The sequence below is a fragment of the Botrimarina hoheduenensis genome, from assembly GCF_007859815.1.
Lineage (GTDB): Bacteria > Planctomycetota > Planctomycetia > Pirellulales > Lacipirellulaceae > Botrimarina > Botrimarina hoheduenensis.
Genome location: NZ_SJPH01000002.1, coordinates 220,837 through 625,323, shown reverse-complemented (window position 1 = coordinate 625,323; position 404,487 = coordinate 220,837). Strand labels below are relative to the sequence as shown.

At 62.8% G+C, this 404,487-nt stretch carries 300 protein-coding genes, 4 tRNA genes, 1 other RNA gene and 1 pseudogene (2 of these 306 cut by a window edge); 152 read left to right on the top strand and 154 right to left on the bottom strand.

From position 1 onward, the window contains the following. On the bottom strand, positions 1-613 hold the 5' portion of the coding sequence (locus Pla111_RS06240; protein ID WP_146572420.1) for a hypothetical protein. It extends 500 nt beyond the left edge of the window; only the first 613 of its 1,113 coding nucleotides appear in the window; its start codon is at positions 611-613; the stop codon falls past the left edge of the window. An 82-nt stretch (positions 614-695) separates the two neighbouring features. Between Pla111_RS06240 and Pla111_RS06235 the strand changes: the two genes are divergently transcribed. Beyond that, positions 696-917 (top strand): hypothetical protein, encoded by a 222-nt coding sequence (locus Pla111_RS06235; RefSeq protein WP_146572418.1) that lies wholly within the window; start codon positions 696-698, stop codon positions 915-917. On the opposite strand, the gene Pla111_RS06230 is transcribed toward Pla111_RS06235, so the two are convergent. After that, complete coding sequence (locus tag Pla111_RS06230) at positions 896-1,972, bottom strand: DUF1570 domain-containing protein (RefSeq protein ID WP_146572416.1); 1,077 nt, start codon at positions 1,970-1,972, stop codon at positions 896-898. The genes Pla111_RS06235 and Pla111_RS06230 overlap by 22 nt on opposite strands. Positions 1,973-2,145: 173 nt before the next feature. Here Pla111_RS06230 and Pla111_RS06225 point away from each other — a divergent pair, with 173 nt between their 5' ends. After that, the gene (locus tag Pla111_RS06225; RefSeq protein WP_146572414.1) at positions 2,146-3,513 is read left to right on the top strand and encodes a hypothetical protein; all 1,368 of its coding nucleotides are present in this window, start codon (positions 2,146-2,148) and stop codon (positions 3,511-3,513) included. Between the two features lie 205 nt (positions 3,514-3,718). On the opposite strand, the gene Pla111_RS06220 is transcribed toward Pla111_RS06225, so the two are convergent. Beyond that, complete coding sequence (locus tag Pla111_RS06220) at positions 3,719-4,330, bottom strand: hypothetical protein (RefSeq protein WP_146572412.1); 612 nt, start codon at positions 4,328-4,330, stop codon at positions 3,719-3,721. Between the two features lie 343 nt (positions 4,331-4,673). Here Pla111_RS06220 and Pla111_RS06215 point away from each other — a divergent pair, with 343 nt between their 5' ends. The 5 genes from Pla111_RS06215 to aspS all read left to right on the top strand — a co-directional run bounded on the left by Pla111_RS06215 (position 4,674) and on the right by aspS (position 11,853). Then, complete coding sequence (locus tag Pla111_RS06215) at positions 4,674-5,258, top strand: hypothetical protein (protein WP_146572410.1); 585 nt, start codon at positions 4,674-4,676, stop codon at positions 5,256-5,258. Between the two features lie 78 nt (positions 5,259-5,336). Then, positions 5,337-6,989: a flotillin family protein gene (locus tag Pla111_RS06210; RefSeq protein ID WP_231930785.1), complete on the top strand. Its 1,653-nt coding sequence runs from the start codon at positions 5,337-5,339 to the stop codon at positions 6,987-6,989. A gap of 70 nt (positions 6,990-7,059) precedes the next feature. Further along, positions 7,060-8,754, top strand: coding sequence for a fatty acid CoA ligase family protein (locus tag Pla111_RS06205; protein WP_146572408.1), 1,695 nt, complete (start codon positions 7,060-7,062; stop codon positions 8,752-8,754). Positions 8,755-8,852: 98 nt separating this feature from the next. Continuing rightward, positions 8,853-9,881, top strand: a complete 1,029-nt coding sequence (locus Pla111_RS06200) for an NAD-dependent epimerase/dehydratase family protein (RefSeq protein ID WP_146572406.1) — start codon at positions 8,853-8,855, stop codon at positions 9,879-9,881. Between the two features lie 181 nt (positions 9,882-10,062). After that, positions 10,063-11,853, top strand: a complete 1,791-nt coding sequence (aspS, locus tag Pla111_RS06195; protein ID WP_146572404.1) for an aspartate--tRNA ligase — start codon at positions 10,063-10,065, stop codon at positions 11,851-11,853. Between the two features lie 7 nt (positions 11,854-11,860). Here aspS and Pla111_RS06190 read toward each other — a convergent pair whose 3' ends face one another. From Pla111_RS06190 to Pla111_RS06165, 6 genes are all read right to left on the bottom strand, one after another. After that, positions 11,861-12,826 (bottom strand): L-threonylcarbamoyladenylate synthase, encoded by a 966-nt coding sequence (locus tag Pla111_RS06190; protein ID WP_197524806.1) that lies wholly within the window; start codon positions 12,824-12,826, stop codon positions 11,861-11,863. Between the two features lie 169 nt (positions 12,827-12,995). Next, positions 12,996-13,069 (bottom strand) — tRNA-Arg (locus tag Pla111_RS06185). A gap of 133 nt (positions 13,070-13,202) precedes the next feature. Continuing rightward, the gene (locus Pla111_RS06180; protein ID WP_146572402.1) at positions 13,203-13,943 is read right to left on the bottom strand and encodes a pirin family protein; all 741 of its coding nucleotides are present in this window, start codon (positions 13,941-13,943) and stop codon (positions 13,203-13,205) included. 131 nt (positions 13,944-14,074) lie between these two features. Next, complete coding sequence (locus Pla111_RS06175; protein ID WP_146572400.1) at positions 14,075-15,076, bottom strand: 3'(2'),5'-bisphosphate nucleotidase; 1,002 nt, start codon at positions 15,074-15,076, stop codon at positions 14,075-14,077. A gap of 144 nt (positions 15,077-15,220) precedes the next feature. Continuing rightward, positions 15,221-15,292 (bottom strand) — tRNA-Gln (locus Pla111_RS06170). Positions 15,293-15,466: 174 nt separating this feature from the next. Continuing rightward, positions 15,467-16,288, bottom strand: coding sequence for a redox-sensing transcriptional repressor Rex (locus tag Pla111_RS06165; RefSeq protein ID WP_231930783.1), 822 nt, complete (start codon positions 16,286-16,288; stop codon positions 15,467-15,469). A 459-nt stretch (positions 16,289-16,747) separates the two neighbouring features. Between Pla111_RS06165 and Pla111_RS06160 the strand changes: the two genes are divergently transcribed. The 4 genes from Pla111_RS06160 to Pla111_RS06145 all read left to right on the top strand — a co-directional run bounded on the left by Pla111_RS06160 (position 16,748) and on the right by Pla111_RS06145 (position 23,875). Next, positions 16,748-18,157 (top strand): hypothetical protein, encoded by a 1,410-nt coding sequence (locus Pla111_RS06160; protein ID WP_146572398.1) that lies wholly within the window; start codon positions 16,748-16,750, stop codon positions 18,155-18,157. Positions 18,158-18,418: 261 nt separating this feature from the next. After that, complete coding sequence (locus Pla111_RS06155; protein ID WP_146572396.1) at positions 18,419-19,117, top strand: DUF2461 domain-containing protein; 699 nt, start codon at positions 18,419-18,421, stop codon at positions 19,115-19,117. Positions 19,118-19,510: 393 nt separating this feature from the next. Then, positions 19,511-22,192: a pyruvate, phosphate dikinase gene (gene ppdK / locus Pla111_RS06150; RefSeq protein ID WP_146572394.1), complete on the top strand. Its 2,682-nt coding sequence runs from the start codon at positions 19,511-19,513 to the stop codon at positions 22,190-22,192. A gap of 342 nt (positions 22,193-22,534) precedes the next feature. After that, positions 22,535-23,875 (top strand): TlpA family protein disulfide reductase, encoded by a 1,341-nt coding sequence (locus tag Pla111_RS06145; RefSeq protein ID WP_197524805.1) that lies wholly within the window; start codon positions 22,535-22,537, stop codon positions 23,873-23,875. 57 nt (positions 23,876-23,932) lie between these two features. Here the strand turns inward: Pla111_RS06145 and lpxA are convergent, their stop codons facing one another. After that, complete coding sequence (gene lpxA / locus Pla111_RS06140; RefSeq protein WP_197524804.1) at positions 23,933-24,790, bottom strand: acyl-ACP--UDP-N-acetylglucosamine O-acyltransferase; 858 nt, start codon at positions 24,788-24,790, stop codon at positions 23,933-23,935. Between the two features lie 221 nt (positions 24,791-25,011). Here lpxA and Pla111_RS06135 point away from each other — a divergent pair, with 221 nt between their 5' ends. Beyond that, entirely contained in the window at positions 25,012-25,350 is a 339-nt protein-coding gene (locus Pla111_RS06135; protein ID WP_146572389.1) for a tetratricopeptide repeat protein, read from the top strand. Between the two features lie 44 nt (positions 25,351-25,394). Here Pla111_RS06135 and Pla111_RS06130 read toward each other — a convergent pair whose 3' ends face one another. The 3 genes from Pla111_RS06130 to rsmG all read right to left on the bottom strand — a co-directional run bounded on the left by Pla111_RS06130 (position 25,395) and on the right by rsmG (position 28,021). Further along, positions 25,395-26,537, bottom strand: a complete 1,143-nt coding sequence (locus tag Pla111_RS06130) for a cysteine desulfurase family protein (RefSeq protein ID WP_146572388.1) — start codon at positions 26,535-26,537, stop codon at positions 25,395-25,397. A gap of 180 nt (positions 26,538-26,717) precedes the next feature. After that, positions 26,718-27,071, bottom strand: coding sequence for a DUF3467 domain-containing protein (locus Pla111_RS06125; protein WP_146572386.1), 354 nt, complete (start codon positions 27,069-27,071; stop codon positions 26,718-26,720). A gap of 128 nt (positions 27,072-27,199) precedes the next feature. After that, positions 27,200-28,021, bottom strand: coding sequence for a 16S rRNA (guanine(527)-N(7))-methyltransferase RsmG (gene rsmG / locus Pla111_RS06120; RefSeq protein WP_231930781.1), 822 nt, complete (start codon positions 28,019-28,021; stop codon positions 27,200-27,202). 149 nt (positions 28,022-28,170) lie between these two features. Between rsmG and Pla111_RS06115 the strand changes: the two genes are divergently transcribed. The 3 genes from Pla111_RS06115 (at position 28,171) to Pla111_RS06105 (ending at position 31,068) form a co-directional block, all read left to right on the top strand. Continuing rightward, positions 28,171-28,872, top strand: a complete 702-nt coding sequence (locus Pla111_RS06115) for an O-methyltransferase (RefSeq protein ID WP_146572384.1) — start codon at positions 28,171-28,173, stop codon at positions 28,870-28,872. Positions 28,873-28,882: 10 nt separating this feature from the next. Further along, positions 28,883-29,788, top strand: a complete 906-nt coding sequence (truB, locus tag Pla111_RS06110) for a tRNA pseudouridine(55) synthase TruB (protein WP_146572383.1) — start codon at positions 28,883-28,885, stop codon at positions 29,786-29,788. A 161-nt stretch (positions 29,789-29,949) separates the two neighbouring features. Then, positions 29,950-31,068: a hypothetical protein gene (locus tag Pla111_RS06105; RefSeq protein ID WP_146572381.1), complete on the top strand. Its 1,119-nt coding sequence runs from the start codon at positions 29,950-29,952 to the stop codon at positions 31,066-31,068. 12 nt (positions 31,069-31,080) lie between these two features. Here the strand turns inward: Pla111_RS06105 and Pla111_RS06100 are convergent, their stop codons facing one another. Next, entirely contained in the window at positions 31,081-32,100 is a 1,020-nt protein-coding gene (locus Pla111_RS06100) for a phosphatase PAP2 family protein (RefSeq protein ID WP_146572378.1), read from the bottom strand. A gap of 365 nt (positions 32,101-32,465) precedes the next feature. Here Pla111_RS06100 and Pla111_RS06095 point away from each other — a divergent pair, with 365 nt between their 5' ends. The 6 genes from Pla111_RS06095 to Pla111_RS06070 all read left to right on the top strand — a co-directional run bounded on the left by Pla111_RS06095 (position 32,466) and on the right by Pla111_RS06070 (position 43,651). Then, positions 32,466-35,420 carry a DNA translocase FtsK gene (locus tag Pla111_RS06095; RefSeq protein WP_231930779.1) on the top strand — a complete coding sequence of 985 codons (2,955 nt, stop codon included), beginning with the start codon at positions 32,466-32,468 and terminating at the stop codon, positions 35,418-35,420. A 380-nt stretch (positions 35,421-35,800) separates the two neighbouring features. Continuing rightward, entirely contained in the window at positions 35,801-37,384 is a 1,584-nt protein-coding gene (cimA, locus tag Pla111_RS06090; protein WP_146572374.1) for a citramalate synthase, read from the top strand. A 64-nt stretch (positions 37,385-37,448) separates the two neighbouring features. Further along, positions 37,449-38,858, top strand: a complete 1,410-nt coding sequence (locus Pla111_RS06085; protein ID WP_231930777.1) for an alkaline phosphatase D family protein — start codon at positions 37,449-37,451, stop codon at positions 38,856-38,858. A 57-nt stretch (positions 38,859-38,915) separates the two neighbouring features. Further along, entirely contained in the window at positions 38,916-39,491 is a 576-nt protein-coding gene (locus tag Pla111_RS06080; protein WP_146572372.1) for a hypothetical protein, read from the top strand. A gap of 122 nt (positions 39,492-39,613) precedes the next feature. After that, positions 39,614-42,643: a valine--tRNA ligase gene (locus Pla111_RS06075; protein WP_146572370.1), complete on the top strand. Its 3,030-nt coding sequence runs from the start codon at positions 39,614-39,616 to the stop codon at positions 42,641-42,643. A 537-nt stretch (positions 42,644-43,180) separates the two neighbouring features. Then, a complete protein-coding gene (locus Pla111_RS06070; protein WP_146572368.1) occupies positions 43,181-43,651 on the top strand; it encodes a CBS domain-containing protein in 471 nt (156 codons plus the stop codon). Positions 43,652-44,095: 444 nt separating this feature from the next. Here the strand turns inward: Pla111_RS06070 and Pla111_RS06065 are convergent, their stop codons facing one another. From Pla111_RS06065 to gluQRS, 4 genes are all read right to left on the bottom strand, one after another. Further along, on the bottom strand, positions 44,096-44,728 hold the full coding sequence (locus tag Pla111_RS06065) for a hypothetical protein (RefSeq protein WP_146572366.1): 633 nt from the start codon (positions 44,726-44,728) through the stop codon (positions 44,096-44,098). 243 nt (positions 44,729-44,971) lie between these two features. Continuing rightward, entirely contained in the window at positions 44,972-46,777 is a 1,806-nt protein-coding gene (locus Pla111_RS06060; protein WP_146572364.1) for a TIGR03545 family protein, read from the bottom strand. A 4-nt stretch (positions 46,778-46,781) separates the two neighbouring features. Next, entirely contained in the window at positions 46,782-47,294 is a 513-nt protein-coding gene (locus Pla111_RS06055; protein WP_146572362.1) for a TIGR03546 family protein, read from the bottom strand. Positions 47,295-47,477: 183 nt separating this feature from the next. Then, on the bottom strand, positions 47,478-48,425 hold the full coding sequence (gene gluQRS / locus Pla111_RS06050; RefSeq protein WP_146572360.1) for a tRNA glutamyl-Q(34) synthetase GluQRS: 948 nt from the start codon (positions 48,423-48,425) through the stop codon (positions 47,478-47,480). A gap of 115 nt (positions 48,426-48,540) precedes the next feature. Between gluQRS and ffs the strand changes: the two genes are divergently transcribed. The 4 genes from ffs (at position 48,541) to rpoN (ending at position 52,609) form a co-directional block, all read left to right on the top strand. Beyond that, positions 48,541-48,635: signal recognition particle sRNA small type (ffs, locus tag Pla111_RS06045), an RNA gene on the top strand. A gap of 74 nt (positions 48,636-48,709) precedes the next feature. Continuing rightward, positions 48,710-50,380, top strand: a complete 1,671-nt coding sequence (dnaX, locus tag Pla111_RS06040) for a DNA polymerase III subunit gamma/tau (RefSeq protein WP_146572358.1) — start codon at positions 48,710-48,712, stop codon at positions 50,378-50,380. A gap of 111 nt (positions 50,381-50,491) precedes the next feature. Next, positions 50,492-50,860 carry a YbaB/EbfC family nucleoid-associated protein gene (locus Pla111_RS06035; protein WP_197524803.1) on the top strand — a complete coding sequence of 123 codons (369 nt, stop codon included), beginning with the start codon at positions 50,492-50,494 and terminating at the stop codon, positions 50,858-50,860. A gap of 225 nt (positions 50,861-51,085) precedes the next feature. Further along, positions 51,086-52,609 carry an RNA polymerase factor sigma-54 gene (rpoN, locus tag Pla111_RS06030; RefSeq protein WP_146572356.1) on the top strand — a complete coding sequence of 508 codons (1,524 nt, stop codon included), beginning with the start codon at positions 51,086-51,088 and terminating at the stop codon, positions 52,607-52,609. 71 nt (positions 52,610-52,680) lie between these two features. On the opposite strand, the gene Pla111_RS06025 is transcribed toward rpoN, so the two are convergent. The 3 genes from Pla111_RS06025 to trpC all read right to left on the bottom strand — a co-directional run bounded on the left by Pla111_RS06025 (position 52,681) and on the right by trpC (position 55,081). Next, positions 52,681-53,352 carry an MOSC domain-containing protein gene (locus Pla111_RS06025; RefSeq protein WP_197524802.1) on the bottom strand — a complete coding sequence of 224 codons (672 nt, stop codon included), beginning with the start codon at positions 53,350-53,352 and terminating at the stop codon, positions 52,681-52,683. Positions 53,353-53,464: 112 nt separating this feature from the next. Beyond that, on the bottom strand, positions 53,465-54,082 hold the full coding sequence (locus Pla111_RS06020; RefSeq protein WP_146572354.1) for a hypothetical protein: 618 nt from the start codon (positions 54,080-54,082) through the stop codon (positions 53,465-53,467). 195 nt (positions 54,083-54,277) lie between these two features. Then, positions 54,278-55,081, bottom strand: a complete 804-nt coding sequence (gene trpC / locus Pla111_RS06015; RefSeq protein WP_146572352.1) for an indole-3-glycerol phosphate synthase TrpC — start codon at positions 55,079-55,081, stop codon at positions 54,278-54,280. Between the two features lie 189 nt (positions 55,082-55,270). Between trpC and Pla111_RS06010 the strand changes: the two genes are divergently transcribed. The 5 genes from Pla111_RS06010 to Pla111_RS05990 all read left to right on the top strand — a co-directional run bounded on the left by Pla111_RS06010 (position 55,271) and on the right by Pla111_RS05990 (position 66,721). Beyond that, positions 55,271-56,722: a class II fumarate hydratase gene (locus Pla111_RS06010; protein WP_146572350.1), complete on the top strand. Its 1,452-nt coding sequence runs from the start codon at positions 55,271-55,273 to the stop codon at positions 56,720-56,722. Between the two features lie 71 nt (positions 56,723-56,793). Beyond that, positions 56,794-58,197, top strand: coding sequence for a tetratricopeptide repeat protein (locus tag Pla111_RS06005; protein ID WP_146572348.1), 1,404 nt, complete (start codon positions 56,794-56,796; stop codon positions 58,195-58,197). A gap of 472 nt (positions 58,198-58,669) precedes the next feature. After that, positions 58,670-60,889 (top strand): hypothetical protein, encoded by a 2,220-nt coding sequence (locus Pla111_RS06000; RefSeq protein WP_146572345.1) that lies wholly within the window; start codon positions 58,670-58,672, stop codon positions 60,887-60,889. Between the two features lie 232 nt (positions 60,890-61,121). Beyond that, positions 61,122-63,350, top strand: coding sequence for a hypothetical protein (locus Pla111_RS05995; protein ID WP_146572343.1), 2,229 nt, complete (start codon positions 61,122-61,124; stop codon positions 63,348-63,350). Between the two features lie 674 nt (positions 63,351-64,024). Next, positions 64,025-66,721 carry a tetratricopeptide repeat protein gene (locus Pla111_RS05990; RefSeq protein ID WP_146572341.1) on the top strand — a complete coding sequence of 899 codons (2,697 nt, stop codon included), beginning with the start codon at positions 64,025-64,027 and terminating at the stop codon, positions 66,719-66,721. A 217-nt stretch (positions 66,722-66,938) separates the two neighbouring features. Here the strand turns inward: Pla111_RS05990 and Pla111_RS05985 are convergent, their stop codons facing one another. Then, positions 66,939-68,099 (bottom strand): serine hydrolase domain-containing protein, encoded by a 1,161-nt coding sequence (locus Pla111_RS05985; RefSeq protein WP_146572339.1) that lies wholly within the window; start codon positions 68,097-68,099, stop codon positions 66,939-66,941. A 295-nt stretch (positions 68,100-68,394) separates the two neighbouring features. On the opposite strand from Pla111_RS05985, the gene Pla111_RS05980 reads away from it, so the two are divergent. The 5 genes from Pla111_RS05980 (at position 68,395) to Pla111_RS05960 (ending at position 72,917) form a co-directional block, all read left to right on the top strand. Beyond that, complete coding sequence (locus Pla111_RS05980) at positions 68,395-70,131, top strand: CTP synthase (protein ID WP_146572337.1); 1,737 nt, start codon at positions 68,395-68,397, stop codon at positions 70,129-70,131. Continuing rightward, positions 70,128-70,565 carry a DUF1844 domain-containing protein gene (locus tag Pla111_RS05975; RefSeq protein WP_146572335.1) on the top strand — a complete coding sequence of 146 codons (438 nt, stop codon included), beginning with the start codon at positions 70,128-70,130 and terminating at the stop codon, positions 70,563-70,565. The genes Pla111_RS05980 and Pla111_RS05975 overlap by 4 nt, the downstream gene beginning before the upstream one ends. A 74-nt stretch (positions 70,566-70,639) precedes the next feature. Further along, positions 70,640-71,887, top strand: coding sequence for a PQQ-binding-like beta-propeller repeat protein (locus Pla111_RS05970; protein WP_146572333.1), 1,248 nt, complete (start codon positions 70,640-70,642; stop codon positions 71,885-71,887). A gap of 277 nt (positions 71,888-72,164) precedes the next feature. Further along, complete coding sequence (locus Pla111_RS05965) at positions 72,165-72,392, top strand: hypothetical protein (protein ID WP_146572332.1); 228 nt, start codon at positions 72,165-72,167, stop codon at positions 72,390-72,392. A gap of 36 nt (positions 72,393-72,428) precedes the next feature. After that, on the top strand, positions 72,429-72,917 hold the full coding sequence (locus Pla111_RS05960; protein WP_197524801.1) for a TrkA C-terminal domain-containing protein: 489 nt from the start codon (positions 72,429-72,431) through the stop codon (positions 72,915-72,917). A 343-nt stretch (positions 72,918-73,260) separates the two neighbouring features. Here Pla111_RS05960 and Pla111_RS05955 read toward each other — a convergent pair whose 3' ends face one another. The 4 genes from Pla111_RS05955 to Pla111_RS05940 form a co-directional block, all read right to left on the bottom strand. Next, positions 73,261-74,400 carry a TIGR03032 family protein gene (locus tag Pla111_RS05955; protein WP_146572328.1) on the bottom strand — a complete coding sequence of 380 codons (1,140 nt, stop codon included), beginning with the start codon at positions 74,398-74,400 and terminating at the stop codon, positions 73,261-73,263. After that, positions 74,397-74,672 carry a hypothetical protein gene (locus tag Pla111_RS05950; protein ID WP_146572327.1) on the bottom strand — a complete coding sequence of 92 codons (276 nt, stop codon included), beginning with the start codon at positions 74,670-74,672 and terminating at the stop codon, positions 74,397-74,399. Before Pla111_RS05950 ends, Pla111_RS05955 begins: the two co-directional genes overlap by 4 nt. Continuing rightward, on the bottom strand, positions 74,605-74,895 hold the full coding sequence (locus Pla111_RS17435) for a type II secretion system protein (protein ID WP_391581012.1): 291 nt from the start codon (positions 74,893-74,895) through the stop codon (positions 74,605-74,607). Before Pla111_RS17435 ends, Pla111_RS05950 begins: the two co-directional genes overlap by 68 nt. A gap of 477 nt (positions 74,896-75,372) precedes the next feature. Beyond that, on the bottom strand, positions 75,373-75,702 hold the full coding sequence (locus Pla111_RS05940; RefSeq protein ID WP_197524800.1) for a helix-turn-helix transcriptional regulator: 330 nt from the start codon (positions 75,700-75,702) through the stop codon (positions 75,373-75,375). A 294-nt stretch (positions 75,703-75,996) separates the two neighbouring features. Between Pla111_RS05940 and Pla111_RS05935 the strand changes: the two genes are divergently transcribed. Continuing rightward, positions 75,997-77,547: an NADP-dependent isocitrate dehydrogenase gene (locus tag Pla111_RS05935; RefSeq protein ID WP_197524799.1), complete on the top strand. Its 1,551-nt coding sequence runs from the start codon at positions 75,997-75,999 to the stop codon at positions 77,545-77,547. A 358-nt stretch (positions 77,548-77,905) separates the two neighbouring features. Here Pla111_RS05935 and Pla111_RS05930 read toward each other — a convergent pair whose 3' ends face one another. Continuing rightward, positions 77,906-78,373, bottom strand: coding sequence for a division/cell wall cluster transcriptional repressor MraZ (locus tag Pla111_RS05930; RefSeq protein ID WP_146572323.1), 468 nt, complete (start codon positions 78,371-78,373; stop codon positions 77,906-77,908). Positions 78,374-78,706: 333 nt separating this feature from the next. Between Pla111_RS05930 and Pla111_RS05925 the strand changes: the two genes are divergently transcribed. After that, entirely contained in the window at positions 78,707-80,002 is a 1,296-nt protein-coding gene (locus tag Pla111_RS05925; RefSeq protein WP_146572321.1) for a beta-ketoacyl-[acyl-carrier-protein] synthase family protein, read from the top strand. A 16-nt stretch (positions 80,003-80,018) separates the two neighbouring features. Here the strand turns inward: Pla111_RS05925 and Pla111_RS05920 are convergent, their stop codons facing one another. Then, positions 80,019-80,561, bottom strand: a complete 543-nt coding sequence (locus tag Pla111_RS05920) for a hypothetical protein (RefSeq protein ID WP_146572319.1) — start codon at positions 80,559-80,561, stop codon at positions 80,019-80,021. A gap of 4 nt (positions 80,562-80,565) precedes the next feature. Further along, positions 80,566-82,881, bottom strand: a complete 2,316-nt coding sequence (locus tag Pla111_RS05915; RefSeq protein WP_197524798.1) for a hypothetical protein — start codon at positions 82,879-82,881, stop codon at positions 80,566-80,568. 399 nt (positions 82,882-83,280) lie between these two features. On the opposite strand from Pla111_RS05915, the gene Pla111_RS05905 reads away from it, so the two are divergent. Next, a complete protein-coding gene (locus tag Pla111_RS05905; protein ID WP_197524797.1) occupies positions 83,281-84,726 on the top strand; it encodes a DUF1598 domain-containing protein in 1,446 nt (481 codons plus the stop codon). A gap of 26 nt (positions 84,727-84,752) precedes the next feature. Here Pla111_RS05905 and Pla111_RS05900 read toward each other — a convergent pair whose 3' ends face one another. The 3 genes from Pla111_RS05900 to Pla111_RS05890 form a co-directional block, all read right to left on the bottom strand. After that, the gene (locus tag Pla111_RS05900; RefSeq protein ID WP_146572313.1) at positions 84,753-86,114 is read right to left on the bottom strand and encodes a glycerate kinase type-2 family protein; all 1,362 of its coding nucleotides are present in this window, start codon (positions 86,112-86,114) and stop codon (positions 84,753-84,755) included. A gap of 89 nt (positions 86,115-86,203) precedes the next feature. Next, on the bottom strand, positions 86,204-86,656 hold the full coding sequence (rpiB, locus tag Pla111_RS05895; RefSeq protein WP_146572311.1) for a ribose 5-phosphate isomerase B: 453 nt from the start codon (positions 86,654-86,656) through the stop codon (positions 86,204-86,206). Between the two features lie 53 nt (positions 86,657-86,709). Then, a complete protein-coding gene (locus Pla111_RS05890) occupies positions 86,710-87,852 on the bottom strand; it encodes an L-threonylcarbamoyladenylate synthase (protein ID WP_197524796.1) in 1,143 nt (380 codons plus the stop codon). A 361-nt stretch (positions 87,853-88,213) separates the two neighbouring features. Between Pla111_RS05890 and Pla111_RS05885 the strand changes: the two genes are divergently transcribed. The 6 genes from Pla111_RS05885 (at position 88,214) to Pla111_RS05860 (ending at position 95,589) form a co-directional block, all read left to right on the top strand. After that, complete coding sequence (locus tag Pla111_RS05885; protein ID WP_146572307.1) at positions 88,214-89,227, top strand: NHL repeat-containing protein; 1,014 nt, start codon at positions 88,214-88,216, stop codon at positions 89,225-89,227. Positions 89,228-89,337: 110 nt separating this feature from the next. Beyond that, positions 89,338-92,442 carry a VWA domain-containing protein gene (locus Pla111_RS05880; protein ID WP_146572305.1) on the top strand — a complete coding sequence of 1,035 codons (3,105 nt, stop codon included), beginning with the start codon at positions 89,338-89,340 and terminating at the stop codon, positions 92,440-92,442. A gap of 57 nt (positions 92,443-92,499) precedes the next feature. After that, complete coding sequence (locus Pla111_RS05875) at positions 92,500-93,516, top strand: AAA family ATPase (RefSeq protein ID WP_146572304.1); 1,017 nt, start codon at positions 92,500-92,502, stop codon at positions 93,514-93,516. Continuing rightward, the gene (locus Pla111_RS05870) at positions 93,513-93,806 is read left to right on the top strand and encodes a hypothetical protein (RefSeq protein ID WP_146572303.1); all 294 of its coding nucleotides are present in this window, start codon (positions 93,513-93,515) and stop codon (positions 93,804-93,806) included. Before Pla111_RS05875 ends, Pla111_RS05870 begins: the two co-directional genes overlap by 4 nt. Positions 93,807-94,158: 352 nt before the next feature. Beyond that, on the top strand, positions 94,159-94,848 hold the full coding sequence (locus Pla111_RS05865) for a LuxR C-terminal-related transcriptional regulator (protein ID WP_146572302.1): 690 nt from the start codon (positions 94,159-94,161) through the stop codon (positions 94,846-94,848). A gap of 228 nt (positions 94,849-95,076) precedes the next feature. Beyond that, positions 95,077-95,589 carry an IS3 family transposase gene (locus tag Pla111_RS05860; RefSeq protein WP_146572301.1) on the top strand — a complete coding sequence of 171 codons (513 nt, stop codon included), beginning with the start codon at positions 95,077-95,079 and terminating at the stop codon, positions 95,587-95,589. 362 nt (positions 95,590-95,951) lie between these two features. Here Pla111_RS05860 and Pla111_RS05855 read toward each other — a convergent pair whose 3' ends face one another. The 11 genes and pseudogenes from Pla111_RS05855 to leuS form a co-directional block, all read right to left on the bottom strand. Then, on the bottom strand, positions 95,952-96,533 hold the full coding sequence (locus Pla111_RS05855) for a suppressor of fused domain protein (protein WP_146572300.1): 582 nt from the start codon (positions 96,531-96,533) through the stop codon (positions 95,952-95,954). A 13-nt stretch (positions 96,534-96,546) separates the two neighbouring features. Continuing rightward, a complete protein-coding gene (locus Pla111_RS17665; protein ID WP_391581011.1) occupies positions 96,547-96,825 on the bottom strand; it encodes an HNH/ENDO VII family nuclease in 279 nt (92 codons plus the stop codon). 300 nt (positions 96,826-97,125) lie between these two features. Then, positions 97,126-97,830, bottom strand: a complete 705-nt coding sequence (locus Pla111_RS05845) for a hypothetical protein (RefSeq protein ID WP_146572299.1) — start codon at positions 97,828-97,830, stop codon at positions 97,126-97,128. Beyond that, the gene (locus Pla111_RS17430) at positions 97,827-98,147 is read right to left on the bottom strand and encodes a hypothetical protein (protein ID WP_231930774.1); all 321 of its coding nucleotides are present in this window, start codon (positions 98,145-98,147) and stop codon (positions 97,827-97,829) included. The genes Pla111_RS05845 and Pla111_RS17430 overlap by 4 nt, the downstream gene beginning before the upstream one ends. A 90-nt stretch (positions 98,148-98,237) precedes the next feature. Next, positions 98,238-98,381 (bottom strand): annotated as a pseudogene (locus tag Pla111_RS17660) (pre-toxin TG domain-containing protein); the annotation flags it as partial. A 163-nt stretch (positions 98,382-98,544) separates the two neighbouring features. Then, the gene (ppk1, locus tag Pla111_RS05835) at positions 98,545-100,794 is read right to left on the bottom strand and encodes a polyphosphate kinase 1 (RefSeq protein ID WP_146572298.1); all 2,250 of its coding nucleotides are present in this window, start codon (positions 100,792-100,794) and stop codon (positions 98,545-98,547) included. A 255-nt stretch (positions 100,795-101,049) separates the two neighbouring features. Next, positions 101,050-103,053 (bottom strand): ATP-dependent zinc metalloprotease FtsH, encoded by a 2,004-nt coding sequence (ftsH, locus tag Pla111_RS05830; protein WP_231930772.1) that lies wholly within the window; start codon positions 103,051-103,053, stop codon positions 101,050-101,052. Positions 103,054-103,225: 172 nt separating this feature from the next. Then, complete coding sequence (locus Pla111_RS05825; RefSeq protein WP_146572297.1) at positions 103,226-104,122, bottom strand: toxin-antitoxin system YwqK family antitoxin; 897 nt, start codon at positions 104,120-104,122, stop codon at positions 103,226-103,228. Between the two features lie 153 nt (positions 104,123-104,275). Next, a complete protein-coding gene (locus Pla111_RS05820) occupies positions 104,276-105,577 on the bottom strand; it encodes a glucose-1-phosphate adenylyltransferase (protein ID WP_146572295.1) in 1,302 nt (433 codons plus the stop codon). A gap of 86 nt (positions 105,578-105,663) precedes the next feature. Then, entirely contained in the window at positions 105,664-106,443 is a 780-nt protein-coding gene (locus Pla111_RS05815) for an FkbM family methyltransferase (RefSeq protein ID WP_197524795.1), read from the bottom strand. A 124-nt stretch (positions 106,444-106,567) separates the two neighbouring features. Beyond that, positions 106,568-109,222 carry a leucine--tRNA ligase gene (gene leuS, locus Pla111_RS05810; RefSeq protein ID WP_146572291.1) on the bottom strand — a complete coding sequence of 885 codons (2,655 nt, stop codon included), beginning with the start codon at positions 109,220-109,222 and terminating at the stop codon, positions 106,568-106,570. Between the two features lie 289 nt (positions 109,223-109,511). On the opposite strand from leuS, the gene Pla111_RS05805 reads away from it, so the two are divergent. The 8 genes from Pla111_RS05805 to Pla111_RS05770 all read left to right on the top strand — a co-directional run bounded on the left by Pla111_RS05805 (position 109,512) and on the right by Pla111_RS05770 (position 120,601). Then, positions 109,512-110,807, top strand: coding sequence for a homoserine dehydrogenase (locus Pla111_RS05805; RefSeq protein WP_231930770.1), 1,296 nt, complete (start codon positions 109,512-109,514; stop codon positions 110,805-110,807). Between the two features lie 12 nt (positions 110,808-110,819). Beyond that, complete coding sequence (locus Pla111_RS05800) at positions 110,820-112,052, top strand: cofactor-independent phosphoglycerate mutase (RefSeq protein ID WP_146572289.1); 1,233 nt, start codon at positions 110,820-110,822, stop codon at positions 112,050-112,052. A 343-nt stretch (positions 112,053-112,395) separates the two neighbouring features. Next, on the top strand, positions 112,396-115,029 hold the full coding sequence (locus Pla111_RS05795; RefSeq protein ID WP_146572287.1) for a LamG-like jellyroll fold domain-containing protein: 2,634 nt from the start codon (positions 112,396-112,398) through the stop codon (positions 115,027-115,029). Between the two features lie 131 nt (positions 115,030-115,160). After that, positions 115,161-116,948 (top strand): aspartate kinase, encoded by a 1,788-nt coding sequence (locus Pla111_RS05790; protein ID WP_146572285.1) that lies wholly within the window; start codon positions 115,161-115,163, stop codon positions 116,946-116,948. A gap of 144 nt (positions 116,949-117,092) precedes the next feature. After that, positions 117,093-117,614: a GspH/FimT family pseudopilin gene (locus tag Pla111_RS05785; protein ID WP_146572284.1), complete on the top strand. Its 522-nt coding sequence runs from the start codon at positions 117,093-117,095 to the stop codon at positions 117,612-117,614. Then, positions 117,611-118,663, top strand: a complete 1,053-nt coding sequence (locus Pla111_RS05780; protein WP_146572282.1) for a hypothetical protein — start codon at positions 117,611-117,613, stop codon at positions 118,661-118,663. Before Pla111_RS05785 ends, Pla111_RS05780 begins: the two co-directional genes overlap by 4 nt. Beyond that, positions 118,660-119,310, top strand: coding sequence for a type IV pilus modification PilV family protein (locus Pla111_RS05775; protein WP_146572280.1), 651 nt, complete (start codon positions 118,660-118,662; stop codon positions 119,308-119,310). The genes Pla111_RS05780 and Pla111_RS05775 overlap by 4 nt, the downstream gene beginning before the upstream one ends. A gap of 1 nt (position 119,311) precedes the next feature. Continuing rightward, a complete protein-coding gene (locus Pla111_RS05770) occupies positions 119,312-120,601 on the top strand; it encodes a hypothetical protein (RefSeq protein WP_146572279.1) in 1,290 nt (429 codons plus the stop codon). Between the two features lie 30 nt (positions 120,602-120,631). Here the strand turns inward: Pla111_RS05770 and Pla111_RS05765 are convergent, their stop codons facing one another. After that, positions 120,632-121,051, bottom strand: coding sequence for a bifunctional nuclease family protein (locus Pla111_RS05765; RefSeq protein ID WP_146572277.1), 420 nt, complete (start codon positions 121,049-121,051; stop codon positions 120,632-120,634). Positions 121,052-121,211: 160 nt separating this feature from the next. On the opposite strand from Pla111_RS05765, the gene Pla111_RS05760 reads away from it, so the two are divergent. Continuing rightward, complete coding sequence (locus tag Pla111_RS05760; protein WP_146572275.1) at positions 121,212-122,012, top strand: creatininase family protein; 801 nt, start codon at positions 121,212-121,214, stop codon at positions 122,010-122,012. Positions 122,013-122,027: 15 nt separating this feature from the next. On the opposite strand, the gene Pla111_RS05755 is transcribed toward Pla111_RS05760, so the two are convergent. Continuing rightward, entirely contained in the window at positions 122,028-123,440 is a 1,413-nt protein-coding gene (locus Pla111_RS05755; RefSeq protein ID WP_146572273.1) for an SLC13 family permease, read from the bottom strand. A 152-nt stretch (positions 123,441-123,592) separates the two neighbouring features. Here Pla111_RS05755 and Pla111_RS05750 point away from each other — a divergent pair, with 152 nt between their 5' ends. Beyond that, entirely contained in the window at positions 123,593-124,465 is an 873-nt protein-coding gene (locus Pla111_RS05750; RefSeq protein ID WP_146572271.1) for an Lnb N-terminal periplasmic domain-containing protein, read from the top strand. Here Pla111_RS05750 and Pla111_RS05745 read toward each other — a convergent pair. The 8 genes from Pla111_RS05745 to fucP form a co-directional block, all read right to left on the bottom strand. Next, the gene (locus Pla111_RS05745; RefSeq protein WP_146572269.1) at positions 124,462-124,884 is read right to left on the bottom strand and encodes a secondary thiamine-phosphate synthase enzyme YjbQ; all 423 of its coding nucleotides are present in this window, start codon (positions 124,882-124,884) and stop codon (positions 124,462-124,464) included. The genes Pla111_RS05750 and Pla111_RS05745 overlap by 4 nt on opposite strands. A 54-nt stretch (positions 124,885-124,938) precedes the next feature. Beyond that, positions 124,939-125,781 carry a fumarylacetoacetate hydrolase family protein gene (locus Pla111_RS05740; RefSeq protein WP_146572267.1) on the bottom strand — a complete coding sequence of 281 codons (843 nt, stop codon included), beginning with the start codon at positions 125,779-125,781 and terminating at the stop codon, positions 124,939-124,941. A gap of 137 nt (positions 125,782-125,918) precedes the next feature. Continuing rightward, a complete protein-coding gene (locus tag Pla111_RS05735) occupies positions 125,919-126,665 on the bottom strand; it encodes an SDR family oxidoreductase (protein ID WP_146572266.1) in 747 nt (248 codons plus the stop codon). Next, entirely contained in the window at positions 126,665-127,987 is a 1,323-nt protein-coding gene (locus Pla111_RS05730) for an L-fuconate dehydratase (protein WP_197524793.1), read from the bottom strand. The genes Pla111_RS05735 and Pla111_RS05730 overlap by 1 nt, the downstream gene beginning before the upstream one ends. Next, positions 127,984-128,847 carry an amidohydrolase family protein gene (locus Pla111_RS05725; protein ID WP_146572262.1) on the bottom strand — a complete coding sequence of 288 codons (864 nt, stop codon included), beginning with the start codon at positions 128,845-128,847 and terminating at the stop codon, positions 127,984-127,986. The genes Pla111_RS05730 and Pla111_RS05725 overlap by 4 nt, the downstream gene beginning before the upstream one ends. A gap of 10 nt (positions 128,848-128,857) precedes the next feature. Beyond that, positions 128,858-129,247 carry a D-ribose pyranase gene (gene rbsD, locus Pla111_RS05720; RefSeq protein WP_146572260.1) on the bottom strand — a complete coding sequence of 130 codons (390 nt, stop codon included), beginning with the start codon at positions 129,245-129,247 and terminating at the stop codon, positions 128,858-128,860. Between the two features lie 24 nt (positions 129,248-129,271). Further along, complete coding sequence (locus tag Pla111_RS05715; RefSeq protein WP_146572258.1) at positions 129,272-130,315, bottom strand: aldo/keto reductase; 1,044 nt, start codon at positions 130,313-130,315, stop codon at positions 129,272-129,274. Between the two features lie 3 nt (positions 130,316-130,318). Beyond that, positions 130,319-131,701 carry an L-fucose:H+ symporter permease gene (gene fucP, locus Pla111_RS05710; protein ID WP_231930768.1) on the bottom strand — a complete coding sequence of 461 codons (1,383 nt, stop codon included), beginning with the start codon at positions 131,699-131,701 and terminating at the stop codon, positions 130,319-130,321. Positions 131,702-131,828: 127 nt separating this feature from the next. Between fucP and Pla111_RS05705 the strand changes: the two genes are divergently transcribed. Beyond that, entirely contained in the window at positions 131,829-132,725 is an 897-nt protein-coding gene (locus tag Pla111_RS05705) for an AraC family transcriptional regulator (protein ID WP_197524792.1), read from the top strand. An 18-nt stretch (positions 132,726-132,743) separates the two neighbouring features. Here the strand turns inward: Pla111_RS05705 and Pla111_RS05700 are convergent, their stop codons facing one another. Next, positions 132,744-134,078 (bottom strand): alpha-L-fucosidase, encoded by a 1,335-nt coding sequence (locus Pla111_RS05700; protein ID WP_146572254.1) that lies wholly within the window; start codon positions 134,076-134,078, stop codon positions 132,744-132,746. Between the two features lie 317 nt (positions 134,079-134,395). Between Pla111_RS05700 and Pla111_RS05695 the strand changes: the two genes are divergently transcribed. From Pla111_RS05695 to Pla111_RS05675, 5 genes are all read left to right on the top strand, one after another. Continuing rightward, positions 134,396-135,844 carry a matrixin family metalloprotease gene (locus Pla111_RS05695; protein ID WP_146572253.1) on the top strand — a complete coding sequence of 483 codons (1,449 nt, stop codon included), beginning with the start codon at positions 134,396-134,398 and terminating at the stop codon, positions 135,842-135,844. 251 nt (positions 135,845-136,095) lie between these two features. Continuing rightward, positions 136,096-136,740, top strand: coding sequence for a PEP-CTERM sorting domain-containing protein (locus tag Pla111_RS05690; RefSeq protein ID WP_197524791.1), 645 nt, complete (start codon positions 136,096-136,098; stop codon positions 136,738-136,740). A 116-nt stretch (positions 136,741-136,856) separates the two neighbouring features. Then, entirely contained in the window at positions 136,857-137,729 is an 873-nt protein-coding gene (locus Pla111_RS05685) for a PEP-CTERM sorting domain-containing protein (protein WP_146572249.1), read from the top strand. Next, positions 137,726-139,729, top strand: a complete 2,004-nt coding sequence (locus Pla111_RS05680) for an alkaline phosphatase family protein (RefSeq protein WP_146572247.1) — start codon at positions 137,726-137,728, stop codon at positions 139,727-139,729. Before Pla111_RS05685 ends, Pla111_RS05680 begins: the two co-directional genes overlap by 4 nt. A 58-nt stretch (positions 139,730-139,787) precedes the next feature. After that, positions 139,788-140,927 (top strand): DUF1559 family PulG-like putative transporter, encoded by a 1,140-nt coding sequence (locus Pla111_RS05675; RefSeq protein ID WP_197524790.1) that lies wholly within the window; start codon positions 139,788-139,790, stop codon positions 140,925-140,927. A 35-nt stretch (positions 140,928-140,962) separates the two neighbouring features. Here the strand turns inward: Pla111_RS05675 and Pla111_RS05670 are convergent, their stop codons facing one another. The 4 genes from Pla111_RS05670 to Pla111_RS05655 form a co-directional block, all read right to left on the bottom strand. Then, on the bottom strand, positions 140,963-142,534 hold the full coding sequence (locus Pla111_RS05670; RefSeq protein WP_146572243.1) for a sulfatase family protein: 1,572 nt from the start codon (positions 142,532-142,534) through the stop codon (positions 140,963-140,965). A 34-nt stretch (positions 142,535-142,568) separates the two neighbouring features. Further along, complete coding sequence (locus tag Pla111_RS05665) at positions 142,569-144,080, bottom strand: glucoamylase family protein (RefSeq protein WP_146572241.1); 1,512 nt, start codon at positions 144,078-144,080, stop codon at positions 142,569-142,571. Between the two features lie 136 nt (positions 144,081-144,216). Further along, positions 144,217-145,434, bottom strand: a complete 1,218-nt coding sequence (locus Pla111_RS05660; protein WP_146572240.1) for a DUF1559 family PulG-like putative transporter — start codon at positions 145,432-145,434, stop codon at positions 144,217-144,219. 353 nt (positions 145,435-145,787) lie between these two features. Beyond that, on the bottom strand, positions 145,788-147,230 hold the full coding sequence (locus tag Pla111_RS05655; protein ID WP_146572238.1) for a PEP-CTERM sorting domain-containing protein: 1,443 nt from the start codon (positions 147,228-147,230) through the stop codon (positions 145,788-145,790). Between the two features lie 2 nt (positions 147,231-147,232). On the opposite strand from Pla111_RS05655, the gene Pla111_RS05650 reads away from it, so the two are divergent. After that, positions 147,233-147,415, top strand: a complete 183-nt coding sequence (locus Pla111_RS05650) for a hypothetical protein (protein ID WP_146572236.1) — start codon at positions 147,233-147,235, stop codon at positions 147,413-147,415. 148 nt (positions 147,416-147,563) lie between these two features. Here the strand turns inward: Pla111_RS05650 and Pla111_RS05645 are convergent, their stop codons facing one another. Both Pla111_RS05645 and Pla111_RS05640 read right to left on the bottom strand, forming a co-directional pair. Beyond that, on the bottom strand, positions 147,564-148,571 hold the full coding sequence (locus tag Pla111_RS05645; RefSeq protein ID WP_197524789.1) for a LacI family DNA-binding transcriptional regulator: 1,008 nt from the start codon (positions 148,569-148,571) through the stop codon (positions 147,564-147,566). 55 nt (positions 148,572-148,626) lie between these two features. Beyond that, positions 148,627-151,044, bottom strand: coding sequence for a glycoside hydrolase family 3 N-terminal domain-containing protein (locus Pla111_RS05640; protein WP_197524788.1), 2,418 nt, complete (start codon positions 151,042-151,044; stop codon positions 148,627-148,629). A gap of 179 nt (positions 151,045-151,223) precedes the next feature. Here Pla111_RS05640 and Pla111_RS05635 point away from each other — a divergent pair, with 179 nt between their 5' ends. From Pla111_RS05635 to Pla111_RS05620, 4 genes are all read left to right on the top strand, one after another. Beyond that, positions 151,224-152,144 (top strand): AEC family transporter, encoded by a 921-nt coding sequence (locus Pla111_RS05635; RefSeq protein WP_146572232.1) that lies wholly within the window; start codon positions 151,224-151,226, stop codon positions 152,142-152,144. Positions 152,145-152,301: 157 nt separating this feature from the next. Beyond that, positions 152,302-153,789 (top strand): hypothetical protein, encoded by a 1,488-nt coding sequence (locus Pla111_RS05630; RefSeq protein WP_146572230.1) that lies wholly within the window; start codon positions 152,302-152,304, stop codon positions 153,787-153,789. Positions 153,790-154,019: 230 nt separating this feature from the next. After that, positions 154,020-154,736 carry a hypothetical protein gene (locus Pla111_RS05625; RefSeq protein ID WP_146572228.1) on the top strand — a complete coding sequence of 239 codons (717 nt, stop codon included), beginning with the start codon at positions 154,020-154,022 and terminating at the stop codon, positions 154,734-154,736. A gap of 103 nt (positions 154,737-154,839) precedes the next feature. Beyond that, complete coding sequence (locus tag Pla111_RS05620; protein ID WP_146572226.1) at positions 154,840-155,730, top strand: PEP-CTERM sorting domain-containing protein; 891 nt, start codon at positions 154,840-154,842, stop codon at positions 155,728-155,730. Positions 155,731-155,862: 132 nt separating this feature from the next. Here the strand turns inward: Pla111_RS05620 and Pla111_RS05615 are convergent, their stop codons facing one another. From Pla111_RS05615 to Pla111_RS05585, 8 genes are all read right to left on the bottom strand, one after another. Beyond that, positions 155,863-157,065, bottom strand: coding sequence for a carboxylesterase family protein (locus Pla111_RS05615; protein WP_197524787.1), 1,203 nt, complete (start codon positions 157,063-157,065; stop codon positions 155,863-155,865). A 426-nt stretch (positions 157,066-157,491) separates the two neighbouring features. Beyond that, positions 157,492-158,868: a glycoside hydrolase family 113 gene (locus Pla111_RS05610; protein ID WP_146572223.1), complete on the bottom strand. Its 1,377-nt coding sequence runs from the start codon at positions 158,866-158,868 to the stop codon at positions 157,492-157,494. Between the two features lie 48 nt (positions 158,869-158,916). After that, entirely contained in the window at positions 158,917-159,300 is a 384-nt protein-coding gene (locus tag Pla111_RS05605) for a hypothetical protein (RefSeq protein WP_146572221.1), read from the bottom strand. A 96-nt stretch (positions 159,301-159,396) separates the two neighbouring features. Next, positions 159,397-160,497, bottom strand: coding sequence for a DUF1559 domain-containing protein (locus Pla111_RS05600; RefSeq protein ID WP_146572219.1), 1,101 nt, complete (start codon positions 160,495-160,497; stop codon positions 159,397-159,399). A 62-nt stretch (positions 160,498-160,559) separates the two neighbouring features. Continuing rightward, on the bottom strand, positions 160,560-160,934 hold the full coding sequence (locus tag Pla111_RS05595; RefSeq protein ID WP_197524786.1) for a PEP-CTERM sorting domain-containing protein: 375 nt from the start codon (positions 160,932-160,934) through the stop codon (positions 160,560-160,562). Further along, complete coding sequence (locus tag Pla111_RS17155; RefSeq protein ID WP_197524785.1) at positions 160,864-162,060, bottom strand: hypothetical protein; 1,197 nt, start codon at positions 162,058-162,060, stop codon at positions 160,864-160,866. The genes Pla111_RS05595 and Pla111_RS17155 overlap by 71 nt, the downstream gene beginning before the upstream one ends. A 187-nt stretch (positions 162,061-162,247) precedes the next feature. Then, positions 162,248-162,889 carry a hypothetical protein gene (locus Pla111_RS05590; RefSeq protein WP_146572215.1) on the bottom strand — a complete coding sequence of 214 codons (642 nt, stop codon included), beginning with the start codon at positions 162,887-162,889 and terminating at the stop codon, positions 162,248-162,250. Positions 162,890-163,118: 229 nt separating this feature from the next. Next, entirely contained in the window at positions 163,119-164,177 is a 1,059-nt protein-coding gene (locus tag Pla111_RS05585) for a LacI family DNA-binding transcriptional regulator (RefSeq protein WP_146572213.1), read from the bottom strand. 219 nt (positions 164,178-164,396) lie between these two features. Between Pla111_RS05585 and Pla111_RS05580 the strand changes: the two genes are divergently transcribed. The 3 genes from Pla111_RS05580 to Pla111_RS05570 all read left to right on the top strand — a co-directional run bounded on the left by Pla111_RS05580 (position 164,397) and on the right by Pla111_RS05570 (position 169,343). Next, complete coding sequence (locus Pla111_RS05580) at positions 164,397-165,452, top strand: glycoside hydrolase family 130 protein (RefSeq protein ID WP_146572212.1); 1,056 nt, start codon at positions 164,397-164,399, stop codon at positions 165,450-165,452. Between the two features lie 100 nt (positions 165,453-165,552). Beyond that, the gene (locus Pla111_RS05575) at positions 165,553-167,454 is read left to right on the top strand and encodes a sodium:solute symporter family protein (protein ID WP_146572210.1); all 1,902 of its coding nucleotides are present in this window, start codon (positions 165,553-165,555) and stop codon (positions 167,452-167,454) included. Between the two features lie 38 nt (positions 167,455-167,492). Continuing rightward, entirely contained in the window at positions 167,493-169,343 is a 1,851-nt protein-coding gene (locus tag Pla111_RS05570) for a hypothetical protein (protein WP_146572208.1), read from the top strand. Between the two features lie 213 nt (positions 169,344-169,556). Here the strand turns inward: Pla111_RS05570 and Pla111_RS05565 are convergent, their stop codons facing one another. From Pla111_RS05565 to Pla111_RS05550, 4 genes are read right to left on the bottom strand one after another with little or no spacing between them, the layout of a single operon-like run. Further along, the gene (locus Pla111_RS05565) at positions 169,557-171,185 is read right to left on the bottom strand and encodes a hypothetical protein (protein WP_146572206.1); all 1,629 of its coding nucleotides are present in this window, start codon (positions 171,183-171,185) and stop codon (positions 169,557-169,559) included. A 27-nt stretch (positions 171,186-171,212) separates the two neighbouring features. Beyond that, entirely contained in the window at positions 171,213-172,154 is a 942-nt protein-coding gene (locus Pla111_RS05560) for a DUF1559 domain-containing protein (RefSeq protein ID WP_146572798.1), read from the bottom strand. Next, a complete protein-coding gene (locus Pla111_RS05555; RefSeq protein ID WP_146572205.1) occupies positions 172,151-173,395 on the bottom strand; it encodes a hypothetical protein in 1,245 nt (414 codons plus the stop codon). Before Pla111_RS05555 ends, Pla111_RS05560 begins: the two co-directional genes overlap by 4 nt. A gap of 16 nt (positions 173,396-173,411) precedes the next feature. After that, a complete protein-coding gene (locus Pla111_RS05550) occupies positions 173,412-174,152 on the bottom strand; it encodes a hypothetical protein (RefSeq protein WP_146572203.1) in 741 nt (246 codons plus the stop codon). Between the two features lie 404 nt (positions 174,153-174,556). Here Pla111_RS05550 and hemP point away from each other — a divergent pair, with 404 nt between their 5' ends. Next, positions 174,557-174,760, top strand: coding sequence for a hemin uptake protein HemP (hemP, locus tag Pla111_RS05545; protein ID WP_146572201.1), 204 nt, complete (start codon positions 174,557-174,559; stop codon positions 174,758-174,760). Positions 174,761-175,016: 256 nt separating this feature from the next. Here the strand turns inward: hemP and Pla111_RS05540 are convergent. Continuing rightward, positions 175,017-175,090: transfer RNA gene (locus Pla111_RS05540), tRNA-Pro, on the bottom strand. A gap of 392 nt (positions 175,091-175,482) precedes the next feature. On the opposite strand from Pla111_RS05540, the gene Pla111_RS05535 reads away from it, so the two are divergent. Beyond that, positions 175,483-176,247, top strand: a complete 765-nt coding sequence (locus tag Pla111_RS05535) for a CorA family divalent cation transporter (RefSeq protein WP_146572199.1) — start codon at positions 175,483-175,485, stop codon at positions 176,245-176,247. A gap of 7 nt (positions 176,248-176,254) precedes the next feature. Here the strand turns inward: Pla111_RS05535 and Pla111_RS05530 are convergent, their stop codons facing one another. The 8 genes from Pla111_RS05530 to Pla111_RS05495 form a co-directional block, all read right to left on the bottom strand. Next, positions 176,255-179,977, bottom strand: a complete 3,723-nt coding sequence (locus Pla111_RS05530) for a hypothetical protein (RefSeq protein WP_146572198.1) — start codon at positions 179,975-179,977, stop codon at positions 176,255-176,257. 222 nt (positions 179,978-180,199) lie between these two features. Next, positions 180,200-182,458, bottom strand: a complete 2,259-nt coding sequence (locus Pla111_RS05525) for an efflux RND transporter permease subunit (RefSeq protein ID WP_146572196.1) — start codon at positions 182,456-182,458, stop codon at positions 180,200-180,202. A gap of 27 nt (positions 182,459-182,485) precedes the next feature. Next, a complete protein-coding gene (locus tag Pla111_RS05520; RefSeq protein WP_146572194.1) occupies positions 182,486-184,465 on the bottom strand; it encodes a redoxin domain-containing protein in 1,980 nt (659 codons plus the stop codon). 393 nt (positions 184,466-184,858) lie between these two features. Next, positions 184,859-186,136: an ATP-dependent 6-phosphofructokinase gene (locus Pla111_RS05515; protein WP_146572193.1), complete on the bottom strand. Its 1,278-nt coding sequence runs from the start codon at positions 186,134-186,136 to the stop codon at positions 184,859-184,861. Positions 186,137-186,389: 253 nt separating this feature from the next. Continuing rightward, positions 186,390-186,593 (bottom strand): carbon storage regulator, encoded by a 204-nt coding sequence (locus Pla111_RS05510; protein WP_146572191.1) that lies wholly within the window; start codon positions 186,591-186,593, stop codon positions 186,390-186,392. A gap of 575 nt (positions 186,594-187,168) precedes the next feature. Continuing rightward, a complete protein-coding gene (locus tag Pla111_RS05505) occupies positions 187,169-189,508 on the bottom strand; it encodes an arylsulfatase (protein WP_146572189.1) in 2,340 nt (779 codons plus the stop codon). Between the two features lie 578 nt (positions 189,509-190,086). Next, positions 190,087-190,752 carry a SpoVG family protein gene (locus Pla111_RS05500; protein WP_146572187.1) on the bottom strand — a complete coding sequence of 222 codons (666 nt, stop codon included), beginning with the start codon at positions 190,750-190,752 and terminating at the stop codon, positions 190,087-190,089. Between the two features lie 66 nt (positions 190,753-190,818). After that, on the bottom strand, positions 190,819-191,781 hold the full coding sequence (locus Pla111_RS05495; RefSeq protein WP_146572186.1) for a 4-(cytidine 5'-diphospho)-2-C-methyl-D-erythritol kinase: 963 nt from the start codon (positions 191,779-191,781) through the stop codon (positions 190,819-190,821). 352 nt (positions 191,782-192,133) lie between these two features. On the opposite strand from Pla111_RS05495, the gene Pla111_RS05490 reads away from it, so the two are divergent. Continuing rightward, positions 192,134-193,174 (top strand): DUF368 domain-containing protein, encoded by a 1,041-nt coding sequence (locus tag Pla111_RS05490; RefSeq protein ID WP_146572184.1) that lies wholly within the window; start codon positions 192,134-192,136, stop codon positions 193,172-193,174. Here the strand turns inward: Pla111_RS05490 and tmk are convergent. The 5 genes from tmk to Pla111_RS05465 all read right to left on the bottom strand — a co-directional run bounded on the left by tmk (position 193,171) and on the right by Pla111_RS05465 (position 201,489). Beyond that, positions 193,171-193,791 carry a dTMP kinase gene (gene tmk / locus Pla111_RS05485; RefSeq protein ID WP_146572182.1) on the bottom strand — a complete coding sequence of 207 codons (621 nt, stop codon included), beginning with the start codon at positions 193,789-193,791 and terminating at the stop codon, positions 193,171-193,173. The two genes, Pla111_RS05490 and tmk, sit on opposite strands and share 4 nt — an antisense overlap. 81 nt (positions 193,792-193,872) lie before the next feature. Continuing rightward, positions 193,873-194,841, bottom strand: coding sequence for a helix-turn-helix transcriptional regulator (locus tag Pla111_RS05480; RefSeq protein ID WP_146572180.1), 969 nt, complete (start codon positions 194,839-194,841; stop codon positions 193,873-193,875). Beyond that, positions 194,768-197,209, bottom strand: a complete 2,442-nt coding sequence (locus Pla111_RS05475; RefSeq protein WP_146572178.1) for a TolC family protein — start codon at positions 197,207-197,209, stop codon at positions 194,768-194,770. The genes Pla111_RS05480 and Pla111_RS05475 overlap by 74 nt, the downstream gene beginning before the upstream one ends. 326 nt (positions 197,210-197,535) lie before the next feature. Next, the gene (locus Pla111_RS05470) at positions 197,536-199,554 is read right to left on the bottom strand and encodes a hypothetical protein (protein ID WP_146572176.1); all 2,019 of its coding nucleotides are present in this window, start codon (positions 199,552-199,554) and stop codon (positions 197,536-197,538) included. 270 nt (positions 199,555-199,824) lie between these two features. Then, the gene (locus Pla111_RS05465; protein WP_146572174.1) at positions 199,825-201,489 is read right to left on the bottom strand and encodes a hypothetical protein; all 1,665 of its coding nucleotides are present in this window, start codon (positions 201,487-201,489) and stop codon (positions 199,825-199,827) included. 282 nt (positions 201,490-201,771) lie between these two features. On the opposite strand from Pla111_RS05465, the gene Pla111_RS05460 reads away from it, so the two are divergent. Beyond that, complete coding sequence (locus tag Pla111_RS05460; RefSeq protein WP_146572172.1) at positions 201,772-202,209, top strand: thiol-disulfide oxidoreductase DCC family protein; 438 nt, start codon at positions 201,772-201,774, stop codon at positions 202,207-202,209. A gap of 57 nt (positions 202,210-202,266) precedes the next feature. Here Pla111_RS05460 and Pla111_RS05455 read toward each other — a convergent pair whose 3' ends face one another. After that, on the bottom strand, positions 202,267-202,620 hold the full coding sequence (locus tag Pla111_RS05455; RefSeq protein ID WP_146572170.1) for a winged helix-turn-helix domain-containing protein: 354 nt from the start codon (positions 202,618-202,620) through the stop codon (positions 202,267-202,269). Between the two features lie 312 nt (positions 202,621-202,932). Between Pla111_RS05455 and sdhB the strand changes: the two genes are divergently transcribed. Continuing rightward, positions 202,933-203,784 (top strand): succinate dehydrogenase iron-sulfur subunit, encoded by an 852-nt coding sequence (gene sdhB, locus Pla111_RS05450; protein ID WP_146572169.1) that lies wholly within the window; start codon positions 202,933-202,935, stop codon positions 203,782-203,784. Between the two features lie 160 nt (positions 203,785-203,944). Here sdhB and Pla111_RS05445 read toward each other — a convergent pair whose 3' ends face one another. Further along, positions 203,945-204,283 carry a hypothetical protein gene (locus tag Pla111_RS05445; protein WP_146572167.1) on the bottom strand — a complete coding sequence of 113 codons (339 nt, stop codon included), beginning with the start codon at positions 204,281-204,283 and terminating at the stop codon, positions 203,945-203,947. Between the two features lie 837 nt (positions 204,284-205,120). Here Pla111_RS05445 and Pla111_RS05440 point away from each other — a divergent pair. The 3 genes from Pla111_RS05440 (at position 205,121) to Pla111_RS05430 (ending at position 209,868) form a co-directional block, all read left to right on the top strand. Next, positions 205,121-206,878: a DUF1549 domain-containing protein gene (locus Pla111_RS05440; RefSeq protein ID WP_146572165.1), complete on the top strand. Its 1,758-nt coding sequence runs from the start codon at positions 205,121-205,123 to the stop codon at positions 206,876-206,878. A gap of 66 nt (positions 206,879-206,944) precedes the next feature. After that, complete coding sequence (locus Pla111_RS05435; RefSeq protein WP_231930765.1) at positions 206,945-208,219, top strand: DUF1501 domain-containing protein; 1,275 nt, start codon at positions 206,945-206,947, stop codon at positions 208,217-208,219. A gap of 953 nt (positions 208,220-209,172) precedes the next feature. Next, positions 209,173-209,868 carry a PEP-CTERM sorting domain-containing protein gene (locus tag Pla111_RS05430; protein WP_146572164.1) on the top strand — a complete coding sequence of 232 codons (696 nt, stop codon included), beginning with the start codon at positions 209,173-209,175 and terminating at the stop codon, positions 209,866-209,868. A gap of 223 nt (positions 209,869-210,091) precedes the next feature. Here Pla111_RS05430 and xdhB read toward each other — a convergent pair whose 3' ends face one another. Continuing rightward, on the bottom strand, positions 210,092-212,458 hold the full coding sequence (xdhB, locus tag Pla111_RS05425; protein ID WP_146572162.1) for a xanthine dehydrogenase molybdopterin binding subunit: 2,367 nt from the start codon (positions 212,456-212,458) through the stop codon (positions 210,092-210,094). A gap of 53 nt (positions 212,459-212,511) precedes the next feature. Further along, on the bottom strand, positions 212,512-214,125 hold the full coding sequence (locus Pla111_RS05420) for a xanthine dehydrogenase small subunit (protein ID WP_197524784.1): 1,614 nt from the start codon (positions 214,123-214,125) through the stop codon (positions 212,512-212,514). Positions 214,126-214,243: 118 nt separating this feature from the next. Between Pla111_RS05420 and Pla111_RS05415 the strand changes: the two genes are divergently transcribed. The 3 genes from Pla111_RS05415 to Pla111_RS05405 are packed head-to-tail and all read left to right on the top strand — an operon-like array spanning position 214,244 to position 217,655. Then, entirely contained in the window at positions 214,244-215,563 is a 1,320-nt protein-coding gene (locus Pla111_RS05415) for an allantoate amidohydrolase (protein WP_197524783.1), read from the top strand. After that, positions 215,560-216,360 (top strand): (S)-ureidoglycine aminohydrolase, encoded by an 801-nt coding sequence (gene allE / locus Pla111_RS05410; protein WP_197524782.1) that lies wholly within the window; start codon positions 215,560-215,562, stop codon positions 216,358-216,360. The genes Pla111_RS05415 and allE overlap by 4 nt, the downstream gene beginning before the upstream one ends. Positions 216,361-216,404: 44 nt before the next feature. Further along, complete coding sequence (locus tag Pla111_RS05405) at positions 216,405-217,655, top strand: M20 family metallo-hydrolase (RefSeq protein WP_146572156.1); 1,251 nt, start codon at positions 216,405-216,407, stop codon at positions 217,653-217,655. Positions 217,656-217,676: 21 nt separating this feature from the next. Here Pla111_RS05405 and pucL read toward each other — a convergent pair whose 3' ends face one another. Then, positions 217,677-218,528: a factor-independent urate hydroxylase gene (gene pucL, locus Pla111_RS05400; protein WP_197524781.1), complete on the bottom strand. Its 852-nt coding sequence runs from the start codon at positions 218,526-218,528 to the stop codon at positions 217,677-217,679. Between the two features lie 80 nt (positions 218,529-218,608). Here pucL and allB point away from each other — a divergent pair, with 80 nt between their 5' ends. The 6 genes from allB to Pla111_RS05370 all read left to right on the top strand — a co-directional run bounded on the left by allB (position 218,609) and on the right by Pla111_RS05370 (position 223,779). Further along, entirely contained in the window at positions 218,609-219,925 is a 1,317-nt protein-coding gene (allB, locus tag Pla111_RS05395; protein ID WP_197524780.1) for an allantoinase AllB, read from the top strand. Next, on the top strand, positions 219,922-220,470 hold the full coding sequence (gene uraD / locus Pla111_RS05390; protein ID WP_146572152.1) for a 2-oxo-4-hydroxy-4-carboxy-5-ureidoimidazoline decarboxylase: 549 nt from the start codon (positions 219,922-219,924) through the stop codon (positions 220,468-220,470). Before allB ends, uraD begins: the two co-directional genes overlap by 4 nt. Continuing rightward, positions 220,467-220,808, top strand: coding sequence for a hydroxyisourate hydrolase (gene uraH / locus Pla111_RS05385; protein ID WP_146572150.1), 342 nt, complete (start codon positions 220,467-220,469; stop codon positions 220,806-220,808). The genes uraD and uraH overlap by 4 nt, the downstream gene beginning before the upstream one ends. A gap of 80 nt (positions 220,809-220,888) precedes the next feature. After that, a complete protein-coding gene (locus Pla111_RS05380; protein ID WP_146572148.1) occupies positions 220,889-221,998 on the top strand; it encodes a pyridoxal-phosphate-dependent aminotransferase family protein in 1,110 nt (369 codons plus the stop codon). A 66-nt stretch (positions 221,999-222,064) separates the two neighbouring features. Then, positions 222,065-223,087: an N-acetylmuramoyl-L-alanine amidase gene (locus Pla111_RS05375; RefSeq protein ID WP_146572146.1), complete on the top strand. Its 1,023-nt coding sequence runs from the start codon at positions 222,065-222,067 to the stop codon at positions 223,085-223,087. 53 nt (positions 223,088-223,140) lie between these two features. Beyond that, a complete protein-coding gene (locus Pla111_RS05370) occupies positions 223,141-223,779 on the top strand; it encodes a 3-keto-disaccharide hydrolase (RefSeq protein ID WP_146572144.1) in 639 nt (212 codons plus the stop codon). 37 nt (positions 223,780-223,816) lie between these two features. Here Pla111_RS05370 and Pla111_RS05365 read toward each other — a convergent pair whose 3' ends face one another. Then, positions 223,817-224,809, bottom strand: a complete 993-nt coding sequence (locus Pla111_RS05365; protein ID WP_146572143.1) for an NAD(P)-dependent alcohol dehydrogenase — start codon at positions 224,807-224,809, stop codon at positions 223,817-223,819. Between the two features lie 183 nt (positions 224,810-224,992). Continuing rightward, entirely contained in the window at positions 224,993-226,657 is a 1,665-nt protein-coding gene (locus Pla111_RS05360) for a Ppx/GppA phosphatase family protein (protein WP_197524779.1), read from the bottom strand. A 287-nt stretch (positions 226,658-226,944) separates the two neighbouring features. Between Pla111_RS05360 and Pla111_RS05355 the strand changes: the two genes are divergently transcribed. Continuing rightward, positions 226,945-227,790 carry an Lpg1974 family pore-forming outer membrane protein gene (locus Pla111_RS05355; protein ID WP_146572139.1) on the top strand — a complete coding sequence of 282 codons (846 nt, stop codon included), beginning with the start codon at positions 226,945-226,947 and terminating at the stop codon, positions 227,788-227,790. Positions 227,791-227,914: 124 nt separating this feature from the next. On the opposite strand, the gene Pla111_RS05350 is transcribed toward Pla111_RS05355, so the two are convergent. Beyond that, a complete protein-coding gene (locus tag Pla111_RS05350) occupies positions 227,915-228,451 on the bottom strand; it encodes a YHS domain-containing protein (RefSeq protein ID WP_231930763.1) in 537 nt (178 codons plus the stop codon). A gap of 359 nt (positions 228,452-228,810) precedes the next feature. Here Pla111_RS05350 and Pla111_RS05345 point away from each other — a divergent pair, with 359 nt between their 5' ends. After that, the gene (locus Pla111_RS05345) at positions 228,811-229,842 is read left to right on the top strand and encodes a hypothetical protein (protein WP_146572135.1); all 1,032 of its coding nucleotides are present in this window, start codon (positions 228,811-228,813) and stop codon (positions 229,840-229,842) included. Between the two features lie 21 nt (positions 229,843-229,863). On the opposite strand, the gene kdsB is transcribed toward Pla111_RS05345, so the two are convergent. After that, entirely contained in the window at positions 229,864-230,670 is an 807-nt protein-coding gene (kdsB, locus tag Pla111_RS05340; RefSeq protein WP_146572133.1) for a 3-deoxy-manno-octulosonate cytidylyltransferase, read from the bottom strand. 250 nt (positions 230,671-230,920) lie between these two features. Between kdsB and glmS the strand changes: the two genes are divergently transcribed. The 3 genes from glmS (at position 230,921) to Pla111_RS05325 (ending at position 236,136) form a co-directional block, all read left to right on the top strand. Continuing rightward, positions 230,921-232,795 (top strand): glutamine--fructose-6-phosphate transaminase (isomerizing), encoded by a 1,875-nt coding sequence (gene glmS / locus Pla111_RS05335; protein ID WP_146572131.1) that lies wholly within the window; start codon positions 230,921-230,923, stop codon positions 232,793-232,795. A gap of 312 nt (positions 232,796-233,107) precedes the next feature. Then, complete coding sequence (locus Pla111_RS05330) at positions 233,108-234,190, top strand: metalloprotease (RefSeq protein ID WP_146572129.1); 1,083 nt, start codon at positions 233,108-233,110, stop codon at positions 234,188-234,190. Positions 234,191-234,567: 377 nt separating this feature from the next. Next, positions 234,568-236,136, top strand: coding sequence for an HD-GYP domain-containing protein (locus Pla111_RS05325; RefSeq protein WP_197524777.1), 1,569 nt, complete (start codon positions 234,568-234,570; stop codon positions 236,134-236,136). Between the two features lie 98 nt (positions 236,137-236,234). On the opposite strand, the gene ygfZ is transcribed toward Pla111_RS05325, so the two are convergent. Then, a complete protein-coding gene (gene ygfZ, locus Pla111_RS05320) occupies positions 236,235-237,152 on the bottom strand; it encodes a CAF17-like 4Fe-4S cluster assembly/insertion protein YgfZ (protein WP_146572125.1) in 918 nt (305 codons plus the stop codon). A gap of 17 nt (positions 237,153-237,169) precedes the next feature. Further along, positions 237,170-238,396, bottom strand: a complete 1,227-nt coding sequence (locus tag Pla111_RS05315) for a hypothetical protein (protein ID WP_146572123.1) — start codon at positions 238,394-238,396, stop codon at positions 237,170-237,172. 194 nt (positions 238,397-238,590) lie between these two features. Between Pla111_RS05315 and pgk the strand changes: the two genes are divergently transcribed. Together pgk and Pla111_RS05305 are read left to right on the top strand one after the other, a co-directional pair. Continuing rightward, positions 238,591-239,976, top strand: coding sequence for a phosphoglycerate kinase (gene pgk, locus Pla111_RS05310; RefSeq protein ID WP_146572121.1), 1,386 nt, complete (start codon positions 238,591-238,593; stop codon positions 239,974-239,976). An 85-nt stretch (positions 239,977-240,061) separates the two neighbouring features. Continuing rightward, a complete protein-coding gene (locus tag Pla111_RS05305; RefSeq protein ID WP_146572119.1) occupies positions 240,062-240,511 on the top strand; it encodes a VanZ family protein in 450 nt (149 codons plus the stop codon). Positions 240,512-240,538: 27 nt separating this feature from the next. On the opposite strand, the gene Pla111_RS05300 is transcribed toward Pla111_RS05305, so the two are convergent. Then, positions 240,539-241,513, bottom strand: a complete 975-nt coding sequence (locus Pla111_RS05300) for a UDP-glucuronic acid decarboxylase family protein (RefSeq protein WP_146572117.1) — start codon at positions 241,511-241,513, stop codon at positions 240,539-240,541. Between the two features lie 402 nt (positions 241,514-241,915). Here Pla111_RS05300 and Pla111_RS05295 point away from each other — a divergent pair, with 402 nt between their 5' ends. After that, complete coding sequence (locus Pla111_RS05295; RefSeq protein WP_146572105.1) at positions 241,916-243,343, top strand: Nramp family divalent metal transporter; 1,428 nt, start codon at positions 241,916-241,918, stop codon at positions 243,341-243,343. A 6-nt stretch (positions 243,344-243,349) separates the two neighbouring features. Here Pla111_RS05295 and Pla111_RS05290 read toward each other — a convergent pair whose 3' ends face one another. Beyond that, positions 243,350-244,372, bottom strand: coding sequence for a family 43 glycosylhydrolase (locus tag Pla111_RS05290; protein WP_197524776.1), 1,023 nt, complete (start codon positions 244,370-244,372; stop codon positions 243,350-243,352). Between the two features lie 223 nt (positions 244,373-244,595). Next, positions 244,596-248,258, bottom strand: a complete 3,663-nt coding sequence (gene dnaE, locus Pla111_RS05285) for a DNA polymerase III subunit alpha (RefSeq protein ID WP_146572102.1) — start codon at positions 248,256-248,258, stop codon at positions 244,596-244,598. Positions 248,259-248,432: 174 nt separating this feature from the next. Between dnaE and pta the strand changes: the two genes are divergently transcribed. The 5 genes from pta (at position 248,433) to Pla111_RS05260 (ending at position 254,760) form a co-directional block, all read left to right on the top strand. Next, on the top strand, positions 248,433-250,553 hold the full coding sequence (pta, locus tag Pla111_RS05280; RefSeq protein WP_146572100.1) for a phosphate acetyltransferase: 2,121 nt from the start codon (positions 248,433-248,435) through the stop codon (positions 250,551-250,553). Beyond that, the gene (locus Pla111_RS05275) at positions 250,550-251,740 is read left to right on the top strand and encodes an acetate/propionate family kinase (RefSeq protein WP_146572098.1); all 1,191 of its coding nucleotides are present in this window, start codon (positions 250,550-250,552) and stop codon (positions 251,738-251,740) included. Before pta ends, Pla111_RS05275 begins: the two co-directional genes overlap by 4 nt. A 237-nt stretch (positions 251,741-251,977) precedes the next feature. Beyond that, a complete protein-coding gene (locus Pla111_RS05270) occupies positions 251,978-253,030 on the top strand; it encodes a glycosyltransferase family 2 protein (protein WP_146572096.1) in 1,053 nt (350 codons plus the stop codon). Positions 253,031-253,060: 30 nt separating this feature from the next. After that, the gene (locus tag Pla111_RS05265) at positions 253,061-253,780 is read left to right on the top strand and encodes a DUF6817 domain-containing protein (protein ID WP_146572094.1); all 720 of its coding nucleotides are present in this window, start codon (positions 253,061-253,063) and stop codon (positions 253,778-253,780) included. Between the two features lie 8 nt (positions 253,781-253,788). Beyond that, entirely contained in the window at positions 253,789-254,760 is a 972-nt protein-coding gene (locus Pla111_RS05260; RefSeq protein ID WP_197524775.1) for a glycosyltransferase family 2 protein, read from the top strand. 14 nt (positions 254,761-254,774) lie between these two features. Here the strand turns inward: Pla111_RS05260 and Pla111_RS05255 are convergent, their stop codons facing one another. Together Pla111_RS05255 and Pla111_RS05250 are read right to left on the bottom strand one after the other, a co-directional pair. Then, the gene (locus Pla111_RS05255) at positions 254,775-255,287 is read right to left on the bottom strand and encodes a hypothetical protein (protein WP_146572091.1); all 513 of its coding nucleotides are present in this window, start codon (positions 255,285-255,287) and stop codon (positions 254,775-254,777) included. A 188-nt stretch (positions 255,288-255,475) separates the two neighbouring features. Next, positions 255,476-257,758, bottom strand: a complete 2,283-nt coding sequence (locus Pla111_RS05250; RefSeq protein WP_146572089.1) for a serine/threonine protein kinase — start codon at positions 257,756-257,758, stop codon at positions 255,476-255,478. A gap of 398 nt (positions 257,759-258,156) precedes the next feature. Between Pla111_RS05250 and infC the strand changes: the two genes are divergently transcribed. From infC to Pla111_RS05210, 8 genes are all read left to right on the top strand, one after another. Beyond that, positions 258,157-258,693 carry a translation initiation factor IF-3 gene (infC, locus tag Pla111_RS05245; RefSeq protein WP_146572087.1) on the top strand — a complete coding sequence of 179 codons (537 nt, stop codon included), beginning with the start codon at positions 258,157-258,159 and terminating at the stop codon, positions 258,691-258,693. A 266-nt stretch (positions 258,694-258,959) separates the two neighbouring features. Beyond that, positions 258,960-259,163 carry a 50S ribosomal protein L35 gene (gene rpmI, locus Pla111_RS17560; RefSeq protein WP_146572085.1) on the top strand — a complete coding sequence of 68 codons (204 nt, stop codon included), beginning with the start codon at positions 258,960-258,962 and terminating at the stop codon, positions 259,161-259,163. Positions 259,164-259,307: 144 nt separating this feature from the next. Beyond that, on the top strand, positions 259,308-259,664 hold the full coding sequence (rplT, locus tag Pla111_RS05235) for a 50S ribosomal protein L20 (RefSeq protein WP_146572083.1): 357 nt from the start codon (positions 259,308-259,310) through the stop codon (positions 259,662-259,664). A 14-nt stretch (positions 259,665-259,678) separates the two neighbouring features. Further along, positions 259,679-260,761: a phenylalanine--tRNA ligase subunit alpha gene (pheS, locus tag Pla111_RS05230; protein WP_146572082.1), complete on the top strand. Its 1,083-nt coding sequence runs from the start codon at positions 259,679-259,681 to the stop codon at positions 260,759-260,761. A gap of 7 nt (positions 260,762-260,768) precedes the next feature. Next, positions 260,769-262,802 (top strand): phenylalanine--tRNA ligase subunit beta, encoded by a 2,034-nt coding sequence (pheT, locus tag Pla111_RS05225; RefSeq protein WP_146572080.1) that lies wholly within the window; start codon positions 260,769-260,771, stop codon positions 262,800-262,802. Positions 262,803-262,816: 14 nt separating this feature from the next. Then, a complete protein-coding gene (locus Pla111_RS05220) occupies positions 262,817-264,238 on the top strand; it encodes an AMP-dependent synthetase/ligase (RefSeq protein WP_197524774.1) in 1,422 nt (473 codons plus the stop codon). A gap of 81 nt (positions 264,239-264,319) precedes the next feature. After that, positions 264,320-265,264: a C-terminal binding protein gene (locus Pla111_RS05215; RefSeq protein ID WP_146572076.1), complete on the top strand. Its 945-nt coding sequence runs from the start codon at positions 264,320-264,322 to the stop codon at positions 265,262-265,264. Positions 265,265-265,453: 189 nt separating this feature from the next. After that, positions 265,454-266,821 carry a hypothetical protein gene (locus Pla111_RS05210; protein ID WP_146572074.1) on the top strand — a complete coding sequence of 456 codons (1,368 nt, stop codon included), beginning with the start codon at positions 265,454-265,456 and terminating at the stop codon, positions 266,819-266,821. Between the two features lie 53 nt (positions 266,822-266,874). Here the strand turns inward: Pla111_RS05210 and Pla111_RS05205 are convergent, their stop codons facing one another. The 6 genes from Pla111_RS05205 to Pla111_RS05180 form a co-directional block, all read right to left on the bottom strand. Then, on the bottom strand, positions 266,875-267,309 hold the full coding sequence (locus Pla111_RS05205; protein WP_197524773.1) for a DUF3299 domain-containing protein: 435 nt from the start codon (positions 267,307-267,309) through the stop codon (positions 266,875-266,877). 164 nt (positions 267,310-267,473) lie between these two features. Next, positions 267,474-268,181, bottom strand: coding sequence for a hypothetical protein (locus Pla111_RS05200; protein WP_146572071.1), 708 nt, complete (start codon positions 268,179-268,181; stop codon positions 267,474-267,476). Positions 268,182-268,273: 92 nt separating this feature from the next. Beyond that, positions 268,274-269,965, bottom strand: coding sequence for a hypothetical protein (locus Pla111_RS05195; RefSeq protein ID WP_146572069.1), 1,692 nt, complete (start codon positions 269,963-269,965; stop codon positions 268,274-268,276). Positions 269,966-270,138: 173 nt separating this feature from the next. Continuing rightward, positions 270,139-271,557: an ABC transporter permease gene (locus tag Pla111_RS05190; RefSeq protein WP_231930760.1), complete on the bottom strand. Its 1,419-nt coding sequence runs from the start codon at positions 271,555-271,557 to the stop codon at positions 270,139-270,141. Then, positions 271,548-272,270 carry an ABC transporter ATP-binding protein gene (locus tag Pla111_RS05185; RefSeq protein WP_146572065.1) on the bottom strand — a complete coding sequence of 241 codons (723 nt, stop codon included), beginning with the start codon at positions 272,268-272,270 and terminating at the stop codon, positions 271,548-271,550. Before Pla111_RS05185 ends, Pla111_RS05190 begins: the two co-directional genes overlap by 10 nt. Before the next feature lie 86 nt (positions 272,271-272,356). Continuing rightward, the gene (locus Pla111_RS05180) at positions 272,357-272,614 is read right to left on the bottom strand and encodes a hypothetical protein (RefSeq protein ID WP_146572063.1); all 258 of its coding nucleotides are present in this window, start codon (positions 272,612-272,614) and stop codon (positions 272,357-272,359) included. 439 nt (positions 272,615-273,053) lie between these two features. Between Pla111_RS05180 and Pla111_RS05175 the strand changes: the two genes are divergently transcribed. After that, positions 273,054-273,344 (top strand): hypothetical protein, encoded by a 291-nt coding sequence (locus Pla111_RS05175; protein ID WP_146572061.1) that lies wholly within the window; start codon positions 273,054-273,056, stop codon positions 273,342-273,344. 113 nt (positions 273,345-273,457) lie between these two features. On the opposite strand, the gene Pla111_RS05170 is transcribed toward Pla111_RS05175, so the two are convergent. From Pla111_RS05170 to Pla111_RS05155, 4 genes are all read right to left on the bottom strand, one after another. Further along, complete coding sequence (locus Pla111_RS05170; protein ID WP_146572059.1) at positions 273,458-275,032, bottom strand: glutamate synthase subunit beta; 1,575 nt, start codon at positions 275,030-275,032, stop codon at positions 273,458-273,460. 93 nt (positions 275,033-275,125) lie between these two features. Further along, positions 275,126-279,793: a glutamate synthase-related protein gene (locus tag Pla111_RS05165; protein ID WP_146572058.1), complete on the bottom strand. Its 4,668-nt coding sequence runs from the start codon at positions 279,791-279,793 to the stop codon at positions 275,126-275,128. Between the two features lie 114 nt (positions 279,794-279,907). Then, positions 279,908-280,882 (bottom strand): LysR family transcriptional regulator, encoded by a 975-nt coding sequence (locus Pla111_RS05160; RefSeq protein ID WP_261342116.1) that lies wholly within the window; start codon positions 280,880-280,882, stop codon positions 279,908-279,910. Positions 280,883-281,191: 309 nt separating this feature from the next. Further along, positions 281,192-282,388, bottom strand: a complete 1,197-nt coding sequence (locus Pla111_RS05155) for a peptidylprolyl isomerase (protein ID WP_231930758.1) — start codon at positions 282,386-282,388, stop codon at positions 281,192-281,194. A 281-nt stretch (positions 282,389-282,669) separates the two neighbouring features. Between Pla111_RS05155 and Pla111_RS05150 the strand changes: the two genes are divergently transcribed. Together Pla111_RS05150 and Pla111_RS05145 are read left to right on the top strand one after the other, a co-directional pair. Continuing rightward, positions 282,670-283,404 (top strand): RsmD family RNA methyltransferase, encoded by a 735-nt coding sequence (locus Pla111_RS05150; protein ID WP_146572056.1) that lies wholly within the window; start codon positions 282,670-282,672, stop codon positions 283,402-283,404. Then, entirely contained in the window at positions 283,401-284,363 is a 963-nt protein-coding gene (locus Pla111_RS05145) for an alpha/beta hydrolase (protein WP_146572054.1), read from the top strand. The genes Pla111_RS05150 and Pla111_RS05145 overlap by 4 nt, the downstream gene beginning before the upstream one ends. Before the next feature lie 109 nt (positions 284,364-284,472). On the opposite strand, the gene Pla111_RS05140 is transcribed toward Pla111_RS05145, so the two are convergent. From Pla111_RS05140 to Pla111_RS05130, 3 genes are all read right to left on the bottom strand, one after another. Next, positions 284,473-286,248 (bottom strand): ABC-F family ATP-binding cassette domain-containing protein, encoded by a 1,776-nt coding sequence (locus Pla111_RS05140; protein ID WP_146572052.1) that lies wholly within the window; start codon positions 286,246-286,248, stop codon positions 284,473-284,475. Positions 286,249-286,400: 152 nt separating this feature from the next. Continuing rightward, positions 286,401-288,110 carry an apolipoprotein N-acyltransferase gene (gene lnt, locus Pla111_RS05135; RefSeq protein WP_146572050.1) on the bottom strand — a complete coding sequence of 570 codons (1,710 nt, stop codon included), beginning with the start codon at positions 288,108-288,110 and terminating at the stop codon, positions 286,401-286,403. Next, positions 288,107-289,972, bottom strand: a complete 1,866-nt coding sequence (locus Pla111_RS05130) for a hypothetical protein (protein ID WP_146572048.1) — start codon at positions 289,970-289,972, stop codon at positions 288,107-288,109. Before Pla111_RS05130 ends, lnt begins: the two co-directional genes overlap by 4 nt. A gap of 333 nt (positions 289,973-290,305) precedes the next feature. On the opposite strand from Pla111_RS05130, the gene Pla111_RS05125 reads away from it, so the two are divergent. Together Pla111_RS05125 and Pla111_RS05120 are read left to right on the top strand one after the other, a co-directional pair. Further along, entirely contained in the window at positions 290,306-291,130 is an 825-nt protein-coding gene (locus Pla111_RS05125) for a metallophosphoesterase (RefSeq protein WP_197524771.1), read from the top strand. Between the two features lie 214 nt (positions 291,131-291,344). Then, positions 291,345-292,727: an AAA family ATPase gene (locus Pla111_RS05120; protein ID WP_146572044.1), complete on the top strand. Its 1,383-nt coding sequence runs from the start codon at positions 291,345-291,347 to the stop codon at positions 292,725-292,727. A gap of 109 nt (positions 292,728-292,836) precedes the next feature. On the opposite strand, the gene Pla111_RS05115 is transcribed toward Pla111_RS05120, so the two are convergent. From Pla111_RS05115 to Pla111_RS05085, 7 genes are all read right to left on the bottom strand, one after another. Further along, entirely contained in the window at positions 292,837-293,556 is a 720-nt protein-coding gene (locus tag Pla111_RS05115) for a PDZ domain-containing protein (protein WP_146572042.1), read from the bottom strand. A gap of 333 nt (positions 293,557-293,889) precedes the next feature. Then, positions 293,890-294,144 carry a hypothetical protein gene (locus Pla111_RS05110; RefSeq protein WP_197524770.1) on the bottom strand — a complete coding sequence of 85 codons (255 nt, stop codon included), beginning with the start codon at positions 294,142-294,144 and terminating at the stop codon, positions 293,890-293,892. An 84-nt stretch (positions 294,145-294,228) separates the two neighbouring features. Then, entirely contained in the window at positions 294,229-295,188 is a 960-nt protein-coding gene (locus tag Pla111_RS05105; RefSeq protein WP_146572041.1) for an alpha/beta hydrolase, read from the bottom strand. Positions 295,189-295,190: 2 nt separating this feature from the next. Continuing rightward, positions 295,191-302,300 carry an excinuclease ABC subunit UvrA gene (uvrA, locus tag Pla111_RS05100; RefSeq protein WP_146572039.1) on the bottom strand — a complete coding sequence of 2,370 codons (7,110 nt, stop codon included), beginning with the start codon at positions 302,298-302,300 and terminating at the stop codon, positions 295,191-295,193. Positions 302,301-302,442: 142 nt separating this feature from the next. Further along, positions 302,443-302,655, bottom strand: a complete 213-nt coding sequence (locus Pla111_RS17655) for a DUF1572 family protein (protein ID WP_146572786.1) — start codon at positions 302,653-302,655, stop codon at positions 302,443-302,445. Between the two features lie 107 nt (positions 302,656-302,762). Beyond that, a complete protein-coding gene (locus Pla111_RS05090; protein WP_146572037.1) occupies positions 302,763-303,767 on the bottom strand; it encodes a serine/threonine-protein kinase in 1,005 nt (334 codons plus the stop codon). A gap of 224 nt (positions 303,768-303,991) precedes the next feature. Beyond that, the gene (locus Pla111_RS05085; protein ID WP_231930756.1) at positions 303,992-306,205 is read right to left on the bottom strand and encodes a glutamine synthetase III family protein; all 2,214 of its coding nucleotides are present in this window, start codon (positions 306,203-306,205) and stop codon (positions 303,992-303,994) included. Positions 306,206-306,699: 494 nt separating this feature from the next. Between Pla111_RS05085 and glnA the strand changes: the two genes are divergently transcribed. Further along, positions 306,700-308,112 carry a type I glutamate--ammonia ligase gene (gene glnA / locus Pla111_RS05080; RefSeq protein WP_146572034.1) on the top strand — a complete coding sequence of 471 codons (1,413 nt, stop codon included), beginning with the start codon at positions 306,700-306,702 and terminating at the stop codon, positions 308,110-308,112. 53 nt (positions 308,113-308,165) lie between these two features. On the opposite strand, the gene Pla111_RS05075 is transcribed toward glnA, so the two are convergent. Both Pla111_RS05075 and Pla111_RS05070 read right to left on the bottom strand, forming a co-directional pair. Further along, positions 308,166-308,969, bottom strand: coding sequence for a TerC family protein (locus Pla111_RS05075; RefSeq protein ID WP_231930755.1), 804 nt, complete (start codon positions 308,967-308,969; stop codon positions 308,166-308,168). A gap of 126 nt (positions 308,970-309,095) precedes the next feature. Continuing rightward, on the bottom strand, positions 309,096-309,908 hold the full coding sequence (locus Pla111_RS05070; protein WP_231930754.1) for a 3-keto-disaccharide hydrolase: 813 nt from the start codon (positions 309,906-309,908) through the stop codon (positions 309,096-309,098). A 264-nt stretch (positions 309,909-310,172) separates the two neighbouring features. Here Pla111_RS05070 and Pla111_RS05065 point away from each other — a divergent pair, with 264 nt between their 5' ends. From Pla111_RS05065 to Pla111_RS05055, 3 genes are read left to right on the top strand one after another with little or no spacing between them, the layout of a single operon-like run. Further along, positions 310,173-311,072 (top strand): hypothetical protein, encoded by a 900-nt coding sequence (locus Pla111_RS05065; RefSeq protein ID WP_197524767.1) that lies wholly within the window; start codon positions 310,173-310,175, stop codon positions 311,070-311,072. 53 nt (positions 311,073-311,125) lie between these two features. Continuing rightward, entirely contained in the window at positions 311,126-312,472 is a 1,347-nt protein-coding gene (mgtE, locus tag Pla111_RS05060) for a magnesium transporter (protein WP_197524766.1), read from the top strand. A gap of 60 nt (positions 312,473-312,532) precedes the next feature. Then, positions 312,533-312,964, top strand: a complete 432-nt coding sequence (locus tag Pla111_RS05055) for an EamA family transporter (RefSeq protein WP_146572028.1) — start codon at positions 312,533-312,535, stop codon at positions 312,962-312,964. Here Pla111_RS05055 and Pla111_RS05050 read toward each other — a convergent pair. The 8 genes from Pla111_RS05050 to Pla111_RS05015 form a co-directional block, all read right to left on the bottom strand. Continuing rightward, positions 312,961-314,091, bottom strand: coding sequence for a hypothetical protein (locus Pla111_RS05050; protein WP_146572027.1), 1,131 nt, complete (start codon positions 314,089-314,091; stop codon positions 312,961-312,963). The two genes, Pla111_RS05055 and Pla111_RS05050, sit on opposite strands and share 4 nt — an antisense overlap. Continuing rightward, positions 314,084-314,872 carry a 3-methyl-2-oxobutanoate hydroxymethyltransferase gene (panB, locus tag Pla111_RS05045; RefSeq protein WP_146572025.1) on the bottom strand — a complete coding sequence of 263 codons (789 nt, stop codon included), beginning with the start codon at positions 314,870-314,872 and terminating at the stop codon, positions 314,084-314,086. Before panB ends, Pla111_RS05050 begins: the two co-directional genes overlap by 8 nt. A 96-nt stretch (positions 314,873-314,968) precedes the next feature. Then, positions 314,969-315,763, bottom strand: coding sequence for a class I SAM-dependent methyltransferase (locus tag Pla111_RS05040; protein WP_146572023.1), 795 nt, complete (start codon positions 315,761-315,763; stop codon positions 314,969-314,971). 24 nt (positions 315,764-315,787) lie between these two features. Beyond that, complete coding sequence (gene mutS, locus Pla111_RS05035; protein ID WP_146572022.1) at positions 315,788-318,430, bottom strand: DNA mismatch repair protein MutS; 2,643 nt, start codon at positions 318,428-318,430, stop codon at positions 315,788-315,790. Between the two features lie 114 nt (positions 318,431-318,544). Then, the gene (gene fliG / locus Pla111_RS05030) at positions 318,545-319,534 is read right to left on the bottom strand and encodes a flagellar motor switch protein FliG (protein WP_146572020.1); all 990 of its coding nucleotides are present in this window, start codon (positions 319,532-319,534) and stop codon (positions 318,545-318,547) included. 201 nt (positions 319,535-319,735) lie between these two features. Further along, positions 319,736-320,221 (bottom strand): chemotaxis protein CheX, encoded by a 486-nt coding sequence (locus Pla111_RS05025; RefSeq protein ID WP_146572018.1) that lies wholly within the window; start codon positions 320,219-320,221, stop codon positions 319,736-319,738. Between the two features lie 209 nt (positions 320,222-320,430). Further along, the gene (locus Pla111_RS05020) at positions 320,431-320,937 is read right to left on the bottom strand and encodes a 6-pyruvoyl trahydropterin synthase family protein (protein WP_146572016.1); all 507 of its coding nucleotides are present in this window, start codon (positions 320,935-320,937) and stop codon (positions 320,431-320,433) included. A gap of 5 nt (positions 320,938-320,942) precedes the next feature. After that, complete coding sequence (locus Pla111_RS05015) at positions 320,943-321,932, bottom strand: alpha/beta fold hydrolase (protein ID WP_146572014.1); 990 nt, start codon at positions 321,930-321,932, stop codon at positions 320,943-320,945. A 645-nt stretch (positions 321,933-322,577) separates the two neighbouring features. On the opposite strand from Pla111_RS05015, the gene Pla111_RS05010 reads away from it, so the two are divergent. The 7 genes from Pla111_RS05010 to Pla111_RS04980 all read left to right on the top strand — a co-directional run bounded on the left by Pla111_RS05010 (position 322,578) and on the right by Pla111_RS04980 (position 334,203). Next, complete coding sequence (locus Pla111_RS05010) at positions 322,578-322,937, top strand: hypothetical protein (protein WP_146572012.1); 360 nt, start codon at positions 322,578-322,580, stop codon at positions 322,935-322,937. Between the two features lie 97 nt (positions 322,938-323,034). Beyond that, entirely contained in the window at positions 323,035-323,346 is a 312-nt protein-coding gene (locus tag Pla111_RS05005) for a hypothetical protein (protein ID WP_146572010.1), read from the top strand. A gap of 725 nt (positions 323,347-324,071) precedes the next feature. Further along, complete coding sequence (locus tag Pla111_RS05000; protein WP_146572008.1) at positions 324,072-327,713, top strand: beta strand repeat-containing protein; 3,642 nt, start codon at positions 324,072-324,074, stop codon at positions 327,711-327,713. A 355-nt stretch (positions 327,714-328,068) separates the two neighbouring features. Next, positions 328,069-328,803 (top strand): TetR/AcrR family transcriptional regulator, encoded by a 735-nt coding sequence (locus Pla111_RS04995; RefSeq protein WP_146572006.1) that lies wholly within the window; start codon positions 328,069-328,071, stop codon positions 328,801-328,803. Between the two features lie 61 nt (positions 328,804-328,864). Then, positions 328,865-330,121 (top strand): efflux RND transporter periplasmic adaptor subunit, encoded by a 1,257-nt coding sequence (locus Pla111_RS04990; protein ID WP_197524765.1) that lies wholly within the window; start codon positions 328,865-328,867, stop codon positions 330,119-330,121. A gap of 101 nt (positions 330,122-330,222) precedes the next feature. Continuing rightward, positions 330,223-333,393 (top strand): efflux RND transporter permease subunit, encoded by a 3,171-nt coding sequence (locus Pla111_RS04985; RefSeq protein WP_146572002.1) that lies wholly within the window; start codon positions 330,223-330,225, stop codon positions 333,391-333,393. Between the two features lie 57 nt (positions 333,394-333,450). After that, the gene (locus Pla111_RS04980) at positions 333,451-334,203 is read left to right on the top strand and encodes a peptidoglycan recognition protein family protein (protein WP_197524764.1); all 753 of its coding nucleotides are present in this window, start codon (positions 333,451-333,453) and stop codon (positions 334,201-334,203) included. Positions 334,204-334,208: 5 nt separating this feature from the next. On the opposite strand, the gene Pla111_RS04975 is transcribed toward Pla111_RS04980, so the two are convergent. From Pla111_RS04975 to Pla111_RS04965, 3 genes are all read right to left on the bottom strand, one after another. Continuing rightward, positions 334,209-334,577 carry a response regulator gene (locus tag Pla111_RS04975; RefSeq protein WP_146571998.1) on the bottom strand — a complete coding sequence of 123 codons (369 nt, stop codon included), beginning with the start codon at positions 334,575-334,577 and terminating at the stop codon, positions 334,209-334,211. 99 nt (positions 334,578-334,676) lie between these two features. Continuing rightward, positions 334,677-336,443: an outer membrane protein assembly factor BamB family protein gene (locus tag Pla111_RS04970; RefSeq protein WP_146571997.1), complete on the bottom strand. Its 1,767-nt coding sequence runs from the start codon at positions 336,441-336,443 to the stop codon at positions 334,677-334,679. Positions 336,444-336,525: 82 nt separating this feature from the next. Then, a complete protein-coding gene (locus Pla111_RS04965) occupies positions 336,526-338,868 on the bottom strand; it encodes an outer membrane protein assembly factor BamB family protein (RefSeq protein ID WP_197524763.1) in 2,343 nt (780 codons plus the stop codon). A gap of 1,692 nt (positions 338,869-340,560) precedes the next feature. On the opposite strand from Pla111_RS04965, the gene Pla111_RS17425 reads away from it, so the two are divergent. Continuing rightward, entirely contained in the window at positions 340,561-340,716 is a 156-nt protein-coding gene (locus Pla111_RS17425; protein ID WP_231930753.1) for a hypothetical protein, read from the top strand. 93 nt (positions 340,717-340,809) lie between these two features. On the opposite strand, the gene Pla111_RS04960 is transcribed toward Pla111_RS17425, so the two are convergent. Further along, positions 340,810-341,730 (bottom strand): FliM/FliN family flagellar motor switch protein, encoded by a 921-nt coding sequence (locus Pla111_RS04960; RefSeq protein ID WP_146571993.1) that lies wholly within the window; start codon positions 341,728-341,730, stop codon positions 340,810-340,812. Positions 341,731-342,004: 274 nt separating this feature from the next. Here Pla111_RS04960 and nadA point away from each other — a divergent pair, with 274 nt between their 5' ends. The 11 genes from nadA to Pla111_RS04905 all read left to right on the top strand — a co-directional run bounded on the left by nadA (position 342,005) and on the right by Pla111_RS04905 (position 356,599). Then, on the top strand, positions 342,005-343,165 hold the full coding sequence (gene nadA / locus Pla111_RS04955; protein ID WP_146571992.1) for a quinolinate synthase NadA: 1,161 nt from the start codon (positions 342,005-342,007) through the stop codon (positions 343,163-343,165). A gap of 111 nt (positions 343,166-343,276) precedes the next feature. Continuing rightward, positions 343,277-344,662: a Na+/H+ antiporter NhaC family protein gene (locus tag Pla111_RS04950; RefSeq protein WP_146571990.1), complete on the top strand. Its 1,386-nt coding sequence runs from the start codon at positions 343,277-343,279 to the stop codon at positions 344,660-344,662. Next, entirely contained in the window at positions 344,659-345,531 is an 873-nt protein-coding gene (locus Pla111_RS04945) for a carbon-nitrogen hydrolase (RefSeq protein ID WP_261342115.1), read from the top strand. The genes Pla111_RS04950 and Pla111_RS04945 overlap by 4 nt, the downstream gene beginning before the upstream one ends. A 415-nt stretch (positions 345,532-345,946) precedes the next feature. Further along, positions 345,947-346,927 (top strand): glycosyltransferase family 2 protein, encoded by a 981-nt coding sequence (locus tag Pla111_RS04940; RefSeq protein WP_146571987.1) that lies wholly within the window; start codon positions 345,947-345,949, stop codon positions 346,925-346,927. A 52-nt stretch (positions 346,928-346,979) separates the two neighbouring features. Further along, positions 346,980-348,905 (top strand): ABC transporter ATP-binding protein, encoded by a 1,926-nt coding sequence (locus tag Pla111_RS04935; RefSeq protein WP_146571985.1) that lies wholly within the window; start codon positions 346,980-346,982, stop codon positions 348,903-348,905. 115 nt (positions 348,906-349,020) lie between these two features. Then, positions 349,021-349,704 carry a class I SAM-dependent methyltransferase gene (locus Pla111_RS04930; protein ID WP_146571983.1) on the top strand — a complete coding sequence of 228 codons (684 nt, stop codon included), beginning with the start codon at positions 349,021-349,023 and terminating at the stop codon, positions 349,702-349,704. A gap of 44 nt (positions 349,705-349,748) precedes the next feature. Continuing rightward, on the top strand, positions 349,749-350,819 hold the full coding sequence (locus tag Pla111_RS04925; RefSeq protein WP_146571981.1) for a glycosyltransferase family 2 protein: 1,071 nt from the start codon (positions 349,749-349,751) through the stop codon (positions 350,817-350,819). Positions 350,820-350,852: 33 nt separating this feature from the next. Beyond that, positions 350,853-351,884: a glycosyltransferase family 8 protein gene (locus Pla111_RS04920; RefSeq protein ID WP_146571979.1), complete on the top strand. Its 1,032-nt coding sequence runs from the start codon at positions 350,853-350,855 to the stop codon at positions 351,882-351,884. Between the two features lie 273 nt (positions 351,885-352,157). Beyond that, complete coding sequence (locus Pla111_RS04915) at positions 352,158-353,483, top strand: aspartate aminotransferase family protein (protein WP_146571977.1); 1,326 nt, start codon at positions 352,158-352,160, stop codon at positions 353,481-353,483. A gap of 47 nt (positions 353,484-353,530) precedes the next feature. Further along, positions 353,531-354,886, top strand: a complete 1,356-nt coding sequence (locus Pla111_RS04910) for an aspartate aminotransferase family protein (RefSeq protein WP_146571976.1) — start codon at positions 353,531-353,533, stop codon at positions 354,884-354,886. Positions 354,887-354,958: 72 nt separating this feature from the next. Then, complete coding sequence (locus tag Pla111_RS04905) at positions 354,959-356,599, top strand: hypothetical protein (protein WP_146571974.1); 1,641 nt, start codon at positions 354,959-354,961, stop codon at positions 356,597-356,599. A 456-nt stretch (positions 356,600-357,055) separates the two neighbouring features. Here the strand turns inward: Pla111_RS04905 and Pla111_RS04900 are convergent, their stop codons facing one another. From Pla111_RS04900 to Pla111_RS04885, 4 genes are read right to left on the bottom strand one after another with little or no spacing between them, the layout of a single operon-like run. Beyond that, positions 357,056-359,884 (bottom strand): PEP-CTERM sorting domain-containing protein, encoded by a 2,829-nt coding sequence (locus Pla111_RS04900; protein WP_146571972.1) that lies wholly within the window; start codon positions 359,882-359,884, stop codon positions 357,056-357,058. Further along, positions 359,881-361,440, bottom strand: coding sequence for a M14 family zinc carboxypeptidase (locus Pla111_RS04895; protein WP_146571970.1), 1,560 nt, complete (start codon positions 361,438-361,440; stop codon positions 359,881-359,883). Before Pla111_RS04895 ends, Pla111_RS04900 begins: the two co-directional genes overlap by 4 nt. Positions 361,441-361,458: 18 nt before the next feature. Beyond that, on the bottom strand, positions 361,459-363,141 hold the full coding sequence (locus Pla111_RS04890) for a gamma-glutamyltransferase family protein (RefSeq protein WP_197524762.1): 1,683 nt from the start codon (positions 363,139-363,141) through the stop codon (positions 361,459-361,461). Between the two features lie 31 nt (positions 363,142-363,172). Continuing rightward, positions 363,173-363,979 (bottom strand): hypothetical protein, encoded by an 807-nt coding sequence (locus Pla111_RS04885; protein ID WP_146571966.1) that lies wholly within the window; start codon positions 363,977-363,979, stop codon positions 363,173-363,175. A gap of 548 nt (positions 363,980-364,527) precedes the next feature. On the opposite strand from Pla111_RS04885, the gene Pla111_RS04880 reads away from it, so the two are divergent. After that, the gene (locus Pla111_RS04880; RefSeq protein WP_197524761.1) at positions 364,528-365,622 is read left to right on the top strand and encodes a DUF1559 domain-containing protein; all 1,095 of its coding nucleotides are present in this window, start codon (positions 364,528-364,530) and stop codon (positions 365,620-365,622) included. After that, positions 365,619-366,056, top strand: a complete 438-nt coding sequence (locus Pla111_RS04875; protein ID WP_146571962.1) for a VOC family protein — start codon at positions 365,619-365,621, stop codon at positions 366,054-366,056. Before Pla111_RS04880 ends, Pla111_RS04875 begins: the two co-directional genes overlap by 4 nt. A 169-nt stretch (positions 366,057-366,225) precedes the next feature. Here Pla111_RS04875 and Pla111_RS04870 read toward each other — a convergent pair. Together Pla111_RS04870 and Pla111_RS04865 are read right to left on the bottom strand one after the other, a co-directional pair. Further along, a tRNA-Met gene (locus Pla111_RS04870) sits at positions 366,226-366,299 on the bottom strand. A gap of 140 nt (positions 366,300-366,439) precedes the next feature. Then, complete coding sequence (locus Pla111_RS04865; protein WP_197524760.1) at positions 366,440-367,258, bottom strand: CAAX prenyl protease-related protein; 819 nt, start codon at positions 367,256-367,258, stop codon at positions 366,440-366,442. 534 nt (positions 367,259-367,792) lie between these two features. Here Pla111_RS04865 and fusA point away from each other — a divergent pair. After that, positions 367,793-369,892: an elongation factor G gene (gene fusA, locus Pla111_RS04860; RefSeq protein ID WP_146571958.1), complete on the top strand. Its 2,100-nt coding sequence runs from the start codon at positions 367,793-367,795 to the stop codon at positions 369,890-369,892. A 412-nt stretch (positions 369,893-370,304) separates the two neighbouring features. Here the strand turns inward: fusA and Pla111_RS04855 are convergent. Continuing rightward, a protein-coding gene (locus tag Pla111_RS04855) for an IS5 family transposase (protein ID WP_146571956.1) occupies positions 370,305-371,073 on the bottom strand; the annotation gives its coding sequence in 2 pieces (ribosomal slippage) (positions 370,305-370,685 and positions 370,687-371,073; 768 coding nt in all). A 175-nt stretch (positions 371,074-371,248) separates the two neighbouring features. Between Pla111_RS04855 and Pla111_RS04850 the strand changes: the two genes are divergently transcribed. The 3 genes from Pla111_RS04850 (at position 371,249) to Pla111_RS04840 (ending at position 374,062) form a co-directional block, all read left to right on the top strand. Next, positions 371,249-371,821 carry a hypothetical protein gene (locus Pla111_RS04850; protein WP_146571954.1) on the top strand — a complete coding sequence of 191 codons (573 nt, stop codon included), beginning with the start codon at positions 371,249-371,251 and terminating at the stop codon, positions 371,819-371,821. A 406-nt stretch (positions 371,822-372,227) separates the two neighbouring features. Next, positions 372,228-372,629, top strand: a complete 402-nt coding sequence (locus Pla111_RS04845) for a hypothetical protein (protein WP_146571953.1) — start codon at positions 372,228-372,230, stop codon at positions 372,627-372,629. Positions 372,630-372,694: 65 nt separating this feature from the next. Continuing rightward, a complete protein-coding gene (locus Pla111_RS04840; RefSeq protein WP_146571951.1) occupies positions 372,695-374,062 on the top strand; it encodes a PQQ-binding-like beta-propeller repeat protein in 1,368 nt (455 codons plus the stop codon). 37 nt (positions 374,063-374,099) lie between these two features. On the opposite strand, the gene Pla111_RS04835 is transcribed toward Pla111_RS04840, so the two are convergent. From Pla111_RS04835 to Pla111_RS04815, 5 genes are all read right to left on the bottom strand, one after another. After that, a complete protein-coding gene (locus Pla111_RS04835) occupies positions 374,100-374,957 on the bottom strand; it encodes a universal stress protein (RefSeq protein WP_146571949.1) in 858 nt (285 codons plus the stop codon). 247 nt (positions 374,958-375,204) lie between these two features. Then, positions 375,205-377,139 (bottom strand): sulfate adenylyltransferase subunit CysN, encoded by a 1,935-nt coding sequence (cysN, locus tag Pla111_RS04830; RefSeq protein ID WP_146571947.1) that lies wholly within the window; start codon positions 377,137-377,139, stop codon positions 375,205-375,207. A gap of 254 nt (positions 377,140-377,393) precedes the next feature. Then, positions 377,394-378,302, bottom strand: a complete 909-nt coding sequence (gene cysD / locus Pla111_RS04825) for a sulfate adenylyltransferase subunit CysD (protein WP_261342114.1) — start codon at positions 378,300-378,302, stop codon at positions 377,394-377,396. Between the two features lie 137 nt (positions 378,303-378,439). Next, complete coding sequence (locus Pla111_RS04820) at positions 378,440-378,814, bottom strand: hypothetical protein (protein ID WP_146571943.1); 375 nt, start codon at positions 378,812-378,814, stop codon at positions 378,440-378,442. Between the two features lie 56 nt (positions 378,815-378,870). After that, the gene (locus Pla111_RS04815; protein WP_197524758.1) at positions 378,871-379,992 is read right to left on the bottom strand and encodes a DUF1559 family PulG-like putative transporter; all 1,122 of its coding nucleotides are present in this window, start codon (positions 379,990-379,992) and stop codon (positions 378,871-378,873) included. A gap of 295 nt (positions 379,993-380,287) precedes the next feature. Here Pla111_RS04815 and Pla111_RS04810 point away from each other — a divergent pair, with 295 nt between their 5' ends. Further along, positions 380,288-381,025: an FKBP-type peptidyl-prolyl cis-trans isomerase gene (locus Pla111_RS04810; protein ID WP_197524757.1), complete on the top strand. Its 738-nt coding sequence runs from the start codon at positions 380,288-380,290 to the stop codon at positions 381,023-381,025. 364 nt (positions 381,026-381,389) lie between these two features. Then, positions 381,390-383,012 (top strand): hypothetical protein, encoded by a 1,623-nt coding sequence (locus Pla111_RS04805; RefSeq protein ID WP_231930752.1) that lies wholly within the window; start codon positions 381,390-381,392, stop codon positions 383,010-383,012. Between the two features lie 132 nt (positions 383,013-383,144). Here Pla111_RS04805 and wecB read toward each other — a convergent pair whose 3' ends face one another. Continuing rightward, entirely contained in the window at positions 383,145-384,284 is a 1,140-nt protein-coding gene (wecB, locus tag Pla111_RS04800) for a non-hydrolyzing UDP-N-acetylglucosamine 2-epimerase (protein WP_146571939.1), read from the bottom strand. A gap of 303 nt (positions 384,285-384,587) precedes the next feature. Between wecB and Pla111_RS04795 the strand changes: the two genes are divergently transcribed. Genes Pla111_RS04795 through Pla111_RS04780 form a run of 4 tightly spaced genes read left to right on the top strand, consistent with a single transcriptional unit; the run spans position 384,588 to position 389,283 of the window. Continuing rightward, positions 384,588-386,075 carry a lipopolysaccharide biosynthesis protein gene (locus Pla111_RS04795; RefSeq protein ID WP_146571937.1) on the top strand — a complete coding sequence of 496 codons (1,488 nt, stop codon included), beginning with the start codon at positions 384,588-384,590 and terminating at the stop codon, positions 386,073-386,075. A gap of 38 nt (positions 386,076-386,113) precedes the next feature. Further along, positions 386,114-387,178 carry a nitroreductase family protein gene (locus tag Pla111_RS04790; protein WP_146571935.1) on the top strand — a complete coding sequence of 355 codons (1,065 nt, stop codon included), beginning with the start codon at positions 386,114-386,116 and terminating at the stop codon, positions 387,176-387,178. Then, complete coding sequence (locus Pla111_RS04785; protein WP_146571933.1) at positions 387,175-388,383, top strand: polysaccharide pyruvyl transferase family protein; 1,209 nt, start codon at positions 387,175-387,177, stop codon at positions 388,381-388,383. Before Pla111_RS04790 ends, Pla111_RS04785 begins: the two co-directional genes overlap by 4 nt. Before the next feature lie 18 nt (positions 388,384-388,401). Further along, on the top strand, positions 388,402-389,283 hold the full coding sequence (locus tag Pla111_RS04780; RefSeq protein WP_197524756.1) for a glycosyltransferase: 882 nt from the start codon (positions 388,402-388,404) through the stop codon (positions 389,281-389,283). On the opposite strand, the gene Pla111_RS04775 is transcribed toward Pla111_RS04780, so the two are convergent. Further along, positions 389,280-390,101, bottom strand: coding sequence for an aldo/keto reductase (locus Pla111_RS04775; RefSeq protein WP_146571929.1), 822 nt, complete (start codon positions 390,099-390,101; stop codon positions 389,280-389,282). The genes Pla111_RS04780 and Pla111_RS04775 overlap by 4 nt on opposite strands. Then, positions 390,088-391,665, bottom strand: a complete 1,578-nt coding sequence (locus tag Pla111_RS04770) for an FAD-dependent oxidoreductase (RefSeq protein ID WP_146571927.1) — start codon at positions 391,663-391,665, stop codon at positions 390,088-390,090. The genes Pla111_RS04775 and Pla111_RS04770 overlap by 14 nt, the downstream gene beginning before the upstream one ends. A 273-nt stretch (positions 391,666-391,938) precedes the next feature. Between Pla111_RS04770 and Pla111_RS04765 the strand changes: the two genes are divergently transcribed. Next, entirely contained in the window at positions 391,939-393,102 is a 1,164-nt protein-coding gene (locus Pla111_RS04765) for a glycosyltransferase family 4 protein (protein WP_146571925.1), read from the top strand. A 228-nt stretch (positions 393,103-393,330) separates the two neighbouring features. Further along, positions 393,331-394,806: a hypothetical protein gene (locus tag Pla111_RS04760; protein ID WP_146571923.1), complete on the top strand. Its 1,476-nt coding sequence runs from the start codon at positions 393,331-393,333 to the stop codon at positions 394,804-394,806. 6 nt (positions 394,807-394,812) lie between these two features. Here the strand turns inward: Pla111_RS04760 and Pla111_RS04755 are convergent, their stop codons facing one another. The 3 genes from Pla111_RS04755 to Pla111_RS04745 form a co-directional block, all read right to left on the bottom strand. Next, positions 394,813-395,430, bottom strand: a complete 618-nt coding sequence (locus Pla111_RS04755) for a DUF4254 domain-containing protein (protein WP_231930746.1) — start codon at positions 395,428-395,430, stop codon at positions 394,813-394,815. A 159-nt stretch (positions 395,431-395,589) separates the two neighbouring features. Next, entirely contained in the window at positions 395,590-395,880 is a 291-nt protein-coding gene (locus tag Pla111_RS04750) for a (2Fe-2S)-binding protein (RefSeq protein WP_146571921.1), read from the bottom strand. Then, positions 395,877-397,076 carry a M20/M25/M40 family metallo-hydrolase gene (locus Pla111_RS04745; protein ID WP_146571919.1) on the bottom strand — a complete coding sequence of 400 codons (1,200 nt, stop codon included), beginning with the start codon at positions 397,074-397,076 and terminating at the stop codon, positions 395,877-395,879. Before Pla111_RS04745 ends, Pla111_RS04750 begins: the two co-directional genes overlap by 4 nt. Positions 397,077-397,232: 156 nt before the next feature. Between Pla111_RS04745 and Pla111_RS04740 the strand changes: the two genes are divergently transcribed. From Pla111_RS04740 to Pla111_RS04725, 4 genes are all read left to right on the top strand, one after another. Then, entirely contained in the window at positions 397,233-397,814 is a 582-nt protein-coding gene (locus Pla111_RS04740; RefSeq protein WP_146571917.1) for an anthranilate synthase component II, read from the top strand. 445 nt (positions 397,815-398,259) lie between these two features. Next, positions 398,260-401,289 carry a beta strand repeat-containing protein gene (locus Pla111_RS04735; RefSeq protein ID WP_146571915.1) on the top strand — a complete coding sequence of 1,010 codons (3,030 nt, stop codon included), beginning with the start codon at positions 398,260-398,262 and terminating at the stop codon, positions 401,287-401,289. A 212-nt stretch (positions 401,290-401,501) separates the two neighbouring features. Continuing rightward, positions 401,502-403,820, top strand: coding sequence for a tetratricopeptide repeat protein (locus Pla111_RS04730; RefSeq protein WP_146571913.1), 2,319 nt, complete (start codon positions 401,502-401,504; stop codon positions 403,818-403,820). A 159-nt stretch (positions 403,821-403,979) separates the two neighbouring features. Further along, positions 403,980-404,487, top strand: partial view of a hypothetical protein gene (locus Pla111_RS04725; protein WP_146571911.1) — the 5' portion only. It continues 80 nt past the right edge of the window; only the first 508 of its 588 coding nucleotides appear in the window; the start codon lies at positions 403,980-403,982; its stop codon lies off the right edge, out of view.

The following is a 404,487-nucleotide window of genomic DNA, read 5'->3' as shown; positions in this document are numbered from 1 at the left end:
GTTGGGTGTCGAGCGCGATCTCGACATCAAGCAGCGCTTGCCCCGCGAGCTCGTCTGCTGCGGACAGCCGCGTGGCAAGGCGATCGATCTTCGCGACGGTGGGTGCCGCCCTGCCGGCGCGGTCGATCGCGTCTTCGATCTCAGCCGGCAACGCCGCGAGCGTTGCGAGCGAGCCGCTGGCGCGTTCCAGCAGGTGTCCCTGCTGGTCGATCCGACTCTGCACATCGGCCAAGCGATCGAGCGACTTGGCCGATTGGTCCAGCGTGACGGCTTGGGCAGCCAGCCGATCGTTGAGCGCCGCCACCCGTGCAAGGGTCGCTTCGGCCCGACCGGCAAGCTCCTCTTGCTGCGTCAGCGAGGCCAGCAACGACGCTGCCCCTGCCGCGGCGGGCGATTTGTCGCGCAACTGCTGGACGATCGATTCAAGCGTGGCCACCTGTCCGCGCATCTGAGCGAGCTGCTGGGTGGTGGGGCAAACCACACAGAAATGCACGATCAAGATCGGTGCGAGGATCGCAACCGACAGCGCCAACCAGTCGGTGCGCGGACGATTTCCGCTGCCGACCGAGGGAATGAACGCTGCTTGCAATCCATCTTCAGACGAAAGGGCCACTGCTCGATCTCCGTATTGAGCTTCGCGGTAGGCGTCGTCGGCAAACTTGCCCTCGACCGGCAAGGAGCTCCTCTCCTGCCTGATGCTAGCTATCGGAAGGCTCAAGCCAATCGGCAGAGACAAAGTCAGCGCGAATCGGTTGGGCCTCGCGTTTGTTGCCGTGCTCAACGTGGCGACACCGATGACCGCCACAGCCGGAAAGAACGGCACCCCCCGGCATCGGGGAACCCCGCTTGGTGATTCCGGGGTCGGCTACGCAGGAATGCTCCGCACCGAAGCGGTTCAGCGTAAACCAGCCAAGTAGCTTTGAAACGCCGCTTCTAGCTGAGTCAGATCGGTGCCGAAAACACGGCGGAAGTCGGCGACACGCTCGGCCGCGGGGTACTCGGCAAAGAGGGGCCGATCGGCCGTTCGTGTCAGATAGGCCGCGTAGTCTTGGGGGCGTGTCTCGCTGAGGAAGAACGTTAGCGCCCAGGCCTGCGCGTAGGCGGGGATCGGTTTTCGTTCAAAAGCCTGGTCCGACGCGATAAACGAGGCCAGATCGCCCAGCGCTTTGGTCGGCAGGACGACCTCGCGGAAGTCCATCAGTCGGCCCCGATTGATGCGGTCATCGCCCCGATCGTAGCTACGGCTATCGTGAACGCCGCGGGCCTCGAACATGGTTGCCAGCCCTTCACTTACCCAGCGGGGGCTCGCGGCAAAGCGGTTGTGAACGCCAACATTGTAGGCGGTTTGATGCGTCGCCTCGTGAATCACGGTCGCGGCGGTTTCCTCCCAACGGTCTTCGCCGACCGAGCTCTGATCGTACAGATAGACGCGGTTGCTGAGCGATTCGTAGTGCCCCAGGGCACCGCTCGGAGCGCCCGATTTTGACTCCTTGCCGTACCGCTGGTACTCGGAACGGTTGCGAAAGACGACCGCCACGAGCGGGTACGGAGGTGCCGCCGGATCAAAGCCCCGCACTCGAAAATACCGCGTGAAAGATCGGTACATCTGCTCGAAGCGCTCGGCCCACACTTCTTTACCACCGCGGGGATGAACAACGACATAGTGCTGCGTGGAGGTGTAGTCGTAGTCCGAACCGAACTCGTTGTAGAGGCGTTGCCGCATCTCGGCGGTCGAGTACCCCTGGAAGTTGGCCGCGGTCTTCTGCGCTTCTTTCGCACGGGCAGCGGCGAATTCGTGGAGCTGCCCGTCGCGATTGAGTAGCGCAACGGTCGCTTTGGTCCAAGCGAGGGGACGGCCCTCGTAGGCGACGCCATCGACGATCGCTGAGAACATAAATTCCGCGCCCTGACCGCAGGCAAACGGGAGCCCGCCGCAGAGTGCGGCGCTGGTTAGCAGGAGCGTGCGTAGCATGCCGGCGGCGTCGATCGAGCAGGGAGGGCGTCCCTGCACGGAACGCGAGATTCAACTGCAAAAGCCTAGGTCGCTCGTCCTCAGCACGCCGATCGCCGCCGCGTAGGGGGAGCATCTTTGGTAGAATCAGGAGGCTTTCGTCCCGCCCACGCTGATCGAAAGGCTCCCCCCCTATGATCCGTGCCAACCGCACAACCCGCGCATATTTGCTCGTGACGGTCACTCTGACGCCGCTCGCCCTTGCCAGCGAACCCTCAACCTCCGCGTCCGAGTCGCTGAGCAATCGGGTCGCGGAATTGGTGGAAGGGCTCAATGCGGATCGGGCCGCCGAGCGTCGCCAGGCCGAAGACTCCCTCTACGAACTCGCGATGGGCCCGTCAGGGTCGGGCGAGGCCGTGCTCAATGCCCTGCCGCCAACCAATGACCGGATGCCGCCCTCCGTGCGATCGGGCATCCAACGCATCCGGCGGCGCGTGGAGCTGACCCTGGCAGAGCGCGCCGCGGAAGCAACCCGCGTGACTCTCAACGCCGAGAAAATGCCGCTCGCACAAGTACTCCGCGCGGTGGGCGAACAAACGGGCAATCAACTCGCTGAGAGCAGCGGAAGGAATTCTCCCCGTATGTTGAACAGGGTCACGCTGCGGTTAGAGAATGAACCTTTCTGGCCGGCAATCGACAAGATTATGGACGCCGCTCGGACCAACATCTATCCGTACGGTGGCGGGTCCGAACTCTCGGTTGTCCAACGCGAAGACAGCCAGAGTGATCGTTTCGGAAGGGCCGCGTACAGCGGACCGTTTCGGTTTGAGACGCTTCGCGTAGTGGCGACACGCGGCGTTCGGACGCCGACCGAAGCGTCGCTGGATGTGGACATCGAGATCGCTTGGGAGCCGCGGCTGCAACCGATCGCGCTCTCGCAACCCATGGACGAGGTTCGGGTAGTGGCAAAGTCGGGCGCTCCGCTCTCGGTGCGCCAGCCAGAGCGTTCGATCGATGTCGAGGTAACGCCCGGCACACAAGCGATCGAGATCACCTTGCCTTTGATTCTGCCTTCACGCAGCGCCGTGGCGATCGCCAGTTTGCGCGGCAAGATCGACGCCCTGGTGCCGGGCCGTCAGGCAGACTTCCGCTTTGAAGCGGTCGGTGCAACCGATCGACCGATCCGGCAGCAGCAGGGAGACGCAACGGTTTCGCTCGAGCGATTCAAGCGGAACGGGCCTGTCTGGGAACTCCATATGCGGCTCAAGATGGATCAGGCGGGCGACGCGTTCGCCTCGCATCGGGGCTGGGTCTTCCAGAATCTTTCGTACCTGACCGATGCTGACGGGGCACGGATCGAGCACGCCGGCTTTGAGACCATTCTGCAATCGGCAAACGAAGTCGGCTTGGTCTACCTGTTCGATCTGTCCGACCTAGAGGCGCTCAGCGCCGCGGGCGATCCGCCGAGCGATCCGCGACGGCTGACCTGGGTCTATCGCACGCCGGTGAGCATCGTCTCGCTGCCCGTGGAGTATCAACTAGGCGAAGTCTTGCTGCCTTAGCGCGGGCACTCCGCGTGTTGCTCACGGTCGTAGATTCCTCAGCGGGTCATGCCCTCAGGCTGCTATCCGCCGAAGATTCCCGTTCACCCTCTTGGGTCAACCCCCGCGGACAATCGGCCGGGCCACGTAGATCGGATCGGCAAGACTGCTCTCGGCTGACTGTCCGTACTACCCATTCTCAGATAAACCCAAAGCCGAATAATCACTAGCCGAGCGAAACCATCGGCAGCCCGCCGCTGCGCAAGTCGTCGAGCATTGCACGCACCCCGGCCGGATCGGTCGAATCCATCCGTAGCGTTGTGGCCGCGACATCGTCGGCCATGCGTGACTCGCCCAATTTTTCTAGCGCCCAGGCCAACCCCAGCGCGGCATCGTGCCACGCCCCGTTGCGCAGGTCGGCACCCGGCAGCGGCCCCGCGCAACCGGCCGCTGCGAGCGTCTTCAGGCCGATCTCAAAGGCATAGCCGAAGTGGGCTCGGGCAAGCACCAGGTCTCCCGTGCCGCCGGCGATCTCGCCCAGCAGCGCGTGCGCTGTCAGATGATCGGGACAATCCGCGAGCAGCCAGCGTAGCTCGTCGGCCGCGATCTCGGTTTCTTCCGCTTCGATCATCAAACGGACTTCGTTGATATCGTCCTCTCGTTCGACGATGTCGGGAGGGGCGACTAACGCAAAGGCCCCTTCCGGCGTGGAGGTTACACGCCACCCGCTGGGCCCTTGGCTGGTCTTGTTGCCCGTGCCCGGGCGATTCGGTCCACCGCGCCGTTTGCCGCCGGCAGAGCGCGAGGCCTTCTTCTTATGCGGGCGGCCAGAAGTCACGGTAAAATCAGTGTCTGAGGGAGAACCGGGCAAGCAGTCGGGGAGGCTTACACCGTGGCAGAGTGGCTTGGCAGCGTAGCCAGCCGAGACGTCCGCCGTCTACAACCCCTCGCATCGAGCCGCCCCGATGCCGCATTTTATTTTGACGAACGCGCTTCCGAACCGCCAAGATAGGGTCCTCGGCCGCGGAATCGGTGTGGTTATTACAATCCTAACTGGCAAGATCCGTGGGCCAGGAGCGAAATATCCGCAAGCTTGCCCTTAGCGGGCCATGATTGTCCGAATGCCGAGCGTCTCCCTATTCGTGGGGCGCGTTGGGCACGACCCAAGCCCCGGTGGTCCGATGCTCGAAACACTTTTCTTGTACAGCGCGCTGGGCGGTGGTGTCGTTCTGCTGCTTCAATTGGTCCTGCTGTGGTTCGGAATGGACGACAGCCTGGGCGACATGATGGGCGACGGCGGCGACGCGGGCTTCGACTCCGATCACACGACCGACAGCACCGGTTTCTGGTTCCTAGAGATGCTCTCGCTACGGACCCTCTCGGCCGCGGCAACCTTCTTTGGATTGACCGGTAAAGCGCTGCTCGCTTCGGGGACGTCGCCGGGCGTGTCGCTAGCGATAGCGCTCGGTGTTGGCTACGCCGCTTTGTACAGCGTGTACTGGGTTTTCAAGCAGGTCTTCCAGCTCGAAACTTCGGGCAACACGAACATCGCAAACGCAATCGGCTTGCCCGCTCAGGTTTATGTGCCGATCGGTCCGGGAAAGGTCGCCGGAAAAGTTCAGATGAAGCTTCAGGGCCGCACGGTGGAATATCAGGCGGTCAGCGATGAGCAGCTACGGCTGACAACCGGCACGCGGGTCGTTGTCACCGACGTCGTCACGGCCGACACAGTCCGGGTTTCACTCAGCTCTGCTTCTGACGCTTAGGGGCGAGGTGGGCGTCAGTCAAGGACGCTCCGCCGTTAAGCGACTCACAATCAACCAATCGTCTCGGGAGAACTCGTCATGGTTTCCATGCTTTCGCTGAATGCCGCCGCGCCGCTTCTGGCGGCGCAAACCGACGGGGTGCCGGCGGTGGTTTGGTACCTGGGGCTGCTGATCACGGTCTTCCTGTTGATGGGGCTCTTGTTCGCCTTCATCAAGTCGATGGTGAAGCGCTGCAGCAGCAACCAGGTGCTGGTGAAGTACGGCATGTTTGTGGGCACGGGCCAAACCGCCAAAACGATCCACGGCGGTGCCACCTATGTGCTTCCCTTTGTGCAAGGGTTTCGCTACCTGAGCCTGGATCCGATTCAGATCGAGATCCCGCTCCGCGGCGCTTTGTCGATCGAGAACATCCGTGTCAACGTGCCCAGCGTGTTCACGGTCGCGATCGGCACCGAGCCGGAACTGATGAATAACGCCTCGATCCGATTGCTTGAACTCACAACCGACGAGATCCGCAAGCAGGCCGAAGAGATCATCTTCGGTCAGCTCCGCCAGGTTGTGGCGTCGATGGGGATCGAGGACATCAATCGCGATCGCGACGCCTTCTTGCAACACATCCAGAACTCGGTCGAGCCCGAGCTTAAGAAGATCGGCCTGGTGCTGATCAACGTGAACATCACAGACATCACGGACGAATCGGGGTACATCGACGCCATCGGCCAGAAGGCCGCGGCCCAGGCGATCCAGTCCGCTCGCGCCGACGTGGCCGATGAACAGAAGCGCGGCGAGATCCGCGTGGCGGACGCCGAGCGCGAACGCGAAGTGGAGGTCGCCAACGCCACCAAGCTGCGCGAGATCGGCACGCGTGAGGCCCAACGCATTCAGGCCGTGCGGATCGCCGAGTTGCTCAAGGAGCAGAATGTTGGCGAGCAAACCGCTGAGTTCCAGCGCGATGTGCAAGTCAAAGACGCCGAGCGCGAGAAGCGGATCGCGATCGCCGAGGCTAACGCCACGGCCGTGGATGGCGAAAACATCGCCGAGGCGCGGATCGCGAAGTCGCAAGCGGAACTGCTCGTCCAGCGCGCCGAGGCCTACGAACGCGGCGAGTCCCGCAAGCGCGAAGCCGAGGCCGCGGTCATCGAGATCCAGAACCGCGCGATGGCCAAAGCCGCCCTCGCGGATGCCGAACGCGTCGAGGCCGAGAAGCGGGCCGAGTTCGAGGCCGTCGCGAAGGCCGAGAAGGCCCGGCTTATCGTCCAAGCGGAAGCGGAAGCCGAACGCATCCGCCTCGAGGCCCAGGCTCAAGCAGGGGCGGTTTACGCCAAGCTCGAGGCCGAGGCCCGCGGACAGTACGAGATCCTTGCCAAGAAGGGCGAAGGTCTCAAGCAAATCGTCGAGGCCTGCGGCGGCGCTCGCGAAGCGTTCCAGCTTATGATGCTCGAGCATCTGGACAATCTCGCCGAGTCTTCTGCCAAGGCGATCAGCAATATCAAGTTTGATAAGGTCGTCGTCTGGGAGAACGGCAGCGGCAAGAACGGCCGCAGCAACACGGCTGACTTCCTGCAGGGAATGACCGGCACGCTGCCGCCGATGATGCAGGTGCTGCGTGACATCGGCGGCATCGAGATGCCCGACAGCCTGGCGAAGCTCGTCGGCGTTGAGACCAAGACCGACGAGGGACGCAAACCGGCAGAAAACGGCGAAGCCGCCCCCGCCAGAAACAAGGGGTAATGGGCCGGATCAGCCCCGGTTCTCTGACCCGGGGCTGATCCTCGGAGCGTGGCCACGCCACAATCGGTAAATGCCCGCCCCGCCGATCCACCGCACGAACGTCGCCGATCGCTTAGCCACGGCTGCGGCCCAACGCCCCCAAAGCCTGGCTGTCGCGGCGGCCAACGGCCACGGCGGGTTCGACACGGTCACCTTTGCCGAACTCGACACCGACGCCACTCGGCTCGCTTGTGGTCTGGCGACGCTCGGCATCGGTCCCGGCAAGCGGATCGCTCTGCTCGTCAAGCCGGGCGTCGAGTTTGTCACGCTCGTCTTCGCCCTGCTGCGAACCGGCGCGACGATGGTTCTGGTCGATGCGGGTCTCGGCCGAGAGAATATTGTCCGTTGCCTGGCCTCAACCGAGCCCGATGGCTTTGTCGCCATTCCCCTCGGTCATGCGCTGCGCGTGCTAAAGCGGAAGCAGTTTCCCAACGCGAAACTGAACGTCACGGTTGGCAGACGCTGGTTCTGGGGCGGCGAGACGCTCAGATCGGTACGACGCCTAGGGGAGAGAGCCGACCTGCTACCAACGCATCGAGACTTCCCCGCCGCAACGCGGGCCGAAGACCCCGCCGCGATCGTTTTCACCTCTGGCAGCACCGGCCCGCCGAAGGGGGTGCTCTACACGCACCAAACGTTCGTCACCCAGTGCGATGAGATCCAGCGGCAATACGAATTGCAGCCGGGGGCGGTGGACCTCGCCTGCTTCCCGCTCTTCGGCTTGTTCAACGTTGCGTGCGGTATCACGACCGTGCTGCCGCAGATGGACTTCAGCCGGCCGGCCTCGTGCGATCCCCATAAGGTGCTCGCCGCAGCAAACCAGTGGCAGGTCACGCAGGCGTTCGCCTCACCGGCGGTGTGGGATCGTTTGAGCCGTCACTGCGAAGCAACCGGCGCTACGATTCCCACACTCAAAAATGTTTTTTCGTGCGGGGCCCCCGTCTCGGCACGGGTTCTACGCCGGACGCTCGGTTGCGTGCATCGCGATGCCCAAATGCACACCCCCTATGGGGCCACCGAGGCGCTGCCCGTAGCGACGATCGAAGCGCAAGAAATTCTTGGCGAAACCGCCGCCAAGACCGACGCGGGTGCCGGCGTGTGCGTCGGACGCAAGTTCGACACGATCGACTGGCGTATCATCCGCATCTCTGACGACCCCCTCACAACGATCGACGAGACGGACGAACTACCGCGGGGCGAGATCGGCGAACTCATCGTCCGCGGCCCCCAAGTAAGCACGCAGTACCAAAATCCCATACCGCACCCGTCTGCAAGCGACCAACAACGATCCCCCCACAACGAGTTAGCAAAAATCAAAGACGGAGACGCTATCTGGCACCGCCTGGGAGATGTCGGCTACTTCGACGCTCAGCAGCGCTTCTGGTACTGCGGGCGGAAGTCGCAACGCGTTCGCACGGCGTCGTCCGAGCACTATGCCGATCAGATCGAAGCCTACTTCAATGGCGTCGCAGGCGTGCGGCGGACGGCTTTAGTCGGGGTTCCGACCCAGGGCGAGACGGAGTCAGTACTTGTCTACGAGCCTGCCCCCGGCCACCTTGGCGACGCCTCTCTAAGTGAAAAACTCGCCGCTCGTGCGTCGCAGTGCGCCGACCGCTGGCGGATCCCTCACTTTCTTGAGCACCGATTGCTGCCCACCGATATCCGCCATAACTCCAAGATCCGTCGCGAAGCGCTTGCGATTTGGGCAGCGGAGCAGTTGCGGTAACAATCGCGACATGAACCGAAGGCCCGGATCATTGACCCGGGGCTAAATAGCATGGCGTTTCATAGTTCATCAATCACGATCCCCTTTCCGTAACGGCATTGTCTACCTACCTCGTCACCGGCGCTGGCGGCTTCCTGGGCCGCTATGTCTGCGAACAACTCATCGCCCGGGGCGATACGGTGCGGGGTCTTGCGCGCGGCGAGTACCCTGAACTATCCGCACTGGGCGTGGAGATGGTCCGCGGCGATCTGGCCGATCGCGGTGCCGTGGTCGCCGCGTGCAAAGGAATCGACTGCGTGTTCCACATCGGCGGCAAGGTCGGCATGTGGGGGCACTGGTTCGAATACTTTCAAGCCAACGTGCAGGGAACCCTAAACGTGCTGGGTGCCTGCCAGGAGTTAGGCGTCACGCGGCTTGTCTTTACTTCAAGCCCCAGCGTCACTTTTTCTGGTGAGGACCAGCGCGGCGTGGGGAGCGAAGCACCTTATCCGCTCCGCTGGCTCGCCCATTATCCGCACAGCAAAGCGCTCGCCGAACAATTCGTATTAACCCAAGACGGCACCCCCGTCGTCGGCGGAGGCATGCTGCGCACCACATCGCTGCGGCCCCATCTGGTGTGGGGACCGCGCGACCATCACCTGACCGCCCGACTGATTGCCCGCGCTCGGGCTCATAAACTCCGCCGTGTGGGCGAGGGGAAAAATCGGGTCGATATGGTCTATGTCGAGAACGCCGCCGCGTCACACCTGCTGGCCGCCGACGAGTTAGCCCGCGCAGCTCCCCGCAATGCCGGCAAGGCTTACTTCATCGCACAGTCAGAGCCGGTCATGTGCTGGGACTGGATCAACGAGATCCTCGCCCTGGCTAGCCTGCCGCCGGTGGAGAAGCAGGTCTCCGCCCGGACGGCGTATGCCGTGGGGGCCCTGCTGGAATTCAAGCACTGGCTGCTGAGGGACTTCCGCAACGAGCCCGCCATGACCCGCTTCGTCGCCCGCTCGTTGGCAACCGACCACTGGTTCGACAAACAGGCCGCCGCACGAGACTTCGGCTACGAGCCCACGATTTCAACCGCTGAGGGGATGCGACGGTTGGGCGAATGGCTGCGTAAAGAGCCACAAGGGGCTTAATTTTCGCCGCGATCCACCGGCATGCGGAGCGGTCACCTTCTCGGCACCGCCTGCCGCAAATACAATCGGCGGTTTGGTTTAGGGCCGGTGCCCGTGTGAAAGCAGGCCGCGGACCGCGCGGCGACGCCGTCGGCCCTTCCCCCGCCCAAGCAACCCGACCCTCTGCAAATCGCGAATCGACATGCTCCGCACCCACACCTGTGGCGAACTCCGCTCGACCGACGCCGGTTCTCAAGCAACCCTGTGCGGATGGGTCGATAGCTACCGCGACCACGGCGGCGGTCTGTTTGTCGACTTGCGCGATCGGTACGGCATCACCCAGGTGGTGTTCAATCCGCCCGACACGCCGCAGGCGATCATCGACGCCTCGAAGGATCTCCGCGCCGAGTACGTCATTCGGGTCACTGGCAATGTCCAGCCACGGCCGACCGGCATGGCAAACCTCAAGCACAAAACGGGCGAGATCGAGCTTCGTGTCACCCAACTCGAGTTGCTCAACAAGTCGAAGGTGCCGCCCGTCTCGCCCAGCGAGTCGGTCACCGAGACACCGAACGAGGACCTCCGCCTCAAGCATCGATTCCTGGATCTTCGTCGGCCGGCGATGCAGCGCGCCATGCTCTTGCGGGATCGCATCACCAAGGGCATGCGTGACTACTTCGCCGACCTTGACTTTATTGACGTCGAGACACCCATCCTCGGCCGCAGCACCCCCGAGGGCGCGCGTGACTATCTGGTTCCTTCGCGGGTACATCACGGCAAGTTCTACGCCCTGCCCCAGTCTCCGCAGCTGTATAAGCAGATCCTGATGATCGCGGGCTACGACCGTTACGTTCAGGTCGCCCGCTGCTTCCGCGATGAAGACCTGCGGGCCGATCGGCAGCCCGAGTTCACCCAGCTCGACCTGGAGATGGCGTTCATTGATGATGACGACATCATGACGGTCATCGATGGCCTTGTGCAGAAACTGGCCCAAGAGCTGCTCGGGATCGATCTGCCGTTGCCCCTGCCGCGCATGACCTATGACGAGGCGATGCGCCGCTTTGGCCACGACGCCCCCGACCTGCGGTTCGGACTGGAGATCGTCGATCTGACCGACCTGGCACCCCAGAGCGAGTTCGGCGTGTTCAAGAGCATCGTTGAGGCCGGCGGCCACGTCCGCGCGATCTGCGTCCCCGGCGGCAGCGAGCACTACAGCCGGCGCGGCATCGACGCCCTGACCGACTTCGTCAAAGGCCTCGGCGCAAAGGGGCTGGCCTACTTCCGCGTCGACGAGAAGGGGGTGCTCGACTCGAATATCGCCAAGTACTTCTCGGACGAACTTCGTGCCGAGATGGGCAAGCGGCTCGGTGCCAAGCCGGGCGACCTGGTGCTCTTTTCGGCCGACAAGTGGCTCGCCACTTGCAAGCTTCTGCACAATCTCCGCAAGAAGATCGGCGAAGAGATGAAGCTCTACGATCCCAAGGAGATGAACTTCTCGTGGGTCGTGCAGTTCCCCATGTTCGAGCGGACCGAGGACTCCGACAACCCGCAGGCGGTCGGTAAGTGGTCGGCAATGCACCACCCCTTCACCGCCCCGCTGGACGACAGCGTCGCCCACCTGGACGAAGACCCCGCGAAGTGCCGTGCGAAGGCGTACGACCTGATCATCAACGGTTACGAAGCGGGGGGCGGCACCATCCGGATCCACGACCCCGCCGTGCAATCCAAGGTCTTCACGCTGCTGGGGATCGACGAAGAAACCGCCGCGGACCGCTTTGGCTTCTTGCTCGAAGCGCTCGCCTACGGTGCCCCGCCGCACGGCGGCATCGCGCTAGGCCTGGATCGGTTTGTGATGCTGTTCGGCGGCTTCGACAACATCCGCGACGTGATCGCGTTCCCCAAAACGCAAAAGGCCACCGACCTGATGACCGAAGCTCCCGGCACGGTCGATACAAAGCAGCTCAAAGAGCTGGCCATAAAGATCGACGCTTAGGCAACGCTCATTTTCCGGCAGCGCGACGCTGCCGATCTTGCAGCGCTGCACCGATGCCTTCGCTGGGTGCCCGCTGCACAAGGATCAGCGTCGCAGCTTGGCGATCCGCCTCGCGCAAGAATTCGTAGAAGCCGGCGGCGTACGCTTCGAGCGACGGAAAGACTTTCTCTAGCGCTGCATCGATCCGCCCTGGCAGCGGCTCAAGCCCACAATACGCAAGACGCTCGTCCGTCGGCAACGCTAACTCGGCAGCGGTCGTGAAAAGCCTCACCGAGGCGCGCGGCTGATAGTGCGGATGACGCAGCCCTGGCGATGCGACGGGCACGTCACCGCGCGCGGCAAACGTCGCCTGCACGTGAGCCTCGGGCTCGATCGTGCGGATCTGCTCGATCGTGATTGCGCCGAGACGCAGGACAATCGGCACCGGGCCACAGCAATCCACCACGGTCGATTCGATGCCAATCGGGACACCGTCTTCGCAGTAGACCGCGTCCACAAGTCCGTCGAGATCCTCCAGCACCGCTCTCCAGGTCGTGCCGCTGGGGCGTCCTGAGCGATTGGCCGACGGGGCCGCGATCGGAGCGCCAGCGAGCCGGAGAATCTCCGCGGCAACCGGATGATGGGGAACTCGTACGCCAACGGTCGTGAGCCCGGCGGTGACGCGTGGGCTGACCTCGGGCCGTTTGGGGAGCACCACGGTCAACGGCCCCGGCGCAAACGCCGCCAGCAGGGCTTTGGCCGAGGGGGTCAATTCGCTGGCCGCGAGCGACCAGTGCTGGACCGTCGGCACGTGAACGATCAACGGGTTATCGCCCGGGCGCCCCTTGGCCTCAAAAAGCCGCTCGACGGCCGCCGGGTTCGTGGCGTCGGCACCCAAGCCGAACACGGTCTCGGTCGGGAACGCCACGAGCCCGCCGCTGCGCAGGATCTCAGCGGCTGCCTGCGGCGAGGTGATGCGCTGGGTCGTCGGCACGGCAAGTTGGTTCCAATTGGCTCGCGGGTCGGGCGTGCCTCCCCGGGCGGAACCTCTAAAAGAGGACCCAAAGCCCCTCAAGAGGACCCAAAGCAAGGTGCCGCAAAGAGTTGCGGCAAAGAAAACCGCCACCAGCATGGCGCGGGCCGCCACAGGGGGCAGCGGCAAGTACACCCCAGAGGATTCGAACCTCTAACCTTCGGATTCGTAGTCCGATGCTCTATCCAGTTGAGCTAGGGGTGCTCAAAGCCGCTCACCGTCCCCGAACCGAAGGGCTCGGGGGCGGCGAACGGTCACGTAGTATTACGCCCCCCGGACGCCCCTGCAAGGTCGGGGAGCCCTCAGGGCAAATAACCGCCTAAACTCCTCTGGAGGGTCACGGCAGGTCGAAGAGCATAACCTCAGCACCGGCACTGAGGGCCGTTATGCGGAGCTTGGCGACCTCTTCGGCAGTCACGCCATCGCCCTCTGTGGCGGTAAGCTCCTCGTGGTCGGCACCCTCGCCCGCCTCTATGCGGATGTCGCCGCGCAGCACCTGTAGCCAAGCGCCTCGACCTCGGCCAAGCGAGGCTTCTGCCGTTTGCGATGGCTCAAGCCGGGCGAGCCAGACGTGGGCGTCTTGCTCGAGGGGGAGCGACCCCTCGGCACCGTCGGGGGAAGCCACCAGCGCAAAACCTCCTCCAAGATTCCGTCGGGCGTCCGCCAACAGATTCGAGTCGAGTTCGGCGTACCGCGGCGTCAGCCCCTTTGCGCGCGGTTTGATCCAGATCTGATAGAAGTGGACCGGTTCAGTCGGCGAGGGATTGAACTCGCTATGCGTCACGCCAGCGCCGGCGCTAATGTGCTGCCACTGGCCGGGACCAATCACCGCACCGTTGCCAAGGCTATCGCGGTGTTCGAGCTGTCCTTCGAGCACATAGGAGAGAATCTCCATGTCGCGATGCGGATGCGACCCGAAGCCTTGCCCCGGCGCAACGCGGTCATCGTTGATCACTCGCAGCGCGCGATAACCAAGCTGCTCTGGATCGTAGTAGTCGGCAAACGAAAACGTGTGATGACTATCGAGCCAACCGTGGTTGGCGTGGCCGCGATCCGCGGCGGCGCGCAGGGACAGCATGACGGAGCCTTGAGCCAAGCAGGAGGGGCAAGAGGGGGCGAGGCGCTGAGGTGCTGAGGTGCCTCGCGGCGGGCAGGATCTTATACGCTGCGGCGGGGGAAGAGTTCGTTCCGCGTACGCTGCGTCGCGCTTCAAGCACCGATGGCGTGCACAGCGCGGAGGGCCGCCTCGTGCAGCACGCCGTTCGTGGCGAGCACGCCCCGATTGGCGGCAAGCGTGCGGCCCTGTGAAAAGTCGAGCGGCTTGCCGTCTAGGTCCGTGATGCGGCCACCGGCTTCTTCCACGACGATCGCGCCGGCAGCCTGGTCCCACACCTTCTCGCGGTAGTCGGGACGATCGGTCGAGAGCAGCCGAACAAGCATTTCTCCGCCCCCCGCGGCAAGAACCGCGTACTTGGCTTGGCTATCCATTCCCACCGGTGCCGCGGTGATGCCCAGCGCCGTCGCCAGGTGATCGATGGCCCCCAGGTTGGTGTGCCCCTTCTCGACCGAGCGCAGCACGCGCATTGCCGCCGGATCGGCTAAGGAAGAAACGGTGAGTCGCTGCCACGCGGCGGTCGCTTCGTTCAGTGGTTGAACAAACACTCCCCGATCACGCACGGCAACGAGGAGCGAGCCCGGCCCGCCACGTTCGGGCCTTTGCGCCGCGACAAGTTCGGGGCAGCCCAAGACGCCGATCTCGACGCGGCCGTTAACAACCAGGGCCAGCGCAACGGCGTACTGATCGCCGCGCAGAAAGCCCTTGGTGCCGTCGATCGGATCGAGCGTCCAATAGGCTTCGGCCGGTTCGGCGGTGCCGCGGTCGATGGCGGCGCAGACCGACTCAGGCGTGGCTGTGGTCCAGCACGAGCGAACGAAGTGCACAACCTGTTGAAGCGTCTGTTCGCCGGAAGGCTCACGCAGGCCGGCAGCCGACTCTTCGCCGACGAGCACCGGGCAGAAATCGCCCTCGGCGGCGGCGGCTTGCAACCGCTGAGCAACGAGCGCCTGAGCGGCGAAGTCGCCCACGGTGACGGGCGACTTGTCTCCCTTGGTGAGCGCGTCGGTCACCATCTGGCTTTGGACGCGGCGGGTGAGCAGCGCAGCCTCGCGGACGGTGTCCAGGGCGAAACGAACGGCGGGGGTGTCGAACACGGGGGCGTCGAACGGAGTCGAGGTATGGAGGCAAAAGCTCTCGAAGCGAACCCGCCCGGAAAGCAAATTAGCCCGGGGTCATTGACCCCGGGCTAAGAATTCATGACCCCGGGCCAAAACTCAATGACCACGGACCAAGAGAAGCAACCCCGCCAGGACTCGAACCTGGAATAAGGGAATCAAAATCCCTGGTGTTACCGATTACACTACGGGGTTATCTAACTCACCGACGACAGCAAAATTACTGACTGCCGGCAGCGGCTTGCAGCACTAGGCACTCGGAAACGGTAAGTATCGACCGGTCCGAAGCCGTGCCGCTCGTTCTTCTTGAGAAATATACCGTCTGCCCGGCTGAGGGGTAACGGGGGCGAGCGGGGCGGGGGTAGGAAGCTAGCCGCCCGCGTCCCAAGCGGACTCGGCCGGGCCGATTTCGGGCCGTTCTGATGCGGCTGGCGGTTCTTCGCTGTCCGGTTGCTCCGAGGGGGGGCCGGCAACCGCCTCTGGCGACTCGGCCAGAACCCGGGCCACCGAGTAGGTGAGTTGCTCCATCTCGGTCGCCAGATCGACCCCCACGAGACTTACCCCCGCAGGCAGGCTCAGCGTCACCGGCGCGAAGTTGAGGATGCCGGCAACGCCTGCGGCGACGAGCCGATCGGCAATCTCTTGGGCCGCATCAGCGGGGCTGGCTATCAGACCAAGCGTGACTCCCTTTTCGCGGACAACCGCTTCGAGCCGGTCCAGTGGGTGAACGATAACACCGGCCAAGCTCTGTCCGACCTTGGCCATATCGGCGTCGAAGGCCGCGACAATCTGAAAGCCCTGCGATTGAAAGCCGCGATACCCGAGCAGCGCGCGCCCGAGGTTGCCGACCCCCACCAGGGCGACGGTCCACTGCCGATCGGTGCCCAAGATGCTCTTGATGGCGGCAACCAACTCGACGCACCGATACCCAACGCCCGGATGGCCGAAAGGGCCGAAATAGGCCAGGTCTTTGCGGACCTGAGCGTCGGTGAAACCCAGCAGTTGGCCCAGCTGATTCGAGCTGACGGTCTCTTGCTCGTCACGCACCAGTCGCTGCAACTCGCGCAGGTACAGGCTGAGCCGATTGACAACGGCCTTGGGGGCTTCGCGGCCGTCGGGCTTAGAGACCTCGGTCTTCGCCCCTTCGGACTTCGCGCTGTCGTCGTTAGGAGTGCCGGTCGCCAATGCCAAGCCAAGAGTTGAAGGCTGCCGTGTTTCCGGGCGTTGTGCTCCCGAGTCGGGGGAACTCTACGCCAACGACCGGAACGCCGCAATTTGGACCCCACAAGAGTCTGGCTTTGGGGGTGGTCCGGAAAGGCCGCACGCCGCGTTGATCGGCACAATCTCGACACGTGGATTGATCGGTCCGCGAGGCAGCGTCGGCACATCCTGCGCGGCCGGCACAAGCCGACGGGATTCTGCATTCGTGTGAGTCGCCCCATTTCCCGTAAACCATCATCAAGAAACGACTTGCGACTCGAACGATTGGAAAATATCAGCTGCTTCGGAAGACTTCGTTGATAGCGGATTTTAGGCAGAACAGCTAAGGGAGGAGGGCGGCGTCTCCCGAACTTAGTACGGACGGATTCACTCTGTCTTGACCAAACCCCCTATCCCCACACGTTTGTCTTTCTGGAGGCGATTACCGCAATGAAGTGTTTCATTGGCGCGCCGATCATGGCTGCTGTGGCGTTGGCGCTTGCAACTTCGCAAGCCGGCGCTGCATGCGACTGTGCGGCCAACTACAGCAACGGCGAAGCCGCGGCCACGTCCGGCGCTTCGCGCACTCTCTACCGCACTGAGAAGCGGATGATTACGGAAGAGCGTTGCGAAACGCGCTACCGTACCGTCTACGATCGCGTGCCGGTTGAGCGTGTTGTCAACTACACCAAGCACGTTACCGAGCAGCGTCAGAAGCAAGTCAACTACACGGTGATGGTGCCGTCGTACGAGACCAAGACCCGTACCTACACGGTCAACAAGCCCGTGTGGGAGACTCGCACCCGCGAGATCAACTACACCGTTATGAAGCCGGTCTACGAGACCAAGACCCGTACCTACACGGTCAACAAGCCCGTGTGGGAGACTCGCACTCGCGAGATCAACTACACCGTTATGAAGCCGGTCTACGAGACCAAGACCCGTACCTACACGGTCAACAAGCCCGTGTGGGAGACTCGCACCCGCGAGGTTGCTTACTCGGTCCGCGTCGCGGTGCCCTACACCAAGACGATCAATGTGAATACCGGCAGCTGGGAGACTCAGCAGTACACGATCCCCGGCCGCACCTACCACAAGACCGTCCGCACCCCGGGCAAGTGGGTTTACAACGCCGCTACTTGCTCGTGCTGCTACTGCCCGGGTTCGTGCTGCAAGATTGAGTGCACGACCGAGCCGAAGGTTTGCTGCAAGAAGGTTTGGGTCCCGCGTTGCGAGACCAAGGAGATCTGCTGCACGAAGTACGTCTGCGAGCCCCGGACCCGTACGGTCTGCTACAAGGTTTGCACGATGGTCCCCGAGTGCAAGAGCTGCACCTACCAGGTCTGCCGCATGGTCCCCGAGTGCCGCACCAAGACTTGCTGCTACAAGGTTTGCAAGATGGTCCCCGAGTGCAAGACTTGCACCTACCAGGTCTGCCGCATGGTCCCCGAGTGCCGCACCAAGACTTGCTGCTACAAGGTTTGCACGATGGTCCCCGAGTGCAAGACTTGCACCTACCAGGTCTGCCGTATGGTCCCCGAGTGCCGCACCAAGACTTGCTGCTACAAGGTTTGCAAGATGGTCCCCGAGTGCAAGACTTGCACCTACCAGGTCTGCAAGATGATCCCTGAGTGCCGCACCAAGACGGTTTGCTACAACGTCTGCGTGGCCCAGCAGTGCTCGAAGACCGTGACCTGCACCAAGTGCGTGCCGCGTCAGGTGGCCTACACGGTCAAGGTCTGCGTCCCCCGCTGTGTGGAGATTCAGGTTCCTTGCCGGATCGTCACGGACTGCTGCGACCCCGCCCCGGCCTGCGATGAGTGCGGTGCCCCGGCTGGTGACTGCGGTTGCAAAGGCTGAACGTCAGTCTGAGTACTGAGCGATAACACCCGCTTCCGACAAGCTTGTGATCACGCCCGTTGTAAGGGCGACCACGGCGGGAAGACGGATGGTCAAGACGGAAGTTTCGAGCGGCCCGGTTCCCCGTGGGGGAGCCGGGCCGCTTTTCATTTGGCCCGTGACTTTGCCGGGGATTTGGTAGGGTAGAAACCAGCCCGCTCTCCCGCTCGGGAGATCGCTCATTTCCCTTTGCCCTGGCCCAATACACCACTCCGGCGCTCGATGGCCAAGTCACCGAATTTCCCCGGTTTCCCCCTGGGACTGTCGCACTTTCTGGAAGAACTCTCACGCAACAACAACAAGCGGTGGTTCGATACGAACAAGGATCGCTACGAGCGTGACCTTCGCATCCCCGCACTCGGGTTCATCGCGGCCATGGCGAAACCACTGGCAGCGATCTCGCCCCACTTTCGGGCTGAGGCTAAGAAGGTCGGCGGCTCGCTCATGCGGATTCACCGGGACGTCCGCTTCGGCAACGACAAGACGCCCTACAAGACCAACGTGGGAATCCACTTCCGCCACGAATCGGCCAAGGACGTTCATGCCCCGGGTTTCTACTTTCACATCGATCTGAACGAGGTGTTTCTCGGGGCGGGGGTCTGGCATCCCGAGAGCACGCCGCTCGCGGCGATCCGCACAGCGATTGCCGAGGAGCCAAAGCGGTGGAAACGGGTGCGCGACGGTAAACGGTTTCGCACCGCCTGGGACCTAGGCGGCGACACGCTCAAGCGGCCTCCGCGAGGCTACGAGGCCGATGACCCGATGATCGAAGACCTAAAGCGGAAAGATCACATCGCCGTGACGAACCTGTCGCATGACGACTTATTCGCTGACGATGTCGTCGACCGGGTCTCAACAGCCTTCCGCAGCGCGAAGCCCTATGTCGGGTTCCTGTGCGAGGCCCTCAAGGTGCCGTTCTAACCCCCCTCAGCTCGAGATCCACCAAGCGTCCTGGGAGCCATGTGGATACGGGTGGATTGCCCCCCGCACTGGTCGATCTGAGATTCGCAGGGGCTTTAGGGCTTGCCCGTCTCGGTGCCGGTCCAAGGGCTTGGCACAGGGGGGGTTCCTTGACGAAACGCGGGGCGGACCGTTACCTTGCCGGGCTAATTTGAACGTTCCGAAGCTGAGGGGGGCGAAGGGCGGTGAGCCCTTCCCCAAGCCCACCAGCCGAGTTGTTCGCCCCGCGTCGGGGAAGAACAAACCGTCGGGGGAGAGCAGATCTTCCTAGTTGGCGCTGGCTCCCCCCTTTGTTTGTGTCCCCCTGTTTATCGCAGCTTACCTCCTCACGCTCACGCGACAGGATCTCCCTCGATGGCCAAGAAAAACGCCGCCGCCGGCAAGATGGTTTACTACTTCGGCAAGACCAAGACCGATGGCGATGCCTCGATGAAAATGCTCATCGGTGGCAAGGGGGCCAACCTCGCCGACATGACCTCGATCGGCCTGCCCGTGCCCGCGGGCTTCACCATCACCACCGAATGCTGCGGCGCCTACAACAAAGCGGGCGGCAAGTTCCCCAAGGGGATGATGGACGAGGTCCACGCTGCGGTGAAGACGCTTGAGAAGGAGAGCGGCAAGAAATTTGGTGACTCGCAGGACCCGCTCCTCGTGTCGGTTCGCTCGGGCGCGGCGGTCAGCATGCCCGGCATGATGAACACGATCCTCAACCTGGGTTTGAACGACGAGTCTGTCGCCGGCCTCGCCAACGCCACCGGCAATGAGCGTTTTGCTTACGACGCCTACCGTCGATTGATCAACATGTACGGCGACGTCGTCATGGAGGTCCACCACGAGTACTTCGAGGAGGCCTTCAACAAGATTAAGGCGAAGTACGGTGCCAAGGACGATAACGACGTTCCGACCAAGGGCCTCATTGAACTCGTCGCGGCCTACAAGCAGGTTTACAAGAAGTACACGAAGAACGATTTCCCCCAGGACCCGATCGAACAGCTCGCGCTGGCCATCGAAGCGGTGTTCAAGAGCTGGAACGCCGACAAGGCGATCAGCTACCGCCGCATTGAGGGCATCACGGGCCTAGCCGGCACCGCGGTGAATGTGCAGTCGATGGTCTTCGGCAACATGGGCGATGACTCCGGCACGGGCGTGGCGTTCACACGCAACCCGTCGAACGGCGACAACAAGTTCTACGGCGAGTTCCTCGTCAATGCTCAAGGCGAAGACGTGGTGGCTGGCATCCGCACGCCGCAACCGGTCGCCGAAATGCCCAAGTGGACTTGCGAAGCCGATAAAACGATCGGCAAGAAGGTCCATGACGAGCTGATGAAGATTAAGGACAAGCTCGAGAAGCACTACAAGGACGTCCAGGACATCGAGTTTACGATCGAGCGCGGCAAGCTCTACATGCTGCAAACCCGTACCGGCAAACGAACGGGCATGGCGGCGGTCAAGATCGCGTGCGACATGGTCAAAGAGAAGCTGATCGACGAGAAGAAGGCCGTCATGCGCATCCCGGCGGGCGACCTCACCCAGCTGTTGCTTCCTTCCTTTGACCCGGCCGCCAAGAAGAAGGCCAGCCCGCTTACGATCGGTCTACCCGCCTCGCCCGGAGCGGCGTTCGGCAAGTTGGCCTTCACTGCTGAAGAAGCGGTCGAACGGGCCCACAACGGCGAGCAAGTGCTGCTCGTTCGCAAGGAGACGAGCCCTGAGGACGTTGATGGCATGCACTCGGCGGCTGGCATCCTGACCAGCACTGGCGGCATGACCAGCCACGCGGCGGTCGTCGCCCGTGGCTGGGGTAAGTGCTGTGTTGCCGGTGCCGGTGCTATCCAGATCGACGAGAAGGCCAAGAAGATCACCGTCGGCGGCAAGTCTTACGGCGTGAAAGACGTCCTCTCGATCGACGGCACGACCGGAGAAGTCTTTGCCGGCGAAATGCCGACGGTCTCGCCCAAGCTTTCAGGAGACTTCTCAACTGTCATGGGTTGGGCCGACAAGCACCGCAAGCTGGGTGTCCGCACCAACGCCGATTCTCCCGCCGACGCCAAGCGCGCCCGCGAGTTCGGTGCCGAGGGCATCGGCCTGTGCCGCACCGAGCACATGTTCTTCGAGGGGGATCGTATCCTCGCGATGCGTGAGATGATCCTCGCCGAGACCAAGAGCGCACGGGAAGCGGCTCTCAAGAAGCTTCTGCCGTATCAGCGGAAGGACTTCGAGGGGATCTTCAAGGCGATGGCCGGTCTGCCGGTGACCGTCCGTTTGCTCGACCCGCCGCTGCACGAGTTTGTGCCGCACGACGCGAAGAGCCAACAAGACCTTTCTAAGGCGATTGGTGTCCCCGCCAAAGATATCGCGGCCCGCGTCGCACAATTGCACGAAGCAAACCCGATGCTCGGTCACCGGGGCTGCCGGTTGTCGATCACCTATCCGGAGATCCTCGTCATGCAGGTGACGGCCATCACCGAGGCGGCGATTCTCTGCAAGAGCAAGAAGATCGACGCCAAGGCTGAGATCATGATCCCGCTGGTCGGCACGGTGAAGGAGCTCTCCATTCTTCGCCGTCTGACCGAGGAGACCATCGCCAGCGTCATCGCCGCCAAGAAGTACACGGGCAAGCTCGATATCCTGATCGGTACGATGATCGAGATCCCCCGGGCGGCGCTGACCGCCGACGAGATCGCTGCCGAGGCCGACTTCTTCAGCTTCGGCACAAACGACCTCACCCAGATGACGTTCGGCTACAGCCGCGACGATGTGAACACGTTCCTCCCGGATTACTTGTACCACGAGATCCTGCCCAAGGATCCGTTCCAGTCGATCGACGCCTCGGGCGTGGGTCAGCTGGTCGAGATGGCGGTTGCCAAAGGCAAGACCGTCAACAAGGGCATCAAGCTGGGCATCTGCGGCGAGCACGGCGGCGATCCCGCCTCGATCAAGTTCTGCCACGCCGTCGGTTTGAACTATGTGAGCTGCAGCCCGTTCCGTGTGCCGATCGCGCGGCTTGCCGCTGCCCAAGCCGCGCTGATGGCGAAGTAGCCCCGCCGGTTGAACGCAGCCTGAATCGATTCGCACGGGGTCGGCCGAGACAGCGGCCGGCCCCGTAGTTTTTACTTGCTTCCTCAAGCCAGATCGCGTTTCACCGGGAAAATATGCGAACTCGACCCCCAACCGGTGAGAGATCCTACTAAACGGGCATGGAATCGCCTCCTGCGGATGAACCCCGCCCTGGTTTTGTGGGTACAACATAGCGTTCGGAAAACGCGTCCGAAGGGCTTCGCTGCCGTTTGGCACACCGGGGTGCCTCTTGAATCACTGCTTCGCGGTTCGATATCGCCTTTTCCCCTGAATCCCCCCCTTACTCGGTTACCGAGCCACTCCATGCCAGCGCTGACTCATGCGTCCGGTTGCACGATCCTTGCCTCTGCCTTTGTGCTTACGAGCATGGTGCTATCGTCGGCTCAAGCGGCCGATCCCAATCCACTACAGCTGCTGACCGAGTCCGCCACGACCATCGGCGCGGCACCCGCCGCCCAGGCACGGGTTACCGCCCAGGTACGGATCGTCATGGGAGACGAGGTCGCCGATGAAAACACGGCGCTCACCTACCGGCGAGCCACGGTCAAAGGAAAACAAGCCTTCGCTCTGACCCCTGAAGAAGGCGTCGAGGCCCCCGATGTGCGGGGAGTCGGATCGGTTTACACGGTCCATATCGCTTCGCTCGGCAAGTACACGATTGCCGAGTCGGAGTCGCCGCTTGCCGATTACAGCGCTTCGCCAATCGCTGCGGGACTTGCCAACGGCTTAGGCGGATTGGCCGTAGATCTGCTCGACCCCGTCGCAACCCAGCGGCTCGCCGAGAAGATCTCCGAATCAGAGTATCTGGGCGTCGAAGAGACCGATGCGGGCACCTTGCATCACTGCCGGTACGTGATCGAAGACAACTTGGCGATCCATGTCTGGTTCGCAACCACGGGGCCCGCCGTTGTGCGCTTGATGTCGCCCGACTTGACCGAGATGGCCGCCACGAGCCCGCTCGCCGAACAGTACGACAACTTTGAGTACACCATCGATTTCCGCTACGACGAATGGGACCTCGAAACAGCGGCGGACGCTGAAGCCTTCACCCTCACCGAACCGGCAGGGGCGGAGTTGGTCGAGTCGTTCATGCGCCGGCGCGAACAGGGCCCGCACCCGCTGCTCGGCGAAGACGCGCCACGATTCGTGCTGCAAGACCTTAAGGGCGAATCGATCGATCTCGAATCGCTTGTCGGCAACAAGGTAGTGCTGCTCGACTTTTGGGCCACCTGGTGCCCCCCCTGTGTCGCGGCTTTGCCGAAGATCGATCGGGTCGCAGACGCCTACAAAGAGAAGGGGCTCGCCTTCTACGCGGTCAATCAGGACGAAACCGCCGAGGAGGTCACCAAGTTTCTCGAAGCCCGCGAGCTGACTCCCCCCGTGCTGCTCGACAAGGGCGGTGTTACGGCTCGTTCGTTCCGAGTGAGAGGCCTGCCTACCTCGGTCCTCATCGGTAAGGACGGACGTGTGCAAGTCGTGCACGTGGGACTCGGTGCCAACCTTGAGCAACAACTCTCCGCCGAGATCGAATCGCTCATCGCCGGCGAAGATCTTGCGGCCGACGCAATCGCTCAGCGCGAAGCCCAAAAGGCACGCACGGCGGCCCGGCTTGCTAAGCTCCGCTCGTTGCTCGACCGTTCTTAGCTGCCCTGGACTGCTTGGGGATTCCGCCTGATCAGCCGGGCTGCTCTGTCTAACTGCTTAGCCCGCTTTACGCATCGGCAGGGGCTCGATGGAACCTGTGGGTTCGTCGGCGAGTACGCGAATCGTTGCTCCTGGCGGGGTGCGCCGTTCGCGGACAAAACCGCGTCCGCCGCCGCTGAGGAACTCCGCCAACTCATCGGCGAGTCCCTCGTCAAAGCGGCCCGTCAACGCTTCAAGCCGCTGCACGAGCGACAATCCGCTTCGGTAGATGATTTGGTAGGCCTGCTTGAGCTCGGCCATCGCGTTGCGATCGAAGCCCGCCCGCCGGAGACCCACCCGATTCAGGCCCACCACGTGGCCCGATCCGCCATCTACCGTGACAAACGGCAAGACGTCTTGGACGACGCGTGCCATGCCGCCGACCATGGCGAGCCGGCCGATACGACAGAACTGATGCACCGCGGCTCCTCCGCCAACGTACGCACGATCGCCGACCGTGACGTGTCCGGCGAGCATCACATTGTTGGTCAGCACAACGCGATCACCGATCGTAACGTCGTGGGCTACATGCGCTCCCACCATCAGCAGGCAATCATTGCCGATGCGGGTCGCCTGATCGGCGTGCATCGCCCGATGAACGGTCACGTTTTCGCGGAGCACGTTCCGTTCACCGATGACGACACCACCGGCGTTTTCGGGCGGCGTGAGGTGTTGAGCGAGACCACCAACCACGGCCCCCTCGCCAACAAAGCTGTCACACCCGATCGCCACGCCCGTCTTGATGGTTGACCGGGCGGCAAGACAGACCCCGTCGCCGAGCCGCACACCGGCTTCCACCGTGCAGAAAGGGCCAATCTGGACGTTCTTGCCGAGCTGGGCACCGGCGCTGATGACGGCCGTTGGATGAATAGTCACAGCTAGCACACCTGCGAGTTTGACGGGGGCGGGCGAGCTACCGCGGTGGTGGCGCCGCCAACGGGTGATATCGGTCGTGTCGATCGTGCGGGCTTAGCAGGACAAAGCGGATTGCGCAGAGTGACCGGGTGACCCCTGTTTTCGCTAGGCGAGCCCTCTAAACTCAGCTGCTTGCCTGACTGTTCTCCCTATCTGCTATCGCCAAACCATTGATCTGCGCTATGCCCGAACTGAGCAAACTTTACGATGAAGCCGATCGCCTCAAGAGCAACGGCGACCTTGACGGAGCCGCCGTGAAGCTCGAAGAGGCCCTGGCAATCGACGAAGCCTACGCCCTTGCCCACGCGGCGTTGGCCGTCGTCCAGCAGAAGCGGGGACTCCACGACGAAGCGATCCAACACGCCGAACGGGTCTGCCAGCTCGAACCCCGCGACGCGTTCAGCTACACCGCGCTAAGCGTCACCTATCAACGAGCCTATGCCGGCACGGGCGACACCAAGTACATCGCGATGGCAGAAGACGCCATGGATAAGAGCCGTCGGGTCGAGCAAGGGCTCTAAAGAACGGCTTTAGCAAGCGGCACTGCTGCCCCGCAGCCGCCGGCTCAATCGCGACAGCGTTCCCAGGCGTCCAGCAGGGCGGCAGCGGCCCGTTCGACTTCGTCGGCTGTTGTCTGCCAACCAAGTGACAAACGGATCGCTCCCGAGGCGACCCGCGGGTCGGCGTTAATCGCCTGGAGCGTGGGTGATAGCACCACCGTCTCGGGACCGCCGGTCGCGCACGGGGTCGCCGCGATCTCGGGAGTGGCCGACAGCAAGTCGCTGGCCGTCACGCCCGGCAAGGCGATACACAGTGTGTTGACCAAGCGCGGCCCTTCGATCTGCCCATAGACTTGCCCCCCTCCCGCGCCGCTGAGGAGCAGCTTGGCGAGCCGATCACGCAGCGCGGCCAATTGCTGACGGCTGTGCTGTGCCGCGTCGGCCGCCACCGGGGCAGCGGCCCCAAAGCCGACGATGCCCGCGATGTTGGGCATCCCCGCGGGCTCATCGGCCGCCTCAAAGCCCGCGAGCAGGCAAGGCTCAACCGGTGCCCCCCGCCGCGCATAGAGCACGCCGACCCCTTTCGGACCGTACGCTTTATGGGCTGACACGCTGAGCAGATCGACGCCCAGCGAACGCACATCGATCGGTAACTTGCCGAAGGCCTGGGTTGCGTCGGTGTGGACAAGAACGCCCTCGTCGTGACAGAGCTCGGCAATGGCGGCCAGCGGTTGCACCGTGCCAATCTCTTCGTTGGCAAGTCCGATGCTCACCAGCCGCGTTTCAGGACGCAGCGCCGCCATGACATCAGACGGATCGACTCTGCCCTCGGCATCAACCCGGACTACGGTCAAACCCGCGCCAAGCGTTTGCAGAAATCTGGCGGTGCCCAGCACGGCCGCATGATCGATCGCTGAGACCACCAGATGAGGCGTCGATCCGGCGCGCAAAGCCGGTTCGATTGTCTCGCGCAGGGCGCGTGAGCAGCTCTCCGTGCCGCTCGAAGTCCAGGCGACTTCGTCCGCGAACGCGCCGAGCGCCGTCGCGACACGCGTACGGGCGTCGTCGATCGCTTCGGCAACGATCCGGCCCGGGGCGTGTTCGGCCCGTGGATCGGCATAGCGGTCGGCCAAGTAAGGCAGCATTGCCTCCTGCGCCGCTGGTGCCAGGGGTGTCGTCGCGTTGTAGTCCAGATAGATCCAGCGCACGCCGTCAGCTCATCGTCAAACCACAAAAAAGACGACCGCCGGTGAGTTCCGGCGGTCGCCTAAAGTGTAGGTCGCGGTAAAGGGCGGTAAGGGGCAGCAAGGCACCGCGGACCGCATCCCTACGGCCCGTAGGATCGATGCAATCGGATCCTATTCGCTCACGAGAGCGTGCCCGAGCAATCAGCCGTTGGACTTGGCGATGACGCGCTTCTGGACGTCGGTCTCAAGCACGCCGAAAGCCTGCTCGTGCCGCTGAACGGACATGTGCAACGCCTGCAGCATGCGCTTGGCCGTGAAGTAGTTAGTAACGATCCGTTGACGCACCTGGACGGGCTCGGTCGGAACGCCATAGGGCTGCGAATTCAGGCCGAAATCGAGGATCAGTTCCTCGGGAGTTCCGGTTACGCGGCAGAAATTGGCGTAGGTGCAGAAGGCATCTTTGTCTTCTACTTCGACACGCGTCCGCTGCTGTTCGGCGGCTTCCGGAGCAGCGGGAGCGGGTGGAGCCGTTTTCTTCTCAGTCGCGTCGGCCACGGTCAGTTCCTCGGTCGTTGCAGTGGGGTAGGTAAAGGGGCATATCTCACCCGGTCGCAGCCCCGGGCCACGACACCTCCGTAAGATACTGTTTAAGCGCAAATCTGCCTATCGCTCGGTACGGCGGCTTAGCGGCGACGCGTTGGAAAACGCGCGGCCGAGGGGGGCGGACCCGACGGCTTGCTGGAAGGAGTCAGAGACAGCACGGTGCTGATCGCGGTCGAGCGTGGCGTGGGATACTCGGCAAGCTTACGAAGATCGAAACCTTTGGCGTAACCGCGGTGCCGTGCTTCGCCCCGCTCCTCGACCCAACCCGGGCCCTTAATGAGCACCAGCCGCTCATAGCGCGCCGCGTGCGGTCGTAACCAAAACATGAACTTCCACAGCGGCGCAACCGCGCGGGCAATCAGCGTATCGAAACGCTCGGTTTCGAGCACCGTCTCCAGCCGCGCGGCATAGACGGGGATCTTTAAACCCGACTCCGCGAGGATCGCTTGAAGTGCGTTCGCCTTCTTCGTGACCGACTCGCACAAGATGATTTTTAGATCGCTGCGGAGGATCGCCAGCGGCACACCCGGCACGCCACCACCAGCCCCCACATCCAGCACGCGCTGCCCTGCGGGGATCTGTTCGGATAGGGCCAGCGTATCGACCAGATCGCGGGTGACAAACTTCTCGAGAGTCGTATGCCGGGTCAGATTGAGTTTTTCATTCCAAGCCCACAGCGCGGCCCGGTAAGCATCAAGCCGCTCGATCGCCGCGGTGTCGATCTGGAGCCCGACCGCCGCGATCGCCTCGGCGAGGGTGCCCGCATTGATCGCGTCAGATTCGAGCGTCTCGGATTCGAGCGTGTCGGCTGCTTGCGGGGATTCACCACCGGATTCACCACCGGACTCCGCGCGAGGCCGCTCGTCGGAGGGCTGCGACGACGTGGAATCGGAGATCGACAAAATAAAAGCCTCTTAGCCAAACCAACGGTAATAAGTCGTGCCTCTCGGGGTCCGCTTCGACGATCCCCACAAAGATGAGTATGCTACGCGGCAGACGCGGCGTATACCGTACGCCCCTTCGGTTCCGATACCCCGCCAACAGCCTCCGCATGAGCACCGACCCTTCCTTCGCGGCCGCGATGGCGGTTGACGACTACCTCACCGACACGCTCCAAGCGGAAGACGGTGTCTTGGCCGCAGCCCGTCACGGCAGCGCCGCAGCGGGTCTGCCTGACATCAGCGTTTCGGCCTGCCAGGCGCAGATGCTCGGTGTGCTGGCCCGCGCGGTCGGGGCCAAGCGGATTCTGGAGATCGGTGTACTTGGCGGGTACAGCACCATCGGGTTGGCCCGTGCGGTGGGAGAGGGGGGCCAGGTTGTCACGCTCGAAGTCGATCCGCATCACGCGGAGGTCGCCCGCAAAAACCTGCGCCACGCCGGCCTCGATGAGCTGGTGACCATCTTGCTGGGTCCGGCGCTCGAAACGCTGCCCGCGGTCGCCGAAACAGAAACTCCGCCGTTCGATTTCGTGTTTATCGATGCCGACAAACCGAACATCCCCGCCTACTTTGAATGGGCCCTGCGGCTGACCCGACCGGGATCATTGATCGTGGTCGATAACGTCGTTCGTCGGGGAGAGCTCGCGAACCCCGCTTCGGATGACCCGGCGGTTCTCGCTTGTCGAGAGCTTGCCGAGCGTCTGGCCCATGAGCCGCGTATCGCGGCGACAATTGTGCAAACCGTGGGGGCCAAAGGGCACGACGGCTTTGTGCTTGCGACGGTTCTGAACACCTCCTCGTCAGCAAATCGGTGAGGGCGTGCCGTTGATTCCGCCTGCGCCTTACGGCTTGCTCATTCTGCACAAGCCGGCCGGGCTCACCTCACGCGATGCCGTGAACCGTGTGCAACGGGTTCTGAAGCAGATCGCGCGTGAGACGGGAGCAAAAGCTGCCAAGGTCGGCCACGCCGGCACGCTCGACCCAATCGCCACCGGCGTGCTGGTGGTCTGTGTCGGAACCGCCACGCGGCTGATCGAGCACGTGCAGCGGCAGCCGAAGCGTTATCGCGGCACCTTTTTGCTGGGCCGACGAAGCGCTAGCGATGATATCGAGCTCACCCCCGAGCTGCTGCCCAACGCTCCGCAACCAACCCACGCACAGATCGAGGCAGCCCTGCCCCCGTTCTTGGGTTCGATCCAGCAGACGCCTCCCACGTACTCGGCGATCAAGGTGGGGGGCAAAAAATCCTACGACCTCGCGCGGGCCGGCAAGGCACCCGACCTAGCACCGCGGACCGTAACGATTCACGAGCTGAGCGTTGTTCGCTACGAGTACCCGGAGTTGGTGCTTGATCTCCGGTGCGGATCGGGCACCTACGTCCGCGCGCTGGGACGCGATCTGGCCGCGCGCCTCGGCACCGCAGCGGTGATGTCGGCGCTGGTGCGCACCGCGATCGGTCCGTTCACGATCGAAAACTCGATCGATCCCGAAGGGCTCGACGCCGAGCGGTTTGCGCAGTCCTTGCTGCCGGCCGCGCTGGCGGTCGCCGATCTACCGCGCATCGACGTGGAGGAAGAAGAGGCCGCTGAACTGCGGCACGGTCGATTCCTCGAGCGTGGTGACCGACCACAAGCGGAAGAGATCGCCGCCTTCGACGCGCAGGGGCGACTCCTTGCGCTCGTGACAACGCGCGGCACGAATCAGTACCAGCCGATCAGAAACTTTTCGTGAGCAAAGCTCCGCTCCGCGTTGGCACACGCGGGGCGGGGCCGGTTAGAATGAGAGCCGGCTAACCCTCCCCTAGCAGCTCCGCAACGAACATTGCCCCCGCTCCCTGAAGCGGAAGCGGGAGACGGTTGTTGCTCGCCACGCCAACTCATAACCGATATCGCATGATGCCGTTGTGCTCTCCAAATCCTCGTGCGTGCCGCCTGCGCTGGAAGGCGTCTTTCGCACTGCTTGTTAGCGGGCTGCTGCTGACGCAGCTCGGTAGCGCGGGCGCACAGCTTCCGACCGCGACCGGTCGGCAACTCGCACTGCAGCAGTCGGCGTGGCGATTGTTCATCCCCACGGGGGTCACCCCGCGTGCCGATGGCACGGTCGATCTGCTCGTTCACTTCCACGGCGAATCACAAACCGTTTGGAACAACGCCGCTTACGCCAAGCTCAACGCGGCAATTGTCACCGTCAACTACAACGGGCTGTCGAGCGCGTACAGCACGCCGTTCGCGCAGGCGTCGCTGTTCCAGACGCTGCTCAACAGCGCGGCCTCAACCCTGGCGGCTCAGCCCGACTTTGGCGTGGGGACGAGTTGGGGGCAGCTTGCTGTCTCTTCGTTCAGCGCCGGTTACGGCGCCGTGCGGCAGATCCTGGCGAGCCCCACCTACCGCAATCAGATCGATAGCCTGCTGGCGGCCGATTCGCTGTACGCCACGACCGCGTCGGATGGCACGGCGCTCGACTCGCAGATGGCGGGCTACAAGGCCTTCGCCGACCTCGCCGCCACGGGGCAGAAGCGGTTCGTCTTCTCGCACTCGCAAGTGCCGACCTACACCTACGAGAGCACCGCCGAAACGGGGGACGAGCTGCTCGCACACCTGGGCCTCGCCACGGCTCCGACCAGCCAAACGGGGCTGGGCGATCTGCGCTTCTATCGGACCACCAGTCGGCAGGGCTTTTCGCTGTGGGGGGCGCTGGGCACCAGTGGCGACAGCCACTTGAGCCACCTCCGCTACATGGGCGAGTGGCTCGATGAACTGGGCCTCAGCACGCTCCGCAAACCGGGCGACTTCAACGATGATGGCTGGGTGGACGTGGCCGACTACACCGTCTGGCGTGACGGTCTTGGTGCCGCGTACCCGCTCCAGGGCTACACCGAGTGGTCTGAGAACTACGACGGAGGCCCCCGTCGCTGGACAGCGGTGCCCGAGCCGTCGGCAGTGGGGCTGACGGCGCTGCTGTGTTTGATGGCAACGAGCCTCTGCCATCTTGCGAATCGAAGTCCGCGGTAAGCTCGGCCGGTGCTAGTAAGCCACCTCGACCGCCACTCCCGACTCGGTCGGAGTCGCGTAGGGGATCAGCCGCATCTGGTCAAAGCCCGTCTCGGTTGCATCAACCGCGTCGGCGGCCAGATAGGCGATGAACCAGCCAAGCATCACCTGCGAAGGATAGTGGGCCCCGTCGTTGATCCGCGAGAGCGGGGCGATCGCCGATCCGGCGTAGAACAGGGCCTTGGTGCGGGGCCGCTCGCTCATCTTTGCGGCCGCTAGGAACGGCAACGAGCCCATGAAGCTGTGACCGCTCACACCGTTGTTGTCGTCAAAAGGGGTCCACCCCGAATCGTTCACCGTCTCGCCGGGTCGGCTGCCGCCGAGCACCGCCTGCAAGGCGACGGTCATAGGTGCGCCGACAAGAAAGCTGCGGGTCGTCCGCTGGCCCCAGTCGCCCAGAACGCCAGCGGTCTCGGATTCGGGCAGCAACTCGCCGAGCACCCAGCAGCCGCCGTACACCGGTAACGTATAAAGGCCGTTGCCCAGTTCTTTGCCGGCATGGAGCGACTCAAACCAATCGTCTGCCGTCGCGCCGCGCACGCTGGCCTGAAAGTGCCGATCGATATCGCGATCGAGCTGGCTATTGGCGGAAAAGCCCGCCACCGCGACGGCCCCCCCCAGCACCAAAAGCGAGTCGACCTTATAGAACTCCCGCTGGTCGTTGACCAACCTCACCAGCAACCCCGGTTGAGCGGCGCGCGGGCCATCGCTTTCGAAAGTGACCTCTTCGGAAAGGGGCTCCTGATCGAAGCGGAGAGCGGTGTGCTCGGCAAGCGTTGGGGGTCCAAACAGCGGAGGTTTCGTCGCCGCTTGCGGAGCGTTCTCAGAGCGGCCAAGCGCTTGGGCCTGTTCGGAAGCCCGATCAACTTGGCTGTTGGTGGGCGGGGCCGTGTTTTCGGTCCGACGAGAGGTTCGCAGGGGAAGGGCACATCCGGAAGCCCCAGCCAACAGGACGATCAGCCCAGCCACCCTGATCCGAATGAATGTGGGCATCGACGGCAATGGTTCCAAGAAAGCCGCCGTCAGCAGAGTACACGGCCACGGCAGTGATCGAGGGCCGATTTGCGTCGAACGATTATCGTTTGAATTCGCGATCGGTATCGCCCCGATGGGTTCCGGGTATTAACAGGTCGTACGCACCGGGGTTAGGCCGAAAGGGTGCTACCGGCTGAAGGGTCGCAACGATTGGCCGGGCGTTCCGCTTCGCAGGGGTGCTAGCGGCGCCGGCGGCGGGACTCTCGGTGCGACCGCTCAGCAGCCGATGCTGCGCGATGGCGGTCGGTGTGCGCGTCGAATTGACATGCCTTCTCCGGCCGTTTGTTGCGTCCCCGGCCTCCAGCCCGCCTCGGCCCGCCCCCTTGCCCGATCGAAGCCCCAAGATCGATGTCGCCGCCCTCCTGCTGGGTGTCGTCACGCTGCTGGCCGGCGTCTCGCTGGCCAGCTATGACCGCTTCGACCCGCCAAGTCGGCTCGCCTGGCCCCCTGTAGAAGGGGTACGTAACGCTTGCGGGGCCGTCGGGGCCCAGACGGCCCATACGCTGCTGCAAACCCTCGGTGTGGGGGCTTACTACGCCCTCGCCTCGGCCGGCGGCCTTACGTGGCTGCTGCTGAAGCGTCGAGAGATCGATCAGCCGATCCTGCGCGTGGCCGGGTGGGGGCTGTCGCTGGTGGGGTTCTCGACCCTGGCGACGCTGCTGCTGCCGAGCTGGACCCCCGGCCCCCTGGTGGGTGCCGGGGGAGAGATCGGTGCCCTCGGGCGCACCTGGCTGGAGGCCAACTTCGCCTCGGCCGGAGCCGTGCTGGTGGGGGTGGCAGCCGTGCTGGCAGGGCTCTTGCTCTCGACCGACTACTTCCTGTTCCGCGCGGCGGCCAAGACGGCGGCGGTGTCAGCCACCACGGTGGTTGCCGCCGGCCGGGTCGGCCAAGCGGCGGTGACACGGCTCGCGCGGGTCCATCGCCGGACCGATCTGGACCTTGTCGAAGCGACCGGCCTCGCCGATGGCAAAACGAAAGAAGGTGCGGTACTCGACAGCGAAAAAGAGGACGCAGAAGAGAACGACGAGGCAGAGGATGACGCCGATCAATGGGAGTACGAAGACGCCGACGAAGAGGACGAAGCCTCGGATGACGAGGAGTGGGAGTACGAAGACGAGGAGGAGGAAGAGCTCGTTGAAGCCGACGAGGCGGCTCCGACCGGTGCAATAGCCGGCGCTGCGGCGGCGGTGGGCGGCATTGGCAAACGGTTGGCGACCGCGCTGCGTGTGAAGACGCCCGACACGCCAACGACAAATAACCCGCCTCCCACCGACGCCCCGCAGTCGGAGGCCGAAGATGGCATCGGTGTTCGTAAACCGAAAGCCAAGAGCGAGCGTGAGCAGATCATCGAGTCGCTCGAAGCGGCCGATCATGACGCCGACTTCGACAGCGACTACGAGCTGCCGCCGATCGATCTACTGCTGGCCGCCGAGGAAATCTCTTACGACCAGCACGAGAAAGAGGTTCGTCGGAAGGCAAAGATCCTCGAGCAAACGTTCGCCAACTTCGGCTTCAACGTGAAGGTCGTCGAGGTCGAGACGGGCCCCGTGATCGCGCAGTACGAGGTGGAGCTCGAGCCCGGGCTGCGGCTCTCGAAGATCACCGGCCTGGCGGACGATCTGGCCATCGCGCTGCGCGCGCCGAGCGTACGGATCGTGGCACCGATCCCCGGCAAGAACACGGTCGGCATCGAGGCCCCCAACGACACGCGACAGGTGGTCCGACTGCGCGAGGTGATCGAAGAAACCGACGGGCAGGCCCGCCGGATGAAGATCCCTATCTACTTGGGCAAAGACGTCGCCGGCAATCCGATGGTGGTCGACCTGGCCGCCCTGCCCCACCTGCTCATCGCGGGCCGCACGGGCACGGGCAAGAGCGTGTGCCTCAACTCGATCATCGTTTCGATCCTCATGAGCCGTGGGCCCGATGAGGTCCGCATGCTGATGATCGACCCCAAGATGGTCGAGCTGTCGGGCTACCGGAAGCTGCCGCACCTGATGCACCCGGTGGTGACCGACATGAAGAAGGCCGAGGCGATTCTTGCCTGGGCCGTGGACAAAATGGAGGAACGCTACACGCTGCTCGCCCGCGCCGGTGTGCGCCACGTGAGCGTGTACAACCAGCTCTCTGAGGCCGAGTTGCGTGATCGTCTGCAATCGTCCGACGGCGAACCGATGGACGACGCCTCGTTCAGCCTGATCCCCAAGCAGCTGCCATTCATCGTGATCGTCGCCGACGAGATGGCCGACCTGATGATGACCGCCGGAAAAGATGTGGAACAGCACATCATTCGCCTAGCGCAGAAGAGTCGGGCGGTCGGTATCCACCTGATCCTCGCCACGCAGAAGCCCACCGTCGACGTCATCACGGGCCTGATCAAGTCGAACCTGCCGGCGCGGATCGCCTTCCAGGTGGCCAGCCGCACCGACAGCCGGGTGGTGCTCGACGAGATGGGTGCCGACAAGTTGCTGGGCAACGGCGACATGCTGTTCCTCTCGCCCGGCACGAGCATGCTGCTTCGCGGACAGGGAACCTATCTCTCTGACGACGAAATCAGCCGCGTTGTGGACTACGTCGGCACCGACGATCAGCAGTTTGCCGTCGAGCTGATGCAGCTGAAAACCAAAGAAGAGGAAGAGGCCGCCACGGGTCCCGGACCGCTCAAGAATCGTGACGAGCTGTACCAAGCCGCGGTCGATGTCGTCGTACGCGAGCGGCGCGGGAGCGTTTCGCTGCTGCAGCGCTGCTTGGGCATCGGCTACGGCCGTGCAGCGCGGCTGATCGACTTCATGGCCGAAGACGGCATTGTCGGCGAGTACAACGGCTCGCAAGCGCGTGAGATCCTCATCACCGTCGAGGAGTGGGAGGCAATGACCGCTGAGGGGGGCACCGCGACGGCGTCGCCCGCGGTGCCGGTGACGGTCTCCCCCGCGGCCGCTAAGCCCACGGCTCCCTGGGAAGAAGAACAGGACTCCGCCACAGAAGACGAAGCGGAAGCTTTCGACGAGGAGGACGAGCAGGACGACGCCGAGGAAGACCCCGAGGAGGATGCTGAAGAAGAAGACGAAGAGGACGACGCCGAGGAGGACGACGCCGAATCAGAAGACGACGAGACCGCCGAGGAAGAGGACGAGGAAGAATGGGAATATGAAGAAGAGGATGAGTCCGAAGAGGGTGAGGAAGGCGACGAGGAGTGGGAGTATGTATATGAAGATGAAGACGCCGAGTCCGAGGAGGACCAGGAGGAAGATCCTGAAGAAGACGAGGAGGCCGCCTGAGCTTTAGCCGCCTGTTGATATAAGCCGTCGTGGCGTTTTTCAATCTCGCCAAGCTCAGAGCAAGCTCTTCACGGCTCGCAAAACCCCGGCTTTTCGGGCCGTGGTTTTGGATTCGCTTCCTGCGGATCGCAGCCCGACGAGTAAATCTACGGGCTGTTAGGCGTCGCCCCCCTTGCCGCCTCCGACGGCCGCTGTGTGGCGGTTCGCCTCCTCAGGGCCGGGCTGCTAGAATGGCTGATTCGCCCGTTTTGGCGAAGACCGTGGTTAGCACCTCCTCGCCGGCCCCGCTCTTCGCCCCTCCGACCGAACCTCGATCCGCAGCGAGCGGTCAGGCTGACTCAGGCCCCCCGCGGGGGGCTCCCGTGCGTCACGTAACCGCCATGACGAAGATCCAGCTCTACGACACCACGCTCCGCGACGGCGCCCAGGGCGAGGGCGTGAATTTCTCGCTTGAGGACAAGGTCCTCATCGCCCGGCGACTAGACGAGATGGGCTTCGACTTCATCGAAGGGGGCTACCCGCTCTCGAACCCCAAAGACACCGAGTTCTTTCAGCGGCTGGCGAAAGAACCGCTCAAACGGAGCCGGCTGTGCGCCTTCGGCATGACTCGTCGTCGGGGAGTGAAAGCCGCCGACGATCCCGGCATGAAGGCGCTGGCTGACAGCCAAGCCCCCGTGATCACGATCGTCGGCAAAACGAGCGACTTCCATGTCGCCGAGGTCCTCCGCGTCAGCGAGCAAGAGAACCTTGATATGATCGCCGAAACGATCGCGCACTTCATCGGGCTCGATCGGCAAGTAATCTACGACGCCGAGCACTTCTTCGATGGCTGGAAGCGCAACCCCGAGTATGCCGCCCAAACCATCAAAGCAGCCGCCGACGCCGGCGCGATGCTGATCGCGATGTGCGACACCAACGGCGGTTCGCTGCCCGAAGAGGTCGCCCGGATCACCAAGGAAGCCGCCGCGGCGGTTTCGATTCCGCTGGGTATCCACACGCACAACGACGCCGAGCTGGCGAACGCCAATTCGCTGGCGAGCATCGACGCCGGTGCCGTCCAGGTGCAGGGGACTATCAACGGCCTCGGCGAGCGGTGTGGCAACGCCGACCTGATCTCGGTCGCGGCCAATCTCATGCTCAAAAAGAGCGGCTACGAGGTGCTCGACCCCAAGCAGATCGAACGGCTCACGGAGCTAAGCGGCTTTGTCTACGAAGTGGGCAACCTGCTCCGCCGCAACAACCAGCCGTTCGTCGGACCGAGCGCCTTCGCCCACAAGGGGGGCATGCACGTCCACGCCGTCAACCGTGTTGCCGAGAGCTACGAGCACATCCCGCCCGAGTCGGTCGGCAACCGTCGCCGCGTGCTGGTGAGCGAGCTTTCGGGCCGCTCGAACATCATTGCCACCACCACGAAGCTGGGCTTGGCGGAAGATCCCGCGCTGATGAACGCGGTGCTGGAAGAGGTCGTCCGCCGCGAGAATGAGGGCTATCAGTACGAGGCGGCCGAAGCTTCTTTCGCGCTGCTGGTGAAGCGCCTCGCGGATCAGTTCACGCCCCACTTCGAGCTCGTTAAGTACCACGTCGCAACCGAAAGCCGGGGCGGTGCCGCGCTGACCGAGGCGACCGTCAAGCTGCTCATCCACGGTGCCGACGGCCAGGATCAGGTCGAGCACCGCGTGGCCGAAGGAGACGGCCCCGTGAACGCGCTCGACGGCGCGCTGCGTAAGGCGCTCAGCGGACGCTTCCCCCAGCTGCGCGAGATGTCGCTCGTGGACTACAAGGTGCGTGTCATCAACAGCGAGGCGGCCACCGCGGCGAGCGTCCGCGTGGTGATCGAGTCGCGCGACGCCGATGGCGAAACCTGGGGCACGGTCGGCGTCCACGAGAACGTTATCCAAGCCAGCTGGGAAGCGCTTGTCGATTCGATCGAATACAAGCTGTGTAAAGACGCTGCCGGCAGTTAATCTGCGCGATCGGCTCTCACGCCAACTTTTCATCATCTTCCGTGAAATGTTCAACGCACCCTCTTTGCCTACGTCTCTGCGGCTTACGACACGGGCTGGTGCGGTATTAGTCATTGCCTCCATAGGTGCCTGGACCCTTGTCGCCAACGCCTACGCGGCTGATGAACATCGATCGGCCGCCTCCTCGGTAGTGCTAGCCAACGGATTCAAGATCGGCGAAGCCAGAGAAGATACGGCAATCGTCTGGACACGTACCACAAACGATCGGGCTGAGGGACTACCCGGCGAAGTGCGGATCGTTTGGTGGCACGAGCAGGAAGAAGCCAACCTGCAAGAAACCGCTTGGCTAGCCACCGATCGCGAGCACGACTACACAATCCAGCACAGGTTAACGAGCCTCCGAGCGGGATCATCGTACGGCTTACGGGTATTGAGCCGCCCAATACCCGTCGCCGGAGCTGCTTCACCCCAGGAATCCTGCCAGATCGAGGGCATGTTCCGAACCCCGCCGCCGACGGACGTGCCCGCTGGGGCCACTATGGTTGTATCGACCTGCCAGGACTATCCGCGCCGCGACGATCCGCTACGTGGGCATCTAATCTACGAGTCTATGCTTTCCGCAGGCCGTAACGGTGGCAAGCCCGACTTCTTTGTTCACGCAGGTGATATTCTCTACTACGACCGTCCGAGCCCCTTTGCTCACAATGTAGCTACGGCGCGCTTCAAGTGGAATCGAATGTACGCGCTGCCCTTGCAACGCAGCTTTCATGAACAGGTCACTAGCTACTTCATGAAAGATGATCACGATCTGCTGAAGGACGACTGCTGGCCAGGTCAGACCTACCAAGACCTAACCTGGGATGAGGGCTTAGCGGTCTACCGCGAGCAGGTCCCTGCCGCAACGCCGCCTTATCGGACCGTTAGATGGGGTGCCGATCTGGAAGTCTGGCTGCTTGAAGGACGTGAGTTCCGCTCCCCCAACACGATGCCGGATGGGCCACAGAAAACGATTCTGGGTGCCGAACAACTCACTTGGCTTGAAAAGACAACAGCTGCATCGAACGCAACTTTCAAGATCGTACTCAGCGCGACCCCTATCATTGGTCCCGATCGCCTTGATAAGAACGACAACCACGCTAACGCCGGCTTCTCTCACGAAGGAAAACACCTCCGCACTCTCCTCGCCGCTCGCAAGAATTTGTTCATAGTCTGTGGAGATCGCCACTGGCAGTATACGAGCATTGATCCGGCCACCGGCCTGAGAGAGTATGCTTGTGGGCCTGCAAGCGACAGTCATGCTGGAGGGTTCAGCGCGGACCAACGAGATCCCGACAAACACCGCTTCCTGCGGATTGCCGGAGGCTTCTTATCGGTAAGCGTTGATCGGCCTAACAACGATCCCTTGCTTCGCTTCACGCATCATGCGGTCGATGGCACGCCCGTCTCGACGGAAAAATGGGGATTTCGTCCGTAGCTAGCAGATTTCTCCATCTCATTGCGTACGCATAATCGCGATTTTCTTGTGTAGCTTATGCGGGTCTACGCCAAACTTCCCGATCGGCTCGTGCTGCGCGGCAAGCCGGGCGGGTTCGCCGCGCTGCTCGCCATGGCCGCCATCGGTGGCACCATCACCCTGTGCGCTGGGGTATTTCTCGGGCTGCTGGCGAGCGAAGCCCGGGGCATCCCTTGGGGGATCGTGCCGGTGGGGATCGGGCTGCTGATCGGCGTGGCGCTGCTCGTCGCGGCGGTGATCACGCTGGCGATCGGCCGCGTCTCGTTAACGCTCGACCGCCCGACCCAGACCGGCGTGTACGAGGTCGTCTCGCCAATCATCTGGGCAGGTCGGCCGTTTGAGCTGCGTTTCGATCAGATCGCCGCTCTGGAGATCGAAACGCACCAGGAGCATCACCCCACCGGGGATCGTGGTACCGACGCCACGGTCCAGGTCCACCGCCTGCGGCTGCTCTTGGAGCACCCCCGCCGGGTGATCTTGCTGGACGAAACCCAAAACGGCCACGTCGAGCGGCTCCAGCGGCTGGGGGCCGTCATGGCCGATTGGTTGGGGATTGCCGCTCCGCGTGCCAGCGATCCCCCGCCGCGACGTTAGCGGCGTAGCCCCCCACCACGTACCCGGCTCGCGGCCGGGTGGTCTAACGGGCTCGAATCGGCGATCCTATCGCGATTGCCGACCTTCCTCCCCCGCCCTCCAGCCGGGCCCCCGCGCCGACGATGCCTACCACCTCCAAGACCGACCTGGCCACGCTCCCCTCGGCCTACGACCACCACGCCGCCCAAGCCAAGTGGTACCCGTTTTGGGAAGAGAAGGGCTACTTCCACGCCGATCCCGCGCCGGTGCTCAAGGGCGACAAGAAGCCTTATTCGGTCGTCATCCCCCCGCCGAACGTGACGGGTGCCCTGCACCTGGGGCACGCGCTGAACAACACGCTGCAAGACATTCTCTGCCGACGCAAGCGGATGGAGGGGTACGAGGTTCTGTGGATGCCGGGCACGGACCATGCGGGCATCGCGACGCAAGCCGTGGTTGAACGGCGGCTGCTGCAGGAAGAAAAGCTCAGCCGCCACGACCTGGGACGCGAAGGGCTCATCGATCGCATCTGGCAATGGAAAGAACAGTACGAGAAGCGCATCACCGGCCAGCTCAAACAACTGGGCTGTAGCTGCGACTGGCAGCGGCAACGGTTCACGCTCGACGACCAATGCGCCCGCGCCGTGCGCGAGACCTTCTTCAAGCTGTTTAGCGACGGCAAGGTGTACCGCGGCAAGCGCCTTGTGAACTGGGACACATTCCTCCAGACCGCCGTCAGCGACGACGAGGTGTTCCACGAAGAGGTAAAGGGGCATTTTTGGAGCTTCCACTACCCTGTAGTGGACCCGAAGGCGGGCGAGCCGACGCACGTCACCATCGCCACCACGCGGCCCGAGACCATGCTCGGCGACACCGCCGTGGCGGTCCATCCTGACCCGGCCGGTCAGCTCGACAAGGTCGAAGCCGAACTCAAAGAAAAACTCGCCGCCGCGCCGGCAAAGGAACGCCCGCCAATCGTCGCGCAGATTGAAGCGCTCGCCGAGCGCCGTAAGACACACCTGCCGAAGCTCTTACAGCTCCGCGATATGGCGAAGCGCGGCGTGCAGTTAACGCTGCCCCTCGCGGAGCGAACCCTCCCGCTCATCGCCGACGAGTGGGCCAAACCCGAACTCGGCTCGGGCTGCGTGAAGATCACCCCCGCGCACGACGCGAACGACTACGAGGTGTATCAGCGGAATGAGTCGATCGGCACCATCAACATCATGCAGCCCGACGGCAAGCTGAATGACAGCGTGCCGGAGAAGTACCGCGGCCTCACGATGCCGCAAGCCCGCAAGGCGGTCATCGCGGATCTCACCGAGGCGGGTTTCCACGATCCCGAGAGCGACGTTGAAGATCGCCTGATCGACCTGGCCCACAGCGATCGCAGCAAAACGCCCATCGAGCCGTATCTGGCGGACCAGTGGTTCGTGAAGATGGACGTGCTGGCGCAGTCAGCCATGGACGCCGTCACTTCGGGCGACGTCAGCATCGTCCCCGAGCGCTACGGCAAGAGCTATCTCGACTGGCTCGGCGAGAAGCGTGACTGGCCGGTGGGCCGACAGTTGTGGTGGGGACACCGGATTCCGGTTTGGCGAAAAGACGGCGCGAAGAGTGTCTGTCTTCTCGACGATAGCGAAGCGCAAAAAGTAGAGAAGGACGGATTTACTCATGACGAGGAAGTCCTCGACACCTGGTTCAGCTCCGCGCTGTGGCCGTTTAGCACCATGGGCTGGCCGGACCAGACCGACCTGCTGAAAGCGTTCTACCCGACCAGCGTGCTCGTCACGTCACGCGACATCATCACGCTGTGGGTCGCGCGGATGGTGCTCATGGGCAAGTACCTGCTCGACGAAATCCCCTTCCCCGAAGTCTACATCCATCCGAAGATCCTCGACGGCTTCGGCGAGACGATGTCGAAGTCGAAGGGCAACGGCGTCGACCCGCTCGACGTCATCGACCAGTTCGGTGCCGATGCGCTGAGGTTCGGCATCGCCTACCTGACGACCGAGACGCAAGACGTCCGCCTGCCGGTCGAGTTCGTCTGCCCCCACTGCCAAGGGACGATCAACCAAACCAAGCAGAACCGCGTACAGCCGCGCATCGTCTGTTCGCACTGCGACAAGCCGTTCAGCACCCAATGGGCCGAGAAGGACGAGGACCTCGCCCTGCCACGCGGGCCGGTCACGAGCGAACGCTTTGAGCTGGGCCGCAACTTCTGCAACAAGCTGTGGAACGCCAGCCGGTTTGCCTTGGGCAATTTGCAAGACTACAAGCCGCGCGCGATCGGTCCCGACGAGCTGCGGATCGAAGACCGCTGGCTGCTCAGCCGGCTGGCGACGGTTACTGGCGAAGTTTCCACTTCGCTGGACGAATACCGCTTCGCCGACGCAGCCCGGGCGCTGTACGACTTTGCGTGGAATGAGTTCTGCAGCTTCTATCTGGAAATGACCAAAGCCCGCTTCGCCCAAGCCGGACCCGATAAACAGGTTGCCCAAGCGGTGCTCGCCGACGCGCTCGATACGTTGCTGCGGCTCTTGCATCCGATGGCCCCCTTCCTGACCGAAGAGGTTTGGCAGCTGCTGGCCGAGGTCGCGCCGCTGCGCGGCCTGACCGCAGCCGTGGAAGGCACCGAGTCGATCTGCGTGGCTCCCTGGCCCGTGAGCGACGCCGCCGCAATCGATCCCACCATCGAAGAGCAGTTCGCCAAGTTCCAGGCGGTGCTCGGCGCGGTGCGTGAAGTGCGACAGGGGCTTGGTATCCCAAGTAAAGAAAGCCTGAACTTCGCAGTCGATTGCGACGAAGAAACGGAAAATCTCATCAAACCGATGCAACCTTATTTCACACAAATGGCCAAGGCCAACGCTGTGGAATTAGGGCCTGATTCTGCTCTAAGCGAGTTTTCTTCGATCAAGTCCATCTCGGGATTTAACACCCCCATAACAGTACATGTTGGTGTGAAGGCGTTTATCAAGATTGAAGCGGAGAAGGCCCGCCTCGCTAAGGAACAAGCAAACCTCACCAAGTTTACCGGCGCGCTACGCGGCAAGCTGGGCAACGAGAAGTTCGTCGCGAACGCCCCGGCAGAGGTGGTCGAGGGCGAGAAGGCCAAGCTGGCCGAGGCCGAAACGCAGCTCGCGGCGGTCGCGGCGGCCCTGGCCAAGCTCGGCTGATCTCTCCCCCAAGCGCGGCTGATCCGCCACCGCAGAGCGCCCCCCGTAGCGCGATGCTTCCGTGACAACCGTCTCGCGCGTGTCGCACCGACGTGTCGCGTCAGGCGGCGCTGAAGGATTACGACCTGTATCGCAAACCAGACGCTACGGCCCTTTGAATCGCGATCTGGGGGCTTTCGGAGGACTTTAACGCTCCTGCACGGGCTTCTCCGCTGAGCGCAAGAGCACCCCGCTGGGGTTTGTGACAGAGTTCACAAAGTCGCCGCGGCGGCCGGGCGATTCGCTTGTGAATCGATTCACAAGCTCGGCCGAAAAGGGGCTCGAATCGCCGCGCATAATTCGGAGCCTCGCAGCCCGCTCGCTATACTCGGACCCGGTTGCTCGCTTTTCGGTTGCGAAGCTTCACACGCTTCAGCTGCTGGAATGCCGATGGCTTTTCGCTCATCGGCGGAGCGGTATGGCGCGCCCTGAGCCACTTTCCCGGCGAAGGACGCGTCGCCTCTTTTCTCTTTCTTGTGCCTTTCTGGAGAACCGCCCATGCACACGGTCCTGGCCCGCGACTTCATGGTGACGAAGCTCGTCACGCTCCGTCCCGAGATGGACGTTCATCAGGCGATCGAGCTGCTGCTCCGCCGCCGTATCTCCGGGGCACCGGTCGTCGATCCGGACTACAAGTATCTGGGAATCTTCTCGGAAAGGTGCAGCATGCAGGTCATGCTCGACTCGGCGTACGAGCAGCTGCCGTCTAGCGATGTGGGCGCTTTCATGGACCGCGAAGCCCTCACAATCACGCCCGAGACACAACTACTCTCGATCGCGCAAGCCTTCCTGCTGACGAGCTACCGGCGTTTGCCCGTAATTGATGACGAGGGCCTGCTGCTCGGTCAGATCAGCCGTCGCGATGTCATCCGTGCCGCCATGAAAGAGATGCAAACGCCCCCCACGCGTCAGCGTTCCTTATTGTATCTCAGCGCTTTGATGGCGCGTGAAGACGCACCGATCTCCTAGCGCACACGGAGCCCGCTCGAGCGTTCCGTTGGCGACTCCAACCTCACTGGCCAGCTTGGGCGGCACTCGCATATTGCGGGTACCGGCCGGGCTGGCCGTGATCGTTTATCATGCCGGACAGAACCGCTTTCGGGCATCTCTTGCCGTGGCAGGCCGCCTGAAAGGGAGAACCCGTCCCGCGAACAGGTTAGTCCGTTCAGCAAACAACTCTTTAGATTGCCGGGCCAACACGCACACGGGTGACACAGCCGCGCCCGTCTCTACGGGGCTGAGATTAAGCGACTCTGCATAGCGACTCTGCCTAAAACAGGCCGCAGAAAGAGCAAGAGCCGCACGCCTCTTCCAAGGCGTACGGCTCTTTGCGGGTCCAAACGAAGCTTAGTCTTGTGCTCTTTGGAGTAAACTCTGTGGAGCAAAATCTGTCGCAGCTTGCGACTCAGCGGCTTAGCGGCGGCGTCCGAGTGCCAGGGGGGCAGCCAGAGCGGCCAGCAAAGCCGTTGCCGGCTCAGGAACGACAGCGCCTTCGATCTCACCGGTGCCCGAGGCACGGAAGGTCAACAGGTCTACACCGTTGTTGGTTTGCGAGGCCAAGATCGCCGAGAAAGAGAAGCTGATGGGATCGCCCATCATCAAGCCACCGGGAAGGGACTGTCCGGTGACATTCGCCACGGCACCGCCGAAGGCAAAGCGAGCGAAGCCGGCGTTCAGGTAGGTGATGGTCGCCGAATCCAGCGCGACGGTTAGGAAGTTACCGGCCGGAAGGTTGACCGTGACGGAACCACCGGGGGCGCTCATGACCGTGTCGCCACCGACCGCGATGTTGAAGACACCGGGGATGAGTAGTTCAGCAGAAACCGCCGTAGAAAAAGGCGATCCGGCAACCGGTGATCCGTCCACATCGACGGTGACCACTCCGAGAGGGTCGGCACCAGCATTATTGGCATCGGTGATGTTCGTGCCATCGTAAAGAACGTCGAGCCCGGTGAACTGGAGCTCGATCGTAGCGGCCTGTGCTAACGAGGCCGACAAAAGACATACCGCTGCTACACCTGAGAGCGTAGCGATGAACGACTTCATTGGAACTTTCCTCCTCGCGATGACGCGAACTAACTCAGTAGTGGACAGGACAAGATGTATCAGCGCGAATCATGCGCGTTCCGATCGCAAGCCTTCCTCTGGCTGCGAGCAGTAACTGTTTATTCCATCCAGTAGTACAGTCGCAACCCGACAGGGTGTCAACAGAATTCCGCAGAAAGCTGACAGAATAACCCCTGGTTGCGGCAGACCGCCTGTTTTAACTCTTGCGGCGGCGGGCAAGGGCTAGCGGAACAGCGAGCCCGCCTTGGGAAGCTGCTGTCCCAGCTTCTCGAATGACAGGCTGCCACGCCCCGAACCGGCCGCGAGCACGGCCGAGCTGAGCGACTTCAGGTCGCCACCCGAGCCCTCAACGGCACCCGAAACGGCCTCTTGCAAAGGCCTCAAGGCCGCATCAAAGCGGGCAAGTCGCTCGGCCAGATCTTCGCTGGAAGCGGCCAGCAGTCGCTCGCGCTCTTGGGAAATCACCCCTTCTGCGGCTCCCCGCAACGACTCGGCGAGGCCGGTTCCCAGGCTGGACCAAACGGTCACCTTGGGGGTGTTCAGCGTGCCTGCCAGATCCACACGCGTGGCGGCCCGATTCAATCGACCCAGCCGGCCCGCCGCGGCTTCAGCAAGCCTTGCTGAGAAGGCACTGGCGTTCGGGCCCAGGGCGGGCTCGATCTGCAACTGTTCTTGCACGAGCTGCATCTGGCCCGACAAGGCCTCGCCTTCGGTTTGCAGGCTCACCGTCAGGTTGCCGACCGAAGGATCGGTCCGCAGGGCCAGACCGGCCGCGGGACCCAGTTCGAGCCGCGGGACCGTGAAATTGGGGCAGTCGATGTGGATCGTCTCGCTGGGGACCGGTGTCGAGCGGTCGATCGTGGCACGCACTTCGAGCTTGGCACCGCCGGTCGTGCTCAGCACCAGCCGCATCGGCTCGCCGTGCAGGCTGGGCTCGGTGGTCAGACCCGTTAGCACGCCGGTCATCTCGACGGGGCGGCCAGCAAGCGTCGCCGAACCTTCGATGTCCAAGGCGCGGATCAGCAGATTGGGGCGCTGTTGGAGACCAAGAAACTGCACGTCGACGCCGCGGCTGGCGGGCGTGACGTTTCCAGTGGCTTTCGTGGAAGGGGTCATCCGCCGCACCCATCGCAACCACGAGATCGCCTCGGCGATCGGCTGCGTGACGGTGTCGCCCAAAAGCTGAGTCGTGAGCGAATTAGCATCCAATTGATCGGCCGCGAGCGACGCGCGGAGCCGGCTTTCATCGGCGCGGCGGGCCACGGCGATTTGCTGGCGGTCGGCCTCAATCTCTCGCGGCAAGGACGCCACGTCGGTCTGGAGCTGCTTCAAGCGGGCAGTCAGGGCCCGCAGCCGGCTGGGAGCCGCGGCGAGTTGATCGACGTACCGCAGCGGATTCTCGCGGGCCACGCGCAGCTCATCGCGGAAGCGGCGAGCCTCGTCGCGTAGGGCGTCGGCCTCGTCGCGAAGCGCTTGGTAACGCGCCGGCCAGCGCTCGGCAAGCTCGTCGGCCAAGCGCGGTGACTCGAACTCATCGATGGTGCTCTGCAAGCGCCCCTCGATGTCACCACCGAGCTTCTCCGCCCAAGCCGTGGCGGCGTTTTTGGCACCTTCGGTGATCCACGGCGCGAACGACGCGGTATCGGTCGTTTTGTCGCTGGGGTCGAGTGCTCCGCTGGTTTCTCGCGGCACACCGAACCGTGCGCCGCGAAGAACGGCGTGATCGACGATCGCCTTGCGACGCAGCAAGGAATTGCCATCGAAGTCCAGCTCCAGCCGATCGGCCTCCAGCAGGTTCTCCATCGGCCGACTTGGATTCGCCAGCTGCAGGCCCTCGATCGTGGCGCGGGCGTGGCGCAGCGATACCGCCACCTCACGCACTTCGACGCGGGCACCCACCGCGGCTTGGCCCCCCTGGATGATCGATTGACGCAGGGCGATTCCCGCCCCCACTTCAATCAGGATGTACAGCAGGAGCGCTCCAACCAACCGCGGAGCGACATAACCGATGCGGATGTAACGGTTCATATTCTCAGAGAGCTCCCCAACGGGAGGCAACGTCGGCACCCAGCAGGACGCGCGCGACGCGATATTTCATGACCCAACTAACCAGGCGCGGACGCACGCGGTCCAGCAACGAGCGGACCGCCAGGTAGAGCGGATAGGCGATATACAGGCCCACAAGCAAGGAGCCCATGGCGACTGAGTTGTGGAATCCCATCCACGGGCCCAGCGGCAGGTCGTAGAGCCAGGCGAACGAGGATTGCAGGCTGGGGGCGGCCAAGACCCGGAAACCGACCGCATGCAACAACGGATCGAGCCACGGCGTGAGCATCGCGAAGAATCCGGCCGAGGCCAGGCCAGCGGCTCGGTTGACGCGGAATGCCGCTAACGCGAAAGCAAAGATAGCGGCCAGCAACGTCGCCTTGGGCAATAGCCCCAGAATGGCACCCAGAACCACGCCGACAGCGATCTGGCGCGTCGAGTCGTGAGCCACCAGGGCCGCAACCGTTGCTCGCAACGGGGCAAAGTACCAGTCCGACATGGGGGGGCCTGCTCGTCCGGGAGTGTGGGCGAAGGCTCGCCGCTACGCGACAATCGCGTGCGCAGGGCGGCGCTTCTCGGAGAGCATCGGCCAGTGGGGCCGGTTAACTTGATTATTCCGTCCGCAACGATTTTTCGGGCGCCAGCGGTGACAGCATCGACAGGTCGCTAGCGGAGTGCACGCCTAGATCGACTCCGCAACCAACCAGGCCTCGTCGGCTGGGGTGAGCGTGACGCGATCCGTCGAAACGGCATCGAACGAAAAGCGGTCGAGAAAATCTTCGCGGCTCAGCGGTTGGGGCGGGCCGAAACCACACCAGGCTGCCAACAGGCCGAGCACTCGTTCGGGCCGTATACCCTGTTTTCGATAGTGGTCGATCCGGGTGTCGCCGTGGCGCTTTGCCAGTCGACGGCCGTCTTCACCAACCACGATCGGCAGGTGGGTGTAGGTGGGCGGCGTTCCGAGGCCCAACCGCTGGTAGAGAATCATTTGGCGCGCTGTGCTGGCAAGGAGATCGGCACCGCGGACGACTTGGGTCACCCCCTGGCAGGCGTCATCGACGACAACGGCAAGCTGATAACTGGGTTGCCCCCCTTTGGTCGCAATCAAGAAGTCTCCCACCTCACGTTGCGGGTTGAATGCTTGCGAGCCCAAGAACTGATCCGCGAAGGTGATCGTCGTGTCGGGCGTACGTAGCCGCCACGCGAGTGACGGGTCGTCGAGTTGCGCGGCGTCGGCTTGCTGCCCTGCGGGCGGGCGACAGGTACCGGGGTAGCGTAATTCGTGATCGCCGGCGTGGGGTGCCGAGAGGCTTGCGGCGAGGATCTGTGACCGCGTGCAGCGACACGGGTAAGCATGGCCCGCCTCGATCAGCGCAACCAACGCGTCGCGATAGGGCTGCGGGTGGGCGGACTGAAAACGGGGGCCCTCGTCCCAATCCAGTCCGAGCCAGCGGAGCAAGTCGATTGCCTCCTCGGCGGCACCGGGCTTGATTCGGGGCCCATCGAGGTCGTCGATCCGCAGCAGCACCCGCCACCCCCGTTGCCGCGCCAGGGCCCAGTTGACGAGAAACGTGCGGGCGTTTCCCAGGTGCAGGGCTCCGGTCGGCGAAGGGGCAAGGCGGGTGCGCATTACGCGAACTTAACGCCCTAAGGCCTCCGAGACGAAGCGGCACCCTTACGACGCGGGAGCAGGCGTTTGACGATCCGCCCTTGAATAGCCGATACTCGTCAGCCGCGGCGGCGGACGAGGGGCCCCTGCGACGGCGGCCTCGCGAACCTGGTCAGGGTGGAAACGCAGCAGCCATAAGCATGTGTCTCCGGGTGTGGGGGCCTCTCGTCCGCCGCCGCCCGATGTCCGCCTCTCGCGGCGGGATGTGTTTTTGCCGCGGCGGCCGAGCCCTCCCCCAGCTTGCCATGTCCGACGCACCGCAGGCTGATCCTCCGGTCAGGCCTCACGAGCCCGCGCCCCCGAAGCCCCCCGAGGCAAAAGGGGAGTACGTGGTGGTGGCGCGGCGTTATCGCCCGCAACTCTTCTCGGAGCTGATTGGCCAAGAGCACGTGGCCCGCGCGCTCGAGCAAGCAATCCGCTCGGGCCGCATCGGCCACGCCTACCTGTTCACCGGTGCCCGCGGCGTGGGGAAGACCTCGGCCGCGCGCATCCTTTCGAAAGCGCTCAACTGCGAGTCGGGCCCCACGCCCACCCCCTGCAACGCGTGCGACTCGTGCCAGCGCGTGGCCTCAGGCGACGACGTCGATGTCTTGGAAATCGACGGTGCCAGCAATCGGGGCATCGATGAGATCCGCCTGCTACGGCAGAACGCGGGCATCCGCCCAAGCCGCAGCCGGTTCAAGGTCTACATCATCGACGAAGTCCATATGCTCACCAAAGAAGCGTTCAATGCGCTTCTGAAGACGCTCGAGGAGCCTCCCGAGCACGTGAAGTTTGTCTTCGCCACGACCGAGCCTAACAAGATTCCGATCACGATCCTCTCGCGGTGTCAGCGATTCGACTTCGCCGGAGTCGAAGCTCCTGCGATCGGACAACGGCTGGCGCAGATAGCCCAGGCCGAGGGGGTGGCGATCGACGCTGAGGCGTTGCAGATCCTGTCGATCCGGGCCGCCGGTTCGATGCGTGACAGCCAGTCGCTATTGGAACAGCTACTGGCGGTAGCCGATCACCAGATTACCGCCGAGAATGTGTATGCGCTACTAGGAATCGCCCCCGCGGCACGGATTGCCGAGCTCGCCGAACGCCTCGCCGAGCGTGACGCCGCGTCCGGCTTAGCGGCGATCGATGCCGCGATCCACAACGGAGCCGACCCCGGCCAGCTTCTTGATCAGCTCGTTGGCTACTACCGCGACGCGATGGCCGCCGCGGTCGGATGTCCTGCGGAGCGCATGCTGCACGCCCTGCCCGCACAGTTCGAGCAGACGCAGTCGCTTGGCAAGCGGCTGGGTGTCAACACGCTGCTGGCGATTCTTCAGGTCTTGGATCACACGGCCGCACGGATGCGGGTAAGCGTTTACGAGCGAACGCTGCTGGACATGGCCGTTGTGCGGATCGCTGCAATGGATGACCTGGACGAACTCGCCCAAGCGGTCGCCGATCTAAAAGCGAACCCGGCCGCAGCGGTAGTCAGCGCGCCACCCGCCGCAAGCCGCGTCGCCCCTCCGGCAACCAATCCGCGTGCGAGCGGTTCCGGCGACATTGCAGCCCAGCCAACTCCCCAGCCGTCTCCTGCATCTTCGTCTCCAGCAGCGCCGCTGCCATCGCCGCCCCCATCAGCCTCCCCCCCAACGGCTGCGCCCGCCAGCGCTGGGTCGCGACCCGGCGCGAACGAACCGGAGAGCGCTGAAACCCAAGGTACGGCCACGGTCCCACCGACCGACGGCCTGGTGGCCCAGCTCGCCGCACAACTCGAACACGGGGCGGCCAAGCCTCAGGCCGTATCGCCGCGTCGCCCAAACCGACGGCAGCAACAAGCCGAGATCGCCGACCGGCCGTTTGTTCGTCGTGCGCTGGAGCTGTTCGACATCGAACCCGACAAGCTTAAGTACTTCCCACCCAAGGAGGGGGGGCCGTAGGCTTGTCGCTTGCACGGCAGGGTGTGCATGATGGGGAGCGTGCCAGGGCGATCGCTCCGCCCGCGCTCCGAGGCATTGGTTCCGTCAGTTCTCTTTTTACAACAGAAGACCATGCTCAAAGGACTCGGCAATCTGGCTAACCTCGGACAGATGATGCAGCAGGCGCAACAAGTGGGTGCCCGGATGAAGGAGCTGCAAGAACGGATGAAAGCCGAACGCGTCACTGGCACGGCCGGAGGCGGGATGGTGGAAGTCACCATGAGCGGATCGCAAGAGGTTCTCGCCGTGCGGCTGGATCCGGGACTCGTCGAACGGGGCGAGCGCGAGATGCTCGAGGATCTGCTCCCGGCGGCGATCAACGACGCCGCCCAAAAGGCGCGACAACGCCACGCCGAAGCCCTCCAAGAGATCACCGGCGGAATCGATCTGCCGGGACTAGGGGATATGATGGAGAAATTCACCGGCGGTACCGGCGCGTAGCGCGACCACCTGCTGGAAAAGGCTTTGGCCGCCGTCTGCCGCCGCCCAAACGGGCTTCTAGCGGCACCGGAACCCCCTAAGTGAGCTAGACTTACGGGGGCCGGTTGTTTGACCTTATCGATCGCCCAGCGGTATGTTACAGCGTGCTGCCCAGCGCTCTGCGTGAGCACCGGAAGCCACCACCAAGGCGTCGGACCGACGTCACCTTCCAACCAGTGATCGATCATGCGATTGTCCTTCGGACAGCAGATGCAGATGGCGCAAAAGCAAGTGCTTGCGCCGCGCATGATCCAATCGATGGAAATCTTGCAGCTGCCGATTCTCGCGCTGCAAGAACGAATCGAACAAGAGATGCAAGACAACCCGTGCCTTGAGCTCGTCGAGCCCGAGGGCGAGGAAGGCGCTCCGATTGAGTCGAACGACTCGTCGGACGACAGCGAGCGCGAGCTGATCGTTGAAGACGGTGACAACGCCAACTACGAAGACGACTTTGAGCGTCTCGTGAACATGGCGGAGAATCTGCCCGACGATTACGAGGAGCGGAGTCGGCCCTCGCAGGGGCAGATGGAGGCCGACGCCGATCGGGCCCACGATCAGATGGCCAACATGCTGGCTCGCCCCGAGTCGCTTGCGGACTATCTGCATCATCAGCTCAGTTGGTTTGACTTGAGCGACGAGCTGCGCCGGATGGCGGAGCGGATCATCTTTAGCCTCGACTCGAATGGCTACCTGAAGTCGCCGCTAGAAGAGCTGATCCCCCCTTCGCCGGTCGAACTCAACGGCGACGCCGCGAGCTATCGGCGTCAGCAGCTCGAGCTGGCCGAAGAGGCGTTGCAGATCGTGCAGCACCTCGACCCGCCCGGTGTCGGCGCTCGGTCGCTCAAAGAGTGCTTGTTGCTGCAACTGCGTGTAGGCAACCCGTTTGCAGATGAGATGCGTGTGCTGATCGAGGGGCACTTGCCCGACCTGGAGAATAATCGGCTGCCGCTGATCTCGAAGAAGACGGGCATGTCAATCGAAGACATCAACGAGCTGTGGGAAGAGATTCGGCTGCTCAAGCCGAAGCCCGGGGCCGACTTCGCCGCGTCGAGCGTGCCCACGGTTACCCCCGACGTTTATCTCGAGAAAGACGAAAACGACCGCTATGTGGTCCGTCTGGAAGACGGCGACACGCCGTCGCTGTACGTTTCGCCGTACTACCGCAACCTGCTGAAGCAAGCCGCCGGTGCCGACGAATCGACCCGCGACTACATCAAGCGCAAGGTCAACTCGGCCCAATGGTTGATCGAGGCGATCGAACAACGCCGCAGCACGCTGACGCGGGTCTCGCAGGCGATCGTCGATCACCAGACGCGGTTCCTCGATGACGGCCCCGAAGCGATCGAGCCGCTCAAGATGCAGCAGATCGCGGACAAGGTGGGCGTTCACGTCACCACGGTCAGCCGCGCGGTAGACGATAAGTGGGTGCAAACGCCGCGGGGCATCTTCCCGCTCAAACGGTTCTTTGTCGGTGGCACCACCAACTCCGAGGGAGAGGACGTCGCCTGGGACGTGGTGCGGATCAAGCTACAAGAGATCGTCGACAAAGAAGACAAGGCCAAGCCGCTCTCGGACGACGCGCTGGTAAAGGAGCTCGCCAAATCCGGCATCGATGTGGCCCGCCGCACGGTTACCAAGTACCGCAAAGCGATGGACATCCCCTCCAGCCGGCAACGCCGTGACTGGGCGGCCGACAAGGCTCCTTCTTAACGCGCCGGCGTGACGGCTTCTTCAGGCGACTGCGTGACGGGCGGCGGCTCAGGCCGACTTGTCGTCAGAACTCACGCTTTATCTAGTTTCTTGATGCGTGCGGTTAGCTCGGCGCGCCAAGCCTCGGCGAGCAGTGTGATCGCGGCGAGTTCCGCGGCGGCCGTGCGATCGGAGCGGCGATGATGCATCACCTCGTTCGCACGGGTTAGCGGCCACTCGGGTAAGGGTCGCTCCGCAAGCAAGATTGCCTCGCCGGGGTGCAGTGGCCCCTCGACCAGCACACGCACATACCAGCCCGTGTAGCCATTCTGTTGCACGCGGGCGGTCAGTTCTTTCTGGCACCAACGCCGAGCAATCTTCCAGCAGGGCTGGCGCGGCTGCGATACCTGCAGACGTACGCCGTCAATCTGCCAGACATCACCGAGGCACACATCGGCTTCGGTGAGGCCGGCGATGGTGAGATTCTCGCCGAAAGCGCCCGGACCAAACTCCTCGCCAAAGCCCAACTCTTCACGCCAGTACGGAAAATGATCGGCCGTGTAGACGCACATCGCCTTGTCGGGGCCCCCGTGGTATTTGGGGTCGGCGACGCTGTCTCCCTCAAGACCCAGCCGCCCAGCGTGAATCGGTCCGTTGACGGGCTGTTTATAGAAGGCGGTTGTCCAGGGTTGTTGGCTGGTGTCGCCCGCAACGGCGGTGAACTCGCGGGGTGTACCGACTTGGATCGATTCGAGCGTGGCCATGGCCCCCAGAGTATCCGACCAAGGTCGCGTTGGCTTGGCGGCTGCGCACAAAAAAACCGCACCGGGCACAAGGCCCGGTGCGGTGAGAGAGATCCGTCTATCCGCTAAGCGTTTAGCGACGACGCAGGCCAAGCGGGGCCAGCGCAACCAGAGCCAGCAGCGCGGTGGCGGGCTCGGGAACCTGTGTAACCGACAGGTCGTCCAAGTAAACCTGCTGATTCACCGGACCGCCAAAGCTTTGGATGGCGTAAACCGCGCGGGCGAAAACGGCCCCAGCGGGGGGCGTAGCGGTGTACGAAAACGGTGTGTAGGTCGTGCCCAGCACGGGGACGAGGTTCGGTGTACCGCCCAGCGCAGTTTCGGTAGCATCAAACCACTCGAAGCGAACTTCGCTGCCACCGCTTTCCAGCAAGCTGGCTCCGAAGCCCGAGAAAGTCACGTCTAAGCTGGGGTTTATCGCAACCTGTTGGAAGACGCCAGCAAAGCTGCTCGCAACTCCGTTGATGACCATCTCCAGATGCTGGGCACCGGAGAGCGGAAGGGTGTTCGTGTTACCGGCACCCGAGCCGGCACCGGCGCTGAAGGCTTCCCAGAAGCCGACGAACGGAGGGCCATCGTAGGTCACGGGGTCTTCAAAGCCAGGATTAACAAGCAGATTGTTCGCTGAGGCCATGCCGACTTGCAGAGTCACGGCAAAGGCCAACATCAGAACGGGGAGAGATCGTTTCATTGGGCGCCTACCATCAAAGAAGAATGGGGGGGAACAAGACTTCGCAGATCGACCACAGACGTCGCCGCAACACCACGAAGCAGAAAAGCTGTTTCAGAATAAACTTGAAGCAGGCGTCCGTCACCTTGTTTCTCTGTGAACTTGCCGATTTTTCAACTGAAACAGTTACCCCCAGCAGATGTTCTCTAAATAAAACTAGGCGTTAGCGCCTAGTAACGCCTTGGTGGCCATCGCGATATCCGCCTGCCCCATCAGCGACTCGCCGACGAGCATCGCGTCGATCCCCGCGGCTTGCAGGCGCTCGGCGTCAGCCCGCGTGCGGATGCCGCTCTCGGCCACAAACACCACCTCAGCGGGCAACTCGCGATGCATCTGTTCGCAGTGCCCCAGGTCGATCTGGAACGTGTGGAGGTTGCGATTATTCACCCCCACAAGCCGCGCGCCACAGGCAAGCACCGCGGCAAGATTGGTCGGCTCATAGAACTCCACTAAAGCGTCCATCCCCAGTTCCTTCGCCAAGCCATGCAGATCGGCAAGCTGTGTCGGGGATAAACACTCGGCGATCAACAGCACCGCGTCGGCCCCGGCTACGCGTGCCTCGATCACCTGGTGCTCGTCGATCAGAAAGTCCTTGCGCAGCACCGGCAGGTCAACGGCAGAGTGAATTGCCCGCAGATAGTCGAGGCTGCCCTGAAAGTGGGGCGCGTCGGTCAGCACACTCAGGCACGTGGCCCCCGCCGCGGCGTAGGCCCGGGCGATCGCCACAGGATCAAAGTCCGCGCGGATCACCCCCGCCGAGGGGCTCGCTTTTTTAACCTCGGCGATCAGTTTGATCGGTCCCCCGTCGCGGGGGCGCTGGGCGGCAAGCCCCTTGAAGAAACCGCGGGCCGGGGGAGCGTCTGCCACCTGTCGGCGGAGCTCGGCAAGTGGCACCGCGGCGCGTGCCACAGCAACCTCTTCCCGCTTCACAGCAACGATCTTGTCCAGGATGGTGGCCATAGGCTCCACGGCGCCAGCAAACTGCGAGGGCGACCTGCCGATCGCCATTCCGGGGGAATTCGTGTCGGCGTATCATCCGTGCTGCATCGCAGGGCCGCTAGCGCCCGGCTCATGGCGTTGTGCTCTGACAGCACCTCTGTACCACTCCACTACTTCCGACTCGCACTCGACTCGCACCACCTGATAGCAATGACAGCACCTGCAACCCGAACCGAACGCGACACCATGGGCGAGATGCAGGTGCCTGCCACGGCCCTGTACGGTGCCTCGACAGCCCGGGCAGTCGAAAACTTTCCGATCGCCAACCGGCCCCTAGCGCCTGCGGTGATCCACGCCTTTGGCCACCTCAAGGCGGCCTGTGCCCAAGCGAACCTCAACCTGGGCAAGCTGGATAATCGACTCGCCACCGCGATCCTCGCTGCCGCGGACGAAGTCGCCCAGGGCCAACACGACTCGCACTTTCCGGTCGACGTTTACCAAACGGGCTCCGGTACCAGCACCAACATGAACGCCAACGAGGTGATCGCCTCCTTAGCGAATGAAAAACTGGGCCTCGGGGCGACGACCAAGGCTGAGGGGGGCGTTCACCCGAACGATCACGTCAACATGGGGCAGTCGTCGAACGACACGTTCCCCACCGCCATGTGCATCGCCGCGGCTTGCGAGACCGCACGGCTGCAGGCGGCGCTCGATCGGCTTGAGGATGCGCTCGCCGCTAAAGCGCAGCAGTGGGACGGCATCGTCAAGATCGGCCGTACCCATTTGATGGACGCCACGCCGATCCGAGTCGGTCAGGTCTTCGCGGGCTACGCCTCGCAGATCGCCGGTGCGGGCCAGCACGCCGCGATGATTCGGATGGTGGTCAGCTCCAATCTGCCGATTGGCGGGACAGCGGTCGGCACCGGCATCAACGCGCATCCTGAGTTTGCAACGATTGTTGCCGATACGCTTACCGAGCGACTCGCCGGCATCGCGGTGAGCGACGATGACGACCAGGGCGGCTTTCTTGAAGCCGCCGAGCATACCGAGGCCCAAGCCGCAAAGGACGACTTTGTCGAATCACACGGTCTGCTCAAGACGATCGCGGTGTCGCTGTCGAAGATCGCGAACGATATCCGCCACCTGGGTAGCGGACCCCGCTGCGGCCTCGGCGAGCTAAATCTGCCGGCCATTCAGCCGGGCAGCTCGATCATGCCCGGAAAGGTCAATCCGGTCATCTGCGAGAGCGTCATGCAGGTGGCCTGTCGGGTCATCGGCAACGATGCGACGGTCACCATGGCCGGCATGGGGGGCGTCGGCAGCCTGTTTGAACTCAACGTCGCGATGCCGGTGATGATCGAGGCCTTTCTCGAATCGGTATCGCTGCTAACAAACGTTAGCCAGGTGTTCGTCGACAAACTGCTCGCTGGCCTGGAAGTCAACGAAGAACGCTGCGCGGAGCTGCTCGATGCTTCGCTGATGACCATCACGGCGTTGGCACCAGAAATCGGATACGAGAAGTGTGCCGCTCTGGCCAAGCAGGCTCACAAAGAAAACAAGACCATCAAGCAGCTCGTTGGCGAACTCGGCTTGATGGCTCCTGAACGGCTGGCAGAGCTGATGAACTACGACCGCATGACGCGGCCCGATGCGGTTGATTGAACCGCCCCCGCCCGCGCGGATCACGCCTTGCGGCGCACTCACGACTTCCCCTCTTTCTTAGCGAGCCACGGATGGACGCGACACGATGGATCGCCACGGCGGTGCTACTGATCGGCAGCGCTGTGCATGCCCAGCCCGAACCCACGCTGGCTCCGCCCGAACCCGAGCCCCGGGCAGACGACATCGCCGATCGGCTGGGGGGAGCGCTCCCCGCCGCGTTGCCCGCGTGGACGGTCCAACCGGCTCGGCGGTCTGAGACGCCAGCCCCCTTTACCCTGCGTGAACCCGCGCCGCTCACGGTGGCCGACACCGCGACGCCGCTCACCTTGCCGGAAGATGACATCGCAGCCCTGCTCGCAGGTCCGCGCGAGGTAACGCTAGCCGCTCACGACAGCGCCACCGCACCGCTCTCCGGGGAAACCCTCGCGACGGAGACCGATCATCAGCCGCTTACAATTGAACAACTCGAACGGGCCGCGAGCGGCGAGCCAACGCCCTATCGGCTCAATCGGCTGCTCACGCTGGCCGACCAAGCCGAGAACGGCATGCACGACGCCGATGAGCGACGACGGCTCGACCGGCTGCGGGCATGGGCCCGCCACTCACGCGGCCAGCTGCTCGCCAAGCAAGGGGATGCCCCGGGGGCCCTTGCCGACTTCCGCGCTGCGCTGTCGCTCGATCCCGCCGCGACCGAGGTCCGCCACAGCCTCGCGGTATCGCTCGCCGAGGCGCAGCGCTTGACTGAAGCGCTAGCCGAGTTCAACCAAGTTCTTACCAGCCAGCCCGAGTGGATCGAAGCCCGCCGCAATCGCGCCGCCGCTTACGTGCGGAACGGCAATCTGGCGGCCGCACTGGCCGACTGCAACGCCGCGGTTGCCGCAGGCCCGCCGCTCGGTGATGCACGCGATTTTCAAACGGTCGGGGCGTTGCGACTGCGGGCGGAAGTCTATCAGCGTCTGGACCGACCCGAGGATGCCCTAGCCGACCTGAACGACCTCCTCGGCGCACGTCCGGACGACGCCGAGGCGCTCGATCGACGTGCCGCACTTTACGCCGAGCGCGGCGAGTATCGGCTTGCTACACGAGACTACTTCGCGGCGCTGGAAGCCGATCCCCAACGAGCGGATGCCTATCGTGGGCTAGCGTGGCTGCTGGCTTGCCACCCGGATCGCACTCACCGCAATCCGCGCATGGCCTCTGAGTCGGCTCAGAGAGCCCGTCAGCTTCTTGGCGATACCGTCGAGACCCTTGAGGCGGCTGCGGTCGCCGCGGCAGCGGAGCAGCGCTATACGGACGCGACGCGCCTGCAGGTGCTAGCGATCAATACGGCAGCCCGATCTCGAACCGCCACAAGCCCCGGTGCCTCAGAGCGGCTCGCGGCCTTCCAACGCGGCTCGAACTGGCAGCTGCCGCGGGGGGTCTCGGTGCTGATGGATCGGCAGGTCACGCCCGCCGGCTACGAAGTAGAGAAGTAACCGTCTGGTCCCTAACGGGTGGGACCGTACAAAGGCACAAAAGCCGTCATAGCCTTCGCTGAGAAGGGCTGATCGAGCAAGGTCTTACGCCGGAAATCGCACTCCCAATCCGAGTAGCTCCCGCAGGCTGCCATTTTGGGAGTATTTCGTGGGACCGCCCACATTCGTGCAATTCTGCACGCTAAGGCCCCCAGGAGGGTCACTTATTCGTACTTAGCGACGACCAAACCAGCCGCGTAGAAGCGATAGCCGGCAGACGGTTTCGCGCAGCGGCAAATCCGCTGAGGTGACGGGCGCCGACGCGAGTTCAGCCAGGCTCGAACCCGCTGCGGCTGAGGCAACCTTGGCGATTTGCGAGCGGGGATTCTGACGCCTGTGACCAATCGGCTTCTGATATAGTGGGGTCCTCGCAGCGGGTGCTCGAGTGGGCGACCACCGGATTCGCGCGCACCCCCGAATATTGTGTGCCGCCATGAAACGCCGCTGGTTCCTGCCGACGTTGCTACTGGTGTCTCTGGCCGTTCCTTTCGTCGGCTCCGTGTCAGCCCAGCCGCTCGATCCGTTCGACTTCGCGTCGCTCGGCACGCTCAATCTATCGGTGGGCGACTACACGATCGACACCGACACGCTGACGATCTTCGACAACACGGCGCCCGGCGTGCCGCTCTTCACCGGTGTCGTCGATAACCAGAACGGGCAGGCCGACACGTTCGGCGGTGCCTGGGACCAGGTCGCCAACCCGGGCCAGCTCGGCATCCCCGAGATCGCCGTATTTGCGTTTGACGACATCGCCCTCCAGCCGACGGCCAACATCACGATCACCGGGACGCGGGCGATTGCTCTCCTGTCGCGCGGCGACGCAACCATCGGAACCGCACTTTCGGTCGATGGTTCCGACGGCGATCAGCTCAACACGATCGGACTCGGCGGGGCAGGCGGGGCAGGCGGCTTCGCCGGGGGCGGGCTCGTCGAGCCCGCGCCCTCTATCTTCGAAGGCCTCGCCGGCCACGGACCGGGAGGCGGAGCGGGCACGGGAGCGATTGCGGGAAGTTTCGAGTTCACCGGGCCGCCCGGCGCGGGCGCCTTCGGGGGCCACGGGTCCGCCGGGTCCGGCGGAGCGCCGGGGGGATCGGCGTACGGCGACCTGACCGACGTACTGCAAGGCGGAAGCGGAGGCGGCGGAGCCGGGAATGTCGGATTCGGGCGCACCGGTAGCGGGGGCGGGGGCGCCATCGAACTCTCCGCGAGCGGTATCCTCGACATCGACGCCGACATCACGGCCCGCGGCGGCGAGTTGTTTGGACCCGGTTCCGGGGGCGGTATCCGGCTCTCGGCCAGCCGCATTCGACTCGACGCATCGCTGCTGGCTCACGCCGGCTCGACTTCCAGCGGAGCGGGGACCGCCGGTGGAGGCCGGGTCTACCTCGCCGGACAGGTGGCCAACGACTTCATCTATACCGTCGGCCAACCCTCGGACGCGCTCGGACTGGCCGACTTCTCGACTATCAACGTGGCGTCGAGCAGCGGCAGTTCAGCGGAAACTGGTCCCGAGTTCTTCGGCGTGATCACGCTCAGCCCCGCCCTGACCATCGTCCCCAGCGCGCAGACCCTCGACCTGTCCAAGCCGATCGACGCAAGCAACCCCGCTGAATCGCTTAACTTGTTCCTCGTGCCCCTCAACGTGCAGGTCCAACGCAGCGGCACGATCGACATCGCCGAAGGCGTGGAGATCGCGCCGGCCCAAGAGATCACCCTCGCCGCCGCCGACGCGCGTGTTCTCAGCTCCACCATCGCAACCGCCATCCTATCCAACGATGGCTCGATCTCGGGCACGGGCCGCGTCGAAACCCTCTTCAACAACCGCGACGGCGGCGCCGTTAATGCCGTCAATGACACGCTCACGTTCACTCGCCACGCGTCAGCCGCCGGTGGGTCGGAGATCAACGCGATCAACTCGACGCTTGCTTTCGAGCAGGGCCTCAACCTCGCCGGCGATCTCAACCTCATCAACACCACCTTCGAGGGAGACCTCGTCAACAACGGCAGTGTCTCCCTCGCCGGCGTGAACACCTTCACGGGCGCCGTGTCGGGCACGGGTACGTTCACCGGCACCGGGACCGGCGCGTTCGCGGGCACGCTCGCTCCGGGTAACAGCCCCGGCCTCGTATCCTTTGAGGGCGATTTCGACCTCGGGCCAACCGGGACCCTCGAGATCGAGATCGCCGGCACGACGCCCGGCGCCGAGCACGATCGGGTCGAAGTCGGCGGTTTCGCGACGCTGGAAGGCGCGCTCGACGTGACGTTGCTCGACGGCTTCGTCCCCCAGCTCGGCGACAGCTTTGCGTTATTGTTCGCCAGTGGTGCGTTCGACGCGAGCTTCGCCGCGATCAACCTGCCCGACCTGTCGGCCTCGGGCCTCGCCTGGGAACTCAACCCGGGCGGGTCGACGCTCTTTCTCGAAGCCGTTCCGGCGCTCAACGGCGACTTCAACCTCGACGGCACGGTCGACGCAGCCGATTACACCGTCTGGCGTGACGGCCTCGGCACGATGTTCACGCCCGGCGAATACGACGTATGGTCAGCCAACTTTGGGGCGACCGCCCCGGCATCGTCGATATCGGTACCGGAACCGACCGCTGGCTTTCTGCTGATAATCGCTGTCACCGCAGGACAACAACGGCGACGGAACTGAAGGCGGTTGGACCAACACGTGCGAGTTGGAGCCTCGCAAAAGTCGCCGAGGTCTGATGGCAGCGAGGACACCGCTGTGAGTTTGCGGAGACGGCATCCGCCTCGGTGGTGATGTAACCAACGCGGCCATCAAGCGTCCGTAGCCGCCGCCGACCAGTTATACTGAGCCGGTCTACAGCGGCCCTCACTTACACCTGAGTGACTAGCCGAGCCCCTGAATCCCAAGTCTCGCCATGCAACGCCGCTTTTATGATCGGTACCTGTTACAGACAATCGCCTACCTTGCTGGCCTCCTCTTTAGCAGCCCCGCGTTCGCCCAACCGCTGGACCCGCTCGACTTTGCTTCGCTCGGCACACTCAATCTGCCGGCAGGCGACTACACGATCGATACCGACACACTGAAGATCTTCGATAACACCGCGCCCGGCGTGCCGCTGTTTACCGGGGTGGCTGATGACCAGAACGGACAGGCTGACTACTTCGACGGGGTCTGGGACCCGGTCGCCAATCCGGGCCAACTTGGGATCCCGGAGATTGCTGTGTTCACCTTCGACGGCATCGACCTTCAGCCATCGGCAAACATCAAAATCACCGGTCGGCGAGCGATCGCCCTGTTGTCGCATGGCGACGCGACGATCGCTACGCCGCTCTCGGTCGATGGAGACGATATCCCCGGCTTCGCCCCGACGACGCCAACTCCCGGCGGACGCGGTGGGCCGGGGGGCTTCGATGGTGGAGCATCGCTTGCTGCTCCCTCGCCTCCACCTCATCTGCCCGGAGAAGGACCTGGCGGTGGCTTAGAATATCCCGCGCCTACTGCCAACTTCGCGGACGATGGCGGAGCTGGCAGCTTTGGAGGGCGCGGCTCCGGCAGCAATCAACTTCAAATTGACCTCAGTGGGGCGACCTATGGCGACCTGACCACGGTGCTGCAGGGGGGCAGCGGCGGTGCGAACCTCACCACTTTTTTTGGTAATCAAGAAGGTGCCGGCGGTGGCGGAGCGATTGAAATCAACGCTCTTGGCGGATTGACGATCAACGCAGCCATCTCGGCACGCGGTGGGACTGGGGCTGGCAGTGCCGCTGCAAGCGGATCGGGCAGCGGCGGCGGCATCCGCTTAATTGGGAAAGAGGTCGCATTGAATGCCGACGTCAACGCCATCGGTGGAGGCTTTTCTAGTGCGTCAAACGGAGGGGGCGGACGGGTCTACGTTGAAGGCTTAATCGATCTCATGGGGCTAACGATCGGTGATCTGGGTGTCGCCGCGACCGCAGACATCGACGTAAAGAGCAACCACGCAAACCCTGATGGCACGCCGCTGGGCGGCAGGAGCCTTGCTAATTACGGCGTGATTACCCTCAGCCCGGAGACGACTCTTGTAAGCTACGGCGAAAGCGTCACCTTTGGGCAAATCGTTACCGCCGCTATCGCAACGGAAAACTACGAGATCGCGGTACGAGATACTCGCTTCCGATCAGGAGCAGTCGGCACGATCGAGGCGGCGGGGCACATCAACGGGGACAAGATCGAGTTGGCCGGCGAAACCGCGACGCTCACCGGCGTCGGCACGCTCACCAACAAGAGCCAAATCACCGGCACCGGACGCGTCGAAGTCCCCACGATCAACGCCACCGGCGGGACGATTAACACGACCGCCGACACGCTCACCTTCACGCAGTTGGTGACTAACACGGCGGGTGCCGAGATCAACGCGATCGGCAGTACGCTCTCGTTCGACGGCGGTCTCGACAGCCACGGCGAGATCAATCTCATCAACAGCACGGTGAACGGCGATATCGTGAACGATGGTGTCGCTTCACTTGCGGGGACGAACAACTTCACCGGCACCGTGTCAGGCAACGGCAGCTTCACCGGTACGGGCCTCGCGTCGTTCGCGGGGGCGCTGGCACCGGGCAACAGCCTTAGCACCATGAGCTTTGATGGCGATCTGGTTCTCGAACCGACCGCGACGCTCGAAATCGAGATCGCTAGCCCCAGCTCGCACGACCGGGTCGAAATCGGTGGCGTCGCGACGCTCGAAGGCGATCTGGAAGTCACGCTGATCGATGGCTTCACGCCGTCGGTCGGCGACATCTTCGACTTCCTCTTCGCCAGCGGAGGGGCCAATGGCGAGTTCGGCGGCGTGAGCCTCCCCAACCTGTTGGCGCAGGGCCTCGATTGGCAGCTCAACCCGGGCGGGGCGACCCTCTTCCTCGAAGTGGTCCCCGCCCTCGACGGTGACTTCAACGCTGACGGAATGGTCGATGCGGCAGATTACACGGTGTGGCGGGACGGCCTCGACACCACGTTCACGCCAAACGACTACGACGTGTGGGCGGGCAACTATGGAGCGACTGCGGCCACGTTTTCGAACGCGGTCCCCGAACCAACTGCGAGTCTCCTTTCGTTCGTCGCGATTAACACCGGCTGGCTATCGCGTCGCCGGGTTCCGATTCGCTAACGGCCGGATCTGCAAACCCACGAGTCGATCGGACTTGGTTGGCAAGCGGTGTGCTCGCGAGCCGATTCCGAAACTGCTGAGGGTGGACCAACACCGGCAACTTGGCGAACCACCGAATCCGCGTCGGTCAGCTCAACCTCAGCGACTTCTGACCGGCTCGGCCGGCCCGTTCGAGGGCCACTTGCGGGCAACCCTGCCGCATCGCCTAGGTGCAAAAGAGGCGTTTTCCTGGGTCAGTCGGCGGCCTCGCTCCATATCGCGAAATCGACCGTTTTTGGCGATAAGAATCCCTCGATGGAAGGCATGGACTAAGCCGTAAGGATGCTTATCCAAAAAGTCGGCTGAGCGGGTTTTTGTCGAACCCGGCCCAGAATCCTCTGACGGATTTTGTACCCTTGTACGGTTTCAGCCCCTAACCGCGGCAATCAGTGCAAGTGATGGTCCGCGCCCGCACCCGTTGACAGCACTGATAGCGGCACCAGCCGTGGAGACTTGGGGTGACTTTGCTGGTTGTATCGGTTTCTTCGACATTTAGGGTTACGCGGGCCGTGCCGACGTTCCGATATCGCTGTTGATGCTCTCCGTAAGGTGCGGCCTAGCCGTCCCTTTTTGGTAGATCGCCGGCCCGAAAACGCCTCGGGCTGTCACGAACAGTGAGACGGGATCCTCAAGCCATGCTCCAACGCTTGTCGTTACGCCTGCCCCTGATGCTGGCCTTTGCTTACGCCGCTTCGCTGACAGCGCACGCCGCTGCCCAGCACATCATCTACGCCGAGGACCTTCCTCGGGGGGTTCAAACGCAAGGAGCCGCGGCGGGCTACCCAGGCCATCAAGGCCAGGCCTACGCTCAGCCGTACCATCAGCCACAGGCGATGGCACCAGGCCGACAAATCAGCCAGCAGCCACTGCAGCAACGCCCCTCGGTGTTCTCGTCGCTTGGCGGAATCAAGCGGCTATGGAGCGATGGCGAGCCCCAGCCCACACCTAAAGCGGTTCAACCGACCAGCGAAGCGAGTCAGTTCGGCTCGCGTCGGGGTTCGCCGCGCGGTGCCCGGAGTGTGCCTCAGTTTGCCCATCAGCCGAGCCCGACTCCTTCGGCCAAATCGGCCCCCAGCTCGCCGGGGCTGCTGAACCGACTCAGCCAATCTCTGTTTGCGAGCGATCCGGCGGCGTCGGCACCTCCCCAACGAAGCGTGCCCCCCCAGGATCTCGCTCTGGCCGCCTACAACGAACGGGCTCCGCGTTCAGGATCCGTCTCGGTACCTGCTCAGCGTCCGATGCGCGGCGGCATTCTCGCCACACCACGCCAAGCGCCTCAGGGCCTGCTCTCGGACTTGGGCTGGGGAGGAAGCGAGTCCGAGGAGCCCGCTCGCCAAGAAGTCGCCGCGTCGCGCGGTCGTCAGAGTGCTTCGGCCATTCCCACCACCTCGCAGCCTGGTCTGTCGCGTGTGGTCGCCGCAGCACCGCTGAACACGGCACCGAGCCATGTGATCGAACGGGTAACGGCACCAAGCCGCCCGCAGGGCATCGCTGCTGAACGACACGACCCGCTGTCTCAGATGATGCTCCCCTCTGAGCCGGCCCCCCTCTCCGCGTCGCCTGCACGCCTGGCACCGCAGGGTCCCGACGACATTGCCGGGATGATCGTAGTTTCAGACACAGCGGCTGCCCCCACTGCGGTAAGCAGCAGCAAGAAGAAGGGCCCGCGCGAGATCGCTAATCCCCATGTGATGGCAACCCCGGAACGCACGCCGGTGGCTGCCTCAAAGGCACCAGCCGCGGTCTCTCCCAAGCAGCCGGCCGCCGCTCAGCAAGCCACATCACAAGCCAAGCTTCCCGTTGTGGCCACAAAGCCACGACCAACTGGAGTGGCTGCTTCATCGGAACCGTCGCAGGGGTCAATGCCCTCGGCGCAAGCTCCGACGGCGTTGCCGTCGCGTGACACTTTGCCAACGCTTGCTGAAAAGTCTGCTGCGAAACTTCCCGCGACCAAGCCCCAAGCGACCCTGCCCCAAGCGACCCCGCCGCAGGTAAGCCGTCCCTCTCAAGACGAAACCCTACCGGTAGTTGTCGAAAGCCTGCACCTGCCGCCCGAGCCGAAGCTCGCCGTGACGCCTGAAAACGATTTCGATTCGCAGCCGCTTGCGACGCCGACCCAACGTGTCGCCAAGCCCCAAGACCCTGCTCAAGTGGCGGCGGCTCCGCTGATGATCTCTCGGCCCGCTTACGAAAAAACTGATCTTCAAGCCACCGCCGCGCCCTTCCCTTCAGAAACGGTAGAAGACCGCGTTGAAGACTGGGCAATCGTCGCCGACACGCCGCGTGTCGCTCCCCGTCATCTGACGGAGATCGAAGAGCAGCCCGCGATGGTCGAACCCTCGCCGCGTGCTCGCGACCTGCTGACCGAGGCGCGTGATCTGGGTGCCGAAGCCACAACACCCGATGATTTCCAAGCCGTTGTGCAACGCTGCCGCTACGTGCTGGCCATCGATGAGTCTCCTGAAGCGATCGGCTACGCCAACAAGCTGGCCGCATGGGCGTTGACCAAGCGGGGCGAGCTGCTGATGGATGCGGAGCAACCCGTCGAAGCCGGCATCGACTTCGAAGAAGCGCTGCGGTGCGAGGCCGATTGCTGGCGGGCCCTGCACAACCTTGGCATCCTGGCTGCGCAACGTGGTGACAACGCGAAGGCACGTGATCTGTTTCGTAAGACGCTTGACCTGAATCCCGAGTACGCCAAGGCGCACTCGAATTTGGCGGCACTTTCGGTGATCGACGGCGAGTTCGAGGACGCGCTGAGCGAGTATCGAACCGCCATTCTGATCGATCCGGACCTGGGCGTCGCCCATGCCGGACGCGGACGCGTGTGCCATATGCTTGGCAAACTCGACGCGGCTCTGCGTCACCTCGACGCGGCGTTCCTGCTGAACCCCAACGACAGCTCGATCGCGTCCGCCCGCGGCGACCTGCTCGTGGACCTCGGTCGCTACGGATTGGCCAAAGAAGCCTATGCCCGAGCGATCGATCAGTCGCCGAACGATCCGACGGCCCATCGCAACCTGGCTTGGCTCCTGGCAACCTGCCCGGTCGAAGCTTACCGCAACGGCCAAGAAGCGCTCGCACACGCCGCCCAGGCCGAGCGTTTGCTAGAAACGCCCGACGATATCCTGCTGGATACCACCGCGGCCGCCCTGGCCGCCGCCGGTCGCTTTGAAGAAGCGAGCCAGGTGGCTCGCGACGCGATCGCGATCGCTCCCGAGCCCGATGCTACCGAGTATCGCCAACGACTGGCGCTCTACGAGCAGGGAGAAGCGTTCCTGACTCAGCCGGCGGTGCGTCAGGCTTCGCAGAGCAACCCTTTGCTCCGCTAACCATAATAGAACAAGCCCGGAATCGTGGACGTCTTCCGTGCCGATTCCCTGTTCGGCAACGAGGACGGGGCTACCGATCGAAGCGCCAACCTTATGTGTTGGCATGATGGGGGGGGATGCGAAGGCTCGGCCGATTTAGGCCGAGCCTTTCATTTTTTTACCGGCTGGTAACTCCTGAGTGGCACTCCGGCGAACGCCATTCAGGCGCTTGCAGGGCTCACCGCTCAATGGGCAATTCGATCCTCTGGGTGACGTGCTTCAAGGTCGCCACGAGCGCTTGCTCGCCCATCGGCGTAACCGCGTCAGACGCAATGTTGCTGAGCACCACAACTCCGGCATAGCGCTCAGGCTTTGGCAGAACCGTGACTGCCAGATAGGCGGTGTAGCCGCCCGTCATACCCGCATGCACCCACGAGACCCCATCGCGCGCGCCATGCCATCCCAACCCGACGCGGGGCGTTTCCTCGGCCGGGCTATGAAGGGTCGTTGCTAAAGCCAGCGCACGGATTACCGGTTCGGCGGGCAGTTTCGGATCGGCCCTGCGGGCGGAGATCACCGCGTCGATGAGCTTGATCAGGTCGTCGGCAGTCGAGCGAATCCCGCCGGCCGCCACCAAGGCATCAAAAGTCCAGGCTCGGCCGGCTGCCTTGTTGCTGAAGTGAGCTGGGGCAAAGCGCTGCTGCTGCTCTGCGCTCAACTCGATCGTGGTATCGCTCATTCCGAGCGGGTCGGTTATTCGTTCGCGCAGCAACACCTCATAGGGCGTGTGAGCCGCTCTTTCGACAACCATGCCCAACAGTCCCATGCCGTAGTTGGAGTACTCGTAGCTGCCCGGTGCGCGGGGGGGTTGGTAACCCGCCAAGGCCTTCCAAGCCATCTCGTCCGTGTAGCTCCGGTACGGATCCGTGGGGTCCATAAACCAGATGAGCATGTTCGGCGGCAGTCGTGGCAGACCCGACCGGTGCGTCGCGAGGTGCCGTAGTGTGATCGGAGCCTCCTGTGGCTTGAGCTCGATCCCCTCCGGGAGGTAGGAGGCCAGCTGATCGTCAATCGTCAGCTCGCCACGCAGGTTCGCATCGGCCAGCAGCGTGCCCGTGAAGACTTTGGAAACCGAACCGATCTCGTAAAGCGTTTTTCCATCCGGCGCGGGTCCGGCGGGCTGCACGGAGCCATAGGATAAAACCAGCCGTTCGGTCGGTGTTACCACACCCACCACGCAGCCGATCAGTTTGTCGTCAACAACCGGCTGCACGATCGCGTCCAGCGTGGCCCTGAGCGGTGCCTCTCCGGCGGGGGGTTGCGCTCGCAGGGGTAGTGACGCCAAGAGCAGCCACAAGAATTGCAGCAGAAAGTTTGCGAAGAAGAGCTTCCGCTGCATGCTGCGCTCGGAGTTCGTGCGAAAGGACGTGCCGGGTCGGCGGCCTCGTGCGACGCTAGGCGCGCTCCCCCATAGGGCGAAAGCCCGCCTAAATGGTCCCTTAGCACAGGGGCTTAAGGTCGAGCCGCTTGAAGCAAAAGGGCCTAATACAACTGCATTTCGTCGCTACGACGGCTTTCTTGCCGGTAGCCTCCGGAGCTGATTTGTGGCGGCTGCAATCAGAGCCGCGCAGCGATAGACTAGTTGCCATACCCTAGCCCCGCTACGCCGCCCTCGGAAAGGACTCGCGCCCGTTATGCCCAAGCACATCTTCGTTACCGGCGGTGTCGTCAGCTCGCTCGGCAAAGGGCTCACCAGCGCGTCGATCGGCATGCTGCTCGAAAAACGCGGCCTGTCGGTGCGGATGCAGAAGCTCGATCCGTATCTGAACGTCGATCCGGGCACCATGAGCCCCTATCAGCACGGCGAGGTCTACGTGCTGGACGACGGCTCGGAAACCGACCTCGATCTGGGCCACTACGAGCGCTTCACCAGCGGTCCCCTCACGCGGCATTCCAACTACACCACCGGGCAGATCTACCAATCGGTCATCGATAAAGAACGCCGCGGTGAGTTCCTCGGCAAGACCGTCCAGGTCATCCCGCACGTAACCGATGAGATCAAACAGTGCATCGCCAAAGCCGCCAAGGCGACCGACACCGAGGCGGCACCGGATGTCGTGATCACCGAGATCGGCGGCACGGTCGGCGACATCGAGAGTCAGCCATTCATGGAAGCCATTCGGCAGTTTGCCTTTGACGCCGGCAAAGACGAACGGGGCAAAAACAATTGCCTTTTCATCCACCTCACCCTCGTGCCCTATCTGAAGGCGGCCCGCGAGCTCAAGACCAAGCCCACGCAGCACTCGGTCGGACTGCTCAGGCAGATCGGTATCCAGCCCGACGTTCTTGTGTGCCGCAGCGAGCAGCCAATCGGCCGCGACGATCGTGAGAAGATCGCCCTCTTCTGCAATGTGCCCGTCGATGCGGTGATCGAAGAACGCGACAAGGACTTCTCGATCTACGAGGTCCCCTTCAGCCTGCACGACAACCGGCTCGACGGCATCGTCTGCGATCGGCTCGGCCTCGAAACCCATGAACCCAATCTGGACGACTGGCGCGACCTGCTCAATCGCTTGCGCCGGCCCGACCATGAGATCAGCATCGCGGTGGTGGGCAAGTACGCCGAGCACCGCGACGCATATAAATCGATCTACGAGTCGATCGATCACGCCGGGATCGCCCATAAGGCACAGATCCGCATCGGCCGCATCCGCAGCGAAGATGTCGAAGCCGAGGGGCCCGAGCGGCTGCTCTCCGGCTACGACGGTCTGCTGGTTCCCGGAGGCTTCGGCGAGCGCGGCATCGAGGGCAAAGTCCAGGCGATCCGCTGGGCTCGCGAACGCGGCGTCCCCTTCTTTGGTATCTGCCTGGGCATGCAGTGCGCGGTGGTGGAATTCGGGCGGCACGTGGTCGGACTCGAAGGCGCCCACAGCACCGAATTCGACAAGGACACGCCGCACCCGGTGATCTGCCTGCTCGACGAGCAACGGGCGATCACCAACAAGGGGGGCACCATGCGCCTCGGCGCGCAGCCGGCGGTGCTGGCCCCGGGCTCGCTGGCGGCCGCATGCTACGGCATCGACCAAGTCTCCGAGCGGCACCGCCACCGGTACGAGTTCAATAATCAGCAGTTTCGACAGCAGTACGAGGCGCACGGCTTCCGCTTCAGCGGCACGAGCCCCGACGGCAAACTGGTCGAGGTGATCGAGCTCCCTCCGGCAACCGAAGAAAACGGCCACCCGTGGTTCCTCGCTGTGCAGTATCACCCTGAGTTCAAGAGCAAGCCGATCGCCGCGCAGCCGCTGTTTGCCGGTTTTGTCGGGGCCGCGGTCGAGCACCGCAAGCGCAAGGGCGAGCGCCCCACGCAATCACCCGCGTCATCAGCAGGTGATCCAAGCAAGCAAAAAGTCCAGGGCAGCGAATCAAGATGAGCGAAGAAAAAAAGATCATCATCGACGAAGACTGGAAGTCGCAGGTCGCCGCTGAAAAGGAAGCGGCCCAGCAGCAAACAACCACCTCCGAACCGCAAACCCCGGCGACCGGTCAAGCGTCTGCGTCTGGCACCCCCGCCGATCCGCCGCTGCCGCCGGCCTCGTTCGGCATGCTCCTGTCATCGCTGGCGACCGAAGCGATGATGGCGATGGGGCACTTCCCGCACCCGCTGACGGGAGAAACGACCCCGCATCGCGAGCAAGCGAAGTACCTGATCGACACGATCGACATGCTTCGCATGAAGACCAAGGGCAACCTCTCGGCAGACGAGTCCGCCGCCGTGGAAGACGTGCTGCACCAGCTGCGCATGGCGTTCGTCACCAACCCCGCGCCGCCGCAGACGCCGGCTGGTAAGTTCAGCGCCGAGTCTTAAGCCCTCGGTGTCGTTGTTGTTCGGAGTCGTTGCTGTTCGGTAAAGAAAAGGCCAAGCCAGGGGAAGGTGCCAAGATGCTGCTCGATAAAACGGTTCGATTCTCCCTCGCGGGTTGTCTCCTGGCTCAGATGCTGGTGTCAATCAGCCTGGGCTCGGATTGGCCACAATGGCGCGGGCCGACCCGTGATGGCGTGGCACAGGGGACGGCCTGGCCTGAGTCGTTGGGCGAGGATGTGCTCAAGCTGAGCTGGCGCGTTGAGTTAGGGCCGAGTTACTCGGGACCGATTGTTGTCGGTGACCGTGTCTTCACGACCGAAACCCGCGACGAACAAACCGAGGTTGCCTCTGCCTACGACCGTCGAACAGGCAAGCGGCTGTGGGAAGCGGAGTGGCCCGGCTCGCTAACGGTGCCCTTCTTCGCGGCGTCTAACGGCAGCTGGATCCGCGCCACGCCCGTCGCCAATACCGATACGCTGTTTGTGGCGGGGATCCGAGACGTACTCGTTGCCCTCGATACGCAGACCGGGGCACAGCGCTGGCGGCTCGACTTTCCCGCTGAGTTGGGCTCAGAGGCCCCCAAGTTTGGCTGTGCATCTTCGCCGCTCTTGGATAGCGACTACCTTTACGCACAAATGGGCGGCGGCTTTGTAAAGGTCCACCAGCAGACAGGCAAGGTTGCTTGGCGCGTGGCTCCCGATGGCGGCGGCATGTCGGGAGGCGCTTTCAGCTCTCCTTACTTGACCAATGATAACGGTCAACGGCTGGCTGTTGTTCAAACACGGGAAGCCCTTAAAGGCATCGACGCCGAGACCGGTGACGAGCTCTGGACACAAACGATCGAAGCCTTTCGAGGCATGAACATCCTCACTCCCGTGCTCTACGACGGCAAACTCTTCACGAGCGCACACACCGGGCGTTCGCAGTTATGGCGTCGCGACGGCGACGACCCCGGCCGTCTTCAGCAGGTCTGGTCAAACAAGTCCCAAGCCTACATGTCTTCACCCGTCGTGGTTGGCGATCACCTTTACCTGCACTTACGCAACCAACGTATCCAATGTCTTGATCTGAAAACTGGCGAAGAGGCCTGGCGCACCCAGCCCTACGGCAAGTACCAAAGCATGGCCGTGCTCGGGGATCGCATCCTAGCGCTCGATGAACGGGGTGAGCTCCTTCTGTTCCGTGCTAATCCGGAAACATTTGAGGAGATCGACCGCCGACCGATCAGCGAGGCCGAAACCTGGGCCCACATCGCGGTGTGCGGCGGGCAGCTCTTTGTCCGTGAGCTACACGCCCTGGCGGTATACGACTGGGTCCAGGAATAACCCAAGCCTCCAGCGTCAGGAGCGTGTTGCGATACGCTTTGCTGAGCAGCTGTCCCGCGTGGTGCGCACTTGGAAGAACCAACACGGGCCCTGCGCGGGAATCTCGCCAGGGACGCAGCAACCCTAGCGTTTTTCAACCAACAAGGGCGGATAAAGATAAAGGAGATTACTAGCGAGGTGGTCGCCGTGCGCGAAGCGTAGACTCAACCTACGGCGCACCTCACACGTCGGGCCTGCCCTCAAAAACTCTAACACGCGCGATTGGAAAAGAGTCAACATGATCGGAGTCCTGTCGCTGTTAGTTGCGCTAACGCTTTCGCTGCTGATCACCCGCGTCGCGGCCATGGCTTTGATGTTCACGGGCTTATCACGCGAAGCGGCCAAGTTCCAAGCAAGATCGGCGTTCACTGGCGTTGGCTACACGACGCAAGAGTCAGAGCGAACCGTCAATCATCCGGTCCGCCGCCGGATCATTATGGCCTTGATGCTGATGGGTAACATCTGAGTCGCCACCGTTGCGGCGACCATCATGATGTCGTTCATGAGCACCACGGGCGCTTCGGTAACGCAGCGGACTATCACCCTCGCGCTTCTGGCTGCTGGACTTCTGCTTCTCTGGCTGATCTTCAACAGCCGATGGATCGAGCGGCACATGAATCGCGTCATCGCCTGGACACTGAAGAAATTTACCGACCTGGATGTTCGCGACTACGTCGCTCTCTTAGAGCTCTCCAATGGGTACGCCGTCTCCGAAATGCTGGTTGAATCAACCGATTGGCTTGCTGGCAAGTGCTTAGCGGATCTTTGGCTCTCTGACGAAGGAATCCTGGTCCTGGGTATCAGGTCCAGCGCGGGGGCTTTTCATGGCTCGCCACGCGGCGGCGATATTGTCAGCGCAAGCGACACGCTGATTCTGTATGGCGATCTTGAGAATATCGAAGAGCTTGATCGTCGCCGTGCCGGCCGCGCGGGTGACAAAGAGCACTCCCATGCGGTCGAAGAACAGGGCGAGCTGGAAGAAACGCTATAACGAGATCGGGAACCTCAGCCCTAGGACATGGCAGCTGCTATCCGCCACAGGATCGGGAGCCCCTCCAAGGCGATGCCGCTGGGGGCGAGGCGATGCCAGCCCGGCAAGATTATCGATTCAGGGGTCACAAGATTCGCCCCGGCGATCGGCCGACACAGCGGGCCGATGAACCCGCCGTGGTAGACACCCCCTAGCTGGTTTCCCGCCCCGATTAATCGCCGCGGGTGAGGCAACATCGGCAACAAAGCAATCTGCAGAACTTGCTGAGGTCGTGTTCGCGGAGAGCGATTTGGGTCTCATCCAACCGTCTCTCTAGAACGGTTTGACAATCGTTCCTAAGTCGTCACGCTCGCAGGTCTTCGGGCACGTCAGCTAACGCAGCGTCGCCGAGGACGTAGCTTCTGCCGACCAGTTCGGCATCGTGGTTCACGAGGTCGGGGAAACGCACACCCGGCAAGACTTCGACGGCGAAGATCTCCTGCACGCCTTCCTCGAAGCGGCAGAAGCCGAGGGTCTCGCCCGTCTCGATGTTGAGCACCCAGACGCCGCAGGTGCGTTCATCGGCTTTTTTCAATCGCTCGACCAACGGGATGCCGCTGAAGATGGCCGATTCGCGGACTTGTGAGAGGCCAAGAAAAGCCAGCGGGCCGAGGAAGCTCAGGCCTCGGGTGAACCCGGGGAACTGGGCGATCGGTTCGTACTTGCCGGTCGCTGGGTCGACCTTACCAATCGTGCCGTCGCCACTCTCCAAGAGCCAGAGCTGGCCGTTGTACCAGCGGGGGGAGTGCGGCATCGACAGGCCGCGGGCGATGATCTCGTGCGAGTCGATATCAATCAGCAGGCCGCCGTCGCGTTTGTTCTCACGCCAGCCGCCAGGCTCGTTGGTAGTTCCCAACGCCGTCACGTACTTCACCCGGCCGTCGCGTGTCGCCAGGCCGTTGAGGTGGCAGTTGTCGCCCGGCGCCATCTGCTTGATAAACTTGGGCCGCCAGATAGGTTCGAAACTGTTCTCTTCGCTCCGCTTCGTCAGGCAGCTGAACGCCGTGTTGACGAAGACCAGCTCGCCCGGCTCCTCGGGGCCGCCAACGAACGCCATCTCGTGGATCTGGATATCGCCCGTGCAGTGGCTGCGGCGCGGCAGGAAGCAGGCGTCGTGCTTGGCTTGGGTGCTCGGGTAGTCTTCGGACTCGTCGAGCTTCTTGCAGACCGCTGGGACGTTATGGAACTCCCAGATGTCGATGCTACAACCGACGGCCAGCTTCCCGCCGTCGAGCGCTAGCCCCATCGGCTTGTTGAGGTTGCGGAAGTGTGTGTTGAGCACGCCCGCATCCTCGCGCAACACGACCAGCTTGCCCGCTTGGTACGTCGTGACGAGGATCGACGCGCCGAGTTGCTTGAGCAACACCGGAAAACTGGTGGTGTGGACGCTGCGTAGTGGTTCGCTAGCCACGTCGCCTACGGGCTGCGAGACATTATCCGTCATTCAAAGCCGCCCAGCGCCAGGGTGAGGATTGCGTCTTCCTCCGACTCGTCGTCTGCCGTGGCAAACGCCTCGTCGAGAATCGTTTCCGCCTCACTGTATGACCGACCGCCAGCTAGCAACAACAGCAGTGGGTCGTCGCTGCTGATATTCGCCAGTGGCGAGGCGTCTCGGTCGGAGACTGTATAGCTTCCCTTGGGAAGTGTTTCAGCGAAGAAGTAAGCGGGAACGATGTCCTTGGAGGCAGGCGGGGTCGTGGCCTCGATCGGGGTCACCGGTCCAGACGAAGCCCCAACCGCCCGACGGAAAGTGGCTGTGGGTGTCCAGATGCAGCTGCGAGGCGAACCCCAACTGCCGTAGGTTGTTTTGGCACGCCACCCTCCGGGCCGCCTCGCGAGCCGCCTGGATAGCGGGCAAGAGCATTGCGATGAGGATGCCGATGATGGCGATCACCACCAGCAGTTCAATAAGCGTTAACGCACTACGGGGGCAGAACAAAGCAGCGATTCCAGGGCTAGACGGCGAGCTGAGTATCGTAGCAGCCCATCAATCTTAGGGCTCGTATGGTGTCAAAAATCGGCCGAGGCTTATCGGCTTGTTTTCAGGGTTTGCCGTAGAGTGGGTCCAGCATTATCGGCCGAGATTTTGTGAGCCGTGCCCAAAAGTCCGGACGAGAGTGCACGGGTGACCCATTGTGGGCATTTTCGCGGTTTCCCAATCGGCTGAGACGCAGGTGTCGAAACGATTAGCCTCACGGCCGAACTGACAGCGGTTGGGCCAAACTCAGCGGCTAAGGACCGACACAAGCTGCAAGGGGTGCTGCTGACTCCGGGCGGTTTGCTGGCCTCTCTAACCTGTCCGGCGCGCGGCACGCTTCCCCCTCAAGCAACTCCAACCGATCCCGCACCGGTACCTCAGAGCGGGCAGGCGGTCGGCATCGCGGGGGGCACCATGACCTTCACCCAACGCCGGGCATTACTCGCCGTGCACCATGCGGATCAGGTCCGCGACCGTGCGGTGCGACTCGACCGGGTGGCGCAAGGGCCGGTTGTGGTGAACCTCGTAGCGATTGCGGCGACCGTCGCGCTCGCGACTCAAGACGCCGGCGGCTTCCAATTCGGAAACGATCTTCTGCACGGCCCGCTCTGTGATGCGGACCCGCTCGGCAATGTCGCGCAACCGCAACTCCGGATCGGCGGCGAGCACCATCAACACGTGCGCGTGGTTGCTCAAGAAGGTCCAGACGGTGGCCCCCTCGGCCGTTGTTGGCTTACCTGAGTCGCTGGGCGAGCACGGCGCATCCACGGAAGACCCCGTGGCGGTTGCTTGTATGCCCCGTGGGCTTCGAGCGGCCGGCTGCACTGCGGTCCTCTCCGGCAACCCGCCACCCGTCGCGGCGGGTTGGGATGCGGCCAAAGCAGCCGTGCGAGATAATTCTGGAGAAGTCATGGGGTTGACGGGGGAGGTCGTACGATACGATAAAGTACGTATATTATTTCCTGTTTTAGTGTTCGTGATTTGATTATCGCCTTACGGGGGTCGTTCCGCCAGCCGGTCGGCTCTCGTTTCGCGCAGAATTCGCGATAAAGCAGGACCAGCATGTCCATTATCACCCGCGACGCATCCAACATGAGTCAGCCCTCGTCCGCCGCCAGCAGCCCCTCGGCTTCGCCAGCCACGCGCACCGCCATCACCGTCGCCCGGGGCGATGGGATCGGCCCGGAGATCATGCAAGCCGCGCTGCGCGTGCTGGACGCCTGTGGGGCGGACCTCGACTACGAATTTGTCGAGATCGGCGAGAAGGTTTATGCCAAGGGGGTCAGCGCCGGCATCGAAGAGGCGACCTGGAAGTCGCTCCGCCGGACCGGCGTCTTCCTGAAGGCACCGATCACCACTCCGCAGGGAGGCGGCTTCAAGTCGCTCAACGTAACCATCCGCAAGACCCTCGGCTTGTATGCCAACGTGCGGCCCTGTGTGGCCTACCACCCGTTCGTGCAGTCACGCTTCCCGGCGATGGATGTCGTCATTGTTCGCGAGAACGAAGAGGACACCTACGCGGGCATCGAGCACCGGCAAACGAATGAGGTCGTGCAGTGCCTGAAGCTCATCAGCCGACCGGGTTGCGAGAAGATCGTGCGGCACGCGTTTGAGTATGCCCGCGCGAGCGGACGAAAGAAGGTCACCTGCTTTACGAAAGACAACATCATGAAAGCCACCGACGGATTGTTCCGTCAGGTGTTCAACGAGATCGCCGTTGAGTATCCGGAGATCGAGAACGATCACTGGATCATCGACATCGGCGCGGCGAAGCTAGCAGACTCGCCAGAAGAGTTCGATGTGATCGTGACTCTCAACTTGTATGGCGACATCATCAGCGATATCGCGGCGCAGATCACGGGCAGCGTGGGCCTGGGCGGCAGCGCCAACATCGGCGAGCGGTGCGCCATGTTCGAGGCGATCCACGGCAGCGCGCCGATGATCGCGGGCCAGGGTGTGGCCAACCCTTCCGGGTTGCTGCTCGCCGCCGTGCAAATGCTGTTGCACGTGGGCAAGCCCGCCCCCGCCACGAAGCTCCACAACGCCTGGCTGCGGACCCTCGAAGACGGCGTCCACACGGCCGACATCTACGACTCGCAGCACAGCCACGAGAAGGTGGGCACCCAGGCGTTTGCCGAGGCGGTGATCGCCCGCGTTGGTCAACAGCCGCAGAAACTGCAAGCAGTCTCGTACGAAGCGGCTTCTGCAGCGGGAGCCAACTCCGCTTCCGCCAAGAAGCCCGCCACACCGGCTGCGAAGCCGGTGAAACTGCTCGTGGGGGTGGATGTTTTCCTCGATTGGGACCAGCCCGGTCGCAACGCCGACGAGCTTGCGAAGCAGCTGGCAGCGGCGGCAGACAACACCGGCCTCAAGCTCAAGATGATCACCAACCGGGGCGTTAAGGTCTGGCCGGGCGGTTTCCCCGAGACGTTCTGCACCGACCACTGGCGGTGCCGGTTTATCAGCGCCGGCGAAGCGGGCGGCACGGTCAGCCACGGTGCGATCCTCGCGCTGTTGACCAAGGTGGCAAGCGCGGGGCTCGACTTCATCAAGACCGAGCACCTGTGCACGTTTGATGGCAAGCTGGGCTACTCGCTGGGTCAGGGCGAGTGATCGCGATGCAAAAGAGAGCGGGGCCGCGGAACGAGTTCCGTTGGCCCCGCTCCATCGCGGGTCCTGAATTGTGCCCGCGGGCTTTGCCGCGGCAGCGATAGAACCAAGCAGCGCCACGCCCACGTTACGGACAACGATTGGCATCCGTTGCCGAACACCGCTCCATCGTTGGACTTGCACCCCGCCGCTGACAACGGTCGTGGTTAACGAAAAAAACATGTCCGACGTCGGGCGTGGCGACCGCTTGGTTCGATCCTTAATGTTTTGGGCATCGGCCCGTGGCTGCTGCGACGGGAGGGGGCCGATCGTGGCGGGGTTTCGGAGTGTTTCGGGAGGGGGGGCGGGACTTTCTCAGATGCTAGCTAACAAGGTCTTCGTAGAGATCGCGGTACCCCGGCAAGGCTTCGGCCAAGTGGTCGGCCCAGGCCTCGGGGTGCCACAGCTCGACACACACCGCGGCACCAACAACGTTGACACTGCCGCCCGGCTCGACCGCTAGCAACTCGCGAAATCCTTCAGGGATAACCAGCCTGCCCCTGCCGGCAATCGCTGTCACACGTTGCCGGGTCGACAGCAGTCGACCGAGCCGCTGAACATCGGCAAGACGGCGTTCGAGTCGGCCGCTTGCCAGCTTGCCTTTTAGGATTTCTGCCGCTTGGCGTTGGTGCTCCTCCCAGTGCTCGCGGTTCCACAGGCTGAGGCATCCGCGGCGTTCTTTGGCGATCAGGCACTCGCTTGAGCCGGCCACCAAGCGCTCGGCCATGTCTTCCGGCAACGAAAGCCGAAAGCGTTGGTCGAGCGTACGGGTCGCCTCGCCTAAAAACACCGCTTTGTTCTGCTCTGTGGCCAGCGTGCTGGAAGGAAACCGTGCGAAGGTGGCCCTTCCCTGGCCACAGCAAGCCTCTCTTGTGGGTTCTTTGCCCACCAGATTGGCTAAACGGCAAGATTACGGGAGTTTCCACCCAAATCAACCCTTCTTCTGCCAGGAATCCGCAAACCCCACCGCCAGCGGGCCGGTTCGGGTTGAAGAAGGTCCGCTTAGCTGCGCTGTTGCTAGCACCAACTGAACTGGCAGGAGGAGAGCCGATTTTCTATTTCTCCCCTTGGCCGATGGCTGGCCACTAGAACGCACGTTTTATTCGCGATTGGGCCGAACGCTGTGATCCTTTCGTTCCAAACCGATCAACGGGTTGTCGTTACCGGCATTGGGCTGGTGACGTCGGTGGGTGCCGATCGCGAAACTTCGTGGGCCGCCTTGCAGCGTGGCGAGTCCGGCGCTCGTCGGCTGCCGCCGCACCCCGACCTGCCCGCCGGCACACTTGCGGCGACGGTCGAAAATCTGCCGCTCGACTTCCCCGGACAGACCAAGCATCTGCCGATGCTGCGCAGCGCTGCCCGCGAGGCGCTCAGCGACGCCGGCCTCGAAGAACCCCTCCAGCGGCGCGAGGCGGGGCTAGAACCGCACCGCATCGGCTGCTTGATCTCGACCCACATGGGTGACCTGCGTCACACCGCGCTGCGCTTGGGACTCAGCGATCGCTTGCCAGCCCCCGAGTGGCCCTGGTGGACCCAGTGGTCTCCGAACTCGGCGGCGACCTACCTGACGCACGAGTTCGAAATCCACGGCATCTGCCAGACCTTAGCTGCTGCTTGCGCTTCGAGTTTGCTCGCGATCAACCAAGCGGCGCGTGAACTGCGTGAGGGCCGCTGCGACGCGATCCTGGCGGGCGGATCGGAAGCCGTTGAGCCGCTCATGGCGGCCGGATTCACCCGCATGGGCGTGCTCGCAACCGCGGACACGCCCGCCCAAGCCTGCCGCCCGTTCCATCGCGATCGCAACGGATTCGTGATGGGCGAAGGGGCCGCGATCCTGATGCTCGAACGCATGGACCACGCGGTCCGGCGGGGTGCCGATATCTACGCCGAGATCCTCGGCGGGGCAGCGATGACGGACACGCACCACATCACGAGCCTAACGACCGAGGGGTCGGCCTTGCCCCACTTGCTCCGCCACACGCTGCGTAAAAGCGGTCTCGCGCCCAGCGACGTGCAACTGGTCAGCGCTCACGGCACGGGGACCCAGCAGAACGATGTGCTCGAAACGCTCGCCTTGCGCAAGGCGCTCGGTGCCGACGCGGACAAGGCAAGCGTGACCGCCACCAAGTCAGCGCTGGGGCATCTAGTGAACGCCGCGGGCGGCGCGGAGTTGGCGATCGCCTTGCTGGCCCTGCGCGATGGATTCGCCCCGCCGACGCTGAACCTCGACAACCCGGACCCACAGTGCGACCTCGATTGCACTCCTCAGATCGGTTGTCAGCGGCCGCTCGAGCACGCACTAAAAACGTCGATCGCGTTCGGGGGCCATCTGGTCGCGACGGCGGTGCGTCGCTGGAGCGGCCGACACGCACGCGCCGCGCAACCGCTCCAAACCTCTTTCTATCGACGCGCCGCCTGATCAGCCGCGGTGGAACTCAGTCGTCGCTGCTCGGCGGCCACCAGCGCATGAGCCACTGATCTTCTGCCTCGCGGAAAAAGAGCAACTCTCCCGCGAGGGGGGAGTTCTCCAGCCGAACCCGGCACGTGTCGGCTGTGGCGGGCGTAATCCACAGCAGATCTCCCCGCGCCCAGCGTTCGACCGTCCCGCGATCGCGGGACGCGTCTGCCGCGCTTGGCACATCGGCGCTTGGCACATCGTCTGCCGGCACCGAATCGTTCGGGGTCGCACCGTCGCGCGGGCCTGGGGCGGCCCCCACTGGCCCCTCGTAGTCGAGGTAAACGGCCCGGTGATCGGCAAGCCGTAGCGCCACGAGAGGGTCGTTATCGGCCGGTGCCTGACGCGCAAGGCGCACGATCCACTCGCGCGGCAATTTCATCAGCGACCAGGTGATCAGCCGATGCTCGCTCGTAGGTTGATGATCGCCAGCCGTTGCGGCTCGTTCGAGCATCAGGTCCCAGTGCGATCCTCGTTCGTGCGATGACGGGCACTCGTGACGCAGCAAGACAAATCGGAGCATGGTGCTACGGTTCAACCCGGATCGGTGTGTCGCGGGTGAGCACGTTCGACTCGCCCACAGCACGCACCTGCAAGAAGATGTCTCCGGTGCCCTGTTGGGCCGCATCGCAAGGAATCGTGAGTCGCACCGGTTGATTGGGCAGTAGCTGCGCAATCGGACCAAAGACCAGCGCTCCGCCTTCGGCCCGGAAGGGCACCGGCGACTGGGCCGGTTGCAACCGAGCGAGCAATTGGGACGGGAGCGTCACGCGAAACTCAACTCCGCTCAGCGGCGTGGTCCCCACATTGGCCACCGCCACGTCGAGCGTCAACGGCTGACCCACGCGCGCCGGATTACTCGACAGGCTCAACGCCCCGTCGAGCGCGCTGGGCACGACGTTCGGCGGTGACGGAGTGGGAGTCGGAGCTGCCGGCTCGATCGCTACGGTCACCGTGCGAGTCTCTTCAGGAACGCCGTCGGCCGCCACAAAGAGCGTTAGCTCGGCGGCAGGGTTCGGACGGTCACAACGGAACTTAACGTGGAACGGTGCCGACGAGTTCGCTTCCAGACGGCCTACCTCCCAGATAAAACCTCCGGGGATCCGTCGGTTGCCCTGTTCGGCGGCCTCGGGCGAGAGCTCCGTACCATAACGCAGTTCAACGCGCAGGTTTTCGGCGGGGGTTCCGCTGGTGTTGTAAACCCGGGGCCGCAGCTCATAAGACTGTCCTACCGTACGGCGTAGCTCTGCCTCGATACGAATGTCGAGCGTCGGCGACGCGGCTTGTGGCAGTGCTTCGATCGCAAAGCACTGCTCCGTAACCGCAGCGTCGGTACCGTCCATCGTGACACGCACGTAGTGGCAGTGACGGCCTGGCGCAACCGCCCGGAATTCCAAGCGGACCACATCGGACTCGCCCGGACCCAGGTCAGGGAATCGTCCCTCGTACTTGATTTGTGATTCTCCCGGCGGTGCCTGATCGTTCGCCAGACCCGACTCGAACCGATCAAAGATCACGAGGTTACGGGCCGGGGCGTCGCCCCGGTTCTCGACCGTTATGGTTACGGGAATGGCGTCGTTGACGCGGATTGCCCGTTGATTGTCTCGTTGAACGTAGACCTCTAGCAGCGGTGCCCCGCGATCAGCAGGCCCGATCGGCGGGACGTTGTCTGACGGCGGCGGCTCGAACGGCGTGGGGGGAACGCTGCCCCCCTGGCTGGGCGTGAAGGGGCCAATCACCCCGCCACCTGCACCAGCGGAAGGGGTCCACATCACCACCGACTCACCCGAACCGAGCTCGAGCCTCGGCGAGGGCATCGGCGCAGACTGGGCGGGGCGGGCGATTGTCACACGCACCACCGCCGTGCCGGGAAGGTCATCGGTGGGGGTCACCTGCATGGTGGCGCGTCCTTGGGCGTCGGTCGTCGCGATGCTCGCTTCTCCCGAGGCGTATCCCAACCGCGCGGACGAGCCCTGCACAACCTCGTAGCGCACCTCCCAACCTTGAACCGGCGCGCCGTCGGTCTTGCGCAGGACGGTGGTCGTGAGCTGTGCCGTTTGGCCCGGTTGAACTGAGAGGCTCGGCGGGATCTGCCATTCGGCATCAACCCAATAAATGGTCGCGCGGGCGCGGCGCGCGTCCCAATCGCGGCTCTCGGGGGCGTGCGCGGTGATGTAGCTCGCTCCTTCGCTGGCGCTCGTGACGGTAATCCACGCATCACCCGGACGCACCTGGACATCGTCCGTCGGATCGGCCGTGCCCCGATTAAGGCACGTGTGAAACGGGGAGGTATAGCCAACCGCGAAGGTATTGTCTTGTTTGTTGGGGCGCTGCCACGGATAGCGGAGGATGTCCATCTCACCCTGCTCTCCGACCGTGACAAACTGTCCGGTGCCTTCGGTGCCAAGCATCCACTCGATGCGGCGATTGGTCCGCAAGTAATCCTGCGGACCACAAACACCGGCGCGCAGGATTACTTCGCTACCAACGGGCGCAAGGACGCGTTCGGGGGTGATCGAAAGCCGTTCATCGGCGCGCGGCGGTGCCTGCCCCGGCGCTCCGGATACGGGCGTCAGCACCCCGCCTCCGGTGAGCGGAAGACCCGTCGTCCCGCCCGATCCGGGCGCGTAAACGGGGGCCGCATTGACGTTGCCAAGCGGATTTCCCAGCGTGGGATCGATTCCCGTGACCGGTGCGGGGGGCTCAGGCCAAATCAAAAAGCGGCGCCCCGAAGGATCGATCCGTGGCAGCCCCGAGCATCCGGCCGTCACCAGTGCCAGCGCAATCATCGCCAACACCCGGAGGGGCTGCTGCAGGCGGCGATGGCGGGGCGAGCGGGTCACGGCAAACAGGCCGTCCGAGCGAGGAACCGGGGTGGGGGCGTAAGGGAGTGGCCTCGCAGAGCGACCCGGCGGCGCGCGTGCCTCCGTGACGGTCCGAAAAGGGCCGCGTAACCGTACCTCGTGGGCTCGGGCGCGGATGCCAAAGGGCAACGATCGCGTTGACTTTTCGCGACGACAGGCTCCGATCATCGGGGCTATGCCGGTTGTCGGGCCGGGAGAGGTTCCGGAACCCTCAAGAGGGAACAGAACCCCCTCCATTTCTTGCCTTGCCTATCTTGCCCGACTAGGATCAGAGCTTCCGTACCGCTCGACCACCGAGCGTCGCGGCGCACCGCTCAGGGTGCAATTTTCCCGCTCCGCAGCTCCCCGCGTACGTTTCGGGACCGCCAGAGGCCAGCCATGCGAATCTCCGCCCTCACCAACCGTGCTTTCCTGTTTGTCGCGCTGTACGCGGCGTTGGGATTCTCTCATGCCGACGCCCAGTTTGGCGGCGGAGGCGGCGGAGGAGGACTTGGCGGTGGTGGTGGAGCGGGCGGTGGTGGCTTTAGCGCAGGCGGGGTGGTCGTCGATGCGGATGGCGTTCTGTCACGCGAGATGGTGCAGCAGGTCGATCCGCGTCTCGCCGAGCAACGCAAGGCCGAGGCGGTCTCGCGTTTGAACGGTGATCTGGCCAAGCCGAGCAAGCTCCGCAAGATTTCGCTGACGCGCCTTGAAGACGCCGTGGAAGCAAGCCTGGCAGAAGGCGGGTCGCCAGACGAAGCGATGCGCTATCTCGCGGGGCTAACGAGGATCGACTACGTCTTCTGCTATCCGCCCGAAGCGGGTCAGTCTGAGGGCGAGATCATTCTGGCGGGTCCCGCCGAACCGTGGGTCACATCGCCTTCCGGTCGGGTGCTGGGCGTCAGCACCGAGAGCCCGGTGCTCGAACTGCAAGACTTGCTCGCCGCGCTGCGGGCGTTCCCTGCCAATGAATCGGGCCAAGGCCCGTTGATCTACTGCTCGATCGATCCGACCGCCGAAGGCCTGGCGCGGATGCAGCAGTTCCTCGCCAGCTTTGGTCGCCAAGCCACTCCGGCTCAGACGCAGTACATTGTCAAAAGTCTGCAAGAAGCCCTCGGACCGCAAGTAGTGACGGTTGGCGGCATGCCCGCCGACACGCACTTTGCCCAGGTGCTGGTCGAAGCCGATTACCAGATGAAGCTAATCGGGATCGGACTGGAATCGGCCCCCGTCAAGCTCAAGAGCTACGTCGCCCGGGCGAACGCCGCGATGGTCAGCCGCAACGCTCTGCAGCGTTGGTACTTCGTCCCCGATTATGAGCGGCTCATGATGAGCGAAGACGGCCTCGCCGCTCAGATTGTGGGGGATGGTGTCAAGCTCATCGGCGAGGACGAAATGGTCTCGCGCGACGGTCGCCGTCGGCAGGTGGGTGCCACCAACCGAGCCAGCAACGGCTTTGTTTCCGACTTCACGAAGTCCTACGATCGGATCGCCCAGCGGAGCCCCGTTTATGCCCAGCTACGCAACTGCATCGATCTGGCGGTCACCGCGGCGCTGATCCGCACCAAGGGCTACTACCAAACCGCCGCCTGGACCCCCGGAGCCTTTGCTTCGGAAGAGACCTATCCGATCCAGACTTTCAACGCCCCTGAGCGGGTAGCCACGGCGGTCAACAGCCTCTGGAAGGGGAGCATGTTGATGACCCCGGTCGGCGGCGGCGTGCAGATCGGTGCCGCCGAAGCTCTGAACAAGGAAAACGTTCGCTACGATGAGGACGGAGCGCTTAGCACCACTCGTGAAGCCGTCCTAGCCACATCGCCTCGCGATCGTTGGTGGTGGGACTGAGAGGGCGTCTGCCGGGCAAGCCGGGGCTATAAGCCTCCGGTCGTGATGACCCGCAGATCACAAACGTTGGTGTGCGTCGGGCCGGTCACCAAGAGCCCTTCAGCGCGCTCGAAGAAGGTGTAGGCATCGTTGCGGCGTAAGGCGTCGTCCAGTGCCGCACGATCGTCGCCCACGCGCTGGGCCAATGCCTCGTCGATCATCGCGCCCGCGGCGGGCGTCGGCCCGTCTTCGCCGTCAGTGCCGCCCGAGACGATCGCTACGCCCCGGCAATCCCCCAGCACGCGCAGCGCAGCGAGCGCCAGCTGTTGATTGCGGCCCCCCCGTCCGCGCACCTCCGGCGGTGCCAGTTCAACGGTCGGCTCGCCGCCGGCGATCAGGCAATTGGGCGACACGCCATCGGCATGATCACGCATCTCGATCGCCAGCGTCGCCAATCGCTCCCCCACCGCCTCAGCGAGCCCCTCGGGCTCCGTGGCGGAAGTCATCGCGTGGCGATAGCCGAGCCTCTCGGCCTCGATTCCCGCGGCGTCTACTGCGGCGGCGTTGTTAGCGAGCATCACCGTTTCGGTTTGGGCGCTAATGCTCGTCGGTGGCGGTGCTTGACGGAGCACCTCCACAACAGCCCGCAGTTCGGGGTCCTGGAGAAGATCCAGGTCGTGCAGCACCTGGAGCGCGTCCTCCGGAGTCTGGCGCGCAGCGATTGTCGGGCCGCTTGCGATCAGATCGAGCGGATCGCCTGGCACATCGGAGATCACCAGGGTCAGAATCCGCCGCGCACGACAAGCCCGCGCGAGGCCCCCCCCCTTCACGTCGCTCAGGTGTTGCCGCACCGTGTTGAGCTGATGGATCGTGGCACCACGGGCCGACATCCGCTGGGCGAGCACGGCTTTGTCATGAACCGTTAAGGGGGCGCGGGGGGCGGTTAGCAATGCTGAACCACCTCCCGAGAGCAAACAGATCACGAGATCGTCGGGGGCTGCGGAACGCACGATGCGGAGCATCTCCGCCGTTGCGGCGGCGGCGGCCGGACGGGGTTCGTTCACGCCGGGTGGTCGGCCGCCCACCAACCGCACGCAACGGGTCGGTCCGACACAGTCCTCGGGCGTGGAGACCACTCCATGCACGCGGTGTGTGGCAAGAAGCGCATCCCCCAGGGCCGACTCAAGCCCGCGCACCATCGCGGCACCGGCCTTGCCGCCGCCGACCACATGAATCTGCCCCAACCGCGCCATGGGGACTGCGGCCGCTAAATCGCCGCGGCAATCCTGGAAGAGAATCTCACCGTCGGCGACACGAATCGCGGCGGGGATCAGCTTCTCGGGACGAACCGCGTCGAGGCCCGCATGCCAGATGCTCAGCGCGTCTTGAAGCAGTGGTCTGGCAGTCATCCGATGCGGCTCCTCGGTTGGACGAGCCTACTCCCCAGTCGGTGCTCCAGGCGGCGTAAAGCCGCAACCTCGGCAAGCCCCTCGAACCATCAACCGTCTTTGGTTTCGTTCTCGATGTCACGGATTTTTTCGAGCCGGCGGGCGTGACGTCCCCCTTCAAACTCGGTGCCGATCCAGACACTCACCATCCGCTCGACTACGCGGGGGCTGAGCAAGTCGGCCGACAGGCACAGAACGTTGAGGTCGTTGTGGCGGCGGCTGATCTCGGCCGTGACTTCGTCCGTGCAAGGGGCGGCCCGGACCCCTGGAAACTTGTTCGCGGCGATCGCCATACCGATGCCGGTACCACAGATCAGCACCCCGCGATCGGCTTCACCGTGACTAACCCGACGGCCGACGACCGACGCAAAGTCGGGGTAGTCAACACTGTCATTGGTGTTTGCCCCGTCGTCTACGACCTTATGGCCAAGCGACTCGAGGACCGAGATCACCTTGCGTTTCAGGTCGACACCGCGGTGGTCGCTAGCGACAGCAATCTTCATCAGAAAAGCGATCCAGACGGGGAGAGAGGGTTCGTAAGCGAATTGAGGCGTGCCTAGGCACCGGCGATACCCAGTTCTTTGATTAGTGAATCCGCGTGGTGGCGGATGCCATTCTCGATTTGCGCCAGACACTGGCGATAAACCTCGATGCCGCCGCCAATCGGGTCCGCTATGTCGCGGCCAACAGGGTCTAGGAGTTTGACACGCGGCCCGATATCCGGCCAGACCTCGACCAGGGCCGCCTCATGCCCCGAGGTCATGGGGATGATCAGATCGGCGTGGCGGACGAGGTGTTCGGTGACTTGTTGAGCGGCGTGATCGTCGATCGCAGCACCGCGCTCTCGCATGAGTTCGGCGGTCTGCGGGCTGGCTTTGGCCCCCGGCGACGCGGCGAGCCCCGCGGACGCCACTTGCACCCCCCTCGAACCCAGCTCATCGACCGGCACGCCAAGCCGCTCGGCCAACAGGGTCCGCATGACGGCTTCGGCCATCGGGCTTCGACACGTATTGCCCGTGCAAACGAACACCACCAGCAGCCGGGTCATCCGGTCGATCGTTTGCTGGCCAACAACCCCTTCCCGCAGCAGCTCAATCTCGTTGCCTTGGACACGCACCACCGTCGAGGGCTGGCCGTACCGTGAGGGACCGTCGTCTAGCACCAGCGCGAGCTTGTCGCCGAGCGACTCGACGCATTCCTCGGCGGTAACCGCCTCACGACCGTCGTTGAGCTTGGCACTGGTCAGCGCGACCGGTCCTGCCAGCATGCGGAGCACATCCTGGGTCACCTGATTCGCGGGTGCCCGCAGCCCCAGCGTGCCTTGCGGGCACAGATAGGGAATCGCCTCAGCGGGCAATTGGCGGATGAGCCCTTCTTCAAGATCTGCCTCCACCACGAGCGTCACCGGTCCGGGCCAACAGCGGCGCGCGAGGCGGCGCGCGATCGGTCCCCAACGGGGAGAATAATCTTCGGCTTCGTCGGCGCTTTTGATCGCTAGCGCGAAGGGATCCGCTTGAGGAGGCCCTTTCGCAGCGGCCATCCGCTCCAGGGCAACGGGGTCCGCGGCGTTGCACGCGATGCCGTAAACGGTCTCAGTCGGCAGGGCGACGAGCTGCCCCTCGGCGAGGGCCTGTACCGCGCGATGCACGACGTCTCGGACGTCATCGGCGTGCGCGACGTTGATGACAACAGGGGGCATCAGTGCGGAATCGCCGTTAAGAACGCAGTTAAGAACGCAGGGGGAGCAGGACGGGGAGAGCGTCTTTCGGAGACAGAACGCCGGGGGCGAAACCGCCATTGAACTGTCTTCTGCCCGTTCTTCAGACCTGCACTGTAGTGTTGTCCACCCGAGCAGAAAACCCGGCGATCTGCCCCCACGGCGTTGCAGCGAGGGCGACGCCACGTGAGACTGCAGAGGGCCCCTCTCAGGATTTGCCTCCCGATCGGTTGCCCCGCCTGCTTGCTGGCCGCTGCCGCTGCAAGGGCCGGAACGGAATCAGCCCCTTTTTTAGCGGCCCGCACCTCTAAGGCGAGCATTCTCCCCTCACTTGCCCAGATCGATGACGCCCCCAGACCGTCCTCCGCTCGACCGCCGCAGGTTTTGCCAAGCGGCTTCCGCTGCCGCGGGGCTCGGGGGCTGGAGTTTGCTTGGCGGTGCTGGCTTGTTTGGCGGTGCTGGCTTAGCGCTGAGCGGTTGCGGACCCGCCGCTGCGGAGAAGGGCTTCGGTCGATTAGAAGCGGTTTGGGGCCGGCGGGGCATCGTCGAAGGACGAATGAGCAAGCCCCGCGCGATCGCGATTGATCCGCAGGACCAGCTCTATATCGTTGATTTCACTGCCCGGATCCTGGTCTTTGACGACCAAGGAAATTTTCTCCGAAGCTGGCAGACACCCGAGAGCACCAACGGGCGTCCGACAGGACTCACCTTCGACGCATCGCGCAACGAGTTGCTGGTCGCCGATACGCACTATTACCGTGTGCTGTTCTACACGCCCGCCGGAGAGCTTCTCACCGACCGAACGGTGGGGGGTGTCAATGGCAAGGGGCCCGGTGAGTTCGGCTTTGTAACGGACGCCGTCCGCGACAGCACCGGCTGCCTGTATGTCTCCGAGTATGGCGATAACGACCGCGTGCAGAAGTTCTCACCCGACGGCGAGTACCTGTTGGGCTGGGGCTCTCACGGTTCCGAGCCGGGACAGTTCCGGCGGCCGCAGAACCTGGTAATCGATCCGCAGGACCGCATCTGGGTGTGCGATGCTTGTAATCACCGCTTGCAGCTCTTTGATCCGCAGGGCGAGCTGATCGGCTTGTGGGGAACCGAGGGCTCGGACGAGGGTCAGCTCTACTATCCGTACGACATGGCGCTCGACCCCGATGGTAATTTTTACGTCTGTGAGTACGGCAATCATCGACTGCAGAAGTTCTCGCCCGCGGGGGTGCCGCTCGGCGTTTGGGGCGGACAGGGACGCGAACCGGGCCAACTTTGGGACCCCTGGGCCCTGGTGCGTGACAGCCGGGGCAGGCTGCACGTGCTGGATACGGGCAACCACCGCGTACAACGGATTGCGGTCTGAATGCGGCGGGCACCCCCCACGCGGCGTCCTCAAGTCGGTATCCTTAGCATGGCCATTCGCTTCAGCGCCGCCCTCATACGCGACGACCGAACGATCCCGTTGGTTCCCTGATGCTCGACTCAAGCCTTGCCTTCGATAGCCGCTGGTGGCTCGCCGCGTTGCTGCTGCTACCGGTGTTGTGGGGGTTGAGCTTTGGTGGCTTATCGGGTTTGGGACGGGGCCGCCGACTGGCGGCACTCGTGTTGCGTTCCTTGGTGTTCACCGCCATTGTCCTCGCGCTGGCCGAAGCGCAGTACACGCGGACAAGCGACCGTCTGACGGTCATTTACCTGCTTGACCAGTCCGCCAGCATTCCCGAGGCACAGCGTGAGGCGATGAAGTCGTTCGTTAACGCGTCGGTGCGCTCCCATCGACGCAGCGAAGCGGGCGATCGGGCCGGGGTGATTGTCTTTGGTCGCGACGCCACGGTCGAACTCCCACCAGTGGACTTCACCTATGAAATGCCACGCATCGAGGCGGCGATTGATCGCCAGCAGACCAATCTGGCCGCGGCGATGCAGCAGGCGATGTCGCTGTTCCCGCCCGACTCGGCCAAACGGATCGTCATTGTCAGCGACGGCAATGAAAACGTGGGGGATGGCCTGCGCGAGGCACGCGTCGCGACCGCCAGCGGCGTGAGCATCGACGTGGTGCCTATTCCCTTACCACCGCGGGCCGACACGGTGGTGGACAAGATAGCGATCCCCGCCGGCGTCCGCCGGGGGCAGCCCTTCGAGGCGCGCGTCGTGATCGATCATCGCACCGCGGCGGGCGATGATACCGACGGGCGCGGCGTCTTGCGGATCATCCGTAAACGGGGCGACCTGCAAGAGATCATCTCCGAGAGCTCGGTCTCGCTCCGTCCCGGCAAGAATGCCTTCGGCGTGCGCGAAACGATCGATCAAGCCGACTTCTACACCTACGAAGCCCGCTTCACACCCGAGAACCCCGACACCGACGCTTCGAACCAAAACAACGCGGCGACCGCTTACACCCATGTTCGCGGCAAGGGCCATGCGCTGGTGATCGAAGATTGGGAACACCCAGACGAATTCACACGACTCGTCGAAACCCTCAAGGACGAGGGGCTCGACGTCACGCTGCGGGGGAGCGATCGCTTGTTCGGTTCGCTCGCCGACCTGCAGCGTTACGACACCGTCATCCTTGCCAACACGCCCCGCGCCAGTGGCTTCGGCGACACACCGGGAGGCGTTGTCAGCACCGACTCGATCAGCGGTTTCTCGGACGAGCAGATCGCCATGCTGGTCCGCAACACCGAGGAGCTTGGGTGCGGCCTGATCATGATCGGCGGAGATCGCAGCTTCGGAGCCGGAGGCTGGGACGAGACCGCGCTTGAGAAGGCGTTGCCCGTCGATCTGGAAATCAAGGCGGCGAAGGTCACTCCCGTGGGGGCTCTGGGCATGATCATGCACGCCAGCGAGATCGCGCGGGGCAACTATTGGCAAAAACGGATCGCGATCGAAGCGATCGACGCCCTCGGGCCACGCGACTACGCCGGCCTGCTCACCTGGAACGGCAGCGACCAGTGGCTGTGGGGGCAATCGCAGGGAGGAATGATCACGGTCGGACCGTCTCGCAATCAGATGAAAGCGCGGCTGGATCGGCTTACCGTCGGTGATATGCCACAGTTTGACCCGGCCATGAATCTCGCTGCCCAATCGTTTGCGGGGCTCAATAACCCCACGCCGGCCACAAAGCACTTGATCATCATCTCCGATGGCGACCCCTCCCCCCCCTCCGCCCGGACCATGAAGTCCTTCATTAGCCAGGGAGTGAAGATCACCACGGTGGCGGTCGGGGCCCACGGTCCCCCGGGGCACGCCACCATGCAACAGATCGCCAACCAAACGGGGGGCAAGTACTACGTGGTGCGCAACGCCAACGCGCTGCCGCGGATCTATCAGCGCGAGGCTCGGCGTGTCTCACGGCCGCTCGTCAAAGAGCTGCGTCCGCCGATCCCTCCGCAGATGATGCTCCAGCACGAGATCATGCAGGGGATCGACCCCAACCTGCCCGCCATCAGCGGCTTCGTCCAGACGACGGTCAAAGACAGCTCGCTCGTGGAGGTAATCCTCCGCTCGCCCGAGCCCCCCAACCCTGAGAGCTCAACGATCCTGGCCACTTGGAATTACGGCCTGGGCAAAGTCGCCGCTTTCACTACCGACGCCGGGGCCCGATGGGCCAACGACTGGACCGGCTGGGACGGCTACGCCCCGTTCTTTAGCCAGATGGTGCGCTGGTCCATGCGGCCCACGGGCGACACGGGCAATTTCACGCTGGCCACCGAAGTCGAAGACGGTCGGGCCCGCGTCATCTTGGACGCGCTGGACAAGAACGAAGAGTTCCTCGAACTGCCCGCGATCAGCGGGGTCGCCGTACAGGCCGACGGCGATCGCCCGCTGTCGTTCTCGCAAGTCGCACCGGGGCGGTACGTCGCTGAGTTCGAAGCCGATCAGGCGGGCAGCTACATTTTGATGGTCAACCCCGGACCCGGTCAGCCGATGATCCGCTCCGGGCTATCGGTTGGCTACTCGGACGAGTTTCGTGATCGCGAAACGAATCGTCCGCTCCTCGAATCGATCGCCAGTCTCCCGGCCGGCAACGGCGAACCTGGCAAGGTGCTGAGCGACGAAGCAGGCGTCGAGTTCGACAGCGCGGCAGCGGCCGAACAGGTCGCTGCCGTTGACTCGTATCGTCGCGACTTGCCGCCGGCGGTCTCGCGTCAGCCGATCTGGCCGCTGCTGGTGCTGGGCGCAAGCGTTCTGTTCCTGGCAGACGTCTTCGTGCGGCGGGTGCAGATCGGATTTGACTGGGTCGCTCGCTTGTGGCAGGCAATCCGGCAACGGCTGGGGGGGGGAGAACGCCCGGCTGCCGAACCGGTTACGATGCAGAGGCTCCGCAGCCGCAAGGCGGCGCTACGCGACGAGCAAACCGGGCGGCAAGGTGCCACCCGTTTCGAGACGCCCGACGAACCACTCCCCGCCAGCGAATCGCCGCTGGCCGCGGCGACCGCAACCCCCGGCGCTCCCCGCCCCAAGCCCCGTCAGAGCGATGACCTCTCAGGGGTCGAAAAGCCGATTGAAGAGGCCTACACCTCGCGACTGCTCAAAGCCAAACGCAAGGCGTCTCAGGACCGCAACGAACCGCCCGCCTGATACCACGCCACCGCTTCCGCCCACTTCATCACTCTCAACGCTTGAAGGCTTGCGTCTATGTCTCTCGGCGATTCGATCGAACAACGGGCCGCCCAGTTCGCTGAGCGCTATAAGGCCGTCTACAACGAGCTAGGCAAGGTCATCGTCGGCCACGGCGAGATCTTGCACGGCGTGCTGACGTGCCTGTTCTGCGGAGGTCACGCCCTGCTGGAGGGGGCCCCAGGCTTAGGGAAAACGCTGCTCATCAAGACCCTGAGCGAAGTGCTCGACCTCAAGTTCAGCCGCATTCAGTTCACTCCCGACCTGATGCCGGCCGACATCCTGGGCACCAACTTGATTGTCGAAGATCAAGATGGTCGGCGGAGTTTCGAGTTCCAGCGCGGACCTGTCTTTACCCAGATCTGCCTGGCGGACGAGATCAACCGCGCAACGCCCAAGACACAGTCGGCGATGCTCGAAGCCATGCAAGAGAAACGCGTCACCGCCGGCGGGCAAACGTTCGATCTGGAACGGCCGTTCTTCGTCATGGCAACGCAAAACCCGATCGAGCAAGAGGGAACCTATCCGCTCCCCGAGGCGCAGCTCGACCGCTTCTTCTTCAAGCTGCTTGTGGATTACTCCGGCCGCAAGGACCTGAACGAGGTGCTCGCCCGGACGACCAAAGGCATCACCGTGACCCCCGCCAAGATCATGGACGGCACCGAGATCCGCGCTCATCAGCAACTCGTGCGTGAGGTGATCCTCGCTCCGCATGTGCAGGACTACGTGGCCCGCCTCGTGCTCGCGACGCACCCCGGCGGCGACCTGGCAGCCCCTGCCGCAAATCAGCACCTGCGATGGGGTGCCAGCCCCCGCGGTGCGCAAACGATCGCCCTGGCGGCGAAGGTGCGGGCGCTGCTCGCGGGACGCTACAACGTCAGCTTCGACGACGCTCGCCGTGTCGCCCTGCCGGCGCTGCGGCACCGGGTGATTCTCAACTTCGAGGCCGAGGCCGAGAGCATCCAGCCGGACGATGTCTTGCGCGAGATTATCAAGCACGTGCCCGAGACACTGGCCGAAGAGAAAGTCGCGTGAGCGCGTCCCGCAACGAACGCCGAGGTATCGACCGAACCATCAAGATCGTTGGCGGTCTGCTACTAACCGTCGGGCTGACCGCGTTGCTGCTGAGCTTGGTCGAAGTTCAAGCTAGCGGTAGCGCGACGTTGCCCAGCGGAGCCAATCTGCAGATCACAGCAACCGGGCTATTCTCAGGCTTCGGGATTGACAGCTCCGGGCCCACTGTCGTTGTTGATATCGGCCGCCATACGTTGGAATTCACCAACACGCATGTGATCGTCGATGGCTTGAAGATGCGCCCGTCGTAACGCATATGCGTTATGAATTGAGACTCCTTCCGAAACATGCACGCCTGGACAAACGCCTCGCGGCACGCCTCGCTGTCTTCAGACGTGCACCACTCCCACGGCTTTTGACCGACATACTCAGGCACGCGCGGGTGCAGCACACAGGTGCCATCGGCGGAAACGATCAGAACGTAACTCTCGGCAAGGCTGGCTTGCGAGCTTGAGTCGAGCGGCATCAGAGTTTCTGTCGTGGTCAGGTCGAAAGGTTTCCCACAAATAGCACACGCCTGTCGACTTGCTGTCGATAGCGGGTGCTACCACTGCCACACGATAATAATCCACGCTCGATCTACTTACTCAAAGGCGACCCCCGATGTACGCCCGCGTAGCCCCTCTGCCGACCAATGGCCTTCTGCTGCTGCACGACGTGCGAGGGCCTGCTGAACGCCTGCTGCAAGAGGCCGCTCGGCAGTTGGGGATCGCTTCGCTTCTCACTTCACGCATCGAGGAATGCGCCGTGCATGCCGAGGGAGCGCGGCCGGTTGGCATCATCGCGCCAACAAAACCAACCGTGAACGCACGGTTTGCGGATCTCGCCGACGCCAGCTTTCGCCGCGCCGTATTCATCGGCCTGATTGAGTCCGAGGCCGAACGTCCCGTCTGGCAACGTCTCGCATGGGGCGTCATCAGCCTCAGTGATCCTCCCGAGCGAATCGCCAAGCTGCTCCAAGACGCCATCCTGATCGCTGATCAGCGCCGGAATGAATGGGATCTCGTTCAGGCTTACCATCGGCGTCGCGAGTCGCTGACCCAGGCCGAAGAAGAGCTCCTCGTCGCGGTTTGCGATGGCAAGCTCAACAAGCAAATCGCCAATGAGTTGGGGGTCAGCATCCGGACGGTCGAACAACGGCGCCGACGGGTGTTCGCCAAGATGAAAGTCGCGTCAGCGATCCCGCTGGCCGATCGTGTGGCGACCGTGCGGACACTCGAAGGCCGCTTCCTGCGGTGCGATTTACAAGAGTCGCGCGGAAACGCGGCACCAAGAATCAGCCCGAATGAATGACGGCGCTTAGCATTCGCAGGCCCGGATGTCCGACCTATCTCTATCGAATGACTGAGGTAACGAGACCCCTTGGTCTTCCCCCCTGAAACAGAGCCACTCTGAGTGAGAGAATCTCGTGCCGGGCGGTCCCCGGTTTTTGGAGGATTCTTTCGATGAAGCGGACAAGGCACACGACGGAGCAGATCATCGANACATGGAGATCTTGAAGGAAGCCGCCAAGGGAAACTGGTGAGCCCCGAGTGTAAGCGGCGGACCGTCGATTCGGTCCGCCGCCTCTTGGGGCCCAAGAAGGCGTCGCAGAGGAGGGTCTGCCGCGTGCTGGGCCAGCCGCGTGCGACGCAGCGTTACCAGTCGAAGCGTCAGACGCTCGACGCGGAGTTGCTCACGGAGATGCGGAGCATCGCGGAGAAACGTCCTTGCTGGGGCAGCCCTCAGGTTTACGAGGCGCTGCGTCGGCAGGGACGCGAGGTGAACCACAAGCGGGTCGAACGCCTGTGGCGAGAGCACGGGATGCAGGTGCCCAAGAAACGCCACAAACGGCTGCGTTTATCGCTAAGCGGGAGCGAGAACAGCTGCGTGCGGGCCTGCACAGGCTCGAGAGCCGGCGCCGTGACGCTTAAACCACGCCAGAGGCACGCAACGCCGGCGAAGAGTAGGAAGATCGAGAGGGCTGGTCGCATGATGGGGATCCTAACGCAAGTAGACAGCGGGGTGGGGTGGTGTTCACCGCTTAGCTCGTAGCTCGTAGCTCGTAGGATGGGTGCTCGCACCCATCTCAAGGCGTCGCGAGGTGATGGGTGAACCTGTCGGTGGCAAGCCCACCAAGGAAAACAGCATCACGCCGACAGAACCACCCATCCTACGGGCTCGCTTGCTATGCTCCGACGCATCGCCGACGCCCTCCATCGGGAACTGATTGTGCAGTTCGTGCCGACCAAGCATGCGGGGTAACTACCTCGTTACCTCCAACACTCACTCCCCCACTGAACTGGGGGAGGGGTTTATCCGCGCGGTGATGAGAAGGCCCGGTCAATGGGGTATGTAAGGCCCTATCGGCAGAGAGCGTGCTGTGATTCTGGTGGGGTGATGGGGCGGTGAGGTGGTCAGACTTGTGACGACCGATGCAGATTGAAGATGTCAATCTGGCGATCCGCAAACAACTCTTCTAACTTCTCCGGTCCGTTTGCCTCTGCGAACGCTCTTTCGTCCTCTGAGATTGGCACAGCCAAGAGCCAGGCCACTTTTCTACCATCGAGGTCGAGCGTATTGAGGTGGTCTTCCCACAAGAATGGCGGAACAAATAAGAAGTGCCGCATGGTCGGCGAGCAATCATACATCGCCAACACGTCGGGGAATATCACACCGGGACAACAGAACCACTTAGAGTTGATTACGCAAAACGCTGCCGTCGATAGTGCATTATCGAACCCCTTAAAGGCACTACCACAGGCTCCCACAATTTCCAGGCGAGCCCCGTACTCTTTCTCTCCCTTGAACAACGGCCAGCCGGACAAGCCGACTGTCGAGTACGAGATAACGCCTTCCTGCGGTCGGTCTTCGCACGTCAGGATGTCCACCGAACTCGCGTGGTTATCATCCCAAAACCGTGCAACTCGCGGGCGCCCACCGAACGCTTGTGCGGCAGCTTTGGCTATTGCTTTGTCGGCATCGGAAATAGATGGCATTGTCTCAACTCCGTCACGGCCCAAAGTAGTCGTCCGTCAAATCTTCGCTTAAGTGGCTTCGGTTTGAACCGGGAAGTTCTGGGCGGTAGTGCGACGGGTCGTTGTGCTCATCTAAGAATTGCTTCCTATCAATCCCCCGTTCAGCCGCACTCTGCTGGTGCTTCCTGAACTCGTGGCCGGGAGGATGACCCATATCCCACGGTTGATCCCGACCCATGAAGCGGCCGGTCACGGGGTCACGAACACGCCCCGTCGATTCTTCAATCGCGTCGTCCCAAACTTCGTCTCGCACACCCTTCTTGAAACCAGAGGGGCGAGAGTAGGTGCTGCTGTCTGGTGCGTCTAGCCTTGCGGCGCTCTCCAACACGCCATCGCTCTTGCGTCCCAGGGTAAAGACTATCCCCAGCCCCGACAATCCCGTGCCCGCGAGCTTGCCGCCGGGGATAACGCCGACGCCTGCGATGACCCGCTCGGTGGTGCTGAGCGGCTCGCCGTAGCTCGTAGGATGGGTGAACCTGTCGGTGGCAAGCCCACCAGGGAAAACAGCATCACGCCGACAGAACCACCCATCCTACGGGCTACGGGCTACCGGTTAAGCAGCCGCTTGCCGCACCATGTGATCGGCGAGGACAAACTCTGTAGAGCTTGTCGTTTGCTGCTCAATGGCAACCGCGCATTGACATCGTCTGATGGCGAGCGGTTCATCTCCGCGCTCGAACGCCTTTATCGCTCGGTAGAACTCGAAGCGACAACGTTCATCTGGCTGGCTAATAGGGTGTTCTCTTGCGATCTCTTGCGCCAGCTCGGCGTCGTCCGCTTGGTCCAATAGGTAGCGTCCAAGGGGAGCCGGCCAGTTCTTTGCCCAACCTGTATTGAGCCTCTGCTCGATCGCCTCAATGGCTTCTTGTCGTAACGCTTCGTCGCTGAGTGCAACTGCGGGATAGTAGAGCAACAATGCGGGGCTAAGGTTGCCGGCCCCGTCTCCGTACTTGCATCGCAGCCCCTCACGCCAGTCGCGAATCGCTGCTTCTCGGTCTTCCATCAACCAGTAGCAAGCCCCGCGCTCATTGTAGTCGCCCGCGCCCGGTAGCGGGTTGCTTTCAACCAAGGATGTTAACAGTGCAGCCGCCGCACGCGCATTCCCAAGGCGTAATTCGACCCGCGCAAGCGCCCTGCGATACAGTTCGAGGCGCTTCTCTTCTCCGCAGCGGTCTGTATTACCCTCCGCCAATAGCCGTATACGTATATCCGTAAAACGTCGTGCACGTAACGCTTCCTGAATCTCTCCACCCGTCATTCAAAGACCCCGCCAAACTCAATATCACCTGTCGCAGGGTCATACCCAAATAACCCTGCTCTTCGTTCAGGATACTGCCCAATTTGATTCTCAAATGCCCTGAAACCTGAGTCTGTCTTCGGCTTCAGTTCCGCTATATCGAAGCCTGGATCAACTCCGTCTACCCACCTTGCGTCGGGACCACTCTGCCCCGGGCCGACAAATGTCTCAAACACGCTGTCAGGATACTGTTCTTTCAGGTGCTGTGGCAAATCCTGATGCACCGCTGTGCCGAAATCACGCCGCGCCTTCACGTTCGGCGTGAACTCCTTGTTCAAGATCGGCAGCTCTCGTGACGCCCTCTCTAACACGTCATCGCTATTGCGTCCAAGCGTAAAGACTATCCCCAGCCCCGACAATGCCGTGCCCGCGAGCTTGCCGCCGGGGATAACGCCGATGCCTGCGATGACCCGCTCGGTGGTGCTGAGCGGCTCGCCGTAGATGTTCGTGCCGGCGACCGCCTCCTTGATCGCCGCGCCGGTGCCGACGTACGGCGTCTCGCCGACGGCGATCTCCGCCCCGTCCTTCGCGATGCTGCCAAAGAACGCCTTCGTCGCCGCCCACCAGACCGAGTCGTCCGACTGCGAGGTTGTAGACCGGCTCGGGGGGGCCGCGGGGGGAGAGGCTCGCCACGCGGAGCAGCTACAACCATCACGCCATGCGCGTTACGCCGAACTACTTCCGCGCGCGTTTGCGCGAAGTCTTCGTCTCTGCATCGCTGGGTTGCGCTTCGTCGCGAAACGCCTTGCTCGCGGTGCGGGAGATTGGCTTTTTCGTCTCGGGGGCGGGGGCCGGCGCGGGGATCGATTCGCCCGTCGTGCGGCCCTCGGCAATGTCGCACAGCTCTTGCTGGCTGCGGTGCAGCGGCTCGTTGCCGTTGGGCCGAGCGCGGGTGTAATTGCCGTTGGCGGTCAGCAGGCGGGCACGCAGATTGTCTCGCAGATAAGCGGGCACGATCTCTTCGACAATCCGAGTTTTGAGCGGGTCGGCTTCGATGGGGAACATCACCTCAACGCGGCGTTCGAAGTTGCGGGGCATCCAGTCTGCGCTGCTGAGGTACACCGACTGCTTGGCACCCGTGCCGAAGACCATGATCCGGCTGTGTTCAAGAAAGCGATCGACAACACTCCTGACCCGGATGTTCTCGCTCAAACCGGGCAGCCCTGGCTTCAAGCAACACATGCCACGCACGACCAAATCAACCGGCGTGCCGGCACGGCTCGCATCGTACAGGGCGGCGATCGTCGCCCGATCGACCAGTGAGTTGAGCTTCGCGAAGATCCACGACTTCTTGCCCCGTCGAGAGCGCTCGGCCTGTTCGTCGATCAGTTCGATCGTTCGTTCGCGGAGGTCTTGCGGGGCAACAATCAGCTTGCGCCAATCGTGATTTTGTGAGTAACCGGTCAAGAAGTTGAAGAGGTTGGCAACCTCCTCGGTCATGACGGGGTCGGCCGTAAAGAGCCCCAAATCGGTGTACAGTCGCGCGGTGCTGGGGTTGTAGTTGCCCGTGCCCAGGTGGGCATAGCGACGCACGCTCTCGCCCTCCTGCCGTACCACCAGTGCCAGCTTGCAGTGGGTTTTCAGGTCCATAAAGCCAAACACAACGTGTACGCCCGACCGTTCCAGACGGCGAGCCCACGAGATGTTGTTGGCCTCGTCGAACCGTGCTTTGAGCTCGACCAGGGCGGTCACATGCTTGCCCGCCTCGGCCGCGGCGATCAGGGCATCGACGATCGGGCTATCGCCGCTTGTGCGGTACAGCGTCTGCTTGATCGCGAGCACGTCGGGGTCTCGCGCCGCGTTCTCGATGAAGTTCACGACCGGACGAAACGCATCGAACGGATGATGCAGCAACAGGTCGCTGCGGGCAATCTGAACGAACGGATTTTTCTCTTCCGACAGGCGGCTGGAGGGCTTGGGGCGAAACGTCGGGTGCAGCAAGTCGGGCCGCTCGACCTGATCGATCAGCTCGGTCAACCGCGACAGATCGAGGGGGCCATCGACCGGATAAACCTCGCCGTAGCCGGTTGGTTCGTTCGAGTTGGGGTCGGTGCTGGCAACACGGAGTTCCTCCTCCCGTACTAGAGTGTCGAGCAGCTCATCGGACATGCCGGAACCCGCCTCGATGCGGACGGCCTCGCTCCGCTGTCGGGCTCGCAGACGGCGCTCGATCGCCCGCAGCATGTCGTCACCCTCCTCGTCGAGCAGGTCGGTGTCCATGTCGCGGGTCACACGGAACGACCCACACGAGAGAATCTCGTAGCCCCCGAAAACCTCGGTCAGCCGCGCGGCGACGATCTCGTCCAGCAACAGAAAGTCGCGTGACTGCCCGGGTTGGGAGGGAACAAAGCGGGGCGACATCTGCGGGAGCTGCACGACGGCGTCCATCGCCGCCGGACCGATCCCCATGCGCCGCTTCAACCGCGCGGCGAGGTACACGCCGCGGTTGTTGAACCGCGGGCTCGGATGGCTCGGATCGATCGCCATCGGGGTCAGGATCGGCAGCACGCGCTGACGGAAGTAGTCATCCACGGTCCGACGCTGATCCACCGACAGATCATGTTCGCTCAGCACGCGCACACCGGCCCGCGCGAGCGAAGGCCGTACCGATTCGTTCCAGCACGTGTACTGTTCGCGCACCAGTCGGCGTACCCGATCCGCGATCAGATTCAGCTGCACAATTGCTGACACACCGTCGACTGGCGGGTCTTGCGGTGCCATCGCCCCGAACGCCTGCTCGCGGAGCCCCGCGACACGCACCATGAAGAACTCGTCCAAGTTGGACGAGAAGATCGACAAGAACTTGACCCGCTCCAACAAGGGATTCGAGTCGTCTTGCGCCTCTTCCAGCACACGTTTGTTGAACTCGAGCCAACTCAGCTCGCGGTTCAAGAAGTGCTCGGCTTGATATTCGCTGGGGGGCATCCGTACGGCGCGGGATCGGGGGGAGCGGGGGCGTGCCGTATGGATTGTAGGATATTTACAGAAGCAGGGCAGACTGTGCCGCCCGGGTGAGAGTTTTCCCCGCGGAAGCGAACCCCTCCGTAGGGGGGATCTGGGCCGTCTCTGATCGGGAGGGCGTGTCCGGGCGTAACAAACGCCCAAATGACAAATCGCCCCCCGGTCCGAGGGAACCCGCAAAGCACCCCCTTCAAAAGATCACTCGCCCCGTAGAATTGACTAGATCGGCGACTTGCCGGGGACGACGTAGGTGGGCTTGGTCGGAGCCAAGGGAGAGTTCTCCAGGCTGACCGGCGGGCCGAGGATTTCGACCAGCTCGGTATCGTCCAATTCTTCTTTCTCTAGCAGCGCGTTTGCAACAGCCTCGAGCTTGTCGCGTTGCTGCAGCAGAACCTCATCGGCGAGCCGCTCGGCCTCGTGCAGGGTGCGCGAGATCTCTTCGTCGATCATCTGGGCCGTGTGCTCGCTGTAGGCTCGATGCTCTTGAACAATCTCGCGGCCGAGAAAGGGATCGTTGTGGCCGCTGTTGTAGGCAACCGGCCCGATCCGCTCGCTCATGCCCCAATGGGCAACCATCCGTCGTGCGAGGTCGGTCGCCCGCTTCAGATCGTTCTCGGCACCCGCTGACAACTCGTTGAACGCGAGCTGCTCCGCCGCTCTCCCCGCGAGCGCCATGGCGAGCTGCGCCTGGAGTTCGCTCAGTGAGATGTTGTGGCGATCTTCTTCGGGCACGTACTGCGTGACACCGAGCGCGCGGCCGCGGGGGATGATCGTTACTTTATGAACCAGATTGCCGCTGGGAACGAACCAGCCGAGCAGCGCGTGCCCCGCCTCATGGTACGCGGTGACCTGTTTCTCTTTTTCGCTGAGCACGTCTTCGCGGGCGTCGCCCATCAAGACTTTGTCGCGGGCGTACTCGAAGTCCTCGGGCGTGACGAACGAGCGATCGTTGCGTGTGGCCCAGAGGGCGGCCTCGTTGACGAGGTTCATGATGTCGGCACCAGTCATGCCAACCGTCGCACGGGCCAGCTTGGCGAAGTCAACGCTCTCAGAGATAGGAACCTTGCGCGAGTGCACCTCGAAGAGCTGCTCACGCCCCTCGATCGTGGGACGATCCACGGTCACGTGACGATCGAAGCGGCCCGGACGCAGCAGCGCGGGATCGAGAACGTCAGGCCGATTGGTGGCCGCCATAACGATGACGGTTTCACTGGGGTCGAACCCATCCATTTCGCTGAGGATCTGGTTGAGGGTTTGCTCGCGTTCGTCGTGCCCGCCGCCCAGGCCGGCACCGCGTTGGCGGCCGACGGCGTCGATTTCGTCGATAAACAGGATGGCGGGGGCCTGCTTCTTAGCCGTGGCGAACATGTCGCGTACACGACTGGCTCCCACGCCGACAAAGAGCTGGATAAACTCGGAGCCGTTAATCGAGAAGAACGGCACGCCCGCCTCGCCGGCAACGGCTTTGGCGAGTAGTGTCTTGCCGGTTCCCGGCGGACCGTTTAGCAGAACTCCCTTGGGGACCCGGGCACCCAAGCGGGCGAACTTCTCGGGTTCTTTGAGAAAATCGACGATCTCCTTCAGGTCTGACTTCACGCCCCGCAGGCCCGCGACGTCGTCGAAGGTCTTCCGATTTTCGTCGTCCAGTTTGTACTGTCGCGCGGGGCTCTTGGTGACCCCGCCCAGCATGCCCCCGCCGACCACCTGATCGCGTGCCCGGCGGGCGAAGTTCCACATCATGACGCCCATGGCAACTAACAGGCCCAGCCAGAGCACGGTCAGCAGGGCGTTGTAGTCAAAGGGAGCTTCGTTCAAAACCATGGCCCCACTGGCCAGGAGCTTTGACTCCAAGGACTCGCGGAGGCCCGTATCGCCCAGTTGGACGATAAACTGCTGCGGTAAAACCTCGCGCGGTGCGGTCGAGGCTGCTTCGCCAGGCAGCGGATCAAGGCGCGGTGCCAGCGGAGGATCAATAAACTCGCCATAGAGCAACGGGCCGCGGACGACCACGCGGCGCACATTTTCCTTCTCCACCGCCTCGGCGAAGGTTGAGTAAGTCACTTCACGGGCAGCGTCCATCAGCTGCTGAATAAGCAGCATCCCCAGGCCAACTCCGATCGCGATAATGAGCAGGGTCGAGGCCGGAGGGCGCCAGCCTCGCCCTTCCTCCCCTTCACGGGAGGCGGGGGGCTTGCTCGACGAGTGGCGCGGTTTGTCGACCATGCGATCGGGGCTGGGGAAACAAAGGTTGGATCTAGCGGGACGCTCCGGGGCAGGCGTTGTCTCACAACACCGTGCAAGCGAGTCCGGCTAACCCTAGGAAGATGACCCGCTCACGCCAACCGCCGGCGTTTGCGAGGTATCGGGGAGCATAAGGGTAGCGGGTACCCGCCGGTTACTCGGGCTTGCTCTGATCGACGAGTTTCCCCTCATCGTAGAGTCGCTCGATGACCTTTCCGTCTGGCTGCCACTGGGTGGTCTTGCCGTGACGTTTGCCGTCTTTGAACTCGGCGACAGCGCGTTGCTCACCGAGCTTTCCCCATTCCTTCGCTACGCCGTTGAGTGAGCCGTCTTTAAAGGTGGTGACCTGACGCATCTGGCCGTTGGTATACCAAGACTTCCACTCACCGTCGGCCTTGCCGCTGGTGTACCGTTCCTCACGGAGCGGCTGCTCACCGGTCTCGTCGAAATAGGTCCAAACCGAATCGCGTTTGCCGTTGGCGTATTGCCGCGTTGCAAGACGCTTACCGTCTTCGCGGAGCAGATCCACCTTTCCGTCAGGCCGCCCGCTTACGAAAGTAACGCGTTTGGCGATCTGGCCGTTCTTGTGGTAATAGGTCCATTCACCGGTGGGCTGCCCTTTCGAGTACTGCCCTTCAACAAAGAGCTGACCGTTGGAGAAGTACTCTTTGATGATCCCGTCGCTCTTGACCGACTCGTCGGAGTAGCGGATCAGGCCGCGTTCAAAACGGGGGATGTCGGTCCCCTCGTAGTTTTGCTTGAGCGTTTGCGTCTCGACTGCGCTGGGCGGCGGGGGCTGCTCGGTTTGGGGCAGGTAGATCGGCGGGCCGGTGTAGGGCTCCACTTCGAGCGTGCCGGGGGCCGCTTTCTTGGCCGACTGGGCCGCTGTGTCGCTAGCAATCGCTAGGCAAGCCACCATCACTAGCATGAGCCGTAGGACCGCCCGCGCGACAGCGCTCGGATTGTGCCGGCAGACCGCCACGGGCGGAGAGCAAGGAACAGGACGGCGCGTCAGGGTATGGAGCGTCAGGGAATCGTGGGCAGCCGCCATAACAAACGATGTGGGGGTGAAAGCGACGATCGCCGGGGCCGTGCGGATCGCTCCGCATGGCTTTGTCGGGCGACATGACCAATAACAATCCCTAAGTCTACCGCCCAGGGCGCGAGCGTCTACGACCCGGCCCGCATCCGAGACCGCAAATCTCTAGGGGCAAAGCCGCCAGCCCGTGGGCAGAACGGCCTTCTTGGGGACCACCACCACGCCGTCGCGCACTACCACGCCCTGCGAAGCGTCTACTTCGCTCTGCCCCGAATCATTGACAATCCGGACCCCCGAACTGATCCGGCAGTTCTTGTCGATGATCGCCCCTTCGACCACGGAACCGGCTCCGATACCGATACGCGGCAAGCCGGCGGCGTCGTTGGCGGCGACCCGTGAGGTGTCCTCATAGTAATCGCCGCCCATTAGCACGCTGTCCCTGATGTGGACATCGCGGCCGATCCGGCAGCGGAGCCCCACCACGCTGTTCTCGATCACGGCACCCGGCTCGATCACACAGCCATCGGCGATCAGGCTGCCCGAGATGGTTGCCCCGTCGATGCGAGTGGGGGGAAGAAACCGCGGTCGGGTGTAAATGGGCGAACTGGCAGACGATAAGGAGAAGGGGGGGCTGGGGGCCGCCATCTGGAGATTGGCTTCGTAGAAGCTGCGGATCGTACCGATGTCTTCCCAGTAGCCGTCGAACAAGTGCAACTGGACACGTCGCGACGCGATCGCCTGGGGGAAAATCTCCTTGCCGAAATCAGAGTGATCCTGATTGTCCAGCAGCTCGATCAGCGCCTGACGGTTGAACAGGTAAATCCCCATCGAAGCAAGACAGTCGCGCCCGTTGCTCGCGACTCCACGGGCGTCGATCCAGGCCGGATCGACCGCGACCGACTTCAGTTGCTCGTCCGTCGTTGGCTTCTCGACGAAGCCATTGATTCGGCCCGAGTCATCGGCGCGCATGATGCCCAGCCCGCTGGCTTCCTGCCGAGCCACCGGCTTGGCAGCGATCGTTACGTCGGCGTTCGATCGTTGGTGATCTTCCAGCATCCGCCGGAAGTCCATCCGATACAGCTGATCGCCGGAGAGAATCAGCACGTAGTCAAAACCCGGACGCATAAAGTAAGACAGGTTCTTGCGAACCGCATCGGCGGTTCCCTGATACCAATCCTTGTGGGCGTCGTCCTCCATCGTCTGCTGTGCGGCGAGAATCTCAACAAATCCGCCACTGAAAGCGTCGAACCGATAGGTCCCGCGGATGTGCTGGTGCAGACTCACCGAGAGGAACTGTGTGAGCACATAGGCATGATTGACCCCCGAGTTGATGCAGTTAGACAGGGGGATATCAATCAACCGATACTTGCCCGCCAACGGCACCGCGGGCTTCGATCGATAGCCGGTGAGCGGCATCAATCGCGTGCCACGACCACCGCCCAATACCACCGCGACGACGTTCTTCATGATCTGTGAGCCAGGAGAGATGAGCTATCGGTCTAAGGACGGGAGCAAGGCAACCGTGTCCGGATTGCTCGCCACACGGAAAAGGTTTAGCCCGGCGGGGCGTATTGGTCACGCGGCACCGCCAGCGTGTTGAAGACACACCGCTCGAGCGGCCTGCGCTCGAGCGGGGTAACCTCGGGGTTCAACAAGACGTAGTCAGCGTCCGTCAGCAGCTTGGTCACCTCGTCTGCATTCTCTTTGCCAACCTCGATATAAACTACCGGCCGGGCTTCTGAGAGGACGCGGTTGGCACCCCGTAGCACCAAGACCTCGGCCCCTTCGACATCGATCTTGATGATCCGCGGACCGGGGGCCACCTCGAGCAATGCGTCCATGGGCAGGGTCGGCACGAGCTGCGTCTCGCGGACTCCGCCGGTGGTGGCCCGGGTGCTGACTTCGGCCAGCGCGTTCGAAGCCCGGCCACGCTCGGCGATCGCAAACCGGGCCGCCCCGGCCTCGGTCGAGATGGCCGCCGGCAGAACCTCGATCGCCAGGTCGCGATTGTCGGGCAACGAACACGTTCGGCGGATCACCGAGGCAAGCCAGCCATCGGCTTCGACCGCGAGCACGCGGCCCTTGGAGCCCGCACAGTGCCCCGCCGCAACCGCGAACACGCCGAGGTTCGAGCCGATATCCCAAGCCGTATCCCCCGGCCGCACCCACTCAGCGGCCACGTCGAGCAGGGCCGACTCAAAGGCGTAGCCCGTCGGCGAGAGGTAACGCAAAGCCGCATCGGGCGAAACAATAATCGGACGGCGCCCGAACTCCGCAGAAAGTCGACGCTGAAACGTGCGTCCTCGTGACACCCGCTCCAGAAAGTGCCTCATAAGGCCCATGCGTTTTTCCTGCGTCTCACGGGGAATTGATGCGGGGGGTCCGCTGTGGATCGGTATACGGGGAGGCTTATCGCGGTTGCCCGGACGCGGTGCTAATCTCAACAGCGCTTGAATCTCAACCCCGAGGAACGAGATTCACGAGCCGCCCGGGCACAACGATCTCCTTCACCAGCTGCTTACCCGCGATTAATTCGGCGATCTTCGGCTCGGCTTTCGCTGCGGCTAAGATCGTCGCTTGGTCGGCGTCGGCCGGGACCGTTACTTTACCACGAACCTTGCCAGCGATCTGCACGACAATATCGACCGTCTCCCGCCGCAGATGCGCCTCATCGAAGTCGGGCCAGTCGGCGTAGGCGAGCGTCTGAGGATGCCCCAGCAGCTGCCAAAGCTCTTCCCCCAGGTGCGGCGCGAACGGGGACAGGAGCTTGATGAACGGCTCCAGGCAGGCCCGGGGGCGGGTCGCCTCTTTGTTGAAAAAGTTGACGAACTCCATCATCCGAGCGATGGCGGTGTTGAACGACAGCTTGTCGATATCTTCCGTGACCGCCTTGATCGTAGCGTGGAGCATTCGCAGCTGATCGGCCGTCGGCGGGGTATCGCTTACCAGCTCGTGCAGTTTCAGCTCGTCGGCACGCTCATCGACAATCAGCCGCCAAACGCGCCCCAAGAAGTTCGCTACACCGCTCACCCCCTCCATGCTCCACGGCTTGGAGTCGGGCAACGGGCCCATGAACATCTCATACAGCCTTAAGGAATCAGCACCGTACTCGCTGACAACCTCGTCCGGGTTGACGACGTTGCCGCGGCTCTTGCTCATCTTCTCGCCGTTTTCGCCGAGGATCATCCCTTGGTTGACGAGCTTGTGGAACGGCTCCGGTGTGCTCACCACACCGCGGTCGTACAGCACTTTGTGCCAGAACCTCGCGTACAACAGGTGCAACACCGCGTGCTCGGCACCGCCGATGTACAGATCCACCGGCATCCACGCCCGCTCCACCTCCGGATCGATCGGCGCGGCGTCGTTCTTGGGGTCCAAGAACCGCAGGTAGTACCAGCAACTGCCGGCCCATTGCGGCATGGTGTTCGTTTCGCGCTTGCAGCGCACACCGTCGATCGTCGGGTACAGCCACTCCTCGGGGGCCTTGTCCAGCGGCGGCTCGGGGCGGCCGTGCGGTTTGAAGTCTTCCAGATGCGGCAGGTCGACCGGCAGATCGGTCTCGGGAACCGTGCGGAGGAAGCCGGTTGGCTTGCCCGCGGCGTCCAATTCGTGCGCAAGCGGAAACGGCTCGCCCCAGAAGCGTTGCCGACTGAAAAGCCAGTCGCGCAGCTTGTAGTTGACCGCCTCACCCCCCACGCCCCGCTCGGCAAGCCAAGCGGTGATCTTCTGCTTGAACTCCGCGGTGGGCGTGCCGTCGAACGCGCCCGAGTTGACCGCCACACCCGCCTCGGGCGAGACACGCTTACCCGCGAGCACAGCGTCACGCTCTGCGGCGGAGAGCTTTTCCCCCGGATCGACCACCGCCTTGATGGCGATGCCGAACTTCTGTGCAAACTCAAAGTCGCGTTCGTCGTGCGCCGGCACGGCCATAATCGCTCCGGTGCCGTAGCTAATCAGCACGTAGTCGGCGATCCAGATGGGTATCTTCTCGCCGTTGACCGGGTTGATGGCGTACGAGCCGGTAAAGACGCCCGTCTTGTCCTTCGCCAACTCCGTGCGGTCGAGGTCGCTCTTGAACGAAGCGGCTTTTACATACGTGGCAACCGGCTCGGTCTGCGCGGCAGTCGTTAAACGATCGACATACGGATGCTCCGGAGCGATCACCATATAGGTAGCCCCGAACAGCGTGTCGGGCCGCGTGGTGTAAACACGCAGCACGCCGTCGGCGGGCTTCTCGGGGAATTTACCCGCGACGGCTTCACCGTTGGTGCCTGCCGCTAAGCGGAAGTCCACCTCGGCACCGGTACTCCGGCCGATCCAGTTGCGCTGCAGCGCTTTGACACTTTCGGGCCAGTCGAGCGGTTCGAGCTCTTTCTCCAGCCGGTCACCATACGCGGTGATGCGCAGCATCCACTGTCGAAGCGGGCGGCGTTCGACGGGGTGGTCGCCCCGTTCGCTCTTGCCGTCGATCACCTCTTCGTTGGCGAGCACCGTGCCGAGCGCCGGGCACCAGTTGACCGGGGCCGAACTCTGGTACGCCAGCCGCTGCTCATCGACCCACCGGCGGGCCGCATCCGTGCCCAGGGCCCCGATGTCGGCGGGGATCTCCAACTCGGCGATCGGCCGGCCCTTCTGCTGGGCTTTATCGAACCAGGTGTCGTACAGCTGCAGAAAGATCCACTGGGTCCAGCGGACGTAGTCAACGTCGGTCGTGGCGATCTCGCGGTCCCAGTCGTAGCTGAAGCCGAGCATCTTCAGCTGACGGCGGAACGTCGTGATGTTCTTCTCGGTCTGCACGCGGGGGTGCTCGCCAGTCTTGATGGCGTGCTCTTCGGCCGGCAGGCCGAAGGCGTCGAACCCCATCGGATGGATCACCGAGTAGCCCTGCATCCGCCGCGCACGGCAGACGATGTCGGTTGCCGTGTAGCCCTCGGGATGCCCCACGTGCAGCCCGTCGCCCGACGGATAGGGGAACATATCCAGTGCGTAGAGCTTCTTGGCGGCCTTTCCCTTAGCAGCCGGGCTCGGCAACCGCGGCGCGGCGAACGTCTTGTGCTCGTCCCAATAGGCTTGCCACTTGGGTTCGATCGTCGCGGGGTTGTAGCGGGGCATATTTAATCTTGGCGGCAAAAAAGACTAGGAAGACCGGCACTCGGGAAGCGGCTTACCCCGCAAGACGCCGCCGATAGGAGTCGGGTTCGTTGGTGCCTGAAAGGTAACGAGCGTGATTGCACGTCTTGGGCCTGCGGCCTTTCGGCAAGAGGCTGGTGGGCGGATTCTAACTCGCGGCTGCTCGAGCGCAAACCACGCCCACCGTTGACCTTCCGCCGCGCCGCTGGCTACGCTCGGCCCTCTTGGCGAGCGGTTTCTTGATTACAGGCCATCGGGCGAGGCACGGGCTGTGGGCACTTTACGCGTTGGAATGGTCGGCCTGGGCGTCGTCGGCGGCGGCGTGGCCAAGATTCTGCAAGAATCGGCCGCTGAGCTCGCCCGCCGGTCCGGACGAAGGCTCGAACTGACCCGCGTGGCGGTCCGCGACCCCGCCAAGTCGCGCGACATCGCCCTGCCCGCCGGCATCGTCACGGACGATCTCGCCAAAGTGGTTGAGGGCGACGCCTGCGATGTCGTTATCGAGTTGATGGGAGGAACCACCACGGCCCGCGATGTGGTGCTGCGTGCCCTCGCCAATGGCAAGAGCGTCGTCACGGCCAACAAGGCGCTGCTGGCAACCCACGGGGCCGAGCTCTTCGCCGCCGCGCGCCAGGCCGGGCAGACCATCGCCTTTGAGGCCGCTGTCGCGGGCGGCGTGCCGATCATCGCCAATCTCTCGCAGTGCCTTACCGCCAACCGAATCGAGTCGCTCACCGCGATCCTCAACGGCACATGCAACTTCATCTTGTCAAAGATGCACGCCGAGGGGGTCCCCTACAGCGACGTGATCGCCGAGGCCCAGCGGCTCGGCTATGCCGAGGCCGACCCCGCGATGGATGTCGATGGCACGGACACCGTCCAGAAGCTGACGATCCTCGCCCAGCTAGCCTTTGGTGCCGTTGCCGATTGGGCCACCGTGCCGCGCGGCGGGATCGACACGCTGGATCTCGCCGATGTGCGGTTCGCTCAGCAGCGCGGTTATACGATCAAGCTGCTGGGCGTTGCTCAATCCACGCCGACGGGGGTTCAGTTGCGTGTGGGTCCAACCCTGGTGAAGAACGAGCGGCAGCTCGCTCAGGTAGGCGGAGCGTTCAACGCGGTGCGTGTCACCGCGGACGCGGTCGGCGAACTGCTCTACTACGGCCCCGGTGCCGGACGGATGCCGACCGCTTCGGCGGTCGTGGCCGATCTGGTCGATACGGCGGTCGGCCGCGCGCGGCTGACGTTCGATACGCTCGGTCTGTGGGACGCCTCAGCGCCCGGTCCGGCGATCGCCAGCCCAGCCGACGCCATCGGGCGTTACTATTTGCGGGTCATCGGCGACGACCAACCCGGCGTGCTCGCCCAGATTGCCGGTTGTCTTGCGGCGCAGGGGATCTCGATCGCCAGTTTCTTGCAACACGAGCCGCTCACCGACGGCAAACTTGTTCCGCTGATCATCACCACCCACGACACCACCGAGGGTGCCGCTGCCCGGGCGTGCGACAAGATCGCTGCACTCGAATCGGTCCAGGGCAAGCCCGTACGCCTCCGCATCGCGGATTAAAAAAGCCTCGCCATGAAATACGTCATCGTCATCCCCGACGGCGCTGCCGACGAGCCGCAAGAGTCGCTCGGGGGCAAGACCCCCCTGGAAGCCGCCGCGACGCCACACATGGATGCGCTCGCCAAGCAGGGGGTGGTAGCCCGCGCGTGTCACACGCCCAAGGCATTACCCGCCGGCAGCGAGATCGGCAATCTGAGCCTGCTGGGCTACAACCCGTTCGAGCACTTCACCGGGCGTGCTCCGATGGAAGCCGCCGCCCAGGGGATTGAGTTGGCTCCGGCCGACTGGGCCGTCCGCTGCAACCTGGTCACGATCGATCACCAAGCCGATGGGCCGGTGATGGTCGATTTCACCGCAGGTCACATCAGCACCGAAGAATCGACGGCTCTGCTTGCAGAGGTGCAGCGCGCGATCGCCAGCGACGCCCGTTGGCGCGGCGCACTGGAGTTCACCCCCGGCGTGAGCTACCGCAATCTGCTCATCTGGCGCGGCGCGAAACTGCCGGCCCCGTTCACGCTCGATACCCGCACGCAGGCACCGCACGACTGGACCGATCTGGTGATCGAAGACGCTCACCCCAAGGGTCCGGGGGGCGATGTGCTGGTGGAACTCATGGAAGCTACGGCCCGGCTGTTTGCCGACCATCCGGTCAATCGGGCCCGCGTCGCGGCCGGGAAGCGGCCCGCCACGAGCGTTTGGCTGTGGGGTCAGGGTGGCGCGCCGAGCCTCGCCCCCTTCGCCGAAAAGTACGGCCCGCAGGGGGCGATGATCACGGCGGTTGATCTGCTCCGGGGCATCGCAGCCCTCGTGGGCTGGGACCGCATCGAGGTGCCCGGTGCCACGGGTTATCTGGACACCGACTACGCCGCTAAGGGGCGTTACGCAATCGAGGCGCTCGACCGCTACGACCTAGTGTGTGTCCACGTCGAGGCACCCGACGAGGCTTCGCACGAAGGCCGCGTTGAGGAAAAAGTTAAAGCGATCGAGGCGATCGATCGCGAGATCGTCGGCCCGTTGGTTGAAGCGCTCGAGCGGTGCGGCAAATGGCGGATCATGGTCAGCCCTGACCATCCGACCTTCTTGAGTACCAAGAAGCACACGCACGGCAATGTGCCCGTGTGCCTCGCCGGCACGGGGATCGCTGCCGACGGCTTCGACGCTTACCACGATCGCAACGCGGCGGCCTCTTCCACGGCCTTCGATGAGGGGTGGGACGCGATGCGATGGTTCATCGATGCACGCTAGGCTTTGGCCCCCTCGGCGCATGGCGCTGGCCACCCAACTGAGGATTTCCGCGACACGGTGCGGGCCGAATCGATCTATGCCCCGTTGAGGCACCGCGGCGCGCAAATCGCGCCTTTGTTGCTGATAAACTCGCAGAGCGCTTGGTTGGATCAAGTCTCCATCGCGCGCGGCGCGCACATCCTGAGTGCGCGCACTGCCAGCGCCCCGAAAATATAAATTCGTCTTTCTGCCGGATATTTCTTGCACGGTGGCGATCGTCGGATAGGAACGGGGCTACTTGAAGAGCGGGTCGTCGGAACCCCCGTTCTTCACTCGTCTTACCGCCACCTGGGAGGAACAGAGAATGGCCCCATGGAACCGCCGCGCGCCCGCGCGCCGTCGTCGCGTCGCTAATCGTGTTGCAAGTCTCGAAACACTTGAAACTCGCGCCCTGCTGACCACCATCTCATCGACCCTGCTAGATGCGGGGATCGACGAAGTCTTATCGATCGACGCCCCGCTCAGTTTCTCGGGACCAACCGCTGACCATGTGGAAATCAACCACAGCGCAGCGCTCGAACTCACCGAGGGAACTTTTGCCGTTGCGTTCTCGGTCGCCCGAGACGACGACAAGCTGACTCTCTTTAGCAAGGACCATGTTGGCCTTGAACAGGGCGGACACCTGCTGTTGTGGGTCGTTGGTGATCAGGTGGAGGCGCGTCTCGAATCCGACACGCAGAGCGTACGCGTCCACTCGGCCAAAGGAGCCATCAAGCCCGGTGTGCAGCATCAGGTGGCGGTCAGCTTTGGCGATCAAGGCTTCCGGCTCTACGTCGATGGGCTGATCGCCGACGCGAAGGTCGACTACGACCAGGGCATTGAGCTGAACGACAACTCGCTGGTGCTCGGTGCCAGCACCATCGCACGTACCGATGAGAGACCAAACCTATCGGACGGCTTCTGGGGCACGATCACCGACTTTGCCGTCTACGACGATCAGCTGGGCCTCGAAGCCGCTGCTGCTATGGCAGGGGTGACGCCCACGCCACTTGTTCGCCCTGAGGAAATCGAGGGCGTCACGACAGGAACCGACAACGGAGAAATGCTCTTCGGCTCGATCGTCGACGGCGGCTATGGCAACGATCTGGTCTACGGAACGCAAGGTGACGACCGGCTCGACGGTGGTCATGGCGAGGACATCCTCAACGGCGGCGATGGCGATGACCTGCTCATCAGCCGCAGCGATGGACGCGAGCCTGTCATCGCGCAGATCTACGATAACACCGATGATCCGTACGGCGAAGTTGATCCCACAACCCGCACGCTGTACGCCGATCAACCGATCGCCGCCGATGATCACCTGACCGGCGGCGATGGTGCCGACACGTTCCGCTTTGAGATCCTGATCAACGCCAAGGAGCGCATTCTCTTCAAGCACACCCGCAACGATGGCACGATCGATTGGCGTGGTGTTACCGGCGAGAACCGACTCGTGCACGACCACTGGGTCGATCGCATCGGTGACGATGTCATCGCCGACTTCAACCGCGCCGAAGGAGACAAGATCGAGTTCGTCGGCCACACGGTTGACGTGTACCTGGTGGAATGGATCGACAGCGATGGTGATGGTGTGCTGGACGCCTCGGTCATCTATGTGCAGTCCAACCAGGGTAGCGCCGGGGCCCATAACAAAGATCAGCTCGGCACGGTCACGGTCTACGGCGACCTGATACGCGAAGGGGATTACACCGTTCACGCCCACGCCAATTACGGCATCGTCGAAACGATCGGCGAGTTGGGCGAAGCGCTCGCACCGAAGTACAGCACGCCGATCGTTACGGAAGGCGTTTCCCGCTGGGCGCATCCCGAGGTGAACGAAGCGACGCCTCTCCCCAGCGGCGCGGTGTTTGCGATTGGCGAGCCGGTCTCGTTCAACGGAACCAACGATGACGCGCTTCAGGTGGCTCCTAACTCGGCGTTCGAAGCGGAGAATGGCACGTTCACTCTGCGGTTTACGGTTGATGATTCTGCCCCGCAGCAAGGTCTCTTCAGCAAAGACCACACGGGCTACCAAGAGGGCGGGCACCTAACCGCCTGGGTACATGACAACCGGGTTAAGGTACGCCTGCAGAGCGACACCGAGTCGATCACCTTGCAGTCGTCGCGGTACTCGGTTGTTGCTGGTCAGGAGCACCACATGGCGATCAGCTTCGGCGACACGGGGATGCGTCTCTATCTGGATGGCGAGCTGGTCGATCTTGAGATCGACTTCACGGCAGGGATCGCGGCGAACGAAAACCCGCTCACGCTCGGCGCTAGTGCGGTCGCTCGCGACGGTGCCCGGGCAAACTTGCGTGACCCGCTCAGTGGATCGCTGCATGAGCTGGCGTTCTACGACCGGGCGCTCAGCCGCCGCGAGATCGCCCGGCTGGCCGGCCCCCCCAACACCGGACCGCAAGTGACCGCGGGCACGACCGGCACGGGGCTGGACGCGGTCGTTGATACGATTGTCCTCGACCCCGGCTTGCGCGCCAGCATCTCTCCCGAAGAGATCGCCGACGGAGCCCGCGCAGCGGACGGCATGAACGCCCTAATCCTCGAAGCGATCCGTGCGACCGACGTCGCCTTCGACGGTCACTTCGATCGCTGGGATCTGTACGACGTCAACCATTATCTCCGTCGCGAGCATCTGGCCGAGTGGACTGACCTGCACGGCGATGACGAAGCGGGGGTCGAGACGGGCTTCCACTTGGTCCAAGGGGATGGAGCACTGACACGGTGGTTTGGCGATGACAATGCGGTGAACACCGTGGCCGACGGGCTCTATCACCTGGGCTTCGAGATCCGTGGTGAGCGGCTTGTGAACGAAGATGGCAACGCCAACGCCAGCCTGGACGACGTCGCCTTCTGGCTAAATGAGCTGCTGGCCGACGACCTCCTCGCGGGGACCCTGGCGGAGCCCGACGCGGTCGATGCGGCCTTCGCGGGGCAGATCTAGGCGGCCCGGGGAAGAACCGGTGAGGGGGGGGCGTCAGCGGACGGGGGACCAAGCATAATGCACGGCTCGACAAGCCCTGCTGGCGGTCCCCCCCTTACGCTTCGCCCCCCCTTTAGCCCTCTACCGCGTTCATGCCTCTGATTGTCCAAAAGTTTGGCGGCACCAGCGTCGCCGACGCCGAAAAGATTCGCGCTGCGGCCCGCCGCGCGCTCCGCGCCCAGCAGCAGGGAGCGCGGGTCGTGATGGTCGTCTCCGCCATGGGCAAGAACACCGACGCGTTGGTCGACCTCGCCGGGCAAGTGTGCGATCGCCCCGCCGCTCGCGAGATGGACATGCTTCTTTCCACCGGCGAGCAGGTGTCGGTCGCCCTTATGGCGATGGCCATCCACGACCTAGGGGGCAAGGCGGTCAGTCTCACCGGCGGGCAGATAGGCATCCGTACCGACAGCTCGCACGGCAAAGCGCGGATCCAGTCGATCGGTGCCGAACGGATGACCCGTCACTTGGACGAGGGCTGCATCGTGATCGCCGCCGGGTTCCAAGGGACCGACGACCAGGGCAATATCACCACCCTCGGCCGGGGCGGAAGCGACACCACGGCGGTTGCGCTGGCGGCGGTGCTGGGTGCCGATGTCTGCGAGATCTACACCGACGTTGACGGCGTGTTCACCACCGACCCCCGGATCGAACCGCTGGCGCGCAAGATGACCTGCGTCTCGCACGACGAAATGCTTGAGCTGGCAAGCCTCGGTGCCGGCGTCATGCACAGCCGTTCGATCGAGTTCGGCAAGAAGTTCAATGTGCCGATCCATGTGCGCAACTCGGGTGTCTTTACCGACGAGCCGGGCACGGTCATCGGCCCCCTGGCCGAGAGCGACGATCGCCCCGTGAGTGGCGTGGCTCTCACTAAGAACGAGTCGCGGCTGACCGTGCTCGGGGTTCCCGACCGTCCGGGTGCCAGCTCAACGCTGCTGGGCCGGCTCGCTGAAGCGAACATTGCGGTGGACATGATCGTGCAGAATCGCGGCCGCGAGGGGCGCGCCGACATCTCGTTCACGGTGCTCAACAGCGACCTCGACGCGGCGCGGACCGCCGCTGAAACCGCCGCGACCGAGCTGAATGCCGCCGGCGTCGCCGCCGACTCTTCGGTCTCCAAGGTGTCGGTGGTCGGCCTGGGTATGGTGACCCAACCGGGCGTGGCAAACCGCCTTTTCAAAGCGCTCGCGGCCGCGGGGATCAACATCCAGGCGATCACGACCAGTCCGATCAAGGTTTCCTGCCTCGTCGAACAATCGCGGGGGCTCGAGGCCCTGCGGGCCGCGCACCGCGAGTTCGATCTGAGCCGCCCCCCCGCGTCGGCCACCACGTTCGAGCAGACACTGGCAGCCGCCAAGCAGGCCAATCACACCGACGCGGACGCCGTCATCCGCCGCCTGCAAGCGATGGAAGACCTAACGATCGAACAGTGCGGACTAGACGAGTCGCAGGCGCTCGTCACGCTACGCGAAACGCCCGATACGCCGGGCATCGCGGCCCGGATCTTCGATGCGGTCGCCGCTGCCGGGGTGGTCGTGGACCTCATCGTGCAGAGCGTCGGCCAGAACGGACGCACCACCGTTGCGTTGACGGTCCCGCGTGAAGATCACGAAAAAACGGTCGCGGCGCTCAAGGCGCTCGCCAACGAAATCGGTGGCCAGATCGTCTCGGACCCGGCAGTAGACATCCTCTCGATCGCTGGCGTTGGCATGCGTAGCCACACGGGTGTCGGCCGCCGGATGTTCCGTGCGCTCGCTGACGCGGGGGTCAACGTCGAACTCATCGGCACGAGCGAGACCGACATCAGCGTGGTGGTGGCTGCCGATCAGGGTGCCGCGGGGCTGACGGCCTTGAACCGGGCATTTGCCGACGTGGTCCGCTGAGAGACGCGCCGCTCACGCACAGCGACCCGCACTCAAACCGCAAAACCGGCAAGATCGTTCTAATGCCCCGCGGCGCGGGTTAGCGAACCGCCTTGGTGCGCGTTGGGCTGAAACGTCGCGGAGCGGGGAAAGCTATCTTTCCCCGTGTCTAAGTCGTCGCTTTCACCGCGTTTTCTCGTGCTGATCCGCCCCCGCGGAACGGACGTCGCGTGTGCTGCGCGGCGGGCTTTTACGCTGATCGAGCTGGTGATCGTGGTGATGCTGCTCGGCATGTTCGCCGGAGTGGCGGCACCGCGTTACACGAAAGCGCTTAGCGGTGCGCAGCTCGAAACGGCCTCGAAACGGCTGGCCGCCGATCTGCGTCGCGCGCGGGCGGTCGCTACGCAAACCGCCTCGCCGTGCACGATCCAATTCCGGCCCGCGTTGAAGGCGTACGGATCAACCGATCTGCCCGACCCCGCCCAGGCCGGCGCTCCGCTGGACGTGCGGCTCACACAAGACGGGTTCAATCTGTCGATGTCCGTAACCGACTTCGACGGGCTGAACATGGTCACCTTCGATTGGCGCGGCGACCCGGTGAACACGGGATCGGTCACGCTCGGCCACGGCGGCGCTACGCGTATCATCTCGGTGCTCGCGACGGGCGAAGTGGAGGTGGCCCGATGAGACCCCGTCCCGCTTACACCTTGATCGAGTTGCTTGTTGCAACAGCGTCGGCCAGCGTGCTGGTTGTCGGCCTCTCGGCGGCGTTGTTCGTCTCGGCAAAGGCACTGAACGTGGACGAAGGCGCTTCCATCGCGCGGTCGAATGGCGATGCCCAGCTGAACCGCTTGCTGACCGATGTGGGCAGCGCCTTACGCTTCACCGAGCGCTCGCCCACCGCGTTGGCTTTCAGCGTGCCCGACTTTACCGGCGATGACCAGCCGGAAACGCTGCGCTACGCCTGGAGCGGAACGCCGGGGGATCCGCTCACGCGGAGCATCAACGGCAGTGCCGCCCTGCCGCTGGTGCGCGATGTGCGATCGCTATCGTTTGCAGGGCTCGAGCAAGTCGTCGCCGCGACCGACGTCACGGTCGCGCCCGATCCGCCCTGGCCGATTGTCGAGTCATTTGCTTCTCAAGCGCTGAGTTCCGCGGGTGTGCAAGTCACGATCGCCGCGCCGCTCGGGATTGTTGCCGACGAATTGCTGCTGGCCACCGTTGTGGTGCGCAACGACCGCGTGGCAAGCCTCGTCGCCCCGATCGGTTGGAGTCTGCTGCAGCTTGAACAGGAAGATGGCAAGGTCACGCTGGGCGTCTGGTGGAAGCGCGCCACGGCGAGCGAGCCGGCGACCTATCAGTGGACCTGGGCGGGCAACGAGCACGCGCTGGGCTGGATCCTGCGGATCAGCAACCAGTACGCCGGTAATCCCATCACGGCTTTCGCGGCCGCGAATGGCAAAAGCAAAGATCCGGTGGGCCCCGCGACGAGTTCCACGCTCGATAACTCGCTCGTGGTCCGCGTCGGTGGTTTCCATGACGACGATATCACGGTCGGTGCCCCCGGTCTGGCAGGCCACACGCCAGTGCTCATGCAAGCGTCGTCGAACAAATGCTCCGGGGGCTGCGGCTATCGACCGTTAAAGGTGGCTGGTCTTTCTGGAGAGTCTCTGTTCGCGCTTACCGCCGCTCAAGAGTACCGCACCCTCACCGTGATCGTGGCTCCCAAGCAATGACGCACCGTTCCTCTCGATCCTTAGGGCGACACCAGGGCGTGACACTCGTCGAGGTGGCCGTTTCGACCACGCTCGTCGGCGTGGTGCTGGTGGCGGCGCTCGAAACCGTTGGCAGCGCGGTCCGCGCGGCACGCGGCAGCAGCGAAGCCGTGGATGGTTACACACTGGCCGAGGACTTGTTGGCGGAGATCCTCGCCCAGCCTTATGAAGATCCGGAAGGGGACACAACGGGCATCGGCGTCGAAGCGAGCGAACCGGTTGCGGCCCTCAATCGTCTGGCGCTGGATGATGCGGACGACTACCATTTGTGGAATGCGACCCCCCCCGTGCTGCGCGACGGAACGCCGATCCCGGGATACGACGGCTGGACTCGCGAGGCGCGTGTTTACTATGCGGACGCCGACCCCGCGACGGGGACCCCCGCCAACCGCGCAACCGACGAGGGCCTCAAGCGGATCCGTGTCGAGGTGGTGAGCCCCACCGGCACCGTCACCCGGTTGCATGCGTTTCGCTCGCGCCACGGTGCCCTGGAAGGCTTAACTCCGTTCGACACGACCCTCGTGAGGGGCGTCACGGTGGACCTCTCGACGGGCGGTGCCGCTGTTCACAAAGGGGTCGCGTTGGTGAATGATCCGGAGGCACCGTGAGATGAGCCACAACCCGCGAACATCTTGTCGTCGGTGCGCTCGCCGCGGCGGATCGCTGTACATCGTGGTGATGGGGGTCGGCATGATCGTAGGCGTGATCGCGCTCACGTCGAGCGCCATCGGCCGCCTCGAGCTGCGCTCGGCTGCCGCGAATAGCGACGCCTCACGCGCCGCCCTCGCCGCGCGGAGCGGGCTGGAGTTCGCGCTGAACTGGCTCAACCGCACACCTGACTGGCGCGCTCAGCTAATCAGCGGGGATAACTCCGACGCGATCCACCTGTTAGGTGGCGCGTACTTCCGCTGGCTCGTTACCGACGCCGATGGCGACCTGGACGACGACCCGCGCGACCACGCCATGCTGCGCTCGGTCGGCTACTTTAACGAAGCGGTCGCGGCGATGGAGGTCGGTATCGAACCCAGCGGACGGGGGCTCACGTGTCTCGAAGCCGCGGCGCACGCGCAGCTTCTGTTCGAAGCCAAGAGCGGTAGCACCATCACCGGCGCAGGCTTTGTGAGCTCGAACGATGACGTCATGGCAACCACAGCGACCTTTGGCCTCGACGCCGAAGCCTACGATAAAGTCCTCGGTGGAACCTATTCGGGCACGAAGACCGAAGGCGTACGCCCCCGCGAGATGCCGGGCGACCACGTGCTGGATTACTACCTGGCGCGCGGCACGGAGATTCCGCTCTCGAGCGTGCCGAGTTCGTTTGGCATGCGGCACCTCAACTTCAAGCTGATGAGCCGGTGGCTGAACGATGTGGGCGAAGTGAACCCCTATGGGATTTACTGGATCGATCTGGCCGGCGAATCGCTCGACCTGAAGTGGTCGCGGGTGCTGGGGACGCTCGTGCTGCTCAACGCCGGGCCGAACACCGCCTGCACCGACGTGGCGATCCATCAGGCTAACCCGCTGAACGCTCCGTGTTTGATCGTTCAAGGGGACCTGAAAATCGATTTGCGAAATCTATTTACCGGCACGGAGCTGCGCGAGTCGGGCATCTTCAACTACAACCCGCCGGGGATGCCCTTTAACGGCGAAGAGGATTCCGACAAGAGCGACGTCCGCAATGCGGTGATCGAAGGGGTCGTGTATGTGACCGGCATGGTGATCGTCAGGGACACGGCCACGGTGCGCGGGTGCCTGATCGCCAACAACATCTGCATAGAAGCAAACAAGACACTCACGCTGGACTACCGCCCCTACGCGATGAACTATCCGCCGCCGGGCTTCAGCGCGGGGCAGGGCGTGCGGGTGCTGCCGGGCTCGTGGCGGCGTACAAGCCAGTGAGCGCGAGCCAACAGCACAGCGGAGCGGGCGTCAGTCCTCTTCGTGCTGCTCACGCATGACGTCGTTCAGCACGTCTTCGGCCACGTAGATCGGCAGGGCCGGATCGCTGGTGACGGCCACCGCGATCGCATCGCTCGGGCGGGCATCGATCTCGATCAGCTCGCCCTCGTGCCGGACGCGGAGCTTGGCGTAATAGACGTGGTCGTGCAGCTCGGTGATGACCACGTCCTGAAGTTCTCCGCCCAGGTGCTCGGCGACCGACACGAGCAGATCGTGGGTCAGCGGCCGGGTGGCTTCCTCGCCCTTGACGCGGCGATCGATGCTCTTGGCCTCGAAGTACCCGATCAAGATGGGGAACGACCGGTCGCCGCCGACCTCCTTCAAGTAGATCACCTGCTGATCGTTGATCTCGCTGATAATGATCCGCGAGAGCTGCATTGTGACCGGCATCGCGAAGCTCCTGACGACGGCCCTCGGAAGCGAGGGCGACAAGCGAACCACCTGATAGCGCAACCTTACCGAGAGTAGCGAGGCTGACGCTATAAGTATAGCGAACGTCCGACACGCATGCGTCCACCCCCCGTGACCCCTAGCCCGGAATCTTCTGCCGATGCCTACCGAAAGACCCTGGCAAATTGGTGATTCTGCGTTGACCGACGGGGAGTCTGCCCCGCCGGAAGTGGTGGTGCTCCCCACCGGTGCCACCGAGCCGCACGGCCGGCACCTGCCCTACGCCACCGACAATTTTCAGGTGGAAGCCCTCGCCGATCAGGCGGCGGGCGAGGCCTGGCGACGCGGCGCACGGGTGGGTGTGCTGCCGGTGATCCCGTTTGGCGTGCAAACCACGCAGCAGGCCTTCCCGCTGGCGATGAACCTGCGGCCGACCACGCTGTTCCGCATGCTAGACGACTTGGCAGAAACCCTCGCCGGCAGCGGGGTCCGCAAGGCGGTGCTGCTCAACGGACACGGCGGCAACGATTTTTATCCGTGGATCAAAGACTCTTACGGCAAGCACAACGTCTTTTTCGTGCAGGTGCACTGGTTTGACGTGTGCCGCGAACTGATCGCGCAGACGTTTCCCGCCGGGGGTGACCACGCGAACGACATGGAAACGAGCCTCATGCTGTGGCTCCGGCCCGATCTAGTACGGCTCGACCAAGCGGGGCCCCAGCCGACTGCCACCCCCCGGTTGCGGGCGATGCGCGAAGGCTGGGCCAAGGCCCCACGCCCCTGGGAGCGTTACACCGTGGATTCGGGCGCAGGTGATCCGCGTGCGGCGACCGCGGATAAGGGGCGCCGACTGCTAGAGGCAACGACCGCCAAGCTGGCCGACTTCTTGGTCGAGCTGGCGCGCGCGGAGATCGACGAGGCCTTCCCGTTTGAGTCAACGGCGCGGGACCCCACTCCTTAAGGGGTTGGCGGGGGATCACCCCCCGCCAAACGACCACCATGCCGACATCGATAACAGCACAGCGCCGATGAGATTCAGCACAAACCCCTCGCGGGCCATCGCTCCCGAGTCGGCCCCTGCGCCGTAGACGGCCGCATTGGGGACGGTCGCCACGGGGAGCATAAAGGCGTAGCTGGCGCTGATCGCGGCGGGGACCATCAGCAGGCGCGGGTCGATATCGGTCGCTTGCGCGACCGTCGCGAGCAGCGGCATGAGCAGCGCCGTTGTGGCGGTGTTGCTGGTTACCTCGGTCAAGAAGGTCACCGACAAGCATAAACTGATCAGCAGCAACGGGGCGGGCAGCTGCGCCAGTTGGCTCATCCCGGCGCTGATCGCCTCGGCCAAGCCAGAGGAAGTGAACGCCTGAGCGAGCACCATGCCGCCGCTGAACAGCAGGAGCATACCCCACGGAATCGCGACCGCGGTCGGCCAGTCGAGCAGGCGGGGAGCGGGCTCGCCGGGCTTAGGGGGATCTCCGCTGGGGATGAGGAACATCGCAACCACCGCCAGCAGCGCCACGCTGGCGTCATTGGCATGAACCAACCCCAGCGCTTTGCTCCATCCGCCAAAGGGCTCGGTGCGTGTCACCCAGAGCACCGCGGTCGCCACAAACACGGCCAGGGTGCGGATCTCTGCCGAACGCCAGCGGCCGATCTCGGGCAAATTGAATTCGGTTTCGTCGCTCAGCCCCCGCGTCAGCCACAGCGCGGTGGCAATCAGCATCGGCAGCGCCGCGGGAACCGCCCAGCCGATCCACTCGCTAAACGTCACTTCGCCGACCGGCCCTTGCTCGAGCGCGTTGATGCACAGCAGATTGGGCGGCGTGCCGATCGGGGTCATCGTGCCCGCGACACTGGCCGCGTACGCTACGCCAAGCAGCAACGCGTTGCGCAAGCGCGGGCTCGCTCCGCTGCTGCCGGCGGCACCCAGCGTCGCCAGGGCGATCGGGATCAGCATCAGCGTGGTCGCCGCGTTGGAAACCCACATGCTGAGCACGGCCGCCGCCAGCATGAAGCCGATCACCAGCCGGCGGCCTGTCACGCGGCCCCCCGCCGAGACGAGCCGGATCATGGCCAGCGCAAGCCGACGATGGGCACCGCTGCGCTCCAGCGCCGTGGAAAGCATAAAGCCACCGGTCAGCAACAAGATGAGCGGGTGCCCATAGGCCTTGCCAACCTCGGGCGGGGGAATCGCTCCCACGAGCGGCAACGCCGCGATCGGTACGAGCGACGTCGCAGGAATGGGAATAGCCTCGCTTACCCACCAAACAGCGCACAGCGCGGTGATGGCGGCGGTCCACGCTGCCGGAGCCGGAAGCCCATAGGCATTGGCCAGCATGCCCGCAGCCGCGGCCACGAGCGGGCCAATGAAAAGGAAGAGTGCTTTCATTGCTGGCAGGGTATCGCCCCCCAGGGGGCAACGCCAAGGTCGGGTTCCGCTGAGTATGCCGTATCATTGTCGATTGCCGCGACGCGCAGGCTGCTGAGAAACGCCGAATCGGCGTTGTCGGAGCCCGACGGCTTCTCTAATTTTCACGCGCAATGCGCCCGTTCACGCCCTTATCGCTGTTGTTCTCGCTGCGTTTGGCAGGGCTGATGGGAGCTGTGGTGTGCCTGCTGGTAGGCTGCCAAGCGGCCGAGAAGCGGCTCGTGGCATCGAACCACCGCGACTGGTCTCCTGATCAGTCGGTTCTGGCAACCGCCCAGATCGAGGGCGATCAACTGCTCGTGCGGAACGTTCGCAACTGCAAAACCTTCGCGCCCGGCGAGTACGTGCTCGATCACGAAGACCGTCGCTACGACCTATCACGGCTGCGTGCCGTCGATTTTGTGACCATGCCGTTCGGCCCCGTGCCGGCCCTGGCGCACACGATGCTCAGCTTCGAGTTCGCCGGTGCGTCGCCCACTGATCCTCCCGAGCACCTGGCGGTGAGCGTCGAGGTCCGCAAAGAAAAGGGCGAAGAAAAGTTCAATCCTCTGCTCGGCATGGCCAAGCAGTACGAGATCATGTACGTCGTCGCCGACGAGCGCGACCTGCTGTATCGTCAGGCGGTCATCAACGATGGCCCGACCTATGTGTATCGCACGACCGCGGCACCCGAGTCGGCTCGCAAGCTGCTTGTGGACATGCTCGACCGCGCCAACACGCTCGCCGAAGAGCCCGAGTTCTACGACCTGCTAACGAACAATTGCACGACCAACATCGCCCGGCACATCAACCGCATCACGCCAAATCGGATCACCTACGACGTGAACGTGCTGCTGCCGGGGTACAGCGATCGCAAGGCGTACGCCGAGGGTCTGCTGGCGGGTGAAGGCACGCTCGACGAGCTCAAGGCCCGCGCCCTAATCAACACTCGGGCGCGAGTCGCGGTAGCCGAGAAAGCTGACTTCTCGGAAGTAATTCGACGTTAGTCGCCGATGATCTTAACCAGGGCGCGCTTACGACGGCGGCCGTCGAACTCGCCGTAGAAGATCTGCTCCCAGGGGCCGAAGTCCAGCCGGCTGGCCGTGATCGCCACGACGACTTCACGCCCCATAATCTGCCGTTTGTGGTGGGCGTCGGCATTGTCCTCTCCGGTCAGGTTGTGATGGTAGCGCTGCGGCGAGGGGTCGAAGGGGGCAATCTCTTCCAGCCATTTCTTATAGTCGCGGTGCAGACCGGGCTCGTCATCGTTGATGAACACGCTAGCGGTGATGTGCATGGCGTTGACCAGGCACAGGCCTTCTTTGACGCCGCTCGCGGCGACGCACACCTCAACCTCGGGCGTGATGTTGACAAACTCCATCCGCTCGGGAAGCTCGAACCAGATCTCTTTGCGAAACGACTTCATCGCGGGGGTGACGTTCCAAAGGCCGGGAGTAAGTTCAGCGTGCTGACAGCGTCGCTATCCGGCAACCACAAGCTGCTGCTGCTCGCCAAGACCGCTGATCCCCAGTTTGATGATATTGCCCGGCTGCAGGAAGACGGGTGGCTTTTGACCCAGCCCTACGCCCGGAGGCGTACCGGTCGAGATCACGTCGCCCGGATGGAGCGACATGAACTGGCTGACATAGCTCACCAGCATGGCGACGCCGTAAACCATCGTTCGGGTCGAACCGTTTTGGTAGCGGTGGCCATCGACTTCGAGCCACATATCGAGGTTCTGAGGATCGGTAAGCTCGTCGCGCGTGACCAGATAGGGGCCGATCGGCGCGAACGTGTCGCACCCCTTGCCCTTAACCCATTGCCCACAGCGCTCGATCTGAAAGTCACGCTCTGAGAGGTCGTTGATTACGCAGTAACCCGCGACGTAATCGAGCGCTTCCGCCTCGCTGACGTACTTGGCCTTCTCGCCGATGATGACACCGAGTTCAACCTCCCAGTCGGTCTTGTGCGAATTGCGGGGGATCTCGACGTTGTCGTAGGCCCCCACAATCGCGCTGGTGGCCTTCATGAAGAGCACCGGTTCGGAGGGAATCTCGGCACCGGTCTCTGCAGCGTGATCAGCGTAATTGAGGCCGATGCACAAGAACTTGCCCGAACCGGCAACGCAGGGTCCGTAACGCACGCCAGGCTCGACAGCGGGCAAAGAGGTCGGATCGAGCGCCGCGATTTTTGCAAGCGACGCACCCGAGAGGGCCGTCCCCGCTAAGTCGTCAATCACCCCTGCAAGCGAGCGAATCGTTCCCTGTGCGTCGAGCAGTCCCGGCTTCTCTTGCCCTGGTGCCCCGTAACGTAGCAGCTTCATTCGGACGTTTCCGTTAAAGAGGGTCGGTCGGTGAGAATGCTTCGGCTCGAACGACCCGCAAGAGTCATTCGACGTGATTGGGTCAGCGGACTCCGCCTAATCCGCTGCGGCGTGTCTCGCAGGCTAGTAAGAACGACTCAGATACACCAGCCGCCATCGATCAGGTGAATCGCCCCGGTGGTGTACGACGCCTCGTCTGAGGCAAGGTAAACCGCCAACGAAGCAACTTCTTCGGGTTTGCCGAGCCGTCCCATTGGCTGCCGCGCGACAAAGGCGGCACGCACCGCATCGTAGTCGCCCGCCTGCGCTCGCATCCGCTCCTCAAGCGACGGGGACTCAACCGTACCCGGACAGATTGCGTTGCAACGGATCCCCTGTTTAACGAAGTCGGCGGCAATCGCCTTGGTCAAACCAAGGATCGCCGCCTTACTCGCCCCGTAAGCAAAGCGATTAGGCACCCCGGTGACACTCGAGGCAACGCTGGCAATGTTCACAATGCTGCCGCCGCCCGCGTCAAGCATCGCCGGCAGCAGAGCCCGCGTGAGTCGGTACATGGCCGTCACGTTCAGATCGAACGAAAAAGCCCAATCCTGTTCTTCGCAGTCCAAGATTGTCCCGTGATGAACGTATCCCGCGGCATTCAGCAAGACGTCGAAGGCCCCCTCGGCCGAGGCCAGCGCGCTGATCGCGGCGGGATCGCGCATGTCGAGCCGCATCGTCCTTACGGCGGGCATCGCCCGAGCGAGTGATTCCAACGCGGCTTCGTTGATGTCGGTGGCTAGCACAGCGGCTCCCTCACGAGCGAAGGCTTCGGCGCACACGCGACCGATTCCCTGCCCTGCGGCGGTCACCAACACCTTCTTGTCTTTGAGCCGGTCGGCCATCAGGGTTTCGCTCCTAGGCGTTCGCGCCATATCGGCCCATCGGGATAACGATAAGCCGCGAGGGTCTCGGGATGAATCTGCGCGCTGTAGCCTGGTGCCTGCGGTAAGCGATAGGCCCCGCCAGTAACGACGCACGGATCAACGAAGTGCTCGTGCAGGTGGTCAACGAACTCGCAAACGCGGTTTTCAAGACTGGCACCAATACGAAGGTAATCGATCATGATCAGATGATTGACGTACTCGCACAGTCCCACACCCCCGGCGTGGGGGCAGACCGGCACGCCAAATTTTTTGGCGAGCAACATGACGGCTAACACTTCGTTAAGACCGCCTAGCCGACAGCTATCGATCTGACAGAACGCGATGGCGTTGAGCTGCAGAAACTGCTTGAAGATCACTCGGTTCTGACATTGCTCGCCGGTGGCAACGCCGATGGGCGCGATCGCCCTTGCGATCTCGGCGTGGCCGACGACGTCGTCGGGCGAGGTCGGTTCCTCGACCCACCACAAGTCGAACTCCGCCAGCGCGCGGACCCATTCGATCGCCTCACCAACCTCCCAGCGCTGATTGGCGTCGATCATCAGCCGCCGGTGGGGGCCGATCTCTTCGCGGATAAGGGCGGCGCGGCGGCGATCGTCTTGTTGATCCGCCCCCACCTTGAGCTTGAAAGCGTTCCAACCGTCGGCGATCGCCTCTCGACAGAGCTGTCGAATCTGGTCATCGGAATAGCCGAGCCATCCGGCCGAGGTGGTATAGGCGGGGAATCCGTCGGCTCGCAGCCGTTGCTCGCGGTCCGCTTTGTCGGGCTCATTGGCTTCGACGATTCGCAGCGCCTCGTCGCGTGTCAGCGCGTTCCCCAGGTAACGGAAGTCGATGCAGCCGATGAGCTGCTCGGGCGTGAGATCGGCAACAAGCTTCCAGACCGGCTTGCCCTCGGCTTTGGCCCACAGGTCCCAGATCGCATTAACTACCGCGGCGGTGGCAAGATGCACAACGCCCTTCTCGGGCCCCAACCAGCGGAGCTGCGATTCGCTGGTGAGCCGTCGCCAGAAGTTGGCGAAATCGCGCGTGATTTCGGCAAGCGTTAGGCCAATCGTCATCTCGCACAACCGCTCAGCCGCGGCCACACAAACATCCGTGCCGCGGCCAAGAGTAAAGGTCAACCCATGACCTTCGAGACCCGCAACATCGGTACGCAGCACCACGTACGCGGCCGAGTAATCGGGATCGGCGTGCATGGCGTCCGAGCCGTGCGCCTCGTCCGACGTCGGAAACCGCAGGTCGATCACCTCATAGCTGGTGATGGTCGGTGCCCTGTTCAAGGCGAAACTCCTTTCGTAGAAACGGCGGAAACATCGACTCGGTAGACCTGAGCGGCGGTTGCGCCGAACAGGCATGCACGCTCAGCCTCTGTAAAAGATGCCGCCCACGACTGGACCGTTTGCAGCCATCGCTCATAGGACGAGGCGAGCAAACAGACGGGCCAGTCCGAGCCAAACATCAACCGCTCGGGGCCGAAGGCGTCGAGCACGGTATCCAGGTAGGGACGCAGCCCAGCGGGCGTCCAATCGTTGCCGCCCGCTTCCGTAACCAGGCCCGAAACCTTGCATACAACATTCGGGCGACGCGCCAAGCTATACAGATTCTCTCGCCAGGGGCTCAACTCTCCTGCCGCTATTTTCGGCTTCGCGGAGTGATCCAGCACAAAACGCTGCTCGGGGTGCTTGTCAACCAACTCGATTGCTACGGGCAGATGGCGTTCAAAGATCAGAAGGTCATACACCAAATCACGAGCGGTCAGGCACGCTATGCCACGGCTAAAATCCGCTCGCAGCAAAAATTGGTCGTCGGGCTCGTCCTGAACCACATGGCGGAATCCCTTCAGCTTGGGATGGTGGATCCGCTCGAGCAGCGATTCCAACTCCGGATCAACGAGGGGGGCCCAGCCCACCACACCAACAATCGGGGCCGTTTGATCCGCTAGCTGTAAGAGCCACTCGGTTTCAGCAAGACTCTGCTCGGCTTGCACGCTGATAAAACCTTCGACGGCTCCCTCTTTTGCTGCCGCCAAAAGGTCTTGAGGGAGAAAGTCGCGGGTTAACGCAGACATTGTCAACGGATCGATCCATCCGTGACGCGTCGCGTCATAACGCCAGAAGTGGTGGTGAGAATCGATGACCATCGCGATGGTTTTACGCTGACTCGAGGATCATGTTGGCGTACTGAACCGTATCACCGGTACGCACGAGCCCGATCGCCTGGGGAACACGTCGCTTGAAAAGCTCGTGGGGCTCGTGCTCAAGCGTGAGGCCTGCGAGCGCATCGCCGAAGCGAGCGATTACCTGCTCTTCGTTCTCGCGCATAAACTCTTCTGCCATCCAGACCCGGCCCAGAACAAAGTTACCACGTATCGCTTCGAGCACCTGGAGCACTGTCGGAACGTCATCGATCAGTGCGAGATCGATCGTTTCGATCTGTGACCAAAAGGGAAAGCCTCGGTCGGCGATCACCAGCGTGTTCGTGTGGCGGACCCGCGCGAGAAGCGACGCGAGGGCCGGGTTCAGTATGCCTGTCTTGAGCATGACACTTAACGCGGAAAAAACGGGTCAAACGTACGGGTAGCCAAGGTCAATGAGACCCTCCGCTTTCAGTTCGGACCAAAACTCGGGGGGCAGGGGCGTTTCGATCGCAGCGATGTCAGCTGCAATCCGGTCGCGACGGCTGCTGTTCATCGCGATGGCATGGACACCGGGGGGTGAGATCGCAAACCGCAGACAGGCTGCCGCTGGCGCGACACCGTGCTCGGCGCACCGATCGTGAAAGCGTTCGCGCCAGGCGAATTTATCTTGGTCCGCCGGCGTGGCTGCATCGAGTCGGCGATAGTCGAAGTAGTCGCCGCCGACGAGAAAGCCGCTGTGAAAAACGGCCGAATTGATAATCGCAACGCCCTTATTCGCCAACGTCTCGATCAGATCGAGCAGCTCTGGTGGGTGGCTGTAAAGGGTCAAGCTGTTGCCAATCATGACCCAATCGAGATCCACGAGTTCGGCGACCTCGTGCAGGATCCGCCAGTCTTTGACTCCCACCCCTACGCCTTGGACTTCGCCCCGTTGCTTTAGCTCTTGCAAAGCCTGATAGGCACCGCGGAGATCTTCCCAGCGTGCCGCGCGATCGCGGGGACTCGTCGCCGCTGCCAGGTATTCGTCAGGGTCGTGTACCGAGACTAACTCAGCGCGGTAAGGTGTTCCCAGCAATCGGTTACCCTCTTCCCAGCAACCGAGGATGCCCTCGTAAGAGATCCGCTGAACCGCGTCATACTCCAACCCAACCCAGGCACCGGGCTCGAAGCATGGCACACCATTCGGCGGCAGCGGCTGGCGAACCCACGCCAACTTGTTGCTGATGACGACTTCTTTAGGATCAATGCCAAGGGTCCGGAGGTTGCGTCCCAGAACTTCGAGAGCCATTCCCGCACCGTACTTACCTGCCGTATCCACTACGACGGGTTGGTTGACCAGGTCGAACCAGGCACGCGTCACCTCGAGCTTCACCTCATCGGTGTGCGCGACGAAGAGATTGCCAAGGTTGCTGGTGCCAAAGACCACCGGGGGAATCAGCAAACCGGTATTGCCGAAACGAATGGGGTGCATTGCTCAATAACCCCGCTGGCGATTACGGTGGTCAGCCAGATAAACGGCGAAACCATAGATCGCCACTACCAGGAAGCAGCCCAGCGGAAGCACAAAGGACGCCCGCATCGCCGACAGCTCGCCGCCGCCGAGCGCCCAGGCGTTGCCGTCCATGATGGACGCCTGCAGGGGCGGCATGATGCAGCCGCCACCGATGGCGCAAATCAAACCGGCCGAGGCGAGCTTGGCATCGTCGCCGAGACCCTCCAAAGCGATGCCATAGATCGTCGGGAACATGAGCGACATGCACGCCGACACGGCGACCAAGCAGTACAGTCCCGGGTAGCCGCCCAGCGTGATTGTGCCGACCAGCAGCGTTGCGCCGACCACCGCGAGCAAGCCAAGCAGGCTGCCCGGGTCGAAAAACTTGAGCAAATACGTACAGACGCCCCGGCTGACAACAAACGTCACCATGGCGACGATGTTGTAGGTCTGGGCCTTTTCGGGCTCCAGGCCGAGCTCGGATACGCCGTACTGAATGATAAAGGTCCAGCACATGATCTGGGCCCCCACATAAAACGCCTGAGCAACCACGCCGCCCAGGTAGCGCGCGTTGACCGACAGGCGTGAAAACGTTTTGCCGATGCCCGCCTCGCCGGTGCTGAAGGACTCGCCCTCGGGAAGTCTCGCTAAAGTGAAAGCAACCAGGGCCGCGAGCACGACGAGTCCCAGAACCAGGTAGGGACCGGATATCACGGACAGGTCGCTCTGCTGCAACGCCGCGAACGCGGCGGTATCGCTCTGCGCGAGCGCCTGACGTGTGGAGGTGTCGGCGGGATCAAGCTGTTGCAGGATGAGGTTGCGGGCGACAAACATCCCCATCAGCGAACCGACCGGGTTAAACGCCTGGGCAAAATTCAGCCGCCGCGAGGCGGTTTCGGGGGACCCCATCGCCAGGATGTACGGATTGGCGGTGGTCTCCAGAAAAGCCAACCCGCTGGTCATCACAAAGTACGCCGCGAGAAACGCCCAGAACTGCACCAGCTGTCCGGCCGGCAGAAACAGCAAACAGCCCAGGGCGTAGAGCCCCAGTCCCATCAAGACGCCCGACTTGTACCCGTAGCGATGAATGAATAGCGCAGCGGGGATCGCCATCACGCAGTAACCGCCGTAGAAAGCGGCCTGCACCAACGAGCTCTCAAAGTTGCTGATCAACAGCACGTCTTTGAACGCGTTCACCATGGGGTTGGTGATGTCGTTCGCGAAGCCCCACAGGGCGAAAAGGGTTGTGACCAGGACAAAAGGGGCCACGTAAACCCCGGGAACAACCCGCGAAACATCGGCTGCAGGGGCTGTTCCGGCGGCCGTGGCGGCGCTATCGGCTTGAGTCACGAGTGCGACAGTCACGAGTGCGACCGGCCGAATGCCGGCGGTAAGGAAAAGGGAGGGCTTCGCTGGCGGAGCCTGTCGACCGCTTCAGGGTTCCAATGGAGCGTTCGCGATAACGATCCGCCATGGCTATAGTTTATCGGCCATGCCAAATATTGACCTGACTGAATTGGGGCGATCGTCCGCTGCCACGGAACCCGAATTCTTTTCGCGGAAGGTCCTCTCTGCCCGCCGATACTTTCTTGACCTCTCCCCCCCGGCTGGAACCGCTCTGGCGGTGGTCAGCGGGGGCGATGAGAAGTGCGCCCCCGATTACTTTATTCAGCGGGCCAACTTCCCCCACTACGTCATCGAATGGGTAGCCCGCGGCACGGGCGAGGTTCAGATTTCGAGCCAATCCTTCACGGTGCAAGCGGGATCGGTCTATTGCTATGGACCGGGCATTCCCCACACGATCCGCACGCATCCGGAGAAGCCGCTCCGCAAACACTTCGTAGCCTTCACCGGTACCGAGGCTGCCCGCCTCTGTGCGGAAGCCGGCTTGCCACCCGGGACCCATCGCGCGCTAGGCAACGAATCGCGCCTTGAGTGGACTTTCGACGCGCTACGGCGCGACGCGGCTGCGGACGCCCGCGTGGCGGCCCCGCTCTGCCAAGCCTTGCTGCGCTACCTGTGCGCCGTACTGGCAAACGCACCTGCTTCGCCACCCGCGGCGAGCGTCGGCGCGTATGACACCTTCATGCGCTGCGAACGGCACCTCAACAAGCACGCGCTGCGGATCACGAGCCTTGGCCAACTCGCTGAGGAATGTGGTGTCGCAGAAGCGTATCTTTGCCGACTCTATCAACGGTTTGGACAGGGGACGCCCTACCAGCGACTGTTACGACTACGCATGAACTTTGCTGCCGAGCAGCTCTCGGCCGACGATCGCAAGATCAGCGATATCGCGCGCGAGGTTGGCTACCCCGATCCGTTCCATTTCTCACGGACGTTTAAGAGCGTTTTCGGAGTCTCGCCTAGCCAGTTTCGGCGCCTCAGGTGAGCACGCCCCGGGACAGCGCTACTGAGCCGTTTGGAAAAGCAGGACCGTTGGGGCATCCTGGGTATCAAGCTCGGGCAGCGTCGCTTTGGTCTGCGCGTCCTCGACCGCGATCGTCACCTCAACATCGGACCCCAAGACCACAGCGTTCTCAGCGGCGCAGGGGACAACGAGTTGCCCGCTGGCAGGTGTCTCAAAAACGTGAGCGTACAGGCGCTCACGCTTGGCCGTAAAACGCCCCCAATCGGGCGAAGCGATCGGGCTGGCAGCGGAGCCGTAGATGGCTTCGCCATTCACGCGCATCCACCGCCCAAGGGCTGCCAAGCGCTCGACACTGGGGGCAGGGATGCGTCCTTCGGCGGTGGGACCAACGTTCAGCAGATAGTTCCCTCCCTTCGAAGACGTATCGATCAGCTGCTCGATGAGCATCTTCGAGGACTTCCAATTGTGGTCATTCTTCTTGAATCCCCACGTGTCGTTCATCGTCATGCACGACTCCCAGTCGACACCGGGAATACCCGTCTCGGGGATCTGCTGCTCGGGGGTGCCGAAATCGCCCGCGTACTCTTGATCCCCGCGATTGAGACCCTCCATTCCCTTGCGGCCCTTGCCCACACGGTTGTTGATAATGAGCGAAGGCTTGAGATCACGCAGATAGGCGTACAGATCTTTGCCGTCTGCTTCGGTCCACCACTCAACCCACTCGCCGTCGAACCACAGCACGTCGGGGTCGCAAGAGTCGAGCAACTCGCGGAGCTGCTGCTTCATGTACGCGATGTACTCTGGCTTACGCGCGGGGTCGATATGCGTGTTGTGATGCTTCTCGGAGTCGATCCGTTGACTGGGGTGGTGCCAGTCCATGATCGAATAGTAGGTACAGAAATGGATTCCTCGCGCGCGGCACGCGGCCGCCAACGGGGCGAGCAGGTCTTTGCCGTAGGGCGTTGCATCGACCACGTCCCAGTCGGTGGCGGCCGTGTCGAACAGGCAGAAGCCGTCGTGATGCTTCGAGGTGATCACGACGTATTTGATTCCCGCGTCCGCGGCGATCTGGGCCCATTCTTGGGGATCGTACCCGGTCGGGTTGAACTGCTTGGCCAGCGGCACATAGTCGGCCAGCGGGATATTGCCCTTGGCCAAGATCCATTCGCCGATTCCCGGCACCGGCTTGCCGTTCCATTCTCCAGCAGGAATGGCGTACAGCCCCCAATGGATGAACATTCCGAAGCGGGCGTCGCGCCACCAAGCCATTCGCGCGTCGTGCTCTTCGGGCGAGGCGGCTCGAACGACCAGTGGCGATAGGCACAGAGCAAGCGTTGCGGCGAACAAAATCGCGCTCGAGAAAGCCTTAGTCATCACCTGCAAGCCTCAAAAAAAGAGTCGTGAGAAGAGTCCTAGCAAGAAGACATGCGAAGCGGTCTCTGACGTCAGGTCGGAGGGCATTGCAGTAGCCGACTTGCCTCCGTTTCCAGAAAATAAGGGGTGACTATCGATCGATCCCCCGCAGAATAGCACGAACTCGGCCGATTGGTCGCGCAACCGACCGAATCTCGCTTGCACCGCCTTCGCCGGCGTGAAATCCTGAAGGTCGCCGAAATTCGATTTGCGTGACTCCTCGGTCCACGAGGACCGAGCCCCTTCAGCGGCGCTCGACCCGACGACCTGATTTTACGATGCCCAAACTATCGCTACGATTGCTTACGGTGCTATTCAGCCTCGGCCTGCTGGAGTCGGCGGCAGCCTACAACAACAACGATCGGTGGCTGTTCACCGCGACCGATGGCTTGACCGGTTCGACCGGTGAGCCGATCACCCTCACCTGGGGGATTGTCGGCGACGGAACGATGATCGCCAACGTGCAACCCGGGATCAACCAGCCGAGCAATCTGATTGCATCGCTCGATGCCTGGTACGGTGGCGGTGGCGCATCATTCAGTGAGCGCCCTTGGTTTTCATTGCTCCAGTCTTCTTTCGATCGATGGAGCGAAACGAGCGGCGTGCGCTTTGTCTACGAGCCCAACGACGACGGTGCGACGCACAGCGTTCTGCAAGGCCAGCTTGGCGTGCGCGCCGACATACGCCTGGCGGGAACGATGATCGACGCTTCCGACTTCACTCTAGGGACCGCCGCCTATGCGCTCCAACCCGACAACGGTGACATCGTCCTCGACACCATCGACGCCGGCTACTTCGGCAATCCTGCCGGTGTGTCGGTCCGGCTGCGTAACACGCTTACGCACGAGATCGGCCATGCCCTGGGTCTGGGCCACCTGAACTCAACCAGCTCGATCATCTTGATGGAGCCGCAACCCACAACCGATGTGGATGGCCCGCAGCAAGATGATATCCGTGGCGCACAGTTTCTGTACGGCGATCCGCTCGAGAAAGACGGAGGCAACGATTCGCTCGCGACCGCGACCCCGCTCGGCCTTCTGCCTTTCGATACACCAATATCTGTCGGGCAAGACGCCGATTCGAGTCAAACCGTGCTTCCCACGGAAGTTGACTTCCTCAGCATCCACAACTCGTCAGACAACGACTTCTATCGCTTCACGACGACGCGATCGTCCGAGGTGCAACTCACGTTGACCCCCGTCGGCGCGTTCTACAATCAGCGGATCGCTTCCAGCGGCCCCTTTACCGCCATCAACGCCGCCCAAGCGGGCGACTTGTCGCTCGCCCTCTACAGCGGCGACCAGCAGATAGCAGAATCTTCCGCCGGCGGTCTGGGCCAAGCCGAGGCAATCACTTTCGCGCTCCCGTCCGCCGGCGACTACACGATTCAGCTTAGCGGCGTCACGACCACCACGCAGCTCTACCGGCTTGACGTGACTTTGATCGACACCTCCGTGGAAGGCGATTTCAACAACGACGGATTCGTGGATGTCGCGGACTACACGGTGTGGCGTGACACGCTCGATAGCACGGCCGATCTTCGGGCCGATGCCGACATCGACGGGATTGTTGATCAGGACGACTACTTTCGGTGGGCTATCGCCTTTTTCTTGGCGGGGTCTTCGGTCGCCGTTCCTGAGCCGGCAAGCCTGCTAATTGCTTGCGTCAGCTTGACTTTCATGGCGGGAAAACGCAGCCGCCACGGCTGTCGGGGGCCGCATTCTTAGGCGAAAAAATTGTACGCCCGGTTTGTTGCGGAGGCGTGAGGGCGAAACTATAGTAATCACTGCCTGCAGAGGCTTTCATCAGGCGGTGAAAAGCTTCCCGAAGCCCTCCCTCCATCGCCCTAGGCGTCCCTCCCCTAAAGGACATGCCGCGGCCTACCGCCTGTCTCTGTGTTTTCAGTATGCCCCTTGGTGGGCAAGAACATCGTTCAAGGCCTGTCGCAGGCCACAGCTCCATCTTTGAGGAACCGCTCATGACCGCGAAGAAGACCGCCGCTACGCCCCAGGCGAGCAAAGCTACCGCTCAGAAAGTTGCCTACTCGATCGCCGCCGGAGCCGCCGCTGCCGCGGTCGGAGCCGAAGCCAACGCAGCGGTCGTTTACTCGGGGGTTCAAGACCTGCCGATCGCGCAATTCAGCTCGCAAGACCTTAATCTGGATGGCGACGCCTACAACGACATCTTGCTGAAGAACTACGTCTTTGGTGGTAACTATCAAGGGGCGACGGTTAACTTCTTCCCCGGCAAAGTTGTCGGCTTCAACGCCGGTCTGAGCTACGCAACCGCGCTCTCCGATGGCGACGTGATCGATGCCGCGGCCACCGCTGGCGGGCCCTTCGCCGTCTCGCTCGCTTACGGAGCCAATCCTAATTCCCAGTTCGACAACGCTGTCGGAGCGTTCCTCGGACTCGAGTTTCCCATCAACGGAATGAGTCACTTCGGTTGGATCCGTGTCACGATCGACAACGCCGGTGGAACGTTTGTGATCAACGACTGGGCCTACAACAGCACCCCTGGCGAGGGCCTGCTCGCCGGCCAGATCCCCGAGCCCGGCTCGCTGGGGCTGCTCGCCGCCGGAGCCGCGGGAGTCGCTGCTCTGCGTCGCCGCCGCAGCAGCTGAGATCACCAGTCCAACACTGCGAAATCACTTTAATTTCATGCGGGGGCACGTCTCACTCGTCCTGTGCGAGCGACGTGCCCCCGTTCTGTTCACCTCGCAACTGAGCACGTAATCCCATGTCGCGTAATCGAGCTACCGACGCCCTACCGAGGCACACCGCTTACTCCCTTGCCGCGGGTGCCGCCGCGACACTTGCCAGTTCGCAAGCCGAAGCGCAGATCATTTGGTCGGGTCCGCAAGACATCGCGATCGCCCAGTTCAACTCGCAGACACTCGATCTCGACGGCGATTACTACAACGACGTGCTGCTGAAAAACTATGTCTTTGGTGGTAAACCCTACCAAGGGGCTAACGTCCAGTATTTCCCGGGTTTGCTGGTCGCCAAGCAACTCGTGCCCAACGGTATCGCCTACGCCCGTGCCCTCAGCACGGGCGACGTGATCGACGCTGCGACCGTTACACCGGGGATCAATGTCGGCTCGATGGCTTACGGCACCACGAACCCCAACGCCGAGTTCAATAACGCGGTCGGGGCTTTCCTGGGGATGTCGTTCCCGATCAACGCGACGGCCCATTACGGTTGGGTCAGGGTCACGATCGACAACGCTGGCGGGACGTTTGTCATCAACGATTGGGCGTACAACAACACCCCTGGCGAAGGGATCCGCGCCGGACAGATCGCCAAAGGAGACTTCAACGATGACGGCCTAGTCGACGTTGCCGACTACACCGTCTGGCGAGACACGCTGGACAGCACCTCCGACCTCCGGGCGGACGGAGACGCCGACGGTGCCATTACTCCGTTGGACTATCTCGAGTGGCAAGCCGCTTATGGCTTCCCCCCTTTGAGCGTTTCGTCTAGCAGCGTTCCCGAGCCGACGACGCTCGGCCTGCTCGCTGCGGGAGCCGTAGGGCTAGCCACACTCCGCCGCGGACGGCAAGCGACACGTGAGCAGCGATTGGCAAAGCATACGGAGCCCGGACGGTGAAGACGCCCGCGAGGAGCGTCTCGCCGAATTCTCCGCGTCGCGTGCTGCTGGTTGGTTGGGACGCCGCCGACTGGCAGATGATCCATCCGCTCGTTGACCGCGGCTTGATGCCGACCCTAGAGCAGATGATGAACCGCGGCGTGTGGGGTAACCTCGCAACACTGCGGCCGATTCTTTCGCCGATGCTGTGGAATAGCATCGCGACCGGCAAGCGCGCTGAACAGCACGGAGTGCACGGGTTTACCGAGCCGGACCCCGAGGGGGCCGGCATCCGACCGGTGCAGAGCACCAGCCGTCGAGTAAAGGCGCTGTGGAACATGCTCACGCACGCGGGCCTGCGTTCGCACGTGGTGGGATGGTACGCATCGCACCCCACCGAGCCGATTCAGGGAACGATGGTCTCGAATCAGTTTGAGCAATTTCGCTTGGAAGCGGGCGTACCAACCCCGCCCCCTTCTCGCAGCGTTCATCCGGTAGAGCGAACTTCTGAACTCGCACCGCTACGGGTGGGGGCGCATGAGATCGACGCCACGGCGATTCTGCCCTTCATCCCCAACGCCCAGAAGCTCCTCGATAACGAAGGGCACCGTCTCGGCAAGCTGCAGCACCTGCTCGCACAGACAGCCACCGTGCATGCTGCTGCAACGCACCTGCTGACTCAAGACGATTGGGACTTCGCGGCGGTCTACTACGAGGGAATCGATCGCTTTGGCCACGAGTTTATGGAGTTCCATCCGCCCAAGATGGAGCAGGTTTCTGCAGAGGACTTCGAGGCCTATCAGCATTGTATGGTGGGAGCGTATCGCTTCCACGACATGATGCTCCAAACGCTGCTCGACCTCGTGGGCGACGATACCGCGGTGCTGCTCATCAGCGACCATGGCTACTACAACGATCACTTGCGTCCCGATCCGCGTGAAGGGCAGTCGGGACCTGTCGAATGGCATCGACCCTTCGGTGTGTTCGCCGCTCAAGGCCCTGGAATCCAAGAGGGGTCGAGGCTCTATGGCGCGGGCTTGCTCGATATCGCTCCGACCGTTCTGCAACTACTCGGTCTTCCCGCCGCGTACGATATGCCGGGGCGAGTGCTCGCCGAAATCCTTCAGGAAACGACCCCGCTGCCCCGCATCGAATCGTGGGAAGAGATCAGCGGAGAGTGTGGCCTGCACCCTGCCGAGATGCGGATTGATCCGGTCGAGTCACGAGCCGCGCTCGAGCAGCTGGTCGCATTAGGATATGTCGAGGCTCCCAGCGAAGATTCCGAACAAACCGTCCGCGACACGATCGCCAACAACCGTTTCAATCTGATTCAATCGCTGGTTGATTCGCAGCAATACGCCGCGGCGATCGCGCTGCTCGACGAGTTGGATCCAGCGCTGCGAGATACCACCGCGGCACAAACCCTGTTGGCTTCGTGCCTGCTGGGCGTTGGTGATCGGGGGCGTGCGCGAGTGGTGCTCGGCCAACTGGCTGAGCAAGCGACCGACTCGGCCCGCGCGCACATGATGCTCGGCACGCTGGAATTCGCCGATGGCGATACCGAGGCCGCCATGGAACATTTCCGGCAGGTCGTCGAATCGTCGCCCCGGCTACCAGGTCTGCACAACAAGCTCGGCGCGGTGCTGCTCGAAACGGGTCGCTACGCGGAAGCGATCGACGCCTTCGAAAAGGCCTTGGCGATCGACGGGGACAGCCCCTTGGCCTTCACCGGTCGTGCTCGGGCTAAGCTCGAGCTGGGCGACCCCCAAGCGGCGTTGGACGACGCCATGATCGCGGCAGAGCTGGTGCATCACCTGCCCCGGGCCCACTATTTGATCGGGCGAGCGCTCTCACAACTTGGCAAGCCAAACGACGCCGCCGAGGCCCTGGAGCTCTGCGTCAAACAGGCACCGGGGATGAAGGTGGCACACGAGGCCTTGGCGCGTGTCTATCACGATCTCGGCCACGCTGAACGTGCGCGCGACGCCGAGCTGCGTGCAAAACGAATCCTCGCCAACTGACCACGACGCACTTCCTCTCAAGTACCCTCGCGACACGCTGTCGGTAAGGAATAAAGCCATGGGCAAGAAGCTTTGCGGCATGATCACCTCGACATCCTCCGCCCGGCGAGCACACGGCTTCACGCTCGTGGAGCTCTTGGTGGTGATCGCCATTATCGGCATCCTGGTGGCGATGCTCCTGCCAGCCGTGCAAGCGGCTCGCGAAGCAGCCCGACGCAGCGCCTGCACCAACAACCTGCGTCAGCTCGGCCTGGCGGCGCTAAATTACGAGTCGGCCCGACAAGCACTCCCCCCCGGTTACCTTGGCAGCGTGGACTTCCAGCGCCCCGCTCGCCCGCAAGACCCGCCCGCTTTGGGCGGACGGATCAATCAGGGAATCGGCGTGATGGTGTACCTGCTGCCCTACGTGGAAGAGGCCACTCTCTTCGATCAGTTCACTGAAGATTATCCGCTTGGTGCCCAGTCGGGGGCCACTTGGTATTACAGCGATCTGTTCGATAACAATCGCCGTCAGCGGCTCTCTCAGACCACGGTCGCGTCCTACCTGTGCCCCTCGGCACCGGTCGAGCCGCCGCAAGCGGCTTACCTCGACAAGATGTACTTCGTCGCCGCTAGCGGTGCCCTCAGTCCCGGTTCGGGGGCCAACGATCCGGCGGTCATCACGCAGGGGCTCACCCATTATGCGGGCGTGACGGGCGTGCTGGGCTCTGCCGGCCCCGACACGTTTGTTGTCGATTCCGACGAGGTTCGTAACAAGCAGCTCGTTGGCCGTAGCATGCCCGACGAACTGATCGGCGTGTTCCACCGCCGCAGCGAGACGTCGCTGGCACGCGTTATCGACGGCACCTCGCAGACGCTCATGTTCGGCGAAGCCCCCGGCAACATCGGCACCGCCGTTGCCGACACGCTCACCTTCACGGGCGACGCGGTGAATGGTTTCGCTCAGGGATTCGCTTGGGCCGGATGGGGGTGCATCGGCACGTTCTACGGCCTGGACGTTTCGATCCAAGACGGTGCCCCCCTGCCCGAGTCACGCTACCAAACCCACTGGCGTCACTTCGGCTCGCTACACGGCGGCGGCGTTACCCAGTTCACGCTGGTCGATGGATCGGTTCACTCCCTGACGCGTGACACCGACATCGGGGTGTTCCACAACCTGTCCACCATGAAAGGGGAAGACATCGGCTCGCTGCCGTAATCCGTCCCACGCTTCGTGCCGCGGCAGCAACGGCGTTACAGGGCCGGCTGCTCGGTCGGGACCGTTTGCGGCACGACCACCCCCAAGCGATTTCGCTCGCTTAAAAGCCGCTGCGTGAGCCGCTCACGCTCGCTCTGATAGGCGGGGTCTTCATACCGATTGAGCATCTCATCGGGGTCGGTGCTGAGGTCGTAGAGCTCCCATTCGCCCAGGTCGTAAAAGCAGATGAGCTTGTGAGTCCCGTCCGTCACCCCATCGTGGCGCTCGACGGCGTGATCGCGTGTCGGCCCTTCGTGGTAGTGGTAATAGAAAATATCTCGCCCGGGAGTGCTCGGCCCATCGCCCGACGGATCCGTCAGCAGCGGCACCATGCTCTCGCCGTGCAGGGTGGGATCCGCTTCAGCGCCGGCCAGTTCCAAAAAGGTGGGCGCGAAATCAAGGTTCGAAACGATCCGCGTTTCGCTGCGGCCCGGGCTCGCCACGCCCGCGGGCCAGCGCAGCACCATCGGCGTACGAAGCGACTGCTCGTACATGAACCGCTTGTCGAACCAGCCGTGCTCTCCCAAGTAGAACCCTTGATCGCTCGTGTAAACCACTACCGTATTGTCGTTGAGATCGGCCGCGTCCAACCAATCAAGCACCCGGCCAACCCCTTCATCAACGCTCGCGATACAAGCCAGGTAGTCTTCCATGTAGTGACGCCAGATCCACCGCGTGCGGTCGGCACCCTGGAGATTGGCGGCGGCAAGCTCCTCGGCACGCCGATCGATGACACGTTCCCACGCGGCCCGATCTTCGTCCGACATGTGTTTGTAAAGCCATTCCCGATGGTTGCTGTCACGAGCCCACGCCTTTACGTCGCGATCGACGCGCATGTGGTCGGCGATCCGCATCTCGGCCGTCCGCGGCGCGGTGGTGCGGGTGGCGTAGTCGTCTAGCAGGGTTGCGGGTTCGGCGATCGTGCGGCCGGCAAAGGTTTCAAGGTGTTCGGGAGCCGGGTCCCACGGCCTATGGGGGGCCTTCTGGTTGAGAATCAACAAGAACGGCTTGTCTTCCGCCCGGCCCGGCCCGCCGGGGCCCGCGGCCCCTTCCAGCCACTCGATCGCCAGATCGGTCGTCACGTGGGTCACATAGCCATCGATCGCGCGCAGGCCCTCCGCTGTGCGGAAGTCGGGCCGATAGTACTTGCCCTGGCCCGGAAGAATGTCCCAATGATCGAAGCCCGTCGGGTCCGACTTCAGATGCCACTTGCCAATGATCGCGGTCTGATAGCCCGCCTGACGGAGCGACTTCGGAAACGTCCACTGCGCGCCGTCGAACTCGGTGAAGTTGTCGAGCACGCCGTTCGCGTGGCTGTGCTTGCCGGTGAGCAAACAAGCGCGGCTCGGCCCGCAGATCGAGTTGGCGACGTAACAGCGATCGAAGCGGATCCCCTCGCTGGCCAACCGGTCAATCTGGGGCGTCTCGTTCAGGCCGTGCCCGTAGGCGCTGACCGCCTGATAAGCGTGGTCATCGCTCATGATGAACACGAAGTTGGGCCGCGGCGCAGCGCTGGCATCTCCCATGAGTGCCAGCCCGATAAGGGCAACGAGGTGGTAGCGATTCATAACGCCCTAACAGTGATCAGGAAGGAAAGCCAGTTCAGGGCTCGGTCGGTTCGAGCCAGCCCCCGGTAAAGCCCGCGCGTTGCAGGCCACGCCGGATCGGCTCGCTGCGACGCATCACTTCCCACACCGAGCCGGTGCGGTAATTCTCTGCCATCAGCAGGATCGGGCCCTGGTCGATGCCCAGGTAGTCCGTGTTGAACCAGCCCAGGCCCTCCACCATTTTCCCGTTGCGCGGCGCGGGCCCCACGGTTTGGTCGAGGCTCGGATTAAAGCTGTCCCGAAAGCCGTACTGACCGTATAAGGCGTCGCCGTAGCGGTCGCGCATTGTTTGCAGGGCCCGGAGGGTTTCCTCGGGAGCGAAGGGGATCGAGCCGCCCGCGGCCGTGGGGGCGATCGTGCCGTCATCGTCGATGCGTGGTGCCGCCGCACCGCGGGCCCAGTAGCTAGCGAACCGGTGTTGCTTCCCCCGATAGACCCGCTCCCCCACGCCCGGACCGTCGCAAGCGGTCAGGCCCCAGATGTCGGCCCCGTAATCGCGCCAGCCCTGCGGGTTCTCGATCGCGTAAGCCCGCTGAGCGAGCGTCGCGCGGCGGCTGTTCTCAAAGTAGTCGAGTCCCCGCTCGCGCATTGCCCCATCTTTCACCCCACGCAGATCGATCCAGCACGCCGCGTACTGGTGACCGAACAGCGGCGCGAAGTTCGCGTGCTCCTGTCCATAAAACGGGGCCCAATCGTACTCGGCGGTAAAGCGGTCCCACGCCGCCGGATCGATCGGGTGCGTCGGCGATCCGAGGGCCAAGACGTACAGAAAAAGCGCCTCGTTGTAACCGCGATAGTCGGCCCCGCCGAAGGCTTGTTGCTCCGGGTGCCATGCCATCGCCACCAGCGGCGGACGTGGCTGCATCCAGCTCCACTCGACCCGCTCATACAAGAAGTCCGCCAGCCGACGGATCTCCACCTCTTCGGCGGTGTCGTCGTCAAAGTACTCGCGGGCGTACAGCACGCCGAGCATGAGCAGCGCCGTATCGATGCTCGAGAGTTCGCACTGCCGCCACCGCTCGCCCGTGTCGGCCAGTAGAAAGTGGTAATAGAAGCCGCGGTGGCCGCTCACGTGATGCGGTTCGGGCGATTGCTTGGAAGCCGCAAAGAAACGGAGTGTGGCCAGGGTCCGCGCACGCGCCTCGTCGCGCGTGATCCAGCCCCGCTCGACCCCCACGCCGTAGGAGGTCAGTCCGAAGCCCACCGCCGCGATGCTCGACGCGGTCTTAGTCGGCCAGCGATCGGGCGTCAGCCCGTTCTCCGCGGGCGTGGTCTCCCAGAAGAAACCGAAGGTGCGCTCTTGCAGGTCATCAAGAAAGGGGGCGTGCTGATTGACCGCGCTGGATGCCGGCTGGGCGGCAAGGTCGGCGGCATGCAGTGGCACGCACGCCGTCGAGACAAGCACGCCCACCCCGATCACCACAACGGCGAACCAGCGCCGTGTACCACGTTGCCGGGACTTTATCCGGGTTTCGTCGGTGGTGCTTACAGCGGGGGCGGCGTCCATCCGTGTCCTGACGAGGGTTGATCTCTAAAAAAGAGGGGAGCGAGTCGCACGCGCGTCGCTCCCCTCTTTTGTTGATTTCCGTCGATCCGCGGGTGAATAGATCGGCAGACTTCAACGCAAACCGCAGTCCGGCGTCTTAGAAGCTGTAGTCGATTGATTCGCCATCGTGACGGTGACCGAGCCGGTTAAAGTTTTCTAAATCAATGTCGTAGTTGATGAATCGCGTTGAGCCATCGGCAAAGACGGCGTTGATTCCACCGGCGTGGGATGAGCCTAGGAGCCAATCTCCGTAGTCGTCACAGATGTTGTTGGGACGTACTAGAACTTCAAGCGGAGGGGTACCGTTGGCGGTAACTCCCGGAGGTAGAGAAAGATCGGAATCGCTCCGGGGCGAGAAAATCGTAGTTCGCATGTTGTTGCAGTCCCAAGCATCGGCCCAGCCATCATCGTCGAAGGCACCCATACCGGGCTGAGGAGAAGTTCCACCGTGAAACTCTGTGGGAAGCCACTTCTCCGCTATGAACATGGTCTTGCTGCTGCCGTCGGTGATCTTTGCAAAGGTCATTTTCAAACCAAATCCCGACTCTCTCCCCTGAGGAGGACTTGCTGTTAACGCCAGCGTCCAATCGGTGCGCTGAATGATGCCTCGGAATTGAACCCAGTCAGGTTCGGGGCGACTAGTAATCAATTTCTGCACAGTGCTTGCATTCGGCAAACCTGAATCACACGCAGGAATAGGACAACCCCAAGTGGCTTGTCGGATTCGTGTGTCAGGACTTGTGGGATTGGCTAACCGACTATCCATCTCGGTATCGCCGACCTCAGAGCGGGCGGGACCCGCCATGACACCGGCGTAGTCAATCAAAGAAGGGCCTCCACCTCCGCCACCAAAAGTAACACCTCGCCTTGAGGGGCAGTTAAAGAGTCCAACAGCTTGGTTGTTAAGTTGATCCGTTTGAGTGATATCAGCGATCGCCCCTTCTTCAAGGTACGGCAGTAGCTGAAAGAAAACCCCGAGACCCTGTTTTTCAGGTCCGTTGGCGGGACCTCTCCGCAGGGCCGCATTGGGTTGAGAGAAAGTATCGGCTAGATAATTCTCGATACGGGCACCGGGGCTAGTTCCGCCCGTGGGGAACTGCTGGTACGTGTCGTAAAAATTCTGCGTCGCTAGCCCGATGTTCTTCAGGTTGTTCTTGCACTGTGTGCGTCGCGCCGCTTCGCGCGCGGCTTGCACCGCCGGCAGCAACAGCGCCACCAAGATGCCGATGATCGCGATCACCACCAGCAACTCCACCAGCGTGAAGCCCCGGGGCTGCGGCGATCGCTCGGTAAAGAAGGGCTTGTTCGCTGGCATCGATCTGCTCCTGATGAATTCTCGCCGCCACCGAACGATCGGCGACGGGGCCTAAGCTTCCCTTGCTAAGCGGGGTGGCTGTTTGCTCGTGTGGAGGGGAGGAGAAGGCGAGGCGTACCTGCGCGGAACGCCTCGCCCTTCCCCTCACGCTTTCCCCTCACACGACTTCTTTTCTTTTGCTTCTTTCTTTGCTTCTTCTTCGCGGCGGCGCGAGAAGCCTGGCGAGCAGTGGCTTCCGCCCTGCGCGCCAGCACTTCTTCACGCCGACGTGAAACTCTCTCGCGGGGGGGCCGCTCTCTTCCCTACGCACGCCGGACGGCGTTGGTTGGGTGCACCCCCCCCTCGCGTCACGTTCAGCGACGGCGACGTACCGACACCAAGCCGGCGGCGGCCATCAGCAACAGCGAAGCGGGCTCGGGGACCGCCACACCAACGCCGAAGCCCCAGTTGCCCAGCAGGGCGTTGAGCTCGGCGTTGTCGACCGGCGCCGCGAAGCCGTTGATCCACGCCCCGGGGACCGTGTTGGCACCCCAGTTGCCGAGCAACAGGTTCAGGTCGCCGTTGTCGACCTTGCCGTCGCCGTTGAAGTCGCCCGGGTTGAGCGCCACGGCGGTGGTCATCAGCGAGAAGTCGTCGAAGAACGCCGACAACCCGCCACCCGTGCCGACCTGCAAGCCGGTCACGATGCCCGAGACGCGGACGCTAACGGCACCGGCCGGGGCGGTGCCCAGCAGCTCGTGGTTGCGCCACTCGCCATCGTTCATCTGCACGGTGCGCAGGTCGAGCGTCACGGGCGAACCGAGAACGCTGTCGCTCGAATCGAGGAACGCGAGCTCGAGCATGGTCTCGGTGCCGGTCTCCGGCAGGCCACCCGTGTAGTTGGCTTCCCAGCGGGTCGAGGCCTTGAACGAGTACTCGGCACCGGGCGTCGCGGGGACGCTGGTCTTGACCGTGCCATCGCCCGCAACGAAGCCGCGGATCCAGACGCCCTGGGCACCGCCCGTGGCGGGGTCGTTAGCAAAGCCCGCCAGCGCGAGGGTGTCGGTCCCCGAGGGGGCTTCGACAAACTCAAAGCCAACCACCGACTGCGTGATCGGTGTGTTCAGGTTGCCGTTGGTGAGCAGCTCGGAGGTGGGGTTCGATGCGGCCTTCAGCGAGAAGTTGTCGTAGAACGCCGACTGGCCCGGATCGATGTTGATCGCCATGCCGGTTTCTTCGGCAACCACGCGCGCCGAAACCGTGCCGGCCGGAGCGACAGCAACGATCGGCGTGACCGCCGAGTAGCCGAAGCCGTTGAAGACGTCATCGGCCACATTTTGCGACGCACTGCCGAGAACCGCTCCACCGGCACCGAGGAACTCGAGGCGGAAGGTCGCTTGCGTGGGCGAGGCGACTTCGCCGAACGGTGAGAGCAGGTCCAAGAACGGGACGCCCGCGGCGTGGTTCTGCTCGAACGAGGCTTCGCCCGAGAAGGTGTAGGTCTCTCCCGCCGCGGCGGCCACCGTTTGCGTGAGCACCGCGTCGGCCAGACCGTCGGTCGGGTTGCCGACGAACGAACGCAGCCACAGGCCGAACTCGCCCGCCGTGCCGCCCGGGTTGTTGGCGAAGCCGACAATCGCCGCCGAGTTAACCGCGATATTGGGATCGGCGGTGCGATACTCCGCCAGATTCCAGCCGTCGATCGTCTCGACGAGCGCGGCCTCAAAGTTACCGTTGGTGAGCAGTTCAACCGCCGCGGCGCGCTGGGCGACGCAGGCGCTCGCTACTAAGGCAAGCATCAATCCGAATCGTTTCATGGGTGTCTCCTTCAATCGAAGCGTGGTGGGGAGTGACAGGGAAGAGCGGGGAGCGAAAAGAGCCGACACAAGGTGCGTCGATTGCCGCGGTGCCGCGCTCGCGTGGTGGCTCGACCAAGCGTTCTGCGGACAGCGGCAGCCGACCCACCGACTACAACGAACCGATCTTGCGACCGGCGATCTAATGACAAGAACAGAGCAAACCGACGGCGCAGTGCCGACCGACCGCTCAGATGAGTAACTGTTATTCTAAATTATCGAGCGGCGAGATCCTTTGCAAGCGTTTTCATTGCTGTTTTCCTCGAAGATTACCCCGACTGAAAAAAACCGAGCCTAACGCCCTCCGCACGACTCACGGACCACGAGCTCGGTCTGCAGCGTGATTCGGGTCGAGGGCCGACCGGGCTCTTTCAGCCGTGCACAGAGCAGCTCTACCGCCGCGGCCCCCATCTCCGACTTCGGCACCCGCACGGTGGTCAGGCGGGGGCGTGTGAGCTGGGCGATCCGGGTGTCGTCGAAGCCGACCACCTTCAGCTCGTCGGGCACACTGAGAGTCGCGGCGATTGCGGCATCGACCACGCCGGCGGCCATCTCGTCGTTGGCGGCGAAGATCGTTGTGGGCTGCTCGGCCCACGCTAGCACGTGCTGGCTGGCGTAGTCGAAAGCGGTCTCGTACGAGTAGTCCAAATGGACGATATCCTGCCGCCCCGGTTGAAGCCCGTGCTCGGCGAGGACCTTTCGATACGCGGTTAACCGATCGATCGTGTCGAGGTTGGTGTCATGCCCGCCGATGAAGAGCACACGATTGCCCGGCGAGGAATCGAGCAGGTGGCGAACCATTTCCGCCGCACCGCGTTGCTGGTCGATGACCACCGAATCGTGCTTAACGCCGGGCACGTCGCCGTCCAGCAGCACCATGGGCAGGTCTGCCTGGGACAACGAGGTGCGGATCCGGGAGCTCATCTCCGTCACCATCACGACGATGCCATCAACCAACCCCTGCGTGCCAACGGCAGAGAGAACATCGTGGCCGTCGTCGTCGGCGGTGACCGACGAGACCAGCATGTGGTAGCCCAGTTCACGGGTCTTTTGGTTGGCTCCGCGGATAATCTCGGAGTAAAACTCGCCGTGCAAGTCCGGCAACACCAAACCCAGGATGTTGCTCTTGCGGAGCATTAGCCCCCGGGCGAAGACGTTCGGTCGATAGCCGAGCGCGTCGATCGCCTCCTCGACCCGTTTGCGCGTCTCGGAATTGACGATGTTCCGCCGATTCAGCACGCGTGAAACGGTGCTGATCGAAACGTTGGCCCGTTTCGCGACGTCTTCGATCGATGCGGCCAAGACAACTCCGCAGGAAACAGCATGAGAAGAGAAGCGGATCGAGAATCGGCCAGTTCTACTTAGGAAGACTCCGGTCGCTGGCAACCGTGGCTTCGCGCAGCTGGAACGACGCCGACAGCGGCACGGTCGAGTCGCCGCCGACTCCGACCCGGAACTCGCCCGCCTCGAGCCGTAGCTGCGCCTCATTGTCAAAGAAGGCCAGCTCGTCGGTCGAGAGCGCGAACTCGAGAATCGTGGACTCGTTGGGGTCGAGGTGAACGCGGCGGAATGCCTTGAGCTCGCGAACCGGACGGACCAAGCTCGCATAGGTGTCTTGGACATAAAGCTGGGCGACCTCGTCCGCCGCAACCGAGCCGACATTGGTCAGCCGCACTCGCACCGCGAGCGTCTGGCCGGGCTCGATCGCCGGGCGCGAGAGTTCCAGATCGCTGTACTCAAACTGGGTGTAAGACAGGCCGTATCCGAAGGGGTACAGCGGGAAGGGGTCTTCATCCAGATAGTGGGAACGGTACTTCTGTTCTTCGGGGAAGTCCGAGAGCCCCGAACCGATGAGCGCCCGGGTGCCGGCCAAAGCGGGGCGCCCGGTGTTGGGACAGTTGTAGTAGAGCGGTGATTGGCCCACATGTTTGGGGAACGTTACCGGCAGCTTTCCCGAAGGAGACTCGCGCCCCATCAGCACGTTCACCAGCGCCGGCCCGCCCATCGTGCCGGGGTGCCAAGCGTAGAGCACCGCCGCGCAACGTTCGGCTTCGTCACCGATGGTGAGCGGGCGGCCTGCCATGACGACAAGGATCGTGGGCGTGCCGGTTTCGGTAACCGCCCGGACCAGCTCCGATTGGTTGCCCGGAAGATTCAGATCCACTCGGCAGCGTGCCTCCCCGCTTAGTTGCCACCCCTCGCCAACGCAGAGGATCGCAACGTCGGACTGTTTGGCAGCCGCCACGGCGTCGGCAATCCCCGCCGCGCTCTGGTCGATCGTCGATTCAAGTCCCGCTGCCACCGTCAGCTGGCCACGCTCACCGATAGCTTCACGCAGCGCGGCTGCCAGCGTGACGGCCTCTTCGGCCTTGCCATCGAGCATCCAGCACCCGAGCTGATCACGCGCCGCATCGGCCAGCGGACCAATCAACGCGATCTTCCCCGGCTTGTTCGGATCCAGCGGCAAGCGTTCGGAATCGTTCTTGAGCAGCACGACGCTTTGAGTGGCGAGCGCAAGAGCACACGCGCGACGCTCCTCGAGGGTCGAGCTGAGCTGTTTGCGCTGGTCGTCCATCGCGTACTGGAATTTCACCCGCAGCACACGGCGGACGGCATCGTCGATGAGGTCGGTCTCGAGGGCTCCCGCTTCGATCAACGAGAGCAGATTTTCTTGATAGGTCGTGGAGGCCATCTCCATATCGACCCCCGCCGTGACGGCCAAGCGAGCCGCCTCAGAGCGATTCTGGGCGTACCCGTGTTCGATCATCTCGATGACCGAGCCCCAGTCACTCACGACGAGCCCCTCAAAACCGCACCGCTCTTTTAGGTGCTTGCGTACCAATTCGGTATCGCCCGACGGCGGCACGCCGTTGATGCTGCTAAAGCCCGTCATAACCGTTGCGCACCCGGCCCGCACCGCCTCTTCGAAGGGTCGCAGGAAAACGCTGTGCAGCTCGCTGATTGCGACTTGGGCCCGGTTGTAGTCACGCCCGCCCTCAGTCAGTCCATAAGCGACATAGTGCTTCGCACAGGCGGCGATGCCACGCTGCTCGTCGTCCCCCTGATAGCCCCGGACCATGGCCGCAGCAAGCTCGGCGGCAAGCACGGGGTCTTCGCCCAACGACTCGGCGATGCGCCCCCAGCGGGCGTCACGGCTGACGTCCATCATGGGAGCAAAGGTCCAGTTGATGCCCTGTTCAAGTGATTCGACCGCCGCGGCTTGGCAAGCCGCTTCAACCAGCTCAGGGTTCCAGCTTGCGCTCTGGCCGAGCGGAATGGGAAAAACGGTACGGAAGCCGTGAATGACATCGCGCGGCGTCAAGAGCGGCAATCCTAAACGCGATTCCTCTTGGGCGATCCGCTGGGCTTCGCGCGTTTGTGCCGCGTTGCCCGTGTAGAAAAGTGACCCGATGCGTCCGGCGCGCAGATCGGCCTTGATGGCGTCCCCTAGTTCGTCGCCGAACTGCGCAACTTGGCACATCTGTCCGATCTTCTCTTCGATCGTCATGACCGACAGAACGCGCTCGATGCGTTCCTCAATCGTGCCCGTCACCAGGTCGAGATCGACCGGCGGAGCCGCAGCAACAGGGTCGCTTAATTTAAGTGGCCGGTGCTGCGGCAGCGTTGGATTGAAGGTGTTCGCTGTGGCCTGCCCCGCCGTTTCATCGGTGGTATCTGCCCATGCCGCCGTGATCCAAACCGCCGGCAAGAAAAGGCATGTTGTCACCGCCAGCCACCAGGGCATGGCGCTGGCGTGATTTTGATTCGTTCGCATCAGAGAAAAGCCAAAATGGGCGAGATCGATTGCTTGATTGCACAGATGAGGGGTCCGTAGCTATATAGAACTCCAAAGCGACCGTAAATGCAATCGCTTTCACCGCTTCTCGGCCGGTTCTCTCCGTGGGGCACCTTCGCTTGCCGCCTTGTGCGGAGTAGCTCTCGGGCCCCCTCGCCATGTCGCTCGCGCTGATCCTCGCCCCCGTCTTCGTGCTGATTCTCCTCGGGGCAACCCTCAACCGCTGGGGGTTTCCGGGGGCCGGTTTCTGGGGCCCCGCAGAACAACTCACCTACTACGTGCTGTTTCCGGCTCTGATACTGACAACCCTTTCTGAAGCCGATCTCAGCCAGCTCGCCTGGAAACCGTTGGCGGTCGGCTTGGCGGCAGCGATCACCGCCATCACGGCCGTAACGCTTGTGACCGGCACGCTGACCGGCTGCCAAGGACCAAAAATATCAAGCTTGGTGCAGGGAGCGATCCGCATGAACACCTACGTGGGGCTCGCTGTTGCGAGCTGGGGGTTTGGTGCGGCCGGACTGGCTTACGCCGCCGTATCGATCGCGATCATCGTCCCGCTGGTCAACACGCTCTGCGTCGCGGTGCTGGCCATTTATGCCGAGCCGACGGTCGGCGGCTCATCGTCCGGATTAGTACGTGGCTTGTGCTCGAACCCCCTGATCCTGGCTTGCATTGCTGGTATCACGCTAAACGCTTCGGGGTATGCGATCCCGCCGATCGCTGACGAAGTAACGCGGGTGCTTGGACGTGCAGCGTTGCCGCTCGGGCTGTTGGCGGTTGGTGCAGCCCTACGCGCCGAAGCCTTCCGTCGGCTCGGCTGGCCCGAGGCCCTGGCGAGTGCCGCAAAACTCCTCGTGTTGCCTGCCCTCGCGAGTGCTCTGTTGCTGCTACTGGGTGTTGAAGGCCAGGCCTTCGGCATTGGCATCGTCTTCACGGCATTACCTACCGCCCCGAGCTCCTACTTGCTCGCCAAGCAGATGGGAGGCGATGCCGAGTCGATGGCGGCGATGGTGACCTGCCAAACGCTCGCGGCAGCAATCACCCTGCCAGGGTGGCTCACGTGGATCAATAGCTTCTAGCAGCAGCTCAACGAGTCAGCGGATCGGCTCGGACCCACAATCCCCCCCAAAAAGCAATCCCCGACTATAGTAAACTTGTGATAACGGGGATGCCCCTAAGTAAGTGCCCCCCCGCTCTCGCCGGCAAACACCGGCCGTCTCCACCATACTGAACGCGATGCGCACGCTTCTAAAATTGCTGACCTGCTTGGTTGCAACCCTGCATTTTTGCGGGGCCGTGCCGGTAACTGCTCAGACCATCGCTTCAATGCGCGCCGACCAGCTAGCGCGTTTGCAGACCTATGTGCTCGACGCGATTCAGCCCTCGGGGTTGGTCCGCGATTCGCTTGTCCTGAGCCCGAGCGGCACGAACTTTCACCCGGCGACGCCCGATGCTGCGGGGTTCGCCCTGCTTTCGCTCGCGGCGTTCGACCAACTAGGAACCCTCCCCAACGCCGATCAGCGGGTTGTCCAGATCCTCAACGCCCACGTGGGCAACACGCCCGGCGTGAACCCGGTACGATCGCCCGATGGGCATTTCCTGCACTTCATCGATATCGTGAACGGGTCCGATCCGCCGGGATGGGACGACAGCTATAGCCCTATTAGTTCTGCGCTGGTGGTTGCTGGAGCGCAGTTCGCGAGCAATCACTTTGCCGGCACTTCGTCGCCGCTGGCGGGTCAGATCGCGGCGCTCGCCGATCAGCTAACCGCCTCCGTCGATTTCGACGCCGCGATCCATCCGAGTCTCGATGGCCGGGTGTACCTCGACATGACCGCTGCCGGCGGTGGAGCCGGTGGAACGCTACGCCCATGGAACGAGTATCAATTGGTCGTAAGCCTCGCTCTCAGGCAACAAAACAACGACCGGGCCGTCGCAGTGCGGCGGCAGTGGTTCAACACCGACCTGCTTCCTCGCCGCGGACTCGGGCCGTACCAGACTCTCACAGATAACCCGAACGCCTACGCGTCGGCCTTCTGGACGCAACAGGCGCAGTTTTTCAACGGCGACTTCCGCCACGACGATGACTTTCAAACGTTCCTTGAGAACCACAAGCTGGGCGATGAGCTGTACAGCAGCGCCGTTCTCAATCAGGCGTACCGGTACGGATTGACCGCTGGTGTGAATCCGAGCGGCTATCACGCGGATCGCCCGTTCAATCATCCGGACACGGTGTTCTCGCCTTCGGCGGTGGCAGCCTGGGGCGATCTCGACACGCTGCTGCAGTTCTATCTCGATCAGCTCCCCGCGACGAACCCACGCTATCGTTACGGCTTGGCTCGTGTCTCGGATGAGCAGCCCACTTGGATCCCCAACGACGCGGGCCTTGTCGATCACTTGTTCTTATTGTTCGGCCTCGTCGAGAGTCTGCATCCCGACTTCTTTGCCGATCGAGTTTTCGCCCCCTTAGTCGCCGGCGACTACAACTTTGATGGCGAAGTCGATCTGGCCGACTACACGGTCTGGCGCGACACTCTGGGCGGCGCTGATCTGTCGGCCGACGGTGACCTCGATGGCGACGTCGATCAACAAGACTATGCCGTGTGGGCAGCGGCGCTTTCCGCAGCGAGCGCCTCAGCGCTAGCGATCCCCGAACCGGCTTCCTTGGCGCTTCTTCTGCCTGCTTGGCTCTTGTTCAGCGCGCGCCGGCAACGGTGTCGCTAGCGCGGGCGGAAGTGACCGATTGTGCAGCGCAAGTCGCGGAGACATCACGCGTTGTTGTCCCGGTAACGCGGCGTGTTGCTGTGCCGGAGTGCGTTATTTTTTTACGTGAAAGCGCTTGCATGCACACTTGCATGTCGATTAGGGTGCGAGAAGTGGTCGCTTAGCGATCGTCTCTTCTTAAACAATTCTGCTTTTCGGCTTTTGCCTCACTTTCTGTTCTGGAGTGTCTCATGAAGACTTTGATTGTCACCTGCTGCGCGCTGCTTGTTGCTGGCTCCGCTTCTGCCACCACACTGCTGTTCGATTTCGGCCGCACCGACACGCAGTCGCCGTTCACACCGGGTGTAATCGGTTGGAATAATGTGGTTCCCGCCACGACAAGCCTGTTCGCGATCTTTGAAGAAGGGGGAACGGTTGTTCCTGGCGTCACATTTGAGATCACCGATGACTTTTTCCAAGTCGGTGAGCCGACAGCGAATATCGGCTCGATCGCGCCGACCGGCGACGCCGGAGCCTATCCGGTTAGCGCCACATCGGACCCTTTCTTCGGTCACAACGGTGCCTTTGCGGGTCAGCCTGCCAACCCCTATGCGGAAATCACCCTGAGCGGTCTTAGCGCGGCTAACACCTATAGCTTCACCTTCTTTGCATCGCGTCAGCCGGTCGGCGACAACCGTGAGACTGAGTACCTAGTAGACGGTGCCAACAGCGGAACGGCGTTGCTCAACCCGTCGAACAACAACTCTGAAGTTGCACGCATTATGGGGATCGTTCCCGATGCGAATGGCGATATCACCGTCGGTTTCCGATCGGGACCGAATAGCAACTCCGCTTTCTACTACGTCAACGTGATGCAGGTTGATATTTCTGCCATTCCCGAGCCGACAACGAGCGCTCTGCTGCTGAGCCTTGTTGCCGCCGCTACGCCGCTTCGTCGCCGGGTCTGATCGACGCGCGATCTCGGCACCTCTGTTTGGCACTTCATTCGTTCCGGCCACGCGCTGCGTGGCCGGAACGCTAAGAATATCACCTCATCCCCTGGTGGGTCTTATGAATCGGTTCTGCTTTGTCGCAATCGCTGCGCTCGCGCTGTCTCATCCGGGGATCGCGGCCGGCCAGGCTAAAAACGTCCTCTTCTACGGCAACAGTTTCACACTCGGATTCGGCAGCACGCGGAGCGTGAATGCCCTGTTCAAAGATATCGCCATTGCCGCGGGCCATCCCGCCCCGCTCGTGCAAAGCGCGGCGGCAAGCGGACAAGAAATTGGCTGGCACGTTGCGAATAACACGGCCGCCATTTTCACCCTCATCCCGCCCGCTCAGGATTGGGATGCGATCGTCATGCAGGAGCATTCCACCAAACTGACCCGAGCCTATCCGGGCCCCCCCGCGTTCCCCGCCAGTGTCGCCGACTCACAATCCGATATTGTGGCACTCTACAATGTCGCGAAGCTGCGCAGCCCCGACGTTACGCCCGTGCTGTATGAAACATGGGCACGGGGACCGGGGCATGCCTTCTACAGCGGTGTTACGCCACTCTTTGCGGATCCCGCCGAAATGCAGGCCGAGATTCGCACCGGATACGACGCCCTGCAGAGTGCGCTCAATACGGCTACCGGCGATGAGCGGGCGCTGATCGCTCCGGTCGGTGACGCCTGGGAAGCCGCGGGCTACGACCGCTTGCACGCCAACGACCTTTGGCACGCTCAGAATCGCGGCACAATGCTCGCAGCGCTGGTGATCTATGGCACCGTCTACGGCGATGTCACCACCAGCGACATCGATCTCACCTCGGTGCTCTCCTCGGTGGGTCTGTCGGCTGCCGATGGAATGCAACTCACCGCGGCTGCCGACGTAACGCTCAACCCGATCCCCGAGCCCTGCTCAGTGATCTTGATAGTTGGCGGAGCGGGGGCCGTGATGTTCATGCGGCGTCGCTGATTCGCTGAGTCGCTCAGCGTCTCTCGCCAGAGGAAGCGGCTCTCTTAAGTTCAACGCCAGCGGGGTACGACGGAAACCGTCGCACCCCGCTGTTTTTTGTTGTCCTTCATAGCGGTGGCATCTTAACAACGCTCAGCGACGACGGCTGCCGATACCAAGCACCCCGCCCAGCAAGCCGAGCGACACCAAGCTCGCCGGCTCGGGGATCTCCGTCCCAACAAGGATGTTGAAGAACCGCCGATTCGTGCCCGTCTCGGGCGAGAAGTAAAAGTGCTGGCTGCTGAGGCCCATTAGTTCGACAAACCCGAGGCCCGTGGGCAACAGGCCCGGTAACTCCAGCACGCCTGTAAATCCAACGCGGTTCGGATCGCTGTAGATGAGCGTGCGGTTATCGTTAAACGAGAAAAACTGGTTCGTATCGATCGCCACGCCGTCAAGCAACACCTGCGCGGGAACGTTCAACAGGTCGAGCTGATTCACCGCGTAGCGAAACGAGAAGATCGATCCGCCGGGTGCCGCATTCGCGTCGAGCTTTATCGAGCCGGTGGTCGGATCGTACTGCCAAGTCGCTAGCTCGGGTTGGAGGTTGTCAAAAAACCAGTCGTAGTTCTCGCCGGTGGGGTCGTCGTAAATCGGCTGCCAGATGCCGTGCCCCCCCTGCACCTCGGAGTACAACGGCATGCCGCCGATGTCGCGAATGGCCTGAATTGTCTCGCGTGTGGGACCAACCGGAACGACCGTATCCCCGCCGCCGTGGTGTGCCCAGATGCGTGTCTCTGCGTAAGACTCGGCCAGTGCCGGAAGACCACCGGCAGAGAGCGGCATCGCCGCCGCGAAATGGCCCGGTAGCCGACCGATCAGATCCCACGTTCCGAACGCTCCTAGCGACAAGCCCGTGATCAAACGCCGCGACGTATCGACCGGATAGAGCTGCTCGATCTGATTCAGCACATCAACCGTGAGACGCATCGGCAAGGAAAACTCGGACGAGCCGTAATTGTCCCACCGCGTGTTGGGCATAGCCTGCGGCACCACCAGGATCGCCGGATGCTCGCTCTGCGTGGTGTTGATGAGTCCGTTGATGTAGGCCAGCTGCGACGTGTTGTTGGTGCCCCGCTCGCCAGCACCGTGCAGATGGACCACCAGCGGGAAGCTGGCACCAGGATCGTTGATTCCCGGCGGCAGGAAGAGTCGGTAGGGCAACACGTTGCCGTTACCGTCGTCGTAGGTGAGGGCCATTCCGCCCTGGGCCGAAGCATGAGCCGCAAAACTCATCGCAACCGTCAGCGTCGCGACGGCTTTCCTATACGAACTGGAGCTACGCGTGAGAAGCATCAAGAGACTCGTGGTTGAAAAGAGGGGCGTGCTTGCCGGGTCGGGAAAACCCTCGACCAAGCAAGCGAAAAACCGCGGGTGGTGAATGCCACCCGACTGCTCTCCCTGTTGCTGGTCCGCAGAAAAAATCATCGGGGGGAGTAGGGCATCACCTCGGTGCTGGTGCGTTGGTCGCCGAATGGCTACCCCCGATCAGCGTGACGAGAATGATGTTCACCACCATCATTTGAGCAATCGCGGTCAAATGCAAGCGCTTTCAGGGGCCAATCGAAGGATTCCGCCGCATCCCTCCGACGTTCATCGGAGCCATTAACCTCGGGGGCAACGCTTGGCGATGGGTCCCTTAGTCGGCAGCTTGCAAGCTGCCTGCGACCTTTGGCGCTGCTCTCGCAAAAAGGCTTTCGCCTTTGATAACCACAGGGGTTGCTAGTGTGGTGTCCTGCGTGTCGAACCAACAACCAACCAGCAAACGATGGTTGCGAGAACGCCGGGCTCGGGGATTGAGGCGGTCGAGGCACTCCCCCCAGCGGCAAGGGTATCGCCGAAGCGAGCAACCCATACCGCGTAATCTTCGATCGGGTATTCCGCTCCAAGTCCATCACGCCATGTGGTGTAGTCCGCTACGTCAACCAACCCGTCACCATTGAAGTCGCCCGCCAATTGCGGTGCCGAAACAAAAGAGGACAGCCACTGGCCGAGGGGCAGATTGTTGGGCTGATTCGCAGGGTTCGTCGCGTTAATGTTCCATAAGCTGCCATTGGAGCCCGGCATGCCCCACTGCCAGATATGCGCTGCCTGAAGCTGATCGGAACGCCCGTCGAGCGCGCGCATCAAACCCTTGAAGGCCATCACCTGCTCGCTCGTGTCGAGCGGTCCGCTGCTGTCTTGCGGATTGACGGCGGTGCGGTTGTAAGGCAGATAACCGACCTCGGTCAGGACAACGGGCAACCCGGCTCCACCGCCTTGAGCCGCAGCAAAATTGAGGATTTCGTTATCGAGGCGATTCGTCCAGCCGACTTCGACCTGCGCGATGAAAGCCTCGTTCGGATCAACTCCCGAGGCATCCGCCTGCGCGTTGGTGGTGGTATTGCGGAAGTAGGCATCGATCCCCAGATAATCGATTGCCGGATGGTTCCAGATGGTGGCGGCAACATTGCTATTCGTGAAGTTGTCCCAGTTGGCGGCGTAGCCGATCTGACCGCTAAAGGTTAGATCCACCGCCGAGATCGCGGTCGTCCACTTCGCGTTGTTGCCCGGGTTGCGCGTGATTGCGCGGAGCTCCGTGCCAACGTTCATCGCGTCAGCACCGTTGGCCTGAGCTACCTGCGCTACCGCTATGAGGTAGGCGGTGTAGTCGTTCCAGAAGTTGTTCCACTCTGCCCCGCCGGGCGTGGGATCGTACTGCCCGCGCCAGTAGGAGAAGTTCTGCAACTCGACGAACGGATTGACGGTGACGCGCATGCCGAGCGACTTGGCACGCTGGATGCCGGCCGCGATGTGTGCAAGCTCGGGCCCCTGCGACGAAGTCGCGGCGATCGCTCCGGTGGTGTCGTTGACAAACCGCACGGGGCTGAGCGACACCTCGCGGAAGCCGGCGTCATAAACGCTCTGCACAGCATTCTGCCAGACCGAAGACCCCGACCCACCAAAGTTCCACCACGATACCAGATTGAATCCCACGCCCGGATCGACGTTCGGCTCGTAAATGTTGGTATCGGCCGAACTTACCTTCGCTGCGCCAATCGCGATTACTGCGACAAGCGCCGACCGCAGCAGAGCGGCTCTAAGTCGACTGCAATTCATTGCTGCTGGGCTTTAGGGGCGGGCCGGTACGGCCGTAGTAAAAAGTCGCTAGGGCTTTGGCACGCGGATCTGCAGCTTTCGTTGCTGAGCAACGTCGATCTCTAGCGGCGTGGTTTCGCCCGCGCAATAGGCTTCCGCGACGATCGGTTTGTCATCGGGGCAGTCCCCGATCAAGAGGTAAACACGATGCTTGCCGCGGATCAGCCCGTCATTGTACTTGTGCGTGGTGACCGACTCGATACGTCCGTCGGCACCAACCACGGCGTTGGCCACGCGGGGAAAGTTTTTCCCGTCGGGCGACTCCATGAGCGGCACAAACTTCAGCCGAAACTCACCGAGCGGCAAGGGCGTTCCGTCTTCATAAGCGACATCGCCCGAGACGCTGACGATATCTAAAGGCCCTCCGCAGCCGGTGCAGAGAAGCGTTGCCAAACTTAGGGCTATCGTGACGGCCTGGGAGCGTGCCCAACACCGATTATGTGCCCACGGGCGTAACCTCGATTTGCTCAGCTTCATCCTAAGCAGCTCTCAGAAATCGGAGACGGAGTATTCGTCACGGGCAACATTGAGTCGCTGCCAGGTCAAGAAACGGTCGGGCTGGGTCTGGCTGAGCTGCACTTTGCCACCGAGTTCGTTGGCACCCTCGAAGTCGCCCGTTTCGACGAAGTCGACAACGTACCGCACGCTGCCGTCGGCCATCGCGACGTTGAGCCCCCCCGGGTGCATGCTCCGCATGACCGATTGACCGCTCACGTTTTGGGTAAAGACGCTCATACACTGGGCCTTGAGCGCCCCCTGGTCAGCGCCGAATTCGGCGATCAGATCGCTGGCACCAAACAGATCGTCGCGACCCGGATTGCAGTCGTTGGGCGGCGATCCGAGGTGGCGCACATGAAAGCTTGAGCCCGCCATGGCCATGGCCCACACGCCGCGGCGATCCTTCTCATTCACACCCGTCCGCATCTCGCCGAGCATGATCGTCTTGGACGTGCCATCGGTGATCTGTGCCATGGAGAGCGCTTGATTGACCGTCCCGTCGCTGAAGCCCGAGAAGCCAATCTGAAAAGCGAGGTCGGCCTCGTTGCCGCTCGTGTCTCCCACAACGCGCCAGTACTCGTTGGGCCAGTAGTGCACGGCGTTCAGGCCGTAGTTGCCCCGGGCCCACGAGCCGCCGCTGCCAACAAACAGCGTTGAGTTGTTCGCATCGCTCGGACACAGCATCACCGTTACCGGGGTCGCACGGGCGATCGCGTTGCGATCACCATTGGGATCGTCACGCACACGACGCGTGGGGGTGATATCGAACTGATCGGAAAGGGCCGTCTCTTCCAGGAAGGGGAGCAACCGGATCGCCCAGTTATGGAAGAGTGCTTGATCTTTTGTCGGGTTGTAAAGCCTGCCGTCCGGAAACTCCGCCGCGGCCGGGAAGCGGCCGTAGGTGTCGTGGTAGTTGTGCATCGCCAACGCAAGGTTCTTGACGTTGTTCACACACGACGAACGTCGCGCCGCCTCGCGTGCCGCTTGGACTGCTGGCAACAGCATCGCGACCAAGATCCCGATGATGGCAATCACCACCAGGAGCTCAACCAGGGTAAACGCCCTGCGGCGGGAGGCTGAGGTAGACGGCATGGCAACGATCACTCCGTGACGAGGGGGGCGACGCCCAAACAACTATCAAACTACCCGAAGACTTAGCGCTTTCGCGAGAGCGACGCTAAGCCGGCACCCAAGAGCAGCCAAGCGGTGGCGGGCTCGGGAATCGCGACGGCGGTTCCGAAGCCCCAGTTGCCCAGCAAGGCGTTCAACTCCGCGTTGTCCACCGGAGCCGCGAATCCGTTCACCCACGCCGCGGGAACCGTTGACTGGCCCCACGAGCCGAGGAGCAGGTTCAGGTCGCCGTTATCGACCTTGCCGTCGCCGTTGAAGTCACCCGATACGGGCTCGTTCGACTCGAGCGACAGCAGGCGGAAGTTGTCGATAATAAACGAGTTGGTGTCATCGGAATTGGTCGCGAGAGCAAAACGGAAGAAAGTCCCCGCTTGCAAGCCGGCATCGGCGAGGCTCACCCCCCCCAGAGGTAATCTCCGACAGCGGGATCTCGATCGTCTGCGTCTGCCCGGCCCCACTCACCGGATTGCCCGCCTGCTTGGCGGGCGACTGATAGAAGGTGCCCGAGGCGTCGCTCACGTTGAGAAACAAACTCAGGTAGGACGGAATGCCCGGGAACTGATCGTCGGTAAAGGTGACGTCGAAAGCGATCCGATCGGCACCGTTGACCCGCGTGATCAGGTCATCGATCTGCGGCTGATTGGCGGGATTACCCGTCTCACCTGCGTCGAGGACAAACTGACTGGCCCAGGCGAAGCCCGCTTGCGGCGACTCGATAAGCAAGCCCGATGCCCCGTCGGTCGCCCCCTGAGAAGTAATCGACCGGGTGTGGAAGTAGGGCTGACCGGCAAAGCCGTCGGCCCAACCCTCCAGCTGCTCGTTGACGGGCGTGCCCCCGTTGTCCGGAGTCTCCCACGAGAAGAGTAGGTCTTCGATATAAGTCGGGGCCTGGGTGAAACGGACGTTGTCGATGTAATAGAGGACCCCTTCGCCACCAGCCCCGGCAACGTGGTTGCTGTTGGTGCCGAAACCGAGCTGATAGAACCCCGATCCAGGAGTTAGTGAGAGCTGAGAAGCCGGCATGCTGGCGGCAACAAAGCTCGCCGAACCCGGCGTGCCGTTCACTACGCCGAACGATTCCTCAAAACCTTGAACGCTGTCGCTGTTCGAGAAAACGTTGATCTGAAAGAACCCGCCCGGATCCGAGACACGGTCCCAACCGGCCTGGGTAAAGGTGACATCGAAGTCGAGCGTGTATTGAGACGGATCGGCTGAGACCGTATTGAAAAGATCGTACAGCGGGCCTCCGGCGGTACTGGTCTCGTTCACCACCACGTCGCGGCCGAAGCCGGTACCCGTTTCGATCGCCAGTGCCATTGTTCCGTTGGTGGCACCGATCGTTGACTGGGTGTGCCCGATGTAATCCGAATCGGCCCCCCCCTGAGGTACAAAACCGTTGAGCCCCGTTTCAAAGGAATAAAGCAGCTGTGCGTTCGCTGGGGACCCGAGCACTGCGCTCAGGATCAGAGCCATGACGGGGCAGGCAAACGGCCCTAATGCCGACAGAAATTGCTTATTGAGCATGGTTGATTGCGTCCAGCAGAAGAGAAGACGTTCTAGTTGAAGCGAAGAGCGTGTAGCTAGCGGCGAGTTGATCTACCACCGCCTCCTAGAAAAAGCCGAAGGCGCGAGCTGTGGGGATAAGAGCACGGCGGGCCGAGCTGCACTCGGCCCGCCGTGCTCACTCCACGCTTCCTGTTCATTTTAGCTATCAGCGGCGGCGGAACCCTAGTCCAGCGGCAGCAATCGCCGCTGCAAGGGCGATCGACGCGGGCTCGGGGATCTCGACGAGTCGAACGTTGTCTAGGAACAGCGTGATGGGCCCATCAATGTTCTGTGAAGGTCCACCATACAGCTGGATGGTAAAGGCACGCGTCGCGCTCATCGAGCTGGTCGGGATTGAATAAGACTGCCAGACACCGGTGTTTGGCGCGAGGTTTGTGCCCAGCACGCTGTTGAAGCCGTAGCCATCGCCTTCACGGGAAACAAACTGGAAGAAGCCGTGATTGCCAAAGGCATCCAGGGCGGCTCCGGGAGCAATCTTTAGGTCAAAATCGAGCGAGGCGTACCCCGTGAGATCGGTCACGGCAGGGAAAGCGTCGTTCGTAAAGGCAAAGCGGTTGTTGCCACCCTGGCTCGACACGAAGGTCATATCCAACCTCATCGCGCCCATCGGATTCCCGGGCGAGCCCTCAGTCGGAACGACCGAGATGCTGGGCAGGATCGGGCTGCCGAAATCGAACCGCCAGGCTTCGCCGGCCGAGTCAAAGTCGTTCACGATCAAGTCCGCCGACGCTAGATTCGGAGCCAGACCGAAACCAAGAAGGGCAAAACCAACTGCTGCACGGAACATCGGCGTCATGAGTCAACCTCAAGGTGCGGAGAAAAGAGGGGGAGAAGCTGTCGCGAGAAGAGGCAGAATGCTGAAGCGCCTCCAGGCAGATGCCTTTCTACGCTTTTCTACTGCATGAATGGCCTGCTAAAGTACTTGAGCAGCGTCGTCAACTGTTTCCCTTCTAATTTTCTTCTCCACCCGCTCACATTGATCAACCGGGCTATGGCAATCGCCAGCGACCCGTAAGTCATCTTCTGGCGGGGCCCGTCGATTCGCGCAGAATGAGGTCGGCATCGATCTTTGCGCACCCCAGCGGCTCACCTGCCAGGGGACCATTCAGACGGTCCAGGACCATCGAAGCAGCGTGAGCACCAATCTCGAGTGGGCGTTGACGCACGGTCGATAGCGGCGGTGCCATCGAGACGGCAAAGTCGAGATCCGCGAATCCGACCACCGAGAGGTCCGCCGGGATTGAGAGCCCCAAACTCGCCGCCGCCTCGTAGACACAGGCGGCTTCGTGGTCAGTCACGGCAAAAACGGCCGAGGGGCGTAGCTCGCTGCCAAGCAACTCACGCGCAACCTCCACGCCATTGCTGCCAATCGGATTCAGACGCCAGCTCATGCACTGGGCGTCGGGCTGCTGGTGGACCGCGTTCTCGAACGCATCCCGCCGTTCCAACGCCCAGGTTTGCGATTTGCTTTCACGGGTTGAAATACACGCGATCCGACGATGCCCAAGGTCTAGCAAGTGCTTCGCTACGGCCTTGGTCGCCTGCGTTTCGTTGGTCGTCACCGCATCGCAGAAGGGGTTGTCGCTGCTGTGATCGATCACCACTACCGGCACGTTCTTCTCGTGGAGATCGGCCAGGTGATCTTCATAAGCCAGCCCGAAAGAGGGCCACATAATCAGTCCATCGACGCGCCGATCCAGCAGCCGATTGATCTGCCTCACTCCTTCTTGCTCATCCGCCTCGAAGTGCGGCATGTGGTCAAGATCGCCCTGCCAGACCGTGATCGGCAGATAATCGGCCTCAGCCAGCCGGCGATGGATCCCCGACAGCACGTTGACCCAGAAAGAGTCGTAAGGGGGGATCATCACCCCTACGGTCTGTGTGCGGCCGGTCTGTATGCCGCTGACCAGCAGGTTGCGACGCCAGCCGAGCCGCTTGGCCGCCTCAGCCACGCGCCGGCAGGTGTCTTCGCCGAAGCGGCTTTGATCGCCCCGCAGAATCTTTGATGCGGCGCTGACCGACACATTGGCGGCGGCGGCGACGTCCTTCAGCCGTGGTACACGAGGCGGTTCCATGTCCGACGTTATAACGCACGAGGATCACTAGGGTCGTGCGTTGGGTTTTGTCGGATCGCCCCTGCTTCCGCGAGGCAGCCTTGCTAAACTACTTGAACAGACCGTTCGAGCAGGATACGCTGTCGATAGAGGTGATCTCCACCGAACTGGTTCTGGCTCCTCTCGAACCCTTTTCAATCGGCGTCTGCCGAGCACCGACGTCCCCTAACGACGATCCCGATGACGCCCTCTGAATCGGCCACCCAGCCCGAGATCGCAAACGAGAACGGCGTGAATCTGAGCCCTCTCGAAACCGATGCTTCTGGCCCCGCCACGTTCCCTTGGTCGGACCGACCGTCTGGTTCGCGCGAGATCGTTTGGCGGCATCCGGGCAACCCCATCCTGGGTCGCAAGCCGGCTCCAGGCTTGCAAGGGGTCTACAACAGCGCGGTGGCGGTTTACGGCAATAGCTATGTTGGAGTGTTCCGCACGGAAGATCACACGCGCTTCCCGCATCTCCATGTGGGCTGGAGCGAGGATGCCCTGGATTGGCAGATCGATCCCGAACCCCTCGTGTTTGGCAATCACCAGCACGACCCCGCGGACTACGCCTACGATCCGCGGGTTGTGAAGATCGACGATTGGTACTACATCACCTGGTGCGGTGGTCACAACGGACCGACGATCAGCGTGGCGCGTACCAAGGCTTTCCGGCACTTTGAACGGATGGAGAACGCCTTCCTGCCGTTCAACCGGAATGGCGTGTTGTTCCCGCGCCGGATCCAAGGCAAGTACCTGCTGCTAAGTCGCCCCAGTGACGATGGCCACACAGCGTTCGGCGATATCTACGTCAGCCAGAGCCCCGACATGGTGCACTGGGGTCGTCATCGGCTCGTGATGCGCAGCGGTGGCGAGGCGACGGGGCAGTGGTGGCAGCGGACCAAGATCGGAGCCGGCCCCATCCCCATCGAGACGCCTGAAGGCTGGTTGATGCTCTATCACGGCGTGATGGATACCTGCAACGGCTTCGTCTACAGCATGGGTGCTGCCCTGCTCGATCTCGATGAGCCGTGGCGTGTGCTCTATCGCACCAACCAGCATCTGCTCACTCCGGACGCCGACTACGAAGTTTCGGGGCATGTCCCCAACGTGGTCTTTCCGTGCGCCGCCTTGCACGATGAATCGAACGGTCGGTTGGCAATCTACTACGGGGCTGCTGACACATGCACGTGCGTAGCCTACGCTCATCTCAGCGAACTGATCGAGTTCACCAAAGCGAACTCGACCGTTTTCTGATCCGATGAGCGTCCGGAGCCGGCCCCGCGAGGGTGGTCACGGGCGCGCTTCCCTTGCCACCTCGTTAGGACAGCGCCGGCATCCTTCCGGCCGCTTTGTCATGGAAAGCCTGCACTACATCGATGCCGCGATCGTGCTGGCCTACATCGCCGCAACGATCGGCATCGGATTGGCCGTCTCGCGGCGGGCTTCAAAGAACCTGGAGGCCTACTTCCTCGGCGGCAACAAAATCCCCTGGTACCTGCTCGGATTATCGAACGCCTCGGGCATGTTCGACATCAGCGGCACCATGTGGCTGGTTTATCTGCTGTTTGTCTACGGGCTCAAGAGCGCCTGGATCCCCTGGTTGTGGCCTGTCTTCAATCAGATCTTCATGATGGTTTATCTGTCGGTCTGGCTCCGCCGATCGGGCGTGATGACCGGTGCCGAGTGGATACGCTTCCGCTTTGGCGAGGGGCGCGGTGCGCAGATGTCGCACCTTGTGGTAGTTGCGTTCGCGCTGATCAACGTGGTCGGCTTCTTGGCTTATGGTTTTGTTGGCATCGGCAAGTTCGCCGCTGAGTTCGTCCCGCCCGCGCTAGCGCTCTCTGCCGACCCCACCCTCAACGCCAATCTGTACGGACTGATCGTGACCATCCTGACCACGCTCTATGTGGTGAAGGGGGGCATGATGAGTGTCGTTTTCACCGAGGTGCTGCAGTTTGCCATTATGCTGATCGCCTGCGTGTGGGTCGGCTTGATCGCCATGGAAAGGGTCACCACCCAGACGCTTGCGGAGCGCACCCCTGCCGGCTGGAACGAGCTTTGGTTCGGCTGGCGGCTCGATCTGGATTGGTCCAGTCTGCTCGCAGCCGCCAACACAAAGATCGCTAGCGACGGCTGGGGACTCTTCGGCGTGTTCTTCACCATGATGCTCTTCAAGGGCAGCCTGCAGAGCATGGCCGGGCCGGCCCCCAACTACGACATGCAACGCGTCCTCTCGACACGCACGCCGCGCGAAGCGGCGCTCATGAGCGGCCTGGTGAGCCTCGTGCTGCTCGTGCCACGCTACATGCTCATCACCGGCCTCACGGTGCTCGCGCTGGCGTACTTTTCTGACGACCTGAACGCCATGGGGGATGCCGTCGATTTCGAACGCATTTTGCCCATGGCGCTGCGTGATCTGATCCCCGTCGGGCTGTTCGGTATGCTGATCGCGGCGCTGCTCGCGGCCTTCATGTCCACCTACGCCGCCACCGTCAACGCGGCGCCGGCCTATGTGGTGAACGACATCTACAAGCGCTACATCAACCCCAACGGCGACGACCGCACCTATGTGCGGATGAGCTACGCTGTCTCGATCGCGGTGGTCATCATCGGCACCATCTTCGGCTTCTTTGTTGAGAACCTCAAAGACATCGTCAACTGGATCGTCGCGGCGCTGTTCGGCGGCTACACCGCCGCCAACCTGCTGAAGTGGCACTGGTGGCGCTTCAACGGCTGGGGCTACTTCTTTGGAATGGCGGCAGGGATTGTCGCTGCCCTCGTGTTTGCGGTGCTCTTTGGCACCGTCTACCGCGACGTGCCCACGCTGTTCGGGCTGGAAAAGAACCTGGCCGTGTTTCCGATCGTGCTGGGCAGCTCGCTGATCGGCTGCTTCGCCGGAACGCTGCTCACACCGCCCGACAGCCCCAAAGTGCTCGATGAATTCTATCTGCGGGTCCGTCCGTGGGGATTTTGGGGCCCGGTCCAACGCCGTGTCGCCCTCCAGCACCCTGCCGCCACACCCAATACCGATGCAGCACGCGATCTAACCAACGTCGCGGTCGGGATCGCTTGGCAAACCGCCCTGACGCTGGTTGGCATGTACCTGGTGCTGAAGGATTATGGCAACCTGACGATCGCGCTGGTCACGGTGGTCGTGTGTACCGTATGGCTGAAATTCCGCTGGTACGATCGCCTGCAAGACTACCCGCCGGGCTATCGCCCCACACTGCTCCGCACGACTCCGGACGAAGCATAAACGCCCTACGCGGTACGCCTCGAAGACGAAGCCACGCCATGCCCCTCACCGCGCTTCGATTGGTTTATTGCTTGCCCTTGCTGCTCATTGGAGCGGGACTGGCACCAGCGACGGAGTGCGCGCATTTTCTCACGCAGCGCGACGGCAAACTCTACGACGGCCCGAACGAGTTTCGCTTCGTCTCGTGGAACATCCCCAATCTGCACTGTGTGGAAGACGCTTTTACGTTCTTCGGGCGCTCCCCCTGGCGCTGGCCCGATGAGTTCGAGATCGACGACGCGCTCGAATCCGTCCGGCAGATGGGCGGCACGGTCGCACGCACCTATGTGCTCAGTGTGCGACGTACTGACGGCGACATGGGCGAGGGTGTTCACGTGCTCGCCCCGGGACGCTTCAACGAAGAGGCCTTCCGCGCGCTCGACCTCGTCATGAAAGTGGCGAACGAAAAAGGGGTCCGCATCCTCATCCCGCTGGTCGATAACTGGCGTTGGTGGGGCGGCACCGAGCAGTACGAGGCGTTCCGCGGCAAGCCGCGCGGCACGTTCTGGACCGACCCCCAAATCATCACCGATTTCGAGGAAACCGTCCGCTTCATCGTCACACGAAAGAACACGCTCACGGGCGTGCGCTATTGCGATGACAAAGCGCTCTTCGGCTGGGAAACCGGCAACGAGCTCGACGCCCCTCCCGCGTGGACCCGCCGTATCGCGGCGTTGCTCAAACAGCTCGATCCGAATCACCTCGTCGTCGACGGCCGATCGCTGCACGGGCCGCCGCTCGAGTCGCTCGAAGATCCCAACATCGACGTGATCACCACCCATCATTACCCCAACACGGGCAACAACAACGCCGCGAGCGTGCTCGAGGCGATCCGTATTATCGACGGCAAGAAAGCCTATTTCGTTGGCGAGTTTGGCTTTCTCCCCCTGCCCGAGGCCCAGCACATCCTCGACACGGTAATCGACCAGGGAGTCTCGGGCGCGCTGTACTGGAGCCTGCGTTTTCACCGCCGCGAAGGGGGGTTCTACTGGCATCATGAACCCTCGGGAGAGGACCTCTTCAAGGCCTATCACTGGCCGGGGTTCGCGGCGGGGGACCCTTATCGAGAGCGGCCAACGATCGCCATGGTGCGCGACGCGGCATTCCGGATCCGGGGGCTCGCCACCCCCGCGCTGTCTGCCCCAACCGCCCCCCGATTGCTCGAATCACCCGAGGCGGGGGTGCTGAGCTGGCAAGGATCCGCCGGCGCTAGCCGCTACCAGATCGAGCGTGCCAGTCAGCCGACCGGCCCCTGGCAAACGATCGCGCACGACGTGAGCGACGCCGCCGTCCAGTACCGCCCGCTGTTCGTCGATGAATCGCTCCACGCGGGCCAGCCCGCTTGCTATCGGGTGGTTGCTGCGAACAGCGCGGGCGTCTCACTCGCTTCGAATGTGATCGGCCCCAACGTCGCGGATCACCGGCTACTTGTCGATGAACTCCGCGATCTCTCCCGCCTTAGCACCAAGCGCGGGGTGGTGCTGCTCCGCTCGGGCGACTCGCGCAAGACGCAAGAAGACGCGCATCGGCTCGCGCTAACCGCGGGCGGACAGGTTGAATATGTGGTGCCCGCACAAATACATAGCGTCCGGGTGCTGATGTTCGCGGCAGAGAGGCAGGCGCCGCTGTCCGTATCGTTCGCTGACTCGCCAGAGGGAGACCTGCACTCTGCAGAAGCCACGCGCACAGGAACCGACCGAGCGTCGAGCGACTACGGCTACCTGTGCCCGATCCAAGTCGACGTGGTGCCTCGAGAAAGAGCGAAGCGGGTTGTGATCGGCATGCCCGATGGCGCGGTCGGCGAGGTGCAGCTTTCACGAATTGAGATCCGCTACGGCGCTTCAAAGTAAATCATCGGGGCAAATCGTCAGGGAGCACGAGCTGTGCGTGACATCGCGCTGGTCGTTGTGCGGTAGGTTGTGTCTCTCCGGGAGCACGGTCGGCATGGACCGCACCGCCAGTTTGAACAAACCGTCTCCGCTGGTTTGATCACCCGCTGCCCTAGAGCCCCAATTTCATTGGCTGGTTGAACAGCAGCCTTTCAAAGCGTGCTATTCGGCCGCTTAGCGACGGGCTGTTGGTGCGGCAAAGACAAGATCAAGCCTTTCGATCGATCCGGTATGACCCGCGGTGGGCGAAGCCCCGGCGACAGCGAACAAGCCGCCCCGTCCATCGGGAACAAGTTGGTGAAAGAAGCGTTTGGTCTGGAACTCGTCCACCTTTTCCCACTCGGACCGATCCTCGGCAAGACGGTACAGGACCCCCTCCATGCCGCCGGCGTACAGTTTCCCGTCGAGATTCCAGGCCGAGAGCCCAAACCCCCCGAAGGCGCTCCCCGGGAAGTCAGGACCTTCCGACCACGACCGCGATGCGGGATTGTAAAAAAAGACTTGCTTGGATAGCTGGGCCTCTTCAGTCATGCCACACAGCACGGCGAGTTGCCCGTCAACATGACTGACCGCCAGCGCTCTGCGTTTGAACGGCGGCTCTGGCAAGGTGATCCAGGCGGCATCGGTCGAGCAGAGGTCGTACGCGATCGCCCCCGCTTGCCACTCACCGTCACTATCCCCAGCAAGAGCCCATCCGCCAACAACGTAGAGTATCCCGTTTAAGACGGCGGCGTTGTGAGAAGACCGTGGACCGGGCAGCGGCTGCAGGTCGGTCCACCGCCCCGTGCCAGGATCAAAGCGTGCGAATTGATCCACTGAGTGCAGATCTTCTTCCTCTCCCGAGGCGTTCCGTGCATCCAGCCCCCCCACGCGATACAGTTGGCCCTCATGGGCAACCAAAGGAAGGCCTTGCAGCGGCGGTCCGGCGGGGAGCGACTCCCACCCGCCGCCATCAAGTGAGATGCGGCCGAAGTAGCCCGAGAGGTTCTCGCGCGAGTGATCATGGGCTTGGCCGATGTGACCACCATACACGTACAGTTGCCCCTCGCTTACCGCCGCACCGAAGCTGGCGACGGCCTGCGGCAGTGGTTGGAGGGCCGACACCTTGGCCGCCTCGCGCGATCGATAATTGAACGTGGCCGTTAGGATGCGTGTTGTGGAGGCATAGCCCTTGCCGGAAATCTCGCCTGTGGCCCGCTTGTCAACGTGCATCACCATCAGACCATTGAGGCCATCGATCATCGCCGCCCTGCTGAATCGCGTGCTGCCGTTGTCATCGGTAGCGGCCGATAGGCCCGGCCCTCCCTCGGCGTTGCTGAGCGTTACCTTGGCCCCGGTCAGCGGCTTGGCTCCGCTGTGCAGGATGACGACCACCAGTTGGTCACCTTCAACACGGAGCGTTGCCGAAAGCCCTTCGGGGGCCAAGACCGGTTCGGGCCAGGCCTCAGGATTCTCAGCCGGGAAGTGCTGAGCGTCGTAGATCAACCGCGAACCGTGGTAGTTGCCATAGTCGATCGTGGTGCGCAAGAACCCCCGCGGCTCGATTTGCTGACTAGCAGCGAGGCCAAGAAAGCCCTCTTCTTCGAGCGGCTCCATCTCCAGCCGCAGAGCGGGGGCATCGATCGCCTCCTGCCAGACTTCGGCACCTGCCACCGCGTCGGGAAGGTGGTACTCGCGGTGATCGAGGCCCTCACCAAAGAAGAGCCGCGGCTCTGAGTCGTCGGCAACATATAGCCAGGGAAAGTGAGCGGCGGTCGTTGTTGCGACGGCGAGTGAAGCCACAAAAACTACTAGGCGAAACATGAAGATAATTCGTCGGGGGTGGATTGATTAGAAATAGTCGGCCGCCGAGGCGACCTCTTGACCAGCACGGGTCACCAGCGCGCGGCGGACTCCGGGTTCCGCCGCGCTTGGCAAGTAGCGCACCGAACCGTCGAGCAGCACGAAGTTCACACCGTCCGAGTGGTCGCTCCGAAACGTGCGGCGGCTGGAAGGGTCGAGGTAGTCTTCTTCCGATTGGTTGTTGTAAAGGCGATAGAGGGCCTCACGTTCTGCCGGAAAAAAACTGTCGTCGTCTTGAGCGGGGGTGCTCATATGGCCCCAAGCACGCAGCCAGTATCCCTGCGCCCAGGCAAAGCCACCGGCAGCTTGATCCTCTGTGGTGGGGACAGGGTCGATTGCCTCAAAGGCATAGTTGATCTCTCCGGCAAGGAGGGTCTTCGAGGTGCCGTCGGTAATGTCTTCAAGCCCGAGCGCGTAAGGTTTGCCGGCCACCATGTAATCGAACGCCCCGTTCGGCTCGTACATGGCTTGATAGTGGGTGCGGGTCGAAATCAAGTAGCTTCCCGGCCCGAAGGCTTGACCTGCACCTTGGGGGCCAAGCGTTGGCAGTCGCATCGACGGACACAGATAAGTGGCGATCAGCGCGGTCGTTATCGGCGTGTTGACCGGGTCCGTGATCGGGGCCTCAAAGTCATAGCCGCTGTATAAGGCGGCCTCTTCCAAATAGGGCAGCAGAACAACAAGCGTTCCTCCGCGGTCCGAAGTCGCCGCGGCGTCGCCGGCTTTCGGCGGCGGCAGGTGGCGGTGAGTGTCGTGGTAGTTGAGCGTGGCGAGACCCAACTGCCGCAGGTTGCTCCGACAGCTGCACCGCCGAGCGGTCTCTCGGGCTGCCTGAACCGCCGGCAGCAAGAGCGCAATCAGGATGCCGACGATCGCGATAACCACCAGCAGCTCGACCAGCGTGAATCCACTTCTTTTAGGGCACTTCATCGTCGCGGTCTCCGTGGCCTTGAGAGCGTCGGGGTTCCCGCAAAAAAGGCGATGGTGGCAACCCCGGCAAGAACCATCCCTCCGGTGGCAGGTTCGGGAATCGCCGCCGCCGTAACCGCTACGGCGTAGGCATCACGCCACACGGTGTAGTCGGCAAGATCGATCAGCCCGTCGGCGTTCCCGTCGGCCCCAGTGCCGACGGCTACCGAGGTGCCGAAAGCCCTCGACCAGGTGGCATAGTCAGCGCTGTTGACCGTCCCATCGGCGTTGTAGTCGCCGGTGACGGGGAGAATCTCGTAGTCGATTGCAAGCGTCGGAAACGCCAGGCCCGACGCTCCCTCGCGCGTGCGCCAGTCAGGGTAGGCCGGACCACCAAAACCCTCCTGCGCGGCGGCGTGCATCGACGAGAGCATGAAGCCCACCACTCCTTCGGCTAGCGAACGCTGAACGTACGCCACGACTCCGGCTTGGCTGAGATCAATCTCAAAGGTGAACGTGTTGATGCCGGTTATCGCTTCCCCCGGCGCAGCATTCGTTGTGCCGATCGACCAAGGCACTGCGGTGAACGGGTCGGTCTCGCCGTCGGGTGCGGTCGCGCTGTAGCCGCCCGAGTAGCTGTTCGAAACATCGGCGTAGCCGCCCAGGCCATCGCCAACGATCGGATACACGCCGTAGTGCCCACCCGGATAGGGATTCGAGGCTTCGTCGTAACGATTGCCGTGCGTGACGACACCAAGATCAAAGCCCGCATAACTGTCCTGCAGGAACCCTACGCCAAACAACTCCATCGGCTGCGCAGAAGAGACTCCACCGCCGAGCGCCTCTGCCAAGAGATCGGCGGCCGACTTGGGTTGGTGGTGATAAACAAGCGGGCTTGATGACGGCCCCGCCTTGTTTGCCCACACGGTCAAGGTGACCGACTCGATCGCGTAACGCACGGGCGCAAGCCCCGGGGTGACTTGATCGATGGTCTCGAAGCCATACAGCCCCATGCCGAGGCGCGACGACTGTCCTGTGCCGGAGCGAAAGAACCGCTCCGTGTTCGGATCAACGAAGACTCCCCCGAATGTCGGGGCACGGCTCCGGGTACCGGCATTGCCCGTCGAGCTGCTGTAGATCCACGCATCCACCTCGGGGCCTTCGTTCCAAAACGCTGTCGCTGCCTTCAGTTCGCTCACGGTGGCGGTTGCCACGGTAAGTAAAAGGCCGCGGGCGAAGCGTCGAAGGGATCGCTTGTTCATCGTTAACCTCTCTGGATCACCGCCGCAGGGATGGGGACGACCAACGACGCGGCCGAACGGCAAAGCCGACAATCGCGATCAGTGCTGCTATCGTGGATGCCGGCTCGGGAGTCGCGACGGCGGTATCCGTGGCATAGCCTGTCGGCGACCAGAGGGTGTCGATGACGAGCTGGTCAAACGAGGTAGGGCTTCCGAAGCCCGAAGTCGTGATCGCAAACTCCGGTGTCGTGATCGGTCCGGCGATTTCGTACTTGACGAAAAGCGAGCCCCCCGTCGTACCAAAGCTCGTCCGCTGGTTGTCGGACTGAAGCACAAGGATCGGAGCCACGCCGTCGATCGTGCCAAACTGCACCACATCGCCCCAGCCGCCAAAAAGCGTCATCGCCTGGACGATCACCGTGGTGAAGCCATCCACACCGGCATGGGTCGCAAAAGTGACGGTCTCAGCGACCGGCGTTCCTCCGCTGTAGTAGTTGCCAGAGCCAGAGAGATGGTCTTCGCCAGAGGTCGTCACGAACGAACCTGGATCGGTGCCCAGGTCGGGGGTGGTGTCGTTGATGACCTCCGATAGCGTCCCGCCGTCGTCGAACGTATCCCAGCCGACCCACGTCGTATGGGCGTTGCCACGAAAGGTGGGGACGAATAGATCGGTGGCGCTCGCAAGGTCGAAGACCGCCGCGGAAAGGACGCCACAGGGAAGTACTAAAGCACAACCCATAGCCAATAGCAGACGCATCCGATTGTGTTCCTCGGCCATCGTGGATGGCGGTAAAGGAGGTTGGGTCAGCCCACCGCGACCGGGGGCGTGCACGCAGAGGCCGGGTCTTTCCGGCAAGCCGCTGCCGCCCCAGTAGGGCGGTAAAGATCGGTCAGCCTCATCGCGAGTCTCGCTAACAGAAAACGGGTTACGCCCGGCCCAAGGTCACGAGGACCCCGGCAAGTGCGACAACTCCCGTTGGCTGGCGATGACTCCGAACGATCACTCCCCACGAGAAGGGGAGGGAAGGGATCGAGGGGCCTAGCTGGCGGCGGGACGTGATCCGCAGGCGAATCACGTGAATTACTTATTGCGACTAAGTCGCATCAGCAGTAACTTAGCGAACCGACGAATTAACGCAAGAGCTGCTTTCTAAAAAAATGCTGCCCTGCAGCCCGAGTCCGATGACCGAGCCCTCTCAACCGACAAACGAACCTTCCGAAGCGGTCCCGGTGCAGGTCGGTCGCTGCCCCACCGCCGCCGTACTGACTCGCACGGTCAAGTCCTCCGACCTCTTCGGCAGCGCGCGAACCGTGCTCATCGCTCACGCGGACGAGCACTACCGGCTGATCATGACCAAGAACGGCAAGCTGCTGCTGCAGAAGTGAGAGCCGCAGCGGGAGGCGGCTAGGGAACGCTTGCCAAGGGGGTGCAAAAGGGCAGCGACCTGCCCCCTACAAACGATTCTTGGGGCCGATCGAAGATCTGGCCGTTAGGCCACCACCTAAAGGGCACCGGTCACCCGCGTGCACGATCGGCCAAGCGGGCGTCGGAAGAGAAGAAAACGGTGTTGAAAAACCGTAATGGCTTTCGCCGGCTGCCAGCAGATCGACGTAAGTCGTTGCTGACCTGATGCTTAAAAAGTCGGGCCGACAGGATTCGAACCTGCGACCTTTTGACCCCCAGTCAAACGCGCTACCAGCCTGCGCCACGGCCCGACAAGTCCCGTGAAGCTAGCCGCAGACGCAGCGCCCCGCAACCCCCAGCCCCTCTCCGAAACCGGCGTAAAGCCACAACGCCCCGCTAACAGCGATGATGGCCGCCCGACCCATCCGCGGCGTATCGGCGCAGCGATTCGGGCGAGCTATTTGCTCGGTGCTTGCGGGGTCGGCTGGTGCTTACGCGGCGAATCCCCCCGGTCGCTGGCGCTGGTTCCGCGTGAATTCCGCGGATCGTCGGTCGCTCTGAAGGGTGTTGGCGGCGTGCGAGGTTCGATTGGCTCGCCGATGCCGCGACGCTAGGTTTGCCTTCCGGGGTTGAGCACGAGAACTTGCCCCTACCGCCCCGTTCAGACGCGGTACAAACCCTCGCGTGATCAACGAGCCTCGACATGAACGATAAACCGGCGACACCCGTTGCGGCCGAGCCTCTGCTGCCTAAGGCCTGGACGGTTCCGCAGAGCTTTCGAGATCGGTTGGGCAACGACATCGGTCGTCAACGGCTCATGAAGGCGGATGGCCATCTACTGCTGTTGCTACACTCACCGCCGCGGCCGGACGAAGACGCACGCGCTGGTCGTATCTACTGGCGAAGCCCCGAAGGACTCTGGAAGCCGAATTCGCTTAAGCACAGCGAACCGCCGGTCGGCGATCTGATCGGAGAGTACGAAGCGCTCGCGAACCAGATCGATCGTCAACAAGACGACACCGACACCGCCCGCGAGGGGCTCGCACTGCTCTCGGCGCTCAATCCGTTGGTGCGGGCCGCTCATCACTTGCACGGCGTGCTACAAGCGGCGCGCGAGGCCGCGCCAAACGACCGCCAGCTGATTCTAATCCGCGATCGTGCCTACACCCTCACCCGGCGGCTGGAGCTGTTGCAACAAGACGCCAAGAACACGCTTGATTACATCATTGCCCGGCGGGCCGAACAGCAGGCAGCTTCGTCGGATCGGCAGGCAAAGTCGGCGCATCGCTTGAACGTTCTGGCCGCGTTCTTTTTTCCGCTGGCGACCCTCACAGCCGTCTTCGGCATGGAGCTAAAGCACGGTCTTGAGGAATACGACGCCGCCTCGGCCCCCGTGCCGATGCTCATCATTCTGGGCGTCGGCCTCTTGCTCGGCGTGATCTTCGCCGGCTTCATCACCCGAAAGTAACAAGCCTTTAGCGACGGCGCAGACGCGACACCAGCCGTGAGGCAAAGGGCGTATCGCTAGAACGTTCGGCGTGGTCGGCGAACGCTTCGTCATAGGCTTGCGCCCCATCTGCCGAGGCACCCGTCGGCCCAACCGCCGCCGAAGGCTTGTTCAACAGCATGAGGTTGGCAGCCCGGGCGTTTGTTCTGAACCGGTAGGCAAAGACCCGCTGGCGTTCGGTGCGGTCTGCTACCCCTTCCAAGGCCGAGACCTCTAACGCTGCCGAGGGAAGACGCTCGCTGCTAGTCGCAACCGTCTCGTCGTGTGCTGATTCCGGGGGGCTGTGAATTGCTTCAAGAATGAGCGTTTCGGGCTCCTTCACGATCCGCAACACGCTGGCGGTCGCGGGGGCTACCTCGGGAACGTCGGTATAGGCAACCGCCGCGCTCATCGAATTAGCTGCCAGGGGTGTCGCCAACAAATCGGCCAATGTTGGATAGATCGTCCCGAGTGCGTCTTGCCAGATCAGTAGATCAGCCGCATCGACGTAGCCGTTGCGGCTTCCGTCGGCACCCGTACCGGGGATCACTTGAGGGCCGCGGTTGTCGCGCCAGATAGTGTAGTCGGCGAGGTCGACTATGCCGTCTTCATTGAAGTCAGCCGAGAGGGTTTGCTCTTCTCCGCCGTATCCCACCACCCATAAGGCGTAGTCGGTCTGATCAACGGTGCCGCTCCGATCGACATCGGCCGGATCATTCGGATAGGTTGCTCCGAAGTTATCACTCCAGAAGGTGTAGTCCGCCAGATCGACGACACCGTCGTTATTGCCGTCCATGGCAAGCTGCGGTCCCGTCTGTCCGTACTCTGAGGCCCACAGAGCGTAATCGTCGAAATCAACCACCCCATCGCGGTTACCATCGCCCGGACGAGGAGGCAACGGTTTGCCCATCGCATCGCGGATCACGGTGTAGTCGGCGACATCCACCACTTTGTCACAGTTCGCGTCGGCGTGCATCATCGCTACCTGACCGTATTGCTCACGCCACAGGTCGCCATCCACTTGATCCACGAAGCCATCGTCGTTGGCGTCGCCGGGTCCGCCGGGGTTGGGCACAAAGAGGGTTGCCTCCCACACAGCGCGATCCGCCGCGTTGACCACACCGTCTGAGTTAAAGTCGCCCGGGGCTGGCTTCGCCCGGAAGACCGACTTCTCGTTCAGCGAACCGCGAAGCCATTCCCGCTGCTGGTCGGCGGTCCAGGCCTCGTCGGCATCGACCACCAAGAGGGCCGCCTCGAGTGCTGTGACCGTCGCGCCATCACGCGAAGCCCAGACAAAGCTGTTGAGCTGCAGATCGATTTCTCCCGCCACACTCACGCTCGTCGGAGTGCGACCGGCAACCGAAGCCGAGAGCACGCTGCCCAACTCGCCGGAGCTAACCACCAGCTCCACCCAATCGCCGCGCAGCAGAATCGGCTGCTCAACCTGGATCGTCTTGACGAGGGCTCCGGAATGGTAGAAGTCGGCACGCAGCAGCCCACGCTCTCCGCGACCATAGAGAACACTCAGTTCAACGACGTCGCCGGTGGGGCCCAGAAGGCTGCCGATTGGCATCCGGTCCGAGCCCCCCATCGGAGCGTTCTCTGGCCAGCGAAAGACAACTCCCGCGGACCAATCCTTGCCGGTTGAAAATCCGGACGCCAACTCGAGTTCGTTTGAGCCGGTCGCCTGCGGTGCCAACGGATAGGGGGGCGTATCGAGTTCGCCGAAGTAGGGGATCGCCAGCAGAAACTGTGCTCCGGGATTGATTGTGAGCGTCGAAAGATCCAACAACACTCGGCCACTGCTGTTCGTTCCCGTCTTGCCGTTGACGCCAATCGGCGTCCAATCGACGTTGTCCGCAACCTCGTGACCGGACTGCCCCAAGAAACCACCAACCCCCGCGTTCAAGATGCCCAGATTCATCGAGACGGTCGCTGACTGGCTACCGAGATTCGCAACCCAAGCGTCAATCAGCTGTGATTCGCTCAGCGACTGCTGCTGGCCGCTGGGTTGCAAGTACCACGTGCCGAGGTCCATCGTGGAGCCGACTACTACTTCATAAACCGGGGCCTCGGAGAGAAAAGGGGGCGGATCGGTCTGATGGACGAGCGGTACGTTTGTGTCCGCATAGCGCCATAAACCGTCTTGAAACCAAACCTGTCGGAAGGTTGCGCCCGCACCGATCGGATTCTGCGCCTCGAGTGTTGGTGCGACACGATTCGTACCGCCCGGCGACAAGCGCAGCGGCGAGACCTCATCAATCTGTGGCAAGGGGGCCGTCACGAACTCGCGTCCGTTGAGAACCACCATCCGATCACCGAACAACCACAGCCGTCCCTTAAGGCTGTCCGGTAGCTGGACGGCCGCCCACCGCTCTCCGTCAGGCGAAAAATGGTACATCGGATCGACCCACGACCCCGAAGCATAGCCGACTCCTTGCAGCCACTGAAGATGCAGGATCTCCATGCCAGAGAAGCGATTGCCCGAGCGATTGCGATAAGGCTGATAGACCTGCGTATCGATCTCCAGGGCGTCGCTAGTGGTAGTGAGCGCACCGAACTCCAGAATCTGGTCGGGCGTGTTATCGCCCGAGGCGAAATGGCCGCCCGGTGTCGGTGCCGGTGCCGCCGAAACGGGTTGAGGAGCCGTGCGATTGATCGCGGTGTCGGACGTGTAACCGCCAAAGACGGTCGTGGTCACGACCGGAGCCGTCTCGTAGTTTTCCAGGTCGATCTGATGAAAGTCGGTCTTATTGCGATAACCAACATCGCCCCAGTGCGAGAGTACCCCCCCCGTAGTGATCGCGGCGGTATGCACGTGGAACCCGCCTGCATCCGCGGCAACCCAGTCGGTCACGAGGACGCGATTCGGACGCACAATCCATTCGCCTGTCAGCGCGTCACGGTCGGCCCGAAACAGGCCAACCTGTCCGCCTTGAGGATCGAAACGCTTGTCGATGTAATCCGCCCAGGGGAACCAAGCGGCGTTCGTGTCTTCGATGCCTTGCACCGGAAACGGATTCATGAAGGACCAGGTGCGTAACTGCGTCGAACCATCGGCGACGCCATCGGGATACGACGGGGTCACCGGGCTGCCGTCTGCCTGCGGCACAAGCGAGAGCGTCTGCCCGAGGTCTTGCGTCGTGAAAAAATCGATGCCAACTTCTTTGTCGCCGCTGGCCGTGTTCTCGTATCGCTGCGCGCCGATAACAATCAAGCCGTGATAGACGATCGCCGCACGCGGAACGTAGCGTCGTCCGGGCAGTTCGCCTTCCAGCAGATCGCCTCCGGCATACGAAAGGCGCGCCACCTCGGTAAAATCATTGCCTCGATAAATAATCAAAGCCTGTGCCGAAACACCCTGCACCACCATGAGGGGCGTAACGCCGTCGTGATCCCAACCCGAGGCGAGCACCTCAAAGACCCCGGTGCTGCCTAGCTGTACTCCGGTGTTGGTCCACTCGAGGTCGGCTACCAACGGCAACGCCTCGCCAAAGCGACGCTCGTCGGCGGCGAGCGGGGCTCCGTTGCGATCAATCGTCGCGACGTCGCGCGAGAACGATGGAGACAGGGTCCCGAAGACGCCATCGTCGTAGCGCAGGAATTGCGCATCGCCCACCACTACCCCCGCCGCGTCGAGCACGATCCGCGGTTCGAGAGACTCGAGGTGTAACGGGTGGTCTGGACGTCGCGTACCGATAGCGCGGTACATCACGTGAATTTGCCTCGGTGAATTGGTCTCGTGTTCCGTCGCCTTCGATCAGGAGCGTGTTGAACGCTCTGATCTTGCCCCCGCGCCTTACCAGCGTGAGCCAAAAGCTCCCTTCAGCGTAACTAATCGGGGCTCAAACCCCGCGCATCCGTCACAGTTTTTCGCCCGAATGGATGAATCTTTCCCGGAGGCAGCAGGGCAGAAGAGGTCCGTCTGGGGGGGTCACGCGGGCGGACGCCGCTTTCCCGAGGGGTGAAAACACGAAAGCAACGCCGGCAGAGCGATTAAATCCCCCACCACGGCCGCCGCGATCGTCGAGCACGCCATTGCCGCAAACGTGCGGTGCCCGGGCAGATCGCTAAGCAACATCGTCCCAAAACCACAGCACAAGATGACCGTCGTCATGACCAGCGCTGCCCCCACCCCCACAAAGGCACGGCGGATGGCTGCGTGGACATCGCCATCGATCGCCAACTCCTGACGAAACCTAGAGAGAAAATGGATGGTGTCATCCACCGCGATGCCCAAACAAACGACAAACGCGCAGACACTCGACATGTCGAGCGATTCACCCGTGAAGTAAAGCAACGCGCCGGTTGCCGCGAGCGGAAAGACGTTTGGCACCACCGAAAGCAAACCAACCCGTACCGATCGATAGACCACGCCGAGGACCAAGAGAATGACCAGCGATGCGGCTCCCAAGCTCGCTCGCAGGTCGGTCACGATCTGAAAAAGATCCTTCGCGATCTTGACCGGCTGGCCATCCAACCGCAGCTCGAACCCAGGATTCGCGGCGGCGATCTCGGCAAGCCCTTGCTCAAGCCGCGTGAACACGGGGGCGTATTTGGCGATACCCCGATCTTGCATGCGTATGGTCACCACCGCCCAGCGACGTGTTTCGTTATAGAAAAAATTCTTCAGCTCGCGCGGCATGAGCGAGAGGAAAGTCGCTTGCGTAGCCAGATCATCCGCATCACCTGGAAACGAAGAGAGCATCGTCCGTACTGATAACGGTCGGCTCAGCAGGGGCTCGTCGCCCACCAAACGCTCTGCCTCGCGAATAACCCCGAGTATTGAGGGGTCATCGGAGGCGATCGCCTCCGGCCAAGCGATCTCAACGCGAAAAAACTCGATCCCGCCGAAATGATCGTCGCAGTACTCGAGCGCTTGATAAGACTGGCTCGAAGCGGGCAGCGCTGACTTCATGCGGTTGTCGGGAGTCAGCCTCAGCGAAAACGCCGCGAGTGCTACCGTAATCAGTACCGAGACGATACTCACACTCCAGCGCCGGGCGAGCATGGCATTGATCAGTCCGCGTAGCTGCTCAACCCCCTTGCCGATCAAGTCGCGTTCCTGGCCCCGCTCGATGTATCTTCCGACCCAAGTGCTCGCGACCCAGGGGATGAACGAGACAACCGCCACGAAAGCGATGAACACGCCCAGGCAGCACACGCGGCCAAAGTCTTGCACATAGTCCGACCGCGCCAGCAACAACGACGCGAAGCCAATCGCGGTGGTGAGCGACGTGAGCCAACACGCGAGCCCCACCTTCTCGATCGCCGAACGCGCAGCCTCGAGCGGCTCATCTCCCGCGACACGCCGCCGGCGGATATGCACCAGCAGGTGCACGCCGTCCGTCAAGCCGACCATCGCGACCATGACCGGCATCACAATCTCGGCGAGCGGATTGGCAGGCACGCCAAAGAGTTTTACCAACCCCAGTGTCCAGAAGACGCCCAGGCACGGAGCCGCCGCGACAACCAGCACCGCCGCCAAGCCCCGGAACATGATCGATGCCAACACCAACGCGAGCGAGTAGCCGATCACTTGAAAGACGATCTGGTTACGGCTAAATGCGCTGTGCTGGTCGATAAACAGCGGTGCCCGACCGGTAAGCCTTACACGCAGATCGGTTTGGGTCGTGTTGATCGCGTTCCGAGCAGCAGACAGAACCTGTTCGGTCGTCTGATAGGCGTCATCAATCCGCAGCCAGTCGTAGACGATCGGCAACAGCAGTGCGCGGCCGTCATCCGAGATCAGCTGTCCTGCCAGCGCGTGGTTGCGCAGCCGCTCGCCCGCCTGGGCGAAGGCCTCGGGCGAGGCGTCGTCCGGCGGAATCAGTGGATCGGCGAAGCCGAAGACGTTGAGCACCGGGACCCGGTCGGCCCAGAACACGCTGTCCACAAAATCGAGAGCTTCGACCGACGCCACCAGCTTACGGACAGCTGAGATCGATTGCGGGGTGAACAGCTGGTCTGACTCGATCACCATAAAGGCGTCGCTGCCAGCCAGATTGAAGCGGCTCTGAACCACTTCCGACTGGGTCGGAGGCTCGTCCTCGAGCGGTGATTCGTAACGCTCCAGCGGATGCTGGTTCTTCAGCGGAAGCAGATAGCCGAGCGCAGCAACCGCGGTCACGATCAGCAGCATCCACCCGACAAGCGGACGGAAGCGGACAAACAGATTGGCGACGCTTTCCATAGAGTTGAAACCGTAGACGGCTTTCGATCAGAACCGCCGGGTTTCGTTCGCCAGCGCCGCCTCGAACACTTCGTCGGGCGTTAGGTCGCGGCTGTTGTCGAAGTCAAAGCGCTTGAAAGCAAAGATCGCGAAGGCCAGAGGCAGCTCGTTCCGCTTTAGCACGCCATCTTTGTCAGCGTCGTGCTGCTCGAACAGATTGTCGGCAAGACGCCGGGCCGTCTCCCGATCTTCTTGACTCGCCTCGCTGCGACGGGCCCGCAGCTGTTCGAGCGAACCACGCGGCACGGCGATTTCAAAGAAACCGACCGCCATCTCCTCAAAGCTTTGATCTCCCCACCGGACCGCCGCGGTGGGGTCCGGATTGGCAAGATTGGCTGCCGAATTGTCAAAGGACGCCTGGCTCTCGATCCGGAAGCCTGCGGGCAACTCCAGCGGTTCTGCCAACCGATAGTTGGTCTGCCAATTAAAGTCGTAACGCGGCACGTCCAGCAGCACGTCGGTCCGGCCATCAGGCCAGACGCCGGTCATCCGAAACGATTTGCCACGGTAATGCATGTGCGGTGCCAGGCCGATCAGCTTGGCACCCGGCGGAAACCAGTCCTGGCTGGTCTCGACTCGATAGTCGGCGGCACCCGGCGGAATCTCAAACTTCGGATTCGCCGACACTAGCGAGAGCACCTCTTGTGTGACCGACTCCGGATCGGCAAAGACGAGCCCCAGTTGGGTCAGATCGGACTTTTCCATGCCGCTGGGCGTGTAGTGCATCTGAAAGATGAACTTCGATCCGGCCGGCACAAGGCGGGCGTGTCCCTCCGGAAGCACCATCGAGCTCTGACCCGGCACAAAGGCGGTCAGCATGCCCATCCCCCTTTGCGGACGGTCGGCGGGGGGCGTGATGAACACGATCACATGATGCACCACCGAGCGATCTCCCGGCACCACGTCAGCCGCCTGGATCCAGCGATCCTCTTCAAAACCCGGATCCACCGCGAAGTACTGGTACTCGATGACGCCTTGCGGAGCGACTACAAACGGCTCTCCCCGCATCGGGATCACCTTGTCGGGATCACGCGGCAGACGCCAGCCGGTCACAAACTTCCGCTCCGCCGGCAGATCGGCAACGGCACCTTCGGGGGCTCCCGCGGCGGCCCAATCGTAGAGGACCTGTTTCTCGGCGTCGGTCATCAGCCTGGTGTTGAGGAACTCACCGTGGGCGGGATCGGCGTGCCACGGGGGCATCCGCTGATCGCGAACGACTTCGGCAATCGTGTCGGCCCAGCCCGCAACCTCGTCATAGCCGCGCAGCGCGAACGGGGCGATCTCGCCCTCGCGGTGGCACTCAACACAGTGACGCTCAAGAACGCGGGCCACCTGATTCGTGTAGGTCACTCCGCGTGTTGGGTCCGGAACCTTGCGGGCACCGATCAGGCAGCCAACCGACTCGGTCGAGGCGATCGGCGGATCGTTCCCGCTCAGCAGCGCGTCAATCGCGTCACGCAGGTAGTGCTGCTCGGGAGCATCGCGCAAAACTCCCACCGCGTACTGGTCGTCGATCCGACCGCGGTAGCGCACCAACCCCCTTCGATCCAGGACAAATACTTCGGGGGTGCGTGTGGCACCCAACTGATCGATCAGCCAGCCCTGATTGTCTTTAAGCAGGGGAAACGTCACTCCGTGACGCCGGGCATACGCACCAATCTCGGCCAGCGTGTCTTGGCGATTGGCGTTCACACCGATGATGCGCACGCCCTGAGCGGCGTATTGCTCGGCCAGTTCTTGCAGCCGCGGGGCGTAGAGCTTCGCGAGGGGGCACTCCACGCCGAGGACAGCAACCACCAGCACCGGGCCGTCACGAAACTCGGCGAGCAAACGCTCGTTGCCATAGCTATCGGGCAGCGACCGATCGGCAAGGTTGGGAAGCTCGGCGGTAACGGGAGTAGTTTCCGCAACAGTTGCTGGCACCGGGTTGAGGTCCCCCGCGATCGCCCCTGCCGCTGCAAACAGCATCGCAAGCGCAGCCAAACCGGCTGCTGGACGCGGTGACCGGCACCACGGGCTAAGCTGCGGTTGTCTCCCGAGAAGCCGCGGTCGAAAGGCGTGTCGAAAAGATCGCAAGGTATTGCTCGGCCGGTGTTTCGGTTGCGTAAACCCTCGTGATGCTAACCGTAGAACGATTCGCGAGCTTCACGCCAGCCCCGCAGAGGACCCTAAACCATCAACGCTTCAAGATATTGGGCCCCCACAGCATGCTGCGGCCGATTCCCTGCGCCGAGCCGATCCTGACAGCAACGTTACTCTTGTCGGGCCAGAAGATTTGGCAAGCCGGCTTCGGCGGGGCTATCAGCGCCGTCCCCCAGCATCCTGCAGCCCTGCAGCCCAGCAGCTAGCACCGAAAGCGCCTCACCAGCGGCTCTGGCCGGTAACCGCCTCGACCGCGGTCCACAGCTCGCTGTCTTCGGCAAGGCGCCGCGGCACGCCGATCGAAGCGGCCAAGGGCACGTGTACAATCCGACCATTCCAGGACCCGACAAACAGATCCGTCTTGCCCGCCAGCGCGGCGTTTGCCGCGTGCCGGGCAAACCTTTCGGTCAGCACGCTGTCGCCAGCGTTGGCTTGGACGCTGCGGATGTAGTAGCTCGGATCGAAGTACTTCATGCTGATCGGATGCCCGAGCTGATTGAAGTGCTCGGAGATGCGCTCTTTGAGATACAGCCCGATGTCGCCCAGCTTGCGGTTGCCGGAGGCGTCTTTGGCGGCGTTGCTGGCGAGCAAGTCTTGCCCCACCCCTTCCGCCACAACCACAACCGCATGCCCACGGGCATCGAGCCGGTGCCCGAGTCGGGCGAAGAATCCCTTATCTCCCTCGAACGGGACGGGATGCTCGGGCACGAGCGCGAAATTGACTTCGCCGCTAGCGACCGTCGCCGCGGCGGCGATAAAGCCGGCCTCGCGACCCATCAGCTTCACTAGCCCGACGCCGCGCTCGACGCTCTTGGCTTCGACGTGAGCCCGGTCGATCACGCGCTCCGCTTCGCCCACCGCCGAAGCAAAGCCAAACGTTTGAAAACAGAAGCGGATGTCGTTGTCGATCGTCTTGGGGATGCCTACCACCGCAATCTCTTGCCCGCGCTTTCTTGCCGCTTGCGCCAACGCATGGGCACCGCGCTGGGTTCCATCGCCGCCGATCGGAAAAAGCAGATTGACGCCCCACTCACCTAGCGTGTCGAGCATCACCTCCGGGTCTTGCGGGCCGCGCGACGTGCCAAGCATCGTTCCGCCCTGATGGTGGATCGGCTCCACCAAATCGGCCGTCAGCTCCAGCGGCGGAGCACCAAGTGCCTGATTCAGCCCCTGATAGCCGTGGCGCACCCCCAGCACACGCGGCACGCCATAGCCCGCATGCAGCGCGTAGTAGAGGTGGCGGATCACGTTGTTCAGACCCGGGCAAAGTCCGCCGCACGTGACGATCGCCGCGGCCGATTGCGAGGGATCGAAGTAGATCTGCTCGCGGGCTCCCGCTTTCTCGAAACCCACCGCCGAGGGGAGCGACCCCTCGGCGTAATCGATATCGAGCAACACGCGCGTGTTGTCCGGTGTAAACCGCTCACGGGTAAGCGGCGAAGCAAAGCGCGACTCGCCCAGAGTCGCCACGCGGAGGTCGTCTTGCGAAGTCGGCATGGCGGCTAGTCTACCCGATGGCCTGCGTGCCGGAGGACGCGTCGAAGCAAATGGCTCGTCCTGCCTCGAGCCATTTGCTTCGTTGAACTCCGCGGGGGTGGCGGTTGGGGCCCCACCCAATCGCTCCCGCTTAACGGCTTGCCAAACCGCGCTGTACCGCCGAGCCTGAAAGCGATGCCGCCGAGCCTAAAAGCCGTGCCACAGAGCCTTAAAAGCTGTGCCGCCGAGCTTATAAACCGTAGCGCCAGATCGCTCAGGCAGACGCCTTGAGCGGCGTCTCAGGCGCAGCGGCAGCGACACCGGGGGCCCAAGCCTCAAGCTCATCGCGCAACACCAGGATGTTGTCCGGGGCTTCGATGCCCACGCGGACCTTATCGCCCGAGATCTTGACGATCGTCACGACGATCGAATCCCCAACGCGGATTCGTTGCGTCTCTTTCCTTGAGAGCACCAGCATTGTGTTCTTATCACCTCCGTGTGAGACACCGTGAAGCTAACCAGTGTCGTTATGTATACTAATCCACTGAACAGCCGTCAACCATTTCCTCGGCTGACTGACTGCTGGCGATGCTAGCAACCGACGTCGCTGGGGCCTACCGCAGTTCTTGGCGGACGAATCGCGTCACGCGCCAAACCGCAACCGTCCGACAACGGGATCGACCTCGATCGAACCGTCCGTGTCGGGGCCCGCAAAACGCCGTGCCACTCGGCAAAAAATGGTGGCAACCCTCGTGGTCGCGACCCTCTTTCAACGAGTGGCAGACTGATGCCAGCACAAAAGGTATCGGACAAGTAAAGCGGGAGGCTTTGGCAGACTTGTGAAGATAAGCGGTTTGCGCGCGACTTTGCCGTGGCAGGCTTAATCGGAGCCGAGCCGACTCGGCCATCAGAAGGGGGGGGCGAGTAACCGGAGGGGCGGCCGTCAACCGCGGCTCGGAGAAGCCTAGAACCTCATGGGTTGGTCCAACTGCGGCGACATCCCCAACTCCGTCTTTGTTGTACCCACGGGGCTGACATGAGTTCGCAGCCCACTTATTCCACCTCGACGACCACCTGCCTGATCTCTCCTGTGAAACGGAAGGGCGGCTGGTAGGCGTTGGTCACGGGCTGGCCCGAGTCCTCTCCCACGCCGAAGGTATCGACGCCAAAGCGTCCGCCAACCGTGGCTTGCATCTTCCCATTGGCAACTGCCTCACCGTTCACCTTCAGCGATATATTAGCCCCCTTACCGGCCCCGCCGCCGGCGTAATCGAAGGCGACTGCGATTGTGCTGTCACCCGGTGGAAGCGGCTCATCGCCGCGGACGACGGTGTGGTCGTCGAAGTAGTTGTAGTCGAAGACCGGCGTTCCCTTGTCGAGGTAGAGGACCAGACCGGCAGCCACACCGCCGAACCCAACGACGACGCCCTCGGTCTCGGTGCCCTGGGTCGTCACGTCCGCGGTCAGTGTCCACGAACGGTTCTTCATCGGGGGCGCCGCGGGTTCGGCAATGCGTGTCGCCCCGGCGTAGTAGGTGTAGGTCGTTGAGTTGGGGTCCGAGCCGGGAACAGGCGGCTTGGGCACCGCGATCCGTGCCGAGCCTCGGTCGTCGAGCGGGTAAATCTCGTTGCGTTCCGCTGCCTCTTTCCAAACTGATTTCAGCGCCGCGAGTTTTTCGGGATGTTCCTCGGCGAGATCCTTCGCTTCTGAGAAGTCCTCGGCGAGGTTGTAGAGCTCCCAGCGATCTTTATCCCAGTTCCCCGGAGCCAGGTCCTGACGCCAGGGACGCGTGTGCTGCGCATTCGCTTTCCAGCCGTCCTGGTACATCGACCGGTTGCTGAGTACCTCGAAGTACTGGGAGTCGCGCCCCGCGTAGCCGGGGTCAGTGAAGCTTGCCAGAAATGACTTCCCGACGAGCGGCTTCTGCTTGATGCCGTTCACCGTGCCTGGCATCGGGACCTTGGCAGCCTCAAGGATCGTCGGCACGACGTCCACGAGGTGCAGGAAGGCGTCACGCGGCTTGTCGTCGGGTTGAATCCTCGCCGGCCACGAGACGACCATCGGGTTCCGGGTGCCCCCCAAGTGCGAGGCAACCTGCTTCACCCACTGGAACGGCGTGTTGCCCGCCCAGGCCCAGCCGACCGGGTAGTGTGGTTCGGACTCGGGTCCGCCCAGCTTGTCGAGGTTTTCAACCACGTCGCTGAGGACGGTAGGGAGCCCGTTCAGATTCATGATCTCGTTGAGCGTGCCGTCGGGCCCACCCTCGGAGGAAGCGCCGTTATCGCCGACGATGTAGATCACCAGCGTGTTGTCGGCGTCCGGCAAGCCGTTTACGGCGTCGAGAAGCCGGCCGATCTCGTGATCGGTGAAGGCGAAGAAGCCCGCAAAGTTCTCGAACAGGGCCGTGTAGACCTCCTTCTGTTCGTCGCTCAGGCCATCCCAAGCCGGTACCCAATCGGGGCGAGGCGTGAGCTCGGTCCCCTTTGGGACGATCCCCATTTCGAGCTGGTTCTGGAAAACAATCTCGCGGTACTTCTCCCACCCCATATCGAACTGGCCGTCAAACTTATCTCGCCACTCGGCCGTCACGTGATGCGGCGCGTGCATCGCGCCGGGGGCGAAGTACATGAAGAACGGCTTCTTAGGTGCCACCGACTTGGCAAACTTCATCCGCGAGATCGCTCGGTCGGTCATGTCGGTCATGAAGTGATAGCCCTCTTCGGGCGACTTGTTTGGCTCGACCGGCGTCGTGTTCTCAAAGATCACCGGGTAGTACTGGTGGGTCTCCCCGGCGTTGAAGCCGAAGAAGTACTCGAAGCCCATCCCGCTCGGCCAGCGGTCAAACGGCCCGGCGACCGTCGTCTCCCAGTCGGGCGTGTTGTGGTTCTTGCCGTACCACCACGTGTTGTACCCGTTGTCTTTGAGCACCTCAGCAATCGTCGCGGTGCTCTTGGGTAGCATCGTGGAGTAGTTGGGGAAACCGGTCGCCCACTCCATCAAGAAGCCGTTGCCGCACTGGTGGTGGTTGCGGCCGGTCAGCAGCGCGGCGCGCGACGGGCCACAGATGGCCGTCGTGTGGAAGCGGTTGTACTTCAGCCCACGGCTGGCAAGCTTTTCAAGGTTCGGCGTAGGGATCAGTCCGCCGAACGTGGAGGTCTGGCCGAAGCCGACATCGTCCAGCAGAATCACCACGACGTTTGGAGCCCCCTCCGGCGCAGCGACCGATCCCTGCCAGTCCGATTCCGATTCCTTGTAGGTCTCGCCGATCTTCCCCTCGAAGTGCGTCAGCTCCATCGGCAGCTTAGAGCGGTCAGGCTCGATGCCATGGGTGCGACTCTCAGCCGCGATCGCAAACCATGCCACAACGAATAGCAGATAAGATAGATGGCTCATGGGTTGTTCGTGAAAGTGCAAGATCAGTAGTGGGTCCCAACGTCCGTCAACTGCGGCCGCAAAACCGATAGTAAGGCAGGCCATAGCCGCAACGTGAGGGTGACTCTAAAAACGTATCATGCCCCCAATGACTTGCCAGTGCTCTCTTAGCAGTGCCCTAAACTCTCGCCGGGATTCTCGACAGTGACTGCCAGAAGGCGATTCTCAGGAGTGCTCGGATTCGCCGAGGTCGCCTCAACTTCGCGGAGTTCCGCCCGCGGCTAAGTCGCCGAGGTTGCCTCAACCTCAGCAGCTAAACACCGGTCGGATTTCACTGGGTCGGCTCGACCGTCCGCAGGGCGACGAAACGGGGGGCGGTACCTGAAACGCAGAACGAAGCGGACTCGCCTGAGCCGCGTTCGTGACGCATGCTGACCCAAGCGCGTGCATGTCGCGCTGGCAGGCTGGCGGGTTGTCTGGTTGCCCGTCGTCGCTAGACGACACGGCTCACGGCGCTCCGCCCTTGCCGACAACGCAAGAGCACGCAACACCCGTGCAACTATGACCGTACAAAAACACGCGGCAGCTAAGCCGCGGGCTTAGAAGATGCCCGTTCCAAAGCCGTCGGCCGGAAAATCACGCCGGTCAACCCGCTGATCCGCGGCATCGAAACGGGAGGCGGGACTGCTATCCGGAGCACGCTGATTCATGGGCGTGTGCGGCGGCGAGAGGGGGACGCGCGTCGTTGCCGGATCGCCCTGCGGCGGATGGTGCGGCCGGTTTTGACGCGTCTCGCTGTGCGGCTCGTCGAAGCGCCGCGTGGTAAGGGCGTCTTCTTCGCTGAAGTCGCCCCCGTCGTAATCATCGTAGCGCGAGACGTAGTCCGGCAGCTTGGCGCGCTCGAGTTCCGATTGGTACTCGGCGATGACGCGCTCTTGGATCATCTCCCGACAGCGGGAATTGATCGGATGCGCGATATCGGCATAGAGCTTCGTGCGCCCGTCGAGGTCCTTGATCAGCCGCGCCTCTTCGAGCTTGGCTCCGCACTGGTTACAGAACGCGGCGCGCAGATGGTTCTTCATGCCACACTTGCCGCAGTGCGCGGTGAGCTTGCGGCTAGGCATTGCGACAAAGAAGCCGCTCGTGCCCTCGATGACTTTTAGGTCGCGAATAACAAAGCAATCGTCGAAAGTGATCGAGCAGAACGCCTTAAGGCGTTCGCCCGATTCATCCATCAGCTTGATCCTGACTTCGGTGATGTTCATGGCGGTCGCTCCTGGCGTGACGGTGAGTGCCCCTCACGGTTGGCTATGTTCTACGCACGAATTGGCTTAAAGGGTGCTCGTAATTGTGACACGCCCCAGATTGGCACCGCGAACCGCGGCCCCCACACGACGGGCCGTTGCCCAATTCTGACATAAAGCGAAGTAGGCCGATCCGCTCCCGGAAAGCTGGTGAGCGATAACCGGCAAGCGGCTAAACAGGACGGCGAGCTTCTCTAACCAGGGGGCAACCCGCAACGCAGCAGGCTGCAGCGTGTTGGTCAAAAGGTTTGCGGCGTGACGCCATTCGCCCGTGCGTAACGCCGCCAATGTCGCCTCAGACGATCCGCGCTCGCCGTGCTCCTCGGCGTTGCTCATCGCGTAAACCTCGGCGGTGGAGAGCCCCCGCACCGGTTTGACGACGACGCACGGGATCGCGCCGGCAACGGGAGTCGGGCGGATCGCTTCACCGCGGCCTTCGCACAAGGCGGCCCGACAGCGCCCGCCGCCGAGCAGAACTTGTACGAAAAAGGGGACGTCGCTCCCGAGTTGGGCGGCCAAAGCAGTCAGTTTTTCGGGGCTGAGGTCGAATCGCCAAGCCCGATTGGCCGCGACCAACGCGGCGGCGGCGTCGCTCGATCCGCCCCCCAAGCCCGCTTGACTCGGCAAACGCTTGATGAGGGTCACTGCCGCGTGAAGCGGGTTTCCCGTCGCCCGAGCGAGCAGCACGAGCGCCCGGACGACCAGGTTGGAGGCATCTGCGGGAATGTCAGCGGCTGGATCGCAGGCTTGTTGCAGCACAAAGCGTCCGGTGACCCCTTCCGCCTGCAAATCGGTGCCGCGGGGGTTGGGCTCTGACGGCTGATTGGGGGCGAGTCGCTCGACTTGGAGCGAGTCGTACCACCGCAAAGGCGCCATAACGGTCCGCAATTCGTGAAACCCGTCCGCACGCCGACCAAGAATCTCTAGGGAGAGATTAATCTTGGCCGGAGCCAAGGCGGTGCAGCCGTTGGGTGTCACTCGGAGGAGCATCCGACGCGGCTCTCTAGCGCTGAGTGGGAGAAGTGGGCCCCTCGGATTCGCAAGCTCCTAGCTGGCGTCTCGGAGTGAGCAGAAAGTCATGATCGCCGCAGTCTCTCGGTTGTGAAAGTTCTTTCGCAAAATTAGGTAGACCAACGAACTATTGTCTTTGCTAAGATAACTCGCCTTAGTAATAGCGCTTGGCTATCAATGACGGCGCTGCTTGTTGAGAACAATAGAGAATGCGCGATTGCCGAGTCAATTCGCGTTTTTTCTGGGCAAGATTCCCCAACTCTTCCCTTGAGGGCCGAGCTGACGCTTAATAGCGGCCCAGCTTCCCCCGCCGTTCGTCCCCGTGCGACTGATGCCCCCTACGCAACAAGATCCGGCCCTGCCCGAAAAAACGCCCGCAAAAACACCAGCAGAGACGAACGGTCCGCTGTCCTATCGCATCGCGCTGTGTGGGCTGGCGATGGGTGCCGCGGACATCGTTCCGGGAGTTTCCGGGGGCACGGTCGCCTTGATCCTGGGGGTTTATACCCGACTGCTCGACGCGCTGACGCATGTGGACCGCCGGTTCATCGGGAACGTGCTGAGCGGTCAGCTCGGCGCCGCGGCCCGACGGATCGACCTCGGCTTTCTGCTGCTGCTAGGCGGCGGGATTGCCACGAGCGTTGTGGGGTTCGCGGGGCTCATGAGCTACCTGCTGCAAACGCATCGCGATGTGACCTATGCGGCCTTCTTCGGACTCATCGCCGCTTCGGGCGTCCTGGTTGGTCGGATGACTGGTCGCGCGGGCAAAGGAGGCTATGCGGCTCTGATTATCCTGGGCCTTGCAGCGGCAGCGTTCGCCGCATGGCTCGCTGGGCTCACCCAGCTCGCGCCGCGTCCCGGCTTGCTGTACACGTTCTTCAGCGGCGTTGTGGCCATCTGCGCGATGATCCTTCCGGGCATCAGTGGTGCGTACTTACTGCTGCTGCTTGGCAAGTATGAAGAGATCACCGGCATCCTCCACCGGATCGCTAAACTCGCGATCACCCCCGCTGAAGTGGCGACGCTCGCGGTGTTTGCGGCAGGCTGCTTGATCGGGCTGCTGGCGTTCAGCCGATTGCTGCGCTGGCTGCTCGCGCGGCACTGGTCACCAACCATGGCGGCCCTGTGCGGATTGATGATCGGATCGCTCCGCAGGGTGTGGCCCTTCCAGCGCGACATCACGCCCGAGATCGCCAAGTTCAAACTAAAGGTCTTCGAACCCTACCTGCCCCACGCCGCGGATGAGAATGTGATTCGCTGTATCGCGGCCGCCGTGATCGGCTTTGTGCTGGTGCTGGTGATCGACGCCCTTGCTCGCCGACGTGTGGCTAAGTCGGCGGCGAAACTCAAGACTTCGTCAGACGCAGCTTAGCTGGCGGCCAGTTCCGCATGGCGCGAAACGGCAGCGTCACGCACCAGCGCTTCGACCTCGTCAACGCTTCCCGCCGCATCGATCATCACGATCCGCGAGTCACGGCGTGCCTCGGCAATAAAACCTTGGCGCACCCGTTCACGATAGGAGTCGCCGCGCGCCTCCATCCGATCGTCGGGGCCCTGCCGTCGGGCGGTCGCCATGGCAGGATCTAAATCGAGCACGAAAACCGTATCGGGCAACAGGCCGTGCGTCGCTACGGTGCCAACAGCACCAACGGCGTCGCGATCGAGTCCGCCGGCGTGGGACTGATAGACCAGATTGGCCAACAAGAAGCGGTCGGAAACGACCGTGGCACCGCGTTCGAGCGCCGGACGGATACACTCTTCAACCAGCTGGCTGCGAGCCGCCATGTAGAGCAACATTTCGGCCGTTGGTCCAATCAGCAACTCGGGGCCGCTGTGCAGCAGCACGCCGCGGAGCTTCTCACCCAGCGGCGTCGATCCCGGGTCGCGGCACGTTACGACCTCGCGTCCGGTCGCCCGCAGCCATCCGACAAAACGCTCGATCTGCGTTGTCTTGCCAACCCCATCGATCCCGTCGAAAGAAAAGAACATGCGATGACGGCGGAGACGACACGGGGGAAAGTTAGAGGGTCTTGGGCGTGTTCGCCCCCCGGCCAACCTTGGCAGGGGCAATCACACATCGTGATAGCGCCCGGCGGCGCGGCGGGTGCGCTCGGCCACCATCTTGCGTAAGCGCATCGGTGCCAGCACTTCGACCTGGTCGCCGTAGCCCAGCACCCACCAAACGATCTCGCTGAGCCCCGCCACGGTTGCGCGGAAATCGAGCGTGCCGTCTGGTGCAAAATCGCACTGCTGCGTTGCGTGCCAGAGCACCTCGCTAACATTCTTAGCCACAAGCGGCTCGAACCGAAGGTGCACCGCAAACTCGGGGCCGGGCATGATCCGCCAAGCGTTGCCCAAATACGAAGCAACACTGAACGTACGCGGTATGCGGAACTCGGTCTTGAGCATCTCGGCTGAGACGATCCGGCCAACGTTAAACGTGCGCACTTCCTTGTGGTGCGACGACATCCCGATGACGTACCAGCTCCGCCGATGGAACAGCAGGTGGTAAGGATCAAGCGTGGTTGCGTACTGCTCGTACTCGGTCTGGCAGTCGTACCGAACCTCGACTCGCCGTCGCACCTCGTTGGCCCGCAGCAACAGGCGGTAGACCTCGTCCTTGCCTGTCAGCGGATTGGTCGCTTCGGGCTTGAGCGTCACGCCCGCCCGGATCTCGGCGAGGCGTTCGCGCATCGATTCGGGAAGACTGGCCTCGATCTTTGCGGCGGCGTCGCCCGCCGCGCGACGGAGCGGATCGCTCCCCAAGTGCTCTGAGTCGGCTGCCAACAGCAGCACCGCAAGCGCCTCGTTCACCGTCAGGTTCGTTGGCGGTAGAAAATGATCCGAATCGATCCGATACCGACGACCATCGGTGTCAAACGCCACGGGCACGCCCGCACGCTTGAGCGATTCGAGGTCGCGGAACACGGTCCGGCGGCTCACGCCGCAGGCGTCGGCGAGGTGCTCAGCGTCCTGACCGGTTCCCGACTGGAGCGTTTGCAACAGCTGGAGCAATCGAGTGACGCGGCTGATGTTCATCGGCTTGCGGCGAGGTGGCGATGGCTTGCTGCACGGGGAAGCTGTCAGATTGGCTGCCCGCGGCTCGGTTTGCAACTACCGATCCGGTCAGGACCACCCCTGAATGCCGCGTCATCATGGTAGGGTGACCGGTAATCGCCGCCGGGGTTTCATCGGCATCATCGTAGCCCACGGGCACGACATCGCCGACAACCGCCATCGCCCCCGGGGCTGAAAAGAGCGGCTGACGAAGCGCCCCGAGCGGCTCTCCGGCCGGAATGGGCTGGAGCAATTCGCCGGCACCTTCCATCAGAGTTGGCTCTCCCGCGGGGGTGGGAACCCCCTCGTAGTAAAGCTCGCCGGCAGGCGTTGGCGAAACCTCAGCACCGGTGTAATCCATCTGCTGCGCGTGTGCGCCGCGGCTCATCACCCCCGGACGCGTGTAGCCGTAATCGAGGAACAGGCTCGCATCGCGCTGACGGGCTCGCCGCAACGCATCAAAGTGAGCCTTGCCGGGCCACGGGCCTTCCGCCAGGTACACGCCGTTGTAATCCAGCAGAGAGCCCTTGCGGTAATGCACGCGACTGATCGCCACGTTGTAGTTCACCAAGGAACGGTAGTAGGCGGTCTCCGCGTCCGACCGACGCCGCTGCGCGTCGAGCAGCAGGTCAAGCGTCACGCGGTTTGCATCGTACTGAGCCTGGACGGCTTCGACCTCTCGCTCCGCGGCCGTGCGACGATTGAAGTTGGTCTCACTTGTGGTGTAGCTCGAATCGAGGAAGCGGATCGATTCTCCTAATTGATGCGATACCTCGAGCTCGAGATCCTGCAGGATCGCCCGGTCTCGGGCCAGCAGCAGCTGGTGATGCCGCACGGTCGAGAGCTCGCGGCGGAAGCCGATCGGCAGGCTGAACCGGAAGCCCATCTCCCACTCTTCGAAGTCGCCCTCGGTGAGCGAATCGAAAGCGCCCGTGCCGTCGCGGAACAGGCCGCCCGCCGGAGCAACCGGGTTCTGCTGGAAGAGCCGGTCACCTGCGCCAAGCCACCGGTAAGTGCCAAAGGCGTCCAGCCGGGGCAGCAGGTGGTTGCGTGCCGCGATGAGCTCAAGCTCACGCCGCTTGACTTCCCACTTCTGCTTGCGGATCTCGACTCTGCGGACCAGCGCCTCGGGATGCACGGAGGACCAATCGAACGACACCAGCGCGGAGGTCGGCTCGTCGGCCGGACGGATCAAGCGCCCGTCAGAGACGCTGAGGCCCATCATGTAACGAAGCCGGTTCTCACGTGCGAACAGCGTCGTCAGGCCCTCTTCCACCTGCGCTTTGAACTGGAAGTACTGTGCCCGGCTCTGAGCTTCGCGGTCGGCTGAACCGCCGCGGGCACCTTCCCGGTACAGCGCGGCAACCTTCTTCCAGGTTTCGAGCGCCGAATCGCGCCCGAGCTTGCGAGCGTCGAGGTCCCGATAAGCGAAGTAAAGCTCCCAGTAGGCTTCCTCGACGTCGCGCATCAGGTTGCGGACGCCTCCCTCGAAGTCGGCGAGGGTTTGGTCCGTGCGGATCCGGGCCAGCATCACGCCATCGAACGGGTTGGTGCCGCCCTGGGCGTATTGATCAAAGCCAAACGGACCGGCGATACGGTTGTATTGGGCACCCCGACCTTGCAGCAGCGGCTGGCTGATGAAGGCTTCGAAGTTGGTGTTCCAAGAGCTCGGTGCCTCGCGGATGCCCGCGTTGTTGTAGTCGTAGGCGGTGTTGTTGCGGAACGCGTACTGACCACCGGTGGCCGAGGTCTTAGAAACGCCCAGGTTGAAGGCCCCCAGGTCTTGCGCGAACAACGACGGCTGGAAACCCTCAATCGTCGGGTCGCCGACCCGCACGTTCTGCGGACGGTCGTTGCGGTTCCAAGTGACCGCCGAATCGAGCTGCGCGTCGAACTCCGAGAGCGCCGCCTCGACACCTGTGCCGCTGAACTGCGAACCGACCGCGGTGCCGGTCGAGGTCTCGACCAACGCCGGGTCATAGGTTGTCGTAACCGCCACGTTGTTGATTTGGTTGCGCGAGAGGGTCTCGGGCGCGTTGTCGAGCACGGCCCCGCCGAGCTGCCGCATCACCTGGCTGTTGGTGAGCGTGATGCGCGTCGCCTCTTCGAGCGTGAGGTCCCAAACCTCGTAGTCTTCGGCGTTGCGAAGCGTCAGCGGACGCATGGCCCCCGAGACTTCGTCGAGCTGTGGCTCTTCGACGTCGGGGTACTCGATCTGTGTCGCGACGTCCACATAGTGGGACAGGTCGCCGTCTTCCATGAAGTAGAAGGGCTGCGTCGGCGCGCATCCTGTCGCCACCATAACGAGGGCGAGCAGAAGGGAGACCGATGAGCGCGTTTGCCGATCCATGGCGTGCGTCCGGGGCAAGGTTTTTCCAACACGCCCGACTGAAAGCCGGTCTCCGTGTTGGCTGATCGCTGCGGCGGAGCGCGTTCGCTCCACCAGCTGGGTATCCCCCCCCAAGCACTGACAATTCCCGTTCCTGCTCGTTGGGCGCGGTCCGTTCCCCCGGCCGCGCCCGCAAAATCGGGATATTCAGCACAGGCAGTATCGACCACCTAACCCGCACACCTTGACAAAAGTGCGGAGAACGATCGCCCTGATTGCTAGCAACGCCTGCGCCGGAGAGAACGGCTGGATGCCGCCCCTTAATAGGTCCCGGCGAAGGGAAGCTGTCAGAACGCTCCCCATGAGGCCTCAAGCCAACCCGCATCAATGGCGATCTGCTCAACCTGCAGCGCGCGCACCGCGCCGAATGGGTTGTCGAGCAAGATTGCATCCAAGGGGACGCGGCGGGGCAAACGCCCTTCGGCATCGTTGAGCGCTGCTTGCAGATTACGACGCAGCGCACCCTTTTGGCTCGGAAGACGCTTGCCCGATTCGGGGTCGAACCCGGTGGGCAGCACCTCGACCTCACCCTCACGCTCCAGAGCCCAACCCTCGCCCGCCCGGACGGGCTGGTAAGTCGAGATCAGATCCCAGTCCTGGTAGTTCTTCTCGCCCGCGGTGATTTCCGCCGCGTGGAGCGCTAGCACCACCTTGCCGTCCTGAAAGCCAATCGAGACCGGTCGTGCAGCACGGAAGCGCAGCGTCCACGGCTTGAACTCGGCGAGCGTCGGCCGCGACTCGTCCTTTAACTCGTCAAGCCATTCGGGCTTCACCCCGCCGGTGAAGGTCGTGGGGCCATCGGCCTCCGCCCGACCGAGCGTGACGCCGCTCAGGTAGCCTCCCAGCAGGTTGCTGGCGGCCGACTCATGAACGCTGGTGAGCAATTCCCCTGCCAGCTTTGCCGGCGGATCCTGCCTGGCAGCAAGCTGCGTTTCGCTCGCTTGCACCGACTGCACGAGCAGCGCGTGCGATGTGGTTGAGAACAGCAGCGGACGCGGGGCAACACCACGCCGCCGGAGCGGGTGGATCAGCTTCTTGTCAAAGTTCTGGCGGGCCTCGATGAGACGCTCGTTGAGCCGCTCGTCGAATCCTTGGGCAACGCGTCCCGCGGCGCGGCTCCCCGCGATCGAATCCGCGCGCGGACGCTGCTCGGCAACACGCCCCTGGGCGATCCGCTCAACAAGACGGCTACCGATGCCACCGCCGATCTTGCTGATGCTCTGCGTCCGCGAGTTGGTGGTCGCTGAGGCATTGGCACCAAGCATCCGGAAAGCCGTTTCGGTCAGTTCGACCGTCTTCGCTGCTTGGAAACGCGTGTCGCCCAGGCTGCGGATAGCGACCGGCCCGTTGACGCCCCGTGTCTGCGAACGGGTGTTGCCGCTGAGCGTGAAACCGAGCCGCGCACGATCGTACGATGGCAGCGTAGCCACGCGCAGCGAAGCCGTCGTCAGACCGGTGCCCCGGATGCGTGTGCCCAAGATGCAATCATCAACGTTCACGCACTCCGCCCCGGGGCTCGCGAGCATACGCTGCAGGAGCGTCGTGCTGATCTGGGCCCGAAGGTTCGGACGGGCGAAACGCTGGCGGACCGCACGAGCCGCTTCGGCACCGTCCGCGGTTGAGAGCAACAGGTTGAGCCGTTGTTCGAGCGCGTAGACGTCTAGCCGCGGATCGAGTGACGCCTTTTCGGCAAGCCGTTCGATCGCTTTCGCCTGACGAGCAATGAACTGGCCCCGATCTTGCGCGCGAGCCACGGTTGCCAGCGCCATATACCGCTGCAAAGCGTCCGCCACGGCACGGGGTTCTGACAACTCCAAGCCGGCTGCTCCTGAGTTCAAGCGGTGAAAAGTCAGGCTGGCCGCCGCAGGATCGGTATCGGATCCAGGGGCAAGCTGCTTCTGAACCCCGTCCCATTCCAAGTACTCAAGCCAACCGGCACCGAACGACGTCGCGGGGTTCAGCCGTTGTTCGAGCCGAACCGCGGCAGCGGCCAACTCGCGCCGGCTCGCCTCAAGCTCGTCGGGAATGCGATCGATAGCGGCAAATGGGGCAGGGGCGGGGGCGGGCTCAGGAACGATCGTCGGCGGGATCACGGCGGGGCTGCCTACCGGCGCCTCGATCACGGCTGGCTCGACGATCGCCGAATCGACCGTAGCCGGCTCCTCCGTCGACGGTGACTGAGACGGGGCCAGAGAGGGGGCCAGCAGTGGCGTGGGCGGCTGGGCTCCGGCAACCCAAACCAGGGCGGTCCCCATGACCAGGGCAACCGCCGTGAGTCGCTTCGTTGAACGATCGGAAACCTGCATGGAGAACCTCGGACAGACCGGGTAACGAACCGGGAAGGGGGCAGCGGACTGACCGCCGAGAAACAGAAGCAGGGCCGGGGCTATCGAGAAGAGCCCGAAACCACCCACTCCCCCCAGGGGCCGCAAGTGTTAAGGACTCACAATCCTAGGGCCCGCCCGCATCAGCGTCTACGCGCTGGCCCCGCAAAGTCCGCTCAGCAAGGCTCACCCCCGGCCGGTGGCCGGCAGCCGTGGCTAACGGAAAACCGCCGGTCCGCGAGCGTCTCTGCGTCAGAGCTTTTCGCGGATTTTTCGGAAGTACTCTTCGGCGTGCTCCCGACGAGAGCGGGGCAGACGCTCGCTGGTGAGGGGATCCGCCGGCTCGACGGCGTTCGTATCGAGTTCCGTCTTGATGCTCTCGACAACCTCGCCCTTGATGCTGGGCCCGTCGATGAGCCCGCCGAAAGTGCTTGCGCCGCGGCCGATGTTCTGTTTGACACGTGTGTCGCGAAAGTTGGTGGCGTTGCGTTCGTCGGGGGCCATCCCCCCGCCCTGCCCTTCGCCGCCCGAGCCGTTGCCCGGTTGGTTGTTCATCCCCTGGCCGAACTGGCCAAGATTCTGCCCGCGTCCGAACTGGTCGCCGGGCGAGCCGGCCATCTCCATGCCCATCTTGGCCATCTCGATGTCGGTCATAGCGCCATCGAGCATCTCCATGGAAGCGGCGTCCTGCTGCATCTGGGAAAGCTGCTCGGCCATCTGCCCCATCGCGGCAGCCGCCTGCTGGCGATCACCCTGCTGAAGCGACTGCTGAGCCTTTGCCAGCTGGTCGGCCATCTGGGCCATCTTTTGCATCTGGGGTGCCTGCTGCTGCAATTGATCGAGCTTCTGGGCTAGCTCGCCCGCGCGGGCAACGTCGCCCTTGCGCTGCGCCTCGGCCATCTGCTTTTCTACCGACGCGATCTGCTCGCGGTTCTTCTGGGCCGTCGCGGCGAGCTGTTCTTGCATCTTGCCTAGCTGTGCGGCTAGCTGTTCGGTTTGCTCTTGCGTGATCTCCCCCTTGCTGACGGCTTGCTGCATCTTCGCCATCTCGGCCAGGGCTTTGCTCCAGTCACCCTGCTTCATCGCTTCCGCCGCCTTATCGGCCGGACCTTTACCGAGGTCGCCCATGCGGTTCATCTGTTCGCGAAGCTTCTCGGCGCTGCCTAACTGTTGACGCCTGTCTTGGAGTTGCTTGATGCGATCGTTGAGCTCGACCAAGGCCCGCGTTTTGTCGATGCCATCCGCCTTGGCGAGGTCCTCGACCCCCTTCTGAACTTCTTCAAGCAAGCCGCTCGCATCGGTAAGGCCTTTCTCTTGGGCGTCTTGCTTACGCTTGGTGAGCTCTTTTCTGGCTTGCTTGATCGCTTCATCAACCTGCTTGTTTTCCGCAGCGATATCGTCTGCCGAGGCCGGCGTGCCGCTCTGCGCGGTGCGGTTGGGCAGTAGCGTGGCGATGACCAGCGCCGCCATAAGCGGTGCCAGAGGAAGCAACGCCCCGCGGTCGAGCCCCAAGCGAAAGCGCTCGGCAACATCAACTTGGTGGATCGCCTTGCGTGCATCCTGAGCCAGCGCGGCACCCGCTTGGCTGCTCAACGCTTCTTCGCTCAGCGCCAAGGTGCTCGCGATCCGCTCACGTAACTCGAAGCGGCGATCGATCTCGACCGCGGCGTCGAGCGTCGATTTTCTCCTCAGGGCCGTCCAGAGGCTCGCTCCCAAGAGGCCCACTACCAGCGCGCCGACAAGCCATCCGAGATTCCACACTGCCGGCAGGTTCGGCAGGGCGAAGAGCTTGGGAGTAGCAAGCGCCGCGACCGCGATCGAAAAGGTAATGGCCCAGCAGAACGCCAAGCGGGCCGCCCATTGCCTCAGCACAAGTCGGCGATGCGCCCGCTGTACGCGGTTGCGGATCTCATCCATTGCGTGACCCCATCGCCCCTTGATGCACGGACGGCCGTATGTATCGCCAGTATAGACCGATAACGTCGAGAATCCGAAGCAGAATCCTGCCCTGCCAGCAGCGAGCTACCAGAACGACCCGCGCTGGTTTGTCGAGTTGACCCCCTCTGCCGAGTGCGGTTGGATCGGTAGCCAAGCGGCATCAACCAGTCGTCGATCCCGCTAGTCGTCGATCCTGCATGGCGACTGGTCCCGTTCCGTACGCCGCTCACGCGGTGACCTTATTACCGCTGATCCCCGCGCATGCCCGCCTCCCCCCCTGCTCTCCCGCCCCCCGACACCGACGTTGTGCTATACGACGGTGAGTGCGCCTTCTGCAGGGCCCGTATGGAGCAGCTCCGCTGGTTCGACCGACCGCTCTTGGGGTTGCGGGGCCATCGGCTGGCCTATCTTTCGCTGCACGCGGTCGAGGTTGCTACGCTCTATCCGCAAGTGCCTCACCAACGACTCCTGGAAGAAATGGTCGTTGTTGATCCCCAGGGCCGAATACACGGGGGAGCGGATGCCGTGCGACACCTTTCGCGGCGGTTGCCACGACTGTGGTGGCTCGCACCGATCCTGCACCTACCGGGATCGAAGGGGGTGTGGCGGGCGCTCTATCGATGCCTAGCACGCAACCGCTACCGCCTTGGCGGCCGCGTTGCCGATTGCCATGAAGGCGTCTGTGCCATCCGCCGCTGAGCGACCTGACGACCGCCGATTCCGAGGGCGTGCAAGGCTTGGTGGGTGAGGGCCTGCTCAGCGCAGCGATACCTTGATCGAGCGGCCGTGGGTCTCGAAATGGAGCTTGCCTTCCCGCGCCAGCCAACCGAGCGCCATGAGCGCTGTCTCGCCGGAGGCACCGGGCAACTTCTTCAGAGTGGCAAGCGTCTGCGGCCCGCCCGTGTGAAGGGCCTTCCAAACCACGCCCGCGGCGTGGCCGATTGCCTGTTCAGTCGGCGCGGCAGCACCCACCGCAGCGGGAGTAGCGGCCTTGTTGGCGCTTGGCTTGTCAGCCGATTTTGCCACTGGGGCCGATTTTTTTACGGGCTTCTTCGCGGCCTTCTGCACCGGCTTGTTGCCGAGGGGCTTCTTTGCGGTCTTCTTCGCCATGGCGGGCATCCCGGGGGAGAACGGCGTAGGAGGGGGCGGGGCGGGGAAGCTGACGGCCGGCATCGCAACGCCTGCCGCCAAGTTACGGCGACCCTAACCAATGCGGATCACCGCCTTGCTCAGGACCGAGCGTAGCGATTGCAGGGGCCTTGCGCCAAACGGCACCCGAGTTAAACCGCAGCGAGTTCGCTCGGTTACGATCGGGGTACCCATCGATCCAGCCCGGCTGGCGGGCTCGCTCCCATCGCCCTAAAGTAAGGTCGTTCTGCAAAAACCTCCCCGCACGGGGTCTGCCCCTTTCGGTAACGCGTGATGATTGCTCCCAATCAGGATTTTGCTCGCCCTAAAACCTTCGACGTGCGGGTGCTGCGGCAAGACGCCCCCGGCAAGCCGGAGCGGTGGGAACGTTTTCGGATTCCCTACGAGCCGAACCTGAACGTCATTAGCGTGTTGCAAAAAATCGCGCGGATGGCGAAGACCGCCGCCGGCGAGAAGACTAGCCCCGTCGCCTGGGACTGCAACTGCCTGGAAGAGGTTTGTGGCTCGTGCACGATCGTCATCAACGGCCGCACGCGGCAAAGCTGTTCGGCCCTTGTGGATCGCCTGTTGGAAGAACGCCCGGGCGAAATCGAGCTGCGGCCGATGACCAAATTCCCCGTGATCCGCGACTTGGTCGTCGATCGGGACCGCATGTTCCGCGCTCTGGAACGGGTGCAGGCTTGGGTACCGGTTGATGATTATCTGGACCGCGGTGCCGGCCCACGCGAGTCGCAAGCAGCGCAGGAGTCTCGCTACCCGCTTTCGGAGTGCATGACCTGCGGCTGCTGCCTGGAAGCCTGCCCGCAGTACACGAAGGTTGAGTTGAAGCCGAACCCGGGCGAGAGCGATGCAGCCTTCCAAGAGCGGAAGAACGCGGCGCACGACACCTCCTTTCTTGGTGCTCAGGCCATCAGCCAGGCGATGCTGTTCAACGATCACGCCACCGGCAAGATGCAGGCCGGCGAGCGGTTGGAAGCCCTCATGGGCCCCGGTGGAATCGCCGCTTGCGGTAACTCACAGAACTGCGTCGCGGTCTGCCCGAAGGAGATCCCGCTCACCACTTCGATCGCCCGGGCGGGGCGCCAGGTCACTGTGTACTCGATCAAGAAGTTCTTTGATCGCTAATCTGGCGAAACTTAGCTTGCTGTCGACGCAGCTACCCGCATCGCCGCACTAAAAATAGCGGCGCAAAAAAACGAGCGGCGGTCCGGAGAGTCCGGGCCGCCGCTGTTTTACTTGGAGTTTGCAGCCTTCGCTGCATTGGGTAGCGCCGAGCGTGATGGGGTCAGAACCCGATCACTACTCCAACGCCACGGCCGCCGTAAAAGCTCTGCCGAGGAACGAAACCGTGTCCATGGCCGTGCCCCACGTGGTAACCACTTTGGTAAACCACCCGCGGGGCATAAAAGCCACCGTAGCCACCGCCGTAACCGCCGCCGTAGCCACCGCGGTAATAGCTGCCGTAGCCGCCACCGTATCCGCCGTATCCACCATATCCACCGTAGCCACCGTGGCCACAGTGCCGGGCTTCGGCTTGGCCCGTGGTGCCCAAGGTCGCAAAACCAAAGGCTCCGACCAAGGCGGATGCCATCAACAGACGCTTAGCGAGAGATTGCTTGTTCATTGTTTGTGCTCCTTCGACGCGGTTGTCGCGTCTGCGCGGGGAGAAGTTGGGCCGATCGAGCGGGTCCCCTGGTCGTTCCAGAAGATCCGTCGGCCGAAAGCCCTAAGAAAGCAGAGGGCATGCCAAACCACGCTTCCGACACAAAACCGCATATTTCCCGGGAAAATGTGGCCGTGGACCACGGAGTGGGCAGGGCACCCACGCCAAAAAGATGTCGCAATGAGTACACAACGGTGTCATTTTGACTCCTTCTGACACGCCTGTCTGATAACATCCCCCTTTTTGGCACGCTGCGTGCATCTACTGCTTCTGTCAGTTGGCCACGACCAAGCATGAGCCACGCTCACCGGGGTCGGAACAGAAGAGGCGCTGGGGCCGGCAGACAGAGAGGCAGACGCAACGGTGTAACGCATACCCTAAGGCAGAGAAGGGGTTACGATCGCGGAGACAGAAGCCGTACCTGGCTCCGCTTGATTAAAACGCGCTCACCACATGGCGAGTCGGGGCCTTTGGAACAGGCGGCCCCGACTCGCCTGTTGCGTTTCGATGCGTTCAATAATGCAACACTTGTGGCATTATTGAACTCCTCCTCACGCGTTTCAGTGCGTTCGTTTCCCTGGGCCCAACTTTTTCCTGCGACTTCTTTCGCAACAATAAACCCTTTAGCCTGTTCGCTGTGTTCAATAGAACAAGGGCGTCCGGCTTGGGCTGCCTAAGATCACTTGGAACACCACCAAGATCACCAACCCCGGCGCATGGCCCCGGGGCCATCGACTCCTCGAAACCGAAGGGCGTCGCTTGCAACCGCTAGGCCCCTCAAGGCAGCAGGCCCTCAGCATGCTGCTCAGTAGCGTCCTGAGCGTCGCACTGTTGCTTAGCAGCGCGGCGGTCAGTGGTGCCCCCACGCTCGCCGACGATAACGCCACGTCCGAGCAAATTGACGCGCTGCTCAAGGCAAGTTGGAAACTGGCGGGGGTCAGCCCCTCGCCCCGCGCTCCCGATGGTGCCTGGGCCCGACGGCTGTATCTCGACCTGATCGGCCGCATTCCGACCGTCGATGAGTTGCAGGCCTTCGCTGCCGAAAAGCCCGCTGAGCGCCGTACGCGACTCATCGACCGACTGCTTAGCGACGAGTACCGCGACGAGCGCGTCGCCTGGCAAGCGACCGAGGCCGCCATTCTGCTGGTCGGTCGAACGGGCGGCACGACGGGCAATTCGCCCGTCCATCGGCCGGGACTCGTCCAGTACCTGCGCGAGGCGTTTGCCGAGAACCGCCCGCACGATCAGTTGATGCGGCAGCTGGTGACGGCGACGGGCAGCGTGCGCCCTGAAGACGAAGATTTCAACGGGGCGGCCAACTTTTTGGCCGACAAACTCGCAGACGATGGCGTTCAGGCAACCGCCCGCACCGCACAGCTCTTTCTGGGTGTGAGCGTGCAGTGTACTCAGTGCCATGAGCACCCCTTCAACGAACAAAAGCAAAGCCAATTCTGGGAGCTCAACGCCTTCTTTCGACAAGCCCGTGTCGAACGCATCCGCGACGAAGACAGCAACCGGCGTTACGGCCGGATCGTCGATCGCGACTTCCTGGGTCAGGGCGTGCTGCGTCAGGCTTCGCTCGATGGTTCGGAGCGCGCGCAGATCTTCTACGAGCTACGCAACGGTCGCCTGAAGGTGGCTTACCCCACCTTTATCGATGGCACCCCGCTGGCCGACGTGATGGCCGAGCGCGGGTTGACGGATGGCGACACCGGACGGCTCGCGCGCGTGAACCGGCGTGCGGAGCTAGCCGATCTGATCGCCGCATCGCCCGAGTTCGCCCGGGTGAGCGTGAATCGCGAATGGGCTCGGCTCATGGGCTACGGCATGGTGCGACCGCCCGAAGACATGGGCCCGCACAACCCTGCGTCGCACCCCGAGTTGCTCGAAACCCTGGCCGAAGCGTTTCGGCAAAGCGGTTTTGATCGCTTGCAGCTCACGCGGTGGATCGTCTCGACCGACGCTTACGGGCTGGACAGCCGAGCCGGCGTTTCCAACCGCGACGATGATCCGTCGCTCGGGGTTCCGCCGCTCTACAGTCGCTTCTATCTGCGGCAGCTTTCGGCCGAACAGATCTACGACTCGCTGATCACCGCGACCCGGGCCGATGAAGGCTTGGAAGAAACGGAACGCGCAGCCGCGAGGCGTCGTTGGCTGCGTCAGTTCACCACCGCTCAGGAAAACGATGAGAACGGCGAGGCGACGAGCTTCAACGGATCGATCTCGCAGACGCTCGCGATGATGAACAGCGACGTCATGCGGCGTGCGACCGAGCTGGACACCAGCCGTTGGCGGCCCGCGCCGGCAGCGGGTTCGGCGAGCCTCGCCGACGCGAAGCCGCAAGGGTTTTTGTCGTCCATCGCAGCGGATCCCACCCAGACCGATGCCCAGCGGATCGAGCGGCTGTACCTGGCTGCACTCGCACGCATGCCGGAACGGGGCGAGCGCCGGATGGCCGAAGCGCTGCTGGCTACCCGTGCAGGGGACGTTGGCCAAACCTTGCGCGATGTTTGGTGGGCCCTGCTCAACAGCAACGAGTTCATTCTCAACCACTAACGCTAAGCGCCTTAAACAACCGACCGGTGGCAGCCCCCGCTACGCCCCTCGCCCTAAAGAACTCGCATGAGCCACTCACGACACCAGACACCGCGTGGCATGACGCGGCGGCACTTCTTGGATCATCTCGCCGGGGCGGCGACGCTGGGCACCACGGCACTGGCGTTCGGCAGGACGGTCGAAGCGGCTGCCGCCACGCTCCGACGCCAGCACAAGTCGACCGTGCTGCTGTGGATGAACGGCGGACCGCCGACCATCGACATGTGGGATCTCAAGCCCAACACGCCCACTGGCGGGCCGCTTAAGCCGATTGCCACCACCGGCGAAGCGCTCATTAGCGAGCGGTTGCCGTTGCTCGCCAAGCAGATGCACCACCTCTCGGTCGTGCGGTCGATGAGCACCCGCGAGGCGGATCACACGCGCGGCCGGTACTACCTTCACACCGGGTTTGTGCCGAACCCTAATGTCGTGCACCCGAGCTACGGATCCGTGATTGCGCAGCAAACGGAATCGTTGGTCTCGGGGTTAGAGATCCCGCCCTTCGTTTCGATCGGCGGATCTAGCGAAGGCCCCGGGTTCTTGGGGATGGCGTACGCACCGTTCCAAGTGGACGAAAGCGGCCGCGTGCGCGACGCTCAGCCGCTAGTTGAAGCCGAGCGGCTGAACGAGCGACTCGCACTGCTCGCCGAGATCGAGGGACGCTTTGCCAAACAGCGGCGGGGAGCTGCCGCTGGCGAGCACGCCAAAGTGTTGGGCAAGACCGTGTCGCTCATGCGGAGCGACCAGATGGTGGCGTTCGATGTGGACCAGGAACCCTCGGCCGCTAAGGAGCGGTACGGCGATTCGGGATTCGGCCGCGGCTGCTTGCTCGCGCGGCGGTTGGTCGAAGCGGGCGTACCGTTTGTTGAAGTCGATTTCGGCGGTTGGGACCTCCACGCCGGCTGTTTCGATCAGCTCGACCAGAAACTACCCCAGCTGGATCAGGGCATGAGCGCACTGGTCGAGGACCTCCAAGAACGGGGCCTGCTGCAAGACACCGTAATCCTCTGCATGGGAGAGTTCGGCCGGACACCGCGCATCAACGGCGACGCTGGCCGCGATCATTACGCCCGCGCGTGGAGTGCGGTTGTCGGCGGCGGGGGGTTGCAGGGCGGCTTAGCCATTGGCCAAACGAGCGCCGACGGAACCGCTGTTGAAGGGGAATCGCATTCGTCAGAAGACCTCATGGCGACGGTCTGCCAAGCGATGGGTCTCTCGCTGGATACGAAGTTCACGTCGCTCAACGGCCGTCCGATGAAGATCGCCGGCGGCGGCACCCCGATCCGCCAGCTGCTGGGCTGAGCGCTGCAAAGCATGCGCCCCAGCACTTTTCGGCCAAGTCACCGAATCCGTCTTTGCCAACGCGCGTTGTGGTGGGCAGCCGGATGAAACCCCTCGGCTGCGTTGCTAGCGCGTGCGTTGCCTAGCGATTGCGTTGTCTGGCGAGTCCCCCTTTGGGGATGCCGCTTTGGGGCGCCGCTTTTGGGAAACACCTCCTGCATCGGGACGCCCCTTAAAGCGTAGGTACCTGCAGTGTGTCTCGCTTCACCTCAGGTGATGAGTTGTTCAAGGAGATTCGCGGCCTTGCCCTCGTCAGAAGCCTTGCGAGGCGCTGAGGTTAGGGCGAGGGAAAGCCCCAACCCCCCTCGTCATCCCGGGCTAGGAGGTCGTCGGAATGCGCATTGTAACTGTTACCATGCTCTGCTTGACGGGCGTCCGCCAGCGCACCGCTTTGGCCACCACTGGAGGATTGGTATCAAAAAATGGCGGTCTTGTCGGAAAAATTACGCCGTAAATGGTTGATTTCTCTTGGCTAATTGGTCACACTGCGGACAGTCAACTGTCATTTTTGTTTCTCGCTTTGTTTCTCGTCTTGTTACCCGAACCACTGCGCGGCGCTGCAAACGGTGGTTATCAAGGCGAGACGCAAACCAACTTTCTTCTCGTTCGCGGCACTGGAGATCCTCTTGGCGGCCTAAGCCGCTGAGTGCCTATCTCAAACGCCTTCTGATTGCTTCGCTCGCTACTCAGCTTCAATCATTCCACCCGATCAATCGGGTTGGCTGACTTTCCCTAACTGCTGCGTGATCTGGCTGACGGGTGCCGCTGCGAGAAGACGTTCTCGCTCTGGCAGCTTGATCAGCTCTCGTTCTGCGACCTCTTGTTTGTCTCTTTTTTGTTTCGGGTTCTTCTCGCAAGTGGTGTGTTACCGCTGAAGAAAAGCAACCTGAAAACCCTCCTTGGAGTTGTGACTAATGAATCTCCTGAGATCGACTTTTCTTGCCGGCCTGAGCGTGGCAGTTGCCGCCTGCTTCTGCAGCGACGCCAACGCCCTGGCCATCGAGCTGACCACCAACGGTGGTTTTGAAACCGGCGACTACACCGGCTGGCAGAACTTCGGCACCAGCGGCAGCCCGACTGCCCCCGGCATCCCCGGCCCGAGTGACCAGCAGACCATCACGAGCGTCAATCCCAGCGGCGGCACTTTTGCTGGCAGCATCGACAACAACCTGCCGTTCGGCAACTCGCTGATCAAGCAAGCCAATCTTGCTCCTGGTGGCCAGATCTCGCCCGGCCAGCAGATCGACATCCAGTTCGATGCACGCGGAACCTATGCCGCTCCCGGCGGCGTTGCGTTCGCTGAATTCTTCACCGAGCTCGCAGGTGGCGGCACCTCGTCGGCCGGAATCCTGGGCGGTGCCCCGCTCGGCATCAATCCGGATCCGAACGTCTGGACGACCTTCAACTTCACGGTCTTTGCCGGCCCGGACACCTCAGGTGGCGTGACCCTGCAGCTCGGAGCCACGACCGGCCCCGCCGGCGGCACGGTCATGTTCTATGACAACGTGTCGGTCTCGGTAGACTCGCTGAACAACGTTGTTCCCGAGCCGACTTCGGCCGCGCTCATCGGGTTGGCCGGACTCGGCCTCGCGGTGCGTCGCCGTCGCTGAACCCCAGCGGGTCAGTAATACGCGAAGCGTTCCGAACGCGGCAGGACCACCGGTCCTGCCGCGTTCTTTTTTTCTACCGCGCTGCTGGCATGCTGGATCACCGACCGGAATCGAGCGTGCTTCGCACCGACGTGTCGTGTCTGCGGTGATCTAAAATACGATTCGTTTGTGCGATAGCGAGGCAAAGGCTAATCGGAACCGCGCTCTAACGGCCCGTTCTCTGTTAGGACCGCGCGATGAGCACCGGCTTTCTCGACGAGAGCGCCTCGATCCGGTTGAGCAGTTCTTCACCCGTTGCAGGGATCGCTAGATCGCACACCTTAGCGTCAGAACCTGACCCGAGTGCGTTCTTCGCTGCCAGCCAAACGGCCAAGCCGAGCATCAGCGGCGGTTCGCCGACCGCCTTGCTCTGGCGAAGATTTTTTTGGTGCTTGGGGTTGTCCTTAAACGCCACGTTAAAGACGCGCGGCGTATCGGTGATGTTGGGAATCTTGTAGGTCGTGGGGCCCGTCGAGAGGAGACGACCCGCCGAGTCGTAGCAAAGGTCCTCGTTGGTGACCCACCCCACTCCTTGAATGTAGCCGCCGATCACCTGTCCCCGATCGACGCCCGGGTTGATCGAGCGGCCGATGTCCATCAGCAAGTCAGCCCGGTCACACACCAACTCTCCCGTGAAGCGGTCGATGGTCACCTCGGCCACGGCGGCACCGGTGGTGAAATAGAAGAACGGATTGCCGCGTCCTGTGTCGCGGTTGTAATCGACCCCGGGCGTGGCGAAGAAGCCGCGCGCCCCCAGGTCAACCCGCTCCCGCCGCGCCATTGCGCAGAAGAGGCCAAACTCGATGCGGTTGTTCGGATCGGGGTCGCGATCGTCGTAGACCCAACCGTCGTCGATCACGATGTGCTCTGCCGCCGCAACAAGCCCGCGCTCGGTGTTTTCCAGCAGCCGGGCGGCATACGACTGCATGCGGGCTTTGATCTGAGCACAGGCTTCCAGGGCAGCGGCACCGTTCAGGTCGGTGCCCGCGCTGGCGGCGGTGGGCGAGGTGTTGTGGTTCTTTTCGGTTGTGGTGGGCATGACCCGGACCCGTTCGGGCGCGAGACCAAACTCATCGGCCACAAGCTGACGGATCTTCGTGTTGAGCCCCTGGCCCATCTCGGTGCCGCCGGTCGAAACCTGAACGGTCCCGTCCGTGTAGAGATTCACCAGGGCGTTTGCCTGGTTGAGAAACTTGGTGGTGAACGAGATGCCGAACTTGATCGTTGAAAGAGCGAGGCCTTTGCAGTGAGTTTGGCTCGTGGCGTTGAAGCGGTCGATCGCTTCGCGGCGGCGGCGATAGTCGGACGAGGCCTCGAGCTCGGCCACGATCTCAGCAAGAACGTGATCGCGGACAATCTGACCGTACTGCGTGACGCTGCGCTGGGGATCGCCATCGCGGTAGAGGTTTGTGCGGCGGACATCGATCGGGTCACGGCCGACAACCCGGGCGATGTCTTCCAGACAGTTCTCGATGACCGCCACGCCCTGCGGCCCGCCGAAGCCCCGAAACGCGGTGTTGGGCGGCAGATTCGTGCGGCACACCTGCCCCGTCACACGCATCAGCGGCACATAATAGGCGTTGTCGGCGTGGAGCATCGTGCGCTCCATGACCGATGTGGACAGGTCCGCGAAGGCACCGCCGTTGCTATAGAAAGCCATCTGGGCGGCAAGCAACCGCCCCGACTCGTCAAACGCGACACGATAGTCGGTTTGATAGGCGTGCCGTTTGCCGGTGACGAGCATGTCATCGTGCCGATCGAGAACGACGCGGGCCGGGCGTCCCGTGTGACGGGCAACCATGGCGGCCATCACCGCAGGAATGGCCGATTGGGTCTCTTTGCCGCCGAAGCCGCCCCCCATGCGATGGCACTCGCAGACCACTTCATGCATGCCGAGGCCCAGCGCCTCGGCAACGACCGCCTGGGTTTCGGTAGGGTTCTGAGTTGAAGAGATCACGCGCACGTCGCCGGCTTCGCCCGGCAAGGCGAGCGCTGCCTGCGTCTCGAAGTAGAACTGTTCCTGTCCCTTGGAAAAAAACCGCCCGCTGAGGGTATGGGGGGCCGTCGCAAAGGCGGCCTCGAAGCGGGCGTCGTCTTCAGCTCCGGGGCTCGTCATACGCCGCTTGGGGCCGATGAACGAGCCGGCGGATAAGGCTTCGTCGATCGTCAGAATCGGCTCAAGCGGCTCGCACTCGATCCGCACAAGCTGCCGCGCCGCGTGCAGGGCATCAAGCGTTGTCGCACCGATCACAACGACCGGCTGAGTGAGATACGCGAGCGCTTCCTCGGCGAGGAAGGGCTCGTCGCTGATGATCGGGCCAAAGTGATTGGGGCCGCCCAGGTCTTGATGCGTGAGCAGACAGACAACTCCAGGAACCTCGCGTGCTTCCGAGAGATCGAGCGAGCGGATCTTTCCCGAGGCAACCGGCGAGCCGACAAATCCGACCCACAACTCTCCCGCCTGACGCGGCAAGTCGTCGATATAGCGCGCACCGCCCGTCACGTGGCCGTGCGCGGAATCGTGCGGCAGCGATTTTCCTGACGACGGCATCGGGCTACGCCTTGGAGCTAAGCATGGCTAATTGAGGGCGAAATAGGGGCTGACTAAGCGCGAACGGCGGCCGTGCCGGCCAACTCGTGCCAGCACTTAGCGAACAGGTTCTCAACCAATTGGAGGCGGTACGCGGCCGCACCGCGGACGTCGGTCAAAGGGGTGATCTCTTCTCGCGCGAGGCGGCCCGCTGCGCGCATTGCCTCCAGAGTGAATTCGCCGTCCCGCAGCGCCGCCTCGGCACGCGGCAAGCGAACCACCGTCGGCCCGACGCCGCCTGCAGCCAAACGCACTGAGTCGATCCGATCCTTTTTACGTTCGATCCAGAACGCCATCGTGACCGTGCTGATATCCATGTCGCGGCGTTTGGAAATCTTGTACAGCCGCAACGCAACGTCTTGCGTAGGAAGCGGGGTGGCGAGATTGGTGATGACTTCGTCGGGTGCCAGGTCGAGTTGCTTGTAGCCCTGGTAAAAATCCGCGATCGGCACGCTCCGCACGCCACGAACGCTCGCCAGTTCAAGCGTTGAGCAAGCGACGTAATGAAAGGGGATCGAGTCCGCGATGGGCGAGGCATTGGCCAAGTTCCCCACCAGCGAGCCAGCGTTGCGCACCTGGGGGCTACCAAAGCGGGTGAGGATCGCGTGGTACGCGGGCAAGAGCTCGCGTGTGAAGGCTTCTAGCCGTGACCACGACACCGCGGCACCAACGTGCAGCACGCCGTCTTGCACCTCCAACCGATCCAGCTCGGGCACGCGCGTCGTCAGGATCACGTCATGAATGGTGATCTTGCGATGGTTGCGTTGAACCCCCAAGTCAGTCGCACCGCTCACGAGCCGGGCAGAGGGGTAGGCGGCCCGATGGGTGAGCAGTTCATCGAGGGTTGCGGGGAGAAAGATACCCCCGCTGGTGGCTGCCGCATCGTGTGCCGGTCCCTTCGTAAGAACCTTTATCGAACCGTTGGGGGCACCGTTTGGGGGAGCGTTGCTGCCACCAAGTCGAACACTGGTCTCTCCGAGCTGGGCAAAATCCGCGCAGATCGCGGCGGCGTCGTAACGCTGGTCCAACGGACCAACCGTTTGCGCGGCGAGCGATCGGCCCGCTTCGAGAATCTGCTCGTAGCCCGTGCAACGGCACAGATTACCCGAGAGCCCCAGTCTCAACTCGTCTTCGCTGTAGCCTTTCGGCGGAACGTCTTGGCTCGCCGCTTCGGCAAGGCCGTGCAACGCCATGACAAAGCCCGGCGTGCAGTAGCCGCACTGGCTGCCGTGGCAAATCACCATCGCCTGTTGGGGGGGAGTTAGCCTGGTTGCGGGCGTGGTTTCCGGCTTTCCCCCAACGCCTTCCACCGTTACCACATGGCGGCGATCCATCTGAAACACAAAGGCGATACACGCATCAAGGGTTTCATAGACGAGGCGATCCTCCCCGGGCACGGGCTTGCCGACCAAGACGGTGCAAGCCCCGCAATCGCCTTCGGCACAGGCGATCTTCGTGCCGCACAGGCGTCCCGCCGATCCGTGCCCGTCGCGGAGGTACTCGCTGAGCGTGAGCGTCGCCTCGCTGGCACCAGCCGTATGACGCTGTCCGTTCAGGTAGAAGACCAGATGATCTCGCATGGCGGGGCCCGAGACACCGCCCGGGCTGGTAGAGTGTGAGGTCGGCAAGGTCTGATAATTGACCGTGCAGAGGATGACCAAGCCGACAGGAGAGCCACCTTGGCACCCCTGCCTCCGCCTAACCGCACCTTAGATCAGTCTTCCACAGGGGTCAATTCCGCCGATCGTGTCCCACTCGCCCCCCCCGCTCACCGATACCGCTTCGGCCACAGCATCCCCGGCCAGTTCGCAGGCCCAACGGCTGGCCGCAGAGGTCATGCAGCGCTGTTATACGCTCGCGCAACTCACCGAAGAGCCGGGCCGTATCACGCGGCGTTATCTGACCGCCCCCCTGGCTGAGGTTCATCAGCGTCTGGCCGCCTGGAGCGAGGCGATCGGCCTCGAACCGCGTGTTGATGACGCCGGCAATCTGATCGCCCGCCGCCAAGCCACCTCCGCGGACGCGCCGATCCTGCTGATGGGCTCGCACCTGGATTCCGTCCCGGGCGGCGGGGCCTACGACGGGGTGCTTGGTGTGCTGATCGCCCACGCCTTGTGCCAGGCTCTCGGACAGACACCGCTCCCGTTCCATCTGGATGTTGTCGGGTTCAGCGAAGAGGAAGGTGTGCGCTACAACAAGCCTTATCTCGGCAGCGCCGCGATCGCAGGAATGTTTCAGACCGAGTGGCTCGAGCGGATCGACGGGCAAGGCATCGCGATGCGCGACGCCATCGCGGGGTTCGGTCTGGATCCGACACGCATCGCCTCCGCGGCCTACGATCCCGATCAGGTGATCGGCTATATCGAACCGCATCTGGAACAGGGGCCCGTTCTGGAAGGCACCGACGCACCGCTCGGAATCGTCACGTGCATTGTTGGTCAGTCTCGGCTGCGGATCGAATTTGTTGGCGAAGCGGGACACGCCGGCACAACGCCGATGAAAGGGCGCCGCGATGCTCTGGTGAGTGCCTCGCGATTGATCCGTCGCGTTCGTGCGATTGGCCGCTCAGCCGACGACCTGCGCGCGACCATCGGCCGCGTTGAGATCACGCCCAACGCACCGAACGTCATCCCCGAACGGGTTACGCTGTCGCTCGATGTGCGTCACGCCGAAGACGCGGTGCGCGAAGAAGCCGTCGCCGCTGCATTGGCCGAAGGAAAACGCATCGCCGATTCAGACGGACTCCAGTTCCACGTATTAGAAAACAGCGCTCAAAAAGCAGTGTGCATGGACCCGCAGCTTAGTGAGCTGCTAGCGCGCTCGGCAGCCGAGGCACAGATTACGACCCGGCATTTGCCGAGCGGCGCGGGGCACGACGCGGTCCCGCTATCCGCACGGTTTCCGGTGGCGATGCTGTTTCTGCGCCATCCGGGCGGGATAAGCCACCACCCTGACGAACGCGTTGAAGCGGGAGACGTGGCCATCGCCATCGATGTCCTCACCCGATTTGTTCATCTTCTAGCGGCCCAACAATCATCTGCCACACAAGGGGGAACTTCCCGTTGACCACCAATCCGATTCCAACCTCGCGCCTCCCGGGCCTGCCGCTCGGCATCTCGCGGACACGGGTGGCGCGCGACCACGCCTTGATCGCACCAGACGGTCACGTCCCCTCTCCAATCGTTGGCTGGAGCAACGCCGAAGGCGTGGTGCTCATCAGCCCCGCGATGCGAGGGGGGCCGGGCGGGCCACGTTTCGTTCAGTATCTGGTGCGCGGTGCCGACGGATGTCGCACCGGCGGTGCCAGTCCGGGCGTGCAGCGGGTGATCTATGTGCTGCGGGGAGAGGCAAGACTCAACGGCCAGCGGCTGGCCACTGAGGGGTTTGCCCATCTGCCCGCCGATAGCGCCTACGAGCTGATGGTTCCGACGGGGACGGAGCTGCTCGTGTTCGAGAAGCGCTACGAGCCGTTGGCGGGCGTTGCGGCTCCAGCGCTTACCGTTGGCGAGCTGTCCCAAGCTCCGTGCGAGCCTTTTCTGGGAGACGATCACGCGCTGCTCGCAACGCTGCTGCCGATCTCACCGGCGTACGACATGGCGGTGAACGTGTTTACCTTTCAGCCCGGCACGCCGCTTCCCTTTGTCGAGACCCATGTTATGGAACATGGTCTGTACATGAAGCAGGGCCAGGGCGTGTATCGGTTGGGCGACGCCTGGTATCCGGTCCAAGCGGGCGACACGATTTGGATGGCGTCCTACTGCCCGCAATGGTTTGTCGCGATGGGCCGGACACCGGCCGCCTACATTTACTACAAAGATATCCACCGGGATCCGCTCACGCCGGACGCCACGACGCCGCGTTAGCCTTCGCCGTGCCGCCAAGAGCAGCGCCTGCCTGGAGAAACACCATGAGCGTTCGTCCCCCGATCGCGACCGAACAGCTGGTCGGCGAGCTGCACGCGCTGGCGGCGATCAGCGACTGCCCCGAGCCCCCGCCGGCCGTTACCAGAATTGTTTTCACTGAGACCGATCGCCGCGCTCGGGAGTATTTCATCTCCCTCTGCAACGCGGCCGGCCTCGTGGTGCGGTGCGACGCCATCGGCAACACGTTCGCCCGCTGGGAGGGAACCGACCCGACGCTGCCGGCCGTCGCCACCGGATCGCACACGGACGCCATCCCCCACGCGGGCATGTACGACGGCACGACGGGCGTGCTCGGCGGACTCGAAGCGATCCGCGCCCTGCAGCGCCAAGGAGTCACTCCCCGCCGGGCGATCGAGCTGATCCTCTTCACGAGCGAAGAGCCCACCCGCTTTGGCGTTGGCTGCACCGGCAGCCGCACCATGGCCGGCGCTCTGAGCCCGGACGATCTTCGGCAGCTTACCGACGAAGCGGGCCACGACTACGACACGGTCAGGCAGCAAGCCGGCTATAAAGGTTCGTTATCCTCGGTCGCGCTTCAGCCGGGTGCCTATCACGCATTTGTCGAGCTGCACATCGAGCAGGGTCCGCTGCTCGAGGCGGCAGAGCTGCCGATCGGGATCGTTACGGCGATCGCCGCGCCCGCGACCATGGAGTTCGTCATCACGGGCGAAGGGGGACACGCGGGAGGCGTGTTGATGCCGGTCCGCCGCGACGCCTTAGTCGCGGCCGCCACCATGATCACCCGCATCGAGGAACTGGCCTTCCAGAGCGGCAGCCCCGATCTTGTGGCAACCGTCGGCGCGCTCGACGTTCATCCGGGTGCCGTGAACTCGATCCCCAGCCGGGTGCGCTTCACGCTCGATCTGCGCGACATCGATGGCAAGAACCGCGACGCAACCCTGGGCGCGATCGACCGGGCGACACGCCAGATCGCCGACCAACGGAGCGTCACGCTGGCGGCGCGCACGCTTAACGCCGACCCGCCGGCGATCGCCGATCCGCTTGTGGTATCGGCGGCGCGGGAAGCCGCCGAGCAACTTGCTTTGCCCTATCAAGAGATGGTCAGCCGAGCGTACCACGACTCGCTCTTCATGGCCCGTATCGCGCCAACGGGGATGATCTTCATCCCGTGCCGGGGTGGGGTCTCGCACCGTCCCGACGAGTACGCCTCCCCCGAAGCGTTGCAGGCAGGCGTCGAAACACTGGCCCTGACGCTAGCCCGTTTGGCCGAATGAGCGCTGCACGGTTAGCGGCCTCTAGCGGGCAACCGTCCCGGTGATGTAGCCGAAGGGCTCGTCGGTGACGACGAAGACTTCGTTCGCATTCTCGCGCTGGAAGGGTGCTAGATTGGCAAGCAGGTGATGCTTGTTGGGCATGGTGAGCGTGATCTCCTGCATGTCAGCGCAAGCCTCGAGTGCCGCTTGGCCCATCAGGTAAAGCGTCTCTTGCACGCTGCGGCTGTAGTGGTCAAGGAATCGACCCAGGAGAGCGTTGACGATGGCTTCACGCGCCGCGGCGAAATCAGCGACTTCGCCGGCGTAGGTCCAGGTCGCTGAGAGTTGCGTCGCCAGGATACGATCGTCCGTATCCGGCAGCGTCCGCAGGTCGTCCCGATGAAAATCGACAAAGCCGCTCTCGGTGGTCTTGGCGATCAGCACCTTCTCAACGCCCGAGTTGACCACAGGCTGCCCGCCCCGGGCCAGCTCGACCCGGGCCGTGGGAGTTGCCCGATCGCGCGCAACGAACCCATGCGGTGAGTCGTTCAATCGGTCCCAAACCGTCTCGGTGAGCCGCGCTACGCAGCGGCTCACGTGCTCGTAACGCCCCATGAAATGCTCAACGATCGCCACGCCAAACGATTCGGGCGTGTCCAGTGGATGGTCCTTTGCGAGCACATAAATGGTATTCTTGCACGTGTCGGTGGCGATCACGGGTCGGTTATCGCCGGCCGTGAAAGCGACATCAAAAGCGCCCTCCAGCTCAACATCGACCGCGTACTCAACAAACTCGTGACGTTCCTGGTTGGCGGGTGCTCGGCGCGGACGGCGGATCTTGCTAACACGAACCTGGTGCTTACCGTAGCGGTTCGCGGTGAGACGTCCTGACATGAGAGACTTCCTCGATTGGGGCAAGTGATCCGCCTTCATTTTCTAGTAATTCAGAACCAGTCTAACGGTCCTCTCGCCGCGTGCCAGCCGCTCCCTCTAACGATGCCCCCCCCGTCGGCCTCCGCAGCCGGCGTGTGATCGTGGCGGGGCGAGAGCAAGCCGCCACGCTCCAGATACACGACGGCCGCATCGCTACGATCGAGGCCTACGATGGCCCCACTGCCGCCAGCGCGATCGACCTGGGGGACCTTGCCATTCTGCCGGGCTTGGTCGATCCCCACGTGCACCTGAACGAACCGGGCCGCGCTGACTGGGAAGGGTTTGAGACGGGCACCGCCGCCGCTGCCGCGGGGGGTGTCACCACCCTGGTAGATATGCCCCTGAACAGTTCACCGGTGACCACATCGGTTGCTGCCCTACGAACCAAGCGCGCCGCGGCGGCCGACAAGCTGAGTGTTGATGTCGCGTTTCACGGCGGGCTTGTGCCGGGCTCGGTAGCCGAATTACCCGCGCTGCTCGATGCCGGCATCGTGGGCCTGAAAGCGTTCCTGTGCCACAGCGGCATCGACGACTTTCCCGCCGCCACCGAAACCGACCTGCGTGCCGCGATGCCCCTCTTAGCAGCGCGGGGCGTACCGCTGCTTGCGCACGCCGAAATCGCCACGCCCGTGACTCCGCTAGCCAATCCGCGTTCGTACGCGGACTATCTGGCCAGCAGGCCGCCCTCGTTTGAGCGCGAGGCTATCGGCTTGCTGATCCGCCTGTGCCGCGAAACCCGCTGTCGCACGCACATTGTCCATCTGGCCGATGCGGGCTGCCTGCCGATTATCGCCGCCGCGCGGGCCGAAGGGCTCCCGCTGACGGTCGAAACGTGCCCCCACTATCTAACCTTCGCGGCGGAAGAGATCGCCGACGGAGCGACCGCGTTCAAGTGCGCTCCCCCCCTGCGTGACGCCGCCAACCGTGAGGGCCTGTGGCAAGGTTTGGCCGCGGGGATCATCGACTTTATCGCAACCGATCATTCCCCGTGCCCGCCCGAGTTGAAGCAACTCGACACCGGGCGTTTCGATCTGGCGTGGGGAGGCATTAGCTCACTGCAGCTCGCCTTGCCGATCGTGTGGACCGAGGCCTCGCGCCGCGGCCACACGCTGAGTGAGGTTGTCGGTTGGCTCAGCGATCGCCCGGCAGAGTTGGTGGGGATGGAAGCAGGCATCCGCGCGAGTGCCCCCGCCAATCTGATCGTCTTCGATCCCGCAGAGTCGTTCACGGTTGTGGGCCGCGAATTGTGCCATCGTCACCCGATAACGCCTTACGAGGGACGAACGCTCCGCGGCGTGGTCCGAGCGACCTACCTCCACGGACACTTGGCTGCACGAGGCTTGGGACGCGCCCTATGAATCGCAAATCTATCGAACCCGCAACGCTCGCCGCGATCAACGCGCTTTCACACGACGAAGCACGGGCGACGCTGCGGCGTTGTTGCGGTTCGACCTGGTGGTGCGAACGGGTTGCGGCACAACTGCCGCTCGACTCGGGCGAGGCCTTTCAGTCGGCGGTCGATGCCGCATTCAACGCGATGCCGCGCGAGGCGTGGCTCGAGGCCTTCGCCAGCCATCCGCGGATCGGCGATTTTGATTCGCTCAAGATGCGGTTCGCGGGCAACCGCGAGTGGTCGGCGGGCGAGCAAGCGGGGGCTGCCACGGCACAGGACGATACCCTGCACCAACTCGCCCGCGGTAATAAGGCCTATGAGGACCGTTTTGGTTACTTATTTATCGTGTGCGCTACCGGCAAGTCAGCCCCGCAGATGCTGACACTGCTGGAAAGCCGGTTAGGTAACCCCCCCGATGAAGAGCTGCCAATCGCTGCCGCCCAGCAACGGGAGATAACGCAGCTCCGGCTTGCTAAACTAGAGGTCCCCCTTCCTCGGGATACCGCATGAGCCCTATCACAACGCACGTTCTAGACACCAGCCTCGGCCAGCCCGCCGAAGGAGTGGTGGTGTCTCTCGCGCGGCTCGACGAGCACAACCAAGCCACCCCCCTGGGCCACGGCGTGACCAATGCCGACGGGCGGGTAACGACGCTGCTGCCCCCCCAGGAGATCGCGGGCGGCGTTTATCAGATCACCTTCGAAACGACGGCCTACTTTGCCAGCACGCATCGTGAGTCGTTCTATCCGCGGGTCGTCATCGCGTTTCATGTGGCAGGCGACGGCGCTCACTATCACGTGCCTTTGCTGCTCTCGCCGTACGGCTACTCCACCTATCGCGGCAGCTAAGCAGAACGAAAGCATTCGATCGAATTTGATTGCTCGCCGCCGACTGTCTTCCTCACCCCTCGAACCTCGAAAGTTTTTGCATGCTTCAGATCCCCCATCGATTGTTGCACGGCCCCGGACCTTCGCCCGTCGCCCCGTCGGTACTCGAAGCGCTCGGTAAGCCCTGCATCGGGCATATGGATCCGGCATTCATGCGGATCATGAACGAGGTCCGCGAGATGCTTCAGCTGGTGTTCCGCACCGAGAACGCGATGACGCTGGCTTGCTCGGGGACGGGCTCGGCCGGTGCCGAGATGCTGATGGACAACCTCGTTGAGCCCGGCGACGTCTGCCTGATCGGAATCAATGGGGTTTTCGGCGGTCGGCTTACCGACAAAGCAAAGCGAGCTGGCGGCGTGGTGCACAACCTGCACGCCGAGTGGGGGCAAGTGTTCGACACGGACGAGATCCTCGCCAAGATCGAGGAACTCAAGCCGGCGCTGGTCGCGTTCGTGCACGCCGAAACCTCTACCGGAGCTTGCCAACCGTTCGACCGATTGGCCGAGGCGACGCACAAGCACGGCGGGCTGCTGGTGATGGACTGTGTCACTTCGCTCACCGGTCTGCCTGTTGAGATCGACGCGTGGGGCGTGGACGCCGCTTACAGCGGCACACAAAAATGCCTGTCGTGCCCGCCGGGGCTATCGCCCGTGACGCTCTCCGAGCGCGCTATGCACAAGGCCAACAACCGTAAGACACCGGCAAATTCGTGGTACCTGGACCTGAACCTCGTCGGCAACTATTGGGGCGGCAGCCGGGCGTATCACCACACTGCACCGGTCAACATGAACTATGGCTTGCACGAGGCCTTGCGGCTTGCACTCGAGGAGGGTCTCGAAAACCGCTGGGCGCGTCACCAACGTGTCCATGAGCTGCTCAAGGCGGGGCTCGTCGAGCGGGGCTTTGAGTACGCCTCCGACCCCGAGCATTCTTTGCCCATGCTGAATCTGGTCCGGGTACCCGACACAATCGCCGACGAAGCAGCGGCGCGGCGGCAACTGCTGGAGGAACATCAACTCGAGATCGGCGGGGGGCTGGGTAAACTCGCTGGCGAATGCTGGCGGATCGGCATCATGGGGCACGGAGCCCGCGAAGAAAACGTCTCGGCGATTCTCTCCGCGCTGGACGCGGTGGTCGCCCAGCCCGTCTAAACCTCCGTGACGATTGTTTCCTCGAAACGTCTGCCCGGCCAACCCTTTCTCCCTCGGGATCCTCTCATGCCAATCCGGCTCTCCCTTTGCCTCTTCGCGACGCTGCTTGCGGCAACCTCGCATGCCGACGAACTTTCTCCCGGCAAACCGCTGCCGCGTACGGGAGACGAGATCGTGGTTTGCGGTCAGCTGTTCCACACCACCGCGCCGGTGGTCACGTGGATGGATCCGGGCGGGTACGACGCTTACCGCGTTGAGCGGCGCTTCAGCCCCTGGGAGCGAGCCGAGTGGGACGAATCGAAAGAGGACGCCAGCCTCGATTCGCCCAACCGCTACAGTCTGCGGAAGGAGACGCTCACGCCCGAGGCGATCGAACGCCTGCGGGGCGGCGGATGGTCGCTCGATGAGTTGCAGGGGGTCGTCGACCAGTTCGTGCTGCACTACGACGTGTGCGGTGTGAGCCGGCGGTGCTTCCAGGTGCTGCACGATGCACGCTGCCTGAGTGTCCACTTTATGGTGGACATCGACGGCACGATCTACCAAACGCTCGACCTCAAGGAGCGGGCTTGGCATGCCACAACCAGCAACGGGCGCTCGGTCGGTGTTGAAATCGCGCACATCGGTGCTTACACCGCCAAGACTCGTCAAACGCTCGACCGCTGGTACACGACCGATCCCGACGGACGGGTGCGACTCACGGTGCCCGAACGGATCGGCAACGGCATCGGCGGGTTAGGCGTTCGGTCGCCCGACTTTGTCGGCCGACCGGCGCGCAACGAGCTAGTGGTGGGTGAAATCCAGGGGACGCAACTCTATCAGTACGATTTCACCGCCGAACAGTACGACTCGCTCACCAAGCTGACCGCCACGCTCTGCCGGGTTTTTCCGAATCTGAAGTGCACCTACCCCCAAGACAGTTCGGGCGAGGTCTTTCCGCGCAAGCTGGACGATCCCGAGCTGCGTGCCTACCAAGGCGTTCTGGGCCACTACCACATTCAAGATAACAAGACCGATCCAGGCCCGGCACTCAACTGGCGGCGGATCGTGGGCGGAGCCCAGCAGTTGCTCAACAACGCCGAGGGGGGTTGATCGTTTTCGTATCCCCGTGCTCGATCTCTTTTCCTAGGTATCGGAAATTTTCCATGACGCGATCGATAAGCTTAGCGCTCTCCGTGGCGCTCTTGGTTAGCGGTTTCTCTACCGCCTCGGCAAACGATTGGGTCTCGTTGTTTAACGGGAAAGACCTAACGGGCTGGCGCGCTTCGGAGCACCCCGAGACCTTCCGGGTGGAAGAGGGCTTAATTGTCGCGAATGGCGAGCGATCGCATCTCTACTACGTCGGGCCCGTATGCAAGGCCGATTTCCGTAACTTTGAGTGGCGGTGCGAGGTGATGCTCGAGCCCGGCTCGAACTCGGGCATGTACTTCCACACGGAGTATCAAGATGTCGGTTGGCCCGAACGCGGCTATGAGGCGCAGCTCAACAACACGCAGTCCGACCGCAAGAAAACGGGCGGGCTCTACGACATTGCCGACGTGATGGATGTCTCGCCCGTCCGCGACAACGAGTGGTTCACTCAGCACGTGATCGTCCGTGGCAAACGGATCATTGTGAAAGTGAACGACCAAGTCGTGACGGACTATACCGAGCCCGATGATGCGGACAGCCAGCCGAATCGACGGGGCGGGCGCCTGTTGTCGCACGGCACGATCGCACTGCAGGGGCACGACCCGGGCAGCACCGCGCGCTTCCGTAAGATCGAGGTCAAGCCGTTCGACTGAGCGACGCACAGCGAGGGACGGCACGCCTCGGAACGGATCACGGCGTGATCACGAGCTTGCCGATCGACCGGCCCGCCCCCACATAGCTTATGGCTTCGGCGGTTTGGTCGAGCGTGTAGCGGCGATCGATAACGGGTGTCACTTCGCCGCGGAGCGCCAGGTCGGCGAGTTGAACCAGGTCGGGCACGTTGTGGCGGAGCGCGAACACACGCACTCGCTTGCCACGGCACAACCGCGAAACACCACCCAGCAACAGCGTCTTGAGCAAATAGCCGATTGATCCGCCCACGGTCAGATAGACGCCGCCCGCACGCAGGGACCGCCTCCAGCGACGCAGTGAGCCAACACCGACGATGTCGAGAATCAGGTCGTAGCGATCGTCCGGCAGATTAAAGTCGGCGTGCATGAAGTCCAAAACGTGGTCGGCACCCAGCGCGCGCAGGCGATCAAATTTCGCGGTGTGATCCACCGCCGTCACTTCGGTTCCCCTGATCTTTGCCAGCTGAATCGCCAAGGTCCCCGTGCCGCCGCCGGCACCGTTGATCAGCACCCGTTGCCCTGGTTGGAGATCGACATGGTCTCGCAGGGCCTGCAGCGCGATCAAGCCGGATTCAGGAAGGCAGGCGGCCGCTTCGGGCGAAAGCCCGGGCGGGCGGGTGGTGATCGCGGCGTCTTGCGGAACGCACAACCACTCGGCGAACGCGCCCAAGCCGTGCAGGAGCGTGTCGCCAAAAATCTCGTCGCCCAAATTGAATCGCGAAACCTCGGGTCCGACCCCTTCGACACGTCCGGCGAAGTTGTAACCAAGAATCTTCGCTTTCGGACGGAACAGCCCAAACCCCGACAGCTTGACCCACACGGGCTTGCCTCGGAGGATCTCCCAGTCTGCTTTCGCAACCGACGCGGCGTGGACTTTCACCAGCAGCTCGCCCGGTCCGGGGCAGGGCTTCGGGACTTCGGCGATACGCAACACGTCGGGGTTGCCATACACTTCGCGGACCAGCGCCCTCATCATTTCTCCAGGATTCATCTGCTTTTGCAACACCAGGGGATCTCAAGGAGGGGCGGACAAGTTAACCCTTCGATGCCGCAAACTATTGCCCCGCTATCGCCCCGCTAACGGCCACCGCGGATTGGTCGATGGGCGAGATTCTGCTTTATCTAGCGGGACGCTGGCGCACGATCGGCGACGTGCAAGGGCCTTCCACGAGTCCTATTCGCCGACCGCCGCAAAATAGACCCTGCGTCCCGAAACCCGCTCGAACAGATCGACCTTGCGGCGCGCCGCCCACAGATCCATCTCGGCGTCGCCACTGGTTCGGACCGTGATCTCCACGCGATTCTCGGTTACGCCAACCCGTAAGTCTTGTACCTGCTGCTGATGCGTCCGATCCAGCGCGAGCGCCACCCGGAGGATCGCCGCCAACTTCGCCACGCGGTCTTGGTCTTCGTCCGAGAGCGCGGCAAAGGGCTTGTGCTTTTGCTTGGGACGGGCACCCCGGTGGTAGCGGGCAATGTTCGCCACCAACCGCAGCTCATCACGCTCGAAACCGGGCAGATCGCTGTTGCGAATCAACTGGTAGCTGTGTTTGTGGTGCTGATCAAAATTGATCAGATAGCCCACGTTCGCCAGGATCGCTGCGGCGCTGATGAGCGGCGTATCCGTTTCGTTCAGACCGAGAGGGACAGCCAGCTGGGCCAGCAAGCGGCGTGCGATCCACGCAACCTGCTTAGCGTGCGGCAGATCGACGCCGCATCGTTCGGCAAAACGTTCGACCGCGGCCTCGCGCTCATCAGGGGCGATTGGCCGACCACCGGCACTGGCAGCCTCGATCATCGTGAGCAGCAATCCATCGCGCACCCCGCCGGTGTGCACTTGCACCACATTCACTTTCAGGTGGCGCATGATCCGATCGATCACGAGCAGACCCGCGACGATAATATCCGCCCGGCGGGGATTGAGACCCGCCACCTTGCCGCGTTCTTCGAGCGTGAGCTTTGCCAGGTCCGCCGTGAGGTGCCGGACATCGGCACGGTTAGCGCGGTAGCCGCGAACCGACGCCTCTTCTCCCGACTTCTCTCGAGCGGCAAGCATCGAAGCCATCGCCGTAAAGGTTCCGCCGGCTCCGTACAGCATCGCGGGAACCAGCGGGGGCTTCTTAGCACCGCGTCGCAGCTCCTGATCGATAAACGTCTCAGCCGCTTCGAGCCGTGGACCGTCGCACATGCCCGCCAGACCACAGCGCTCCGCGACGCGAACGGCCCCCAAGCGCGTTGTGAGCACGGCCTCGACGATCCCCTCGGTCGCCAGCACAATCTCGGTGCTGCCCCCGCCGATATCGGCGACGGCGACCGGCTTGTCCGAGACGTCGAACGCGCGCGCGACGCTCAGAAAGCTGAGCCGCCCTTCCTGGTGAGCCGAGATCACCACCACTTCGATGCCCACTTCCTCACTAACTCGTCGGCAAAAATCGGGGCCGTTGCTGGCGTCGCGGACTGCGCTCGTGGCGATCGCCCGCACCTCGCGGACCGCGTAGCCCCGGGCGATCGTGACGAAGCTCTTGAGGGCGGTGATCGAGGACTCGACCGCTTCTTGACTCAGCGCGCCGGTTTCCGCCAGCGAAGAGGCAAGGCGTGTGTTCTCGCGCTCTTCGTCTAGCACGCGATAGCCGCCGGCCTCAGCCTGGGCGATGACGATCCGAACGCTGTTCGAGCCGATATCGATCGCGGCGAAGCGATCGGCTGCAACCTCCGGTGTTTCGGACGCCGAAGACGCAGCGAGCGCGTCGGTTGAGAGGGAACCATCGCTCGCCACGTCGTGCTTCTCCAGAAGGGTCGGGCCGCTCGGAACGGGTGCCCCGAGCAAAATGATCTTCACGGCCTGCACGGCTTCTGTAAAGCGATCGCTCCGCGGCGATCATCTCTTGCGGGGGGCGGAGAGGGCCGAGCAGAGGGGCACCGGCCCCTCCCGGTGTGGGGGTAGGATTGTAGGGCCCCTGGCGGTTAACGGGGCTCTCGCGCTTGACGTGCCTATAACCGTATCAACTTGTCGATCAGATGGACGGTTGGTAGGCCCGGTCGACACGCGGAAGTGCGGAGCGTGTGGGAGTAGAGCGCTAGGCGCGCGGGCCCCTCGTTCAGCCGCACGAGAAACGGAGTTTCTTTATGAAGGTGGCATGGATCGCCGCGATCGTCATTGCTCTTGGAAGCGATTGCGTCGCGTGGGCTAACGATAACGCCGGGTGGAACGCGCGGGTCGATGCCCTGCTGCTGGCTCCCAAGGTGAATGGCCCCGGCTTCGGCAACATCTTTAGGGGTGTGCCCGACAACGTCGATTTCATCGGGCAGTATGACGGCGGGCTCCAAGGGGGCGTGCGGTTTGTACTTGGCAAGGAAAATTGCGACGGCTTCGGCGTCCGCTTCCAATACTTCCACTTCGACAACGACGTGGACTATCGCGGTAATTGGGAGAACGGCATCAGCGAAATCTTCGACGGTCGGTCCCGTGTGGATGTTCACGCCATCGATATCGAGGCAACTCAGCGCGCAACCTTCCGCTCGTGGGACCTTGTTGTTGGTGGCGGCCTCCGCCAGGGTAGCGTCGCCCTGAGCCAGGGGGGCGGCCTGTTCGCCGGTATCGGCTCGTTCTATGGCCTGCCCTCGGGCGTCGATTTCGATGGCGTTGGCCCCACCTTCTCGATCTCTGCCGAGCGTCCGCTTGGTTGCACCAATGTCTCTCTGGTCGGTCGCGCACGCACATCGCTGCTGTTCGGCGACATCGATATCCTGCCGACCTTCGGCGGCGGATCGCAGGCGCTGCTGACGATCAACGATGAGTTTGTCCAGGTGACCGAGTTCCAGTTCGGCCTGAACTATGATCGCGCTCTGAGCCACGCGAAGACCTTGACCGTCGGCGTGTTCTGGGAAGCCCAACGCTGGGACAGCGACACCAACTTCCTCGGCGACCTCGCCCTACACGGTCTGTCGATACAGAGCGGTCTGAGCTTCTGATAATAAATCGGCCCCTCGGTCCGCAACCGCGGTGGGGGCTGCTATTCCAAACGACGCGGCCGCGGCGTACCCTCCCAGCCGGGAACGCCGCGGCCGCTTGTAGTTACTGGCAACGAGAAATGACTCAGCGTTCGGCATACTTAGCCGGGTTCGCGAGGAAAGCTTGCCGCAGCGGCTCGCTGGGGAAGAGGTACCGCTTGCCTTGGTAGTAGGTGGCGAACGCTTCGCGGCCGGGGTTGTCGTGCCGGCTATCGATCTTGCAGACCGCGCAATTGCCGTCGTAGGCCAGATCGGCCTGCGCGTACTTGTCGGGATTCGCGAGAAAGATGTCCTTCTCTTTTTGACTGGGGAAGAGGAACAGACGGTCCGCCTGTAGCGCGGCAAACTCCACCTTACCCGGCTTCCGAGCGCCCATCTCGACCTGGCAAACCACACAGTCACCGCCGGCGGCCGGTGTGTACTTTTCGGGATTGGCGTCGAACATTGCCTTCTGCTTGGCACCGGGGAAATAGTAGGTCGTGCCGTCGTAGTCGGTCTGGAACCGGGCATCTCCCTTCTCCCATTGCTTCATCTCGATAATGCAGACAGGGCAGTAACCGTCGAGGCCCACCTTAGCGGCAGGCGCTTGAGCAAAGAGCGCGGCCGAGCTTGTCGTGACCACGACTATCCCGAGAAAAGCTCGGCTGAAAAACGACACGGAAGACTCCATAACAATATCTCGCTTTATGTGTGCGAACGAAAGATAACGGGGACGCGACTCGGCCCGCTCTCCCGTACGCACCCTATCTGCTTCGGATCGCGTGAACGACATTGCGCGGCCAGCAACTAATCCCGCGGTGTGAGGGCGCTTACGTATCCGCCCCGGCGCTGTAAGACAGATCACCAAACCGGCTCGCGAAATGATTCGCCGAGCAGGGTGAAACTTGTCGTGAGCGAATCGCGTCGTGCAGATACGTGCCCCTCCGCAATGCACTCCGCGGCCGTGCGGTTCGGCCCGAAATCATAAAAAGGTGGTCGATCATGCTTTCACTCGCTAACGCCCGCCGCGGAGAGCGATCCCTGATTTTCGCCGCTTTGCTACTGGCGTTCGGAGGGGCGCTGGGCGGGACCGAGCCACGCCCTCGGGCCGAAAACCCTCCGATCGACTTTTCGATTAAGCCGATCGTCACGAGGCCCGATTCGCCGGGCGAGCCGCGACTGTGGCCGGTCTGCTACTCGTCTTCTGGCGGGAATGAGATCCGCAATTGCTTTGCTTGGCGCCACGGTTGGCCCGCTTTTGCTGAATCGCAGGGGCTGCCGCTGGTGCGGCGGCACGGAGCGTTGTGGATCCACAACCCTGGCGGCGTCGTCACGGGTCAACCGATGCGGTTCCAACAATTAACCCGCTGCCGGCAACAGGCTGAGCTGTCAGGCAATGAGACGCTGGCGCTCGTCTCGCGTTGGGACGAGTTCACGGAGCAGATGTGCCGCATTGCTGCGGAGGGGCACTTGTTGATTTACCTGGGCTGCCCCGCGACGCTCAAGCCGCTCGCCGACGAGACGGACGAGGCGTGGCTGGCTCGCGCGGTCGAAGAGATCGGCCCCGTGCTGGCGATCGAACCTCGACCGATCCTGGCGTTCGACGCCACGTACGGTCATCCGGCGGATAAGGATCGGCAGACCTGGGCCCGCGCCGGGGGCCCCGACGGGTTAGTAGCGCTGCTCCTCAAGGAATTAGACTCTCGCGGCTACGAAATCTTGGTCGAGCCCGCGATCCTCGTCGAGGCTGACTGGCTGCGTCAGCGGGCCGGCGTCGTCGCCAATGAGTTCTGGTGGGACAAGATTCTTCGCCGCGGCGGCGACTTCCGTCCCCCCCATCAATTCCCCGCATGGGGGAAATTCTGCAAGCCGAGCGAGATCACCGGGCGTCAGGTGCGGCTGCTAACCCAACTCCACCGCAAACCTTGGGAAGAACAGCTTCCTTATGTGCGGGCGACGCTCGCCGCAGGGTACGACGTTGCGGTCTTTGGCGGGCATCTGAATCGCCTGCTGGATGACACTCCACCCAAGTAAGCACGAACGCCGTGACGCAGACTATGCGGCTTGCACCCGCGCTTGCCGTCGCACAAACGCGGCGTAGTCGGCGGGCGTATCGATCCCCGCTGCCGCGTGCGTAGTCACGCCCACCCGGATGATTTGCCCCGCCTCTAGCACGCGCAGTTGTTCGAGCTTCTCGGTCTGCTCGAGCGGCGAGGGAGGGAGCTGGGCCATCTGCAACAAGAAGTCACGTCGGTACGCGTAGATGCCCAGATGATGGAAGAACCGGGGCGAATCGATGGAGAGCGCTGCGCTCAGTGCTTCGGGGTCTCGCACGAACGGGATCGGGCTGCGGCTGAAGTAGAGCGCACGGCCCGAAGCATCGAACACCACCTTTACGTTGCTCTGGTCCTGGAGCCGTTCCTGATCGAGCAGGGGCGTGGCAAGGGTCGCCATGGGCGTCGAGGTGTCTTGCGTTAAGACCGCGACCACTTGGTCGAGGCAGGCGGGCTCGATCTCGGGTTCGTCCCCTTGCAGGTTGACGAATACCTCGTATTGCGGCAGCTGCCGGGCGACTTCGGCGACACGGTCGGCACCGCTCGGGTGGTCCGGACTGGTGAGGATCACACGACCACCGAAGCGAGTGACCTCAGCGGCGATTGCCTCATGATCGGTCGCAACGATCACCGCATCGGCCCGCTCTGAGCGCATCGCGGCCTCGTGGGTGTGCTGGATCAACGACTTCCCCGTCTCGCGGAGCAGCATCTTGCCCGCAAGCCGGGTCGAGTGCATGCGGGCGGGAATGACAATAGCTACCCGCGGCAAAGGAAGCCGTGAAACTAACGAACCGTGCAAAGCGTCCATGCGATAGCGGTCGCCAGCTGAGCGACGGAAGGGGAGGGTAGTGCTAGCGGGCGTCAAAGAGATAGCCCGATCTAGTTAGTACGCGATCCTTTTGAGCGGGCCTAGATCGGATCCGAGACAGACGGGGGCCCGTTCGCCGCTCCAGGTGCGAACGCTAGCGATTCAACCTTCCGGCGAGCGGACCCTGCTGCCTAGAATCCGGGCCGCTGCTGCCCCGTAACTTCTGCTTTCCCCTGCTGAGAACCTGCCCATGTGCGGCATCGTTGGCTATGTCGGTCCGAACCGTGCTGCGGACTATCTGCTGGAGGGGCTCCGTCGGCTGGAATACCGAGGCTATGACAGCTCGGGAGTCGTGACAGCCGAAGAAGGGGGAGCGCTGGCGATCACGAAGACGACGGGGCGGATCGAGCGGCTCGCCGCGGCGCTGGCAGCGACCCCCCATGAAGGGGAGATTGGGTTGGGGCACACACGCTGGGCAACCCACGGCCCCGCGACCGATGCCAATGCCCACCCCCACATCGGTGGAGACCGAGTGCTGGCGCTGGTTCACAACGGTGTGATCGAGAACTACGCCGCGCTGCGCGATCGTTTGAAAGCGAAGGGCTATCGGTTCGATAGCGACACCGATTCCGAGGTGGTTGCCCACCTGATCGCCGACGAGCTCAAGAAGGCCCGCGGTAAAGGGCCCGTTGCCGACGAACTCGACCCTCACGCTCTGATCGTCGAGGCGGTCCGTCTCGCAACCAGCAAACTCCGGGGCACCTATGGCCTGGGCGTCATCTTCCGCGAATGGCCCGGCGTGTTGATCGCCGCACGGCTCGGAAGCCCCTTGGTGATCGGCGTGGGCGACGGCGAACACTTCCTGGCTAGCGACGGCTCGCCACTGGTCGGTCACACCGATCGGATCGTTTACCTAGCAGATCACGAGCTGGCGGTGGTAACGGCCGGATCGATCCGCATCATGGGGCGTGACTCGGCAACGGTTGCCCACAGCGTTGAGCAGCTGGACATTGATAGCTCACAGGTCGAGCTCGGCGGTTATCCCCACTACATGCTCAAGGAGATCTTTGAGCAGCCCGAGTCGATCCGGGCCGCGATGCGGGGCCGACTCGATCGCGATCAGGCGACCGCGGTCTTCGGCGGGCTCAACCTCGACGCCCGACGGCTGCGTGGCATTGACCGCATGATTCTTACTGCCTGCGGCACGAGCTGGCACAGCGGGCTGGTGGGCGAGTACATGATCGAAGAGTTCGCACGCCTACCGGTGGAGGTGGAGTACGCCAGCGAGCTGCGGTATCGCAACCCGCCCCTGTCGTCCGACACCCTTCTTTTAGCGATCACCCAGAGCGGCGAGACCATCGACACGCTGGCAGCAATGCGCGAGATGAAACGCAAGGGACACCCGGTGCTCGCGATCTGCAATGTGGTGGGGAGCTCGATCGCCCGTGAATCGGACGGCGGAGTGTACCTGCACGCGGGACCCGAGATCGGCGTGGCCTCAACCAAAGCGTACACGTCGCAGTGTGTTGTGCTGGCGCTGCTGGCGCTGCACCTGGGCCGGTTGCGTCACCTCAGCTACGAGGCGGGCCTGCGTATCATCGACGAGCTAGAGGCGTTGCCCGAGGCGGTTGAACGCGCGTTGGAATCGAACGACGTGGCCCGTCGAATCGCGGGCCTCTACGCCTCTTGCGAAAACTTCCTGTACCTAGGGCGGCAGTACAATTTTCCCACCGCGCTCGAAGGCGCGCTGAAGCTCAAGGAGATCAGCTATATCCACGCCGAAGGGTACCCGGCCGCAGAGATGAAACACGGGCCGATCGCGCTGGTGGACGAGGCAACCCCCAGCGTTTTCATCGTTCCTCAGGGGGGGGTGTATGACAAGGTGATCGCCAACATGGAAGAAATTCGGGCCCGGGGCGGCCCGGTAATCGCCATCGTTGACGAGCAGGATGAGCGTGCTAGCGCTATCGCGACGGAGGTGATCCGTGTGCCGGCGGTGGCCGATTTTTTGCAGCCAATCGTGACCGCCATCCCGCTCCAGCTGCTGGCTTACCACATCGCGGTGCTACGCGGATGCGATGTCGATAAGCCCCGAAATCTCGCCAAGAGTGTGACGGTTGAATAATCGGGGGCGATTCCCGCCCGAGATTCGGTGCCGTTGATTTGCTGACGCCTCGGCCCTGCGATACGATACAGAGGCGGAGACCGGCCAAGGGATCCCACAGCCTCGCCGCACTGGTGTTGACGGGCAGGATGACCGTGATCCCCTCGGGTCAGCAACATTGGCCCGCGATGCCGGAAGCTCCTTGCCAGACCGTTGCTGGGCAGCCTCATTTTAGCGGTGCGTCGGCCTCCCCCCGGTAGGACGCCGCTTTGACTTAGTTCTTAGTTTCGCGGTGCCGATCGTATGGTCAGCAAACCCGTAGTACCCTCCACGATGGCACGCGACCCGGGCGACAGCCTGTTGCGTTGGAGCCTCCCCGTGGGCCACGGCATTTGGTTGCACGCGACCCTGCTGGGACCGCTGTTGGTCGGGTTAGGAATCGCCGCGCAGGTTGACTCTCCACTCAGCGGGCTCCTGCTGGTGAGCGTATGGTTGCTTTCGCTGCTCGCGCACGAGGCTTCTCACGTGCTAGCGGCGGCGCGTGTCGGTGGCGATTATCGCACGATGGTGCTGGGTCCCCTGGGAGGCCTCAGCACCCCGCGGCTTCCCAACGATCCCGAGGCGACCGTGTTTGTCGCAATGGCCGGGCCGATAGCGAATCTCTCGCTGGTGGTACTCGCCGCCTTTGGCTTGGCGATGTACGACGAGACGGGCCTGGCCGCAATGTTTTTACCCATGTCGAACAACCTGACACTCTCGGGCATCACGGATTCGAACACCGTACTCCTGACGCTGGCTAAGCTGCTGGTATGCGTCAACTGGCCCTTGTTTGTTCTCAACCTGCTGCCCGCTTGGCCCTTTGATGGCGGTGCAGCGCTGCGCGGTCTGCTGTGGCCACTGACGGGCCGCTACTCTGCCGCGGCGGTTGTCGGAAGGTTGGCGATCCTGATCGGTTTCGCACTGGTCATTACGGCTTGGTTCGCCGAAGGCAGCCTGTTCACGGTACCGGCCTCGATCTGGATCATCTCGCTAGGAACCCTCGTGCTATTCGGCGGGAAAGCCGATCTGCCGGCGGGTGATGGCTGGGTCGCACTCGCGTCCGGCCCGAGCCGCCCCGAAAGCCTTCTGCGTGACGCCCGCAATACTCCCCACTCCCTCGAAGCGGACGACTCCGACGACGACCTGCTCGTGTTGGTGGAATTCACGGGTGGTGCCGAATCGATTCGTCCGCGTGCCGATGAGGGAGGGCCCCCCGACCGTCGCGGCCCACACCGCTCGACCAAAGACGAAGACGAGGCTTTGCTCGATCGCGTTCTTGCCAAGCTGCACGCTCTGGGAAGCGGGTCGCTAACCTCAGACGAGCAACAGGTGCTGCAGCAGGCTAGTCAACGCTTGCGTAGCCGACAGCGCCCTTAGCACTGCCCGCAGCGGAGCTGACGTAGCCGGCAGCGGCCCTAAAGGGCGTCTCTTCTTTACTGCCGTTTGGCTCCGCTCAAAACGGGGAGCCGATCTTCTCTTCGCGGTCGCTACAACCCGCACATCCCGCCTCGTTGGGCTATTAACGACGCGGAAGTCCGTATCGGCAGCCCAAGACGTGGAAGGCACAGTGCTCTGAGTTGTAGCCTTACGCACCCCATGTTTTTTTGTGCCGTTACGCATAGATAGAATTATCAAGCACGTTGACCGCTGTTCAGCCAATAACTGAAGTCTCTCCTCCGAGCGGGGCCGCACGAGCGGCATCGCAAGAGAGTCTGCTTGCGCGCTTAGACGAGGCCTTCGGCCAAACTTTCGCCGTGATCGATCCGGTTTCGAGCGTGCTCGAACGGGTTTCACCTGATTGGCCCCGCATCGACCTGTTCCGATGGGTCAGCTTGTGCGAACACGTGGCGCGCAGCGGTCGGGTCGAAGTAATTGAAGAGCACGCCCCGCTGACACTCATCGCGGTGCCGCTGCCCAGTGATGATCCGCTAGGTCCGCCGAGTCGGACGGCTGTCACGGTGCTGCTAACCGAGCCGATCAAATCGATCGCGCAGCTAGAGTCGGCGGCAAAAGTGTTCGGTATCGACCCGGGACAGGCTTTGCAGTGGGCCACCGGGCGAAGCACCATCGGCACGCACGCCGCTTTGCGGCTTACGGTGGCGATTGTCGAGGCCGAGTCGGCAGCCCGGGTGACGCAGGTCGCACGGGCCCAACTTTCTGAGACCAGTGGCCAGCTCTTGGCTACCTTCGAAGAGTTGAACCTGCTGCATCGACTCATCGAACGCTTGTCGCTCGACCACAGCCATCGGCAACTCTGCGAGAATGCCGCATCGTGGCTGGCCGAGGTTGTGCCCGCCGACGCGATTATCGGTCGCCTGCTGAGCCCCCTGAATGATCGACTGGGCGAGCCTTCAGGAGACGCTTCTCACGGCGATCCGTACACGATTTTTCTTGGCCCCACGGCCCTCATTGAAGGTGATCTCGATCGGTTCTTTGATCGGCTTGGCAGCGAAGCGCGGGGTCGCACGGTCGTGCTCAACCGCGATCGGACCGCTTCACCCACCTGGTGCTACGCGGGAGTCCGCGAGGTTGTTTCGGCTCCGATTCTCGCCAACGGCGAGTTGATCGGCTGGCTAGCGATCCTCAACCGAAGCCGCAAAGGCCCCGCAACCATCGCCGGGGGTTTCGGCGCGGTCGAGTCGAGCCTGCTCTCAAGTGTCGCCGCGATTCTCGGTGTTCATGCGACCAATCACTTACAACTACGCCAACATACCGAGCTCTTCTCCGGCGCAGTCAAAGCACTCAGCTCGGCGATCGATGCCAAAGACCCTTACACCCGAGGCCATAGCGATCGCGTCGCGCGGATCGCGGTGCGGTTGGCCCAGCAAATGGGGTCCGACGACACCGCGCTGCGTGACCTCTACCTCGGCGGGCTGCTGCATGATGTCGGCAAGATCGGCATCGATGACAACGTGCTGCGAAAGCCCGACAGACTGACCGAAGAAGAATTCGCCCACATCAAGAAGCATCCTGAGTTGGGTGTGCAGATACTCAAAGGGGTGAAGCAGTTAGATTCCGTCTTGCCCCTCGTGTGCCACCATCACGAAGCGTGGGACGGCACCGGCTATCCCGCGGGGCTGACCGGTCCCCAAACTCCGCCCAACGCGCGGATCATGGCGGTTGCCGACGCGATCGACGCCATGGGCAGCGACCGCCCGTATCGAAAAGGCATGCCGCGCGAGAAAATGGAGGCCATCCTCCGCGATGGCGCTGGATCGCAGTGGGACCCTGTGGTGATCGACGCCTACTTTACCGTCGCCGATGAGATCGCACAGATCGCAAGTGTTGAGCGTACGCCTGTTGATCTGGGCGCGGTTGAATAGCTACGTCGAACAGCTACGTCGAATAGCTATCCCGTGCTATCGATCTTTTCGAGCGCGCTTCCGATAGCCACGGACGCTACTCATCCGTGCGACACGCCCTAAGGAGAAGCTTCCCGCACGATCATCGGCAAGCTTTCGACGATGGCCGCCACGCCGTTGACCCTCACACGCAATCCGACGGTTGCGTGCTCGCGTCGCAAGTACGCTAGCGCAATCGCACCCGACGCTGTCGCTGCTGAAGAAGTGATCCGCCCGACGCTCTTTTCATCGGCTTGAGCGGTTATCTGTGCTTCCCTCAAGGCGGTGCCGGAAGCCGGTGCCGGCCCCTCGATGCGAACGCCCCTCAGCAACCAGTTGACGCGGCCCAACGCGTCGATCCGAGCGACCGGCTCTTGCCCCAGATAGCACCCTTTTTTAAACGAGATCGCGTGCTCGTTGCGATCTACCTCTTGCGGCAGGTTGCGCGCATCGACATCCACGCCGTCGCGCGGGATACCCCACGCGATGCGCTGCCGCTCCAGAGCCTCGGCGTCGAGTGGTTTCGCGACTTGCTCTAGCTGATGCACAACACCGGTGACAGCGGTGGCGGGGACTATTGCGAAACGGACTCCCGCGGGCCAGCCGGCAGCCACAACCGTGACGACCGACGCGGTGATCTTGGGATCGACCGTGCAGCCGAGCAGTAAAAGCTGCTGATCGCTCAAGGTTTGGAGCGTGACCTGCTCGCGGATCAGATACCTGTCGAGGTGAGCGCACAAAGCATCGGCTCCCGCGGACGAGAGCACCACCACCAACGTCTCCGCAAGCCGGGCAACCACACCGTAAGCCAAGACGTGCGCTTTCACGTCGGTGAAGAACGCTTCGCAAGAATCACCTACGGCCAGCGCGGCAACGTCATTGGTGCAGAAACTCTGCACGAACCGCACCGCGTCGGGTCCCGCAACGCTCAGGGCTGACCAGCCGTCGAGCACCGCATAAACGTTGCCGCTCGGGTCAGCCGAATGAGAGGCGTGCATCGGCGGAAAGACCTCGCTCACGACGAAGCCTCCGCATCTTCGTCCAAGACAAGGCACACGTGCTGGGGCTGTTCAAGCAACAGGCACGTGCCGTATCGCTCTGCCAGGCGAACAAGCTCTTCTTCACTCGCGATGGGCGTGGCACCGAGATCCTCGACCAGCGTGCCGGCGAGTCGGCTCCGCCAGAAGACGGGGCCGCGATCGATGGCCTGGGCCAGCCGCCAAGCGAAGAGCGCCTCGTCGCCCACCTGTTCGCTCAGATCGGCGGTAACGCGCTCGTAGCCGTCTGCTTCCAGCAAACGTCCGAGCCCCGGGCCAATCGGCTCATCGAAGTCGGTCCACAGCACGATCGCCCCGTCTGACGCAACGAGCTGCTCGGCCAGCGCTAGCGCGCGCGACAGGTCTCCCCAGGTCGGCGGAGTGGCATCGTCCTCGAAACGGGCAATCACCAAGGGGGCGGGGGCGGGCATGGACGACCGCCAAACCGATTGGGCCAACCGGCGTGCTTCGCTCCAAACGGCATTCGCCTCGCCGAACACGATCCGTTCGGCAGCCCCCCCGCGGCCCGGCACCACACGCACGAGCACCGCCGCGCCGAGCATCCGCCCGGCGTCGTCGCTCTCTTGCCGCCGGGCCTGCGCATGATCGCCTCCGCGTGCCTCGGCACCGGTGACGGCCCGCACGCGGGCGACCCGATCGATCGTGTCGTGATCAAAGAAACGCGGAAAAAGTCCGTCAAACGGTCCGGTCGTCGCGCGATCGCCGGGGTGCTCGGTACTGATCGGCAGCACCAAGTCCGCTTCAAAGAGCGTGCGATTCACCCGCAAGGTGCGCTCCGAACGCGTGAGACCCGCAAAGCAAAGCTGCTCTTCGTCGGTGGGGTCGTGGGTTTCGACCACCAGGCTGAGACGCTCTTCGAGCGGTCGCAATCGATCGGCCAGATGCCGATCGTCGGTAACAATTACGATATTCGCTCCCGCAACGCCGAGCGCTATCAACTGCTCGGCGAGCGTCTCCGCGATCGGCTCGGCACCGGGCGTTGCCCCCTCAAGGGCGATCGCGACTTGGTCGTCTGGCGTTAGTGCGTAACGCAGCTCAGGGAACTCGACCGGTTCGGCCAAAGCGTCTCGCATCGCTTGCCTAATGGCTGCGGGCGCGGCGGGAGGGGCCACTTTTAGAGCCGCCGCTGAGAGCGGCTGGGCAACGGGCGAAGCGGCGGTCAGGCGAAGCACGGTGGGGGACATTCACTCGATCGTATCGAGGGCTAAAATCTCCGGTCAACGGCCGGGCACGCCCCGGGCAACCAAGGCTGCTGGTTGGCTGCGGCGTGGTGTGATACCGTGCTGGGCGCAGGATAGAGGGCCAAGAGCCCTCGGCGGGGCATTCGTCACGCCACCCCCCCGTACCGAGAACGCAAGCGAGAAAGAGCACCCCTTCCATGGCCGTTAGCGACGCTTCCCTACAAACTTGGTGCGAAACCCTCCTCCGCGGCCGGGCGGCATCGCCCGACATGTCGCTAAACGACTATTTGGGCGCGATCCCGCGGCTCGAGAGCCTCGCCGACCTGCCCGCGGGGACACCGGTCCTTGTCCGAGGCGATGTTGACGCCAAGCCAGGTGCCACCATCGGCGAAGGCGACATCCGCCTCCGCTCAATGGTCGAATCGCTCAAGTACGGCATCGGCAAAGGCTGGAAGCAGATTGTTTTTGGGCACATTGGCCGCGAGCCCGAGAAGTCGCTCGACAAGGTCGCTAAACGCCTCGGTGAGCTGTTGGGCTGCGACGTCCCGCTTGTGGACAACTGGTACGACGACGCGACCGGTGAAGTGTCCGATTCGCTCACAGGGCAGATCGCCACCGCCGCCCCCGGATCAGTGATCGTACTCCAGAACACCCGCAAGTACGAAATCGAGCGTGTGCTGTGGAAGGCCAAAGAGACGGATCTGCCGCAACTTGCACCGCGGCTAGCGAAGTTCGCGAACCAGCTGGCCGAGAAGATCGCCAAGGTCTATGTCAACGAAGCGTTTAGCGCCGGCTCGCTAGATGCTTCCAGCGTTGTTGCTCCGGCTTCAATGGAGCGGGTGGCCCTGGGTCGGTACGCCGCCGGCGAGTTCGACGGGCCGATGCAGCGTTGCCTGAAAGCCGACCTGGCCGTGTTCAGCGGCATCAAGATCGACAAGCTCGATGACATGGAGGCGATGATCGCCCGCGGCACGATCAAGCAGATCTTCGCCTCAGGTTCGCTTGCCATGGCGATCCGTAAGGCGATCGGCCAGCTGGATGGCGCGCCGATCTCGCTAGGTGCCGCCGAGGACCCCGCCAACAGTGGCGCGCCGTGGTACATCCCGCCGGCCCGCGTCGAGCAGGCCAAAGCGATCGTCGCCGACGGCCGCGAGAAGGGGATCACCTTCACCGTGCCGTGCGACTCGGTCATTGAAGACGGCTCCACCAAGGACGAACTGTCGCCCCGCGACCAGCAACTCGACATCGGCCCGAAGTCGATCAAGCACTTCAGCGAAGCGGTCGGCACGTTCATCGAGAACGCCGGCAAGGGCGCTGTGGCGTTCCACAACGGCGTGTTCGGCGTCTTTGAGGACCCGCGCTTCGAGGCGGGCACCAAGGCGTGGATCCCCGAGCTCAAGCGGATGAAGCAGGGCGGCGTCGAGGTCTACGTCGGCGGCGGCGAAGGGGGCAAAGCCCTGGAGAAGTACGGCGAGCCTGACTGGGTCACCCACTGCTTTACCGCCGGCGGAACCGTGCTGAACGCGCTGGGCTCGGAGCCGGTGCCGTACCTAGTGGCACTCCACGCGGCGGCGCGCACCTAGAAGCTTCGAGCCGCAGCGCACGGTTGGCGGCGTCCCGATGCTTGAGTTGCCCCGTTTTTTGCAACGGCCCCCCGCAAGCGGCAAAATGACGAACGCCGACGCGACCCAACGGCACGCCGCTGGCCGAGGTACCCAACCCTGGCGGTGGGGGATTGCGCTCGGGCTGTATTGGGCGTTGCTGTTCACCGCGACCCATATCCCCACGCCCGTCATGGCGCAGGGAGTGCTCCAGCTAAACGGCGATAAGCTCATCCACGCCGGTGCGTACTTTGTGCTGGCAACGCTCGCGCTGGGACTGATCCGCTCGCTCGGCTGGCAAACGATCGGGGGCCTGCCGGCCCGCGTCGTCGTTGTCGTGGCGATCATCGCCTACGGCGTCTTCGACGAAATTACCCAGCCGCTCGTTAATCGCATTTGCGACCCGCTAGACGGCTTAGCCGACACGGTGGGCGTGATCACCGCAGCGGCAATCGATCGCTGGCGACAGGGGCAAGCGCCATCGTCCGCCCCGCCTGCTAACGACGAACGCACCTAACGGCTCGCGACCCGTAAGATCGCCCACTCAGTAGTTGGGCGTGGGTGCCCGGAAGTCGTCGAGGTTTACCGTGTTGAACCACGCGATCGTCTTTTGGAGGCCTTCCTCGAGCGCGATCTTCGGCTCCCAACCGAGCTTGCTCTTGGCGAGCGTGATGTCGGGCTGACGCTGCGTCGGATCGTCAGCGGGCAGATCGCGGTGGACGATCTTGCTCTTGCTGCCGGTGATGCCGATCACCTTTTCGGCCAGCTCAAGAATCGTGAACTCGCCCGGGTTGCCGATATTCACGGGCCCCACGAAGTCGTCGGGGCCGTTCATCATGCGGATCATGCCCTCAATGAGATCGTCGCGGTAACAGAAGGAGCGGGTCTGGTTTCCTTCGCCAAAGACCGTGATGTCTTCGCCGTGCAGCGCCTGGCGGATGAAGTTGCTCACCACGCGACCATCGAACGGGTGCATCCGCGGGCCGTAGGTGTTGAAGATCCGCACGACCCGCACGTTGACGCGGTTGTGGCGGTGGTAATCCATAAAGAGGGTTTCGGCGGCGCGTTTGCCCTCGTCGTAGCAGGCACGCAGGCCAATCGGGTTGACGCTGCCCCGATAGCTTTCGGGCTGCGGATGGATCTCGGGGTCGCCGTAGACCTCGCTGGTGCTCGCCTGCAGGATCTTCGCGCGGCAACGCTTGGCCATCCCCAACAGATTGATGGCCCCCATGACCGAGGTCTTCATGGTCTTGATGGGGTTGTACTGATAGTGCCCTGGAGCGGCGGGGCAGGCCAGATTGTAGACCTCGTCCACTTCCAGCCAGAGCGGGTGCGTGATGTCGTGCCGAACCAACTCGAAGTTTGACCGATCAAGCAGGTGCGTGACGTTCGACTTCTGCGAAGTGAAAAAATTGTCGACGCAGATGACATCGTGCCCGTCATCGACCAGCCGTTCGCAAAGGTGCGAGCCGAGAAAGCCGGCACCGCCGGTGACGAGGATCCGCTTGATCTTGGACATAAACTTTCAGCAGTCGGTAGAACCTGTTATCGGGGGCCCACAGCGGGCCTGGGGGCCAAGCCTTATTGGACCTGGAGGGCACCTTGTTGGGCCTGGGGAGCAAGCCCCGCAGTTTGATCGAGATCGCCGAGGTTGGCAAATGACGTTCCGACAATCCCTCCGCAAGGGCCGTCCGCAAGGGGCCAGATTGTGTGCTTCCCGACCACTCAAAGTCCGTGGAAATCAACCTTTCTGGAAGGCCTGGTCCCGACAACCGCTCGTTTGGCACGACTCGGGGCGTTGTGCTGGTGGTCGGAACCTGTTTACTAGGGGTCGGCTTCGGCCGGGCTGTTCAGCCCTACGCTTATCGCTAATCCCCTCTCCGCCGGTTCTTTCTGGCCCAGCAGGCCGAGGATCGCTCTCGTGGCCTCTGATACGCATCCCGTCGTCTTGTCTGACAAGATCGCCCTGCCGCCAAGGGGCTGGGGGTTGCTGCTGGCGATTGGCCCCTCGATCGTCTGGTGCGCTGAGTACATCGGCTCAGGAGAGGTGATCCTCGCCACCCGCACCGGGGCGGTGCTGGGCGTCGGCGTGCTGTGGGCCGTCGTGGCGGGGGTGTTCTTGAAGTATGTCATCGGCCTGGCCGGCGGCTGGTACACCGTTGCGACGGGCGAGAGCATGATCGACCTCATGGGCCGACTGCCCGGTCCGAAGAACGCGGTCGTGTGGCTGGTGATGGTGTTGCAACTGGCAGCCTCGGTGGGTGCGATCGCCTCGATTGCGGCGTCGGCCGGCGTGTTTCTCGCGGCGCTCACCCCCTTGCCGCCGCTGGTGTGCGGCTGGCTGGTCACGCTGCTAGCCGTGGCGATCGCCTGGGTCGGAGAGTTCAAGCCGCTGAAGATTGTGATGGCCCTCCTCGTCACGCTGACCCTGATTGGGGTGGCAGTGATCGCGTTGCGGGTGCTCCCCCCCACCAGCGAAATCCTCGCCGGGCTGGTGCCGCGCGTTCCTCCGGTGCCCGAGTGGGCGCGGCACGCGGGCCTTTCGCAGAACGCCTGGGCCGAGATGCTTCCGCTGCTCGGTTGGGGCGCGGGCGGGTTCGCCAGCCAAGTCTGGTACACCTACTGGATCATGGGTGCCGGTTACGGGGCAGCCGCGGGCAGGCGTCAGGGAAAGCCGGCTGACGAGGCCCTGCTCCGCGCGCTTTCCGCAGAAGATGCCAACCGCCTGCTCGGCTGGCGACGCGCGATCACCGTCGACGCGACGGTCGCCATGCTGCTGGGGGTTGGCGTAACGAGCGGTTTCTTGATCGCGGGAGCGGGCGTGTTGGGTACGCAGCAGCTTGCGCCTTCGGGCCCGGAGGTCGCAACGACCCTCGCCCATGTCTTCGGCACCCAAGGCGGAACGGGTGGCGCGACGCTCTTCTTGATCGGCGGTGCCGCGGCGCTGGTCTCCACCCAACTGGCTCAGGTCGCGGGCTGGCCGTTCTTGCTGGACGACTGCGTGCGGCTGTGCTTGCCGCAGTTGGCGAGGCGCTGGAGCCCCCTCACTCGACGCCGCTGCTGGCTGGGTTTTTACCTGCTCATGAGCATGACGGTCGTCTACTCGTTGGGGCAGGAGCCCGTCTCGCTGGTGCGCTACGCTGCCGTGATGGAGGGGCTGCTGCTCACACCGCTGCAAGCTGCCGCGATGTTCGTCGGCCTGTACTGGGTGCTGCCGCGGCAGTTCCGACCCGAGATCGCCGCTCGGCTGCGTCCGGGCCCGATGATCGGAATCGGCCTTGTTATCAGCTTCCTGGTGTTCGCGTACTTTTGTATCGCTCAACTACCCAAGGTCTTGCTGACCGGTTAAAGGCCATCAGTCGGTGCGGTTCGTCACAACTTCAACCTCGACCGACCCAGAGCGCTTGAGCTTGGCGATCGATCCGTCGGGAGAGAACACCAGCGGCTCGCTCCAGTGCTGCAGATCGTGTCCCTTCACGCCGTCGGCGCGCGAGCCCCACAGGTCGCCCATCCACAGGTACTGATCCCCCTTGGATCCCGGCAGTCGGGCGATGTGGGTCTGCTGGGCAGGGATTGTCACCCTTCCCGTTTCGTCCCGATTGATATCGCCGATCTCTTGATACGGTCCCAAAGGATTGTTGGCCACAAACACCCGCGCGCCCGAGCCCTCGGGACAGAAGCAACAGTTCGGACCAAAGAGTGCGTAGTAGCGATCGCCCCGTTTGAACATCGAGGCCGCTTCGCATCCCGAAGCGAACACGCCGCTGTTCTCCTCGGTTGAGGAGAGCCAATCGGGCGTGAGCTTCTCGATCGAGATCGAGTGCCCGAGTTCGATCGAGGTGTAGATCAGATAGGCCGTCCCGTCGTCGTCGGCAAAGAGACCGTGGTCGCCCGGCCGAGGCTGCGCCATCCGCACGTTGTCGTTGTGGATCTTAAACGGACCTTGGGGCGTGTCGGAGGTCGCCACACCGTACTGGCCTTCCCACAGCACGGGATACCAATTGTACCAGAGCACGTATTTTCCAGTCGTCGGGTTGTGCTTCACATAGGGTCGGTAGTAGACCCCCTCGGGAGTGTCGGCGAGCAGATCGCCGTGCAACTCCCAACGCTCCAGATCGGGTGAGCTGTACACCACGTATCGATTCGCCGGCGTGAAGCCATCGGTCTCGCCGTAGCGCGTGCCGTACAGGTAGTAACGCCCCGCGAAGTACTCGAGGCAACCGTCGTGGCAATCGATCGGCTTGCCGTGAACATCCAGCCTCACCTCGGCGTGGGAGACGGTAACGGGGCGGAAGGACCGTTCCTCGCGGGCATTGGCTACGGCTGCAACCAGCAGCAACGGAAAAAGACACCAGCTAACCCGAAGCGAATTCAGCACAGCGGTACTCCAACAAGCGGCCACGCAAGGCCGACGGACAAGAGGGGGCGTTTAAGTAGACGTCCCCAGACGCCTAGAACTGACGCGCAAAGCGGAGAAAGAGCGGGGAGCGATCGAAATGCGAAGAAATTACGGGGCCAGAGCTAAACTATGCCCCCCAGCGATCGCCCATGTGCAGCCTGAGCGCGTTTCTTCTCCCAGCTGCGTAGGCGCTGAGAAAAACTCAAACCCGCGTGGGCTCACGCTTGCCGCGGCCGCCCCGGCGTTCGGGGGCCTTCGCCGGCGGCGCACCGCCTGTCAAATGAAAGCACCCGGGTCCGAGCAGTTCGTCGACGCGGCGGCGCAACTCGGGGTGCAGATCGACACCGCGGATCCCCTCCAGATGCACGCTGCCCCCCTCCGCAAGGTCGAGACGCAGCTTGACCCCCTTGTGGCCCGGATAGCCACCGAGAATCTCGCGAAGACTCTTCAGGCGCTGCTCGCCGTGTTCCTGTTCACGAACGCAGATGGTTACTCCGCTGGTGTAACGACCCGATAGCTCGTCGATCGGCATCAGCTCGTTCACGATGAGGTTAACCTCTTCAGCACCGGGGCGGCGGTCGATGGCTCCGCGTACCCCGACCACCGCGTCACCGACCACGAAGCTGCCGAATTGGGCAAACTGTTCGGGCCAGAGGATGCACCGCATGATGCCGTCCATGTCTTCGAGATCCCACATGGCGTACTTGCTGGGGGCTCCTGGCTTGGGGTTCTTGGTGTGCGAAATCTTGATCGCCGCGAGCATCCCCCCCATCACCACTTCGGTGCGGTGCTCGAGTTCTCCGCACGTGGTGCTGGTGTGCGAACAGAAAGTCCGCAACGTCTTCTCATGCTCGGCGAGCGGGTGACTGGTCAGATAAAAACCGAGCACTTCTTTCTCAAGAATCAGCAGCTCCTTCTCCTCGATCTCGGGGACGTCGGGCAGCGGTGCGGGCGCGGAGCCGGCCGCGTCGTCTTCGTCGCCGAAGAGACCTTTTTGTCCGCTACGTCGATCGGCTAGGACCGCCGCACCGGACTGCATCGCTTTGTCGATGCCCGCCATCAGAGACGCGCGATTGGCACCAAAGCCGTCCATCGCTCCCGCTTTGATCAGCGTCTCGATCGTCGCACGGTTGCAGACCGAGGGGTCCACTCGTTCGCAAAAATCATAGAGATCCTTGAAAGGACCGTCTTGTCGACGGGCCGCGGCGATCGCTTCGGCCGCGCCGCCGCCGCAAGCCTTGATCGCCGACAGGCCGAAGAGGATCTTGCGATCGTATTTTTTCTGTGCCGTGCCTTCAGCCACGGTGTCATCGGCTACGGAATCATCGGCGATCACCGCGAAGGCGACGTCGCTGTGATTAACATTCGGCGGCTCGACTCGCACGCCCATCCGCTTGCAATCTTCCAGATGCTCGACCAGCGCGTCTTTACTTTTGAAGTTGCGGCCGGGGATATCGCCCGTTAACAACGCGGCCATGAACTCAACCGGGAAATGGGCCTTCAGATAGGCCGTCATGTACGCGATTAGCGCGTAGGCGGTCGAGTGACTCTTATTGAAGCCGTATCCGGCGAACTTCTTGATCATCTCGAAGAGCTCTTCGGCCCGTTTCTTGTCGAGGCCTTGCTCTTGCGCTCCGGTGAGGAACTCCTCGTGGAACTTAGCGATCATCGGCAGCTTCTTCTTGCTGATCGCCTTGATGCAGGTGTACGCGCTCGAGAGCGGAATGCCCCCCAGCCGGTTGAGGATCCGCATCACCTGCTCTTGGTACACCATCACTCCGTGGGTTTCTTCGAGCACCTCCTTCATAACCGGATGGGGATACTCCGCCTCACGACGACCGTGCTTGACCTCGATGTACTGATCGACCATCCCTCCCTCGAGCGGTCCCGGCCGATACAGAGCGGCGGTGGCGATGATGTCGAGGAAGTTGTCGGGCTTCATCCGCTGGAGCAGATCACGGATGCCCCCCGACTCGAGCTGGAAGATACCCTTGGTCTCGCCCCGACAGAGCAACGCGTAAGACTCCTTGTCATCCAGCGGGAACGCGTAAGGATCCACCCGCTCGCCGGTGGACTGCTCGATGAGCTCGACACTTTTCGCGAGGATCGTCAAGTTTCGCAGGCCCAGAAAATCCATCTTCAGCAAGCCCGCGGCCTCAACGTCGTTCATCGCCCACTGGGTGATCACCTCCGTCTTGCCTTTAACGCGCTGGAGCGGCACGTACTCATCGACCGGTTTTTCTGAGATCACCACCGCGGCGGCGTGCGTGCCGACATTACGGGCAAGTCCCTCGATCTTCTGCGCCAGGTCCAGCAGCTCGCGCACCTCGGGGTCTGACTCGTAGGTCCGCGCAAGCTCCTCGCTCGTTTCGAGCGCTTTGGCGAGCGTGATCCCGAGCTGCTCAGGCACCATCGCGGTGATCTGATCGACCCGAAAGATCGGCATCGACATCGTGCGGCCGACATCCTTGATCGCGGCCCGCGCGGCGAGCGTGCCGAACGTGCCGATCTGCGCGACGTTGTCTTCGCCGTACTTGTCCTTGACGTACTGAATGACCTCGCCGCGGCGCTCCTTGCAGAAGTCGATATCGATATCGGGCGCTTCGAGGCGGCTCTCGTCGAGGAAGCGTTCAAACAGCAAGTCGTAACGCAGCGGACAAACGTGACTCAGACGCAGGGCATAACAGACCAGCGATCCCACGCCCGAACCACGCGCCGTTGAAGGGATTCCCCGCTCCACCGCGAAGCGCACAAAGTCCCAGACGATCAAAAAGTAATCGGGGAAACCCAGCTTGTTGATCACGCCGAGCTCGCGGTCAAGCCGCTGGAGGACCTCGTCCGCTAGTGTGTTGCTCGTGGCGTCGCCCCCTTGCCAGCGATCGGGCTGCTGAGCGTAGCGGTCCTTGAGCCCTATCAAGCAAAGCTCACGCAGGTACGCCTCCGAGGCGCGCAGATCGGGCTGAGGGTTGTTCGGGGTGGTGAAGGTCGGAAAGTAGCGCTTGCCCAGCTCGAGATCGAGGTCCACCGAGTCGGCGATGGTTTGGCTCCGCGCGACGGCGTCCGCCACGTCGGGCATGGCGGCGTACATATCCTCAGCGCTGCGCAGGTAGAACTGATCTCCTTCCATGCGCATGCGGTTTGTATCTGTCCGGAAGCGGCCCGTATTGATGCACAGCAACACATCCTGTGCTTCGGCGTCTTCGCGGTTGACATAGTGAGCGTCGCTCGTGGCAACCAGCGGCAACCCCTGCCGATTCGCCAGTTCAATTGTCAGCTCTTTGGCGGCCCGCTGGATCTCGACGCCGTTGTCCTGGATCTCGAGGAAGTAGCGATCGCCAAAGACCCGGCTGAACCAGCCCGTGATCTCGGCACCACGCTGCAGGGCTTCGTCGGCCGACGCGCCGGACAGAAGCGTCTTAGAGAGCTCTCCCGAGACGCAGCCGCTGAGGCAGATGATGCCTTCGCTGTGTGCTTCGAGCAGCTCTTTGTCGATCCGCGGCTTGTGATAGAAACCTTCCAAATAGGCACGGCTCGCCATCTTCACGAGATTGCGAAAGCCCGCCTTGTTTTTGGCGAGCAGCGTGAGGTGATAGGCCGCCTCTTTGCTGCGCGTGGCTCCGCTCTTGTCGTGACGGCTACCGGGAGCGATGTACGCCTCGTACCCGACAATCGGGTTGATCTCTTCCGCCCGGCATGCCTTGTAAAATTCTAGCGCGCCGTAAAGGTTGCCGTGGTCCGTCAGCGACAACGCGTTCATGCCCAGCTCTTTCGCCCGGCCAACGAGCTTCTTGATCGGGCTCGCCCCGTCGAGAAGCGAGTAATGGCTGTGGCAGTGCAGGTGAACGAACGGCTTGGCGGCGTCCATGGCAGTATCATCAAGCAGGGATAGCGAAGCGAGCCCGCCGTCCACGGCGCGCCCTCGGCCCCCTCATGATACGGCGCCCCCCAGCCCTCCGGCCAAGGGGCTAGGCCTGCAAGGTTGGGAAGAGGACGATGAACGCTCTGAGATCGTCAACTCCTCACGACACCATCGGGGGCCATGTCTACCGCCGCTTACGTACTGGCCTGGGAGCCCCGTAGTGGAAAGTCGCTCGTAGTGCTCGGTTTGATGGAGCTGCTCTCGCGTCGCGTGGAGCGACTCGCGTACTTCCGCCCGTTGGTGGCCGGCGATCCCGAGGCAGACCCCCATCTGCGTCTGGTCCGGGATCGCTACCGTATCGAAACCCCTCTCGAGCAAATGGTCGGGGTCTCGCTCGATCGGGCCGAGCAGCTGGTGGCAGAGGGGCACGAAGACGAGCTGTTCAAAGAAGTGCTCGCCCGCTTCCGCACACTTGCCCGCCACTCCGACTTCGTCGTTTGCGAAGGAACCGACTACACCGGCGCGCAAGCCGCGATGGAGTTCGAGTTCAACATGCGGCTCGCCGTTCACCTGGGCTGTCCGGCGGTTGTGGTCGGCAGCGGCCGCGGCAAGTCGGCCCGCGAGATCGTCCGTAGCGCGCGGGCGGGCTTGGCCTCGTTCGCGGAGCATGGTGACGCCGTCGCCGCGACGTTCCTGAATCGCGTACCGATCGACCAGGTCGATTCGCTACGAACGGAACTCGAGCGTGCCTCGCTAGCGGACGGCCCGGTCGTACTGATTCCCGAGGAGCCGAGCCTCGCGCGACCAACGCTGGACCAAGTGGCGCGCGGCATCGGGGCCCGCTGGCTGCACGATCCGGGCGACGCCGCGCAGCGTGATGTCGCAACGTGCCTCGTCGCAGCGATGACCCTCCCGAATTTTCTCCCGCGGATGGGGGATCATTCGCTCGTGATTACCCCGGGCGACCGTGCCGACATCTTGCTGGGTGCCACGGCTTCGCATGTGGCGGCAGGCCTGCCGAGTGTGGCGGGTGTGCTGCTTACCGGTGGAATCGAGCTTCCGCCTTCGATCCAGCAGCTGGTCGAAGGCCTTCGCCAGCACCTGCCGCCGTTGCTGATGGTCGACTGCGACACCTACAACGCCGCCACCGCCGTCGAGGCCGTCAAGCCGGTCCTCGAAGCCGAGAACTCCGCCAAGATCGCCGCAGCGCTCGGAGCTTTCGAACGCCATGTCGACTCCGAGCAGCTTGCCCGACGCATCGCCGTAACACGCAGCGAGCGGGTGACGCCACTCATGTTCGAGTACGATCTGATCGAGCGTGCGCGACGCGATCAGCGCAGGATTGTCTTGCCGGAAGGGGACGATGATCGGATCCTGCGCGCCGCAGCCGTGCTCCTCCGCCGCCAGGTGGCTGCGCTAACGCTGCTGGGCAATCCCGAGACGATCCTCGCGCGCGCCGCGGCCTTAGGCTTGGACTTATCCAAAGCCCAGCTAATCGATCCGTCGACAGCGGCCCAACGCGATGAGTTTGCCGAAGAGTTGCACCGACTCCGCCGACACAAAGGGCTAACCATCGAGGCCGCCCACGATCTCGCTGGAGAAGCCAACTACTTCGGCACCATGATGGTGCAACAGGGGGACGCCGACGGCATGGTCTCCGGAGCCGCACACACGACAGCCCACACCATTCGACCGGCCCTGGAGGTGATCCGCACGCGTGAAGGGTGCTCGATCGTTTCCAGCGTCTTCCTGATGTGCCTTGCAGACCGCGTATTGGTCTATGGCGATTGCGCGGTCAATCCCGATCCCAATCCCGAGCAGCTGGCAGACATCGCGATCAGCTCTGCCGAAACAGCCCGACGCTTCGGTGTCGAGCCACGCGTTGCGATGCTCTCGTACTCGACCGGTGAATCCGGACACGGGGCAATGGTTGACAAAGTACGCGAAGCAACGCGGTTGGTGCGACAGCGGGCACCCGAGCTCTCGATCGAGGGACCAATCCAGTACGACGCGGCGATCGACACCTCAGTTGCCCGTGCGAAGCTGCCCGGCAGCACGGTCGCGGGGCAGGCCACGGTTTTCGTGTTCCCGGACCTGGACTCGGGTAACAACACCTACAAGGCGGTGCAACGTTCGGCGAACGCCGTCGCGATTGGTCCTGTGCTGCAAGGCCTTCGCAAACCGGTCAACGATCTGAGCCGAGGCTGCACGGTGGTGGACATCGTCAACACGGTCGCGATCACCGCCATCCAGGCACAACCGACCGACGACCTCAACCAAGACGGAGACATCGCCCGATGAAGGTGCTTGTTCTCAACTGCGGCAGCTCCTCGATCAAGCTCCGCCTGTTCGAGCATCCGGGCGATCACCAGCTCGGTCGCGGGGCAGTGGAACGGATCGGCGAGGCAGACGACGGTTTGGTAACCTTTGCTACCGCAAACGGAGCGTCTCACACTCAGCGCATGCCGATCGCCGACCATCGGATCGGCATGGAACGGCTCGCTCAACAATTAACCGAGCAGGGCGTGCTGGGGGACGGGCCTGAGGTGGTTGCCCACCGCGTGGTCCACGGCGGCGGGCGGTTTCAAACCGCAACGCGGATCACTGACGAGGTGCTCGCGCAGCTCGATCGGCTTACGCCGCTCGCTCCGCTGCACAATCCGGCGAATGTGTTGGGAATCCAGATCCTGCGCGAACGCTACCCGAGCGCTGAGCACATCGCGGTGTTCGACACGGCGTTTCACCAAACGATCCCCGCTTACGCGGCCTGCTATGCCCTGCCGAGCGAGTTGGCTGCTGAGCACGGCGTAAAGCGCTACGGTTTTCACGGCCTATCAAACCGCTGGGCTTCGTTGTGCGCTGCCGAACTGCTGGGTAAACCGCTCGCGTCGCTCAAGATGGTCGTCTTGCACCTGGGGGCCGGTGCGAGCGCCACGGCGATCGACGCTGGTCGCTCGATTGATACCACCATGGGGCTCACGCCGCTCGAAGGGCTCGTGATGGCCACACGCTCGGGCGATCTCGACCCCGGCGTGCTGCTGTATCTGCAGCGTCAGTGCGGTTACTCGGCCGAGCGTCTCGATCAGCTACTCAACCGCGAGAGCGGCCTAAAAGGCCTGTGCGGTACGGGAGACCTCCGCGATGTGTTGCAGCTTGCGCAGGCCGGAGTAGGTTCCGCTCAGCTCGCGCTGGACGTTTACTGCTATCGGATTGCGAAGTACGTCGGGGCGTTCTATGTCGCTTTGAACGGGCTCGACGCGCTGGTTTTCACTGCGGGCGTCGGTGAGCACAGCGCGGCGGTTCGCCGACAAGTCGTTGAACGCCTCGCAGTGCTCGGCCTAGTTCTGGACGAGGCTGCTAACGAGAAGCTCGTTGGCAGCGAAGGACCACTTCACGCGGCCGATAGCCGGGGGGCTATCTTGGTCGTCCCGGCCAATGAAGAGCTGCAGATAGCGCGCGAAGCCGCTGCGCTCGTGTCAGGCGGCTGAACCGCTACTCGCCCGGCTGACTGAGAAGGCTCTGATGCCGTTTGGGGGACTCTCCCCACGCGCTGGCGGTGTGCTGGCACGACCCTCATCGCTAGCAGGGGGCTAATAAGCCGGCTTGTCTGACTCAAGTTCTTGGCTGCGGTTAGACGAAGGTCTAAGAAGCCGCGCCGCAAAGTCGGCCCAACCGTTACAAACCCTTCCGGCCCTGGCCCGGCCTTTAGACGCCGAAAACCGTCTATGAGTGATCCTATCGCGACCATCGGCTTTGTTCCGCGGGAGGTGTTTAGCACCACGCAGCGCTCGCTGGAGGCGCTCTACGAACGGACCGCCGAGCCCTTCAACTTGGTTTGCATCGACGGCGCTTCGCCGCCAGAAGTCGCTAACTACCTGCGCGCAGCGGCCACGGAGAAAGGCTTCACACTGCTGCGCACGGATCGGTATGTCACGCCCAACGAAGCCCGCAATCTGGCGGCACGGTGGGCCCTCGAAAACACGCCCGACAAGCCGATCGTGTTTGTCGATAACGACGTGCTGGTCTCGCCAGGTTGGCTCGGGGCGATGGTTGATTGCGCGAATGAAACGGAAGCCTGGTTGGTGGGACCGGCCTACTACGAGCACCTGCCCGAGGAGCACAAACTCCACATGTATGGCGGCGTCTGTCGGATCGAAGTCGATGCCGACGGTCGACGCCGCTATCTGGAAAAGCACTCGCTCCAACACCAGACAGCCGACCAAATCGACGAGCCACTCAAGCGCCAGAAGACCGAGCTGATCGAGTACCACACGGTGCTGGTATCTCTCGAGGTGTTCCGCCAGACAGGCCTGCTGGACGAAGGGCTGCTGTGCCACGCCGAACACGGCGACCTGTGCCTGACCGTCCGCGAGGCGGGGGGCGAGGTCTGGCTCGAACCGGAGGCGCGCATCACCTATGCCCCGCCGCGCCGGCTTTCCGAAGCCGATGCCGAGTTCTTTTTTCTGCGCTGGAGCGAAGCCTGGATGCGAGCTAACCAGCAGCATATGGCCGAAAAATGGCGACTCGACACCACCGACCAAGATCGCGGACGGGGGCTGCAGTGGGTCGCCGAGCACCGCCGACTGGGCCTCAATTCGCTGCGCACGCTGCGCAAGGCAATCGGTAAGAAGCTGTCGCGTTCGGTGGAGAAGCGGGTTGTCGCCCCGCTCGAACGGATCTCCAACCGTCGCCGCTATCCCTACAAGAAGTACGCCAATCTGCCGCCGGTGAGCGTTGAGCTGGTCCACCAGCCGGGCACCGCAAGATTGGTCGCCTAGAAGGACATCGCGTTTGATATGGGACCCAACGTGCTTGCTCAAACTAACTTGCAGCTCTACGCGCAGCGGCTCCAGAGCGGAGCCAGCGCGGAAGAAATGGCACGCCTTCGTGCGACTTACGACTTAGCGCGCCAGCTCTTCGTCGGGGCCTATCGTCCCAGCCACAAACCTTTCCTCTGCCATCTGGTTGGCACGGCTTCCGCCTTGTCCTCATGGGGCGAGTCACCCGCGCTGATCGCTGCAGGGCTGCTGCATTCGGCGTACTTGTATGGTGATTTTGGCGATGGTGCACGGGGAGCCACCGACGAACGTCGGCGATTGCTGATCGCTGAGGCAGGTGCCGAAGCAGAGGCGATCGTGCTTCGCTATACCCAGTCGCGACACGCAACCAAAGAGCTGGCCGACGAAGATCGTGAGTACGCCGTCCTGCGCCTTGCCGACAGCCGAGACGAGCTTGCCGACGCGGGGCCACGCTACGCGCTCGGCAAACCCACCGACGTTGGCTCTGACCAAGTGGCCGAGCGAGAACGGATTCTGGCCGCGGCGGATCGTTTAGTTGGTCCGGCCGCTGTGAGTGACTTCGTTGATGCGTACCGGTGCCTCGACACACTCCTTGTTCCAGTCTGCCTGGAGACGAACGACCGTTCGTTCCACAAAGTTCCGCCGAGCACCAGCCCGATCGCTCGTCATCCGCTCCATCGCCAGTTCCTCAGGCTTACCCGCAAGTTCCCCCTAAGACGCGCCGGATGACCTTTCCGATGAATACCAATTGCCTGGATCCTAGGGATACGACTCCGTCCGTCGAGACGATTGGCGTGGTAATCCCCGTTTACAATCGACGCAGCGTCTTGCTGGATACCCTCCCGCATGTCGTGGCGCAGACACGTCTGCCCGACCGGGTGGTTGTTGTCGATGACGGCTCAACCGATGGTTCGGCAGAAGCCGCCGAAGAATGGCTGACAGCGCTGTCGCCCCCGTTCGCTTGGCAAGTGCTGCGGCACCCGCACAAGACGGCTGCCGCCGCCCGTGTAGCCGGTTACGCCGCTCTGGGCAGTCCGGATTACACCACCTTCCTGGACTCGGACGACCATTGGCCGGCTGATTTCCTAGAGCGGACACTCGCGGCGCTGCGAGCTCACCCCGATGCCGTCGTGGCCTGTGTGGATCGGCGCTACACCGATCTGCAGGGCATCATTCACGGGGGAGATGATTGCCGGACGCTCGTCGCGAACCCGCTGCCGTGGTTCTTCCGCAAGGGAGCCGGCGTGGCTTCTTGCACGCTGATTCGCAGCGTCGCTTATGAGGCCGTTGGCGGGTGGAAGCCCGAACTCGAAACGGCCGAGGACTCGGAACTGTTCTCGATGCTTGCGCTGGCCGGTAGATGGGTTCACGCGGCCGGTGAGCCGGTGGACTTCTACCTGGGTAACGCAGACCTCCTCGGAGAAGAAAACAACCTCAGCCGTCGGTACGTCGATTGCCAATACCGCTGGGCAAAGGCGTACGAGCTGATCTTTGCCAAGATCTGCGAGAAGCGGCCCGAGTTAGCCGGCGACTGGGCGCTCCGCTCGCTGCTCGCACGGCGGTGGTGCAACGCGGGAAAAGACATGCAGAAGCTCGGCCGCGAACGCGCCGCCCGTGCGTTCTACGCGCAGTCACTAAAAATCCATCCGGTGCAGCTCCGCGGATGGAAACGCTTGGCAGGCACCAACGTCAGCCGTTCGGCCGCTTGAGCGCTGAATGGCGCTCAGCCTTCGGTTGGAAAAGACATGCCGAAGCGGGTGATCTTGCCAACGCTCTTAAGCCATTCGACACAACCGATCAGCGAGGCGACCCCCTCATGGGGAATCACCACTTGCAACAGCAGCAGACCGGCCTCAAGGCGGTCAAAGGTTGTTAAGCCTGCCCCTGCTTCAGCGATATCGCAGAGTGTCAGACTGAGCGGCAAACCTGTGGGCTTTCCCTGTCCATCAATCGGGACGCCGTTAATCGAAATGCTCAGAGGGTAACGCGTTTGCGAACGCCGCTCTCTGTCGCAGCGGGTCGATTCGCGCGGAAATCGTGCGAGCTCAACCAACCGCTTCATTGCCAGCCGATTGGTTCCACACAGGCCGCGCGATCGACAAAGCTCGCTCGCCGCACGACGGCAAGCGGCTCGCTCGGCCTGCGTAAGAGTCGGAGTTGACGAGGGGAGTTGTGCATCGACGCTGAGCAGCAGCGCCAGCTCTTCGTCAGACAAACAAGGAGGTGCGGGGGGCATTTTTAAGCTAGCGCGGAGCAAGAGGTCGATCTCGGGAGGGGCACTCTAGTCTGCCTCTCGACCGAATGTCGAGCTCAAAGTGATTACGCAGCAAATTGAACGCCCGCACATCCCTCACCAGCCGGTTGTGCCCACTAAACGACACACGCAGATTGCAAGCGCTCCATCTGGTTCTGCACGAAGTGCGGCTAGCCGTGATCGATCGTTGCGGCGTGGTCGCGGCTGACGGTCGTCCCGCCGAGCTTTCGGCGTGGGGAATCTCCGCGCTCATGCTGGTTCCACCACAACTCGGCCGCCTCGACTCCCCAGTCATCAACGGATGGCACTCTTTGTAGGCGGATCACCACGTCGCGCGCGGTCTGCGGACGCTTCGCACGAGACTTGTCCAAGCAGGCCAAGATGATGTCGTCCAGCTCCTCAGGCAGCGCGCTGCCGAGGCGCTTGCTTGGAGGAACCGGGGCTTCTTGCATGTGCTTGCGGCAGAGTTCGCTCAGGCTCGCCGCTTCGAACACCGGCTTGCCCGTCAGCAAGAAGTAGCCGACCGCTCCAACGGCATAGAGGTCGCTACGGGCATCGACGGTGTCGGGCGACTGAATCGACTCGGGCGACATGTAGAGCGGCGTGCCGGCCATGCCCTTCTGCTTGTTGTCGTCGTCGCTGGATTTAACCAAGCCGAAGTCGAGCACCTTGATCACGTCGGGCTCAGCCGCGCGACGACCGACCATCAGGTTTGCGGGTTTGATATCTCGATGCACCAAGCCCAGCGTGTGGGCCTCGTACAGCGAACCGCAGACCTGCGTGAGCAGGCTCACCACACGCCCCACCGGTTGCGGGCCGTACTGTTCGACAAGCTGCTGGAGATCGATCCCGTCGAGGTACTCCATGGCGTAGTAGAAAAGTCCCTCGGGCGTCCGACCGTAATCAAAGATCGCCACCGTGTTGGGGTGGCACAGCTGGCTGGTGATCTGCACCTCGCGCTCAAAAGCCTGCACGGCCTCGTCGGTCACCTTCTCGGGCTCGAGCATCTTGACCGCCGTAGGCCGCCGCAGCATGGCGTGTCGGGCTTTGTAAACGACACCCATCGCGCCCGCACCCAGCTTCTGTTCTAAGCGGTACTGTCCAAGTTCTTGGGCCTCGATCGCGGCCCGTTGCGCCTCACGGCGTAAACGCGAAACCTGCAGCGTGAACAGGAAGATCGCCACCGAGCTGAGCGCCAGCAGAGCAAAGAGTCCCCAGAATGTTCGCTTGAGGATCGTCAGGGGCCGATAAGCCTCAGCCGCATCGATCTCGGTCGCCACGCCAAAGCAGTAGTCTTCCAGCCAGTGCCACGCGCCAACCACCTGAACACCTCGGTAGTCCGGATAGCCTTCGACGTCGGAAGCCGACTCGCCGGCTGCGGCCGAGGCGACCATCCGCGTGAGAGGCATCTCCCGGCGGCGGAGTAGCGGACGGAAACCGGCCGTCAGGTCGCCGCCCGGGTCTCTAACAAGTACACGGAGTATCGAGCGAACACCGTCTTCGTCGGGAAGTATGCCCAGCAAAACGAGGTCTTCTTCAAACCGACTGCTCGAAAGCATCATCCCCTGCGCATCAAAGGCGTAAGTTTCTCCGGACTCTCCGGTTTGGCCTCGCTGCAGGATCTTCGTGAACTCTCGATCCGGGGCAACACGGAATGCCAGCGCCGCGATCACCCGCAAATTTTCATCCCGGACCGGTGCCGCGGCGTACATGACCGGCGTGCCCGTCCTCCGCCGACCCTGATGATCTCGCACGGGCAATACGCTGGGCAGCGGTCGAGACACGGTTGATGCACCGGCGAGCACACGAGCGGCAAACTCCGCATGCTCGGGGTGCTCTTCAAGCTCGATGGGTGCCAGACTCTTGTTCGCCGATGAGGCAGAACCGACCGTGTCCAAGTCGCAGGCCGCCCGGACACGCATCTGGCGATCCACCAAAACGTAGCCATCGTAAGCGTGCTGCGCTAACTCGGGTGCCAGCAATCGGGTCAGCTCCGCCGAGAGCGTGGCGGGATCGGTATTAGCCGCCGCCTCTCCCCCCGAGCCGGCCGGCTTAGGATCGAACTTCTCAGTTGGGACTGCTGCCGGGCTCGCAGCGAGGGGGTCGCCCACGATCTCGCCGATCAATTGCCGTGTCGTCAGCTGGTTGGCTACCGACTCCGCATAGCCCCGCTGGTCGTCCAGCCAAGTGCGGAGCGACGCCACCTCCACATCGCGAAGCGTCTCGAGCTCCGAAGTAAGCGACTCCTTCATGGTGCGCTCAATCGCGCTGCGTAAGAACCAGCCGACGCTTGCTAGCAGCACCACCGCCACGATCGGCCAAACCCAGACTTCTCGTTTAAGTAGCGACGCCACGCCGCTAAGCGACTGCACCATGGTCCGCCCCGCCCGACTGCTGGCGTAGGTCATGTGGGCTTGGTGCTGACTGGCGTTGGGTGTCGGCGAAGAAGGCATAGTCACAAGCTAGGCAGAGACGGCATAACACTGCGATCGAGGCGGTCGGTGGAAGCGCTTTACCACTATAAGCAGCCGATCTGGCTCGCGAGTGATCTGCCTGATGGCCCGAAACCCCCAAGCCGGGGTGGCACCTGGAGCGGCCGTGGAGGGGTAACAAAGCCGTTTCTTGCGGCCCCGGGTGGACCCCAAGAAACGGCTTTTGACGGCTCCGGGGGCAACTGAAAGCGGCCTAATCAAGAAAAGTCGGCGAAAACGGCCCAATCGGGGCGGCCGTTTCAGTTGACGCAGCCCCGAATCGTGACCGATACTTCCGGGTCTGGCCTGCGCTAGGCCTGCCCCGACGTCGTCGTGTCCTCTTTTTGGACGCCGCCCCCCCACCCCCTGTAGGAAAGAACTTGTCTCGCTTCCGTACCTTCGAACGCAACGCTGATAAGAAAAACACCCAGCGAATCAACGAAGCGATCCGGATCACGCCCGTGCGCGTGGTCTCAGCCGAGGGCGAACAGCTCGGCGTGATCCCAACCGAAGAGGCCTTGCTCAAGGCTCGCGAAGCCGGGCTGGATCTGGTGGAGGTGGCACCCACTGAGCGGCCCCCTGTCTGCCGGATCATGGATTACGGCAAATTCAAGTACCAGCAAAAGAAGCGGCATAGCAAAGGGCACACCCACCAGAGCCAGAACAAAGAGGTTCGGCTCAGGCCCAAGATCGGTGACCATGACCTGATGACCAAGGTCAACCGGGCGAAAGGCTTCCTGGCCAAGCACGACAAAGTCGTGTTTTCTGTGATCTTCCGTGGCCGCGAGAACGCGCACGTCGATGAGGGCTTTAAGCTCGTCGAACGCGTCACCAAGGAACTGGAAGAGGTCGCGAAGGTCGAGCAGGGCCCCGGTATGCAGGGCCGGCGGATCATCGTTACCTACGCCCCCAAATAGGTTTCGGGCCAGAATTGCCCCAAAGCTCAGGTCCCCGGAGGGAAACCTCCTGAGGGTCTCAAAGTGCTTTGTGGGCCCGCCGAGCCGGCTGCTGGCCTGTGAAGCAGGCTGCTGGAAGGTAAAGAGCGGTCAGGGGCGGGTCGGAACCCGTCGGAAGCACGCTCAAGTTGTCCAGATAGCCGTACCGATAGGGGTTTCTCTCCCCGCTCGTGGTCGGTAAACTGCGGGGCTTCGACCATGTCCCCTGCAGATACCGGTGGTGCGTCATGCCCAAGATGAAGACCCATAAAGGCACCAAGAAGCGGTTCCGATTGACCGCTTCTGGCAAGGCGAAGCATCGCCAAGCCGGAACAAGCCACTTGGCCGGCCGGATGAGCCAGAAACGCAAGCGTAACCTGCGTGGCTGCGTGACTACGACCGACACCAACAGCAAGATCATCCGCGCCGCACTCGCGGGCAACAGCTACTGACGATTGTTCGAGATCGAGCAATCGCCCCCCCGTCACCAAGCAAGCCGGGCGTTACAACAGCGGTGTTTCGTTTGCCGACGATACAGCTTTCTTTGGCAACGAAGACCCCGCGGCCTGGGCTGAGCACAACCCGGAATCTTTCCGATGCGGACCACAACTGGCGTCGCACGCCACAAGCGCAACAAGCGACTTTTTAAGCAGGCCAAAGGCAACCGCGGTGGCCGCGGCAATCTGCTGCGGAGTGTCAAAGAGACGCTCGTCCGCAGTGGTGCCTACTCGTTCCGCGACCGTAAAGTCCGCGCCCGCGAGTTCCGCAAGCTGTGGATCATCCGCATTAACGCCGCCTCGCGTGAGCGCGGTCTGCGGTACAGCGAATTGATCGCGGGCCTGAAGAAGGCCGGCATCGAGCTGGACCGTAAGACGCTCTCCGAAATGGCCATCCACGACGCGCTGGCGTTCGATGCGGTGGTGGAGAAGGCCAAGAGCGCCTTGGCCGCCTGAGAAGGCACTTCGCCGTGGCGCTAGCCGACTTTCTCGCCGAGCTCAATTCGCTCGCCTCCGACGCACAAGCTGCGTTCGAGAAGGCGACCGATAACGATGCGCTCGAAGCGCTGCGTGTCGAGTTTCTCGGCGCTAAGGCGGGCCGTCTGAAGGCGATCCAGAAGGGCATGGGGTCCGTTGATAAAACGGACAAGCCCGCGGCTGGACAGCGTTTTAACGCCGTCAAGGAGCTGGTTGAACAAACGCTGGAAGCGGCGCTCACGCGGCTCGCTTCAGCAACCACGACCTCCAGCGCCGAAGCGTTCGACGCAACGCGCCCCGGCAAGCCTTACCACCGCAGCGAGTGGCGAGTCGGCCGTCTTCATCCGATCACGCAAACGATCGAGCGGATGAAGGAGATTATGGGGCGGCTCGGTTTCACCGCGGTCGAAGGCCCCGAGGTCGAGGACGACCACCACAACTTCGTGGCGCTCAATATCCCCGAGAGTCACCCGGCCCGCGATCCGCTGGACAACTTTTATCTGGCCACGGCCGTGGCGGGACAAAACGGCACTGCCGAGCGTCTGGCGGCCGCGGGGCCCGACGGCAAGCCGCTGCTGCTCCGCAGCCAGACCTCGACCGTCCAGATCCGTGTCTTGGAAGAGACGCCCCCTCCGGTGCGGATCGTCTCGCTGGGTCGCGTCTATCGGCCCGATACGGCCGATGCGACGCACTACCCTATGTTCCATCAGATCGAAGGTCTGTGTGTCGCGCCGGGTGTGACCATGGCCGACCTCAAAGGCGTGCTGCAGATGTTCTGGCAGTCGTACTTCGGCATGGAATCCAACGAACCGATCGAGGTCCGTTTCCGGCCAAGCTTTTTCCCCTTCACCGAACCCTCGGTGGAGTGCGACATCTGGCACGATGGCAAATGGATGGAGATCGGCGGAGCCGGCATGGTGGATCCGAACGTGCTGCGCGCCGTCGGCTACGATCCTGAAGAGGTGACCGGCTTCGCCTTCGGTCTTGGTATCGAGCGGATCTGCATGCGACAGCACGGCATCACCGACATCCGCGACCTCTACACCAACGACGTGCGATTCCTCGCCCAGTTCTGACCGATTCATGATCGTCTCTACCGAATGGCTTGCCGAGTACGTCGATCTTCCCGCAAGCGTTGAGGAGCTGACCGAGCGTCTTACGCTCAGCGGTCTGAACCTAGAAGAGGTCCAGCGCGTCGGTGACGACAACGCGATCGATCTGGAAGTGACCAGCAATCGGTCCGACTGCTTGGGGCATCTGGGCGTAGCACGCGAGATCGCGGTCCTCTGGGACCGACCGCTCAAGCGGCCCGAACCACAACCCCAAGACAGCGGAGAACCGATCGCTCGTGCGACCTCCGTCACCAACAACTGCCCCGAGCTGTGCGCCCGCTATACGGCGCGCGTCATCAAGGGGGTCAAGATCGGGCCGAGCCCCGCGTGGCTACAGAAGCGTCTCCAAACGCTGGGCATCGCGACGGTCAACAACGTGGTCGACATCACGAACTATGTGATGATGGAGATCGGCCAGCCGCTGCACGCTTTTGACCATGCCAAGCTCGCCGGGGGACAAATCGTTGTGCGCCGCGCTACCGTGGGTGAGAAGTTCACGGCAATCGACCATAAAACGTACGACCTCAGCGGAGACGAGGTCGTCATCGCCGACGCCCGGCGGCCCGTTGCGCTGGGCGGGGTGATGGGCGGTGCCGAGACCGAGATCTCTGACGAAACCGTGGATGTCCTGATCGAGGCGGCTGACTTCGACCCGCTAACCGTGCGCGGTGCCGCCCGCCGCCACGTTTTGTTCAGCCCCTCGAGCTACCGTTTTGAACGGGGCGTCGATCCGGAAGGAATCGACTGGGCGAGTCGGCGCTGCTGCGAGCTGATTCTTGAACTTGCCGGCGGCGTTCTGTGTGAAGGGGTCGTTGACGTTGGCGGCCCGCGCCCGCGTCAGCTCGAAAACAACCGCGACCACATCAAGCTTCGCTACCCCCAGATCGAGCGGGTGCTCGGTGTCGTCATCCCCAGCGAAACGGTCCGCAAGGTGCTCGTCGATCTGGGCTGTGTTGAGACACACAATTGCGATCACTGCGTGAAAGTTGTTCCGCCATCATGGCGCGCCGACCTCACGCGTGAAGTGGATCTGATCGAAGAGGTGGCTCGGATTTATGGTTATGACAAGGTTCCGACCGCTTCGCAGCTGCCGATCGTTCCCTCAGCCCTGCGGCGCGAGGACGTGGTTCTCGATCGGATCCGCCGGGTGCTCACGGCCGCGGGCTTCGATGAAGCTTACACCCTGAGCGCGGTCGAGCCCGAACTGATCGATGCCTTTCGCCCGTGGACCGAGAAGCCCGCTTTATCAACGAGCACCTCGGTACTGCGGGGTGCCACGTGCTTGCGGCAAACGCTTGTGCCCAGCCTGTTGGTGTGCCGTAAGACCAATGAAGCGTTGTCCAATCCGGTCATCGAACAATTCGAGATCGCCAAGGTCTATCTGCCCCGCGACGGGGGGGCCCCTGAAGAGCGGCGGATGCTGGCGATCGCCAGCGGTGGTGGTTTGCTCGAACTCAAAGGGGTCATCGAGGCTCTCCTGCGCGAGGTAGCCCCCCGAGCAAAGTACACCCACGTAGCGACTTCCGGTGGAGTTCTCGATGCCCAGCGAAGCGTTGGCTTGGTGCTGAACGGCCAGCCGCTGTGCTTGCTGGGAGAACTCTCCGCCGCGGGACGCAAACGGTTCGGACTACGCGGCCCCGCGAGCGTCGCCGAGCTGAGCCTCGGCGTGCTGATGGAGTCCGTAGAGTTGGTGCCAACGACTGTGGCGCTCTCGCCGTATCCCCCGGTGTCGCGCGACGTGAACCTGATTGTCGATGAATCGATCGCATGGGCGCAGATCGAGGCTGTGGCCTGCGCGACAGGCGGGTCTCTGGTCGAGCGGGTGGTGTTCCAAGACGACTCGTTCCGCGACGCCACTCAGATCGGTACCGGTAAAAAAAGTGTTGTCTTCCGCCTTCAACTCCGTTCGCCCGACGCCACCCTCACGAGTGACCAGGCCGACGGTGTCGTGAGTCGGGTGCTCACCGCCCTCGAAGCCGATCTGGGCGGCAAGTTGCGGGCCTGATAGGCGGATCTGCTTTGAGCCCTCCGACGATCCATGACCTGTTCCTGGCAACCGCTGAGCGCCATGCGGACAAACCGGCGTTGGCGCGGGTCACCGACGGAAGGATTGAGCGCTGGCTTTCATGGCGGGACCTGCTTAAAGCCGTCGCGCACGAGCAATCCGGTCTCAAAGACTTTGCCGGCAAAGAAAAGCACGGGGCGCTAACGCCTGCACGCCACTATTGCGACATCGCTTGGGTCACGCATACGCTCGCCGTCCACGCCAGCGGTCGGGTGCTTGCCCCGGTGGATTACCCTGCCGAGGACTTGCGATATAGCGCTAACTTGGCGGCCCTGGTGAATACGGCGGGCACGGGCACGGCTGCCAAGACCGTGATGCTGTCGCACGACAACCTCGCCTCGAACGCGCTTGCGCTGAGCCAGGCGAGCGGCGGAGACGGCGACGAACTGCGCCTATCGTTCTTACCCTTCGAGCATCTTTACGCACGCACAGGGGACCTCTTCACTTGGCTCGTTCGTGGTTCGCGGCTGGTGATCGCCGAAAACCCTAAGACCGTCTTTCGCGATGCGCGGCTTGTGAAACCCACGGTCATCAACGGCGTTCCCTACTTCTTCCAAAAAGCGATCGATCGGGCTCAAGCGGAGCGGGTCTCGCTGAAGCAATTGCTCGGCTGCGAGATCAAACGGCTCTATTGCGGCGGGGCATCGCTCGCACCCGCCATCGAAGCGCGCTTCGCCGACGAAGGCATCCCGATCTACTGCGGGTACGGTCTCACCGAAGCATCGCCTGTGGTGAGCGTCAACACGCCCGAGGCCTACAAGCGGGGGACGGTCGGCAGACCGCTGCCGGGCGTTGAAGTACGCATCGCCGAAGATGGCGAGGTGTTGGTTCGGGGCCCCAACGTGATGCTCGGCTACTGGAACAATCCGGCCGCCACCGCCGAAACGTTGCGCGAGGGCTGGCTGCACACGGGCGACCTGGGACAACTCGACAGCGAGGGGTTTCTTACGATCGTCGGCCGAAAAAAAGAGCTGTTGGTTCTCTCGACGGGCAAGAAGGTGGCCCCCGCTTCGGTCGAGGCCCGGCTGGGGGCGTCCCCCTGGATCGAGCAAGCATGCGTCTTCGGGGAAGGGCACACGGGTCTCACCGCGCTGATCGTCCCCAATGCGGATCGTCTGCGGGCTGAGATTAAGTCCCGACGGCTGTGGGTGTGGTCGAAGCGGCAGGCGCTGGGGCATGCGGTGATTCGTACGCTCTATCGCCGCGAAATCGACATCTGCTTGGCAAACGCGCCGGCCGAAGAACGGGTTCACGCTTTTCGGCTCGTCGGACGCGGCTTCGATCCGGCTCGCGGTGAGATGACTGCCAAACTCAGCCTCCGACGCCCCGCGATCGCGAAGAGCTTTGCCCGCGAGATCGCCGCTATGATGCGGTAGGCTAGCGGCAGGGTGAATTGTCCCGCCAGCGCGTCGGATGCTGCAAACCCTTAGTCTTTACGTCTTTTCGGCAAACGCAACATGCCCCGTGCCTTCTACACCGACCATCCTTGGGCCGACGTCGAGGTCGAACGCAAGATCGTTGCCGATGCCGATTGTGTGATCGAGGTCTCGCCTAACAACCGCGAAGAAACGCTGGCCACGCTCGTGGGAGACGCCCACACAATCATCACCTGCTGGGCACCGGTCACGGCTCGGGTGATCGACGCCGCCCCTGCGTGCCGCCACATCGCCCGCACGGGCATCGGGCTCGACAATATCGACGTGCCGCACGCCACGCGGCGCGGGATTGTGGTGACCAATGTGCCTGACTATTGCCTGCAAGAAGTGGCCGAGCACGCGTTGGCGATGATCTATTCGCTAGGACGAAAGATTGCACAGGGTCACCACGATACCAAACGCGGCGTTTACAACCTCGTGCAGACGTTGCCCGTCGAACGGATCGCGGGCAAGACGCTGGGAATCGTGGGACTTGGTCGGACGGGAACGCTGCTCGCTAAGCTGGCCACCGCGGTCGGTATGCAGGTGGTGGCGACCAATCGCTCACATAAAACGCCCGCGGGCGTCGCATGGCAAAGTCTAGATAGGCTGCTTTCCCAGAGCGATTACGTCTCGTTGCACTGCCCCCTGACCGAGGCGACGCACCATTTGATCAATCCGACGACGCTTGCCCTGATGAAGCCCAGCGCGTTCTTGATCAACACCTCGCGGGGAGGACTGATCGATCACGGTGCGCTCGCCGCGGCGCTCGACGCGGGACAGCTGGCAGGAGCAGCACTCGACGTGCAAGACACCGAGCCACCCGATCTGGAAACCGCCCCCTACAACGATCCGCGTGTCATCATCACCCCCCACACCGCGTTCTGCTCGACCGAAGCGATCCTCGAATTACGCCGGCGCGTTGCTCATCAGGTGGTGGCGGTCCTCAACGGCGATCGGCCGGAGAACATCGTTAACGGCCTCTGACTGTAATAGGGGTAGGGGTGGTCGGCTGCGGCTGACCGCTCTCGGTGCGGCCATTGCGCGTGTTGGAATCGACATAATCGGCATAGCCCCGCGTTAGTCTGTCCCGTTTTTGCCCGACGCGTGTGGGCAAGCTACATAGGGGTGGACCATTGTTTGTGCGTCGCTCCAAACCCCTTCGCTAGTGCTCCCTTGATGGACCCGGTCGCGCCGGAAATCGCCGAGATTCGCTCACTCGCCCAGCGTTCGCAAGGGCTGCTGAGCGAGCTGCGCGCCAAGACCAGTGAGAAGGTCGAACGGCAGCGGGCAGGAGTTGAAAAGCTGGGGTCCGAGGCCTCGCGACTTATTGAAGAAGTCGCTGCGGCGATCGCTGGTGAACTTGCGGCAGAACTCACCGAGCAACACGACCAACGGTCCCAGGAAGATTCACAACGCTTTCAGGAAGAGAACGCTGCCTTCCAAGCCGAGCGGTCGGCCTGGGAAGCCGAGCGCTCTGAATGGAACGCGGTCCGCGACGAAATCGAGGCCGAGCTCGCCGGACGAGAAGAAAAACTCCGCGCGGACTCGGCTCAACAGCTTGCCGAAGCAGGCGCAGCCGCCGCTAAAGAGCGTGCCGAGATCGAGCGTCTACTCGATGAGCAACGCAACGAGGCTAACGCGCTTCGCGCTGAGGCGCTACGCCTCACCGAAGCACTCGATAAGACTTCCCGTGAGCACGCCGAGGTGGCGGGGAAGTTTGAAATGGCGCTTACCGATCTTCAATCGCACCGCGAGCGCGTGGGCGAGTTGGAGCAGATTATAGCCGAGCGTCCCGAGCCGGGCGTTTCGCAAGGAGCCGAGCTCGCGCAACTCCGGCACGAACGCGATCAGCTTATCCAGCGTGTGGAAGAGCTTGAGGCGGGTCGGTCGTCGGCAGATCCTTCGGATGCCGACTCGAACGAGATCGAGGATCTTCGCCGACGCTTCGAGATGGCCGTCGAAGACGTTCGCGCGCTCAAGAACGAGAAAGCCGAACTCGAAGATCAGCTCGCCCGCTCGACCCCCTCGAAGGGTATCGGAGCAATCGCCGAGGGCAACGATTGGGAGTCACAGAAAAGGCGGCTGCTCGCCGAGCTTGAAGGCGAGGGAGAGCCGGAAAATTCAGAGCGTACCCAGGAGCGCGCAACAATCGCCGGTACGATTCAGATCACCGACGGCGTCGTTGCCGAGAAGGATCGAGAGATTGCCCAGTTGCGCGAATCTCTCGAACAAGCCGGCTGTTCTTCTGACAATGAGGTCCGCGCGGCGCTGCTCGATGAAGACGAGATTATCCTGAAAGAACGCGAGCGGCTCAGCGCGTTAGAGGCGAGTTGGCAAGAAAAACTTCGGCAAGCGGAGCTTGAGCTCTCTCTGGAGCGTGCAAAGATCGCCCGCTCGCAGAACGCGCTCGCCGAGCAGCAGATTGAACTCGAAACGCTCCGTGCAGCCGTCGAGCGAGCCGCGAGCGAGACCGGGCCCAGCGGCGAAGCCCGTCAAAACTGGCTCAAAAAGCTCGGCCTGGGCAGCGACGGCAGCGCGTGAGACCACGCACTAGCCGCGCACACGCAGCGATCTCGCTGATTTGACGAACTCGCTTATTTGACGAGCTCGCCTTCCAGGTGATAGATCGCCAGATGAGCGCCATCGGGGCCGATCACCTCTTGAAGGCTTAGCGTCCCCTCGACGGAAATCGGGCGGACCGAAAACATGGCGAAGCGACCGGGCTGCATATCGACAAGGACGCAATCGTAGAGCGCAGCCCCCGGGCCGAAGCAGCACTCCTGATTATCGCGGACCAGCACAAACTGCTGCAGCCGCTTGCGTGCGGTGGGCAAGATATAGCCTCGCAGCCGAATCCGTTTGCCGAAGAGCGCGTTGATCGGCTCGGTGAGCATCGCGGGCTCAAACGGATCACCCGGTTCGATCTCGAACTTGAGGCTGTCGAAGGTTTTGTCCAAGAGTTGGCCGTCGTACTCAGCAGACAAGGCCGAATCGACCGCCTTAGCAGTTGCGGGTACCGCGGAGGGCACCGACGCCTCGGCCTGCGTAGCCGGAGGCGGAGCGCTGCTTGTTGAAACCTCGGTGCGAGACGGCTCTGAACCGCACCCTACTAATATGGAGGCCAGAGCGCCGACCGCCAGGATGCCAACCATCCTTTTGGCAACGAACGAAATCGCGATCCTTCGGGCTGACGTCACCGGATGTAGTCCGCATCAAGGTAGTAGAGCAGCGGCGCTGCCAGTTCTGCACTGCCGGGCCCCACTCGCAAGACGCCCCCCACGCGAAACACCTTGCGCGACAGATCGGTCGCGAGTCCCGGTGCAAGCTGGACCTTGATCTGATCGTAGAACTGCACCTTCGAAAGGTCGCCGAAGCAGCACTCGTTGCTATCACGAACGAGCAAGAAATCGGTGATGTTTTTCGAGAAGCGGGTTGAGTCGGGGCGGATATAGCCTTTGATAAAGACGGGCTTCTGTTCTTCGATCAGCATGCGGATCGGGTCCGGCACCGGACGGCTGCTGAGCAGATCGCTCTCGCTCGGCTTCATCTCGAGAAACGACGTCCGCTCGTAGCCGTCGGGAACCTCGGTCGCGTAAACGTAAGACGCGTAGCTTACTCCGGTGATCAGAAACACCGCCGAGAGCAGCGCGCCCGCTATCGCCAGCAGTCCGCCTGCGTAGACATCGGGGGCTCCGGCGATGGCCCGCCAAGCGACCATCGAGATCGCGAAGCCCACCATTGGCAAGACCGACAGCGGCAGCGTATAGCCCAGGTTCGCGCTACCCGCGGTCAACGGCACCACCGCCGAAGCCAGCGCGAGCACCAGGCCAATGATCGCTCCGGTGTGTACCGAGCGATACTCAATCGGCTGTGCGTCTTCGTATGAGTGCGTAACAGACATCCTCGATGAACCGCTTTCTTCGCAGGAAAAAAAGTCTTGTTGGCCGGGAAAAAATTCCGCTTGATGAATTTCCCGCTTGGAGGGTCCCTTTCTTACGCAGCACCGCCGCGAAGGATCACCCAAAACACGCTCATGCAGACCGCGGCCCCCAACAAGGGGAGCCCCACCAGCAGGCCGGTCGGAGGGTCTTGCGCTGTGTCGCGGGCGGCCGCTTCGGCACGGAGTGAATTGGCAAATCCCGAGCGCCGCTCTTTCTCTGCGGCAACCAAACGGGCATTGGCTTCGGCTTGTAATGCCGCAAGCTCGGCAGGCGATCGCTCGGGCTTGCTCGGCGCAGCAGGCGAGGCTTCTAACGCCGGTTCTAACGCAAGATTTTCTGGCGACGGGATCTCGGCCGGATCAGGCGGGTCCTCGGTCGCAGTCGAGGTCGATGGCGAGGGGCTACGGGCTTGCGCCAGAAAGCCGAAAGCCTGCAGGCTGCGCGCCCGTTTGGCGGCAGCCGGATCGAGCCCCTCGACCCGTTCGAGCGCCCGAACCGCGGCCTCGCCGACCGCCCCCGGTTGCTCGGCCGCAACGTCGAGATACGTGATCACGGGCTCTCGAACGTATCGGTTAGCGTCTTCTTCAAAGCTCTTCTCGAAGAGCTGAACCATCCGGTCAATCACCGACCAGTCTTCCCAGCGAGCGAGGTCGGGAATCACTTGATCCGCGAATTCGGGGTTATCCAGTAGCAGCCGAGCCGAGCGTATCACCCGTTCAAGCGGCACAAGGTCTTGTCGTTCTTCCGCGAGAAACCGAACCGCCATCAGCGCCGCGTGAACGTGCGAGTACTCGGTCTGGGGGTCACGTAAAAAGCGGTCTTCGACCTGAACCAGCGCGGCCTCAACGTTGCTGAGTCGACCGCTCAGGGTAAGGTAGCACGCGATCATCGCGTCGAGCCCCAGCTTGCGACCGCGTTCGCCAAAGCGGATTGCCTCGGGAACGACCGCAGCGCTCAGGCCGCTCACCCCCCCCGCGGTTGCCAGCGAGGCGGCGGCAGCGGCATCGGCCACGGGCCCGATCAAGCGGATGTCGGAGCGCAGAAGAGCCTCGATGCGGCGGAGATCCTCTTGCTGTCCACAAACCCCGAGCATGGTCAAAAACAGACGGCGGCGGCTCGGGCTGACACGGCTTCCTTCGATCCAAGCGATGAGCTGATCGCGATCCATTCGATCGGCCAGATCGATAATGTCTTGATACGGCGCGCGGGCGAATTCATCGTAAGCATCTTGTCCGAGCAGCGGATCCTCGTCTTCCAGATATTCCTGAAAGAACGCCACACGCTCAACGCCTGAAGGAGGCAAAGAAAACAGCTGCGTGACATACTCAACCGCACGCTCCGAGAGCGGCATGGGGATCGTCCACTCGGGGGGCTCGCCAACCCCGCGCAAATAGAACACCGTCTGGGTGTCGGGATCGCCAAAGTAGATCGCCTCGACCTGCTCAACCCCTTTGAGCAAATTTTCGCCGAGCAAGATGCGCTCGATCGTGAACTTTGCTCCGCCCGTTTCGGGGTCCACAAAGGCGTACGGTACACCGGCTTCTGCCGGGTCTTGTGCAACAGCAGAGGGGGCCGCGAGCTTGGCCAACAACACCGCCGAGCTGTCGCCGATCTCTTCGGTAAGCGTGCGACTTTCTGCGGCGCAGAAGGGGCAAGCTACTGCGCAATCGCTCCACAGAATCATCGTCAACGCCAACGTCCCCCCAAAGACCATCGCGGGGGAATGAGTCGTTAGCTTTCGCATAATGTTCAATCCGTTAATCCTGAGAGGGCCGGTGGTCTGCGCTCAGAGGGGAAGAAGGCAGCGTGGCGGGGCGAGGACCCCCACACGCTGAGCAACCCTTATTCTGCGGTCCGACGCCCTGGCCGGCAATCGCGGCAGCGGAGCAAGAGGGTCGAAGCCCGCATTTTGTAAGGCTATTGGCCGCCAGACAGACTGCGGGCAACATCGGTCCGATAGGCAGAGAAGGCCGGTAGCAGCCCCACGAGGCCCGCCAAAGCCACGAGCGCTGGCACGATCATCAATTCGAGCGGATCGAGTCGCCAAAACGCCAACCGCACTCCCGCCTCGGCTTCGAGGTAGGGTGCCGCAGCGGCGATGAACAGGTGCCCCAACACGAGCCCCCCCAACGCGCCGATCAAAGAGATCAAGACCGCCTCGGTCAAGATAATCAGCATGACGGACACCCGGCTGGCACCCAGCGCCCGCATCACCGCGATATCGTGCTTCCGCTCGCTCATCGAGTTGTAGATGCTCACCAAGATACCAATCGCCGCGACCAACACGATCAAGATCGTCAGCACGAGCAGCACGAGCTGGATAGGTCCAACGATCTTCTCGAGCAGCGAGGTTACCACTCCCGCGGGGGCGACGGCCTGCGATGATTGATTCGGATCCTTGTTGATTTTGGTGTTGAGAATCAGCGGACCCAGGTCGCTCGAGCACAGCACCAGCACGCTCGTCACCTCGCGTTTTGCCTCGGCAAGAGGCTCGATCGGCTGATCGTTTTGATCGTAGAGCACCTCGGGGGGAAGGAGGCCGCGTGGCGTGGCTGCGGGAGTTGCCCGGTTCTTTTCCAGCGCTTCCGTAGCGGCGATACGCGCCTCGCGCTCCGCTGCCATGGCATCGGAAAGGGCGTGCTTCTCGAGCAGATAGAAGCCCTCCAGGTTGATAAACACGGCCCGATCATTGGCCGTGCCGGTCGTCTCGAGCACGCCGACGATCGTGAACTCCTCGTGCTTCTCTCCCTCTCCACTGATACCGTGCGTGGGGCTGAACGTATCGCCAACCTTCAAGCCGGACTGCGCGGCAACGACCGATCCGAGCACCGCCTCGTAAGCATGATCCGTGCGAAAGTTCCGGCCCCCTGCGCGAAACGTGTACCGTATCGGCACGCCCCGCTCATCGGTGCCGTACTCGATCTTGTCGAATAGATCGGGTGTGGTAGCGACCACCCGGTAACGCCGATCGCTGGGATTCTCAGGATCAGTAGTGGGATCGAAGCTATCCCCTAGACAGTAGGGGACCGCCACCTCAACCACTCCCGAGAGGTCTCCATCTACGAGCCGGCGATACTCGCTGTAAGGGATCGGATAGAGCGGTTGGCCGAGGTGATAGACCGTGCTGAGCACGAGCTGCAGGGCTCCCCCCTTGCCACCGACGATCAGGTGATAGCCCTGGGCGTCTTGTGAGAACTGCCGGACAGCAACCGCATAAACAACGATCACGCAGCACATCGCCGCAACGCCCAGCGCCATCGACAAGGCGGTCAGCGCCGAGGCGAGCCCCCGCTGCTTGAGGTTATTCCAAGCTATTCGCCAGAAGCTCAAGGCCATTGCTCCTGCGCGGTTCGTGAAGATTCGTTCGCGGCCTCATGCAAGGCCTTCGAGGCAACACGGTTGACGGCTTCCAGCTGCTCGACGCGATCAAATTGTGACGACACCTCGGGTGAATGTGTCACCAGCAGCATCGCCACCCGTTCTGTCTCGCAAACGCTGCGAAGCAGATCGATAATCTGTTGCTGATGCCCCGGATCGATGTTGGCAGTCGGCTCGTCTGCCAAGAGCAGGACGGGTTTGTTGACCAGCGCACGCGCCACTGCCACGCGCTGCTGTTCTCCCACCGATAACGCCGAAGGCTTGTGTCGCAACCGGTGGCCGAGGCCAACCCGCTCTAAAAGGTCTTCCGCCCGTACCCGATCGCAGCGAGAACCGGTGAACGTCATGCCTAGCATGACGTTCTCGATTGCGGTAAAGCCGGGGAGCAGATTAAAGGTCTGGAAGACGTACCCGATATGTCGGGCACGAAAGCGATCGCGAGCCGCCTCGGGAAGACGAGCAATATCAACGTCGCCGATGCGGATCTGTCCCTCATCGGCGGTCGTCATGCCGGCGATTGTGTTGAGCAGCGTGGTCTTGCCGCAACCGCTCTGCCCACGGATCACAAGCTGCTCGGCGCGGTCAACTGCCAACCGGGGGACATCAAGTATCGGCAAACGTCCGCCCCCCGGCACGCGATACGACTTGCGGAGATTCTCGACAAGCAGCATGCCAATAACCGGGATGTTGATTCGTGCAACGATGCGAGCGCTGCCAGACGGGATTATAGCCAGACTAAGCGGCACGACTAATCGGATCAGCCCGGTTGCCGCGGTTCGTGATCCGCATCGAATAAGAAACGGTCGACGCACGCCAGACCGCCAAGCGCTAGGGCAAATCCGACGAAAGCACCGGCGGCCTTGGTGGCGTCTCGCAAGAGCTGAAAGTCGGCACCTGTCTGAAGCGTGCCGAACCACTGGTACATCCAGTACAGGGCGAGCCCCAGCGATGACCACGCCACAACGAGAGCTACCCATGCGGCCGCTTCAACGGTCCGCTCAAAAACCCATGCCATTGGAGTCAGCCCTTCGCGAGTGTCGCGGAAATGTGCAGCGGGCCACCAGGTCCGCGAGAAACGCCAAGTGTAACGCCTAGTGTGTCGGCTAAGCAACGCGCCTGAGGAGCGGCTCGACCGCAGCGACCAGCTGCTGGTAGAGACCAGCTGCTGGCAAGAGACAAAGATACGCAGGTCTATCGAAGAAACAATCTGTTATGAGGATTCAACCAATCAGGACCGGATCAGATATGGAAAGGGTAGTGAGATAGCCTCCAACCAGTAAGTAAAAATAAGGGGTCTGGTTGCTTTTGACGATAACGCGTCTAATACTACAAATATCTTTAGGTAGCGAACCTGAGGATTGGTGGCGGTACTACACACTCCCTGTTGAAGGATTTCACCTGTGGCTAAGAAACGTGCTGGCGGAACTAACAAGAGCGCGGCGATCCGCGAGTTCATGGCGGCCAATCCCAAGGCCGGCCCGACCGAGGTCTGCAACGAGCTCAAGAAGAAGGGCATCGAAGTCGCCCCGGCGTTGGTCAGCAACGTCAAGGCCGCCGCTGCCCGCAAAGCCGGCAAGAAGCCCCGCAAGAAGGTCGCCAAGAAGCGCGGCGTCGGCCGTCCGGCAGGCAGCGTCAGCGACAAGGTCAGCCTGTCATCGCTGATCGACGCCCGCGAATTCGCTTCGAAGGTGGGCGGTGTCGAGCAGGCTGAGAAGCTGCTGAAGGCACTCTCCAAGCTCGGCTGATAGCCACGCGGCGATCGCTAACACCTCGCGGATAAACCGAATCAACCGAGGCCAACTCTCGCACCGGGAGTTGGCCTCGTTGCTGTGGTGCAATGTGATGGCGATCGAACCGATCAGACCACCTGCTGGGGCAGGTTCAGCCCGGGTGCCGCCAGGCTGGTGTAGCCCATCAAGTACTCGTCGATTGCGCGGGCCGCGCCGCGCCCTTCATTGATCGCCCACACAACCAACGACTGGCCACGTCGGCAGTCGCCCGCGGCGAACACCCGCTCGATATTTGTGGTGAACTTGCCGTGCTCAGCGGCTATTGTGTTCCAGTTTCCGCGGGGAGCGTGCGTCTTCAGTCCCAGCATATCACCAAGTGATAATTCGGGGCCGAGGAAGCCGGTGGCGAGCAACACCAAGTCGGCCGGAAGCGTCTTCTCGCTGCCCGCTACCTCCGTGAAAGGCGCGCCCCCTTCGACCGGCTTCGACCAGTCAATCGTCACAACTTTCACGCCGGTCAGCTTGCCCGCACTTCCTACGTACTCTTTGGTGAGCGTTTGATAGTGCCGCGGGTCGTGACCGGTCTTGGCGATCATCTCGGCGTGCGAGTAGTCCACTCGATACACCTGCGGCCACTGTGGCCAAGGGTTGTTGTCGCGTCGGTGTTCAGGGGGCTGAGGCACAACCTCCAGGTTGGCAATGCTCTTCGCCCCGTGGCGCAGCGAGGTGCCAATGCAGTCGGCCCCCGTATCGCCACCGCCGATGACCACCACGTCTAAGCCTTCGGCCGATAGATAGGCTTTGTCGCCAAGATTCGTGTCGAGCAGGCTCTTGGTGTTGCGCGTGAGGAAGTCCATCGCGAAGTGGATCCCCTCCAAATCACGGCCGGGGGCCTTGGCAGTCGGATCGAAAGGACGGGTAGCACCGGTTGCCAAGAGAAGCGCGTCGTACTCATTAACGAGGTGCTGCGGATCAACAAACTTCAGCGGAACCTTGCGTTCCTGCATGATGCCCGTCATGTGCCCTGGTTCGAACTCTTCTTGCTTGCCGACGTGGACACCGGTCACAAATTTAACTCCCTCTTGCCGGAGCTGGTTGACCCGGCGATTAACCGTCTCTTTGTCGAGCTTCATGTTCGGAATGCCGTACATGCACAGACCTCCGATGCGGTCGGCGCGCTCGTAAACGGTCACGGCGTGGCCAGCGCGGCGCAGCTGCTGGGCAGCTGCCAACCCGGCGGGGCCCGATCCAACAATGGCCACGGATCGCCCCGTCTCGTTCTCGGGTTTCTGCGGCTGAACCCAATTCTCGGCCCATCCGCGATCGATGATCGCGTTCTCGATGTTCTTGATCGTGACCGGCGGGTTCGTGATGCCCAAAACGCATGCTCCCTCGCACGGTGCCGGACACGCGCGTCCGGTGAACTCGGGGAAGTTATTGGTCTTATGCAACCGGTCGAGCGCCTCACGCCACCGATTCTGATAGACCAGATCGTTCCATTCGGGAATCAGATTGTCGATCGGACAGCCGGTATCCGACTGGCAGAACGGAACGCCGCAATCCATGCAGCGGGCCCCCTGAGTACGAAGGTGCTCTACCGGCGCGTTGGTGTAAATCTCCAGATAATCATTGGCACGCTCTACCGGATCGCGGTAAGGCACGGCCTGACGATCAAACTCTTTAAAACCGGTGGGCTTTCCCATCTTCTTCTTGTCTTATCGCTGGGGGCGTCTGCTCTCCGATCGGTCGGAGAGGCGGGCCGGGAATCGGGTGTCAAGTCTCGCAACGAGCGAGAGCTAAACCGGCGCGGGTTCTTCTGGAGCGCGCGCCTTGAGCGTTTCTAGAACTCGCTTGTAGTCGGTCGGCATGACCTTCACAAACTCGCCCAAGACCTCTTCCCAACGCTCGAGCACGTCGGCGGCTACAGGGCTATCGGTCGCGGCTTGGTGGGCAGCAATCAACTCGTGAAGTTCGGCGATGTCCTCTTCGTCACGAACCTCCTCCAGATCCACCATGCCCGCGTTGTGATTCAGCTCGAAGGTCTCCCGATTAGGAGCCCAGACGTATGCAACGCCACCCGACATGCCCGCCGCAAAGTTGCGCCCGGTCGGGCCGAGGATCACCACTCGACCGCCTGTCATGTACTCGCAGCCGTGGTCGCCAACGCCCTCAACCACCGCATGGGCACCGCTGTTTCTTACGGCAAACCGTTCCGCCGCTCGGCCGCGGAAAAACGCCTCGCCCCGAGTTGCCCCGTACAAGCACACATTGCCAACCAGGATCTGATCCTCTGCCTTGAAGGTGGAAGCCTTTGGCGGATAAACGATGACCCGACCTCCCGATAAGCCTTTGCCCACGTAGTCATTGGCGTCGCCTTCCAGCTCAATCGTCACTCCGTGCGCCAAGAAGGCACCGAGGCTCTGACCCGCATGACCGGTGAATTTCAGGTGGATCGTATCGGCGGGCAGGCCGGCTTCGCCGTAGCGCTTTGCGATCTCATTCGAGAGGATCGTTCCTACCGTCCGATCGGTATTCACAATCGGCAGTTCGGCTTCGACCGCTTGGCCCGCTTCGAGCGCCGGGCGGGCAATGTCTAGCAGGCGACGCACATCAAGCGTCTTCTCCAACCCGTGATCTTGGGCCTGGGTGCAGTAAGCGTCGGCGTTGTCGTAAGGCCGCGGACCAGGGGTAAACAGACTACTGAGGTCCAAGCCATCCGACTTCCAGTGACTGACAGCTTTTGTCGCGTCAAGCACTTCGATCTTGCCGACCATCTCGGGGATCGTTCGGAAACCCAACTCTGCCATAATCGTGCGCGCTTCTTCCGCGACCATGAACAAATAGTTCACCACATGCTCGGGCTTGCCACGGAACATCTTGCGGAGTTCAGGGTCCTGCGTCGCGACCCCCACCGGGCAGGTATTCAGGTGGCACTTCCGCATCATGATGCAGCCCAGCGTGATCAGCGGTGCCGTGCTGAAACCAAACTCCTCGGCACCCAACAGTGCCGCAATCACCACATCGCGGCCGGTCTTCAGGCCTCCGTCGGTCTGGAGCACGACGCGGCTCCGCAGATCGTTAGCCATCAGCGTCTGGTGGGTCTCGGCGATGCCGATCTCCCACGGCAGACCCGCGTGCTTGATGCTGGTCAGCGGCGACGCCCCCGTGCCGCCACCGTCGCCGGCGATCAGCACATGATCGGCATGCCCTTTAACGACCCCCGCGGCGATCGTCCCTACGCCAACTTCTGAAACCAGCTTCACGCTGATTCGCGCGGCGCGATTGGCGTTCTTCAGGTCGTAGATCAGCTGTGCCAAGTCTTCGATCGAATAGATATCATGGTGCGGTGGAGGGCTGATGAGGCCCACGCCGGGTGTGCTGTAGCGGATGCGTGCGATATTGTCATCCACCTTGCGACCGGGCAGCTCGCCCCCTTCGCCTGGCTTGGCACCCTGCGAGATCTTGATCTGGATCTCATCGGCGTTCGTGAGATAACTGATCGTGACGCCAAAGCGCCCCGACGCCACCTGTTTGATGGCCGAGCGTCGCGAGTCGCCGTTCGCATCCGGAGTCCAGCGGGCCGGATCCTCGCCACCCTCACCCGTGTTGCTCTTACCGCCCAGACGATTCATCGCCACAGCGAGTGTCTCGTGGGCTTCGGCGGAGATGCTTCCGAACGACATGGCACCGGTGCAAAAGCGTTTTACGATCTCTTTCGCCGACTCCACTTCGTCCAACGGGACTGGTATGCGCGAGCCATCTTTTTTGAAATCCAACAGTCCACGCAGCTGGCAGCGGGTGCGGCTATCGTTATTGATGTGGTCTGCGAACCGTGCATAAGCGGTTTGGTCGCCCGCTCGCGCGGCCGCTTGGATATCGGCGATCGACTGTGGATCCCACATGTGCCGCTCACCTTCGGCACGCCAGTGAAACTCGCCGGGGTTAGGCAACACCGGCAGGCGTGGGGTGGGGTGATCGGGGAAACCCAGGGCGTGGCGCCGCAAGGCTTCCTCGGCGAGCACCTTGAAATCGACCCCCTGCACGCGACTTGCCGTGCCAGTGAAGCAGAGCGAGATCACCTCATCCTTGATGCCGAGGGCTTCAAAGATTTGGGCACCTTTGTAACTCTGCAGTGTCGAGATGCCCATCTTGGCCATCACCTTGAGCATGCCCTTCGCGACGCCCGTTCGATACTTACGCACCAAATCGTGATCGGCGGCGCTGATCGGGTCGAACGCCTCGCCATCGGCCCCCGCTTCGATCGCCGGATGTTCGTGCCCTTCGCCCCCTTCATCGCCAATCTGTGGTTCAACTTCGTCCATGAGACCGTCGCGCCGTGCTTGCCACAGCGACTCAAACGCCAGATACGGATTGATCGCGTCGGCACCATACCCCACCAGCAAACAGTGATGGTGGACCTCGCGGGCCTCGCCTGTCTCACAGATCAGACCCACACGGGTCCGCTTGCTGCTTTTGATTAGGTGCTGGTGGACGGCTCCCACCGCCAGCAGCATCGGAATCGCGACGCGCCCCTGACGCACTTGCCGATCCGACAGCAGCAGGATCGTCTCCCCGCCATCGACCGCCTTCTCCGCCTCGCGGCAGACCCGATCCAGAGCATCGCGCATGCCGCTGGCACCGTGGCTCCGCGCCCAGGTCGTGTCGATCGTCTTGGTGCTCCAACCCGGATCGGTCATGTGCCGGATGGCGGCAAGCTGCTCGTTGGAAAGAATCGGGTGCTTCAGGCGCAAGCGATGCGCGTGCCGCTCGGTCGGCTCGAGCAGATTCCGCTCGGGGCCGATGTAGCACTCGAGCGACATGATCACTTCCTCGCGGATCGAATCGATCGCAGGATTCGTGACCTGTGCGAAGAGCTGTTTGAAGTAGTCGTACAGCATCCGCGGCTTGTCGCTGAGGACCGCCAGACAGCTGTCGTTGCCCATCGACCCGATCGGGTCCTTCTCGACCTTGACGAGCGGCAACAGCATGAACTTCATCGTCTCGACCGTGAAGCCAAACGCTTGCATCCGCGCCAGCAGCGTGGCCGGATCAAAGTTATGCGATTCGCGTTCCGGGTGCAGTCTGTTCAGGTCGATCCGCTGCTTCGCAATCCAATCGCCGTAAGGCTGGCGGGTGGCGAAGTCTTCCTTAAGCTCTTCATCGGGGATCAAACGCCCCTGCTCGAAATCAACCAAGAACATCCGGCCGGGTTGCAATCGACCCTTCGCTTTGACGTTTGCCGGATCGACGTCAACCACTCCGACCTCACTCGCCATGATCACGCGATCATCGTGAGTCAGGTAGTAACGCGAGGGCCGCAGGCCGTTGCGGTCGAGCACCGCACCGATGTACTTGCCATCGGTGAACACGATCGAGGCGGGGCCGTCCCACGGTTCCATCAAGGCGGAGTGGTACTCGTAGAACGCCTTTTTGGTCGGGCTCATCGTGGCGTGATTCTGCCACGCCTCGGGAACCATCATCATGATGGCCTCTTGTAGCGAGCGACCCGACATCTGCAGAAACTCGAGCACGTTGTCAAACGTTCCCGAGTCGCTGCAGTCGGGCTCGACGATGGGGAACAGCTGCGGAAGCCGCTCGCCAAACAGGCTGCTCTCGAGCACCCCCTGGCGGGCGAACATCCAGTTGGCGTTGCCCTTGACCGTGTTGATCTCGCCGTTGTGGCTCATAAAGCGCAGCGGCTGCGCGCGATCCCAACTCGGAAAAGTGTTCGTCGCGAACCGCGAGTGGACCATCGCCAGATGGCTCTCAAACGTGGGGTCCTTCAGGTCGGGGTAGAATCGGTAGAGCTGCTCGGTGGTGAGCATCCCCTTGTAGATAATGGTCTTGGTGCTCAGCGAGCAGATATAGAACAGCTTGGCTTGCTTGAGCGACGGGTCGCGGCGGAGCTGGTTGCTGGACCGTTTACGAATCAGGTAGAGCGTCCGCTCAAAGGCTTCCGCCTCGCAGTCATCGGCCGCGGCGATCACAAGCTGCTCAATAACCGGCTGAGCGTTCTTGGCAGTCGGGCCCAGGTCCGCCAGCACCGGATCAACCGGCACAGGACGCCAGCCCACCAGACGCTGACCGGCATCGCTCACGAGATGCGCGACCGCCGCCTTGCAGCGGTCACGCTCCGAAGCGCTCTGCGGAAGAAAAACGTTACCAACGGCGTACCGGCCACTCGCCGGCAGTTCCACGCCCAGGTCGGTTTCGATGGCTGCCTTAAAAAAACGCTGCGGCACCGCGGTCAGAATTCCCGCTCCATCGCCCGTGTTTTCTTCGCACCCACAGGCACCGCGGTGGTCCATCCGCCGCAGCAAATCTTCCGAGTCTACCACAATCTGATGGCTCGCTACGCCCTTCACGTTCGCGATGAAGCCCACTCCGCAGGCATCGTGTTCGTGCGCGGGATCGTACAGCCCCTGCTGAGAGGGAAGATGCAGCAACGAGGCAGGATTACGCATCGCATCAATCGCTTTGGAGTTCACTTAAGTTTTATATCGCAGGACGTAGGGGCGGTGAGAAACATGAGCTTCGCAAGGCGCGAAACAATGTGCTGATGTCGCAGCACCGGTGGGCTACAGGACGGTCACTTGGGGGATTGCTCCCTCTTGCGGACTGTGTTTTCGCGCAGGAATCAACAGGTCGGGCGGATCGCCCGCGTGACGCTGGAGCAATTCGATAAATCGTTGGGCTGCCGGGCTGAGGGGCTCATCGCGCCGGACCAGCAATCCGAGGGGCCGCACAAAGGCGTCGACCGCGCCCAGCCGATCCGCCAGACCAACCTTCACGAGCGATCCCAACGCCACCTCCGAAGCAAAAGTGGCTGCCGGCAGCAGGCCGATCCCTTCCCCCACTTCGATCGCTCGCTTCACCGATTCAAGATTGTCAAACTCGAGCGCCACAACCACCGGAGCTCGCTGCGAGGCCAGCCAGCGGTCCATCTCATCGCGGACCCGCAGTCCCGACGATGGCATCACCAGCGACTGATGACTCAACCGATCAACCGACACTACGCTCTCGCTCGCCAGCGGATGGCTCGGTGCCACCGCCACCGCGAACGGCTCGTTACGCCAGGATCGCGCGTACAGTTTCTTCGTGGTCTCGGCATAGCTCACCACACCGATGTCTGCATCGCCCGACTCCACAGCGCACTGCACCTGATCGGGGTGCATGTAATCGATCCGGAGCAAGATCTCGGGCGACTCTCGACGGAACTCATCAACCATCCGTCGCATCTGCCCGAGGCCCACCGAATAGATGGCGGCGATGTTCAAGCGGACTGTCTGGTGATCGTGCAGCGAGCGGATATCTCGCTCGAGTTCATCGTAGAGCTGGACCAGTTCGAGGCAGCCCTTATGGTAGCGCTCCCCTTCAGGCGTAATAACAAACGGCCTGCGCGAGCGATCGATAAGCTGCACCCCCAGTCGATCCTCAAGGTTATGGACCATCTGGCTGACGTTCGGCTGCGAAACGCCATTCAACTCGGCGGCTTTCGAAAAGCTGCCGAGCCGCACGATATCGCAAAAGATCTTTAACGAACGCAGCTGCACTACCGACCGCGAGTGACGAAGGCTAAACCGGAAAAGGGCATCCGCGCCCTGCGGCCCCCCGATTAGCGATCGCTATAAGAGGCGGCCTTAGCATTGCTCAAAGCAAATCAAGCGTACGGTCTAAGCCCCCAAGAAGTCAACTAAGACGCCTTACTGCGCCCGCATTGATCGCATCAAGTCCATATGGCATAATCACTTACGATCAATCGACCAAACGCACCCGGAGCCGTGCGCAGGCCGGAGAGCGGCCTGCGCTCCCGCAATAGAGGCGCGACGGGAGATTGGACGGCCCGCTGTGGTTCGCCAAATCTAGCGGCCCGGAAGCTTCTCAAACGAGTAGCTGTGACCACGATCGCGAAGCACTTTTGCGGAGAGGATTTTGTCCGCTGGCGGGCTTGGGCCATTGGGATCGACGCGATTCAGATCCGCAAGCACACCAAAGCCCTCTACCACGCGACCGAAGGCGGTGTGACGCCCGTCCAGGTGCTCGGTCGGTACAAAGCACAGAAAGAATTGGCTGCCACCGGTGTTGCGTCCGGCGTGCGCCATGCTGAGCGTGCCACGGAAGTGCTTACGCGCGTCGGGGCGTGCGCATTCGCAAGCGATCGCGTAGCCGGGCCCCCCGGAGCCGGTGCCTGTCGGATCCCCACCTTGCGCCATGAAACGTGGCAGCACGCGGTGGAAGACGACCCCGTCATAGAAACCGTCTTTAGCGAGCGTGAGGAAGTTGGCGGTCGCGATGGGTGCCTGGTCCTCAAACAGCTCGATCACCACGTCCCCTTTGGAAGTGGTCAGCAGCACACGGGGCAGATTGTCTGCGGCCGCATCCTGCGCCTGAATCTTGCTTTCCGCCTCCCACCGAGCGCGGAACCGGTCGCGTTCCTTCAAATAGCGGATCGCGTTGTCAAACGTGTCTTGGGCGGCTTCGGTGGTTCCGGGCGAGGTCTGCAGCGTCTTGCGTTCTTCGACCACTGCGGCAAATTTGTCCGCCAGATCGAACTGATTGGTCACCACCGCCGCAAACGCGCCCCACAGCGGCAGCTCGGTCCGCTCATGGCCCGCATCGACCAGCGCCTCGATCACGGGCAAAGCGGCTTCGTAGTCGTCTCCCCCGCCCTCAGCACCACGTCCTACCATCTGGTGCTCGACCGCGGCCACCAGGAGCTTGGTGACCTCGGGGTCGGCCATCGGGGCCGCGCGGAAGGCTTCGAGGGCAGAACTCAGCATGGCATCGACTTTCGCTTGGGTGCTCGCGATCTGCGTCTGCAGCTCGCTGTTGATCTGGGCCTGGCGCTCGGCACTGGCCCCCTGGTGCTCGGTTCGTAGCTTCTCGATGGACCGGATCGCCTGCTTGTAATCCGCAACCGCCTGTTGGAAAGCGGCGGCCGGATCGGCAGCGCCGACAGGAGCAGCAGCGCCGCCGGAAGCCGGAGCATTCTGACCCCAAGCGGTCCCGCCCAGCGCAAGGGCGAGCGACAAACCAACGGCCATCGGGCGTACGAACATCGTGCTTTGGGGGGCGTGGGGGTCGAGAAGTCCTTGCTGTGCTGCGTACCATAACGCTTGTTGGTTCGCTCCCCAACGGGGTGCCCCCCTTAAGAACAGAAGACTTGCTAGCGTTCCGACCAGCTGATGGCGGGTAGGATTGGCCCCGTGGTGCCCCACGAACGCGGATCCAAGCCCGCCGCCAGACGCTTTGCCGATTACGCAAGCTGCTTGCTTGCTGCTTCGATCACACGCTCACCCCCCTCACTTTGCCTTCCCGCGTTTCGTCCCCTAGCGTCATCATGCCCCGCCGCCCCGCCCGCCACTCTCAGCCTGGCAACCCGATCGAGTCGGCCGACCTGCAAATCATCGGGGGCAAGTTCCGCGGCACCCGGCTGGTCTTTGAACCCCACCAGCAGTCCCAAAAAGGGCACCCTGCGATGGGCAAAGCGTCGCTCGTGACGCGACCGATGAAGCATCGGGTGCGCGAAGCGATCTTTAACCTGGTCGGCATGCAGGCCGCCGGCAAGCATGCGATGGACCTGTTCGCCGGTACCGGTGCCCTGGGCATCGAGGCGATCAGTCGCGGAGCACTCTCGGCAACGTTCATCGAACGCCATGTCCCCACCGCCCGCGTGGTGCGCGAGAATATCGAATCCGTCGGCCTCGTCGACCAGACGGAGCTGCTCATCAGCAGCGCGTTTGTGTGGGGCAAGGCAGACCTCGCCACCTGGTCGTGTGCGGCGGAGACTCCCCAAGCAACGCGGCCATGGCTGGTGTTTGTCTCGCCCCCCTACTCGTTCTTTGTCGAGCGGGCCGACGAGATGCTCGGATTAATCCACGCTGTTAAGCAGCGCCTGCCCCCCGGCAGTTTGATGCTGGTAGAAGCGGACGAACGCTTCGACTTCTCGCTGCTTGAAGGGGGTGTCCGAGCCGATCGGCACGATAGCGGCTGGGATGTTCGCACGTATTCCCCGGCGGTCGTCGGTGTGTGGCGCGAGGCAGAATCCGAAGAACATCAGGTAACGCACGCATGAAACACTTCCTGCCCGTCGTTTTGCTACTACTGCTGTGTGATACCGCGGGAGCTCGGTCCGACGCCGCGCCCCTGCTGGTGCGGCTCTGGAAAGGGGTGCCGCCCGGATCAGAGTCCTATCACAAAGCAGAACGCTACGAACCCCGCGGGACCGGCCAGCCCAACGGCTGGCTCACAGGCGTCTCGCAGCCCGTGTTGTCGGTCTATCGACCGATGGACGAACAGCAAACCGGTGCCGCAATCGTCATCTGCCCCGGTGGAGGTTATGCGGGGCAAGCCATTGATAAGGAAGGCCACGACATCGCCCGCTGGTTTGTCGAACGCGGCGTATTAGCAGCGGTGCTCCCTTATCGGTGCGGCGGCGGTCCGCACCAGCAGCCCGTTCCGCTCAACGACGCTCAAGAGGCCCTTCGCTTGGTGCGCTGCCAAGCCGCCGACTGGAAAATCGATCCGCAGCGCATCGGAATCATGGGATTCTCTGCCGGGGGGCATCTGGCGGCGACGGCGGCGACGAAATCAACGCCGGGCGATCCCACCTCGCAGAGCCTGCTCGAACGACAATCGAGTCGCCCTGACTTCGCCGTGCTCGTTTATCCGGTCATTTCGATGCGTGAGGGGGTCACACACGAGGGATCGCGCCGGAATCTGCTGGGAAACGATCCCGACGAAGCGACCCTTACCGCCTGGAGCGCTGACGAACAGGTTGATGCCCAAACGCCCCCCACATTGCTGATCCATTCGGCCGACGACAAGTCCGTTCCGCTGGAAAATGCGCTACGCTACGAGGCGGCTTGTCGACGACAGGGCGTACAAGCCGAGTTGCACATCTACCCAACCGGAGGACACGGGTTTGGCATGCGAGCCACGCAGGGAACCGTTCGCGACTGGCCCCGAGTGCTCGAATCCTGGCTTGCTGAGCAGAACGTGTTCGAGCCAATGTCGGATTCCGATCAGCAATAACGCCGATGCCCCAGCGCACGGCGAGAGTAGGCGGTAAGAAGCTCGTCCCGTCCGCGCTGCTCCGCTAGGGGCTAGTCGCAAGCACGGTGCTGGACCGTGCTCACGCCGCCTACCAGGCACCGACCGCTTCGCTCAATTCGAGCCATTCGGCTTCCAGCGCTTCGATCTCGACGCTCAGCGCGGCGAGCCGATCGTGGATTTTCTTGGCGGCCGAGGCCTCGGTCGCGTGGACCTGCTCGGCGGTGAGCGTCTTGCGTTCGTCGTCGAGCTTGGCGATTTTTCGCTCAACGCTCTTGAGCTGCTTCTGCAGGTCGCGATCAGACTTGCCGCGTGACTTGCTGCCAGACGCACCGCCAGACTGATCGGTCGCTTTGGTGGTGCTCTCACTGCGTAGGCCGACGTCGATCTCCTTCTGGGTCCGGTAGACATAGTCATCGTAGCCGCCCGGATAGCTGACGACCCGTCCTTCACGCACCTCGATCACGGCCGTAGCGACCTCGTGCATGAAGTATCGGTCGTGACTGGTGAAGATGACGGTTCCCTCGTAGCGTTTGAGGGCCGCGGCTAAGGCCTCGATGGTTTCGACATCCAGGTGGTTGCCGGGCTCGTCGAGCACGAGCACGTTGTGCTGCTCCAGCAGCAATCCCGCGAGCACCAACCGAGCGCGCTCGCCGCCGCTGAGGACCTTGATTGATTTCTCCGCGCGCTCGCCGGAAAACAAGAAGCTGCCCGCCACGTCTTTTAGCTGTTGCGTGTTCGTCCCCGGCGCGGCCTGGTAATCCAGGTACTCAAGCACCGTCAGATTCTCGCGGAGCGTTGTGTAAACGTGCTGAGCGTAAACGCCAACCTGACAACCAAAACCCCATTTCATCTGCCCGCCCTTGACCGGCAGCGACTCGCACAGGGTGCGCAAAAACGTTGTCTTGCCCTGGCCGTTGTCGCCGACGATGCCGACGCGAGACTGATGCTCGATCTCGATCTGGATGTCGCTCGCGATATCGCGATCCTCGTAGCCGATCGTCAGATCCTCGGCTCGTAGCGCGGGCCCCTGGCGCGGGATCACCTTGGGAAACGAGAAGTGGACGCGCGCCTCCTCGCCACGGACCTCGACAAACTCAAGCTTCTCCAGCTGCTTGGCCTTGCTCCGCGCCTGGCTCGCCGTGTTGGCGTTCGCACGGTTGCTGGCGATGAACTGTTCAAGCTGCTTCCGCTTGGAAGCGGTTGCCGCGTTCAACCGGCGATCGTGTTCACGACGCTCGTCAAGATTGTCGAGATACGAATCGACGTCGCCCGGGAACATGGTCAACTGACCGCGCGATAGCTCAAGCGTGTGGTTGCAGGTCTGCTTTAGGAACGAGCGATCGTGGGAAACCACGAGCACGCCAGCGCGAAAGTCGCGCAGGAAGTGTTCCAGCAGCATCTGCGTGCGCAGGTCGAGGAAGTTCGTCGGCTCGTCCAGGATCAGCAGGTTCGGGTCGTGCAGCAGCAACGCTGCCAGCTTGACCCGCGTCTGCCATCCGCCCGATAGCTCGCGCACCGGACGGTGCAGCATGTCGTCGCCCAAGGCAAACTGCCACGCGACCTGGCCACAGCGCCAGTCGGGCTGTCCGCTATCGCGGATCAGGAAGTCGCTGACCGTCTCGCCCTCGAAAAACGGATCGTGCTGCCGCAGATAGCCCAGCCGCAGCTTCTTGCCCTGGACCACCTCGCCCGCGTCGAGGTCTTCTTCCCCCAACAAGATTCGGCAGAGGGTACTCTTGCCCGCACCGTTGCGACCAATGAGCCCCACCTTCTGATCGTCGGTGAAAGAGCAGCTGGCGTCCTCCAGCAAGTGCTGGTGGCCGTAACGCTTGTAAGCGGCTTGTACCGAGAGAACGACGGGCATCGTGAACCGAGGAAGACAATCGAGGGAAACGGAGGGGAGCAGCCGCACACGTAGCGAAGCGCCCGATCATTCACGCTGACGCAGCAGCACCGCTCGTGCGCTACTTAGCAGGGTTCTTCGTCTCCACACCTTCATCGGGCTCGATCCGTTTCTCATAACGCTGCTTGGTTCGCTCGGGGCCAAAGACCCAGGATCGCGACAAGACCGCTCAGCGCCAAGCACGTCCCCGCGAACCAATCGCCGTAGCGAACATAAGGCGTCGGCAGGCCCGAACGCCGGAGCGGCACCTCCGCCACAAGCACATACTCCTGCTGGCGGGGGCTTACCTCAAGCACAACGCCTGAGGCGTCGATCACCGCCGAGAGGCCCCCGTTGGCCGCCACCACCAACGGTGTGCCCGTCTCGGCCGCACGATACTGGGCACAGGCCAAGTGCATGTCGAGTTCGCTGGCACCCCAAAACCAAGCGTCGTTCGTGATGTTTACCAACAGGTCGGGGGGGGATCCGGCCTCGGCGAGCTCCGCCACCTGCCCGCGGATAACCCGCGAAACGATCGTTTCGAAGCAGATGCTGGGGGCGATCGTTACCTCGCGGCCCGCGCTTGTTTTGACCAAAAAAGGGACGGGGCCGTCACCCGCCGCCATGCCGGCACCGACCGGCGTGAGAAAGTACAAGGCCGGCACGCCCGACATCAGCGGAATGTACTCGCCAAACGGCACGAGGTGCGTCTTGTCGTAAAACGCCTGAAGCCGACCCTCGGCGTCAATCAGCAGGGCGCTGTTGTAGACATCGGCCGTCGGCCAGTCGTCGGGCACAGCGGGATCCGGGTGCCAGTCGAATCGGTCGGCTCCGACCAGCAGCGGCGTCTGAAGCTTCGTCGCCAGCGAGCGGAACCAATCGGCCGTGTTCTGCAAGCGCCGGAGCAGATTTTCGTCACTACCGGCGGGGGGGATCATGTTGCCGGCAAACGTATCGAGCGGCGGACGAAACATCGACTCGGGCCACACGATCAGATCGAGCGTCTGGCCCTCGACTGCCGCACTTTCAACCGCTTCAAGCGACAACGCCGACTGCCGATCCATGATCTGACGGTTACGCTCGTTGAAGTCATGATCCCACGTAGCGAGGGTGTTGCCCTGGATGATCGCGACGGTGAGGCTCTCTTGCCGCATGCCTTGGGCAACCGCGGCGAGTTTAGCGGTGCTGACCGCAAGATCGTTAGGCAACGAAAGTAGCCCGCCGATCGACAGGGCAACCAGAGCGGCTCCCCCCCGTGAAAGCCGGGGCGCTGCAAGAAGCCATACGCCCTGCACCGCGGCCGCCGCGACAAGCAGCACCACGAAGGAGACACCGTAGGCACCGATCAAACGGGCCAACCCCCGTGCAAACGCTTGATCAGCAAGGGCATGGCTCGGCGCGCCCATCAAAAAGCCGCTGAATAGCCGCTCTTGCAGCAGCTCCAAACCGGTCCACACGATCGGCGCGGCAATCCCGAGCGGGGCCATCGCCCGTCGGGTCGCAACCCTTGTGAGCCACACAAACGCCGTCGGGTAAAGGCCCAGGTACAGCGACAGAAAAACCCAGCCGATCGGCGTCAGCGGGTGGGGCAGGCAGACCCACCCGATAAGCCCTGCCCAGGCCACCACGCCCGAGAGATAAACCCGCCACCAATCGCCCCGGTCCAGTGGCTCGGCGCGCTGGGCAACGATAAGCCAGCCCAGGGGACCAACCCACACCAGCGGCCACCATCCCATCGGCGGCTGGGCTAGCCACAGCACCGCGGCGCTGGCGAGTCCCCAGCGCAGGGTTGCGAAGCGGTGGACGCCGGTTTCCGCTGTCGCCGACGCGGCTGGGTTGCTCACCGCAGGTAAGCCTCCACCTCGGCGTGTAGCTGCGTGACCGCATCGAACGCTTCTTGCCGTGACTGCGCGTACTCGATCCGTCGCGCGGCATCGCGCCACAATCGGCCCGGAATCACCGCACGCTCTGCGGCGGCGGTTGTCGCTCGTGCTACCGGACCGGCCAACGCAGGGCGTTCGTCAAACAGGGCGAGCAGGGCGTTCGTCTTCAGGGCGATTTCAAAAAGCGCCGCGTGATCCGGGCCGTGTACCGCCGCGATCTGGTCGCCCAGCTTCTCGGCCGAAGAGAGCAGCTGCTGCAGCCGCGTCGTCGCGGAACTACCAACCGCCGGCGGGGCGACCGCGCTCAATTTGAGTTGCTTCAACAAACGGTTTGACTCTTCGCTCCAGAGCCGAACCTCGTCGTCCGTTGCCCCCTCGGCACCGGCCAGTTGAGCCAAGCCGAGCTTCGCGCCCAGCAGCCAGCTCAGGTGCCGCGTGTTGTAGGGCAAGACGGGCAAAGCCGGCAGCGGTTCCCGTGATGACATCCGCGCCGCGGTGGCCGGTGCCGTGACTGCCGGTTCGGCCACCGGGGGCTCTGTTACGGGAGGCTCTGTTACGGGAGGCTCCGTAACGGAGGGCTCTGTCGCGGAGGGCTCTGTCGCGGAAGGCTCTGTCGCGGAAGGCTCTGCAACGACAGACCCTGTCGCGGGTGAGTCGGCGAGCGGCGGGGCCGAGTAACGACTTGTCTCAGCCGAGGCGGCATCACTTTTCGGATCATCAAACGGATCGAATCCCGGCGCCGGCTCCGCCGTATCCCTAGCAACGGGAGCGGAAACAATTGCCGGCGGAAGCTCTTCGCGCGCCGCATCGGTCGTGGGCACCTCATCGAGATCCGGCAGCGTGAACGTTTCTTCCGGAGGAAGCTCGCCTTCGGCGAGGCCATTCGTCTCGGGCGTCGGGATCGGCTCCCACAGAAGCCGCTCAACCGGTAGCGGTTCTTCGTTCGGCCCGGCTTCCGCCACGATCGGCGGCGGAACCGCTTGGCTCGGTTCACGATCCACCGGTGCTGCGGACGATTCCACTACGGGCTCCGGCTGCGGGGCTTTTGCGTCTCGCACACCGGGGCGGCTGAGTGGTCCGATCTCTAAGCCGCTCAGATTATCCTCCAACTCCTTCGCAGCGGGAGCCGGGGGATCATCGAAAGGTGGCGGATTGCCATAGGAGGGGGGCGACTTGGCATCGACCTGGTCGCTGGTGACGGTATCCGCCTCTGAGGAAGGGGGCTCGGAGGGTGGTTCAAAAGCAAATTCGGGCTCGGGTTCCGGCTCCGGCGGTAGGGACGCGGTCTCCTCGCCGGGCGAGGCTTCGGGGGCCACGCCAAGCTCGCGTTCCATAAAATCCAACGACGCATCAAAGCCATCGTCTTCCTCAGCCGGAGTCGTGTCAGGCGCGGCAGCGTAACGGTCGCCAACAAGCGGGGCCGCTTCCGAAGTTTCGGCGGGCTCGTCCGCGTCGGCTTCCACATCGCTAAACAACTGCTGCGCTTTGGCTGAGGCCGGCCCGGCGGGCGTTTCCGATTGCCACGGAAGCGGCGGCGGATCGCGCGGCACAAGGCCCGCGGAAGACGACTCCTCGGGTGTCGGGGCGTTCACTTCTTCGGCTAAACCGCTCGTGTCGGGCGGCGTTTCAACGGGTGCCGTCCCCTCGGAAGCGCTCTCGCCCGGATCGAAGGCCGGCGCTTCGGTGGCATCGTTCGTAGCCGCGGCGGCATCGCCCGGATTCGCCCCCTCGTATTCCACCGCCGGGGAACAGCCTCCCAGCAGGGTCAAACCACCGACCATCAGCAAAGCCGCTGCGGCTGTCCGCACGAAACAAGCCGACACGCGGGCATCTGGGCCGACGATCTTGGTTACGTTGTAGTCGCGCAATGTGAGCCGCCTTACCGTCTACGCCCCATGAGCGAATTAGTGTGGTCGCCGCGGGCAGTTACCCCGACGATGATTGTCTAGCGGACACAGATATAAAAGCGAAGCCTATCCCGCCCCAGACAGACTCCCTTTGATCGGGGCCTGCGACCGCTTCAGGCCGTTAACTTTAGTCGATCAGGGCCCCCGCCGCACCGAGTTGCTGACACCACTATGGCTGCCCCGGCTAACGCCAGTGAACCCGACGTCGCAGAACCAAGCCCTCAGCGTCGATCTAGCCGCCGTAGCTTCTTGCGCAACTCGCTCCGTGCAACGGCCGCTGGTGCTGTAGGACTGGGCCTTTATAGCTGGCAGATCGAGCCCCACTGGGTCGAAATCATTCCCCAGACGATGCCTCTGGTCGGCCTGCCCGCGGCGCTCGCCGGGCGGCGGATCGTTCAGGTGAGCGACCTGCACGTCGGAGAAGCGGTCGATAACGACTACCTTCGCGCGACGCTCCGCGCTATCGCCGATTTGAAACCCGACTACTTGGCTCTGACCGGCGACTTTATGACCGCCAATCGGTTCGAGCATCTGGACCGGGTCATGACCACGCTCGCGGAAGCGCCGATCGCCGAGGTGCCGACTTTCGCCTGCCTGGGGAATCACGACTTCGGCAAGCGTTTCCGCGATCGCGAGATCGCCGACCGATTGACGGATCGGCTCGATAGCGCCGGTGTCCGGGTGCTCCGCAACGCCTCGGTCGAGATCGATGGCTTGCAGTGGGCGGGTAGCGGCGACCTGTGGGCCGGCGAGTGCGACGTGTGGAACGCGCTGGATACAATCGATACCTCGCGGGGGGCGATCCTCTTAGCCCATAACCCCGACATCGCCGACGTGCGCGGTTACCGCGACTTCCGCGGCTGGATCTTGTCGGGCCACACGCATGGCGGCCAGGTGCGTTTCCCGCTGCTGGGCTCGCCCGTCGTACCCGTCAAGAATCGCCGCTACAAGCGGGGCCACGTCCGGCTCGACGCATCACGCGATCTGTACGTTAATCGCGGGCTGGGGCACAGCCTGCAGGTGCGCCTCTTAGCCCGACCCGAAGTCACGGTCTATACACTCGCGCAGGCCTGAAATCCGCTTGGGCTGAGGTTTGCGCAAGGCAAGCAATACGATGCGGACCCGCGCACACACGGGGCCGATTGTGCCGACTAGGCTGCCTGCTTCGCCTGCAACGGTGCCTCGCGGCGGTTGTCTTGTGGGGGGATTCCCCCCTCAAGGCCGCGAGCATCGCATGCTTGAACGGCGCACTAGCGTCCGCTCCCCGCATCAAGCCCGCTGTTTCACGATGCCCGCCGGAACAACCGACTCCCTCGCCGAATCGCTCCTTCCGCCCGACCTCGTGGCGGCGATGCGCGATAGACCCACGAGCCCCACGAGCGATCGCCCCACCGACGCGCCGCTGGGGGTTGAGTGGCCCGCGGAACTGCCGGCCCCGCCGCCCGAGCCGACCACCCTTGCAGAAACAGGGCTGACCGCGGGGATGGTCGAGTCGCTGCTACTGAAGTTACTGCTGAACATGAACACCGCGACCAGCGCAGCCCTCGCGCAAGTGTCGGGGCTTTCGCGGCGCGTGGTTACAGACACACTGGCACGTTTCCGCGACGACCTGATGGTCTCGATCCGCGGCTCGGTCGGCAACGACTACGACTATCAGCTCACCGAAGCGGGCCACACACGCGCTAAGCAGCACGCGGAGCACGCCAACTACGCCGATGCCGCTCCCGTTCCGCTCGCGGTCTACGACCGGGCGATCCGCCGACAAGCGATCGGCGCAACCCGCATCGGTGCCGTCCAGCTGCAGCAAGCGCTCAGCGACCTCGAAGTCGCCGATTCGATGCTCAGCCTCGTTGCGCAGGCCGTCTCAGACGGCCGCGGCATGTTTCTCTACGGTGCCCCGGGTAACGGAAAAACGAGCATCGCCGAGCGAATCTGCAACGCCTTTGGCAAGCACCTGTGGATCCCGCGGGCGGTGTGCGACGGGGCCGATATCCTCCGCCTCTATGACGCAAGCTGCCACGATCGGATCGAGCATCCGGCGCTCGAAAGCACCCGCTACGACCGACGCTGGGTGCTGATCAAGCGGCCGACCGTGGTGGTTGGCGGCGAGCTGACGCTCGAGCAGCTCGACCCTAGCTACCACGCCGCCAGTGGTGTGAGCGAGGCTCCCGTTCAGATGAAAGCCAACGGCGGCGCGCTGGTGATCGACGACTTCGGTCGCCAACGGGTGAGCAGCACGGATCTGCTCAACCGACTCATCGTCCCGCTTGAAAAGCAGTTCGACTATCTGTCGCTGGCCTCGGGACGCCAGGCGCGGATCCCCTTCGAGTTGCTCTTTATCCTCTCGACGAACCTCGAGCCTCGTGAGCTCGTCGATGAAGCCTTTCTGCGGCGGATCCCCTACAAGATCGAGGTAGTCGATCCCACCGAGGTGCAGTTCTACAAGCTGCTAGAGGTTTACGCCGAGCGGCTGGAGATGAAGCTCGCTCCGCGCATCGGCGAGTGGCTTCTGGCTGAACACTTTCACTTGCAAAATCGCCGACCGCGCTTCTGCCACCCGCGCGATCTCTTGCGGCAGGCACGTAACTTTTGTGTTGTGCACGATCGCCCGCTGGTCGCCGATGAAGAAACGCTCGGCGTTGCGGTGCATAACTACTTCGCCGGGCTATAGGATTCGCCGAACCGCACTACGACGCGAGCCGACCGCTGCTCTCGTGTGAGAACAACGGCCGGCTCGTTTGATTAACGTTGCTCGGTACGGCCTGTGCGGCACCGTGGGTTCAGAACGTGGGCGTCGGAGCCGCGACGGGGCTGCTGGCGACGGCACCGCCATCCGCATAGAGCTGCAGTCCGCGGACCTGTCCGGTACGGCTATCGAGCACCTGCAGATTGGCCGCTCCGCTGCCCGCCACCGCCTGCTGCAAGCGTGCGACTCCCTCATCATTCGTCCGCACATCGCGGAAGCTGAGCCCGTTCGCAGAGAGCAGCACGTCACCGGGCTCAAGGCCGGCACGGGCCGCCGGTCCGCCGGGTGCCACGCTGTACACCATCGCCCCCACGCCGTACTGCGTGCTGGTGAGCTGGATGCTCAGGCCGAAGTAGTAGCCCGCCTGGGGCACGACCGAGGGGTAAGAAACAAGCTGCGTGGGGATCGTCGCGGGCGGTGCGATGGCCGTCGGCACGGGTTGCGGTAGTGGTGTCGGCAGCGGGCAAACAGTGGGCGGAGGGCACACCACGGGCGGGGGGCACACTACCGGTGGAGGGCACACCACGGGCGGGGGGCACACCACGGGCGGAGGCGGAAGGATTACGTGCGGCGGGCAGATCGGCTTGATCACGTGCACCGGCGGGCAGATGACCGGCGGATGAACGATGGGTCGGTGAACGATCCGGCCCCCCCCTCCGCAGCCACCGGCTTCAACCGGTACGGCAATTCCGCTCAGGCCCAGGGCGGCGGCGGTAACAATCTTGGTTGTGATGTTGGTGGTGGTCTTGAACATGGTGGGGTCCCCCTTTGCGAAGTTGGTTGGACGAGCGGCGTCAGGCCGATGACTCGCGTGATTGCCAAACCGTTAACGCAAGCAGGGTGCCAGCATATTCAATATCGTCGCAAGTGATTACCCATAAAACACTTACCGCCATCCTTCAATCTTCGAGCTTGGCACAAGAGGCTCGGAGTGTTGTCTTTTTGATCTTACGACGGATGCTCATTTGACTTCATCTCGCTGCCTGGCCCGTCTCCACCAGGTGACAACCGCCACCGCTGCCAAGGTAACCAGCGCGCCACCCCCCACCTGGGCCCACGCCCCGATCAGCACGATCTTGTGCACCAATCAGCTGTGCTGGGCGGTCGTATGAGGAAGCTGACCCGTGTACTTCGCCACATGATGAAGGAGACCGGCCGCTAGGTCTTCGGTCGGCAAGGCTTGATGGCAGGCGAGGCAGGTTCCCTCGCGGCTGATGCGGCCCCGCTCCTCATTGTTGAGTGGCCGACTCCGTTGAAAGTGGTGCCCGACGGTCTGGAGCTGATTGCCTTGCTCATCGACAACACGCGACCAGTCGTCGGCTAATCCCTCTATAGGCTCCATCTGGGGCTGGGTCTGCTGGGGCAAGATCGTGCCATCGAATGTTTCCAGATCGACCGTGGTGCGTTGATCCCAACCGCGGGCTCGCTAAGGAGTTGCCATCTGAGCCGCAAACTTATCTACCTCGGCAAGAATCTCCTTCTTCACCTCGTTCCACTGGCGATCGATCAGCGCTTCGTGCCCGCAACGATCGAGTGAAACCAGTCGCTTCTGTTCGATCGGGAGCTTGGAAAAATACTCGCGTGCGGCAGGCGTACTAACAACCGCGTCCGTTTCGCTGAGGATAAACGTTAGCGGGGTTTGTAAATCAGCGAACCTAGCAACGTTTTCATCCATCAGGCGAAACAGCTCATCAACAACGGCCGTCGGAGTGAACGGTGACTGCCCAGGGATCTCCCCTTCGCACGCCTGACAGTCGCTGGCGAATGGTGTCCACAGCGTTTTCGAGAAAACCAGTACACGCTGCGACAGCTCGTGCCAGGCACGCGTTGACATCAGCGGGCTGCGGGCATCGGAAACCGCGATCGCAGGGGTCACTAGCACCGCAAAGTCGGCCGCGGCCGGATTATCGCGTAGCGCGGCGAGCGTAGCCGCGGCTCCCAGCGAATGCGCAACCACCCCGACCCGCTCGTGCCGCCCGCGTAGCGTACGGAGTTGATCGCCGATTTCGGCTCGCCATTGATCGGCGGTCGATCTCCGGTAGCGATCGAGCGGTTCACAAAAAGCGGGGAGTCGCATCGCGACACATTCGACCCCTTCCTTCGCCAGGGCGGGCCCGATGAGGTCGTAATGCCGTGGCGAGGCATTGATGCCGTGTACCAGCAGCAGCCCCACCGGGCGACCCTCTCGCTGTGGCGGATACGTGCGCGCCTGACAATCGAGGAGCACCCCCGCGGCATCACGCGTGACGCTTGCTTCCCAGCGGGCCGCTGCGACGCCGACCACCAGTGCATAGATACCATCGGCAAGCAGCTGCATCGCCACTAACGTCAGCAGCAATCTGCCCGCAAGACGCCATCGCTTCGACCAGCTCTTCTGCCGCTCCACGATCAGACTCCGGACTTGGCGGACGAGTTCTCCAGATGCAGGCGTACGAAGGCCTCGAGATCGCCCCGCGCGACATCGTCGTTGTCCACAAAACGGAGTCGCACGGTATCGCGGTCATCGCGTCGGGTATCGAGTTCGCGGTCCGCGGCCAGGTCGGCGAACTGCCCCAGCTGGAACTCTCCCTTGGGCCCGTTCAGCGCCAGCTCGATATTCTCAGATCGTTTGGTGACGAGGGTCGCCCAGGGGGTCGACTGACCGGGAATCATCCGGTGAACGAGCACCTTGTTGTTCCACAGGTACTCGCCACCGGGCGAGAGCTCGTCGATCAGCTCGAGCAGCTCTTCCAGCAGGTCGGGCTCCCAGCCGATACGCTTGCCCGGCGTGAACCCTTTACGGGCCAGGTGCCACTTCTGGCCGAGCACTTTCCAAGGCATGAGGTCTTCGGGCTTCTTCTCTTCGCGGCCGACGAAGCGTTCAAACCCCGCGACGGCCTTCTCCAGGAACTGGCTGAACGCGGGCGTATCGAGCTCTTTCCAGGTATGAACCGCCAACTGCACCTCTTGCCAGGGACCGCGAAGGTTCTTGCACTTCACGCGGGGTCCGGCACCGTAGGCCTCGATCTCTTCCAGATCATTGAGCGGCTTGAGATCAAGGGCGACGGCCAGATCGTCGCGGTTGAACGTTCGCTTGGCGGTCCGGAACTTGAGCTTCACGAGCCAGCGCTCGCCGGTGATCGCGTGAAGAAACCAGCCGTCGGCTTTCTTGTGGCCGGTAATCTCGACCACCGATCGATGTTTCCAGTTCGTGGGCGCAAAGTCGCCCAGCTGCTGAATGCGCCGCTCGACTTGATCGAGCACCTTGCCCTCCCACTTAGGCGTCGCCCCGTCGCGGCAGATCCGCTCGGCGCAGTGCCAGCGGCGGCCATCGGCCTCCCAGGGCATCGCGACATCTTCTCCAACGCGGTCGAGATCGATGTCGTCTGCTTGGGTGTCGTCATCCGGACGATAGACCTTGCGCTTTTTGTGGGGACCCTCCGCAAGAATGCTCTGCAACGATCGGGCCGTGTGTGAACGTGTGGCCGCGTCGTCGGGCAAACTTGCCAGACGGGCAAGATGCTCGGGCGGCCCCGCACCGACGACCGTGCCGCCGTGCTTGCCGGCCTCGGGGCCGATATCGATGACCCAGTCAGCCTGTTTGACAACATCCAGATTGTGCTCGATCACTAACACCGTGTTACCAAGATCGACGAGCCGATGCAGCACCTCGAGCAGTTTCACGAGGTCTTCAAAGTGGAGACCGGTCGTGGGCTCATCCAGCAGATAGAGGGTCTGCCCTGTGTCGGGTCTTGAGAGTTCAGCGGCGAGCTTGACGCGCTGTGCCTCGCCGCCGGAAAGCGTCGGTGCCGGTTGGCCGAGGGCCACATAATCGAGGCCCACATCGCACAAGGTCTGAAGAACCCGCCGGATCTTCGGGATATTCTCGAACAAGGCCAGCGCCTCGCCGGCCGACATAGTCAGCACGTCGGCGATCGACTTGTCGCGGTAACGAACCGCTAGCGTCTCGGGGTTGTAACGCAGCCCCCGGCAGGTTTCGCACTCCACCCACACGTCGGGCAAGAAGTGCATCTCGACACAGCGCTGACCCATCCCCTCGCAGTCGTCACACCGACCGCCCGCCACGTTGAAACTGAATCGACGCGGTTGATAGCCCCGGAGCTTGGCCTCGGGCAGCTGCGAGAAGAGCTGCCGAATCAAATCGAAAGCGCCCGTATAGGTGGCCGGATTGCTCGCGGGCGAGTTGCCGAGCGCCGACTGATCAACGCGGATCACCTTGTTGATATGCTGAACGCCCTCAATGCGGTCGTGCGCACCGGCGGTCAGACTGGCACGATGCAATGTCCGCGCAAGCTGGTTGTACAGCACCTCGTTGATCAGCGAGCTTTTGCCGCTCCCCGAGACCCCGGTCACGGCGATCAGCGATCCCAAAGGGATCTCGACGTCAATGTTCTTTAAGTTGTTGTGGCGGGCACCAACGACGCGCAACTTGGCAACGCCCCGCTCCAACGGGAAGACGGCCGAAGCGGGAGGGGTTGCGGTTGCTGGCTCGCTTTTAGGAGCCACGAGGCGACGATTCGTGGGGACGGGGATCGCCTTCTTGCCGCTCAGGTACGGGCCCGTCACGCTCGATCGCTTCTTGGCGACCGCCGCAGGCGTTCCCTCGGCGACGATCAGCCCCCCGAGCTTGCCCGCGGCCGGGCCAAAGTCGACCAACCGATCGGCCGCGGCGACCACTTCTTTGTCGTGTTCCACCACGAGCAGCGTGTTGCCCAGGTCGCGCAGCTTCATTAGCGCCGCGATCAGCCGCGTATTGTCACGCGGATGCAGGCCGATTGTCGGTTCATCGAGAACGTAGAGCACGCCCGTCAGGCCGCTGCCGACCTGGCTCGCCAAGCGGATCCGCTGGCTCTCCCCGCCCGACAGGCTGGGTGCCTTACGCCCGAGAGTCAGATACTCCAGCCCGACATCCACGAGGAAGGTCAAACGGTTTTCGATCTCGCGGACGATCTCTCCGGCAATCTTGGTCTCGCGCTTGTCGAGGTTCCAACCACGAACCGTTTCCACCAACTCACCCAGCGGCAAACGTACGATTTGTTCAATCGTCAAACCGCGGAACCGCACGGCCGAAGCGTCTTCGCGAACGCGGCTGCCACCGCACTCGCTGCACTCGATCTCGTCGACCAGGTGCTCTAGCTGCGTGCGTAAGCTGGGCGAGAGTTTGGATGCCTCTTCCAGCGCGGGGTAAAGCCCTTTGAACTGAAATCGGAGTCGCGCCTGCGGCTTGCTCTTGGTGGACTCTCCGTAGGGGGCCTCGATCCACGTGTCTTTGGTTCCATACAGCAGCGTGCGACGTTGCCGCGCGGTGAGCTTGCGATACGCGGTGTCGAGCGGGATATCTGTGTGCGCGGCGAGCGCTTCGAGCAAGCACCGTGCAAGCTCGCCCGAAAGGGCTGGCCACAGCAGCAACGCCCCGTCGGCCAGGGTCAAATCGTCGTCACGCAGCAGCGCCGCCGGATTCGCGCCGGTCTGCGTGCCGAGCCCCTCGCACGCTCCACACCAGCCGAGCGTGCTATTGAACGAGAAATTGTGCGGCGTGAGCGGTTCAAAGCTCCGCCCACACGACTCGCACGAAAGATGCTGACTGTAAACGCGCACGGGCCAGCGGTCTTCGGGCACCTCGTCACGGGGGGCGATCACCTGCATCACCCCGCGTCCTAAGCCGAGAGCCGCCTCGACCGCCTCAGCGATACGCCCGCGCGACTTCGCTTGCACCGTGATCCGGTCGATCACCACAGCAACCTCGTGCCGACGGCGGCGATCGATGGCGGGCGGACTCTCGAGATCGTGCGTCACGCCATCGACCCGCACACGTCGATAACCGGCAGCACGCAGCTCGTCGAACAGCTCTTGATAAGCCCCCCCGACGCCGAGCTCGACCGGTGCCATCAGCTGCAGCTTGGTTCCCTCGGGGGCCGACATCACTTTGTCGGTCACCTGATCCGCGGTCTGCGTGCCGATGGGGACTTCGCAGTCCGGGCAGTGCGGTTGGCCGATCCGGGCCATCAGCACGCGCAGGTAATCATAGATCTCGGTGACCGTCCCGACGGTCGAGCGCGGCGTGTGGCCCACGGTGCGTTGCTCGATGGCGATCGCCGGCGAGAGCCCCTCGATGTGCTCGACGGAGGGCTTCTGGATCTGTCCAACAAACTGGCGGGCATAGCTGCCGAGTGATTCGACGTAGCGGCGTTGGCCTTCGGCGTAGATCGTGTCCATCGCCAGCGACGATTTGCCCGAACCGCTCGGCCCGCAGAAGACGGTGAACTGATCGCGCGGGATGATCGTGTCAACGCCCCGCAGGTTGTGCTGCCGAGCACCACGGACCTCGATCGCCTTGGCGTGCTTGGCAACCGTCTTGGTCTTGCGGGCGGCTGACACCGCTCCAGTGGCTTCGCCGCCCAACAGCGGCGCAAGGGCTTCGGCGGTATGCGAACGCAGCGCCGGCTCTGCGTTCGTGTCGGCGGGCTTCTTCGCACGCGATTTGGTTTGGCTCGCAAGCTGTTCGGCGAGCATCTCGGGCGTTCCGGTGGCCACCACGCGGCCGCCGCCAGCTCCCCCCTCCGGGCCGATATCGATAATCCAGTCGGCCGTCTTGATGACGTCCAGGTTGTGCTCCACCACCAGCACCGTGTTGCCTTGATCGACGAAATCGTGCAGCACCTTCAGCAGCATCTCGATGTCGGCAAAGTGGAGCCCCGTGGTCGGCTCGTCGAGCACATAAAGCGTCTTGCCCGTCGATTTCTTGACCAGTTCCTTGGCAAGCTTGATCCGCTGCGCCTCGCCACCTGAAAGTGTGGGCGAGGGCTGACCGAGCTTCAGATAGTCCAGACCAACCGCGTGCAGTGTCTCGAGCTTGTGGCGGATGTTGGGGATCGCCTCGAAGTGTGCCAGCGCCTCGACGATGTCCATCTCAAGCGCGTTGGCGATCGAGACGCCCTTGTACTCAACCTGCAGTGTCTCGCGGTTGAAGCGTTTGCCGGCGCACACCTGGCAGGTGACCCACACGTCGGCCAGAAAATCCATCTCAAGCTTGTTGGCACCGTTGCCGTCGCAAGCCTCACAACGCCCCCCCGCGACGTTGAAGCTGAAGCGTCCCGGCTTGTAGCCCCGCCGCTTCGACTCCGGGAGCTGCGCGTAGAGCGCACGAATATCGTCGAAGACCTTGATATAAGTGCCCGGGTTCGAACGCGGCGTTCTGCCGATCGGCGACTGATCGATCGAGATCACCTTGTCGAGATGCTCGACCCCTTCAATCCGATCGTGATCGCCCGGTTCTCCCTTGCCTTTCATCACGTCGCGGCGTAGCGACTCCATGAGGATGTCGTTGACAATCGACGACTTCCCCGAGCCCGAAACGCCCGTGAAACAAACGAAGGCACCCAGCGGGATCTCAACCGTGACGTCTTTCAGGTTGTTATGGCGGGCCCCAACCACACGCAGCACAGGACGCGGCTTGCTACTCGCTGCGGCATCCGTCGCGGCGGTGGAAGGGTCTTCCGCGGCAAGCCGGCGCTGCGCCGGCACCGCGATGGCACGACGGCCGCCTAAGAACGCCCCGGTTTGGCTCCGCTGCGACTTGGCAATCTCCGCGGCGGTGCCCACCGCAACCACCTCACCCCCCTTAACGCCCGGGCCGGGACCGAAATCGATCAGCAGGTCGGCCGCCCGCATCGTGTCTTCATCGTGCTCGACGACAACCACCGTGTTGCCAAGGTCACGCAACCGGCAGAGCGTGTCGATCAGCTGCTGATTGTCGCGGGCATGCAGCCCGATCGACGGCTCGTCCAAGACGTAGGTCACCCCCACGAGCCCGCAGCCGACTTGTCCGGCCAAGCGGATCCGCTGTGACTCGCCGCCGGAGAGGGTCGGGGCCGTTCGATCGAGCGACAAGTACCCCAGGCCGACGCCTTCCAAAAAGCCGAGCCGGCCGCGGACCTCTTTGAGAACTTCCTCGGCGATGTACTGCTGGGCCCCGGTCAGTTCGAGGCCCGCAAAATATTGAGTCGCCTCATCGACAGGCAGATGGCAGATATCGGGCAACGATTTGGTAGCCGTTCCTGCATTGCTGAAACGGTCGTGCGTGGTGGTGAGGCGAACGTTACAGGCCTGGCGATTAAGACGCTGCCCGTCGCAATCGGGGCAGTCCATCACGCGCATGAACTTCTCGAGCTGACGGAGCTGCGCGGGGCTCTGGCTGGTGCGATACTTTTCGAGCAGCTCGGGGATTACGCCATCAAAGTGGCCGCCGTACTTCTGCGTCGCGCGGCCGGTCTTCCAGGTAAAGGTGATGTGCTCTTCGCCGGTTCCCCACAGCCAGATGTTCTGCCACTCATCGACCATCTCTTCCCAGACGGTCTCGAGGAGAGTCCCCTCGTCGAGGCCGAGCTTGCGCTCCATCGTGTCAGCGACCCCTTTGTAGATATGGCGCTTCCACTTGCCGAGGTCGCGCCAGCGATCAACCAACGCGAGCGCACCACCGGCAAAGCTCTTGCCGGGATCTTCCACGAGCAACTCGGGGTCAAACGTGTAAAGCTCGCCCAAGCCGTCGCAGGTTTGGCACATCCCCTGCGGACTATTGAAGCTGAACAGCTGCGGGCTCGGCGGATCAAACGAGAGCCCGCACGGAGCACACGCAAAGTCTGCCGACAGCGCGATATCGTCTGGCAGCAGATCGGGGCGCGTCTTCGCTTTGCGTTTGCTGCGTCGGGCTTTGGGAAGAGTCTCGGCCTCGTCGGCGTCGAGGAGCTCGATGGGGCGAGTCTCCGCCGCTTCCGCATCGGGCTCGGGAGCGATCACCAGCGCCCCTTCGCCCAGCGACAGAGCGATCTCAACCGCCTCAGCCAAACGTCCGCGGGTAGACGGATCCGCCTTGAGCCGGTCCACCACCACTTGGATGTCGTGCCGCATCTGGCGATCGAGCGACGGGACGTTAGCAAGCTCATAAACCTCGCCGTCGATCCGCGCTCGGACAAACCCCTTCTTGAGCAAGTCCTCAAACAAATCGCGGTGCTCGCCCTTCTGCTGCCGAGCGACCGGGGCCAGGACCGAGAAGCGGGTTCCCTTGGGCAGCGCGAGGATGCGGCCGAGAATCTGCTCGCGCGACTGCGCTGTGATCGGCGCGCCGCACTGGGGGCAGTATCCCTGACCCACCCGCGCGAAGAGCACTCGCAGGAAATCGTAAATCTCCGTGATCGTGCCGACCGTCGAGCGCGGGTTGTTGCCCGACTGCTTCTGCGCGATGCTGATCGAAGGGCTCAGCCCCGAGATATGGTCCACGTCCGGCTTGGGCATCTGCCCAAGAAACTGCCGAGCGAACGTCGAGAGGCTCTCGATGTAGCGCCGCTGTCCTTCGGCAAACAGCGTATCGAACGCCAGCGAACTCTTGCCGCTGCCGGAGACACCGGTCAGGCAGATGAGCTGATTGCGCGGCAGGGTGACGTCCACATCACGCAGATTGTGCTCGCGGGCGCCGCGAATGACGATGTCGGAGGCGGGCATGGGCGGGGGCACCAACGGCTTCGTGCCGCGGGCGGGTTCGGTGGAGGAAAGATCGGCGGACCCCGCAGTCTACGGCGGATCCGCCACACCGAGAAGCGACGAGCCCCGCGTGCGGGCCGCTAGCTCTCGTTTTTCAGCGGGATTAACCCTGCCCCCACCGCCGCCGGTTGTACGCTTCTGACTCTCCGCGGGGGATCGTCAGCGTCTGCCAGCTCTCACCGGCCACGACCCGAGCACTCTGAACAGTCTGGCCGATGTGGTACGCGCAGTGGGCCAACGAGCGGGCCGTCGCCTGCGGCACGCAAATTTCCTGCCCACGGATCAACACCCTTCGCTGCGAGTCAGAAGGCGTCAGGCAGCGGAGTTCTGCTCGAGATCGAGAGAACGCCGCAACTGCGCTTCCGAAAGCGGTCTGATCGCCGCGTCTTCACTCGCCAGACCTTGTCCCCTGCGTCGTCAAGTTTATCTGCTGTTTACAACAAAGGCTCCCAGCGCTGCTGCGACCAGGGCCAAGACGAGCCACAGGACCCAGAACCTCGCTTTGGCTCGCTCTCCGGGCACCACTTGCAAGGCATCAAGCCGCGTGAGCTGCTTCGATTTCTCGACACCGAAAGCGTCGATGAGCTGTTGCAACAGCACCCCCTCGACCGAACGGGCGTTGAAGGGGCGGTCGTACGCCCGCTTGGCCAGCAGCTTTTGGACCAGCTCATCGAGCCATTCGGGACAAGTGATCCGCACGCCCGCCTCACGCTGAGCAACGCGCACGCTGGGCGGGTCCCGGTGCAGATGCTGCTCCCACACTTGGGCAAAATTGGCTCCCTGAAAAGGGGGCTGGCCGGTGAGCATCTCGTACAGCACGCAACCCAGCGAGTAGAGGTCTGCCTTGCCATCAATCTGATGGTCGGCGGTGATCTGCTCGGGCGACATGTACAGAAACGTGCCAACCGTCATCCCCTGCTGCGTGATGTCGGCCTGGGCGTGCATGTCGCGGGCGATACCGAAATCCCCCAAAACGAGATTCCCCAGACCGTCAAAGAACAAATTACTGGGCTTCAGATCGCGGTGGACGATGCCGTGATTATGAGCGTGCTGCAACGCAGAGGCGATTTGCACACCGTAAGCGGCGGCTTGCGGCCACTCCAGCGGGCCGCGTTTCAAACGGTCCTTGAGCGAACCGTGTTCGAGCAGCTGCATGGCATAGAAGAGCTGCCCGTCCATTTGCCCGCCACCATAGTTGCGGACAATGTGCGGATGACTCAGCCGCTCCATGACAACGATCTCGCGCTCGAAACGATCGGTGATCGTCTCGTCTCCCGAGACCGCGGGGTTGAGTAGCTTGACCGCAACGGGCTTGGCGATTTCCGGACTGGTCGCCCGATAGACGACGCCCACCGTGCCCGAACCCAGGCGTTCGCCGAGTTTGAAGGTTGCCTTGGTCGGCAAAAAGCGGAGCTTGCGAGAATTCATGCAACGCTCCGCGAAAAAAGAGATAAGGCGACCGAGCCAACGGTCTACTTAGTGTCGCTTGCCGAACGCTAGTAGGCAACGGCGTTGCCGGGTGCCAAGCCCGCGCAGGGTGCCAAATGCCGCAGAGTACCCCTGAAAAATAAGTAAAAAAAGCGGCGGCTCTCACCAGGAGAGCCGCCGCGGTTGGAGCGTGTCGAAAAATGTGGTGTCCGAGGACTCCAGGGTTACTTGATGAACAGCATCTCTTGGTACGTCGGCAAGGGCCACAGATCATCGGCAACGATAGCCTCAAGCTTGTCGGAGGCCTCGCGAACGCGGAGCATCGCTGGTAGCACGACCTCGCAGCACTTGACCATCTCCTCGCAGCCGTCGGCGCTCGCCTCGGCCAAGTCGGTGATGCTGTCCTGCAATTCCTTGACGAGGCCGGTCACCTTGTCGAGCGTCTTCGTGTCGAACTCGTATCCCAGCGCCTGCAGGTTGGTGCAAGTCGCCGCGAGCTCACGTTGGTAACGGATCGCCGCGGGGAAGATCATCGTCCGGGCGATCTTCTTCGTGAGATTCGCTTCAACCCGCACGGTCATGCAGTACTGCTCGACGTACGTCTCGTAGCGGCTTTCGAGCTCACGCTCGCTGAGCACCTGGTACTTGCTAAACAACTCCTTGACCTCGGGGGCCATCAGCGCGGGGAGCGCCTCTGGCGTGGTCTTGTTGTTCAGCAACCCGCGCGTGGCCGCCTCGGCGTGCCACTCTTCGGAGTAGCCGTTGCCGTTGAAGATGATCGATCCGCACTCGTTGATGATCTCGGTGAGCAGCTTCTGCACCGAGCCATGAAGCTTGCTGGCGTCTCCGGCGACAGCGGCTTCCAGCTTGGTGGCGCAGTAGTCAAGCGACTCGGCGACGATCGTGTTCATCGCCACGAGCGGACCCGCGATCGAGAAGTTCGATCCGACCGCCCGGAACTCAAACCGGTTGCCGGTAAAGGCGAACGGACTGGTCCGGTTGCGGTCGCCGGCGTCTTTGGCCAACGGCGGCAGCGTATCAACGCCCACTTCCAGCGTCCCACGGGGCATCGACGAGCTGGCACCACCGGTCTTGATCTGCTCGAACACGTCTGCGAGCTGCGAGCCGAGGAACACCGAGAGGATCGCCGGCGGGGCCTCGTTGGCACCGAGCCGATGGTCGTTGCCCGCCGACGCAACCACCGCCCGCAGCAGGCCCTGATGCTTATAGACGGCGCGGATGACCGCGGCGCAAAAGACCAGGAACTGAGCGTTCTCGTGGGGCGTATCGCCCGGATCCAGCAGGTTGCCCAGCTCGCTTGAACCGAGCGACCAGTTCACGTGCTTGCCGCTGCCGTTGAGGCCCGCAAACGGCTTCTCGTGCGTGAGGCACTCCATGCCGTACTTCTTGGCGACCTTTTTAAGAACCAGCATGATCAGCTGCTGGTGGTCGGTCGCGACGTTGGCGGTCTCGAAGATCGGGGCGACTTCGTACTGACCGGGGGCCACCTCGTTGTGGCGGGTCTTGATGGGCACGCCCAGGCGGAAGAGCTCGCGCTCGACCTCGAACATGAACGACAAGACGCGGTCGGGAATCGCACCGAAGTAGTGGTCGTCAAACTCTTGCCCCTTGGGAGCGGCGGCTCCGAACAGGGTCCGACCCGCCGTTAGCAAGTCGGGGCGGGCGTAGTAGAAATTCTTATCGACCAGGAAGTACTCCTGCTCGGGACCCGCGGTCGAGGCGACAAACGCCTTGGTGTCGTGTCCGAAGAGCTTCGTGATCCGGTGCGCTTGGGCGTCGAGCGCCTTCATGCTCCGCAGCACGGGGGTCTTTTTGTCGAGTGCCTCGCCGGTCCACGAGACGAACGCCGTGGGGATGCACAGCGTCGTGCCGTTGGGGTTCTCGAGGATGTACGAGGGGCTGGTGACGTCCCAAATGGTGTAGCCACGCGCCTCGTGCGTCTGGCGGATACCGCCCGTGGGAAAGCTCGAACCGTCCGGTTCGCCCTGGCAGAGCTCCTTACCGCTGAATTCGGCCAGGGTGCCACCGTCGCCCGTGGGTGCCATGAAGCTGTCATGCTTCTCAGCGGTGCCGCCGGTCAACGGGTAGAAAACGTGGGTGTAGTGGGTCGCGCCTTTTTCAATGGCCCAATCCTTCATGGCCGAGGCCACGACATCGGCGACGGTCGGGTCGAGCTTTTCGCCCGCTTCGATCGTCTGCATCAGCGACTTGTAGATCGCCTTGGGCAGCCGCTTCTTCATCACGGACTTGCTGAAGGTGTTCTCGCCAAAGACGGTTTCAGGCGTCTTGGTCATGAACTCGATCGGGGGTGCCGACTGGTTGAATCCCAGGGCCGCCGCGATGGCCGATTGACGGGGCGACGAGGTGCCGCCGGTGTAAGACGAGGAGCTATTGGCTCCACTCTTGGTTGAATTCACGGTGCTCACGCGAGTCTTACGCCCCGGCTGTCGGGGCTTCCTGTCATTGGGTCCGCAGGATCGGGGGTCGGGCTGGCCAGAAGGAGGGAAGGAAACCAGCCGAACGCTTTGCCCTGAGGACTATTGAAAGACGGACTTGAAGGAGACCCGACACGACTTCGGGGTACACCGGTAGCGCGAGTCTCGTACGACGTAAATTAAGCTCAGCAAACTGCGCGCCAAAACGGCAGGAGCGGTGCTAGCAGCCATTTCCGCCCCGGCAGCCTTGGCTCGCTGCCTAGAGACTGTGCCACCCCGCGCGCTACTCAGGCAAGGGGCAAGCCCCGTGATTCACTCATTTTTCTCGGGTCTACCCCCTCTGGGCCCCCCCGGGTAACGTGCAACAGGTGTGTGTGGCCGCCCATTGGGTCGCCTCTCTGTGGTCCGTCCGGTCGCCCGCAAGCGGGCCCACTTGTCAGATTTACCCCCGTCTCCACCCTTCCGGCTTCGATCCCATGACTCCGCAAGAAGTCCTCGCCACGATCCGCGAGAAAGACATCAAGGCTGTCGATTTCCGCTTCATGGACTTCCCCGGCGTTTGGCAGCACTTCACCATCCCCGCCGGCAAGCTCGATGAAGACGTTTTTGAAGACGGCCTGGGCTTCGATGGATCCAGCATCCGCGGTTGGCAGGCGATCAACGAGAGCGACATGCTCTTGATGCCACAGCCCGAAACGGCCTTCATCGATCCGTTTACCGAGCTGCCGACGCTCTGCATGATCTGCAACGTGCAAGACCCCATCACACGCGAGGACTACTCGCGTGACCCGCGCAACGTCGCCCGCAAAAGCGTCAACTACCTCAAGAGCACGGGCATCGCCGATACGGTGGTCATCGGCCCCGAGGCCGAGTTCTTCATCTTTGACGATGTCCGCTTCGATCAGACCCCCTCCGAGGGGTTCTATTCGATCGACTCGGTCGAGGCGGAATGGAACCGCGGTGCCGACGAGGGCCCCAACCTGGGCCACAAGCTCCGCTACAAGGAGGGTTACTTTCCGTGCCCGCCCGCGGATCAGCTCATGGACCTGCGCAACGAGATGATGCAGACCATGATCGAGTGCGGGCTCGACGTGGAATGCCAGCACCACGAAGTCGCGACCGCCGGGCAGAGCGAGATCGATCTGCGATTTGATGAACTGGTGCGCATGGGCGATCACATGTGCCTGTTCAAGTACATCGTGAAGAACGTCGCGCGCCGGCACGGCCGTACCGTGACGTTTATGCCCAAGCCGATCTTCGGCGACAACGGATCGGGCATGCATACGCACATCTCGTTCTGGAAGGGCGGCACCCCGCTGTTTGCCGGCGGCGGCTACGCAGGCCTGTCCGACGAGGCGCTGTTTGCGATTGGCGGCATCCTCAAGCACGCCCCGGCCCTCTTAGCGTTTACCAATCCGACGACCAACAGCTACAAGCGCCTCGTGCCGGGTTACGAAGCACCGGTCAACCTGGCCTACAGCCAGCGAAACCGCTCCGCGGCTTGTCGAATCCCCATGTACAGCCCGAGCCCCAAGGCCAAGCGGATCGAGTTCCGCTGCCCCGACCCCAGCAGCAACCCCTATCTGGCGTTCGCCGCGCTAACGATGGCGGCGATCGATGGCATCCAGAACAAGATCCATCCGGGCGAACCGCTCGACAAGAACATCTACGACCTCGAGCCCGAGGAACTCGCAACGGTCCCCAAGACGCCCGGTTCACTGGCTGAGGCGCTGGACGCCCTGCAGAAAGACCACGAGTTCTTGCTACGCGGAGACGTCTTTACGCCGGACGTGATCAACACGTGGATCGCCTACAAGCGTGCCAACGAAGTGGACGCCATCAATCTGCGTCCGCACCCCTACGAGTTCTGTTTGTACTACGACCTGTGATCTCAACGCGGGGGGCGTGCCGACGGGTCGGGGGTTAGGCCTAAAGGCTGGGCTCACGCTGTCGCGTTGCCAGCTTGTCGGGCCTGTTCGGCGAGGAGTTTCTTTTGGTAGCGGCTCTGCACCACGTCGATCAGCACCAGAATCGCAATCACAAAGTAGAACGTGCTCTTGGCCATCGGCTCGACGATGTAGCCAAACAGGTGCAGGTGGGCCAGATGTCCCCCCTCGCTCACCAGCATCACACCAACAATAAAGAGCACAAACAGCCCGAGCACTTCGTACATGCGGTTCTTCTTGAGAAAGTTCGACACGCCGTCGGCCAAGAAGATCATCATGGCTCCGCTCACAACGATCGCCGCCGCCATCACCCAGAAGTTGTCGGTGAGCGCCATCGCGGACAGGATCGAGTCGAACGAGAACACCAGGTTCATCGCCACGATGGTCGCGATCACCGCGGTGACCGACTTCGGCTGACGGTCGGCGTCATGCGAGAGATCGTGCACCGCCAGCATGTGCATGATCTCTTTCAGCGCGGTGTAGAGGATAAAGACGCCACCGGCGAGCACGATCACCGCATGCAGCGTCAATTCGCCCGACAGGACGCGGCCGAGCGGCCCCTCCTCGGGGATTTTGAAGAACGGCTCTTGGAAGTACTTGATCGCGCTGAGCACAACGAACAACAGAACGATCCGCAAAACGACCGCGATGCCGATCCCCCAGCGACGCACCCGCGGTTGATCGGCCTCGGGGGCGCGTTTCGATTCGAGGGAGATGTACAGCAGGTTGTCGAAACCCAGCACGGCCTGCAGCAAGATCAGCATGCCCAGGGTGGCGAGGTCGGCGATTGAAGGAGCCATCTGCGCGACGGGGTTGGGTGCGGGGGGACGAGTGAACGCGGGCCGAGGCTCCCGTTCTAAGCCGTCCGCACTACACACGCCAAGACCGGCACCTCTGGCTTGGTGGTGCCTCTGCCCGGATACGCACTATTCCACAAGAGCGCGGAGCGGTTTCTTCTCGTCGCTGCCATGATCCCAGAGCAGCGGCTCACGCGGCTCACCGACTGGGGGCGAAAGCTCGCGGACCCAGATGTTGCGAAACCGCACCGGGTTGCCGTGGTCTTGCAGAGCGATCGGGCCCTTGGGGCCGATATCGACGTACTGCGGCGGACGGTGCCAGGGCGTATCGCCCCGCAACGCGAAGTGGTTCAGCAGCAGCACGCCGTTGTGGACCACCGTTACGTACGCGGGTTCAACCAACTGACTCGAGGCGTTGAACCGCGGGCACGTCCAGAAAATGTCGTAGGTGTTCCACTCGCCCGGCTTGCGCATGGCGTTCACCATGGGAGGCGTCTGCTTATAGACGCTGCCGGCCTGGCCCTCGGGGTAGGTCGGGTTTTCGTAGTTGTCGAGGATCTGAACCTCGTAGCGACCCATGAGAAACACGCCGCTGTTGCCGCGTCCCTGACCCTCTCCCTCCACTGGCACAGGAGCTGACCACTCCAGATGCAGTTGGCAGTCGCCAAAGGTTTGCTTGCTGGTCAGATAGTTTTTTCCCGAATAAGCGACACCGTCCTTAACGGGCCAGTTCTCGCCGTTCTCCCAAGCGGAAAGGTCCTTGCCGTCGAAGAGCACCACCGCGTCAGAAGGGGGCGCTTCGTAGGTCGCTCCCGGATCAACCACCGGTGGTTCCTGCCAGGCCATGCCGGGCAAAAACTCGGTCTGAGCAACGCTCGGAGAGACAAAGAGGCACAGCACGAGGCTAAGTGCTGGGACGACCAGCTTAGTGAATTTCATCATCGGGGGTCGTTTCGAGGAGCAGGAGCTTTTGAGAAACAGCAATCCGCACTCAGCGGATCGCCGTGAAATGACAATCACGGAGAAACGGTGCTACCGAACAGACCAGTATCGTTGCGCAGACAGCCGCTAGCAACTGCGACAACGGGTGCGACGCCCACCACGCCGACGGCTGACCGCGGGGGCCCCTGTTTGTCTGTCACTCTGGCTGCGGTAGAACGTAGTGCCCACCTCGGCATGCCCCCACCGTCTCGCAGTTATCAGCCCATGGTGTTTGAAGCAATCGACCACCAGAAGCGCGAACTAACCGACAAGTTCGTCATCGTGATCGGCAAGCAGCCCGAACTTGCCCGGTTTGAAGGGTTCGTCGGTCAGGTGAAGACGGTCAACATGAGCGGTCGGGCACTCGTGGAGTTCACGGGCCTGAACAACAACGTCGGTTGGTTCGATATCGATCCGCACTTTCTCAAGGTGGTCGATAAGCCGAGCGGCGACACCGGCAAAGCGGGGGCAATCAAGAAGCCCGCCTCGAAGATCCCCGGCAAAGGAGCGCCTAAATCGGCGGCAGACATCCTGGCGCTCGCCCGCAGCGGCGGAGTTAAATCCAAGCCCGACGCCGCGGGTCGTCAGCCTAAAAAGGTGAGCCCCGCTTCCGGTCGTTCGACCGCCGATATCCTCGCGGCCGCCCGCGGCAAGGGGGCGGACACGGCCCAAGACACGCCGGGTACTTCTTCGCCCGAAGGCAAAAAGGAAAGCCCGGCGCTCAAGCTCTCAACCGCCGACGTGCTCGCCGCGGTACGCGGTAAAGCGCCAGCAAAACCACCGACCGCTCGTCGCGAGGGGCTCTCAACGGCCGAGATTCTTGCCGCGGCCCGCAACAAGGGAAACACCGTACCCCCCAAGGGAGCTGCGGCTCCGGCGGCCGACAGCCACGCCCCCGCGACGAACGAACGCTCCGAGCCACGCCATCTCACTGCCGCAGACATCCTCGCGATCGCCAGCGGCAAACAATCGTTGCGGCGCATCGCGCCGGTTCATACCGAGCCTCTCGTGAACAAGCCGCTCAGCGACGCGGGGGCGGCTCGCCCGGCGGCGATCCCCGCGCCGATCGATCGTAGCAAGCTCACCGCGGAAGCCATCCGCAACCTCGGCCTGCCCCACCCTTAGCATTCGCCAACTCGCCCGCCCCCTCCCGCCTAAACAACATCGCAAGCCCCTCTGTGGAAGAAACACAACGCCTCGCCGATGCCATCCACGAGGGGAATACCGAGCAGATCGAGTCGGTGCTCGAAGGCCTCGACAGCCGGAGGATCGCGCGGGTGGTTTGCGCGCTCGCCGACGCCGACCAAACGGCCATGCTGACGGCCCTCACCCCGGAAGACGCGGCTGAGCTGCTCGAGGACATTCCCGACGTCGAGGTGATCGAGGCGGTCAGCCAGCTTTCGCCCGCAACCGCGGCCGCGATCCTCCACGAGTTGCCCAGCGACGAGCAGGCCGACCTCGTCGGCGCGCTCGACGAAGAAGACGCCGACGCGATCCTCGCCGCGATGGACCCTGCCGAGGCGGAGCGGATCGCCCAGCTGGTGGCGCACGATCCGGAAAGCGCGGGCGGATTGATGGCGACCGAAGTGGTCTCGCTCCGCCGGACCGCAACGGTTGGTCGGGTGCTCGATCGGTTTCGCAAGGACGCCGATCGGCTTCGTCGGCTCGACGTGCAGTACGCCTACGTCACCGAGAAGCCGCGCCGGCTGGTGGGCGTGCTCCGGCTACGCGACCTGCTGCTGGCCGACGCGACGACCCGGCTGGAAGACCTGATGATCGCCAACCCGCTCTCGGTCTCGGTGACCGCCGACCTCCGCGAGCTGAGTAATCTGTTCGAGGAGTACGCCTTTCTGGGCGTTCCGGTCGTCGATGCCGAGGGCGAACTCCTGGGGGTGGTCAGCCGCTCGGCAGTGGACGACGCCACGCAGGATCAAGCGGAGAGTGACTTCCGCCGTTCGCTGGGCCTCGTCGAAGAAGAGGTCCGCTCGCTGCCCACCTTGCGGCGGTCGCGGTTGCGGCTGGCGTGGCTGACCATCAATATCTTGCTGAACGTGGTCGCCGCGAGTGTGATCGCCGGCTATCAGGACACGCTCGCCCAGGTGATCGCGCTGGCGGTCTTCCTGCCGATCATTTCCGACATGAGCGGTTGCAGCGGCAACCAGGCGGTGGCGGTCAGCATGCGCGAGCTCTCGCTCGGATTGATCGAACCCTTTGAGCTGCTGCGGGTGTGGCTCAAAGAAGCGTCGGTCGGGCTCATCAACGGCGTCGCGCTAGGGGGGCTGATTGGCGTTGTCGGCTGGCTGTACACGGGCAATGCCTGGCTCGGGCTGGTGGTGGGAGGAGCGCTGGGCATCAACACCTTGGTGGCCGTGCTAATTGGCGGTGCTCTGCCGCTGGTGCTCAAGCTCCGCGGCATCGATCCGGCGCTCGCCGCGGGGCCGATCCTCACTACCGTGACCGATATGTTTGGTTTCTTCCTGGTGCTGAGCCTCGCGACCGCGGTGCTGCCCCGACTGGTGGGTTAAGCTGAGGGGCGAACCGCGGGTTACGCGGCTGCTGTCGCCTCACTCGGAAGCCGGTCCGCCATGGAATCGCTCCTGCCCGCCTGGCTCGTCTGGGCTTTGCTCGCGGCGATTTTCGCCGCGGCCACGGCGATCACCGCCAAGCTCGGACTGCGCGGCGTCGATGCCGACGTCGGCACGCTGGTCCGGACAATCGTGGTCCTCACTTTTGCCGCGACAATCGTCTTTGCGCGGGGCAAGCTGCCCGCTCTGGGCCAGCTCAGCGCCCGCCAAACGCTGCTGCTGACGCTCTCGGGGATGGCGACAGGCGCTTCGTGGCTGTGCTATTTCCGCGCGCTTCACTCGGGCGAGGCTTCGCGCGTGGCGGTAATCGACAAGCTCAGCGTGGTGCTTGTCGCGCTCTGCGCCGCGCTGTTGCTCGGAGAAAAGCTGTCCGCTACGGGCTGGTGCGGCGTAGCCCTGGTGGCCGTCGGGGCCTATCTGGTCGCCCGCTAAGACGGTCGCTCGGCAATCTCGGTTGAACAACCATCTGCTGTTGCCGAAGCCTGCCTGCTACGCAGTCGGTAGCCGCTTGCACGGAAGAAAAGCAGCAGCCCCGCCAGCGTTCCGTAGGTTAGCAGGCACCACGCCTGCCATTGGCCGTGCATGTAAATCATATGGTCACTAGCGGTCGGAGGGTTGCGTCCCCATGATGCGACTCCGGCCCTCTCGATCGCCGACCACGCAATCAGCGTTATCAATACCAGGGCCAGCAAGGCAGCCCAACAGAGTCTAAACCACCAGCGTCGGGGTTTACCCAAGCTCATCTGCAAGACCAAGAGCGCAGCGTACCCAACCAAGCCGCCCAGAAAAAACGGTCTCACAGGATCGGCCAGAAACCCTTGACCAATCGAGCCAACTAGCCAGTTATCCCAAGCGGTGTTTCGCAGCGCGAGTAGCAGAGGCGCGAGCGCTGCCGACCATACCAGCAAATGTCCCATGCCGAATTGCAAGCGCGTATCGGTAGATGGTATCTCTGCAGCGAATTGATCAGCCTGCATCAATCGCACGCCCCGTCGAGAGAGTCGCCAGACTCTGACAACTAAGATTGACAAGGCAATCAGCAGGGGAATTATCCAATAGGAGATTTCCCAACGGTTTTCTCCAGAGCTCATCAGCAGCACGATCGAGCTGAGCGCCAGCAGCCCCGCCGGCAATCGCCAGACCCAAGCCGTGTCGCCCAGCACCGCCCAGACGGCTAGCAGAGTAACTTGCGCGAAGGCCAGCCCTAGCATGGCGCCTTGAAACTCCCCGTGCATGAATCGCGCTAAGAAGCCAAAATCCAAGAGCGCAACGGCCCAAATGAAGACGGTCCAGCGCAGCCATGGCGTTTGCACATAGCGACCGACGCACCACGCCAGCGCTGCCGACTTGAGCACAAAGAATACGGTGCCCCCTACCGGCCGGACGCCGATATATCTCCACACCGTGAATTCGGATTGAGTACTGACGTAAGCGATGGTGGCAGCGTCCAGCAGCACGACCGCCGCCGGCGCCAGAATCGCCACCCACAACGAACGACGGTCCAAGCCGACGAGCCTCCCCGACCGGGGCGATGCGGCGGCTAGCGGCGCGTCAGTCATACGCGTGCTCTTCGGCGGGGAACGCCCCGCTGCGCACTTCGTCGCGGTACGTGGTGACGGCTTGGCTAATGACCGACTTCAAATCGGCGTAGGGTTTGACAAACCGCGGCACATACCCGCAGGTGATACCCAGCACGTCGTTCACCACCAAAACCTGGCCATCGCAATCGGTGCCGGCACCGATGCCGATTGTGGGGATCGCCACGCGCTCGGAGATCGCCCGCGCGATCTCGCTTGGCACGCACTCGAGCACCACGGCAAACGCCCCGGCGGCTTCGGCGGCGATGGCGTCGGCCAGCAGTTGCTGCCGATCGCGCTGCACGCGGTAGCCCCCCATCTGATGGACGCTCTGCGGCCGCAGGCCGACATGGGCCATCACGGGGATGCCCGCCGTCACCAGTGCGCGGATCGTCTCGGCCTGGTCAGCCCCCCCTTCGAGCTTGACCGCCTGGCACCGTGTCTCTTTGAGGATGCGGCCCGCGTTTTCAATCGCTTTGGCCGCCCCCAGGTGATAGCTGGGGAAGGGCATATCGACGATCACCAGCGCGTGCTCCACCGCCCTGCCAACCATTTCCGCGTGGTAGATCATCTCGTCGAGCGAGACGGGCAGGGTGTTGGTGTGCCCCTGCACGACCATCGAAAGGCTATCGCCCACGAGGATCGCTTCGATGCCGCAGGCGTCCACCAGCCGCGCCATCGTGTAATCGTAGGCGGTCAGCACAGTGAGCTTCTCGCCCGTCTTCTTTTTGGCGACGAACTGCGGGACGGTGAGTTGGGGCATGGGCGGCCGGAGGGGCTGTGAGCCAACGTTGTGAAAGTGAGCCTTGATTGTCGCTGGACGGAGGTGGCGTCGCAACGGAGCAAGGCCCAGCGAGCGTTATCGGTCGGCGACTACGATCCATCCCTGCGTCCGCAACGCGGGCAACCACCACGCATGACGCAAAGCCCCCCGATGGCCTGCCGCTAAGGGGATCCAGCGCACCGGTCGCAGGTTCGCGGCAGCAAGGTCGGCTGCCAGCTCATGGCGGCGATAAACGTGCAGAAAAAAGTTGGGCACGCCCCGGTAACTGTAGGTACGGTCGCCCGTCTCGTACCCGCCGCGGCCCCCCGCCAGGTAGCTGCCCAAGGCCCACCAGGGCCCACCAGGGTCGCGCAGGTTGAACCAAAAATTGTGGACGTGCAGAACCAGCTTTCCGCCGGGACGGATAACCCGGCCCATATTCTGCAGGGCGGCGCGGCGGTTGTCTCGGCCGGTGATCATTCCCAGCGTGCTGAACAGGCACATCCCATGATCCGCCGCGGCGTCGGCCACCCGCTCAGGCCCCAGCTCGACGAGATTCGCCTCAACGCAATCGATCGCCAGCCCCTCGGTGCTCGCCTTGGTGCGGACCACGTCGAGCATCGCCGGCGAGAGATCGATCGCCAGACCTTGCCATCCCGCCCGCACCAGCGGCGTGAGCGCTCGCCCCGAGCCGCAGCCGAAGTCGGCGATCACCCCGGGGCGCTCTCCCCGAGGCACACCGAATTCTTCCCGCAGGACGGCTTCCTCAAACGGAAACAGAGGATTCGCGGCGTGGAAGGTGTCGTAACGATTGGCGATCGGGCGCGACTGGATGTAGTCCCATGCGCCGCGCGTTACGCCCCGTGGAAGTCGCCAGTCTGGCAGAGCCATGCGGATACACCTGCTGGAGGGGGATTAGCGCTCAGCGAGCAGCCGTTGCCGCCAGGTGTGCAGCAGCTCGAAGGCTTCAAGCGGCGTCGTGCGATCCACATCGAGCTTGCGCAACTCATCGAGCAACGGATGCTCGACCGTCTCGAAGAGCGTTAGCTGAAGGCCTGCGGCACCCGGAGGGGGGGCACCCGCCCCGGACCGTGCGGCCTCTGCCTGTTCGAGCTGCGCAAGGATCGCGGCGGCACGTTCGTTCACGCTGCGAGGCACGCCGGCCAATTCGGCCACATGAATGCCATAGCTCTTGTCCGCCGGTCCCGCGATGATCTGATGCAAGAACACCACCCGACCCTCGTGCTCCCGCACCGCGACGCTGCGGTTATCGACACCGGCCAAGCGCTCTGCCAACTCGGTCAGCTCGTGATAGTGCGTCGCGAAGAGCGTGCGGCAACCGACCACATCGTGCAGGTGCTCGGTAATCGCCCACGCCAGTGACAGACCATCGTAGGTGCTCGTGCCGCGGCCGATCTCGTCCAGGATCACCAGTGAGCGACGTGTGGCGGTGTTGAGGATGCGTGCCGTCTCGGTCATCTCAACCATGAACGTGCTCTGCCCGCGCGAAACATCGTCGCTGGCACCGACGCGTGCGAACAACCGATCGGCGATGCCGATCGTGGCGGATTCAGCCGGCAGATACGATCCGATCTGCGCCATCAGCGTCAGCAGCGCGGTCTGGCGGATGTAAGTGCTCTTGCCCGCCATGTTGGGGCCCGTGATGAGCAGGAGGGTGGCCTCCTCGCTGTGCGCGCCCTCCGCCGATGTGGCGGAGCCGATCTCAACACCGTTGGGGACGAACGTGCCGCTCGGTTCGGAGAGGTCCAGCACCGGGTGGCGGCCTGCAACGATCGACAGCACGGGCTCGTCAACGATCTCGGGGCGGCAATAGTTGCGTGCCCGCGCCAACTCGGCCAGGCCCGCGAGCGTATCGAGTTCAGCCAGGGACCCGGCGGTTGAAAGCAAACGCGAAGAACATTCGGCCGCTTGCTCGAGGAGGCTCTTGAAGAGCGAGTACTCCAGCGCGTTCGCGCGATCCTCTGCCGAGAGAACCTTCTCCTCGTACTCCTTGAGCTCAGGAGTGATATAGCGTTCGGCGTTCTTAAGGGTCTGCTTGCGGATGAACTCGACGGGAACCTTTCCCGTGTGAGCATGCGTGACTTCTAGGTAGTAGCCGAAGACTTTGTTGAACCCCACCTTGATCGCGGGGATGCCCGCCTCGTGCTGCATCCGTGTCTGATAGGCGGCCATCCACTGCTTGCCACCGGCCATCAGCTCGCGGCACTCGTCCAGGTCGGCAGAGTAACCGGCGCGGATGTAGCCGCCGTCTCGGCTGGAAAGGGGGCACGCCTCTTCGAGCGCTGCGGCAAGCGCCTTGTGCAACGCGGGGCAGAGGTCGATCCGCTGTTCGAGCTGGGCGAGCCGCTCGCTGCGGCGGCCTGTCAAGCGGGCTTTGAGGGCGGGCAACGCGGCGAGGGTCTTGCCGATGCTCGCCAAGTCGCGAGGACTAGCCCTACCGGTGGTCACGCGCGCCACAAGCCGCTCCAGATCGTAGACCTCGCGCAACGTTTGCCTAACGGCTGCGGCTAACGCGGCGTCAGCAACAAGCTCGCCCACGGCGTCGAGCCGGCGCTCGATCGTGGCGACCTCGACCAGCGGCTGGCGGAGCCATTCGGCAAGCCGACGGGCCCCGGCACCGCTGACCGTGCGATCGATCACGCCCAGCAACGCCCCGTCGCGCCGGCCGTCGCGGAGAGTGCGGGTAATTTCGAGGCTGCGCCACGTAGCGGCGTCGATCTCCAGATGCGATCCGGACCCGCTGGGGGTAAGCCGCTCCAGATGCGCAAGCGACGCGCGCTGCGTCTCTTGCAGATAGCCCAGGATCGCTCCCGCGGCGGCGAGCGCGAGCACCTGGGGCGGATCGTTCGTCTCGAAACCAAGCCCTTCAAACGAGCTAACCGCAAAGTGCTTCAGCAAGCGATCGAGCGCCGGCCGCACCGCAAATGCCGACGCCGGCCGGCACGTCACCACCGCGCGATCCGCCACCTCGGACGGAAGCAGCGCCTCGTGCTCTTGCACGATCAAAATCTCAGAGGCCTCGAGCCGTGCGAGTTCGTCGGCCAATCGGCGCTGGTTGATCGCGGCGGCGTGAAAAGCGCCGGTCGAGACATCGACCCACGCGAGCCCCGCTGCGGCGGGCTCGCCGGGCGTGGGCTTCGCTCCGTCGAACACAACCGCGGCCAGGTAGTTGCTTGCAAGCGGATCGAGCAGCTCGTCGTCCGTGATCGTGCCGGCCGAGACGATGCGGGTCACCTCGCGCCGCACCAGCCCTTTGGCCTGCTTGGCGTCCTCCACTTGATCGCACACCGCAGCTCGCCGCCCCGCGCGGAGGATTTTCGCCAGGTACGCGTCCAGTTGGTGATAGGGGAAGCCGGCCATGGGGACGGCCTGGTCCCCTTTGTCCTTGTCACGCGTCGTGACGGTAACTCCGAGCAGTCGCCCCGCCTCTTGAGCGTCTTCGTAGAAGAGCTCGTAGAAGTCGCCCATGCGGAACAGCAGCAGCGCATCCCCCGCGGCCGCCTTGGCCTCGTGGTACTGCCGCATCATCGGTGACATAGGCGTCTGGCGGGGGGAGAAGCAATGTCGCGGGGGCAGCCAACCGAACGGAATCGCCAAGGCCCCACGGCCCGGCTCCGCCACCCTACCCGCGACAGTATCTCCTCGACAGGCTCACTGAACGAGGGCCTCTTCCTCGCCGTTCTTGTTCAGCTCGATCTCGCCGCTGTCTTCCAATGTGCGGACGATATCGACGATCTTCTGCTGCATCGTCTCGACGGCCGAGAGCTTGACGGCTCCCAGGTACTCCATTTCCTCGCGGAGCATATCGCCGGCGCGCTGCGACATGTTGCCGAGCACTTTCTCCTTGAGCTCGGGACTGGCACCCTTGAGGGCCATCGCCCAGTCCGCACTCTCGACGTTCTTCAAGAGCGCCTGCATCTCCTTCTGGCCGAACTTGGCGATGTCGTCAAAGACGAACATCAATCGGCGGATCTCGTCGACCAACTCGGGGTTCTCGGCCGCCAAACCGTCCAGGAGCGTCCGCTCGGTTGCACGATCGCAGACGTTGAGCATCGCCGCCACCGACTGCACGCCGCCCGCCATGCGAAAGCTCTGGCTCATGACGCTCGCCATGCGGCGTTCGAGACCTGCCTCCACCTCGCGAATGATTTCGGGGTTGGTCTGGGTCATGGTCGCCATGCGACGCACGACTGCCAGCTGTCGGTTCGCCGGCAAGCCCGACAGGATCTCCGCGCCAAACGACGACGGAAGATGCGAAACGATCAGCGCGATCGTCTGCGGGTGCTCATCGACGATATAGGTCAGAATATTCTGGCTGTCCACGTTGCGGAGGAAGCCAAACGGCAGGGCCTCGATCGATTGGCGCACGTTGTCGATCGTATCGCCCGCACCGCTGCCAAGTGCTTTCTTGACCAAGCGTTTGGCAAACTCGAGTCCGCCCGCGGCACCGCCCGCAGCGGGATTCGTGTTCGCGAACTGCTTGATAACCTCTTCTTGCTCGTCGGTCGAAACCCGTTCGAGCTTGGCGATCTCGATCGAAACCTGCTCAACCTCGGCAGGCTCCAGCCGACTGAGCAGATCGCCGGCCTGCTCTTGGGGCAGGCTCAGCAGCAAGACCGCTGCGTTATGTAGGTCCGACATCTTGGCATTCCCCCCCTCAACAACCAGGGGGCCGATGACCGCGCAACGCAGCCTGCCCCCGCTAGCCTCAAGAATCGTCCCTGCGGGTGCCAACGGCTGAGCGATTTTTCCGGCTGCGCAAATAAGAACGCCGCTAGCAGCGCTAGCGGCGTTAGCGGCGTTCTTATTGAGTGATTTTTTCTCGCTCGCTGAAGGCGGCGGCTAGACGGTCGCTAGCTCTGCCGGCTGGTTCGACGGCTCGAACCCCACCTCGAGCCGCAACGGACCCATCTCGGTCTGGAAGGCAACGGCCAGGGGCGGCGTCGCCGAGGGGAAGCGGATCTCGTGGCCTTCGCCCGTGATAACGTTCGGCAGGCCAACCGACAGGTTGTACTCGGCCAGCTCCGTCTTGGCCTGACCGGCAATGACGTTGGCGAGTTCACCGACGGCGTCGAGGACCTCGTCATCGATCTCGGTCTTTTCTTCCATCAGCATGGCTGAAGCCGCGCGGACGGCGACCTCTTTCGACAGGTTGATGACCACCATGCCCGACGCCCCGCCCGAAAGGCCAATGACCCCGCTCACGGGAAACTGGCGGATCTTCGGGTCACCCACGCTCAGTTCTCCCCGCTTGGCGTTGGTAGCCAGCATGGTTGAGAACGTGTTGGTAACCGCCCGTAAGAACGGATTGATGTGTTCGACTTTCATGCGACCGCCACGGGAGGTTTCACTGATCAGTGTGACGCGCCACAGGACTGCCTATGCCCCCACGCGTCTGCCGGAGCACATGCAAGCTTAGGTCGCTCGTCGGGAGAAGTTCGCTCGGTAAGCGGACAACCGAACCGAAGCGAGCCGAATTCGACCGAATAAACGGGCATCGCCGGGCCTCGACACCCGCGCGCCAAACGACCAGTCCCCTACGACCGTCGCCACCGCCACAGCCCCGCCTGTCCCGCACACTCTTCAACTTCCACCACCAGCGCGGTCAGTCCCGGCAGAACATCGATAAGCTGCCTGCCGATCCAGTTGGCCAGCATCTCGGCGGTGGTATTGGGGAGGGGCAGCAGACGACAGTCGGCTGCCGGGAAAACCCACCGGCGCTCCTCAAAACGAGCGATCACCTCGTCTTGCCCCGCCTCGGTAACGCGCTGCACTAAGATCCGTGGATGCTCGGTTGGCAACAGCACGCAGTGGTCCAGCTGGTGGACAAGCCGCTGGATCGCGTCGCGCGTCGCGATGAAGTCGTACACATAGGCGTTTTCATCGAGGGGGCCTTCAAGCTCCACGCGCAGCGCGTAGTTGTGCCCGTGCAGGGGCTCGCAGACATCGCCGTCGTAGGTGATGAAGTGCGCCGCTGCAAAAGTGAACGACTCTTTGCTGAGTCGCACGCCGTAGCTGGTTGTCGGCTGCTGAGGTTCGGCCATCGCCTTCACGCCCCTATCGTCGCGGGGGCCGGGGTAGCGGCCGTCGATGCCAGAAACTCTTTCATGAGTCGCAGACTTTCCTCGGGAGCGTCTTCAACAACCCAGTGTCCGACCTCTGCCAAGCGTGTCACCTCCGCGTCGGGCCAGTGCTGCAAGAAACGATCCAAGCAGGCTGGCGTGAAGCACCAGTCACGCATTCCCCAGATCAGTTTCACGGGCCGAGGGCGGATCGAAGCGAGCCCCGCTTCAATCCGCTGCAGGACGCTCCAGGTGGGGTGCCGAGCCGACCGCGGGATGTCGGCCACAAACTCGTAGACCGCCCGCCGATTCGCCCAAGTGTTGTACGGTGCCAGATAAGCCTCAGCGACGGGACGCGACAGCGGTGCCGACCGCGCGAGGGTCATCCGCACCGCTGCCCGCGAAAAGAGGTTGAGCCCCTGCAGACCCAATCGGCCCAGCACGGGCGTACGGCACACCGCGATGCGGCGGGGAACAAACCACGGGGGAAAAGCGCCCGTGTTGAACAGCACAACCCGCTCGAGCTGGTCGAGTCGGTCAAGCATAGCCCCGAGGCCAATCGCCCCGCCCCAGTCCTGCGCCACGAGCGTGACACGTCGCAGGCCAAGCGTATCGATCAAGCGGAGCAGGTGATCGATCCGATCCGCCAAGCGAAACGGTCGCGGCGGCTTATCGCTGAGCCCACACCCCAAATGGTCGACTGCGATACAGCGGTGCTCGGCGCTGAGGCCCGCAATCAACCGCCGCCAATGGAACGACCAGGTTGGATTGCCGTGAACAAACAGCAAGGTTGGGCCATCGGCAGACTGCCGATCGGCCGCTCCCGGCGGGAGCTCTTCCGCGGGTCGGGGCCCTTCATCGATGTAGTGCAACCGGCCTTCGGAGAGCGGCAACCAATGCGACGCAAACGGGTACTCAGCCCGCCACGCTTTAGCGGCGGTGAGAGCAGCGGAGTCAGGGCCACCTTTGTTGTTCATCACACCAGCGTAGCGGCCCCGAGGGCCGCGAAACACCGGGGCGACCGGCTTGATGCGGGGCCCCAAAACCAGACGAGCCGCGACAGGCCCGAGGGCCCGCCGCGGCTCGACATGGTTCAAACTTCCGGCCGATTGCGACCGAGTGGAGTCACTCGAAGACAGACGCGAACCGGACAGCGCTGCGCGCAGCCATGGATCGGCTCGGGCCAATCGGATTTTCAGGTTCCCCCGGCGGAATGTGGGCCGGAAGCTTGATCGGTTGCCGCGGTCGAAAGTTCGGGCCGCGGTGATTTTTTAGGGGGCGAACCGCATCGGCTGGTTGCTGCTGTGGCCGCTTTTGTTCTCGCTGTCTCTAAGTATCGGACACCAGCGTGGTGGCACGCCAGCCTCGCCCGACGGGTCGCGGAGCGTACCGATTTAGCATAGCTCGCGAAAGGGCTCCTGGCTGCGATTCTGGCAGGCAAGAACCCGGTCCGGAGGGCTGCAATCGGCGCGCCAATGCGAAGTATACGGGGGATCCCGAGCCTGGCTGGCCTGGGTATCGGCGTGGCCTCCTGCCGTAAAACCTGCTAACTCAAGCTTCCGGCTTCGCGAGTTACCGACGCCATTGGCCTATGAGCCGTACGGATACGGGTATCCCCAGTTATGAACCGTTCTTCACGGATCGCGATCACGCTTGTTTTGCTGCTGGGCGTCTTGGCGGGGGGTTCGCTTGCCCCGGCCAAGTCGATCACGCAGCAGCCGCTTTCGCTCGGCGAGCGGCTTGTTACGGGGCTCCAGGTGCGGCGCCCCGGCGAGTTCACCTTTATCGACGCGGTGGTCGATACGGTCGAACGGGGCGAATTGCCCCGAAAACTGGTCGATGGGTTCTTCTTTTGGTCGCGGAGCAAAGCGCGCAGCAAGCCCGGACGCCGCGGAATTATCTATTTTCAGCCAGCGCTCGAGGTCCAGGCCAAGCGTCTTGGAGTAACCATCCGGCGGACATCGCCCCAGCCGAGCCCGTAGGCCTCGGCGGACGATGGTGGTATATTCCTCGGTTTGCCTGAAATCCCACGCCGACGCCTGCACCAAGGCCCGGCGGTCTGCCACCGAGTGAGTCGTCATGGCGCGTAAAGTCGTCAGCCGTAGGGACCTAAGAGCCGAAGCCGAAGCTGCCGAGAAGCTCGAGGCAGCCGAAGGCGGCAAGAAAAAGGTCGCCAAGAAAAAAGCCGCCAAACGGAAGTCGCGGGCGAAAGCCGCCGCGGAAGTCCGCCTGAAGGCATTCTGGGGGGTTTTCAACCAATCCCTGAAGCGGGTCGCCCTGTACGACTACAGCCAGCGCAAAGAGGCCCTCAAGAAGGCCGAAGAGCTGACCGCCAAAGGCAAATCCCCGCACTTCGTGCAGCCGGTCAAAGAGATCATCGACGAGGCATAGACGGCAGCGATTGGTTTACCGCAGGCCGCTGCTGCCGCTTGCCAGCGCTAGCTGGCGGCAGGCTTGGCGGCGCGACCTCCTCTCTTCGCAATCGCTCAACCACCGTCGGCCAGCGGGCTGTTGACGGCCAACGGGCTATTCCCGTCTGACTGCGCTTATCGCAGCAAAGCCAAACGCAGTTGTGAGTGGCCCTCGTCGTCAATCTAAAATCAGCGGGGGCAACTGATGAGGTTGGTCCAGCTTCGGCGGCTTTGGCGACGTCGAAATCTGCCGAGGTGACGGGCACCGACGCGCGTTAGTCTATGCAGAAACTCGCCGCGGTTGAGGCATCCTCGGCGGGTTCCCCAAGAGCAGCGAGTGGAAACAAGTCGGACTGATTAGATAGTAAGTTACTCCTGTAAGACTCCAAAGACGCCGCGTCATTGGCATCAAGAGAAGCATTCTGTCTTCTTCTAAACGCATCACTTCGATTGTGAGTCGAGGCTCGTTCGGACCTGAGATCGCATAAAGCGCTGTCAAATCAACAGCTAGCTCAAGGAGTGCTGACGACGCCAAATCGGTCCCAACACGATACGAAACGCACACTTCCTGGCACATTTTGGACGCGCCGGTTATTGACAGCGCACGACCAGTTGGATCATCCTGGCGTCACCCGGGCTCCACGATATCGAGTGGCATCTTTGCGACGGGAAGTATCGTCAGCTCCTTTCTATGGGAGTCTTGTTATGCGTACGCTGATTCGCACTGCGTCGTTTGTCCTCTGGACTATGGGACTATTCAATGTCGGTCCGATTGCGTTCGCGCAGACGGTGATCGACTGGACGGGCGGTGGTTTCACCGACTCGTATACCCTTGCAAGCAATTGGGCCGGCGCAAACGTGCCGAACACTGTTTCCGAGAGCGCTCGATTCAATCTTGCAAGCTCTTTCGACGTGACGCTTGGCTCCGCTAGCACGACCACCGTGAGCGATCTGAGTATCCTGGCGGGGAACATTAACTTCGCCTCGACCGGCGCTGTCTTCGCCTTCTACAATATAGCCGATGACCTGCTCGTAAGTGCCGGCCTCCTTACCCTCAGCGATTCAGGTGGGGGGGGAGATGTAATTCTCAATGTTGCCGACCGACTCACGGTCGATGGAGGTGGTGAGTTTGACATTGAAACAGGCGCGCGTGTGACGACCAATACGTTCCGCTTAGGCGACTCCGCCAATGGCATTGGCACGATCATTGTCGATGGCGTCGGATCGGAATTTAACAAGACCGGCTCGGGAATAGTGAATATCGGTCAGGATGCTTTCGGAGATTTGACCTACCGAAATGGCGCCACCGGAACGATCGCGTCGGTCTTGCAGCTTGCCAGTTTCGCGAGTGGGACAAACCGCGGGAGTCTGAATGTCGAGAGTGGGGCGAATGTCACTTTGGCCACGTTGCAAGTTGCCACGGGGGGGACCAGCAGCACCGCCAGCGGGACGGTGAACGTTGATGGACTCAATACAGTTCTCGATGTGACTTCAAGTTTGTTGATCGGCAACAGTAGCTCGGGGCCCGCCGGAACCGTTCAGCTTGCTAACGGCGGAATGCTTAACGTAGTCGGCGCGACCACGATTGAAAAATCGGGCGAGCTCCGCATTAACGGTACCAACGGTAGTTTTAACGCCGCCGGCCCAGTCACTTTGTCCAATGGCAGCACGTTTTCCCTCGATGGAGGAGCAGCAAATTTTTCCTCCGGGCTCAACAACTTAGCAGATGGCGCGCTTACGTTCCTAGATGGCACGTTGACCGTATCGGGGGGCGTGCTCGTTCCAAATTCTGGTGGGGTTTACACCTTTGATGGCCCCGAGCCAGAACTCGTCGGTACTCGCCTGCCTCACCTTGTTCTTACGGGAGGGGCCACCGCCAATCTGCCCAACGATCTTATCGTCAGCGACTCCTACCCCGCTCGATTGACGGTGTCGGGAGGCGCCACCCTTTCCAACATTGTTGCGGAGGTCGGAAAGGTGGGCTCAGCCGACGGCTTCGTGACGGTTTCAGGTACGAGTGCCGGCGGCGCCCCTTCAACATGGGCGAATCTGTCATCTATGTTGATCGGTTGGTCCGGGAAGGGAACGATCCTCGTCGATGGGGGCGCGCATGTGCATAGCGGAGCCGCCACACTCGGAATCATTTCTACCGGGGAAGGATCCGTTACGGTTTCTGGCGTCGATTCGGCAGGATTACCATCGACTTGGAGTAACAATGGCAGCATGACTATCGGGAGTCGCGGAGAAGGTCTTCTCACGATTGAAGGCGGCGGATTGGTTTCCACAGACGCAGCGAGTCTTGGCAACGCACTTCTTGGAGAAAGGGGAATCGGATTCGCCAACGTCGCCGGCGTCGATGCGGCCGGCAACCCTTCGCGATGGATCAACACGGGCGTGATGAATATCGGAGATGGAGGGGAAGGGACCTTGCAGATTAGCGGAGGGGCTGTTGTCGCCAACAGCTCGACAAGAATTGCTAGCGCTCTTAACGGTACAGGAGCAGTCTCTGTGAGCGGCGCCGATGCGGCCGGTAATCCATCGCGTCTAACCAATTCCGGCTTGTTATCTGTTGGTGTTGCTGGAAATGCGACCCTCTCAATTTCTGGAGGCGGTTACGTTAGGAGTAACGGCGCGATGGTCGCTGGAACAGGCAGCAACAGTAGCGTCTTTGTTTCCGGCGTCAACGGCAGTGGAGTTGCATCAACTTGGGACATTTCCGGATCGCTTGACACCGGACCCGCATTCGGAGGTGATGCCAACATAACGATAAGCAACGGCGGCAAGATATCCAATTCTGGCGACGTCTCCTTAGCAATCGGATTTTCAAGCAATAGCTTTGCTACAGTAACGGGCGTCGGTTCAGAGTGGACGATAGGTGATCATTTGAACCTTGGCGGTACCAGTTCTCTTGGTCTTGGCTCTGCAGTATTGACCGTTAGGGACTCAGGTCGTGTAGCGGTGGACGAAAATTTGCGCATCTGGTCGTTGTCCGAATTGAGATTGTTGCGTGGCATTCTCGACGTTGGGGGCAAGATTGAGGACGGCGGCGGGACGTTTTCCTTCATCAGCGGTAGTCTGATAGCCAGAGATCCATCACAAACGCTCATTGTTTCACCCGGGGGATTAGCGATTGGCACCCTCTCTCTCAATGCTCCGAGCATCGATGCAACCCGTACGCTCGACTTCGGGGGAAATGCGATCGTTCAATCGGGCGGCACGCTTACTGTGAATGGAGGGACGCTACAAATTGGTCGTATTTCCGTCGCCACGGGTGCAGGACTCTCGTATCAGAGCGGCACGCTCAACACGGCTGGTCGCTTTCAAGCGGCTACCGATTCGACGATCGATATCGCGGCGGGAGATCTGACGCTCGGCGATGCCACTTCCGTAGGCGGAGTATTCATTGCCGGAACGCTTCTAACACATGACAACACACTGACACTGGCCGACGCTAACGACGTCGTGTTTGATTCGTCGGCTCATGCCATTCTCGGAGCCAGCGGCAACGCGGGGGCGGTTGTGGCAGCGAACGGTCTCACGCTCGACTTTGGGGGCAACATCACGGGCCACGGCGCCGTCGAAACGACCAACGATCCAGCGACTCCGCTAATAAATAACGGCCACATTGTCGGCAATTCCCTCGTCGAGCCGATCACACTTACGGGTTACGTTAAAGGCGTGGGAACTCTGGACAACGTAACGATCACCGGCACCGATGCTCCCGGTTTCTCCCCGGCGAGCGTCAATCGTGGCAGCGTGAGCTACGGCGGCGCCCTCGAGATCGAAATCGGTGGCGACACACAAGGCAGTGAGTTCGACCATCTCAATCATATTCTCGGCGCCGGGGAGGCGAGCTTGGGTGGGCTTCTTGACATCAAACTCATCAACGGATTCGTTCCTTCCCTGGGAAGCACATACGAGATCATCACGGCCACCAGCGTGCAGGGAACGTTTGCGTCGGAAATGCTCCCCACTTTCGGTGGCGGAATGACCTTTCAAGTGACCTACACTCCTGGCAGCGTTGCGCTGGACGTGGTCTCTGCGCTGCCGGGCGACTACAACAACGATGGCAGCGTGGACGCCGCCGACTACACCGTTTGGCGTGACAACGTAGGCGCCGCTGCGGGCGCGTTGGTCAACGACATCGACGGCGGCCCGATCGGCACCGCCCAATACGCAACCTGGCGAGTAAACTTCGGCGATACGTTGACAGTCGCCAGTAGCGCCGTACCAGAGCCGAGCGCGGCGTTGCTGCTATTGATCGGCGCTTGCGCAGCCTTTCGACGGTGTTGCTACCGGCCCGTGATGAACCCAACAGTGTGGCTGGGCGGAACAAGCGGTAACTAGTTAGCAGATGCTTGTGATGGCCCGCCGCAACGGTTGTCGCGTCGGGTGGACCAACCTCGGCGGCTTAGGAGTCTCCCGAATCCGCGTCGGTCGGCTCACCCTCAGCAGCTAATCACAGTCCCCGAAGAGCAAGTCGGCTAGCCGTGCTCCCCCCCCTTCGCCGCGACGCTTAGTCATCACCCCTCTTAAAGTCGAGCAGCTGGGTACGCCCCTCGGCTGAATCGTTACCGCCGAAAGGTGCGGCCACAAGGCGGCCGGTGGCCGTCGTGCTTGCGCACCGGGGCTGTTTCTGGCCTTTTTCTGGCCCACCTATTGACTAATCGTCAGCTTTTGACGAATAGTTAACAGCACCACCATGAGTACCACTCTCTCCTCCGCCGACTCCCGTAAGCAGCGCGAAATCCGCGAGCGCGAGGGCCGCATCTTGGAAGTTGCCCGGCAGCAGCTGCTCTGCTCCGGTTACCTGGGGCTGAACATGGACCGCATCGCCGCGGAGATCGAGTACTCCAAGGGGACGATCTACCAGCACTTCCGCAACAAGGAGGAGATCCTCGTCGCGCTCGCGACGCAGGCGCTCGAGACCCGCCTGCTGATGTTTCGCAAGGCCGCCGCTTTCGAGGGTCCCTCACGCGTGAGGATGGCAACGGTCGGTGCCGCCGCGGAAGCCTTCGTTGAGCATTTCGCTCATCACTTTTTGGTCGAGCAAGTCGTGCGAGTCTCGTCCATCTGGGAGAAGACCTCACCTGATCGCCGCGAGCTGATGGAATCTTGCGAGCGCGATTGCATGGCGACGACCGTCGCGATTGTTCACGACGCCGTTGCCGACGGTTCGCTGGTGCTTCCCGCGGGACATGTTCCCGAGGAGCTCATCTTTGGCATGTGGGCCCTGTACCAGGGTGCCCAGACGATCGCTCACACCAGCCATACGCTCGCTGAGATCGGTATCGCAGATCCGATCGCCTCGTTGCGTTTCAACCAGAACCGCGTACTCGACGGCTACGGCTGGCGTCCGCTCTCCGCGGATTTTGATTACTACCAACACATGAACAGCATTAAGCAGGAGCTGTTTCGCCATGATCAGTTTGCGTGAGAGCCAACCGCGCGTCGTGCATTTTTTTGCTCGCTGCCTGACGCTTCGTCAAACTCTGACGTTGCGCATAAACCGTGCACCGGCGGTTCTGGCTTTTGCGGGCGCGGTGCTCCTGCTCAGGACCAACACTGCTGAATCCACACCGCCGCCCAACGTGCTCCCGGTGCAGGTCGCGCCAGCGGAAGAAGTCGATACGCTGCTGCGGAAGCGTGTCTACACGGGAACGCTCGTCGCGGCCCGGCGCAGCGCGCTCTCGTTCGAAACGGCCGGCAAGATCGTGGAGCTTGTGGCCGACGAAGGGGATCGTGTCGAGGCCGGACAGATCCTGGGCCGTCTCGACACACGCCGGCTTGAAGCGCTGCGGGCCCAGTCTCAGGCGGAGCTGGTTGAGTCGGCGGCACGCCTTCGCGAGTTTATCGCCGGCCCGCGGACCCAGACGATCGCCGCGGCCGAGGCCGAGGTGCGCAACCTTGCCGCTCAGCGCGACGTAGCGCAGCGCAACCTCGAACGACGGGCGCAACTGGTCGCTTCACGGGCGATCAGTCGCGAAGAGTATGACGAGATGCTGTTCGAGTTTCGTGCCGCTGAGGCGCGGGTCGATGTCGCCCAGAAGACGCTGGACGAGCTCATCGCAGGGACGCGCCAAGAACAGATCGATGCCCAACAGGCTCGCACGCAGGCGCTCGAGGCGGTCGTGGCCGACACGCGGCACCGACTGGAGGATGCCGTGCTTCGCGCCCCCTTTGCCGGACAGATCGTCAAGCGCAACCTCGACGAAGGGACCGTGGTGGCCCTCGGCGAGCCGGTCTTTGAGCTGATCGAAGCGGCAGCGCTCGAGGCCTGGATCGGTGCCCCCCCGCGCGCTGTTGCGACGCTGACGCCCGGCGCAGCCATGCGCGTCGAGATCGACAACGAAGAATACGAGGCGGTCGTGCAATCGATCCGTCCCGAGCTCGATCCCCAAACCCGCACGCAAAATGTCGTGCTGCGGATCCCGCGTGATCCACGACTGGTGGCGGGCCAAGTGGTGCGGGCGGCGATCGTGCAGCCGATTGCGATGCGCGGATTTTGGACCCCCACGGCGTCGCTCACCCCGCGCCGTCGCGGCCTGTGGGCCGTCTACGTGGTTGCCGCGGGCCGAGTCGAGCCGCGAGACGTGGAAGTGATCGAGACCGATGGCGACCGCTCGTTCATTCGCGGCACGCTCGCGCCGGGCGAGCCGGTCATCGCCGAGGGGGCTCACCGCATCGTTGCCGGTCAGGCGGTCACGATCGCTTCGGAAAGGCCCGCGGTCACCGCCACAACCAAGCCACGCTGAATACGGCTCCGCTGGGTCCCCGCGCAAGCCAACACGCCTCGCTGAGAATCGCTCGCAGCCACCCTGCGAGGAAGCCGTCCGTTTAGCACCAGTTGTTCCGCATGTCTCGCCTGCTCTACGACAACCGCCGGATGCTAACGCTCGCGATTGTGCTGATCGTGGTTGCGGGGCTTTCGTCGTTGTATGTCTTGCCGCGGATGGAAGACCCGATTCTCACGCAGCGGACAGGGATCGTGAACACGCTGTATCCCGGTGCCACCCCCGAGCGTGTCGAAGCGCTTGTGACCGAGCCGATCGAGGAAGAGCTGGAAGCGATCCCCGAGATCAAAGAGCTGCGTTCGACCAGCCGATCGGGCGTCTCGACGATCACGATCGAGCTGCGGGACGACATCTATGAGGTCGATGCTGTCTGGTCACGGGTGCGTGACAAGCTGGACGATGCCCGCCCGCTGCTGCCCGCCGAGGCCGCAACGCCCGACTTCGACGAGTTGGAAGTAACCGCCTACGCGATGATCGTCGGGCTCGTGTGGGATCTTCCCCGCGAGCCCAACTACGCAATCCTCAGGCGTCTCACGGAAGAACTCGAGCAACGTTTGCGGTCCGTGGCGGGGACACGTGAGATCGACACCTTCGGCGACCCTCCCGAAGAGATCACCATTGCGATCGACCGCGCACAGCTCGCATCGCTCGGGCTAACGGCGCTCGATGTTGCGCGGCAAGTGGAATCGAGCGACGCAAAGACGGCTGCCGGGCAAGCGCGTACCGACCAGGGAACCCTGCTCATTGAGGTCGATTCCGAGCTGGATACGGTCCAGCGGATTGCTTCGACACCGATCCGCTACGGGGCGGATGGCGCGAACGACGCCGGCCGCTTCGTAACGCTCGGAGCCGTCGCCGATGTCCACAAAGGAATTATCGATCCGTCGCCCCGCTTGGCACTGGTCGAAGGCAAGCCGGCTATCGCCCTCGGGATTTTGGTACGCGGCGACCAACGCGTGGACACCTGGGCCGCGCGGGCAAGGGAAGTCGTTGCCGAGTACGCGACCGAATTGCCCCCTGCGGTGCGTCTCAAACCGCTCTTCGATCAGAGCGGCTATGTCGAGACCCGGCTCGAGACGCTGCTGATGAACCTGCTGATGGGGGCCGCCGCGGTCATGCTCGTCATCTGGTTAATGATGGGCTGGCGGAGCGCGGCGGTCGTGGGCACGGCCCTACCGCTGACTTCGCTCATGGTGCTCGCCGGCATGCGGTGGATGGAGATCCCCATCCATCAGATGTCGGTCACCGGATTGATCGTCGCGTTGGGGCTGCTGATCGACAACGCTATTGTGATTGTGGATGAGGTCAACGACCGCCTCCGCGACGGCGAAAGCGGGGGCGACGCCGTGGCGCACGCCGTGCGACATCTGGGCGTTCCGCTGGGGGGATCGACGCTCACAACCGCATTATCCTTCGCGCCGATTGCGTTGATGCCCGGTCCGGCCGGCGAATTTGTCGGCGCGATTGCGCTGTCGGTCATCATGGCGGTTGCCGCTTCGTTTCTGCTGGCGATGACGATCACCCCGTCGCTCGCGGCGATCTTCGCTCCGAGCCGTCCGCCGCGTGTCCGCCGATGGTGGACCGCGGGCGTCTCGCTTCCGTGGCTAACCGCGGGATATCGCCGCGTGTTAGGAGCGTTGCTGCGCTGTCCGGCAATCGGGGTTGGCCTGGCGGTGGTCCCCCCGCTGGTTGGCTTCTACCTGGCGGGCGGGCTTACCGAGCAGTTCTTCCCACCCGCCGAGCGCGATCAGTTTCAGGTGCAGGTGGATCTGCCGGCTGGCTCGTCGATCGGCTCCACGCAGCGTCTGGTGACGAAGGCCTCTGCGATTCTCGCCGAACACCCGCGGGTGATCAGCAGCGATTGGTTCCTCGGCGAGAGCGCACCGAGCTTCTACTACAACATGATGGCGAATCGCCGGGGGACGCCCCAGTACGCTCAAGCCATGGTTACGATCGACAGCAGCGAGAATTACTTTGAAGTGCTCCGCGAGTTGCAGAGTGAGCTCGACGCGGGGGCACCCGAGGCGCGCTTCTTGGTGAAGCAACTCGAGCAGGGGCCGCCGTTCGAGGCACCGATCGAGGTGCGGCTCTTCGGGCCCAACCTGGACACACTCCAAGAGCTGGGTGGACAGGTCCGGAAACTGCTGTCCGCGACGCCCGGCGTGGTTCACACCGTATCGGATCTTTCAGAGACCCTTCCTAAGGTCTCGCTCCAGGTCGATGAGGCCGAAGCGCGCCTCGCGGGGCTCGATCACTTACAGATCGCTCAGCAATTGAACGCCTCGCTCGAGGGTGCCGTCGGCGGATCGATTCTCGAAGCGACCGAGAACCTGCCGGTGCGCGTTCGTGTGGGCGGAGAAGACCGCGGCAATCTGGGGCGAATCGCCTCGACCGATCTGGTCGGCCGAACCGAGCTCGGCGTGTCGACGCAGCTGCCCCTGGCGGCCCTCGCACAGGTGCGACTCACGCCCGAGCGCTCCGCGATCCCGCGGCTGAACGCCAAGCGGATGAACGAGGTGAAGGCTTACCTTGCGGCAGGGCTGCTGCCGGCAGCGGTCCAGGGCCGCTTTCAAGAATTGCTTGCCGACTCTGACTTCCAGCTGCCCCCCGGATATCGGCTGGTGTACGGCGGCGAAGGCGACAAACGCGACCAGGCGGTGGGCAACCTGCTCTCCAACGTCGTGGTGCTAGGGGTCCTGATGGCAGCGACACTCGTCCTGTCTTTCGGCAGCTTCCGCATGGCGGGCATCATCGGCATCGTGGCGGTGCTCTCGATCGGCTTGGCGATCGGCTCGCTGGCGATCGCGGGCTATCCGTTCGGCTTCACCGCGATCATTGGTACGATGGGCTTAGTGGGCGTTGCCATCAACGACTCGATCGTAGTGCTCGCCGCGATCCGCGAGCACCCGCTGGCTCGGACGGGCGACCCGGTAGCGATCCAGCAGGTGGTGGTGAAATCCACCCGACACGTGCTCGCGACGACGTTGACCACCATCGCCGGCTTCATGCCTCTGATCCTCGGCGGGGGCGGCTTCTGGCCGCCGATGGCGGTCACCATCGCCGGCGGTGTTGGCGGGGCCACGCTCTTAGCGCTGGTGCTCGTGCCGTGTGGTTACGTGCTGGTAATGTGCCGCGGGGGCCGGCAGAGAGTCAACTTGGTTGATGAGGCCGCTGAGCAGAACGCGCAACGGCCGGTCCCCATCGCTGCTGAGCCACTGACCGTGGTAAGCTAGGGCTTAGAGCCAATGGCTTCCGATCTCGCGGGGCCGGTACAGCGAGCAGGGAGAAGCATGAAGAAACGAATTGGTTTCTCGGTTACTACGGGTCTGCTGCTGCTCGGACTGAGGCTCGGCATCGCCGAAGAGGTCCGGGGCGAGGTGCCGCGTCCGCCACGATTTGTCACCGCCGAAGAATGGGGGTCGCAACCCGACCCGATCGGCGACGATCGGCGACACACGCCGCGTTATGTCACGCTGCACCACGCCGGAGTCGTGTGGACGCCGGATCGCGACCCTGTAACTTTTCTGCGGAACCTACAGGCCTGGGGTAAGCGTCGACCCGAGCTTGAGCCGCCGCCGCGTAATACCTACTGGCCCGATCTTCCGTATCACTTTCTGATCGCGTCCGACGGACAGATCTTTGCCGGACGACCTGTGATCTATGAGCCCGAATCCAACACCCAATACGAGCTCGCGGGCCACCTCGGCGTGGAGCTGATGGGCAACTTTGAGGAGCAGCGTCCGAGCCAACCCCAAGTCGAGTCGGCGGTGCGGCTCGTGGCGTGGCTGCTGGCTGAACACGGACTGCCCGTGAGCGCGATCTCGACTCATGCGAAGGTCGCGGCGGGGCAGACGAGCTGTCCGGGGCGTGATTTTGCGCGGTACCTTGAAGGCGAACCGGCACCCTTCCCCGAGTGGGTCGCGCAGGTGCTGCAAGGTCAGACGCCGCAAATCGAACTCGGTCCGCCCCTGGAGGGAGGACCCACGCAGGTAATCGGCACTAGCGCCGCTGAAAGTGCCACCGAGCAGGCGGTTATCGAGTAAGGGGGTTATCCCAGCACGGCACGTACACGCTCGAGCGTTTCGGGCTTGCCGTACTCGAGCTTACCGAAACCGCGGAGCGCGCCCGCGGCTACCGCGGCATCTTGGTGCTCTTCGTAGTTGGTGATGAGCATCACGGGCGTCGCCTTAAGGGCGTCGTCCGCCTTGATCGCCTTGAGAATTTCCACACCGTCCGAGTAGTCCTCGTCGAGCTTGCGATTGATGACCACTAGGTCGTAGGGCTGAGCGCGAAGCTTCTCGAGCGCGTCGGCGGGCAGCTTCGCGCGGTCAACGCGGGCTTCGAAATGGTTGGTGAAGAACGCCGTTACTGCGGCGTGATCGGGATCGCAGTTGCCGACGTCGAGAACAAGCTTCATTGAATTCAACTGGTTCGGGTCTAAAAACAGGGCCGAGCGATTCCTTCGCGAGGGGTGCGCTCTCACGCCGAGCGAACCCCCACGCCCTGGCAGCTCGCTTTACTCTGCCGCTGGCTCGGTTTGGATCGCGAAGAGGTGGGTGCGGTTGCTGATGTACAAAACGTTGTCGGCGATGATCGGCGTGGAGTAAACACTGTTGCCCATGTTGACTTCACCGTAATAGGGGACCCGTTCTCCCCCGTCTTCCTTCATCGCAACCGCGGGGTCGGCGGAGTGGCGGAAGATGGCGACGTCGCCGTCCTCGTCACCGATGTAGACCTTTCCTTCGACGATCAGCGGCGAGCCCCACGCCGCGGCAAACATGTCATAGGTCCAGTGGACCTTCCCGGTGGCGGCGTCCAGGCAATGGAACAGGCCGCTGAAATCCGAGATATAGAGGACGCCATCACGGATGGCGACCGTGCCACACGAGCGGTGCATGGTCTCCTCGAAGTCGATCTGGCCGTCCTGATTCAGGTCTTGCTCGCTGTAATGCCAGACAGCCCGCGAAAGCGGGTTGGGCCGGGTGAGGTCTCCCTCTTCAGGGACGACGGCCTGGATGCGCTTGTGAGCGATCGGTGTGCTGGGATCGGCAGCGTTGAAGGCCAACTCTGGCGAAACGTCGCCCGTGCCACTCGGATCGATGCACCAGAGGTGTCCGACCCCTTCGCCGTGCTCAGGGTCTTGCCCCACCGCGACATAGACGAGCCCCTCGTAGAGGACCGGGGTGGCGATGATGTTGTTACGGGTGCCACGTCCGCCGAGCACCCATTTGGACTCCTTGGGATTGGCGTCAAACTTCCAGAGGAGCTTGGCCCCCCCTTCGCCGTCGCCGTTGACGTCAAAGCTGTAGACCCAGCCATCGCCACCGCCAAAGATCGCCTGCATGACCGGTGCGCCATCGGCACCGGGCAGCTCTCCGCACGCGGGGCTCGACCACTGCCCGTGTAAGATGTTTTCACCAGGGGATTTATCGCTCCACAGCAGCTTGCCCGTCTTCTTATGCAGCGCGATAAAGCTGGGCGCATCGGGAGAGGGGAGATTGATGTGTGACTCATCGAGCCCGTTGGAGGTGTTCACGAGCAGGATGTCTCCGATCGCGGTGACGCTGCAGCTGCACATGTTGTGCTGCGAAACGCCCAGCTCGCGCATCATGTCGAAGATCCAGATGACGTCTGCTTCACGCGCAACGGTGTGCGTCTCGTCCTTGACGGGACCGTCGTTCTCGTCGTCGTAGAATCCCTCGGTGTCCAGGCAGCGGACCTCGCCTCGGCTGGTGACAAACCACAACCGATCGCCCTCGACCAGCGGGGCGCAGCAGATCCCTTGCAGCGGCCAGTCGTGCACGCGACCCGTCTTGAGTTTTTCGCTGGAATGCTGCCAAAGAAACTTGCCCGTTTCAGCGTTGAAGGCGATCAAGCAGCCGAGATCGACATCGGACGGATATCGCTTGAGCCAGCCGCCCGAGTTGTTCGTTCCGACGAACGCCTTGCCATCGGCGATCACTACGTTGCCGTAGGTCTGCGAACCCAGTCGAGCCACCCATTTGATGTTGACCGCATTGGTGGGGTCCCATTTGCCGGTTTCGAAATCGAAGTCGCCCACCTCCCATTCGGTGGGGATGCCGGTGGCGATCGGCGTGTTGTTGCGGCGGCTGTCACCGCCCCACTGTGCCCACTCCAGGGTCGGTGTCGAGGGCGTGTCGGTTGCCAGCAGCGCGGTGGTCGGTCGCGCTTCCTGAACCGAAGGGACCTCTTGCGCAACTGCCAACAAAGTGAGGCAACATGCGGCCGAGCCAAGACCAAGAAGCGTAGAAATTCGAAGCATGGAACTTCGCAGGGGGATAATGCCGACGTGTGTGCCGACATGAGGAGGGGATGAACAATCCGCTAGGCCCAAGTCGCTAATGCTATTCGTTGGGCGTTACGCGCAGGTTATCAACGTAGAACTCGGCCTCTTTCGAGTCCCCAAACAGACCGGGGCTGCCGTGGTAGTTGGGGGCCGGATCCTCAAACTGGAGTGACCAGGCGTCGGGCTCGGCATCGTCGCCGGCCCAGACCTTCGCCCGCACGAGGGCCACCCCCTTCTTGTGTTTCGGTGTAACCGAAAGCTTTAGGTGGTACCAGACGCCCGCTTCTAGCTTCATCGGAAGCGTGGCCTGGGTGCGTTTATCGTGCGTGCACCAGCTGTACAGCCGAGCCTCTTGATTGGGACCGAACAGCGTGAAGGTATAACCGCTGTTGATGAGTCCCGCGCTGGGGAGCTTTACGGCGCTAGCGATAGCGGGTGGCCCCTCGGGCCGACGACCGGACGACGCCTCGCCACCGACACCTTCCTGCAGCTGGATGTCGGCACGGACGGTGTAGTTCGACAGCTCGGCCGAGCCCATCCACATCTGGCTGCGCGTGCCCAGCTTGGTGGTTGGTGCGCCCGGCTTGGTGGGCAGCTCGGTCGGTTTTGCCAGGTAGTGAGAACCGTCTTCTCCCGTACGGGGAACATACCGAACACGCCCGCCCACCCAGGTAAGCGGCGGTTCCTCGCCATCTTCAAAATCGAAGGACCACGGCAGCGGGGGCGAGAGGCGGACGCGTGCCTCGCTCGCCATGCCCTCGACATCGCACAAGATCCGGGCGGCTTGGTGACCGACCGACTTCGGGGCGGTGTACTCCCCCTGGGCGTTGATGTTGCCTGCTCCCGCGACGCCGAAGGTGACCTTTGACGTATCGGCCACGCGCAAGAGCTGGCCAGCGGCATTATAAAGACGCACGGTGTACTGCTGCTTCGAGCCGGGGGTCAGCAGCACGTCCCAGGGGGAGAGCTGCACCTGAGCGACCCGTTGATCGGCAGGTTCGGTAATCGCAGGCGTTTCAGGAGGAGCTGCTTGGGAAGGCGTACTCGCCTTGCCGAGGCAGTACATGGCTTCGCTGGTGGTCAGGTAGACGCACCCGTCAGCGACAATCGGCGAGGCATCGGATTCCTCGCCACGCAGGACGAGGCTGTGGACCACGTCCACCCCCTTCTTGGTCGGCTTCAGCACCCACCATCGCCCCTCTTGGGAGCAGGTGTAAATCTTGCCGTCGGCATAGATCGGGCTGCTCCGCATCACCCGCCCAAGCGGCTTGCGCGTAATCTCCTTGCCGGTCTTCGCATCGAGCACAAGCAGCTTCGCGCTATCGTTGATGGCGTACACGCGGCTCTCGATGAGCAGCGGCGAACTCTTGCCAACCATCATCTGGTAGTTCTTCCAAACCTCGCGATCGGTCACGTCGGTGGGAGGGGCCTTGCCTTGCGGCAAAGCATCGACGCCATCGATCGCGATCATCGCTCCCATCGCGCTGCCTACCATGTTCTCTTCGCTGTGGCCCATGTAGACCATGCCATCGGAACCGACGACGGGCGAGACATTCAATCCGCGGCGCGAGAGCTGATACTTCCAAAGCGGTCGGCCCGTACCGGCCTGCATCGCCCAAACGGCACCGTCTCCCGAGCCGAACACCAAGACATCTTGATCGGCCAGACGTGTCAGATGGGGAGTGCTATAGGTCGTATCGTCGGGAATGAGTTGCGTTGCACTCAGCCAGCGGAGCTCGCCGTTCGCGCTGTCGAACGCCATGAAGCGGTGCGCCGGCTTCGCCATCAGATTCCACTTGGGCGTGTCGCCCCAACCGATCACCACGGCGCTAGTGATAACCGTATCACCATAGATCAGCGGAAAGTTGGTTCGTCCGCCGTACGTCGAGAGGAAGCCAAGCTCCTCGTGAAGACTCCGCTCCCAGACGAGTCGCCCTGTGGCACCATCCAGGCAACAGAAATATCCGCTGACGCTCTGCGCATAGACACGACCGCTAGCCGGGTCGGCCACAACACTCGACCAGCCCACGCGCGTGTCGGGCACGTCCGAGAGGTAGACGTTGCAGCGATGCTCCCACAGGGGCTCGCCGGTGGCGGCGTTCACGCACACCACCTTCTCACCTTCGGTTGCGGTTCCCGGCTGATCGCGCACCAGCGTGTAGAGCTTGCCAGCGAGGACCACGGGGGTCGATCGACCGGCGAGCTCGGGCCGACGCCACAGAACGTTCTCACCCGGCTTGGTGCCGTCAGCCGAGGGGGGGCTCCAAGAATCGATCAGACCGCTGGCTTCGACCGTGCTATCACCGTGGGGACCTCGCCACATCGGCCAATCCCCGGCGGCCGCTGAAGCGGTCACAAAAAACAGATTGGTTAGCAGCGGAGTTGCAAGCAACGCCGTCAACAACCAAGTCCTTGATGGGTACAAAGGCCGCAGCAGACTACGGGCGGTTATTGACATCAGAAGGATTCGTCTCGTGGGGAAGTATCGACCCCGACACCGACAACAGCCGGTAGCGGAAAATCAGCGTAGGAACCGGCTCACTGCGTCGCGTACGCACCTAACCGTTAAAAGGTTCTTACCGGGCAAACTGTAGGAGGCAGGCCGATGGACGACTTTCGCCAAGCTGCCTGCTTTCTCTATTTCCATGAAGATAGCAGCGCCGCTCGCGTCAGGCCATGACGACAGATCGCGGCTTTTTGCTGCCGCTGGCGCAGGCCTGTCGGCACAACCGGACCAGCTTCCCGGGCCCGCAAACTTCCCTTAACAGATGATCTAAACCATTTGCTGGGAAACGCTTCGGGCATCTCAAGCATGCTTTCTCTGGCCGCCGATACGAACGCTGCTGCCACTGATTTCCCCGCGAGTGTCGGTGGTGGCGCGTCGGGCTTGCGGCCCAGATTGTCGAGCTACGGATTGCTCGACCAAGTCCGACGGTTCCCCCTAAGCAGTCCCCTTTAACCGAACGAGCGACTCGGGCCCGACGGACTCCCGGCACTTATAGGTGCCTTTCCCGGCGGACGTGCTGCTCCCGAGCTAATTACAGCGAGACGCGATACGGGATCAGTCAGTTGCCTCTTTCGGGGAACGCCACGCGCGTTGCCGGAAGTCGGCCTGGCGAGCCGAGGACGCCTCGTTTCGGTAAGGCGATTGCTTAACTATGGAGAGGTAAGTGCGATGAAGTTAGAGATGGTAGGAGCCCTGCTGCTCAGCGCCTGTCTCGCAGCCCCGGCACAAGCTGGTGGACTGCTTGACGGCCTGTTTGGCTGCGGCTGCGCAGCTTCGTGCTGCGATGAACCCAGCTGCGGCTGCGAGCCCAGCTGTGGTTGCGATAACGGGTGTGAGCCCAGCTGTTGTGCTGAACCTAGCTGCTGCGCTAACGACTGCGGTTGTGCTGCGAGCTGCTGCAAGCGTCCTTGCTTGCTCGACAAGCTCTTCAACCGTTGCGGCAAGGGCTGCGGCTCGTGCTGCGAGCCCAGCTGCTGTGCCGAGCCCAGCTGCTGCGCTAACGACTGCGGTTGCGAGCCCTCGTGCTGTGCCGCTGACCCCAGCTGCTGCGCTGACGACTGCGGTTGTGCTGCGAGCTGCTGCAAGCGTCCTTGCTTGCTCGACAAGCTCTTCAGCTGCCGTAAAGGCTGCGGCTCGTGCTGCGAGCCCAGCTGCTGTGCCGAGCCCAGCTGCTGCGCCAACGACTGCGGTTGCGAGCCCTCGTGCTGTGCCGCTGACCCCAGCTGCGGTTGCGAAGCTTCGTGCTGCGAGCCTTGCTGCAAGCGCCCTTGCTTGCTCGACAAGCTCTTCAGCTGCCGTAAAGGCTGCGGGTCGTGCTGCGAGCCCAGCTGCTGTGCCGAGCCCAGCTGCTGCGCTAACGACTGCGGTTGCGAGCCCTCGTGCTGTGCCGCTGACCCCAGCTGCGGTTGCGAAGCTTCGTGCTGCGAGCCTTGCTGCAAGCGCCCTTGCTTGCTCGATAAGCTCTTCAGCTGCCGTAAAGGCTGCGGCTCGTGCTGCGAGCCCAGCTGCTGTGCCGAGCCCAGCTGCTGCGCTGCTGACCCCTGCTGTGCCGCTCCGAGCTGTGGCGTCTCTGACTGCTGCGGCGGGATGAGCGCTCCGGCTACGATGTCGGCTCCCGCTTCGGCTCCGGCTCCGGTCGAAGCTGCAGAAGAAGCCGCTCCGATGCCGCCGGCCCCGATGGCCGACCCGAACGCTGCCGTCGGTCGTCAGCGTGACGTAGTGCGGGTGAGCTTCGCTCGCTGAGCGACGCTTCACAACTGAGAAGAATCGCCGACCCGTCTGGAGCAAGGTGCTCCAGACGGGTCGGTTTTTTTGTCGCTACTGGCTGCAACGCCGCTAAGCCGATCGCTCGTTCTTTGGCGGCAGCATCGCCCGGAAGCGTTCGCTCGGCAGGATCATGCGTCGCAACCGCACGCCAAAGCGCTCACCAACCTTGACGGCTTCGCCCTCCGCAACCGGTTGACCCGCAACACTGATCTCGATCAATGAGTCGCATGACTTATCGAAGGTGAGGATCGAACCGGGGCCGATCTCGATGATGTCTGCCACCTTGACCTTCTTGCTCGCCAAGGTGGCCCAGACCGGTGCATTGATCTGCAGCAGGCTCACCACGTTGGGGGGCAGATCGCGATAGTCGCTAGGCAGCGGTAAACCCCGTAGCACGTGAGCCGTTGCCGGCTGCTCGGCACGAGTGCCACGGGCCTCTGCAGCGGGCGTCGGCATCTCGGCTTGAGAGGGGGGTTCAGTTTGCGCGGCATCCGACTTGGCAAACAACTCGGTGCCAGCCGTCACGGGCCACAACAAGCGCAGCGTGCCGAGGTTCTCCCCCGCCGCCAGTTCGATCGGCAGCGCGATCGCGTCGGCTGCCGGCTGGGCCCGCTCGATCGCGGCCGGCAGGTCTTCCAACCAGCTGGCGCGAAAATCGTCGGCCATCAGGTCGTCGGGAACGACCAGCATGCTGAGTTCTTGAGCCAGCGTGCTGAGCTTGCTCTCGCCGGTGGGATCGGGCTTCGCCACCCAATCGGGCAACAGACCCGAATCCGCTGAGAGTGTCGCCACCAGCGACCGCTCGCCGAACGTCATCAGAACGGCTAGACCCGCTCCTGAGCAGGCAACCGCCGCTGGATCCGCGGGCGTTCCCGGCTTTGCGACCACCTCAGCGTCGAGTGCGCGACCGACGGCTTCGGCGATATCGCCCGCATTCGCACCGCAAGCGGCAGAAATCTGCGGAGCAAGGCTGGCGTCGAGGTCGCTCATGGTCTCGATCGGCGGGGCGGATTCTCGAAAGCTGGCACAGCGAACCTGGTGGGCGCAACTCCTACCTAGTAGCCATCGGCTACTTAGTCCGCAAACTTTGCCCGATCAGACTTTTCGGGCCGAGGCAGAACAGCGTGCTGGCGCCTACAATGTCACCTGTCCACCCGATGGCCAGAGAGGAACCTCGTCGCAACGCTAGCAGCGAGCGGGCTTCTCTGGTGCGTCCAATTCATTGCTTACTAACTTACCCCCTCTGCTTCCCCGGCCTCGTCCGATGACCGCCACGATCGTCGTCCAACCGCCGCTTGCAGGCGTGAAACCCTACAAGTCGCTTGCCAACGAGGAGCTCCACGCCCGCATCAGCGCGGTGCGTGCGCACTTCGGACCGCAGCTGCTGCTGCTCGGCCATCACTATCAGCAGGATGAGGTGGTGGAACTGTGCGACCTGCGGGGAGACAGCTATCAGCTCAGCCAGATGGCGGCCGATAGCAGCGCGTGCCGCCACATCGCCTTCTGCGGCGTCCACTTCATGGCGGAGACCGCCGACATCTTGGCCAACCGCCCCGAGAAGCTTTCCGAACGAGAGGGTCAACGCGTGCGGGTGATGCTGCCCGATCTTGCCGCCGGATGCTCGATGGCCGATATGGCGGGCATCGAACAGATCGAAGACGCTTGGGACCAACTCTCAGCGGTCATTGACACCGAGCGTTTGATCCCCGTGACCTACATCAACTCGGCGGCGAGCCTCAAGGCGTTCGTGGGCCGACACGGCGGCATCGTCTGCACCAGCAGCAACGCCAAAGCGGCGATCGACTGGGCCTTCTCCCATGCCAATGATGGTAAGGGGGGCGATCGCGTCATGTTCTTCCCCGACCAACATCTGGGGCGCAATACGGCCCTTGGGATGGGGATCACCAATGATCAAATGCCGGTCTGGAACCCCCACGCCGAAGAACTCGGCGGCAACACCGAGGCTCAACTCACCGACAGCAAGGTGATTCTATGGCGGGGTCATTGCAGCGTGCACCAGATGTTCAAGGCTGAGCACGTGGCGCTGTTTCGGAAGAACCACCCCGGAATCAAGATCCTTGTGCATCCCGAATGCCCCCAGGAAGTGTTCGAGTTGGCCGACGTGTCGGGCAGTACCGGGGCGATCATCAAGGCCGTGCAGGCGGCTCCCGCAGGAACCAAGTGGGCCATCGGCACCGAGCTGCACCTGGTTAACCGCCTCAAGCAAGAACACCCCGAGCAAGAGATCCACTTTCTCTCGCCCGTGATGTGCATGTGTGCGACCATGTACCGAATCGATTTGGCGCACCTCTGCTGGACGCTCGAAAATCTCGCGGCGGGCACCCCGATCAACACCATCGAGGTCGATCCCGAGACGTCCCGCTGGAGCCTCGTGGCGCTCGAACGGATGCTACAAGTCAGATAGGTGGCCAACACCTTCAGGTTAGGCAAGACGCTCGCTGGGTTTAGCGCCTTCAGGAGGAAACAAAAACCTGTGCTGCTAGCCGAACTTTCTCCCGTTGTCGAACCGCACCTCATGAGTTTGGCGCCGGGAGCGCTCGCCTTCGTGCTGGCGATCGTGACACGACGCACGATCGAACCGCTGCTAGCCGCGGTCGCGCTGGGCTTGCTGCTGATTGGTTTCGCCGCCCCCAGTGAACCGGTGCCTGGCGTCATAGGACAGCTCGAGGGCGCGCTCGACGCCTTTTGTGAAAGCCTCTTGCGGGTGCTCGCCGACGACGTGATCCGTTGGATTATCCTCGTGTGCGGGCTGTTTGGATCGCTCATTCAGGTGCAAACCATCACCGGCGGCGCGGAAGCAATCGGCAATCTGCTGGCCCGCTATGTGCGCGGCCCACGCGGCGTGCTGCTCAGCAGTTGGCTGCTGGGGGTCCTGATCTTTGTGGACGACTATCTCAACGCGCTGACGGTCGGTTCCACGATGCGCCGCCTGGCGGATCGTTACCGGGTTTCGCGCGCGATGCTAGCGTATGTGGTCGACTCGACCGCTGCGCCCATCTGTGTGCTCATCCCCGCCTCGACCTGGGCGTTGTACGTTTCTGGCCTTCTAGAGGCCGAACGGATCGCCGCGCCAGGCGAGGGCTTGTCGCTCTATATCAGCCTGCTGGGGACGTTCGTCTACGCTTGGATGGCGGCCTTGCTGGTGCTGCTGGTCGCCGCGACCGGCTGGCCGCTCTTGGGCCCCATGCGACACGAAGAACAAGCCGCCCAATCGGCAACGCCAGCAGTTCCAACCGCAGCGGGTACCGACGGCCTCACCAACGACGCTTCCTGGCGCGCGATTCTCACTTTCATCCTCCCGCTCGTGGTCGTGCTGGGGGGTGTCTTGATGCTCGACACGAGCGATGGAAACCGGGTGCTAAAGGGGGTGCTCGTTGGACTTGCGATCGCCATCCTGCTGGGGCGCGTGCTGACCGGCGTCAGCTTCGCGGACCTGGGCGATGCCGCGCTGGAAGGCTTCGCCCGCATCACCCCGGCGCTGGCGATCGTTGTGATTTCGTTTGTGCTCCGCGATGTGAATCAGTTGCTCGGTTTGACCGAGTACTTGTTGGCTACCGCCAAACCCTACCTCAACGCCGGACTGCTGCCGGCGGTGGCGTTCCTGGGGCTTTCACTCGTGACGTTCACAATCGGCTCGTTCTGGGGCATGTACGCTGTTGCGCTGCCGATCGTTATTCCGCTAGCTGAGCAGACCGGTGCCAACGTGGGCCTCTCGATTGGGGCGGTGGTCTCCGCCGGTGCGTTTGGCTCGCACGCCTGTTTTTACGGCGATGCTACGGTTCTGACTTCCACCAGTTGCGAAGTCTCGAACATGACGCACGCGCTGACCCAGTTGCCTTATGCACTCGTGGCGGCAACGATCTCGTTCTTTATCTACCTGGCCTGGGGCTTACTAACGTGAGTACGACGCGATCTGTACAAGTCGGCCTGATTCAGATGCCATGCCAGCCTGAAGTAGTCGCTAATCGCGATCGGGCCGAGCAGCTCGTGCGCGACGCCGCCAAGCGCGGTGCGCAAGTGATCTGCTTGCAAGAGCTGTTCGACGCTCGCTACTGCGGCCAAACCGTTGACGTAAAGGGATACGAGCTAGCCGAGCCGCTGCCGTCGCCAACGACCGAGCGGTTTGGACGGCTAGCCGGCGAGCTGGGGGTGGTGCTGATCGTGCCGATCTACGAAGAGGCCCGCCCCGGTGTGTACTTCAACAGCGTGGTCGTCTACGACGCCGATGGTTCGCTTGTCGGCAAGTACCGCAAAACCCACATACCGGACGGACCCCAGTACCTCGAGAAGTACTACTTCACGCCCGGCGACCTGGGCTACAAGGTATTCCCCACACGCTTCGGCGTTCTCGGTGTCGCGATCTGCTGGGACGAATGGTATCCCGAGGTGGCCCGCATTATGGCTCTCATGGGAGCCGAGATCCTCTTCTATCCCTCGGCGATCGGTTCGGAACCCGACGAACCTGAGCTCTCTACCCAAGAGGCCTGGAAGACGGTGATCCGCGCGCACGGCGTGGCGAACAACGTTTTTGTCGCGGCGGTCAACCGCGTTGGGGTTGAAGATCAAATGACTTTTTATGGCGGGAGCTTTCTCAGCGGACCGCTGGGCGAGGTGCTGTGCGAAGGGCGGGATCGCGAAGAAGTGCTGATCGCCTCAGCCGATCTCGCTCAAATCCGCAAAGCCCGTAACCTGCTCCACTTCTTGCGCGATCGCCGGATTGACACCTACGGACCGCTGCTGCAGCGGCTTGTCGAACCTAACGACAATTAACAGTCGCAGATCGCGTGACAACTCCCGGCCAGGTCCGGCCGTATGCCAGGTAGCCGTTTCGTTCGCACCGGATGACACAAGTAATGATTCGGGGGCGGGTCAGCCGACTACAGCCAGCCCCCAGATGCTGGCGTTGCTAGCGTCCATCCGGCTGAAATGTTTGCTGCTTCCGGGCGTACCGAGCGTCAGCGTTTTCAGCTTCCCACGGCAAATGGGGCTTAGATCAGTCTTCACCCGTTCCCCCGACCTCCCTACGATGCCGCCGCTCGCGTCGTGACGTGGTCCGCTTCGTTCAACAAGCCATGCCAGCGCGAGCTCCCTCCCGGCGTAATGCCACCCTGATACCCCACGCGACGCTGGCACATCGCGCAGGCTCGCTCACCGGCAGCTTAGAAATTTACCGCGGCTTTGGGTCATGCGACTAAGTTGCCTCATCAACAACTACAACTACGGTCGGTATCTAGCCGACGCGGTAGAGAGCGCGCTGAACCAAACCACGCCATTCGACGAAGTGATCGTTGTCGATGACGGCTCGGACGACCACTCGGCCGGGGTGCTGGCGGCGATGGCGAATCGCTGCGAACGGGTGCGTGTGATCCACAAGCCCAATGGCGGGCAGCTTTCCTCTTTTCACACGGGCTTCGAGAACTCGACCGGCGATGTCATCTTCTTTCTCGATGCGGACGATGTGTTCGCCGAGAACTATGTCGAGCGGATGGTCGCGGTCTATGAGTCGCGGCCCGAGGTCGATTACGCGTTCTGCGGTCGGCACCTCTTCGGACGGGTCGAGCAGATCGACCGCCCCTACGAGGTCGAGACCGATCTGGGCTATTCGACGGCGGTGGTGGCACTCGGCCGATTCTGGCTGGGGGCATCAACCTCGTGTGTCTCGCTGCGACGTAGCACACTGCAACAGATCTTGCCGGCACCCGAACTCGAACCCTCGTGGGCGATCAACGCCGACGTCTGCCTCGCCTACGGAGCGTCGCTCGCCGGAGCCAGGAAATACTGCGTTCCCGAACCCCTGGTTGGATACCGAGTCCACTCCGCAAATCGCTACTACGGGCGGGGTGAAGACGCATCGGGCAAGTACCAGCGGCGTCTCAAAACCCATGCGCTGGTCGAGTATTACGTTCGCCGTTTCGGATACGACCACGCCGAGCTCGCCCGTCTGTTGCACCTCGAGTTCGCGACGATTCCCGCGCCCAGCCGAACCCAGTACAAGCGCTACGTGAGGACCGCACTCGCGGCACCGACATCCATCTGGCGACGACTCTGGCAGACCCTGCAGATGCGGCGGCACTACCGGTCCAAGCAGACCGCGGCTGCCCGTGCCGCCAAGGAGAGCACGACCGTAAGAAAAGCGGCGATCCCGCCAACCGCGCGCGCCGCCTGAGATTCGCCCGATCGACTACCAAGAGCAGAGATACAGAGAGTCGCAGTAGCCCATGAAGTTGTTTCTTAGAGCCGTGAAAGAGGGTCTGCGGTATTGGCCCGCGCTGATCGGTGCTGTCTTGTGCTCGATCGGCGTTGCGGTGTTGTGGGGCGCTAACATCGCCGCCCTGTTCCCGCTGATCGAGACCACACTCTCTGGCCACTCGATCCAGGAGTACCATGCCGAGCGTCTGGAAGGGCTCCGTGAAACCCTCGCGTCCCGTGAGCTGGAACTGCAAGCTCTGAGCGCTGCGCCCGACGAGGCGGCCACAAAGACCGAGATCGAATCGCTCCAGATGCGCATCGGGATCGATCGGGCCTCCGTCGATTCGGGCGAGTGGATCCAGACAAAACTAGAAACTTGGCTGCCCGAGGGGCCGTTCGCCACCGTGGTACTCGTTGCGAGCCTCGTGATGGTGGGCACGATGCTCCGCGTGCTCTTCATGATGACCAACGCAACCCTGATTGCGTATGTCACCCAGAGCACGGTACGCGATATCCGGAGCCGGCTTTTTAGCAAGGCGCTCGATCTGGACCGCACTCGCTTTCACGAGTTGGGCATCAGCGGCTATCAGGCCCAGATTACGCATACAAGTGACCTCCTCGCGATGGGCATCACGAACTTCTTCAGCGGCGCGATCACCGAGCCGCTCCGCATCTTGTCCTGCTTGATCGGGGCTTTTCTGGTCTCTTGGCGACTGACGCTCGCGTCGTTGGTGCTGGCACCACTAGCGGCGTACCTGGTGATCAGCCTTAACCGCCGCGTCCGCGGGCTGTCGGTGCGGCTGCTGGACCGCTCACTGGGATTCCATCATGTGATCCTCGAAGTGCTGGGCGGACACCACACGGTTCAAGCCAACACGATGGAACCCTTCGAGCGAGAACGCTTTCACGACGCAACGGGCCAGATGAAGCAGACCGCCATGCTAGCCACCTTCTATAACTCGCTAGCACACCCAATAACCGAGCTGTTCGGGATGGGCATGCTGTGCATTGGCATGGTGGTATCGTCGTACCTGGTCTTGAACCAAGCGACGTCGATCTTTGGCATCCCCATGTGCGATGAGCCCCTCAGCTTGCCGGCAATGACCGTCTTTTTCGGCCTGCTCATCGGCGCGGCCGACCCGCTCCGTAAGTTCTCCGGGGTGGTGAATGGAATCAACAATGGGATGGCGGCCGCGGGAATCCTGTACCCGGTCCTCGATCGCCAATCGACGATCACCGACCCGGAGTTCCCCGAGTCGTTGCCAGCCCAGATCAAGCAGATTGAACTGCGAAACGTCTGCTTCGGCTATAACGAATCACATCTTGTGCTTCGCGGAGCGAATCTCAAGATCGACTATCGCGATCGCATCGCGGTGGTTGGCCCTAACGGCTGCGGAAAGAGCACCCTCGTGAATCTTCTCTGTCGGTACTACGAGCCCCAGAGCGGATTGGTCTTGATCAATGGCACACCGGTGTGCGATTACAACATTTCGGAGCTGCGCTCTCGATTTGCGCTGGTTTCGCAACAAGCCGAGCTGTTCAACGAGTCGCTGCTACACAACATCCGCTACGGACGTTGGGACGCCTGCGAAGAAGAAATCTACGCGGCGGCGCGGCTGGCCCGTGCCGACGACTTTATTCAAGCCTTACCGGATAAATACCACACCGTTGTCGGATCGAACGGCCACCGTCTGAGCGGCGGGCAGCGTCAGCGTGTCGCGCTCGCGCGGGCTTTCCTCCGTAACGCCGAGGTCTTGGTTCTTGACGAAGCAACCAGTCAGATCGACGTCGAGAGCGAACGACTCATTCACGAGGCGCTTGCTGAGTACGGCCGGGATCGGACGATTATCTTCATCACCCACCGCGAGAGCACGCTATCGCTAGCGACCCGCGTCGTACGAATCGAAGACGGACAGATCAAAGAGATCGCGTGCCCCGCTTCGCAAGCGGCTTGAAGACGCCTGACCAGTTAGCCAGCACCTGATTAGAGGCCTGACGGCACGTTTAATCTTACCAATCAAACCGCATCAGCCCACTCACGGCTCACCCCCCCTTCGCAAGGAAGCGAAAATGCCAACGACTCAGCACGCGCCGCTCCCCCTCGGTCATAAGATTTTGCGAGAGGTAGCGCGCCCCGTTCGGCAGCTCACCGGGCAGCGGAACAAGGGGGTGAAGGCCCCCACGCCCACGGCAAATGCCGCCGTGCCCCCGGCTGCGGCCCCCGCCGCGCAGGGCATCATGAGCTTCCACCCCACGGACTGCACGGTTGAGCCCGAAGGGGTCGCGTTGGTGAAAGAGTTGGTCCGCCAGTCGCAACAGTTTGACGGGCCAATCATTGAGGTCGGCACGCTGCTTGGCATCACGGCCACCCACATGGCACTCGCCAAGGCACCCGAGCAGCGGATCATTGCGGTTGACGCCTTCTGCTGGAACCCATGGGGCCTAACGCCCGACGTTCACGCCGCGCTCGCCACACAGGTGCTGCAGTATCTGATCTCGGTCGGCGAGGTGCAGCTGATCCGCGGCGACAAGAACAAGTTCTACGAAGACTACAAGGGCCCCGCCCCCGCGATGGTTTTCCTGGACGCCATGCACGATTACGAAGAGACCAAGAAGGACATCGAGTGGGCGCAGCGCATCGGTGCCAAGATCATCTCGGGGCACGACTACTGCGATAAATTCCCCGGAGTCATGCAGATCGTCGATGAGTGCGGCGGGCCGCGCCGCCTAAGTGGCTCGGTCTGGGCCCTATAACCCCGGACTAACCCCTCCACTAAACACGCTCTGTAGATGTTCTGATGGAAAATTTACCCTTCAAGTATGCCGAAACCTTCGGCCTAGTTTCGATCATCATGCCAACCCGAAACGGACGGCGCTACCTGGTCGAGGCGCTGCAGGGTATCTCGAATCAGAACTACCCGAATTGGGAACTAATCGTCGTCGAAGACGGTTCACAAGACGGTGCCGAGGAGCTGGTGCGGCAGTTTGCTGGCCAGCATCTGGACAATCGGGTCGTTTATCGCCGCAACGAAACCTCGTGCGGGGCGGCTTACACTCGCAATCTTGCTTTTCTTGAGTCCGCGGGTGAATACGTCGCGTTTCACGATTGCGATGACAAGTGGCTGCCGACTCACCTGCAAGCTTGTGTTTCCACGCTAGAGGAAACGGGCGATGATCTGGCTTACTCGACGGTCGTGATGTTTGCCGACGCCGACGGCAGCACGATGGGCGTGTGGGGGCCGACTTCTTGGGAAGTGCAGTCTTTCCCCCAGTCGATGTTCGGCCGCAGCTATGTAACACCTTCGGCCACCGTGACCCGGCGCAGTGTCATTGGCGAGATCGGCGTCTGGGACTCACAGTACCATTGCTGCGAAGACGCTGACTTCATGATGCGGGCCGCCTACGCCGGCAAGCGGTTTCGTTACGTGCCGGGTGTCCACTGCCTGTATCGCAAAGAGCACGACGGCGCAACCACCCAGAAGTTGGCGCAGACAATTGAAGAGTCTTCGCTCATCGCGAAACGCTATCTGAGCATGCCCGGCATCGATGGCCGTGCTGCGCGTCACGCGGTAGCGGCAACGATGGCGGTGGCGGCCAAACTGCATCAGACGCGGCCCCGAACGATCGACCCGTCGGCAACTCCCTCCCGGGCCGCACGCATCTACGCCCGCGCCTGGCGGCTCCATCGCTCCCGATGGCGATACCTGTTCAAAGCGGTCTACAGCGCATGCCGCTATGGCGTGAGCAAAGGTGTTCAGCCGATTTATCGACCCAACCTCCCCCCGTGGGCCAGCGCGTCCGCTCCGATCGAGAGTTACGCCCCCCCGGTCGCTGCACCTCTGGCAACGCAAGACCGACAGGCAGCGTGATTATCTGATTCCTATTCTGCGCGCTGGCTGAAGATGTCTGACGAAAGCGAAATTGTCGTTGCGACCGCTGCCGACGAAGGGTACGCCATCCCGTTGGCAGTAACGCTTCGTTCGGCCGTCAGCGCAATGCGTCCCGAGACGAAGATGCGCCTGGTGGTGCTCGACGGCGGCATCACGCCCGAAAGCCGCGGGCGGCTGATGGCAGCGGTCAAAGACCCGCGTGTCCGCGTTGACTGGTTGTTGCAAGATACGGCGGTGCTAGACGGGCTGCCCGTGTTTGGCCATGTGACGGTTGCGGCGTACCTGCGGCTGCTGCTCCCCAAGATCCTGCCGACCAGCATCGAGCGAGTGATCTATCTCGACTCGGACATGCTCGTCCGGCGCGACCTGAGCGATCTGTGGGCCGAATCGCAGGACGATGCGCCGATCTTGGCGGTGCAAGACATTGCCGCACCGTGGATGAACTCCGAAGTCGTCGCCGACAACTACGCGCAACGGTTCCCCTATCTGGCCGCGGCGAAACCGGTTGCGAACTACGAACAACTGGGGATCCGCCCCGAAGCGCCCTATTTCAATTCAGGGCTGCTGGTGATGAACCTGACTCAATGGCGCGAAGAACAGATCGCCGAGCAGGTGATGCAGTGTCTGATCGATCAGCACGAGCACGTGCTGTGGTGGGATCAGTACGCTCTCAACGTTGTGCTTGCCGATCGCTGGCGGGCGCTCGATTTCCGCTGGAATCAGGGTGCCCACGTTTATGCTTTTCCTTCCTGGCGTCAGAGCCCGGTCGGTCGGGACGCCTTCAACCAGCTCCGCTGCGACCCCTGGATTGTTCATTTCTGCTCGCCCGAGAAGCCGTGGCACGCGGCCTGTGGTCACCCCTTTCGTCGAGAATTTTTTGCAACGCTCGACACCACGCCGTGGCGCGGCTGGCGTTCGATCGCCAAGCCAGGAGACCGTGGGCTGATCGCCCGACAGCATCGGCGCAAGCTGAAAAACACGCTGCATCACTCCTTGCTGAATGCGTCGGAAAGGGTTCGCGAGCTGTGGAAGCGAGCGTCTTGAGAGCGCAGACGAGCCGAAAACCCGATGACGAGTCGGAAAGCGAATAAATCACCGGGCCGCGCAGTCCGTCCCCCAGTTAAGCGCAACCCCGCGCAATGGCAATCGACGCGGGCGTTTTCGCAGCTATTCTGAGGCACTCCCATCCCTATGTGGTCGCCTCCCCCCACCGAATCGTCGTGGGGCACTGGTTGGGGGGAGAATCGCTGCTGCGGCAGCCTTGTCGTCCGATCGGGGGGCGAAGGATTATAAATGCCGTTGACGAGAGAGATCTTGATGAGTGCAGAGTCACCGCTGGCGTCGGTCTGGGCGCGGGTGATACCGGACACCATTGTCCGCGGCGAAGGATGCTGGCTGTGGTCGGACTCGGGTCGAAAGTATCTGGACTTCACCTCGGGCATCGGCGTCACCAACACGGGTCACTGCCACCCGCGTGTTGTAGAAGCCATCCGCCATCAGGCGGGGGAGCTGCTCTTCGGGCAGATGAACTGCGTTGTGCCCGAAACTGCGTTGCGGCTCGCTGAGGCACTGACGCCGCATTTGCCCAAGGGGCTCGATCGATTCTTCTTTTCTAATAGCGGAGCCGAGGCGGTTGAGGGGGCAGTCAAGCTGGCCCGCTTCGCAACCGGCAAGCCAAACATTATCGCGCTGCAGGGAGGGTTCCACGGCCGGACGGCCATGACGATGGCACTAACCAGCAGCAAGACGGTCTATCGGGCCGGATACCAGCCGCTGCCGGCGGGCGTGTTCTTTGCGCCGTTCCCTTATCCGTTGCACTATCTTGATAGCGGGCTGTGCTTCGGCACGAACGATGGTTCTTGCCAAACCGCGGGTCACTGCGGGGGCCCCTGCGATGAAGAGCGTCTGGCCACGTTCTGCATCAGCCAGTTGAAACAGGTTCTTGCGTCGCAGTCGGCACCGAATGAAACGGCCGCGGTGCTGCTCGAACCCGTTCTGGGTGAAGGGGGGTACGTGCCGGCACCGCACACCTTCGTGCGCCAGCTGCGCGAAGTTTGCGACGAGCACGGGTTGCTGCTGATTGTCGATGAGATCCAGTCGGGCTTCGGCCGGACGGGCGAGTGGTGGCGGCACACCGGCGCGGGCGTGACGCCCGACATTCTGGTGGCGGCCAAAGGGATCGCCTCGGGGCTGCCCATGTCGGCCATCATCTCGACCAAAGAAATCATGGACCGCTGGCCCCCCGGCGCGCATGGCGGTACCTACGGCGGAGGCTCGGCAATCGCCCAGGCTGCGGCGATCGCCACGATCGAGGTGCTTCAAGAAGAAGGCCTCGTTGAGAATGCCCGCCAGCGCGGCAGGCAACTCACGGCAGCGCTCAAAGAGATTGCCCAGCAGAATCCCGAACTGCGCGAGGTGCGTGGCCCGGGACTGATGATCGGCTGCGAGTTTCAAGCCGGCGAGACCGGCAAGAAGCAAGCCTCCACTATCGCCAAACGGTGTGCGGAAGCCGGACTCTTGCTGCTCACCTGCGGTACAGCCGGCAATGTGCTGCGTTGGATCCCCCCGCTCATCGTCACCGCCGAGGAGATCGACCACGGCCTGTCGATCTTTCACCAGGCGCTCGACGAAGCGCTGGCTTGACCTATCCTATGTACTCCGTTCCCGACCCAATCTCACCTAGTGGCATCATGCGAACTGCTGCGGCACAAAGCATCCGTCTAATAACCGAAGTTCCCGGCCCCAAAAGTCGGGCCCTACTCGCACGACGTGTTGCCGCAATTCCCTCGGGACTAGGAAACTCGACCGAGGTCGGCATCTCACACGCCCACGGTGCGCTGGTGACCGATGTCGATGGCAATCAGCTGATCGACATGGCAGGCGGCATCGGCATGATCAATGTCGGCCACACGCCCGATGCGGTTGTCGAGGCGATCCGCGATCAAGCTGGCAAGCTCATCCACTGCAGCGCCCTCGTTGGCTCGTACGAGCCCTACATCGAGCTCTGCGAGATGCTCAACGCCGCAGCGCCGGGCGACATGGCGAAAAAAACCCTCCTGGTCAATACGGGCAGCGAGGCGGTTGAGAACGCCGTGAACCTCGCGCGGTCTTTTACGGGTCGACAGGGAGTGATCTGTTTCGACGGTGCCTACCACGGTCGCACCCAGCTCGCGCTGAGCCTCACCAGCAAGTACAGCCTGTTCAAGAAAGGGTTCGGCCCGTTTTGTAGCGAGATCTATCGGTTTGCGACACCCAACTTGTACCGTAAGCCCGCAACGATGAGCGACGAACAGTTCATCGATTGGATCTGCGCTGAATTCGATAACGGCTTGATTGCACGGGTGGATCCCTCGGCCGTGGCGGCGGTCATCATTGAGCCGGTCCAGGGCGAGGCGGGGTTCGTGCCGATGCCCCCTCGCTTCTTAGCGCACCTTCGCCGGCGGTGCGACGAGCACGGCATCGTCTTTATCGCAGACGAAATCCAGTCGGGGATGGGACGTACCGGCAAGCTCTTTTCGATCGAGCATACAACGGTCGTGCCCGACGTGGTTGTCACCGCAAAGTCACTCGGTGCCGGAACGCCGATTGCCGCGGTAACCGGCCGGTCGGAGATTATGGACTCTACCCATCGGGGAGGCGTGGGAGGTACCTATGGCGGCAGCCCGCTCGCTTGCCGGGCCGCGATTGAAGCGGTCAAGCAGATCCAGAGCCCCGCGTTTCAGCAGCGTGCCGAGGTGGTTGGCGATCGGATCGCCGCCCGGCTCGACACCTGGAAGGAGCGTTTCTCGCTCGTTGGCGATGTCCGCGGCCTGGGCGCGATGCGGTTGGTGGAGTTTGTCCTCGACAGGCAAGCGCGCACCCCCGCTCCGGAGCACACGCTGCGGATCATCCAACGGGCGGTCTCCGGCGGCCTGCTGCTGATCCGCGCTGGGCTGTACAGCAACTGCATCCGCTTGCTGCCGCCGATCGTCATCACCAACGAGCAACTCGACGAAGCGCTCGACGTGCTCGAAGCCGCTATCGCTGAGGTGGACGACGCGCGTTGAGGCTCACGCTGCCGGCGTTTCAACTATAGTGGGGGAGAATCTTCTCCCCCGCCCATCGCGCTGAGACCGATCATGTCTTCCACCGATCGCCGCCGCCTTGGTCCCCGGTTTGCCGCTCTGCTGATCGTGGCGTCTTGCCCCGCCGCGCTCGCGCTGAACGCCGACCAATCGCTCGGACTTACGACCGCCAACGGCTGGCGGGCCTTCGAGTTGCTCTCCCAAGGCGACTCTCTCGCTGGCATCGGCGACGCGGGCTATGGCTCGACGATGACACGCGGCCTGTTCGATGGCTTAGGGCTCTATCGCGACGGGATGGAACTTTCGGTTTGGTTGAACCACGAGACCACCTCTGCTGCCATCAGTCGGGTCGATCTTGACCTGACACAAATGCGGAGCGCGATTGATAGCGTCATCGCTGGTGGGGGGGGAGCGGGGTTCACTCCGGTACTCGGTGTTGGTTACGCCTACGACGCCATTTACGATGGCGGCTATCACGCGGTGAACCAGCCGCTGCCCATCGCCATCGGCACGACGGCAGTCGCCGCATACAGCAGCTCGAATTTCTCCCGCTTCTGCAGCGGCACGTCGCACCCGAGAGAGGCTTTTGGCCCGGGCAGGGGGTTTCTCGATTCTCTTTACCTAACGGGCGAAGAAGTCACCGGGGGGCATTTCTATGCGCTCGATGAATCCACCCGCACGCTGTGGGAAGCAACCGATCTGGGCTTAGGAAGCTGGGAGAACGCCGCGGCGGTCGATACCGGAAATGAAACACACGTGGCGCTGGTTTTGAGTTCCGATGTCGGCAGCGGAACGGGCGACTACCTGCGACTCTACGTTGGTCGCAAAGAGATCGACGCCAACGGCGATGGTGCCATTGATTTCCTGGAGCGCAACGGGCTGCGCGGGGGCGACGTCTATTATTTCGTTCCCAACAGCGGCAGCACGACCGATCTGCCCGACGGTGCCGTCAGCGGCCTGTGGAGCAACTCAACGGCCGGCGCGTTGCGCGAAACCAAATTAGAAGACATCCACACCAACCCGGCGAACGGGCGGCAACTGGTGCTCGCCGACCAAACCGATGGGATCTACCGACTGCAGGTCGACCTGGCGTTTACGCCCGCGGGGACGCTTGACGTGGCCAACTCGCCGATCGCGATCGACCAGCTTGACGATGACGACGTCGCACCGATCGGCGCGCCGGACAATGTCACTTGGTCACGCGACGGCAAACTGTACGTGCAGGAAGATGGCGACGGCGATCAGATCTTTCAGATGAACGCCGAGGGCGGGGGGATCTCGTTGTTAGCGACCGCCGCCAGCGAGCCTTCCGGCGTGATCGATGCCTCCGAATTACTGGGGTACTACCCCGGCAGCGTGCTGCTGACCTCCCTTCAAGGAGGCATCAATCCGGCGCAGTTAGGGGTGCTCGTCGCGCCGACGGCAACGCGACTCTTGCCTGGCGATTACAATCGGGACGGCGTGGTCGATACCAACGATTACTCGTCGTGGGCGGCTGACTACAGCACCGCCACCTTCTCAATGGCGGACGGCAACGAAGACGGCGTGGTCGATCTGGCCGACTACACGGTGTGGCGCGACCACGCGGGCCCAGTCATCGGTGCGCGTTCCAGGGGTGCCGTTCCCGAGCCCACGAGCGTTGTTCTCGGGATGCTGCTGATCTTCGCGGCAAAGTTGAATCTACGGCGAGACTGACGTCTTCAGACCCCTGATCCTGCTGAACGCGAGTAGCGGCAGAGGGATTCGAACCGCCGACACGCGGATTCGGCTCGAATAGCAGCCCCATCGATCAGCGACACCCCCGCTACTTCTATGCGATACGCTCGTAAGGCGGGATCTGCCAACCAGTACCAAAGACCAACCTAGATCATCGGTCGGCGGGCTGTGACGAAGCATGGGGCAGAGTTGCCCATGGTCAAGCGAGAAAACGGCAACGCTCCCTTCGGCCTAGCAGAAAGGAGCGTTGCTGAGGAACCATCCGGGCCGGCTCACCAGGAATACTGCTGGTGAGGACCCTGCTGTCCGAGTCGTTTTTGTTCACGCTCCGGTCTATAACGATTTCAAGCTCATTCGACTTGATGATTACAGACTAAAGACGTATTCAACCCCAAGCCCGATCGACTCGTTGAGCGATCCGTCTAAAAGGTCGCGTCAGTCTTGGCAGCGTTGTAGTCGTACGGCTGAGAGGCACGCACAAGCAGCCAGCAGTACCGACAGCGGCTCGGGGATAGAGACCGCACTAGAAGCTAGTCCCGTCGAGCCGAAGTTGTTTACCCATATCGTGTAGTCGGCTGCCGTGAAGAGGCCCGAAGCGTTATCACGCCAAACGGTGTAGTCGGCGACATCGACGGTGCCATCGAGGTTGTAGTCACCAGCGATACCCGCCGAGACTTCCACATTACCGGCGAAGACCGCCCCTCCCGCCGCGTCGCGATAATCGAAGGTGATGAGTTGCTCATCACCCGTAAGATCAACTACGCCGCCGAGGGGGATCGCTTCTCCGGCTGAAACGATTGAACTCGACAGAAGGAAAGACTCCGAGAGAACGTCCTCATCGGAGCCGCCCGCCTCGGTCCAGCGCTCGCCGATGCCGTCGCCGGCGGTCGAGCCCGCATCAGGCCCGTCAACCGCGTCAACGCCGCGCGTCTGGAGGCTATTCCACCGCCCCGGCAGCAGCGAACCATCTCCGCTACCTACGCGGTAGTAGTCGATATCGAATACGGTTGTCGTGTCATTGATGATTGCCGCATAGCCGCTCTTGGGGTGTACGCGAAGTGTCAGCAGATCGGGCTCGACTATGATCGGAAGCTGGTCCGCAAGGTACAAACGGTCTAGCAGGACGTTGTCTCCCGAGAGATCGTTGTTAAGCGTTAGCCGCACCGCCTCGATACCGCGCGAGGGATCAAGCACTCCCGAGCCAATCGTTGCAAAGGAGGAGCCGGCGTTGTTGGAGTAGAGCACTTCGTAGGTATCGTTATCCAGGTCGGCAGCGAGAACCGCGATGAACTTATCTGTCTGCACCAAACTGCCTCCGTTCAATACGGAGGCTGAGATGTTGCTTGCCCCGGTGCCGATTGCGATACCGTTAAGCTCAAGAACGTTGGTATCGGTACGTGTGATACGAAACTCAGCCGTCACAGCCGTGCTGCGTGGGTCGGCGTTGATGAAAGAGAGGCGAATCTCTTCATTCTCGTTAACATCCAGTGCGCTCTGGAAGTTCCAGGTGAGTTCCATTACGCCGTACACCAACCCCGTGGTGATTCCCGGGTTGATGTCAATGTAGTTAGTACCGAACTCTACATTGGCTTTCAGCGAGGCATTAAGCTGTCCCAAACCGTTGGTAACCACATCGGTAGTATCCGCGTCAACATCCCAGGTGTTGCCCGGATTGGCGGAGTTAACCAGCGCGGAAAGAGGGGTTCCGGCCGTATCGTTAAATAGGAAGTCTTCAAAGAAGACCGCTTCAGCCTGCGGCGCTACCAGCATCAGAAGAAAGGCGACAACAGACAAGACGCCGAGGCGACCGAGCTTGAAGCTATCAGCGGGACGGTTGTTGAGCTTTGCGGGAGACATGCTGCAAGTTCCATGGCGACGGCGAGTACTAACAGTGGACAACAGGACGATTGCGAGCAGAGCCCCAGACGCTGGCTCGGGAACTGCGGTCAGCAGCAGCGCAAAGGAGCCCGTCCCGTTGGCGTCTTCGTAGGCCGCCTTGAACAGTGAGAAGTCGACAACATCGTTGGTGCCGCTGCCGTTCAGGTCGCCACGTTGGTAGGCAAAGGCCTGCGACAGGCTTGAGAGATCCGTCTCGGCGTTAGCCACCAGGATACTGTAGTCGTCGGCATCAATCGTGCCGTCAAAATCGAGGTCCCCGGTTGCCCACTTAACTCCCCCGTTGTTGATAAAATTCACGTCGAGCGTGCGAACCCCGCCCCCGCTGATGCTCAGCTGGGCTCGCACATCTTCGATCGGGCTCCGCACCCAAAGCCCGGGTGCCGCAGCAGGGGAGATGTCGAGTTGCTGAGTGGCACCCGCAGTCAAGGTTCCGCTAAAACCGCTGAGTTGGGTGAGATCAATCGACTCACTCGCTGAGAAGAGGCTGACGCCGGTGATGCCGGTAACCGAGGCTCCAGAGGTGTTTCTTAGCGTCATCGCTCCGGTGACGCGATTGACATCCAGAGTGATAAGATCGGTGAGCGGGTTGGTGTCGCTCACCACAATACGATCGACGTTCACCTGCTCGGTCAGCACAAACGGGGGAAAGTTCTCGGCCCCCATGTTGTTGGTTGCCATGCGGATGGAATTGGCATTTCGCACACGTGAAACGCCTCCCATGCCGAGCGCCTGCGAGGGCTGTGTTCCGCTCTTGTAAAATATCTCGTAGCTGTTGCTGTCTTTGTCCAGAGCGAGCACAAGTGTGAACGGCTGCGACTGGATGTTCGGAACGATTACTGTTTGATCGATATTGAACGAGCCAGCGGTGCCAATCGCGTCTCCGAAGATTTCCATTGATCCGGTGTCGGGATTGCGGCGAATCTGAGCCTGCGCTGTTACAGAAGAACCACTGGTCCCCGTATCGTCATCGAGAAAAGTCAGCCGGAATTGCTCGGCGTTTGTGTTGTCGTAGGTACCAAAGTTCCAGCTTGAAAGTGTCGCGGAGTAGTAGATACGTCCGCTGCTTGTATTGGCGATGTTCAGGTAGCGTGATTCGATCCCGGGCGCGAAATCGCTATCCGTGACAATCCGATAGGCCCCCGCCTGCACGGTCGAGATATCGCCGGTGAGGTCATCGCCGGGGGTGGTCGCTTGTTCGGCGTACGACCATAGGTTGGTGGGGTTGATCGCGTTCACCGCGGTGGTGAGCGTTGTTCCGTTCGCGTCGTTGAATTCAAAACGCTCCAAATCGAGTGCTGCCGCGGGCTTAATGAGCAGCAGACCGAGCGCTAGAAATCCGAGAGCTAAGGGACTAAATCGGTTCATCGTGGGTATTCTCCGAAGGGGCGTAAAACGCAGCGCCGGTGTATCCGAAAGAAAAAAAGAAGCGGGGCCAGCATCACAGCTGTTGCCGGCTCGGGGACTCCAGCCACGAGCAAGGCGAACGCCGCCTGGCCGTTTGTGGCGATATACAAATCTTTAAACAAGATGAAGTCTTCAACATCGTTGGCGCCGTTCAGATCAAGATCACCCCGCGCGTAGGCGTCGAATGGCGTGAACGCTGACAGGTCGGTTTCAGCATTGGCTGACAGGATGAGCCAGTCTGCCCCATCAACCTGGCCATCGAAGTTGAGATCGCCCGTGGGCGTTGCCAAAGTGTCAGCCAGCGCTCTGCCGAAGTTCGTGCCTAGCGTGACAAAACGATCTTCGTTTTCGCCAGCGATAAAGCGGGTCTCGAAGGTCATCGTGAATCCGGCGTTGAGCTCGAAGAGTCCGAACTTGGCCCCGGTGTCATCGATCAGGTCGGCGTCAAACGTTTGCAGCGTCGGCTCGAGTTGCTGCAGCCGAGTCCAAAAGGGATTTAGATGGAATCCACGGTCGATATCGATAAACCCAAAATGACCGGGGCCCTTCTGAACCGTTGAGTGGAAGTCGATGAAGAAATCGACGTCGGAAGCCGTATCTGTCTTCATCGCTTCCCCGACAATGGCGATCTCGGGTTGGCCATCGTAAAGGGGGGGGTCCCAAGAGCGGTTGGGGTCGCGATTGACATCCTCGACGGTGCCGCGGTTGTATCCCGCCAAGCGGCCATCGGGGTTCGCCATCGGATAGACGTAGAAGTCAGCGCGGCGTCTGAGAATCGCTGCTCCCAGATCGTCGCTCAACAGATAATCCACCATGGCTTCCAGCGTGTGGTTGCCTAGCGTTTCGTTGGCGTGGACCCCGCCGAGTAAAACGACTTTTGCTTTCAGGCCCGTCGCAGCAGGATCGGTAATCCGGTAGCCAAAGAGGTCTTGCTGAGGAATCACCCGCCCAAGGTCGTCAACCCCCCCGGGAGATTGCCCAATCACCAGCTGACTGTTCGCCGAAGCTGTAGGCGATACCCACGGGCTTGTCGCAATAGAAGCGGTGTGGGCGACCGATCGGGCAACCGGATAGGGAAGCCCGTAAGCAACCCACACCCGATCCGAGGTGAACGCCGTATCGTTGAAGAAGGTGAACGTGTTGGCTGTGGCGTTGCGGGAATTGTTGTCGAAAAAGTTCCAGTTTTCTTGGTCGTAGCTATAGACCATCGCGTGGGTGTTCAGATTGCTTCCGCCGGTCTCGAATTCATCGTCGATCCGGAAGGTCGGCGTGGCGTTTAGAACCCCGTCTGCTGAGAAGTACGTCCACTTCCAGTTGCCCGGATTGTAATTATCCCGACCCGCCAGCTGCACCAGGTTGCCAATCACCGCGCTACCAGCCTCGTCCAGCGATCCGCTATCGAAGTCGGCATCGAGCGTGATCTGAGCCCGCAAGCTCGCCGGCAAGCTGATCGCGAGTAGAACAAGAGTAACGCGAGTGGCGATCAATTCTGAGAGACCCAAAGGACAAGGAGGCAAACGAAACGATCGAGCGATTCAATCGCCATCGGCTGAATTGGTACGGCGTGTATCCGCCACGGCAATCAGCTTGCCACCAGGTTGGTAGCCAATGGCGTTGCCACCGCCAAAGTACAGCCCATTGGCTGGCTTGCGCTCCGTGGCCCATCCCAACTGAGCAAGCTCGCGCCGCAATGTGGCGAGTTCCTCTTCGGTAGCGCCCTCTTCAAGGTCAACAAGGTTCTTGGGTTGCTTCGCCGTGATCGGCCGTCGCAAGTGGAAGCGAGGCCGTCGGAAAGCTTCTTCGAGTGGCACTCGAGCGCCGAGCGTGTCGGCCACAATCTGGAGCGTCATGGTCGGTATGCGTTGTCCGCCGGGAAGGCCCACGGCGAGCGTCGGCAGCCCATCGCGTGTAGCAATAACCGGCGACACGGTGCTGCGAGCCAACTTATTAGCACCCGCGTAGTTGGGCGATTCACGCCATCCGGTCGCGAAATTGCTCATGCTGTCGTTGAGCACGACACCGGTTCCCGGCGCGACGACTGCCGCTCCAAAGTGCAAACTGAGCGATTGCGTTAGGCTCACCATGTTCCCGGCTGCATCAGCTACTACCAGGTGCGTCGTTCCGGCGGACAGTTCACACTCGATCCCCTCGTCGGCCTCCCGATCGCGAAGCGCATTAACCGGATCGAGCGCGGTGGGATCGGGATTCAATCGGGCGGCGTCGTGCGCCACCGAACGAAGTGTTGCCTCGGAGAGAAGCTCCCACGAAACGCCTTCGGCTTCAGGGGTGTCAGCCACTTCACGTGTCACACGCGGATAAAGCACGCGCAGCAGCCTGCCGAATCGATCGATGTAGTCCGCGTTGCGCTCAATCGGCAGAGGTCCTTGCATGTGTTCCGAAGCACGCAACGCGGCCAGCACCGTAGCACCTCCGGTGAGGGGGGCGGGACTGCTGTACACGCGGTGGCCGTTAAAGTTAACCGCCAGCGGTTCGGTAAAACGTGGCTTGTAACCAGAGAAGTCGGCGCTCGTGAGCGGGGCCCCAGCGGCTTGGGCCGCATCGACAATCCGCTGCGCCGTTTCCCCCCGATAGAAGCCGTCGGCACCATGGTCGGCAAAGCGACGCAGTGTCTCGGCGAGATCGGCGTTGCGCAGCTTCGCCCCGACCGGTGGGGTCTTCTTGTTCAGCAAATAGAGCGCACAGGCTTCGGCGTCGTTTGCCAGATCATTTTGATGCGGGGCCCAGAGCTCACGCATTTCTTCGGAAACAACGATTCCTTCCTCGGCCAAACGGGCCGCGGGGGCGACCAGCTTGGCCCACGGGTACGTCCCCCACCGCTCATAAGCGGCGTGCAATCCCGCGGGCAGGCCCGGCACGCCCACCGCATGGTAACCATACTTGCGGGCAGCTCCGGGCAGCTCCGTGAAGCGTTCGACATCCATCGCCGCGGCGGACGGGCACAGGGCAAGAACGCACGAGACCTTGCCGGTCGTGGCGTCGTGGTACAGCAGTACCATCTTGCCACCCAGCCCCGATCCATACGGCTCGGCAACGCCCAGCGTCAGCGACGCGGCAATCGCGGCGTCCACCACGTTGCCGCCATCGCGCAGCACGGCCAACCCCGCCGCGGTCGCGGCAGGGTGGCCGGTTGCAATCGCCCATTTTGTTGCTTCGACCGAATCGCAAACGCCCGTGCTCGGCCAAGCTGCGGACAGCACGGCTAACGCAACTCGGCAGACGGACCTGAGCCTAAGCACGCCGGCGTCCCTGAGGCATCAGAAGGGCCGCCAGGAGCAGCGCGACCCCGGCCGGCTCGGGCACCACCGAGAGGGCGAAGCGCTCCACCAGCAACGAGTCGTTAGAAAAATCTTCGTTGAGGACAAATCGGACCGATTCGACACCGCGCGCCGGATCTAGCGCGCCCACCGTGGCTGCGAGGAACGTCGTGCCGCCGTCTGCCGAATAGAAAAGCTCCAGCGTATCGGCGTCGAGGTCGGCCTTGAGGATCGTCAGCAAGCTGCCGCTGCTGCCCAGCGTGATGACCGAGGTATCCGTGCTGCCTGTGCCGACCGCGTTGCCGACGAGCTCAACCGTGGTCGCCGAGGTGCGTGTGAAAAAGATTTCGCCGGTGACAAAGGTGCTCCGCGGGTCATTGGCAATCAACGACAGCCGGAATTCTTCGTCCTGTGCGGTGTCGTAAACCTGCTCGTCAAACGCCCAGCTAACCTCAAACAGGCCGTAAACAACTCCGGAACTGATCGTCGGCAGGTCTGAGTAGACCGAACCAAACTCGGTATTGTTCTTACCCGAACCGTCAAACTGCCCGGTGCCGTTGGTCGCTGCCGAAGCGAAGTCCGCGTCTGTGTCGAACGGAGCCGCCGGACTGGCAGAGTTCAGCGTGCTCTCGATCGGCGTGCCTAGCGCGTCGTCAAACCGAAAATCGGTCAACAACAGGCCCGCGTTGAACTCGGTCAGCGGCGTCGCCAACGCGGGCGCTGCCAGCGTGGCTGCCAGCGTCAGGGTAAACAGCGACAGGGAAAGGCGTAGCTTGCTCATCGGATCTCACTCCAGGTGGCGGTGCCCAAGAAGAAATAAAGCACAAACGGTGGATTAGTGGGGCATGGTTTGGCAGCCCTCGGCAGCTCGGTCACGGACCGAAGCGCTACCCAAAAGAGAAGCCGTACAAGCCAATCGCGCAGCAAAAAGGCGGAGCATCTCCAACACATGCCTCGGGCACGCAAGGGAAAGGAAACAACTCCGCCTGCTTCTAACGGTTCCGCTTCGTTCCTGTGGCAGCCAGCTTGGCTGCGGGCCTCTCTACCCCTACAGGAAAACGTTATGATAGGCAGCGGAGAGTGCCCGGGGGAACACCCTAGGCGGCAGATTCCCCCCCTTTTCTGCCGTCGCCTCGCCTACCTACATGCACCGGGTTCTCAGGTTTCTTGGTGAGAATCCGCTTTCCAACCGAGGCGGCAGACGTCTAAACTGCCCTCGGACAGCGAGTGCGGCAGGCGGAACTCACCTAGCGACTCATCCCCGAGCATGCCTATCGGCTTGGTTCGGATGGCTGTGGCTAACCTAGTTCTCTGATGGGGCTCATACCGATGTCGTGTTCTTACGCTGCCTGTTCGCTTGCGCACACCTCCCGACGACGGTCCGCCCGGCACCGCGGCTTCACTCTCGTCGAACTGCTGGTTGTGATCGCGATCATCGGCATTCTGGTCGCGCTGCTGCTGCCCGCGGTGCAGGCGGCACGCGAGGCGGCACGCCGCTCTTCCTGCTCGAACAACATCCGCCAGGTGGGGCTAGCGCTGCTGAATTACGAAAGCGCCCAAGGCGCTCTGCCGGAAGCGGCGCGGCAACGCACAACCGGCGGTAGCAATCCCACCCAGTTCAGCTGGATCACGCGCATCATGCGCTACGTCGAAGAGGCTTCGGCCTACGACGCCGCTGATTGGGAGATCCCCATGGCCGAACGCAACACCGCCGGCAACACGGCCCACCACATCGAGTTCGCAACTTTCCGCTGCCCTTCGAGTGAGCCGGTTGGCGTGCCTGACGGCATGAGTTGGTATGGAGCGCGGGGTAACTATGTGGCCAACGCCGGGATCGGGTGGATCTACATGGACGATCCCGACCCCAATCAGTGCAAGTACGCGAATCCTTTTGTGGGGATCCTCGCTCAAGACCCCTACGGGTCGGGGATGGTCGAGCCGCCGCCCCACCTCGATTTTTGTCCCTCGGGCCGAACCTCGATGATCCGCTTAGGAGCGTTTCAGGTAAATCGCGGGCTCAAGCTTGCGCAGGCCGCTGACGGCACGAGCAAGACCGCCGCCGTTGCCGAGATCATCACCGTACCCGGTCAAGATACCCGCGGCGTCATGCACTTCGGCGCGGGCGCACTCTACATGCACGACCAGACGCCCAACACACTGCAAGCGACCATTAACGGCACAACCGCCGCCTGGAGTGACTGGACACGCTACTGCGCTCCGGACGATCCCCGTGCCCCATGCCGCAACAACTCCAAAGAGTGGGCCGGACAATGGCAGCACAACGCCCGCAGCGAGCACCCGGGCGGGGTCCACCTAGTGCGACTCGACGGTGGCGCGACGTTTGTCAACGATGAGGTCGAACTGTCCGTGTGGCAAGCCTATTGCACGCCCAATGGTAGTGAGATTGCGGTCGGAGAGCTGTGACCCCTCTCACCCCGTTTCATGTTGCGCTGCAGGTCCGCAACCTCGCTGAAGCACGCCATTTTTACGGCGAAGTGCTCGGTTGTCCTGAAGGGCGGAGCAGCGATCGGTGGATCGATTTCAACCTGTTCGGGCACCAGTTTGTTGTGCACTTGAATCCCGAACTGGGTACCGCGGGGCGGGTTAGCCAGTACGTTAACCCCGTGGATGGTCACGGCGTTCCCGTGCCCCACTACGGGGTGGTACTCGAGAGGGAAGACTGGCAAAAACTTGCCGATCGTCTTCGGGCGCACCAGGTTGAATGGGTCATCGAGCCCTACACGCGCTTCGCCGGCCAACCGGGCGAGCAGGCGACGCTGTTCGTGCTCGACCCGAGCGGCAACGCGTTGGAGTTCAAATCGTTTGTCGACATCGCCGGCCAACTCTTTGCAACCTAGATCGCGCCGCAATCAGCGGCGGTGACCTCCACCGATACCAAGCTGCCGCCAAGAAAGAGGCCACTTCGCCTGCAGCCCCCAGCGCGTGCAAACCCAGCACTTCCAGCCCCCAGGCGATTGCCGATGGGGGAGCCTACGGCTTACGCCTGGGTGAGACTTGCAACGCGAGTAGCGGCGGAGGGATTCGAACCCCCGACACGCGGATTATGATTCCGCTGCTCTAACCGACTGAGCTACGCCGCCAATGAACCGGTGCCTGCTGCTAAGGGGGCAGGGACGGCTTGGCTAGCTCCCTAAAATATCTCCCCCCCGGGGGGTGCGTCTAGGCACGGTCCGCAGAGCCCCGACCGAAGGGGGGGTGCCGACCGACTGCGGTGCGCGGCCTACCACAGCTCCCAAGACCCCGTCTGAACGACATAGAGACCCAGCAGCAAGTTCGTCACGGCGTGCGCCGCCACACAATCCCAGTAGTTTTTGGTCCGCACCATCAAGAGCGTCACGAGCGAGAACCAGACCAGCGCCGCCAGCTTCTCGGGGTGGTACAGCATGGGGAAGGCGGTTCCCACGAGCGCCGCCTGGACCGTTACCCGGCCGAAAGGCACACGCCAGAAGTTGGGGCTCACGACGTTCCGCATCAGCCAGCCGCGGAGCAAAAGTTCTTCGAACAGGGGGACCAGCACCACCAACCCGAGGAAGCGCACCGCCAGGAATCCGTTGCGGTAGGCGGGCGAGCCCTCGAGTTGCTCGAACGGATTGAAGGCGGGTCGCTCGACGCCGAGCCCCAGCATCTGGAGGAACTTGGCGACCAGCGACTCGGGGCCCAGGGTCGCCATCAGACGGCCTTCGAGCCCCAATTTGCAGCACCCGATCCAGGCGACCACGCCCACCACGCCCACCACGATCGCCAACGGCGAAACCCGCAGACGCCACTGCCGCCACGCTGCTGCCCCCAACCACAGGGCCAGCGCCGTCAAAGCCAGCTTGGTCGTGTACAGGGCCGGATAGTCGGCATAGGTGAAGCCCCACGAGTTCGCCCGGGCGGCTTCGCCTGGAGCGGGGGCCGAGGGCTCGAGGCTGCTCAGGAGCAGGTAAACCGCCATCGGCAGCACATAGGGCCACGTGCTGTCGCTCGCCAGGGCGCGGATCCCCAGGGTGCCGGGCACGGGCTCAGCCGGGGGATCCGTTGACGGAGGGGGTGACATCGCAGGGGAAGGCAAGGACATGCAGCAGGCCGAGGCGATCGGGGAAAGGCTGACAGGGCAGAAAAGTGCTTAGCCGAACGGGGGAACAGGGGAGCGGACGAACCATCGGGAGACCGCCGGGGCCACCCAGAGGGCGGGGCAGAGCGGTCAAGATCACCCAAGTTAGAGCGCCACGCTCCGACCTCGGTAGGGCGATTGGACCGTCCGGGCGGGGAATGCCGGCCAAGAATCGGGCGATTTCCGTGCCAAAATCGGCCTATTCCGTCGCCGCAGGGTCGCTAAGATACAGGACTCGCGATGGCGTGCGAGGCGCAACGAGGGGGCACCCTCGGCTGCAGATTCGTCGGCCAACGAAGATTGGCCACGGCTTGCCGGCGGTCGCCTTCGTGTGGTGATCCCCGTAGAGGATTGGCCTCTTGCGGTAAATTCGTCCCACACCCGTCGCCCGTCCTTCCCGCTTCCCTCCCCGTTTTTCTCCGTTCTGTTTACCGCGCTGAGCGTACAGCTCAGCCAGCGGTGCCCAAGGAACCGACCATGAACCTCGCGAAAGTTCGCAACATCGGCATCTCGGCCCACATCGACTCGGGCAAGACGACCCTCAGCGAGCGGATCCTCTTCTACGCCGGCCGGATCCACAAGATCGAGGACGTCCGTGGCGGCGGCGACGGCGCGACCATGGACCACATGGAGCTCGAAAAGGAGCGGGGCATCACGATCACGTCGGCCGCCACCTCGCTCGAGTGGAATGGCAACAAGATCAACCTGATCGACACCCCGGGCCACGTTGACTTTACCGTCGAGGTGGAGCGCTCGCTCCGTGTGCTGGACGGTGCCATCCTGGTGCTGTGCAGTGTCGGCGGCGTGCAATCGCAGTCGATGACCGTCGACCGCCAGATGAAGCGCTACAACGTTCCGCGTCTGGCGTTCATCAACAAGATGGACCGCACCGGATCGAACCCCTTTAGCGTGGTCGATCAGGTCCGCAAGAAGCTGGGTGCCGACGCGGTGCTGTTCCAGCTGCCGATCGGAAAAGAAGACAACTTCAAGGGCGTTGTCGACCTCGTTGCGATGAAGGCCTACTACAACGAAGGCGACAACGGCGAAACCATCCGCGTTGAAGAGATCCCCGCCGACCTCAAAGAGCAGGCCGAAGAATACCGCCACGCCATGCTCGAAGCGTTGTCGATGTACGACGACTCGATGATGGAAAAAATGCTGGGCGAGGAAGAGATCACCGCGGAACAGATCCACAAGACAACGCGGCACGCCGTTATCAATTGCGCCTTCACCCCCGTGTTTATGGGCTCGGCGTTCAAGAACAAGTCGGTCCAGCCGCTGCTGGACGCCGTCAACCTGTACCTGCCCTCGCCCAACGAGGTGACCAACTCGGGCAACGACCCGAAGGAAGAGGGCAAGCGGATGAAGCTCCAGCCGGACCCCACCAAGCCGCTCGTGGCGATGGGCTTCAAGATCACCGACGACGAGTACGGCCAGCTCACCTACACCCGCATCTATCAGGGCAAGGTGGAAAAGGGCGGCACCTACTACAACCAGCGTTCGGGCAAAAAAGAACGCTTCAGCCGTCTGGTGCGGATGCACTCCAACAAGCGTGAAGAGATCGATGCGGCAGAGGCCGGCGATATCATCGCGGTGATGGGCATCGACTGCGCCTCGGGCGACACTTACTGCTCCGAGCCCAACTACTGCTCGCTCGAGAACATCTTCGTCGCCGATCCGGTCATCAAGATGTCGGTCCAGGCGCTCTCGCGTGACAACACCGACAAGCTCAGCAAGGCCCTGCAGCGGTTCCGCAAGGAAGACCCCACCTTCCACGTCTTTACCGACGACGAAACCAACGAGACCGTGATCGCCGGCATGGGCGAGCTGCACCTCGAGGTTTACGTCGAGCGGATCAAGCGTGAGTACGGTGTGGAGGTTGAGGTCGGCGCCCCCAAGGTCAGCTACCGCGAGAGCGGCCAGCAGCCCTTCGCCTTCGACCACAAGCGCAAGAAGCAAACGGGTGGCTCGGGTCAGTACGGCCACATTGTTGGCGAGATGCGGCCCATGACCGAAGAGGATCGCGTCAAGGCCGAGGGCTCGGAGATGTTCTTTGAGGACAAGGTCACCGGCGGACGCATCCCCAAGGAGTACATCCCCGCGGTCAAGAAGGGCTTCGAGGAGATGATGGACAAGGGCCCGGTCGCCGGTTATCCGGTGGTGGGCATGACCATCGAGCTCCGCGACGGCTCGTACCACGACGTTGACTCCAGCGACATGGCGTTCAAGCTCACCGCCCGGGAGTGCTTCCGCGAGTACTTCAGCCGCATGAAGCCGGTGCTGCTCGAGCCGATCATGAAGATGGAGATCGAGTGCCCCGAAGACTTCCAGGGCTCGGTGGTCGGTCAGGTCAGCAGCAAGCGGGGCATGATCGTCGAGACCGAGACCAACAGCGGCCTGACAAAGATCCTGGCCGAGGTCCCGCTGGCCGAAACGTTTGGCTACTCGACCGATCTGCGCAGCATGACGCAGGGACAGGGCAGCTTCACCATGGAGCTCTGCAAGTACGCCCCCGTGCCGTCGAACATTCAGGAAGAGATCGTCGCCGCCCGCAAGGCCGAGATGCAGCCCGCCTGATGCCGCAGCCCACCGGCCGCAGAAAGCAGCTGCCGAACAACCCGATTCTCTCCGGCCGAGAGCAAGCCCGCTTGCTCTCGGCCGTTTTTTGTTGGTGTTGGCCTGAGGTTTGAGCGGAGCGAACCGGCGGTCGGTTGGTCTAAACAACTGCATTCGCAGCCTGACCAAACCTTCTCAGGACGACGCCAGTTGTGCACGATAGCTGTCTCCAGAGCAGTGTCGAAGCTTCTCATCTGCAATCTCGAGCAGTACTTGAAGAGGCTTTCGTTTAGTGGCTGCTTGAAACAGTTGAAGGCTGCCTCCGCACGAGCTTCTTCTTTGCTGCAACTAGCACTCGACGTTCGGCCTCAGCTCGATGGGCAGCCCAATCGATAGCTGCGAGATGCTTAGAAGCTGTCCAATAAGCATCTTTTCATAGCCGCTTGACCATCAATTGGATCATGGCGACCTGGACGAAAGCTTCGTCGCTTTCGATGGTCGGTTCAAAGGACTTGGCGAGGCGCCGCGATCGATTGAGCCAACCGAAAGTGCGTTCGACAATCCAACGCTTCTTCTGGAGCACGAACTTGCCGCGAGGACGCGTCACGATCTCCACTACCCACAGCCACTTCACCAACGCCCAATCAACGACCGACCGGTACGCCGTGTCCGCCCAGATGACCTTCGGGAACTTGACCGACTCGCGAAACGCCGCCAGGGCCAGCTTCGCCCCGTCGCGGTCTTGCACGTCGGCCGGCGTAACCACCAGGGCCCAGACGAGGCCGAGCGTATCAACGACAACGTGCCGCTTGCGGCCGAGCACTTTTTTTTCCGGCGTCGTAGCCGCGAGGCCCGCCTTGCTCGGTCGTCTTAACGGTCTGGCTGTCGAGGACCGCCGCGGTGGGCTTGGGCGATCGTCCCACCTTCTCGCAGACCCGCTCGCGGAGCTTCGCGTGCAGCCGCTCCCACGTGCCGTCCGCCTGCCACTTGCGGAACCAGTGGAAGACGATCCGGTAGGGCGGAAAGTCATGCGGCAGGCCTCGCCAGGTGCAGCCGTTGCGCGTCACGTAGAGGATCGCGTTGACGATCTCACGCTTGCTGTACTTCGACGGGCGGCCAGTGGCCCCGTCGGCGGGGACCCAGGGCTTCATCCGTCGCCACTGGTGGTCCGTCAGGTCGGTTGGGTAGGGCGTCCTGATCATAGATGGGACGGTAACCGCTCTCGACAACGGCTCAAATAGCAGTTATTGGACAACCTCTGAAGCCTTCTGAGGATAGCCGGACGATTTGGAAGATGTTAGCCGACGGAGCTTCGAACGAGCATGCTTTAACTTATAGAGTGCGATACGAGTTTCAGGCCACGGATAGCAACGCCTAATGAATACCTCCGAACGCATCGTCGAAGCGTACTTTCGGCACTGCCTCGATTGCTTCACGATGACCGATGTGAAGGTCGCAGCGGGCAACAACCGGCAGCTCGATTTGGTGGCGCTGCGGTTCAAGACGGGTGAGTCTTATCATGTCGAGACGTCGGTGAAGATCGCGGGCTTCTGTCCCGACCTGACGAAGCTCGAAACGGCTTTCGAGCACAAGTTCTTCGGGACGCCCAAGAAGAACGAGAAACCGACCGGCGATCACGCCCTGGGTAAAGACTACCGACCCGCCGTCAATCGCGCCTACAAGCGGCTTGGCCTGACGCCGTCCAAAGTACAACGCGTTTATGTGTGTTGGGCGGTCAAAGGACCAAACGAGACCGAACTCGCGGCCTTCTGCCGCAGCTTTAGCCGGCGCTATCACTTGGGCAAGAATCCGATCCAGGTGTGGAGCTTCCGAGACCGCATCTTACCCGAGCTGACGGCCGCGGTCGGCACTTCGAATTACGACGACGACGCACTGCGGACGCTAAGCCTGCTCGGTGCCGCAGAACGCCAGAAGGGGCGAAAGTATTAGTTTAGGTTCGTCAAGACCAAGGCTCCTAGGCTTCATCGACCGATGCCTAAGCTAACTGCCCCAGGTGTGAGCCACTGGGGCAGCGAAATGTGGTCGGAAAAACCTGCTCTCGGTTGCATCGACTTCGGTGAGTTTTGGTTCGTCCTAAGTTCTGAGCATGCATTGTCCGCGCCGACCTTGGAGTTCTGCCAAACTCGCGCCGGGTGCCACAGCTGGCTTGCCCAGCGGTGCTTTAGCGGGTACGTGGCGTCCACTACCGGACAAGCCGGACTGTGGCACCCGGCGCAAGGCGAGAGGTAACGCCCGCTTCCAGCGCCCCTACAAACCGCCAAAAGCGCCGCCGCGGCGGGTGGAATGCGGGCATTTCTGCCCCTGGTAATTTTGCCCCCTGAGTATACTGAGGGGCGTGAGACCGCTCCTGATGAACCTCGTTCAGCGTGTATCCCCCCTGTGGCTCATCGCGGCGGGGCTGGCGGGGGTTGCGCTCGTGAGCGCCGGTTTCACGGTGCCCCTCTTGGCCTGCCTGCTGCTGGTGGGATTGGGGGCCGACGCCGATCTGGGCCGACGCTACCAGCGGGCGGTCGCCACCGACCCCGCCGGCACCGACCCTGCGCTGTTCGCCGCCACGCTCCGCTCGCTCCATGCGGCGCTCTACGCGGGCCTGCTCTTTACGGCCTGGGGCGCGCTGCTTGACGCCTCGAACCGGCTGCTGCCGGGAGCACCGTCGCAAACGCTGCTGGCGTTCGACTTGGTGCTGTGCATCACGCTGGTGGTGATTCGCCTGCGTCGAGGGGTCGCGCCCGCCTGAGCGGTTTTGGGGTAGAATCCGGCTTGCACCGATTCCCCTCCCGCTCCACCGGCTGAGACGCTCCCATGGCTCGTTGTACTGCGCAGCTCTTACTCGTTGGTTGTTTGTGTCTGGCGACCGATCGGCTCGTGGCCGATGACTGGCCGCAGTGGATGGGCCCCCAGCGCGATAATGTGTGGCGCGAGAGCGGCGTACGCGACGACCTGCCGGCCGAAGGCCTAACGCCCAAGTGGAGCGTGCCGGTGGATTTGGGTTACGCCGGCCCCGCGGTGGCGAACGGCAAGGTGTACGTCTTCGAGTACACGCGCTCCGAGGGAGAGATCACCAACAACCCGGGCGGTGCCGACCAACTGCTGGGAACCGAGCGGCTCCGCTGCCTTGATCAGCAATCCGGCGAAGAGCTCTGGCGGTACGAGTACGAGCGCCCCTACAGCATCTCCTATCCCAGCGGCCCACGTTGCACGCCGACCGTTGATGGCGACCGCGTTTACGCGCTCGGTGCCGAGGGGGACCTGACATGCCTCTCGACGGCCGAGGGTACCGCGCTCTGGAAGGTCAACTTTCAGGAACGGTTCGATGCCAAGACGCCGCTGTGGGGGCATTCGGCTCACCCGCTGGTGGTGGGCGATACGCTGTACTGCTTGGTCGGTGGGCCGGGCAGCTTGGTGGTCGCCCTCGACAAGCACACGGGCGAAGTCCAGTGGAAGGCGCTCGATAACGACCAGCAGGGGTACTGCCCCCCCTCGATGATCGAGCACAACGGCCAGCCGCAACTGGTTGTCTACTACCCGAAGGCGGTGGCAGGGCTCGATCCGGCAACGGGCGATGAGCTGTGGAGCGTGGCGATTGAGCCGGCTTACAGCATGTCGATCGGGGCCCCGACCAAGGTGGGCGATCGGCTCTTTGCCACCGGGCATGGCGGCGTATCGGTCTTCTTCCAGCTGCCTACCGAGTCCGGCGGCGATGCCCAGGTGCTGTGGGCCGGCACGCCCAAGACCTCCATCGGGGCCGCCAACATGACCCCCCTCGCCGATCCCGCCGGCAAAGTGATCTACGGCTGTGACTCTCGTACCAGCGAGCTGATCGCTATCGATCTGGCCGACGACGGCGCGCGGCTGTGGAAGACCCGCAAGCCCACCCTGGGCGAAGACGGTGTTGGCAAGCAGGGCCGCGTGTTTCACGGCACGGCGTTCCTCGTGCGGCAGGGCGATTCGGATCGGTACTGGATAGCGAGCGAAACGGGCGACCTGATCCTCGCCCAGCTGACACCCGAGGCGTATACCGAACTCGGACGCACGCCGCTCGTAGCGCCCACCGGCGAGACGTTTGGCCGCCCCGTCGTGTGGAGCGCGCCGGCGTTCGCAGGCGGCTGCGTGTTCGCGCGGGACGATAAGCAGCTGGTCTGCCTCGACCTCTCGGCCGACGGCGGCTGAGCGGAGAACCGCCCAGCCCGCCGCCAGGCCAGTGGGGTCACTGAGACAGGAACAGCGGCAGGTCCGAGCGTCGGATCGCTTCGATCATCGTGTCGCCCAGCACTCGGCGCGCCATCAGCGTGCGATTGCTGTTGCCCATCACGACCAGATCAGCCGACCATTCGTGAGCGACCTGCAGCACCCCCTCGCGGGGATCGGTCGGCTGGTACTCCAGCTCGACCTCGACCCCGTGATCGGCGAAGTAGCTCGCCGCGTGCTGCAGGTGTCGCTGCCGACGCTCGTGGTCGGGGCCGAACGCCGCGATGCGGATCGTCGCCTCGGGCCATAGACCGAGCTGGGCGAAACGCCGCATGGTCTTGGCCGACTCGTTCGAGCCGCTGTAGGCCACCAGCACGCGGCGTATCTTCCGATGGGTCTCGCCCGAGGCGATCATCGGTCGCACACCGCCGGTGATCAACCGCACCAGCGACGATACCGGGTCGTAGTGCGACTCTCCCTCGACACCGAACTCGAACAGCCCGCGCAGCCCCAGCACGGTCAGGTCGTGATACCGGGCGAGCGAGGTCAGGTAGTCAAACGGCTCACGTCGCTCCTCGCGGCGGACTTCGTAGGCGATTGCCGCATCGCGGCACGCCTGATGGAAGTGATCGATCGCGGCTTCAACCCGTTCGTGCATCTGCTCCACGCGGTGATGGCGGAGGTCGGCCGCGGCAGAGCCCCCGCCGATCGGCACCGGTCCAAGCCGTTGCACATGCCGCAGGTCGGCGACCGTCACGCCGGTCAGGCTAGCGCCGTGACGCAGCGCCAACTCGATCGCCATCTGCGTCGCCGACTCGGTGTAGCAAGCGTCCTGGGCTTCGAGACCGCCCAGCCCCAGCAAGATCCTGCGGATCATTGTGTCGCCCTCCGCCGCTGGTAGACGGACGTGAGCGAGTCGCCGCGGCCGATCGGCTCGCTCGCGAAGAAGAGAAATCGACAACCCGTTCGCAGCACCGCTTTTTTCGAGAGCGATGCTTTGAAATGGGCGACTGCCGACTACTAATACTATACATGAGACGGGCAGCGGAAGCGCTGACTATCCCCGCGGCGAATCGCCGCGGCTCAGCAAACTCACTCCCGTAGCGCGGACCCGCGGCCTCGCGTCACACCACGCCGCGTGCTTTCAGCAGCCGGATGATCGCGGCACCGCAGCCCTCGATCGATTGCTCGGCAGGGTTAACCACCAGATCGGGGGCCGCGGGGGGCTCGTACTCGAGCGACACCCCTGCCAGCTTCGTGATCTCGCCGGATTCCGCCTTGGCGTAAACGCCCTGCTCGTCGTGCTCACGCCGCCACGCCTCGGGCGAGTCGACATGCACACAGATAAAACGTTCGGCCCCAATCACGTCACGCGCCTTGAGACGCACCGCCTCTTGCGGGGCCACGAAGGCCGCGATGGTGATCAGCCCGGCTTCGTTGAGTGTCTTGGCAACCTCGGCGGCGCGACGCAGGTTCTCGCTCCGATCCGCGATCGAGAAGCCCAGGTCACGCGAGAGCCCGCGGCGCAGCGTCTGGCCATCGATCACGGCTACCGCGCGACCGGCGTCAAACAGCTGTCGCTCGATCGCCGCGGCGATCGGCGTCTTGCCCGCGGCGGGCAGACCAGTGAGCAACACCGTAACGGGCTTCTGCCCGTAGCGCGCGTGACGCTCTTCGGGCGTCACAGCGCTCGGGGCTTCCACGAGCCCCGCGGCCGCCTCTTTCTCCCACAGGTCTTCTTCGACCGCACTCTTACGATCGAGTATCATGCCGGCACCAACGGTCACATTGGTCAGGCGATCGATCAGAATGAACGCTCCCATGCCGCGGTTGCGGCGATAGCTGTCCAGAGCGATCTCGTCGTCCAGCCGCAGCTCGCAGCGCCCGATCTCGTTGAGGTCGAGCGTCGGGGTGGGTGCCCGGTGCAGCGTGTTGACATCGATCCGATAGCGGAGCGTCGTCACACGGCCGGGCGTAAGCCTTGTGCCGTGCTTCACCAAGTACTCGGTGCCGGGCGTAAGCGGCGTCTCGGACATCCATACGATCGAGGCGTCGAAGCGGTCGGCGACCGTCGGCACGTTATCGGGCCGGACAACCGTGTCGCCCCGGCTGATATCGACCTCATCCTCGGTAGTGATCGTCACGGCCAGCGGTGCGAACGCCTCTTCGAGCTCGCCATCAAAAGTGACGATCGACTTGATACGGGTCCGTTTTCGCGAGGGAAGGGCAAGAATCTCATCGCCCCGCGACACACGCCCCGAAGCAATCGTGCCGCAGAAGCCCCGGAAGTTCAGGTTCGGCCGATTGACGTACTGAACTGGCATACGGAAGTCGATCAGGTTGCGATCCGAGGCAATGTGGACGTTCTCCAGGTGGTGCATGAGGGTCGATCCCTCGTACCACGGAGACTTATCGCTCCGCTCTAAGAGGTTCTCGCCGTTGAGCGCGCTGATGGGGATGAAATGCTGGTCGGGCATCTCCAGACGCGTGGCGAACTCACGGTACTCTCGCTTGATCTCCTCAAAACGATCCTCGGACCAATCAACAAGGTCCATCTTGTTGATCGCGACCAGGACGTGCTTGATGCCCAGCAGCGAAACAATGAACGAGTGCCGTTTGGTCTGGGTCATCACGCCGTGCCCGGGGCGCGCGTCAACCAAAATAATGGCCAGGTTGCAGGTGCTCGCCCCGGTTGCCATGTTGCGCGTGTACTGCTCGTGGCCGGGGCAGTCCGCGATGATGAACTTTCGCTTAGCCGTGCTGAAGTAGCGGTACGCCACATCGATCGTGATGCCCTGCTCGCGTTCGGCTTTGAGGCCGTCGGTCAGCAGGGCGGGGTCGAACCCGCCACCGGTCGTGCCGAACTTTTTGGAATCGACCTCGAGCGCGGCAAGTTGGTCTTCGTAGACCATCTTCGAGTCGTAGAGCAGGCGGCCGATGAGCGTGCTCTTACCGTCGTCAACGCTGCCGCACGTGAGGAACCGCAACAGCTCCTTGTGCTCGTGCTGCTTGAGGTAGGCGTCGATATCGGTGGCGATCAGCTCGCTCTTATGACTCATAAGTAGATCAGTAATGATGCTAAGGCGTTGTGGTTCGTACGTTGCCGATGCTTAGCAGGGAAAGTTAAAAACGATGCTGCAGCAGAGAGACACGGAGGAACGCTAATCAGACGCTAATCGGTGCTCATCACTATTTGTGGATGGTCGTGTGACTCTCGTGATTTGGGTTCGACCTAGGTCCCGGCCTACTTGCATGTCCATGGCTTTGTTGTTCACGAGGCAAGAGTCCGCCTCGTGCAATTCGCCTTCCACACTCAGTAGTATCCCTTGCGCTTCTTTTCCTCCATCGAGGCGCCAGGATCTTTGTCGATCACGCGCCCCTCGCGTTCGCTGCGCGTGGCAAGGAGCATCTCTTGGATGATTTCCGGGAGGGTTTGCGCCTGGCTGCGGGTCGCACCGGAGAGCGGATAGTCGCCCAGCGTGCGGAACCGCACCCAATGGGGCTTGGCCGTCTTGCGTAGCTCTTCCGGCATGCGGTCGTCGTCTACCGCGATCAGGTTGCCCTCGAACTCGACGCAGTCGCGCTCCTCGGCAAAGTAGGCGGGAACAATCTGGATGTTCTCCAGGTGGATGTACTGCCAAACGTCGAGCTCGGTCCAGTTCGAGAGCGGGAACGCGCGGATCTGCTCCCCTTTGTGCACCAGGCCGTTGTAGAGGTTCCACAGCTCGGGACGCTGGTTCTTGGGGTCCCAGGCGTGCTTGCTGTTGCGGAACGAGTAAACGCGCTCCTTGGCCCGGGCCTTTTCCTCGTCGCGACGGCCGCCACCAAATGCGGCATCGAAGTCGTACTTGCCGAGCGCCTGACGCAAGGCACCAAGGTTCATCACTTCCGTGAACACCTTGCTGCCATGCAGGAAGGGGTTAAGCCCTTGTTCGAGCCCCTCTTGGTTGGTGTGCGAGAGGCACTCCATACCCAGCTCGCCGATGACGTGCCGATCGCGGAACTCGTACATCGAACGGAAGTTCCATGTCGTATCGATCAGCAGCAGCGGGAAGGGCGGCTTGGCCGGATAGAACGCCTTGCGTGCCAGATGGAGCATGACACACGAGTCCTTGCCCATCGAGAACAGCATTACCGGCGCGCGGAACTCGGCGACCACCTCGCGAAAGATATGGATGCTCTCGGCTTCGAGCTGCTTGAGGTGCGTGAGGTTGTAGGACAACGGAAGCGTGGCGGGGTTAGGGGGTGTGGGCGGGCCAATCGGCCGGGGGCGCAAGCTGGCTATCATCCCGAGATCGCTGCAACGCGTCCACCCGAGTCGTGCCCTGGGAGATGCCCTGCGGGCGGGTCCGCTTGCTTTCAGCTTTGCCCCGCCAGCAGATAAGCCGCCCCGCAAAGACTCAAGAGGGCTCCCCCCCACCGCAAAGCCGCCCGCCAACGCCGCGGGGCGTCCGCCGCCTCGACCAAGCGATTATCCAGGTCAGCAAACGAGACCCGGGCTGCCCGCAGGGCGTCCTGACTGGCCTTGCCCTCGGCGGGGACCAGCGACAGCCGATGCAATTCTTCTGAAGCCTGCTGGTGCGCCTGGGCATCGGCCGGCGACCACGGCACCGTCCGCAAGCGGGATTCGGGCGTGAAAGCTGAGGCGGCTAACGCCAGCAGCCCCAGCAGCAAGCTACCAAGCGCTATCCCGCGCATCCGGCTAGCAACGGGCTTGGGGGAGCTCGATTTCATGCGGAAAGCCTAGCGACCGGTCACGCAAAACCCCAGGGCGAGGTCCTTCCGAAAGGCTAATTACCCGACAGATTCGTCGGCCGTGCGTGTGACGTGCCCACGTACTCATCCTGGATGCCGATCAGCATCGACATGGCGATCGGATCGATGTCGTCGGGAAGCCAGCCGATGTGTCCGTCCAAAAACGCGGCGTTGACCCCCCCGGGGTGCGCACTGCGGGGGGCTGCTGACTGATAGCCGGCGGGGCCAGCGGGATACTTCCAACGATCGCACGGCATGTGGGCGAGTTGCGCATCCGGAAGATTCTCTTCGGGGCAACGCATCAGAATATCAACGTTGGGCCCACGGTGGTTGGGCGTTTGCGACTGGTTGGCATAAGAGGACTGAGCAAAAAACTGTGACTGCCAACTCCGGCCACTGGCGGTGTCGTGATGCATGTCCATCGACACGAGCGAGGCGGCGTTCCAAGCCAACGCCCACACGCCGCGCTCGTCTTGCTCGTGCGGCAGGGTCCGCACTTCGGTGAAAGCCACCGTGGTGCTCAGGCCGTCAACGATCCTGGCTACCGGGTTACCTCCCACGATGATCGGTCCGGGAAACAAGAGCTGGCTGTCGTTATGAAACGGAGTCGTAAACGCGGCGTAATTCCCCTTGGAGAAACGCCGGCCGGCGGTGTGCTCCTCGTCCTGGTAGAACCTCCCGCCCGCTTGATCGGACCCACAAACGAGTGACTCAACGACGGTCGTTGCGGGCGTGTTCGGTTGGTCGAACGCCGAACGCGTTAAGTCGAAAGCATCGTAGAGGGCCGTCTCTTCCAGAAACGGCAGGAGGAGTACGGCCCAGCTGTGCTTGAGCCCGCGCCGCTGATCGACCGCTTCGCACCAGGGATTAGCCGAGTCAATCGGCCAGGGGATGCGGTCAAGCAGCCCCGCCGGGGGGAGGGTTCCGCGGGCCGACTCATAATTCGCCGACGCCAGCGCGATCTGCTTCAAGTTGTTGACGCACTGGGTACGGCGGGCGGCTTCTCGGGCCGATTGAACGGCCGGCAACAATAGTGCCACGAGCACCCCGATGATCGCGATCACCACTAACAGCTCGACAAGCGTGAACCCACGCCCACGAGCCACCACGCGCAACGCAAGCTTGGATCGGCTCGAGGCCGCTAATCGGCGTGACATCGCTAGGCTATCGGCTGACATGCGCGATCCGCTCCGCTAGCTGTGCCGTCGGAGCCTCTTTATAGAGATAAGCCGTATCGGGGCGTTCTGTGCGATCCCCAATTGCACTACCAGTATAGCGACCCGTTATGCGTCAAGCAGCAATCGAACCAGCACCGGCGAGACAAAACTCGGGGGCAGTGCCGAACCAGGGCGAAGTTTGCTACGTTGAAGGGACCGCGGGCGAGGGTCCGCGGATACCCCGCTGGGTTTGTATTTCGACCTCCGCCGATCGGGCGGGCACGGAGAACAAAAGATGCGCGTTCGCAACGGTGTGGTCGCTCTGATGCTGCTTTCATATGCCGGCATCGTCGGGGCACAAGACGCACTGCCCCAGCCGGGAGTTCAACCCGAGGGCGCCCCGCCCGCCAATGCCGAACAGCAGTACCAGCAACAATTGGGCTACTGCTTAGGACTGGACTTTGGCACGCGGCTTCGCGCTGACTCGGTCGAGGCCGATTTTGCCGGCATCGTAGCCGGGATCCGCGACGCCCTGACCGGCGCCGCTCCGCAGCTCTCCGAAGAGCAGATCGCGGCGGTCATGAACCGTTTTCAACAACAGCTAGAGCAGAAAGCCGAGACACGCATGGCCGATATCGCCGCAGAGAACGAAGCCAAAGGCACCGCCTTCCTGGCCAAGAACCGCTCCGCCGAGGGCATCCAAGAAACCCCGAGCGGCCTGCAGTACCGCGTTATCGAGGCGGGCGCGGGCGAAGCCCCCGGTCCGACCGACGTGGTCCGCTGCCACTACGAGGGCACGCTGATCGACGGCAGCGTGTTCGATAGCTCTTACAAGCGGGGCCAACCCGCCGAGTTTGGGGTCAATCAAGTGATTTCCGGCTGGACCGAGGCCCTGCAGATGATGCAGCCCGGCGCCAAATGGGAGGTTTTTCTGCCCAGCTCGATCGCCTACGGGCCACGCGGTGCCGGCGGCGCAATCGGCCCGAACGAGACGCTGATCTTCACGATCGAGCTGCTCGGCATCGTCGAGTAGCCCGCTGAGGGGTTACCAAAACCGCCCCGAGCGGGCATTACAGGGCAAAATATGCCCAAAAACTGCCCTGCTTCCGCGTGATTCAGCAACCGTGGCCTAACCTTGCCGCGAGTGCCGGGGCGAAGTAGCTCCGGTCAGCTGCGGCGTTCCGCGAGTTAGGTTGGCGAAGATTTTGCAGAAATGGCTATCTGGGAGTTCTGGGTCCCAGTTGCTTGACGCATGTTCTGCGCAGGATAGAATCCCGTTTCGTCACACATACGCAACCTGCCTATGCGTAAGGCACTTAAGCGTCACCCGAACTAAGCCTCAGGTCTAGCGGGACGCCAAAGCGATTTGATTTCTCATTTTTTGGAGGACACCCCCGATGCTGCGTAGTTTGTTCACTTTGTTGCCGGCCTTGGCCCTGCTGGCAGCTCCTCTGGCGGCGCAAGCCTGCGGGGATTGCGGTTGCGGCTCGGCGGCTTCGGCCGCAGCGGATTGCGGCTGCGGTGAAGCAGCAGCCGGTTGTAGCGATGGTTGCGGCGGCTCGGCGACAGCCGGAGCCGGTTGCGGCCAGACCATGGTCACCAAGACCGTCATGGTCCCGCAGCAGGTCACCGAGATGCGTACGGTCAACACGACCGAGTACACGACCGAGACGCGCGAGCGTTCTTACACGGTCATGACGCGTGTCCCCCAGACCGAAGAAAAGACCCGCACCTACACGGTCATGGTCCCCGAGACCAAGACCAAGACGGTTGAGTACACCGTCATGACGCAGGTCCCCGAGACCAAGACGGTCGAGTACACCGTCAACGTCCCCTACACCGAGCAGGTCGAGCAGTCCTACACGGTGATGACGCAGGTTCCCGAGGAGAAGACCCAGACGTACACCGTCATGGTCCCCTCCTACGAGGACAAGGAAGTTAGCTACACCGTCATGACCCAGGTTCCCGAGGAGAAGACCTCGACCTACACCGTTCAGGTTCCCTACACCGAGCAGGTCGAGCAGACCTACACGGTGATGGTTCCGACCTACGAAGAGGTTCCCTACACCTACACGGTTAGCGTTCCTCACACCGAGACAATGACCGGCTCGCGTACGGTCACCAAGCGAGTTCCCGTCACCACCATGAAGACCGTTCAGGTCTCGGGCGGTCACTGGGAGACGCAGATGGTTGAGGTTGGTTGCGGCGGCGGTTCGGCTGCTTCGGCCGGCTCGGCCTGTGGCGGCGGTTGCGGATCGGCCTGCGGTGGCTGTGGCGACTGCGGCGGTTGCGGTTCGTGTGGAGGTTGCGGCTGTGCAACCAAGACCGTCTGCAAGAAGGTTTGGGTCCCCACTTGCGAGACCAAGGAAGTTCCCTGCACCACTTACGAGTGCGTGACCGAGGAAGTTCCTTACACCTACAACGTGACCAAGTGCACCACCGAGGAGCGCTCCGCCACACGTAAGGTCTGCAAGATGGTCCCCGAGACCAAGACTCGCAGCGTCACGGTTACCAAGTGCCGTGCTGAAGAGCGCACCAACACCTACACCGTGATGAAGTGCGTCCCCACGACCCAGACCAAGACGGTCAAGGTGTGCAAGATGGTCCCCGAGACCAAGACCCGCACCTACACGGTCATGAACTGCGTCCCCGAGACCAAGACCCGTACGGTCACGGTCAACAAGTGCCGCACCGAGACCCGCTCCAAGGAAGTCACTGTCACCAAGTGCGTCCCCACGACGCAGTCCAAGGAAGTGACCTACACCGAGTGCGTGCCGCAAGAGAAGACCGAGACCTACACGGTCACGACCTACGCTTGCGTCCCCGAGACCAAGACCAGCACCTACACCGTGCAGGTCCCCGTCACCGTTACCAAGGAAGTCCCGGTCACCGTCTGCAAGATGGTTGCCCAGGAAGTCACCGTTGCTGTTAGCAACGGCTGTGGTTCGGCCTCGGCCGGCTGCGGCGGTTCGGCATGCGGTGGTTGCAGCGCTCCGGCTTCGGACTGCGGTTGCAACTGAGTTGAGTGACCCCAAAAATTAGCCCCGGGTCGCTGACCCGGGGCTAATTCAAAACGACAGCGGGGGCCGGTTTCGCAAGAAACCGGCCCCCGTTTTTTATTGCCGCGGTTCGTGGAAACGCGGGCGACTCTGCTAACCCAAGAAGGCTTCGCACGCGGCGACGATCCGCTCGGCGGCGTGGCCGTCGCCGTAGGGGTTCTGGGCTTCCGCCATCCGGCGGTACGCCGCCTCGTCGGTGAGCAGTTCGCTCACGCCATTGACGATCGCATCCGCCACGGGACCCACCAGGCGGACCGTGCCGGCATCGACCCCTTCGGGCCGCTCGGTCGTATCACGCATCACCAGCACCGGCTTGCCGAGGCTGGGTGCCTCTTCCTGCACGCCGCCGGAGTCCGTCAGCACCACATGACTGGCCGCCAGCAAAGCGACAAACTCGCTGTACGGCTGGGGCGGCAAGAGCCTTACGTTCGCCAGCCCCCCAAGCCGCTCGTGCACTACTTCGCGCACGTTCGGGTTGAGGTGAACGGGATAAACAAAGAGTGTGGCGGGGAACCGGGCCGCGAGGCGGGCGATCGCGTCGCAGATCTGCTGAAAGCCGCCGCCAAAGTTCTCGCGCCGGTGGCCGGTGACGAGCACCATGGGCGCGGCAAACAAATCGGCCCCGCCAAGCCCACACAACCCGGTGCGAAGCGCTACGCCGATGCCGGGGTCCGATTGCCGCTGGCGTTCCATCTGTAAGGCATCGATGACGGTGTTACCTGTCACGTGAATCGTGGCAGGATCAACGCGTTCCGCCAGCAGATTATCGCGCGAGCGCTCGGTGGGGGCAAAATGCAGGGCGGCAAGCGGGGTGGTGAGCACGCGGTTGCCTTCCTCCGGGAAGGGGCTCGCGAGGTTGCCTGTTCGCAGCCCCGCCTCGACATGGCCCACGGGCACCCGCCGATAAAATGCCGCCAAAGCGCCCGATAGCACCGTGGTGGTGTCCCCTTGAACGAGCACCATCCTCGGGTCGAGCGATACAAGGGTCTCGTCTAGCGCGGTCAGCAACCGTGCTGTGAGCGACGCTAACGTCTGGTTCGGCTGCATCACCGCCAGGTCACGGTGCACATGGATGCCAAATAGCGAGATCACTTGGTCGATCAGCTCACGGTGCTGGCCCGTGTTGATGACAATCGGCTCAAGCCGATCGGAAGCCGCCAACGCTGCCACGACGGGGGCGAGCTTGATGGCTTCGGGGCGGGTCCCCATCAAGACGGCGACGCGATGGCGCATAGCGAAGGTTTCTAGCGAGAAAAGCGGGGCGGTGGGCACCAACGGGTTGGTCCGAGACCTTCCAGCATAGTTGCGGGCTTCCCCGCGGTCGCGGCCGGTTTGCGAGGCTGGCTACAAACCTAGCGATTGTGCGGAATAGGGCATGCCATTATCTGCTGCCCGCAGCGGGCGGTCTGTTGCTGTGAGGAGCAGGGCGGCGGATACTGGGAACTCGCGCCGGTCGATCGGCGTCACTAAAGCCCCGGCATCGGCCGGCCTTTGGTTATCTGACCACCCCCGCTTTCGATTATCCCGTCACGCACCTTGGCCCGAGTCGACTACTTCTCGAGCGAAGCCCTCTCGACGGGTCTCCGACAAAAGACGGTCCGGGGCGGGGCCTGGACGATCGGGGCCCAGGCTGCCTCGATCATCGTCGCGCTAGCCGCACAGCCAGCACTGGCGCGGTTGCTGGATCAGACCGACTATGGCCTGCTCGCCATGGTGGCGGTCTTCACCAATTTTGGCATGTTGTTGGTCAACGCGGGCTTGTCCATGGCGACGGTCCAGCGCGATGAGATCACACACACCCAGGTGACCAACCTGTTCTGGATTGCAACGGCGTTGGGCGTCGTGATAGCCGCTTTGGTTGCGGCCTCCGCCCCCGCGATCGCGTTTTTCTACGGGGAGCCGGAGCTGCTGGGTATCACACTCGCGTTGTCTCTCACGTTTGTTCTCAGCGGGATGACAATTCAGCATCAGGCGCTATTGCGTAGAGGGATGCAGTTCCGTGAACTGGCCGCCGTACAAATTGTTTCGGTGGTATTGGCTCAAGCGGTTGGCATCGGCTGGGCTTGGCACTATCGCGGTGAAACGAATGACTATTGGGCGCTTGTCTGGATCCCGATCGTCTCTTCGCTGACACTGATGCTTGGATACTGGCTTGTTTGCCACTGGCGTCCGGGCAAGCCGGCGCGTGGCGCTGGCACCCTTGAGCTCGTCTCGTTCGGGGCCGATGTCACCGGTTTCAACGTGGTGAACTACTTTGCCCGCAACGTTGACACACTGCTCATCGGTTGGTGGTACGGTGCCGCGCCGCTGGGCGCTTACGACCGCGCTTATCGGCTGTTCCTCACGCCGATCACGCAAACAATCGGACCGATCTCAGGCGTTGCGATTCCGGCTCTTAGTCGTGTCGTGGAGCGACCCGAGCGTTACCGCGAGGCTTATCTGAGAATCTTGCAGCCGCTGATGCTCATGCTGTGCCCCGCGGTGCTGTTCATGATGGTTTACGCCGAGGAAGTTGTTGTGCTGGTGCTGGGCGCTAAGTGGATCGATGCGGCTCCGATCTTCCGGGCTCTGCTGATCGTGGGCGTCGTCCAGCCGTTCACCAATGCGGTGAGTTGGATCATGTTTTCTCATGGCCGAAGCCGAGACGTGCTGCGACTGGGCACTCTGGGAGCGGCGATCAAGGTTGCGTCGTTTGCGATCGGACTCCCGTGGGGACCGATCGGCGTAGCGCTCAGTTATGCGATTGTCGGCGTGTTTATTCACACGCCCCTGGCTGTGTGGTACGTCACTCGAACCGGACCGATCAGTTGGAAAGATCTGGTGCGGGCGTTTGCTCTGCCGCTGGCGATCGGCATCGTCGTGGCGGCGACCGCATTGGCCGCTAAGTGGCGTATCGCCTATGAATCCTCAACGATCAACCTGCTGATCGGGTTAGCAATCTGCGGCGTGGTCTGGACGTTCACGGTGGGTAACACCAAGGCGGGCAAGTACACTATTGCAGAACTTCGCCAAACCTTGCGCTGAGGCGATCCCGCGCTCGCTTTCTTTTTTCGACCCCTGTGATGAGCCTGACACCGCTAAAAAATCTGGTTCGCGCGCTGTTGACTCGGATCGACAGCGTTGCGCTGCGCGTTTGCGAGCGATTCCCGTATCTCTCCAATCTCTACTACTGTTTCAGTCGCGATTTTGAGAAGGAACACCACGCCGTTATTGTCGGCCGAAGCCGCTATTACCAAAGCGTACGTGGTGCATCCGACCTGGGACATCGATACCGCCTGCGGCGAAACACGCACCGCCTTGAAAAGGGGCTCATCTCACGACCGCTCCGCGATGTCTTCGCGCGTGATTACGTGGGCGAGACGATCGCCTCGTTCGAGTACCTGTATTCCAATGTCAAAGAGCGCGACGACCTCTACCTGTGGAGCGAATCGGTGCTGCGTTCTTACTTCACCGCGGTGAAGCCGGATATCGATAAGGGCATCGACGAACTGCGTGGGCGCTTCGCAAAAATAGCTGTTGAGCCCTCCTGCGACGCCGAGCCACGGGCTCCCTACCTGCGGGATCAAGCTCCGCTGCGTACCACGGTCGATGACCTGTTGGAACTTGCCAAAAGACGCCGCAGCGTTCGTTGGTACGAGCCAAGGCAGGTTCCCCGCGAGGCGATTGATCAGGCCGTGGTGGTGGCAGGATACTCGCCGAGCGCCTGCAATCGTCAACCTTTCGAGTTCCGCGTGTTCGATGATCCTGCATTAATCGCTCAGTTAGCCGACGTGCCGATGGGAACCCGTGGCTTTAGCCATCAGTTCCCCGTGTTCATTGTGATCGTTGGCAAGCTCCACGCTTATCCTTTCGCTCGTGACCGGCACGTGATCTACATTGATGCTTCGCTGGCGGCCATGGCATTGGAATACGCGCTTGAGGTCCAGGGGATCGCCACTTGTTCGATCAACTGGCCCGATGTTCGCAGCCGAGAAGTCGCCATGGCGAAGCTGCTCGGCCTAAAGCCTGACGAGCGCGTTGTGATGTGCATCTCGGCCGGGTACCCGGACACCCAGGGGCTTGTTCCCTACTCACAGAAGAAGCCGCTCGACGAGCTGCGTTCCTACAACCGAATGGCAAACGGATGATTGTCGAGGTACGCGGTGCGGGCTTCTCGAACAAGGGTGCCGAACTGATGCTCCGCACAGCCGCCAAGCGGCTCCGAGAACGCGATCCTGCCGTGCAGATCGCGATCGAGCCCACTGAGGGTGCGCGCTTTGCCGAGCGGTCGCAACTCGGGCTGGCGGCCATCTACCCTAGCAGCAATCTGCTGAGCGGTCGGCTGCGCAGCGCTGCGCTGCGTTCCCGCTGGATTCGCAGCCTGGCCTTCCTGCCGATGCGCGCTTCTCTGCCACAGCAAGCCGACTCGATGCTCGGATTGATCGATCGTAAACAAAGCGATGCTTTGATCGACATTGCCGGCTACGCTTACGGTGACAAGTTCCCTCCGGTGAAGACACGCGTCGCAGCGGAAGCTGCCGCCGACTACGCTCGACGAAGCAAGCCAGTCATCTTCATGCCGCAGATGTTCGGGCCGTTTAAAAATGCCAACGGAAGAAGCTGGTTCAGTCGAGCCGCGGATCGATCTGATCTGCTTTACGCTCGAGACCAGGTTTCTTATGACATGGTACGCGAGGTGATTGGCGACGATCCGCGGTTACGTCTGTGCCCCGACATGACCATCGCCAGCCTTCCCCCGGAAGGGACCATCACTCTACCGAAGGAAGGTACAGCGCCTTACGCCTGCATCGTCCCTAACGAACGGATGGCCGAGCAAGGCCGTGCGGAATGGGGAGACAAGTACCTGAGCCGCTTGCATGATGCGTTGGTGAGGATTTCTCAAGCAGGTCTACGCCCCGTAATCGTCATCCACACTAGCGATCCGGGCGATCGCCAGATGGCTGAACACCTAAAGGCGCAACTCGCGGGTGCCGATGCAGAGATTTTTGATAACCCCGACCCTTATGCCCTTAAGCTCAAGCTGGGCGGCGCTCGCTTCCTGGTGGGGTCTCGATTCCACAGCATCGTCGCGGCTTTATCGATGGGGGTGCCCGCTGTGTCTCTCGGATGGGCGCATAAGTACGAGATGTTGGCTCGAGACTTTGGCGTTGAACGCCTCATGCATCGCGGTGCCGACGCACCCGAGCACCTTATCTCGCTAGTTGATGAGCTGATCGACCCCTCGGCTAACGAAGCGCTCCGCGAGACGATTCGCGTACGCGGCGACGCCTGTCGGAGCAAAGTCGAGGAGATGTGGGCTGCAGTGCACCAACTCTTGGAAGCCACTCGCTAGCCATCGGGAATATCACGTTTGTTCATCACTGTCCTGATCCCCGTCTTTAACGACCCACGGCTCGAGCCGTGCCTCGAGGCTCTTGCGCGACAGACGATCGGCAGCGACCGTTTCGAGGTGATTGTTATCGATAACGGCTCAGAGATCTCGCCGCGAGAGGTGGTCGAGAAATTCCCCTTTGCCCGCTACACCCAAGAGATAAAAACGGGCTCTTTTGCCGCACGGAATCACGGCCTAACGCTCACGCGTGGTCAGGTGTATGCCTTCACCGACGCCGACTGCCTGCCTGCTGAAGACTGGCTTGAACGGTCCGTTGCAGCATTGACCGAAGCAAACGAATCGATCGTAGTGGGAGGTCGCGTTGATGTTTTCCCGCGCGATCCTCATCGTCCCCGGATGGTCGAGATCTACGATATCGCTTACGGCTTCGATCAAGAACGAACCATCAAAGAAGCCGGCTACTCGGTTACCGCTAACTTGATTGCATCACGCGAATCGTTCGAGCGTGTTGGGCTCTTCAACGACAAAATGTTGTCTGGAGCCGACGGTGAGTGGTGCCAGCGCGCGGGAGCCATCGGAATTCCAACAAAGTACGTTGACGATGCCGTCGTTGCTCACCCTGCGCGAGAAACCTTGGAAGAGCTTCTCCGCAAGAGGAAACGCACCGTAGGCGGTCGATTGGTCCGCAACTCCAAGCGTTCCGTCTGGAATCGGTTTCGCGCAGCGGTAAGAAACCTAGCACCCAGCCCCTCTCAGTTAGCGTATGGGCTGCGTCGGCTTGCGGAACGTGGGTATCGCCACGCAGGCTTAAAACTGCTGGCGATCACGCTTGTGACACACTACGTCGGTGTTTTCGAATACGTGCGTCTAAAGCTCGGTGGCACCAGCGAACGACGCTAGCCGCACGCTCCTGAGACCAACGCTCTCAACCGATCCGATGTCGATGCTGAAACGAGAAGCAGCGCGTTAGGCATTGCCTCAACCGCCCCGCGAACCAGCTCACGGGCAGGACAGACGGTTGCCCCCCAACGATCTTTCGGGGCGTAGCGCAACACACCATGAAAGTTGTAGGCAACTTCTTGCCGGTAGTCGCCCATACGCTCCGCGGGCCAGCCACTCTGCCAGATCGATCCGAACGGAGACCAGCGGTCTTGGCGGGCATCGATCCCGACGCCGTAGGCACCGATTAGACCTTGTGTTACGAACTCATCAAAAATAATTTGCGTGTCTGGATTAAGATCGAGCGGGTTGGGTTCGTGAGCCAAATAGATATTGACGCGATCGCGACGCAATCGCTGTAGGCTCGCCTCCAGAGCACGTCGCACACGCTCTGGACTGAAGTCGTAGCGTGGGCGTTCCGAAGCCAGCCTTGGCGGCGGCGTATGTCGGCCACGCAGAAGCAATTTAAGGCCCCTGGTACGATCGAGCAGGGGCTTGATGGCATGCTTGATACGCATCTTAGCTTCATTATAGGGAAGCCGTGGGGGGCCAACTTTCGTCGCGATCACCACATCGTGCTGCCCTGCCAGAACCGCGCCAAGCGCCTCCTCAGCCACACCGTACGATTCGGCGACGTCGAAGTAACGAATGCCGAGGTCGAGCGCTGTCTCGATAAGTCGGCTCGCTTGGCGTAAGCCAACTCGACCGTCCAACCGCGCGCAGCCTAAACCTATTTGTGGGACGCTACCCTCCACTCCAGGAAGCTCAATCTTTCGCATCGGCCGTGTCTGTCAGGTGATCGGCTAAGCGCGTGGCTAATGCCATCGCGGTGAACGTGGTGTTGGCGTTGCTGCTGGTACGGAAGACACTCGCACCAGCGACATAAAAATTGTTCGTCCCAAAGACTCTCAGATCGCGATCAACGACTCCCTCTACGGCAGTGTTCCCCATCACACAACCTCCCGCGTGATGGTTCGTATCGTGCAAAGTGTCCAAGAAGGCTTTGTCTTTTGCCGCCAGGGCTGGCTCTATCTCCAGATCGGCCATCTGGGCTTGTTCTAGAGCGTTTCGCACACGTTCCGTAAAGTCGAGGATGGCCTCCATCTCACGCCCAGAGAGTCGCCAATCAATGACCGCTTGAGGCAGGCCGTAACGGTCGCGTCGTGTGCGATCCACCGAGATACGACTGTCGCGCAGAGGCTCCACCTCGGACTGAACGATCAAAGCGATCCGCGACCCACTCGGGATGAGAATCCGATGCTCCACAACGAATTTCCACATGAGCGGAATCATGTGGCGTGAGCAAGCCAGCAGATTGCGGAAGAAGCCGGTTATCGAACCGATTTTTCGGCTGTAGACCGCCGCTTTGACAAACTGTTTGAGGAAGACCAGGTTTTCACTGATCGAGCTCTCAAACGCGATCATTGCTTGGCAATTCAGAAGCGGTCGCTCTTGGAGCATGCCGTTGCGGAGACGCACTTTCGGTTGAAACTTTGCTCCCTGACAAACGATGGTGCAAAAGGCATCGTAAAACGCCTTGCGATTGCGAGGCTTGATATAGGCCAGTCGACCGCCCAGATGATCCTGAAAATAGCGGCCGATGTTGTCGTTGGTGCGCCACGGGCAATCACTTTGTTCAGCGCTGTGCAGCAATAGACGAGCGTTCTCGATCGTACCGGCAGCAAGCACGATCCGATCACCCGAGACGATATGTGTTTTCCCTTTGGAGTCCACCACTTTGACGCCCTTGACGGTGGTGTCATAAAACGTGAAACCTACGGTCCGAGCATCAAGAACCACTTTGATCCGATGATCGCTCTCAACCTCAGCACGATAGTGGTGGGCAAGGTTGGGCTGATTCATCCAGCGCGTGAGAAACACCTCAACTGATTGCGATAGCTCGGGAGGCGTTTTTTTCAGCTTCGCCCAGACGGAAGCGTCTTGCTGCAACTCATCAATCGATCCCAGGGCGCTATAGGTTTCTGAATAGTAAGAAGCAACCTCGTCATAGCTAACCGGCCACCGCGATCCCTCTAGCCACGACCGCCCTTCGATATCAACGGGCTGAAACTCGACGAGCTGCCCCCCCCACAGGTTGGAGGTTCCTCCGAGCGATATGCTACGGCCAATCTTTACGCCTTGATGAGAACGTCCGCTGACCCGGAAAGCCGTTTCGTCAAAATTGCTGAGCGTGCGGTCGCCCGCTTCTAGCACGACAACCGAGCACCCACGACGCACAAGCTGAACCGCCAAATGCAAACCAACCGCACCTGCTCCGACGATCACCACCCGTCTGGGATCCTCAGCGGGCGGCGGTAGCTCTGCAGCGCTTGAAACAATCATGCAACGCTTGGCGGTGGGGCCGAGGCCCCGCTTAAGGGGCTAGGCTTGGCTGGTAGGGGCAACTTAGGATTATACCTTGATCGGCCGTCTGGCGCTCTGGCTTGGTAGTTTGGCCGCTGCTGCGGATCAGACCATGAAGAACCTCCTCGATCGAGTGTGAACAATACCTCCAGACGCTCCAACCCTTTGCTCGGGTTGTCTTGAAATGGGTGAGCGGTGTGGTGCCGCTGCCCTTGAAGACTCGAAACCGCTGACGTCCCGACCCGCTTAGCCATGGCGACCACTGCCCCCTTACGCACGATCTGCGTTCAGCCAACGCTCGCCTCGTACCGGGTTCCCGTCTACCGAGAACTGGCAGCCCGACCGAGTATCGACCTGCGTCTGTGGTATGGCAATCACAGCACGCTCCGGAATGCTGAACCTGAGGGCTTTGCGGCCGAGCTGAAGCCACTTAAAGCGTGGCGTCTACGCGGCCAGGAGGCCCTCTGGCACGCGGCACAGCTTGAAGCAGCCGGATGCAACGACGTGGACGTCCTCATCCTCTCGTGGGGTGCCCGCTACCTTTCTCTTGGCCCCGCCCTGCGTCGCGCCAAGCGACGTGGGCTGCCGGTCGTGCTGTGGGGGCATGGCTACTCGAAAAACGACAGTGGTCTACGCCGATGGATGCGTGACCGCATCGCGCGGCTCGCCACCGTGCTGTTGTTTTACGATGAACGAACGGCAGCCGCCGCGATCCAAAGCGGCTGGCCCGCCGATCGCGTTTTTGTCGCTCCAAACGCGATTGATCAGACTCCGATTCTCGCCCAGCGTGACGCCTGGCTCGCCGACTCAGAGGCTCTTAGCCGATTTCGCCGCGAGCAAGATCTGATCGATCGCCGTTTGTTGCTCTATGTAAGCCGCTTCACGCCTGAGAACCGACTGGAGCTGCTTGTTGATGCGGTTGATCGACTGCGGCATCAGCAACCCGAGACGCTCGCAGTCATGATCGGGGGCGGAGAAGAACAGCAGCGAATCGTGCAGCTTGTCCAGCGGCGCAAACTGGAATCGTTCTTCCGCTTTCTGGGTCCGATCTATGACGAAGCAAAGCTCGCCCCCTGGTTTCTCTCCGCCGAAGCATTCGTTTACCCCGCAGCGATCGGTCTAAGTCTTTTACACGCGTTCGGATACGGGCTGCCCGTTGTGACGGACGACAACGTGCAAGGGCAGAACCCCGAGATAATCGCCTTCCAACCGAACACAGACGCCCCTGACCCCAACGGCCTTGCGTATCGTGCCGGCGACGCGGCCGACTTTGCAACGACGCTGGACCGCCTGCTTAATGACGCAACGCTCCAGAATCGGCTCGCCAGCGGTGCTCGTCGTACGATCGAACAGCGTTACAACGTGCCGCGGATGGTAGACGGCATGGCGGCGGCCATTGAGGCCTGCCGTCGATAGCCAGCGTTGCCCCCAATCCTCTCCGGGGCAGGAACCCGACAACCGCCGCAAGCGTCACAACCCCTGCAACTGTCTGGTCGTGCCGTGGTCGGTTGCTGCTCGATGGCCGGCACCACTCCCCGGCAAGCTACAGTTCACCAATCGCTGTTTTGAGAGTCGCCGCTCTACCCGAGCCACCGACAAAGACAGCGCACTCCCCGCTAGCACCTAGCCGCTTGTATCGTCGCGATGATCTCGAACGACTCACTCCTGATCGCCTTTAGCTACGCGTTCATCGCGGTGATGGCGACGCTGCTGATCGTTCCGATCCTTCGTCGCCGGACCGACGTGCTGACGGCGTGGAATACGTTCCTGATTGGGGCGATTATTTTCACGGGCGTATCGGGCATTCGCTGTGCGAACGCACCGCACTATCTGCCTGGCTATACCGGTTCCGATTACTCGCTGTATTACCTCGGCACCGTCATATTCTACAGCATCACGGTGCTGACCTACTACTTCTTCAAGTTCCCGCGTCGGCTGGCAGGGATCACACTGCGCAACTCTCCGCCATTGTCGGGGGGCATACTCGTCGTGATGGTCATCCTGCTGATGGGCATCGGCGTTTTCCAGCGAGTCCAGGTTCCGATCCCCGGCCTGGCACAGCTGTTGTTTCAGTTTGGCGTGATGACGCCTTTTTTTGCATTGGCGATCGCCTTCGTCGCGTGGTACCGGTCTCCGAGCAACTTGCTGTTGCTGGTGCTTCTGCTGTTTGTCGGAGCGGCAACACTGATCGGGTCGCTTTCTCTCGGCGGTTCACGTCGCTATCTGATTTCCGCGCTGGCCTGCCCCGCGATTGCTTACTATTGGATCTCACTCCGCTACCAACCAAACCGCAAGATCTTTACGCAAACCGCCATCGCGCTGGCGATCACCATGCCGATCGTGCTGGGCTACGGTCTGATCCGTCACGCTTCAGCGAATACTTCGGCTCAGGGAATGCAACGCGGCGTCGCGATTGTGAAGGCCTTGCCTTCTGCGATCCGCAGCGGCGGCACCTCCGAGGGTCTGACCGGACAGGATTCGGTCGAGTGCGCGTTGCTCGTTATCCACATGCTCAACGACGGATCGGACCGGCTTGAGGTCGATCCGCTCTATTCAATCAAGTACATCCTCGGCAATCCGATCCCGCGGGTGCTCTGGCCGGAAAAACCGGTCGCGATCGGTGCCACCCTGCCCGAGGTCGCAGGCATCAAGTACACTAACGCTAACCTTGGCATCAATGTTGCCGCGCAGTGCTACTACGACGGCGGCCTCTGGGTCCACGTGCTGTACGGCATGCTGATGGGCGCGTTCCTGAGGTACTTCGACGAACTGCTGATCCGCCAAGCCGGCAATCCGCTGCTCATCGGCGCCTTGGTGGGAATGAGTGCACAGCTAATCGGCTGGCCACGCGGCGGCATCGAGGTCATCGGCCTGCAGGTTGTCCTCGCGTTTATCGTTATGGTGCTGGTCAATCTCGGCTTCCGACTGATCTTCGGAACCGGTTTCACCTACCCGCGCACCGATCACCTGCTGCGCTACCCGGCGATGCGTTCGCCCGCCGACTGGGCCCTGTGGATGCAGAGCTTTACCGCTCCCGCAACCAGCGCCCGCCGCTATCGCGACGAGGACCCCAATGAACCGGGCATCGACGCGCCGCCGGCTTCTCAGAACGTCCGTTGAGCCTTGTCAGCCCGCCTTGCGGGTCGACTTGTAAAGGTACGGGTTAAGCGTCGGGTCGTTGTACATCTTCATCTGTCGATAAACCCGCAGACGCTTCTGGCCGGCGATAATGTCGCCAAGCAAATCGGTTAGCGATCCCGAGAGGTCCTCGGTCTGGACCGCGCACCGTGCGAGCCGCTCGCCCACCCGCTGGCGATGAGCATCGTTCGCGCCCTCGCGCTCGAACTCCTCGTGCAGATGGTAAACCCGTAACGACATGATCGAGAGCCGATCGATCGCGCTGCCGGGCGTCTCGGTGTTGAGGGGTGCCTCGGCGGGCGCTTCGACGCCCGCGGCACCGAGCATCTCGAGCAGTGTTTCGTCAATCCGTTCGATCCAATCGTTCCGCTGCTGATTGAAACCGTCGATCGCCCGCTTCACCTGGGCGATCCGCTCGTCGGTGACATCGCGGCTACGGGCGACATCCTCTTCGTGCCAGAGCTGATAGTTAAAGGCATGCTGTTGGCATACCACGCCCAAGATCCCGGTGTACGGGTTATCAATCGGCTCGTTGTGCCAGCGGGTTACTGCCTCGGCTTGGAGCTGCAGAACTTGGCGTACGAGAGACTTGCTATCGAGTGGCATCGCGGGATTCCTTTCCACACGCATCAGCGGCGCTGGTTCACTGGCAAAGATCACCGACCCTCCGGACCGGGGGCCCCGTCTGCCGGGGGCAGGAGTCTAGAGGAATCTGCTAAGCGTCAACAAGACAGATCCGCGGCCGCAATGCGGTGAGGGATCGGGCTACTCCTCGGGCGGAAGCGATGCGCCCGGCGGTGCCACACCACCGCCCAAGCGCAGGTGCTCTCCCCGGCCCTTGCAGTGCTCGTCCGCCGGGGGCAGGTCTGCCTCGGAACGAGCCCGCGCTGCCTCGAAGAGCTTGCGCAGCAGCGGCCGACACCACCCGCAGCCGGTGCCAGCACCAAAGCATTCTGCTAGCTGCGCCGGTGCCTGCGGCTTCTCCACCCGCAAGAAGTTCTCCACTTTTCGGCGGGTTACGTGGAAGCACAGACACAGCTCTTCGTCGGGTTTCATGCGACTCCTCCGCCAATCGCCAAACTCCAAGCGATCCGTCGCGCTAGCTGGAACTCGGCCACGTCCAGCTCTTCGTCCACCGTATGGATCTGCTTCTGTCCGCAGCCGATCGAGACGGTCGGTACCCGGTGGGCGGTCAACCAGTTTGCGTCCAGCCCGCCGTTAGCAATCGCCAGCTCGGCATCGTGGCCCCATTCGCGGAGCACGGCCTGCGCGGCGAGCACCGAGGGGTCGTCTGGCACCAAGCGAAACGCCTCGTAGTCAAGCCGACCCTCAAAACGCACCACGCCACGGCGTCCTTCGCTGCTCACAACACGTTTTACCGCACGACGAAAAGCGGCTTCGATCTCGCGGACAATCCGCGCGCGGAACTTGGGGTCATGCCCCCGCGCCTCGATGTGCAATCGGGCCCGTTCGGCGACAACGTTCGTGGCAACGCCCGCCTCCAGGACTCCCACGTTGGCGGTTCCTCGCTTTCCGCCTTTCTCGATCAAACCGTGCCAACCGTTTTCCACTAGATCCGCAACCGCCAGCGCAGCAATCGCGATGGCGCTAACGCCCCGCTCGGGCGCTTGCCCGGCATGGCTCGGAGAGCCGGTGATCTCGACCCACATCCGATAGCCACCGGTCGCGCCGAGGGTCAGCCGAGTCGGCGTACCGCCATCGAAGTTAAACGCGAGGGCGGGTTTGCCGAGCTTGCCCAGCGCCACATGCCGGGCACCGTTGATGCCCCCCTCTTCCTGCACGGTCCACAAAAAGGTCAGCGGGGGATGCGGCGTGCCGCTCCGCAAGAGACCGAGCGCGGTGGTTAGCAGCACTGCGGTTCCCGAACGGTCATCGGCCCCCAAGCCGGTCGTGGGGTCGGCCGATCGCACCCGCCCCCCGCGCACACGGGGCTTGCTGCCAATGCAGATCGGCACGGTATCGGTGTGGGCCATCAGCAACCGACGCGGGCCGCGCCCGGGCAGCTTCAAAATCGCGTTGCCAACGCCGCCCCCGAGCGCGCTCTTCTTGTGCGCCGAGTCAAACTGCACTGAGCCCAAGGGCAGCCCGGCCTCGGCCAGACGCTGCTCGATAAAGTCCATGACGGCCCGTTCCTCGCCGCCGCGGCCGGGGATCGCCATTAGCTGGCAAACAAGGTCCAGCGCTTCGCGATCAGCGACGGGTGGTTCTAACGGCGTGGGGGAAAGACTCATACGACTTATTGGAACGAGCCGCGTGGCTAACGCCAAAGGGGGCTTCTGAGTTTCATCTCCATGATTCAGCGAACCCGGATTACACTGGCGTGTCACCCGGAGGCACAGCCGAAACGCTGCCGACACCTCCCCCCGCCACGGTCCCCCCGCCGCGCCATGCTGCTCGTCCTCGATAACTACGATTCGTTCACCTACAACCTCGTCCAGCGGTTCGGAGAGATCGATCCCACGATCGATATCCGCGTGGTGCGTAACGATGAGCTGTCGGTCGATGAGCTCGCCGCGCTCGAGCCCGAGCGGATCGTGATCTCGCCCGGGCCGTGCTCTCCGACCGAGGCGGGCTGCTCGGTCGCGGCGGTTGAGCGGTTTTCGGGCCAGATCCCGCTCCTGGGAGTCTGCTTGGGCCACCAATCGATCGGGCAGGCCTTTGGCGGCGAGATCGTCCGGGCCGATCGCCTGATGCACGGCAAGACCGACTTGGTGCACCACCGCGATAGCCGGTTGATGGCAGGACTCGAGAACCCCTTCCAGGCAACGCGGTATCACAGCCTGGTGATCCGTCCCGGCACGCTTCCCGACGCCTTTCGGGTAACCGCCTGGTGCGAGGAGCCCGACGGGGGCCAGACCATTATGGCCGTCGAGCACCGCGACTTCCCGGTGTTTGGTCTCCAGTTCCACCCCGAGAGCTTCCTGACGCTCGAGGGGACCGATCTGCTCAAGCGGTTCTTGCAGATCTGACCGGTGCGGCAGATAATGCCCCTCACAGGCAATAGACCGGTCGCTGGCAAGCGAACCTAACCGATGGCGTGCGATTCTCAGGGGCTCTGCGCACGGCCTGAATAATCGGTATAGCCTGAATTACGCGGGCTTTATGCCCAAAATCGTTGCAGGCAGCGTTGCGCGCAACGAAACTGAACGGCCGGAACAGTAGACGCCCGCCGGGCCTCGTAAGAGGGGCCCCCGGGGCATCACTCGGACCGAGGCCCCGACTGCACCCGACACCCCTTCGCCAGAATGCGGAGGCGACGGCGTGCCGGCGGCGACCTCCACCGCCGAGCCTCCCACCCCTCCCGCACGATGCGGGAGCACGAACCCAAACTCCGCGTGGGCCAGCCCGCGACGGACAAGAAGAGCGCAACACAAGATTCACCCCGAACGATCTCTCAGGGAGCGTCGTCACCAGATGCATCTCACTAAGAACCTGCTGCTGCTCGGTCTCGTCGCCGCGCTGATGGTTGCCGTCGCTCCTCGCGCCCAGGCCGCCGCCAGGGTTTCGGGCGACACGATCCCCGCCACCACGCCCTTCGGGCCGCTCGATATCAATGGCGATGGTAACATCAACGCCCTTGATGAAATCGATGACGACGGCAATCAGGTGTTCGATAACCTGTTCGACCCCGTCTTTGGTCCAGCCACCATGGTCACGGACCCCATCATTTGGGAAGACTACGGAACGAACCAGAACATTCTTGTGGGCGAAACTAGCATCGGCACGCTGGCGATCACGGCGGGCACCGCGGTGCGCTATCAGCACCTCGTCCTGGGCGGTATCGGCGAATTTCTGCCGGGCGTTACCCTCGGATCCAATGCGGTTGTTCCGTTCGATGGGATGCGCAACTTCAATTATCTCGATCAAGCCTCGGCGATCATGGGCGGTACGCAAGTGCCGGTGAGCGGGAGAGGCATTGTCACCGTCTCCGGAACCGGTTCTGTGTTCAGCAACGATCCGCAAGCGGTTGAAGGCGAGTTCCGCCTGCCGCTGCTGGCAAATGCCTGGGACGTTGTCGCAAATGGCGGTGTCCCCGGAGAACCTCGCCCGGTTGGCGGCGGTGGGGTAGATGCCGGCTTCGACGTGGTGGTGGGCCTCGCCGGACGCGGTGAACTGACCGTCTCGGTCGGCGGCCGTGTTCAGATCCAAGACGCGCTGGCCATCGGCATCGGACCGCAAGCGAACGGCACCGTGACCGTCGAGGGCAACGGCTCAACGATCACCGCCGCAGGGCGCAGCGAAATCATGACCGGCGGCATGTCGATGGCCACCAACACGCCGTCGATCGTCGGCGGCGGCGGTTTCGGTCAGCTCTCGCTGCTGGACAACGGCACGGTCGACTTCTTCAATGGCTTGGCGATCGGATTCATCCCGTCCGCCGCTTCGGTAACGCCGACCGACACGGGCACCGGGGTTGTCACGCTGGTGGACTCGGGCACCTCGATGAGTGTGTTCGCGACTTTGACGGCGCTCGACCGTGGCGCTCCGCCGGCACCGGCACCAGGAACCCCTGCTAACCAGATCGTGCGCAACATTGCGTTGGCGGTTGGCGGGCTGGGGGGCCAAGGCCAACCGAGCGGCTCGGGTGTGCTCCGCATTGGTGAATCGGCACGGGTCGATGTTGTCTCGGCTGCCAGCTACGGCACCGACGATGAGTTTGCCAACGTCTTTGTGGGCGAAGCCGGCCGGATCGAGGTGCAAGGTGGCACGCTGACCATCGGCAACCAACTCTCGAACGCCGGCCAGATTGCCTTGGCAGGCGGCGTGATCGATACGGGCGTGCCCACCACGCCCACCTCCACGCCGGCTATCTCCGGCACGCTTTACAACGGCTCGTCGTTCACCGGGGATCAGTTTCAAGGATCTCTGAGCGGCTTTGGCACGATGCGCGTCGGACGGGTCGAGAACGCCCAAGGCTCGATCATCGACGGCGGCGTCTTTACGGCCAGCAACGGCGCGCAGATCGTCGGCGGAGCGCTGCGAATCGTCGCCTCGGGCGACGCCGCACCGATCGCCACCGAGCCCGTCTCCAACGAAACCCGCGCTGCCTTTAGCAATCGGGGCGTCGTCCGTGGGGCGATCGATTTCGAGATCGGCGGCAATTTCGAGAACGGTGCCACCGGCATTGGCTCGCTTGCCTCGACGCTGGTGAATCCCGCCAACGGTGGCGTTGTCCAGTCGAGTGGGCAGATCCTCTCCAGCCACTTCTTCAACCGCCGTTCAGGACGCGTCTCGGTGGTATCCGGCACGACGCTCAGCATTCTCTCGAACGGCGAAAACCCGCTGTTCGATGCTTCGCTGCTGCAAGACGCGGCGACCCCCGTCCGAGACGGCATCCCCGACTCGTTCGACGCCACCGGTAACTCTACGGTTACCCCCTTCACGGGCTACTACCAAGCCAACCTCGGCAGCATCGCCGTTAACGGTGGCTCCTTGGAAGCCGGTCGCTTGGGCGATACCGACACACAGCCTCTGGACCAACGCGACCTGACACTGATGTTCCGCAACGCGCGCTTCTATCAGGAATCGACCGCTACGACAATCGGCGAAGCGGTCGGCACGATTACCGGCAACAACGCCGAACTTACGTTCCGCGACGGCCTCTACAACACGGGCGTGCTCTCGTTCACCGGCGGCATCAACACGGTCCGAGGGACCGTGATCAACAGCAGCACGATCGATTACAGCGATCCCTCCAATGCCGCGACAACGTTCCGCCGTTCGGGAATTATCGACATCGGCGGTATCGATACGACCGTCACCTTCGAGGACGACGTGATCCAGTACGGCGAGCTGTACGTGGGGGCGGGCAATCAGGCTAACTTCTTGGGTAACCTCGACGCCCGTGAGGGCGAGTTGCGGCTGGCGATCGACCTGGACGACGTCTTCTCGGGCGGTGCCCCGATCGTCGTCAACGGCGACGTGATCTTCGGCGGCGAGGGCTTCACGATTGTCACCTCGAACGGCAATCCGGCGAACCTCGTCGAGGGCTTCTCGATCACGCTGCTCTCGGCCACCGGCGATATTTTCCAGAACGCGCCGCCGAGCTTTGCCAACGTGCCCGTACTACCCGCCGGTGTCCGCTGGCAGCTCATCTACGACGGCCTCGCCGACGTCGTCCGGCTGGATATCGTCTCGTCCACCACCCCCGCTCAAGGGGACTCGAACAACGACGGTATCGTCGATGTGGCAGACTTCCCGCCGATCATCGACCGGATCGGTATGGCGGTTCCGACCGTCGACGCCGCGTTCAACAACGGTCGCGACCTGGACTTCAATCGCAACGGCGTGATCGACAGCGACGACCTGCGGATCGCCCAGGTGAACTTCGGCCCGGTGATGATGGTCGGCCCCGGCGGCAGCGGTGCCGCGGTGCCCGAACCCAGCGCCGTGGTGCTGGCGCTGCTAGCCGTTGGCGGGCTCACGCGGCGTCGCGTGGGTTGAGGTTTCGCCAAAGACTGCCGATCCTGCCGATTCTTCCTGGCGTGATGGTCGGTCGGAATCCGAACTAAACACCGAAGGCTCCTCGGCCGGTCGTGCGCGATCGGTCGTACCGAGCTGAAAACGCGGCAGGGAAGCCGCGAGGAGCTCGGCCCTCGACCCCCCGCAAGGTTTGCGGGCGAGCGGCCGTGCCGGTGCCGGGAGGGATTCTTGCGATGATTCGCTGGATAACTGCGTCGTTACGTAACAGATCGGGTCTCCGCGGGGCCGCTTCGGCTGCCGTACTGGCCGCGGCGTTTGGTCCTGTCGGGCCCCTGAGTGCCGTCGATCTAATTGGCGTTGCCGAGTCGCCCGAGCTCAGCTCGGTCTTGATCACGACGCGCAAGGCAGAGCCGAGCGACGCCGTCACCCCCGAGCACACGCTCGAGCCTATCTCGCAGATATCGGACTACGAGCCCGAGCTAGCCGATCCGCTGGGGTCGCTGCCGGTCGCGCCCGATACGCCTGATGAGCCCTCAGCCGTTCTTCAAGCAACGCCTGAACCCGTCACACCCCAAGTGACTCAAACCGGCACCACGCCACGGGTCGCCCAACTCAAATCTGCGGCCCAACCCCGTGCCGCATCGCCCACCGTTGTTAGCGACGCTCCTAGCGACACCGATGCCGTACGTCAGGCAAAGTTCAACGGCGTGCTGCCCGGCACGACGACACTAGCCGAGTTGATCAAGGCGTGGGGCGAACCTTTTCGTAACACGATTGCGCAGGGAGACCTGTCCGGCAAGGTGCTCTCGTACGCGATGAAGCCCTTTAAGCTCGTAGAGGTACTCGTTTCGGAGAATGTGGTCCGCGTGGTGCGGGTGACCCTCGCCGAACCCTCGGCGATTGCCGACCTTGAGGCAAAGCTGAAGCTCGTGGCAGTGGATTCGGTGGATGTGGTCGATCCGGAGACCGCGCGGCTGCTGGGGGTTTCGTATCCAGAAAAGGGTCTCACGCTGCTGACCACCAAGAGTTCCGAACTCGCCGGTCCCGCGCGAATCGGCTCGCTGGTGCTCGAGCCGCTCGAATCAAAAGCGTTTACCCTGCGGGCAGAGAATCGCCCGTGGCGAGAGATGACAGCCCGGCTGGCGGACCTCGATCGGGCGATCACGCTCGATGCGACCGATGCCCACGCCTGGTGGCTGAAGAGCGTCGCACACCTCGATGCGGGCCAAGCTGAAGAGGCTTTACAAGCCGCCAACGAGGCGACCAGTCTGCGGGCCGGCAGCGCCGCGTATCGCCTCGCCCTGGCACAAGCGCTAGTAGCGACGGGCGATATTGATAAGGGGGTCGTCACCACCCGCGAGGTGCTCGACGATCCGTCCGCCGCGACGCTCGTCCGAGCACAGGCGCTACACACCCTCGGATCACTGGCTTCGCTCGGAGGCTCCTCGATCGCTAACAAGTCAATCGGCTTCCACACCAAAGCGATCGAGCTGGCCGACGAGCTGAGCACGTCGCCCGATCGCCTTACTCGCCAGACCGCTCGTCGAGTGCTGGTCGAAGCCCACCTGGCGATCGCGAACGAAATCGCCCGCCGAGAGTACAAGAACCGCGATGCGCTTGTGGCGGACTGGATCGGCCGTGCCTCGGGCCTCGCCGAGGCCGCGATCGATGCCGAAGATGGCGATCTAGAGCTGCGTTTGCAGGTGGCCCGCGAAGCGGTCTCGGCACTCGCCTCGATGCGTCCGTCAAAGGATCCTTCGCCGTGGGTCACCGAGGCCGAAGAAACCGCCGCGACGCTGCTCACCGGATCGGAAGACCCGCTGTTCAAGGCCCGCATCGCCTGGGAGTTGGGCGACACGTGCTACAGCGCCGTCCGTGTGGAACACATCCGGGGCGATGCTTCGCAGGCGTTGCAGTACGGGGCGAAGGCGATCGAGCAGCTGTCCGCCGGTGCCGAGCCGCGGATCACCGCGCCGCTTGCGCAGCGAACGGTCGGCGAGCTCTACTTCTACCTGGGAGCTGTCAACGCGGTGCATCGTCAGAACCACGCCGAGGCGGTTGGCTGGTACGACAAGTCTCAGCCGCTTCTCGAAGACGTTGGCGATAGCGAGCTCGTCACGCCGCGGCGGACCGGCGAGATGCTGGTCAGCATGGGGGTCTCTTACTGGCAGGAAGACCGTCACGAGTTGGCGATCAGCATCACCGAGCGCGGTGCCGAAGTGATGCAGAAGGCGATCGACGCGGGCGTGCTCGAAGAGCGTTCGCTTGAGGTCCCCTACAGCAACCTCGCCGCAATGAACAAATCGCTGGGCAAGACCGCCGAAGCGACGCGCTACACGAAGCTCGCTCAGTCGGTACGTGGCACGGGTGCCGCCAATGTCGCAGCGGAGCCCGAGGCCCCGCAGGCCGTGAAGCCGCAAGCAACTCCGGTTGCGAAGCGTCCGGCTGCTGCCAGCGCCACACAGCGTCAGGCCGCCCAACCCTCTTCGACCGAGGTGCGCCGCACCCCGCGGCAGGCGGGACGCGGCGGAGCGGTTTGGACCACGCGCTAGCCGCTGGACGACCTCAGTTGGCTCACGTTTACCGTTGAAGCCGTACGATTCTGGGTTAACGAAGCAGCTACCAAGGCTTACGCTTTAAGACGCCGGGCGACTCCGTAGGGGGGGCCGCCCGGCGTTTCTTTTTTCAAGCGGAGCCCGCTTCTCTGTCATATGGCGAACCTCTCCCCAAGCACGCCCGACGATCGCCCCGCTGACGGCGACCACGCTGACGACCGCTACGGCCCGTTGCTGAGCAAGCTAATCACGGGCGGGGGCGCACACCCCTGGCAGGCGGGCGAGCCAGTCGATGCCACCGAACTTGCGGGCCTAGACCCACTGACGGTGCTCAGCCCGGCCGCAATGGTTGATCCGCCGATGGCCGATTGCTGCTTGGCGGGTCTGTGGCTGCTGTACAACGACCTCGAACGGGCCCACGTCCTTTGCCAGGAGGTACCGACCGCCACCGGCAGCTTTTGGCACGGCGTTGTGCACCGTCGCGAAGGGGATTTCGACAACGCCCGGTACTGGTTCACCCGCGCAGCGAGCCATCCGGCGATCCGGTCGATCGCTGAAGCCGTGGCGGCTGACGCGACCGCACGCGATGCCTTTCCGAACGACTGGACGCCGGCCGCGATGGTGACGGCCTGCGAACGCTTGGCTAGCGGCGATACGGCGCTTG

Excerpts from the sequence above, each read along its gene's own strand:
- Pla111_RS05800 (WP_146572289.1), top strand. The coding sequence starts at position 110,820 with ATGAAATACGTCATCGTCATCCCCGACGGCGCTGCCGACGAGCCGCAA.
- Pla111_RS05510 (WP_146572191.1), bottom strand. The coding sequence starts at position 186,593 with ATGCTGGTGCTCTCAAGGAAAGAGACGCAACGAATCCGCGTTGGGGAT.
- xdhB (WP_146572162.1), bottom strand. The coding sequence starts at position 212,458 with ATGCCGTCGTCAGGAAAATCGCTGCCGCACGATTCCGCGCACGGCCAC.
- Pla111_RS17155 (WP_197524785.1), bottom strand. The coding sequence starts at position 162,060 with ATGCTCAATAAGCAATTTCTGTCGGCATTAGGGCCGTTTGCCTGCCCC.
- Pla111_RS04805 (WP_231930752.1), top strand. The coding sequence starts at position 381,390 with ATGCTGCGTAGTTTGTTCACTTTGTTGCCGGCCTTGGCCCTGCTGGCA.
- Pla111_RS04935 (WP_146571985.1), top strand. The coding sequence starts at position 346,980 with ATGAAGTTGTTTCTTAGAGCCGTGAAAGAGGGTCTGCGGTATTGGCCC.
- Pla111_RS05575 (WP_146572210.1), top strand. The coding sequence starts at position 165,553 with ATGGAAAGCCTGCACTACATCGATGCCGCGATCGTGCTGGCCTACATC.
- Pla111_RS05370 (WP_146572144.1), top strand. The coding sequence starts at position 223,141 with ATGACGCGATCGATAAGCTTAGCGCTCTCCGTGGCGCTCTTGGTTAGC.
- ftsH (WP_231930772.1), bottom strand. The coding sequence starts at position 103,053 with ATGGTCGACAAACCGCGCCACTCGTCGAGCAAGCCCCCCGCCTCCCGT.
- Pla111_RS04980 (WP_197524764.1), top strand. The coding sequence starts at position 333,451 with ATGAAGAAACGAATTGGTTTCTCGGTTACTACGGGTCTGCTGCTGCTC.
- Pla111_RS05305 (WP_146572119.1), top strand. The coding sequence starts at position 240,062 with ATGACGAACGCCGACGCGACCCAACGGCACGCCGCTGGCCGAGGTACC.
- Pla111_RS05455 (WP_146572170.1), bottom strand. The coding sequence starts at position 202,620 with ATGGCGAAGAAGACCGCAAAGAAGCCCCTCGGCAACAAGCCGGTGCAG.
- Pla111_RS06100 (WP_146572378.1), bottom strand. The coding sequence starts at position 32,100 with ATGCCCACATTCATTCGGATCAGGGTGGCTGGGCTGATCGTCCTGTTG.
- Pla111_RS05995 (WP_146572343.1), top strand. The coding sequence starts at position 61,122 with ATGCAACGCCGCTTTTATGATCGGTACCTGTTACAGACAATCGCCTAC.
- Pla111_RS06060 (WP_146572364.1), bottom strand. The coding sequence starts at position 46,777 with ATGAACCGTTACATCCGCATCGGTTATGTCGCTCCGCGGTTGGTTGGA.
- Pla111_RS05255 (WP_146572091.1), bottom strand. The coding sequence starts at position 255,287 with ATGCCCCCCGCACCTCCTTGTTTGTCTGACGAAGAGCTGGCGCTGCTG.
- Pla111_RS05760 (WP_146572275.1), top strand. The coding sequence starts at position 121,212 with ATGCCTACCGAAAGACCCTGGCAAATTGGTGATTCTGCGTTGACCGAC.
- aspS (WP_146572404.1), top strand. The coding sequence starts at position 10,063 with ATGCTCCGCACCCACACCTGTGGCGAACTCCGCTCGACCGACGCCGGT.
- Pla111_RS05355 (WP_146572139.1), top strand. The coding sequence starts at position 226,945 with ATGAAGGTGGCATGGATCGCCGCGATCGTCATTGCTCTTGGAAGCGAT.
- panB (WP_146572025.1), bottom strand. The coding sequence starts at position 314,872 with ATGCCCCAACTCACCGTCCCGCAGTTCGTCGCCAAAAAGAAGACGGGC.
- Pla111_RS04790 (WP_146571935.1), top strand. The coding sequence starts at position 386,114 with ATGAGCCTGACACCGCTAAAAAATCTGGTTCGCGCGCTGTTGACTCGG.
- Pla111_RS05500 (WP_146572187.1), bottom strand. The coding sequence starts at position 190,752 with ATGAACATCACCGAAGTCAGGATCAAGCTGATGGATGAATCGGGCGAA.
- Pla111_RS05185 (WP_146572065.1), bottom strand. The coding sequence starts at position 272,270 with ATGCTGCTTGTCGAGAATCTCCGCAAGTCGTATCGCGTGCCGGGGGGC.
- Pla111_RS06035 (WP_197524803.1), top strand. The coding sequence starts at position 50,492 with ATGCTCAAAGGACTCGGCAATCTGGCTAACCTCGGACAGATGATGCAG.
- Pla111_RS04740 (WP_146571917.1), top strand. The coding sequence starts at position 397,233 with ATGCTGCTCGTCCTCGATAACTACGATTCGTTCACCTACAACCTCGTC.
- Pla111_RS06000 (WP_146572345.1), top strand. The coding sequence starts at position 58,670 with ATGAAACGCCGCTGGTTCCTGCCGACGTTGCTACTGGTGTCTCTGGCC.
- Pla111_RS05005 (WP_146572010.1), top strand. The coding sequence starts at position 323,035 with ATGGCGCGTAAAGTCGTCAGCCGTAGGGACCTAAGAGCCGAAGCCGAA.
- Pla111_RS05695 (WP_146572253.1), top strand. The coding sequence starts at position 134,396 with ATGCCCAAACTATCGCTACGATTGCTTACGGTGCTATTCAGCCTCGGC.
- Pla111_RS04910 (WP_146571976.1), top strand. The coding sequence starts at position 353,531 with ATGCGAACTGCTGCGGCACAAAGCATCCGTCTAATAACCGAAGTTCCC.
- Pla111_RS04775 (WP_146571929.1), bottom strand. The coding sequence starts at position 390,101 with ATGCGAAAGATTGAGCTTCCTGGAGTGGAGGGTAGCGTCCCACAAATA.
- Pla111_RS05480 (WP_146572180.1), bottom strand. The coding sequence starts at position 194,841 with ATGAACATCAGCCGCGTCACTCGATTGCTCCAGCTGTTGCAAACGCTC.
- Pla111_RS05765 (WP_146572277.1), bottom strand. The coding sequence starts at position 121,051 with ATGCCGGTCACAATGCAGCTCTCGCGGATCATTATCAGCGAGATCAAC.
- Pla111_RS05010 (WP_146572012.1), top strand. The coding sequence starts at position 322,578 with ATGAACCGTTCTTCACGGATCGCGATCACGCTTGTTTTGCTGCTGGGC.
- Pla111_RS05155 (WP_231930758.1), bottom strand. The coding sequence starts at position 282,388 with ATGTTCGTACGCCCGATGGCCGTTGGTTTGTCGCTCGCCCTTGCGCTG.
- Pla111_RS05380 (WP_146572148.1), top strand. The coding sequence starts at position 220,889 with ATGCTTCAGATCCCCCATCGATTGTTGCACGGCCCCGGACCTTCGCCC.
- Pla111_RS04915 (WP_146571977.1), top strand. The coding sequence starts at position 352,158 with ATGAGTGCAGAGTCACCGCTGGCGTCGGTCTGGGCGCGGGTGATACCG.
- Pla111_RS06070 (WP_146572368.1), top strand. The coding sequence starts at position 43,181 with ATGCACACGGTCCTGGCCCGCGACTTCATGGTGACGAAGCTCGTCACG.
- Pla111_RS05685 (WP_146572249.1), top strand. The coding sequence starts at position 136,857 with ATGTCGCGTAATCGAGCTACCGACGCCCTACCGAGGCACACCGCTTAC.
- Pla111_RS06225 (WP_146572414.1), top strand. The coding sequence starts at position 2,146 with ATGATCCGTGCCAACCGCACAACCCGCGCATATTTGCTCGTGACGGTC.
- Pla111_RS05905 (WP_197524797.1), top strand. The coding sequence starts at position 83,281 with ATGCGAATCTCCGCCCTCACCAACCGTGCTTTCCTGTTTGTCGCGCTG.
- rbsD (WP_146572260.1), bottom strand. The coding sequence starts at position 129,247 with ATGCTCAAGACAGGCATACTGAACCCGGCCCTCGCGTCGCTTCTCGCG.
- Pla111_RS05165 (WP_146572058.1), bottom strand. The coding sequence starts at position 279,793 with ATGCGTAATCCTGCCTCGTTGCTGCATCTTCCCTCTCAGCAGGGGCTG.
- Pla111_RS05735 (WP_146572266.1), bottom strand. The coding sequence starts at position 126,665 with ATGGCCGACCGGCTCAAAGACAAGAAGGTGTTGGTGACCGCCGCAGGG.
- leuS (WP_146572291.1), bottom strand. The coding sequence starts at position 109,222 with ATGCCCCGCTACAACCCCGCGACGATCGAACCCAAGTGGCAAGCCTAT.
- Pla111_RS05640 (WP_197524788.1), bottom strand. The coding sequence starts at position 151,044 with ATGCGAACGAATCAAAATCACGCCAGCGCCATGCCCTGGTGGCTGGCG.
- Pla111_RS06005 (WP_146572348.1), top strand. The coding sequence starts at position 56,794 with ATGGACGCGACACGATGGATCGCCACGGCGGTGCTACTGATCGGCAGC.
- Pla111_RS04885 (WP_146571966.1), bottom strand. The coding sequence starts at position 363,979 with ATGAGCAAGCTACGCCTTTCCCTGTCGCTGTTTACCCTGACGCTGGCA.
- Pla111_RS04920 (WP_146571979.1), top strand. The coding sequence starts at position 350,853 with ATGTCTGACGAAAGCGAAATTGTCGTTGCGACCGCTGCCGACGAAGGG.
- Pla111_RS05365 (WP_146572143.1), bottom strand. The coding sequence starts at position 224,809 with ATGAATCCTGGAGAAATGATGAGGGCGCTGGTCCGCGAAGTGTATGGC.
- Pla111_RS05330 (WP_146572129.1), top strand. The coding sequence starts at position 233,108 with ATGGCACGCGACCCGGGCGACAGCCTGTTGCGTTGGAGCCTCCCCGTG.
- Pla111_RS04765 (WP_146571925.1), top strand. The coding sequence starts at position 391,939 with ATGGCGACCACTGCCCCCTTACGCACGATCTGCGTTCAGCCAACGCTC.
- Pla111_RS05190 (WP_231930760.1), bottom strand. The coding sequence starts at position 271,557 with ATGGCCTTGAGCTTCTGGCGAATAGCTTGGAATAACCTCAAGCAGCGG.
- Pla111_RS05985 (WP_146572339.1), bottom strand. The coding sequence starts at position 68,099 with ATGCAGCGGAAGCTCTTCTTCGCAAACTTTCTGCTGCAATTCTTGTGG.
- Pla111_RS05515 (WP_146572193.1), bottom strand. The coding sequence starts at position 186,136 with ATGCCGACTTCGCAAGACGACCTCCGCGTGGCGACTCTGGGCGAGTCG.
- Pla111_RS05465 (WP_146572174.1), bottom strand. The coding sequence starts at position 201,489 with ATGGATGAGATCCGCAACCGCGTACAGCGGGCGCATCGCCGACTTGTG.
- Pla111_RS05250 (WP_146572089.1), bottom strand. The coding sequence starts at position 257,758 with ATGCCTTCTTCGCCGACACCCAACGCCAGTCAGCACCAAGCCCACATG.
- ppk1 (WP_146572298.1), bottom strand. The coding sequence starts at position 100,794 with ATGCCCCCCAGCGAATATCAAGCCGAGCACTTCTTGAACCGCGAGCTG.
- Pla111_RS17425 (WP_231930753.1), top strand. The coding sequence starts at position 340,561 with ATGAGCGCTCCGGCTACGATGTCGGCTCCCGCTTCGGCTCCGGCTCCG.
- Pla111_RS05440 (WP_146572165.1), top strand. The coding sequence starts at position 205,121 with ATGCTGCTCAGTAGCGTCCTGAGCGTCGCACTGTTGCTTAGCAGCGCG.
- glnA (WP_146572034.1), top strand. The coding sequence starts at position 306,700 with ATGACTCCGCAAGAAGTCCTCGCCACGATCCGCGAGAAAGACATCAAG.
- rplT (WP_146572083.1), top strand. The coding sequence starts at position 259,308 with ATGCGGACCACAACTGGCGTCGCACGCCACAAGCGCAACAAGCGACTT.
- Pla111_RS05150 (WP_146572056.1), top strand. The coding sequence starts at position 282,670 with ATGCCCCGCCGCCCCGCCCGCCACTCTCAGCCTGGCAACCCGATCGAG.
- Pla111_RS05475 (WP_146572178.1), bottom strand. The coding sequence starts at position 197,209 with ATGGATCGGCAAACGCGCTCATCGGTCTCCCTTCTGCTCGCCCTCGTT.
- Pla111_RS05430 (WP_146572164.1), top strand. The coding sequence starts at position 209,173 with ATGAATCTCCTGAGATCGACTTTTCTTGCCGGCCTGAGCGTGGCAGTT.
- Pla111_RS04960 (WP_146571993.1), bottom strand. The coding sequence starts at position 341,730 with ATGAGCGACCTCGACGCCAGCCTTGCTCCGCAGATTTCTGCCGCTTGC.
- pucL (WP_197524781.1), bottom strand. The coding sequence starts at position 218,528 with ATGTCAGGACGTCTCACCGCGAACCGCTACGGTAAGCACCAGGTTCGT.
- Pla111_RS05090 (WP_146572037.1), bottom strand. The coding sequence starts at position 303,767 with ATGAATTCTCGCAAGCTCCGCTTTTTGCCGACCAAGGCAACCTTCAAA.
- Pla111_RS05825 (WP_146572297.1), bottom strand. The coding sequence starts at position 104,122 with ATGGCGGCTGCCCACGATTCCCTGACGCTCCATACCCTGACGCGCCGT.
- Pla111_RS04755 (WP_231930746.1), bottom strand. The coding sequence starts at position 395,430 with ATGCCACTCGATAGCAAGTCTCTCGTACGCCAAGTTCTGCAGCTCCAA.
- nadA (WP_146571992.1), top strand. The coding sequence starts at position 342,005 with ATGACCGCCACGATCGTCGTCCAACCGCCGCTTGCAGGCGTGAAACCC.
- Pla111_RS06155 (WP_146572396.1), top strand. The coding sequence starts at position 18,419 with ATGGCCAAGTCACCGAATTTCCCCGGTTTCCCCCTGGGACTGTCGCAC.
- Pla111_RS05275 (WP_146572098.1), top strand. The coding sequence starts at position 250,550 with ATGAAGGTGCTTGTTCTCAACTGCGGCAGCTCCTCGATCAAGCTCCGC.
- Pla111_RS05935 (WP_197524799.1), top strand. The coding sequence starts at position 75,997 with ATGTCCATTATCACCCGCGACGCATCCAACATGAGTCAGCCCTCGTCC.
- Pla111_RS04840 (WP_146571951.1), top strand. The coding sequence starts at position 372,695 with ATGGCTCGTTGTACTGCGCAGCTCTTACTCGTTGGTTGTTTGTGTCTG.
- Pla111_RS05175 (WP_146572061.1), top strand. The coding sequence starts at position 273,054 with ATGGCGGCCAATCCCAAGGCCGGCCCGACCGAGGTCTGCAACGAGCTC.
- Pla111_RS05990 (WP_146572341.1), top strand. The coding sequence starts at position 64,025 with ATGCTCCAACGCTTGTCGTTACGCCTGCCCCTGATGCTGGCCTTTGCT.
- Pla111_RS05435 (WP_231930765.1), top strand. The coding sequence starts at position 206,945 with ATGAGCCACTCACGACACCAGACACCGCGTGGCATGACGCGGCGGCAC.
- Pla111_RS05955 (WP_146572328.1), bottom strand. The coding sequence starts at position 74,400 with ATGACGGATAATGTCTCGCAGCCCGTAGGCGACGTGGCTAGCGAACCA.
- Pla111_RS05700 (WP_146572254.1), bottom strand. The coding sequence starts at position 134,078 with ATGACTAAGGCTTTCTCGAGCGCGATTTTGTTCGCCGCAACGCTTGCT.
- Pla111_RS05505 (WP_146572189.1), bottom strand. The coding sequence starts at position 189,508 with ATGAGCCATCTATCTTATCTGCTATTCGTTGTGGCATGGTTTGCGATC.
- Pla111_RS05590 (WP_146572215.1), bottom strand. The coding sequence starts at position 162,889 with ATGTTCCGTGCAGCAGTTGGTTTTGCCCTTCTTGGTTTCGGTCTGGCT.
- Pla111_RS06235 (WP_146572418.1), top strand. The coding sequence starts at position 696 with ATGCTAGCTATCGGAAGGCTCAAGCCAATCGGCAGAGACAAAGTCAGC.
- pgk (WP_146572121.1), top strand. The coding sequence starts at position 238,591 with ATGGCCGTTAGCGACGCTTCCCTACAAACTTGGTGCGAAACCCTCCTC.
- Pla111_RS06020 (WP_146572354.1), bottom strand. The coding sequence starts at position 54,082 with ATGAAACGATCTCTCCCCGTTCTGATGTTGGCCTTTGCCGTGACTCTG.
- Pla111_RS05965 (WP_146572332.1), top strand. The coding sequence starts at position 72,165 with ATGATCGGAGTCCTGTCGCTGTTAGTTGCGCTAACGCTTTCGCTGCTG.
- Pla111_RS05520 (WP_146572194.1), bottom strand. The coding sequence starts at position 184,465 with ATGCTGTTTGCAGCGGCAGGGGCGATCGCGGGGGACCTCAACCCGGTG.
- Pla111_RS05055 (WP_146572028.1), top strand. The coding sequence starts at position 312,533 with ATGGAATCGCTCCTGCCCGCCTGGCTCGTCTGGGCTTTGCTCGCGGCG.
- Pla111_RS05525 (WP_146572196.1), bottom strand. The coding sequence starts at position 182,458 with ATGGAAAGCGTCGCCAATCTGTTTGTCCGCTTCCGTCCGCTTGTCGGG.
- trpC (WP_146572352.1), bottom strand. The coding sequence starts at position 55,081 with ATGGCCACCATCCTGGACAAGATCGTTGCTGTGAAGCGGGAAGAGGTT.
- Pla111_RS05180 (WP_146572063.1), bottom strand. The coding sequence starts at position 272,614 with ATGGCATGGGTTTTTGAGCGGACCGTTGAAGCGGCCGCATGGGTAGCT.
- Pla111_RS05970 (WP_146572333.1), top strand. The coding sequence starts at position 70,640 with ATGCTGCTCGATAAAACGGTTCGATTCTCCCTCGCGGGTTGTCTCCTG.
- Pla111_RS05195 (WP_146572069.1), bottom strand. The coding sequence starts at position 269,965 with ATGCGAAAGCTAACGACTCATTCCCCCGCGATGGTCTTTGGGGGGACG.
- Pla111_RS05145 (WP_146572054.1), top strand. The coding sequence starts at position 283,401 with ATGAAACACTTCCTGCCCGTCGTTTTGCTACTACTGCTGTGTGATACC.
- Pla111_RS05875 (WP_146572304.1), top strand. The coding sequence starts at position 92,500 with ATGTCTCTCGGCGATTCGATCGAACAACGGGCCGCCCAGTTCGCTGAG.
- Pla111_RS05315 (WP_146572123.1), bottom strand. The coding sequence starts at position 238,396 with ATGTCCCCCACCGTGCTTCGCCTGACCGCCGCTTCGCCCGTTGCCCAG.
- Pla111_RS05050 (WP_146572027.1), bottom strand. The coding sequence starts at position 314,091 with ATGACTGACGCGCCGCTAGCCGCCGCATCGCCCCGGTCGGGGAGGCTC.
- Pla111_RS06115 (WP_146572384.1), top strand. The coding sequence starts at position 28,171 with ATGAGCACCGACCCTTCCTTCGCGGCCGCGATGGCGGTTGACGACTAC.
- ppdK (WP_146572394.1), top strand. The coding sequence starts at position 19,511 with ATGGCCAAGAAAAACGCCGCCGCCGGCAAGATGGTTTACTACTTCGGC.
- Pla111_RS05690 (WP_197524791.1), top strand. The coding sequence starts at position 136,096 with ATGACCGCGAAGAAGACCGCCGCTACGCCCCAGGCGAGCAAAGCTACC.
- Pla111_RS05705 (WP_197524792.1), top strand. The coding sequence starts at position 131,829 with ATGCCAAATATTGACCTGACTGAATTGGGGCGATCGTCCGCTGCCACG.
- Pla111_RS06145 (WP_197524805.1), top strand. The coding sequence starts at position 22,535 with ATGCCAGCGCTGACTCATGCGTCCGGTTGCACGATCCTTGCCTCTGCC.
- Pla111_RS04905 (WP_146571974.1), top strand. The coding sequence starts at position 354,959 with ATGTCTTCCACCGATCGCCGCCGCCTTGGTCCCCGGTTTGCCGCTCTG.
- Pla111_RS04900 (WP_146571972.1), bottom strand. The coding sequence starts at position 359,884 with ATGAACCGATTTAGTCCCTTAGCTCTCGGATTTCTAGCGCTCGGTCTG.
- Pla111_RS05000 (WP_146572008.1), top strand. The coding sequence starts at position 324,072 with ATGCGTACGCTGATTCGCACTGCGTCGTTTGTCCTCTGGACTATGGGA.
- Pla111_RS05865 (WP_146572302.1), top strand. The coding sequence starts at position 94,159 with ATGTACGCCCGCGTAGCCCCTCTGCCGACCAATGGCCTTCTGCTGCTG.
- Pla111_RS05375 (WP_146572146.1), top strand. The coding sequence starts at position 222,065 with ATGCCAATCCGGCTCTCCCTTTGCCTCTTCGCGACGCTGCTTGCGGCA.
- Pla111_RS05755 (WP_146572273.1), bottom strand. The coding sequence starts at position 123,440 with ATGAAAGCACTCTTCCTTTTCATTGGCCCGCTCGTGGCCGCGGCTGCG.
- Pla111_RS05615 (WP_197524787.1), bottom strand. The coding sequence starts at position 157,065 with ATGCTTCTCACGCGTAGCTCCAGTTCGTATAGGAAAGCCGTCGCGACG.
- Pla111_RS06075 (WP_146572370.1), top strand. The coding sequence starts at position 39,614 with ATGCCTACCACCTCCAAGACCGACCTGGCCACGCTCCCCTCGGCCTAC.
- tmk (WP_146572182.1), bottom strand. The coding sequence starts at position 193,791 with ATGTTCTTTTCTTTCGACGGGATCGATGGGGTTGGCAAGACAACGCAG.
- Pla111_RS06135 (WP_146572389.1), top strand. The coding sequence starts at position 25,012 with ATGCCCGAACTGAGCAAACTTTACGATGAAGCCGATCGCCTCAAGAGC.
- Pla111_RS05790 (WP_146572285.1), top strand. The coding sequence starts at position 115,161 with ATGCCTCTGATTGTCCAAAAGTTTGGCGGCACCAGCGTCGCCGACGCC.
- Pla111_RS05960 (WP_197524801.1), top strand. The coding sequence starts at position 72,429 with ATGAGCACCACGGGCGCTTCGGTAACGCAGCGGACTATCACCCTCGCG.
- Pla111_RS05610 (WP_146572223.1), bottom strand. The coding sequence starts at position 158,868 with ATGAATTGCAGTCGACTTAGAGCCGCTCTGCTGCGGTCGGCGCTTGTC.
- ygfZ (WP_146572125.1), bottom strand. The coding sequence starts at position 237,152 with ATGCACGCCTCTCATTCGGCTGACCCGAGCGGCAACGTTTATGCGGTG.
- Pla111_RS04850 (WP_146571954.1), top strand. The coding sequence starts at position 371,249 with ATGAATACCTCCGAACGCATCGTCGAAGCGTACTTTCGGCACTGCCTC.
- Pla111_RS04760 (WP_146571923.1), top strand. The coding sequence starts at position 393,331 with ATGATCTCGAACGACTCACTCCTGATCGCCTTTAGCTACGCGTTCATC.
- Pla111_RS04985 (WP_146572002.1), top strand. The coding sequence starts at position 330,223 with ATGTCTCGCCTGCTCTACGACAACCGCCGGATGCTAACGCTCGCGATT.
- Pla111_RS05885 (WP_146572307.1), top strand. The coding sequence starts at position 88,214 with ATGACGCCCCCAGACCGTCCTCCGCTCGACCGCCGCAGGTTTTGCCAA.
- Pla111_RS05655 (WP_146572238.1), bottom strand. The coding sequence starts at position 147,230 with ATGAAACGATTCGGATTGATGCTTGCCTTAGTAGCGAGCGCCTGCGTC.
- Pla111_RS04835 (WP_146571949.1), bottom strand. The coding sequence starts at position 374,957 with ATGATCCGCAGGATCTTGCTGGGGCTGGGCGGTCTCGAAGCCCAGGAC.
- Pla111_RS06205 (WP_146572408.1), top strand. The coding sequence starts at position 7,060 with ATGCCCGCCCCGCCGATCCACCGCACGAACGTCGCCGATCGCTTAGCC.
- Pla111_RS05635 (WP_146572232.1), top strand. The coding sequence starts at position 151,224 with ATGTCGCTCGCGCTGATCCTCGCCCCCGTCTTCGTGCTGATTCTCCTC.
- Pla111_RS05460 (WP_146572172.1), top strand. The coding sequence starts at position 201,772 with ATGCCCGCCTCCCCCCCTGCTCTCCCGCCCCCCGACACCGACGTTGTG.
- Pla111_RS06010 (WP_146572350.1), top strand. The coding sequence starts at position 55,271 with ATGACAGCACCTGCAACCCGAACCGAACGCGACACCATGGGCGAGATG.
- Pla111_RS05775 (WP_146572280.1), top strand. The coding sequence starts at position 118,660 with ATGACGCACCGTTCCTCTCGATCCTTAGGGCGACACCAGGGCGTGACA.
- Pla111_RS05260 (WP_197524775.1), top strand. The coding sequence starts at position 253,789 with ATGAATACCAATTGCCTGGATCCTAGGGATACGACTCCGTCCGTCGAG.
- Pla111_RS06210 (WP_231930785.1), top strand. The coding sequence starts at position 5,337 with ATGGTTTCCATGCTTTCGCTGAATGCCGCCGCGCCGCTTCTGGCGGCG.
- Pla111_RS06180 (WP_146572402.1), bottom strand. The coding sequence starts at position 13,943 with ATGCTGTCCCTGCGCGCCGCCGCGGATCGCGGCCACGCCAACCACGGT.
- uvrA (WP_146572039.1), bottom strand. The coding sequence starts at position 302,300 with ATGCCCGCCTCCGACATCGTCATTCGCGGCGCCCGCGAGCACAATCTG.
- Pla111_RS05770 (WP_146572279.1), top strand. The coding sequence starts at position 119,312 with ATGAGCCACAACCCGCGAACATCTTGTCGTCGGTGCGCTCGCCGCGGC.
- Pla111_RS05715 (WP_146572258.1), bottom strand. The coding sequence starts at position 130,315 with ATGCACCCCATTCGTTTCGGCAATACCGGTTTGCTGATTCCCCCGGTG.
- rpiB (WP_146572311.1), bottom strand. The coding sequence starts at position 86,656 with ATGAAGATTGCTGTCGCTAGCGACCACCGCGGTGTCGACCTGAAACGC.
- rpmI (WP_146572085.1), top strand. The coding sequence starts at position 258,960 with ATGCCCAAGATGAAGACCCATAAAGGCACCAAGAAGCGGTTCCGATTG.
- fliG (WP_146572020.1), bottom strand. The coding sequence starts at position 319,534 with ATGTCGGACCTACATAACGCAGCGGTCTTGCTGCTGAGCCTGCCCCAA.
- Pla111_RS04820 (WP_146571943.1), bottom strand. The coding sequence starts at position 378,814 with ATGAAATCGAGCTCCCCCAAGCCCGTTGCTAGCCGGATGCGCGGGATA.
- Pla111_RS04995 (WP_146572006.1), top strand. The coding sequence starts at position 328,069 with ATGAGTACCACTCTCTCCTCCGCCGACTCCCGTAAGCAGCGCGAAATC.
- Pla111_RS05120 (WP_146572044.1), top strand. The coding sequence starts at position 291,345 with ATGCCCGCCGGAACAACCGACTCCCTCGCCGAATCGCTCCTTCCGCCC.
- rpoN (WP_146572356.1), top strand. The coding sequence starts at position 51,086 with ATGCGATTGTCCTTCGGACAGCAGATGCAGATGGCGCAAAAGCAAGTG.
- Pla111_RS04745 (WP_146571919.1), bottom strand. The coding sequence starts at position 397,076 with ATGAGTCTTTCCCCCACGCCGTTAGAACCACCCGTCGCTGATCGCGAA.
- Pla111_RS05855 (WP_146572300.1), bottom strand. The coding sequence starts at position 96,533 with ATGCCATCTATTTCCGATGCCGACAAAGCAATAGCCAAAGCTGCCGCA.
- wecB (WP_146571939.1), bottom strand. The coding sequence starts at position 384,284 with ATGCGCCATCGCGTCGCCGTCTTGATGGGGACCCGCCCCGAAGCCATC.
- Pla111_RS05405 (WP_146572156.1), top strand. The coding sequence starts at position 216,405 with ATGAGCGTTCGTCCCCCGATCGCGACCGAACAGCTGGTCGGCGAGCTG.
- Pla111_RS05980 (WP_146572337.1), top strand. The coding sequence starts at position 68,395 with ATGCCCAAGCACATCTTCGTTACCGGCGGTGTCGTCAGCTCGCTCGGC.
- Pla111_RS05585 (WP_146572213.1), bottom strand. The coding sequence starts at position 164,177 with ATGGAACCGCCTCGTGTACCACGGCTGAAGGACGTCGCCGCCGCCGCC.
- Pla111_RS05745 (WP_146572269.1), bottom strand. The coding sequence starts at position 124,884 with ATGAAGTCGTTTCGCAAAGAGATCTGGTTCGAGCTTCCCGAGCGGATG.
- hemP (WP_146572201.1), top strand. The coding sequence starts at position 174,557 with ATGACCGAGCCCTCTCAACCGACAAACGAACCTTCCGAAGCGGTCCCG.
- Pla111_RS05025 (WP_146572018.1), bottom strand. The coding sequence starts at position 320,221 with ATGAAAGTCGAACACATCAATCCGTTCTTACGGGCGGTTACCAACACG.
- Pla111_RS06215 (WP_146572410.1), top strand. The coding sequence starts at position 4,674 with ATGCTCGAAACACTTTTCTTGTACAGCGCGCTGGGCGGTGGTGTCGTT.
- Pla111_RS04750 (WP_146571921.1), bottom strand. The coding sequence starts at position 395,880 with ATGAAACCCGACGAAGAGCTGTGTCTGTGCTTCCACGTAACCCGCCGA.
- Pla111_RS04880 (WP_197524761.1), top strand. The coding sequence starts at position 364,528 with ATGTCGTGTTCTTACGCTGCCTGTTCGCTTGCGCACACCTCCCGACGA.
- kdsB (WP_146572133.1), bottom strand. The coding sequence starts at position 230,670 with ATGGACGCTTTGCACGGTTCGTTAGTTTCACGGCTTCCTTTGCCGCGG.
- Pla111_RS05300 (WP_146572117.1), bottom strand. The coding sequence starts at position 241,513 with ATGTCCAAGATCAAGCGGATCCTCGTCACCGGCGGTGCCGGCTTTCTC.
- Pla111_RS05495 (WP_146572186.1), bottom strand. The coding sequence starts at position 191,781 with ATGCTCCTCCGAGTGACACCCAACGGCTGCACCGCCTTGGCTCCGGCC.
- Pla111_RS04865 (WP_197524760.1), bottom strand. The coding sequence starts at position 367,258 with ATGTCACCCCCTCCGTCAACGGATCCCCCGGCTGAGCCCGTGCCCGGC.
- Pla111_RS05620 (WP_146572226.1), top strand. The coding sequence starts at position 154,840 with ATGAATCGGTTCTGCTTTGTCGCAATCGCTGCGCTCGCGCTGTCTCAT.
- cysN (WP_146571947.1), bottom strand. The coding sequence starts at position 377,139 with ATGAGTCATAAGAGCGAGCTGATCGCCACCGATATCGACGCCTACCTC.
- Pla111_RS04925 (WP_146571981.1), top strand. The coding sequence starts at position 349,749 with ATGGAAAATTTACCCTTCAAGTATGCCGAAACCTTCGGCCTAGTTTCG.
- Pla111_RS05445 (WP_146572167.1), bottom strand. The coding sequence starts at position 204,283 with ATGAACAAGCAATCTCTCGCTAAGCGTCTGTTGATGGCATCCGCCTTG.
- Pla111_RS04815 (WP_197524758.1), bottom strand. The coding sequence starts at position 379,992 with ATGTCACGCCGATTAGCGGCCTCGAGCCGATCCAAGCTTGCGTTGCGC.
- Pla111_RS06055 (WP_146572362.1), bottom strand. The coding sequence starts at position 47,294 with ATGTCGGACTGGTACTTTGCCCCGTTGCGAGCAACGGTTGCGGCCCTG.
- Pla111_RS05630 (WP_146572230.1), top strand. The coding sequence starts at position 152,302 with ATGCGCACGCTTCTAAAATTGCTGACCTGCTTGGTTGCAACCCTGCAT.
- Pla111_RS05550 (WP_146572203.1), bottom strand. The coding sequence starts at position 174,152 with ATGGCCGAGGAACACAATCGGATGCGTCTGCTATTGGCTATGGGTTGT.
- Pla111_RS05675 (WP_197524790.1), top strand. The coding sequence starts at position 139,788 with ATGGGCAAGAAGCTTTGCGGCATGATCACCTCGACATCCTCCGCCCGG.
- Pla111_RS05200 (WP_146572071.1), bottom strand. The coding sequence starts at position 268,181 with ATGTCTGTTACGCACTCATACGAAGACGCACAGCCGATTGAGTATCGC.
- Pla111_RS04940 (WP_146571987.1), top strand. The coding sequence starts at position 345,947 with ATGCGACTAAGTTGCCTCATCAACAACTACAACTACGGTCGGTATCTA.
- Pla111_RS05750 (WP_146572271.1), top strand. The coding sequence starts at position 123,593 with ATGCGCCCGTTCACGCCCTTATCGCTGTTGTTCTCGCTGCGTTTGGCA.
- Pla111_RS05110 (WP_197524770.1), bottom strand. The coding sequence starts at position 294,144 with ATGGAGCCTATAGAGGGATTAGCCGACGACTGGTCGCGTGTTGTCGAT.
- Pla111_RS05845 (WP_146572299.1), bottom strand. The coding sequence starts at position 97,830 with ATGACGGGTGGAGAGATTCAGGAAGCGTTACGTGCACGACGTTTTACG.
- Pla111_RS05075 (WP_231930755.1), bottom strand. The coding sequence starts at position 308,969 with ATGGCTCCTTCAATCGCCGACCTCGCCACCCTGGGCATGCTGATCTTG.
- Pla111_RS06230 (WP_146572416.1), bottom strand. The coding sequence starts at position 1,972 with ATGCTACGCACGCTCCTGCTAACCAGCGCCGCACTCTGCGGCGGGCTC.
- Pla111_RS05920 (WP_146572319.1), bottom strand. The coding sequence starts at position 80,561 with ATGCTCCGATTTGTCTTGCTGCGTCACGAGTGCCCGTCATCGCACGAA.
- cimA (WP_146572374.1), top strand. The coding sequence starts at position 35,801 with ATGACGAAGATCCAGCTCTACGACACCACGCTCCGCGACGGCGCCCAG.
- Pla111_RS05020 (WP_146572016.1), bottom strand. The coding sequence starts at position 320,937 with ATGGCCGAACCTCAGCAGCCGACAACCAGCTACGGCGTGCGACTCAGC.
- Pla111_RS05115 (WP_146572042.1), bottom strand. The coding sequence starts at position 293,556 with ATGTTCAAGACCACCACCAACATCACAACCAAGATTGTTACCGCCGCC.
- glmS (WP_146572131.1), top strand. The coding sequence starts at position 230,921 with ATGTGCGGCATCGTTGGCTATGTCGGTCCGAACCGTGCTGCGGACTAT.
- pheT (WP_146572080.1), top strand. The coding sequence starts at position 260,769 with ATGATCGTCTCTACCGAATGGCTTGCCGAGTACGTCGATCTTCCCGCA.
- Pla111_RS05665 (WP_146572241.1), bottom strand. The coding sequence starts at position 144,080 with ATGGACGCCGCCCCCGCTGTAAGCACCACCGACGAAACCCGGATAAAG.
- Pla111_RS05040 (WP_146572023.1), bottom strand. The coding sequence starts at position 315,763 with ATGGCTCTGCCAGACTGGCGACTTCCACGGGGCGTAACGCGCGGCGCA.
- Pla111_RS04950 (WP_146571990.1), top strand. The coding sequence starts at position 343,277 with ATGAGTTTGGCGCCGGGAGCGCTCGCCTTCGTGCTGGCGATCGTGACA.
- fusA (WP_146571958.1), top strand. The coding sequence starts at position 367,793 with ATGAACCTCGCGAAAGTTCGCAACATCGGCATCTCGGCCCACATCGAC.
- gluQRS (WP_146572360.1), bottom strand. The coding sequence starts at position 48,425 with ATGCGCACCCGCCTTGCCCCTTCGCCGACCGGAGCCCTGCACCTGGGA.
- Pla111_RS05880 (WP_146572305.1), top strand. The coding sequence starts at position 89,338 with ATGCTCGACTCAAGCCTTGCCTTCGATAGCCGCTGGTGGCTCGCCGCG.
- sdhB (WP_146572169.1), top strand. The coding sequence starts at position 202,933 with ATGATTGCTCCCAATCAGGATTTTGCTCGCCCTAAAACCTTCGACGTG.
- Pla111_RS05555 (WP_146572205.1), bottom strand. The coding sequence starts at position 173,395 with ATGAACAAGCGATCCCTTCGACGCTTCGCCCGCGGCCTTTTACTTACC.
- Pla111_RS04735 (WP_146571915.1), top strand. The coding sequence starts at position 398,260 with ATGCATCTCACTAAGAACCTGCTGCTGCTCGGTCTCGTCGCCGCGCTG.
- Pla111_RS05565 (WP_146572206.1), bottom strand. The coding sequence starts at position 171,185 with ATGTTTCGCCTAGTAGTTTTTGTGGCTTCACTCGCCGTCGCAACAACG.
- uraD (WP_146572152.1), top strand. The coding sequence starts at position 219,922 with ATGAATCGCAAATCTATCGAACCCGCAACGCTCGCCGCGATCAACGCG.
- Pla111_RS05270 (WP_146572096.1), top strand. The coding sequence starts at position 251,978 with ATGAGTGATCCTATCGCGACCATCGGCTTTGTTCCGCGGGAGGTGTTT.
- Pla111_RS05600 (WP_146572219.1), bottom strand. The coding sequence starts at position 160,497 with ATGCCGTCTACCTCAGCCTCCCGCCGCAGGGCGTTTACCCTGGTTGAG.
- Pla111_RS04785 (WP_146571933.1), top strand. The coding sequence starts at position 387,175 with ATGATTGTCGAGGTACGCGGTGCGGGCTTCTCGAACAAGGGTGCCGAA.
- Pla111_RS05530 (WP_146572198.1), bottom strand. The coding sequence starts at position 179,977 with ATGTACCGCGCTATCGGTACGCGACGTCCAGACCACCCGTTACACCTC.
- Pla111_RS05070 (WP_231930754.1), bottom strand. The coding sequence starts at position 309,908 with ATGATGAAATTCACTAAGCTGGTCGTCCCAGCACTTAGCCTCGTGCTG.
- Pla111_RS05625 (WP_146572228.1), top strand. The coding sequence starts at position 154,020 with ATGAAGACTTTGATTGTCACCTGCTGCGCGCTGCTTGTTGCTGGCTCC.
- Pla111_RS05780 (WP_146572282.1), top strand. The coding sequence starts at position 117,611 with ATGAGACCCCGTCCCGCTTACACCTTGATCGAGTTGCTTGTTGCAACA.
- Pla111_RS05490 (WP_146572184.1), top strand. The coding sequence starts at position 192,134 with ATGCCCCCTACGCAACAAGATCCGGCCCTGCCCGAAAAAACGCCCGCA.
- Pla111_RS05580 (WP_146572212.1), top strand. The coding sequence starts at position 164,397 with ATGACGCCCTCTGAATCGGCCACCCAGCCCGAGATCGCAAACGAGAAC.
- Pla111_RS04930 (WP_146571983.1), top strand. The coding sequence starts at position 349,021 with ATGCCAACGACTCAGCACGCGCCGCTCCCCCTCGGTCATAAGATTTTG.
- Pla111_RS06160 (WP_146572398.1), top strand. The coding sequence starts at position 16,748 with ATGAAGTGTTTCATTGGCGCGCCGATCATGGCTGCTGTGGCGTTGGCG.
- Pla111_RS05795 (WP_146572287.1), top strand. The coding sequence starts at position 112,396 with ATGGCCCCATGGAACCGCCGCGCGCCCGCGCGCCGTCGTCGCGTCGCT.
- Pla111_RS05670 (WP_146572243.1), bottom strand. The coding sequence starts at position 142,534 with ATGAATCGCTACCACCTCGTTGCCCTTATCGGGCTGGCACTCATGGGA.
- Pla111_RS06025 (WP_197524802.1), bottom strand. The coding sequence starts at position 53,352 with ATGGCCACGCTCGAATCGATCCAAGTCGGTACACCCCGCGAGTTCACC.
- Pla111_RS05170 (WP_146572059.1), bottom strand. The coding sequence starts at position 275,032 with ATGGGAAAGCCCACCGGTTTTAAAGAGTTTGATCGTCAGGCCGTGCCT.
- Pla111_RS05815 (WP_197524795.1), bottom strand. The coding sequence starts at position 106,443 with ATGAGGCACTTTCTGGAGCGGGTGTCACGAGGACGCACGTTTCAGCGT.
- Pla111_RS05890 (WP_197524796.1), bottom strand. The coding sequence starts at position 87,852 with ATGCCCCCTGTTGTCATCAACGTCGCGCACGCCGATGACGTCCGAGAC.
- Pla111_RS05725 (WP_146572262.1), bottom strand. The coding sequence starts at position 128,847 with ATGGTCATCGATTCTCACCACCACTTCTGGCGTTATGACGCGACGCGT.
- Pla111_RS06065 (WP_146572366.1), bottom strand. The coding sequence starts at position 44,728 with ATGAAGTCGTTCATCGCTACGCTCTCAGGTGTAGCAGCGGTATGTCTT.
- Pla111_RS05660 (WP_146572240.1), bottom strand. The coding sequence starts at position 145,434 with ATGCCAGCGAACAAGCCCTTCTTTACCGAGCGATCGCCGCAGCCCCGG.
- Pla111_RS05015 (WP_146572014.1), bottom strand. The coding sequence starts at position 321,932 with ATGAACAACAAAGGTGGCCCTGACTCCGCTGCTCTCACCGCCGCTAAA.
- Pla111_RS06080 (WP_146572372.1), top strand. The coding sequence starts at position 38,916 with ATGCGGGTCTACGCCAAACTTCCCGATCGGCTCGTGCTGCGCGGCAAG.
- Pla111_RS05140 (WP_146572052.1), bottom strand. The coding sequence starts at position 286,248 with ATGCCCGTCGTTCTCTCGGTACAAGCCGCTTACAAGCGTTACGGCCAC.
- Pla111_RS06105 (WP_146572381.1), top strand. The coding sequence starts at position 29,950 with ATGATGCCGTTGTGCTCTCCAAATCCTCGTGCGTGCCGCCTGCGCTGG.
- Pla111_RS04970 (WP_146571997.1), bottom strand. The coding sequence starts at position 336,443 with ATGCTTCGAATTTCTACGCTTCTTGGTCTTGGCTCGGCCGCATGTTGC.
- pta (WP_146572100.1), top strand. The coding sequence starts at position 248,433 with ATGTCTACCGCCGCTTACGTACTGGCCTGGGAGCCCCGTAGTGGAAAG.
- Pla111_RS05570 (WP_146572208.1), top strand. The coding sequence starts at position 167,493 with ATGCCCCTCACCGCGCTTCGATTGGTTTATTGCTTGCCCTTGCTGCTC.
- dnaX (WP_146572358.1), top strand. The coding sequence starts at position 48,710 with ATGTCCGACGCACCGCAGGCTGATCCTCCGGTCAGGCCTCACGAGCCC.
- dnaE (WP_146572102.1), bottom strand. The coding sequence starts at position 248,258 with ATGGACGCCGCCAAGCCGTTCGTTCACCTGCACTGCCACAGCCATTAC.
- Pla111_RS05345 (WP_146572135.1), top strand. The coding sequence starts at position 228,811 with ATGCTTTCACTCGCTAACGCCCGCCGCGGAGAGCGATCCCTGATTTTC.
- Pla111_RS04810 (WP_197524757.1), top strand. The coding sequence starts at position 380,288 with ATGCGCGTTCGCAACGGTGTGGTCGCTCTGATGCTGCTTTCATATGCC.
- Pla111_RS05975 (WP_146572335.1), top strand. The coding sequence starts at position 70,128 with ATGAGCGAAGAAAAAAAGATCATCATCGACGAAGACTGGAAGTCGCAG.
- Pla111_RS05065 (WP_197524767.1), top strand. The coding sequence starts at position 310,173 with ATGGTGTTTGAAGCAATCGACCACCAGAAGCGCGAACTAACCGACAAG.
- Pla111_RS05470 (WP_146572176.1), bottom strand. The coding sequence starts at position 199,554 with ATGCAGGTTTCCGATCGTTCAACGAAGCGACTCACGGCGGTTGCCCTG.
- mutS (WP_146572022.1), bottom strand. The coding sequence starts at position 318,430 with ATGTCACCGATGATGCGGCAGTACCACGAGGCCAAGGCGGCCGCGGGG.
- Pla111_RS05560 (WP_146572798.1), bottom strand. The coding sequence starts at position 172,154 with ATGAAGTGCCCTAAAAGAAGTGGATTCACGCTGGTCGAGCTGCTGGTG.
- Pla111_RS05900 (WP_146572313.1), bottom strand. The coding sequence starts at position 86,114 with ATGACTGCCAGACCACTGCTTCAAGACGCGCTGAGCATCTGGCATGCG.
- uraH (WP_146572150.1), top strand. The coding sequence starts at position 220,467 with ATGAGCCCTATCACAACGCACGTTCTAGACACCAGCCTCGGCCAGCCC.
- Pla111_RS05740 (WP_146572267.1), bottom strand. The coding sequence starts at position 125,781 with ATGAAGCTGCTACGTTACGGGGCACCAGGGCAAGAGAAGCCGGGACTG.
- Pla111_RS04770 (WP_146571927.1), bottom strand. The coding sequence starts at position 391,665 with ATGATTGTTTCAAGCGCTGCAGAGCTACCGCCGCCCGCTGAGGATCCC.
- Pla111_RS05215 (WP_146572076.1), top strand. The coding sequence starts at position 264,320 with ATGCCCCGTGCCTTCTACACCGACCATCCTTGGGCCGACGTCGAGGTC.
- Pla111_RS04975 (WP_146571998.1), bottom strand. The coding sequence starts at position 334,577 with ATGAAGCTTGTTCTCGACGTCGGCAACTGCGATCCCGATCACGCCGCA.
- Pla111_RS05820 (WP_146572295.1), bottom strand. The coding sequence starts at position 105,577 with ATGAAGAACGTCGTCGCGGTGGTATTGGGCGGTGGTCGTGGCACGCGA.
- Pla111_RS04730 (WP_146571913.1), top strand. The coding sequence starts at position 401,502 with ATGATTCGCTGGATAACTGCGTCGTTACGTAACAGATCGGGTCTCCGC.
- Pla111_RS05535 (WP_146572199.1), top strand. The coding sequence starts at position 175,483 with ATGAACGATAAACCGGCGACACCCGTTGCGGCCGAGCCTCTGCTGCCT.